The sequence below is a fragment of the Streptomyces sp. 3-6 genome (assembly GCF_056323165.1).
Genome location: NZ_JBWHZP010000001.1, coordinates 57,672 through 519,044, shown reverse-complemented (window position 1 = coordinate 519,044; position 461,373 = coordinate 57,672). Strand labels below are relative to the sequence as shown.

The 461,373-nt window shown below is 73.5% G+C and carries 362 protein-coding genes, 8 tRNA genes, 1 other RNA gene, 11 pseudogenes and 1 riboswitch (2 of these 383 running past the window's edge); of the genes and pseudogenes, 174 read left to right on the top strand and 208 right to left on the bottom strand.

The genetic code is table 11. The features are described from left to right. Positions 1–710 carry the 5' portion of an HtaA domain-containing protein gene (locus tag AC02VZ_RS02125; protein WP_476474362.1) on the bottom strand. The gene continues 709 nt to the left of window position 1, outside the view, so the window shows 710 of its 1,419 coding nt (coding positions 1–710); its start codon is at positions 708–710; its stop codon lies off the left edge, out of view. Positions 711–812: 102 nt separating this feature from the next. On the opposite strand from AC02VZ_RS02125, the gene AC02VZ_RS02120 reads away from it, so the two are divergent. The 4 genes from AC02VZ_RS02120 (at position 813) to AC02VZ_RS02105 (ending at position 4,949) form a co-directional block, all read left to right on the top strand. Next, positions 813–1,832, top strand: a complete 1,020-nt coding sequence (locus tag AC02VZ_RS02120; RefSeq protein WP_476474361.1) for a heme/hemin ABC transporter substrate-binding protein — start codon at positions 813–815, stop codon at positions 1,830–1,832. Then, entirely contained in the window at positions 1,829–2,926 is a 1,098-nt protein-coding gene (locus AC02VZ_RS02115) for a FecCD family ABC transporter permease (protein ID WP_476474360.1), read from the top strand. The genes AC02VZ_RS02120 and AC02VZ_RS02115 overlap by 4 nt, the downstream gene beginning before the upstream one ends. Beyond that, on the top strand, positions 2,923–3,744 hold the full coding sequence (locus tag AC02VZ_RS02110) for a heme ABC transporter ATP-binding protein (RefSeq protein WP_476474359.1): 822 nt from the start codon (positions 2,923–2,925) through the stop codon (positions 3,742–3,744). The genes AC02VZ_RS02115 and AC02VZ_RS02110 overlap by 4 nt, the downstream gene beginning before the upstream one ends. Positions 3,745–3,947: 203 nt before the next feature. After that, positions 3,948–4,949 (top strand): SCO2278 family lipoprotein, encoded by a 1,002-nt coding sequence (locus AC02VZ_RS02105; RefSeq protein WP_432055839.1) that lies wholly within the window; start codon positions 3,948–3,950, stop codon positions 4,947–4,949. 405 nt (positions 4,950–5,354) lie between these two features. Here AC02VZ_RS02105 and AC02VZ_RS02100 read toward each other — a convergent pair whose 3' ends face one another. Together AC02VZ_RS02100 and AC02VZ_RS02095 are read right to left on the bottom strand one after the other, a co-directional pair. After that, positions 5,355–6,089: a bifunctional DNA primase/polymerase gene (locus tag AC02VZ_RS02100; protein ID WP_432055840.1), complete on the bottom strand. Its 735-nt coding sequence runs from the start codon at positions 6,087–6,089 to the stop codon at positions 5,355–5,357. 385 nt (positions 6,090–6,474) lie between these two features. Further along, a complete protein-coding gene (locus AC02VZ_RS02095) occupies positions 6,475–7,140 on the bottom strand; it encodes a TetR/AcrR family transcriptional regulator (protein ID WP_432055841.1) in 666 nt (221 codons plus the stop codon). Positions 7,141–7,303: 163 nt separating this feature from the next. On the opposite strand from AC02VZ_RS02095, the gene AC02VZ_RS02090 reads away from it, so the two are divergent. Further along, positions 7,304–7,564 carry a DUF6243 family protein gene (locus AC02VZ_RS02090; RefSeq protein WP_476474358.1) on the top strand — a complete coding sequence of 87 codons (261 nt, stop codon included), beginning with the start codon at positions 7,304–7,306 and terminating at the stop codon, positions 7,562–7,564. A gap of 369 nt (positions 7,565–7,933) precedes the next feature. Here AC02VZ_RS02090 and AC02VZ_RS02085 read toward each other — a convergent pair whose 3' ends face one another. The 3 genes from AC02VZ_RS02085 to AC02VZ_RS02075 all read right to left on the bottom strand — a co-directional run bounded on the left by AC02VZ_RS02085 (position 7,934) and on the right by AC02VZ_RS02075 (position 11,689). Next, positions 7,934–8,938: a small ribosomal subunit Rsm22 family protein gene (locus AC02VZ_RS02085; RefSeq protein WP_476474357.1), complete on the bottom strand. Its 1,005-nt coding sequence runs from the start codon at positions 8,936–8,938 to the stop codon at positions 7,934–7,936. A 157-nt stretch (positions 8,939–9,095) separates the two neighbouring features. After that, positions 9,096–10,160, bottom strand: coding sequence for a serine hydrolase domain-containing protein (locus tag AC02VZ_RS02080; RefSeq protein WP_432055844.1), 1,065 nt, complete (start codon positions 10,158–10,160; stop codon positions 9,096–9,098). A gap of 65 nt (positions 10,161–10,225) precedes the next feature. Continuing rightward, entirely contained in the window at positions 10,226–11,689 is a 1,464-nt protein-coding gene (locus tag AC02VZ_RS02075; RefSeq protein WP_476474536.1) for a multidrug effflux MFS transporter, read from the bottom strand. 412 nt (positions 11,690–12,101) lie between these two features. Between AC02VZ_RS02075 and AC02VZ_RS02070 the strand changes: the two genes are divergently transcribed. Together AC02VZ_RS02070 and AC02VZ_RS02065 are read left to right on the top strand one after the other, a co-directional pair. Beyond that, positions 12,102–12,380 (top strand): hypothetical protein, encoded by a 279-nt coding sequence (locus AC02VZ_RS02070; RefSeq protein ID WP_476474356.1) that lies wholly within the window; start codon positions 12,102–12,104, stop codon positions 12,378–12,380. A 104-nt stretch (positions 12,381–12,484) separates the two neighbouring features. Continuing rightward, the gene (locus tag AC02VZ_RS02065) at positions 12,485–13,486 is read left to right on the top strand and encodes a Gfo/Idh/MocA family protein (protein WP_476474355.1); all 1,002 of its coding nucleotides are present in this window, start codon (positions 12,485–12,487) and stop codon (positions 13,484–13,486) included. Between the two features lie 827 nt (positions 13,487–14,313). Here the strand turns inward: AC02VZ_RS02065 and AC02VZ_RS02060 are convergent. Further along, a complete protein-coding gene (locus tag AC02VZ_RS02060) occupies positions 14,314–14,640 on the bottom strand; it encodes a nuclear transport factor 2 family protein (RefSeq protein WP_432055846.1) in 327 nt (108 codons plus the stop codon). A gap of 147 nt (positions 14,641–14,787) precedes the next feature. Here AC02VZ_RS02060 and AC02VZ_RS02055 point away from each other — a divergent pair, with 147 nt between their 5' ends. Together AC02VZ_RS02055 and AC02VZ_RS02050 are read left to right on the top strand one after the other, a co-directional pair. After that, positions 14,788–15,333, top strand: coding sequence for a DoxX family protein (locus tag AC02VZ_RS02055; RefSeq protein ID WP_432055847.1), 546 nt, complete (start codon positions 14,788–14,790; stop codon positions 15,331–15,333). A gap of 325 nt (positions 15,334–15,658) precedes the next feature. Further along, positions 15,659–16,060, top strand: coding sequence for a MazG-like family protein (locus AC02VZ_RS02050; protein ID WP_476474354.1), 402 nt, complete (start codon positions 15,659–15,661; stop codon positions 16,058–16,060). A gap of 53 nt (positions 16,061–16,113) precedes the next feature. On the opposite strand, the gene AC02VZ_RS02045 is transcribed toward AC02VZ_RS02050, so the two are convergent. The 11 genes from AC02VZ_RS02045 to AC02VZ_RS01995 form a co-directional block, all read right to left on the bottom strand. Next, entirely contained in the window at positions 16,114–16,992 is an 879-nt protein-coding gene (locus tag AC02VZ_RS02045) for an ABC transporter ATP-binding protein (RefSeq protein ID WP_476474353.1), read from the bottom strand. 219 nt (positions 16,993–17,211) lie between these two features. After that, positions 17,212–17,985 (bottom strand): ABC transporter permease, encoded by a 774-nt coding sequence (locus AC02VZ_RS02040; protein WP_432055870.1) that lies wholly within the window; start codon positions 17,983–17,985, stop codon positions 17,212–17,214. Between the two features lie 32 nt (positions 17,986–18,017). Next, positions 18,018–18,800 carry an ABC transporter permease gene (locus AC02VZ_RS02035; RefSeq protein ID WP_432055871.1) on the bottom strand — a complete coding sequence of 261 codons (783 nt, stop codon included), beginning with the start codon at positions 18,798–18,800 and terminating at the stop codon, positions 18,018–18,020. Between the two features lie 32 nt (positions 18,801–18,832). Further along, positions 18,833–19,825, bottom strand: a complete 993-nt coding sequence (locus AC02VZ_RS02030) for an ABC transporter substrate-binding protein (RefSeq protein ID WP_476474352.1) — start codon at positions 19,823–19,825, stop codon at positions 18,833–18,835. Positions 19,826–20,625: 800 nt separating this feature from the next. Continuing rightward, the gene (locus AC02VZ_RS02025; RefSeq protein ID WP_476474351.1) at positions 20,626–21,357 is read right to left on the bottom strand and encodes a DUF7873 family protein; all 732 of its coding nucleotides are present in this window, start codon (positions 21,355–21,357) and stop codon (positions 20,626–20,628) included. A gap of 110 nt (positions 21,358–21,467) precedes the next feature. Next, complete coding sequence (locus AC02VZ_RS02020; RefSeq protein WP_476474350.1) at positions 21,468–23,732, bottom strand: UvrD-helicase domain-containing protein; 2,265 nt, start codon at positions 23,730–23,732, stop codon at positions 21,468–21,470. A gap of 47 nt (positions 23,733–23,779) precedes the next feature. Next, positions 23,780–30,847 carry a DEAD/DEAH box helicase gene (locus AC02VZ_RS02015; protein ID WP_476474349.1) on the bottom strand — a complete coding sequence of 2,356 codons (7,068 nt, stop codon included), beginning with the start codon at positions 30,845–30,847 and terminating at the stop codon, positions 23,780–23,782. Positions 30,848–31,024: 177 nt separating this feature from the next. Then, positions 31,025–31,195 carry a hypothetical protein gene (locus tag AC02VZ_RS02010; RefSeq protein WP_476474348.1) on the bottom strand — a complete coding sequence of 57 codons (171 nt, stop codon included), beginning with the start codon at positions 31,193–31,195 and terminating at the stop codon, positions 31,025–31,027. A gap of 1 nt (position 31,196) precedes the next feature. After that, positions 31,197–31,478 (bottom strand): type II toxin-antitoxin system RelE family toxin, encoded by a 282-nt coding sequence (locus AC02VZ_RS02005; protein WP_432055854.1) that lies wholly within the window; start codon positions 31,476–31,478, stop codon positions 31,197–31,199. Between the two features lie 4 nt (positions 31,479–31,482). After that, the gene (locus AC02VZ_RS02000) at positions 31,483–31,764 is read right to left on the bottom strand and encodes a type II toxin-antitoxin system Phd/YefM family antitoxin (protein ID WP_387835590.1); all 282 of its coding nucleotides are present in this window, start codon (positions 31,762–31,764) and stop codon (positions 31,483–31,485) included. A 1-nt stretch (position 31,765) separates the two neighbouring features. Continuing rightward, positions 31,766–32,320 carry an ATP-binding protein gene (locus tag AC02VZ_RS01995; RefSeq protein WP_432055855.1) on the bottom strand — a complete coding sequence of 185 codons (555 nt, stop codon included), beginning with the start codon at positions 32,318–32,320 and terminating at the stop codon, positions 31,766–31,768. Between the two features lie 146 nt (positions 32,321–32,466). Between AC02VZ_RS01995 and AC02VZ_RS01990 the strand changes: the two genes are divergently transcribed. Both AC02VZ_RS01990 and AC02VZ_RS01985 read left to right on the top strand, forming a co-directional pair. Then, positions 32,467–33,387: a helix-turn-helix domain-containing protein gene (locus tag AC02VZ_RS01990; RefSeq protein ID WP_476474347.1), complete on the top strand. Its 921-nt coding sequence runs from the start codon at positions 32,467–32,469 to the stop codon at positions 33,385–33,387. After that, entirely contained in the window at positions 33,384–33,599 is a 216-nt protein-coding gene (locus tag AC02VZ_RS01985) for a DUF397 domain-containing protein (protein WP_432055857.1), read from the top strand. The genes AC02VZ_RS01990 and AC02VZ_RS01985 overlap by 4 nt, the downstream gene beginning before the upstream one ends. 72 nt (positions 33,600–33,671) lie before the next feature. Here the strand turns inward: AC02VZ_RS01985 and AC02VZ_RS01980 are convergent, their stop codons facing one another. The 3 genes from AC02VZ_RS01980 to AC02VZ_RS01970 all read right to left on the bottom strand — a co-directional run bounded on the left by AC02VZ_RS01980 (position 33,672) and on the right by AC02VZ_RS01970 (position 43,960). Beyond that, a complete protein-coding gene (locus AC02VZ_RS01980; RefSeq protein WP_432055858.1) occupies positions 33,672–39,293 on the bottom strand; it encodes an Eco57I restriction-modification methylase domain-containing protein in 5,622 nt (1,873 codons plus the stop codon). Between the two features lie 64 nt (positions 39,294–39,357). After that, the gene (locus tag AC02VZ_RS01975; protein WP_432055859.1) at positions 39,358–42,420 is read right to left on the bottom strand and encodes an SNF2-related protein; all 3,063 of its coding nucleotides are present in this window, start codon (positions 42,418–42,420) and stop codon (positions 39,358–39,360) included. A gap of 112 nt (positions 42,421–42,532) precedes the next feature. Further along, complete coding sequence (locus tag AC02VZ_RS01970; protein ID WP_476474346.1) at positions 42,533–43,960, bottom strand: serine/threonine-protein kinase; 1,428 nt, start codon at positions 43,958–43,960, stop codon at positions 42,533–42,535. Between the two features lie 211 nt (positions 43,961–44,171). Here AC02VZ_RS01970 and AC02VZ_RS01965 point away from each other — a divergent pair, with 211 nt between their 5' ends. Continuing rightward, positions 44,172–45,809 (top strand): CBS domain-containing protein, encoded by a 1,638-nt coding sequence (locus AC02VZ_RS01965; protein ID WP_476474345.1) that lies wholly within the window; start codon positions 44,172–44,174, stop codon positions 45,807–45,809. 134 nt (positions 45,810–45,943) lie between these two features. After that, positions 45,944–47,767 (top strand): DUF262 domain-containing protein, encoded by a 1,824-nt coding sequence (locus AC02VZ_RS01960; protein ID WP_476474344.1) that lies wholly within the window; start codon positions 45,944–45,946, stop codon positions 47,765–47,767. 4 nt (positions 47,768–47,771) lie between these two features. Here AC02VZ_RS01960 and rnpB read toward each other — a convergent pair. The 3 genes and pseudogenes from rnpB to AC02VZ_RS01945 form a co-directional block, all read right to left on the bottom strand. After that, positions 47,772–48,179, bottom strand: an RNA gene (gene rnpB, locus AC02VZ_RS01955) — RNase P RNA component class A. A gap of 44 nt (positions 48,180–48,223) precedes the next feature. Beyond that, positions 48,224–48,528: pseudogene (locus tag AC02VZ_RS01950) on the bottom strand (AraC family ligand binding domain-containing protein); the annotation flags it as partial. Positions 48,529–48,550: 22 nt separating this feature from the next. After that, positions 48,551–49,120: a Uma2 family endonuclease gene (locus AC02VZ_RS01945; protein ID WP_432055872.1), complete on the bottom strand. Its 570-nt coding sequence runs from the start codon at positions 49,118–49,120 to the stop codon at positions 48,551–48,553. Between the two features lie 173 nt (positions 49,121–49,293). Between AC02VZ_RS01945 and AC02VZ_RS01940 the strand changes: the two genes are divergently transcribed. From AC02VZ_RS01940 to eda, 3 genes are all read left to right on the top strand, one after another. Beyond that, on the top strand, positions 49,294–50,106 hold the full coding sequence (locus AC02VZ_RS01940; RefSeq protein ID WP_476474343.1) for a MerR family transcriptional regulator: 813 nt from the start codon (positions 49,294–49,296) through the stop codon (positions 50,104–50,106). Positions 50,107–50,375: 269 nt separating this feature from the next. Continuing rightward, positions 50,376–51,158, top strand: a complete 783-nt coding sequence (yaaA, locus tag AC02VZ_RS01935) for a peroxide stress protein YaaA (protein WP_476474342.1) — start codon at positions 50,376–50,378, stop codon at positions 51,156–51,158. Positions 51,159–51,330: 172 nt separating this feature from the next. Further along, positions 51,331–52,065, top strand: a complete 735-nt coding sequence (eda, locus tag AC02VZ_RS01930) for a bifunctional 4-hydroxy-2-oxoglutarate aldolase/2-dehydro-3-deoxy-phosphogluconate aldolase (RefSeq protein ID WP_476474341.1) — start codon at positions 51,331–51,333, stop codon at positions 52,063–52,065. A 113-nt stretch (positions 52,066–52,178) separates the two neighbouring features. On the opposite strand, the gene AC02VZ_RS01925 is transcribed toward eda, so the two are convergent. The 3 genes from AC02VZ_RS01925 to AC02VZ_RS01915 are packed head-to-tail and all read right to left on the bottom strand — an operon-like array spanning position 52,179 to position 55,336. After that, on the bottom strand, positions 52,179–53,681 hold the full coding sequence (locus tag AC02VZ_RS01925) for a bifunctional RNase H/acid phosphatase (protein ID WP_476474340.1): 1,503 nt from the start codon (positions 53,679–53,681) through the stop codon (positions 52,179–52,181). 12 nt (positions 53,682–53,693) lie between these two features. Beyond that, on the bottom strand, positions 53,694–54,437 hold the full coding sequence (locus AC02VZ_RS01920; protein ID WP_476474535.1) for a zinc ribbon domain-containing protein: 744 nt from the start codon (positions 54,435–54,437) through the stop codon (positions 53,694–53,696). Further along, positions 54,434–55,336, bottom strand: coding sequence for a Nif3-like dinuclear metal center hexameric protein (locus tag AC02VZ_RS01915; protein ID WP_476474339.1), 903 nt, complete (start codon positions 55,334–55,336; stop codon positions 54,434–54,436). The genes AC02VZ_RS01920 and AC02VZ_RS01915 overlap by 4 nt, the downstream gene beginning before the upstream one ends. Before the next feature lie 538 nt (positions 55,337–55,874). Between AC02VZ_RS01915 and AC02VZ_RS01910 the strand changes: the two genes are divergently transcribed. Beyond that, positions 55,875–57,254: a hypothetical protein gene (locus AC02VZ_RS01910; protein WP_476474338.1), complete on the top strand. Its 1,380-nt coding sequence runs from the start codon at positions 55,875–55,877 to the stop codon at positions 57,252–57,254. 97 nt (positions 57,255–57,351) lie between these two features. Next, a complete protein-coding gene (locus tag AC02VZ_RS01905; RefSeq protein WP_362089226.1) occupies positions 57,352–57,519 on the top strand; it encodes a hypothetical protein in 168 nt (55 codons plus the stop codon). Between the two features lie 139 nt (positions 57,520–57,658). Here the strand turns inward: AC02VZ_RS01905 and AC02VZ_RS01900 are convergent, their stop codons facing one another. The 3 genes and pseudogenes from AC02VZ_RS01900 to AC02VZ_RS01890 form a co-directional block, all read right to left on the bottom strand. Beyond that, complete coding sequence (locus tag AC02VZ_RS01900) at positions 57,659–58,612, bottom strand: MaoC/PaaZ C-terminal domain-containing protein (RefSeq protein WP_476474337.1); 954 nt, start codon at positions 58,610–58,612, stop codon at positions 57,659–57,661. Positions 58,613–58,858: 246 nt separating this feature from the next. Then, positions 58,859–59,650, bottom strand: a pseudogene (locus tag AC02VZ_RS01895) (class I SAM-dependent methyltransferase); the annotation flags it as partial. A 398-nt stretch (positions 59,651–60,048) separates the two neighbouring features. Beyond that, positions 60,049–61,485 carry an MFS transporter gene (locus AC02VZ_RS01890; RefSeq protein ID WP_476474336.1) on the bottom strand — a complete coding sequence of 479 codons (1,437 nt, stop codon included), beginning with the start codon at positions 61,483–61,485 and terminating at the stop codon, positions 60,049–60,051. 425 nt (positions 61,486–61,910) lie between these two features. Here AC02VZ_RS01890 and AC02VZ_RS01885 point away from each other — a divergent pair, with 425 nt between their 5' ends. The 3 genes from AC02VZ_RS01885 to AC02VZ_RS01875 all read left to right on the top strand — a co-directional run bounded on the left by AC02VZ_RS01885 (position 61,911) and on the right by AC02VZ_RS01875 (position 64,849). Beyond that, positions 61,911–62,561: a class I SAM-dependent methyltransferase gene (locus AC02VZ_RS01885; protein ID WP_476474335.1), complete on the top strand. Its 651-nt coding sequence runs from the start codon at positions 61,911–61,913 to the stop codon at positions 62,559–62,561. Between the two features lie 324 nt (positions 62,562–62,885). Then, positions 62,886–63,875 (top strand): N-acetylmuramoyl-L-alanine amidase, encoded by a 990-nt coding sequence (locus tag AC02VZ_RS01880; protein ID WP_476474334.1) that lies wholly within the window; start codon positions 62,886–62,888, stop codon positions 63,873–63,875. A 155-nt stretch (positions 63,876–64,030) separates the two neighbouring features. Next, positions 64,031–64,849, top strand: a complete 819-nt coding sequence (locus tag AC02VZ_RS01875) for a hypothetical protein (protein WP_476474333.1) — start codon at positions 64,031–64,033, stop codon at positions 64,847–64,849. Between the two features lie 296 nt (positions 64,850–65,145). Here the strand turns inward: AC02VZ_RS01875 and AC02VZ_RS01870 are convergent, their stop codons facing one another. From AC02VZ_RS01870 to AC02VZ_RS01860, 3 genes are read right to left on the bottom strand one after another with little or no spacing between them, the layout of a single operon-like run. Further along, positions 65,146–67,947 carry a multicopper oxidase domain-containing protein gene (locus tag AC02VZ_RS01870; protein WP_476474332.1) on the bottom strand — a complete coding sequence of 934 codons (2,802 nt, stop codon included), beginning with the start codon at positions 67,945–67,947 and terminating at the stop codon, positions 65,146–65,148. Continuing rightward, entirely contained in the window at positions 67,944–69,500 is a 1,557-nt protein-coding gene (locus AC02VZ_RS01865; protein WP_476474331.1) for a hypothetical protein, read from the bottom strand. The genes AC02VZ_RS01870 and AC02VZ_RS01865 overlap by 4 nt, the downstream gene beginning before the upstream one ends. After that, positions 69,497–70,441 carry a helix-turn-helix transcriptional regulator gene (locus tag AC02VZ_RS01860; protein WP_476474330.1) on the bottom strand — a complete coding sequence of 315 codons (945 nt, stop codon included), beginning with the start codon at positions 70,439–70,441 and terminating at the stop codon, positions 69,497–69,499. Before AC02VZ_RS01860 ends, AC02VZ_RS01865 begins: the two co-directional genes overlap by 4 nt. 78 nt (positions 70,442–70,519) lie before the next feature. Between AC02VZ_RS01860 and AC02VZ_RS01855 the strand changes: the two genes are divergently transcribed. Continuing rightward, a complete protein-coding gene (locus tag AC02VZ_RS01855) occupies positions 70,520–71,356 on the top strand; it encodes a DUF2249 domain-containing protein (protein ID WP_432054291.1) in 837 nt (278 codons plus the stop codon). 167 nt (positions 71,357–71,523) lie between these two features. Beyond that, positions 71,524–71,817, top strand: coding sequence for a hypothetical protein (locus AC02VZ_RS01850; RefSeq protein WP_192232827.1), 294 nt, complete (start codon positions 71,524–71,526; stop codon positions 71,815–71,817). A 270-nt stretch (positions 71,818–72,087) separates the two neighbouring features. Here the strand turns inward: AC02VZ_RS01850 and AC02VZ_RS01845 are convergent, their stop codons facing one another. The 3 genes from AC02VZ_RS01845 to AC02VZ_RS01835 are packed head-to-tail and all read right to left on the bottom strand — an operon-like array spanning position 72,088 to position 75,406. Then, positions 72,088–73,164, bottom strand: coding sequence for a prenyltransferase (locus AC02VZ_RS01845; RefSeq protein WP_476474329.1), 1,077 nt, complete (start codon positions 73,162–73,164; stop codon positions 72,088–72,090). Then, a complete protein-coding gene (locus AC02VZ_RS01840; protein WP_476474328.1) occupies positions 73,161–73,961 on the bottom strand; it encodes a class I SAM-dependent methyltransferase in 801 nt (266 codons plus the stop codon). The genes AC02VZ_RS01845 and AC02VZ_RS01840 overlap by 4 nt, the downstream gene beginning before the upstream one ends. Continuing rightward, the gene (locus tag AC02VZ_RS01835) at positions 73,955–75,406 is read right to left on the bottom strand and encodes a glycosyltransferase family 4 protein (protein ID WP_476474327.1); all 1,452 of its coding nucleotides are present in this window, start codon (positions 75,404–75,406) and stop codon (positions 73,955–73,957) included. Before AC02VZ_RS01835 ends, AC02VZ_RS01840 begins: the two co-directional genes overlap by 7 nt. A 207-nt stretch (positions 75,407–75,613) precedes the next feature. On the opposite strand from AC02VZ_RS01835, the gene AC02VZ_RS01830 reads away from it, so the two are divergent. The 9 genes from AC02VZ_RS01830 to AC02VZ_RS01790 all read left to right on the top strand — a co-directional run bounded on the left by AC02VZ_RS01830 (position 75,614) and on the right by AC02VZ_RS01790 (position 87,299). Further along, the gene (locus tag AC02VZ_RS01830; RefSeq protein ID WP_476474326.1) at positions 75,614–76,402 is read left to right on the top strand and encodes a TetR family transcriptional regulator; all 789 of its coding nucleotides are present in this window, start codon (positions 75,614–75,616) and stop codon (positions 76,400–76,402) included. 404 nt (positions 76,403–76,806) lie between these two features. Beyond that, positions 76,807–76,879: riboswitch (cobalamin riboswitch) on the top strand. A 129-nt stretch (positions 76,880–77,008) separates the two neighbouring features. Next, on the top strand, positions 77,009–78,259 hold the full coding sequence (locus AC02VZ_RS01825) for a prenyltransferase/squalene oxidase repeat-containing protein (protein WP_476474325.1): 1,251 nt from the start codon (positions 77,009–77,011) through the stop codon (positions 78,257–78,259). Beyond that, a complete protein-coding gene (locus AC02VZ_RS01820; protein WP_432054297.1) occupies positions 78,256–78,969 on the top strand; it encodes an SCO2322 family protein in 714 nt (237 codons plus the stop codon). Before AC02VZ_RS01825 ends, AC02VZ_RS01820 begins: the two co-directional genes overlap by 4 nt. A 460-nt stretch (positions 78,970–79,429) precedes the next feature. Next, a complete protein-coding gene (locus AC02VZ_RS01815) occupies positions 79,430–80,497 on the top strand; it encodes an energy-coupling factor transporter transmembrane component T (RefSeq protein ID WP_432054453.1) in 1,068 nt (355 codons plus the stop codon). Next, positions 80,494–82,179 (top strand): ABC transporter ATP-binding protein, encoded by a 1,686-nt coding sequence (locus tag AC02VZ_RS01810; RefSeq protein WP_432054298.1) that lies wholly within the window; start codon positions 80,494–80,496, stop codon positions 82,177–82,179. The genes AC02VZ_RS01815 and AC02VZ_RS01810 overlap by 4 nt, the downstream gene beginning before the upstream one ends. Continuing rightward, complete coding sequence (locus tag AC02VZ_RS01805) at positions 82,176–83,057, top strand: ECF transporter S component (RefSeq protein ID WP_432054299.1); 882 nt, start codon at positions 82,176–82,178, stop codon at positions 83,055–83,057. The genes AC02VZ_RS01810 and AC02VZ_RS01805 overlap by 4 nt, the downstream gene beginning before the upstream one ends. Positions 83,058–83,335: 278 nt before the next feature. After that, positions 83,336–83,749, top strand: a complete 414-nt coding sequence (locus AC02VZ_RS01800) for an aggregation-promoting factor C-terminal-like domain-containing protein (protein ID WP_476474324.1) — start codon at positions 83,336–83,338, stop codon at positions 83,747–83,749. Between the two features lie 183 nt (positions 83,750–83,932). Then, the gene (locus AC02VZ_RS01795) at positions 83,933–85,438 is read left to right on the top strand and encodes a DUF4246 domain-containing protein (protein WP_476474323.1); all 1,506 of its coding nucleotides are present in this window, start codon (positions 83,933–83,935) and stop codon (positions 85,436–85,438) included. 232 nt (positions 85,439–85,670) lie between these two features. Then, positions 85,671–87,299 (top strand): hypothetical protein, encoded by a 1,629-nt coding sequence (locus AC02VZ_RS01790; protein WP_432054454.1) that lies wholly within the window; start codon positions 85,671–85,673, stop codon positions 87,297–87,299. Here the strand turns inward: AC02VZ_RS01790 and AC02VZ_RS01785 are convergent. After that, on the bottom strand, positions 87,250–89,301 hold the full coding sequence (locus AC02VZ_RS01785) for a bifunctional glycosyltransferase 87/phosphatase PAP2 family protein (RefSeq protein WP_432054304.1): 2,052 nt from the start codon (positions 89,299–89,301) through the stop codon (positions 87,250–87,252). The two genes, AC02VZ_RS01790 and AC02VZ_RS01785, sit on opposite strands and share 50 nt — an antisense overlap. Before the next feature lie 386 nt (positions 89,302–89,687). Between AC02VZ_RS01785 and AC02VZ_RS01780 the strand changes: the two genes are divergently transcribed. Next, positions 89,688–90,365, top strand: coding sequence for an O-methyltransferase (locus tag AC02VZ_RS01780; protein ID WP_476474322.1), 678 nt, complete (start codon positions 89,688–89,690; stop codon positions 90,363–90,365). 96 nt (positions 90,366–90,461) lie between these two features. On the opposite strand, the gene AC02VZ_RS01775 is transcribed toward AC02VZ_RS01780, so the two are convergent. Beyond that, positions 90,462–90,854, bottom strand: a complete 393-nt coding sequence (locus AC02VZ_RS01775; protein WP_432054306.1) for a hypothetical protein — start codon at positions 90,852–90,854, stop codon at positions 90,462–90,464. 142 nt (positions 90,855–90,996) lie between these two features. Between AC02VZ_RS01775 and AC02VZ_RS01770 the strand changes: the two genes are divergently transcribed. Further along, positions 90,997–91,419, top strand: a complete 423-nt coding sequence (locus AC02VZ_RS01770; protein WP_432054307.1) for a DnaJ family domain-containing protein — start codon at positions 90,997–90,999, stop codon at positions 91,417–91,419. A gap of 35 nt (positions 91,420–91,454) precedes the next feature. On the opposite strand, the gene AC02VZ_RS01765 is transcribed toward AC02VZ_RS01770, so the two are convergent. Both AC02VZ_RS01765 and AC02VZ_RS01760 read right to left on the bottom strand, forming a co-directional pair. Then, the gene (locus tag AC02VZ_RS01765) at positions 91,455–92,129 is read right to left on the bottom strand and encodes a hypothetical protein (RefSeq protein ID WP_432054308.1); all 675 of its coding nucleotides are present in this window, start codon (positions 92,127–92,129) and stop codon (positions 91,455–91,457) included. A 3-nt stretch (positions 92,130–92,132) separates the two neighbouring features. Beyond that, positions 92,133–92,807, bottom strand: a complete 675-nt coding sequence (locus tag AC02VZ_RS01760) for a hypothetical protein (protein WP_432054309.1) — start codon at positions 92,805–92,807, stop codon at positions 92,133–92,135. A 189-nt stretch (positions 92,808–92,996) separates the two neighbouring features. On the opposite strand from AC02VZ_RS01760, the gene AC02VZ_RS01755 reads away from it, so the two are divergent. Next, positions 92,997–93,491, top strand: coding sequence for a GNAT family N-acetyltransferase (locus AC02VZ_RS01755; protein ID WP_432054310.1), 495 nt, complete (start codon positions 92,997–92,999; stop codon positions 93,489–93,491). Between the two features lie 167 nt (positions 93,492–93,658). Here AC02VZ_RS01755 and AC02VZ_RS01750 read toward each other — a convergent pair whose 3' ends face one another. Further along, positions 93,659–95,851 carry an MDR family MFS transporter gene (locus AC02VZ_RS01750; protein ID WP_432054311.1) on the bottom strand — a complete coding sequence of 731 codons (2,193 nt, stop codon included), beginning with the start codon at positions 95,849–95,851 and terminating at the stop codon, positions 93,659–93,661. Between the two features lie 769 nt (positions 95,852–96,620). Here AC02VZ_RS01750 and AC02VZ_RS01745 point away from each other — a divergent pair. After that, positions 96,621–97,697 (top strand): peptidoglycan-binding domain-containing protein, encoded by a 1,077-nt coding sequence (locus AC02VZ_RS01745; protein ID WP_476474321.1) that lies wholly within the window; start codon positions 96,621–96,623, stop codon positions 97,695–97,697. Between the two features lie 192 nt (positions 97,698–97,889). Here the strand turns inward: AC02VZ_RS01745 and AC02VZ_RS01740 are convergent, their stop codons facing one another. Both AC02VZ_RS01740 and AC02VZ_RS01735 read right to left on the bottom strand, forming a co-directional pair. Beyond that, positions 97,890–98,582: an HAD-IA family hydrolase gene (locus AC02VZ_RS01740; protein ID WP_476474320.1), complete on the bottom strand. Its 693-nt coding sequence runs from the start codon at positions 98,580–98,582 to the stop codon at positions 97,890–97,892. A 662-nt stretch (positions 98,583–99,244) separates the two neighbouring features. Then, complete coding sequence (locus AC02VZ_RS01735) at positions 99,245–99,826, bottom strand: TMEM165/GDT1 family protein (RefSeq protein WP_476474319.1); 582 nt, start codon at positions 99,824–99,826, stop codon at positions 99,245–99,247. Positions 99,827–100,448: 622 nt separating this feature from the next. Here AC02VZ_RS01735 and AC02VZ_RS01730 point away from each other — a divergent pair. The 3 genes from AC02VZ_RS01730 to AC02VZ_RS01720 all read left to right on the top strand — a co-directional run bounded on the left by AC02VZ_RS01730 (position 100,449) and on the right by AC02VZ_RS01720 (position 103,735). Continuing rightward, entirely contained in the window at positions 100,449–101,093 is a 645-nt protein-coding gene (locus AC02VZ_RS01730; protein ID WP_432054314.1) for an HNH endonuclease family protein, read from the top strand. A 67-nt stretch (positions 101,094–101,160) separates the two neighbouring features. Continuing rightward, a complete protein-coding gene (locus AC02VZ_RS01725; protein ID WP_476474318.1) occupies positions 101,161–103,005 on the top strand; it encodes an alkaline phosphatase D family protein in 1,845 nt (614 codons plus the stop codon). Between the two features lie 127 nt (positions 103,006–103,132). After that, entirely contained in the window at positions 103,133–103,735 is a 603-nt protein-coding gene (locus tag AC02VZ_RS01720; RefSeq protein ID WP_432054316.1) for a DedA family protein, read from the top strand. Between the two features lie 304 nt (positions 103,736–104,039). Here the strand turns inward: AC02VZ_RS01720 and AC02VZ_RS01715 are convergent, their stop codons facing one another. Continuing rightward, positions 104,040–104,282, bottom strand: coding sequence for a DUF2277 domain-containing protein (locus tag AC02VZ_RS01715; protein ID WP_432054317.1), 243 nt, complete (start codon positions 104,280–104,282; stop codon positions 104,040–104,042). An 88-nt stretch (positions 104,283–104,370) separates the two neighbouring features. Further along, positions 104,371–104,955 carry a GNAT family N-acetyltransferase gene (locus AC02VZ_RS01710; RefSeq protein WP_432054318.1) on the bottom strand — a complete coding sequence of 195 codons (585 nt, stop codon included), beginning with the start codon at positions 104,953–104,955 and terminating at the stop codon, positions 104,371–104,373. Between the two features lie 122 nt (positions 104,956–105,077). Here AC02VZ_RS01710 and AC02VZ_RS01705 point away from each other — a divergent pair, with 122 nt between their 5' ends. Beyond that, positions 105,078–105,440 carry a hypothetical protein gene (locus AC02VZ_RS01705; protein ID WP_432054319.1) on the top strand — a complete coding sequence of 121 codons (363 nt, stop codon included), beginning with the start codon at positions 105,078–105,080 and terminating at the stop codon, positions 105,438–105,440. 191 nt (positions 105,441–105,631) lie between these two features. Here AC02VZ_RS01705 and AC02VZ_RS01700 read toward each other — a convergent pair. After that, positions 105,632–105,703 (bottom strand) — tRNA-Val (locus AC02VZ_RS01700). 186 nt (positions 105,704–105,889) lie between these two features. Here AC02VZ_RS01700 and AC02VZ_RS01695 point away from each other — a divergent pair. From AC02VZ_RS01695 to AC02VZ_RS01680, 4 genes are all read left to right on the top strand, one after another. After that, on the top strand, positions 105,890–106,720 hold the full coding sequence (locus AC02VZ_RS01695; protein WP_476474317.1) for a DUF4097 family beta strand repeat-containing protein: 831 nt from the start codon (positions 105,890–105,892) through the stop codon (positions 106,718–106,720). Between the two features lie 110 nt (positions 106,721–106,830). Next, the gene (locus AC02VZ_RS01690; protein ID WP_476474534.1) at positions 106,831–108,291 is read left to right on the top strand and encodes a hypothetical protein; all 1,461 of its coding nucleotides are present in this window, start codon (positions 106,831–106,833) and stop codon (positions 108,289–108,291) included. 94 nt (positions 108,292–108,385) lie between these two features. Beyond that, a complete protein-coding gene (locus tag AC02VZ_RS01685; protein WP_476474316.1) occupies positions 108,386–108,607 on the top strand; it encodes an FmdB family zinc ribbon protein in 222 nt (73 codons plus the stop codon). A gap of 111 nt (positions 108,608–108,718) precedes the next feature. Beyond that, on the top strand, positions 108,719–109,525 hold the full coding sequence (locus AC02VZ_RS01680; RefSeq protein WP_432054322.1) for a DedA family protein: 807 nt from the start codon (positions 108,719–108,721) through the stop codon (positions 109,523–109,525). 271 nt (positions 109,526–109,796) lie between these two features. Here the strand turns inward: AC02VZ_RS01680 and AC02VZ_RS01675 are convergent, their stop codons facing one another. The 3 genes from AC02VZ_RS01675 to AC02VZ_RS01665 form a co-directional block, all read right to left on the bottom strand. Continuing rightward, positions 109,797–110,615 carry an HAD family hydrolase gene (locus tag AC02VZ_RS01675; protein ID WP_476474315.1) on the bottom strand — a complete coding sequence of 273 codons (819 nt, stop codon included), beginning with the start codon at positions 110,613–110,615 and terminating at the stop codon, positions 109,797–109,799. Continuing rightward, positions 110,615–113,296, bottom strand: coding sequence for a phosphoribosyltransferase (locus AC02VZ_RS01670; RefSeq protein ID WP_476474314.1), 2,682 nt, complete (start codon positions 113,294–113,296; stop codon positions 110,615–110,617). The genes AC02VZ_RS01675 and AC02VZ_RS01670 overlap by 1 nt, the downstream gene beginning before the upstream one ends. Positions 113,297–113,579: 283 nt before the next feature. After that, positions 113,580–114,746, bottom strand: coding sequence for an HpcH/HpaI aldolase/citrate lyase family protein (locus AC02VZ_RS01665; RefSeq protein WP_476474313.1), 1,167 nt, complete (start codon positions 114,744–114,746; stop codon positions 113,580–113,582). A gap of 170 nt (positions 114,747–114,916) precedes the next feature. On the opposite strand from AC02VZ_RS01665, the gene AC02VZ_RS01660 reads away from it, so the two are divergent. Beyond that, entirely contained in the window at positions 114,917–115,837 is a 921-nt protein-coding gene (locus AC02VZ_RS01660; RefSeq protein WP_476474312.1) for a TerD family protein, read from the top strand. A gap of 52 nt (positions 115,838–115,889) precedes the next feature. Here AC02VZ_RS01660 and AC02VZ_RS01655 read toward each other — a convergent pair whose 3' ends face one another. The 6 genes from AC02VZ_RS01655 to AC02VZ_RS01630 all read right to left on the bottom strand — a co-directional run bounded on the left by AC02VZ_RS01655 (position 115,890) and on the right by AC02VZ_RS01630 (position 120,413). Next, complete coding sequence (locus tag AC02VZ_RS01655) at positions 115,890–116,627, bottom strand: TerD family protein (RefSeq protein ID WP_476474311.1); 738 nt, start codon at positions 116,625–116,627, stop codon at positions 115,890–115,892. A gap of 158 nt (positions 116,628–116,785) precedes the next feature. Next, positions 116,786–117,925 (bottom strand): DUF475 domain-containing protein, encoded by a 1,140-nt coding sequence (locus AC02VZ_RS01650; RefSeq protein WP_432054327.1) that lies wholly within the window; start codon positions 117,923–117,925, stop codon positions 116,786–116,788. Positions 117,926–117,976: 51 nt separating this feature from the next. Beyond that, complete coding sequence (locus AC02VZ_RS01645) at positions 117,977–118,552, bottom strand: TerD family protein (RefSeq protein WP_432054328.1); 576 nt, start codon at positions 118,550–118,552, stop codon at positions 117,977–117,979. 151 nt (positions 118,553–118,703) lie between these two features. Continuing rightward, the gene (locus AC02VZ_RS01640; RefSeq protein ID WP_432054329.1) at positions 118,704–119,279 is read right to left on the bottom strand and encodes a TerD family protein; all 576 of its coding nucleotides are present in this window, start codon (positions 119,277–119,279) and stop codon (positions 118,704–118,706) included. A gap of 112 nt (positions 119,280–119,391) precedes the next feature. After that, complete coding sequence (locus tag AC02VZ_RS01635) at positions 119,392–119,850, bottom strand: peroxiredoxin (RefSeq protein ID WP_476474310.1); 459 nt, start codon at positions 119,848–119,850, stop codon at positions 119,392–119,394. A 125-nt stretch (positions 119,851–119,975) separates the two neighbouring features. Continuing rightward, positions 119,976–120,413 (bottom strand): DUF3052 domain-containing protein, encoded by a 438-nt coding sequence (locus AC02VZ_RS01630; RefSeq protein WP_362089276.1) that lies wholly within the window; start codon positions 120,411–120,413, stop codon positions 119,976–119,978. A 396-nt stretch (positions 120,414–120,809) separates the two neighbouring features. Here AC02VZ_RS01630 and aceE point away from each other — a divergent pair, with 396 nt between their 5' ends. Further along, positions 120,810–123,557 (top strand): pyruvate dehydrogenase (acetyl-transferring), homodimeric type, encoded by a 2,748-nt coding sequence (gene aceE / locus AC02VZ_RS01625; protein WP_432054331.1) that lies wholly within the window; start codon positions 120,810–120,812, stop codon positions 123,555–123,557. Between the two features lie 422 nt (positions 123,558–123,979). On the opposite strand, the gene AC02VZ_RS01620 is transcribed toward aceE, so the two are convergent. After that, the gene (locus AC02VZ_RS01620; RefSeq protein ID WP_432054332.1) at positions 123,980–124,324 is read right to left on the bottom strand and encodes a small hydrophobic protein; all 345 of its coding nucleotides are present in this window, start codon (positions 124,322–124,324) and stop codon (positions 123,980–123,982) included. 236 nt (positions 124,325–124,560) lie between these two features. After that, the gene (locus AC02VZ_RS01615; protein ID WP_432054333.1) at positions 124,561–126,177 is read right to left on the bottom strand and encodes an MFS transporter; all 1,617 of its coding nucleotides are present in this window, start codon (positions 126,175–126,177) and stop codon (positions 124,561–124,563) included. A 121-nt stretch (positions 126,178–126,298) separates the two neighbouring features. Here AC02VZ_RS01615 and AC02VZ_RS01610 point away from each other — a divergent pair, with 121 nt between their 5' ends. The 3 genes from AC02VZ_RS01610 (at position 126,299) to AC02VZ_RS01600 (ending at position 129,186) form a co-directional block, all read left to right on the top strand. Then, complete coding sequence (locus AC02VZ_RS01610; RefSeq protein ID WP_432054334.1) at positions 126,299–126,961, top strand: TetR family transcriptional regulator; 663 nt, start codon at positions 126,299–126,301, stop codon at positions 126,959–126,961. Positions 126,962–127,053: 92 nt separating this feature from the next. Then, on the top strand, positions 127,054–128,271 hold the full coding sequence (locus AC02VZ_RS01605) for an alpha/beta hydrolase (RefSeq protein WP_432054335.1): 1,218 nt from the start codon (positions 127,054–127,056) through the stop codon (positions 128,269–128,271). A gap of 66 nt (positions 128,272–128,337) precedes the next feature. Continuing rightward, positions 128,338–129,186 carry a DUF4429 domain-containing protein gene (locus AC02VZ_RS01600; protein WP_432054336.1) on the top strand — a complete coding sequence of 283 codons (849 nt, stop codon included), beginning with the start codon at positions 128,338–128,340 and terminating at the stop codon, positions 129,184–129,186. Between the two features lie 139 nt (positions 129,187–129,325). Here the strand turns inward: AC02VZ_RS01600 and AC02VZ_RS01595 are convergent, their stop codons facing one another. Continuing rightward, the gene (locus AC02VZ_RS01595; protein ID WP_476474533.1) at positions 129,326–129,970 is read right to left on the bottom strand and encodes a MerR family transcriptional regulator; all 645 of its coding nucleotides are present in this window, start codon (positions 129,968–129,970) and stop codon (positions 129,326–129,328) included. A gap of 425 nt (positions 129,971–130,395) precedes the next feature. Here AC02VZ_RS01595 and AC02VZ_RS01590 point away from each other — a divergent pair, with 425 nt between their 5' ends. The 4 genes and pseudogenes from AC02VZ_RS01590 to AC02VZ_RS01575 all read left to right on the top strand — a co-directional run bounded on the left by AC02VZ_RS01590 (position 130,396) and on the right by AC02VZ_RS01575 (position 135,059). Further along, the gene (locus AC02VZ_RS01590) at positions 130,396–131,217 is read left to right on the top strand and encodes a serine hydrolase domain-containing protein (RefSeq protein ID WP_476474309.1); all 822 of its coding nucleotides are present in this window, start codon (positions 130,396–130,398) and stop codon (positions 131,215–131,217) included. A gap of 97 nt (positions 131,218–131,314) precedes the next feature. Then, positions 131,315–131,476, top strand: a pseudogene (locus AC02VZ_RS01585) (DinB family protein); the annotation flags it as partial. A gap of 543 nt (positions 131,477–132,019) precedes the next feature. Next, positions 132,020–133,594, top strand: a complete 1,575-nt coding sequence (locus AC02VZ_RS01580) for a S8 family peptidase (RefSeq protein WP_476474308.1) — start codon at positions 132,020–132,022, stop codon at positions 133,592–133,594. A gap of 211 nt (positions 133,595–133,805) precedes the next feature. Then, positions 133,806–135,059 (top strand): serine hydrolase domain-containing protein, encoded by a 1,254-nt coding sequence (locus AC02VZ_RS01575; RefSeq protein WP_432054339.1) that lies wholly within the window; start codon positions 133,806–133,808, stop codon positions 135,057–135,059. A gap of 173 nt (positions 135,060–135,232) precedes the next feature. Here the strand turns inward: AC02VZ_RS01575 and AC02VZ_RS01570 are convergent, their stop codons facing one another. Then, positions 135,233–135,643, bottom strand: a complete 411-nt coding sequence (locus tag AC02VZ_RS01570; protein WP_432054340.1) for an ATP-binding protein — start codon at positions 135,641–135,643, stop codon at positions 135,233–135,235. Between the two features lie 80 nt (positions 135,644–135,723). On the opposite strand from AC02VZ_RS01570, the gene AC02VZ_RS01565 reads away from it, so the two are divergent. Then, a complete protein-coding gene (locus AC02VZ_RS01565) occupies positions 135,724–136,572 on the top strand; it encodes a helix-turn-helix domain-containing protein (protein WP_432054341.1) in 849 nt (282 codons plus the stop codon). Then, positions 136,532–136,801, top strand: a complete 270-nt coding sequence (locus AC02VZ_RS01560) for a DUF397 domain-containing protein (protein WP_432054342.1) — start codon at positions 136,532–136,534, stop codon at positions 136,799–136,801. Before AC02VZ_RS01565 ends, AC02VZ_RS01560 begins: the two co-directional genes overlap by 41 nt. A 179-nt stretch (positions 136,802–136,980) precedes the next feature. Here AC02VZ_RS01560 and AC02VZ_RS01555 read toward each other — a convergent pair whose 3' ends face one another. Further along, positions 136,981–138,390, bottom strand: a complete 1,410-nt coding sequence (locus AC02VZ_RS01555; protein ID WP_476474307.1) for an NAD(P)-binding domain-containing protein — start codon at positions 138,388–138,390, stop codon at positions 136,981–136,983. A gap of 109 nt (positions 138,391–138,499) precedes the next feature. Here AC02VZ_RS01555 and AC02VZ_RS01550 point away from each other — a divergent pair, with 109 nt between their 5' ends. Further along, a complete protein-coding gene (locus AC02VZ_RS01550) occupies positions 138,500–139,561 on the top strand; it encodes a flavin-containing monooxygenase (protein WP_432054344.1) in 1,062 nt (353 codons plus the stop codon). 48 nt (positions 139,562–139,609) lie between these two features. Then, on the top strand, positions 139,610–139,981 hold the full coding sequence (locus tag AC02VZ_RS01545) for an ArsR/SmtB family transcription factor (RefSeq protein WP_432054345.1): 372 nt from the start codon (positions 139,610–139,612) through the stop codon (positions 139,979–139,981). A 165-nt stretch (positions 139,982–140,146) separates the two neighbouring features. Here AC02VZ_RS01545 and arsB read toward each other — a convergent pair whose 3' ends face one another. Further along, positions 140,147–141,265 (bottom strand): ACR3 family arsenite efflux transporter, encoded by a 1,119-nt coding sequence (gene arsB, locus AC02VZ_RS01540; protein ID WP_476474306.1) that lies wholly within the window; start codon positions 141,263–141,265, stop codon positions 140,147–140,149. After that, entirely contained in the window at positions 141,262–141,570 is a 309-nt protein-coding gene (locus AC02VZ_RS01535) for an ArsR/SmtB family transcription factor (protein ID WP_432054347.1), read from the bottom strand. The genes arsB and AC02VZ_RS01535 overlap by 4 nt, the downstream gene beginning before the upstream one ends. Positions 141,571–141,658: 88 nt before the next feature. On the opposite strand from AC02VZ_RS01535, the gene AC02VZ_RS01530 reads away from it, so the two are divergent. Beyond that, positions 141,659–142,093: an arsenate reductase ArsC gene (locus AC02VZ_RS01530; protein ID WP_476474305.1), complete on the top strand. Its 435-nt coding sequence runs from the start codon at positions 141,659–141,661 to the stop codon at positions 142,091–142,093. A gap of 38 nt (positions 142,094–142,131) precedes the next feature. On the opposite strand, the gene AC02VZ_RS01525 is transcribed toward AC02VZ_RS01530, so the two are convergent. Beyond that, on the bottom strand, positions 142,132–142,791 hold the full coding sequence (locus AC02VZ_RS01525) for a pirin family protein (RefSeq protein WP_476474532.1): 660 nt from the start codon (positions 142,789–142,791) through the stop codon (positions 142,132–142,134). An 88-nt stretch (positions 142,792–142,879) separates the two neighbouring features. Between AC02VZ_RS01525 and fasR the strand changes: the two genes are divergently transcribed. The 5 genes from fasR to AC02VZ_RS01500 all read left to right on the top strand — a co-directional run bounded on the left by fasR (position 142,880) and on the right by AC02VZ_RS01500 (position 147,859). Next, positions 142,880–144,085: a fatty acid biosynthesis transcriptional regulator FasR gene (fasR, locus tag AC02VZ_RS01520; protein ID WP_437030195.1), complete on the top strand. Its 1,206-nt coding sequence runs from the start codon at positions 142,880–142,882 to the stop codon at positions 144,083–144,085. An 89-nt stretch (positions 144,086–144,174) separates the two neighbouring features. Continuing rightward, positions 144,175–145,098: an ACP S-malonyltransferase gene (locus AC02VZ_RS01515; protein WP_476474304.1), complete on the top strand. Its 924-nt coding sequence runs from the start codon at positions 144,175–144,177 to the stop codon at positions 145,096–145,098. 19 nt (positions 145,099–145,117) lie between these two features. Continuing rightward, the gene (locus AC02VZ_RS01510; protein WP_476474303.1) at positions 145,118–146,149 is read left to right on the top strand and encodes a beta-ketoacyl-ACP synthase 3; all 1,032 of its coding nucleotides are present in this window, start codon (positions 145,118–145,120) and stop codon (positions 146,147–146,149) included. A gap of 102 nt (positions 146,150–146,251) precedes the next feature. Beyond that, positions 146,252–146,500 (top strand): acyl carrier protein, encoded by a 249-nt coding sequence (locus AC02VZ_RS01505; RefSeq protein ID WP_004988657.1) that lies wholly within the window; start codon positions 146,252–146,254, stop codon positions 146,498–146,500. 87 nt (positions 146,501–146,587) lie between these two features. Then, a complete protein-coding gene (locus AC02VZ_RS01500) occupies positions 146,588–147,859 on the top strand; it encodes a beta-ketoacyl-[acyl-carrier-protein] synthase family protein (protein ID WP_476474302.1) in 1,272 nt (423 codons plus the stop codon). 439 nt (positions 147,860–148,298) lie between these two features. Here the strand turns inward: AC02VZ_RS01500 and AC02VZ_RS01495 are convergent, their stop codons facing one another. Continuing rightward, complete coding sequence (locus tag AC02VZ_RS01495) at positions 148,299–148,793, bottom strand: DUF3145 domain-containing protein (protein WP_164338948.1); 495 nt, start codon at positions 148,791–148,793, stop codon at positions 148,299–148,301. A gap of 310 nt (positions 148,794–149,103) precedes the next feature. Here AC02VZ_RS01495 and AC02VZ_RS01490 point away from each other — a divergent pair, with 310 nt between their 5' ends. From AC02VZ_RS01490 to AC02VZ_RS01480, 3 genes are all read left to right on the top strand, one after another. Further along, positions 149,104–150,021, top strand: a complete 918-nt coding sequence (locus AC02VZ_RS01490; RefSeq protein ID WP_476474301.1) for an SGNH/GDSL hydrolase family protein — start codon at positions 149,104–149,106, stop codon at positions 150,019–150,021. 10 nt (positions 150,022–150,031) lie between these two features. Further along, on the top strand, positions 150,032–151,003 hold the full coding sequence (locus tag AC02VZ_RS01485; RefSeq protein ID WP_476474300.1) for an aldose epimerase family protein: 972 nt from the start codon (positions 150,032–150,034) through the stop codon (positions 151,001–151,003). 316 nt (positions 151,004–151,319) lie between these two features. After that, positions 151,320–152,648: a pyroglutamyl-peptidase I gene (locus AC02VZ_RS01480; protein ID WP_476474299.1), complete on the top strand. Its 1,329-nt coding sequence runs from the start codon at positions 151,320–151,322 to the stop codon at positions 152,646–152,648. Between the two features lie 218 nt (positions 152,649–152,866). Here the strand turns inward: AC02VZ_RS01480 and AC02VZ_RS01475 are convergent, their stop codons facing one another. Next, on the bottom strand, positions 152,867–153,676 hold the full coding sequence (locus AC02VZ_RS01475; protein WP_205079312.1) for an EI24 domain-containing protein: 810 nt from the start codon (positions 153,674–153,676) through the stop codon (positions 152,867–152,869). A gap of 119 nt (positions 153,677–153,795) precedes the next feature. Between AC02VZ_RS01475 and AC02VZ_RS01470 the strand changes: the two genes are divergently transcribed. Then, on the top strand, positions 153,796–154,944 hold the full coding sequence (locus AC02VZ_RS01470; protein WP_476474298.1) for a serine hydrolase domain-containing protein: 1,149 nt from the start codon (positions 153,796–153,798) through the stop codon (positions 154,942–154,944). Positions 154,945–155,028: 84 nt separating this feature from the next. Here AC02VZ_RS01470 and AC02VZ_RS01465 read toward each other — a convergent pair whose 3' ends face one another. After that, positions 155,029–156,051: an NADP-dependent oxidoreductase gene (locus AC02VZ_RS01465; protein ID WP_164338573.1), complete on the bottom strand. Its 1,023-nt coding sequence runs from the start codon at positions 156,049–156,051 to the stop codon at positions 155,029–155,031. 92 nt (positions 156,052–156,143) lie between these two features. Here AC02VZ_RS01465 and AC02VZ_RS01460 point away from each other — a divergent pair, with 92 nt between their 5' ends. The 4 genes from AC02VZ_RS01460 (at position 156,144) to AC02VZ_RS01445 (ending at position 160,784) form a co-directional block, all read left to right on the top strand. Next, complete coding sequence (locus AC02VZ_RS01460; protein ID WP_384673023.1) at positions 156,144–156,581, top strand: MarR family winged helix-turn-helix transcriptional regulator; 438 nt, start codon at positions 156,144–156,146, stop codon at positions 156,579–156,581. A gap of 489 nt (positions 156,582–157,070) precedes the next feature. Continuing rightward, on the top strand, positions 157,071–157,394 hold the full coding sequence (locus tag AC02VZ_RS01455; RefSeq protein WP_476474297.1) for a hypothetical protein: 324 nt from the start codon (positions 157,071–157,073) through the stop codon (positions 157,392–157,394). Positions 157,395–157,468: 74 nt separating this feature from the next. Then, positions 157,469–159,724, top strand: coding sequence for a hypothetical protein (locus tag AC02VZ_RS01450; RefSeq protein ID WP_476474296.1), 2,256 nt, complete (start codon positions 157,469–157,471; stop codon positions 159,722–159,724). Positions 159,725–159,773: 49 nt separating this feature from the next. Continuing rightward, positions 159,774–160,784, top strand: a complete 1,011-nt coding sequence (locus AC02VZ_RS01445) for a hypothetical protein (protein WP_476474295.1) — start codon at positions 159,774–159,776, stop codon at positions 160,782–160,784. Positions 160,785–160,854: 70 nt separating this feature from the next. Here AC02VZ_RS01445 and AC02VZ_RS01440 read toward each other — a convergent pair whose 3' ends face one another. Further along, complete coding sequence (locus tag AC02VZ_RS01440; RefSeq protein ID WP_476474294.1) at positions 160,855–161,598, bottom strand: SCO2400 family protein; 744 nt, start codon at positions 161,596–161,598, stop codon at positions 160,855–160,857. A gap of 239 nt (positions 161,599–161,837) precedes the next feature. Between AC02VZ_RS01440 and AC02VZ_RS01435 the strand changes: the two genes are divergently transcribed. The 8 genes and pseudogenes from AC02VZ_RS01435 to AC02VZ_RS01400 all read left to right on the top strand — a co-directional run bounded on the left by AC02VZ_RS01435 (position 161,838) and on the right by AC02VZ_RS01400 (position 172,664). Then, positions 161,838–163,001 (top strand): enolase C-terminal domain-like protein, encoded by a 1,164-nt coding sequence (locus tag AC02VZ_RS01435; protein WP_164337281.1) that lies wholly within the window; start codon positions 161,838–161,840, stop codon positions 162,999–163,001. Further along, positions 162,998–164,032 (top strand): annotated as a pseudogene (locus AC02VZ_RS01430) (zinc-dependent alcohol dehydrogenase); the annotation flags it as partial. The gene AC02VZ_RS01435 and the pseudogene AC02VZ_RS01430, both read left to right, overlap by 4 nt. A 243-nt stretch (positions 164,033–164,275) precedes the next feature. After that, complete coding sequence (locus AC02VZ_RS01425) at positions 164,276–165,244, top strand: hypothetical protein (RefSeq protein WP_164442275.1); 969 nt, start codon at positions 164,276–164,278, stop codon at positions 165,242–165,244. Between the two features lie 143 nt (positions 165,245–165,387). Continuing rightward, complete coding sequence (gene chvE, locus AC02VZ_RS01420; protein ID WP_476474293.1) at positions 165,388–166,500, top strand: multiple monosaccharide ABC transporter substrate-binding protein; 1,113 nt, start codon at positions 165,388–165,390, stop codon at positions 166,498–166,500. 39 nt (positions 166,501–166,539) lie between these two features. Beyond that, positions 166,540–168,090, top strand: coding sequence for a multiple monosaccharide ABC transporter ATP-binding protein (gene mmsA / locus AC02VZ_RS01415; RefSeq protein WP_476474292.1), 1,551 nt, complete (start codon positions 166,540–166,542; stop codon positions 168,088–168,090). Then, positions 168,087–169,331, top strand: coding sequence for a multiple monosaccharide ABC transporter permease (mmsB, locus tag AC02VZ_RS01410; protein ID WP_476474291.1), 1,245 nt, complete (start codon positions 168,087–168,089; stop codon positions 169,329–169,331). Before mmsA ends, mmsB begins: the two co-directional genes overlap by 4 nt. A 51-nt stretch (positions 169,332–169,382) precedes the next feature. Continuing rightward, complete coding sequence (locus AC02VZ_RS01405) at positions 169,383–170,555, top strand: aldose epimerase family protein (protein WP_476474290.1); 1,173 nt, start codon at positions 169,383–169,385, stop codon at positions 170,553–170,555. A gap of 372 nt (positions 170,556–170,927) precedes the next feature. After that, on the top strand, positions 170,928–172,664 hold the full coding sequence (locus tag AC02VZ_RS01400; RefSeq protein ID WP_476474289.1) for a pyridoxal phosphate-dependent aminotransferase: 1,737 nt from the start codon (positions 170,928–170,930) through the stop codon (positions 172,662–172,664). A gap of 317 nt (positions 172,665–172,981) precedes the next feature. Here the strand turns inward: AC02VZ_RS01400 and AC02VZ_RS01395 are convergent, their stop codons facing one another. Then, positions 172,982–173,641 (bottom strand): DUF4360 domain-containing protein, encoded by a 660-nt coding sequence (locus tag AC02VZ_RS01395; protein WP_432054367.1) that lies wholly within the window; start codon positions 173,639–173,641, stop codon positions 172,982–172,984. A gap of 376 nt (positions 173,642–174,017) precedes the next feature. Between AC02VZ_RS01395 and AC02VZ_RS01390 the strand changes: the two genes are divergently transcribed. From AC02VZ_RS01390 to AC02VZ_RS01360, 7 genes are all read left to right on the top strand, one after another. Then, positions 174,018–176,927 carry a glycoside hydrolase family 35 protein gene (locus AC02VZ_RS01390; protein WP_476474288.1) on the top strand — a complete coding sequence of 970 codons (2,910 nt, stop codon included), beginning with the start codon at positions 174,018–174,020 and terminating at the stop codon, positions 176,925–176,927. A gap of 164 nt (positions 176,928–177,091) precedes the next feature. After that, positions 177,092–178,228 (top strand): hypothetical protein, encoded by a 1,137-nt coding sequence (locus tag AC02VZ_RS01385; RefSeq protein ID WP_476474287.1) that lies wholly within the window; start codon positions 177,092–177,094, stop codon positions 178,226–178,228. Positions 178,229–178,424: 196 nt separating this feature from the next. Continuing rightward, positions 178,425–179,651 (top strand): DUF6545 domain-containing protein, encoded by a 1,227-nt coding sequence (locus tag AC02VZ_RS01380; protein WP_476474531.1) that lies wholly within the window; start codon positions 178,425–178,427, stop codon positions 179,649–179,651. Positions 179,652–179,746: 95 nt separating this feature from the next. Further along, entirely contained in the window at positions 179,747–180,271 is a 525-nt protein-coding gene (locus AC02VZ_RS01375; RefSeq protein ID WP_432054370.1) for a toxin, read from the top strand. Continuing rightward, complete coding sequence (locus AC02VZ_RS01370; protein ID WP_476474286.1) at positions 180,268–181,452, top strand: MAB_1171c family putative transporter; 1,185 nt, start codon at positions 180,268–180,270, stop codon at positions 181,450–181,452. Before AC02VZ_RS01375 ends, AC02VZ_RS01370 begins: the two co-directional genes overlap by 4 nt. After that, entirely contained in the window at positions 181,449–182,627 is a 1,179-nt protein-coding gene (locus AC02VZ_RS01365) for an MAB_1171c family putative transporter (protein ID WP_476474285.1), read from the top strand. The genes AC02VZ_RS01370 and AC02VZ_RS01365 overlap by 4 nt, the downstream gene beginning before the upstream one ends. 8 nt (positions 182,628–182,635) lie before the next feature. Then, positions 182,636–184,036 carry an FAD-dependent monooxygenase gene (locus AC02VZ_RS01360; RefSeq protein WP_476474284.1) on the top strand — a complete coding sequence of 467 codons (1,401 nt, stop codon included), beginning with the start codon at positions 182,636–182,638 and terminating at the stop codon, positions 184,034–184,036. A 131-nt stretch (positions 184,037–184,167) separates the two neighbouring features. On the opposite strand, the gene AC02VZ_RS01355 is transcribed toward AC02VZ_RS01360, so the two are convergent. The 4 genes from AC02VZ_RS01355 to AC02VZ_RS01340 form a co-directional block, all read right to left on the bottom strand. After that, positions 184,168–185,031: an SMP-30/gluconolactonase/LRE family protein gene (locus tag AC02VZ_RS01355; RefSeq protein WP_476474283.1), complete on the bottom strand. Its 864-nt coding sequence runs from the start codon at positions 185,029–185,031 to the stop codon at positions 184,168–184,170. Continuing rightward, a complete protein-coding gene (locus tag AC02VZ_RS01350; protein WP_432054375.1) occupies positions 185,028–185,801 on the bottom strand; it encodes an IclR family transcriptional regulator in 774 nt (257 codons plus the stop codon). The genes AC02VZ_RS01355 and AC02VZ_RS01350 overlap by 4 nt, the downstream gene beginning before the upstream one ends. 610 nt (positions 185,802–186,411) lie before the next feature. After that, entirely contained in the window at positions 186,412–187,671 is a 1,260-nt protein-coding gene (locus AC02VZ_RS01345) for a PucR family transcriptional regulator (RefSeq protein ID WP_476474282.1), read from the bottom strand. 3 nt (positions 187,672–187,674) lie between these two features. Then, positions 187,675–187,827 (bottom strand): hypothetical protein, encoded by a 153-nt coding sequence (locus tag AC02VZ_RS01340; RefSeq protein ID WP_432054377.1) that lies wholly within the window; start codon positions 187,825–187,827, stop codon positions 187,675–187,677. A gap of 223 nt (positions 187,828–188,050) precedes the next feature. Between AC02VZ_RS01340 and pgfA the strand changes: the two genes are divergently transcribed. The 10 genes and pseudogenes from pgfA (at position 188,051) to AC02VZ_RS01290 (ending at position 200,265) form a co-directional block, all read left to right on the top strand. Further along, positions 188,051–189,046, top strand: a complete 996-nt coding sequence (pgfA, locus tag AC02VZ_RS01335) for a cell envelope lipid trafficking protein PgfA (RefSeq protein ID WP_476474281.1) — start codon at positions 188,051–188,053, stop codon at positions 189,044–189,046. A gap of 292 nt (positions 189,047–189,338) precedes the next feature. Continuing rightward, complete coding sequence (locus AC02VZ_RS01330; protein WP_476474280.1) at positions 189,339–190,526, top strand: glycosyltransferase family 4 protein; 1,188 nt, start codon at positions 189,339–189,341, stop codon at positions 190,524–190,526. After that, positions 190,523–191,263: a class I SAM-dependent methyltransferase gene (locus AC02VZ_RS01325; protein WP_476474279.1), complete on the top strand. Its 741-nt coding sequence runs from the start codon at positions 190,523–190,525 to the stop codon at positions 191,261–191,263. Before AC02VZ_RS01330 ends, AC02VZ_RS01325 begins: the two co-directional genes overlap by 4 nt. Beyond that, positions 191,260–195,534 (top strand): alpha-(1->3)-arabinofuranosyltransferase domain-containing protein, encoded by a 4,275-nt coding sequence (locus tag AC02VZ_RS01320; protein WP_476474278.1) that lies wholly within the window; start codon positions 191,260–191,262, stop codon positions 195,532–195,534. Before AC02VZ_RS01325 ends, AC02VZ_RS01320 begins: the two co-directional genes overlap by 4 nt. Beyond that, entirely contained in the window at positions 195,531–196,835 is a 1,305-nt protein-coding gene (locus tag AC02VZ_RS01315; RefSeq protein ID WP_476474277.1) for a condensation protein, read from the top strand. Before AC02VZ_RS01320 ends, AC02VZ_RS01315 begins: the two co-directional genes overlap by 4 nt. Further along, a complete protein-coding gene (locus tag AC02VZ_RS01310; protein WP_476474276.1) occupies positions 196,832–197,569 on the top strand; it encodes a class I SAM-dependent methyltransferase in 738 nt (245 codons plus the stop codon). Before AC02VZ_RS01315 ends, AC02VZ_RS01310 begins: the two co-directional genes overlap by 4 nt. A gap of 15 nt (positions 197,570–197,584) precedes the next feature. Further along, positions 197,585–198,517: a hypothetical protein gene (locus AC02VZ_RS01305; protein WP_476474275.1), complete on the top strand. Its 933-nt coding sequence runs from the start codon at positions 197,585–197,587 to the stop codon at positions 198,515–198,517. Next, positions 198,514–198,735: pseudogene (locus tag AC02VZ_RS01300) on the top strand (Trm112 family protein); the annotation flags it as partial. The gene AC02VZ_RS01305 and the pseudogene AC02VZ_RS01300, both read left to right, overlap by 4 nt. 104 nt (positions 198,736–198,839) lie before the next feature. Beyond that, positions 198,840–199,670, top strand: coding sequence for an FkbM family methyltransferase (locus tag AC02VZ_RS01295; RefSeq protein WP_432054385.1), 831 nt, complete (start codon positions 198,840–198,842; stop codon positions 199,668–199,670). After that, positions 199,636–200,265: a hypothetical protein gene (locus tag AC02VZ_RS01290; RefSeq protein ID WP_476474274.1), complete on the top strand. Its 630-nt coding sequence runs from the start codon at positions 199,636–199,638 to the stop codon at positions 200,263–200,265. The genes AC02VZ_RS01295 and AC02VZ_RS01290 overlap by 35 nt, the downstream gene beginning before the upstream one ends. Here AC02VZ_RS01290 and AC02VZ_RS01285 read toward each other — a convergent pair. After that, positions 200,213–201,118 (bottom strand): ATP-grasp domain-containing protein, encoded by a 906-nt coding sequence (locus tag AC02VZ_RS01285; protein ID WP_476474273.1) that lies wholly within the window; start codon positions 201,116–201,118, stop codon positions 200,213–200,215. The two genes, AC02VZ_RS01290 and AC02VZ_RS01285, sit on opposite strands and share 53 nt — an antisense overlap. A 358-nt stretch (positions 201,119–201,476) precedes the next feature. Between AC02VZ_RS01285 and AC02VZ_RS01280 the strand changes: the two genes are divergently transcribed. The 4 genes from AC02VZ_RS01280 (at position 201,477) to mreB (ending at position 207,183) form a co-directional block, all read left to right on the top strand. Then, positions 201,477–202,535, top strand: coding sequence for a 2,3-butanediol dehydrogenase (locus AC02VZ_RS01280; RefSeq protein WP_432054388.1), 1,059 nt, complete (start codon positions 201,477–201,479; stop codon positions 202,533–202,535). Positions 202,536–202,833: 298 nt separating this feature from the next. Then, positions 202,834–204,288, top strand: a complete 1,455-nt coding sequence (locus AC02VZ_RS01275) for an acyl-CoA synthetase (protein ID WP_432054389.1) — start codon at positions 202,834–202,836, stop codon at positions 204,286–204,288. Then, positions 204,281–205,774 (top strand): carboxyl transferase domain-containing protein, encoded by a 1,494-nt coding sequence (locus tag AC02VZ_RS01270; RefSeq protein ID WP_476474272.1) that lies wholly within the window; start codon positions 204,281–204,283, stop codon positions 205,772–205,774. The genes AC02VZ_RS01275 and AC02VZ_RS01270 overlap by 8 nt, the downstream gene beginning before the upstream one ends. A gap of 371 nt (positions 205,775–206,145) precedes the next feature. Next, on the top strand, positions 206,146–207,183 hold the full coding sequence (mreB, locus tag AC02VZ_RS01265) for a rod shape-determining protein (RefSeq protein WP_432054391.1): 1,038 nt from the start codon (positions 206,146–206,148) through the stop codon (positions 207,181–207,183). A 42-nt stretch (positions 207,184–207,225) separates the two neighbouring features. On the opposite strand, the gene AC02VZ_RS01260 is transcribed toward mreB, so the two are convergent. Then, on the bottom strand, positions 207,226–208,185 hold the full coding sequence (locus AC02VZ_RS01260; RefSeq protein WP_432054392.1) for an anti-sigma factor RsbA family regulatory protein: 960 nt from the start codon (positions 208,183–208,185) through the stop codon (positions 207,226–207,228). Then, positions 208,182–208,535, bottom strand: coding sequence for an STAS domain-containing protein (locus AC02VZ_RS01255; protein WP_432054393.1), 354 nt, complete (start codon positions 208,533–208,535; stop codon positions 208,182–208,184). The genes AC02VZ_RS01260 and AC02VZ_RS01255 overlap by 4 nt, the downstream gene beginning before the upstream one ends. A gap of 201 nt (positions 208,536–208,736) precedes the next feature. Here AC02VZ_RS01255 and AC02VZ_RS01250 point away from each other — a divergent pair, with 201 nt between their 5' ends. After that, on the top strand, positions 208,737–209,423 hold the full coding sequence (locus AC02VZ_RS01250) for an ANTAR domain-containing response regulator (protein ID WP_432054394.1): 687 nt from the start codon (positions 208,737–208,739) through the stop codon (positions 209,421–209,423). 121 nt (positions 209,424–209,544) lie between these two features. Beyond that, a complete protein-coding gene (locus tag AC02VZ_RS01245; protein ID WP_432054395.1) occupies positions 209,545–209,694 on the top strand; it encodes a hypothetical protein in 150 nt (49 codons plus the stop codon). Between the two features lie 315 nt (positions 209,695–210,009). Here AC02VZ_RS01245 and AC02VZ_RS01240 read toward each other — a convergent pair whose 3' ends face one another. The 4 genes from AC02VZ_RS01240 to AC02VZ_RS01225 form a co-directional block, all read right to left on the bottom strand. Then, positions 210,010–210,285, bottom strand: coding sequence for a hypothetical protein (locus AC02VZ_RS01240; RefSeq protein WP_432054396.1), 276 nt, complete (start codon positions 210,283–210,285; stop codon positions 210,010–210,012). A 42-nt stretch (positions 210,286–210,327) separates the two neighbouring features. Next, positions 210,328–210,404, bottom strand: a tRNA-Ile gene (locus tag AC02VZ_RS01235). A 178-nt stretch (positions 210,405–210,582) separates the two neighbouring features. Further along, positions 210,583–210,655 (bottom strand) — tRNA-Asn (locus tag AC02VZ_RS01230). A gap of 5 nt (positions 210,656–210,660) precedes the next feature. Beyond that, positions 210,661–210,733 (bottom strand) — tRNA-Asn (locus AC02VZ_RS01225). A gap of 173 nt (positions 210,734–210,906) precedes the next feature. On the opposite strand from AC02VZ_RS01225, the gene AC02VZ_RS01220 reads away from it, so the two are divergent. The 4 genes from AC02VZ_RS01220 (at position 210,907) to AC02VZ_RS01205 (ending at position 216,550) form a co-directional block, all read left to right on the top strand. After that, the gene (locus tag AC02VZ_RS01220; RefSeq protein ID WP_362089342.1) at positions 210,907–211,212 is read left to right on the top strand and encodes a YtxH domain-containing protein; all 306 of its coding nucleotides are present in this window, start codon (positions 210,907–210,909) and stop codon (positions 211,210–211,212) included. 104 nt (positions 211,213–211,316) lie between these two features. Then, complete coding sequence (locus tag AC02VZ_RS01215) at positions 211,317–212,774, top strand: FGGY family carbohydrate kinase (RefSeq protein WP_476474271.1); 1,458 nt, start codon at positions 211,317–211,319, stop codon at positions 212,772–212,774. 114 nt (positions 212,775–212,888) lie between these two features. Beyond that, positions 212,889–214,622: an ABC transporter ATP-binding protein gene (locus tag AC02VZ_RS01210; RefSeq protein ID WP_476474270.1), complete on the top strand. Its 1,734-nt coding sequence runs from the start codon at positions 212,889–212,891 to the stop codon at positions 214,620–214,622. Further along, a complete protein-coding gene (locus tag AC02VZ_RS01205) occupies positions 214,622–216,550 on the top strand; it encodes an ABC transporter ATP-binding protein (RefSeq protein ID WP_476474269.1) in 1,929 nt (642 codons plus the stop codon). Before AC02VZ_RS01210 ends, AC02VZ_RS01205 begins: the two co-directional genes overlap by 1 nt. Before the next feature lie 82 nt (positions 216,551–216,632). Here AC02VZ_RS01205 and AC02VZ_RS01200 read toward each other — a convergent pair whose 3' ends face one another. The 5 genes from AC02VZ_RS01200 to AC02VZ_RS01180 all read right to left on the bottom strand — a co-directional run bounded on the left by AC02VZ_RS01200 (position 216,633) and on the right by AC02VZ_RS01180 (position 224,117). Beyond that, positions 216,633–217,973 carry an RNA polymerase sigma factor gene (locus tag AC02VZ_RS01200; RefSeq protein ID WP_476474268.1) on the bottom strand — a complete coding sequence of 447 codons (1,341 nt, stop codon included), beginning with the start codon at positions 217,971–217,973 and terminating at the stop codon, positions 216,633–216,635. Positions 217,974–218,148: 175 nt separating this feature from the next. Further along, positions 218,149–220,080 (bottom strand): DNA primase, encoded by a 1,932-nt coding sequence (gene dnaG, locus AC02VZ_RS01195; protein WP_432054400.1) that lies wholly within the window; start codon positions 220,078–220,080, stop codon positions 218,149–218,151. A gap of 109 nt (positions 220,081–220,189) precedes the next feature. Further along, positions 220,190–221,455: an NAD(P)/FAD-dependent oxidoreductase gene (locus AC02VZ_RS01190; RefSeq protein ID WP_432054401.1), complete on the bottom strand. Its 1,266-nt coding sequence runs from the start codon at positions 221,453–221,455 to the stop codon at positions 220,190–220,192. A 125-nt stretch (positions 221,456–221,580) separates the two neighbouring features. Beyond that, on the bottom strand, positions 221,581–222,945 hold the full coding sequence (locus AC02VZ_RS01185; protein WP_476474267.1) for a deoxyguanosinetriphosphate triphosphohydrolase: 1,365 nt from the start codon (positions 222,943–222,945) through the stop codon (positions 221,581–221,583). A 245-nt stretch (positions 222,946–223,190) separates the two neighbouring features. Next, a complete protein-coding gene (locus AC02VZ_RS01180; RefSeq protein ID WP_476474266.1) occupies positions 223,191–224,117 on the bottom strand; it encodes a sirohydrochlorin chelatase in 927 nt (308 codons plus the stop codon). A gap of 211 nt (positions 224,118–224,328) precedes the next feature. On the opposite strand from AC02VZ_RS01180, the gene AC02VZ_RS01175 reads away from it, so the two are divergent. The 3 genes from AC02VZ_RS01175 to AC02VZ_RS01165 all read left to right on the top strand — a co-directional run bounded on the left by AC02VZ_RS01175 (position 224,329) and on the right by AC02VZ_RS01165 (position 228,149). Then, positions 224,329–225,024, top strand: a complete 696-nt coding sequence (locus tag AC02VZ_RS01175) for a SanA/YdcF family protein (RefSeq protein WP_476474265.1) — start codon at positions 224,329–224,331, stop codon at positions 225,022–225,024. Positions 225,025–225,498: 474 nt separating this feature from the next. Next, positions 225,499–227,637 (top strand): molybdopterin oxidoreductase family protein, encoded by a 2,139-nt coding sequence (locus AC02VZ_RS01170; protein ID WP_476474264.1) that lies wholly within the window; start codon positions 225,499–225,501, stop codon positions 227,635–227,637. Between the two features lie 71 nt (positions 227,638–227,708). After that, the gene (locus AC02VZ_RS01165) at positions 227,709–228,149 is read left to right on the top strand and encodes a gamma-glutamylcyclotransferase family protein (protein ID WP_476474263.1); all 441 of its coding nucleotides are present in this window, start codon (positions 227,709–227,711) and stop codon (positions 228,147–228,149) included. Between the two features lie 327 nt (positions 228,150–228,476). Here the strand turns inward: AC02VZ_RS01165 and AC02VZ_RS01160 are convergent, their stop codons facing one another. Further along, complete coding sequence (locus AC02VZ_RS01160; protein WP_476474262.1) at positions 228,477–228,758, bottom strand: hypothetical protein; 282 nt, start codon at positions 228,756–228,758, stop codon at positions 228,477–228,479. 443 nt (positions 228,759–229,201) lie between these two features. Here AC02VZ_RS01160 and AC02VZ_RS01155 point away from each other — a divergent pair, with 443 nt between their 5' ends. Both AC02VZ_RS01155 and AC02VZ_RS01150 read left to right on the top strand, forming a co-directional pair. Next, positions 229,202–229,747: a hypothetical protein gene (locus AC02VZ_RS01155; protein WP_432054406.1), complete on the top strand. Its 546-nt coding sequence runs from the start codon at positions 229,202–229,204 to the stop codon at positions 229,745–229,747. Between the two features lie 116 nt (positions 229,748–229,863). Continuing rightward, positions 229,864–230,511, top strand: a complete 648-nt coding sequence (locus AC02VZ_RS01150) for a class F sortase (RefSeq protein ID WP_432054407.1) — start codon at positions 229,864–229,866, stop codon at positions 230,509–230,511. Between the two features lie 142 nt (positions 230,512–230,653). On the opposite strand, the gene AC02VZ_RS01145 is transcribed toward AC02VZ_RS01150, so the two are convergent. Next, positions 230,654–231,439: a sulfite exporter TauE/SafE family protein gene (locus AC02VZ_RS01145; protein WP_362089363.1), complete on the bottom strand. Its 786-nt coding sequence runs from the start codon at positions 231,437–231,439 to the stop codon at positions 230,654–230,656. Positions 231,440–231,693: 254 nt separating this feature from the next. Between AC02VZ_RS01145 and AC02VZ_RS01140 the strand changes: the two genes are divergently transcribed. From AC02VZ_RS01140 to AC02VZ_RS01125, 4 genes are all read left to right on the top strand, one after another. Beyond that, a complete protein-coding gene (locus AC02VZ_RS01140; RefSeq protein WP_476474261.1) occupies positions 231,694–232,911 on the top strand; it encodes an NAD(P)/FAD-dependent oxidoreductase in 1,218 nt (405 codons plus the stop codon). Then, complete coding sequence (gene nirB, locus AC02VZ_RS01135; RefSeq protein ID WP_476474260.1) at positions 232,911–235,526, top strand: nitrite reductase large subunit NirB; 2,616 nt, start codon at positions 232,911–232,913, stop codon at positions 235,524–235,526. Before AC02VZ_RS01140 ends, nirB begins: the two co-directional genes overlap by 1 nt. Further along, entirely contained in the window at positions 235,523–235,873 is a 351-nt protein-coding gene (nirD, locus tag AC02VZ_RS01130; protein WP_476474259.1) for a nitrite reductase small subunit NirD, read from the top strand. The genes nirB and nirD overlap by 4 nt, the downstream gene beginning before the upstream one ends. 336 nt (positions 235,874–236,209) lie before the next feature. Then, positions 236,210–236,626 carry an LAETG motif-containing sortase-dependent surface protein gene (locus AC02VZ_RS01125; protein ID WP_432054411.1) on the top strand — a complete coding sequence of 139 codons (417 nt, stop codon included), beginning with the start codon at positions 236,210–236,212 and terminating at the stop codon, positions 236,624–236,626. Between the two features lie 140 nt (positions 236,627–236,766). Here AC02VZ_RS01125 and ppdK read toward each other — a convergent pair whose 3' ends face one another. Further along, complete coding sequence (ppdK, locus tag AC02VZ_RS01120) at positions 236,767–239,514, bottom strand: pyruvate, phosphate dikinase (protein WP_476474258.1); 2,748 nt, start codon at positions 239,512–239,514, stop codon at positions 236,767–236,769. 1,026 nt (positions 239,515–240,540) lie between these two features. Between ppdK and AC02VZ_RS01115 the strand changes: the two genes are divergently transcribed. From AC02VZ_RS01115 to AC02VZ_RS01105, 3 genes are all read left to right on the top strand, one after another. Continuing rightward, positions 240,541–242,421, top strand: a complete 1,881-nt coding sequence (locus AC02VZ_RS01115) for an alkaline phosphatase family protein (RefSeq protein WP_476474530.1) — start codon at positions 240,541–240,543, stop codon at positions 242,419–242,421. Between the two features lie 235 nt (positions 242,422–242,656). Next, positions 242,657–244,225 carry a sodium-dependent transporter gene (locus AC02VZ_RS01110; protein WP_432054413.1) on the top strand — a complete coding sequence of 523 codons (1,569 nt, stop codon included), beginning with the start codon at positions 242,657–242,659 and terminating at the stop codon, positions 244,223–244,225. Next, complete coding sequence (locus tag AC02VZ_RS01105) at positions 244,225–244,362, top strand: methionine/alanine import family NSS transporter small subunit (RefSeq protein WP_432054414.1); 138 nt, start codon at positions 244,225–244,227, stop codon at positions 244,360–244,362. Before AC02VZ_RS01110 ends, AC02VZ_RS01105 begins: the two co-directional genes overlap by 1 nt. Positions 244,363–244,591: 229 nt before the next feature. Here AC02VZ_RS01105 and dusB read toward each other — a convergent pair whose 3' ends face one another. Beyond that, positions 244,592–245,746, bottom strand: a complete 1,155-nt coding sequence (gene dusB / locus AC02VZ_RS01100; RefSeq protein ID WP_432054415.1) for a tRNA dihydrouridine synthase DusB — start codon at positions 245,744–245,746, stop codon at positions 244,592–244,594. Between the two features lie 97 nt (positions 245,747–245,843). Here dusB and AC02VZ_RS01095 point away from each other — a divergent pair, with 97 nt between their 5' ends. Both AC02VZ_RS01095 and AC02VZ_RS01090 read left to right on the top strand, forming a co-directional pair. Continuing rightward, positions 245,844–247,289 (top strand): MFS transporter, encoded by a 1,446-nt coding sequence (locus AC02VZ_RS01095; RefSeq protein ID WP_476474257.1) that lies wholly within the window; start codon positions 245,844–245,846, stop codon positions 247,287–247,289. A 155-nt stretch (positions 247,290–247,444) separates the two neighbouring features. Beyond that, the gene (locus AC02VZ_RS01090) at positions 247,445–247,651 is read left to right on the top strand and encodes a hypothetical protein (RefSeq protein WP_432054417.1); all 207 of its coding nucleotides are present in this window, start codon (positions 247,445–247,447) and stop codon (positions 247,649–247,651) included. Between the two features lie 288 nt (positions 247,652–247,939). Here AC02VZ_RS01090 and AC02VZ_RS01085 read toward each other — a convergent pair whose 3' ends face one another. After that, positions 247,940–249,322, bottom strand: coding sequence for a glycine--tRNA ligase (locus tag AC02VZ_RS01085; protein ID WP_432054418.1), 1,383 nt, complete (start codon positions 249,320–249,322; stop codon positions 247,940–247,942). A 217-nt stretch (positions 249,323–249,539) separates the two neighbouring features. Between AC02VZ_RS01085 and AC02VZ_RS01080 the strand changes: the two genes are divergently transcribed. The 5 genes from AC02VZ_RS01080 to AC02VZ_RS01060 all read left to right on the top strand — a co-directional run bounded on the left by AC02VZ_RS01080 (position 249,540) and on the right by AC02VZ_RS01060 (position 253,469). Then, on the top strand, positions 249,540–250,550 hold the full coding sequence (locus AC02VZ_RS01080; protein ID WP_432054419.1) for a metal ABC transporter substrate-binding protein: 1,011 nt from the start codon (positions 249,540–249,542) through the stop codon (positions 250,548–250,550). A gap of 23 nt (positions 250,551–250,573) precedes the next feature. Next, positions 250,574–251,341: a metal ABC transporter ATP-binding protein gene (locus AC02VZ_RS01075; RefSeq protein ID WP_432054420.1), complete on the top strand. Its 768-nt coding sequence runs from the start codon at positions 250,574–250,576 to the stop codon at positions 251,339–251,341. Positions 251,342–251,346: 5 nt separating this feature from the next. Then, positions 251,347–252,249 (top strand): metal ABC transporter permease, encoded by a 903-nt coding sequence (locus tag AC02VZ_RS01070; protein ID WP_432054421.1) that lies wholly within the window; start codon positions 251,347–251,349, stop codon positions 252,247–252,249. A gap of 62 nt (positions 252,250–252,311) precedes the next feature. After that, a complete protein-coding gene (locus AC02VZ_RS01065) occupies positions 252,312–252,734 on the top strand; it encodes a Fur family transcriptional regulator (RefSeq protein WP_432054422.1) in 423 nt (140 codons plus the stop codon). 297 nt (positions 252,735–253,031) lie between these two features. Then, complete coding sequence (locus AC02VZ_RS01060) at positions 253,032–253,469, top strand: hypothetical protein (protein ID WP_476474256.1); 438 nt, start codon at positions 253,032–253,034, stop codon at positions 253,467–253,469. 379 nt (positions 253,470–253,848) lie between these two features. Here the strand turns inward: AC02VZ_RS01060 and AC02VZ_RS01055 are convergent, their stop codons facing one another. From AC02VZ_RS01055 to AC02VZ_RS01040, 4 genes are read right to left on the bottom strand one after another with little or no spacing between them, the layout of a single operon-like run. Continuing rightward, positions 253,849–254,694 (bottom strand): isoprenyl transferase, encoded by an 846-nt coding sequence (locus tag AC02VZ_RS01055; protein ID WP_476474255.1) that lies wholly within the window; start codon positions 254,692–254,694, stop codon positions 253,849–253,851. Between the two features lie 48 nt (positions 254,695–254,742). After that, positions 254,743–255,489, bottom strand: a complete 747-nt coding sequence (recO, locus tag AC02VZ_RS01050) for a DNA repair protein RecO (protein WP_432054425.1) — start codon at positions 255,487–255,489, stop codon at positions 254,743–254,745. A 21-nt stretch (positions 255,490–255,510) separates the two neighbouring features. Beyond that, complete coding sequence (locus AC02VZ_RS01045; RefSeq protein WP_432054426.1) at positions 255,511–255,726, bottom strand: hypothetical protein; 216 nt, start codon at positions 255,724–255,726, stop codon at positions 255,511–255,513. Continuing rightward, positions 255,723–255,929 (bottom strand): hypothetical protein, encoded by a 207-nt coding sequence (locus tag AC02VZ_RS01040; RefSeq protein ID WP_432054427.1) that lies wholly within the window; start codon positions 255,927–255,929, stop codon positions 255,723–255,725. Before AC02VZ_RS01040 ends, AC02VZ_RS01045 begins: the two co-directional genes overlap by 4 nt. A gap of 116 nt (positions 255,930–256,045) precedes the next feature. Here AC02VZ_RS01040 and AC02VZ_RS01035 point away from each other — a divergent pair, with 116 nt between their 5' ends. The 3 genes from AC02VZ_RS01035 to AC02VZ_RS01025 all read left to right on the top strand — a co-directional run bounded on the left by AC02VZ_RS01035 (position 256,046) and on the right by AC02VZ_RS01025 (position 258,710). After that, complete coding sequence (locus AC02VZ_RS01035) at positions 256,046–256,879, top strand: helix-turn-helix domain-containing protein (protein ID WP_432054428.1); 834 nt, start codon at positions 256,046–256,048, stop codon at positions 256,877–256,879. After that, complete coding sequence (locus AC02VZ_RS01030; protein ID WP_476474254.1) at positions 256,861–257,097, top strand: DUF397 domain-containing protein; 237 nt, start codon at positions 256,861–256,863, stop codon at positions 257,095–257,097. Before AC02VZ_RS01035 ends, AC02VZ_RS01030 begins: the two co-directional genes overlap by 19 nt. Before the next feature lie 1,340 nt (positions 257,098–258,437). Continuing rightward, entirely contained in the window at positions 258,438–258,710 is a 273-nt protein-coding gene (locus AC02VZ_RS01025) for a hypothetical protein (protein WP_432054430.1), read from the top strand. Positions 258,711–258,723: 13 nt separating this feature from the next. Here the strand turns inward: AC02VZ_RS01025 and AC02VZ_RS01020 are convergent, their stop codons facing one another. From AC02VZ_RS01020 to leuA, 6 genes are all read right to left on the bottom strand, one after another. Next, positions 258,724–259,386, bottom strand: coding sequence for a response regulator (locus AC02VZ_RS01020; protein WP_476474253.1), 663 nt, complete (start codon positions 259,384–259,386; stop codon positions 258,724–258,726). Further along, complete coding sequence (locus AC02VZ_RS01015; protein WP_476474252.1) at positions 259,383–260,630, bottom strand: sensor histidine kinase; 1,248 nt, start codon at positions 260,628–260,630, stop codon at positions 259,383–259,385. Before AC02VZ_RS01015 ends, AC02VZ_RS01020 begins: the two co-directional genes overlap by 4 nt. A 69-nt stretch (positions 260,631–260,699) precedes the next feature. Beyond that, positions 260,700–262,775, bottom strand: coding sequence for an MMPL family transporter (locus AC02VZ_RS01010; RefSeq protein ID WP_476474251.1), 2,076 nt, complete (start codon positions 262,773–262,775; stop codon positions 260,700–260,702). A gap of 186 nt (positions 262,776–262,961) precedes the next feature. Continuing rightward, positions 262,962–263,915, bottom strand: coding sequence for a hypothetical protein (locus AC02VZ_RS01005; protein WP_476474250.1), 954 nt, complete (start codon positions 263,913–263,915; stop codon positions 262,962–262,964). A 264-nt stretch (positions 263,916–264,179) separates the two neighbouring features. Then, positions 264,180–264,881: a TerB family tellurite resistance protein gene (locus tag AC02VZ_RS01000; protein WP_476474249.1), complete on the bottom strand. Its 702-nt coding sequence runs from the start codon at positions 264,879–264,881 to the stop codon at positions 264,180–264,182. 216 nt (positions 264,882–265,097) lie between these two features. Continuing rightward, a complete protein-coding gene (gene leuA, locus AC02VZ_RS00995) occupies positions 265,098–266,819 on the bottom strand; it encodes a 2-isopropylmalate synthase (RefSeq protein ID WP_476474248.1) in 1,722 nt (573 codons plus the stop codon). 340 nt (positions 266,820–267,159) lie between these two features. Here leuA and AC02VZ_RS00990 point away from each other — a divergent pair. The 3 genes and pseudogenes from AC02VZ_RS00990 to AC02VZ_RS00980 form a co-directional block, all read left to right on the top strand. Beyond that, a pseudogene (locus AC02VZ_RS00990) lies at positions 267,160–268,215 on the top strand (M4 family metallopeptidase); the annotation flags it as partial. Positions 268,216–268,244: 29 nt separating this feature from the next. Beyond that, entirely contained in the window at positions 268,245–268,511 is a 267-nt protein-coding gene (locus AC02VZ_RS00985) for a protealysin inhibitor emfourin (RefSeq protein ID WP_432054437.1), read from the top strand. Between the two features lie 58 nt (positions 268,512–268,569). After that, positions 268,570–269,880 carry a GH1 family beta-glucosidase gene (locus tag AC02VZ_RS00980; protein ID WP_476474247.1) on the top strand — a complete coding sequence of 437 codons (1,311 nt, stop codon included), beginning with the start codon at positions 268,570–268,572 and terminating at the stop codon, positions 269,878–269,880. A gap of 194 nt (positions 269,881–270,074) precedes the next feature. Here the strand turns inward: AC02VZ_RS00980 and era are convergent, their stop codons facing one another. The 7 genes from era to AC02VZ_RS00945 all read right to left on the bottom strand — a co-directional run bounded on the left by era (position 270,075) and on the right by AC02VZ_RS00945 (position 276,722). After that, on the bottom strand, positions 270,075–271,028 hold the full coding sequence (gene era, locus AC02VZ_RS00975; RefSeq protein ID WP_432054439.1) for a GTPase Era: 954 nt from the start codon (positions 271,026–271,028) through the stop codon (positions 270,075–270,077). A gap of 131 nt (positions 271,029–271,159) precedes the next feature. Beyond that, a complete protein-coding gene (locus AC02VZ_RS00970) occupies positions 271,160–271,639 on the bottom strand; it encodes a hypothetical protein (RefSeq protein WP_432054440.1) in 480 nt (159 codons plus the stop codon). Between the two features lie 214 nt (positions 271,640–271,853). Next, entirely contained in the window at positions 271,854–272,207 is a 354-nt protein-coding gene (locus tag AC02VZ_RS00965) for a cytidine deaminase (protein ID WP_432054441.1), read from the bottom strand. Positions 272,208–272,473: 266 nt separating this feature from the next. Continuing rightward, positions 272,474–273,787 carry a hemolysin family protein gene (locus AC02VZ_RS00960; protein WP_432054442.1) on the bottom strand — a complete coding sequence of 438 codons (1,314 nt, stop codon included), beginning with the start codon at positions 273,785–273,787 and terminating at the stop codon, positions 272,474–272,476. Beyond that, positions 273,784–274,281, bottom strand: coding sequence for an rRNA maturation RNase YbeY (gene ybeY, locus AC02VZ_RS00955; protein ID WP_432054443.1), 498 nt, complete (start codon positions 274,279–274,281; stop codon positions 273,784–273,786). The genes AC02VZ_RS00960 and ybeY overlap by 4 nt, the downstream gene beginning before the upstream one ends. Positions 274,282–274,293: 12 nt before the next feature. Next, the gene (locus AC02VZ_RS00950) at positions 274,294–275,364 is read right to left on the bottom strand and encodes a PhoH family protein (RefSeq protein ID WP_432054444.1); all 1,071 of its coding nucleotides are present in this window, start codon (positions 275,362–275,364) and stop codon (positions 274,294–274,296) included. Positions 275,365–275,570: 206 nt separating this feature from the next. Next, entirely contained in the window at positions 275,571–276,722 is a 1,152-nt protein-coding gene (locus AC02VZ_RS00945; RefSeq protein WP_476474246.1) for a carbohydrate kinase family protein, read from the bottom strand. Between the two features lie 300 nt (positions 276,723–277,022). Here AC02VZ_RS00945 and AC02VZ_RS00940 point away from each other — a divergent pair, with 300 nt between their 5' ends. Next, positions 277,023–278,351, top strand: coding sequence for an MFS transporter (locus AC02VZ_RS00940; RefSeq protein WP_476474245.1), 1,329 nt, complete (start codon positions 277,023–277,025; stop codon positions 278,349–278,351). 47 nt (positions 278,352–278,398) lie between these two features. Here AC02VZ_RS00940 and AC02VZ_RS00935 read toward each other — a convergent pair whose 3' ends face one another. The 9 genes from AC02VZ_RS00935 to hrcA form a co-directional block, all read right to left on the bottom strand. Then, positions 278,399–279,391: an adenosine deaminase gene (locus AC02VZ_RS00935; RefSeq protein WP_476474244.1), complete on the bottom strand. Its 993-nt coding sequence runs from the start codon at positions 279,389–279,391 to the stop codon at positions 278,399–278,401. 35 nt (positions 279,392–279,426) lie between these two features. Next, positions 279,427–280,332, bottom strand: a complete 906-nt coding sequence (locus tag AC02VZ_RS00930) for a ribonuclease Z (protein ID WP_432054448.1) — start codon at positions 280,330–280,332, stop codon at positions 279,427–279,429. A 17-nt stretch (positions 280,333–280,349) separates the two neighbouring features. Then, on the bottom strand, positions 280,350–280,703 hold the full coding sequence (locus AC02VZ_RS00925) for a histidine triad nucleotide-binding protein (protein WP_362089439.1): 354 nt from the start codon (positions 280,701–280,703) through the stop codon (positions 280,350–280,352). A gap of 74 nt (positions 280,704–280,777) precedes the next feature. Continuing rightward, entirely contained in the window at positions 280,778–283,984 is a 3,207-nt protein-coding gene (locus tag AC02VZ_RS00920) for a S41 family peptidase (RefSeq protein ID WP_432054449.1), read from the bottom strand. 46 nt (positions 283,985–284,030) lie between these two features. Next, positions 284,031–284,558: a hypothetical protein gene (locus AC02VZ_RS00915; protein ID WP_432054450.1), complete on the bottom strand. Its 528-nt coding sequence runs from the start codon at positions 284,556–284,558 to the stop codon at positions 284,031–284,033. Positions 284,559–284,756: 198 nt separating this feature from the next. After that, positions 284,757–285,497: a 16S rRNA (uracil(1498)-N(3))-methyltransferase gene (locus AC02VZ_RS00910; protein ID WP_432054451.1), complete on the bottom strand. Its 741-nt coding sequence runs from the start codon at positions 285,495–285,497 to the stop codon at positions 284,757–284,759. Then, complete coding sequence (locus tag AC02VZ_RS00905; RefSeq protein ID WP_432054452.1) at positions 285,494–286,567, bottom strand: nitronate monooxygenase; 1,074 nt, start codon at positions 286,565–286,567, stop codon at positions 285,494–285,496. Before AC02VZ_RS00905 ends, AC02VZ_RS00910 begins: the two co-directional genes overlap by 4 nt. Positions 286,568–286,731: 164 nt before the next feature. Continuing rightward, entirely contained in the window at positions 286,732–287,868 is a 1,137-nt protein-coding gene (gene dnaJ / locus AC02VZ_RS00900) for a molecular chaperone DnaJ (protein WP_362089448.1), read from the bottom strand. After that, on the bottom strand, positions 287,868–288,884 hold the full coding sequence (hrcA, locus tag AC02VZ_RS00895; RefSeq protein ID WP_432057696.1) for a heat-inducible transcriptional repressor HrcA: 1,017 nt from the start codon (positions 288,882–288,884) through the stop codon (positions 287,868–287,870). The genes dnaJ and hrcA overlap by 1 nt, the downstream gene beginning before the upstream one ends. A gap of 171 nt (positions 288,885–289,055) precedes the next feature. On the opposite strand from hrcA, the gene AC02VZ_RS00890 reads away from it, so the two are divergent. Both AC02VZ_RS00890 and AC02VZ_RS00885 read left to right on the top strand, forming a co-directional pair. Further along, the gene (locus AC02VZ_RS00890) at positions 289,056–289,781 is read left to right on the top strand and encodes an MBL fold metallo-hydrolase (protein WP_432057697.1); all 726 of its coding nucleotides are present in this window, start codon (positions 289,056–289,058) and stop codon (positions 289,779–289,781) included. Between the two features lie 27 nt (positions 289,782–289,808). Next, positions 289,809–290,615, top strand: coding sequence for a DUF3097 domain-containing protein (locus tag AC02VZ_RS00885; protein ID WP_432057698.1), 807 nt, complete (start codon positions 289,809–289,811; stop codon positions 290,613–290,615). A 43-nt stretch (positions 290,616–290,658) separates the two neighbouring features. Here AC02VZ_RS00885 and hemW read toward each other — a convergent pair whose 3' ends face one another. The 4 genes from hemW to lepA form a co-directional block, all read right to left on the bottom strand. Next, a complete protein-coding gene (hemW, locus tag AC02VZ_RS00880; RefSeq protein ID WP_432057699.1) occupies positions 290,659–291,891 on the bottom strand; it encodes a radical SAM family heme chaperone HemW in 1,233 nt (410 codons plus the stop codon). Positions 291,892–291,918: 27 nt separating this feature from the next. Beyond that, complete coding sequence (locus AC02VZ_RS00875; RefSeq protein ID WP_476474243.1) at positions 291,919–294,426, bottom strand: SpoIIE family protein phosphatase; 2,508 nt, start codon at positions 294,424–294,426, stop codon at positions 291,919–291,921. A gap of 445 nt (positions 294,427–294,871) precedes the next feature. Further along, positions 294,872–296,746, bottom strand: a complete 1,875-nt coding sequence (locus tag AC02VZ_RS00870) for an AMP-dependent synthetase/ligase (protein ID WP_476474242.1) — start codon at positions 296,744–296,746, stop codon at positions 294,872–294,874. Between the two features lie 259 nt (positions 296,747–297,005). Then, complete coding sequence (gene lepA / locus AC02VZ_RS00865; RefSeq protein ID WP_362089473.1) at positions 297,006–298,874, bottom strand: translation elongation factor 4; 1,869 nt, start codon at positions 298,872–298,874, stop codon at positions 297,006–297,008. A 267-nt stretch (positions 298,875–299,141) separates the two neighbouring features. Between lepA and rpsT the strand changes: the two genes are divergently transcribed. Further along, positions 299,142–299,408 (top strand): 30S ribosomal protein S20, encoded by a 267-nt coding sequence (gene rpsT / locus AC02VZ_RS00860; protein WP_164334931.1) that lies wholly within the window; start codon positions 299,142–299,144, stop codon positions 299,406–299,408. A gap of 353 nt (positions 299,409–299,761) precedes the next feature. On the opposite strand, the pseudogene AC02VZ_RS00855 reads toward rpsT, so the two are convergent. The 4 genes and pseudogenes from AC02VZ_RS00855 to AC02VZ_RS00840 all read right to left on the bottom strand — a co-directional run. Then, positions 299,762–299,854, bottom strand: a pseudogene (locus AC02VZ_RS00855) (nuclear transport factor 2 family protein); the annotation flags it as partial. A 189-nt stretch (positions 299,855–300,043) separates the two neighbouring features. Next, positions 300,044–301,033 carry a DNA polymerase III subunit delta gene (gene holA, locus AC02VZ_RS00850; RefSeq protein ID WP_432057702.1) on the bottom strand — a complete coding sequence of 330 codons (990 nt, stop codon included), beginning with the start codon at positions 301,031–301,033 and terminating at the stop codon, positions 300,044–300,046. 275 nt (positions 301,034–301,308) lie between these two features. Further along, complete coding sequence (locus tag AC02VZ_RS00845) at positions 301,309–301,554, bottom strand: hypothetical protein (RefSeq protein ID WP_432057703.1); 246 nt, start codon at positions 301,552–301,554, stop codon at positions 301,309–301,311. Positions 301,555–301,589: 35 nt separating this feature from the next. Beyond that, the gene (locus AC02VZ_RS00840) at positions 301,590–302,420 is read right to left on the bottom strand and encodes an arylamine N-acetyltransferase family protein (protein WP_476474241.1); all 831 of its coding nucleotides are present in this window, start codon (positions 302,418–302,420) and stop codon (positions 301,590–301,592) included. A gap of 306 nt (positions 302,421–302,726) precedes the next feature. On the opposite strand from AC02VZ_RS00840, the gene AC02VZ_RS00835 reads away from it, so the two are divergent. From AC02VZ_RS00835 to AC02VZ_RS00815, 5 genes are all read left to right on the top strand, one after another. Next, positions 302,727–304,661: an outer membrane protein assembly factor BamB family protein gene (locus AC02VZ_RS00835; RefSeq protein ID WP_476474240.1), complete on the top strand. Its 1,935-nt coding sequence runs from the start codon at positions 302,727–302,729 to the stop codon at positions 304,659–304,661. Positions 304,662–304,761: 100 nt separating this feature from the next. Beyond that, complete coding sequence (locus AC02VZ_RS00830; RefSeq protein WP_476474239.1) at positions 304,762–306,996, top strand: outer membrane protein assembly factor BamB family protein; 2,235 nt, start codon at positions 304,762–304,764, stop codon at positions 306,994–306,996. 51 nt (positions 306,997–307,047) lie between these two features. After that, positions 307,048–307,866, top strand: a complete 819-nt coding sequence (locus AC02VZ_RS00825) for a VWA domain-containing protein (RefSeq protein ID WP_432057707.1) — start codon at positions 307,048–307,050, stop codon at positions 307,864–307,866. Between the two features lie 17 nt (positions 307,867–307,883). Then, positions 307,884–308,627, top strand: coding sequence for a hypothetical protein (locus AC02VZ_RS00820; RefSeq protein ID WP_476474238.1), 744 nt, complete (start codon positions 307,884–307,886; stop codon positions 308,625–308,627). Then, complete coding sequence (locus AC02VZ_RS00815) at positions 308,627–310,012, top strand: protein kinase domain-containing protein (protein WP_476474529.1); 1,386 nt, start codon at positions 308,627–308,629, stop codon at positions 310,010–310,012. The genes AC02VZ_RS00820 and AC02VZ_RS00815 overlap by 1 nt, the downstream gene beginning before the upstream one ends. Positions 310,013–310,033: 21 nt before the next feature. Here the strand turns inward: AC02VZ_RS00815 and AC02VZ_RS00810 are convergent, their stop codons facing one another. From AC02VZ_RS00810 to leuS, 14 genes are all read right to left on the bottom strand, one after another. Then, entirely contained in the window at positions 310,034–314,431 is a 4,398-nt protein-coding gene (locus tag AC02VZ_RS00810) for a lipase/acyltransferase domain-containing protein (RefSeq protein ID WP_476474237.1), read from the bottom strand. After that, the gene (locus tag AC02VZ_RS00805; protein ID WP_432057710.1) at positions 314,428–315,540 is read right to left on the bottom strand and encodes an effector-associated domain EAD1-containing protein; all 1,113 of its coding nucleotides are present in this window, start codon (positions 315,538–315,540) and stop codon (positions 314,428–314,430) included. Before AC02VZ_RS00805 ends, AC02VZ_RS00810 begins: the two co-directional genes overlap by 4 nt. Positions 315,541–315,544: 4 nt before the next feature. Next, the gene (locus AC02VZ_RS00800; protein ID WP_432057711.1) at positions 315,545–316,579 is read right to left on the bottom strand and encodes a trypsin-like peptidase domain-containing protein; all 1,035 of its coding nucleotides are present in this window, start codon (positions 316,577–316,579) and stop codon (positions 315,545–315,547) included. A 47-nt stretch (positions 316,580–316,626) separates the two neighbouring features. Further along, positions 316,627–317,907, bottom strand: a complete 1,281-nt coding sequence (locus AC02VZ_RS00795) for an alpha/beta hydrolase (protein ID WP_432057712.1) — start codon at positions 317,905–317,907, stop codon at positions 316,627–316,629. 228 nt (positions 317,908–318,135) lie between these two features. Further along, on the bottom strand, positions 318,136–319,248 hold the full coding sequence (gene tgmC / locus AC02VZ_RS00790; protein WP_432057738.1) for an ATP-grasp peptide maturase system methyltransferase: 1,113 nt from the start codon (positions 319,246–319,248) through the stop codon (positions 318,136–318,138). Between the two features lie 8 nt (positions 319,249–319,256). Then, positions 319,257–320,207, bottom strand: coding sequence for an ATP-grasp ribosomal peptide maturase (gene tgmB, locus AC02VZ_RS00785; RefSeq protein WP_432057713.1), 951 nt, complete (start codon positions 320,205–320,207; stop codon positions 319,257–319,259). Then, a complete protein-coding gene (gene tgmA, locus AC02VZ_RS00780; protein WP_437033316.1) occupies positions 320,204–320,446 on the bottom strand; it encodes a putative ATP-grasp-modified RiPP in 243 nt (80 codons plus the stop codon). Before tgmA ends, tgmB begins: the two co-directional genes overlap by 4 nt. 295 nt (positions 320,447–320,741) lie before the next feature. Continuing rightward, the gene (locus AC02VZ_RS00775) at positions 320,742–321,239 is read right to left on the bottom strand and encodes a DUF6415 family natural product biosynthesis protein (RefSeq protein ID WP_432057715.1); all 498 of its coding nucleotides are present in this window, start codon (positions 321,237–321,239) and stop codon (positions 320,742–320,744) included. Positions 321,240–321,547: 308 nt separating this feature from the next. Next, complete coding sequence (locus tag AC02VZ_RS00770; RefSeq protein WP_432057739.1) at positions 321,548–322,798, bottom strand: helix-turn-helix domain-containing protein; 1,251 nt, start codon at positions 322,796–322,798, stop codon at positions 321,548–321,550. Positions 322,799–323,090: 292 nt separating this feature from the next. Then, positions 323,091–325,694, bottom strand: a complete 2,604-nt coding sequence (locus AC02VZ_RS00765) for a ComEC/Rec2 family competence protein (protein ID WP_476474236.1) — start codon at positions 325,692–325,694, stop codon at positions 323,091–323,093. After that, positions 325,691–326,536, bottom strand: coding sequence for a ComEA family DNA-binding protein (locus AC02VZ_RS00760; RefSeq protein ID WP_476474235.1), 846 nt, complete (start codon positions 326,534–326,536; stop codon positions 325,691–325,693). The genes AC02VZ_RS00765 and AC02VZ_RS00760 overlap by 4 nt, the downstream gene beginning before the upstream one ends. Positions 326,537–327,412: 876 nt before the next feature. After that, positions 327,413–328,258 (bottom strand): DegV family protein, encoded by an 846-nt coding sequence (locus tag AC02VZ_RS00755; protein WP_476474234.1) that lies wholly within the window; start codon positions 328,256–328,258, stop codon positions 327,413–327,415. A gap of 425 nt (positions 328,259–328,683) precedes the next feature. Then, positions 328,684–329,451, bottom strand: a complete 768-nt coding sequence (locus tag AC02VZ_RS00750) for a hypothetical protein (RefSeq protein WP_432057718.1) — start codon at positions 329,449–329,451, stop codon at positions 328,684–328,686. Positions 329,452–329,789: 338 nt separating this feature from the next. Beyond that, on the bottom strand, positions 329,790–332,663 hold the full coding sequence (gene leuS / locus AC02VZ_RS00745; RefSeq protein ID WP_476474233.1) for a leucine--tRNA ligase: 2,874 nt from the start codon (positions 332,661–332,663) through the stop codon (positions 329,790–329,792). Between the two features lie 527 nt (positions 332,664–333,190). Between leuS and AC02VZ_RS00740 the strand changes: the two genes are divergently transcribed. Beyond that, entirely contained in the window at positions 333,191–334,462 is a 1,272-nt protein-coding gene (locus AC02VZ_RS00740) for a ferric reductase-like transmembrane domain-containing protein (RefSeq protein WP_476474232.1), read from the top strand. Beyond that, entirely contained in the window at positions 334,459–336,069 is a 1,611-nt protein-coding gene (locus AC02VZ_RS00735; RefSeq protein WP_476474231.1) for an NADH-ubiquinone oxidoreductase-F iron-sulfur binding region domain-containing protein, read from the top strand. Before AC02VZ_RS00740 ends, AC02VZ_RS00735 begins: the two co-directional genes overlap by 4 nt. A 107-nt stretch (positions 336,070–336,176) precedes the next feature. On the opposite strand, the gene AC02VZ_RS00730 is transcribed toward AC02VZ_RS00735, so the two are convergent. From AC02VZ_RS00730 to AC02VZ_RS00690, 9 genes are all read right to left on the bottom strand, one after another. Beyond that, positions 336,177–336,249 (bottom strand) — tRNA-Ala (locus tag AC02VZ_RS00730). 162 nt (positions 336,250–336,411) lie between these two features. Continuing rightward, complete coding sequence (locus tag AC02VZ_RS00725) at positions 336,412–336,645, bottom strand: hypothetical protein (RefSeq protein WP_004988233.1); 234 nt, start codon at positions 336,643–336,645, stop codon at positions 336,412–336,414. A 3-nt stretch (positions 336,646–336,648) separates the two neighbouring features. After that, entirely contained in the window at positions 336,649–336,822 is a 174-nt protein-coding gene (locus tag AC02VZ_RS00720) for a hypothetical protein (protein WP_432057722.1), read from the bottom strand. 201 nt (positions 336,823–337,023) lie between these two features. Continuing rightward, positions 337,024–337,096, bottom strand: a tRNA-Ala gene (locus tag AC02VZ_RS00715). Positions 337,097–337,226: 130 nt separating this feature from the next. Further along, positions 337,227–337,892 carry a histidine phosphatase family protein gene (locus AC02VZ_RS00710; protein WP_432057723.1) on the bottom strand — a complete coding sequence of 222 codons (666 nt, stop codon included), beginning with the start codon at positions 337,890–337,892 and terminating at the stop codon, positions 337,227–337,229. After that, positions 337,889–338,341: a ribosome silencing factor gene (gene rsfS, locus AC02VZ_RS00705; RefSeq protein ID WP_432057724.1), complete on the bottom strand. Its 453-nt coding sequence runs from the start codon at positions 338,339–338,341 to the stop codon at positions 337,889–337,891. Before rsfS ends, AC02VZ_RS00710 begins: the two co-directional genes overlap by 4 nt. Before the next feature lie 238 nt (positions 338,342–338,579). Beyond that, the gene (locus AC02VZ_RS00700; RefSeq protein ID WP_432057725.1) at positions 338,580–340,421 is read right to left on the bottom strand and encodes an LCP family protein; all 1,842 of its coding nucleotides are present in this window, start codon (positions 340,419–340,421) and stop codon (positions 338,580–338,582) included. Between the two features lie 16 nt (positions 340,422–340,437). Further along, positions 340,438–341,139, bottom strand: a complete 702-nt coding sequence (nadD, locus tag AC02VZ_RS00695) for a nicotinate-nucleotide adenylyltransferase (protein ID WP_432057726.1) — start codon at positions 341,137–341,139, stop codon at positions 340,438–340,440. Positions 341,140–341,221: 82 nt separating this feature from the next. After that, on the bottom strand, positions 341,222–341,386 hold the full coding sequence (locus AC02VZ_RS00690; protein ID WP_432057727.1) for a hypothetical protein: 165 nt from the start codon (positions 341,384–341,386) through the stop codon (positions 341,222–341,224). Between the two features lie 318 nt (positions 341,387–341,704). On the opposite strand from AC02VZ_RS00690, the gene AC02VZ_RS00685 reads away from it, so the two are divergent. After that, positions 341,705–342,856, top strand: coding sequence for a M48 family metallopeptidase (locus AC02VZ_RS00685; RefSeq protein ID WP_476474230.1), 1,152 nt, complete (start codon positions 341,705–341,707; stop codon positions 342,854–342,856). 182 nt (positions 342,857–343,038) lie between these two features. Here the strand turns inward: AC02VZ_RS00685 and AC02VZ_RS00680 are convergent, their stop codons facing one another. From AC02VZ_RS00680 to AC02VZ_RS00650, 7 genes are all read right to left on the bottom strand, one after another. Continuing rightward, positions 343,039–344,115, bottom strand: a complete 1,077-nt coding sequence (locus AC02VZ_RS00680; RefSeq protein ID WP_432057729.1) for an SCO2583 family membrane protein — start codon at positions 344,113–344,115, stop codon at positions 343,039–343,041. 88 nt (positions 344,116–344,203) lie between these two features. Further along, positions 344,204–344,749 (bottom strand): SCO2584 family spore wall biosynthesis protein, encoded by a 546-nt coding sequence (locus tag AC02VZ_RS00675; protein ID WP_476474229.1) that lies wholly within the window; start codon positions 344,747–344,749, stop codon positions 344,204–344,206. 124 nt (positions 344,750–344,873) lie between these two features. Then, positions 344,874–346,160, bottom strand: coding sequence for a glutamate-5-semialdehyde dehydrogenase (locus AC02VZ_RS00670; protein ID WP_432057731.1), 1,287 nt, complete (start codon positions 346,158–346,160; stop codon positions 344,874–344,876). Between the two features lie 420 nt (positions 346,161–346,580). Then, the gene (locus AC02VZ_RS00665) at positions 346,581–347,048 is read right to left on the bottom strand and encodes a hypothetical protein (protein ID WP_476474228.1); all 468 of its coding nucleotides are present in this window, start codon (positions 347,046–347,048) and stop codon (positions 346,581–346,583) included. A 133-nt stretch (positions 347,049–347,181) separates the two neighbouring features. Continuing rightward, complete coding sequence (proB, locus tag AC02VZ_RS00660; protein WP_476474227.1) at positions 347,182–348,363, bottom strand: glutamate 5-kinase; 1,182 nt, start codon at positions 348,361–348,363, stop codon at positions 347,182–347,184. 107 nt (positions 348,364–348,470) lie between these two features. Continuing rightward, positions 348,471–349,604: a phospholipase D-like domain-containing protein gene (locus tag AC02VZ_RS00655; protein WP_476474226.1), complete on the bottom strand. Its 1,134-nt coding sequence runs from the start codon at positions 349,602–349,604 to the stop codon at positions 348,471–348,473. Between the two features lie 88 nt (positions 349,605–349,692). Then, the gene (locus AC02VZ_RS00650; protein ID WP_476474225.1) at positions 349,693–350,478 is read right to left on the bottom strand and encodes a S1 family peptidase; all 786 of its coding nucleotides are present in this window, start codon (positions 350,476–350,478) and stop codon (positions 349,693–349,695) included. Positions 350,479–350,728: 250 nt separating this feature from the next. Here AC02VZ_RS00650 and AC02VZ_RS00645 point away from each other — a divergent pair, with 250 nt between their 5' ends. Beyond that, positions 350,729–352,774 carry a hypothetical protein gene (locus AC02VZ_RS00645; protein ID WP_432057736.1) on the top strand — a complete coding sequence of 682 codons (2,046 nt, stop codon included), beginning with the start codon at positions 350,729–350,731 and terminating at the stop codon, positions 352,772–352,774. 267 nt (positions 352,775–353,041) lie between these two features. Here the strand turns inward: AC02VZ_RS00645 and AC02VZ_RS00640 are convergent, their stop codons facing one another. The 9 genes from AC02VZ_RS00640 to AC02VZ_RS00600 form a co-directional block, all read right to left on the bottom strand. Then, positions 353,042–354,268, bottom strand: coding sequence for a glycosyltransferase family 2 protein (locus AC02VZ_RS00640; protein WP_476474224.1), 1,227 nt, complete (start codon positions 354,266–354,268; stop codon positions 353,042–353,044). A 244-nt stretch (positions 354,269–354,512) separates the two neighbouring features. Further along, positions 354,513–356,588: a hypothetical protein gene (locus AC02VZ_RS00635; RefSeq protein WP_476474528.1), complete on the bottom strand. Its 2,076-nt coding sequence runs from the start codon at positions 356,586–356,588 to the stop codon at positions 354,513–354,515. Between the two features lie 173 nt (positions 356,589–356,761). Then, positions 356,762–358,258, bottom strand: coding sequence for a D-ribitol-5-phosphate cytidylyltransferase (locus AC02VZ_RS00630; protein ID WP_432056728.1), 1,497 nt, complete (start codon positions 358,256–358,258; stop codon positions 356,762–356,764). 775 nt (positions 358,259–359,033) lie between these two features. Then, complete coding sequence (locus tag AC02VZ_RS00625; protein ID WP_476474223.1) at positions 359,034–360,587, bottom strand: alkaline phosphatase D family protein; 1,554 nt, start codon at positions 360,585–360,587, stop codon at positions 359,034–359,036. 258 nt (positions 360,588–360,845) lie between these two features. Beyond that, positions 360,846–362,291 (bottom strand): GTPase ObgE, encoded by a 1,446-nt coding sequence (gene obgE, locus AC02VZ_RS00620; protein ID WP_432056730.1) that lies wholly within the window; start codon positions 362,289–362,291, stop codon positions 360,846–360,848. A 108-nt stretch (positions 362,292–362,399) separates the two neighbouring features. Then, a complete protein-coding gene (gene rpmA, locus AC02VZ_RS00615; RefSeq protein WP_362089699.1) occupies positions 362,400–362,654 on the bottom strand; it encodes a 50S ribosomal protein L27 in 255 nt (84 codons plus the stop codon). A gap of 14 nt (positions 362,655–362,668) precedes the next feature. Continuing rightward, positions 362,669–362,989 (bottom strand): 50S ribosomal protein L21, encoded by a 321-nt coding sequence (rplU, locus tag AC02VZ_RS00610; protein ID WP_006132815.1) that lies wholly within the window; start codon positions 362,987–362,989, stop codon positions 362,669–362,671. Positions 362,990–363,366: 377 nt separating this feature from the next. Next, positions 363,367–363,750 carry an ankyrin repeat domain-containing protein gene (locus AC02VZ_RS00605; protein ID WP_432056731.1) on the bottom strand — a complete coding sequence of 128 codons (384 nt, stop codon included), beginning with the start codon at positions 363,748–363,750 and terminating at the stop codon, positions 363,367–363,369. A 122-nt stretch (positions 363,751–363,872) separates the two neighbouring features. Further along, positions 363,873–365,336 carry a catalase gene (locus AC02VZ_RS00600; protein WP_432056732.1) on the bottom strand — a complete coding sequence of 488 codons (1,464 nt, stop codon included), beginning with the start codon at positions 365,334–365,336 and terminating at the stop codon, positions 363,873–363,875. 195 nt (positions 365,337–365,531) lie between these two features. Between AC02VZ_RS00600 and AC02VZ_RS00595 the strand changes: the two genes are divergently transcribed. Together AC02VZ_RS00595 and AC02VZ_RS00590 are read left to right on the top strand one after the other, a co-directional pair. Then, complete coding sequence (locus AC02VZ_RS00595; RefSeq protein ID WP_476474222.1) at positions 365,532–365,945, top strand: Fur family transcriptional regulator; 414 nt, start codon at positions 365,532–365,534, stop codon at positions 365,943–365,945. A gap of 161 nt (positions 365,946–366,106) precedes the next feature. Further along, on the top strand, positions 366,107–366,724 hold the full coding sequence (locus tag AC02VZ_RS00590) for an acyltransferase (RefSeq protein WP_432056734.1): 618 nt from the start codon (positions 366,107–366,109) through the stop codon (positions 366,722–366,724). Positions 366,725–366,758: 34 nt separating this feature from the next. Here the strand turns inward: AC02VZ_RS00590 and AC02VZ_RS00585 are convergent, their stop codons facing one another. From AC02VZ_RS00585 to AC02VZ_RS00485, 21 genes and pseudogenes are all read right to left on the bottom strand, one after another. Continuing rightward, the gene (locus AC02VZ_RS00585) at positions 366,759–368,057 is read right to left on the bottom strand and encodes a nucleotide sugar dehydrogenase (RefSeq protein ID WP_476474221.1); all 1,299 of its coding nucleotides are present in this window, start codon (positions 368,055–368,057) and stop codon (positions 366,759–366,761) included. 9 nt (positions 368,058–368,066) lie between these two features. Continuing rightward, a complete protein-coding gene (locus tag AC02VZ_RS00580; protein WP_476474220.1) occupies positions 368,067–369,695 on the bottom strand; it encodes a glycosyltransferase family 2 protein in 1,629 nt (542 codons plus the stop codon). After that, the gene (locus AC02VZ_RS00575) at positions 369,692–371,278 is read right to left on the bottom strand and encodes a glycosyltransferase family 4 protein (protein ID WP_476474219.1); all 1,587 of its coding nucleotides are present in this window, start codon (positions 371,276–371,278) and stop codon (positions 369,692–369,694) included. The genes AC02VZ_RS00580 and AC02VZ_RS00575 overlap by 4 nt, the downstream gene beginning before the upstream one ends. Beyond that, positions 371,268–372,293 carry a Gfo/Idh/MocA family protein gene (locus tag AC02VZ_RS00570; RefSeq protein ID WP_476474218.1) on the bottom strand — a complete coding sequence of 342 codons (1,026 nt, stop codon included), beginning with the start codon at positions 372,291–372,293 and terminating at the stop codon, positions 371,268–371,270. Before AC02VZ_RS00570 ends, AC02VZ_RS00575 begins: the two co-directional genes overlap by 11 nt. Next, the gene (locus tag AC02VZ_RS00565) at positions 372,290–373,402 is read right to left on the bottom strand and encodes a DegT/DnrJ/EryC1/StrS family aminotransferase (protein ID WP_476474217.1); all 1,113 of its coding nucleotides are present in this window, start codon (positions 373,400–373,402) and stop codon (positions 372,290–372,292) included. The genes AC02VZ_RS00570 and AC02VZ_RS00565 overlap by 4 nt, the downstream gene beginning before the upstream one ends. A gap of 524 nt (positions 373,403–373,926) precedes the next feature. Then, the gene (locus AC02VZ_RS00560; protein WP_432056740.1) at positions 373,927–378,459 is read right to left on the bottom strand and encodes an Rne/Rng family ribonuclease; all 4,533 of its coding nucleotides are present in this window, start codon (positions 378,457–378,459) and stop codon (positions 373,927–373,929) included. Between the two features lie 260 nt (positions 378,460–378,719). After that, positions 378,720–379,496, bottom strand: coding sequence for a TIGR03936 family radical SAM-associated protein (locus AC02VZ_RS00555; protein WP_432056741.1), 777 nt, complete (start codon positions 379,494–379,496; stop codon positions 378,720–378,722). A 727-nt stretch (positions 379,497–380,223) separates the two neighbouring features. Next, a pseudogene (locus AC02VZ_RS00550) lies at positions 380,224–381,075 on the bottom strand (MHYT domain-containing protein); the annotation flags it as partial. A gap of 186 nt (positions 381,076–381,261) precedes the next feature. Continuing rightward, the gene (locus AC02VZ_RS00545) at positions 381,262–382,305 is read right to left on the bottom strand and encodes a hypothetical protein (protein WP_432056742.1); all 1,044 of its coding nucleotides are present in this window, start codon (positions 382,303–382,305) and stop codon (positions 381,262–381,264) included. A gap of 304 nt (positions 382,306–382,609) precedes the next feature. Then, positions 382,610–382,780, bottom strand: coding sequence for a hypothetical protein (locus AC02VZ_RS00540; protein ID WP_476474216.1), 171 nt, complete (start codon positions 382,778–382,780; stop codon positions 382,610–382,612). A gap of 365 nt (positions 382,781–383,145) precedes the next feature. Then, a complete protein-coding gene (locus tag AC02VZ_RS00535; RefSeq protein WP_476474215.1) occupies positions 383,146–385,110 on the bottom strand; it encodes a TIGR03960 family B12-binding radical SAM protein in 1,965 nt (654 codons plus the stop codon). 96 nt (positions 385,111–385,206) lie between these two features. Then, complete coding sequence (locus AC02VZ_RS00530; RefSeq protein WP_476474214.1) at positions 385,207–386,778, bottom strand: CYTH and CHAD domain-containing protein; 1,572 nt, start codon at positions 386,776–386,778, stop codon at positions 385,207–385,209. Between the two features lie 80 nt (positions 386,779–386,858). Beyond that, positions 386,859–388,061: a rod shape-determining protein RodA gene (gene rodA / locus AC02VZ_RS00525; protein ID WP_432056746.1), complete on the bottom strand. Its 1,203-nt coding sequence runs from the start codon at positions 388,059–388,061 to the stop codon at positions 386,859–386,861. Further along, positions 388,058–390,493: a penicillin-binding protein 2 gene (mrdA, locus tag AC02VZ_RS00520; protein WP_476474213.1), complete on the bottom strand. Its 2,436-nt coding sequence runs from the start codon at positions 390,491–390,493 to the stop codon at positions 388,058–388,060. Before mrdA ends, rodA begins: the two co-directional genes overlap by 4 nt. A 220-nt stretch (positions 390,494–390,713) precedes the next feature. Continuing rightward, complete coding sequence (gene mreD / locus AC02VZ_RS00515) at positions 390,714–391,385, bottom strand: rod shape-determining protein MreD (protein WP_432056748.1); 672 nt, start codon at positions 391,383–391,385, stop codon at positions 390,714–390,716. 13 nt (positions 391,386–391,398) lie between these two features. Continuing rightward, positions 391,399–392,340 (bottom strand): rod shape-determining protein MreC, encoded by a 942-nt coding sequence (mreC, locus tag AC02VZ_RS00510; protein ID WP_476474212.1) that lies wholly within the window; start codon positions 392,338–392,340, stop codon positions 391,399–391,401. 188 nt (positions 392,341–392,528) lie between these two features. After that, positions 392,529–393,548: a rod shape-determining protein gene (locus tag AC02VZ_RS00505; protein ID WP_024887540.1), complete on the bottom strand. Its 1,020-nt coding sequence runs from the start codon at positions 393,546–393,548 to the stop codon at positions 392,529–392,531. Positions 393,549–393,841: 293 nt separating this feature from the next. After that, on the bottom strand, positions 393,842–394,255 hold the full coding sequence (ndk, locus tag AC02VZ_RS00500) for a nucleoside-diphosphate kinase (RefSeq protein WP_432056750.1): 414 nt from the start codon (positions 394,253–394,255) through the stop codon (positions 393,842–393,844). A 66-nt stretch (positions 394,256–394,321) separates the two neighbouring features. After that, the gene (locus AC02VZ_RS00495) at positions 394,322–394,672 is read right to left on the bottom strand and encodes a DUF4233 domain-containing protein (protein WP_432056751.1); all 351 of its coding nucleotides are present in this window, start codon (positions 394,670–394,672) and stop codon (positions 394,322–394,324) included. 7 nt (positions 394,673–394,679) lie between these two features. After that, positions 394,680–396,200, bottom strand: a complete 1,521-nt coding sequence (gene folC, locus AC02VZ_RS00490; RefSeq protein ID WP_432056752.1) for a bifunctional tetrahydrofolate synthase/dihydrofolate synthase — start codon at positions 396,198–396,200, stop codon at positions 394,680–394,682. A 254-nt stretch (positions 396,201–396,454) separates the two neighbouring features. After that, positions 396,455–399,079 carry a valine--tRNA ligase gene (locus tag AC02VZ_RS00485; protein WP_476474211.1) on the bottom strand — a complete coding sequence of 875 codons (2,625 nt, stop codon included), beginning with the start codon at positions 399,077–399,079 and terminating at the stop codon, positions 396,455–396,457. A gap of 138 nt (positions 399,080–399,217) precedes the next feature. Between AC02VZ_RS00485 and AC02VZ_RS00480 the strand changes: the two genes are divergently transcribed. Next, positions 399,218–400,192, top strand: a complete 975-nt coding sequence (locus AC02VZ_RS00480) for a hypothetical protein (protein ID WP_476474210.1) — start codon at positions 399,218–399,220, stop codon at positions 400,190–400,192. A gap of 76 nt (positions 400,193–400,268) precedes the next feature. Here the strand turns inward: AC02VZ_RS00480 and clpX are convergent, their stop codons facing one another. The 5 genes from clpX to AC02VZ_RS00455 form a co-directional block, all read right to left on the bottom strand. Continuing rightward, positions 400,269–401,555 (bottom strand): ATP-dependent Clp protease ATP-binding subunit ClpX, encoded by a 1,287-nt coding sequence (clpX, locus tag AC02VZ_RS00475; RefSeq protein WP_362089748.1) that lies wholly within the window; start codon positions 401,553–401,555, stop codon positions 400,269–400,271. Between the two features lie 181 nt (positions 401,556–401,736). Beyond that, entirely contained in the window at positions 401,737–402,441 is a 705-nt protein-coding gene (locus tag AC02VZ_RS00470; protein WP_432056755.1) for an ATP-dependent Clp protease proteolytic subunit, read from the bottom strand. Positions 402,442–402,554: 113 nt separating this feature from the next. After that, complete coding sequence (locus AC02VZ_RS00465) at positions 402,555–403,160, bottom strand: ATP-dependent Clp protease proteolytic subunit (RefSeq protein WP_030858107.1); 606 nt, start codon at positions 403,158–403,160, stop codon at positions 402,555–402,557. 429 nt (positions 403,161–403,589) lie between these two features. After that, the gene (tig, locus tag AC02VZ_RS00460; protein ID WP_476474209.1) at positions 403,590–404,984 is read right to left on the bottom strand and encodes a trigger factor; all 1,395 of its coding nucleotides are present in this window, start codon (positions 404,982–404,984) and stop codon (positions 403,590–403,592) included. A 180-nt stretch (positions 404,985–405,164) separates the two neighbouring features. Beyond that, positions 405,165–405,241, bottom strand: a tRNA-Pro gene (locus AC02VZ_RS00455). A 164-nt stretch (positions 405,242–405,405) separates the two neighbouring features. Between AC02VZ_RS00455 and AC02VZ_RS00450 the strand changes: the two genes are divergently transcribed. Next, positions 405,406–405,476: transfer RNA gene (locus tag AC02VZ_RS00450), tRNA-Gly, on the top strand. Between the two features lie 200 nt (positions 405,477–405,676). Here the strand turns inward: AC02VZ_RS00450 and AC02VZ_RS00445 are convergent. Beyond that, a complete protein-coding gene (locus AC02VZ_RS00445) occupies positions 405,677–406,024 on the bottom strand; it encodes a DUF1330 domain-containing protein (protein ID WP_476474208.1) in 348 nt (115 codons plus the stop codon). Positions 406,025–406,287: 263 nt separating this feature from the next. Continuing rightward, the gene (locus AC02VZ_RS00440; protein WP_362089755.1) at positions 406,288–406,482 is read right to left on the bottom strand and encodes a hypothetical protein; all 195 of its coding nucleotides are present in this window, start codon (positions 406,480–406,482) and stop codon (positions 406,288–406,290) included. A gap of 670 nt (positions 406,483–407,152) precedes the next feature. Here AC02VZ_RS00440 and AC02VZ_RS00435 point away from each other — a divergent pair. Then, positions 407,153–408,355 (top strand): acyltransferase family protein, encoded by a 1,203-nt coding sequence (locus tag AC02VZ_RS00435; protein ID WP_476474207.1) that lies wholly within the window; start codon positions 407,153–407,155, stop codon positions 408,353–408,355. A gap of 88 nt (positions 408,356–408,443) precedes the next feature. Here AC02VZ_RS00435 and AC02VZ_RS00430 read toward each other — a convergent pair whose 3' ends face one another. Both AC02VZ_RS00430 and AC02VZ_RS00425 read right to left on the bottom strand, forming a co-directional pair. Then, complete coding sequence (locus AC02VZ_RS00430) at positions 408,444–408,941, bottom strand: HD domain-containing protein (protein ID WP_476474206.1); 498 nt, start codon at positions 408,939–408,941, stop codon at positions 408,444–408,446. A 209-nt stretch (positions 408,942–409,150) separates the two neighbouring features. After that, positions 409,151–410,326 (bottom strand): PP2C family protein-serine/threonine phosphatase, encoded by a 1,176-nt coding sequence (locus AC02VZ_RS00425; protein WP_432056760.1) that lies wholly within the window; start codon positions 410,324–410,326, stop codon positions 409,151–409,153. Between the two features lie 164 nt (positions 410,327–410,490). Here AC02VZ_RS00425 and AC02VZ_RS00420 point away from each other — a divergent pair, with 164 nt between their 5' ends. Next, a complete protein-coding gene (locus AC02VZ_RS00420; RefSeq protein ID WP_476474205.1) occupies positions 410,491–411,756 on the top strand; it encodes a GNAT family N-acetyltransferase in 1,266 nt (421 codons plus the stop codon). Positions 411,757–412,111: 355 nt separating this feature from the next. On the opposite strand, the gene AC02VZ_RS00415 is transcribed toward AC02VZ_RS00420, so the two are convergent. The 3 genes from AC02VZ_RS00415 to AC02VZ_RS00405 form a co-directional block, all read right to left on the bottom strand. Continuing rightward, on the bottom strand, positions 412,112–412,939 hold the full coding sequence (locus AC02VZ_RS00415) for an Fpg/Nei family DNA glycosylase (protein WP_476474204.1): 828 nt from the start codon (positions 412,937–412,939) through the stop codon (positions 412,112–412,114). A 114-nt stretch (positions 412,940–413,053) separates the two neighbouring features. Beyond that, positions 413,054–413,539 carry a ribose-5-phosphate isomerase gene (locus AC02VZ_RS00410; protein ID WP_432056763.1) on the bottom strand — a complete coding sequence of 162 codons (486 nt, stop codon included), beginning with the start codon at positions 413,537–413,539 and terminating at the stop codon, positions 413,054–413,056. 347 nt (positions 413,540–413,886) lie between these two features. Beyond that, positions 413,887–414,249: a nuclear transport factor 2 family protein gene (locus AC02VZ_RS00405; protein WP_476474203.1), complete on the bottom strand. Its 363-nt coding sequence runs from the start codon at positions 414,247–414,249 to the stop codon at positions 413,887–413,889. Between the two features lie 78 nt (positions 414,250–414,327). Between AC02VZ_RS00405 and AC02VZ_RS00400 the strand changes: the two are divergent. Continuing rightward, positions 414,328–415,124 (top strand): annotated as a pseudogene (locus AC02VZ_RS00400) (MerR family transcriptional regulator). Positions 415,125–415,480: 356 nt separating this feature from the next. On the opposite strand, the gene AC02VZ_RS00395 reads toward AC02VZ_RS00400, so the two are convergent. Continuing rightward, positions 415,481–416,065, bottom strand: coding sequence for a biotin transporter BioY (locus tag AC02VZ_RS00395; protein ID WP_476474202.1), 585 nt, complete (start codon positions 416,063–416,065; stop codon positions 415,481–415,483). A gap of 557 nt (positions 416,066–416,622) precedes the next feature. Here AC02VZ_RS00395 and AC02VZ_RS00390 point away from each other — a divergent pair. From AC02VZ_RS00390 to AC02VZ_RS00380, 3 genes are all read left to right on the top strand, one after another. Then, entirely contained in the window at positions 416,623–418,002 is a 1,380-nt protein-coding gene (locus AC02VZ_RS00390) for an amino acid permease (RefSeq protein WP_476474201.1), read from the top strand. Positions 418,003–418,137: 135 nt separating this feature from the next. Then, complete coding sequence (locus AC02VZ_RS00385; protein ID WP_432056767.1) at positions 418,138–418,785, top strand: superoxide dismutase; 648 nt, start codon at positions 418,138–418,140, stop codon at positions 418,783–418,785. 180 nt (positions 418,786–418,965) lie between these two features. Further along, positions 418,966–419,208 carry a hypothetical protein gene (locus tag AC02VZ_RS00380; RefSeq protein ID WP_476474200.1) on the top strand — a complete coding sequence of 81 codons (243 nt, stop codon included), beginning with the start codon at positions 418,966–418,968 and terminating at the stop codon, positions 419,206–419,208. A 108-nt stretch (positions 419,209–419,316) separates the two neighbouring features. Here the strand turns inward: AC02VZ_RS00380 and AC02VZ_RS00375 are convergent, their stop codons facing one another. Further along, positions 419,317–419,964 carry a mycothiol-dependent nitroreductase Rv2466c family protein gene (locus AC02VZ_RS00375; protein WP_432056769.1) on the bottom strand — a complete coding sequence of 216 codons (648 nt, stop codon included), beginning with the start codon at positions 419,962–419,964 and terminating at the stop codon, positions 419,317–419,319. 155 nt (positions 419,965–420,119) lie between these two features. On the opposite strand from AC02VZ_RS00375, the gene pepN (AC02VZ_RS00370) reads away from it, so the two are divergent. Beyond that, positions 420,120–422,729: an aminopeptidase N gene (gene pepN / locus AC02VZ_RS00370; RefSeq protein ID WP_476474199.1), complete on the top strand. Its 2,610-nt coding sequence runs from the start codon at positions 420,120–420,122 to the stop codon at positions 422,727–422,729. A 588-nt stretch (positions 422,730–423,317) separates the two neighbouring features. After that, a complete protein-coding gene (locus AC02VZ_RS00365) occupies positions 423,318–424,355 on the top strand; it encodes a hypothetical protein (RefSeq protein WP_476474198.1) in 1,038 nt (345 codons plus the stop codon). 231 nt (positions 424,356–424,586) lie between these two features. Here the strand turns inward: AC02VZ_RS00365 and AC02VZ_RS00360 are convergent, their stop codons facing one another. Beyond that, a complete protein-coding gene (locus AC02VZ_RS00360; protein ID WP_432056772.1) occupies positions 424,587–425,048 on the bottom strand; it encodes an NUDIX hydrolase in 462 nt (153 codons plus the stop codon). 295 nt (positions 425,049–425,343) lie between these two features. Between AC02VZ_RS00360 and AC02VZ_RS00355 the strand changes: the two genes are divergently transcribed. Further along, positions 425,344–428,658, top strand: a complete 3,315-nt coding sequence (locus tag AC02VZ_RS00355; RefSeq protein WP_476474197.1) for a S8 family serine peptidase — start codon at positions 425,344–425,346, stop codon at positions 428,656–428,658. Positions 428,659–428,758: 100 nt separating this feature from the next. Here AC02VZ_RS00355 and AC02VZ_RS00350 read toward each other — a convergent pair whose 3' ends face one another. Then, entirely contained in the window at positions 428,759–429,067 is a 309-nt protein-coding gene (locus tag AC02VZ_RS00350) for a hypothetical protein (protein WP_476474196.1), read from the bottom strand. 494 nt (positions 429,068–429,561) lie between these two features. On the opposite strand from AC02VZ_RS00350, the gene AC02VZ_RS00345 reads away from it, so the two are divergent. The 4 genes and pseudogenes from AC02VZ_RS00345 to AC02VZ_RS00330 form a co-directional block, all read left to right on the top strand. After that, complete coding sequence (locus tag AC02VZ_RS00345; RefSeq protein ID WP_476474195.1) at positions 429,562–429,771, top strand: hypothetical protein; 210 nt, start codon at positions 429,562–429,564, stop codon at positions 429,769–429,771. A gap of 58 nt (positions 429,772–429,829) precedes the next feature. Beyond that, on the top strand, positions 429,830–430,582 hold the full coding sequence (locus AC02VZ_RS00340; RefSeq protein ID WP_476474194.1) for a transposase family protein: 753 nt from the start codon (positions 429,830–429,832) through the stop codon (positions 430,580–430,582). A 127-nt stretch (positions 430,583–430,709) separates the two neighbouring features. After that, entirely contained in the window at positions 430,710–431,429 is a 720-nt protein-coding gene (locus AC02VZ_RS00335; protein WP_476474193.1) for a LuxR C-terminal-related transcriptional regulator, read from the top strand. A gap of 302 nt (positions 431,430–431,731) precedes the next feature. Next, a pseudogene (locus AC02VZ_RS00330) lies at positions 431,732–432,013 on the top strand (hypothetical protein); the annotation flags it as partial. A gap of 182 nt (positions 432,014–432,195) precedes the next feature. On the opposite strand, the gene AC02VZ_RS00325 reads toward AC02VZ_RS00330, so the two are convergent. Continuing rightward, positions 432,196–433,311, bottom strand: a complete 1,116-nt coding sequence (locus tag AC02VZ_RS00325) for a hypothetical protein (protein WP_476474192.1) — start codon at positions 433,309–433,311, stop codon at positions 432,196–432,198. Between the two features lies 1 nt (position 433,312). Continuing rightward, positions 433,313–433,849: an RNA polymerase sigma factor gene (locus AC02VZ_RS00320; RefSeq protein WP_432056775.1), complete on the bottom strand. Its 537-nt coding sequence runs from the start codon at positions 433,847–433,849 to the stop codon at positions 433,313–433,315. Positions 433,850–434,214: 365 nt separating this feature from the next. Between AC02VZ_RS00320 and AC02VZ_RS00315 the strand changes: the two genes are divergently transcribed. Continuing rightward, positions 434,215–435,231, top strand: coding sequence for an aspartate-semialdehyde dehydrogenase (locus AC02VZ_RS00315; RefSeq protein WP_432056776.1), 1,017 nt, complete (start codon positions 434,215–434,217; stop codon positions 435,229–435,231). Positions 435,232–435,654: 423 nt separating this feature from the next. After that, a complete protein-coding gene (locus AC02VZ_RS00310; protein WP_476474191.1) occupies positions 435,655–436,524 on the top strand; it encodes a class I SAM-dependent methyltransferase in 870 nt (289 codons plus the stop codon). Position 436,525: 1 nt separating this feature from the next. On the opposite strand, the gene AC02VZ_RS00305 is transcribed toward AC02VZ_RS00310, so the two are convergent. Next, positions 436,526–437,092, bottom strand: a complete 567-nt coding sequence (locus AC02VZ_RS00305; protein ID WP_476474190.1) for a DUF1203 domain-containing protein — start codon at positions 437,090–437,092, stop codon at positions 436,526–436,528. Between the two features lie 111 nt (positions 437,093–437,203). On the opposite strand from AC02VZ_RS00305, the gene pepN (AC02VZ_RS00300) reads away from it, so the two are divergent. The 3 genes from pepN (AC02VZ_RS00300) (at position 437,204) to AC02VZ_RS00290 (ending at position 443,911) form a co-directional block, all read left to right on the top strand. Beyond that, positions 437,204–439,789 carry an aminopeptidase N gene (pepN, locus tag AC02VZ_RS00300; protein ID WP_476474189.1) on the top strand — a complete coding sequence of 862 codons (2,586 nt, stop codon included), beginning with the start codon at positions 437,204–437,206 and terminating at the stop codon, positions 439,787–439,789. Between the two features lie 1,316 nt (positions 439,790–441,105). Further along, on the top strand, positions 441,106–441,603 hold the full coding sequence (locus AC02VZ_RS00295; RefSeq protein ID WP_432056779.1) for a lactococcin 972 family bacteriocin: 498 nt from the start codon (positions 441,106–441,108) through the stop codon (positions 441,601–441,603). Between the two features lie 850 nt (positions 441,604–442,453). Further along, a complete protein-coding gene (locus AC02VZ_RS00290) occupies positions 442,454–443,911 on the top strand; it encodes an NF041680 family putative transposase (RefSeq protein ID WP_093549437.1) in 1,458 nt (485 codons plus the stop codon). Between the two features lie 77 nt (positions 443,912–443,988). Here the strand turns inward: AC02VZ_RS00290 and AC02VZ_RS00285 are convergent. The 5 genes and pseudogenes from AC02VZ_RS00285 to AC02VZ_RS00265 form a co-directional block, all read right to left on the bottom strand. Then, a pseudogene (locus tag AC02VZ_RS00285) lies at positions 443,989–444,755 on the bottom strand (transposase family protein). A gap of 124 nt (positions 444,756–444,879) precedes the next feature. Continuing rightward, a complete protein-coding gene (locus AC02VZ_RS00280) occupies positions 444,880–445,362 on the bottom strand; it encodes a GNAT family N-acetyltransferase (protein ID WP_432055410.1) in 483 nt (160 codons plus the stop codon). A 643-nt stretch (positions 445,363–446,005) separates the two neighbouring features. Then, entirely contained in the window at positions 446,006–446,287 is a 282-nt protein-coding gene (locus AC02VZ_RS00275; protein ID WP_362089814.1) for a hypothetical protein, read from the bottom strand. Positions 446,288–446,394: 107 nt separating this feature from the next. After that, entirely contained in the window at positions 446,395–448,626 is a 2,232-nt protein-coding gene (malQ, locus tag AC02VZ_RS00270) for a 4-alpha-glucanotransferase (protein WP_476474188.1), read from the bottom strand. Further along, complete coding sequence (locus AC02VZ_RS00265) at positions 448,627–448,992, bottom strand: hypothetical protein (protein ID WP_476474187.1); 366 nt, start codon at positions 448,990–448,992, stop codon at positions 448,627–448,629. It lies immediately after the preceding gene. 489 nt (positions 448,993–449,481) lie between these two features. Between AC02VZ_RS00265 and AC02VZ_RS00260 the strand changes: the two genes are divergently transcribed. From AC02VZ_RS00260 to AC02VZ_RS00245, 4 genes are all read left to right on the top strand, one after another. Beyond that, positions 449,482–452,526, top strand: a complete 3,045-nt coding sequence (locus tag AC02VZ_RS00260; protein ID WP_476474186.1) for a beta-N-acetylglucosaminidase domain-containing protein — start codon at positions 449,482–449,484, stop codon at positions 452,524–452,526. A 326-nt stretch (positions 452,527–452,852) separates the two neighbouring features. Then, a complete protein-coding gene (locus tag AC02VZ_RS00255) occupies positions 452,853–453,386 on the top strand; it encodes a PadR family transcriptional regulator (RefSeq protein WP_432055415.1) in 534 nt (177 codons plus the stop codon). Beyond that, complete coding sequence (locus tag AC02VZ_RS00250; RefSeq protein WP_476474185.1) at positions 453,383–454,126, top strand: ABC transporter ATP-binding protein; 744 nt, start codon at positions 453,383–453,385, stop codon at positions 454,124–454,126. The genes AC02VZ_RS00255 and AC02VZ_RS00250 overlap by 4 nt, the downstream gene beginning before the upstream one ends. 116 nt (positions 454,127–454,242) lie before the next feature. After that, the gene (locus tag AC02VZ_RS00245; RefSeq protein ID WP_476474527.1) at positions 454,243–455,568 is read left to right on the top strand and encodes an ABC transporter permease; all 1,326 of its coding nucleotides are present in this window, start codon (positions 454,243–454,245) and stop codon (positions 455,566–455,568) included. Between the two features lie 573 nt (positions 455,569–456,141). Here the strand turns inward: AC02VZ_RS00245 and AC02VZ_RS00240 are convergent. Beyond that, positions 456,142–456,678 (bottom strand): HNH endonuclease, encoded by a 537-nt coding sequence (locus tag AC02VZ_RS00240; protein WP_432055417.1) that lies wholly within the window; start codon positions 456,676–456,678, stop codon positions 456,142–456,144. A gap of 304 nt (positions 456,679–456,982) precedes the next feature. Here AC02VZ_RS00240 and AC02VZ_RS00235 point away from each other — a divergent pair, with 304 nt between their 5' ends. The 4 genes from AC02VZ_RS00235 to AC02VZ_RS00220 form a co-directional block, all read left to right on the top strand. After that, positions 456,983–458,074: a mechanosensitive ion channel family protein gene (locus AC02VZ_RS00235; RefSeq protein ID WP_476474526.1), complete on the top strand. Its 1,092-nt coding sequence runs from the start codon at positions 456,983–456,985 to the stop codon at positions 458,072–458,074. 469 nt (positions 458,075–458,543) lie between these two features. Next, a complete protein-coding gene (locus tag AC02VZ_RS00230; protein ID WP_476474184.1) occupies positions 458,544–459,758 on the top strand; it encodes an ROK family transcriptional regulator in 1,215 nt (404 codons plus the stop codon). A 289-nt stretch (positions 459,759–460,047) separates the two neighbouring features. After that, the gene (locus tag AC02VZ_RS00225) at positions 460,048–461,313 is read left to right on the top strand and encodes a 6-phospho-beta-glucosidase (RefSeq protein WP_476474183.1); all 1,266 of its coding nucleotides are present in this window, start codon (positions 460,048–460,050) and stop codon (positions 461,311–461,313) included. Positions 461,314–461,364: 51 nt separating this feature from the next. After that, a protein-coding gene (locus AC02VZ_RS00220; protein WP_476474182.1) for an N-acetylglucosamine kinase crosses the window boundary here: on the top strand, positions 461,365–461,373 show its start. The gene runs 1,014 nt beyond the window's last position; 9 of the gene's 1,023 nt are visible here — the first part of the coding sequence; the start codon lies at positions 461,365–461,367; its stop codon lies off the right edge, out of view.

The following is a 461,373-nucleotide window of genomic DNA, read 5'->3' as shown; positions in this document are numbered from 1 at the left end:
TCGGTCAGCTTCCCTCCGGTGTCCGGCTTCTTCTTGTCCTTCTTCGGCCGGGGCGACTCGGACTCCGGCGCGGCGGACGGCTGCTGGGCGGCGGGGCGGACGTCGGCCGCGAGGCTGACCGGGTCCAGGGCGGTGCCGGCCGTGTAGTAGCCGGCGAAGGACCGGGCTCCCTGGGCGGTGAGGGTGGCGGGGAGGTTGTTCAGGACGACGGAGTTGCCGCCGCCCTTCATGTCGATGCCGCCCAGGGAGAGGGAGGCGAAGGGCACCTGACGGGACGTCGTGACCGCCCCGGTGCCCCTCGCCTTGCTGACGACGTCCACGTGGAGCGTGCCGGAGGACCCGGAGATGCTCACGGTGGGACGGCTGAGGGTGAGGTCGAGCTGGTGCGAGCCGTCGGCCGAGCGGTGGCCCACGAAGCGCACCCCGCCGGAGAAGGCCGCGCGGAAGGTGCCGGTGTCCCCGTCGTAGGTGCCGTTGGCCGAGTGGAAGCGGAAGCCGCTGCCGCCGATGGTGGCGGCGCCGCCGGCCAGGGAGAAGCCGCCCTTGGCGACGGGGCCGGTGACGTAGCGCTGGAAGGACGACTTGATGCCCCAGTCCAGGCGTCCGCCCTGCACGGCGCGGTTCTCGGCGTGCGCGGTGGCGGCCGGCAGGAGGGCTCCCAGGACGACCGCGCACAACACGGTGACGAGAGCACGTAGACGGGTGGGCATGACGGGTCCTCCGGAGGCGACGACCGGTAGCGAGCGAAGGTAAGGCTAACCTAAGCTGCGACCGAACAGCATCAGCAGTGGACGAAAGGAACGGACGGAACCGTGCGACGCTTGCGCACCCGACTGGCGGGAGCACTGCTGTCCGTGCTCGCCCTCACCCTCACCTCGACCGCCTGCGGCGGCCCTTCCGGGGCGTCCGCGCCCGAGCGGACCGGCGGCTCCGCGAGCCCGGCCGCCGACCGCGTGGAACCGCTCGCGAAGACCCCCGCGCCCGACCTCCCCGTCACCGTCCGGTCCGCCGACGGGCGGAAGGTGACGGTGGACAAGGCGGAGCGCCTGGTGCCGCTCTCGGGCAGCCTCAGCGAGATCGTCTTCACCCTCGGCCTCGGCGACCGGGTCGTCGCCCGCGACGTCACCGCCACCTTCGCCCAGGCGGAGAAGCTGCCCGTGGTCACCCGGGGACACGACGTGTCGGCGGAGAGCGTGCTGTCCCTGCGCCCCGACCTGGTGCTCGCCGAGACCACCAGCGGCCCCGCCGAGGCCATGGACCAGATCCGCGCGGCCGGCATCCCCGTCCTGGTCGTCGACCCGGCCGCCGCCCTCGACGACGTGGGCCCGCGGATCGCGGCCGTCGCGAAGGCGCTCGGCGTCCCGGACGCCGGACGCGAACTCACCCGCCGCACCGAACAGCGCATCGACGCCGTCACCGACAGCGTCCCGGACGAACGGCCGCGCCCCCGCGTCGCGTTCCTCTACCTGCGCGGCTCCGCCTCGGTCTACCTCATCGGAGGCAAGGGATCCGGCGCCACCTCGCTGATCGAGGCGGCCGGCGCCGTCGACGCGGGCGCCGCGTCCGGCCTGACCAAGGACTTCACCGCCATCACCAGCGAGGCCCTGGTCAAGGCGGCCCCCGACGCGATCCTCGTGATGGCCAAGGGCCTGGAATCCGTCGGCGGCGTGGACGGCCTGGTCGAGATCCCGGGCGTCGCGCAGACCCCGGCCGGGATGGACCGGCGCATCGTCTCCGTGGAGGACGGCATCCTGCTCAACTACGGGCCGCGCACCGACCAGGTGCTCACCTCGGTCGTGGAGCAGCTCTACGCCGGCGGCGGTGCCGCGTGAGCGTCCTGGAGAAGACCGCGCCGAAGCCGGCCGCCGCGTCCGGCCCCGAGGCCCCGTCCCGGCAACGCCGCACGACTGCCTGGCTGTTGACCGTCGGGCTGGTCGTCGCCCTGTTGGTCCTGATACCGGTCACCGCCGGCACGGGCGCCTATCCGGTACCCGTCGGTGACGTCCTCGCCTCGGTGCAGCACCGCATGGGCCTGGGCGGCACCGAACTGGACCGGGTCGCCGAGTCCGTGCTGTGGAACGTCCGCTTCCCGCGCATCGTGCTCGCCCTGCTCGTCGGCGCCTCGCTGGGCTGCGCCGGCGCCCTGATGCAGGGCGTGTTCGGCAACCCGCTCGCCGAACCGGGCGTCATCGGGGTGTCCTCCGGCGCCGCCGTCGGCGCGGTCGCCGCCATCGCGCTGGGGCTGGACTTCTTCGGCAACTGGACGGTGTCGGTGCTCGCGTTCTTCGCCGGCCTGGTCACCGTCCTGCTGGTGTACGTGATGTCGCGCGCGAACGGCCGGACGGAGGTGGTGACCCTGATCCTCACCGGCATCGCCGTCAACGCCTTCGCGGGCGCGCTCATCGGCCTGTTCCTGTTCTTCGCGGACACCGCGGCCGTCAACCAGATCACGTTCTGGCAGCTCGGCTCGCTGTCCCAGGCGACCTGGCCGAAGGTGCTCGCCGTGCTGCCGTGCGCGGCCCTCGGCCTCGTCGTCGCCCCCCTCTACGCGCGCCGCCTGGACCTGCTGTCGCTGGGCGAACGGCCCGCCCGGCACCTGGGCGTGGACGTGGAGCGGCTGCGGGTCGTGCTGGTGCTGATCATCGCGCTGCTGACGGCGGCGGCGGTGAGCGTCTCCGGCATCATCGGCTTCGTCGGCCTGGTCGTCCCGCACCTGCTGCGGATGGCGGCCGGACCGGGCCACCGGTTCCTGCTGCCCGGCAGCGCGCTGCTCGGCGCGCTGGTGCTGCTGGCGGCCGACCTGACGGCCCGTACCGTCGCCGAACCCGCCGAGCTGCCGCTCGGGGTCCTCACCGCGCTGATCGGCAGCCCGTTCTTCTTCTGGCTGCTGCGCCGCACCCGTCGCAAGCAGGGAGGCTGGGCATGATCCGGCTGCGTCACCGTCCCGCCCCGCCGCCGGCCGCGGAGCCCGGCGACGTCCTCGTCGAGGCCGAGCGGGTCACCGTCCGGCTCGGCGGCCGGGACGTGCTCGACGGCGTCGACGTCACCGCGCGGGCCGGCGAGGTGCTCGCCCTCGTCGGCCCCAACGGGGCGGGCAAGTCCACCCTGTTGAGCGCTCTCGCCGCCGACCTGGCCCCGACGGCCGGGACGGTGCGGATCCACGGCCGTCCCGCCTCCGGCTGGTCGGCGCCCGAACTCGCCCTCCGCCGGGCCGTGCTGCCCCAGTCCGCCTCGCTCTCCTTCCCGTTCACGGTCGAGGAGGTGGTGCGCATGGGCCGCGCCCCCTGGACCGGTTCCACCCCCGGCGAGGACGACGCGGCCGTGGCCGCGGCGATGGCCGCCACCGAGGTGACCCCCTTCGCCGCCCGCCCGTTCTCCGCCCTCAGCGGCGGCGAACGCGCCCGGGTCGCGCTGGCCCGGGTGCTCGCCCAGCACACCCCCGTGCTGCTGCTGGACGAGCCGACCGCCGCCCTCGACATCCGGCACCAGGAGCTGGTGCTGCGGCTGTGCCGGGAGCGGGCCCGGTCGGGCGACGCGGTGGTCGTCGTCCTGCACGACCTCGGGCTGGCCGCGGCCTACGCCCACCGGGTGGCGGTGCTGCGCGGCGGCCGGGTCGCGGCGGACGGCCCGCCGGCGAAGGTCTTCTCCGAGCGGCTGTTGTCGGAGGTGTACGACCAGCCCGTCGAGGTCTTCCCGCACCCGCGCACCGGGGCCCTGCTGGTCCTCCCGGCGCGGGAGGGGTGAGCCCCGGCGGGGACAGGGGCGGAGACGGCGACGGGGATGGGGACGGGGAGCGGAGTCGGCGGGTGAGGGCGGCCCGCCCCGGCTCCCTTACACCCTCCCGGGCGGGATGTCACGGTGTGGCCGCTGTCCCCGCTCCCCTGCGTCCGCGGCACCCGTCACCCCGGTAGGGTTCGCCTCCGGGAAGGGGAAGGTGAAGGAACCGGATGAGCAGGGATCTCGGCCTTCGAAGGCTCCGCGGACGGAACCGGAGCGCGCTGCTGGCGGCCTCGGTGACCGTGCTGTCGCTGACGGCGAGCGGCTGCGTCGTCGTGCACGGCGAGCGGGAGGTGCGCCCCGCCACCACGGCGGACGAGGCCGCGAAGGCGCTCCAGGACTTCACCGCCGCCTACAACGCGGCCGACAAGGCGTACGACGCCTCCCTGGACGCCGAGTTCACCACCGGCGCGCTGGCCGACATCGACGCGGCACGGCTGAAGGCCAAGCGGGCCAACAGCCCGGAGGGCAACCCCCGGCACACCCCGCTGGAACTGTCCGACGCCAGGTTCACCATCCCCAAGAAGGCCGGCTGGCCCCGCTGGTTCGTCGCCGACGCGGCCGGCAACAAGGGCGGACAGAACCGCTGGCTGCTGGTGTTCACCCGGGACGGCGTGGACGACACCTGGGAGGCCGCCTACCTCACCCTCGTTCCCCCGGACGCCGTACCCGAGTTCAAGACCGACGCCGACGGCTGGGCCGAACCCGTCCCCGCCAACTCCACCGATCTGGCCGTGCCTCCCGGCGAGTTGGGCCGGACCTACGCCACCTACCTGAAGGACGGCGGGGACGCCTTCGAGAAGGGCCCGCACACCAGCGGGTGGCGCGCCGTGCGCTCCAAGCAGTCGGCCCGTCCGGGGCTGGCCACGCAGTACATCGACGAGTCCGTGACCAACGGCGACTACGCGCCGCTGGCCCTGCGCACCCGCGACGGCGGGGCGCTGGTCTTCTTCACCACACGGCACTTCGAGAAGCAGACGGCCGCGGCCGGGACGACCGTCCCGACGCCGAACAAGGACGTGCTGGCCCTGACCACCGGTGACATCGGGCAGTCCCTGACGATGGAGTTCCTCTCCAACGGGGCCGCCCTGACCCCGGCTTCGGGCGCCGCGTCGGACGCGGTGCGCATCCTCGGGCGGACGCAGGGCCTGACGTCGGGCAAGGGGGAGTAGGGGGAGTCGCCGGGAGTGGGGGCGGGGGCGCCGCGGGGGTGACGGGGACGCCGGGGGTGGCGGGGGCGTCGGGTGGCGGAAGCGTCGGGGTGGCATCGGCGTCGTCGTCAGCGGGGGTGGACGGGGGGCCTCGCCGGGTGGGGGTCGTGCTCCTCGGGCCGGCTGGGGGTGCGTGGTCCGGGACGGGTGCCGCGCGCCCCGGTGCGATGTGGTGCGGTGCGATGCAGTGCGGTGCGGTGGCCCCGGGGCGTCCTGCTGGGCGCTGTCACCGGTTGGGGCCGACTGGCGGACCGGGGTGCGCCGCGGTGTGGCTCGGGGGCGCAGGGGGCGGGCGGGGCGGGCTCCGCGGCGCGGCGACCGGGCGGAGTTGCTGGTCCAGCGATACTCGGGCCGGGCGGAATCGGTTCAGCGGCGTAGGGGCCAGGCGGAGTTGACCTGGTCGGGCTGCTCGCCGACATGGCGGGCGCAGGCGTCCGTGAGCGTCTCCAGCAGGCTCAGCGGCTCCGGCAACGGATGCTCCGGACCACGGACCCAGTGCACGGACCGGCCGTCGTCCCCGGGAAGCCGGGCGGGCGGGACCAGGACGTAGGAACCACGGCAGTGCCAGCGCAGACCGGGATGCTCGTCCATGGTCTCGGGGTGGCAGTCCAGCTCGCACGGCCACCACTCGTCCTCGTCCTCGGGGGTGCCGCGGGTGAGGGTGAAGAACAGCATGCGCCCGTCGTCGCTCTCGGCCACGGGACCGACCTCGACGCCGGCGGCGAGCAGCCGCTCCAACGCCTCGCGACCGGCATCCAGGGGCACGTCGAGGACGTCGTGCACCATGCCGGTCGCGGTGATGAAGTTGGCCTGGGGCTGATGGCGGGCCCAGCGTTCGATCTGGGCTCGGTCCGTCGTGGACTGCGTCTGCCAGGCGAAGGACACGGGATGCCGGGCCGGGGTGGGACAGCCGACACGGTCGCAGGAACAGCGGTATCCGGCCGGGTGGGCGGCGGGCGCGAGGGGCAGTCCCGCGCCGGCTGCGGCGAGCAGCAGCGCCTCCCGGCCGCCTTCGTCCGCGGCCGGCTTCGGGCGGCGTCCGCGCAGCCACTGGGAGAGTTTGCCCTGCCGGCCGGTCCGACCGCCGAACTCCGCGCTCATCTATCCCCTCGCCTCGCCGTCCTGTTTCCACAGCATGCCCTATGGTCGCACCTTCCGGCGCATCGGGGGGCCGGAGCCCACAATCTGCGCAGGTGGGACGAGGGGTCCCGTACCGGACCGGCACGCTCCGGAGTGCGCCGGAGCGTGCCCGACCGTTTCCCGCCACACCCGGCCGCTCCCGCCCCCGCCCGGCCGTCCTCATGCGCGGGCGCATCCGCCGGCCGGACTGCGCCCCCGGGTGCGCCGGGGGCGGCCGGTCGGCCCTCGCCCTGGGCGGCGGGGGCGGGGGCGGGAAGTGGGGGCGGGGCCCCATGGAGGTTCGGCGCCGGGACGGGGGCAAGGTCGGGGTCGGGCGCGGCTCCTGGGCGCGGATCCTGGGCGGGAGTCAGCGCGGGGCGAGGCCGTGGAGGGCGTAGTCGACGAGGGTGTCGGTGTACTCGTGGCTGATCGGGCCGCTGTACTGGAGCCAGCGCTGGGCCAGCGGGGCGACGAAGAGTTCGAGGGCGATACGCGGGTCGATGTCCGCCCGGACCTCTCCGGTCTCCTGAGCGGAGCGCAGCCGCTCCACGTAGAGCTGGAGCTGCGGTTCGAGCAGCTGGGAGACGAACCGGCGCCCCAGCTCCTCGTTCACCACCCCTTCGGCGGCCAGGGCCCGGGACGGCGCCTCGAAGGTGGGGTCGCGCAGTTCGTCGACGGTGGCGCGCAGGACCAGCTTGAGGTCGGCGGCGAGATCCCCGGTGTCCGGGATGCCCTGCGGTTCCTGCCCCTCGGCAGCGGCAGCCTGGGCGGCCTGTTCGGCGAGGTCCAGGAAGGCTTCCAGGAGCACGTCCGCCTTGGAGGGCCACCACCGGTAGATCGTCTGCTTCCCGACGCCGGCGCGGGCGGCGATGCCCTCGATCGTGGTGCGGGGGTAGCCGACCTCGACGACCAGGGCCAGGGCGGCGTCGTAGATGGCCCGCCGGGAGCGCTGGCTGCGGCGGGCGGAGTCGGGGGCGGTACGCGGTGTCTGGGCGGGCCGCTGAGCGGGAGGCGGTGTCTGGTTCGGGGACATGCAGCGAATCTAACAGGTTGACAAGACGCAGCGTCTCGCGGACAGTGGTCACCAGGTCGAGCGAGACGATACGTCTCGTCGTCGAAGCAGAGTGCCATGGGCGGCCGTCGACCGTCGGCTGCCGACAACGAAGCGCGAGTGAAGCGAGCGAAGGGAGAACCCCGTGAGCCGAGGCGGAGGAAACATGCTGGGCGTCGGAGGAACCCGCCGCCACCTGGGACGCAAGGCCCTGCGCGGCGCCGGGAACGGCGACCGCATCGGCGGTGGACTGGACCCGCAGGCCCAGAAGCGCGAACTCCTGCGCAAGCTGCAGGAGCAACGTCAGGGGCAGCGGGTGGCACCGGACCGGCGGGACACCGTGAACGGCCAGAGCCCACCGGAGAGCAGCGGCGGAGAGCCCGGCGCGCAACGAACGGAGGAGTGAGGCGCGACGCGGGGGCGGGGCGCGGGGGCCGGATCGGGGGCGGGGGCGGAAGCGATCCGGGTGCCCCTGCGACGCGGCGATCCGGTGACCGTGCGACGCGAATCAGTGATCCGGTGATCGTACGACGCGGACGCAGTGAGTCGCGGACGCAGTGAGTCGCCGACGCGGTGAGTCGCCGACGCGGTGAGTCGGTGACGCGGTGCGGGCGGAGGGCGGTCCTTCGGTCGCCCGGGTCAGCCGCGTCCAACCCGCGCTCCCGCAGGTCACCTGCCTGCCCGGCCTCACGCCGCCGGACGGCCCCGGGAGCGGACAAAGGGGGAACCCCTGGGCGCGGCACCGGCCCGAGTCACGGCGCGGGCGGAGCGGGGATCACGGCGTGCCCGGGGAGCCGGGCGGCCAGGGGTCGCCCCAGTCGGTGTCCCGGGCCGCCCGGTACTGGTCGCCGTGGCGCTTGGTCACGGTGGCGCGGCGCAGCGACGGGGGCGTCTCGCACAGGTCGAGGAGGACCTGGCCCTTGCGGATCTGCGGTTTGCGCACGACCCGGGCGGCGGCCGGGGCGGCCGGCAGCCGGGTCGCGGCGACGTAGCTGAACTTCTCGTCCTCGTAGGCGAGGGAACCGCCCTTGACCTGGCGGTGCAGTGAGGAGCGGCTCACCCGCGCCGAGAAGTGGCACCAGTCCATGCCGGGCACGATGGGGCAGGCGTCGCTGTGCGGGCAGGGGGCGGCGACCCGGAGTCCGGCCGAGACCAGCCTGTCCCGGGCCTCGATCACCCGGGCGTAGCCGTCGGGGGTGCCGGGCTCGACGATCACCACGGTGCGGGCTGCGTCGGCGGCGGCGTCCACGAGGGCCGCACGGTCGGCCTCGGTCAGTTCGTTGAGGACGTAGGAGACGGTGACGAGATCAGTGCTCTCGAGTGTGAGCGCCGATCCGATACGCGAGCGCTGCCATCGGACGTCCCTGAGCGCGGGATGCGTCTCGGCGAGCTCCCGTCCGACGGCGAGGGCGGGCTCGGCCCAGTCCAGGACGGTCACCGGCCGCCGCCCGCCCCAGGTGGCGTTCACCGCCCAGGCCGCCGCGCCGGTGCCGCCGCCGACGTCCACGTGGTCGCCCGGCTCCCAGTCGGGCACGGTGTCCGCGAACGCCTCCAGCGCCGACCGCACGGCCTCGAACGTCGCGGGCATCCGGTACGCGGCGTAGGCCGCCACATCGGCCCGGTCCCGCAGGATGGGGGCGCCGGTGGGGGTCGCGCCCCGGTAGGTGGCGATCAGCCGCTCGACGGCCTGCGCGGCCTGCCGGGGAGGCAGCCCGTCCAGCAGTCCGGCCAGGGCGGAGCGCAGGGTGTCGGCGGGGGTCACAGGGGCGGGGGCGTTCACCCGGCGAGTCTATGCGGCGGCGCCGGCCGGACGGTGAGGGCTCCGCATCCCACCCTCCCGTCCCGCGCGCGACCCGGCGGCCCCACCTCGAGCCCCGCCCCGCACTCCCCCGGTCCCGTCACCCTCGCCACCGACCGCGCACTCCCCGCCGGCCCCGCTACCGCCCCCGCACCGCCCGCGCCAGGCGGGTGGCCGCACGGACCCGGGGGCCGTTGTCCGGGGTGGGCCGGCGGCGCGGGTGGACGGTGTTGGCCAACAGGACCAGGAAGGTGTCCGTCGCGCGGTCCAGGACGAGGGACGTCCCGGTGAAGCCGGTGTGGCCCGCCGCGCCCCGGCCCGCGAGGTCGCCCATGAACCACCGCTGGTCCAGGGCGAACCCCAGGCCCGGCGGGGTGAACAGCAGGTCCACGAAGTCGGGGCCGAGGATGCGCGCGGGACCGTGGGAGCCGCCCGCCAGCAGGGCCCGGCAGAACACGGCCAGGTCGTGACCGGTGGAGAACAGCCCGGCGTGCCCCGCGACCCCGCCGAGCGCCCAGGCGTTCTCGTCGTGCACCTCGCCCCGCACGAGCCCCCGGTCCGCCTTCGCCCACGGCCGCCGCTGGTCCTCGGTGGCCGCCGCGCCGGGGCAGGGACCGAAGTCCGTGGCCGTCATGCCCAGGGGGCGCGTGATGCCGTCGTGGACGAGGACGTCGAGCGTGCGGCCGGTGAGGCGTTCCAGGAGGTGCTGGAGCAGCAGCATGTTCAGGTCGGAGTAGCCGTACGTGCCGGGCGGGCCGACGGGTTCCTCCGCCCGGAGGAGCGCCAGCCGTTCCGCGTCGTCCGCGCAGGCGTACAGCGGGAGTTCGGGACGCAGCCCCGAGGTGTGGGTGAGCAGGTGGCGGACGGTGAGGCCGTGCCGGGCGGCGGCCGTGAAGTCCGGGAGGTAGGCGCCGACGCGGGCGTCGATGCCCAGGGTGCCGCGCTCGATCTGCTGCACGGCGGCCACGGAGGTGAACAGCTTGGTGAGGGACGCGAGGTCGAACGGGGTGTCCACGGTCATCGGGACGCGTTCGGCCGGGGGCAGTTCGACGCCGGTGCCGGTCTCCTCGTCGTAGGCCGCGTACCGCACGGCCCAGCCCGCGGCCTCCCGGACGACGAGCACCGGGCCCCGGCCCGCGAACACGACGGCGCCCGCCGCCCAGGGACGTTCGCCGGTGGTCGCCTCGTGGATCTCCCGGACCATGTGCCGCAGTTGCCCGGGATCGAGCCCGGCCCGCTCCGCCGTGCCGTGGCGCAGTCTCGGTGCGCTCAGTGCTCCTCCCCCACCCTCTGTTCCTGCCTCGGCCCGTGCCCGTGACCGCGTCCGTGCTCGTTTTGGTGCTCGTGCTCGGGTCCGCTTCCGCGTCCGTGCTCGTGCCCCTGTCCGCGTCCGTGCCCCTCGCCCGTGCGGAGGGTACCCGTCCCGTCCGTGCCGCCCACCCCGCCGGGGCCGCCGGTTCCGTCGGGTCCGTCGGGTCCGTCGGGGCTGCCGGTTCCGTCGGTGTCCGTGAGGGCGCGTCCGCGTCCGCGCCCCCGTCCCGGGCGGCACAGTGTCACGAAGCAGGCCAGCGCCACCAGCGCGGCGCCCAGTTGGACGACCGCCATGGGAACGGCGGTGTCCTCGCCGGCGATCCCGACCAGGGGCGAGGCGACGGCGCCGATGAGGAAGGAGGCCGTGCCGAGCAGCGCGGACGCGGACCCGGCGGCGTACCGGGTGCGCATCAGGGCGAGGGCCTGGGTGTTGGGCAGGGTGATGCCCATCGCGGACATCAGGACGAACAGGGCGACGGCCACCGGCCCGAGGCCGACCTCGCCGAACACGCCGAGCGACATCAGCAGCAGCGCGGTCGCCGCGAGGATCACGACGGTGAGGCCGAGGCCCAGCACCTTGTCGAGGCTCACCCGGCCCACCAGCACCTTGCCGTTGATCTGCCCGACGATCACCAGCCCCAGCGAGTTCACCCCGAACAGCAGGCTGAACGTCTGCGGGGAGGCGCCGTGGATCTCCTGCACGACGAACGGGGAGGCCGAGATGTAGGCGAACAGGGCCGCGAACGCGAAGCCTCCGGCGAGGAGGTAGCCGGTGAAGGGGCGGTCCGCGAGCAGGCGGCGCATCGCCCCGAACGTCTCCCGGACGCCGCCGGTGTGCCGTTGGGCGGGTGCCAGCGTCTCCGGCAGCTTCGCCCAGACCACCGCCGTCAGCACGGCACCCACCACGGCGAGGACCACGAACACCCCGCGCCAGTCCGTCACCCGCAGCACCTGCCCGCCGATCAGCGGGGCGACGACCGGCGCGACCCCGGAGATCAGCATCAGGGTGGAGAAGAAGCGGGCCACGGCCACGCCGTCGAACAGATCGCGGACCACCGCCCGCGCGATGACGATGCCGGCCGCCCCCGCGAGGCCCTGGACCAGCCGGAAGGCGATGAGGAGTTCCACCGTCGGCGCGAACGCGCACACCGCGGTGGCCACGACATAGGCCACCAGCCCGACCAACAGCGGGCGCCGGCGTCCCAGCCGGTCGCTCAACGGCCCGACCAGCAACTGCCCCAGCGCCATGCCCGCCAGGCACGCGGTGAGGGTCAACTGCACGGTGGAGGCGGGAGCGTCCAGGGACCGGGTGACCTCGGGCAGCGCGGGGAGGTACATGTCCATCGCCAGCGGGGCGGTGGCGGTCAGGCTGCCCAGGATGAACGTCACCAGCAGCCTCGCCCGCCCCGCCGGCCCGACCAGCGCGGCGGCTCGGGGGTCGTCGGCATGGGCCTCGGCGGCGCGGGGGTCGGGAGCGCGGGTGGCGGCGGTCGCGGAGACAGGAGCGGGAGCCGGAGCGGGAGCGGACGCCGCCGAGGTGGCGGCGGGCACGGAGGTTGCCGCGTCCCGGGCGGCGGTGGTCGCATCCGGGACGCGGGCGACCGTGTCCGGGGTGGTGGGGACGGCCGATTCCGGGGCGGGGGCGGTCGGTTCCGGGACGAGGTCGGTCTTCGTGGCCGTCACGGGGCTCTGCGTCGTGGGTGGCACGGGGTTCTCCGTCGTGGGCGTCGCGGTGTCCGCCGCATCGCCCGGCCCCGCATCGTCGGCCGTCGTCCCGTCCGCAGCCGCCGCGCCTGCCGCCGTCGCAATGCCTGCTGCCGCCGCACCTGCCGCAGTGGTGCTGCCTGCTGCCGCCTCGCCTGCCGCCGTCGTCCCGTCCACGGTCGCGGTCGCGGTCGCCGGGGCACTGCCCGGCGTCGCCCTGTGCTCCGCCTCGGCCGTGGCCGCCTTGTCCCGGGCCGCCTCGTCCGTGGCCGCCGGGCCGGTCGCGGCGCTCGCCCCGGTGCCCGGCACGCCCCCGGCCGTCGTGCCGGGTATCGCCCCGGCGGCGGTCTCCCCCGTCGAGTTCGCTGCGGACGCCCCACCCTCGGGCATGCGACCCCCTCCCTTTTAGCGTCATCCGCTCCCTATGCTCTCAGCTCATACGGAGTGCTCGGCGTCGACGGCGACGCTGTGGGAGCGCTTCCACGCCGAGGCGGTACGAACGAGGGTGGACGGATGACAGGGCAGAACGTGCGGTGGGGCATCCTGGCGACGGGCGGGATGGCCGCGACGTTCACGGCGGATCTGGTCGATCTGCCGAACGCTAAGGTCGTGGCGGCGGCGTCGCGGTCGCAGGAGTCGGCGAAGGCGTTCGCCGAGCGGTTCGGGATCCCCCGGGCGTACGGCGACTGGGAGTCGCTGGCGCGGGACGAGGACGTGGACGTCGTCTACGTCGCCACCCCCCACGTCGCGCACCGGGCGGCGGCCGGGCTGTGCCTGGAGGCCGGGCGGAACGTGCTGTGCGAGAAGCCGTTCACGCTCAACCTCCGGGAGGCCGAGGAGCTGGTCGCGCTGGCGCGGCAGCACGGACGCTTCCTGATGGAGGCGATGTGGATGTACTGCCACCCCGTGGTGCGTCGCCTGAAGGCGCTGGTCGACGACGGGGCGATCGGCGAGGTCCGCAGCGTGCACGCGGACTTCGGGCTCGCCGGGCCGTTCCCACCCTCGCACCGGCTGCGGGATCCCGCACTGGGCGGGGGCGCGTTGCTGGATCTCGGCGTGTACCCGGTGTCGTTCGCGCACCTGCTGCTCGGGGAGCCGTCGGAGATCACGGCGAGAGCAGCGCTCTCGGAAGAGGGCGTCGATCTCCAGACAGGTGCACTGCTCTCATGGGAGAGCGGCGCTCTCGCTTCGGTGCACTGCTCCATCGTGGGCGGAACGGCCACCTCCGCATCGGTCACCGGCTCGGAGGGTCGCATCGACATCCCGAACGGCTTCTTCTCCCCGGAGCGGTTCGTGCTGCACCGCACCGGGCGGGACCCGGAGGAGTTCGCGGGGGACCCGGCGGACGGACCGCGCGACAGCCTCCAGCACGAGGCCACCGAGGTGATGCGCGTCCTGCGGGCCGGCGAGAAGGAGTCCCCGCTCGTACCGCTCGACGGCACACTCGCCGTCATGCGCACACTCGACACCATCCGTGACGGCATCGGGGTGCACTACCCGGGTGAGGCCCGCTGACCCGGCGGACACGGACTCTGCCCGACGGCGGGCCCAACGGTCACGGCGCCGGCCGCGACGGCGGTCACAGCAGGCGCGGCAGCGGGCGGGAGAGGCTCGACGGCGGCCACGGCGGGGGCGCGAGCACGTGCCCGGTGCCCGGCAGTCCGTGCCGTCCAACGGCCTGACCGCCGGGCTGCGACCAGTGCCGGGACAGGGACCACCACGGCCAGGCCACAGCTTCGGTCCGGAGTCGCATCGGCATGACGCGGCGTCGGAGAGGCCGGCCCTACGCCGGACGGCGCCGGACCGACACCCCGGCGCTGCACAACAACGCCGGGGTGATGCCGGGCTGATGGAATGCCGTGCCGGCGGATTGCCGGGGCCGATGGAATGCCGGGCCGGCGGCGTGCCGGGCCGGGGAAATGCCGGGTCAACGTCGGGGCAACGCACGCCCGGTGGATGCCGGGTCGACCCCTGGCCGACCCCTGGTCGACGCCGGCCTCGCCGGGTCGGCGCACCGACGCACCACCACCCGACGACCACGGCGACGATCGCGGCGACGGTCACGGCGACGGTCACGCCTACAAACGGACTGATTGAGTCCGCCCCATTGCGGCAGACCGCACATCTATGCTCAACTCTCCTCCACAAATGCTTCACATGTGGAGCAGGGGGCTTCCATGGGGGCCCTTCACAGCAGTCTTTCGCAGGCCATTTTCTGGGGGGAGACGGCAGCCGCTCCACGTCACCGGGTGGGGGGTGGATCCGCGCGGGACCGCGGATGCGCACCGGTGCGTGGAACGGCTGCCGTCCTGCACGGCGGTCGCGGTGCCGTGTGGCCGGAGTCAGGCCTGGCCGGTCTCGAAGCGGGAGATGCGGCCGTCGTCGTCGACGGTGAAGCTCCAGCGGGTGCGCATCTCGCCCCACGTGTCGTTGCGGTAGCTGACGACGAGGCCGCGCCCGCCGTCGACCTCCTTCTCGACGTCCATGTGACCGTTGGAGGAGAAGATCTCCCGGTCGGTCCAGTCGGCGAGGTCCCGCTCGGAACCGTCGTCGGCCATCGTCGCGCCCGGCGCGAGCACCGCCGAGAAGGCCTCGCGGTCGTGGTTGTTGACGGCCGTGACGAAGGCGCGGACGGCCGGGTCGCTGAGTCGCGTGGTCTGAATCGCCATGCCAGTCAGCGTGGTCCCGAACCGGGCACCCCGCCACCCGCACCACCCGAACGGCGTCCGCCGCGGGCCGTGCCGTCCCGGCGGGTGGGACGGTGGACCGGGCGGAGGGCCGATCCACTGCCGCGGGAAACGACGGGAGACGACGACGTGACCTGTTACGACCGACGCGATCTGGGGCTGTTGCTGCTCCGCCTGGGCACCGGCGGCGTGCTGGCGGCGCACGGCGCGCAGAAACTGTTCGGCTGGTTCGGCGGTGGCGGGATCGAGGGCACCGGCCGGTTCATGGAGAGCATCGGCTACGTGCCCGGCAAGGCGAGCGCGACCGCCGCCGGCCTCGCCGAGACCGGCGGTGGCACCCTGCTGGCCCTCGGCCTGGCGACCCCGGCCGCGGGCGCGGCGGCGGCCGGGGCGATGGCGGGCGCGGCGGCCGTGCACACGCCGAGCGGCTTCTTCAATCAGACGGGCGGCTACGAGTACGCGGCGACCCTGGGCCTGATGGCCGCCGGCCTCGCCGTGACGGGCCCCGGCCGCCTCTCCGTGGACGAGGCACTCGGCCACACCGTCAACCGGGGCTGGATGCTCCCGGCCGCGTTCGCGCTGACCACGGCGGCCACGGTGGCGGTCGTCGGGGCACGGGGCCGTCGTCTGCGCAAGGCCAAGGAGGGCGAACAGGAAGCGCTGTTCGAGAACTGACGGGCCAACGCCCAACGAGCCCACCGAGCCCACCGAACCGGCTTCCCCCGAGCCCCACCCGGCCGACCGCCCGGCGACCGAGTGCTCCGCCGTGCCCCCGTGGCGGACCCGTCCAGATCCGCTGTCGGTCCTCCCGGTCAGCACCCTGAGCCGGCATCCGCTGCACCTCTCCGGAGTCAGCGGTGGCCGGACGTGCCCCGAGTCAGCGTTCACGTGCGCCCTGATTGGCCGGTGTCCGTTGACCGGTGACAGGTGTCGGGTGTCCCGTGGGGGCCGTGAGCCGGTGTCCGAGGCCACTGTCAGTGCCTCGTGTCAGGCTTGCCCCATGAGCGACAGTGATGCCCCGTCTTCTCCCCCGACTGCTCCCCCAGCTTCTCCCCCGCCCGCTCCCGAGGGCCTGTGGGAGTCCGTCGACGCCCTGTGCGCCTGGTTGGACGCCGAACGTCCGGTCGACGGCACGGAAGGGCTGCTGCTGCGCATCCTGAAGCTGTCGGAGGAGGTCGGAGAGGTCGCCCAGGCGGTCGTCGGCGTCACCGGTCAGAACCCGCGCAAGGGCACCACGCACACCTGGGACGACGTCCGTTCCGAGGTGTGCGATGTCGCCCTCACCGCCCTGGTCACCCTGCGCACGCTCACCCCGGACGCGCCCGAGGTGTTCGCCCGACACCTGGAACACGTCAGACACCGCTCACTCGGAGCCCGACGCAGCGACCCGTCCGCGGTGTGACCGGGACAAGCAGTTGTCGGACGGCCCCCGTTGCCCCGATGACCGCCCCTTGGCTACGGGCCGTCGGCTCGGCCCTTGTCGAGAAGCGGAGTCGACGGCTGCGCGACCTCCGGGGCCGCGTCCCCGTCCGTGTTCCCCTTCCGGGGCGGTGCGACGACGCCCGGTGCCCGTTTCGCCGCCTGGATCTGCTCGTAGACCCGCGTACGGAGCTCGGTGAAGCGGGGATCCGCCCGTGTGCGGAGTTGGTCGCGGCGGGCGGGGAGGTCGATGGTCAGCTGTTCCTGGACCACGGTCGGCGACGAGGCCAGGACGACGACCCGTTCCCCCAGGTAGACGGCCTCGTCGATGTCGTGGGTGACGAACAGGACGGTCACGCCGAGTTCCTGCCAGAGCTGACGGACGAGGTCTTCGAGGTCGGCGCGGGTCTGGGCGTCGACAGCGGCGAACGGCTCGTCCATGAGCAGCACTTCGGGTTCGTGGGCGACGGCCCGCGCGATGGCGACGCGCTGCTGCATCCCGCCGGACAACTGCCAGGGGTAGGCGCCCCCGACGTCGCTCAGACCGACGGCGTGCAGGGCGTGGTCGACCAGCGCGCGGCGGCGGGCCTTCGGCAGATGCTTCTTCTGGCGCAGCGGCAGTTCGACGTTGGCGCGCACCCGCAGCCAGGGGAAGAGACTGCGCCCGTACTCCTGGAAGACCACGGCCATGCCGGGCGGCGGCCCGGTGACCCGGTGTCCCTTGAGCAGCACGTCCCCGGAGGTGGGGGCGAGCAGGCCGGCGACGCACTTGAGGAGCGTCGTCTTGCCGCATCCCGACGGGCCGACGACGCAGACGAGTTCGCCGGCGTCCAGGGAGAAGGTGAGATCGCGCGCCGCCTCGATGTGCCGGCCGTGCCCCTCGTAGACCTTCCGCAATCCTCTGACATCAAGCATCTGCCGTCCCCGTCCCCGTTCCCGTCCCCGTCCCCGTCGACGTCCTTCGCCTCCATCCGCGCCCCCATCCCCATCCCCATCGCCGAAGGGGACGCCGGGGCATGCGCGACGCACGCGGCCCTCGCACCCCTGCCACGTCGTCCACACCCGTCACCCACCCGTCCCGTCCCACCACCCGTCACATCCGACGCTCCTCCCGCATCGCATCCGCCGCCCCCCTCACCCCCTCCGGGACCGGCGCAGGCCGTGGTACCAGGACAGGGCCCGGCGTTCGACCGCCCGGAACACCACCGCGAGCAGGACCCCGAGCAGACCGAGCAGCAGGATGCCGCTCCACATCTCCGGGATCGCGAAGCCGCGTTGGAACTGCACGACGGCGAAGCCCAGGCCGTTGCTGGCGGCGAACATCTCGCTGATGACCATCAGGATGACGCCGATGGACAGCGCCTGTCGCAGACCGGCGAAGATCTGCGGGCCGGCCGACGGCAGGACCAGGTGGCGGAGGCGCGCGGGGCCGGTGATGCCGTACGAGCGGGCCGTCTCGGCCAGCACCCCGTCGACGGCCCGTACGCCCTCGACGGTGTTGAGCAGCACCGGCCAGACGCACCCGGAGACGATGACGGCGACCTTCATGGTGTCGCCGATCCCGGCGAAGAGCATGATGACGGGCACCAGGACGGGCGGCGGCACGGCCCGCAGGAACTCCAGCACCGGTTCCGTGGTGGCCCGCGCGCGGGGGAAGGAGCCGATGGCGACGCCGAGGGTCACGCCGATGACGGCCGCGGCGGCATATCCGAGGAGGAGCCGGGTGACGCTCGGCACCACGTCGGCCGCGATCCGCTCGGTCGTCCACACCTCGCGGCCGGTCTCCAGGATGGTGCTCAGCGGCGGCCAGTAGACGTCGGTGCTGTCGGCCGAGGCGAACCACCAGACGGTGGCGAGAAGGACGGGCAGGGCCGCGGCGAGCAGCAGCCGCAGCACCGCGGCCCGCAGACGCCGGTGCGGGCGCGGGGAGTGGGAGCGTTTCACGGGGCCACCTCGCCCCGGACGGACTGGTGCCAGGCCAGCGCACGGCGTTCGACGGCGCGGGCGCCCACGTTGATCAGCACGCCGATCAGCCCGGTGACGGCGACCAGCGCGTACAGGTCGGGCACGGCGTGGGAGGTCTGCGCGACGGCGATGCGGGAGCCGAGGCCGGGTGTGCCGATGATGAGTTCGGCAGTGATCGCGAGGACGAGGGCGACGGCCGCGGCGAGCCGCACGCCGGTCATGACGTAGGGCAGGGCGGTCGGCCACAGCACGTGGCGGACGCGGGCCCAGGTGCCGAGGCCGTAGGAGCGGGCGGTCTCGTCCGCCACGGGGTCGACGTCCTGGACCCCGTACAGGACCTGCACGAGCACCTGCCAGAAGGAGGCGTACACCACCAGCAGCAGGGTGGAGCGGAGATCGGTGCCGAAGAGCAGCACCGCGAGGGGGATCAGGGCCACGGACGGGATGGGCCGCAGGAACTCGACGGTGCCGGCCGTCACCTCGCGCAGGTACGGGACGACGCCGATGAGTACGCCCGCGGCGATGCCGGCGGCGGTGGCGATGAGCAGCCCGAGGGCCCAGCCGGTCAGGGTGTCGGCGAGCGCGGTCCAGAACGCGGCGTCGGACACCTCGTCCACCAGGGCGGCGGCGATGGTGCTGGTGGGCGGCAGGTGGTCGGCGGGGACCAGGCCGAGCCGGGGCACCGCCTCGACCAGGGCGAGGAAGCCGCAGAGCCCGGCGAGACCGAGGAGGGCGTGGACCGGTCCCCGCCGGTGGATGCCCGATGATCCGGTCCACACCGGCGCCCGGGTCACGGCAGCAGCGCGTCCAGGTCGGGTGCCTTCTCGAACAGCCCGTCCGCGCGGCCGAGTTCGCCCAGACGTTCCAGGGAGGCACGGTCCGGTTCCTCGGGCCACTCGGGGAGGGTCATGGCCGCCAGGGTCTTCTCGGGGATCTTGGTGTAGGTGGTGAGGATGTCGCGGACCTCGTCCGGGTGACTGTTGGCGTAGGCGAGGGATTCGCGGGTCGCCTCGGCGAACTTCTCCACCAGTTCCGGGTCCTGCTGGGCCAGCTTGTCGGAGGTGAAGTAGAGGGCGATCGTGAGGTCGGGCGAGACGTCGACGAAGTTGGAGGCGACGACCCGGCCGCCCTGCTCCTTGACGACCGCGAGCGAGGGTTCGACGACCCAGGCGGCGTCGACCTGTCCGGCGTCGAGGGCGGCGGGCATCCGGTCGAAGGCGAGTTCCACGAACTCGACCTTCGTGGGGTCGCCGCCCGCCTTGCGCACGGACTCCCGCACCGAGGTGTCACCGATGTTCTGCAGCGTGTTGACCGCGACCTTCTTGCCGGCCAGCTCCTTCGGCGACTTGACGGGGCTGTCGCCCTTGACGACGACGCCGCCGAAGTCCGCCCCGGCCTTCCCGGTCGAGGCGACCCCGTTGGCGACGGCCCGCACGGGCACGTTCCGGCTCTGGGCGATCATGAGCGAGGTCGTGTTGCTGAAGCCGAACTGGAACTGGCCGCTGACCACGCCCGGCACGATCGCCGCGCCGCCCTGGCCGGTCTCCAGGTCGAGGTCGAGGCCGCGCTTGCGGTAGAAGCCCTGCTTCTCGCCCAGGTAGACCGGGGCCACGTCCACGATCGGGATCACGCCGACCTTCACGGTGGTCAGACCGCCCGAGGACGAGCCGGACGCGCCGGACGAGCCGGAACCGGAGCCGGAGTCGGACGAGGAGGAACCGCAGGCCGTCGCGGTGAGGGCGAGCAACGCGAGAGCAACGAACCCGGCTGGCAGACGACGCACAGGGCCTCCTGGATGAGTCACGGTGAACGTGCGCAGGCCGTACGGACGTTGATGCGGGGAACCTAGGGCCGCCCCGACGGGAGGGTCAACCCATCGGTAGGAGAAGTCTTCAACTACTGGCCTTCAACCGGCTTGCACAGCGGGCGACTTGACACGCCCGCCGACTCGGCTCGCCCGGCCGACTCACCCCGCCCCCACCACCCGGCGGTGCTCACAGCCGAGGCCGACTCCGGTCGGCCCCGATCGACCCCAGTCGACCCCGGTCGGCCCCGGTCGGGTCCGGCCGTCGGCCTCGGTCGGGTCCAGCCGTCGGCCCTGGTCGAGTCCTCTCGGGCTCGGTCCGCGGGTCCGGTCGCGGGCCCGACCGGCGGGCCCGACCGGCGGATTCCCTCACGCCGACCCGGACGTGGCGGAGCCCGGGAGTCGTATCCAGCTCCCGGGCCCCTGGGGATGCCACCCACATGCGCACGCCGGCGCGTTTAAGAGGACGGATCAGTCATCAAGCCGTCGTGTTCTTCCTTTGAACTACCGCGCCGTGGAAGAGGCGCAGACGAGATTCGAACTCGCATCCGATGGCGTTGTCCGTCCCCGGTCGGTCCGGCGATCGGCGGCAATGCTGAGACTGGAGCGAGAGTCTGAGATTCACGGCGGCCGCCGTTCCGGCGAGCCGCTCCTTCAGGCTGAACGTCAGTTTCAGCTTGCGCTCCTGACGCGAACCGGTCCTCAGTCCGGCCCGCGCCCCGTAGCGCACCCCCGCGCTCGCACGCGGGGGCGATCATGGTGCCGACGCGTGGTCCGCGTCAGCCGAAAAGGTACCCGAACACCGCGTCCCCCACCCGCCGGTCGGTGACCTCCGCGCCGTTGGCCTCCTCGCGGGCGAACTTCACCGCCTGCTGCAGCTTCTCCACCCGCTCGGCCAGCTCGTTGACCCGCCGGGCGGGGAGCGCCCCGGAGAACTTCACGGTCGTCCAGTACCCGATGGGCACGTCCTCGTAGTACACCTCGACCTGCGCCGGGTGCTTCTCGGTCGCCTCCGCCTTCACGTGGTTGCGGGGCACCTTCTTCGTGCGGATGGTGCGCACCGGGTCCGTCTTCCACCAGTCCGTGGACGGGTCGTGGGACCAGGACTCGGCCGCGTCGAGCGTGGGCAGCTTCTTGACGAAGGTGTGCAGGTCGGCGAGCTGCTTCTCCAGGAAGAGCAGGTAGCTGACGGGCACATCGGCGACGATGGTCCGTCCCTCCACCGTGACGTCCGCGCGCGCCGTGCAGTTCGCCCAGTCCTTGGTCGCCGTCACGTCGAACAGCCGCGTCAGCGAGGCACCCATCTCCCGCAGCACGTCCTCGGCCTGCACCTGCACCCGCGTCGACTCGGGCGGCAGCTGCTCACCCTCCTCGTCCTTCGGCTGGTACGTCCGCGAGATGCCGGCCAGCAGCGCGGGCTTCTGCACCTTGGCGTGGGCGGCGTTGATGTCCTGGAGCGCCTTGGTCTTGACGCCCTTCTCGACGGCGATGATCTGGTTGAGCTTGGTCACGGCGTTGTTCCCCCTCTTCGAACAGGGAGAACGTATCGATGCCGTACCGGCTCTGTCGCCTCATTTTCGCTCGGCGAGGATCGCGGGCGCGGCCGACCGCACGTGCCCGATCAGGCCACGGCGGTTCCCCCTGCCCCGGACGGCGGTCCGTCCTGCCTGAGCAGGTCCGCGGCACGATGCGCCGTGTCGTCCGCGTCCGGGGGCAGGAACCGGCTGGCTCGGCCGCTCCAGGTGACCACGAGTTCGTCACGGGCGCGCGTGGCCGCGACGAAGACCAACGAGCGGGCCCGCTGCTCCTCCTGCCGGTACCGGTCCGGGTTCGTGACCCGGTACTGCTCGATGCGCTGGTGCGGTACCTGGCCCTCGCCGACCGACGTGAGGAAGACCCGCTGGAACTCCAGGCCTTTGAAGCGGTGCATGGTGCCGATGCGCACGGCGTCCACGTCCGCCCCCACCCCTTCCTTGCGGAGCTCCACGGCCGGCACCCGGAACTCCCTGGCGAAGACGTTGGCGAATTCCTGGGCACTCGCCCCGTCGGGGACACTCACGGCCATCGCCGAGTACGGCGTGCCGTGGCGGTCGTGACGCTCCTTCACGAGCGTGGCCACCGCCCTCATCTCGGTCAGCCGGTCGGGCGCCCGCCAGAACTGCGGGGCGAGTCCGGTCAGGACGGACCGGTAGCCGTCCAGGGTGTCGGTGCCGGTGTCGAGGTCGTCGAAGGGTGCTCCCTCGATCAGGCGGTTGGCGCTGCCGAGGATCTGCCGGGTGGTGCGGTAGTTGAGGGTGAGGCGACGGGACGCGCGACCCCGGATCTCGATGCCGTGGTGGCTGAGGACGACCCGGCTGCCGTAGATGCGCTGGTGGGCGTCGCCGACGAGGAAGATGTCGTTCGGCCCCTTGCGGACCATGGCGCGCAGCATGCGCCAGTGCGAGGCGGACAGGTCCTGGGCCTCGTCGACCACGATGTGCCGGTAGCGGGGCTTGAGCCACATGCCGCTGCCCGCCTCCCGGTGGACGAGATCCCGGCCGCCCTGCTCCTCCTTGTAGCGGGCCTGCTCCTCGACGCGGGCCATGCGGTGCTGTTCGAGGCCGGCCGCCCGGTCGGCGACGAGCGCGTACGTCGTCCGTCGTGGCGGTTCCTCCAGGTGGGCCCGGTAGGCCTGGGCGAGCTGCCACACCTCGTGCCGCTGAGCGGTGCTGATGCGCGGGCGTCCGGAGCGGCCGACGCGGCGGTAACTCTCCCACGAGCCGCACCGGTGCGCGAGGATCACGTGCTTGAACTCCGCGTCCAGGAAGTCGGCGTCGTACTCCAGCATGCCGGTCTCGACCCGCACGGTGTGCCACAGGTTCATGGCGGCGTCATCGTCGAGGGGCGCTCCCACGTCGGCGCGGGACTCCTGCACGATCTCGCGGGCGAGCGCGTCGACGGACTTGACGTCGACCCGGCTCAGCAGCTCGTCGCCGCCGAGCTGCCGCAGTCGCTCTTCGAGGTCCAGGGCGAGGTTGGTGTTGTAGGTGGTGAGGAGCACGGGGCGGGTGCGGCCCGGCGGCAGCCGGTCGACGAGGTGGCGTACACGGTGCAGCGCGACCACGGTCTTGCCGGTGCCGGGCCCTCCGGTCACCTTGGACGACCCCTTGAAGTCGCCGGTGGCGAGACGTCGTTGCTCGGGGTGGAGGAAGAGCCGCCAGGCGTCGAAGCTGCGGCCCAGCGCGCCGAGGACGGCGGCGTCCTCCGTCTCGGCCTGGGAGACGGGCCGCCGGGCCGCCCGCGCCCAGTCCCGGGTGTTGACGTCCTCCTCGGCCCGCCAGGCGTCCGTGATGTGCCGCCGCACGTCCTGCGGATCCATGCGGGCGCGCAGGGCCAGGAGGACGTCCCGGGTGAGCTCCGGGAGGTTGTGGGCGAGGAGCCGGTCGAACTGCTCGTCCGTGGTGACCTTGCGGAGAGCGGGCAGCAGCGAGGGCACGACGCCGAGGTCGAGGAGGTTCTGGTCGTCGTACTTCTCGAAGAGGGGGGTGGTGCGGTCCGGCAGCGCGACGACGTTGGCGCTGACCTCGCTCTGGTCGACGACCTCGACCGCGCCCGAGACCGGGTTGATCTCCACGGTGAGCCGGGCGAGTTCGTCGCGGGCCCGCGTTCCGTCGCGCACCGCGAGGACCCGCATCTCGTCGCCGCCGTCCGTGGACAGCAGCAGGACCATGCAGCGGGCGTCGGGGTGCGCGAGATACAGGTCGCCGTTGTCCCCCGCCGCGCGCAGCAGGGAGAGCCGCAGGGCCCGGTTGGTTCGGTCGGTCCGCAGCCGGTGGACGAAGTTCCCCACCGCGTCCGCCACGGCCCCGTCCCGGCGCTCCAGGTCCGCGTGGGCCTGCCGGCTCACCTGCACCCGTGTCCGGACGCGGCCGCCAGGACGTCCCGCCCCGTGCCTCATCGCACTGCCCCCTCCCCGCCCAGCAGTCGGGCGAGTTCCCGCTCGTCCCAGCCGTGCGGCGCGCGCACCTGCCAGCCGGCCTCCGCGCACTGCGCCATGTACTCCGTGTCCTCGGCGTCCTCGGCCAGGACGATCCCGATCCTAGGGCCGGGCCAGGCGAGTTCGACGGTGCGGGACACGCCGTCGACGTCCCAGGTGGCCCGGCCCGGTGGGATGTCGCCGCGGGCGGCCAGGCGTTCGGCGACGGCCGCGACGTCCGGGTCCCCCCACTTCGTCAGCTCGGCGATGACCAGTTCCCAGGCGGTGCGTTCCACGGGCGTCATGGAGGCGTCCGGCTCCGGTGCCGCCTCCGCCGCCGGTGCGGGGGCGGCGCTCTCCTCTTCGGGACGGTCGTCGGGCAGGTGGAGACCGGTGCCGGGGAGGTCGTCGCGCAGGGCGGAGAGAAGTCCGCCGGCCGGGCCGGAGGTTGCCGCGAGCAGGGCGGCGTCGAAGGTGTCGAGGGTCGTGCGGGCGAGGGCGAGTCCGTCGGCCCGGCCGCTGCCCGTGGGGTCGAGGAACTGGATGATGTTGCCCCAGCACAGCCACGCCTTCCAGCGGCGCCGGTGGTCGTCCCGGTCCCCCTCGACGGCTTCCGCGCGGTCGTCGAGCACGGCGAGGGCGCTCCAGCTCAGCCCCTTGCCGTCGGCGCGGCGGGCTCCGGCGAGGACGAGCGGCAGCCCGGAGGCGTCCTGGAAGGACAGGAGCTTCACGCCCTGCCCCGCGACGGCCGGTGCCGCCTCCCCGCGTACGGCGGCGTCGATCCACGCGACGGCGGTGCCCGGGTCGGCGTCGACGAGTTCCCGTCTGCGCAGGGACGCGGGCGCGCTGACGGCGAGCTGCGCGAGCTGCTGCCACCGGGCCGGGCGGGGGTCGCGCAGGAAGCCGAGGAGGGAGGGGATCGCGCCGTCGAACAGCAGCGCGTCCACGTCCGACGGGTCGCGGCGTGCCTTGCGCCACTGCTCGCGCACCAGGGCTCCGGGACCGGCGGAGGAGGTGACGTCGTAGGGCGGCCAGGCCGCGTCGGCGGCGGGGCCGGCGATGACGGCGTCGAGCGGGTCGGCGGGGGCGTCCGGGCCGCGGACCGCCTCGCCCTTGAGGGTGCGGTCCCAGGCTGCGACGTCGTCCCAGGTGATCTGCCAGACGAGGATGCCGTCGGCGCGCAGCCGGGCGCGCTTGGCCGCGTCGGCGGCGACACGGTTGGCGCGGGAGGAGGCGTGCCAGCGGTAGCCGTCCAGGTAGACGGCGACCGGCAGGGGCGGCGCCCCCTCACTGGTGGTGTCCCCCGCGACCGGCCGGAACAGCAGGTCGGGGCGGGTGCGGTGGTCGTGCAGGTCCTTCTGGGCGACGACCTCCCAGTGGACGGGACCGCCGTCGGGCCGGGTGAGGGTGAACTGCTTGCCGTGACGGCCGGTGGGCGTGGTGGCGTGGCCCGCGGCGGCGGCGTTGCCGGGGGTCTCCAGCCAGCGGTCGAGGCATTCGATGAAGCGGCGTTCCAGGTCGCTCTCCGCCTGGTCGACGAAACGGACCTCGGCGTCGGCCGCTTCCTTGCCCACGTCCCATCCGCTGCTTCCGTCGGTGCCCAGCAGGCTGTCGAGCATCCACAGGGCCTCCTGCCGGTCGAGGTCCTTGTAGTCCCGCTCCGGGGCGTGGCCGAGCAGGCAGCGGTGGCAGGCCCGGCGCGGGGTCGGTGCGCAGGGGCAGTCCCGCAGGGCGGCCTGGGCTTCGGCGAGCACGGCACGGAACTCCTCGCCCTCGCGGTCGACGAGGCGGTGCAGGTAGCCGGTGCCGCCGGGCAGCGCGTCGTAGAGGACGAGGTGGTTGCGGGTGAGGTCGGTCTCCCGGTCGGGTTCGGTGGCTGGGGTGGAGCGGATGTGTGCGGGGTCGCCGCCGTAGCGGCGGGCCAGTCCGAGGTGGAGGGCGGCGGAGAAGGAGGCGAGGCGTTCGGGCACGTTCAGCGTGGCGGCGGGCAGCAGGATGCGCAGGGCCTCCGTGCGGTGCTCGGTCGCGGTGATGACCGGGACGTCCTCCGGCCTGGCCTGCTTGTCTCGGCGCCGGGTGGGGCACCACGGCCGGTGGTGGGCGAGTTCGGCCCGGCCGAGCAGGGACTGGCCGAGGGTGTCCTGGGAGGGCGCGTGGCCGGGTTCGCGGTCGGTGGCGCCGCCGCAGCGGGGGCAGACCGTGAATCCGGTGATGGCGACCTCGGCGCCCGCGAAGGAGGTGTCGTTGCGCCGTCCGTGGCGGCTCTTGCCGAGGTTGAAGCGGCGGATGACCGCCTCGCGGACGTGGTCCACGCCGAAGGTGGTCTTCCGGTGCCGCCAGGTCTGTTTGATGTCGGCGGGGTCGATGTCGACGGCGGTGACGGTGGTGTAGGGGGTGCGGGTGCGGGTGTCGCGGTCGTCGACGATCCGCGCGTCGTCCCGTTTGTCGTGGGCGGTGACCTTGCGGGGGACGACGACCCGGTGCACGGCGTTGCGTCCGCCGATGCCGGGGCCGCCGCAGCGCGGGCAGGGTGAGGTGTCCTGTTCGGCCCGTTCGCCGGTGCGTACGTGGCCGCACTCCTTGCACACCCGCCAGGTCCTGAGCCCGACGGGCGTGCCGTCGGCGGAGTCCTGCGGGACGGGGCCGAGGTCGAAGCCGTCGACGACGTGCCGGTAGCCGCGTACGTAGTAGGCGTTGCCGGGGGCGAGTTCGGTGAGGGCGGCTTCGGCGGGCCGGTCGTAGACGCGCGGTTCGTTGCTCCAGCGGACCTTGGGGGCCTTGTCGTCCCGCTGGTCCGCGGCACCTGCCGAACCACGCTTGCGCGCGGGTTCCTTGTAGCTGAGCTGGGCCTCCAGGCGTACGGCGTCCTCGACGAGGCTGTAGTTGGGCAGCAGGCCGTGCTCGACGAGGAAGCCCTGTGCGTCGGCCTGCCCCATCCCCTGCAGAATCCTGGAGACGCCGGCCGCCTCGCGGATCAGGTTCCGCTTCTCGCGTGCCTCGTCGTCCACGGCTTCCTGGAGCGCGTCGGCCGCGTCGTTGATCAGGGTGCGGCGCCTGACCAGTTCGGCGCGCTCCTCGTCCCAGGCGCGGCGGGCCCGGTCCAGCGCGTCGGCCAGTTTGTGTTCGGCGTAGCGCCGCAGGGTCTTGCGGGCGTCGCGGGAGACACCGGAGCCGGGGACGCCCTCGATCTCGGGGAAGAGTTTCAGGAAGTCGTCCGCGAGGTCCGTGCGCCCGGCCACCGCCTTGCGGAACTGCGTCAGCCAGCCGGTGCGGCCGACCAGCTGGGTGACCCGGTCCGGCAGGGGCGGCACGCCGTCCAGGCCGCCCCGGGCGGCGCGGTCGATCAGGTGGGCGGTGTACTGGCGGCACAGCAGCTCGCCCGCGGACAGGAAGCATCCGGGGGGCAGGATGGGCCCGGCGATGAGGTTCTCGGGCTCGGCGAGGTGGTACAGCGCGCGGGGGCTCGTGTCGGCCAGGGTCACCATGAACGCGTTGCCGGTGGCGCGGCCCGCGCGGCCCACCCGCTGGACGTACCCGGCGGTGGACGGCGGCAGCGAGGCGAGGATCACCGCCTCCAGCCGGCCGATGTCGATGCCGAGTTCGAGGGTGGGGGTGCACGACAGGACGTTGGGGTCGGTGTGCCGGAGGCCGCGCCGGAAGCCCTTCTCGACCTCCTCGCGTTCCTTGCGGGTGAGGACACCGGTGTGTTCGGCGGCGACCACGCTGTACGGGTCGGCCTCCCGGTACAGGCGCCGGTAGTAGTCGGAGCGGTAGTCGCGGGCGGCGCGTCCGCCCGCCTCGGCCGAGGGGCGGGTGAGGGCGCCCTCGCAGCGTTTCAGGGGGCATCGGGTGCCCTGCCAGACGGGAGCGCGCTCCGGTGGCACGGTCTGCGTCCAGCCGCACTCGGGGCAGGTCAGGGCGGCGAGCGCGGTCTGCTCGTCGTCGAGGGGGCGGACCCGGATGTGGCCGGGGGTCAGCCCGTACACCCCGTGTCCCGTCTGCCGGTCGGCCGGGGTGGTGCGGCGGCGGGCGAGTGCGCCGACGCGGTCGCTCGCCAGCTCCGCGAAGAGGTCCGCCAGGTAGGCGCCCGCGGTGTCCCGGTCCAGGCCGAGGCAGCGCTGGGTGAAGTCCACGTACCAGCTGTCCCGGGTGTCGACCCGTTCGAAGTCGGTGCGTCCGCCGCGGGCGCCGACGAGGACGAAGGCGGGGGCTTCGGAGTGGCGGCCGAAGGCCGGCATGCCGGGTTCGCGGCCGGTGGAGACGAAGTGCCGGCTCCGGCCCTCCTCGTCGATGTACCGGTCGAGCCAGCGGTGGTGGATGCCGCCGATCTGGCGGACGTGTTCGAGGAGTCCGCGCACATACCCCTCGAAGTGCCGCAGGTGCTCCGGGGTGCCCTCGGCGGGGATGAGGGCCTTCGGCGTTCCTGGGGCCCCGGCGTCACCCCCGTCGGCCTCCTCCCTCCGGTCCACGGCGAGGGGCAGCAGTTTCTCCTGGTGGACGCGGAAGAGGGCCGCGGCCGCCTCGGCCGCCGCCCGCGGGTCGGGCAGGTGGACCTCGGCGGCGACCGTACGGGTGAGTTCCAGGGTGCGGCCCAGCCGGGAGTGCAGGCCGAACTCCAGCAGGGTGTTGAAGGCGAGGCGCTCGCCGACCAGTTCCCAGGTGGACTCGGGGATGCGTTTCTTGCCCGCCAGCAGCCGCTTGACCCGCTCCACGTCGTGCAGGTCGGGCGGGACGACGGAGGCGAGGAGCCGTTGCCCGGGGACGGCGGCGCGGCTGATCAGGGAGGAGATCAGCTCGTTCAGCGGGACGCCGTCGGCGGCGAACTCCGCGCTGCCGCCGACGCGTTCGGTCAGCTGCTCGTGGACGAGGGAGCGCAGCGAGAACTTCCAGGACCGGCTGGCGACGAAGCCCGCACGGTGGGCCGCGTCCTGCACCGAGTCGTTGAAGATGAGGGTCTTGCGCCGGTCGCGCTTGTGTTCGTCCTCGCTGGGCAACTCGCCGCCGGTGAACAGCTGGGTGACGACGACGGAGGCGAGCGGGGCGACACCGGCGCCGAGATAGCGGATGCCCTGGGCCTGCCCGCAGGCCGGGCACCGGTCCTGCTGGGCGTACTCGGCGCGTTCCTGGTTGTCGAACCAGGTCCACACGTACACGCCGTTCTCGGGCGCCGGCGCGATGCGTCCCCCGTCGAGGAGGACCTCGTCGGGGTCGAGTCTGCGCAGCGCCTTGCCGTTGTCCTCCAGGACGAGGAGGGTCGCGTCGTGCGGGACGCCGCGGCGGGTGCGGCGGGCGGCCCGGTGGGCCTGCATCGCGCGGGCCTGTTCGGCGGCCTCCGCCGGGGTGGCGGCGATCATCGCCCGGACCCGGCCCTTGGCGGCTCCGCCGGTGGCGCCGGCCCGGTAGATCTCGTCGGGTGCGTGCACCAGGTTCTGCGGGTTGCGGTCCGGGCAGATCGCCGCCCAGCCGGAGCGTCCGCAGTGCCGGCAGTAGGCGGCGGGCAGCCTCCCGGAGCGCTGCACGTGCCGTCGCCGTTCCGTCTGCGCGGCGACGGCGAGGGAGTGCCGCTCGGCGGCCGCACGGTCCGGGGCCGGTCCCGTCCCGGTGCCGCCGGGTGCGGCCCCGGTTCCGTTTCCGGTGAGGGCCGCCTGGTCGGTGTCCGACCAGGAGAACACCGGCTGCGGCGCCACGAACCGCAGCACCCGCGACATCGACCGCAGCCACAGGTGGGTCTCGACGAGCAGCAGGGGCCGGTCCTTGTCCGCGGGCGCGGCGGGGTCGCGGGCCACGGAGATGAGCGCCACGAAGCGGGCCAGGGCGGTCGCCGCCGTCCGCGGTTCCTGGACGGCCGCGGCCCGCCACGCCGACGTGTCGGGGAACGCCCCGAGGACGGCCGGGAAGGTCAGGGGCCCGTCCTGCGCGGCGAGCAGCGCGTGGGTGAGGGGGTGCGCCAGCAGGCGGCGCCCCAGTTCGCGCGGGTCGGCGGTGTCGCACCCCACGGTCGCCCGCGCGACGGCGTCCAGGCCGCCGGCCGTCCGCGCGGGATCGGGCAGGGCGGCCAGCTCGGCCGGTGACGGCAGGGGCAGCGTGTGGTCGACGGGGGCCAGGAACTCCTCGGCGTCCCGCCGGTCCTCCCCCACCACCGCGTCGTCCGGGAACCGGGTCCCGAAGACCTGGGAGGCCACCCGCAGCATGGCCTCGGGCCCGGCCGCCGATCCCCCCGACCCCAGGGTCGCGGAGGTCGCCACCGGGCAGATGGACCCGAGCGGCTTCCCGGCCTCGGCGGCCCCGGCGACGGCCGCGAGCCGCCGCAGCAGCATCGCCACGTCGGTGCCCTGGGCGCCGTCGTAGGTGTGGAACTCGTCGATCACCACGTACGCCAGGTCGGCGTCCCGCCACAGGGAGGCGTCCTGCTGCCGCTGGAGCAGCAGGTCCAGCATCTTGTAGTTGGTGATGAGGATGTCCGGCGGATTGCGGCGGATCTCCGCGCGGTCCACCATCACCCTCTTGTACGGCGTGGTGCCCCGCGACGAGGCCTGGCCGATGTAGAGCCCGGCGGTCACCTCGCGCAGCCGGTCGTCCTCCAGCTGGTCGCCGAGGCGGTCCGCCTGGTCGCCGGCGAGGGCGTTCATCGGGTACAGCAGGACGGCCTTGATGCCGTGCTTCCCGGCTTCCTTCGCCCGTCGGCAGTGGTCGAGCACGGGGATCAGGAAGGACTCGGTCTTGCCGGATCCGGTGCCGGTGGTCACCAGCGTGGGCCGGGGCCGGTGCCCGTCCTTGCTGGTCAGCCGGGCGAACGCCTCGGCCTGGTGGGCGTACGGCGGCGGGAAGTCGGCCGGGTACCAGTCCAGGTGGCGCTGCCAGCCGTCCTCCGCCGTCCGGAAGGGCCGCCGGATGCGCAGGTACGGCCCGCGGAAGAGCCCGTCGGCCGGGTCGGTGAGGAAGTCCTCCAGCGCGTCCTGGGTGTCGGGCTCGGCCAGCGCGAACGTCGTCGTCAGGTACTCGACCGTCGTGTCACGCAGTGTCTGCGCGGCGAGTGTGGGTCTCATGACGCGCTGCGGCCCCCGTCTCCCATGTCCCGGCGTGCGATCCGATCGCTCCGGAGGCCTGGAGCGCAGGTCCGGGGCGACCGGAATCGATCACGCTCCACTCTACGGGTGAGGTCCGACAGCCCTTCGGGGTTCGGAGGAATCAGGTTCGGGAGCCGGAGAGGCGGACCGCTGTGGTCACCTCGCGCCGGCCTGGCGCAGCCGCCGGTCCAGCTCCGCGTCGAGCGTCACCAGATCACTTTCGCTCGGGTCGTAGCCGTTCCACTCGCGCAGAGCGATACGGACCTGTTCGGCCCGCAGCGCTCGCTCTTCGGGGGTACCCGGGTGGCCGGGTTTGCAGGGCGGCACGTCAGGGAACCTGACGGTAGACATCGCGGCGATTGCCGAGAGCCAGGACCCAAACGATCAGCCGGCCGTCCTCGACGGTGTAGACGACGCGGTAGTCACCGACCCTGAGCCGCCACCGGGCGCTGTGGCCTTGCAGGGCCTTGATGTCGAACGCCGCCGTGTCGCCCGCGTCCATCGCCTTCTGCAACTCGGTGAGCCGGTACAGGATCCGCAGGGCGTCCTGGCGCGGGATCTTGAGCATGTCCCGCTGCGCGTGCGGTGTGAAGCGCGTGACGTACCCCATGCGGTCAGTCCTGACCGGCGCGGAGGAGGGCGGCCATCTCCTCGAGGGACACCGACCCCTCCATGCCTTCGGACTCGGCTTCGTCGGCCAGCCGGTTGAGCCAGGCTTCCTCGGCGTCCTCGGCGATACGGCGCAGCCGCTGGTACTCCTCGATGTCGATCACGACGGCCTCCTGCTTGCCCCGCCGCGTGATGATCGTCGGGGTCTCCTCGCGCCGGGCACGGTCGATGACGTCGGCAAGGTGGCCTCGGACCTCGGCCATGGATTCAACCACCGGTTCACTCATGTCACGAATGTAGCAGATGTACATCTGTTACGGCTGAGATCTCGTACTCCACCCAGACCGTCTTGCCCGGGCCGTCCGGGCGGGGGTGCCAGTCCCAGCGGGTGGCGAGGGCGGTGATCAGGAGGAGGCCCCGGCCGGTTTCGGCGACGGCGGGGACCTCGGGCCGGGGGGCGGCCGGTCGGGGCGGGACGCGTTCGCCCCGGGTGTCAGTGACCTCGATACGGACGGTGGCGGGGCGGGGCCCGGCGGGGAGCAGCGCGAGGCGGAGGTGGAAGTCCCGGCCGGGGACGTTGCCGTGCAGCACGGCGTTCGCGGTCAGCTCGGCGGCGATCAGCACGAGCGCGTCGTGGTCGTCGGTGCCGTACGGGATGCCCCAGGCGTCCAGGCGGACGGCCACCAGGTGGCGGGCGAGGCGGGCTCCGCGCGGGGTGGAGGTGAAGCGCATCGCGAAGGTGCGGGCCGCCGCCGGTGCGGGTTCGGGTGGGGTGGTGCTCAAGTGGGCGGTGGGGGTGGCGAGTCGGCCGGGTCCGGTGAGGCCGGCGGGGTCGTTCGTCATACCGACCACGGTCCCGTCGGTGGCGTAGCGTGACCAGTGGTGACGCACCGACGCGGGGTGCTGTACGCGACGTGTCGGCGCGAGTACGTGGCGTGCGGCGTGACGGGGGCCCGGTGGGCGCGTTGGGCCGGAGAAGGCGGTGGTCGATGACGAAGCGTACGGGTGCGGACGCCCTGGCGGGCGGCGCGGACGGCGGAACGGTCGTGAGTGTCGGGGACGGCTGGGAGAGCGACGACGGCGGGGGCGGTGTGTGCCGTCCCGAGGACGGCGGCGGGAAGGGCGTGCTCGCCGCGTTCGGGCAGACGTTGAAGACGCTGCGGCTGCGGGAAGGGCTGGACCGGGCGGAGTTCGGGAACCGGATCGGGTACTCGGCGGCCACGGTCGCGTCGTTCGAGCAGGGGCGGAGGATTCCGTCGCCGAGGGCTATCGAGCGGGCGGACGAGGTGCTGGGGGCGGACGGGCTGCTGTGCGTGTGGAAGGGGGAGGTGGAGCGGGCTCAGTATCCGGTGTTCTTTCAGGGGATGGCGACGCTGGAGAAGGAGGCGGTTGAGCTCCTCGCCTACGACACCCATGTGATCAACGGCCTACTCCAGACCGAGGATTACATGAGGGCGGTGCTCGCCGTGCGGTGTCCGCCGCTGGAGGAGGAAACGATCGAACAGCGTGTGGCCGCCCGTCTGACGAGGCAGGACATCTTCAGCCGTCGGCCACTCCCGCTGCTGAGCTTCGTGCTCGAGGAGGCGGCGCTACGACGCCCGTGGGGCGGCAAGACAGTCCTCCGAGGACAGTTGGAACATCTGATGCTGGCCGGTGAGATGCGAAACGTCAGCGTCCAGGTCATGCCGCTCGACCATGAGGAAAACGCGGGCGTGGACGGTGCCTTCACAGTGATCACGCGCAGGGACGCCAAGAAGTTCGTGTACACCGAGGCGCAAGGAACCAGCGCTCTGCAGACTGAGCCCGAAGAGACGGTTCTCGCTGCCGCGCGCTATGGGATTATCCGATCACAGGCTCTCAGTCCGCGGGAGTCAACGGAGTTCATCGAAGGGTTGCTGGCATCGCTATGAACATCGCTGAGTCCTCGACCGTCGCCCCTGGCCCCGCCTGGTTCAAGAGCAGCTACAGCGGAGCCGAGGGCGGCCAGTGCGTAGAGGTCGCGAACGGTACGACAGTTGTGCACGTCCGGGACTCCAAGGCCGCCGCCGGGCCCGTCCTCACGGTCTCGCGTGACGCGTGGGCGGGGTTCATCGGGCTGGCCGCCTCGGAGCGGAGCGTCTGACACACGTACGGTCGCGAGAGCCCTGCCGGTTCCTGTCGGACGGCAGGGCTCTCGTCTGCGCCGGGCGTCTGATCAGCTCTCGGCGTCTCCCGGAGGCCGGGTGTCACCGGGCTCCCAGCCGGCCTCGCGCAGGCGCCGCGTGAACTCGGCGTGAGCGGCACGCATCTCCCCCTTGCGGTTGGCCCGGTAGAGCGGGCCGATGTAGCCGTCCGGCACCTCGTACTCCTCCGGGAAGCCCTCCGGCTTGCTCAGCTGCTTCCAGGCGTCCTTGGGCTGGCCGTACCCGTGCTGCTGGTGCGCCTTGGCGATACGACGACCGGTCGCGTCGAACCACATGTTCTCCTCATACTGCTGAAGCACGGGGAATCGGGCGTCGTACATGGCCACCAACTCGTCGGCACTGATACCGAGCCAGACGGCAACGAGGGCGTCGATCTCGACGAGAGCCGCGCGGCGGGTGAACTCCGTGCGGAGGGGGGTGTCGCGGGTCCAGGTGCGGTCCACACCTTCGGCAAGTGGGGGTGCGACTTCTGGCCACTCTTCGCTGGCGGCCCACGTCTGCTGCTGCCAAGCGGGGTCGTACAGCTCTTCCCAGAGACTGGCGTAGGCGTTGGTCTGACAGTTGAGGCGGAGGGTGCGGAGGAGGAGGGCACGCTCCAAGGGGTGCCCTTCGGTCGGCGCTGGCATGATCTTGGCATCCGAAGTAGCAAGGTGGCCGCGCCCCGAACTCCGGAGGAAATAGTCGAGAACAAGCGAAGCGAAGAACCCGGCAGTAAGCGCAGTAAGTCTTAGCGACGGCAGCGCAGCGCTGCGTACAGCGTGAATATGGTTCGCTCCAGGCGGGATCAGCGCAGCAAATAGGCTCCGCTCCGTGTTGAAGGCGATCATTTCTCGCCACGCTACCCGGAAGAACTCGGAGTACGGCCTCAGGCTGGCCTGACGCAGCAGCGCGTCGATAGCCTTATACAGAGCCTCCCCATCCAGCTTAGGTTCTGTCGCCTTGACGTCCGTCTCCGCAGCAGCGACCGCCGCAGGATCGCCCCAAAGCTGCGCAAGCCGGTCGTGGTCAACCCATCGATCTTGGGCGTCGACGAACCTTGAACGAGGTTCTGAAGGCCGGTAGTTCGTGCGCGGCACCGCGTCGCCCGCCAGGCTCCGATGATCCCAAGCCTCGTAATCGCGCATGCTCTTCGAGCCGCCCTCCGGCGGCTGCTTGTGATACGGCGTGGCGATGTGGATCAGTGGTCCCTGAAGGATCACGTCCTGCCAGCTGTCGACGGGTCCCGGTGCCCAGGCGAAGTAGCCCGCAGTCCGGTCATTCTTCTCATGAAAACCCGGACTGATACGCGGCTTCATAGCCACGAGTCGGTGCGGCCACTTCGCGAGCGTCCGGATGGCCGACTCCTCAGCTCGCGTCACCGGGTACAGCAGTTTGGCCTGCTCCACAGGCGGTGGGTTCTCCTCACCAGCCAGGGCACGCCACTCATGAAGGCGGTCTTCGTTGACCGTGACGATCCTGTCGCGGTGCGGGCGCAAGTCCCACTTGCCCCCGTCCTTCACGCCAGGCACGGGCCCCTGCCCCTCGTGACGTACGGACTTCACCAAAACACTGGGGTGCAGGAGCCAGCTCATGTGCTGGAAGCTGACGTCCTGGTCCTTGCCGTACACATTGACGCTGAAGTGACTGCTGTTACCCACCGGGTTGGCGAAGATCAGCAGTTCGTTGGTGAAGTCCGCATGGAATCGCAGGTGCCGATAAGCCGCCTTGCGGAGCACCCCTTCCTTGGCCCCTGTCAGGTGCGTAGACGGATGAATCAGCCCGGCCGTCCCCCGTTCACCGACGGCCCGCCACCCCAGCAACATGAACGCCCGATACAGATCCGGCTGAGTCCCCACCAGCTCGGGATAGGTATCCACCGAAGCCAGGAACCCGGACACCGCCGCATGGTCCGCCAGCTCCCCCAGAAACGCTGACCGCACCCCAGGCCACTCCATGACCTCGGCCTTGCGCTCGTCCCAGGCCTCATTGCTCGGCTTGTCCGCCAGCTCGAACCACGGCTCGAACTCGGCGAGGACCCCGCTCTCCTTCCACTCCTGCTTGACCCACGGCGGATTCCCCACCATCAGGTCGAACCCGCCCTCCGCGAACACATGCGCGAAGTCCAGCTCCCAGTGGAAGAACCCCCGCTCCTGGGCGATCCGCTCCACCGCCTCGTACCAGGGGAACGTGTACCCGAGGTCCGCCGGCTTGGCCCACGCCGTGGCCTCGGTCATCTTCTGGTCGAGTTCGCGTTCCTTGTCGTCGAGCTCGTCCAGGCTCCGCACCCCGTCGAAGGAGAGCAGCGAGGTCTGCCGCCCATCCCCCGTGTCCACGTCGACGCGCCCCACGACGGCCTCGGCGAACTCGATCCAGTCGTCGAGGGACTTGAGCGCGACCCGGCGCCGGGGATCGCCCTTCTTCAGCAGCGTGCGGTCCTCACCGCCCGGCCGGTACTCGAAGTCGTCGGAGCCGTCGAGCAGCCCGATCTCCTCCAGCGGCCAGAACCACAGCGCGCACCAGGCGTCCATGAGCTGCTTGAGCCGCCAGTAGGGCGTGCCCTTGCGGTGCAGGGCCTCCAGCACCGCGTCCCGGTCCATCGGCGCCCGGCCTCCCGAACCCGCCCCCACCGCCTGCCCGTCGCGCGGTATCACCGCACCCCAGACGTCGACGTGCCGCGAGATCTCCCGCTCGGACAGCCGCAGCCGCATGACGACGAGGTCCCACAGGTACTCCACCCGCCGGGCGAGCCGGATCAGCCGCCCGGTCTGCGTCCGCACCCCGGGTTCCCGGTCCTCGTCGTCCTCCCGCACCGGGGCGGCGGCCTTCGTACCGGCACCGGAACCCGCCCCGCCGGACGGCACCTCCAGCGACGGCTGCTCCCAGACATCGAGCCCGAGGTCGAACGCCCCCTGCCCCAGCCGCTGCTCGTCGGCCTCCGCCGCCAACTGCTCCGCCGAAGGCGCCGTCTTCTTCCTCGGCGCCGCCCGCTTCGCCTCGCCCTTGGGGTTGCGCCGCATCGCCGAGCGCCACTTGCGCAGCGCCTCGACCAGCTCGGGCTCCAGCCAGTCGACGACATCGCCGTCGACCACGGCCTTCACGGTCTCCTCCGCCGTGCCCTTCTTCAGCGTGCGCAGGCCGACCTTTTCGCCGATCGAGCCCCAGCCCATCGCGGGAAGCAGGAACTGGTGCACCTCCCGGCCCTTCAACGGCTCCCCCAGCGGGACGTGGCGGGGCTTGCGCGGGGCCTTCGAGGTCAGCCACTCGCCCTTGCTGAGGCTGTTGCCGGGGTACACCTTCCGCGAGGCGCCGACGAGGGAGTTGCCCCGGTGCAGGTGGAGGCCGTACCAGGGGGCCTTCATGCCCCGGTGCATGGTGTTGAGCCACAGCGAGATCTCCGCCAGCTCGACGGCCGTCTCGTTGAGGTCGACGCCGTACGCGTTGTGCAGGGCGATGTACGCCTTCACCTTCTGCAGCTCGCGCTGGTAGTCCTCCGGGTCGATCTCGACGCCCCGCTCACGCTGGGCGAGCCGCAGGTACAGCTCGGCTAGCTGGTTGACGGCCTCGTTGAGGAACGCGCCGGAGCCGAGGGCCGGTTCGCACACCCGCCAGCGCAGCACGTCCGCCGCGTTCACCCACGCCTTCTCCGGCTCCTTGGGGTCGACCTCGCCCTTCTCGTCCAGGCGGAAGCGCAGGGTCTGCTCGACGGTGGCCTGGGTGAGGGACTCGGGCGTGTAGTAGCTGGCGCTGGTCTGGCGGTCGCGGCCGGCCAGGCGGTAGACGTACGAGCCGACCTTGCGCGGGACCGGGACCCGCTCGTGCGTCTGGGGATTGATGTCCGTGGCGACGAAGACGCTGTCGTCGGGGCCGTCCGGGTAGCGGCCGGAGCGGACCTGGCTCGCCCGGATCAGCCAGGAACCGCCGCTCGGGTCGCCGCCCTTGGCGACCTCGTACAGCGGCTCGTCGGCGATGAAGCCGGTGTACGACATCAGGCCCTCGTACACCGCGCCGAGGTGGTTGATGCTGAGGTTGGCGTACGAGATGAAGCCGCCGCGTCCGCCGCGTCCGCGTCCCTCGACGACGGTCAGGTGGCGCAGCACCTGGTGCAGGACCTTGTTGCGCAGCCGCAGGTCCAGGCGGCGGGCACCCTCGGGGACCGTGCCGTCGGGGGCGATGTCGTCGGGGTGGACGATCACCTGGTCCACGAGCTTGATCGACTCCGGGTCGAAGAGCCGGGACTTCAGCGCCTCGATGCGCACGCCCTCGTAACCGTCGTCCTCGGACAGCTCCACCGCGTCCGCGTCCGGTGCTCCCCCGCCCGCACCGGTCGCGGTGGCCGCCGCCTCGCGCGAGGTGATCGTGTCCGCCGTCGGGTGGCCGGTGAAGACCTTCTCGAAGAGCAGAGCCAGGGAGTCGTGGAAGTGGTGGCGGTCGCGGGAGGTGCTGGACAGCTTCTCCTGGACGGCGAGTTCGCGCAGCCGGGCCACGCTGTACCCCTGGACGTACTCCTCGCTCCTCATCGGGAGGATGTCCAGCTCGGGGCGGGCCTCGGCGTAGAGGAGGAAGAGGATGCGGTACAGGTAGCGCAGCGACTCCTTGGTGAGCAGGTGCGGCAGCGCCCCCCGCTCGGCGAGCGGGCCCGGGAGCCACTCGGTGAGGTCGTCGTGGGTGACGTTCTGTGCGCGCGCGAGGTCCAGGACCTCGTTGGCGATGAGCTGGACGGATGCCTTCAGGCCCTCGCGCAGGTCGCTGGTGACGCCCACGGAGTGGTCGCGGGACTCCGCCACCAGCCGGGCGATGTCGTCGTCCCCGCCGTCCTCGGCCGGACGCAGGGCCTGCGCGCCGAACAGGGCGGCGATCACGTCGAGTTCGCCGGCGCTCGCGCCCTTGACGCCCTTGCGGGGCAGGGCGACCTCCAGGCTGACCGCGAGATGGCGTCCGCGGGCGTAGTTCTCGCGGTCGGCGAGGACCATGACCCCGCCGAACAGCAGCAGCGCGTAGCGGGGGGCGCTGTCGGCGGAGAGCAGCCAGGCGGCGAGGTCGGTGACGGTGGTGAGGGTCTTGCCGGAGGCCACGCGGACGGGTGCGGACAGGCGGTTGGCCGTGCCGTCGCCGCGGGTGGCGGCGATGTCGTCGGCGAAGCCGCCGGTCAGGACGGCGACGCCCGGCTCGCTGTGGGCGACGGGCACCGCCACGGGGCCCGCCGCGCCGTGCACGGTGAGGTGGCCGGGGCGGGGGGTGAAGCCGAGGGCCTTCAGTACCCGGTCGTGCCAGGCGTGCAGGCCGGCGCGCCACTCCTCCTCGGGGCCGTCGTCGACCGGGCGCGGGGCGGGAGCGGGCTGGAAGGCGGGCGGCTCGCCGTCCGGGCCGGTGTGGTCGGTGCGGTCCTTCAGTGCCTCGGTCGCCCGCTGCTGGGCGGCGACGGCATGCTGGTCGGGCCGGACGTTGTACTTGTCCGCCTCGCCGCCCACGGAGAGGCGGACGTCCAGGTAGGGGCCGGTGAGGTCGCGCAGGCCCTGCCGTGGCGTGGGCCGGCCCTGGCGCTCCTCGGCCGCCCACTCCTTGAGGCGGCCGGTCTTCAGCTGCTTGGGCAGGATCTCGTCCAGATAGAAGGACGGGAAGTACTCACCCTCGTTGATCAGAGCGTCGAACTTCACGCTTGCTGCTCCTGCCGGATCGCTTCGGTGACGGGGTGCGCGGGGTTCAGGGCACGGCCGGTGGTCATGAGCTCGGCTCCAGGACGGCGAGGACGCGCACCATCGGGTCGCCGGCCGTGCGCAGCCGGGCCGCGGCCTTCTCCAGATTCTCGGCGGCGCGTTCCCGCGCGGTGTGTCCGCCGGTGAAGCCGGGCAGCTTCTGCTCCAGCCAGCGGCCGACCTTCGCCTCGTACTCCCGCAGCGGGCGGTCGATGTGCTCCTCCGCCTCCCGGCGGCGCCGCTGCATCTCGCGGCGGGTGGCGTCGACGGCGGCCGGCACGTGCCGCTGGAGGGCGGCCGGGTCGCCCGCGGCGAAGTGGTCCGGCATGTGCGGGCCCAGGCCGAGATCGGTGAGGAGGTTCCGGGTGAGTTCCCGGACCCTGGGCGCCTCGCCGGGCCGGTCCAGGCGGTCGACGGCGAGCCAGGCCACGACCGTCGGGCGGCCGTCCCGGTTGGACCACACGCCCTGGGTGAGGAAGACGGGATCGGGCACGCGGGCGCGGTCCACCTGCATGACGAGGGCCTGCTGGCGGCCCAGCTGGACCAGGACCTTGTCGGTGATCCACTCCAGGACCGGGTGCAGCTCGCCGACGTAGTGGGCGTCCGGCCACAGCGACGGGGAGTCGGCGTCCTCGCGGGCCCGGCGCAGGGAGTCGGCCGCGTCCTCGCGGCTGAAGGTGAGCTTCATGCGGCGGGTGATGCCGTGGTCGCGCAGGTAGCCGGCGGGCAGGACGTCGAGCCGGTCGGCGAGGTCCTCCGGGGTGTCGAAGCTGAGGTCGGTGCCGTGCACGGTGGTGTCCAGGCGGAAGGCTTCCAGGTCGGCGAGCTCCTCCAGGCCGGTGAGGACGTAGTCGCGGCGGTCCGTGAACAGGCGCAGTTCCTCGACGGTGCGGACGGGGGCGCGGGCCGTGCCGTCCTCGGCCGGGTCGGTCTCCGGGGCCGCCCGCGGGGTGTCGGACGCGGTGTCCGCCGCCTCCGGCTCGTCGTCGAAGTCGAAGCCGATGTCGAAGTCCTCGTCGTCGTACGTGTCCGCGCCGGTGCCGAACTCGGCGTTCAGCTGCTGGGCCAGGGGCAGGCCGTCGGGCAGCTCGCCCTCGTCGAGGGCGTCGAGGGTCTCCGGGGAGACGGCCTGGAGAGCGTCCACGGCCGGCTGCGGCGCCTCGCCCCGGAACAGCGCCTCCATGACGCGCCGCTCCTCCAGGTCGGCGTCGTTGTCCTTCGTCGCCGCCTCCACGGCGCCGAGGACCTGGTGCACCCGCTCCTCGCGGGCCAGGACCTTCTCGGCGATGTCCGTGTCGTCCAGGGCGCCGTCGACCTCCGACCGGAGGATCAGCGCGCGGAACTCCGGCGGTTCGGTCTGCCCGTACCGGTCGATGCGGCCGTTGCGCTGCTCGACCCGGATCAGGCTCCAGGGAAGGTCCCAGTGGATCAGATGGTGGCACTGGCGGTGCAGGTTGACGCCCTCGGAGGCGCCGTCGCCGGTGAGCAGCAGCCGCACGTCGCTGCCCGCGCGGGCGAACTCGTCGACGTACTCCATCTGCACCCGGTCGGAGGTCCCCGAACCGCTGTACATGACCTTGACCGCGGCCTTCGCCTCGTCCTCGGCCGTCCAGCCGAGCAGCGGCGGCAGCACCTCGCCGAGCCAGTCGAGGGTCTCGCGGCGCTCGGAGAAGACGACGGCGCGGGTGGGGCTGCCCGCCTTGACGCCGATGCGGCGCAGTTCCTCCACCAGTCCGGCCAGCTTGGAGGCGGCGGCCGGGGCGCCCTCCCCCGCGCCCGCCCGCTCGATGTCCCGGGCCAGCTCCATCAGGCGCAGCAGGGAGGCGGCCTCGGGGGTGGTCGCGGTGATGCCGGTGAGCGGTTCGTCGGTGATGCGATGACGTGGCGGCAGGGCGTGCCCGGTGCGGGTGAGCCGCTGGCGGGCGGTGACGAACAGGGCGCGGTGCGAGGAGAGGAAGGACTTGAGGAGGACGTAGGGGAAGAGCCGGTCCTCCGTGGCGGCCCGCTGTTCGCGTCGCTTCAGCCAGTGCTCGGCGAGCTCGGCGAAGACCCGTTCCTCCAGGTCGTTGGCGCGGCACCGTACGGGGTGGGAGCCGCCGCGCGGCGCCCAGTGGTCCTTGAGCTGCTCCGCCACCTCGGCGCTGACCTTGGTGCGGCGCAGCATGAGGTGCTCCAGCTCCTCCGCCTTCGGCCGCTTCGGGTCCTTGACCGCCATCGGGTCGAGCAGGCGGATCAGGCCGGTGAAGGCGGCCATCTCGCCGTTGTGCGGGGTGGCGCTGGCCAGGATCAGCGCGTCGGTGCGCTCGGCGAGGAGGTCGGCGAGGTCACGGCGTTCGCTGCCCTGGTTGATCAGGTTGTGCGACTCGTCGATGACGACCGCGTCCCAGTGGATGTGCTCCAGCCACGGGCGGTAACGCCGACGGTTCTTGAGCGTGTCCATGGAGATGATCACGCGCTTGTAGTACGTGAACGGGTTGCGGCCGGCCGGGATCTTCCGTTCGATGCGGGCGATGCCCGCGCTGTCGAGCCGGACCAGCGGCAGGGCGAACCGCGTCCACATCTCGTGCTGGAACTGTTCCAGGACGGGCGCGGGTGTGACGACGAGGATGCGCTCACCGCGGCCCCGGCGGATCAGCTCGCCGAGCAGCACCCCGATCTCCAGGGTCTTGCCGAGTCCGACCACGTCACCGATCAGCAGCCGGGGCCGCAGCGGGTTCGCGAGGGCCTTCTCGGCGGGCCGCAGCTGGTAGTCCATGCGGTCCAGGAGGAACCCGTCGGTCAGCGCCAGGCGCCGCTCCCGCTGCGGCAGCGGGGTCTTGCGCAGCACGGCCTCCAGGAAGAGGCGGCCCCGGCGGAAGTGCGGCGAGCCGTCGGCGATGAGCTCGGTGTGCTCGGGGAGCAGGACGCGGGGCCGGTCCATGGTGGGCGCCAGGAAACGGGCCTCCTGCCCGCGCACCAGGTCGGAGGCGCCGACGGCCTCGATGAGGTACTCGCCGGGGCGGACCTGCCTGCTGGTGCGGACCATCCACTCCTCGTCCCGCACCTCGATCACCGTGCCGGCGGGCGGAGGGCCGTCGGGTGCAGGCATGAGGGGTCCTTTCGGGTGGTTCCGGGCGTCGTCGAGGGTAGCGCCGCGGCGGTCGGGGTGCGTCCGCGCGGTCGGATCCGTCCCGCGGACGGTCAGGGGGCGGCACGGGCCGTTACAGGTCCCCACGGTGCGCGTAGCGCTCACGGAGGCGGGAGGCCACGCGCTGCGCGGCACGGGGAGGAGCCTGTGGGGCACTGGGGGTGGTGGCCGCCGGGTCCGTCGGGTCCGTCGGGTCCGTCGGGTCCGTCGGGTCCGTCGGGTCCGTCGGGTCCGTCGGGTCGACCGTGTCCGGCTCCTCGGGCCGCGGGGCGGGGAGGGGGTAGCTCGTGGGGGCGGGAGGGGCGGCCTCGCCGGACTCGTCCCCCCGAGCCGGTGGCGCGGGATCGGGATCGACGAGCGTCGGCGTGTAGCCGCCGGGTCCTCCCGGTCCGTCCACCGCGTCCGCCGCCCGCTCGATCTCGTCCGTGTCCACGAGGCCGTAGAAGCCGGGATCGTCCTCGGCCCACGGCGCGTCCGGGGCGGCGCCCTCGTCCACCGCCTTCTGAGCCAGCTCCTGGACGGCAGGGTCGGCGCGGTCGGCGAGCGCCCGCGGCGGCAGCTTCGGCGTCAGCCCCGAGGCGGCGACGCGGGCCCTGAGCTGCTCCGTGGCGGCGTCGAACGTCACACCCGCGTCGGCGAGCAGGGCGAACAGGCTCTCCCGCACGGCGTCCAGCCGCGGACGCTGGGAAGGACTGGCGACGAGCACCTGGGCGAGCAGCGGCAGGAAGCCGACATCCACGCCGTCCCACTTCGGCGGGGACATCAACGGCATGAGCGGATACGGCGGCCGGCCGGTCAGCGCGAAGAAGAGGGTGGCCCCCAGGGCGTACACGTCGGCCGGCTCCTCGACGTGCTTGGTGTCCCTGAGCTGTTCGACCGGCATGTAGGGGCGCGTGCCCATGCGGTCGCCGGTCCGGGTGAGCGCCTGGCTGGAGCGCCGTTCGGTCAGCACTGCCAGGCCGAAGTCCAGCACCACCGGTCCGTCCGGGCCGAGCACCACGTTGCTCGGCTTGAGGTCGCGGTGCAGCAGCCCCGTACCGTGGATCGCCGCCAAGGCGTCCACCAGGGCCAGGCCGAGGGCCGCGTACGGACCGACGTCGAGAGGGCCGGATTCCTTCACCAGGGTGTGCAGGGAGGGGCCCGCGATGTAGTCCATGGCGAACCACGGTTCGGGGGCCTCCGGATCCGCCGCGCGCAGGGCCGGGACCCGGTCGCTGACGACCGCGCGGACGGCGTCCACCTCGCGGGCGAACCGCTCGCGGGCCTGCGGTTCGTCCAGCAGGTGCGGCTGGATCATCTTGACGACGACGAGCCGCCCCGGATCGGCGTCCCCGTCGTCGGACTCCACCAGACGGTAGGCCGCGGCCATTTCGTCCGGGAGGCCCTCCAGAGGGATCCTGCGTGCCAGGTAGGCGACGCCCATGCCGCCCGCGCCGAGCCGGGCGAGCAGTTCGAACGGCCCCACCACGCGCCGGTCGGCATCGATGTCCAGCGGCTTCATCGGCGCTCTCGTACCCCCCACGCTCCGGTCACGGCCGTCACCCGCGGCCCCATTGCCGCCGCACAGTCTACGGGCTGTGGCCGAACGCACACGGACGGCTGAAAAGCGTCTACGGACCGGCTGAAGTGACGTCTGTTCAGGAAGGGTTGGGTAGGGCTGACTGGAGTCCCGGCACGTGATCACGTGCCGTGTGCTCGTGGGGAGGAGCGGTATGCGGGCCTGGGTCGTACGCGCGGGGGAGAACGGGGAACGGGAACGGGCCGCCTTGGAAGAGGGCGTCCTGGCCGTCGGGTGGGACAGGCTCGCCAGGGGCGATCTCGCCGACGCCGTCACCCGTGACGACATCAAGGCCGCCGTCGCCGCCGCCTACCCCGACGAAGGGCCGTACACGATCGGGAACTGGACCGGTCAGCTGCACCGTTTCGTCCACGAGATCCAGACCGGCGACCTCGTCGTCCTGCCGCTGAAGTCGCTGCGCGTGGCCGTCGGCAGGGTCACCGGAGCCTACGAGTACCGGGCCGGGGCCCCCGAGGGGTTGCGGCACGTGCGGCGGGTGGAGTGGCTCGTCACCGACATCGACCGGCAGGACATCCAGTCCGATCTGCTGGACAGCATGGGCTCCCTGCTGACCGTCTTCGAGATCAGCAGGTTCGGGGCGGCGGAGCGAGTGGCGGCCCTGGCCGAGGGCAAGCCCGACCCCGGGCGGCCCGATGCCGACGAGTTCGCGGCCACCCTCACCGAGCCGGCGAAGCTGTACGAGGAGGTGCGTCGGCGGAGCGCCGAGGAACCGCTCACGCTGTCCGTCCGGGACTTCCTCGCCATCTGGGGAGTCCAGCGGAGGTACCCCGCGACGACCGAGCAGATCAAGAACGAGCTGGAGGCCCGGGGCCTCGTCACCGTCCCGCCCTTCACCGAGGGCACGCTGGACAACCGGATCGCCGTGCTGGCAGGAGGCGCGGAACCGGACGAGTCGGGCGCGAGCGCGGTGACCCGGCTCGACCTCAGGACGCTGGGAACGACGGTGTACAACTCCCTCGGCGCCGGCGGCGTCAAGAGCGGGTCGGCGTCGGCCGGCACCTCGGCGGGGGTCGCCGGCCAACTGCCCGAAGAGGAGACCGAGGCCCAGGCCGTCGCCTACCGCGTGAGCAACCTCGACTCCGCGAACCGTATGCCCGAGTGCGTGCGCGTCGGGGACAGCCTCGGGACCGCCACGACCCTCATGGTGCTGCGTGGCTACAGCCAGCTTCCCGTGCTCGACGAGGACGGACGGCTGCGCGGCGTGGTCAGCTGGGAGTCGATCGGGCGTGCCCGGATGGCCGATCCGGACGCCGGTCTGCAGGCCGCCACCGTACGGGGGCAGGAGGCGGACGGCTCGGACGACCTGCTCGACTGGATCGGCGCCATCCAGCAGTTCGGGTACGTCATCGTCCGCGACCACGAACACAAGGTCCGCGGACTGATCACCGCTTCCGATCTCACGGTGCAGTTCGGCACGCGGGTCAGGCCGTTCGTGCTGGTCGAGGAGATCGAGCAGCGACTGCGCCGGGTGGTGGACCGACGTATTCCCCTCGACCGGATCAGGGCCACCGTTCCGCGCGGGCGCGCCTCCCAGGTGCACTCCGCCGCCAACCTGACCTTCGGGGCGTACAAGCACCTCCTCAAGGTGCCGGAGAACTGGGCCGCCCTCGGGTGGGGCATCGACCAGGAGCACTTTCTGGTCGCGCTGGAGGATTGCCGGAACTTCCGCAACAGCCTCATGCACTTCAGCCCGGACCCGGTGACCGACGACCAACTGCTGCCCGCTCAGGGCCTGCTGGAGCTGCTGCGTTCGCTCGACCCGCAGATCTGACCGAGCCCGTACTTCCGGGGCCGGCCCGGCCCCGACCTCCCCCGCCCCGAAGGACTGAGAATCTTCGCATCGCGCGGATTCCCAACTCCCCGCATCGCTACGGTGGCCTCCGGCACACGAGGTGAGGGAGGGCCATGCGGGCGGACACGGTCGATCTGCGGCGCATCTTCGGCAAGGACGTCCGGTACACGGTGCCGCTGTTCCAGCGGCCGTACGTCTGGAATCGCGACGACAACTGGTCCGCGCTCTGGGAGGACATCCGCCGCACGATCGAGCGGGCCGAACAGGTCGGCCACACCGGGGACACAGTGGCCCCGCACTTCCTCGGGGCGGTGGTCTTCGACAGGACGCCGTACCTGTCGTCGAACCTGGAGACCCGGCAGGTCATCGACGGCCAGCAGCGGCTGACCACGCTCCAGCTCTTCCTGTTCGCGGCCCGGCTGTCGGCCACGTCGCTCGACCACGAGCGGTCCGTGCGGCTGTTGGGGAAGTTCCTGGAGAACGACGCGGACCTGTTCGACCGGGACAAGAACCCCGATCACCTCTACAAGGTCTGGCCGACGAACGCGGACCGGGCCGAGTTCAGGACCGTGATGCAGGGCCGGTCGGGCCAGGGGCGGCTGACCGAAGCCGTTGCCTACTTCCGGAAGGAGATCGACGCCTGGCTCGCCGAGTCACCTGAGCCGCACCAGCGGCTCGACACACTCGTCCAGACGATGCGGGAACACTTGCGCCTCGTCGTCATCGACCTGGAGCAGCACGACGACGCTCAGGTCGTCTTCGAGACGCTCAACAGCCGCGGCACACCCTTGGAACACGCGGACCTGATCAAGAACCTGCTGTTCCGCAACGCCGAGCACGCGGGCGCCGACGTCGACCGGCTCTACTCCACCTACTGGTCCCCCTTCGACCAGGACGAGTGGCGCACCGAACAGACCACCGGGCGTATCACGCGCAGTCGCCTCGACGTCTTCCTGACCTACTGGCTCACGATGCGCAGCCGGCGCGAATTCACCGCCTCCGCGCTGTTCAAGGAGTTCGAGCGCTGGCTGCTCGACTCGTCCACCCCGACCGAGGGGGTGTTCGGCGAGCTCGCCCGGTACGCCGAGATCTACGACGCCATCGACCAGCACCCGCTCCACGGAGTCGAGGGCCGGTTCCTGTACCGGATGAAGGTCATGCAGACGTCGACGCCCCTGCCGCTGTTGCTGTACCTGTTCGGGCTGAGCGACGACGTGCTCCCGCCGGAACGGCGGGAGCGGGCCGTCCGGGCGCTGGACAGCTATCTCATGCGACGGGCGATCCTCAACCTCAGCAACCGTGACTACAACCACGTGTTCCGGGAGCTCGTCGGGGTGGCGGCTCAGCAGCCCGACTGCGCCGACGAGAGCATCATCAAGGCCCTCTCGGCCCTGCAGGGCCATCACCGGCAGTGGCCCACGGACGCCGAGTTCCGTGCGGCGCTCGAACAGGATCCGCTGTACTCGCGGCTGTACCGCCACCGGGTCCGCGTCCTCCTGGAGGCGCTGGAGGACGAGTTGCGGACCGATCACACCGAGCAGCTCACCACCCCGGTCGGGCAGCACATCAGCACGAAACTGACGATCGAGCACGTGATGCCGCAGAGCTGGCGCGACAACTGGCCGCCCCTGGAGGACGACCCCTCCGAGGGCGAAGGGCGCGACGAACTCGTGCACACGCTGGGCAATCTGACGCTGGTGACCGCTCGTCTGAATCCCGCCCTGGGGAACATGCCGTGGCAGGACAAGCGACAGTGGCTCGCCCAGCACAGTCTCCTGCGGCTGACCCACGGAACGCTGCTCAATCCTCCGTCCAGCGCGGACAGCGCCGGCTGGGCCGACCGCTGGGACGAGCACCGCATCCGCTCGCGCGGGAGCCACCTGGCCTCCCTGGCTCTGCGCATCTGGCCCTCCGCGGACGACTTGATCACGAGCTGAGCGGCAGACGAGTCGGGCTGTACGCCGGGTTCTGTTCCGGCGGGTCCTCGCGGTCCCGCCGGCGACGGCCATCCATCTAGGGCCGGTGTTGCCACCGGCCTCGTGCGGTCTACCCGCGGACTCGGGCGGGCAGCCCTCGAACGTCCGCGCAGAGACGCTTCCGAAGAGGCGTCTCCTCTTGACCTTGCTCCGGGTGGGGTTTACCTAGCCGCCTGAGTCACCTCAGGCGCTGGTGGTCTCTTACACCACCGTTTCACCCTTACCGGGGACCGAGGTCCCCGGCGGTCTGCTTTCTGTGGCACTGTCCCGCGGGTCACCCCGGGTGGCCGTTAGCCACCACCCTGCCCTGTGGAGCCCGGACGTTCCTCGGGGAGTCCCGTGAGGGAATCCACGCGGCCGTCCGCCCGGCTCGTCTGCCGTGTGGACCATGGTACCGGGCGCCGGCGGGGGTCCGATGCCGTCGGTGAGGAGGGCGGGGGCGGCGTGGAGGGCGCGGTAGGCGTAGTCGTCGGGGCGGCGGGGCCGCCGGTGTGCATCTCGCCGGGTTCGAGGACGACGATCGATCCGGGGCCGGAGACGATGCGTCCGCCCCGGTAGGCGATGCTTTCGCGCCCGCAGACGGTGACGCCGACCGTGTACTCGTCATGGGCGTGCGGGGCGTACTCGTGCCGGTCGAAGCGGGCGGTGAGCAGGTCGAGTGACGGCCCGCACCGGCCGAGCCGCGCCCTGGTCCAGCGTGCCTGCTCCCGTACGTTCCCCACCGCGCACCCCCGCATCAGGGGATCAGACGAAGTCGGCGGTGTCCAGGTCGAAGGCGAAGGGTTCGGGCAGGGCGATCGGTTTGCCGAAGGGTCGGGTGCACTGCTCCCGGTACTCGTCCTTCTCCGGATCGCTGAACAGCGTGACCGAGGAAACGCCGCGGTCGACGAGCAGGTACAGGGGGATGGCTCCGCGGGCATAACAGTGGCGCTTGGCTTCACGGTCCGTCCGGGGTTTGCCGGAGGTCACCTCCATGACCAGCGCCACGCCGGCGCACGGCATCCAGGGGCCCGCTCCCCGGTACAGGCGCGACGCCGCGGGCGCGAAGACACCGTCCGGGATGACGTGGTTCTTCGGGCATGCTCCGCCGCTGCTCAGCCTCAGGCCCTTGTTCCCGGAGAACTGCATGGCGGTCCGGGATTCCCTGATCACCTGCGTCACGATCAGCCCGATGTAGTCCTCGTGGTCCCCGTCCGGCGGCGGCGTCACGACGATCTCCCCCTCGATCAGCTCCGCCCGGAAACCCTCCGGGGTGTCCAGGGCGAGGAAGCCCTCGAGCAGGACATCCGCCTGCGAGAGCGGCTCGTGGGCCATGGCAGTCACGTCACGCCCCTCCTTCGGTCGCTCGCCAGAGTGGGGCATCGGGTGATCACCTGGTCGCGGATCGGGAGTCGTTCCCTCGATCGTGGCACACGGAGCCGCTCCACGGGCGACTGCGAGCGGCGGCCGGTTGACCCTGCCGCAGCGGCAACGTTTCTACTGGAGGCATGCGGATCGGCGAACTCGCCGCCACCGTCGGCGTCACCACGCGGGCCGTGCGGCACTACCACCACCTCGGGCTGTTGCCGGAGCCGGAGCGGCTGAGCAACGGCTACCGGAACTACACGCTGCGGCACGCGGTCGTGCTGGCGCGGATCCGGCGGCTGACGGAGCTGGGGCTGGGGCTGGCCGAGGTGCGGGACGTGCTCGCGGACGACGCCGGCAAGGATCTCGCCGAGGTGCTGACGGAGCTGGACGAGGATCTGGCCCGGCAGGAGACGGCGATCCGGGAGCGGCGAGGGCGGCTGCGGGCGCTGCTGGAGACGGAGGGCGGGCTGACCGCCGGCGGGCCGGTGTCCCCGGAGCTGGCCGCGCTGTTCCAGGAGATGACCGATGTCTCCGGCTCCCCCTCGGCGGCCAAGGACCGGGAGGTGCTCGCGCTGATCGAGTCGACGGCGCCGCCCGAGGAGCGGGAACGGTTCATGGACCTGGTGGGCAGCGCCCTGTCCGCGCCGGGGATACGGGAACGGGCACAGCGTGCCTACGCCCTGCTGGACAAGCTCGTCGACGCGGGGACGGACGACCCGCGGGTCGACGAGGCCGTCGAACTCCTCGCCACCGCCCTGCCCGAGGGCCTGGTCCCGGAGGGGGCGGGCTCCGTCGATCAGGATCACGCCTTCCTGCGGGCCCTGTACGCGGACTTCGCGCCTGCCCAGGCCGAGGTGATCCGGCGGATGCTGAGGAGGCTCGGGGACCGGCCGGGGCGGACACCCGCGGCGAAGGAGGAGGCGATGAGGGAGGAGGCGACGGAGGGGGAGTGAACGGGGGTTCGGAGCAGGTGGGGAGCGGGAGCGCGTACTCCCGGGATCTTCGCGGGGGCCGCGGGGTGCTGCCGCAGGGTCCTGGACGGGCGACGGGCGACGGGCAACAGGTGGCCGGAGCCGTCGACCGACGGACGGAACCGGGGAGTCCGGCGCACGGGGCCGGGGGCCGGGCCCCGTACCCTTTCAGCGGAGTTCCACCGTCGGCCCGTGCCCGGGCTGCGGACGGCCGGGGGGTGGGACCGTGGGTCCTGATCCGAGGAGTACGTGTGCTTGTCCTGCTGCCGCCGTCCGAAGGCAAGGCCGCTTCCGGCCGGGGTGCCCCGCTGCGCACGGAGTCGCTGTCGCTGCCTGGGCTGAACGCCGCCCGGGAGGCTGTGCTCACCGAGCTGGTGGACCTGTGCACCGGGGACGAGGACAAGGCACGCGAGGTGCTGGGACTCAGCGAGGGGCTGCGGGGCGAGGTCGCCAAGAACGCGGAGCTGCGGACGGCCGGGACCCGGCCCGCCGGGGAGATCTACACCGGGGTGCTCTACGACGCCCTGGACCTCGCCACGCTCGACGCGACGGCGAAGCGGCGGGCGGCGCGTTCCCTGCTGGTGTTCTCGGGACTGTGGGGTGCGGTACGGGTCACCGACCGGATCCCGTCCTACCGCTGTGCGATGGGCGTCAAGCTGCCCGGTCTCGGGGCGCTGGGAGCGCACTGGCGTGCTCCGATGGCCGAGGTGCTGCCCGAGGTGGCCGCCGACGGGCTGGTGCTGGACCTGCGGTCGGCCGCGTACGCGACGGCGTGGAAGCCGAAGGGGGAGGTGGCGCGGCGGACGGCGACCGTGCGGGTGCTGCACGCGCCGACCCGGAAGGTGGTGAGCCACTTCAACAAGGCCACCAAGGGCCGGATCGTCCGCGGCCTGCTGACCGTGGGAGCCGCGCCGAAGGACCCGGCTGAACTGGTCGACGCGCTGCGGGACCTCGGGTACGCGGTGGAGTGCGAGCCGCCCGCCCGGGCGGGGACGGCGTGGGCGCTGGACGTGCTGGTGGACGAGGTGCACTGAGGGCGGCTGCGCCGAGGTGCACCCACCGGTTCGGCCCTGAGGGGCCGGGCCAGGGGCGGCTTTCCCGTACCGACGTGAGTGGAACGGCGGACACTGCACCCGCCCTCCCTCCGCATTGCACAGAATGCAACGTGCTTTGCGTAGGATGCTCGGGAGGGGCAGCATGACCGTCATGAGTGCTCCCCTGCCCTTCTCCGGTCCGGCGCCCGCCCGGCGGTCCGCCACGCCCGCCACACCCGTCACGCCGTCGGCCACGTCCGGGGGCGTGTCCCCGCTGGACCTCGCTCCCGTGCTCCCCGTCGTGGTCGTGGAGGACGCCGCCGACGCCGTGCCGTTGGCGCGTGCGCTGGTCGCCGGGGGGCTGCCGGCGATCGAGGTGACCCTGCGGACGGCCGCGGCCCCCGACGCCATCCGCGCGGTCGCCGCCGAGGTGCCGGAGGCCGTGGTCGGGGCGGGGACGGTGCTCACGCCGGAACAGGTGCACGACGCGGTCGGCGCCGGGGCGCGGTTCCTGGTGAGTCCCGGGTGGACGGAGCGGCTGCTGGGGGCCATGCGGGCCTCCGGGGTGCCGTTCCTGGCGGGGGTGTCGACGGCCTCGGAGGTGATGGCGCTGCTGGAGCACGGGGTGCGGGAGATGAAGTTCTTCCCGGCCGGACCCTCGGGCGGCCCGGCATATCTCAAGGCGCTCGCCGGGCCCCTGCCGCAGGCGCGTTTCTGTCCCACGGGCGGGGTCGCCCCGCAGAACGCACCGGAGTATCTGGCCCTGCCCAACGTGGGCTGTGTGGGCGGGAGTTGGATGGTCCCGGAGGACGCCGTGGCCGCCGGGGACTGGGCGCGGGTCGAGCGGCTGGCCCGGGAGGCGGCGGCCCTGGGCACGCGGACGGGCAGCGGCGCGGACGCCGGCTGAGCGGGAGCGCGGTCGCGGCCCGGGCCCGCACCGGAGGGTTCCTGGCCGGCCCGGCCCGGCGCGGTCACGGCCGTCGCCGCACCGAACCGGGGGCTCGCGGTCCGGGGCCGCCGTCAGCGCAGGTGGGAGGTCTCGTTGAACAGGCGGACGCTGGCGTTGCCGTCGCCGTAGTAGGCGATCGCCGACAGGGAGGCCGCCGAGAGTTCCATGCGGAACAGGGCCTCGGGCGGGGCGCCGAGGGCGAGCCGGACCAGTGTCTTGATCGGCGTGACATGGGTGACGAGCAGGACCGTGCGGCCCGCGTGGGCGGCGATCAGCTTGTCGCGGGTGGCGGCGACCCGGGCGGCGGTGGCCGCGAAGCTCTCGCCGCCGCCGGTGGGTTCGGCGTCGGGTGAGGACAGCCAGGCGTTCAGGTCCTCGGGGTGACGTTCGCGGACCTCACCGAAGGTGAGGCCCTCCCAGGCACCGAAGTCCGTCTCACGCAGCCCCTCCTCGATCTGCACGTCCAGGCCCAGGCGGGCGGCGACGATCCGTGCGGTCTCCCGGGTCCGGGCGAGCGGGGAGGCGACGACCGCCTGCACGGTGCCGCGCCGGGCCAGGGCCGCGGCGACCCTTTCCGCCTGCTCCCGGCCGGCGTCGGAGAGGGACGGGTCGCTGCCACCGCTGCCCGAGAAACGCTTCTGCGGGGTCAGCGGCGTCTCGCCGTGCCGGAGCAGGACGAACGTGGCCGGCGGGCCCATGTCGGCGGGCCCCCAGCCCGAGCGGGGCGTGGCGACGGCCTCGGCGGCGCGCACGTCGGCTTCGGCCCCACCGGCGTCGGCCCCACCGGCATCAGCCCTCCCGGCGTCGGTCCCACCGGCGTCGGCCCCACCGGCGTCGGGCGTGGTACCCGGGCCGGCCTTCCCGGCCCCGGACGCCGGATCGGCCCCGGACGCTGGATCGGCCCCGGACGCTGGAACGGCCCCGGACGCGGGATCGGCCCCGCCGGCGGCACGGTCGTGGCCGGTGTCGGGGGCCGCCGGAGTCCGCGCCCGGGCGGCGGTCGTGCGGTCCCGCGCCGCGCCCTGTGCCAGGGCGGCCCGCGCCCGGGCGGCTCCTGCCGTCGCGTCGCCGGGCGGGCCGTCGGGCTCGGGGACCGCCGGGCGGACGGGCCGGGCGGCAGGGGTGTCCAGGTCGGCGGTGGAGGCCGAGGCGGACCACTGTTCCCCGCGGGCGCCCGCGTCCATCGCCTCGTTGGCGAGCCGGTCGGCGTGCTTGTTGCGCTCGCGCGGGATCCACTCGTAGGTGACCCGCTCCCGCGGGAAGATCCGCGCCGCCTCGGCCGCCAGCGGCTTCATGTCGGGGTGCTTGATCTTCCAACGGCCGGACATCTGCTCGACGACCAGCTTGGAGTCCATCCGGACGCGGACCACGGCCTCCGGGTCGAGGTCGCGGGCGGCGCGCAGGCCGGCCAGCAGGCCCCGGTACTCGGCGACGTTGTTGGTGGCGACGCCGATGTACTCGGCGGCCTCCGCCAGGGTCTCCCCCGTCGCCGCGTCTCTCACCACGGCCCCGTACCCGGCGGGCCCGGGGTTGCCCCGCGACCCGCCGTCCGCCTCGACGATGAACTCCCGCACCGGTGAAGCCCCTTACAGACCCGACTCGGCGGTGCGCACCAGGATGCGGCGGCAGTTCTCGCAGCGCACGACGGTGTCGGGGGCTGCCGCGCGGATCTCGCTCAGCTCGGTGATGGCGAGCTCCTGACGACAGCCCTGGCAGGAGCGGGCGTACAGCTTCGCCGCGCCGACGCCGCCCTGCTGCTCGCGCAGCTTCTCGTACAGCTTGAGCAGGTCGGCGGGGACGGACCCGGCGATGACCTCGCGCTCCTTGGTGGCGGCGGCGACCTCCCCGTCGATCTCCTCGCACGCGGCGTCCCGGCGGGCGGTGGCGTCGTCGATCTTCGCCTGGACGGAGGCGACCCGCTCGGTCAGCTCCCCGGCCCGCTCCTGCGCGGACTCGCGGCGCTCCATGACCTCCAGGACGACGTCCTCCAGGTCGCCCTGCCGCTTGGCGAGGGAGGCGATCTCGCGCTGGAGGTTCTCCAGGTCCTTCGGCGAGGAGACGGCACCGGAGTCGAGGCGCTGCTGGTCGCGGGCGGCGCGCTGGCGCACCTGGTCCACGTCCTGCTCGGCCTTGGTCTGCTCGCGGGCGCAGTCGCTCTCCTCGGTCTGCGCGGCCACCAGGAGGTCGCGCAGCTGGGTGAGGTCCTTGGTCAGCGACTCGATCTCGGCGTGCTCGGGGAGCGACTTCCGCTTGTGCGCCAGCTGCTGGAGGCGGACGTCGAGGTCCTGGACGTCGAGGAGTCGGATCTGGTCGGCGGGCGCGGCGTTCAGTTGGGGGCTCCAGAGGTGTCGGGATCGGAGGCGGCGCGCGGGGCGGCCCTCCGGGGGGTGGTGGACGACGGGTCGGCGGACGCCGCGTGGGCGGTCCAGGGGTCCGTGACCGTCCGGGACACGTGGACCCGCAGGCCCCAGCCGTGGCGGTCGGAGATCTCGTCGAGCTGGGCCGCCGCCAGCTCGCACCAGGGCCACTCGGTGGCCCAGTGGGCCGCGTCGAGCAGCGCGAGGGGGTGCTGGGCGCGGGCCTCGGACACCGGGTGGTGGCGCAGGTCCGCGGTGAGGAAGGCGTCCACCCCGGCGGCCCGTACGTCGTCGAAGAGGCTGTCGCCGGAGCCGCCGCTGACGGCGACCCTGCGCACCGTGGCGTCGGGGTCACCGGCGACCCGGATGCCCTGGGCGGTGGCGGGGAGCCGGGCGGCGGCCCGGTCGGCGAGTTCGCGGACGGTGACCGGCCGGTCGAGTTCGCAGACGCGGCCCAGGCCGCGCCGGCCCTCGGGGTCGGTCGGGTCCGGGACGAGCGGGCCCAGGACGCGCAGGTCCAGGGCACCGGCCAGCGCGTCGCTGACGCCCGGGTCGGCCTTGTCGGCGTTGGTGTGGGCGACGTGCAGCGCGATGTCGTTCTTGATCAGCGTGTGCACCACGCGGCCCTTGAAGGTGGAGGCCGCGACGGTGGTCGTCCCGCGGAGGTAGAGGGGGTGGTGGGTGACGAGCAGGTCGGCGCCCAGCGTCACCGCCTCGTCGACGATCTCCTGGACGGGGTCGACGGCGAACAGGACCCGGGAGACCTCCTGGCCGGGATCGCCCACGACGGTGCCGACCGCGTCCCAGGACTCGGCCCGTTCGGCGGGCCACAGGTTCTCCAGCGCGGTGATGACTTCAGACAGACGGGGCACGCAGCACAGGCTACCTGGCTGTTCGGCGCCGTCGTAACGGGATGTTCGACGGCGGTACGGCGGATGTTCCGGGCCGGGGGAACGGGCCCCGGAACCCGAGGCCGGCGGGACGGACCCGGGGGCGGCCGGCGTCACGGGCCGGCGGGACGGGCTCCGGGGCGGGCCGGCGTCACGGACCGGCGGGACCGGCCCCGGGTCGGGTCGGCGGGACGGGCCCCGGGTCGTGTGCGGACCGCCGGACTTCCTGGATCCCGCTGGTCGATCGGACGGAGCCGGGGCCAGGCGACCTGCGCGGTCAGCACAGGGCCCGGAGCAAGGACTCACGGCCGGAGCACGCGCGTTGCCCGGCCCGGCGCAGGGCCCGGGGACGGAGCACAGGCGTTGCCCGGCCCGGGGCCGAGGCTCGGGGCGGGAGCACACGCGTTCCCGCTTCCTCAGGCGAATCGATTCTGGAACACCCTTATGTGTGAAGCGGAGCGCCGCCGCTCCCCCGCCCGTGCGTGCGAAAACTACGTTCGTGGCCGGAGGTGACCGAACCATGACGGCCTGTGCGATCGAACCTGCGACCGGTCACGACGACGGGGCCGGGTCCCGGACCGGGCCGACGGGCTGCGCGATCACGGCGGACCGCTCCTACGCCGCGCGTCTCACGCCCGCCGACGGCTCCCCGGTCCCGGAGCGGTGGACCCTCGACGGCCCCGAGCCCTATGCGGTCCCCCTGCCGGGCAGCCGGCCCGAGGAGCCGGGCACCGAGGTCCAGCCGCTGAGCGACGGACGGGTGCTGATCCACCGGCCGGTGGCCGGGAGGCACGCCTTCTTCCTGCTCTACCCGACCGGTCCCGGCACCGGTGAGGTGCCGTTGGGCGCGGTCGAGTGCCCCGACGCCGGGACACGGCTGTGGCTGCTGCCGCCCGCGCCCGGCGGGGACCGGGCGTACGCGCTGGCCGTGGGCCCGCGGTCGACGACGGTGTGGATGGTGGCGGGCGGCGCGTTCGGGCCGGAACGGGTGGCCGACCTGCCGGGGCGCTGCTCGGGCGGGGTGTGGCTGGACCACGCGGGCCGGATGCTGGCGCTGGACCGGGAGACCGGCGGGCGCACCAAGGCGGTCGTGGTGGACCTGGAGCGGGACGGCGAGGTGTCGCCGCTGCTGCAGATCGCGGCCGGGAGCGACGACCGGGTCCTGCTCGCCGACCCGGACAGCGGGCTGCTGCTGATCAGCTCGGACGCGCCCTCGCCGGGCACGCCCCGCGTGGGCTGGGGTGTGCTGGGCAGCACCTTGCCGGTGCGGTTCCCGGAGTGCCTGCGGATGCCGGACTGCGTGGTCACGCCGTTCGCGATCCAGCCGGGCCAGGTGCTCACGCCGGAGGGCTGTGCGGTGGCGCTGCGCCTCGACGGTCCGTTCGGCAGCTGGGTGGGGCTGTGGCGGCCGGCCGAGCGGCAGGTCCGTCACCTCCCGGCGCCGGAGGGGTGGCTGACCGGCACCGGCTGGTGGACGGAGGACGGGGTGCTGGGCCTTCCGTACGCCACCCGGGACGTGCCGTGCGGGGTGGCGCGGGTCCGGGCGCCGTCACCGGAAGCGGGCCGGGACGGGACGGACGGCGGCACGACCGGGGCACACGACGCGAACGGAGGCGACGGCGGGAACGGCGGCGAGGTGTCGGACACCGCGCCGGGTGCCCCGGGGGCGTCCGGGACCTCGAAGGGGCCGGGAGCCGCGGGGGCGGCGGCGGGGCAGGGCACCGGCACGGAGACCGGGGCCGGGGTGCCCTCCGGGGCGTCGTCCGGAGCCTTCGGAGGGACCCCCGGAGGGGGACCCGGAGGGGGACCCGGAGCGTCCGCTTCCCTCCCCGTCGCCGCCTGCGCGCCGCGGCCCGTTCCGCTCCAACAGGCGCCCCTGGCACGGCTTGTAACGAAGTAGTGGCGGTCGGTGCGTTCGCCTGGATCCGGGGGGTCGGGTGCCGGTTAGACTCGCCCGGCTGTAGGAAAGATCAGTATGACGGGGTGAATTCTTCTCGATGAACGACGCCATGACGCAGCAGGCGCCGACCGCCGACGGCGGGCAGGTCGCCCCCGGCCACGGCAAGCACCGCGGGCCGGTCTCCATGCAGGACGGCGACACTGCTCCGCGCGGACGTCACCGCAGGCCGGTGGAGGAGCAGGAGCGCACCGAATCGGCCGCCTGACGCAGCAACACCGTGGGGAAACGACACGGTTCGGCCCCGCCCGTCGTACGACGGGCGGGGCCGGACCCGTTCCGGGCGGAGCCGTGGTGCGCCACCGGCCCGCCGGCCGGCCGCGCACCCGACCGGCCGACGGCGGCGTTCAGCCGGCCACGACGGTGGTGCCGACGAGGACGGGCGCGTCGTCCCGCTCCACCACGCCGACGGTCACGCGTACCCGACGCGTCGCTGCCCGGAGCGCCTCCCAGGCCGCTCCCCCGGCCGCCGTCCCCGCCCCTCTGCCGGGCGGGTCCGCGCCGGCGCCCCGCCCCCCGGCGTCCGTCGCCCGGTGGATGCGGATCCGCAGGGTCTCGCCCGGGTACACCACTCCGGTGAAGCGGGCGGTGACGGCCCGGACGCGGGTGACGTCGCCGCCGAGGACGGTGTCGACGACGGCCTTGAGGGTCATGCCGTAGGTGCACAGGCCGTGCAGGACGGGCCGTTCGAAACCGGCGCGGGCGGCGAACTCGGGGTCGGCGTGCAGGGGGTTGCGGTCGCCGGTGAGGCGGTAGAGGAGGGCCTGGTCCTCCCGCACGGGGCGTTCCACGACCAGATCCGGTTCCCCGGCGGGCGCTCCGGGGCGGGCGGAGGGCCCCCGGTCGCCGCCCCAGCCGCCCTCGCCGCGGATGTGGACCTCGGCCTCGTCGGTCCACAACGGCCCGTCGGCGTCCGCCACTTCGGTACGCATCACCAGGACGGCCGCCGTGCCCTTGTCGTGCACCGCGACGATCCGGCGGGTGGCGGTCGCCCTGCCCTCGACGGGCAGCGGGCGGTGCAGGGTCAGCGTCTGGCCGCCGTGCAGCACGCGGGCGAGGTCCACGTCCACCCCCGGCAGGGACAGCGCGCCGATCACGCCCGGCGGCCCGCCGCCCGCGACGGTGGCGAAGCCGGGCAGCACGCGCAGTCCGCGTTCGAGGGTGTAGCGCAGTTCTCCCGGGTCGGTGGCGGGAACACCGGCCCCGATGGCGAGGTGGTAGAGCAGGACGTCCTGGACGCCCCAGGCGATCTCACCGGTCCGTGGCCGGGCGGCGAGCGCCTCGGCTGGGTCGACGGGCATGGGACAGATCCTCCTCCGCTCCTTCTCCGCTCCTCCTCGCGCGGCCGGACCTCCGGCACGGGGAGGGGCTTTCGGGCTGCTCTCCGGGCCGCTTCACCGGTTCCGGGGGCCGGGGGTGCCGGTGTCGCGAGGGCTGGAGGCGCCGGCGTCCCGGCGGCCGAAGGTGCTGACGTTCCCGGCGCCGGAGGTGCTGACGTTCCCGGCGCCGGAGGCACCGGTGTTCCGGAAGCCGGAGGCCCCGTTGCTCCCCTGCTCGGGGCGCCGGAAGAGGCCGGCCCACAGGAAGTCCTTGCCGAAGACCGGCGCCTCCTCGCACTCCTCGCGCATCCGGCCCAGTTCGACCTCCGTCAGACCGGAGAAGATCCGGCGCAGGGACACGTCCGTGTAGGCGAGCCCGCCCCGCAGACCGCCCCCCGTGTAGAACGCGGCGTCCGGGAGTTCCGAGCCCATGCCGCCGGCGGCGAAGCAGGTGAGGGCGAAGTGGCCGCCCGGCGCGAGGACGCGGTCCAGGAGGGCCAGGTAGGTGATCCGGCGGTGCGGGGGCAGGTGGTGGAGGCAGCCGGAGTCGTACACGAGGTCGTAGGGACCGGTCAGCGGGGCCGTGTCGCCGTCCCCGTTGCTGCCGGGGGCGGTCGCCGCGGTCGCGCGTACCCCAGTCAGGGCGAAGGCGTCCCCGCAGTGGAAGCGGAGACGGTCCGCCCGCCCCGCCTCCGCCGCCCGCTCCCGGGCCCAGGCGAGGGCGGCCGGGGACAGGTCGACCGCGTCCACGTCGTAGCCCCGGGCCGCCAGGTACAGCGCGTTGCGTCCGGGTCCGCAGCCGAGTTCCAGCGCCCGGCCCCCGGTGAGGAGTCCCCGCTCCACGCAGGACACGAGGTGCGCGTCGGGTTTCGCGGCGAAGAACGGCACCGGGCGGGAGCGGTCGGCGTAGAAGCCGTCCCACCAGGCGGCGCCCCGGTCCGTCCACCGGTCGGCCTCCGGTGCGAACAGGGTGTCCAGCAGGTCCAGTACGTCGTCGACAGTGCGCGTGCTCCGGTCCATCCGGTCCCCTTTCGAGAGAGGGCAACACTATCGCCGGAAGCGAGAAAACCCCAGGTCAGAGCAGCTTTGAGCGAGCGAGGGGAAGGGCCTGGGCGGGCCGTTGCAGGGCGGTCGGCGGGTGGTGGGCGGCCCCTCCCTGTCCCCGTGGGAAACTCGCTCACGGACGGCACCGAAGGCCGTCCGGACCGGTTCTCCGGTGGCCCGAGGGACGCTTTCCCGGGTTCTCCCGGTGAGTGCGCCGAACTCCCGCATGCCCCGCACCGACGGGTCTGGCGGGACCCGTTTCCGTGGACATCGGGGGGCGGGGGCCGGCCCGGTTCCGTCGGTACGGGGCCGTCGAACGCGGGGTTTGCGGTTCCGTCAGTGCGGGGCCGTCGAACGCGGGGTTTGCGGTTCCGTCAGTGCGGGTCCGTCGCCCTCCTCGGCAGCCACAGCCACATCAGCAGGGCACCGGCGAGGAGGACCGCCGTGCCGGTGCGGAAGGCGAGGGCGTAGCCCTCCGTCAGGGCTTCCGGGCTGCCGCTGCCGCCGGTGCGGGAGGCGGCGATGGTCGACATCACCGCGAGGCCCAGGGAACCGCCCATCGTGCGGGAGGTGTTGATCATCCCGGAGACCAGACCGGCCTCCTCGGGGGCAGCGCCACCGGTGGCGACGCTGGCGAGCGGGGTTCCGGCGAGACCCGCGCCCAGCATCATCAGGATGCCGGGGAACATGATCGCCGTCAGGTACGTCCCGTCGGCGGTCATCGTCGACTGCCAGGCGAAGCCCGTCACCGCCACCAGGGTGCCGAGCACGGCGACGGCGCGGGACCCGAGCCGGCTCATCAGGCGGGGCGCCAGCTTGGACCCGAAGACCACGGCGAGGGAGCTGGGCACCAGCGCCAGCCCGGCCTCCAGCGGGGTGTAGCCGAGGACGTTCTGCGCGTACAGGGTCATGAAGAACCACATGCAGAACATCGCCGAGCCGGACAGGAACATCCCCACGTTGGCCGACGACACCGAGCGCAGCCTCAGCAGGCCCAGCGGCATCAGCGGGGCCCGGGTGCGGGCCTCCACGAGCAGGAACAGGACGATCAGCAGCAGGCCGACGGTGAGGGGGACCAGGGTGGCGGTGGCGGCCCACCCCTCGGCCTCGGTCTGCGAGATGCCGTAGGCGAGGGTGGCGAGGCCGCCGGTGACCAGGAGCGCGCCGGGCAGGTCGAGGCGGCGCCCGTCCCCGGCCCGGCTCTCCGCCAGCCAGGCCAGGGCACCGGCCAGCACGACCGCGCCCACCGGCACGTTGATCAGCAGGACCCAGCGCCAGGACAGCAGGTCGACCAGCACCCCGCCGACGAATCCGCCGGCCGCGCCGCCTCCGGCGCCGACGGCGGTCCAGGTGGCGATCGCCCGGGCGCGGGCGGCGCCCTCCGGCACGGCCTCGGTGACGATGGTCAGCGTGGACGGGGCGAGGACGGCCGCCCCGAGGCCCTGCACGGCCCGCGCCAGGAGCAGCTGCCAGCCCTCCACCGCCAGTCCGCCGGCCAGGGAGGCCAGGGTGAAGAGGGTGAGGCCGACCAGGAACATCCGCTTGCGGCCGAAGAGGTCGCCCGCGCGCCCGCCGAGCAGCATGAATCCGGCGAAGGCGATCGCGTACGCGTTGACGACCCACTGCAGGCCCTGCTCGCTCAGGCCGAGGCCGGTCCGCATCGACGGCAGGGCGACGTTGACGACGGAGACGTCGAGCACGACGAGGAACTGCCCCGCGCACGCCAGCGCCACCACCATCCAGGCGGGAGGTGAGGAACGGCGGCGGGCGGTTTCGGCGGAGGCTTCCTGGGCGTCGAGCATGAGGGCCATGTTCTCAAGCGACGGATGCCCGGTGCATCGGGATTTCGCCGGGCGGGTCCTCGGCCCGGAGTCCTAGGTCCGGGGCGGGGGTCGGGCGCGGGGGTGCTGGGGCGAGGGCGGGGGCCGGGCGCAGGGGTGCTGGGGCGGGGGCGGGCGCGGGGGTGCAAGGGGTGCTGGGGCGGGCCGGACGCGAGGGCGGACGGGCGCGCGGGCGTGCCGGCGGGGTGTCGGCAGACGGGCGGGACGCGTCGGCGGCCCGGCGCGGGGTGCCGGCGGACGGGCGGGAGGTGCCGGTGGCGGGCCCGGACGGAGGGGTGCGGCCCGCCACCGGTCCCGCTACCGACCGGTACCCCTGTCGTCCGGCCTCCCGGCCGGTAGGGCAGCATGGCGCCCGGAAGACAGCGAGACCCGAGTGACCACCCGAGAGGACGGCGATGGCGCCGGCACCCGAGCCCGAGATCCTGGCCGCGTTCGAGGCGGCGAAGGGCTTCATGCCCGTGGACGAGGGCCTGGCCCTGTACGCGGCGGCCGTGGAGGCCGGCTGGCTGGGCCTGCCGCTGCTCGAGGTCGGCACCTACTGCGGGCGCTCCACGCTGCTCCTGGCCGACGCGGCCCGAGCCGCCGGAGTGACCGCGCTGACCGTGGACCACCACCGCGGCAGCGAGGAGCAGCAGCCCGGCTGGGAGTACCACGACCCGGAGACGGTCGACCCCGCGCTCGGGGTGATGGACACGCTGCCCTCGTTCCGCCGGACCCTGTACCGGGCCGGTCTGGAGGAGCACGTGGTGGCCCTGGTGGGCCGTTCCCCTCAGGTCGCGGCGCTCTGGAACAGCCCGCTCGGCCTGGTGTTCGTCGACGGCGGCCACACCGACGAGCACGCCACCGCCGACTACGAGGGCTGGGCACCGCACGTCGCCGAGGGCGGTCTCCTCGTCATCCACGACGTCTTCCCTGACCCGGTCGACGAGTTCACCGGCCAGGCCCCCTACCGCGTCCACCTGCGCGCCCTCGCCTCCGGCGCGTTCACCGAGGTCTCCGCGACGGGCTCCCTGCGGGTGCTGCGCCGTACCGGGCCGGGCATCTGACGCGTCCGGAGCGGGCCCCCTGTCCCGACGACCGGGACATTCCGGGGCGCGCGGCGGCCGGGACGTGAGGCCCGGCGGCCGGGACGTGGGGCGGCGAAGTCCGAGCCCGGCCTCCGGGACGTGGGCGCACGGGTGGCCCGCCCTGTCGCACGGCGGTCGTCCCGTCGTCGCGTCCCGTCGTCGCGACTCGTCGCATCGCGTCGCCGCATCGCGTCGTCACGTCGTCACGTCCTCGCCTCGTCACGTCCTCGCGTCGCCGGTCGTCGCATCGCGTCGTCGGGTGATGAGCCCGTGGGGCCGTCCCGTGGCCGTTAGGGTGGCTCCGTGTCGTACACCGGTCCCGATTTCGATCCGTCCCCGCCGTCGAACTCCCGGCGGCGCCCGCTGACCGTGGCGGTCGCCGCGCTCGTGCCCGGGGCGCTGCTGGGGTGGGCCGTCTACGCGGCCGTGGGCGGTCCGGGCGACGACGGGGGCAACGGGGACGTCGCGGCGGCCTCGTCCGCGTCCGCTCCGGCCTCGCCGGCGGAGCCGTCCCCGTCCGGGGCCTCCGCGTCGGGGTCCGACGGCCCGGACGACGGGACGCCGAGCGCCTCCGCGAGCACGTCCCCCTCCGCCCGGGCGTCCGCGCCGGCCGGGTCGGGCGCGTTGAAGGGGAAGGTCGTCGTCATCGACCCGGGGCACAATCCGGGCAACTTCCAGCACACCGCCGAGATCAACCGCCAGGTGGACATCGGGACGAACCGGAAGGAGTGCGACACCACCGGGACCGCCTCCAACGACGGTTACCCGGAGGCGAGGTTCACCCTCGACCTCGCCCGCCGGATGCGCGCCCTCCTGGAGGAGCAGGGTGCCACGGTCAAGCTGACGCAGGACGCCGACCGGCCGTTCGGGCCGTGCATCGACGAGCGGGCGCGGATCGGCAACGAGGCGAAGGCCGACGCGGTCGTGTCGCTGCACGCGGACGGGGCGGGTGCCGGGCAGCGCGGTTTCCACGTCATCCTGCCGGGCGCCGTCCACGCCGGCGAGGCCGACACCCGCGCGATCGTGGGCCCTTCGCGCGAACTCGGTGAACGCATCGCGGGCCACTTCGTCCGGGTCACCGGCAACGCGCCGTCCAACTACGTCGGCGGCGGCACCGGTCTCGTCACACGGAAGGATCTGGGCGGTCTCAATCTGTCAACGGTTCCCAAGGTGTTCGTCGAGTGCGGCAACATGCGCGACAGCGAGGACGCCGCGCTGCTGACCAGTGGCGCCTGGCGGCAGAAGGCGGCGCGGGGGATCTCCGAGGGAATCGTGAGTTTCCTGCGCGGGTAGAGGTCGGCGCGCTGATCCGGGCGGACAGCCCCCGTGTGCGGACGGTAGTGTCCTCCTACGATGAGGGGTCACCCCCGCGCTTCACACCGGAGCCTGAGGGCGACAAGGTGACAGCGACGCCTCTTCCGACGACGAGACGACACGAAGGACCTGAAGTGAATATCCGCTCCCTCACTCGAGGCGACGGCGTGGTGATCGGAGCAGCGGTATTGCTGTTCATCGCGTCGTTCCTCGACACGTTCGGCGGCGACGGCGACGACATCCCCAACGCCTGGGACAACCTCGGTCTGGTGATGAGCGTGTACATCGCCGGCATCGCCGGTGCGGCCCTCATCGTCGTGGCCCGCGCGCTGCCCCAGCCGCCCAAGGTCGCCGGTCTCGACCTGGGCCAGTTCGGTGTGGCCCTGACGGTCTTCGCCGCGTGGACCGCCTTCTGGTCGATCATCGACCCGATGGGGGCCTTCAACGAGTTCTTCTCCCGCCTGAGCACCAGTGAGCCGGACGCCGGCGCCGGTCTCATCCTCGGTCTGATCGCGGCTCTGGTGCTGGCCGCCGCGGCGATCGCCACCCCGCTGGTGCCCGCCCTGAAGGGGGCGCTCATCCCGGCCGCCCGTCCCGCGGCCCCGCAGCCCTACGGTGCGCAGCCGCCCGGCGGTTACGGCTACCCGGGTGCGCCGCAGCAGGCGTCCTTCGGCGGTCAGCCGCAGCCGGGACAGCCCGGTCAGCAGCCGTTCCCGGGCCAGCCGCAGGGTCAGCCGGCCGCTCCGCCCGCCGGTGACTTCTCGCCGTTCTGGTTCGCCGTGCCGGTGGCCCGCCCGCTGTTCGCGGAGGACGGTTCGCCCGCCCCGATCGCCGAACTGGCGCCCGGTACCTGGTACCTGGCGGTCGAGCAGCGCGGTCAGGCGCTCGTCGCCCAGACTCAGGACGGCCGCCGCGGTGTCCTCCAGGACACCTCGGGCATCCAGCGCGGCTGAGCCCGGCACGGCCCGGCCCGGCCCGCAGTTCGTCACGGCCCCTCGCCCCTCCGGGCGGGGGGCCGTTGCCGTGCGTACGGTCGACGCCCGGTTTCGCTGACGCATCGTCAGGGGACCGGTGCCCGGCCGGGCGTGGGCCGGTCCCCCGCTCGGGGCCGCCGGGGCCGCGTCCGCGTCCCCTCCCCGGTCACGTTCCGCCGGCCGGGGAGGCGGAGCCGGCCCCGGTCCCGGACCGAGCACCGCCCCGTCCCGGATCGAGCACCGCCCCGGCTCGTGCGCCGCCCCGTCGGAGCGGGTCAGCGCACCCGGAAGACGCCGTGGGCGCCCCGTTCCGCGTCGGTCATCGCGTGGGTGACGAACGGGTAGGTGCCCGCCTCGGGGAAGGTCAGCTCGACGAACCCGCCGGCGGCGGGTGCCAGGTCCAGGACCTGCGCGCCGCCGTGCTCGGCGCCGCCCGGGCGCAGTGCGTAGGCGCCCTCGCGGAAGACGGTGTCGAACTGCCCGCCGACGACGTGGAAGGAGCTGGGCAGGTTGGGGCCCGCGCTCAGCACCCAGACGCGGACCCGTTCTCCGGCACGGGCCGTGAGCGGATCGTGGTCGTACTGGTTGGCGTACCCGTTGAAGGCGACCAGGTCGGACTCCTTGGCGTTGACCTTGTCCGGGTCGGCGGTGCCGTTCCGGGCGCCCAGGTAGAACTCGGACTGGACGAGGACGTACTCGCGGTCGGCGTCCGGCAGACCGGGCGGGTCGATGATCACGGCGCCGAACATGCCGTTGGCGATGTGCAGCGACATCGGCATGGTGGCGCAGTGGTACATCCAGATGCCGCTGCGCGTCGCCGTGAAGCGGTACGTCAGGGACTGCCCCGGCGGGAGGGTGCGCATCGGCCGGTCCGGGGCGAGCGCCCCGGCGTGGAAGTCGACGGAGTGGCCGATGGTGCCGTCGTTGACCAGGGTGATCTCGAAGGTGTCGCCGACCCGGCCGCGCAGCACGGGGCCGGGTGCCGTGCCGCCGAAGGTCCACAGCCTCTGCCGGACGCCGGGGGCCACCTCCGTCACCTTCTCCGTGACGGTGAGGGTCCGCCGGTGCAGCCGGGGGCCGGACGCGGGGGCGAGCGGCGGCAGTGCGGCCTCGCGTGCGCGGAAGCCGGGGGCGGGCTCGGCCATCGGGTCGAACGCCTCGGCGGCGGAGGGAGCTTCGGACGTGTCCCCGGTACCGCCGTCGGTGGGGTCGGTGCCGCCCTTGTGGGTTCCGGTGCCGGCGTGGTGGTCGTCCGCCGTGCCTGTGCCTGTGCCTGTGCCGGTGACGCGGACGGCGAGCACCATGCCCATCTGCCGGTGACCGACGACCGAGCACCAGCCCGACAGGTTCCGGCCGACGACGCCCGCGTCCAGGGTGGCCCGTTCGCCGGGGCGGAGCCGGTCGGTACGGGCGCCGGTCTCCAGCACCAGATCGTGGGTGTCGGTCCCGGTGTTGTGCAGCCGGATCACCAGCCGGTCCCCGGCGGGCACCTCGACGGTGGCGGGGGCGAACCGCATGCCCCGGACGGTCACGTCGGCGGTGGTGGTCCGGCCCGTCGGCCGCACCTCGCCGTCGCCGTCGGAGGTCGTGGCGGCCGACCCCGCGACCACCGGAAGCGACCGTACGTCCATCGCGCCGCCGCCCGCGACCGCCAGCATCACCACCGCGAGCCCGGACGCGACGCCGCCGAGGACCCGGTGGCCGGACGCGGAACGGCCGGGAGGGGACGGAGGGGGCGGGGCGGGAGAGGACGGAGGGGGCGGGGCGGGAGACGACGGCGGGGGCGGGGCGGAAGCGGGGCGTCCGGGCGATGCCGTGCGGCGGGTCCGCAGACCGCGGGCGACGGTGTGCACCAGCAGCACGAGGAAGTGCAGCAGCACCAGCAGCAACAACGCCGAGCAGGCCACCCTCACCATGGACGGCACCGGCAGCACGCAGAGCAGCAGTGCCGTGTTGGTGACGGTCAGCCGGGCCGGCCAGGCCCGTTCGAGTCCGGCCGTGGCGGCGCGTACGGCCGCCGGACCGCCGCCGAGGACCACCGGGACGAGGAAACTGAGGGCGCCGAGCAGCACCTGGGCGATCCAGCCCGCGGCCAGCGGCGCCGTCAGCAGGGACGTGCGGGAGGCGACCGTCGCCCACGAGCCGGAGGACAGCAGGGCGGCCGTCAGGGCGATCAGGGACCCGGTGAGCCAGACGGCGCCCGCGGCGACCGACCAGGCCGCGAAGGAGCGCGGGGCCTTGGCACGGGCCTCGCGCAGCCAGGGCCGGCCCGCGACCACCAGCCCGACGGTGTGGAGGACCACGCCGGGGGCGACCAGGGGCGGCGGGGCGAGCAGCGCGGCGGCCACGGCCAGGACGAGGCCCGCGACCAGGACGGGCAGCGCGCGCCGGCCCGCCCGTTCGGCGCCGTCGGCGACCCTGGTGCGCAGCATCGTCGGCCAGAGGGTGATGAGCGTGCCGGCCACGGTGAGGCCGATCCAGCCGAGCAGGTTGACCATCTCGTGGGCGAGCAGCACCCGTTCGCGAAGGTCGCCGGGGAGGTCGCCGCGCGCCAGGACGACCCCGAGGGCGGCGCCGACCGGCAACAGGGCCGAGGCCGCCGCGTAGTAGCGCACGGTCATCGCGAACCGGCCCGGCAGGGCCCGCCGCAGCAGCCGGACCAGCCACACGGCGTGGGCGGCGACCGCGCCGGCGACCAGGGCCGCGCCGACGAGGACGACGGGCAGGCGCCCGGTGAGCAGCCCGGTGATCACGCCCACCGCGCCGGCGTTGAAACACGCCAGCCGCAGAAGCGCGGGCGCCCCCCGGTTCGCCTCGGGCAGCCGCAGCACGGAGGCGGCGAAGTGCCCGGACCAGATGATGACGGCGTTGCTGACGGCGCCCAGGAGCAGCAGGTGGACGAGGAGCCAGCGGGCGTGCGGCACGAGGTGGTGGGCGGCGCCGACCGCGGCGAACAGGGCGAGCCACGCGACGACGACCGCGTTCACCCCGAGGTGCCAGAGGGCCCGCGGGGACCGTCCGGGCGGCTGCGGGGCGGGGCCGCCGGACCGGGAGGGGAAGGACGGGCTCGTGGTCATCGGGACGTCCTCGGCCGGTCGGTGTCGGGGGTGGGGGCGGTGCCGGGGGTGGGGGCCGGGGCGGGGGCTGGGTCCGTTTCCGGGTCCGGGTCGGGTGCGGAGGCCGGGGTCGGGGCCGGTGGGGGGCCCAGAACCGGAGCCGGCCCGGGAGGGGAAGCCGGGACCGGGCCCGTGTCCGGAGCGGAGGCCGGGGCCGAGTCGGCCTCCGGGGCGGGGGCCGGTGCGGGGGCCGGCCCTCGGGCGGAGTCCGGCACCGGGGCGGCGCCGGACGTCCGGTCCCTGCCGTCCCTGCCGTCCCTGTCGTCCCTGTCGTCCCTGTCGTCCCTGTCGTCCCTGTCGTCCTCCCGCCGGGCGTGGTCCTCCGGGCCGGCCCGGTTGCCGCTCCGGGTCGCCCGGACCGATGCCGTCGCCGCCGTCACGGCGAACAGCAGGACCGCGGCGATGTTGAGCGCGCCGCCGAGCCGCCAGGCCGTCTCCGTGTCCCGCAGGTCGCCGAGGAACACCCGGAGGACCAGGGAGAGGTGGAGCAGCCAGGCGGCGACGCTCATCGCCGGGTGGTGGGGCAGGGGGCGGCGCAGCACCGCGGGGAGGATCACCGGCGCGTGCGCCATGATCATGGACATCACGAAGCCGAGGAACACGGCGTGCACCACCGCGTCGTAACGGGTCCCGTCCGTGACCGGCCCGGTGACCAGCCACAGCGTGCCCGCGAGTGCCAGCCAGCCGTAGCCGACCAGCAGGCATCCGGCGGTGAAGCGGGGCAGTCCGGTGGACCGCAGGAGCCGACGGGCCACGTCGTGCAGGAGCAGCCAGGCGACCAGCGCGAGGAGTGCGGCGCCCAGCAGCAGCGTGCCCGGGGCGGGCCACATGAGGGTGGCGGCCACACCGGCGGCCACGGCCGCGACGCAGGCCAGGAAGGCCGGTTCGGCGGCTGGGGCGAGGGCGGCCACCCGGGCGAGTTCCAGGCGCTCCCCCGCGATGGTGAGGACGAGGAAGGCGACCAGCCAGGGCAGCAGGCGCGGCACGTCCAGGCCGCCGAGCCACAGCAGGGCTCCGCCCAGCGCGCAGACGGCGCCCGCGCCCTGCGCCACCAGGGCGGCACTCGGCTGGCGGCGCCAGAAGCGCACGTACAGGGCGACGAGCGCGGCGCACCCGGCGACGAGCAGCAGCCGGGGGACGACCGGGTCGACGGGGGTGAGCAGCAGCAGGCCGCCCGCGCCGAGGAGGCCGGGGGCGACGCAGGGCCACCGGCCGCCCAGGGCGACCGCGCGTTCCAGGGCCACCAGCGTGCCGGCGAAGCCGAGGACGAGCAGGACGCCGTGCACCGACGGCAGCCGGTCGCCGGTGACCGGGGCGGGCAGGTCGAGCAGGACGAGGGCGGCGTCGAGCCCGGCGAGCAGACAGAGCCCGGCGGCCAGCAGGAACGGCACCCGCCGGGCGCCCGTCCGCCGGGCGGCGCGGTCGGTGGTGCCGTGGGCGGCGCCCCGGGCGGGACGGTCGGCGGCCCCGTCGACGGCAGTCCCGTCGACGGCGGGGCCGCCGCCCGGGGTCACCGGAACTCCTCGACCGCGCCGGAGGAGCGCGCGGGATCCGCGGGGTCTGCGGGATCCGCAGGATCCGCAGGATCCACGAGGTCCGGGGCGCCCGACGGACCCGGGCCGGCGGCAGGGCCGGCGGCACCGTCGCGTCCGGCCGGCCCCGAGGGACCGTCGTCCACGTCCGGGGGGCCGGCCGCGTGGGGGCCGCCGGGCGTCGCCGGGGTGGTGGTGGCGTCGGTGGCGGTGGCGGCCGGCGGGTGCGGGGGCCGTCGCAGTCCGTTGCGGCCGGTGGCCAGGTGCAGCCGGCAGGCGTCGGGCTCGGCGAACGGGAGGAGCTCGACGTCCTGGGGCGCACCGCCCAGCGCGGCGAGGGCGGCCCGGGTCAGTCCCTCGTGGACACCGCAGATCACACCGGGGTGCTCGCGGGCGGTCTCCACGAAGGGGCAGCGCGGCAGCCGGACCCGGCGGGCCTCGTCGTCCGCCTCGGGAGCGAAACCGATCTCCTCCAGCAGGTCCAGCACCCGGCGCCGCGCCTCCTCCGGGTCCGTGCTCGGCTCCTGCCCGGCGGTGAGGACGCGCCCCCAGTCCTCGCCCGCCGCGAGGGCGTCCGCCCGGGGGGCGGTGCTGGACCGGGCGATCCGGGCGGCCAGCACGGCGGCGAGACCGGCGTACTCCCGTGCGGGCGACGCCTGCGGGGGACGGGCCCGGTAGAGCCGGGCGGGGCGGCCCCGGCCGGCGGGGGCGGCCCGCTCCCGGACGGCGAGGCCGTCGTCGACCAGGGCGTCCAGATGCTCCCGGACCGTGTTGACGTGCAGCGCGCACACCTGTGCCAGCGCCGTGACCGTCACCGGGCCGGACTGCCCGCGCAGGTACTGCAGGACACCACGCCGCTGCCGGGACAGCGGCACCCGGTTCGCGCCACTGCCGGGAAGCGGTCCGTTATTTTCCACGGTCATGCCCGTACTATATTGCACGAGAGCCATCGACCCGGACCGGCCGGGACGGGTCGTCCACCTCCGGAAGGACGCGCCGCCATGAGCACCCTGACCATCGCATCGGATCCCCAGGACGCGGCGGCCGCCGAGGCCGTCGAGGCCCATCACACGCAGCTGGCGGGCGAGCTGGCCGGGCGGGTGGCCCTGCTGCTCACGGCGGCGGACGGCGACCCGGCGGAGGCGGAGGCCGTCCGTTCGGGGCTGGTCGGCTTCTGCGAGCGGGACCTGCTGCCGCACGCGGCGGCCGAGGAGCGGACCCTCTACCCGGCCGCCCGGGACCTGGCCGGCGCGCGGCTGCTGGTCGACGGCATGCTGGCCGAGCACCGGAGGCTGACCGCCCTGGTCGAGGCGGTGCGCGGAGCCGGCTCCCCGGTGCGGGCGGCGGCCGAGGCGCGGGCCCTCCAGGTGCTGTTCGAGGAGCACCTGGAGAAGGAGAACACGCTGGTCCTGCCCCTGCTGGCCGGTGCTGCGGACATCTCCCTGCACGGTCTCCTGGCGGGCATGCACGAGCTTCTCGGCCACGGCCACGACGACGGGCGGGAGCACGAGCACGGTCCCGCTCACGAGCACGAGCACGGCGCGGAGGGTGCGGCGGCCGAGTCCGGCGGCGGGTGCGGCGGCAGCTGCGCCTGCGGCGGCTCGGACGAGGTCGACGCGCCCGAACTCGACGTGCGGGAGGTCCCGCACGCGATCCGTCACGCGACGGTCTTCGGGGCACTGTCCGCCGTGCCCGCGGGGCGGGCCCTGGTGCTGGTGGCGCCGCACGACCCGCTGCCGCTGCTGCGGCAGATCGAGAGCCGGCACCCGGACACGTTCACGGTGGAGTACCTGGAGCGGGGACCGGAGGCGTGGCGCCTGCTGCTCAGCCACCGCTGATCCGGGCCGGCCCCCGCCGCCGACCTGCCGCCTACCTGCCGCCGCCCCGCCGGAGCACGACGTCCGCGCCGCTCACCCTCCCGGGCGTCGACGCCCCGTGCTGAACTCCCCCGCCGCCCGGGGGACTCCGGGGGTTTCAAGCGGGGTTCGGGGGCCAGACGGAAAGCATGTCCCCTCGCTATCGCACTGGTTCCACCTCGGCAGGGACGGTCGTCGCGGTGATCGCGGACATCATGGCCGTCATCCTGATCCTGTGGATTCTGATGTACCTGTTGGACGCCAACCGGGCCAACGCCCTGGTGCAGTTCGTCCACGACGCGGCCAACTGGCTGGCAGGCTGGTCGCGTGACCTGTTCACCTTCGACGAGGCATGGGCGCGGGTCGTCGCGGGCTACGGACTGGCCGCGGTGGTCTACCTGTTCATCGGCCACGCCATCGCCAACCGCCTCCACCGCCGCTGACGCGGGCGGCCGGCCCGTGGAGGCCGGCGCCCCGGACCCCGGGGGCCGGCCGGCGTCCGGACCGGGCGTCGTCGGCAGGCCGGCCGGCGTGCGGGGCCCGTACGACGACGCGCGCCCGGCCCGGTGCTCGGGCAGGACGCGCATCGTCGTACGGGCAGGCCGGGCGCGTCCCGCCGTACGGCCGGGCGGAAGCCCTCAGCGCCGGCCGCGGCAGTCCGGGTCGGCGCGGACTGCCGCTGAAGTCCAGGCCGGCGCGGGGCGGGCGCCCTCTCAGCCCTGGGCGCAGCAGTCGGGGTCCAGGCCCCGGGGCAGGTGTTCGCCGCCGAAGACCGCGCAGGTGGCCTCGTGGCCGCCGAGAGCGGCGACGGCCAGCAGCAGGGCGCCCGCGGTCCAGGTGGTGAGCTCCCGCGGCCAGATCGCCCTGTCGTCGAAGACGTAGCCCGTCCAGTACAGGCCGGTCCGCGGGTCCCGCAGGTGCTGGATCGACTGGAGCACCTCCAGCGCGCGGTCGGACTCGCCGATCGCCCAGAGCGCCAGCGCGAGTTCGGCCGATTCGCCCCCCGTCACCCACGGGTTGGGGATCACGCAGCGCACCCCGAGCCCGGGGACGACGAAGCGGTCCCAGCCCTCCTCGATGCGGGCCTTCGCCTCCTCGTCGGTGAGCGCGCCGCCGAGGACGGGGTAGTACCAGTCCATGGAGTAGCGGTCCTTGTCGAGGAACCGCTCCGGGTGGTGCCGGATCGCGTGCCGGAGCGCACCGGCCGCCAACTCCCAGTCGGGCTGCGGTTCTTCGCGCTGCTCGGCGATGGCGAGCGCGCAGCGCAGGGCGTGGTGGATCGAGGAGGAGCCGGTGAGCAGGGCGTCCGCGGTGGGCGTTCCGTCGTCGTCGCGCCGCCAGCCGATCTGCCCGCCGGGCTGCTGGAGCCGCAGCACGAACTCGACGGCCGCGTAGACGCAGGGCCACATGCGGTCCAGGAAGGCGTCGTCGCCGGTGGAGAGGTAGTGGTGCCAGACGCCGACCGCGACGTAGGCGACGAAGTTGGTCTCCCGGCCGCGGTCGGTGACGTCCCGGTGGTCGCCGTCGGCGTAGGCGGCGTACCAGGAGCCGTCCTCGTTCTGGTGCCGGGCCAGCCACAGGTAGGCCCGCTCGGCGGCCTCGTGGGCGCCCGCGGTGTCCAGGGCCATGGCGGCCTCGACGTGGTCCCAGGGGTCCAGGTGGTGGCCGCGGAACCAGGGGATCGCGCCGTCGGGCCGCTGACCGGCGAGGATGCCGGCGACGGTCTCGGCGGCCTGACCCGCGGTGAGGACCCCGGTCAGGACCAGGTGTTCCGTCCGGGGAGTGGTCACGTCGCCGCCGCCTCGGACCCGGCGTCGGCCCCGGCACCCGTCGCGGCCCCGACCGGGGTGCCGGCGTCCGCGCCGGTGGGCGGCAGGTGCGGCTTGGTGGCGTAGGCCACGAAGCTCTTGCCGATCAGCGGGTTCAGCGCCCGCTCGGCGACCCGGGTGGCCAGCGGCTTCTTCATGATGTCCCAGACCAGCAGCTTGTGGTACGCCCGCACCGGCAGCGCCCGGTCGTTGTCCACGCCGAAGGCGCACTTCAGCCACCAGTACGGCGAGTGCAGCGCGTGCGCGTGGTGCGTGCCGTACGGCCTCAGGCCCGCCTCGCGGATCCTGGTGAGCAGTTCGTCCGCGCGGTAGATGCGGATGTGGCCCCCCTCCACCTCGTGGTAGGCGTCGGACAGGGTCCAGCAGACCTTCTCGGGCCCGTAGCGCGGCACGGTGACGGCGATGCGGCCGCCGGGCTTGAGGACGCGGACCATCTCGGCGAGGACGCCCTTGTCGTCGTGGATGTGCTCCATCACCTCGGAGATGATCACGACGTCGAAGGACGCGTCGGGGAAGGGCAGGGCGAGGGCGTCGCCCTCCATGGCCGTGGCGGTGGCCCCGGCGGGCACCTCACCGGCCTCCTTCATCGCCGCGAACCACTGGGCGACCTCGCGGATCTCCTCCGCGTTCCGGTCCAGCGCCACGACCTGCGCGCCGCGCCGGTAACACTCGAACGCGTGCCGTCCGGCACCGCATCCGAGGTCCAGGACGCGGTCGCCCGGGGCGAGCGGGAACCGGGTGAAGTCGACGGTCAGCACGTGGCCCTGCTTTCGGGAGAGTCGGCACCTTCAACGGCGTGGGGAGGAACGGGGGCCACGGCGGTCGTGGCGGCGGCCGGCGCGGGCGTGACCGCGGGGGCCGGTGCCGGGGCGGTCCGCGCGCGGCCCGGGGCGGCGGCGCGGTCCATCGCCTCGCGGTAGCGGGCCACGGTGCCCTCCGCCGCGCGCGCCCAGGTGAACTGCCGCAGCACGCGGTCCCGTCCGGCCGCACCGAGCCGGGCGCGCAGCGCGGCGTCGCCCAGCAGGCGGGTCAGTCCGGCGGCCAGCGCCCCGGCGTCGCCCGGCGGCACGGCCAGGCAGGTCTCGCCGTCGCGGCCGGCCACCTCGGGGATGGCACCGCCGGTGGTGGCGAGCAGCGGGGTGCCGGTGGCCATGGCCTCGGCGGCGGGCAGCGAGAAGCCCTCGTAGAGCGACGGCACGCAGGCGACCTGCGCCGAGCGCACCAGGTCGACCAGTTCGGCGTCGGTGATGCCCTTGACGAACTCGACGGCGCCTTCGAGGCCGTAGCGTTCCATCGCCTGGGCGACGGGCCCCTTCTCGGGCCGCTTGCCGACGACGACGAGGTGGGCGTCGGGCTGTTCGACGCGCACCTTGGCCAGCGCCTCGACCAGGAAGACCAGGCCCTTGAGCGGCACGTCGGCGCTGGACGTGGTCACGATGCGCCCCGGCACGACGGGCACCGAGGGGTCCGGGGAGAACAGGTCGGTGTCGGCGCCGATGTGGACGACGTGGATGCGGTCCTGCCGGACGCCGAGGTGGTCGACGATCTCGTCGCGGGAGGTGCCGGAGACGGTGAGCACCGAGGGCAGGCGGCGGGCGACGCGCTTCTGCATGCGCGTGAACGCGTACCAGCGGCGCACCGCGTAGCGCCGTTTCCGGCTGTCCGCCGCGTCGAGCTCCAGCTGCCGGTCGACGGTGATGGGGTGGTGGACCGTGGTGACCAGGGGTGCGCCGAGGTCGCCGAGGAGGCCGTAGCCGAGCGTCTGGTTGTCGTGCACGACGTCGAAGTCGCCGCGGCGGGCGCGCAGATGGCGGCGGGCCCGCAGGGAGAACGTCAGCGGCTCGGGGAAGCCGCCGGTCCACATGGTGGCGACCTCCAGGGCGTCGATCCAGTCCCGGTACTCGCCCCGGCCGGGGGTGCGGAAGGGGTCCGGCTGCCGGTAGAGGTCCAGGCTCGGCAGCTCGGTCAGGCTCGGCCCGTCCCGGCCCGGTCCGAGGGTGTCGAGGACGGGGTAGGGCTGGGCGCCGATGACCTCGACCCGGTGTCCGAGCCGGGCGAGTTCGCGCGAGAGGTGGCGGACGTAGACGCCCTGCCCGCCGCAGAACGGGTTTCCCTTGTAGGTGAGGAGTGCGATGCGGAGCGGTCGCAAGCCGTCGGCTGCGGGGCCCTGCGAGGGCCCGGCCTGACTGGCCTCAGCGGTCACTCTGGGCCCCCTTCTCCCTGCACTGTCCCGCGAGGTTACGCCGGGACGCTAATCTAGAACAAGTTACAGAGTTGATCGTTCGGAGGCTTCGAATCTACCGGCAGGTAGAAGCGCTGGGCGCAGTGGATCAGGTGATTCACGCCACGGCCGACGGCGTGCCATGCTGTCCGATCATCCACCCTCACCGACTGTCACGGAACGGGACCCATGCCCGCGGAAGCCAACCCACACAAGGCGACCAAGGCGGCCAAGGCAGCCAAGGCGGAGAAGCCGGGAACAGCGGAGAAGCCGGGAACGAGGGAGAAGCCGGAGAAGCCGGAGATCCGGGACAGGGCGGCCGGGGCGACGACGGCGGGGGCCGACGGCGCGCGGCTCACCTCCCCGGCGTCCCCGCTCACCGAGCGGCAGGAGGCGCGCCGGCGCAGCATCCTGCAGGCGACCGCCCAACTGGCCTGCCGGGGCGGCTTCGACGCGGTCCAGATGCGTGAGGTCGCGGAGTCCTCCCACGTGGCGCTGGGCACGCTGTACCGCTACTTCCCGTCCAAGATCCACCTGCTGGTGGCCACGATGCAGGACCAGTTGGAGCACCTGCACGGCACCCTGCGCAAGAAACCCCCGGCCGGGGAGACGGCGGCCGAGCGGGTCGCGGAGACCCTGATGCGGGCTTTCCGCGCGCTCCAGCGCGAACCGCACCTGGCCGACGCGATGGTGCGGGCGCTGACCTTCGCCGACCGCAGTGTGAGTCCGGAGGTCGACCAGGTGTCGCGCCAGACCACGGCGATCATCCTGGACGCCATGGGGCTGGAGGACGACCGGGACCCCACCGCCGGGCAGTTGTCCGCGGTCCGGGTCATCGAGCACACCTGGCACTCCGCCCTGATCACCTGGCTCTCGGGGCGCGCCTCCATCGCGCAGGTCCGGATCGACATCGAGACGGCGTCCCGGCTGATCGACCTGACGGCGGCCGAGAGGGAGACGGGGGCGGAGGGTTCCTGACGCGAGGTGCCGGGACGTGGGCTTCCGGCGCGGGGCCCACGGAGAGCTTCCGACGGACGGCTTTCGACGCGGGGGCTCCGACGGAGGGCCTTCGGCGCGAGGACCGACCCCGACGCGGGGCGCACGGGGCGGGGCTCCGGCTCGGAGCTTCCGACTCGGGGCTTCCGACTCGGGGCTTCCGACTCGGGGCTTCCGGGAGCGTTCCGGACGGGCGGGGCCTTCCCCCGGCGGGGGCCCCGTCGCGGTCCCCCCGCCCCGTCATCCTCCTCACCCCTCCCCCACCACCTCGCCCGGGTCACACCCCCGTCACATCCCCCGCGTGACCTCAGCCACCTCCCCGCCACCGCCCCTGGTGGCCTGGTCGGGGGCGGGTAGAGTGGCCGCGTCGTTTCACACCCGTACGGGGGGAAGCCGGTGCGAATCCGGCGCTGACCCGCAGCCGTGAGCCGTCCCAGCGGACGGCGAGCCGGAATGCCCCGCACGACCGTGACCGGCTCACGTGCCCGGCAGTTCCGCCGGAGCACGGCACCGTCGAGGTATACGGAGCCGAGCCGCCGGGGTGTCCCGTGCTGCCCGACTCCCCTCAGGGAGAGGCACCCGCCCATCATGAACTTCCGCCGTGGCGCCGCGGTCCTGGCCGCCGTCGCCGTGATCGGCTCCGCCGCGCCGGCCGCAGCCGACTCGTCCCCGTCGCCCTCGCCGTCCGCGAAGCTGCCCGCCGCCCTGTTCGGCGACGGCGATCCGCAGTACGACGGCGTCTGGCGCCAGTCGCTCGCCCTGCTCGCCCTGGACACGGCCGGTGTCGAGCCCGCCGCGTCGGCCGTGGAGTGGCTGACCGGCCAGCAGTGCGCCGACGGCTCCTTCGGCCCGTACCGTGCGGACACCTCGAAGGCGTGCGACGCCAAGACGATGGTGGACACCAACCAGACCGCCGCCGCCGTGCAGGCGCTCACCGCGCTCGGCGGGCACGACGCCGTCACCACGAAGGCCGTCGACTGGCTGAAGTCGGTGCAGAACAAGGACGGCGGCTGGGGCTACACCGCGGGCGGGGCCAGCGACACCAACTCCACCTCCGTCGTCATCGGCGCGCTCGCCGCCGCCGGGGAGAAGCCCGCCGAGGTGCGGAAGGACGGCAAGTCCCCCTACGACGCGCTGCTGAAGCTGGCGCTGCCGTGCGACGCCGAGGAGGGCCCGGGCGCCTTCGCCTTCCAGCCCGACAAGAAGGGCACCCTGGTTCCCAACGCGGACGCCACCGCCGCCGGTGTGCTCGGTGCCCTCGGCGCCGGCCTGGTCGTCGAGCCCGGCAAGGGCGGCGGCGCGGCGGACGGCGGCTGCGAGAAGGCGGACACCCCCGAGCAGGCCGCGGCCAACGGCGCCGCCCACCTCACCGAGGCCCTGGCCGAGGACGGTCACCTCGTCTCGTCGCTCCCCGGCGCCGAGGACCAGCCCGACCACGGCAACACCGCCGACGCGGTCGTGGCACTGTCCGCGCAGGGGGCGACCGCGCCCGCGAAGAAGTCGCTCGCCTGGCTGGAGAAGAACGCCGCCGACTGGGCCGCCCAGAGCGGTCCCGGCGCCTACGCCCAGCTGATCCTCGCCGCCCACGCCACCGGCGCCGACCCCCGCGCCTTCGGCGGCACCGACCTGGTGGCGAAGCTCGGCGCGACCGGCCCGGAGGCGTCCGAGGGCACGGGCTCCGCGCGGTCCGGCGCGGACGAGAAGGCGGACGACAAGGACGAGAAGAAGGACGAGTCGGAGTCCGGCTTCGGCATCTGGTGGTTCGTCGGCGTCTGCCTGGTCGCCGGCATCGGCGTCGGCTTCCTGGTCAGCGGCCGGAACAAGCGGAAGCAGTCGTGATCCGGCGCCTCACCGTCCTGCTCCTGGCCGCGCTGGTCCCGCTCTCCGCCGTCCTGGCGGGCGCGGGGCCGGCGCAGGCGGCCGGTTACCGCTACTGGTCCTTCTGGGAGCGCGACGGCGGACAGTGGACCTACGCGACCGAGGGCCCGTCGACGGCGCGTCCCGCCGACGGTGACGTCCAGGGCTTCCGCTTCTCCGTCAGCGAGGACTCCGGCGACGCGGCGAAGCCCCGGGGCGCCGCCGACTTCGACACCATCTGCGCCGACACCCCGGCACAGGACGGCCGGAAGCGCGTCGCGCTGGTCATCGACTTCGGCACGGCCGCCGACGCCCCGTCCGGGGAGACCCCGCCGAAGGGACGGACGGCCTGCGCCCGCGTCGCCGGGAACGCGACGACGGCGCACGCCCTGGCCGCCGTGGCCGAGCCGCTGCGCTACAACACCAGCGCCCTGCTGTGCGCGATCGAGGGCTACCCGAAGTCGGGCTGCGGGGAGCAGGTCTCCGGCACGGCGCCGGACGGCTCCGGGAACCCGGACCGGGACCCGTCGGCGACCGGGCGGGACGGGTCGGAGACCCCGGACGCGTCCTCGTCCGCCGCCGGCTCCTCGGACGGTGACGGCGGCAGCACGGCACTGGGACTGGTCGCCGGCATCGCCCTCGTGGCCTTGCTGGGCGGGGCGGCGATCTGGCAGGTACGCCGCCGTGGCTGACCCCCGGCCCCGCCCGGCCGGTTCCGGGGGCGGGGACCACCGGTACGGCGCCGGCCCTCGCCCCGAGGGCGTCGGCGCCGGCGACCGGCCGTCCGACGGCACCGCCGACCGCCCTGCCGGTGACGCCAGCGCCTCCGGCGACGCCAGCACCGACGGCCAGGACCGAACCGGCGACAAGCCCGACCCCGTTGACCGTGCTCGCCCCGCCCCCGAGGGCCACCCCGCCGTTGAGGGCGACACCGCCCCCGAGAGCGTCCCCCGCCGCAACGGCGACACCGACCCCGACGGCCGCTCCGCCCTCGGAGACCGCTCCCGTCCCGGAGACCAACCCGGCGACCACCCCGGCGACCGTCACGGCGACCACCCCCGCCGCGGCGCGCGCCGTGACCCGGGCGGGGCTGCCTCGCGCCCCCGCCGCCCGGCAGCCACGACCGCCCGGGGGCACCGGTCCGGGCCGTCGCTGCACCCCGGTGCCTGGTGGCTGTGGGCGCTCGGGCTCGGCACCGCCGCCACCCGCACCACCAACCCCCTGCTGCTCTGCCTCCTGGCGACCGTCTCCGGGTACGTCGTGGCCACCCGCCGCCCGAACGCGCCCTGGGCCCGCTCCTACGGCGCGTTCGTCAAGCTGGCGCTGGCGGTGCTGGTCATCCGGCTGCTGTTCGCGATCGTCCTCGGTTCGCCCATCCCCGGCAGTCACGTCCTGGTGTCGCTCCCCGAGGTCCCGCTGCCCGCGTGGGCGCAGGGCATCCGGCTCGGCGGCGACGTCACCGCCGAAGCCCTCACCTTCGCGCTGTACGACGGCCTGAAGCTGGCGACGCTGCTCGTCTGCGTCGGCGCGGCGAACGCCCTCGCCAACCCGTCCCGCCTGCTGAAGTCCCTGCCCGGCGCCCTGTACGAGATGGGCGTGGCGGTCGTCGTGGCGATGACCTTCGCCCCGAACCTGATCGCCGACGTCCAGCGGCTGCGCGCCGCCCGGCGCCTGCGGGGGCGGCCCGACAAGGGGGTCCGCGGCCTGCTGCAGGTCGGACTGCCGGTCCTGGAGGGCGCGTTGGAGCGGTCGGTGGCGCTGGCCGCCGCGATGGACGCCCGCGGCTACGGCCGGACCGCCGAGGTGCCGCCCGCCGTCCGCCGTACCACCGCCGCCCTCACCCTGGGCGGCCTGCTCGGGGTCTGCGCCGGGACGTACGGGCTGCTCACCGCCGAAGGGGGACGGTACGGTCTGCCCGTCCTCCTCGCCGGGCTGGCCACCGCCCTGGCGGGCCTGTGGCTGGGCGGGCGCAGGTCCCTGCGGACCCGGTACCGCCCGGACCACTGGGACGTCCGGGCCTGGCTGGTCGCCGGTTCCGGCGCGGCCGTCGCCGCGGCCCTGTTCGTGGCCGCGGCGCGGGATCCGGCCGCGCTGCACCCCGGCGTGGTGCCGCTGGTGGCACCGACGCTGCCCCTGTGGCCGGCGGCGGCCGTGCTGATCGGTCTGCTGCCCGCCTTCGTGACGCCCGCCCCCGAGGACAACCGCAAGGAGCCCGTGTGATCCGCTTCGAGAACGTCTCCGTGACGTACGACGGCGCGGACGAACCCTCCGTCCGGGGCGTCGACTTCGAGGTCCCCGAGGGTGAACTCGTCCTGCTCGTCGGCCCGTCGGGGGTCGGCAAGTCGACCGTGCTCGGCGCGGTCAGCGGCCTGGTGCCGCACTTCACCGGCGGCACCCTGCGCGGCCGGGTCACGGTCGCCGGCCGGGACACCCGCACCCACAAGCCGCGCGAACTCGCCGACGTCGTCGGCACGGTGGGCCAGGACCCGCTGTCGCACTTCGTCACCGACACCGTCGAGGACGAACTCGCCTACGGCATGGAGTCGCTGGGCCTCGCCCCCGACGTGATGCGCCGCCGCGTCGAGGAGACCCTCGACCTGCTGGGCCTCGCCGACCTGCGCGACCGCTCCCTCTCCACCCTGTCCGGCGGCCAGCAGCAGCGGGTGGCCATCGGCTCGGTCCTCACCCCGCACCCCCGGGTGCTGGTGCTGGACGAGCCGACCTCCGCGCTGGACCCCGCGGCGGCCGAGGAGGTCCTGGCGGTCCTCCAACGGCTGGTGCACGACCTGGGCACGACGGTCCTGATGGCGGAGCACCGCCTGGAGCGGGTCATCCAGTACGCCGACCGGGTCGTGCTGCTGCCGGGGCCGGGCGAGGCCCCGCGGTTGGGCGGCCCGGCCGAGATCATGGCGGTCTCGCCGGTCTTCCCGCCCGTGGTGGACCTGGGGCGGCTGGCCGGCTGGACCCCGCTGCCGCTGACGGTCCGCGACGCCCGCCGCCGGGCCGCTCCGCTGCGGGAGCGGCTGGAGCGGGCGGCCGCGGCACGGGCGGAGAGCACGCGGGAGCCCGCCGGGGCGTCCGGGACGGCCGCGCCGTCCCCGGCCCGCGGCCGGCTGTTCCGGCGGTCCGCGCCGAAGACCCCCGCGACGCCCACCGTGGCCGAGGTCCGTGACCTGGCCGTCCGCCGCGGCCGGGTCCAGGCGCTGCGCCGGGTCGACCTCACCGTCGTCCCGGGCGAGACCATCGCCCTGATGGGCCGCAACGGCGCCGGGAAGTCGACGCTGCTCAACGCGCTGGTGGGCCTGGTGGAGCCGTCCGGCGGCTCGGTCCGCGCCGGGGACGCCGTCCCGCACCGCACCCGCCCCCGGGACCTGATCCGCCGCGTCGGCCTGGTCCCCCAGGAGCCCCGCGACCTGCTCTACGCGGACACGGTCGCCGCCGAGTGCGCCGCCGCCGACCAGGACGCGGACGCCGGGCCGGGCACCTGCCGGGCGCTGCTGTCCGAGCTGCTGCCCGGCATCGCCGACGACACGCACCCCCGGGACCTGTCCGAGGGCCAGCGCCTGACGCTCGCCCTGGCCGTGGTCCTCACCGCCCGCCCGCCGCTGCTCCTGCTGGACGAGCCGACCCGCGGCCTGGACTACGGCGCGAAGTCCCGCCTGGTGGCCCTGCTGCGCGAGCTGGCCGCCGACGGCCACGCCATCGTGATGGCCACCCACGACGTGGAGCTGGCGGCCGATCTCGCGCACCGGGTCGTCCTGCTCGCCGAGGGCGAGGTGATCGCCGACGGCCCCTCCGCGCAGGTCGTCGTCGCGTCCCCGTCCTTCGCGCCGCAGGTCGCCAAGATCCTCGCCCCGCAGCCCTGGCTCACCGTGCCCCAGGTCCGCGAGGCGCTGTCATGACCCCCCGCACGCCCCGGCCGGGCTCCGGCCCGCAGCCGCGGCCCCGCGACCGGCAGGCCCGCGCGGTCCGCCTCGGGCCCCGCTCCCTGGCCGCGCTGGCGCTGGTCAGCGCGGTGGGCGTGGCCGGCTTCGGCTGGCCGTTCCTCGCGCCGCCCGCCTCCACCCTGAACGCCCACGCCCAGGACGCCCCCTGGCTGTTCGCGGGCCTGCTGGTGCTGCTGGTCGCGGTGGTGGCGGCGACCATCTCGGAGTCCGGGCTGGGCCCGAAGGCCGTGGCCATGCTGGGCGTCCTGGCGGCGACCGGGGCGGCGCTGCGCCCGATCGGGGCGGGCACGGCCGGGCTGGAGCCCATGTTCTTCCTGATGGTGCTCAGCGGCCGGGTCCTCGGCCCCGGTTTCGGCTTCGTCCTCGGCGCGATCACCATGTTCGCGTCCGCCCTGCTCACCGGCGGGGTCGGACCGTGGCTGCCGTTCCAGATGCTGGCGATGGGCTGGTTCACCATGGCCGCGGGCTTCCTGCCCGGCCCCGACCGGCTGCGGGGCCGGACGGAGGTGGTGATGCTCGCCGTGTACGGCTTCCTGGCGGCCTTCGTCTACGGCACGGTGATGAACATGTCGGGCTGGCCCTTCATGTCCGCGCTGGCCTCGAACATCGCCTTCGACCCGGACGCGTCCGTCCCCGCCAACCTGGCCCGCTTCCTCGCCTACTGCCTGGCCACCTCCCTCGGCTGGGACCTGGGCCGCGCCCTGCTCACCCTCGTCCTGACGCTGACCCTGGGCCCTCCCGTGCTCCGGGCGCTGCGCAGAGCGACCCGGCGGGCCGCCTTCGAGGCGCCGGTCACCTTCGACGGCCCCGCGGGCGTGAAGCACCCCACATGACGCGGATCACGTACGAAGCGGGGCCGTAGCCGACGGCCCCGCCGCGCACCGGCGTGACCTGCGCGGAACGGGGCCGGCGCGGTCGGCGGACACCCCCCACCTGACCGCCCGAACTAGTAAAAACGGTCTTTGCGGACATCCGTCCGGCCTGTTTCTCTGGACGACGTCGCCAGGCGCCGACGAGCCCTCCGGGGCCGCGGCGCCGCCGTGTGCCCCGCGGAGTGACCGCGGCTCCCGCACACGGCGGCGACCCACCGCCCCCGACCGAAAGGCCGCCCGTGTCCGCCGTTTCCCTCCTCCGCTCCCTCGCCACCCCGAGGAAGGCCGTCGCCGGCACCGCCCTGGCCGCCGCGGCCTGCGGCACGCTGTTCGCCGCACCCGCCCAGGCCGCCCCCGCGGAGGCCACCTCGGCACAGGCGACCGCGAAGAAGATGATCGGCAACTCGGCCCAGTACCAGTGCTTCTCCAAGATCGTGCAGCACGAGAGCAACTGGGACGTGAAGGCCACCAACGCCTCCAGCGGCGCCTACGGCCTGGTGCAGGCCCTGCCGGCCTCCAAGATGGCCTCGGCCGGCTCCGACTGGCGGACCAACCCCGAGACCCAGATCGAGTGGGGCCTCGACTACATGAAGGACCGCTACGGCAGCCCCTGCGGCGCCTGGAACTTCTGGCAGTCCAACGGCTGGTACTGACCCCACCCGGCCCCACCGGCCGACCCCACGGCACGCCCCCCGTACCGAAGGCGGCGCCCCCTGATCCCCGGGGCGCCGCCTTCGCCCGTTCCGGGCCGACCGGAGCCCGCGGGACCCACCCCCGTGTCAGTGCTCCCCACTACTGTTCCCGCCATCGCACGCCGACCTGGAGGATCGACACACGTGACCGGCCTGTCCGCCTTCCCGCTGCCCTTCCACGGGCCCGCCCGTTCCGTACCGCTCGCGACGCCCCGGACGCTGGGGGAGCTGCGGATGATGCAGTGCAGCGCGCACCTCCGGGCGAAGCCGGGGTGGTACGACAAGATGAACGACCCGGAGATCGCGGCCCGGTGGACGGAGGAGGCCCGTGCCCAGGGCCTGACCGAGGCCCAGGTGCGGTACGTGCTGGCCGAGCTGCGGCACTACGCGGCGCTGCGGGACGCCGGCACCGGGATCGAGGTGTCCGCGGTCGACGGGGTGTGGCAGTCGGACTCCCTGATCGACGACGACCTGGCGTCCCGGCTGCGCGCGGCGGTCCGCGTCCTGGAGGAGGTGCCGGAGGCGGAGAGGGACTGGCACCCCGGGTCGGAGGGCCAGGTGCTCGACCTGGTGCACCCCTCGCTCTTCTGCCGGGTGCGGGGCGTCAGCGGGCCCGAGGACGCGTGGGAGGAGTCGCCGGGCGGGTACGCGTACGAGTTCTCGGAGAAGTTCCAGTGGCTGCCGACGGACGCCGACGTGGACGAGGACGGCGGGGTGGTCTTCCGTTCCTACGTCAACAACGTCCATCCCGAGGCGCACAAGGAGCTGGCCGCCGTGCTGCCGGAGCTGTTCGCGCGGCTGCGCCCGCTGTTCGAGAACGTCCTGACCGATCTGCGGCATCCGCGTCCGCCGCGCATCGAGGCCGATCCGTACGGCTGGTACGACTCGGAGCCGGAGTACCCGCACGAGCGTTCCTACGCCGACAAGGCGGCGTACCACGAGGCGTACCAGGCGTGGAGGGAGGCCATGGACGACTGGTGGGAGAACCGTCGTCCGGTGCTGCCGGACGCCCCGGACTTCACGCCGCCCGCGGTGCCCGACGCGTCCGCCCGGGTCGACCTGCGCGGGCGGAGGCTGCAGGTCGTGGTCAAGCTGGCGAGCATCCACCTGACCCCCGACCGGCCCGAGTACGCGGGCGGTTCCTGGCACGTCGAGGGGATGCTGAACGAGCGGATCGTCTCCACCGGCATCCACTACTGGGACAGCGAGAACATCACCGCGAGCACGCTGGGCTTCCGGACGGCGGTGGACGAGCCGGACTACGAGCAGAACGACGACAACGGCATGCGGGAGGTCTACGGCCTGGAGGACGAGGGCGCGCTGAACCAGGTCCTGGGGACGGCGTCGACCCCGGCGGGCCGCTCCCTGGCCTTCCCCAACGTGCTGCAGCACCGCGTCGGACCGTTCCGCCTCGCGGATCCCACCCGGCCGGGGCACCGGAAGATCCTGGCGTTCTTCCTGATCGACCCGTCGCAGCGGATCGTCTCGACGTCGGACGTGCCCCCGCAGCAGCCGTGGTCCGGCACGTCGACCATGACCCTGGAGGAGGCCAGGGCGTACCGCGAACAGCTCATGCACGAACGCACGTTCTTCGTCGCCGAGCACAACGAGGAGCTCTACGAGCGGGCGTTCTCCCTCTGCGAGCACTGAACCGTCCGGGCCCGGACGGCGGCAGCGGTCCCCATCTCCCGGGCGGGCGCGGCCGGTTGCCCGCGCCCGCCCGGCCGACGGCACGACCGACAGGGACCGCCCGCCCGGTCGGCCACCGGGCCGACAGCGACCGCCCGTCCTGCGGCCCGGGGATCCGCCGTGCCCGTCCGGCGCACTGAACGCCCGCGCCCCGATCCGCGTCCTCCTCCACGTGCCCCACGCCGATCTCACCCTGCCCCGACCGCCCCGGCAGCCCCGGTGGGCGACCCCGGCCCCGCCGCGGAACCGTTCCCTCCGCGCGTGGGGACGACGGCACCGCGTGCCCCTCCTCGCCACCCTCCCGGTGCTCCCCCTCTACGCCCTGTGGGTGCTGGTCCTCGCGACCGGCGGCGGTGACCTGGCCGCGCAGGACGCCTGGGCCGGCTTCGTGACCCGGCACGGGAGTTCCGCGTACAACCTGTCCTGGTACGGCGGCACGCACACCGCCAACTACAGTCTGCTGTCGCCGTACCTGATGGCCGCTCTCGGGGTGCGGACGGTCACCGTGGCGGCGGGCGTCGCGGGGTCCTGGCTGGCGGCGGTCCTGGTGGTCCGGGCCGGGTTGGCGAAGCCGCTGCTCCCGGCCCTCCTCGCCTCCCTCGCCCTATGGTGCAACGTGGCCTCCGGGCGGACCACGTTCGCCCTCGGCACCGCCTTCGCGCTGGCCGCGTGGGTGGTGCTGAGCCACGGCGGCCGGCCCGTCCTGGCCGGTGCGCACGCCGCGCTCGCCACCATGGCCTCCCCGGTGGCGGGGCTGTTCCTGGCGGTCGTCGGGGCCGGGTACCTGCTCGACCGGCAGCGCGCCCGGGCCGTGGCCCTGCTCCTTCCGCCGGCCGCCGTCGTGGCGGCGACGAGCGCGCTGTTCCCCTTCTCCGGCGAGCAGTTGATGCCCGCGGGGCGCATCTGGCCGCCGGTCCTGCTGGGGCTGGCGGTCACCGTGCTCGCCCCGCGCGACTGGCGGGTCGCCCGGTTCAGCGGCGCCGTCTACGCCGCCGGGACCGTCGCGGTGTACCTGGTGCCCTCCCCGATCGGCACCAACGTCGAGCGGTTCGCCGAGTACGCGGCCCCGGTCGTGCTGCTGGGGGCGCTGCTCGCCCGGCCGGGGCCGCGGATGGTGCGGCGGACGCTGCTGATCGGCGTCCTGGTGTTAGCGACGGTGTGGACGGGCCAGAAGACCGTCGACGACCTGAAGGTGTCCACCACCGTCCCGGCCTGGGCGGCCCACACCGACGGGGTCGTGCGCGCGCTGCGGGGGCTCGGCGCCGACCGCACCCGCGTCGAGGTGGTGCCCGCCCGCAACCACCGGGAGGCCGTCGCGCTCGCCCCGCACGTGCACCTGGCCCGCGGCTGGAACCGCCAGCTCGACGTGGAGCGCGGCCGTCTGTTCTACGACGGCTCCTTCTCCGCCGCGGCCTACCGGGAGTGGCTGGACCGCTGGGCGGTCGGCTTCGTCGTACTGCCCGAGGCCCGGCCCGACGGCTTCGCCGAGCAGGAGGCGCGGCTGATCCGCGAGAACCGCCCCGACTGGCTGGAGCCGGTCTGGCGGGACGCGCACTGGCGGATCTTCCGGGTGCGGGACGCGGTGCCCCTGGTGTCCGCCCCGGGCTCCGTGGTGCGCACCTCGGGCGCGGAGATCGTGGTCCTCGTCTCCCGGCCGGGTCCGGTGACGGTGCGGGTGGCGTACTCGCCGTGGCTGCGGTCCGACGGCGGCTGCCTGAGCCGGCAGGGCGAGATGACCCGGCTGACCGTGTCCGCGCCGGGCGAGTACCGGATCAGCTCGCAGTACGGTCCTTCTCCGGCACCGACGGCTGCCCGCTGCTGACGGCGGCGGCGGTGACCGTGCGGGCGCGCGGCCCCTGGAGGACGTGGGTCAGGCCGAAGCCCGCGGCGACGACCAGCGCCCCGCCGACGGCGTCCAGGATCCAGTGGTTGCCGGTGGCCACGATCGCGGCGGCCGTGAACAGGGGGTGCAGCAGGCCGACGAGCTTCATCCAGGTGCGGGGCGCGATGACCGCGACGACCACACCGCACCACAGGGACCAGCCGAAGTGCAGGGAGGGCATCGCCGCGTACTGGTTGGTGAGGGCGGTGAGGGTGCCGTAGTCCGGCTTGCTGAAGTCCTGCACGCCGTGGACGGTGTCGATGATGCCGAGGCCCGGCATCAGGCGGGGCGGGGCGAGCGGGTAGAGCCAGAAGCCGACCAGGGCGAGCAGGGTGGTGAAGCCGAGGGCGGAGCGGGCCCACCGGTAGTCGACGGGGCGCCGCCAGTACAGCAGTCCCAGCACGGTGAGCGGGACGACGAAGTGGAACGACGTGTAGTAGAAGTCGAAGAAGTGCCGCAGCCAGTCGATCTTCACCACGGCGTGGTTGACGGCGTACTCGATGTCCAGGTGGAGGACGCGTTCGAGGTCGAGGATCTGCCGGCCGTGCTCCTCCGCGCGGGCCCGGCCCGCGGAGTTGCTGCCACCGGTCGCGGCCAGCCGGACCTGGGAGTACGCGGCGTAGGTGACGCGGATCAGCAGCAGTTCGAGCAGCAGGTTGGGCCGGGTGAGGACCCGGCGCAGGAACGGCAGCAGCGGGACGTGCCGGAAGCGGCTGGGGACCGGCGGCGCGTACCGGGTCGGGACGGGCTCGTCGTAGTACCGGGAGGTGCGGGACAGGAAGGGGATCGCGGTGGCGGCGGCCAGCGCGGCGAGCAGCACGATGTTGTCCCGCACCGGATGCAGCACCGACAGGTTCGGCAGGATCATGGTGGCCGGCAGGGTCATCACCAGGACGACGGCGACGGGCCACAGCAGCCGGTCGGAGGCCCGCTTGCCGACCCGGCCGACGACGGCGAGCAGCAGCCACAGCAGCTGGTGCTGCCAGGCGGCCGGGGAGACGACGATGGCGACGCAGCCGGTGACGGCGACCGCGAGGAGCAGCTGGCCGTCCCGCGCGTAGTGGACGGCGCGGCGCAGCCCGAGCACGACGACGGCCGCGCCGATCAGCAGGAACAGGCCGATCTCCAGCGGCCCCTCCAGGCCGAGGCGCAGCAGGGCGCCGTGCAGGGACTGGTTGGCGAGGGCGTCGGCGGGCCCGCCGAGGCCCACCCCGGAGATGTGGCGCGTCCAGTAGGCGGTGGAGTCCTCCGGCATCGCGGCCCAGGCCAGGGCGGTGCCGAGGGCGAAGGTGGCGCCGGTGGTGGCGGCGGCCCGGCGCCGGTCGGTGAACCACAGCAGCGGGGCGAACAGCAGCAGGGTGGGCTGGAGGGCCGCCGCGAGGCCGACGAGGACGCCGCTGGTGCGCGAGCCGCGGACGACGAAGCAGCCGAGGAGGACCAGCAGGACGGGCAGGATGCTGGTCTGCCCGAGCCAGAGGGTGTTGCGCACCGGCAGGGAGAGCATCAGCAGGCTGACGGCGACGGGCGCGGCGAGCAGGGCGGTGCGGCGGCCGACCGGCCGGGGCAGGGCGCGGGCGGCGACCAGGCCGAGGGCGACGACCAGCAGCAGGGTGCCGAAGGTCCACCCCCAGCCGAGGGCTTGTTCAGCCGAACGAGTGAAGGGCTTGAGGACGAGGCCGCTGAAGGGGGTGCCGGTGAAGCTGGTCGAGTCGTACAGGGAGCCGCCGACCCGCAGCACGCCCTCCGGGCCGAGCCAAGTCTCCAGGTCGGTGAGCCGCTCCCCGCGGGGGGAGGTCAGGACGAGGGCGACCTGGCGTGCCGCGAGGAGGGCGGCGACCAGCCACAGTCCGAGGCGCAGCGTGTTCAGCCGTGCCGGGTTCCCGCCGACGGCGGCCGTGCCCACCGCAGCCGCCGGTCGCCCTCCGTGCTCCGCATCCGCCACGCCTCGTCGGCCTCCCGCCCCGTCTCCGCGCGCTCCGGCGCGCGGGATCCTCCACGAACCCTACGGGGCTCGCTGTGCCCCCGGGAGAGACGCGATGCACCCACGGTTCACCTGACGTCTCTTCCGCTTTTGTCCGGAAGACGATAGACGGCCGACCGCCGGACCGCCTCCCCGTCCCACGACACGGGCGCGCGGCCGGGGGGACCGTGACGGAGACCGCCGGCGGCGCGGCCCGGCGCGGTGACCGGGACACACGGCGGTGCGGCCCGGCGCGGCGACCGGGACACACGGCGAAAAGCCCTGCCCGCTCCGGGGCCGCCCGGCGTATGTTCTCGGCGACCGCCGGTGGGCGCCGGCGACTCTCACCCGACCGGAAGGCACGGACCTTGAACGACGCGCGGCTGTGGCACGACGTGGACGACTACTTCGCCGGCCGGCTCCTGACCGGCGAACCCGACGACGCCCTGGCGGCGGCCCTGAGCGACAGCGAGGCCGCCGGGCTCCCCCCGATCGCCGTCGCCCCCACCCACGGCAAGCTGCTGCACCTCCTCGCCCGGGTGCAGGGCGCCCGCCGCATCCTGGAGATCGGCACGCTCGGCGGGTACAGCACCATCTGGCTGGGCCGCGCCCTGCCGGACGACGGGCGGCTGATCACCCTGGAGCGCGACCCGCGCCACGCCGAGGTCGCCACCCGCAACCTCGCCCGTGCCGGGCTGGCCGAGCGGGTGGAGGTGCGGGTGGGCGCGGCCCTGCAGTCGCTGGACCGGCTGGCCGAGGAGGGCGCGGAGCCGTTCGACCTGGTCTTCGTCGACGCCGACAAGGCCAACAACCCGCACTACGTGGAAGGGGCGCTGCGGCTGACCGAGGCCGGCGCGCTGATCATCGTCGACAACGTCGTCCGCGGCGGCCGGGTCGCCGACCCGGACGACGACGCCCCCGACGTGACCGGTACCCGCGCGGCCCTCGACCTCATCGGCCGCCACCCGCGGCTGGACGGCACCGCGATCCAGACGGTCGGCGTCAAGGGCTACGACGGCTTCGCCCTGGCCCGCGTGGTGTCCTGAGCGGGGCGGGCGGGGCGGAGAGCCGGGGCGGACACGAAAGCGGGGACAGGCGCGGGGGCCGGGGCGGGCACGGGAGCGGTAGCCGGGCCCGGCGGATCACACCTCGTGGTAGAAGCCCACGTTGACGCTGCGCGGCGCGGCGCGGTCCTGGATGACGACCTCGCCGCTGCCGCCCCGGGGCAGGGCCACGCTGCCGCCGTACGGGACGGGGTGGGCGTACTCCCCGACGGTGATCCGGACCTCGGAGGACGGCTCCGGCAGGGATCCGCGCAGCCAGGTCAGGTGCCAGCCGCCGTCCTGCCCGCACTGGAACTCCAGGTGCACCCGGGAGACGAACAGCCAGTCGTCCGGCGTCGACAGCCGGCACACCGCCCGGTCCCGCCCGACCAGCAGCACGGCACCCGGCTCGCTGGGCGCGTCGGCCATGAGCATCCCGGCCGTGGCGCCCTCTTCCGCCGCGGACACGGCGGCCATGGTGAGTTCGAGCACGTGCGCTCCTCCTGAGCAGTCCTGGCGGGCCCGTACGGTCCCGGTCCCCGGGGCCGCGTCGGCCCGGTGCGGCGGCCGGATCGGCTCGCTGCCGCCGCATGATAAAACGCCCGGCCATGCGGCGTCCGGCACAATGGGGCTCATGACCGAGCGGAAGCCACCGGGCGTCGACTTCGGGACCTGGGTGGACAGACAGATCCGGGACGCCGAGCGCCGGGGGGAGTTCGAGCGGCTGCCGGGCGCGGGCAGGCCGCTGCCGCCGGACGTGGAGACGGCCTACGACGAGATGTGGTGGGTGAAGCGGAAGATGGCCCGCGAGGGCATCTCCTACCTGCCGCCGGGGCTGGCCCTGCGCAAGGAGGCGGAGGACGCCCTGGAGGCGGCCCTCGCGGCGCCCTCGGAGCACGCCGTGCGGAAGATCCTCACGGAGATCAACGCCCGTATCCGCGAGATGATGTACAAGCCGCCGCCCGGCCCCCCGCTGGGCAGGAAGCCGTACGACGTCGAGGACGTCGTACGGCAGTGGCGGGAGCGCCGGGCGGACGCGGGCGGGGCGGCCGGGTAACAGCCCCGTCAGACGTGTCAGACGTGTCAGACGTGTCAGACGTGCAGCAGCCGTTCCGCCAGTTCGCGGTAGTCCCGCAGGGCGAGCCGCAGTTGCTCGGTGTCGGTCGCCGCGGCGGCCGGCTCCGGGGAGCCGTCCGTGGTCTGCCAGGACCGGCGCAGGGTGCGCCGCCGTTCGGTCACCGCCTCCGTGAAGCGGGCGGTGAGTTCCTGGAGCACCTGGTCGGCCTCCTCGACGGCTTCCCGCGGGGCGTCCACGAACCCGGCGACGGCGTGGTGCAACTGCGCGGTGAGCGCGTCGAGTTCGCCGTGCGGGAGGAGGGGCCCGCCGGAACCGCCGTGCGTCGGCGGGGTGTGCCCGGCGTCGGAGCCGGTTCCCGTGCGGCCGTCCCCGGAGGCGCCGGCGGCCGGGGCGGTGGTGCGGCCGGTCGTGGCCGACGGGCCGGACGGCTGGCCTGCGCCCGGCGTCGTGCCGGGCCCGGCGGTCCCGTCGGTGCGGCCGTCGGTGCGGCCGTACGCGTCGTCGCGGAGACCGGAGGTGCCGCCGTGCACGCCGGTCGCGCCGGTCGCGCCCGTCGGGTCGGTCGGGTCGGTGTGACGGCCCGGGGCGCCCTCGCGGGCGCCGACGGTGCCGCCGCCGACGGTGTCGCGGTGGATGTCGTGGCCGGTCCCGTGGCGTTCGTCCAGGGGGCGGCGGGTCGTGTCGGACATGGATCAGCTCTCCTTCGCCTGGCGGCGGTGCAGCAGGGACGGCATCCGGGAACCGCGTGCGGCCGGGGCCCGGTGGCCGTCGTCACGGGATGCGCGGTGGTGGCGTCCGCCGTCGTGCCGGGACGCGTGCACGAGGTCCTCGAACAGGGCGCGGGCGTCGACCATGGCCTCGCGCAGCTCCTCGGTGCCGGCGCCGCCCTCGTGGCCGCCGTTGACGCGGGCCTGCGCCACGCGGTGCACGCGCCGGTAGCCCTCGACGTGATGGGCGTGGTGCACGGACAGCGCGGCCAGCTGCTCCTCGTACTGGGCGGCGTCCGGGAAGCCCCGGGCGCCCGCGACCTCGGCGAGCAGCCGGTCCGCCTCGGCCACCGCGTCGCCCGGCGAGTCGACGAACCGCTCCTGCGCGGCCGTCCAGCGGGCCTCGAAGTGCTCCCGCTCGGCGGGCTCCAACGGCCGTGCCCGCAGGTCGCCGTGGCGCTCCACGCGGGCGGCCAGTTCCCGTTCGGCCGCCTTCGTGTCCCCGTCGTGCCGGGCCACCGCCCGGTCGTACTCGGGTCCGAAGCGCCGCTTCAGGCCGACACCGTGCCGGGACCCGCGGCTGCGCTGCATCAGCAGGGCCGCGGCGACGGCGACGACCGCAACAATCACGATCAACGCAATGATCAGGCCAGTGGACATGAATGCCTTCCGGGTTCCGGTCCGACCGGCACTCCTCGCGAGCCGGTTCCTTTCTGCGGGTGTCCCGAAGCCCGTGCCACAAACCGGGCCGGTCCGCAACCCGGAAGCGGGGCGGAGGCGCCCCCACTCGACGGCGGAGGCGCCTTTACTCGATCGCGGACCGGCGTACGCCCCTCGCACGCTACGGACATGACCTGGACCGTGATCCCCGAACCGTACGACTCCGCCGACGCCAGGGCCCTCTGGAGGGCGTACTACACCGAGGTCAGCGACCGTTGGTACCTGCTGCACGAGGGGCGGCGCACGGAACCGGAGGAACTGGAGCACGAGATCGCCGCCGCCCCGGGCAGCGAGCTCGCCCAGCCGACCGGGCGGCTGCTCGTCGGCCGGTACGCGGGTGAGGCGGCCGGCACGGCGGGCTTCCGCCTCCTCGAGGACGGCACCACCGCCGAGTTGACGCGGGTGTTCGTGCGCCCGCACCGGCGCGGCACCGGCGGCGCCGCGCTGCTGGTGCGGGCCGCGGAGGAGGCGGCCCGGGCGGCGGGGGCGACCCGCATGGTGCTCGACACCCGTTCGGACCTCGTCGAGGCGCGGACCCTGTACGCCCGCCTCGGGTACGCCGAGACCGCGCCGCACAACGCGGAGCCGACCGCCGAGCACTGGTTCGCGAAGACGCTCGGCTGAGCGGGCGGGCGGCTGCGCGGCGCCCCGGTGCCGGTCCGCGTCCGGGCGGCGGTGCTGTGCTCTCCGGTCCGCGTCCGGGCGGCGCTGCTTCCTCGCCGTCCCGGCGTCCGGGCCCCGCCCACTCCGGCGTCCCGGCGTCCGCGGGCCGCCTCCGCTCCCCCGTCGGCTCACGGCGCCCGCGTCACCGCCCGTTCGTCGTGCGGGCGTTCGCTGCTGGAGCCGCAGAGCTCGTCGGTGAGTTCGTGGACCAGGTTGACCAGGTCGGTCGGGCGGTCCGGTCCCCACCAGTCGCCGAGAAGTTCGGCGAGGGACTCCTCGCGGGCCCGGGCCAGCCGTTCGGCGGCCTGCCGGCCCTCGTCGGTGAGGACGAGCCCGAGCCCCCGGCGGACGGCGAGGCGCCGCACCTCCACCTGGCGGGCGGCCTCGATGACCACGTCCAGCGGGACGGGACTGCGCTCGGCGAGCAGGGCCGGCTCGACCTCGCCGTGCCTGCGGATCCGCAGCAGCAGCCAACTCGCCGCGGGCGCCAGGTCGTAGCCCGCGCGTTCGGTGACGGTGCGGTAGATCTCCCGCCGCCCCTCCCGGGTGCCGAGCAGGGACAGCGCCCGGTACACCTCGTCGTACGACGAGCGGTGCACGGGGTTGCTGGCCAGGGTCTCGGTGCCGTCGGGGGCGGTGACCGAGCCGCGCAGCGGGTCCTCCTTGAGGAACCACGCGAGGACGAACCCGGCGAGGGCGACCGGGGCCGCGTACAGGAAGACGTCGGTGATGGCGGTGCTGTAGGCGTCGACGGCCGCCGGGCGCAGGGCGGCCGGCAGGTTCTCGATGCCGCGCGGGTCGGCCTCCAGCCCCTCCACCGAGGCACCGGGCGGCAGCGGGGCCCCGCGGAAGGCGTCGAGCAGTTTGTCGTCGAGGCGGCCGGCGAAGATCGTGCCGAAGATCGCCACGCCGAAGGAGGCGCCGATGGACCGGAAGAAGGTCGCGCCGGAGGTGGCGACGCCGAGGTCCTGGTAGGAGACGGCGTTCTGCACGATCAGCACCAGCACCTGCATCACCAGGCCGAGGCCGAGCCCGAAGACGAAGAAGAAGGCGCTCATCACGGCGGTGCTGCTGCCCGGATGGAGCTGGTGGAGCAGGACCAGTCCGAGCGTGGTGACGGCGGTGCCGGCGAGCGGGAACACCTTCCAGCGGCCGGTGCGGCTGACGATCTGGCCGGAGCCCGTCGACGCCAGCAGCATGCCGGCCACCATCGGGAGCATGTACACACCGGACATGGTCGGGCTCACGCCCTTGACCACCTGGAGGAACGTCGGCAGGTAGGTCATCGCGCCGAACATGGCGAAGCCGATGATGAAGCTGATCACGGCGGCGAGGGTGAAGGTGCGGATGCCGAACAGCTTCAGCGGCAGCACCGGCTCGGCGGCCCGGCGTTCCACGGCCACGAAGGCGAGGGCAAGGCCCGCGCCCAGCAGGGCCAGGCCGATGATCTGCGGTGAGCCCCAGGCCCAGGTGGTGCCGCCGAGGGAGGCCACCAGGACGAGACAGGTGGCGACGGAGGCGATGAGGAAGGTGCCGAGGTAGTCGATGACGTGCCGGGAGGAGGCGCGCGGCAGGTGGAGCACCGTCGCGATCACCGCCAGCGCGACGACCCCGACGGGCAGGTTGACGTAGAACACCCAGCGCCAGCTCAGGTGCTCGGTGAACAGCCCGCCGAGCAGCGGCCCCAGGACGCTGGTGGTGCCGAACACCGCGCCGAACAGGCCCTGGTAGCGGCCGCGTTCGCGGGGCGGCACCAGGTCGCCGACGATCGCCATGGACAGCACGATGAGCCCGCCGCCGCCGAGCCCCTGGAGCGCGCGGTACATGATCAGCTGGGCCATGTCCTGGGCCGCGCCGCACAGGACGGACCCCACCAGGAAGATCACGATGGCGATCTGGAACAGCTTCTTGCGCCCGTACTGGTCGCCGAGCTTGCCCCACAGCGGGGTGGCCGCGGTCGAGGCGAGGAGGTAGGCGGTGACCACCCAGGACAGGTGCTCCAGACCGCCGAGGTCGCTGACGATGGTGGGCAGCGCGGTGGCCACGATGGTCTGATCGAGTGCCGCGAGCAGCAGACCGAGCAGCAGCGCGCCGATCGGGAGGACGATGCTGCCGGACACCCGTCCGGGGGCCTCGCCGCCCTGCGGGGGCGCCGCCCCCGGCCCTCCGTCCGGGGGCGCGGCGCCCCCGGCGGCGCCGCGCGGCACGCCCGCCGCGCCCTTCGGGGCGGGCCGTGCGGTGGCACCCGACGGCCGCCCCGCGCCGGGTGCGGGCTGCGCGCGGCCCGCGTCGTGGGTCGATCCGTGCGCGTCCCCGGCCATGAAGCCCTCCACAGAGTCCGGTGGTCCTCCCCCATCGTGATCGGTATGGACCGTTATGGCCTGTTGAGTCCTCCCGGAAGCCTGCATTCCGGGGGCTTGGGGGCCACGCTGTGGAGATGATCTGCATAATCTCTGGAGTTCGTGAGGGGAGGGACGACGCATGGACCGACCGACGGGATCCCCGTGCCCTGAATGCGGCACGCCCAGGAACCGGGACCACACCCCTTCCTGCACCTGCACCGAGCGCGCCTCCGACGCCCTGCGCGACGCCCGCACCGCCGAGGCGGCGGCGGCCGAGGACTTCGACCCGCTCCGGATCCGGCCGTACGTCGAACTCGACGGCCCGACGCGGACCTCGCCCGGGGAGGCAGCGGGGCGTCCGGAAGGCGGTTGGTCCGGGGACGCGGCGGGGCGCCCGGAAGGCGGTTCGCCCCATGACGCGGCGGGGCGTTCGGAAGGCGGTTCGCCCGGGGACGCGTCGGGGAGCGCGGTGTCCGGTTCGACCGGGGGCGCGGCGGGGCGTCCGCCGACGGGCGCGGCGGGACGGCCGGAGGACGGTCCGGCGGCCTTTCCGGCCGGTGGCGAGACGGACGGTTCGGCGGACGGTTCGACGGGTGGTTCTGCGGGTGGTGAGGCGGGCGGTCCGACGGGCGGCCCGGCCGCCGGCCCCGCGGGTGGTTCCCCGGACCCGGAGGCCACCCCCGTAGGTGATCCGTCGGGGTCGGATTCGGGCCCCGCGCGTGCTTCCTCCGCCCCGGAGACCGGCCCCGTGGGTGGCCTCTCGGGTGGTCCGGTCGGCGGGCCGACGGAGGGCGTGCTGCCGGGTGGGAGCCACCCCGGGTCACCGGCCTCCGACGCCACGATGACCCTGCGCGCCGTCACCCCGGGCCCCTCGGACACCCCGGCGGCCCGGACGGCGCGGGCCGCGAGGACGACGGGGTCCGCCCCGGCGGCCTCCCCCGGACACGGCGCGGCAGACCCGCAGGGCCCGACCGGCTCCTCCGGCCCGACTGGCTCCTCCGGCGCGACCGGCTCCTCCGGCGCGGCCGGTGCCGCCGATGCCACGACGGTGCTCCCCACCCCCCTCGCCCCGCCCACGACGGAGCCCAGCGCCACCGACCTGCACCTGTTCGAGCCCCGCCCGTCCGGACCGGCGTCCGGCCCGGCCACGGGCGTCACACCGGACGCCTCCCCCGTCCCTCCCACCGCCGAGCCGCGGGGCCGCCGCCGCAGGACGGCGCTGGTCTCGGCCGCCGGGGCCGTGGTGCTGGTGATCGGGGCGGCCGGGTGGGCCAGCGGCCTGTTCTCCTACGAGCCGCCCTCGCGGGACGGAGCACTGCCGGACGACGTCCGGGCGAGCGTCCCGGACGCGTCGACCGCCCCGCCCTCCTCGGCACCGGCCACCGGTACGTCCCCGTCCGCCCCGACGTCCGCCCCGGCCTCCGCCTCCGCGTCGGAGAGCGCGATCCCGTCCGCCTCGCCGTCCGCCTCGGAGTCGGCGTCCGCCGAGGCGTCGGCGAGCGCGTCGCCGTCGGCGGAACCGTCCGCGACCGCCACGTCCGCCACCCCGGCGGAAGCCGCCCCCGGGGACGGCGGTGCCGACGGGGACGGCCAGGGTGCCGCCGGTCCGGTGCTGCGACGCGGCGACCGGGGGCCCGAGGTGGTCGAACTCCAGCTGAGGCTGCGTCAGTTGTTCCTGTACAACGACGACGTCCACGGGCAGTTCAACCGGCGCGTCGAGGACGCCCTGCGCACCTACCAGTGGGCCCGCGGCCTCCGCGGGGAGATGGGGACGTACGGCCCGCAGACCCGGAACCGGCTGGAGTCGGAGACCCGGGAGCCGTAGCCCGGGAGACGTGCCCGGTAGCCGTGCCCGGCCGTGACCGTCGGGCAGGGAGCGGCGGGCGCGTGCGGGTCGCGAAGCACGTCCCTCCCGGGGGCGCCCTCCCGGCTCGCGGAGCCCTTCCGGTGCCCGTCCCGCGCCTGCTGCCCGGTGCCACCCCGCCCCGGCGCCGTCCGGGCCGCCGCTCGGGACGGCTCAGGCGGTGGTGCCGGGACGCATGGGCACCGCTTCGGCGACGGTCAGCCGGAGGGTGCCGTCGGCGGCCTGCCCGACCCGCACCTCCGTGAGGTCGCGCACCGCGACGTCCGGGTCGAGGAAGGGCGCCCGGGGGCCGACGCCCACGACCCGCATCCCGGCGGCCCGGCCGGCGGCGACGCCCGCGGCGGAGTCCTCGAAGACGACGCAGTCGGCGGGGTCGACCCCGAGTTCGGCGGCCCCCTTGAGGAAACCCTCGGGGTGCGGCTTGCTGGCGCCCACGGACTCGGCGGTCACCCGCACGTCCGGCAGGGCGAGCCCGGCGGCGGCCATGCGGGCGGTGGACAGCGCGACGTCGGCCGAGGTCACCAGGGCGTGCGGCAGACCGGCGAGCGAGGCGAGGAAGGCGCCCGCGCCCGGGACCTCCACCACACCCTCGGTGTCGGCGGTCTCCTCGGCGAGCATGCGCGCGTTGTCGGCGTGGTTCTGCTCCATGGGCCGGTCCGGGAGCAGCAGCGCCATGGACGCGTAGCCCTGGCGGCCGTGGACGACCTTCATGACCTCGTCCCCGTCCAGCCCGTGCCGCGCCGCCCAGCGCCGCCAGACGCGCTCCACGGAGGCGTCGGAGTTGACCAGGGTGCCGTCCATGTCGAGCAGCAGGGCACGGGCGGTGAGCACGAGGGGGGCCGTCATCGGCAGCTCCAGGAGGTCGCGGGCCGGACGCCGGACGGGGCGGACCGGGCCCCGGCGGGGGCGGGGAACAAGGCGGCCCCGCCCGCCGGTCAGGGAGAACGGGCGGGAGCCACTTTGTTCATCCACGGTACAAAATAAACCCCGAACCTGCCACCGAGGTCACGATCCGTTCGCCGGACGTTCACCCCCGGGCCACTCGGCCGCCCCGGACGTGCGGGGCGCGGGGTCCGCCGTGGCGCGGCGACCCGGCGGACCCGCACCCCGGGCCATTGGGCCACCGGGCCACCGGGCCCCCGGGCCACGACGACCGCCCCGGGCCGGACCGGCACCGGAAACCGGCCCTCACCCCGGAGAGCACAGGCGACCACGCCGGGAACGGCGCGGAAGACCCGCCCCGGCCGCCCGAAGCCTCGACGCGCGGCGCCCTCCCCCCGGAACCGCACCCGAGACCGCCCCGGCGCCCGACGCCCGACGCCCGGGCCACGGCAACCACCCCGGGCCGCCAGAAGGGCGCCGCAAGCCGACCCCCGGCCCAGACGCCCGGGCCACCGCCCCGTGGCGACCACCCCGCATTACCCACACCGCCCGCACCCCCCGGCCGTGATCGCGCGCCCACGGTCGTGACCGCCGCCGGGGCAGCGCCCGCGTGGGTCGGAGCAGGGTCAGGCCGTCGCCGCCTCCCACAGGCTCCAAACACCGAGGCCCAGCATCAGCAGGGCCGCGATCCGCGTGATCAGCCGCAGCGGCACCCGCTTCATCAGCGCCTTGCCCCCGACGATGCCCAGCCCGGCCACCGACCACAGGGCCAGCACCGCGCCCAGGCCGACCGAGAGCGGGTCGTCGTAGCGGGCGGCGAGGTTGGCGGTCATGATCTGGGTGAGGTCACCGAACTCGGCGACCAGGATCAGCATGAAGCCGGCCCCGGAGACCTTCCAGAAGGACTGGTTCTCCGGCTTGCGGATCTCCTCCTCGTTCTCGTCCTTGCGGAACGTCAGCACGGCGGCGCCGCCCAGGAAGAGCAGACCCGTGATGACCTGCACGAGTTGCTGCGGCAGCAGGGTGAGCACGCTGCCGGCGGCCACCGCCAGCGCCACGTGCACGGCGAACGCGGCGGCGACGCCGACGAACACGTACGAGGCGCGGTAGCGGGTGCCGAGGACGAGTCCGGCGAGCGCCGTCTTGTCGGGCAGCTCGGCGAGGAAGACGACGCCGAAGACGACGGCCGTCACGGTCAGGCTGATCAACGGTTCCTCAATCGGTCGGGACTGCCCCACCGAGAGTGCTGTGCGATTCCGCGGACACCTCGGCACGGCAGTGCGCACGGCACCCGTACCGTCCGGCACGGGTGTGCACTGCATGCCGAAGGTCTCGCCGGCCCACCCACGCGGTCTCGCGGTGGTCGGCCTCCGGGCGCCGGCTCAGCGGGCTGAGCAGTATGTCGACGGTCCGGCGTAGGGCTACTCCCCTTCTGCGCCTCCCAGGGTACGCCACACCCCCGCCCTCCCCGCCGGGCCCTCCCGGGGCGCCCGGCGGGACCCCTTCCCGCCCCTCCCAGGCACTCCCCGCCCCCGCGCCCTCCGCACCGGGCCGAGCGTCATCCCGCCCTCCTGCCCGCACCCACCCCGGCGGTCCGCCCGCGCCCGCCTCCCGTGATCCGCCCGCACGCACGCCGTGACGCCCCAGCAGGCACCCCGCGGGCACTGCCACAGGCGCCCCGCAGGCACCCCCGCGAAAGATTCACGCCTCACCCATGGACATGTCATGGGCGCGTCATTAGCTTCTCACCGGGCCCACCCCTTCCCGCAACCCGGCGTGGCGAGCATTCCCCTGCTCACTTCAACGCCCGCACCCCACAAGGGAGTTCGCATGCCCCAGGTCTACGCGCGTCGACGGCTCGGCATCGTCGCGGCGCTCACCGGACTCATAGCCTCCGCCGGGCTGTTCAACGGCCCGGCCGCCTCCGCGGCGCTCCCGACCCCGGTCAGCGCCGCCACCGCCCGCAGCTACCTCGCCTCCCTCCCGGTCCGCGTCGAGGACCGCACCGGCTACAACCGCGACCTGTTCCCGCACTGGAGCACGGTCAGCGGGACCTGCAACACCCGCGAGACCGTCCTCAAGCGCGACGGCACCAACGTCGTCACCAACTCCTCCTGCGCCGCGACCAGCGGCAGCTGGTACTCCCCGTACGACGGCGCGACCTGGTCCGCCGCCTCCGACGTCGACATCGACCACGTGGTGCCGCTCGCCGAGGCGTGGGACTCCGGCGCCGGCGCGTGGACCACCTCCCGGCGCCAGTCCTTCGCCAACGACCTCACCCGCCCGCAGCTCATCGCGGTCACCGACAACGTCAACCAGGCCAAGGGCGACAAGGACCCGGCGGCCTGGATGCCCTCCCGCACCGCCTACCGCTGCACGTACGCGCGCGCCTGGGTACACGTGAAGTACTACTACGGCCTCTCGGTCGACTCGGCCGAGAAGTCGGCCCTGCAGAGCCACCTGGCGAACTGCTGACCGCACGGTTCTCCCGCCGGCCTCCGTCGCTGCGTACCGTACGGGGCGACGGAGGAAGGGGCACCACATGGCCGGACTGCGACTCGGACCGCTGCTGCGTCACGTCGACGGCTCGTCCGCGACCGTCTGGGTCGAGACGAGCCGTCCGGGCACCGCCGAGGTGCGCTGCGCGGACGGGGCCGGCGGCCGGGCGGACACGTTCCGGGTCGCCGGTCACCACTACGCGCTCGTCGAGGTGAGCGGCCTGACCCCGGGCACGGCCGTGCCCTACGAGGTGCACCTGGACGGCACCCGCGTCTGGCCGCTGCCCGACGAGCCGTCCCCCGGTCTCCCGCCCTCCGTCATCGCCACCCCCGGACGGGCCGACGAGGCCGGCGACACGCGCATCGCCTTCGGCTCCTGCCGCTGGGCCTCCCCGCCCACCGGCGAGCACGACCCCGTCGGCCCGGACGCCCTGGACGCCCTCGCCGCCCGCATCGCGGCCGACCCGGGGGGCGCACGGCCGGACCTGCTGGTCCTGCTGGGCGACCAGGTGTACGCCGACGAGACCTCCGAGGCCACCCGCGCCTGGCTGGCCGCCCGCCGCGACCTGCGGGAGGCCCCGGGCAGCCAGGTGGCGGACTACGAGGAGTACACCCGCCTCTACTACGAGAGCTGGCTCGACCCGAGGGTGCGCTGGCTGCTGTCCACCGTCCCGACCTGCATGATCTTCGACGACCACGACGTGATCGACGACTGGAACACCTCCGCCTCCTGGGTCGAGGACATGCGGGCCACGTCCTGGTGGCGGGAACGGGTCCTCAGCGGCCTGATGTCGTACTGGGTGTACCAGCACCTGGGCAACCTCTCCCCGCGCGAGCTGGCCACCGACCCGGTGTACGCGGCCGTACGGGAGAAGTCCGACGGCACCGACGTGCTGCGCGCCTTCGCCTCCGACGCCGAGGCCGACGCCACCACCGTCCGCTGGAGCTACCGGCGCGACCTCGGGCGGGTGCGGCTGCTGATGGTGGACAGCCGCGCGGCCCGGGTCCTCACGGAGGGCGAGCGGTCCATGCTCGACCCGGGCGAGGCCGCCTGGCTGCGCGAACAGGCCCTCGACGACCCCGCTTCCCGCGACCACCTCCTCATCGGCACGTCACTGCCCTGGCTGCTGCCGCACCTGGTGCACGACGTCGAGGCGTGGAGTTCCGTGCTGGCCCGGGGCGACAAGGGGCCGCGCTGGGCACGGTTCGGGGAGAAACTGCGGCGGGCGGCGGACCTGGAGCACTGGGCGGCGTTCCCGGACTCCTTCGCCGCGCTCGGCGAGCTGATCGCCGAGGCGGGCAGCGGCCCGGACGCGCCGGCGACCGTGTGCGTGCTCTCGGGGGACGTCCACCACGCCTACGTCGCCGAACCCGCGTGGCGCGGGCAGCCCGGCCCGGACGCCCGGGTGGTGCAGCTGACCTGTTCCCCGGTGCACAACTCCGTCCCGATGACGATCAAGCTCGGCTTCCGCTTCGGCTGGAGCGGCATCGCCCGGCTGCTGGGCCGCGCCTTCGCCCGCCACGGCGGCTGCGGACGGCCGCCGGTGTCCTGGCGCCGGACGGGCGGCCCCTGGTTCGGCAACCAGCTGATGACCCTGACGACCCGGGGCCGCGCGGCCACCCTCCGCCTGGAGCACGCCCGCGCGGGGGAGGCGGGGGCCCGCCTCGGGACGATCATGGAGACGGACGCTGAGCACCGCCGGGAGAACCGCCGGGCCGCCCGGGGTTGCCGGGGCCGCCGGCGGCCGTGCGGGGGGTGCCGGCCGGTCGACGGGCCGTCGGGGGGCCGGTCGGCGGGTCAGCGGGGCTGCGGGTCTTCGGGTGGCCGGTCCGCGGGTCTGCGGGTGGGGGATGCGGTCGGTGATACGGAACGGGCAAGCCCCCCGTGACCTCGTCGTCACCCGCCCGGCGTACGCTGTATGGCTGTCTGTCATTGGCCACTCCTGCCACTCCTGCCGCTCCCACCGCGACAGCGCGGCACGGGCTGGCCCCACGGGGGAGCCACGGGAGTTTCGGGTGGAGAGTTTCGGGTCGCTGATCGGCAGCCCATGGATCTACGCGGTGGTGGCCCTGTCGGTGCTGCTGGACGTGTTCCTGCCCGTGCTGCCCAGCGGGGTCCTGGTGATCACCGCCGCCACCGCCGCCGCGGCGAGCACCGCGACCGGCGTCCCCGACATCCTGGTGCTCGTCCTCTGCACGGCCACCGCGTCCGTCCTGGGCGACCTGGTCGCCTACCGGCTCGCCTGGCGGGGCGGCGCCCGCTTCGACCGCGCCATCGCCCGCTCCCGGCGGCTCACCGGCGCGCAGGAACGTCTCGGCGCGGCCCTGGCCCGGGGCGGCGGCGCCCTGGTGATCCTGGCCCGCTTCGCGCCCGCCGGACGCTCACTCGTCTCCCTCGGCGCGGGCGCCGCCCGGCGCAGGGCGCGGGAGTTCCTGCCCTGGTCGGCGCTGGCGGGTCTGTTCTGGGCCGGCTACAGCGTGGCGCTCGGCTACTTCGGCGCCCACTGGCTCGGCGCCAGCTGGCTGGCGACGGCCGTGTCCGTGGGCGCGCTGTTCGCGGCGGGAGCGGGCGCCGGGTTCCTGGTGCGCAGACGGCCGCGGACGACCGAGGTCTCGTAGCGCCGGAGCCGGTGGGCGGACCGGCCGCTCGACGGGCCGCGACCGGCGGACGGACGAGCCCGGCCGGTGGACGGACGGGCCGTCGGCCCCCGGCACCACCCCACAGCTCACCCGTGGTCCCTCTGCTCGTCCCTCTGCTGGTCCCTCCGCAGCGCACCCCACTCACCCGCCACGCACCCACGACTCACCCGTGGCTCCCCCGCGCCTCCCCGACCGTCGCCCCGCCCACGTCGGCCGGCGCGGGCGCGCACCACCCACCCCGGGCGGGCTCGTCCGGCCGCCGACCCCCGGGCAGCGTCTCCCGCTAGCTCGCGGCCCGCTGCGGCTGCCGGGCGGGCGTGCCGCGCACCTCCAGCCCGTCCAGCAGCTCGGCGGTGGCCTCGGCGACGGCCTCCACGGCCCGGTCGAACACCTCGCGGTTGTGGGCCGCGGGCGCCCGGAAACCCGACACCTTCCGCACGTACTGCAGGGCGGCGGCCCGGATCTCCTCCTCCGTGGCCTCCTCGGGCAGGGCGGGCGGACGCAGGGTCTTGATACTCCGGCACATGCCCCCAGTCTCGCCCCGCGCCCCCGCCGCGCACCAGCGCCCGACGCACCCGGAGCCCGTCGGGCGCCGGTGCGGGGCGGGACCCGGCTCAGTCCTCGTCGAGGTCCACCCGCCAGTCGTGGGACGTGATCGGGTGGCCCTTCGGATACTCGAACGCCACCTCGCCCAGCAAGGTGAAGCCCGCCTTGCGGCACACGGCGTTGGACGCCGCGTGGCCGGCCTGGGGGAAGGCGTGCAGGTAGCGGTGGCGGCCGGCGGCGCGGGCGGCGCCGACGACCGCGCGGGCCGCCGCCGAGGCGAGGCCGCGGCCCTGGAACTCGGGCAGCACGGCCCAGCCCGTCTCCCAGACCGTCCCGCCCTTCCACTCCCGTTCCCAGAAGCCGATGGAACCCACGGTCTGCCCGTCGCCCTCCAGCGTGACCCGGTACATCCGCCCCGGCTCCAGGGTCAGGTACCGCTCGTGCCGCGCGAGCAGCTGTTCCTCGCTCTCCGGGCCGCCCAACTGCTCGGTCATCTCGGGGCTGTTGGTGCGCCGCAGCAGCCAGAGGTCGTCCTCGGCCCACGGCACCAGCAGGACCGCCACGTTGCCGGCGTCCGCCCGGGCGGCCGTCGGACCGACCGCCCCGTTCCGCCCCTCGTTCCCGCCCACGCTGCCCCCACCCACGATGTCCATGGCGATCACCGTACGACCGGCCGCGGACAAAGGCGCGGGCGGGCTGCTCACGATCGGGTGAACCTCCCGGCGGAACCGTGAGGGACGCACCACCTCGATTCGAACAGGCGTATCATTGGGCCGTGGCTGCGACCTATGATTTCCCCAGTGACCTCCTCGCCGGTCAGGAGGAACTGCATCAGGTCCGGGCCGAGTTGTCGGCCCTGCTGAAGCGCCTCCCCTGGTCGGTCGAGCCCCTCGACGGCTTCAGCGACGACACCGGCTGGCGCCGGGTCGAACGCCCCGCCTCGCCAGGCTGGAGCGAGGACGAACAGGCCGAGGTGGAGAAGCTGCGGCGGCGCGAACACGAGCTCGCCGTCTTCGTCAGCACCCACCGCTACTGGGACGCCCTCACCGGCGCCGACCGCGTGCACGCCCGCTCCCACCTCAAGCACGCGACCGACCGGGACGGCGGCCCGGACGGGACGACCTCCGACGCACGGTGACACCGTCGGTGAACCGGGAGCGGGGCCAGCGGGCGGAGCGGGGCCGGGCAGGAGCGGGGCCGGCCGGCGGGAGCGGGACCGGCGGGCGGCGCGGGCGGAGAGGTGCGCGCCGCGGAGTCGATCTCCCAAGGATCCACTGGACACCCCATCAGAGGCCCCTCACGATCACCGTGAGGGGCCTCTGAGCTGGGTGGGCGCGGACGGTTTCGAACCGCCGACATCCTGCTTGTAAGGCAGGCGCTCTACCCCTGAGCTACGCACCCGTGACCCGGGTCCGCCCCAGGTCGAGTGGACAGCCTACATGGCCCCGCTCGGCCCCCGGCACACCCGTACCGGGGGCTTTCCCCACCTCGGACACGGGAGCGGACCGGATCCCCCGGGACGCTCCCGGTCCCTACGGTCGAAGGGCGCCGGGAAGCGCGCACCGTCCGTCCCAGGGGGAGACCGTCATGACCCGCACGTACCGCACGCACCGCATGTCCGCCGCCGCCCGCACGCCCGCTGCCCCGTACCGCCGGACCGGGCCGGTGCGGGCCGTGGCGGCCGTCGGGGCCGCGGCGGTGCTGGTGGCCGGGCTGGCGGGCTGCGGGGCGTCGGCCGCCGACGACACCGAGCCCGAGCGCCGGACGTTCGCGCTGGCGGGCGACACCCTCACCGTCGACTCCCACGACGCCGGCCTGGAGATCGTCGCGGCCGACGGTCACGCCTCGGGGAAGGTCAGGGTCACCCGGTGGTTCCGGGGGCGGGTCGTGGTGGGCTCGGACCCGAAGGTCACCTGGTCCATGAAGGACGACCGCCTCGTGCTGCGGCTGACGTGCTCGGGCATCATCGCCGACTGTGCCGCCCGGCACCGGGTGGAGGTGCCCCGCGGGATCGCCGTCACGGTGCGGGAGCGCGACGGCGGTGTGCGGGCCGGCGGTTTCGAGGACCCCCTGAGCATCCGCACCGGGGACGGCTCCGTGCACGTCACCGACACCTCCGGACCGCTGGAGCTGCACAGCGGCGACGGGTCGGTGCGCGCGGAGGTGTCGTCCCGCACGGTGCGCACCCGCTCCGGCGACGGCTCCGTCCGCCTCGAACTGCGGGCCGTGCCCGACCGGGTGGAGTCGCACAGCGGGGACGGTTCCGTGACCATCGAGCTGCCCCGGGCCGCCTACCGGGTGGACACCCGTACCGGTGACGGCCCCGAGCGGGTGTCCGTGCCGCGCGACGACGCCAGTCGCCATGTCGTGAAGGCGCGCACCGGCGACGGAAGCCTCACCGTCCGTACAGTGAACTGACCGGCCCGTGTGTTCGTCCTTCACCGGTGGGACAATGGCACCGGGCCGGGCGAACGACAGTACGGGAGAGGGATGTGACGGCGACATCAGCGCAGCCGCACTCGCCGTCGATGCCATGCGTGCCGCGCACGCGTGGCGCCGTACCTCCTCCCCCACCGGTGTCACCGCCCGAGCCCCGGGCCGCGTCACCGTCCCTGCCCCGGGCCGCGTCGACATCCGTGCCGCGGGCCCGGGCGCGCCGGTCGGGCGGTGCCCTGGGGGACGTGCTCGCCCTGGTGGGGCTGCCGTTGGTGGCGGTGCTGGCCCTGCCCGCCGCGTTCACCGGCGGCGGCACCCGGCGGTGGTTCGGCGGGCGGGCGGAGAGCCAGCGCGCCGAGGCGCAGGCCGCCAAGGACGCGGCGGCCGCCGCCTTCTACGAGCTCGACACCGCCCAGCGCGACCTGCGTATCTCCATCGAGACGATCGTCGCGGTCGACTCCTCCCCGGCCGCCCGCAAGGCCGTGGCCGACTTCGAGGCGATCGGCCGCCGCATCGACGAGGCGAGCCACCACTACATCGCCGCCGTCGACGCGCACGACCTCGACCGCGACGACCTGGAGGCGTCCGCCGCCTCCCGTGCCCGCGCCGAACTGACCGCCGCCAAGGACGAGCTGGGGCGGGTCAAGCGGGAACTGGACCGTTTCACCGACGGGCTCGGCCCGCTGCTGGACAAGGCGGAGACGCAACTGGCCCGGCTGGCGCCCGCGGTGGAGCGCGCCCGGCAGGCCCTGCTCGCCGCCTCCCAGGCGCTCGACGCCACCCGCGCCTCCGGCCTGCGGGCCGACGACCTCGCGGCCCGGCTCGCCGCGCTCTCCCCCGAGCTGACCGCGCTCAACCAGGGCGCCGGACAGCACGGCGTGCCGCAGACCCTGGAGCGGGCCGCGCGCGTCACCCGCGAGGCGGAGGCGGTCCGCGCCGAGGCGGAGCGGCTGCCGGAACGGGCCGCCGAGATCGACCGCCGGCTCGTCTCCCTGCGCACCCGCGCCCAGGCCCTGACCACCCGGTCCGAGCAGGTCGACCCGGTGCTCAGCGAGCTGCGCCGCCGTTTCTCGGTGGCCTGCTGGCAGGACCTCCAGCGGGTCCCCGAGGTCGCCGCGGAGAATGTCCGGCAGGCGGAGGCGAGGCTGGCCGAGGCCCGCACCGCCCGGCAGGAACAGCGCTGGGCGGACGCGACGGCCCTGCTGTCGACGGTGCGGGCACTGCTGAACACCACCGACGAGGCCGTGTCCGCCGCCGGTGACCGGCTGCAGCAGCTGAACGCGGTGCAGAAGGACCCCGAGCAGGAGATCGAGCGCACCCGGTTCGCCATCCGCGACGCCCAGCGGCTGGCGATGGCCGGACGGAACACGCCCGACCCCAGGCACGCCCGCCCCCTGGACGACGCGGTGGCCCGGCTGGAACGCGCCATCACCACGCTGGAGGGCCGCCACCCCGACTACTGGCACTTCCTGACGGAGACGGAGACGGTCCGGCAGACGGTGGCCCGGGTGGTGTCGCAGATCCGCGAGGAACGCGGCGCGGGCGCGTCCTGACCCGGCGAGGCACCGCGGGTGCATGCCCGGCGCCGCGCGCCCGGGTGGGCCCGGGCCCGTGCCCACCCGGGCCCGGGCCGGATAACCTGGCCCCATGCCTCGCTACGAATACCGCTGCCGGACCTGCGGCGACACCTTCGAACTGAGCCGTCCCATGGCGGAGTCCTCCGCCCCGGCGGCCTGCCCGGCGGGTCACGACGACACCGTCAAGCTCCTGTCCACCGTCGCGGTGGGCGGCACCTCCGCCGCCCCGGCCCCGGCTCCCGCCCCGGGCGGTGGCGGAGGCGGCTGCTGCGGCGGGGGCTGCTGCGGCTGACGTCCGGGGGCGGCGCCGAGCGGCGCCGGAGGTGTGGCGGACGTCGGTCCGGGCACCCGTCCGCCCGTCGTCCTCAGGATCCCTTCAGCTCCCCTTCCCTAGCGTGGTCCCATGACAGTCATCGCAGCACACGGGGTCGTCGCCGCCGCGGGCGACAGTCCCGGGCCCCAGTGGGTCACCGACCTCATGGAGGCGCTGGGCGCGCCCGGGGCCGGCCTCGCCATCGCGCTCGAGAACCTCTTCCCGCCGATCCCGAGCGAGGTGATCCTGCCGTTGGCGGGGTTCACCGCGAGCAGCGGGCGCATGGGACTGCTCAGCGTGCTGCTGTGGACGACCGCCGGGTCCGTGATCGGGGCGTTGGCACTGTACGGGGTGGGCGCGCTGCTCGGCCGGGACCGGACCCTGGGCATCGCCGCCCGGCTGCCGCTGGTGAAGGTCGCGGACATCGAGAAGACCGAGGCGTGGTTCCTGCGGCACGGGACCAAGGCGGTGTTCTTCGGCCGGATGATCCCGATCTTCCGCAGCCTCATCTCGGTGCCGGCCGGGGTGGAGCGCATGCGGCTGCCGGTGTTCCTCGGTCTGACCGCGCTGGGCAGCGCGATCTGGAACACCGTGTTCGTGATGGCCGGTTACGCCCTCGGTGACAACTGGGAGCAGGTCACGGCCATCGCGTCGACCTACTCCAAGGTCGTTCTGGGCGTCGCCGCGCTGGCCCTGGTGGCCTTCCTCGTCCTGCGCCTGCTGCGCCCCGGAGCCGGCCGCCGCAGGCGGACCGGGCGGGCGGACGGCGGGGGCGACGCGGAGGACGCCGACGCCGAAGACGCCGGTGACGCCGACGACTCCCACGGCGGCTCGGGCCCCGGCACCACCGACACCCTCGCCCTGCGCACCCGCCCCCACGAGCCCTCGGACCGATAACACGGCCGGGCCACCAGGGACCACCGACGGGCGGGGCGGAGAAAACCGAGAACGACAAGAACGACAGGAACAACAAGAACGACGAGAACCACGAACGACGAGAACACCCAGAACAAGAGGGCCAGGACAAGCCGAGAGGCGCCCCTGAACCGGCCGGACCGGGTGCGAAGGCACCCGGTCCGGCCGTATGTGACGTGCGGCGTCCGCCCGGTGCCCAGGGCCGGACGCCGCCCGTCTCCGCCGGGGCCGTTCCACCGGCCTCGGTCCCGCCCTACCCGGCCCCGGCCCCGCGCACCGTCCGCAGGAACTCCCGCAGGATGCGCTCGCCGGCCGCGACCCCCCGCTCGGGCAGGGAGGTGACGTTGGGCGCGGTCCAGCCGACGTCGGCCAGTTCGCCGTGGCCCGGACGCCAGCCGTGGTCCGCCGCGAGGAGCAGGTCGGCGTCGAGGAGGGAGTCGCCGGCGGCGAGGGTGAGGTCGGCGCCGGTGCGGCGGGCGACCTCGCGCATGGCCGCGCTCTTGGTGAGCGGCTTGGGCACGGCGTAGATCTTGCGGCCCTGGAGGGAGACCGTCCAGCCGAGGTTCTCCGCCCAGGCCGCGAGCTCCTTCACCCAGTCGGCGGGGAGCAGTTCGCGTTCGACGACGAGGTAGGCGAACAGGTCCTCGGCCACCCGGTGCTTGCGCAGCCAGACCGGGTCGGCGGTGCGCAGCAGGTGGTCCTGGACCTCGGCGAGCGGGGCGCACTCGTCGGCGAGCCGGGCGGTCACCCGCGCCTGCCAGTCCGGGTCGGACACGCCGTCGACCAGCAGGTGGCCGCCGTTGGCGCAGATCGCGTAGGCGGGGGCCGGGCCGGGGAGGTTGATGCGCTGGTACTGCTTGCGGGTGCGGGTGGTGGTGGGGACAAAGACGGCGCTGTCGCCGAGGTCGGTGAGCAGCTGGGCCGCCGTCTCCGTCAGGTAGCACAGCGGCTTGCTCTCGTGGACCTCCACGCACAGCAGCCGGGGCGCCCGCGCGTCCGGCATCGTCAGGGCGAGGGCGGCGGCGGAGTAGATGAGGGTGCGGTCGAGGTCGCTGGCGACGAGGACGGGCATCAGCGGGTCACCGCCTTGCCGTCGGCGCCGGTCGCGCCGCGGGTGTAGCGGGGGTGGATCAGTCCGACGCAGGTGTACGGGAGGCCGTCGACCTCCTCGACGGGGACGCCCCGTTGCTCGGCGAGCAGGCGCACGTGGTCGAGGTCGCTGCCCGCCCCGGTGCGGGCGAGCACCTTCCACGGCACCCTGCGCAGCAGCACCCGGGTGGTCTCGCCGACGCCCGGCTTGACGAGGTTGACGTCGTGGATGCCGTACTCCTCGCTGATGCGTTCCACCGCGGCCCAGCCCTCCCAGGTGGGGGTGCGGTCGGTGGCGAGGAGTTCCTTCGCGCGGGCGCAGGCCGCGTCGGCGACCTCGGGGAAGCGGGCGGAGACGGCGTCGAGGAAGGCCACCGAGAGGTCGGCGTCGGCGAGTTCGCGGTAGAACTTGGCGCCGTGGAAGTCGTGCGGGCCGACCAGGTCGGCGCGCAGCACGGTGCGCGAGATCAGGCCGGAGACGGTGGAGTTGAGGCAGGCGGAGGGGATGAGGTAGTCCTCGCGGGTGCCGTAGGTACGGACGCAGGAGCCGGGGTCGGCGAGGACGGCGATCTCCGGGTCGAAGCCGGGCGCCCCGCCCGCCTTCTCGAACTCGGCGACGGCCTGGGCGAGTTCGCGGGTGATGGCGCCCTTGCCGGTCCAGCCGTCGACGAACACCACGTCCCGCGGTTCGTGGTGGGCGGCGAGCCAGTGCAGCGCGTTGGCGTCGATGCCCCGGCCCCGGACGATGGAGACGGCGTAGTGCGGCAGGTCGAGGCCGTGCCGGTGCCGCGCCCAGCGGCGCATGAGGATGCCGACCGGCGTCCCGGCGCGGGCCAGGGAGACCAGGACCGGGCGCGGGGCCTGTCCGCCGGGGCGGGGCCGGGAGCGCTCGGTGAGCACGATCTCGGTGACGACGCCGACCGCGTGGGCCAGGCGGGCCGCCGAGGCGTCCAGGGCGGCGTGGAACAGCTCCTGGTACTGCTCGCTGGGCTGGTACTCGACCGGCAGGGACTCCGCGTAGTGGGCGCCGCCGCTCTGGATGGCCTCCTCGCGCTCCTCGGTCGGCGCCTCCAGCGTCACGTCCGAGAGGTCCTGGAGCAGCCAGCCGACCTCCTCGGGCGCGTACGAGGAGAAGGCGGGGCCTCTGAGCGGGTCGGGCAGCATGGCGGCGGGCCTTTCGGGGGCGTCCGGTCGGTCGTCGTCCCGGGGCGTCTCCCGGGGGGCGGGCACGTACGACGGTACGACCGCGAGGAGGACGTGCGGGGTGTGCGCGGCGAGCCGGTCGGTGAGGCCGCCGGGCGCGTGCAGGGCGGGGGTGTCGGCGGCCGAGTCGACGACGGCGACCACGGCGTCGAAGCCCGCGCCGGCCACGTTGTAGGCGTACCGCTCGCCCGGGCCGTCGGCCGGGTCGTCGTGGGCCGGGAAGACCAGGCGGGTGCGGATGGCGTAGCCGGGGTCGTCCACGGCGAGGACGGGTGAGCGGGTGGTGGTGGAGAAGCGGACGTCGGCGGCCGGGGTCAGGCGTTCGAGTTCCCGGGCGAGGCGCAGCGGCGCGTACATCAGCTCCTCGCAGCCGAGGACGAGGACCCGGCGCGCGCCGGCGGGCAGCGCCCCGGCGAGGCGGGCGGCCAGGGCGGGCAGGGCGTCCTCCAGGCGGGCCCGGTGGGCGGGGGTGAAGCCGTGGCGGCCCCCGTCGGGGAGCCCGGCGGGCCAGCCCAGGTCGACGCGGCTGACCCGGGCCGGCCCGGGTCGCGCGCCACCGGCGGCGGCGGGGTGCGGGGCGTCGGCCGGGGGCGAGGCGTCGCCTGTCTGCGCGGCGTCGGCCGGGGGCGAGGCTGCGTCGGCCGGGGACGCTGCCCCGCCCGTCCGACCGGTTCCCGCCGCCTCCTCGGTCCCGTCCGCGGCGCGTTCGTGGCGCGCCACCAGGGCCTGCCCCTTCTCCAGGACGTCCGCGGGCAGCCGCACGGTGCCCGAGGCGGTCGTCACCAGGTCGATGCGCGCACCGATCTCCCGGGCGAAGGCGTCCAGCCGCCCGGCGTCGGCGGGCGAGCGCATGTCGACGAGGGCCACGATCACGTACTGCCCGCGCGGGTAGCGGGCGTGCAGGGCGCGGACGGTGTTGAGCACCGTGTTGCCGGTGGAGAACTCGTCGTCCACCAGGACCAGGGGGCCGTCACCGGCCAGCAGCCGGGGGTCCTCGGGGAGCAGCAGGTGGGAGGTGGCGTGCGAGTGGGACTCCTCGAAGCCGCCCGCGGTGGGCACGCCGGGGACGGGGCGGCGGGTGGAGTGCAGGTAGGGGGCGGTGCCCAGGCCGTCCGCCACCGAGTGGCCGAGGCCGGTCGCGGTCTCCGCGTAGCCGAGGACCACCGCCCGGCGGGCCGCGTCGCCGAGCAGGTCGCGGACCCGGCGGCCGAGGTCGACGCCGTGGCCGTACACCACGGACGGGGACCGGGGCACGTGCTTGCCGAGGACGTTCGACACCAGCAGGTGCGCCCGCTTGGGGTTGCGCCGCAGTGCCAGGCCCAGCAGGCCGGTCAGCGTGTCGTCGCCGACCAGCTCCACGCCGAGCCGCTCCGCGACCCAGGACCCGGACCAGACGTCCCCGCCGTCCGGCGTGGCGTCGCGCACCGCCCGGTGCGCCCCCTCGTTCACTGCCTTCTCCATGGATTCCTTGCGGTCGTGTCCGGCGCCGGCCTTCGGCGTCCGGCAGTCGTCCGCCGGCCGGGCGGCGGACCGTCCGGCCGGGCAGGGCCGGTGTCCGGCGTGCCGACCGGTCCGGCGGGCGTCGGCGGGTGCCGACGGTGGTGCGGGTCGTCAGCCGGTGCCGACGGTCGTCCCCGCATCGGCGGATGCCGACGGTGGTGCGGATGACAGCCGGTGCCGACGGTCGTGCGGGCGTCGGGCCCGGCGGTTCACGGCCGTGGGCCGTGCCCGTCGTCGGCCGCCGTCACTTCGTGAGACCCGCGGCGAGCAGTTCCACGAAGCCGATGTCCTCGTTGGCCACGCCGAACACCTCGGCGCGCAGCAGGGTCCGCTCGGCCCAGGCCCGGTGCGGCTTCACCTCGTTCATCTTGTTGGTGTACGCCGACTTCATGACACCCCCGCCGCCCCTTTCCGGACGCAGGATGTCCTGGGCGTCGCTGTACTCCTCGTGGCTGACGACGGACAGCGCGTGCACCGGCAGCACGTGGGAGGGGTGGATGCAGGTCTTGCCGAGCAGCCCGTTGGCCTGGTCGAGGGAGATCTCGCGCAGCAGTCCGTCCATGGAGTGCTTGATGAGCTGTTCGCGCAGGGCGACCGCCTGGCCCTCCAGGAACGGGCTCTGGCGCAGTTGCGGCTTGAACATCCGCTCCTGGACCCGGAAGTACTCCCAGACCGGCCCGGTCACGGTGAAGCCGGTGCCGTCGGCGCGGGCGAGCATGTTCACCACGTCGGAGATCACCGAGGCGACGACCTGTATGTCGTAGGCCGTCATGTCGGGGCCCCGGCGCAGGCCGTAGGAGGAGCAGAAGTCGGTCACGCCCAGGCGCAGGGCGAGGACCCGGTCCCGGTACTTGTCGACGGTGCGGAAGATGCCCTCCAGGACCTCCACCCGGGACTCGCGGTAGAGCAGCTCGGGCGATTCCAGGACGGGCATGGCGAACAGCCGCCGCCCGCTGGTCGCCTCGGCGTCGGTGAGGGCCTCCAGGAAGGGCATGCCGTGTTCCTGGGTGAACTTCGGCAGCACGAATCCGGACAGCAGGCGGACGGCGGGGCCGAGGCGGTCCACGAGGTCGGGTATCTGCTCCGGGGTTCGCACCCGGATGAACAGCAGCGGCAGTTCCACGCCCGTCCGGGCGTCCAGGTCGGCGAACTGGCGTACGAGGTTCTCCTCGGCGTCGGCCACGTCCGCGTCGCTGATGGAGTCCTCCAGGCACAGCACCATCGAGACGACACCCCGTCCGGCCTGCTTCACCACGTCGTCGGCGAGGCGGGGACGGATGGCCGGACTGTAGAGGGTGGCGCCGAGGGCGGCGGAGAGCAGGCGGCCCGGGGAGTCCGGCGTGAAGGCGCAGGGCTCCCGGTAGAAGAGACGTTTCCGCACCTCGAGGGCTATGTGACCGAAATGATGCATGGGACTCCCTCGGGGCCTTTGGTACGACAGTGACACGTCAGAAGGTGGCCGGTAATAGTACGTACAGAACGATGTCGACGGTTCCCGCCGGGCGTGAACGGCGCGTGACTCCGCCGTGTCGGCCGCCCCCCGCATTGTCGTGACCAGGACGCAGCAGGCAGGATGACGGCATGACGCACGCGATGCTGAAGGGGTCGAACGTCCCTCTCGAAGCCACCACGGTACGCGCCGTGCTGCGCTGGTCGCCCGGGCAGGGGGTACCCGACGTGGACGCCTCGGCGTTGCTGCTGGGTGCCGACGACCGTGTGCGTTCCGACGAGGACTTCGTCTTCTACAACCAGCCGCGGCACCCCTCGGGCACCGTGTGGCGGCTCGGCAAGAAGCGCGACGCGGACGGCCTGACCGACACGATCCAGACAGACCTCGCCGGCACCGAGCCCGGCGTCGGACGGGTCCTGCTGGTCGCCTCGGCGGACGGCGTCACCTTCGACCGGGTCCGCGACCTGCGCATCCTGCTGTACGACGCCCAGACCCCGGACGCGGAGCCGCTCGCGTACTTCGACATCAAGCCGGAGACCGGCCAGGAGACCGCGCTGATCTGCGGCGAGCTGTACCGGCGCGGCGAGGGCTGGAAGTTCCGGGCGCTCGGCGAGGGCTACTCGAACGGGCTGAAGGGCCTGGCCACCGACTTCGGCATCTCGGTGGACGAGTCGGAGGCCGCAGCCGAGGAGCCCGCGGCGGGTGACCCGGCACCGGCGCCCGCCCCGGCCCGGGTGCACCCCGAGGCGCCGACGCAGCCGCACGTCCCGGCCGCGCCCGAGGTCTCCGGCCCGCTTCCGCCGGAGCAGCCGGCCGGGGTGCCCGCGCAGCCCGCGTACGGCTATCCGCCGCAGCAGCCCCCGGCGCCCGCCCACCCGGCCCCTGCCCAGCCGGCCTACGGCTACCCGCACCCGGCGGCGCAGCCCGCCTACGGCTACCCCCAGCAGCCCGCCGCCGCGGCCCCCGCCGCCCACGCCTTCCCCCCGGCCGGCTCGGGCCCCGACCCGGACTTCCGGCTGCCGCCGCAGGGACCGCAGTTCATCGGACGGTAGGCGCCCGCGGACCGCCCGGCGCCCCCGGACGGCCCGGCGCACGCCCGTCCGCTCAGCGGTCGACCTTCGTCTTGAAGCCCCGCCCCCACTGCAGCCCCCACCCGTACAGCCGGTCCAGTTCCGCCTGGAAGCCGTAGACGAACCGCACCTCGCGGCGGACGATGATCTCGTCCTTGACGTTCTCGATCATCACGATCGCGCAGGAGCGGGCCTGCGGCTGGCGTTCGTCCAGGCCGATCTCGATCCGGGGGCCGTTGCTGGGATAGAGGGTGACCATGGCCTGGGTGCGGTCGAAGGCGGGCGTCTGGTCATAGATGTACGCGAAGACCAGCAGGCGCTTGATGTTCTCGCGCTGGTCGAGGTTGATGTACATCGTCTCGCCGGACGCCGAGCCGAACCGGTCGTCGCCGCTGAGCTTGACGTACGGCGGGGCGTTGACCTCACCGAGGTAGCCGCCCAGCGGCTGGACCACGCCCTTGGTGCCGTCCTGCAGTTCGTACAGGCAGCCCAGGTCCAGGTCGACGTTGACCATGCTCTGGCTGTGCGCGACGACCTCCGGCGGCTTGAGCGCCTTGAGCGGGTGGCGCAGCAGGCTCTCCCGCTGGGGGCCGCCGAAGTCGGACGTCCGCATGCGCCAGCTCAGGTTGATGCGCAGATGGCCGGTGGCCGCCCCCTGCTTGGTGAGGGAGACCTGGCCGTGCCGTTTGGTCAGTTCGATGGCGTTGGTGGCCACGTTGCCCGAGTCGAAGTCCGTCCCGCGTCCTCGCCACAGTCCGTCCAGGAAGCCCATGCCCGTCCCGCCCCATGTCCTCGTGTGCCTCGAATCCCCGCCCGGAAAGGCCGCCCCGGTGCCCCGAGGGCCCCGGACGGCCGACGGGGCGGCCGGCCGCGAGGAACTGGTCCTCGGCCCGCCGCCCCGTCCAGAGCGTTCCCTCCTGGGGGGTGCCGTCACACCCCGGAGGACACCTCCGTCTTCTGTCCGGCGTCCCCCTCGGCTGCCGCGAGCCGCTTGTTGCGGCGCACGGACGACCAGAAGGACCAGCCGATCAGCACCACGCCGATGAGACCGGTGATGATCTCGTGGATCTCGTACTGGATGGTGACCAGGAGGATCAGCGCGAGGGCGCCGATGGCGTAGTGCGCGCCGTGCTCCAGGTAGACGTAGTCGTCCAGGGTGCCCTGGCGGACCAGGTAGACGGTCAGGGACCGGACGTACATGGCGCCGATGCCGAGGCCGAGGGCCATCAGGACGATGTCGTTGGTGATGGCGAAGGCGCCGATCACACCGTCGAAGGAGAAGGACGCGTCCAGCACCTCGAGGTAGAGGAACATGAAGAACGCGGCCTTGCCGGCGAGGGCGACCGCCAAGCGGGGCTTGCCCTGGCGTACGGCCTTCTCCTCCTCCTCGTGCTCGCGTTCCTCCTCCTCTTCGAGCTTGTCCTCGAAGAAGCCGGAGAGTCCGCCGACGATCATGTAGGTGATGAGGCCGGCGATGCCGGAGAGCATCACCGTCTCGGCCTTGTCGACATGGGTGCCGCCGTGCTGGTGGGCGTTGGCGGCGAAGGTCATGGCGGAGACGAGCAGGATGATCAGCGCGATGCAGACCGACAGCATGTCGATCTTGCCGAGCTTGGCCAGCGGGCGCTCCAGCCACGCCAGCCACTTGATCTCCCGGTCCTCGAAGATGAAGTCGAGGAAGATCATGAGCAGGAACATGCCACCGAAGGCGGCGATCGCCGGGTGCGCGTCGGTGACGAGCATCTGGTAGCGGTCCTTGTCGCTGAGCGCGAGGTCGACCGCTTCGATCGGGCCCATCTGGGCGCTGACCGCGACGATGACGACGGGGAAGACCAGCCGCATGCCGAAGACGGCGATCAGGATGCCGATCGTGAGGAAGATCTTCTGCCAGAAGGCATTCATCTTCTTCAGGATTCCGGCGTTGACCACCGCGTTGTCGAAGGACAGCGAGATCTCGAGGATCGAGAGGATCGCCACGATTCCGAAGGCGGTCCACCCCCCGAAGAGGAATGCTGCGACCAGGCCGCCCGCGGTCACCGCGAACGACCAGCCGAAGGTTTTCAGAACCACTGGCTACCCCATTGTGTTGCGAACGGGCTCCCCCGCCGCCGTGAGTCGGCTTTACGAAACGTTGACGCCGAAGTCTAGAGCGATGCCGCGCAGGCCCGACGCGTACCCCTGGCCGACCGCCCGGAACTTCCACTCGCCCTGGTAGCGGTACAGCTCACCGAAGATCATCGCCGTTTCGGTGGAGGCGTCCTCGCTGAGGTCGTAGCGGGCCAGTTCCTGCCCGTCGGCCTGGTTGACCACGCGGATGAACGCGTTGCTGACCTGCCCGAACGTCTGACCGCGCTCGTCGGCCAGGTGGATGGAGACCGGGAAGACGATCTTGTCGCACCGGACCGGCACCTTGGAGAGGTCGACCAGCAGCGACTCGTCGTCGCCGTCGCCCTCACCGGTCAGGTTGTCACCGGTGTGCTCGACGGACCCGTCGGGGCTCTTGAGCTGGTTGTAGAAGACGAACCATTCGTCCCCCATGACCCGGCCGTCGCTGCAGACCAGCGCACTGGCGTCCAGGTCGAAGGGGGCGCCGGTGGTGGAGCGCGCGTCCCAGCCGAGGCCGACCATGACCTGCGTGAGGTTGGGTGCGGCCTTGGACAGGGAGACGTTTCCTCCCTTGGCGAGTGTGACGCCCATGATGCTGGTCCCTCCCCGGGTTCTGTGTCTCAGGTGGTCCTGCGCGTCCGGCGCCACACGTAAACCGTGCGGCGCCGGACGGTACGGCCGTTCGACACGGCCGGTCCCGGGCGGGCCCGCCCGGGACGGTGAGCGTTGCGCTCGGTGCTGCTCAGACGTTCACACCGAAGTCCTGCGCGATGCCGCGCAGGCCGGAGGCGTAGCCCTGGCCGATGGCCCGGAACTTCCACTCCGCGCCGTGCCGGTACAGCTCGCCGAAGACCATGGCGGTCTCGGTGGAGGCGTCCTCCGACAGGTCGTACCGGGCGATCTCGGCGCCGCCGGCCTGGTTGACGACGCGGATGAACGCGTTGCGCACCTGGCCGAAGGACTGCTGGCGGTTCTCGGCGTCGTAGATGGAGACCGGGAAGACGATCTTCTCGATCTCGGCGGGCACGGCGGCGAGGTTGACCTTGATCTGCTCGTCGTCGCCCTCGCCCTCACCGGTGAGGTTGTCACCGGTGTGCTCGACGGAGCCGTCCGGGCTCTTGAGGTTGTTGAAGAAGACGAAGTTGGCGTCGCTGCCGACCTTGCCCGCGCTGTTCAGCAGCAGGGCGCTGGCGTCGAGGTCGAAGTCGGTGCCGGTCGTGGTACGGACGTCCCACCCCAGTCCGACGACGATGGCGGTGAGGCCCGGGGCCTCCTTGCTCAGCGATACGTTGCCGCCCTTGCTGAGGCTGACTCCCACGAGTCCTCCCTTGGTGTCCGGGGGCGGGTGCCCCTTGGTGCGTTGGCTGTCGGATCAACGAGTCGATCCTAGTGACGGGTTCCCGGGGCTCGCATTCCCCGCGGAGCAACCCTTACAGGGTGTCGAGCGCCATGACGTACTCGTTCGGGTCACGGGCGTCGGGCAGCTCGTTGACCACGGTCCAGCGCACGACGCCCTCCTTGTCGATGACGAAGCTGCCGCGCACCGCGCAGCCCTTGGCCTCGTCGAAGACGCCGTAGGCGCGCGAGACCGCGCCGTGCGGCCAGAAGTCGGAGAGCAGCGGGTACTCCAGGCCCTCCTGCTCGGCGAAGACGCGCAGCGTGGGGACGGAGTCGTTGGAGACGGCGAGCAGCTGGGTGTCGCGCTCGGTCAGGCGCGGGAGGTTCTCCCGCAGCTCGGAGAGTTCTCCGGTGCACACACCGGTGAAGGCGAAGGGGTAGAAGACGAGCAGGACGTTGCTCCGGCCCCGGAAGCCGGACAGCCGCACCGTCCGGCCGTGGTTGTCCCTGAGCTCGAATTCGGGGGCCTCGTCGCCGGGCCTGATCGCCATGGCCGCTGTCGTCCCTTCCGCGGGGTCGGTGCCGCTTCCGGTACCCACCCTACGCAAGGGGTACGACAGGCCGACGGACGGGCTGACCGGGGTCAGCCCGTCCGGGACGGTGCGTCGCGGCGGGACTACCGCCGGGACTTGGCGGCCTTGGGCGTCGCCAGGCGGCTGCCGCTCCAGTCCTTGCCGACGCTGACGCTCTTCGACGCCGTCAGGCCCGCCGTGGTGGCGGCCTCCGAGATGTCGCTCGGCTCGACGTAGCCCGAGCGTCCGGTCTTCGGCGTGAGGAGCAGGATCGCGCCGCCCTCTTCGATGTACGTGCCGGCATCCACCAGCGCATCCGTCAGGTCGCCGTCGTCGTCGCGGAACCACAGCACAACGGCGTCAGCCACGTCGTCGTAGTCCTCATCGACCAGATCGGTCTCGATGACGCCTTCAATGGCCTCGCGGAGCTCCTGGTCGACGTCGTCGTCGTAGCCGATCTCCTGGACCACCTGCCCGGGCTGGAACCCCAGCCTGGCGGCAGGGTTCGTCCGCTCCTCCGCGTGGTCCGCGGTCGCGCTCACGGGTTGCCTCCTGATCATGGATTGGGAATAACTCAGCCACGCGCGTGCGCGAAGCATTGGCCGTAGTCCACACGGGCGGGACGGATCGCGCAAGTACCCGGCCGCCGAGACCGCCGAAACGGTGACGATCCGGGCCTGTTCACCCCAACCGATCCACTCCGTTCCGGCCGCTCGTGAGGTACACCACACCCTTGTGCCCCGTTTGGGCATTTGGGAACCGTCCGTGGGTAGGCGACCCGGACGAGACCCCCTCCCGGGTCCCGCCGTGGCCGCACAGCCGGGTTACCTCTCGGTAGAGATGACGTTTGCGCCCCTCGGGTGGACCATGGGAGCGGCGCAGACCCGGCTGCAACCCACCCGGCCGTCCCTCACGGCCCTCGACAGGTAAGGATCAGCGTGGCTTCCGCATCCGATCGCAATCCGATCATCATTGGCGGCCTTCCGAGTCAGGTCCCGGACTTCGACCCGGAGGAGACCCAGGAGTGGCTCGACTCCCTCGACGCCGCCGTCGACGCGCGCGGCCGGGAGCGGGCCCGCTATCTGATGCTGCGGCTGATCGAGCGCGCCCGTGAGAAGCGCGTGGCCGTGCCGGAGATGCGCAGCACGGACTACGTGAACACGATCCCCACCCGGGCGGAGCCGTTCTTCCCCGGCAACGAGGAGATCGAGCGCAAGATCCTCAACGCGACCCGGTGGAACGCCGCGGTGATGGTCTCGCGCGCCCAGCGGCCCGGGATCGGGGTGGGCGGCCACATCGCCACGTTCGCGTCCTCGGCGTCGCTGTACGACGTGGGCTTCAACCACTTCTTCCGCGGCAAGGACGAGGGCGACGGCGGCGACCAGGTCTTCTTCCAGGGCCACGCCTCCCCCGGCATCTACGCCCGCGCCTACCTGCTGGACCGGCTGACCGAGCAGCACCTCGACGGGTTCCGCCAGGAGAAGTCGAAGGCCCCGTACGCGCTGTCGTCGTACCCGCACCCGCGGTCGATGCCGGACTTCTGGGAGTTCCCCACCGTCTCGATGGGGCTCGGCGCGATCGGCGCGATCTACCAGGCCCGGATGAACCGCTACATGCACGCGCGCGGCATCGCGGACACCTCGAAGTCGCACGTGTGGGCGTTCCTCGGCGACGGCGAGATGGACGAGCCGGAGTCGCTGGGGCAGCTGTCCATCGCGGCCCGGGAGGGCCTGGACAACCTGACCTTCGTGGTCAACTGCAACCTCCAGCGCCTCGACGGCCCGGTGCGCGGCAACGGCAAGATCATCCAGGAGCTGGAGTCGGTCTTCCGGGGCGCCGGGTGGAACGTGATCAAGCTGGTCTGGGACCGCTCGTGGGACCCGCTGCTCGCGCAGGACCGGGACGGCGTGCTGGTGAACCGCATGAACACCACGCCGGACGGCCAGTTCCAGACCTACGCCACCGAGTCCGGCGCCTACATCCGCGACCACTTCTTCGGTGACGACCACCGGCTGCGCGCCATGGTCGAGAACATGACCGACGACCAGATCCTGCACCTGGGGCGCGGCGGCCACGACCACCGCAAGATCTTCGCGGCCTACCAGGCGGCCAAGGAGCACAAGGGCCAGCCCACGGTGATCCTGGCCAAGACCGTCAAGGGCTGGACGCTCGGCCCGAACTTCGAGGGCCGCAACGCCACCCACCAGATGAAGAAGCTGACGGTCGACGACCTCAAGCGCTTCCGGGACCGGCTGCACCTGCCGATCGCCGACAAGGACCTGGAGTCCGGCCTGCCGCCCTACTACCACCCGGGCCGGGACTCCGAGGAGATCCAGTACATGCACGACCGGCGCCGGAACTGCGGCGGCTACGTGCCGACCCGGGTGGTGCGCGCCAAGCCGCTGACGCTGCCCGACGACAAGACCTACGCGACGGTCAAGAAGGGCTCGGGCCAGCAGTCCATCGCCACGACCATGGCCTTCGTGCGGCTCCTGAAGGACCTCATGCGGGACAAGGAGATCGGCAGGCGGTTCGTGCTGATCGCGCCGGACGAGTACCGCACCTTCGGCATGGACTCCTTCTTCCCGAGCGCCAAGATCTACAACCCGCTGGGCCAGCAGTACGAGGCCGTGGACCGGGAGCTGCTGCTCGCCTACAAGGAGGCGCCGAACGGGCAGATGCTGCACGACGGCATCTCCGAGGCCGGCTGCACGGCCTCCCTGATCGCGGCCGGCTCGGCCTACGCCACGCACGGCGAGCCGCTCATCCCGGTGTACGTCTTCTACTCGATGTTCGGCTTCCAGCGCACCGGCGACCAGTTCTGGCAGATGGCCGACCAGCTGTCCCGCGGCTTCGTGCTGGGCGCGACCGCCGGCCGCACCACCCTGACCGGTGAGGGACTCCAGCACGCGGACGGCCACTCCCAGCTGCTGGCCTCGACCAACCCGGCGTGCGTGGCCTACGACCCGGCCTTCGGGTACGAGATCGCGCACATCGTGAAGGACGGCCTGCGCCGGATGTACGGCGGGGACGAGCAGCACCCGCACGGCGAGGACGTCTTCTACTACCTGACCGTCTACAACGAGCCGATCCAGCACCCGGCCGAGCCGGAGAACGTGGACGCCGAGGGCATCGTCAAGGGGCTCTACCTGTTCGGCGAGGGCCGCGGCGGCTCGCTGCCCGCGCAGATCCTCGCCTCCGGTGTCGCCGTGCCGTGGGCCGTCGAGGCGCAGAAGATCCTCGCCGAGGAGTGGGACGTCAAGGCGGACGTCTGGTCGGCCACGTCCTGGAACGAGCTGCGCCGCGAGGCGGTGGACTGCGAGCGGCACAACCTGCTGCACCCCGAGGAGGAGCAGCGCACCCCGTACGTGACGCGCAAGCTGGCCTCGGCGCGGGGGCCGGTCGTGGCGGTCTCCGACTGGATGCGCTCGGTGCCGGACCAGATCGCCCGCTGGGTGCCGGGCACGTACCAGTCGCTGGGCGCCGACGGCTTCGGTTTCGCCGACACCCGCGGTGCGGCCCGCCGGTTCTTCCACATCGACGCCCAGTCGATCGTGGTGGCGGTGCTGACCGAGCTGGTCCGTGAGGGGCACCTGGACCGGTCCGTGCTGAAGCAGGCGATCGACCGGTACCAGCTGCTGGACGTCACGGCGGCCGACCCGGGGGTGGCGGGCGGCGACGCGTAGGGCGTTCGGGGCAGCGACGCGCAGGGCGTTGCGGGCGGGCGCCACGGCCCGCCGCTGAGGGAGCCCCGGCGGGAGACCGCCGGGGCTCCGCGCTGTGCGGGCGCCGGGAGCCGGCCGACCCGTGGGGGCGGGAGGGGGTGGGCGGGTTCCGGTGGGCGTGTGGTGTCCGGGGCTTCCGGTGCCGGCGGCGCGGCTGTTCGGGGCTCTCGGTGTCGCTGGGCGTGGTTGTCCGGGGCTCTCGGTGCCGGTCGGTGCCGTGCCGGGCCGACCGTGCCGGCTCGGGTCGGGACTCCGCCTCCCGGCCCGCGCCCCCGGTGCTCCGGTCCGTTCCCGTCGTCCGTGGCCGTGAGCACAGCAACGGGCCCCGGCGAGAGTCGCGTGCCGGGGCCCGTTGCCGGCCTTCCGCCGGTGCCGACGACGGGTCAGAACATGCCGTACCCCATCGTCGTCGCCCCCGCCAGAGCGATCACGGCGAGGAGCGTGTCGATGGCACCCAGGACCACGGCGACCAGGGCCGGCACCGGGCGGGGGCCCGCCCAGCTGCGGCCCATGGCCAGCCATCCGCAGACGATCGCGACCGGGCCGAGGATGATCCCCAGTACGAAGAAGCCGGCGACCGCGCAGACGAGTCCGATGATCCCGAGCGTCGCGCGATCCGGCCCTCCCCCAACCTCGAACCGACTCGCTCGGGGGGACCCCCATCGTGACCCCGTCCGGCCACGTGTGCGGGGGTGCCTGCGCGTTCCGTGTCCGAAGCTCGCCATCATCAACTCCCTTGAGGGTTCGTCGACATGGCGGGTACCCCCGCTTCCGGCGTGAATTCCCCCGGCGCGCACGGCCGGTGTCCCGCTGCCTGCGCGCTGCCCCCCTCCAGCAGCGCGCAGCAGCCGGGCGCCCTCCAATTACTGCGGAGGACTTGACCCACTGTGACCTGCGGTGCTCCCGAGCGGGAGGGATCACCGCCTTCGTTCACCCTGACGAGCGAACCCGGCCCCCCACACCGTCAGATGTGGCCGACGCCCGCACCGGCCTCGGCGTTCGCACCGCGCTTGGTGAGGAACGCGACCGCGATCGCCACCGCTGCGACCGCGGCGGCCGTGAGGGAGGCGAGGTGCATGCCGGACATGAAGGTGTGGTGCGCGACCTCGGTGATCGTCCCGGCCACCTCGGGCGGCAGGTCCGGGGTGACCGGCGCGATGCCGAACTGGACGGCCTCCGCGGTCGCTTCGGCCTGTTCGGGACCGAGCGGCGGGAGCCCGGCGTCCTGCCAGTTGCCCGGCAGGTCGTTGTCGACCTTGGAGGCCATGACCGCGCCCAGCACGGCCGTGCCGAGGCTGCCGCCGATCTGCATCGCGGACTGCTGGAGGCCGCCGGCCACCCCGGACAGCTCCATCGGGGCGTTGCCCACGATGACTTCGGTGGCGCCGACCATGACGGGGGCCAGGCCGAGGCCCAGCACCGCGAACCAGAGCGACATCACGCCGCTGCCGGTGTCCGTCTCCAGGGTCGACATGCCGTACATGGCGAGCGCGGTGAGCGCCATCCCGCCGGCCAGCGGGATGCGCGGGCCGGCCTTGGTGATCAGCACACCGGCGAGCGGCGAGCCGACGATCATCATGCCGGTGAGCGGCAGCAGGTGCAGGCCGGCGTCGATCGGGCTCATGCCGTGCACGTTCTGCAGGTAGAAGGTGACGAAGAACAGGCCGCCCATGAAGGCGATGGCCATCAGGACCATCAGCACCACACCCGCGGACAGCGGGACCGACCGGAAGAGGGCCGGCGGGATCAGCGGCTCGCGGACCTGGGTCTCCCAGCCGGCGAAGCCGATGAAGAGGGCGACCGCGGCGCCGATGAACAGCCACGTCCACAGGCCGCCCCAGCCCCACTCGGGGGCCTTGATCAGGGCCCAGACGAGGCAGAACATCGCCGCGGACAGCAGGACGATGCCGGGGATGTCGAAGGAGCGCGGGGCGTTCTCCGCCCGGTGGTCGAGCAGGATCCACGCGCCGAGGGCGACGGCGAGGACGCCGACCGGCACGTTGATGAAGAACACCGACTCCCAGTTGACGTGCTCCACGAGGACGCCGCCGAGGATGGGGCCGCCCGCGGTGGAGGCGCCGATGACCATGCCCCAGATGCCGATGGCCATGTTGAGCCGCTCGGCGGGGAAGGTGGCCCGCAGCAGGCCGAGCGCGGCCGGCATCAGCAGCGCGCCGAACAGGCCCTGGAACACCCGGAAGACGATCACCATGGTGATGCCCCGGGACAGGCCGATGGCGGCCGAGGCGGCGGCGAAGCCGGCCACGCCGATGAGGAACGTCTGCCGGTGGCCGAAGCGGTCGCCCAGTTTGCCCGCGGTGATCAGCGAGACCGCGAGGGCGAGGAAGTAGGCGTTGGTGATCCACTGGAGGTCGGACCAGGTGGCGCCGAGGTCCTGGGCGATGGCCGGGTTGGCGATCGCCACGATGGTGCCGTCCAGGGCCACCATCATGACGCCGACGGCCACGGTCACCAGGGTGAGCCAGGGGTGGCCCCGCAGTCCGGTGCCGCGTTCCGCCGCCCGGGGTGCGGCCGGGCCGCCGTCCCCCGCGCTCTTGTCGATGGTGATCCGACCAGTCATAGGACAAAAACTAATGTCAGCCACTGACAGTTGCCACACCATTTCGCCATGCGGTCGCCGAGGCGTCACCCGCGTATAGCCTGAGCTGCGGGAAGCGTTCGGAAGGCGTCGAGAGGGAGCCATGGAACCGGTCGGGGGCATGGTCACCGGGGCGCCGCGGCCCGGCCTGCGGGAGCTGAAGAAGCGGCGCACCCGCGACGCGCTGGTCCGGGCCTCCCTGGAGCTGTTCGCCTCCCAGGGCTTCGAGGGCACCACCGTCGACGACATCGCCGACGCCGTCGGCGTCTCCCAGCGCACCTTCTTCCGCTACTTCGCCGGCAAGGAGGACGCCGCCTTCCACGTGCAGCGGCTCGCGGAGGCGCGGATCGTCGAGGCGGTCCGGGCCCGCCCCGCGGACGAGCCGCCGCTGGAGGCGCTGCGCCGGGCCGTGCTGGGCAGCTGGGACGGCATCACCGAGGCCGTGGAGCAGATCGTCCCCGTGGAGCTGCACATCCGGGTCCACCGGGTCATCGAGTCGACGCCCGCGCTGCTCGCCGCCCATCTGCGGCGGTCCGCCGAACTGGAGGAGGAGCTGGCCCGCGTCGTCGCCGAACGGGAGGGGCTCGACGTGGACGACGACCCCCGGCCGCGGCTGCTGGTCGCCGCCGTGGCGGGCGGCATCCGGGTCGCCGAACGGCTCTGGTCCGCCGGGGACGAGCCGACCGCCGACGCCCTGCGGGACCTCACCGGCCGGTACCTGGAACGGCTGGGACCGGACCTCGCGGGGACCTGGCGCACGGGCTGATCCGCGCCCCCTTCCCCTACCGGCACGCCGAAACGTGATACCGGTCACTTGGCCGACGCGAGACCCTCTCGTTCTCCTAGTGTGTCCTTTCAGTGACTTCCTTCGACACCTCCCCGCACCTGAACGCCTGGCGGGCACTGCTCGCGCTCGCCGTCGTCTTCGTCATGCTGGCGACCACCGGCTGGACGGCCATACGCAGCCAGCGGGAGGCCGCCCCGCTCCAGGCCTCGCTCGACGCGTGGACCCACGGCCGCCTCGCCGGACAGCGGCTGCCGGACCCCCGGTCCGGGCCGGCCCGGCTGGCCCGCTTCTTCGCCGGCCTCGGCGACGCCCAGCGCGCGCTGCTCGCCCACCGCTACCCGCTCGCGGTCGGCAACATGAACGGGGCACCCGTCGAACTGCGGTACCGCGCCAACCGGATCGCCCTGCGGCAGGCGCGCCAGGTCGAACGGGAGCGCGTGCACGACCAGGACCTCACCGCGGCCGGGCAGCGGCAGGCGGCCCGGCGGCTGAACCGCATCGACGCGCTGCTGCGCCCGGGGCGGCACATCCTCGCCCTCGACCCCGCCGGTTCCGGCCGGGTGGCCGAGGTCTTCGGCAGCCTGCGCCGCGCCGACCGGATCTCCGTCGTCGTCCCGGGCGTCGACACCGACCTGCTCACCTTCCAGCGCACCCGCCGTGCCCACACGGCGCCCGTCGGCATGGCGCGGGCCCTGTACGCGGCCGAGCGCGAGGCGGACCCCGGCACCCGCACCGCCGTGATCGCCTGGGCCGACTACACCGCCCCGCGCGGCCTCGGCATGGACGCCGCCACGGCGATGCGCGCGGAGAGCGGCGCGCTGCGGCTGAACGCGCTGCTGCGCGGCCTGCCCGGCACGGCCCCCGTCTCGCTGTTCTGCCACAGCTACGGCTCGGTGGTGTGCGGACTGGCCGCGGACGCGCTCCCCCGCCGGGTGGCCGACATCGCGGTGGCCGGCAGCCCCGGCATGCGGGCGGACCGGGCCGACGACCTGCGCACCTCGGCGCGGGTGTGGGCGATGCGGGACGCCGACGACTGGGTGCAGGACGTGCCGTACCTGGAGGTCGGCGGGCTGGGCCACGGCACCGATCCGGTGTCCGCCGGGTTCGGCGCCCGCGTGCTGTCCGCGCACCGGGCGAAGGGGCACAGCGGGTACTTCGTGCCGGGCACGGACAGTCTGCGCAATTTCGCCGAGATCGGTGTTGGCGCGTACCGCGCGGTGGACTGCGCACACGAAGACGACACGTGTCGGAGGGGTTTGTCCGGTACGGACACTTCCGGACGCGCGTAGAAGCGGAGAAACTGCCCTGGACGAGGGGAGGGGACGAAGATGCTCGTGCCGCATACGATGAGCCGCATGGGTGACGTACTGGCCGGATTTCATGCCGCCTGGGAGTTCGAGTCCGACTCCGTGCTCATCCGCTACGAAAGGGGCCTTCGCACACCGAAGTTGTTTCAGGCACTCGGCTCACGGCGCGTTCCGTTCGAGGCGATCGCCGGGGTCACGCTGACGCCCGGCCGGCGCGGCACGGTGGTGCTGCGCATCCAGCCGCGGCTCGGCGCGGACCCGCTGATGGAGGCCGCCGCCGGGCAGTTGAAGGAGCACAGCGACCCCTACCGGCTGGTCCTGCCCGCGGAGCGGGAGACGCTCGCCGAGTACTACGCGGACGAACTGTCCGGCCGGATCACCGAGTCGGGACCGGCCGACCACCATCTGGTCGCGGCACCCCCGGCCCCGCTCCGGTTCAAGGCCTACGACGGCCGGGCGACCTTCGACGGCACCGCCGTGTCCTTCCGCTGGTTCTGGACGGGCGCCTCCACCGCCAAGTGGAAGGCCGGTGACCAGCGCTTCCCGGTGGGCGAGTTGGCGGGCGTGGAGTGGCGCTCGCCGGAGGCCTTCGACGGCTACCTGCGGCTGCTGCCGCGGGACGGCCGGGAAGCGCCGACGCAGGCCGACCAGGACCCCGCGGCCGTCCTGTTCGGCCTCGGGTACGGACCGGTGCACGAGTCGCTGCCGTTCGCGGCGGCGGTCCTGGCGGCGGCCCGCACCAGCGAGCCGGTGCCCGCGGTGGCGGCGGTCCCGCGCCGCCGCGACCCGGCGGACATCGCCGAGCGGATCCGTCACCTCGGGGAACTGCACCAGGCGGGACTGGTGACGGACGAGGAGTTCTCGTCCAAGAAGGCGGAGTTGCTGGCGCAGTTGTAGCGGGGCCCCCGGCCGGGGCGCCCGCCGGGGCACCCTGGCCGGGGACCTCGCCGGGAGCGCCCGGGCGGGTGGCTCTCCCAGGGAGGGCCCGGGTGGGCCGCTCCCTGTCGTCCGTCCGGCTCCTGCGGGCCGTCCGCCCTCAGCTCTCCTTCTGCACCGGTACCGTCGCCGCTGTCGGTGGTGACGCTGTCGGTGCCGGTTCCGGTGTCGGTTCCGGTGTCGGTGGTGGTGGCGGCGTCGGGGCGCCGCCGGCGTCCGTGTAGAAGTCGATCTTCCGGTCGAGCAGGGCCAGCGCGCCCCGGAGCTCGGCGATCCGGGTGCGCACGTTCTCCCGGGTCGCCACCAGCAGGTCGAGGCGCTCCGGGTAGGTGCGGTCGCCGGCGCGCACCAGTTCCGCGTAGCGCACCATGTCGGCCACCGGCATCCCGGTCAGCCGCAGCGTGCCGACCAGGCCGAGCCAGTCGAGGTCGCGGTTGCTGTAGCGGCGCCGGCCGGTCTGCGAGCGGTCGACGTGCGGCATCAGCCCGATCCGCTCGTACCAGCGCAGGGTGTGCGCGCTGAGCCCGGTGAGGGCGACGACCTCGCTGATCGTGTAGTGGTCCGCGCCGTCCGGCCGCCGGTCGTCGGGAGGCGGCCCCGCGCAGAGGTCGGTCGTGGTGTCCGCGTCGGTCGTGGTGCCCGGGTCGGTCGTCGTAGCCGCGTCAGTCGTCGTAGCCGCGTCGGTCGTCGTAGCCGTGCCGGTCGTCGTAGCCGTGCCGGTCGTCGCCCGCGTGTCGGTCGTCACAGCCGTGTCGGTCGTCGTCCCCGCTCCGGTCGTCACAGCCGCCTCGGTCGTGGTGCCCGTGCCGGCCGTCGTCCCCGCGTCGGTCCTGGTACCCGTCTCGGTCCTGGTGCCCGTGGTTTCCGTCACCGTCATGCCTCCACGCTAGAACGTCGCCGTGGGCTCCCGGCAAGCACGCGCGGCGGGGGCGGCCGGGCACGGACCGGTGGGGCGGCACGCCGACCCGCCGCCACGGTGCCCGGTACGGCGGTCGTGCGCCGTGCCCTGCCCGAGGACCCGCGGGAGGCGCTGCGCCCGCGCCTGCGTCCACGCCTGCCTGCGTCCGCGTCCCCGTCCACGTCCGCGTCCCCGTCCGCGTCAGGTGATGACCGACGCGAGGGCCCGACCCCTTGCCGGAACCGGTGCAGTGAGCGCTTAGGCTCGATGGCATGTCGCTGAAGAGCCTCACGCTGATCGAGAACTGGCCGGTACCCACCGCCGCGGCGGGTGTCGTCCGCGCGGACGGCACCGTGCTGGGCACGTACGGGCCCGTCGGCCACCGTTTCCCGCTGGCCTCGGTGACCAAGCCGCTCGCGGCGTACGCGGTGCTCGTGGCGTACGAGGAGGGCGCGATCGAGCTGGACGAGCCGGCCGGCCCGGACGGTTCCACGGTCCGCCACCTGCTGGCCCACACCTCGGGCCTGGCCTTCGACGAGCACCGGGTGACCTCCGCCCCCGGGGAGCGGCGGCTGTACTCCAACGCCGGGTTCGAGCAGCTCGGGGACCACGTCGAGAAGGCGACCGACATCCCGTTCGCCGAGTACCTGCGGCAGGCGGTGCTGGAGCCGCTGGGCATGACGGACACCTCGCTGGAGGGTTCGCCCGCCAAGGACGGCGTGTCCACCGTGGACGACCTGCTGCGGTTCGCCGCCGAGGTGCAGGCGCCGCGCCTGCTGGACCCGCGCACCGTGGCAGCGGCGATGACCGTGCAGTACCCGGGCACCAAGGGCGTCCTGCCGGGCTACGGCCACCAGAACCCCAACGACTGGGGCCTCGGCTTCGAGATCCGCGACGGCAAGTCCCCGCACTGGACCGGCTCCGCGTCCTCGCCCCGCACGTTCGGCCACTTCGGCCAGTCCGGCACGTTCCTGTGGATCGACCCCGACGCGGGCCTGGCCTGCGCGGCCCTGGCCGACCTCGCCTTCGGCCCGTGGGCGGTCGAGGCGTGGCCGCCGTTCACCGACGCCGTCCTGGCGGAGGCGCGCGGCTGAGGCGGCGCGGCCCGGCGGCCACCGGGAGAATCCGGTCGCGTGCGCCCCTCGGTGGGCGCTGGGTTCCGGCTCCACGCGACGCGGAGGGGGCCGCCCCATGGCGACCGGGGGCACGCGAACGGGCCGGCTGGAGCTGCTGCTGGAGCAGTTCGACCAGGCCAGGGAGATGGCGCAGGTACGTCTGAGGGGCCTCGGCGACGACAAGTACCGGTGGGAACCGGTGCCCGGCTGCTGGTCGGTGCGGCGTCGCGGCGAGGCGTGAGACGGTGCCCGGCCGGGGACCGTGACGCGGCGCCCGGCCGGGGACGGTGAGACGGTGCCCGGCTGGGGACGGTGAAGCGGTGCCCGGCGGGGGAGGTCGAGCGGCAGCCCGTCCCCTCCCCCGCCGGGCCCTCCGGGTGGTCCGCACGGCGGTGGGCTGGGCAGATGGGGCTCCGTGGAACGGACCGGTGCGAAGGGGACGTGACATGCGGGGAAGCGGTTCCACGTCCACCCTGTGACAGTGATCTCGTTTAGCCGGCACACCTGTACCGTTTGGTGACCTTGTGTCAGCGGCAATGTGCGTTGTGCGTCAGTTCCCTTGCGTGACACCGGTGTTAACGCTGCCGTCCACCTCTTGTGCAATCCGCGTAGACCGATCAATCTTTCGCCTGGCGACAGGCACACGTGATCACGGGCGAAGCGTCCGTGTTTGGCATGTACCTGACTAACGCCCGTCCGGGCATCCGGGCGGGCGTCCGCCACGTGCGTCCCCCGCGGGCGCACCTCCCCCACACTCCCCACCCTCCGAGGAGGAACCCCGATGGCAGCGAAGCGAAACGCCCGGCGCAGATCGATCGCAGGCATGGGATCCGTCGCCGCGGTCGCCCTGGCCGGCGGTCTGCTCACCGCCCTGCCCGCGCACGCCGCCGAGCCCGCGACCGGCCCGATCGCCTACGCGGACGCCCCGAACGCGGTCGAGGACAGCTACATCGTCACGCTGAAGCCCGGCACCGACGCGGACTCCGCCCGCGGCAAGGGCGTCGCGAAGAAGCACGGCGCCGAGGTCGACCACACCTTCCGCGAGGCCCTCAACGGCTACACCGTCGAGGCGTCCGAGGCCGAGGCCGCCCGCCTCGCCGCCGACCCGTCGGTCGCCCTGGTCGAGCAGAACCGCACGTTCACCATCCAGGCGACGCAGACCAACCCGCCGTCCTGGGGCCTGGACCGCATCGACCAGACGGCGCTGCCGCTGAGCGGTTCCTACACCTACGACGACACGGCCGGCCAGGGCGTCACCGCGTACATCATCGACACCGGTGTGCGCATCTCCCACAGCGACTTCGGCGGCCGGGCCCGCAACGGCTACGACGCCGTGGACGGCGACAACGTCGCCCAGGACGGCAACGGCCACGGCACCCACGTCGCCGGCACGGTGGCGGGCAACGCCCACGGCGTCGCCAAGAAGGCCAGCATCGTCGGCGTCCGCGTCCTCGACAACAACGGCTCCGGCACCACCGCCGGCGTGATCGCGGGCGTCGACTGGGTCGCCAACAACGCGGTCCTGCCGGCCGTGGCCAACATGTCGCTCGGCGGCGGTGCCAGCACCAGCCTCGACAACGCCGTCCGCAACGCCATCGCCGCCGGCGTCACCTTCGCCGTCGCCGCGGGCAACGAGTCGACCACGGCCACCGGTTCCCCGGCCCGGGTCTCCGAGGCGATCACCGTCGGCGCCACCACCAGCACCGACGCCCGGGCGAGCTACTCCAACTACGGCTCCAACCTGGACATCTTCGCCCCGGGCTCCTCCATCACCTCCGCCTGGCACACCGGCGACAGCGCGACCAACTCCATCTCCGGCACCTCGATGGCCACCCCGCACGTCGCGGGCGCCGCCGCCCTCTACCTGGCGGACAACCCCTCGGCCACCCCGGCCCAGGTGTCCTCCGCGCTGATCTCCGGCTCCGTCTCCGGCGCCGTCGGCAACCCGGGCACGGGCTCGCCCAACCGCCTGCTCCACGTCGGCGGCAACGGCGGCACCACCCCGCCCCCCGGCAAGACCTTCACCAACTCCACGGACTACCGGATCAACGACCGGTCCACCGTCGAGTCCCCGATCACCGTCACCGGCGTCTCGGGCAACGCCCCGTCGGCCCTGAAGGTGCCGGTCAACATCGTCCACACCTACATCGGTGACCTGACCGTCCAGCTGGTCGCCCCCGACGGCTCGGTCTACACCCTCAAGTCGGCCGGCACCGGCGGCTCCACGGACAACATCAACACCACCTACACCGTCAACGCCTCCTCGGAGACCGCCAACGGCACCTGGAAGCTCCGGGTCACCGACAGCTACTCCGGCGACACCGGCTACATCAACAGCTGGGGCCTGACCTTCTGACACCCCGCACCACCCACTCCGCCCCGGCAGGCATCACCCTGCCGGGGCGGAGGCCTGTCCGGTGACGGGCCGTCGGGTCACCGGCTCGATCAGCGGGGGCGTGCGGCAGAGGAGGGGGTCGTGGCCGCCGGGCGGTGGGGGGCCAGCCCCACCCCCGAAGGGGCCGCCAGCCGGATGGTCCGCGGCGCCGGCCCTCCGTAGCGTTCCGGGCATGGACATCACGAAGAGTGCACGGTGGGGCCGGTCCGGACGGTGGCGTGCGGGGCTGGCCGTGGCCGGGGTCGCCGCCATCGGAACCGCATCGCTTCTCGGGCCGGGCACCACGGCCGAAGCCCTGGGCGCCGACCGGGACGCGCGGTCGCGGCTGCAGCGGGACGCGAACGCGGTACGCGACACGGGAGCCACCGGGCTGACGGTGCGCGTCCGTGACGCGGCCGGGCGCGAGACGCGGGCCCGGTCCGGCACCGCCGACCTGAAGGAGGGGGGTCGGGTGCCCTTCGACGCCTACTACCGCATCGGCAGCGACACCAAGACCTTCACGGCCGTGACCGCGCTCCAGCTCGTCGGCGAGGGCACGTTGAGCCTGGACGACACCGTCGAGCAGTGGCTGCCCGGGGTGGTCGCCGGCAACGGCAACGACGGCAGCCGTATCACCCTGCGCAACCTGCTCCAGCACACCAGCGGCCTGGCCAATTACACGGACATCATCTTCGAGGACCCGGCGGAGCTGACGCCCGAGCGCTTCCACGCCCAGCGGTTCCGCTCACAGACCCCCGAGGAGCAGGTCGCCGTGGCGATGGGGCGCGCTCCCGGCTGGCTGCCGGACGCGGACGATCCGGGCGCCGAGACGCGGTGGGCGTACTCCAACACCAACTACGTGCTGCTCGGGATGGTCATCGAGAAGGCCACGGGCAACCCCTGGGCGCAGGAGGTGCACGACCGGATCATCGAGCCGCTGGGGCTGCGCCGCACGCTGATACCGGGCACCTCGCCGTACGTGCCGATGCCGACGGCCGCCGGGTACACGCAGTTCCCCGGCCGGGACGACCTCACCGACACCACGCTGGCCGTGGGCGGCGGCGCGGACGGCGGCATCATCAGCACCACCCGCGACATGAACACCTTCCTGCGCGCCCTGATGGACGGTCGGCTGCTGCCGCCGGAGCAGATGAAGCAGATGCGCACCACCGTCCCGGCGCCCGACTACACCACCGACGGCAGGTCCCGCTACGGGCTCGGCCTCGCCTGGCGCCCGGCCGAGGGCTGCCGGGCCGGGATCTGGTACCACGGCGGCACCTCCTTCGGCACCGCCTCCGAGACCGCCGTCACGCCCGACGGCCGGGTGTCGGCCGCGGCCGCCGTCTTCACCACGCGCTTCGGTGACGAGAAGCGCTTCCTCCAGCAGGCGGAGACCACGATCCGCCTGCTGGACCGGGCGGTGTGCGGCGACCGGAAGCGCGGGTGACGGGGGCGCACACCTGCGGAAGACACCGCTTGGTCCCTCCGACAGGAGTGACGTGATCGGGAGCGTGGGCCCCGACAGGTCCGCTCGATCGCTTCTCAGCTGCCGCAGGCTCGCCTCCAGCGCTGTGCGTGCCGCGACGCGGTGACGGACCGATGGGGCCCCCGCCTCCCGGGTCACCCGCACTCGAACCACACCGTCTTGCCGTGACCGTCGGGCAGGACATCGATCCCCCATCGGTCCGTCACCGCGTCGACGATCACCATCCCGCGCCCGCCCTCACCCAGCCCGTCCCCCGCACCCGTCACCGGCAGCCCCGCACAGCCGTCGGCGACCTCCACCCGCACCCCACCGGGCAGCAGCAGAAAGCAGATCCGGCAGCACCGGCCGGGCACGTGCCGCACCACATTGGCCACCAGCTCCGTGAGCGCCAGCTCGGCGGCGTCGGCCACCTCGGCCAGCCCCGAGCCGACGAGATACAGCCGCAGGATGCGGCGCAGATGCCGGGCCGAGTGCTCGCCCACGACGAACTCGGCGCGATACGTGCTGGGAACGCCCGCCGCCTGCGGGCCAATTGCCTGATTCACACCACGATGCTGCAACTCAGTGCTTACGCTCTACTACGGAACGAAACGAACGCCGCGAGGCGTTGAACCGAGGTGCCGCCGTGGTCAACATCCAGTCGCTCGACCCCACCGCCTCCCCGCTGGACTACTACGGCTGGGAGTTGCGCCGCCAGCGCGAGGCCCACGGCCTCAAACAGGGTCAGCTCGGCGAGATCATCTTCTGCACGGGCTCACTGATCGGCCAGATCGAGACCACCAAGAAGGTCCCCACCCGCGACTTCTCCGAACGCGTGGACGCGGCCCTCGGCACGGACGGCCTGTTCTCCCGCCTGATCGGCCTGGTCCTGCGCAGCCAACTGCCCACATGGTTCCAGCCGTACGCGGAGATGGAGGCGAAGGCGGCGTACATCTCCACGTACCAGGCACAGGTGGTCTACGGGCTGTTGCAGACGGAGGAGTACGCGCGGGCGGTACTCGCCACCGGAACGCCGGATGACCTGGAAGGTCTGGTGACCGCCCGGGTAGAGCGCCAGCGGATACTGGAACGAGAACAGCCGCCGTTGGTCTGGGTGATCCTGGATGAGGCGGTGCTGCACCGGCCGATCGGTGGCCCCGGTGTCATGCGACGCCAACTGGCCCACCTGTTGAACTTCACCAGTCATCGATGGCTCCATGTGCAGGTGTTGCCGAACAAGGCGGGTGAACACGCCAGCCTTGACGGGGCATTCAACCTTTTGCGGTTCGACGACGACCCAGACGTCATCTACACAGAGGACCTCATCTCCGGCCATATGACGGCCAATTCCGACACCATCAAGGAAGCTGCACTCCGTTACGCTCGCTTGCAGGCCGCCGCGCTCTCCGTAGAGGATTCGGCGGAACTGATGATCGGCGTGATGGAGGACCGCTATGGAGACCGCTCCCGGCTCGAGGAACATCCAGTGGCGTAAGTCCAGCTACAGCGGCAGCACCGGCGGTGACTGCGTGGAGTGCACCGTCGCCGACGGCGCGGCCTGGCGCACCTCCTCGTACAGCGGCAACACCGGCGGCGACTGCGTCGAGGCAGCCCCCGCCTGCCCCACGGGCACCGTCCCCGTCCGGGACAGCAAGAACCCGGCCGGGCCGGTCGTCACCGTCAGGGCCGGCGCCTGGCAGGCGTTCGTCGACGGTCTGCGGTGACGGAACCAGTTCCCTCGCGGCCCCCTTCCGCCAAGAAGTAGGCCGCACCCGGACAACCACTCCGGCCGGGTGGACCGCACCGTGAGGTGACAGGCCGCTCACTCAGGCTCGTCCGCCTCACTGCCGGCCCGTGACGGGGAAGCATCCGGTGCTGAGCGCCCCGTCACGCACCGTGCGGCTCACGAGCCGCAGCAGCCGCCCGCCGGAGTCTCCTCGGTAGCCGCCTCCCCGGCCGCGGCGGGAACACCGAGCCGGACGCGTCGCGGCGCCGGCGCGCAGCACCCACCACCGTCGCCCTCGGCGGCGTCGGGAGTGTCGAACAGCCCGGCGCCGCCGCAGACTCCGGTCTCGGGCAGGGTCAGTTCCACGCGGTCGGCCGCTTCCAGGTCGCCGGCGATCGCCGCGGCCACGGAACGGACCTGCTCGTAGCCGGTCATCGCCAGGAACGTCGGGGCGCGGCCGTAGGACTTCATCCCGACGAGATACACGCCCTGCTCGGGGTGGGACAGCTCGCGGTGGCCGTGCGGGTAGACGGTGCCGCAGGAGTGCTGGTTGGGGTCGATCAGCGGAGCCAGGGCGAGGGGTGCCTGCAGGCGCTCGTCGAGACCGAGGCGCAGCTCGTTCAGGAAGGACAGGTCGGGGCGGAACCCGGTCAGGACGATGACTTCGTCGACCGGGTCCAGACGGCGGCCGTCCTCGCCGGCCAGGACCAGGCGGCCGCCGTGCGCCCGTTCGATCGCCTCGGTACGGAAGCCGGTGACCGCGTCCGCGTGGCCGGCGTCGACGGCGGCCTTCGCGGCCAGGCCCAGGGCGCCGCGCGCGGGAAGCTGGTCGGCCTCGCCGCCGCCGAAGGTGGAGCCGGAGATGCCGCGGCGCAGGATCCACACGGCCTTCGTTCCCGCGCCGTCGTCGGACGTGGCGAGGTCGGCCAGGTGGGCGAGGGCGGTGAAGGCGGAGGCGCCGGAGCCGATCACGGCGGTGCGCCGGCCCGCGTACCGGGCACGGACGGCGGGGTCGCTCAGGTCCGGGACGCGGTAGGTGATCCGGTCCGCGGCGGCCTTCTCGCCGAGCGCGGGCAGTCCGCTGCCGCCGGCCGGGGAGGGCGTGGCCCAGGTGCCGGAGGCGTCGATGACGGCCCGGGCGAAGAGGCGCTCCTCGGGCCCGTCGGTGGGGGCGAGGTGCACGACGAACGGCTGGGCCGCGCGGTCGGCGTCGACGATCCGGTCCCGGCCGGCGCGGGAGACGCCGGTGACGCGCGCACCGGTGCGGACGCGCCCGCCGAGGGCGTCGGCGAGAGGCCGCAGATACAGGTCGGCCCAGTCGCCGCCGGAGGGGTAGGCGGCCGGGTCGGGGCGCATCCAGCCGGTGGGGGCCAGGAGCTTCTCGGCGGCGGGGTCGACGATCTCGCCCCAGGTGGAGAACAGGCGCACGTGGGACCACTCGCGCACCGCGGCGCCGGTGGTGCGCCCGGCTTCCAGGACCAGGGGTTCGATGCCCTGGTCGATGAGGTGGGCGGCGGCGGCCAGACCGACGGGTCCGGCTCCGATCACGACGACGGGCAGCTCGGTGGTGGCGGTGGGCGCGTTCACGACGACTCCTGGCGTGTTTCGACATCCGTCGATGGCTTGCGCGGTCCAGCATGACACCGGTATTGATGAGCGTCAACATAGACATTCATCGAATTCGGGGGATGCACTGATGGAGCACATCGACGTCGCCGTGATCGGCGGTGGCCAGTCGGGCCTCGCGGTCGCCCACGCACTGCTGCGGTACGGCCTGCGGCCGGTGGTGCTGGAGGCGTCCGACCGGGCGGCCGGGTCGTGGCCGCACTACTACGACAGCCTCACGCTGTTCTCGCCCGCCCGGTACAGCTCCCTGCCCGGGATGCCGTTCCCCGGCGCCGACCGCGACCGCTACCCGCGCCGCGACGAGGTCGTCGCCTACCTCACCGCCTACGCCGGCCGCCTGGACGCCGAGATCCGCACCGGCTGCCGCGTCACCGCGGTCCGCCGCGCCGGCGACGGCTTCGCGGTGGAACCGGAGGGCGGCGGCCGGCTGTCCGCGCGGGCCGTCGTGGCGGCCTCCGGGACGTTCGGTCACCCGCACCGGCCCGCGCTGCCGGGCCTTCAGGAGTTCACCGGGCAGGTGCTGCACGCCGCCGACTACCGCCGCCCGGCCCCCTTCTCCGGCCGCCGGGTGGTCGTGGTCGGAGCCGGGAACTCCGCCGTGCAGATCGCCGTCGAGCTCGCCGAGACCGCACGCGTCATCCTCGCCACCCGCGGGCCCGTGACGTTCGCCGCCCAGCGCGTCCTCGGCCGCGACCTGCACTTCTGGACGACCCGTACCGGCCTGGACACCGCTCCCCTCGGCCGGTTCCTCGCGCGCCCGCCGGCGCAGCCGGTCATCGACGACGGCCGCTACCGGGCCGCCCTGGCCGCAGGCCGGCCCGACCGGCGCCCCCTGTTCACCGGTGCGCGCGGGGCCGAGCTCGTCTGGGCGGACGGGCCGCGGGAGGAGGTCGACGTGATCGTGCTGGCCACGGGCTACCGTCCCGACCTGCCCTACCTCGCCGGCCTCGACGGCGCCCTCGACGCCGAAGGGAACCCACGGCACCGGGCGGGCCTCGCCACCGGTGTGCCGGGGCTGGCGTTCGCCGGGCTGGAGTGGCAGCGCAGCCTGTCGTCGAACTCGCTGCGCGGTGTCGGCCGGGACGCGGCGCGCGTCGCCCGGCACCTGGCCGCCCGCCTCGGCCGCCGGTGACGTACTGCACCGAACCCCGACTGGTTCGACATGTGTCAACATAGATGCATGTCGAATGCGAAGGTGCTGCCGCTGCTCGAGCCCGCCGACGGTCAGGTGGCGCCGTGCTGCCCGCCCCTGACCGAGCGCCCGATGACCGCCGAGGAGGCCGAGACGGCCGCGCGGATGTTCAAGGCGCTGGGTGACCCGGTCCGCCTGCGCCTCTTCTCGGCCGTGGCCTCCCACGAGGACGGGGAGGCGTGCGTGTGCGACATCTCCGACGTCGGCGTCTCCCAGCCCACCGTCTCCCACCACCTGAAGAAGCTCAAGGAGGCCGGCCTGCTCACCTCCGAGCGACGCGGCACCTGGGTCTACTACCGCGTCGAGCCCTCCGTCCTGGCGGCGATGGGCAAGCTGCTGGCCCTGCCGGCCACGCGCTGACGCCCGCACGGGCCCGCACCCGGATACGCCTCGCCCGCCCGGGAGGGCACGGGCCGGCCGGGCAGCCAGGAGTGCCCGCCGGGAGGACGGGAGCAGCGAGTCCCCCACGTGCCGGCGGCGGGCCTGCCTGACCGCCGCCGACCACCACCCCGTCCGTCCACCGCGTCACGGGGCCGTCGTCACCGCGCCCGGGGCGAACCTCCGTCGCCAGACGAGCGCGACGTGGACCAGGCCGATCAGCACCGGCACCTCGATGAGCGGGCCCACGACACCGGAGAGGGCCTGGCCGGAGGTGACGCCGAAGGTGGCGATGGCGACGGCGATGGCCAGCTCGAAGTTGTTGCCCGCCGCCGTGAAGGCAAGGGTCGCCGTGCGGTCGTAGGCCAGGCCCAGGCCCTTGCCGAGCAGGAACGTGCCGAAGAACATCACGGCGAAGTACACCAGCAGCGGCAGCGCGATCCGGATGACGTCCAGCGGCTGCGACGTGATGGTCTTCCCCTGCAACGCGAAGAGGATGACGATCGTGAACAGCAGCCCGTACAGCGCCCAGGGGCCGATCTTCGGCAGGAACCGCTGCTCGTAATCGGCGCGGCCGAGCTTCTTCTCGCCCAGGCGGCGGGTGAGGAAGCCGGCCAGCAGCGGGATGCCGAGGAAGACGACGACGTTCAGCGCGATCTTCCACAGGGAGATGTCGAGGTGCTCGCCGTCGCCGAGGCCCAGCCGGCCGGGCAGCAGGTCGAGGTAGAACCAGCCGAGCAGGCCGAAGGCGAGGACCTGGAAGACCGAGTTCACGGCGACGAGGACGGCTGCGGCCTCGCGGTCGCCGCAGGCGAGGTCGTTCCAGATGATGACCATGGCGATGCAGCGGGCCAGGCCGACGATGATCAGGCCGGTGCGGTACTCGGGCAGGTCCGGCAGGAAGATCCACGCGAGCGCGAACATGACCGCCGGACCGACGATCCAGTTGACGACCAGCGAGGAAACCATCAGCTTCCGGTCACCGGTGACGGCGTCGAGCCGGTCGTAGCGGACCTTCGCCAGCACCGGATACATCATGACCAGCAGGCCGAGCGCGATCGGCAGGGAGACCCCGCCGAGCTCCACCGTCGCGAGCGCGTCGTTCAGCCCGGGGACGAGCCTGCCGAGCCCGAGCCCGACGGCCATGGCGAGCAGGATCCACACCGCGAGGTAGCGGTCGAGGGTGGAGAGCTTCTTGACGATCGAGTCGTCCCCGGCCGCACCCGCGCTCCGGGCGCGGGCGGTGGTGGGCTCGGCGGAGGTCACGGGCAGGCCCTCTTGTTCTCGGCGGCGGTGCGGGCGGATTCGGCGAGCGCGGCGAACTGGCCGGAGAGTCCGGCCAGGACCTCGGGCTTGAGCTTGTAGTAGGTGAAGCGGCCGCACGGCTCGGTCTCCACCAACCCGGCCTCGCGCAGCACCTTCATGTGGTTGGACAGGTTGGTCTGCTTGGCCCCGGTCTCCTCCACCAGGTGCGTGGTGCACAGCGTCTCGCGCGCCAGCAGGGTCACGATCCGCAGCCGGAGCGGATCGCCCAGTGCCCGGATCACATCAGGATCGACTGAAGTCAGCATGCGCTGATACTGTCACATCACCGCCCCCTGATATCAGCGGATGTTGATGCCGGCGGTGGGCAGTCGACGCGAGACGAGAGAGCCCTTCATGCCCGAGCGCACCGGCAACAAGCCGTCCGTCCTGTTCGTCTGCGTCCACAACGCGGGCCGCTCCCAGATGGCCGCCGCCTGGCTCACCCACCTGGCCGGGGACCGCGTCGAGGTGCGTTCCGCCGGCTCCGACCCGGGCGAGCGGGTCAACCCGGCGGCCGTCGCCGCGATGGCCGAGGTCGGCATCGACATCGCCGCCGAGGTCCCGAAGGTCCTCACCGTGGACGCGGTGAGGGAGTCCGACGTGTGCGTCGCCATGGGCTGCGGCGACACCTGCCCCGTCTTCCCCGGCAAGCGCTACCTGGACTGGAAGCTCGACGACCCGGCCGGGCAGGGGGTCGACGCGGTCCGCCCGATCCGCGACGAGATCAGGGCCTTGGTCGAGGGCCTGATCGCCGAGATCGCCCCGTCCGGGCCGGACGCGACGGCGTAGGACACCCCGGCGGGACGGAGCAGACGACTCCTGCCGCCTCAGGCGCCCCGCATCTCCCACAGCAGCAGTTCCGCCGGCGCGTCCCCCGCGACCGCCGCGACCCCCTCGGGACCGGTGAGGCGCGCCGAGTCGCCCGGGCCGAGGCGCTCACCGTCCAGGGTGACCTCGCCCCGCACCACGTGGGCGTAGACGTACGCCGCGTCCGGTACCGCCGTGCGCTCCCCCGCCGCCAGCCGGCGGACGTGGAGCATGGCGGCGGCTTCCGGGAGGGCGTAGGGGGTGGAGTCGGCTATGCCGCGGACGACTTCGTAGAAGGGTTCGCCGCCCGGCTCGAGCGGGGCCAGCCACATCTGGAGGAAGACGAGGGGAGCCGGGCCGGCGTTGCGTTCGACGTGGCGGACGCCGGACGCGGCGCTCAGGCGTTGGACGTCGCCGGGGCGGATCACCGTCTCCTCGCCCGTGGAGTCGCGGTGGGTCAGCTCGCCCTCCACGACCCACGTGACGATCTCGGTGTGGCTGTGCGGGTGCTCGTCGAAGCCGGCGCCGGGGGCCAGGTGCTCCTCGTTGCAGGCGATCACCGCGCCGAAGCGGAGGTTGTCGGGGTCGTAGTGGGGGCCGAAGGAGAAGGCGTGCCGGGTGGTGATCCCGGCCGCCGGGTCGCCGCCCCGGTAGCGCTCGTCGGCGCGCCGTACGTGCATCACGCCGTCCACCGTAGTCCCGGGGCCGGAGAGCCCGCTCCGGACCCGGCGGGCCACCCGGTTGCCCGGATGAGGCAGTCTTGTCCCCGTGCCCGAACCCGAAACCAGTAAGCCCGACGCCGCAGTCCGCCCCGCCCACCCGCATGCCGCGACGCTGAAGCGGCTGGAGCAGTCCTCCGGCAGTCTCGCCGCGCAGGCCATCGCGCGCATGGACGAGACCCTGCCCTGGTACCGGGCGATGCCACCGGAGAACCGGTCCTGGATCGGGCTGGTCGCCCAGGCGGGCATCGCCGCGTTCACCGAGTGGTTCCGGCGCCCGGACGCCCCGCAGGCCATCTCCACCGACGTCTTCGGCACGGCGCCGCGCGAGCTGACCCGGGCGATCACGCTGCGGCAGACCGTGGAGATGGTGCGCACCACGATCGAGGTCATGGAGTCCGCCATCGACGAGGTGGCCGCCCCGGGCGACGAGTCGATCCTCCGCGAGGCGCTCCTGGTCTACGCGCGGGAGATCGCCTTCGCGACCGCCCAGGTGTACGCGCAGGCCGCCGAGGCACGGGGTGCCTGGGACGCGCGCCTGGAGTCGCTGGTGGTGAACGCCGTGCTCAGCGGGGAGGCCGACGAGGGCGCCGTGTCGCGGGCCGCCGCCCTGGGGTGGAACTCGCCGGAGCACGTGTGCGTGGTGCTGGGGACCGCGCCGGACGGCGACTCGGAGCTGACGGTGGAGGCGATCCGGCGCGCCGCCCGGCACGCCAAGCTGCAGGTGCTGACCGGGGTGCTCGGCCACCGCCTGGTGGTGATCGCGGGCGGCAGCGACAACCCGCTCGCCGTCGCCAAGTCGCTGATCGGCCCGTACGCGGCCGGTCCGGTCGTGGCGGGCCCGGTGGTGCCGGACCTGCTGGCCGCCACCCGCTCCGCGCAGGCCGCGGCGGCCGGTCTGAAGGCGTGCACCGCCTGGCAGGACGCGCCGCGCCCGGTGCTCGCCGACGACCTGCTGCCGGAGCGGGCCATGGCCGGAGACCCTTCGGCGCGCGAGCAGTTGGTGGAGGAGATCTACAGACCGCTGGAGGAGGCGGGGGCCGCTCTGCTGGAGACGCTGAGCGTCTATCTGGAGCAGGCGAGCAGTCTGGAGGGTGCCGCGCGGATGCTGTTCGTTCACCCCAACACCGTGCGGTACCGGCTCCGACGTGTGACGGACGTCACCGGTTGGTCACCCTCCGATGTACGCTCTGCCTTCACCTTGCGGATCGCCCTGATCCTGGGGCGTCTGGCTGACGGCGATCTTCAGTCCTAGTCTTTTGTCGGGGCTCCACAAAAGCCCTTCGTGTTCTTCGTCCTTGTCCTCACGGGCGGCCCCGGCCGTCCCCAAGAGAGAGTGTGAGAGTGCTCGTACTCGTCGCTCCCGGCCAGGGCGCTCAGACGCCCGGCTTCCTGACTGAATGGCTCGACCTGCCCGGTGCCGCGGACCGCGTCGCCGGCTGGTCCGACGCCATCGGACTCGACCTCGCCCACTACGGCACGAAGGCCGACGCCGACGCGATCCGCGACACGGCCGTCGCCCAGCCGCTGCTGGTGGCGGCCGGGCTGCTGTCCGCGTCCGCGCTCGGCGGGCTGTCGGACGTCCGGCCCGGAGCGGTCGCCGGTCACAGCGTCGGTGAGATCACCGCCGCCGCGTTCGCGGGGGTCCTCGACGACACCGCCGCCCTCTCCCTGGTCCGCAAGCGGGGCCTGGCCATGGCCGACGCGGCGGCGATCACCGAGACCGGCATGGCGGCGCTGCTCGGCGGCGACCCCGACACCACCGTGGCGCACCTGGAGAAGCTGGGCCTGACCCCGGCGAACATCAACGGCGCCGGCCAGATCGTCGCGGCCGGCACCAGGGAGCAGCTGGCCGCGCTGGAGGCGGACAAGCCCGAGGGCGTGCGCCGGGTCGTGATGCTCCAGGTCGCCGGCGCGTTCCACACGCACCACATGGGTCCGGCCGTCGACACGCTGGCGAAGGCCGCCGAGGCGCTCACGCCGGGCGACCCGCAGGTCACCTACGTGTCGAACAAGGACGGCCGGGCCGTCGCGACCGGTGCCGAGGTGCTCCAGCGCCTGGTCGGCCAGGTGGCGAACCCGGTCCGCTGGGACCTGTGCATGGAGACCTTCAAGGAGCTCGGGGTCACCGCGCTGCTGGAGGTCTGCCCCGGCGGCACCCTGACCGGGCTGGCCAAGCGCGCCCTGCCGGGTGTGAAGACGCTGGCCCTGAAGACCCCCGCCGACCTCGACGCGGCCCGCGAGCTCATCGCCGAGCACGCCGCCTGACCGCCCTAAGGAGCCCCGCATGGCGAAGATCAAGCCCAGCAAGGGCGCCCCGTACGCGCGCATCCTCGGCGTGGGCGGCTACCGGCCCACGCGCGTGGTGCCGAACGAGGTGATCCTGGAGACGATCGACTCCTCCGACGAGTGGATCCGCTCGCGCTCCGGCATCGAGACCCGGCACTGGGCCTCGCCCGAGGAGACCGTCGCGGCGATGTCCGTCGAGGCGTCCGGCAAGGCCATCGCCGCCGCCGGGATCAGCGCCGACCAGATCGGCGCCGTCGTCGTCTCCACCGTCTCCCACTTCGCCCAGACGCCGGCGATCGCCACCGAGATCGCGGACAAGCTGGGTACGGACAAGGCCGCGGCCTTCGACATCTCGGCGGGCTGCGCGGGCTTCGGCTACGGGCTCACCCTCGCCAAGGGCATGGTCGTCGAGGGGTCCGCGGAGTACGTCCTGGTCATCGGCGTGGAGCGGCTCAGCGACCTGACCGACCTGGAGGACCGGGCCACGGCCTTCCTGTTCGGTGACGGCGCGGGCGCCGTCGTCGTCGGCCCCTCGCAGGAGCCGGCGATCGGCCCGACGGTGTGGGGCTCGGAGGGCGACAAGTCCGAGACCATCAAGCAGACCGTCCCATGGGACCGGTACAGGGTCGGCGACGTCTCCGAACTCCCCCTGGACAGCGAGGGGAACATCAAGTTCCCGGCGATCACCCAGGAGGGCCAGGCGGTGTTCCGCTGGGCCGTGTTCGAGATGGCGAAGGTCGCCCAGCAGGCGCTGGACGCGGCCGGCGTCAGCCCCGAAGAACTGGACGTCTTCATCCCGCACCAGGCCAACGTGCGGATCATCGACTCGATGGTGAAGACCCTGAAGCTGCCGGAGCACGTCACGGTCGCCCGTGACATCCGCACCACCGGCAACACCTCGGCCGCCTCGATCCCGCTCGCGATGGAGCGGCTCCTGGCGACCGGCGAGGCGAAGAGCGGCGACACCGCGCTCGTCATCGGCTTCGGGGCGGGTCTCGTGTACGCCGCTACGGTCGTTACCCTCCCCTAGGCACTCCGTGCCGGATCACCCGGTCCGGTACGGCAACCGCAACACCTGCCGCTGACGCGGCGGGCGCCACACCCTCTGGAATCACTGCGAAGGAGCGCCATCATGGCCGCCACTCAGGAAGAGATCGTCGCCGGTCTCGCGGAGATCGTGAACGAGATCGCCGGCATCCCGGTTGAGGACGTCCAGCTGGACAAGTCCTTCACCGACGACCTGGACGTCGACTCGCTGTCCATGGTCGAGGTCGTCGTCGCCGCCGAAGAGCGCTTCGACGTCAAGATCCCGGACGACGACGTCAAGAACCTCAAGACGGTCGGCGACGCGACCGAGTACATCCTCAAGCACCAGGCCTGAGCCCTGCTTGGGCCGGGAGCCCCCGGCCCCGCCACCCGGCGGTGGCGCCGTACGAATCCTCGTAGATCCGTTGGAGAAAGAATTCCGATGAGCCCGACCAATCGCACCGTGGTCGTCACCGGTATCGGCGCAACCACACCGCTGGGTGGCGACGCAGCCTCGACCTGGGAGGGCCTGGTCGCCGGACGTTCCGGCGTCAAGCCCCTGGAGCAGGAGTGGGCCGCCGAGCAGGCGGTCCGTATCGCGGCCCCGGTGGCCGTGGAGCCGACCGAGGTCATCCCCCGGCCGCAGGCCCGCCGCCTGGACCGCTCGGCGCAGTTCGCGCTGGTCGCGGCCAAGGAGGCGTGGGCCGACGCCGGTTACGAAGCCCCGGCCGGTGAAGACCCCAAGGTCGACCCGGACCGGCTGGGCGCGGTCATCGCCTCCGGCATCGGCGGCGTGACGACCCTGCTGGGCCAGTACGACGTGCTGAAGGAGAAGGGCGTCCGCCGCGTCTCCCCGCACACCGTCCCCATGCTGATGCCGAACGGCCCCTCGGCGAACGTGGGCCTGGCCGTGGGCGCCCGTGCGGGCGTGCACACGCCGGTCTCGGCGTGCGCGTCGGGTGCGGAGGCCATCGGCTACGCCATCGAGATGATCCGCACCGGCCGTGCCGACGTCGTCGTCGCGGGCGGCACCGAGGCGGCGATCCACCCGCTGCCCATCGCCGCGTTCGGCAACATGATGGCGATGTCCAAGAACAACGACGACCCCGAGGGCGCCTCGCGCCCCTACGACGTCGCCCGGGACGGCTTCGTGCTCGGTGAGGGCGCCGGCGTCATCGTCCTGGAGTCGGCCGAGCACGCCGCCGCGCGCGGCGCCCGCGTCTACGCGGAGGCCGTCGGCCAGGGCATCTCCGCCGACTCGCACGACATCGTGCAGCCGGAGCCGGAGGGGCGGGGCATCTCGCACGCCCTGCAGAGCCTGCTGGACCGCACCGACCTGGACCCGGCGGAGATCGTGCACGTCAACGCGCACGCGACGTCGACGCCGGCCGGGGACATCGCCGAGCTCAAGGCGCTGCGGAAGGTGTTCGGCGACGACGCGGACCACATGGCGGTGTCCGCGACGAAGTCGATGACCGGGCACCTGCTGGGTGGTGCGGGCGGTGTGGAGTCGGTGGCGACGGTGCTCGCGCTGTACCACCGGGTGGCTCCGCCGACGATCAACGTGGAGAACCTCGACCCCGAGGCGGCCGCGAACGCGGATGTCGTGCGGGGGGAGGCGCGGAAGCTGCCGGTGGACGGGCGGATCGCTGCGCTGAACGATTCGTTCGGGTTCGGGGGGCACAACGTGGTGTTGGCGTTCCGCACGGTGTGACTGCCGTCGGCTTGGTGGGTGGGGTTTCGCTCCCGGTGGGGGCGGGGCCCCATCTGTCGTTGGGGGGGTGTGCGCGGTTCCTCGCGCCCCTGGGGGGTTGACGTTTCCCGTCGGGGGCGGGGGGTTGTCGCTCTGTGCGCGGTTCCCCGCGCCCCTGAGAGCGTGACGTATCCCGTCCAGTGCTGGGTGTTGCTGAGCTGTGCGCGGTTCCCCGCGCCCCTGGAGGGGTGACGTTTCCCGTCCAGTTCGGGGGGTTGTCGCTGCGTGCGCGGTTCCCCGCGCCCCTGGAGGGGTGACGTTTTCCGTCCCGTGCAGGGGGTTGCTGCTCTGTGCGCGGTTCCCCGCGCCCCTGGAGGGGTGACGTTTTCCGTCCAGTGCGGGGGGTGCTGCTCCGTGGGCGGTTCTGCGCGCCCCTGGGGGTCTGCGCTGTGGGGGTGGGTCAGACGACCTGGTGGAGCCAGCGGACGGGGGCTCCTTCGCCGGCGTGGCGGAAGGGTTCGAGTTCGTCGTCCCAGGGCTTGCCGAGGAGCTTGGCGATCTCGGCCTCGAGGTCGGTCTCGCCGGTCGTGGAGCGCAGGAGGGCGGCGCGCAGGCGGTCCTCGGGGATGAGGATGTCGCCGTGGATGCCGGTGACCGCGTGGAAGATGCCCAGGTCGGGGGTGCAGCTGTAGCGCTCGCCCTCGGCGCCGGGGCTGGGCTCGGCGGTGACCTCGAAGCGCAGCATCTGCCAGCCGCGCAGCGCGGAGGCCAGCTTGGATGCGGTGGCGGCCTGGCCCTGCCAGGAGAACTCCGAGCGCCAGGTGCCGGGGGCGGCCGGCTGGCGGATCCAGTCGAGGCTGACGCGCGTGCCGAGCACCCCGGCGACGGCCCACTCGACGTGCGGGCACAGCGCGCGCGGCGCGGAGTGCACGTACAGAACTCCACGTGTCGTCACCGGAACCTCCGGACAGAGCGGGACATCTTGTAGGCGGGCGGAACGGCCGTGACCGGGGCGGCCACGTTGATGGCGAGGCTACCGTGCGTCGGCGCAAGGAGTGTGACGTACCGTCGGTCCGGCCGCCCGGAAACGCCCGCCATTCACCCGGCAGGACGCCTGTACGGGTGGGTGTCGTTGCCTCCGTCCGGGTGGGAACCCTGTGTCGTTGCCGCGAGTTGGGAACGATGGGGGAACCACACGTCCGCGGCGCGGCAGGCCCGCGCGGTGACACGACCGGATCACGGCGACACGCGGGGAGGCGGCCGGAATGGAGCAGGGCAGGCGACGGCGCGGGGGGCGCGCGCGGGCCGTCCTGGCCGCGGTGGCGGCCGCCGTGCTGGGCGTGGCGGGCTGCGACGCCGTGGGGGGTGACACCCCGGCACCGTCCGGCTCGGGGGCGCAGCGGGGGAGCCCGGCGCCGAGCCCCACGCCCCTGTGGGACACCAGCCCGGCGTCCGTGGCGGCCGTCGGTGACTCCATCACCACCGGTTTCGACGCCTGCGGGGTGCTGACGGACTGCCCGGAGGTGTCGTGGGCGACGGGGGACAGTGAGCGGGTGGACAGTCTCGCCGTGCGGCTGCTGGGCCGGGCGGGGGCCGCCGGGCGGAGCTGGAACTACGCGGTGACGGGCGCGCGGATGGCGGACCTGCCCGGGCAGATCGACCGGGCGGTGCGGCGGTCCCCGCAGCTGGTGACGGTGATGGTGGGGGCGAACGACGCCTGCCGGGCCACCCCCTCCGCCATGACCCCCGTCGAGGAGTTCCGCGCCGACTTCGAGGACGCGATGCGCCGGCTGCGCACCGCGCTGCCGAAGACGCAGGTGTACGTGGCGAGCGTGCCGGACCTGAAGCGGCTGTGGTCGCAGGGGCGGACCAGCGCGATGGGCAAGCAGGTGTGGAAGCTGGGCATCTGCCCGTCGATGCTGGGCGATCCGGACGCGCTCGACACGGCGGCGGTCCAGCGCCGGGAGGCGGTACGGGAGCGGGTGGAGGACTACAACCGGGTGCTGGCGGAGGTGTGCGCCGAGGACCGCCGCTGCCGTGACGACGGCGGCGCGGTGTACGAGTACCGCTTCGGCACCCGGCAGTTGAGCCGCTGGGACTTCTTCCATCCGAGCGTCGACGGCCAGGCCAGGCTCGCGGAGATCGCCCACCGCGCGGTCACGGCGAAGGAACCCGTCACCTAATGTTCCGCGCATGAACGAACTCTTCGGCACACTTCCCGACGGCACCCCCGTCCACCGCTGGACCCTGGAGCGGGCCGGGACCCGGGTCCGGGTCCTGTCCTACGGCGGCATCGTGCAGGACGTCGAGGTACCGGACCGTGCGGGCCGGGCGGGCAGCGTGGTGCTGGGATTCCCCGGCCCGGAGGGCTATCTCGCGCACCGGGGCCTGTTCCTCGGGGCTGTGATCGGGCGGTACGCCAACCGGATCGGTGGCGCCCGCTTCCAGCTGGACGGGCGGACGCACACGCTCACTCCCAGCGAGGGGGCGCATGCGCTGCACGGCGGCGAGGGCGGTTTCGACCGGCGGACCTGGGACGTGACGCCGGTGGAGCACGGGCTGCGTCTCACCAGGGTCAGCCCGCACGGCGAGGAGGGCTTCCCCGGCCGGCTGGAGGCGGCGGTGACGTACACGCTGGACGAGCGGGGCGCGCTGCGCATCGGCTACGAGGCGGTCACGGACGCGCCGACGGTGGTGAACCTGACCAGCCACTCGTACTGGAACCTGGCCGGCTCCGGAAGCGCCGGCGGGCACGAACTGCGGCTCGCCGCTTCCCGGTTCACCCCGGTCGACGACGGTCTGATCCCGACCGGTGAGCTGCGGGACGTCACCGGTACCCGCTTCGACTTCCGCCGGCCGCGGCCGGCCGGTTCCGGCTACGACCACAACTTCGTGCTCGACAAGGGGGTGACGGCCGCGGCGGAGGAGGTCGCCGAGCTGTACGACCCGGCCTCGGGACGGGTGCTGACGGTGTCGACGACCGAGCCGGGGATGCAGGTGTACACGGCGGACCACCTGGGCGGTCCCTTCTCCCCCGGTGAGGGCGTCGCGCTGGAGACGCAGCACTTCCCCGACTCCCCGAACCGGCCGGACTTCCCGAGCACGGTGCTGCGGCCGGGTGAGGTGTACCGCTCGGAGACGGTGTACGCGTTCTCGGTGCGGTGACGGCGGCGGCCGGGACAGCATTGAGCCCCGGTCCGGGGTCAGGGTCCCGGACCGGGGCTGCTCATATGGCTACCACCCGGATCAGACGCTAATCCTCGAGGTGACCCCGGGTTACCCGATCAGTGCTCGGGGCCGGGATCCCGTACGAACCCTTCACAAACGAACCGCTTCCCCCCGCCCCCGGGACCGCCACGGCCCGCACCGGCCCGCGCCGGCCACGCTCCGGCACCATGGCGTCGGCCACTTCCGTCACGCGATACTGCGCCCCTCCGGCATCACGTACGTACCCCACGACGACGGAAAGGCCCCCACCCCCGTGAGACTGCTTCCTGTGCGCGCCGGTGTGCTCGGACTGGCGCTGCTGACCGCTGTCGCCACCCCCGCCACCGCCACCCCCGCCGCCCCCGCCGCCCCCGCAACCGCCGGGCGGGCCGCCGCCGGGAGCGGCGCCCTCTCCCCCACCGTCGAGGAACAACGCCTGGACCGGGCGGCGCCCCGGGAGATACTGCGCCGCTCCGGATTCGACGACGTGGCGCCGGACTTCGCGCGGGCGCTCGACCGGGCACGCTCCGTCCCGCAGGCCCGGAGGGCGGTGCTGCGCCACGGCGGTGCGCTGTGGCGCCGGGCGGTGGACCGGGTGCAGGGCCGCGGCCCGGCGGGCGGCGACCTGAGCCGCGACGACGACCGGCCGCTGTACTGGGCGCGGCTCGGGATGACCCGACAACTACGCACGTGGGAGCCGCGGTTCGCGCTCGGCGAGCAGGAGCGGGCCCGGCTGATCGGGGATCTGGAGCGGTCCTCGCGCGGCCAGGACGCGATCCGCTACCCGCACGGCAAGGGCCTCAAGCGGGTGCTGGTCACCGGGTTCGACCCGTTCACTCTGGACCGGGACGTGCGGATCTCCAATCCGTCCGGGGCGGCGGCGCTCGCCCTGGACGGCACGGTGATCGACACGGCGGCCGGTCCGGCGCGGATCGAGACGGTCGTCTTCCCGGTGCGCTGGCGGGACTTCGGGGACGGCGCCGTGGAGCGGGCGCTGCGGCCGCACCTGCCGCGGACCGACCTGTTCACCACCGTCAGCCAGGGCCGCGTGGGCCGGTTCGACGTGGAGCGCACCAACGGGGCCTGGCGGGGCGGCTTCCCCGACAACGACAACGTCTCGCGCACGGAGACCGTCCCGGTGGACGACCCGGCCACGCAGCCACAGTGGACGACGACGACCCTGCCGTACGCGGACCTCGTGGCGGCGGACACCGGGCGGTGGCCGGTGTACGACAACACGAGCGTGACCGAGATACCGGCGGGTGCCACGCGGCCCGTGGAGCGGCCGGACGGGCCGACGCCCGGCTCCCGGGCACGAGCCGGGGGCGGCGGCGACTACCTGTCGAACGAGATCGCCTACCGGGCGACGCTGCTGCGGGACCGCCTCGGGCTGCACGGCACGCTGCCGGGCGGGCATCTGCACACGCCGGTGCTGGAGTTCGGGGCGGGGAACACCGATCCGGCGACGGGGGCGGTCACCGACCCGGGGTTCGTGCGGAACCGGCTGGACATCGTGGCGCAGGTGCGGTCGCTCGTGGCCGTGGCGGTGGGCGCCGCTGAGCGTTCCGGTGGCCCGCGGGGCGGGGCGGACGCCCACGGCTGAGACGCGCCGGCCGCCCTCCGGCCACCCTCCAGCCGCCCTCCGGGAGGGTTCCCGGCGGGCGGCCGGCGCGGTGGGGCGCGGGTTCAGGACGTGTGGGGGCTGTCCGGGCGCGGGCTCAGGACGTGAGGGGGGCGCCGTCCGGGCGCGGGCTCAGGACGTAAGACCGCCGTCCAGGGCGCGGGCTCAAGACGTGACGGGGGCGCCGTCCGGGCCCGGGCTCAGGACGTGAGGTCGCCGTCCGGGCTCGGGGCCGGCTCGGTGCGGCCGGTGCCCTCCTCGTCGATCTCCTCGCCGCTCAGCTCGCGTGCCATGAGGGTGGCCCCGGCGACCGCGCCCGGCATGAGGAACACCGCCACGAAGGGCACCAGGAAGGCCAGCCCCAGCGGTGTCCCGAAGCCCCAGACGAGCCGTTTGCGGGTCCGCAGGAGGGCGAGCCGGTCCCGCAGTTCCACACCGCGCCGCTGGAGCGCGACCGCGGTGAGCTCCTCGGTGAGGAAGAAGCCGGTGACGAAGAACCCGACGACGGGGACGACGGTCTGGCCGACGACCGGGATGAAACCGAGCGCGAACAGCAGCACCGCCCACAGCAGGGCCCGCGCGATGATCCGCAGGCTGTCGCGGGCGGAGATCCACAGCTCCCGCATCAGCGGCAGGTCCGACTCGGGGGCGGTGCCGTCGGGCGACACGTCGCGGTCCACCTTCTCGGAGAGGCTCTCGTAGAAGGGCTGCCCGACGAGCAGGGTCATCGCGGTGAAGGTGAGGACGGACAGCAGCAGGGCGAGGGCGAACAGCACGGCGGTGAGGAAGCCGCGGAACAGGCCCTGCCAGGGGCTCGACCAGTCGTCGGCGAAGGGCGTCGCCCAGCCGACGGCGTCCTGGCCCCAGAGCGCGAGCGCGACGAGCGCCGCCGCGTACAGCACCAGGGTGATGAGCCCCGGCAGCAGCCCGAAACCGTACTGTTTGCCGTGCCGGGCCACCCATCGCTGGCCCCTCAGCAGATATCCGAAACCCACCCCGAGATCGCGCATGGGGGCACTGTATCCGGCCCGTGCGCGCGGCCGCGGGGCGCCGTTGAGTCGAACGGGCCCGCCCCGCCGTACCGCTTCCAGGGGGAGCCCATCGGCGGCCGTTCTGTTGAGGAGGGCGCATGACCCAGGAGATCCATGGCACCGTGGCCGACGGTTTCGAGGCGGTCCGGGAGGAGTTCGCGGCGTTCGCGGCCGGGGAACGGCCGGACCACGAGAGTCAGTTGTGCGTCCATGTGCACGGCCGCAGGGTCGTCGACCTGTGGACCGGGGGCATCGGCCCGGACACCCTCTACGGGGTCCACGAGGCCACCCAGGGCGCCGTGTTCCTGGTGGTGGCGGTCCTCGTGCAGGACGGCACCCTGGAGCTGGACCGCAAGGTCACCTACTACTGGCCGGAGTTCGCCGCCGAGGGCAAGGGCGGGCTGACGCTGCGCGACCTGGTCGCCCACCGCGCGGGCGTGGTCGGCACGGACACCGGCTTCACCCTCGCGGAGCTGGCCGACGACCGCGCGCTGGCCGAACGGCTCGCCGACCAGCGGCCGTTCTGGCGGCCCGGCGCGGCCTGCGGCTCCCATCCCCTCGTCATCGGCGCGCTGGTCGGCGAGGTGGTCCGCCGCGCCACCGGGCACCGGCTCCAGGAGGTGTACGAGGACCGGGTCCGGATGCCGTACGGGCTGGACCTCCACCTGGGTCTGCCGGCGGCACAGGAGCCCCGGTTCCGTGCGACGCAGCCCATGGCGCCGACCCCCGCGCAGCAGGTGCGGCTGGACGCGCTGGCCACCGGGCCGCACACCCTGGAGTCGATCGCCCTCAACCGCCACGCCGACGGGGCGGTCGATCCGGCGCTGCTGCCCAACGAGCGGCTGGTCCGCGCCGCCGGCCCGGCGTCGGCGGGCGGTATCGCCTCGGCCCGCGGCCTGGCCGGGCTGTACGCGGCGGCGATCAGCGGGACGGGGGAGCACGAACCACTGCTGAAGGCGGACACGATCGCGGAGGTCGGCCAGCTGCACGCGGCCGGCCTCGACCCGGTGACCGGCGGCCATGCGGCGTACGGGCTCGGGTTCGAGGCCGTCGCGGACGTCCGGTACCGCTTCCTGGGCGCGGGTGCCTTCGGGCACGGCGGGGTGGCGGGCGCCCTGGGCCTCGCCGACCCGCGCAGCGGCCTGGCCTACGGCTGCACCCGGCGCCGCTGCGCCTTCCCCGGCGGGCCGGCCCCGGAGAACGAGCGGCTGGTGCGGGCGGCGCACCGGGCGGCCCTGGCGCTGTGACCGGCGTGAGGGCCGCACCCCGGCATCCGGGGTGCGGCCCTCATGGTGGCCGGGCGGGCGGTGCCGTCAGAGCTGACGATGCCGTCAGAGCTTGACGATCATCTTTCCGGTGTTGTCGCCGCGCAGGACTCCGAGGAACGCCTCGAGGTTGTTCTCGATGCCCTCGACGACGGTCTCCCGGTACTTCAGCTCGCCCGAGCGGATCCAGGGGCCGACCTCCTGGACGAACTGCGGCTGCAGGTCGTAGTGGTCGCCGACCAGGAAGCCCTCGATGCGGCCGCGGGTCTGGATGAGGCGGGCGAGGTTGCGGGGGCCGGGCGCGGGCTCGGTGTTGTTGTAGACGGAGATCGCCCCGCAGACGGCGATCCGGCCGTCCCGGTTGAGGGAGCCGATGGCCGCCTCCAGGTGGTCGCCGCCGACGTTGTCGAAGTAGATGTCGACCCCGTCCGGGGCGGCCTCCCGGAGCTGGTCGCTGACCTTGCCGTTCTTGTAGTTGAAGGCGGCGTCGAAGCCGTACTCCTTCACGAGGAGTTCGACCTTCTCGTCGGAGCCGGCGGAGCCGATGACCCGCGAGGCGCCCTTGAGCTTGGCGATCTGCCCGACCTGGCTGCCGACGGCGCCCGCGGCACCGGACACGAAGACGGAGTCGCCCTCCTTGAAGGAGGCCGTGCGCAGCAGTCCGGCGTAGGCGGTGAGCCCGGTCATGCCGAGCACGCCCAGGTACGCGGACAGGGGTGCCGCCTCGGGGTCCACGCGGACGGCGTTCTTCGCCTCCACGACGGCGTACTCGCGCCAGCCGTAGAAGTGCAGCACGTGGTCGCCGACGGCCACGCCCTCGGCGTTGGAGGCGATGACCTCACCGACGGCGCCGCCCTGCATGGCCTTGCCGAGCTCGTAGGGGGCGACGTAGGACTTGGCCGCGCTCATCCGGCCGCGCATGTACGGGTCCACCGAGAGGTACGCGTTGCGGACCAGCACCTCGCCCTCGCCGGGCGCGGGGATCTCCGACTCGACGAGGTCGAAGTCCTTGGGCTCGGGCCAGCCGACGGGGCGGCTGAGCAGATGCCATGCGCGGCCGGTGGCGGGGAGTGCGGGGGCGTCGGTCATGCGGGGCACCTTTCCTGGAAATACTTCAGTACCTGAAACAACCATGCGCCTGAATATTTCAGGATGTCAAGCAAGTGGGTACCCTGGACGGCATGGCCCCACCGCACAGCTCCCGACCCGACGCCCTGACCCTGGAGGTCGTCGAGCTCATCGGCGCGGTCGTCGCCCGCTACCACGAGGAGTACGAGTCGGCCGCCGCCGAGCACGCGCTGACCGGCGCCCAGGCGCGGCTGCTGAGCCTGCTGTCCCTGGAGCCGCTGCCGATGCGCCGGCTGGCGCAGCGGCTGAAGTGCGAGCCGTCGAACGTCACCGGCATCGTGGACCGGCTCGAGTCACGGGGCCTGGTGGAGCGCCGCCCCGACCCGGGCGACCGTCGGGTGAAGCTGGCGGCGGCGACGCCCGAGGGCCGGCGGGTCGCCGGCAGCCTCCAGGAGTCCCTGCGGTTCGCCCGGGAGCCACTGGCGGGCCTGTCCGAGCAGGAGCGCGTCGCCCTGCGGGACGCACTGCGGACGATGCTGCGGGACGGCTGACCGACGCTCCCGAGCAATTCGACGAGCAAGCACGCGGAAAGGCCCGGATGCCCGACCTGATGGCGGGCGTCGAGCGGTGACTTCTGCGCTCAACGCCGGAACGCCTGTCGGTCTGGCCGGACATACGGCGATCGTCGAGACGTACAAGAGCGATCTCGGCGGTCACGGTCGGACCGACCGGCTCAAGGATGACGGGTCCGCCACGGCGGATTAAGCAACTGCTGGCGCACACCAGGCAGTTCGCCGATTCGGGCGTCAGCGCCATGTTGCATCACCGGGCTGATGGATCCGGTCCGGCGGCGCACCCCTGTGATCCATGAAACCAAGTCGCGTTGTTAGCCTGGCCGGTGCACGCCAATCAACTGAACGGGGGCGATTGTGGCGTACGGAGACGGTGGAGGGCCGGGGCGTCCGGTCGGTATGGAGTTGAACGGGTATCCGGCCGATCCCGGGGGTTCGTCGGGCCCCGCGCGCGGTGGTTCGAAGGACTTGGCGTCCAGTCCCGCGCAGAAGAAGGCCGCCGCCAAGGCGATCCAGGACCACATCGAGCCCGACACCCGCAAGGCCGGTGACTGGGCGGACGAGGAGACCGGCGCCGCGGTCAAGGCGTTCGCTGCGAAGGACGGGCACGGGTGGGTCACCTCGACGGCGTTGAAGAAAGCGCACAAGACCTGGGGTGAGCAGGTGCAGAACCTGATGAACCGCCTGAGTTCCGAGAAGGAAGCTCTGCGGAGCACCGGCATCCTGTTTCAGAACACCGACTTCGGCATCGGGCAGGGCATCCGCAAGTCGTCCAGCCTGGACGGCTACTGAGCCGTCCGTCGCGCCTTCAGCCAGTCACACCGACGCTGCACCACGGGGAATCCATGCCGACGTACCACGAAATCATGACGACCGATCTGGCCACCCTCACCACGGCGGCCGAGAGCTGGGACGACATGGCCAAGGAATTCGGCAAACAGGAGAAGGCCTACAAACGGGATGTCCACGGCATCTCCATGGGCCAGGCCTGGCAGGGACTGGCCGCGAACGCCGCCAACCGCCGCTTCGACACCACCCTCAACGAGTACAAGAACGCCCAGACCGAGGCGAAAGCCATCGCCTCCCTTCTGCGTGACGCGCACACCCAGTTCACCGACCTGCGCGGCAAACTCAGAACCGCCCGCCAGGAAGCCATCGACGCCGGCATGAAAGTGTCCGACCAGGGCCACGTCTCCTTCGACACCCAACGGCTCAGCGAAGGCGCCCGCACCGCCTACCACCACGATCCCGACTACCAGGAAGACGTCCGCAAGAGCGTCCGCTCCTGGCAGGACCGCATAGACCAGCTCGTCAAGGACACCACCGACGCCGACAAGGGCGTCGAGATCGCCTTCAACGCCGTCGTCGTCGACACCGACCTCCAGGACGGCACGTTCAACGGCTTCAACGGCCAGGCAAAGAGCGACATCGAGCAGTACGAGGCCGAGAACGCCGAGGACATCGCCACCAGGCTCGCGAGCGGTGGAAAGGTCTCGGCGGCCGAACTCGCCGAACTCGACCGCGCGTTCCGCGACAACTCCGACAACAAGGTATTCAGCCAAACCCTGCTGAAGGGGCTAGGCCCAGACGGCACCATCAAGCTGACCAACGAGCTGAACCAGCTGGCCTACGACGACGACAAGAAGCGCAAAGCCCAGTACATGGAACTGCAGGGCGGTCTGGCCGACACCGTCGCCAAGGCCACCCAGGTGCCTGGCTCGGTCACCGACGCGCCTCCGGGGTCACAGAAGTTCAAGGACTGGCTCGCCAGTGACGACGGCCGCTTCTACCGGCAGTGGACGGAAAACCTTGACAAGTACGGCATGAAGAACTACGGGTCGAGCGAACAGCCCTTGCGCGGTTACCAGTCATTTGTCAGCCTGATGCAGCACGGCGAGGCCAAGTACGATGATCAGTTTCTCTACGAACTGGGCTCCGACTTGATAGCGGCCGAAAAGAAGCAGTCCAGTATCTTCGTCCACTGGGGATCCGGCCACAACGGCGTCCGCGCGGATGCCCTCGACGGGCTTCTGGGCATCATGAGCAAGAATCCCGACGCGGCCACTGCCTTCTTCGATCCCGCAGGCAATGGCTCCGGGCCTGATCGGGTAACCAACGACCACCTGAAGTACCTGCTGAGTGAGCGCGAGTGGCCGCAGCATCATACGGTCACCCCCGTGAAACTCTTCACTTCCGACGACCCTCTGAGTCACACAGGGCTCGGCGCAGCACTGCAAGCGGCTACGACGGGCCATCCACCCCTTCGGAACGGCGAAGACCCGTGGCCCGAGATGAAGCACACCGAAGCCCAAACTCGTGTCATGACGTCCACCCTCGAAAGGCTTGTACCGGCCGTCGACACAGATGAGGGAATTCACAAGAACCTGCGTCAGCCATTGGCAAATGCACTGGGTGAATACGGATCCGACGTACACGAAATCCTTGCCGGCGTAGACAACAAGTATATTCGCGCGTCCGGCGGCGATGGATATTTCACCGAAGGTGATTCGACGCACCTCGCCACCGATGCGAAGAGTCTTGTGCAGGTGCTGCGTGGACTCTCCGAAGACCCTGTAGCGTACTCGACTCTGGAGAAAGCAGAACTCCGCCACGTCAATGCCGTTATGAGCACAATGCCGGAAGGCGCAGCCCATGGAGACATCGACGAGAAAATGGAGAACCTGGGCACGGGACTGGGCACGTACTCGGCCATCAAGGAAGACGTACTGAACGACGAGCGCGTGGGCAAGCATGCCGAAGTAGATTGGAAGATGAAGGCTGCATACCACCTTATCGGCGGAGCAGTCACCCCTCTGTACGTCACCGCGGGACCGGTCTCCATCGCTTATGGCGATGCGCTACAGCGCGGTGTTGACACCCTGACGTGGGATCTCGGCAATAAATTGAAGGCGGAGACAGACGCCGATACGAATGCCAAGATCGCGGACACATATCTGAACGTCAACCAGCAAGCGTCTTACCTTGTCGAAGGCTGGGCGCAAGGGCGATCAGACATCGAGGCCGACAGTCCTGAAAGTCAAGCACTCACCACCAATATGCTGCAAGGCCGTGAACGGGGCTCCGAGACTGCCGAAAAGTACCTGACCGACACGGCCAACTGACGTCAGACGGTCCGGAACTCCTGATTCATCCAGCACGACCAGTCCATACATGGAAGACATTGTGAAGCAGTCAAAGATTTCGGGTGCCAGAACGGCCATCGTCGCTCTGTGCATCGGTGGCCTCCTGGCCGGGCTGGGTTCGTGGCTGTACATCGATTCCCGTGAGGAACCGGACCCCTGCCGGCAACTGCTGCAACACGAGCGCGTCTCCACGGCTCTTGCGGCGGAGTATCAGCCCGACCTGAGTTGCGGCGACCTCGGCAGGGCCATCGAACAGGCGACGACCGGGTCGCGGCCTGAACAGCAGTCACTGTCCCAGGCTCAAGCGATGAAGGACGTACTGGTGGCCATGGGCGACGTCCTGGAGGATGAACCCGCGCCGCTGGAACGGCAACTGGCCGACCCCGTCGCGAAGGCGTTGGCCGCTTACGCAGGGGACATGTTCGCGATCCTGGTGCCCGGCGACACGGAGTACGTGCGTCGCGCTCTTCCCTCTCAAGGTGCTTGGGAAGACTCCGAGGGTGCACACATGTCGGTTCCGCACGATTCGCTGATACGCATCATGGCGTCCCTTTCCGTCAGCCCTGAGGCTTACGCGAGCCTACGCGAGGCGATGACCCACGAAGTGGCGCAGAAATTCGCCGCCGCGCCCCGTACCACCTCCGAGAAGAAATTGTCCCCCTATCCATCGATCACCGCGTGGGCACTCGGCAGCATGGACGCAGTGGCACATGCAGCGCGGGACGGCATCGGCGAGGACAAGCGGGGCTCGTGGGAGGCGAAGGTCCTGACCCGTCTGTCATCGGGGGCACCGAAGCCGCCCATTCCTTCCTACGACGAGGAACCTGTCGACCACATCGTCGTCTCCTGGAAGAGGACGCTTCCCTCGGACTCTCCCGACGATCTCCTCAAGTTGCTCGAAAAGCAGAGCGCCGAACTGGTCCGGATATGGACCGCCTCCCTGGGAGCGGACAGCACGGTCCAGGCGTCGCTCGCTGACGATGCCGCTGACAGGGCCTGGTCCGCGCGGCGTTCGACGCTGCGGGAGCTGCGCGGCTGAGGGGTCGGGCGAGGCGGTGGTGATGGCGACCGGCACGCCATCGGCGCCCTCGTGACCGGTCCGTGCCGCCCTACGTGCACCACCACAGGAAGCGGTTGCAGGTCTTCGTCGGTTCCGGTTCCGGCTCGGGGTCCGGTTCCTCGGTCGTCGGCTCCGGGTCGTCCGGTGTGCCGGGGTCGGCCGGGGCCGTGCGGGTGGGGGCGCTCGTCGGGCGGGGGGCGGAGGTCTCCTGAGCGGGCGGCCCGCTCTCCTCATCCGCCGGGTCCGTCTCCTCCGGCTCCGCGTCCTCGGACTCCGACGCGGACACCGAGGGCGAGGCCGATCCGGATGCGTCCGCCGACGGTGACGACTGCGGCGCGCCGGCCCCCGGGCCGCCGTCGGCCGTGCGGGTGGGCGGCAGTTCGGTCGCACCGCCGTCCGGCGTCTCGTCGGACGCGGTGGCGGGGCGGGGGTCGGCCCCGCGGGCGTCGATCCCCAGCTCGGCCAGGCTCAGGCCGCCCGCCGCCAGGACGAAGCCGGCGGTGACGAACAGCGTGCGGCGCCGCCGCCGGCGGTGGGCGGCGGCCTTGCGGTCCCGGCGGCTGCCCTCCGTCGCCTTCCTGCGCGCGGCCCGCCCGGGTTCCGGTCCCGGCTCCGGTTCCGCTTCCGGCTCCGGCTCTGCCTCCGGGGCCGGTTCCCCGGCTGCGTACCCGGCGGGTCCGCCGGGCCCGGCGGCGCTCTCCGCGGCGGTGCGGAGCGTCTCAACGGGAGTGCCGCACCCCGGGCACGCGAGCGCGCCGTTGAGGTGCCGTCGGCAGGGGTGGCAGTAGTCCATGACGCGGGAAGGTTAAGTTCCGTTCGGGTCGGGTTCCCAGGACTCTCCGTGAAGGTTTGGTGAGGACCCTTGCCCAATGGTTTGGAATCCGCCGAAACCGCTGCGTGCGCGACCCATTGACACCCCGCCACCCCGTCCTTATTGTCGCGCCAGCATTTCGAACGCCTGACGAAATATCGAACGAGCGGGACGACTCCGAGCCGCCCGGGGCCGGGCCGAGAACACGAGGGGCAACTGCCGTGCGCATCACCGGAATCAGCACACACGTGGTCGGAACGCCGTGGCGCAACCTGACCTACGTCCAGGTGCACACCGACGAGGGCCTCACCGGAGTCGGTGAGACCCGGATGCTGGGCCACACCGATGCCCTGCTGGGGTACTTGAAGGAGGCCGAGGCCAACCACATCGCCGGCTCCGACCCGTTCGCCGTCGAGGACCTCGTGCGCCGCATGAAGTACGGCGACTTCGGCCGGGCGGGCGAGATCGTGATGTCCGGGATCGCGGTCGTCGAGATGGCGTGCTGGGACATCAAGGGCAAGGCCCTCGGCGTGCCGGTCTGGCAGTTGCTCGGCGGCAGCGTCACCGACCGGGTCAAGGCGTACGCCAACGGCTGGTACACCACCGAGCGCACCCCGGAGGCGTACCACAAGGCGGCGCGGGCGGTGGTGGAGCGCGGCTACCGGGCGCTGAAGATCGACCCGTTCGGCACCGGGCACTTCGAGCTCGACCACGAGCGGACCCGCTACGCCGTCTCCCTCATCGAGGCGGTGCGCGACGCCATCGGCCCCGACACCGAGCTGATGCTGGAGATGCACGGGCGCTTCTCCCCCGCCACCGCCGTGCGCCTGGCCCGGGAGCTGGCGCCGTTCGCCCCGGCCTGGCTGGAGGAGCCGGTGCCGCCGGAGAACCTCAAGGCGCTGGAGAAGGTCGCCGCGAAGGTCGACATGCCGGTGGCGACCGGAGAGCGCATCCACGACCGCATCGAGTTCCGCGAGCTGTTCGAGAGCCAGGCGGCCGACATCCTCCAGCCCGACGTCGGCCACATCGGCGGCATCTGGGAGACCCGCAAGCTGGCGGCGACCGCCGAGACCCACTACATGCTGGTCGCCCCCCACAACGTCGGCGGTCCGGTGCTCACCGCGGCGAGCCTCCAGGTCGGCTTCACCACCCCGAACTTCAAGATCCTGGAGCACTTCAACGACTTCGCGGACGCGGAGATCAAGAAGGTCGTCAGGGGCGCGCCGCAGGTGGATCCGGAGGACGGCTGCTTCCACCTGTCCCACGAGCCCGGCCTGGGCGTGGAGCTGGACGTGGACGCGGCGGCCGAGTTCCCGCAGCAGCAGGCGCGGTTCGACCTGTGGGCCGAGGGCTGGGAGCAGCGCCGGCCGAAGGGCACGGCGTGAGCGCCCCGGCGGGCGCGGGCCCGGCCGGCGGCGCGGTGAGCGTCGTCGTCGAGGCACCCGGCGAGCACCGCCTCGCCCCGCACGAGCCGCGCGAACCGGCCCCCGGCGAGGCCCTGGTCCGGGTCCACGCCACCGGCATCTGCGGCAGTGACCGCGAGCTGTACCAGGGCAACCGCCCCGAGGGCTACGTGCGGTATCCGCTGACGCCGGGCCACGAGTGGTCCGGGACGGTGGAGCGGGTGGGCTCCGGGGTGCCGGCGGCCCTGCTCGGCCGCAAGGTGGTCGGCGAGGGGTTCCGCAACTGCCAGGTCTGCGACCGCTGCCACGCCGGTGAGAGCACCCTGTGCACGGCGGGTTACGAGGAGACCGGCTTCACCGAGCCGGGCGCGATGGCGCCGACGCTGACCCTGCCGGCCCGGCTGCTGCACGTCCTGCCCGACGACGCCGACCTCACCGCAGCCGCCCTGCTGGAGCCCGCCGCGTGCATCGCCGCCGCCGCGCTCAAGGCCCGTGCGGTGCCCGGGGAACGGGTGGCCGTGGTCGGCACCGGCACGCTCGGCATGTTCGCCGTGCAGTTCCTGCGGGCGGCCTCCCCGGCCGAGCTGCTGGTGGTCGGCACCCGGCGGGACCGCGAGGACCTGGCGGTGCGGTTCGGGGCGACGGACTTCCGGACCAGGGACGAGGAACTGCCCGGCGGTTTCGACGTGGTGATCGAGACCGCCGGGTCCGCCGAGGCCGCGCGCACCTCCGCCGCCCTGCTGCGGCGGGGCGGGCGGCTGGTGCTCACCGGAATCCCGGCGCCGGGGGCGGCCGGGCTGGACCCGACGGACCTGGTGGTGCGCCAGCTGGAGGTGCACACCGTCTTCGGGGCGCCGCCCGCCGCCTGGGCGCACACGGTGCGCGTGTTCGCCGCCGGGCTCCTCGACCCGCTCCCGCTGGTGACCCACCGGCTGCCGCTCACCGCGTTCGCGCGCGCCATCGAGCTGGTGGGCTCGGGCGACCCGGCGGTGGGCAAGGTGCTGCTCCACCCCGAGGAGCCCGAGGAGGCCGAGACCCAGGCGCCCGCGGAGTCCGAGAAGCCCCAGGCGCCCCCGGAGTCCGAGGCGCCCCGGGAGCCCGAGGAGCCCTACTGACGGTGCGCCGGGCCGGGGGCGACTGACGGTCCCCGGCCCGGCGCACGACCCGGCGGCCCCGGCTCGCGCCATGAGCCGCGAACACCGTCCGAGATACCGAACGGCAAACCGAACACAAAAGGACACCCCGTGACCGACGCTGTGACCGTTGCTTCCGCCCGGGCGGCCCGCAGGCCCGGTGAGCAGGCACTGGCCGCCCTGGGGCTGGGCGCGCCCGCCCCGGACCCGGCCGACTCCTCCCCGCACACCTTCCCCGGCGGCGGCCGCTGGCGCACCGAGATCCCGTCCTGCGAGGGGCCGGAGGCGCTGGCGGTGGTGCTGAAGGAGGCGTCGCGGCTGGACGTGCCGATCCACCGGATCAGCCAGGGCAGCGGCGTGTGGATGCTGACCGACGCCGAGATCACCGAGATGGCCGAGGCCACCGCCGAACGGGGCATCGAGCTCTGCCTGTTCACCGGCCCGCGCGGCACCTGGGACATCGGCGGCTCCACCCGTACCGACTCGCGGGGCGCGGGGCTGCGCGCCCGGGGCCACGACGCGGTCGCGGGCTGTGTGGAGGACGCCCTGCGGGCCACGGAACTGGGGGTGCGCTGCCTGCTGGTCGCCGACGAGGGGGTGCTGTGGACGCTGCACCGGGCGCGGGCCGCCGGGCTGCTGCCCGCCGACACCACCTTCAAGGTCTCCGCGCTCGTCGGACCGGTCAACCCGGCCTCGTACGCGGTGTACGAGCGGCTCGGCGCCGACTCGATCAACGTGCCCAGCGACCTGACCCTGCACCACGTCACGGAGATACGGCGAGTTTCGGCCACCCCCATGGATCTGTACATCGAGGCGCCGGACGACCTCGGCGGCTATGTGCGGATGTACGAGATCGCCGAGCTGATCCGGCGGGGCGCCCCGCTGTACCTGAAGTTCGGTCTGGCCAAGGCGCCCGGGATCTATCCGTACGGCCACCACCTGCGCGAGCTCGCCCTGGCGACCGCCAAGGAGCGGGTGCGCAGGGGCCGTCTCGCCCTGGATCTGCTGGCCCGGCACGGCGCCGACGGGGACATGGCCCCGCTCGGTTCGCGGCTTCCGGGTGATCTGAGCCGCTTCGACGTCTCGTCATAACGTTCTGGAAATCTGACTTCACAGAAGTAGACACAGTCGCGCACAATCCCACACAACCCTTCGTGGGCCCGCCCGGCATCCCGTCTCCTCACGCCCTGCCGCACCACCCGCCCTGCCCCGCACACACGTCAAGGATGATGATCATGCGTAACCGCAGAGCCGCGTTCACCGCCCTCGCCGGAGCCGTCTCCCTCGCCCTCGCCCTGTCCGCCTGCGGCCAGAACAGCGACGGCGGCAGCAAGGAGGACAAGTCGGGCGCCGAGGGAGCCGTCATCGGCATCGCGATGCCGACCAAGTCCTCGGAGCGCTGGATCGCCGACGGCAACAACGTCGTCAAGAACCTCGAGTCCAAGGGCTACAAGACCAAGCTGGTCTACGGCGAGGACGACCCCGACCAGCAGGTCTCCCAGGTCGAGAACCTGATCACGCAGGGCGTGAAGGCCCTGATCATCGCGGCCATCGACAACAAGTCGATGAACAACGTCCTGCAGCAGGCCAAGGACGCCGACATCCCGGTGATCTCCTACGACCGCCTGATCCTCGGCACCGAGAACGTCGACTACTACGCCTCCTTCGACAACGAGAAGGTCGGCGAGCTCCAGGGCAGTTACATCGTCGAGAAGCTGGGCCTGAAGGACGGCAGCGAGAAGGGCCCCTTCAACATCGAGCTGTTCGCCGGCTCCAACGACGACAACAACACCCGCTACTTCTTCCAGGGCGCGATGAACGTCCTCAAGCCCTACATCGACAAGAAGCAGCTCGTGGTGCGCTCCGGCCAGACCGACCTCAACCAGGTCACCACCCTGCGCTGGGACGGCGGCACCGCGCAGAAGCGCATGGACGACATCCTGACCTCGTCGTACAAGACCGAGCGGGTGGACGCGGTGCTGTCGCCGTACGACGGCATCTCGATCGGCATCCTGTCCGCGCTGAAGTCGGACGACTACGGCTCGAAGTCCAAGCCGCTGCCGATCGTCAGCGGCCAGGACGCCGAGGTCGCCTCGGTGAAGTCGATCATCGCCGACGAGCAGGCGATGACCGTCTACAAGGACACCCGCGAACTCGCCAAGGTGGCCTCGAACATGGTCGACGCGCTGCTGAACGACAAGAAGCCCGAGGTCAACGACGAGAAGACCTACGACAACGGCGCCAAGGTCGTCCCCGCCTACCTGCTGGAGCCGGTGGCCGTGGACAAGTCCAACTACCGGAAGGTCGTCGTCGACTCCGGCTACATCAAGGAGAGCGACCTCACGTAACCGTCCCCCACGACCCACCACCGACCGGAAGGCACGACCATGGCGGGACCCATCCTGGAAATGCGCTCGATCGTCAAGACCTTTCCCGGCGTCAAGGCGCTGTCGGACGTCACGCTGACCGTCCGGCAGGGCGAGGTCCACGCCATCTGCGGGGAGAACGGCGCCGGCAAGTCGACCCTGATGAAGGTCCTCTCCGGCGTCCACCCGCACGGCACCTACGAGGGGGAGATCCTCTTCGAGGGGGAGCCCTGCCGGTTCCGCGACATCCGGGCCAGCGAGCAGCGCGGCATCGTGATCATCCACCAGGAGCTGGCCCTGGTGCCCTACCTCTCCCTCGCGGAGAACATCTTCCTCGGCAACGAGCACGCCACCCGGGGACTGATCAACTGGAACGAGACGCTGCGGCACGCCACCGAACTGCTGCGCCGGGTGGGCCTGGACGAGCACCCGGAGACCCGGGTGGCGGACATCGGCGTCGGCAAGCAGCAGCTGGTGGAGATCGCCAAGGCGCTGTCGAAGAAGGTGAAGCTGCTCATCCTCGACGAGCCGACGGCGGCGCTCAACGACGAGGACAGCGGCAAACTCCTCGACCTGATCCTGCAGCTGAAGGAACAGGGCATCACCGCGATCATCATCTCGCACAAGCTGAACGAGATCCGCCGGGTGGCCGACTCGGTGACGATCCTGCGGGACGGGCGCACCATCGAGACGCTCGACGTGAAGGACCCGGCCACCACCGAGGACCGGATCATCAGCGGGATGGTCGGCCGCGACCTGGAGCACCGCTTCCCCGAGCGCACCCCGCACCACCCCGAGGAGGGCGCCGCCCCGGCGCTGGAGGTGCGGGGCTGGACCGTGCACCACCCGATCGACCAGCAGCGCAAGGTCGTCGACGGCGTCTCGCTGCACGTGCGGCGCGGGGAGATCGTCGGCATCGCGGGGCTGATGGGCGCCGGGCGCACCGAGCTGGCGATGAGCCTGTTCGGCCGCACCTACGGCCGGCACGCCTCCGGCACCGTCCTGAAGGACGGCGTGGAGATCCGCACCCGGACGGTCCCGGAGGCGGTGGCGCACGGCATCGCGTACGTGACCGAGGACCGCAAGCACTACGGGCTGAACCTGATCGACACCATCAACCGCAACATCTCGCTCAGCGCGCTGGGCAAGGTGGCCCGGCGCGGGGTGGTGGACGAGCACCAGGAGCGGCAGGTCGCCGAGGGCTTCCGGACGTCCATGAACATCAAGGCGCCCACGGTGTTCGAGCCGGTGGGCAAGCTGTCCGGCGGCAACCAGCAGAAGGTCGTCCTGAGCAAGTGGATCTTCGCCGGTCCCGAGGTGCTGATCCTCGACGAGCCGACGCGGGGCATCGACGTCGGGGCCAAGTACGAGATCTACACGGTCATCGACCGGCTGGCCGCCGAGGGCAAGGCGGTCGTCTTCATCTCCTCCGAGCTGCCGGAGCTGCTCGGCATGTGCGACCGCATCTACACGATGGCCGCGGGCCGGCTGACCGGTGAGTTCTCGCGGGCCGAGGCCTCCCAGGAATCGCTGATGCGGCAGATGACGAAGGACAAAGAGGTGTCCCGATGAGCACGGAAGTCACCGACAAGAGCCCGGCCGCCGCGCCGCCGGGCAGGAGCGGGCCGGGGGCCGGTGACGGCCTGCTCCGGCTGGTGCTGGACGGCATGCGCCGCAACATGCGGCAGTACGGCATGCTGATCGCGCTCGGCCTGATCGTGGCGCTGTTCGCGGTGTGGACCGACGGGGACCTGCTGCTGCCGCGCAACGTCTCCAACCTGGTGCTGCAGAACAGCTACATCCTGATCCTCGCGATCGGCATGATGCTGGTCATCATCGCGGGCCACATCGACCTGTCGGTCGGCTCGCTGACGGCGTTCGTGGGCTCCATGGCGGCCGTGTTCATGGTCCGCAACGACATACCGTGGCCGATGGCCGTGGTGCTGTGCCTGGCCGTCGGCGCCATCGCGGGGGCGATCCAGGGGTTCTTCATCGCCTACGGCGGCATACCGTCGTTCATCGTGACCCTGGCGGGCATGCTGACCTTCCGCGGGCTGACCGAGATCTTCCTGGAGGGCCAGACCCTCGGCCCGTTCCCCAGGGGGCTGCAGAAGGTCGCCAACGGCTTCATGCCGGAGGTCGGTCCGGAGACCAACTACCACAACCTCACCCTGCTGCTGGGGCTGGGCCTGATCGCGCTGGTGGTGTTCCAGGAGGTCCGCGACCGCCGCCGCCAGCAGGAGTTCGCCCTGGAGGTGCTGCCCGCCAAGCTGTTCCTGCTGAAGCTGGTCGCGCTGTCGGCCGCGGTGCTCACCGTGACGCTGCTGCTGGCGAGCTACAAGGGCGCCCCGATCGTGCTGCTGATCCTGGGCGCGCTGCTGGTCGGCTTCGGCTACGTGATGCGCAACGCCGTCATCGGCCGGCACATCTACGCGATCGGGGGCAACCTGCCCGCCGCCAAGCTGTCGGGCGTGCGGGACAAGAAGGTGACCTTCCTGGTCTTCCTGAACATGGGCATGCTCGCGGCCCTGGCGGGTCTGGTGTTCGCCGCCCGCTTCAACGCGGCCTCCCCCAAGGCCGGCCTCAACTTCGAACTGGAGGCGATCGCCGCCGCGTTCATCGGCGGCGCGTCGATGAGCGGCGGGGTGGGCACCGTGCTCGGCGCCATCATCGGCGGTCTGGTCCTGGGCGTGCTGAACAACGGCATGAACCTCGTCGGCATCGGCACCGACTGGCAGCAGGTCATCAAGGGCCTGGTGCTGCTGGCGGCGGTCGGCTTCGACGTGTGGAACAAGCGCAAGGTCGGTTCGTAGGTCCCCTCGGGCCCCGCCGGACGGCGGGGCTCCTCCTCGACGGAGTGGCTCATGGAACTGAACAGACGCACCCTGATGGCGGGCACCGCGGCGGCGGGCCTGGCCGCGGCCACCGCGGGCGGGGGCACCGCCCACGCGGCGTCCGGCCCCTCGGGCGGGGTGGGCGGGCGCGGCCCGGTCAGGACCCCGTTCGGCCGGCTCGCGGACGGCACGCGGGTCGACAGCTGGGCCCTGGAGAACGGCGGCACCCGGATGCGCGTGCTGTCCTACGGCGGCATCGTGCAGTCCCTGGAGATCCCGGACCGGCGGGGCCGGTACGCCAACGTCTCCCTCGGCTTCGACAGCCTGGAGCCCTACGTCTCCTCCAGCCCCTACTTCGGCGCCCTGATCGGCCGCTACGGCAACCGCATCGGCCGGGGCCGCTTCACCCTCGACGGGCGGACGTACCAGCTCTCCGTCAACGACGGGGAGAACAGCCTGCACGGCGGGGAGCGGGGCTTCGACAAGCGGGTGTGGGACGTGGAGCCGTTCACCCGGGGCTCCGACGTGGGCCTGCGCCTGCGTCTGACCAGCGCGGACGGCGAGATGGGCTACCCGGGCACGCTCCGCGTGCTGGTCACCTACACCCTCACCCGGGCCGGCGACTGGCGCGTCGGCTACGAGGCCCGCACCGACCGGGCCACCGTCGTCAATCTCACCAGCCACGTCTACTGGAACCTGGCCGGTGAGAGCAGCGGCACCGTCCTCGACCACGAACTGACCATCGACGCCTCCCGGTTCACCCCGGTCGACGCGGGCCTGATCCCCACCGGCGAGCGGGCCCGGGTCGCGGCCACCCCCTTCGACTTCCGGCGGGCCAAGCCGATCGGCCGGGACATCCGCACCGCCCACCAACAGGTGCTGTACGGGCAGGGCTTCGACCACAACTGGGTGCTCGACAAGGGCCTCACCGCCCGGCCGGGCCACGCGGCGACCCTGCGCGACCCGTCCTCGGGACGCACCCTGCGGATCGACACGAACGAGCCGGGCCTGCAGTTCTACTCCGGCAACTTCCTCGACGGCACCCTGGTCGGCACCGGCGGCCGGGTGTATCGGCAGGGCGACGGGCTGTGCCTGGAGACCCAGCACTTCCCGGACTCGCCGAACCAGCCGTCGTTCCCGTCGACCGTGCTGCGGCCGGGCGAGGTGTACCGGACGACGACGGTCCACTCGTTCGGCGTCTGAGCGGTGCGGGCGGGCGGGTGACACCGGGGGCCGGGTGTGCCTGACACGGGGGTGAGCGGTGGTGCCGGGTGCGCGTGACGCCCGGGGTCGGAGTGGTGCCGGGCGCGCGTGCGTGGGGCCGGGTGCGTCCGTGTGACACCGGGACCTGGGCGGTGCGGCGCGGGCGCCCGGCGCGGAGGTCCATGGCGTGCGCCACAGGCGCGTGACGCGCCGGGCGCGCCCCGGGTTCCCGCCGTCACAGTTTTTTCACACCCGTTGAACAGCGTCCCGGCCCCCTTCGTATGTACCGGTGGCCCGTGCTCCCCCGCGCGGGCCACCCACGCATGACGGGCCCGGTTCGTCCCCGGCGGGCCCGCCGTACACGGAGGTTCCATGCCCGACAACGTCACCTCGTTGTTCCGCAGCACCGCGGCGCACAGCCCGTCGATGGCGGCGCTGGCGCGGGAGAGCGACGGGGCCGGGCCGGTGGACTTCTGCATCCCCTGCAATCCGTACTTCCCCACCCCGGCCATGTTCGAGGAGATGGCGGCCCGGCTGCGGGACATCATCACGTACTACCCGAGCGGCGCCGACACGATCACGGCCGAGCTGTGCAGCCTGCTCCAGCTGCCCCCGCAGTGCGTGGCCATGGGCAACGGCTCCACCGAGCTGATCACCTGGATCGACCACCTCCTCGTCCGCGAGTCGCTCGCCGTCCCGGTGCCCACCTTCGGCCGCTGGACCGACCAGCCCATGGAGACCGGCAAGCGGGTCGACATGTTCCCGCTCCAGGAGTCCAGCGGCTTCGCCCTGGACCTCGCGCAGTACGGCGAGTTCATCCGGGCGCGCGGCACCCGGGTCGCCGTGATCTGCAACCCCAACAACCCCGACGGCGGCTTCCTGCACAAGCACGCGGTGGTGCAGTTCATGGACGCGATGGCCGACCTGGACCTGGTGGTGATCGACGAGTCGTTCCTGGAGTTCGCCGACGCGGAGAACGAGCCCAGCGTGGTGCAGGAGGCGATGCTGCGCCCCAACGTCATCGTGCTGCGCAGCCTGGGCAAGAACTTCGGCCTGCACGGCATCCGCTTCGGCTATCTGGTCGCCAACCCGGCGCTGGCCGGGCGGGTGCGCTCCATGCTGCCCAAGTGGAACCTCAACTCCTTCGCCGAGCACGTGGTGTTCATGCTGAAGGAGCACGGGGCGGAGTACGCGCAGAGCCTGCACCAGGTGCGCCGCGACCGGATGGACATGTCCGGCCAGCTCTCCTCGCTGCCCGGTCTGACGGTGTACCCGTCGCAGGGCAACTTCCTCTTCGTGCGCCTCCCCGTGGGCGCCGAGGGCACCGTGGTCCGGGACCGGATGCTCACCGAGCACCGGATCCTGGTCCGCGAGTGCGGCAACAAGATCGGTTCCTCCAGCCGCTTCCTGCGTCTCGTGGTGCGTCCCCAGGTGGACGTGCGCCGCCTGGTGTCCGGCCTGGAACAGGTGCTCTACGGGACGTCCAGGAGGGGAGCCGCCGTGTCCGAGCCCGCCACCGGGACCGGCTACAGCTCGGGCACGGCGGCGGTGGACCGCCTGGTGAGCGAGACCAACGGGGCCGGCACCCGGGGCCTCGCCGCGCAGGCCGTCGGCGCGGGCGCCCCGGGGCTCCCCGCCGCCCCGGCCGCCGGCACCGGCATGCCGCTCCCCGCCGCCGCGTCCGCCGCCCCGGCGGACACCTTCGGCGGGATGCCGGTGCCGGCGGCCGCCTCCCCGGGGCCGCAGCAACCGCCGCAGCCGTTCCCGCAGCAACTGCCGCCCCCGGCACCCCAGCCGGCGCCCGCCCCCGCGCCCGTCCCCGCGCCCGTTACGCAACCGGCGCCCGCGCAGGGGCCGATGACGTACCCGGAGCCGGTGCAGCTGCCCGTCCCGGAACCGCTGCCGGTGCCCGAACCGCAGCCGGTGCCCGCCGCCGCGGCGGCGTTCGCGGCGCCCCAGGTGCCGCAGCAGCCCTCCGGGCTCACCCCGCCCGGGGTGCCGGCCCGCGGCGGTCTGACCGCCGCCCAGGTCCGCGGCACCGACGGCCTCTCCGCCGCCCCGGCGACCGGCTGGCCGGGAGCCCAGTCCTGGCCCAACGCGGCGGGCTGAGCGGGGCGGGCTGAGCGGGGCGGTCGACGCCGGACATCCGCTGGGCATCCGCCGGACGTACGCCGGTCGACGCCGGACGCACGCCGGGTGCGCGGGCGGACCGAGCGTTCCCGGGCGGGCCCGGCCGCGCCCCGCAGCGGGCGGACCGACCGGGCCCCACAGCGGCCCCCGGAGCAGGCGGACCCACCGCGCCCAAGGCCCCCCGAACAGGCGCCCCGAGCAGGCGCCCCAAGCGGGCGGTCCGGCCGGGCGGCCCGGCCCCGGGCGAACGGACCGGCGCGCGTCCCGCGGGGTGCGCGCCGGTCCGCCCGGTCACCTCAGGACCGGGCCGGGCACTGCTTCCAGGCGAGGTGGTAGACCGTGCTGATGTCCCCGTCGGTGGAGTCCATCGTCATGAAGCTGACCTTGTGCGGGGACGAGGTGCCCGCGCTCAGCCGCAGCTCCGTGTTGATGTTGAAGTTGCGCTGCACTCCGCAGGGGGCCCAGACCAGTTGGGCCCAGTCGGTGGTGTCGGTGGCCTGCCAGTTGTCGTTGTAGGGGCCGGCGTAGTGGTGGGTGCGGTACTCCGTGTTGGGTGAGCCCTGGAAGTAGTACGAGGCTCTCTGGGTGCCCCGCGCGCCGGACTGGAGCGAGGCGAAGCCGCGGTAGTCGGCGCTGGCCACGGCGTAGGTGAAGCCCTGGGGGACGTGGACGAGCAGGCTGAGCTGGCAGTTCTTGCGGAAGTCGGTGGGGGCGGAGGAGCCGCCCACCTGGGCGAGGTAGTCGCTGTAGGTCACCGTGAACGCGGTGTTGTCCGCCGAGACGGCGACGGCGGCGGTGCCCTGGGGACAGCCGGAGCCGTTCACCGTGGCGACCTTGATGACGATCCTGTCCGGGGGCGGGTCCTCGAAGCTGCTGCCCGCGGACGGGTTGTGGGCGGGTATCGCGGCGGTGAGCAGCGTGGCCACCGCTGCGCTCATGAGCAGGCCACCAGCCATGGTTCTCCATCCGATCGGTGGGGGGTGTGCCGCCCGGCCGGGGAATCGGGCGGGCGGCTCCTCGTCGCACGACACTCGTTGAAGCGTCATGCACATGCCAAACATGCGGACGCACGGCCCCCGGCCCCGTGAAGGAGGCATGAAGGTGCGGTGAAGGCCGGGAGCGGTGGAATCGTACGGAGCACCCCGCTCCGGAGGACAGGGCGAACTCCGGCCATTCACGTCCGGCGGACCGGGCGGGGACGAACGGGACGTAACGGGACCGCGGGTGAACGGCGGGCGGCCGATTCGTAGACAATGGCCCACCAGCACCACCAGCAACCCCCGCGCCCGCCACGGCAGCAGGGCGGCGGGCAGCACGGCAGGAGGCGCTCCCTTGGAGCTCAGCAGGCGTACCTTCACCGCCCTGGCCGGGACGGCGGCGCTCGGTCTCGCCCTGGCCGGCAGCGGGGCGGCGACCGGCACCCGCGGGTCACGCCCCGTGCCGACGGGTCCGCCTCCCCCGCCGCCCACCGCCGACGGCAGGCGGCACCGGGTCGGCCACGACCGGTACTCGCTCCTCGTCGACGACCGGCGCCTGGTGCTGTGGTCCGGCGAGATGCACCCCTTCCGGCTGCCCAGCCCGTCGCTCTGGCGGGACGTGCTGCAGAAGCTGCGCGCCCACGGGTACAACGCGGTCACCGTCCCGGTCGCCTGGAACCACCACTCCCCCGCGCCCGGCGAGCACGACTTCGACGGCGTGCGCGACCTGGACCTGTTCCTGCGCACCGCCGCCGAGGAGCGGCTGTACGTGGTGCTGCGCCCCGGCCCCCGCATCGGCGCCGACCTGGACGCGGGCGGCCTGCCCGGCTGGCTGACGGCCGTCGCGGGCGCCGCGCGCGGCGACGACCCGGCGTACCTGCGGCACGCCGACGCCTGGCTCGGCGCGGTCAACTCCGTCGCGGTGCGGCATCTGTACACCAACGGCGGCGGCACCGTCCTGCTGTACCAGCTCCAGGACGCGGAGGACGCCGACCCCGCGCGGGCACGCGCCGCCGCCGAGCGCGTGTACGCGAGACTGCGCGCCGACCGCATCGACGTCCCGGTGTTCCGCACCGGCGGCCCCGCGGGCGCTCCCGACGCCCCGTGGCTGTACGCGGTCGAGACCGGCACCGCGCCCGGCCGGGTGCCCGCGGACCCGGTGCGCCCCGCGGGCGGCGCCGGCTCCCGGCCGCGCACCCCCGGCATCGTGGCCGCCGCGGCGGTGGGCGCGGCCGACCCGTGGGGCGGGGCGGTCTCCGGCGGCAAGGGCTACGGGGAGATCCGCCGGGTCCGCGACGCGGCCCACGTGCGGCGCACCACGCTCACCTCGCTCGCCGGCGGGGTGACGGTGCACAGTGCCCGCACGGCCTTCGGCGGCACCTCCTGGGGGTGGCTGCCCGGCACGAACGTCTACACCTCCTACGACCACGGCGCGGCCGTCGACGAGGCCCGCCGGGTCTCCCCGAAGATGGCCGCGATGCAGCAGATCGGGCACCTGCTGGGGACCGTGCCGGACCTCGGCCGGCTCGACCCGGCGACCGAGGTCCGCGCGGAGGACGACCGGGTCACCGTGTACCACCTGGCCAATCCCGACACCGGCGCCCGGGTGTACGTGCTGCGCAACGACTCCGACGAGGAGGTCACCACGTCCCTGCCGGGCACCGCCGTCGACGCCCCGGTACGCGTCGGCCCGGGCGACGCCAAGCTGCTCCTCGGTGACGTCCGGCTCGGGCACCGCAGGCTGGCGTACTCCACCGTGCAGCCGATGCTCAGCCTGAACGCCGGCCGGCACGACATCGCCGTGTTCGCGGGCCGCCACGGGGAGATGGCGCAGGTCACCCTGGAGTGCGACACCCAGCCGCTCACCAACCGCCTGGACCCGGAACCGGCGTGGTCCTACGACCAGGGCCGGCTGAACGTGGCCGTACCGCTCGGGGCGGGCGGACTGGCCCGGGTGCTGGTGGAGGACGGCGACTCCGGAACGCCCATGGTGCTGCTGTTCGTGGACGACGCGAGCGCCCAGCGGATGTGGCCGTACCGGACCCCGTCCGGCCCGCTGCTCGTCTACGGCCCGGCCCTGCTGCGCACCGCCGAGGTGCGCGGCGCCACCGTCCACCTCACCGGGGACACCCTCACCGAGACCGGCATGGAGGTCTGGGCGCCGCGCGGGGTGACCGCCGTGACCTGGAACGGCCGCCCGGTGCGCACCACGGCCGGCCGGGCCGGGAGCCTGGTGCTGGAGGGGCTGCTGCCGGGGGTGGTCGAGCCGAGGCTGCCGGCCCTGACGGGCTGGCGGCGGCGGGCGGAGAACCCGGAGGCCGATCCCGGGTACGACGACTCCGGCTGGCGGCGGGCCGACCTGACCGCGTCCGCCGGGGAGACGCCCGTGCCGGAGGGGCAGCCGGTGCTGTTCGCCGACGACTACGGCTTCCACTGCGGCGACGTCTGGTACCGGGGACGGATCCGCGACGCGGGCGGTCTGACGTCGGTGTCGCTGTCCTACCGCACCGGCACGCAGGGGTTGTTGATGGCCTGGCTGGACGGACGGCCGCTGGGCACCCACCGGATGCCGGTGCCGGACGCCGGGAGCGCGGACCGGGGCAGCTGGAAGGCAACGGTGTCCTTCGCCGTGCCCGGTGAACTGCGCGGCCGGGACCGGCACGTGCTGTCCGTCCTGGTGCGGCCGATGCAGCACGCCGACGGGGAGGGACCCGACGGGTACCGGGCGGCGCGCGGCCTGACCTCCGCCGCCTTCGAGGGGGCCGACGCCACCGTGCGCTGGCGGATCCAGGGGGCCGGCGAACCGGACCGGGTGCGCGGGCCGCTGAACCACGGCGGGCTGTTCGGCGAGCGGGCGGGCTGGCACCTGCCCGGGTACGACGACGCGGACTGGCGGGCCGTGGACTCCCCGCGCGCGGACCGGCGGCAGGGAGTGGCCTGGTACCGCACGGAGTTCCGGCTGGACGTCGACCCGGACGTGGACGCCTCCGTCGGCCTCACCCTCGACGACGACCCGCAACACGCCTACCGGGCGCAGATCTTCCTCAACGGCTGGAACCTGGGCCAGTACATCAACGACGTGGGCCCGCAGCACACCTTCGTGCTGCCCAACGGGATCCTGCGCACCCGGGGGTCCAACACCCTCGCCCTGGCCGTGCTGTCCGACGGGACGACCCCCTCCGGGCCGCGCGACGTGCGGCTGACGCTGATGGGGGCGGCCAACGGCGGCACCCCGGTCGAGGCGGTGGCGTCGCCGGGCCGGTGAGCCACGGGCCGACCGCCCGCAGGGCCGCACGACCCCGCCCCCGGCGCAGGTCACGATGACGGGGCGCGCCCGGCCCTCTTGCCATCCCCGGCGGCCTGGACCACCGTGGTCGCTCCGTGACAGCGGGCCGTTCGCGCGGTGCGGCGGCCGAGGGAGGGGAACCCGTGCGCAGACGGCGGTTCGTCAGCGGATTACTCGGCGCCGGCGCGGCCGTCGCACTCGCCCACGCCAGTGCCGGACCCAGCACGGCCCTCCCGCCGCCCCGGATCGGGCCCCGGCTCCCCGGACCGCGCGACTGGCGGGCCGTGACCGCCCCGGAGTGCGCCCCCGCCGCCCAGTTGCTCGCGGTCGCCGCGGCCGGCCCCGACCTGGCCTGGGCGGTCGGCGAGGAGGGCCGCGCCGGCAGCACCCGCGGCACCCCGGTCGCCCTCACCTGGGACGGCACCGCCTGGTCCCGCGCCGGCCTCGGCGGACCGGGCTGGAACGGTGCCCTGCGGTCCGTGGCCGCCGCCGGCGGCGGTTCCGCCTGGGCGGTGGGCGCCGACACCGCCGGCACCGGACGGCTGCTGCGCTGGGACGGGACGGCCTGGCAGGACACCCCGTTCCCGGGGCGGGGCACGCCCGGCACCACCCTGACCGGCGTCACCACCGGCCCCGCGGGCCAGGTGTGGGTGTCCGGCCGCAACGCCGAGGGCCAGGTCCTGCTGCACGGCACCGAGGACGACCGGCGCTGGACGGACCGGCCGCCGGTGGAGGGCGCCGTCCCGGTCCCGTCGGGCGTGTGCCGCGCCCCGGGCGGGGACGTGTGGGTGTACGGCGCCGAGCTCGTCGCGCGCTGGGACGGGGACGCCTGGACGGTCCTGCCGCCGCCCGGCGGGATCCGGGCCACGGTCAGCGGCCTGCTGCCGGTCGCCGACGACGACCTCTGGCTCACCGGCCACGCGTACGGGGTCGGCGGCCCGCCCGGCAAGCCGCCCTCGGCCACCCTGATGCACGGCGACGGCACGGCCTGGCGGTCCGTCCCCGCGCCCTTCTCCGTCGGCATGCTCACCGGGATCGTGGGCGACGCCGAGGGCCGGCCGGACCGGATCGCCGGCTGGGACTTCTGGGACCAGACCCGCGCCCACTACCTGCGCTGGTCCGACGGCGCCTGGGTGAGCGAACGCGGGCCCGTCGCCACCACCCCCGTCGTGCCGCTGGCGCTGGCCGCGGTGCCCGGCAGCGGCGGCCACGGCTACTGGTCCGTGGGCACCACCTCCGGCAGCCCCCACCCGTCGGCCGGGGTGCGCATCGAACGGTGACCGTACGGGGCGTGGAGCGGCCGGACCGGCCGCGCGCCGCCGTCCGTCGTCCGCCCCGGCTCAACTCGGTTGCCCGACGGGCCTTATGGTCGTTCCGCACGGCCCGGGCGTCACCGGTTTTCGCCTGACGCGGGCGGGCGCGGGCGCGTAGTCTCGGACGACGGTGACCACGGCGGCGACGGAAGCGGGGGACGCCATGGAGCGCGTGGACGCGGCCCTGGGCCCGGCCTCGTTCCTCAGCGACTTCTACCCCTCGTTCTGGTGGGTGCCGGCGGCCGTGCTGGCCGCCGCCCTGGCGATCAAACTGCCCACGATCATCCGGCTCTGGACGGATCCGCTGCTGCGCGCGGTCGGCGGGCTGCTGCTGCTGGCGTGCGCGGTCTTCGTGTTCGTCGCGCCGTCGACCATCGTCTGGGTCAACCGGGTCACCGGTATCCCCAACATCTCGGCCCCGTGGGTGTATTCCCTGCTCACCGCGTTCTGCGGGTCCTGCCTGGTGCTGATCATCGCCTGGCGCAACGGCCTGTCGGAGCACTCCGCCTCCACCCGCCGCGCCACCCGCTGGGTGCTGTCCTGCTACGGCGGCGTGATCGTGCTGCTGTGGGTGCTGTTCGCCCTCGCCGACGTGCCCGTGGAACGCACCCGGGACCTGGACACCTACTACGCCACCACCCCGTTCATGCGCGAGGAGATCCTGCTGTACCTCCTCGCGCACACGGTCGCCGCCCTCATCACCTCGAAGCTGATCTGGAACTGGATCCGCACCGACGGGCTCGACGCGCTGCTGCGCTGGGGGCTGATGTTCCTGGGCATCGGCTACGCGCTGAACCTGGGCTTCGACGCCGCCAAGCTCACCGCCGTCGGCGCCCGCTGGGCGGGCCGGGACCTGGACTGGCTGAACCTCCACGTGGCACCCGCCCTGGCCTGCCTGTCCGCGGTGTCGATCGCCGTCGGCTTCATCCTGCCGCACGCCGGCCAGTACCTGCACGAGCGGTGGCGGCTGCGCCGGGCCCACCACCAACTGCGGCCCCTGTACCTGCTGATGCGCCGGGTGCACGGCTCCGGCGTGCCCTTCGCGCTGCACGCCAGCCCCGAACTGCGGCTGACCCGCCGGGAGACCTTCATCCGCGACGTGCTGCTGCCGCTGGCCCGGCGCATCGACGAACGGCTGCACGAACGCTCCCACGCCGCCGCCCTCGCCCTGGGGTTCGCGCCGGACCGGGCCAGGGCGCTGGCCGCGGCCGTGGCGATCCTGGACGCCGTGGAGGCCGGCCCGGACCAGGACGGCGGCCGGGCCGACCACGACCCGGACACCACGGACCTGCTCCGGGGCATCGGGGCGGTCTCCCGCGCCCTGCGCCGCCCCGACGACCTCCGCGCGGTCCGCGCCCACGCCACCGAGGCGGTGGCCCTGACCGAGTGACCCGCGCGCAGAGGTGGCCGGATCGGCACCTCACTTGGCATATTGCACGGGTGACCGAACCAGGCCAGGGGTTCCGGGAGAACAGGGAGACCGCGGTGCGTACCAGGAAGGAGATGCGGCGTCTCGCTGACGCCCTCATCGACCCCATCCGGGTGGCGGTCCCGGCCGACCCGGAGGACCTGTTCGACGCCCTGGTCGCCTCGGTGGGCGCCTGGCGGGGGCGTGAGGTCGTCGTCCACCGGGCGGCGTTCCCGCCGCACACGGCGAGCGGGCTGTGGCTGGACCGCGAGACCCACGACGACGTGGTGGTGGACGAACGCGCCGCGGTGTGGCACCAGATCGTGATCCTGTGCCACGAGGTGTGGCACATGCACCGGGCGGCCACCGGGCCCGCGTCCGCCGACGGCCCGCCCGAACGGGTCGCCGCCCGCACCTGCTTCAGCGAGGCGGAGGAGCAGGAGGCGGACCGCTTCGGCATGCTGATGGGCCGTCGGCTGCGGACCTGGCTGGAGGCCACCCCCGACTCCGTGTTCGCCACCGAGGGCGGCGCCGCCGGGGAGCCGCAGGACCTAGCCGCGCGCATCGGGGCCGCGCTGAACCACCGCGGGACCCGCCGGTGAACGGCGCGATCAACTACCTCAGTTGCGGGCTGCTGTGGCTCGGCCTGCTGGTCCGGGCGCCGGACCTGCTGCGGCACCGCGGCGACCCCTACCTGCGGGCCATCTGCGCGGTGCTGGGCCTGGCCGGCCTCTGCTTCGCGCTGGGCGCGCCCCCGACGGTCGGCGCGATCAACCGGCTCAGCGGGGTGCCCAACCTCGCGGCGCCGGTCACCTACGCGGCGATCACCGCGTACTGCGCGGCCTCCCAGGTGCTGATCGTGCACTGGCGGGGCGGGCCCCGGGTGCACCGCACCGCGCGGCGCTGGATCCTCGCCTACACCGGCGTGATCCTCGGGATCGCGGTGACGTTCGCGCTCGCCGACGTGCCCGACGAGCGCCGGACCGACCTGGACACCTACTACGCGACCACGCCGTGGATCGGCCAGATGATCGTGCTGTACCTCCTCGCCCACCTGGTCGCGGTCGCCGTCACCACCACCTCGTCGCTGGCCTGGGCGCGCCGGGTGCGCGGCCGGCTGCGGGTGGGGCTGACGCTGTTCGGCGCCGGGTCCCTGTGCGGCGCCGGGTACAGCGTGGCCAAGCTGGTCGCGGTGGGCGCGCGGTGGACCGGGCGGGACTGGTCGGCGCTGGGCACCGCGGTCTCCCCGGCGGCGGCCGGGCTCGGCGCGGTGATGACCGTGGTGGGCGTGCTGATCCCCCTGGTCGGGCCACGGGTGACGGAATGGCGGACGGCGCGCCGCACCTACGCCCGGCTGGAGCCCCTGGAGCGGGTCCTGGACGGCCTGATCACCCGCCGCGCGCTGCGGCTGCCCCGTCCCCGCTGCGCCTCCCCCGGCACCCTGCTGATGTGGCGTCAGACCAGCATCCACAACGCGCTGGGCCACCTGGACGCCTACTTCGACCGGCACCTGTACGAGCGGACCCGCGCGGCGGCCCTCGGCACGACGGGCGACGAGGAGTGGGCGGAGGCCGCCGCCTGGGCGGCGGTCATCACCACGGCGGCCCGGGACGAGGCGGACGCCCGGCCCGGCACGCCCCCGCCGCACCCCGGCGGGCGCCTCCTCGACCGGGTGCCCGGACCGGCCGGCCTGGCCCGCGTCGCCGACGCGCTGGCCTGCGTGGCGCCGGCGCGGCGGGCGGCGCCGGTGGCGGGCGGCACGACCCCTGCGGGGACCGTGTGAGCCTTCTCGTCTACCTCGGCGGCCTGGTGTTCGGCCTGACGTCGGTGCTGGTGGCGCGCCGCCCCCGGGCCGCGCTGCGCAACCCCCTCACCCTGTCCACCTGGCTGGCGATCGTGCTGGGCGCCCTGGTCTTCGTGTGCGCCGCCCCGCCCACCCTGGCCGCCGTCAACGACCTCACCGGCATCCCCAACTTCGGCGCCCCGCTGACCTACGGCATGCTCAACGCGTACAGCTGCGCCGTGCTGGTGCTGATCATCAACTGGCGGGGCGGGCCCCGGGAACGGGTACGGCGCCTGGTGCTGCGCACGGTGGCCGCCTACGGTGCGCTGACCGCCGCCCTGGTGGTGCTGTTCGCCCTCGCCGACGCGGACACCGAGCGGCTCACCGACCTCGACACGTACTACGCCACCACGCCGTTCCTGCGCGAGATGATCGTGCTCTACCTGCTGGGGCACAGCGCGGCGATGCTGGCGCTGGTCCGGGTGTGCCTGAAGTGGGGGCGGGAGGTCACCGGGTCGCTGCGCACCGGGCTGCGGCTGATCGTGCTGGGCGCGCTGCTCGACCTGCTGGGGTTCCAGCTGGCCAAGTACACGGCGGTGGTGGCCCGTTGGACCGGTCACGACCTGGACGTGCTGTCCACCCGGGTGGCGCCGCCGATGGCCTCGCTGGCCGCCCTGCTCTGCTCGGCGGGGTTCCTGCTGCCCCGGCTGCTGCCGCCGGTGCTGGCCCACCGCCGGGCGCTGCGGGACCACCGGCGGCTGGAACCGCTGTGGGCCCTGGTGCGGCCGGCGTCCACCGCGCCCGGGCCGCCCGCGGCCCGCTGGCTGCTGCCGCAGGAGCGGCTGCAGTGGCGCGAGGTGGCCATCCACGACGCCCTGCTGACCCTGGCCCCCTACTTCGACCACCGGCTCCGGGAGCGGGTGCGGGACGCCGCCCTGGACGCGGGCCGTTCCCCGCACCGGGCCCGGCTCGCGGCGGAGGCCGCCATGCTCACCGAGGCCGCCCGCCGCGCCGCCGCCCGCGAGGAACCCCCCGAGCCCTCCGGAACCTACCGGCTGCACGCCACCGAGGTGTCCGGCACGGGCGGCCTGGTGGAGCTGGCCCAGGAACTGAACCGTCCGCCCACGGCCTCCGACGGCGCGGTGCCGTCCCCGGTGGCCGACCCCCTGACCTGAGGAGCCCCATGTCGCGTAGAGCAGTCGTCATCGGTGCGGGCCTGGCCGGCATGCTGGCCGCCGCCGTCCTGTCCGACGCGGGCGTGGACGAGGTGATCGTGGTCGACCGCGACGCGTTGCCCGACGGCCCCGAGCACCGCCGGGGGCTGCCCCAGGGACGGCACGCGCACCTGCTCATGGCCGGCGGCGCGCGCGCCCTGGAGGACCTCCTCCCGGAGGCGGACCTGCGCAAACGGCTGCTCGCCGCCGGCGCGCACGAGATATCCCTCAGCAACGGCATGCTCGCGCTGACCTCGGAGGGCTGGCTGCGGCGCTGGCGGCACGAGGGCCCGGCCATGATCACGTGCAGCCGGGCGCTGCTGGACTGGGTGGTGCGCTCGGTGGTGCTGGACCGGCCGGCGGTGCGGATCCGCCGGGCGGCGGTGGTCGGGCTGACGGGATCCCCCACCCGGGTGGACGGGGTACGGCTGGCCACCCCGGGCGGGGACACCGACCTGCCGGCCGATCTGGTGGTCGACGCGAGCGGGCGCGGCACCCGGGTCGTGGGCTGGCTGGACCGCCTCGGGCTGACCGGCGTCCGGGAGCGGACCGTGGACGCCGGGCTGGTCAACGCGACGCGCGTCTACCGGATGCCCGAGGGCGCCGAGCGGTTCCCGCTGACCGTCGTGCAGTCGGACCCGTACGCCTCCCGGCCGGGACGCAGCGCGATGGTGATGCCGATCGAGGGCGACCGCTGGCTGGTGAGCTGCGGCGGCACCCGGGGCGGCGAACCCCCGGCGGACCCGGAGGGGTTCCTGCGCTACACGCTGTCGGTGCGGGACCCGATCGTGGGCCGGCTGATCTCCGGCGCCGAACCGCTCACCGACGTGCACCTGAGCCGGTCGACCAGCAACGTGCGGCGGTACCTGGAGAAGGCGCCGCGCTGGCCCGAGCGCTTCACGGTGATCGGCGACGCGCTGGGCACCTTCAATCCGGCCTACGGGCAGGGCATGTCGGTGGCCGCGTTCGGGGCGCGGGTCCTGGCCCGGGAGCTGGAGCGCGCGGAGCCCACCGCGCCGGGGCTGGGCCGGCGGGTGCTGCGCGGGGCCGCCCGCGCGGTGGACGCGGCCTGGTCGTCGGCCATCAGCCAGGACATCCACTACCCGCAGGTGCGGGGCGGCCGGCCGGGCGTCGCCGACCGGGTCGTCGGGGCGTACGCGCGGCGCATGATGCGGGCGGCCACCGGCTCGTACCCGGCGGCCCGCGCGCTCTGGGACGTCTCCAGCATGCGCACCCCGGCGACCCGCATGTTCCGCCCCGACACCGTCCTGGCCGTGCTGGCCGGTTCACCGCTGTCCCCGTCCGACGAACCGCCGCTGACCCCGTCCGAACGCGCCCTGCTGGAACGCCTGGACCGCACCGGGGGCTGAGACGGCGGCCGGCGGGGGCGGTTCGGTCCGAGGCGGGTGTCCCGGTCGGCGGGGCGGCCCGGTCCGCGGGGGCCGGTGCCGACGGGGTGCGCGCCGGTTCGGCACTCGCGCCGGGGCGCCACCGCCGTCGCTCAGCCGCCGAACGCCGGCTGCGCCAGCCCCTGTCCGGCGTCCGGCACGACCAGCAGGGACCCGGCCAGCGGGTGCGGGCCGGTCAGGCCCACGCGGGCCGTGGTGACGTACAGGTCTCTCAGGCCGGGACCGCCGAACGCGCAGGCGGTGACCCGGGGGACGGGGAGCGGGACGACCCGGTCCAGGGTGCCGTCCGGGGTGTAGCGGCGGACCGCCGCGCCGTCCCACAGGGCGACCCAGACGCAGCCGTCGGCGTCCACGGTGAGGCCGTCGGGGAAGCCCGCGCCCTCCTCCACCACGGCCAGCGGGCGGCGGCCGGTGACCCGGCCGTCGGGGCCGACGTCGAAGACGTCGACGCGGCGGGTGGGGGTGTCGATGTAGTACATCCGCCGGCCGTCGGGGCTCCACCCGGTGCCGTTGCTCACCGTCACGTCGTCCAGCACCGTCTCGGCGGTGCCGTCCGGCAGGAAGCGGGTCAGGGTGCCGCCGCCGGCGGCCTCGTCGTAGCGCATGGTGCCCGCCCACAGCGAGCCGTCCGGGGCGACGGCTGCGTCGTTGCCCCGGCGGCCGGGGACGGGTTCGCGGTGCAGCCAGCGGAAGCCGCCGTCGGGGTCGAGCAGGCCGATGCCGTCGCGCAGGTTGAGCACCAGCCCGCCGCCCGCGCGGGGCCTGGCCGCGCCCACGTGCTGGTCCACGGTGCGGACGGTGCGCCGGCCGGTGGCCGGATCGTAGCCGTGCAGGCGGGCGCCGAGGATGTCGATCCACAGCAGGCGGCCGGTGGCCGCGTCCCACGTCGGTCCCTCGCCCAGGGCCGCCTCCGCCCGGACGGCCACCTCGTGGGCGGTGCGGGGCCGGCGGCTCATGACGCGCTCCGGTGGCCGAGCCGCTCGGAGAGGTCGGCGGCGCCCTCGACGGCGAGGCGTTCCAGTTCGGCCTGCCGTTCCCCGCTCCAGCGGACCATCGGCACGGAGATGGACAGCGCCGCCACCACCTGCCCGGTGCGGTCGCGCACCGGGGCGGCCACGCAGCTGACGTCGGGGTTGGACTCCCGGTTCTCCACGGCGACGCCCCGGGCGCGGATCGCGGCGAGCGCCTCGCGCAGTGCGGCCGGGTCGGTGATGCTGTCGGGGGTCATCGCGGTCAGCTCGGCGTCGTCGGGGATGCGCGCGGCGAGTTCCTGCTCGGGCAGGGAGGCCAGCAGCATCTTGCCGACGGAGGTGCAGTGGGCGGGCAGCCGCCGCCCGGCCGCGGACACCATCCGCACGGCGTGGGTGGAATCGACCTTGGCGATGTAGATGACGTCGGTGTCCTCCAGGATCGCCACGTGCACGGTCTCGTCGCAGGTCTCGGCGATCGAGCGGGCCACCTGCCGGCCCTCGGCGGCGAGGTCGAGGTGCTCGGCGTAGCGGGCGCCGAGCTGGTAGGGGCGGACGCCCAGCCGGTAGCGTCCGGGCTCGCCCGGCACGGGGACCAGGTACTTGCGGGCGGCGAGCGTGGTCACCAGCTCGTGGACGGTGGTGCGGGGCAGCTGGAGCCGGCGCACGATCTCGGGGGCCGACAGCGTCCCGTCCCCGTCGAGGAAGAGCTCCAGGATGTCCAGAGCCCGGGTCACGGCTGGTACGAGGCGTCCCACGGCCGGCTCCCCTCCCTGTGTGTTCAGGCGCCCGCTGCCGTTCGAGCCGCCGGAGAACCGCGGACGGCCCGGGCGTTCGGTATATCAACAGGCGATCGGAATGACGAACACAGGCTAACCACCCGCACCCTGACGGGCAATGGCCCGGTGAGGACGGTGGGACGGGGCAGGGCGGGGGGCGGGAAGGGACCTGAAGGCGCGGCCCGTGCCTCCCCTGCCCCGGGCCCGTTGGCGGAGCGCCCGGGCACAGGGACGAGGGCCCAGGCAGGGGGGCCGGCACGGGCAGGGGTGCAGGCACGGGCCACCAGGCTCACCCCGGCAGGCCCGGGCAGGCCCGGCCCGGCGGGCGCGGGTGACCGGGCGCGGGCAACCGGGCTCAGCCCGGGGCGCGGTCGACCAGGCCCAGGTGACCACGCCCCGCCCGGCGGGCACGGGCGAGCGGGCACGACCGGGGGCCCAGGCAGCCGGGCGCGACCGGGGCGCGGGCGACCAACGCCGGCCGGGCAGGCACAGGCGGCGGGCAGGCGCAGGCGGCGGCGGGCAGGCGGCGCCCGGCGACGGTGCGCTGCCCGGGCAGCCGGCCCCGCCCCCCAGCACCGCTCGACACCCCTCAGCGCCGCGCCCGCGGGCCTCCCAGCTCGCCCCTCAACCGCTGGGCCCGCAGCACCAGTTCCAGCTCGAAGCGGCGGTCCGGGTCGTCGATCTCGTCGCCCCACAGCTCCCGGATCTGGCGCAGCCGGTAGCGGACGGTCTGCGGGTGGACGCCGAGCCGGGCCGCCACCTCGGGTGCGCCGCCCCGGGTCTCCAGCCAGGCCAGCAGGGTCTCCGCGAGCCGCCGTCCGTGGGTGGGGCCGCAGTGGGTGAGCGGGGCCAGGCAGCGCTGCGCCAGGTCGTCGATCAGTTCCTCGGGCTGGAGCAGGACCAGCGCCTCGGTGTGTTCGGTGCAGTACAGCACCTCCCCGGCGGGCAGCAGCCCGCGCCGCATCAGCCGCACGGCGGCCTCCGCCCAGCGCAGCGACTTCGCGGCGTCGGCGAGCGGCACCGGCGGCCCGATGGCGCCGGACCAGCCGGCCAGGGCGCGGTGCAGCAGGTCGGAGCGGCCGGCGGCGTCCGGTTCGGGGACGACCATGCGCGGCTGCTCGTACTCCATGTCGAGCAGCACGCCCTGCCCCACGGCGGGGGCCACCGCCTCGCGCGCGGGGCGCCGCAGGACCCCGACCGCGACCCTGTCCGGCAGCGGCCAGCCGATCCGGGCGGCCCGCTCGCCGAGGGCCTCGGCCGGGTCGCCCCGGTGGTGTTCGGTCAGCAGCACCTCCATCAGCCGGCGCTGCAGCCGCAGCCGTTCGCCGGCCTGGCGGGCGGCGGCCTCGGCGTAGCCGCGCACCGACTGGTCGACCAGGCCGTCGAGGTACTCGTAGCCGGCGTCGACGAGTTCGTACATGGCGGGCGGCGGGATGTCGACGCGCTGGCCGATCTCGGCGAACCGGCGCCAGGCCAGCCGGACCCCCAGCCGGTAGATGGCCTGGAGCGAGTCGAGGGACCGGCCGTGCAGGCCCTCCCCGCGCCCGAACTCCTGGAAGACGCCCGGCGGTACGGTCGGCCGGCCGGCCGAGTAGTCGGCGTGCTCCAGGTGGCTCACGAAGACCTCGATGGCGCGCCGGATGCCGATCAGGGCCATCGGCTCGCCGGAGTCGTCGAGGACCACGGGCAGGTGCGGGTACTCGCGCCGGATCTCGCTCATGATCTCCTGCGCGAGCGCGGGCGCCTCGGCCATGGCGGTCTCGGCGAACCGGCGGACCTGGTGACGCGGCACGTCGTGCCAGGCGGAGCGGGCCGCGACCGTCCTGACCGGGCCGGAGGGAGCCGTCACGGCTCAGCTCCCCTGCCCGGCCTGCTCATAGGTGATCAACGGGGTGTTGGGCTGGTCGGGCACCGTGTCGAGCAGTGCGACCACGCCGAACGCGGCGGCCACGGCCAGGGCCGCGCCGAGCGCGACGGTCAGGGTGGCGGCGATCAGTCTGGACATGGCTGGGTCAGCCTCTCTGTCGGGAGGTTCCCCACCCCCGCACGTGACCGACCACCCCGCCCGTCCCGCTCCAGTGTCGACGCGACATTGACACCCCGTCAAGGGGCGCATACCGTTCCCGGCCCATAAGGGGTGTCGGGTGGACCAGCCCTCTCGCATGCGCTCATGCCCGCGGTGGCGACCCTCGCGCGTCGCGCCGACCCAAGCCCCTTGGAGTGCCCGGATGCGTCGTACAGCTTCCCCGTTTTCCCTGATCCTGCTGGGTCTCGGCACCTTCCTGCTGGTGCTGGCCCCCCTGCTGGCCTGGTACGTGAAACCCCGGGCGGCCGTCAATCCGGTCGACATCGACACCACCGCGGTCTACGAGGGCCGGGGCAGCGTGTTCGACACCGGGAGGATCGAGACCGTGCCGGACCAGCGGATCACCGTCACCCAGCGGGTGCGCGGCAACGTCGCGGCGAGCGAACGCAGCGGCCACGCCGTGTGGGACGTGATCACCTCGGTCGACACGGACGAGTCGCTGCCCGCCGCGGACCCGCACGACGCCCTGGACCTCAACCCGCACCGCTGGGTGCTGGACCGCCGGACCACCGAGCCCGTGCACTGCTGCGGGGAGTCGCCGCGCATCCAGGGCGAGGCGTACCTGAAGTTCCCCTTCGACGTGCAGAAACGCTCCTACCAGTGGTGGGACAACACGCTCGGGGACACCGTCGAGCTGAAGTACCGGGGCACCAAGAAGGTGCGGGGCCACACCGGTTACCGGTTCACCGGTTCGGTGCCGCCCACCAGGGCCGGCAGCCGGCTGGTGCCGGGCAGCATCGTGGACCAGCCGGACCGGCCGCAGGTGCTGGCCGAGGAGTGGTACGCCAACCACGGCGTGGAGCTGGTCGTGGACCAGCGCACCGGCCGGGTGATCTACGCGCAGACCGGGCCGAAGCGCACGCTGCGGGCCCCCGGCGCGGACGAGGACGCGGTGGTGCTGCTGGACGCCGAGAAGATCGCGTTCACCCCCGAGACGCAGCGCGAGGCCGTGCGGCAGGCCGAGCGGGACAGCGGGCGGCTGCGCATGGTGGGCGAGACGCTGCCGGTCGGCGCGGTGGTGGCCGGTTCGGTGCTGGCGGTCGCCGGGGGGCTCCTGGTGGCCCGTGGGCGAAAGGAAGAGGACCGGCCGGATTCCACCGGTACGCCCGGAACGCCCCAGCCGATGCTCACGAAATGACATCGCGTCGGCTTCAACAAAGCGTGAAATTGTCACATCGGTGAGTAGCCCTGGGGGACGGGGCGGCGAAAACTGTCCCACTCCACCCAAGCACCGCACCGCCCACACCCCGCGTCCCGCACGGTCCGGGGAGTCCCGTCCCGGGACCCTCCGGTCCGGATCCCACCCCGTGCACCGACCGACCACCCGCGCCACCGGTCCCGCCCCCGCACACCGGCGCGCCCCACCGCGCCGGCCACAGCACCGCGTTCCCCACGTCACGTTCCGCACCCCGAGACGAGTTGGAGCACCGATGCCCCAGCACGTGCCGTCCCACCCTCCCCTCTCGGCCCCGGCCGGACGGGGGGACTCCCCGCGCGCCGCGGCCGTCACCGCGGCCGCGCGCCCTCCGGCGCTCCCCCCGCACCCCCGCCGGATCGTCTTCCTCGCCCACCGCGACCTCGGCAACCCGTCGGCCGGCGGCTCCGAGCTGCTGGTGGACCGGCTGGCCGACGGCCTGACCCGGCTGGGCCACCAGGTCACCCTGCTGTGCGGGGGACCCGCCTCCTTCCGCGACTACCGCGTGGTGTCGGCGGGCGGCGCCTACGGCCACTACCTGCGGGCCCGTTCCGCCTTCGCCCGCCAGGTCGGCGACTGCGACCTGCTGGTCGAGGTGTGCAACGGCATGCCGTACCTGGCCCCGCTGTGGCACCGCGGGCCCACCCTGTGCCTGGTCAACCACGTGCACACCGACCTGTGGTCGATGCGGTTCGGCGGCCCCCTGGCCCCGGCCGCGCGGCTCGGACGGCGCCTGGAGCACTGGGCGCTGACCGGGGCGCGGCAGCGCGGCCTGCTGGTCGCGGTGTCCCCGTCGACCGCGGACGCGCTGACCGGGATCGGGGTGCGGCGCGACCGGATCCGGGTCGTGCACAACGGCGTGGAGGAACCAGGCCCGCGCACCGCCCGCTCCGCCGAGCCGCTGTTCGTGGCGGTGGGCCGGCTGGTCGAGTACAAGCGCATCGACCTGCTGCTGCGGCTGTGGGAACGGGTCCGCCCGGTCACCGGCGGCCGGCTGGTGATCGTCGGCGACGGCCCCGAACGCGAGCGCCTGGAGCGGATGGCCGGACCCGGCGTCGAGTTCGCCGGACACGTGTCGGAGGCGGAGAAGCACCGGCTGCTGTGCGCGGCCTGGCTGCTGCTGCACCCGTCCGCCGTGGAGGGGTGGGGCCTGGTGGTCACCGAGGCCGCCGCCCGCGGCACCCCGGCCGTCGCCTTCGACGTGCCCGGGCTGCGGGACTCCGTGGTGGACGGCGAGACCGGCGTCCTGGCCTCCGGCGAGTCCTCCTTCGCGGCGGCCTGGTGCACCCTGGCGCTGTCCGGGGCCCGCCGGGAACGCATGGGGGAGGCCGCGCGCGACCACGCCGCCCGGTTCCGCTGGGACCGCACGGTCCGGCAGTTCCGCGCGGTCGCCACCGAGGCGGTGCGGAGCTGGCGGCCATGAGCGGCAGAGGGCGGAAGGACCCCTCGATACGCCGCTCCGTCGCCCTCTTCCGCGCCTTCCTGCGCGAGCAGGAGGACCCCGACGCCTGCTACGCGCTGCTCGCCCGGGACGCCGCCGACCAGGTCGAGGCGTACGACGGTCCGGTGGCCGGCCGGGTCGTGGTGGACGTCGGCGGCGGCAGCGGGCACTTCACCCGGGAGTTCCGTGCCCGGGGCGCCCAGGCCCACCTGTTCGAGCCCGACGTGCGGGAGCTGGCCGAGAAGCCGCCCGAGGGGACCGTGATCGCCGACGGCTACCTGCTGCCGCTGTGCGACGGCGCCGCGGACGTCACCTTCTCCTCCAACGTGCTGGAGCACGTGGCCGATCCGCAGACCTTCCTCAGCGAGCTGGTCCGGGTGACCCGGCCCGGCGGGCTGATCTACGTCTCCTTCACCAACTGGCTGTCGCCCTGGGGCGGGCACGAGTGGGCCCCCTGGCACTACCTCGGCGCCGAACGGGCCCGTGCCCGCCACGAGCGCCGCACCGGCAGGCCCGCCAAGCACCGGCTCGGCGAGAACCTGTTCCGCGTGCACATCGGCGCCACCCTGCGGCTGGTGCGCGCCCGCGACGACGTGACGCTCGTCTCGGCGCGGTCCCGCTACTGGCCCTTCCTCACCGAGACCGTGGTCCGTGTGCCCGGTCTGCGCGAGTTCGCTACCTGGAACCTCCTTCTCATCCTCCGGCGGTGTCCCGAATGACGACCACGGTCCAGGCTCCCCCTCCGGCAGCCGTCCCGACGCGCGCGGCCAGCGCGGGCCCTCCCGAGGGCCCGCGCTCGCGGCGCTGGCTGCTGGGCTTCTGGGCGGTGGCGTTCGCCCTGCTGCTCGTGGTGCAGCCGGGCCGGCAGACCTTCGACACCAAACTGGGCGTGACGGTCGATCCGGGCCGGTTCCTGAAGGACCTGGGCCAGTTGTGGCACGACCAGAACTCCTTCGGCGGCATCCAGGACCAGTACATCGGCTACGTGTGGCCGATGCTGCCCTTCCACTGGCTGGCCGACCTGGTGAACCTGCCGGTGTGGCTGGCCGAGCGGCTGTGGATGTCGCTGATCCTGGCGGTCGCGTTCTGGGGCGCGCTGCGCCTCGCGGAACGGCTGCGGGTGGGCAGCGGCGCCTCCCGGCTGCTCGCGGCGGCCGCCTACGCGACATGGCCGGTGTTCACCGCCGTGATCGGCTCCACCTCGGCGGCGGCGCTGCCCGGCGCGTTCCTGCCGTGGGTGCTGCTGCCGCTGGCCGACGAACGGTACTCGGCCCGGGTCGCCGCGCTGCGCTCGGCGCTGATCGTGCCGTTCATGGGCGGCGTCAACGCGGCCTCCACTCTGGCGTCGCTGCTGCCCGTCGGCCTGTACCTGCTGTCCCGCCCGCGCGGACCGCGGCAGCGCAAGCTGATCGCCTGGTGGACGCCGGCGATGATCGTGGCGACGGCGTGGTGGTGGATCCCGCTGCTCCTGCTGGGCGTCTACGGCGAGAACTTCCTGCCGTTCATCGAGACCGCGAAGACCACCACCGACACCATGTCCGCCACCGAGGCGCTGCGCGGCGGCGGCAACTGGGTCGCCTACCTGCACCTCGGTGAGGCGTGGCTGCCGGCCGGCTGGACCGTGGCCTCCTCGGTGCTGGTGATCGTCTGCTCGGCCCTCGCGGCCGGCCTCGGTCTCGCGGGGCTGGCCCGGCGGGACATGCCGGAGCGGCGCTGGCTGGTGCTGACCGTGCTGGTGACGGCGCTGGTCCTGCTCGCCGGGTACGGCGGCGCGTTCGGCGCCCCCTTCCACGGTGTGGTGCAGGACTGGCTCGACGGCTGGCTGGCCCCGTTCCGCAACATCTACAAGTTCCAGACCGGCCTGGCGCTGGCGCTGGTGCTGGGGCTGGCCCACCTGGTGGGCACGGCCGCGGCGGACCGCGGCGGGCGCCGGGTGCGCGGCCGGCGCCTCGCCCCGCTGGCCGCGGCGGTGCTGGTGCTGCCGGGGCTGGTGTTCCCGTACCTCAACGGCTCCATCCTGAGCCCGGGTTCGTTCCAGGAGATCCCCACGTACTGGTACGCCACCGCCGACTGGCTGAAGAAGTACTCCCCCGACGCGCGGGCCCTGGTGGTCCCGGCGACCGCGCACGGCATCCACACCTGGGGCTCGACCATCGACCAGCCGCTGGACGTGGTCGCCGGGTCGCGCTGGGCGCAGCGCGACTACGTGCCGTTCGGCACGCCCGGCAACCGGCGCGCCATGGACGCCGTCGAACAGGCCCTGCTGACCGGCTCGGAGGTGCCGGGGCTGGCCGACTACCTGAGCCGCGCGGGCATCTTCTACGTGGTGGTCCGCAACGACCTCGACCCGGAGCAGGTCGGCCAGGTGCCGACGGCGGTCGTCAAGCGCACCCTGGAGCAGTCCGGGTACCAGCGCGTCGAGGGGCTCGGCCCGGTGGTGACCGGCGGGGTCATCGCGCCGGACGCCCCGCTGGCGGTGGAGGGCCTGTACCCGCGGCACCGGGCGGTGGAGATCTACCGCCCGGCCGGCGCGGACGTCCCACGTCCGGGCCAGGCGGGCCTCGCGCCGATCGCGGACACCGCCGTGGTCTCCGGCGGGCCGGAGGCCCTGCTGCCGCTGGCGGACACGCTGCGCGGCCGGCCGGCCGTGCTGACCGGCGACCGGCACCCCGGGCTCGGCACCGCGCCGGTGCAGGTGACCGGTGACGGCATGCGCTACGCCGACACCCGGTTCGGCCTGGTCAACGCCAACACCTCGTACACGTACACCCGCGACGAGCGCAACGCCCCGGACGCGGAGCAGGACCCGGGTGAACGGCCGCGGCAGATCCTGCCCACCGAGGGCCTGCGCCACCAGACGGTGGCCGAGCTGCGCGGCGCGGAGTCGGTGACGGCGTCCTCGTACGGCAACTGGCTGTTCCACCTGCCCCAGTACGACCCGGTGAACGCCTTCGACGGCAACCCGGACACCGCCTGGGCGGAGGGGTCCGCCGAGTCGCCCGACGGGCAGTGGCTGCGGATCGCCTTCGACGAGGACGACTACCCGATGCCGGACGCGATCGGTGTCCTGCCGCTGCCGCAGGACGGCGTGCGGGCGGCCCCGACCCGGGTGCGGGTGGAGACCGAGAAGGGCTCGGTCACCTCCTTCGTCCAGGCCAACGGCAAGAAGCAGCGGATCCGGGCGCCCGAGGGCCCGACCTCCTGGATGAAGCTGACCATCGTCGGCTCGACCGCCGGGCGTCCCGGCCTGACCGGGGCGGGCTTCGCCGAGATCGAGCTGCCGGACGTGCAGGTGACCCGGCTGCTGCGGCTGCCCGAGGACGCGGAGTCCTCCACCTCCCCCGTCCAGATGGTGTCGCTGCACCGGGCCGCCGACCCGACCGGGCTGTCCCTGACCGGCAGCGAGGCCGGGCTGCACCGCACCTTCACCACCGGCACGGCCGGCACCTACGAGCTGTCCGCGAAGGCGGTGGCGGTACCGGGCGAGGCACTGGACCGGCTGCTGTACGAGGTGGCACCGGAGCAGCGCCGGCGGGTGGTGGCCACCGCGGACTCCACCGCGCGCCTGGGCGCCGGCCTGTCGGCGCGCAACCTCACCGACGGGGACCTGACCACGGCGTGGATCGCGGGCGACCGGCCCACCATCCACCTGAGCTGGTCCGGCAAGGAGGAGATCGGCGAGCTGGTGCTGCCGCCCGCCGGGGGCCTGTCGGCCCGGGCGGCCGAGGTGCACATCAGCTCCCCGGACGGCGCGGCGATCGCCGCCGTCGACGAGACCGGTATGGTCCGCTTCCCGCCGATCACCACCGACCGGCTGGACATCACCGTCACCCAGACCGCCCCGCTGACCCTGCACAACCCGGTCGTCGACGACGACCTGCAGCTGCCGGTCGGCCTGACCGAGGCGTACCTGCCGGCCCTGGAGGACGAGACCCGCACCGAACAGCCGTCGCGGAACCGCGCGTTCTCGCTGGAGTGCGGCAAGGGGCCCGTGGTGGCGGTGGACGGCCGGCTGTACGAGACGTCCGTGAAGGGCACCGTCGGCGACCTCACCGACCGGCGCCAGGTCGACGTGACGCTCTGTCAGGGCGGCGAGGGCGACTCCCGGGTGGAGCTGTCGGCCGGGGAGCACCGGGTGGAGGGCGGGGACGCCGGGCCGCTGGTGCTCACCGACGTCACCCTGGTCCGGGGCACGGTCCCGCAGCCCGCGACGACCGGGCGGGACCTGGAGATCCGGGACTGGCTCGGTGACCAGCGGGAGGTGACGGTCGGTTCGGGCGCGGCGTCGTACCTGACGACGTACGAGAACTACAACGAGGGCTGGACGGCCACCCTCGACGGCAAGGAGCTGACCCCGCTGCGGCTGGACGGCTGGCAGCAGGGCTGGCGGATCCCGGCCGGCGAGGGCGGCACCGTGAAGCTGTCCTACGGCCCGGCCACCACCTACGACGCCGCGCTGATCGGCAGCGGGGCCGGGATCGCGGTGCTGATCGGGCTGGTGCTGTGGCGCCGCCGGGCCGAGAACCCGGACGCCCCGCAGCCGGTGCCCCCGCAGCCGGGGCTGTGGCTGGGCGCGGTGGCGCTGACGCTGGCCGGCGTGGTCGTCGCGGGCTGGTGGGCGCTGCTCGTCCCGGCGCTGGCGGTGCTCGCGGCGCGGCGGCACACGCTGCTGGTGCCGATCGCGTTCGTGTCCCTCGCGGGGGCGGGCGTGGCGGCGGCCGTCGGCGCCGGCGAGCCGGTGGGCGCGGGCTCCGGGGCCTTCGGCCACGTCGCCCAACTGCTCGCCCTGATCGGCCTGTTCGCCGCGCTGGTGGGCATCGGCGAGGCGTCCGGCCGGGCGGCCGGGCGGGAACCCGGCGACACCGCGGACCGGGATGCGGCGACGACGACGGTCCTGCCCCCCGTCCCGGCGACGGCGCCACCACCGCCGCCCCCGGCCCGGCCGGACGGCACCCGGCGGGACGCCGGGGGACGGGGGGAGCCCGGATGACCGCACCCCCGCGCATCCCCTTCCCGGTGGTGGACGAGGTCTCCCGGCACTGCGCCCAGGACGCGGAGCCGGAGACCGTCCACATCGAGGTGCACCTGCCCGGACGGCTGGACCGGGACCGGCTGCGCAAGGCGTTCACCGAGGCGCTGCGCCGGCACCCGCGCGTCCTGGTGCGCGAGGCCCGCGGCCCCTGGTACCGGCGGCGCTACGAGTGGGAGCTGACCGACGGCCCGGACGTGGAGGTGGTGAGGTTCGCGCCGCCGGGCGCCGCCGCCCTCCGGGACGCGCGCACCCGGGCGCTCACCGAGGCGCCCCCGCTCACCGCGTCCCCGCCGGTCCGCCTGGAGGTGGTCCCCCGCGGGGGCCCCTCCGGCGGCGGGGAGGGGGACGCGCCGGTGCCGCCGCCGGGCGGCACCGCGCTGGTCCTCACCCTCAACCACACGGCTCTGGACGGTCCGGCCTGCCTGCGCATCGTGGCCACCGCCGCGGAGATCTACGGCGGCCGGGACAACGCCCCGGCCGCCCCGCCCGTACGGCCGGCCGACGCGCCGCAGGCGCCGCCCGACCTGCCGTCGAACTGGTCGCCGCCCGCCCGGGTGGCCCCCGGACGTCCCGGGACCGTGCCCGGCAACGGGCTGCTGGTCACCGAACTCACCCTGCCGCACCGGCCGAAGGGCTCCCCGTACACCGTCAACGACCAGCTGATGGCCGCCACCGCGCTGACCCTGGCGCATTGGAACCGGGAGCACGGCGCCCGGCCCCGCCCGCTGCGCATCACCATGCCGGTGGACGACCGCCCCCGGGACGCCGGCATGCCCATCGGCAACGGCACCCGGCTGGTCGAGGTGCCCTTCACGCCGGAGGAGCTGGACGCGGCCCCGATGCCGGAGCTGCTGCGGCGCACCGCCCGGCGCACCCGCGCGCTGAAGGCCCTGTCCCGCCCGCAGCTCGGGCACGGCGCCGCCCTGCTCACCGCGCCCTGGGCGCCGGTGGCCTGCCGGGCCGCCCTCACCCGGGCCCTGCGCCGCACGGCGGCGCCGTGGACGTCGACGACCCTGCTCAGCAACATCGGCCGGATCCCCTACCCGCTGGACTTCGGCGAGGAGGCGGGCCGCGCGCTCGCCGTGTGGTTCTCCGCCCCGGCCCGGATGCCGCGCGGCCTGACCTTCACCACCGCGTCCACGGCGGGCCGGCTGCACCTGTCCCTGCGCTGGTCGCGCACGCTGCTCGGGCACGGCGACGCCGTCCGGCTGCGGGAGCTGTTCACGCACCACCTGCACGCGACGGAGGCGACGCCGTGACCACCACCGCTGCCCCGCCCCCCGGCCTGCGCGACTTCTACGAGAACCCGGCCGTGCCGGTGGCCTCCGGCGCCTCCCGCAGCCGCCGCCAGGCCCGGATGCTGGCCCGCGCGCTCGGCCCGGCCCGGCCCGGCGGCGCGCGGACGGTGCTCGACATCGGCTGCGGGGACGGCACGGCCGCCGCCACCGCCGCCCCCTTCCTGCGCGGTCACCGCCTCGTCGGCGTCGACTGGTCGCAGGACGCCCTGGCCCGCGCCCGCACCCGGCTGCCGTACGCGGTGCGCGGCGAACTCACCGACGGGGGACTGCCGTTCGCGGACGGGTCGGCCGACGCGGTGCTGTTCAGCGAGGTGCTCGAACACCTCGTCGACCCGGACGCGGCGCTGGACGAGATCCGCCGGGTGCTGCGCCCCGGCGGCCACCTCATGCTGTCCACGCCGAACCTGGCCGCCTGGTACAACCGGGCGCTGCTGCTGGCCGGGGTGCAGCCGGTGTTCTCCGAGGTCAGCCTGCGCGGCATCCACGGCCGGCCGGGCACCGAGGTGGTGGGCCACCTGCGGCTGTACACCGCCCGCGCGCTGCGGGAGTTCGTCGCCGCGTCCGGCTTCACCGTCGAGGCGCTGCGGGGCGCCCCCTTCCACGGCGTGCCGCGTCCGCTGCGCACGGTGGACCGGCTCGCGTGCGCGCGGCCACCGCTCGCCTCGATCCTGCTGCTGCACGCGCGCCGGACATGAGGGGGGCGGGGGGCGATGTGGTGGGGAGTGCTCGCGGCCCTGTCGGCGAACGTGCTGTACAGCGCCGGCTTCGTCCTGGAGAAGCGGGCGCTCGGCGCGCTGCCCGAGGTGTCGGTCCGCCGGCCCGCCCGGCTGCTGCGGCTGGTGGTCGGCAGCCCGTTGTGGCTCGCCGGCTCGCTGGCGCTGGCGGCCGGGTTCGCCGCCCAGCTCGCGGTGTACGCCACGCTGCCGATCGCCGCCGCGCAGGGCATCTTCGTCTCCGGCCTGGTGCTGCTGGTGCTGCTGTCCTCGCGGCTGCTGGGCGAGGAGACCAGCGGCCGGGAGCGGTACGCGCTCGGCGCCATCCTGCTGGCGCTGCTGATGGTCGTGCTGTCGCTGCGGGAGGGCGGCGCGGACGCCGACACGGTCGGCCGGGACGCCCCCTACCCGGTGATCCTGCTGGTGTGCCTGCCCGCGCTGGCGGCCGGGGTGGGGCTGTACGGCTCGGCCGAGCGCAACGCCCGCCGCCGGCACCGGCTGCCGACGACCGGCGTGGAGTACGGCGTGGCCGTGGGCCTGCTCTACGGCGTCAGCTCGCTGGCCATCAAGGGCGTGTCGAGCCACCTGGCGACCGGTGGGATCGCCGGCGCGGTACCCGGCCTGCTCGGCTCGCCGTACCCGTATCTGCTGCTGTTCACCGCGGTGTTCGGCCTGGTGATGTCGCAGGCGGCGCTCCAGCGCTGCCGGGCCTCGCTGGTCGTGCCGGTGTGCACGACCGTGTCCTGCCTGTTCACCGCCGTGCTGGGCACGCTCGCGTTCGGCGAGGAACTGCCGGACGAACCGCTGCGGCTGGCCCTGCGGGTGGCGGGCACGCTGCTCGCCGTCGCGGTGCTGCTCGCCATGCCCAAGCACGACACCGCCGCCCCGTCCCCCGCCCCCGCCCCCGCCGAGGAGTTGACCCCGCCGTGAAAGCCGACGACCCGCTGCTGAGGATCCTCGCCTGCCCGCTCGACAAGGGCCCGCTGGACCTGCTCGCCGCCGACGACGGCGGCGAGGAGGCGCTCTACAACCCCCGGCTGCGCCGCCGCTACCCCATCGTCGACGGCATCCCGCAGCTGCTGCCGTCCTCCGGGGAGCAGGTGTCCGCCGAGGAGCACGAGCGGATGCTGCTGACCCGCGTGACCCCGGGCGGGGACGCCGACGGGCCGGAGGACGGCGACGGTGGGGAGGCCGCCGGCCCCGGCGACGGGGGTCCCGACGGCGGGGCCGGCGCGCGCCCGGGGGCCGCCCCGTGAGCGACCGCACCGTGGCCGCGCGGCTGGCGTCCGTGCTCCCCGACCGGGTGGTGGCCGCGGCGGCGCGGGCGGTCTACCCGCGCTTCGAGCCGGAACTGGCCCGGCTGTCCGACCTGTGCCCGCCGGACTGCGGCACCGCCGTCGACGTGGGCGGCTGGTACGGCCCCTGGACGCACCGGCTGGCCGCGCGGGCCCGGAGCGTGGTGACCGTCGAACCGGTCCCCCGCCTGGCGCGGCTGCTCGCCGCCACCGCCCCGCCGAACGTCGAGGTGGTGCGCGCGGCGGCCTCCGACCGGCCCGGCGTCGCCCGCCTGTGGCTGCCCTCCGGCGACCGGGGCGAGCGGGGCGTGTCGTCCCTGGTGCGGCGGGACATCCACGACGACGCCCTCGACGTCACCTGTGTCGCCCTGGACGACCTCGGTCTGCGGGACGTCGGCTTCGTCAAGATCGACGTGGACGGCAACGAGTCGGCGGTGCTGCGCGGCGCGACCGGCGTCCTCACCCGTGACCGGCCCGCCCTCTTCGTGGAGCTGGAGGCCCGCATCCAGCCCGTCGCCCCGGTCGTCGCCCAGCTGTCCGAGCTGGGCTACGACGGCTGGGTGCTGCCCGCCGGCGCCTGGGTGCCGCTGTCCCGGTTCCCGCTGGAGGCGCACCAGGCGCGCTCCTGCCACGTCGCCACCCACGGGCTGCTCCGCCGGGTGCTGCCCGCGGGCCTGCGGGGACCCCGCTACGTCAACTCGGTGCTGTTCCTCCCGGACGGGCGCCGCCCCGGCGCGGGCCCGATGCGCGACGATGGTGCGCGTGCCGACCGGACGACGCCCCCCTGAACCGTTCACCCCGCTGCACTTCCAGCTCGTCCTGCTGCGCCGGATGGCGGACCACAACCCCGATCTCGTGGAGGACGCCCGGCGCGCCCTGGGCGCCTCCGCCGCCGACCTGCGGGAGGCCCACCGGCGCTGGCAGGCGATGCTCCGCTCCCCCCGCCCGCGCCCCCACGGCCCGGAACGGCGCGAGGGGGCCCTCGTCCGGTCGGTGCTGGGCGCCCCGGAGTCCCGGACCCCGCGCCGGGTCGGCGACCTGGACTGCGAGGCGTGGCAGTGGCCGCTGCCCCTCTGGCCGGACCTGCGCTTCGAGGTGCTGACGGCGCCCGGCGGAGCGGTGTGGAACCAGTGGCTGGTGCGCGCGCCGGGCGCCGCGCCGCCCGACCTGCGCACGGTGGCCGACCTGACGCCCTGGTCCTGCACCGTCGAGGAGGCCGCCCGCGCCTTCGCCCCGGCCCGCCCCCTCCAGGGCTCCGCCCCGACCCGCTGGGGACTGGCCCTCACCGCCCCGGACGCGCACGGCGCGCCCCGCGAGGTGGTCGCGGAGTTCACCTGGGGCCTGCTCCAGCGGATCGCGGTCGGGGACCCTCGGCGGCCCTGACGATCGCGGCCGTCACCGACGGCAGCGAGGCGGGGTGCAGCCACAGGAACAGGTTGGGCTCCACCAGTTCCAGTTCCATCACCCGGGGCCGGCCGTCCGCGCCGTCCACCAGGTCGACGCGCGCGTACAGCAGCTCCGGCGCCCCCGGCACGGCGGCCAGCGCCCGCTCGGCGACCTCGCGTTCGGCCGCGTCCGGCGTCCAGGGCGTCAGGCCGGGGTGCGCGGTCTTCCGGGCGTCGTAGGGCGTACCGGGCCGCAGGACGGCGCCCTTGCGGGAGGCGTGCAGCAGGCGCCCGCCGAAGAACTGCAGCGCCCGCTCGCCGGTCCGGTCGATGGCGGTGACGTAGGGCTGCACCATCGCGGTGTACCCCTCGGCGTGCATCCGGCGCAGCTGCCCGAGGGCCGTGGCGTGCTCGTCCGGGGCGTACCGGGCGGCGAGCCGGGCGCCCGCGCCGGAGGTGGGCTTCACGACGAACGCGTGCCCGGCGGGCAGGTCCGGCGGGTCGCCGGGTGCCAGGTAGCGGGTGGGGACGACGGGCACGCCGGCCGCGGCGAGGTCGCCGAGGTAGCGCTTGTCGGTGTTCCAGCGGACCACGTCCGCCGGGTTGGCCAGCCGGGTGAGCCGGCCGCAGCGCTCGGCCCACGCCGTGAACTCGGCGGCCCGCCAGCTGTAGTCCCAGGTGGACCGGATCACGGCGAGGTCGAAGGCGGCCCAGTCCACCGCCGGGTCGTCCCATTCCACCGCGGACGCCCGCACCCCGGCCCCGGTCAGCTCCCGCACCAGGACCGGCAGGTCCGGGTCCTCGGCGATCCCGGGCCGGGGCCGGCACGTGACGAGGGCGACTCGGGGCACGGCGTACTCCTGGACGGACGGGCCGGACACCGCACGGGGACGACGTAGGGGACCGGCGGACGGAGGGGCGGGCGGTGACGGGCGGGAGCTACCGGAAACGGCGGACCCGGGGGCGGACGCACGGTGACCGGCGGGGTCCGCGCACGCCGGGCGGCACCTGCCCGGCGGCCGTCCGGTGGAGGGCGGCCGTCCGGCAGGCTAGCAAGCGCCCCCCGCGCCCCTCACGCCCCCAGCACCCCCGGAGCGCCGCCGACCGCCCCGCCTCCCACGTGTCGCCCCGCCCCCACGCGGGTACCCGGCGCGGCGACCGGGCACATCGGCGCCCGCGGTGTGCCGTCGGCTCGGAAGGGAGCCCGCCATGAAGGCCGCGCGCTACTACGGCATCGAGGACATCCGCATCGACGACGTCCCGGAACCCGAGGTCCGTCCGGGGACGGTGAAGATCGCCCCCGCGTGGACCGGCATCTGCGGTTCCGACCTGCACGTCTACTTCGGCGGTCCGGTCAGCCCGATGCCGACGGCGGGACACCCCCACCCGCTCTCCGGCGAGGAGCCGCCCCTGGTGTTCGGGCACGAGTTCTCGGGGACCGTGGAGGAAGTGGGTGACGGGGTGGAGGGCCTGGCGCCCGGGGACTCCGTGGTCGTGGAACCGCTGCTGGTCTGCGGGGAGTGCTTCGCCTGCCGCGAGGGCCGCTACAACATCTGCGCCAAGCTGGGCTTCATCGGCCTCTCCGGCGGCGGGGGCGGCATGTCGGAGCACATCGTCGTCGAACGGCGGTTCGTGCACCCCGTCGGTGACCTGCCGCTGGACCAGGCGGCCCTGATCGAGCCGCTGAGCGTGTCCGCGCACGCGGTCCGGCTCTCCGGCGCGGGCGAGGGCGACGTGGCCCTGGTCGGCGGCGCCGGCCCGATCGGCCTGTTCACCGCGGCCGTGCTGAAGGCCCTGGGGGCGACGGTGATCGTCAGCGAGATGAGCGGGCAGCGCAAGCAGAAGGCCAAGGACACCGGGGTCGCCGACCACGTCCTCGACCCGGGCCAGGAGGACGTCGCCGCCCGCGCGATGGAGATCACCGGCGGCAAGGGCGTCGACGTCGCGTTCGAGTGCGCGGGCGTCCAGCCGGTCCTCGACACGCTCCTGCAGGCGCTGAAGGTCGGCGGACGGCTGCAGGTCGTCGCCCTGTACGGGGACAACCCCACGCTGGACACCATGGCCCTGCTGTTCAAGGAGATCGAGATCCAGGGCAGCATGGGGTACGCGGACGACCACCCGGCGGTGATCCGCATGGTCCAGGAGGGCCGCATCGACCTCAGCCCCTTCATCACCCGGCGCATCCCCGTCGAGGACCTCGCCACGGAGGGCATGCGACGGCTGGTGGACCACAAGGACGAGGAGGTCAAGATCCTCGTCCACCTGTAGCCGCCGGACGCCTGGACGCCCCGGGAACGCGTCGGCGGCGGGCGCCCGGACGCGCGTCGGGCCGGACGCCCGGGTACGCGTCGGCGCGGGACGGCCGGTGAACGCCGGGCCCGGTGCCGCGTGCGGAGCACCTCCCGGACGAGGGCTCCCGGCGGGCGCATGCGAAGCCGCCCCGGACGAGGACTCCCGCGCCGGATGACGCCGGATGCCGAGCACCCCCCTGGGTAGGACCCCTGCGGTACTGCCCAGAATCACCGGTACCGCCCGTCACCGGCCACCGACCCGAGGAGTCCGACGCGTGTCCAGTCTTTTCCCCGCCCTGACCGGCGCCCCGGCGGACCGGCCCGCCCTGCGGTTCGGCGGATGCTCACTGACGTACGGGGACCTCGCCGCGGCGACCGGCGCCGTCGCCGGCGGGCTGCGGACGGCGCGGCGGGTCGCGGTGTGGGCCACCCCCGCACCGGAGACCGCGGTCGCCGTCGTCGGGGCGCTGCGCGCCGGGGCGGCCGTGGTGCCGTTGAACCCGGCGTCCGGTGACCGGGAACTCGGGCACATCCTCGCCGACAGCGCCCCCGACCTGGTGCTGGCCCCGGCCGGTGCCGACCTGCCCGGCCCGCTCGGGGACCTGCCCCGCCGCACGGTCGACGTCACGGACCGCGCCCCGCACGGCCCCCTCCCCGGGGACGACGCCGACGGCGAGGACCCGGCCCTGGTCGTCTACACCTCCGGCACCACCGGCCCGCCCAAGGGCGCCGTGATCCCCCGCCGGGCCGTCGCCGTGACCCTGGACGCGCTGGCCGACGCCTGGCACTGGACCGGCGACGACGTGCTGGTGCACGGGCTCCCGCTGTTCCACGTGCACGGCCTGGTGCTGGGGGTGCTCGGCCCGCTGCGCCGGGGCGGATCGCTGCGCCACCTGGGCCGGTTCACCACCGAGGGCGTGACCCGCGAGCTGTCCGACGGCGCGACCATGCTGTTCGGGGTGCCGACGATGTACCACCGGATCGCGGAGGCGCTGCCCGGCGACCCCGCGCTGGCCGGGGCGCTGGCCGGGGCCCGGCTGCTGGTGTCCGGTTCCGCCGCGCTGCCCGTGCACGACCACGAGCGGATCGAGAAGGCGACCGGGCGCCGGGTGATCGAGCGGTACGGCATGACGGAGACGCTGATGAACACCAGCGTCCGCGTCGACGCCCCGTCCCGCCCCGGCACGGTGGGGGTGCCGCTGCCGGGGGTGGAACTGCGGCTGGTGGAGGAGGACGGCTCACCGGTGACGGCGGCGGACGGGGAGAGCGTCGGCGAGATCCAGGTGCGCGGCCCGCACCTGTTCACGGAGTACCTCGACCGCCCCGACGCGACCGCCGCCGCCTTCACCGCCGACGGCTGGTTCCGCACCGGCGACATGGCGGTGCGCGAGGACGACGGATCGGTGCGGATCGTCGGCCGCAAGGCCACCGACCTGATCAAGAGCGGCGGCTACAAGATCGGTGCCGGGGAGATCGAGAACGCCCTGCTGGAACACCCGGGGGTGCGGGAGGCGGCGGTGACCGGGGAACCGGACGCCGACCTGGGCGAGCGGATCGTGGCGTGGGTGGTCCCGGCCGACCCGCAGACCCCGCCCGGCCTGCCGGAGCTGGCCGATCACGTGGCCCGCCGGCTGGCCCCGCACAAGCGCCCGCGGGTGCTGCGGCTGCTGGACGCGCTGCCGCGCAACGACATGGGGAAGATCATGAAGCGGGCGCTGAGCCGTGACTGACCGTCTCCCGGCCCGCGCGGTCCTCGCCCTGGTCGCCGACGACTTCGCCGACCTCCCCGCCCCCGGGGGCCGGTCCGCGCCCGACGGCCCGCTCGGCTGGTCCGGCTACGGTTCCGCCCGGGCCCGCGCCGCCGAACGCACCGGCGAGGTCGAGTCGGTGGTCTGCGGGACCGCCCGGGTGGCGGGCACCCCGGCCGTGCTGATCGCCTTCGAGTTCGGCTTCCTCGGCGGGTCGCTCGGCGAGCGCACCGGCGACCTGCTGGTCGCGGCGTACGCCCATGCCCGTGAGCACCGGCTGCCGGTGGTCGCGCTCGTCGCCACCGGCGGCAGCCGCATGCAGGAGGGCATGCTCGCGCTCACCCAGCTCCAGCGCGTCGCCCGCGCCTCCGCGCTGGTCCGCCGGGCGGGGCTGCCGCAGATCGCGGTGGTCCGGGACCCGACGACCGGGGGCGGATGGGCCACCCTCGGGGCGGGCGCCGACGTGGTCCTGGCCCTGCCCGGGGCCCAGGTCGGCTTCGCGGGCTCCCGGGTCCGGCCACCGGACGCCGACCCGGCCGCCTACACCGCGGAGGCGCAGCTGACGGCGGGCGCGGTGGACGCGGTGGTCCGGCCGGCGGACCTGCGGGACACCCTGGGCGGGTGGCTGCGGCTGCTGACCTCGCCCTCCGCCGAACCGGCACCGCCGCCCGCCGCGCTCGGGACGGCCGAGCCGCCCGCCACCGGCTGGGAGGCGGTGCTCCGCGCCCGCTCCCCGCACCGCCCGCGCGCCACCGCCTACCTGGACGCCTACTTCTCCCGCCGGCTGCCGCTGACCGGCGACCGTGCCGGGGGCGCGGACCCCGGGGGCATGCTGTGCGGTTTCGGCACCCGCTCCGGGCGCACGGTCGCCTTCGCCGCACAGACCGGCACGGCGACCCGTCCGGCCGGCTACCGCACCGCCGCCCGGCTGATACGGCTGGCGGACCGGCTCGGCATCCCGGCGCTGACCCTGGTGGACACCCCGGGTGCGGCCAACGACGCGGCGGCGGAGCGCGAGGGCGTGGGGGCGGCCGTCGCGGACCTGTTCGCAGCGGTGGCCGAGGCCCGCACGCCGGTGACCACGCTGGTGATCGGCGAGGGCGGCTCCGGGGGCGCCCTCGCCCTGGCCGCGCCCGGCCGGACCTGGGTGACGCCGGACGGCTACTTCTCGGTGATCGCGCCGGAGATGGCGGCGGCCATCCTCAAACGCCCCTGCTCGGAGGTGGAACTGACGGCGGACCAACTCCGTCTCCGCCCGCAGGACCTGGTGGACCTGGGCGTGGTGCGCGGGATCGTCGCCCCCGACGCCGCCGACCCCACCGGCCCCACGGACGCCACCCACGCGGCCCGCCCCGCCGACGACACCGGCGCCGCCCCGGGGACCTCCGAGACCCCGGAAGCCCCTGAACCCCCCGGCGACCGAACACGCGATCACCCGTTCCCCGGAACAGGTGATCGTCGCCCGTAAGAGTGCATGGGGCACGCATCGTTGACCATACTCACGGTGTGCCACCGACGGGCTGCAGACCGTGGTCGGCGCAGGTCCCATTCGTGCTTCACCGCAAGGAGACACCGCACTCATGAACGTTCTCACCGACGTCCTCGCCGGCCTCGTCCACCTCGTCGGCTGGCTGGTCTGACGTCCGGAGGAATCCGCCCGCGGCGCCGTCTCCCCGTCCCAGGGAGGCGGCGCCGCCGCGTTCCCCGGCGCGCCCGCCCCCCGTTCGGCGGCCCCCCGCCCGGCCCCCCACAACGGGCGGGCGCCCCCGCCGCCGCGCACGATGCTGCAGAGGTCCGTCGCCCGGCGGGCCACGAGGTCCGCACTCGGGAGGATCTGCCGTGACCGCCAGTCTGGAGCAGTTGCGCCGCTGCCACTTCGCCGTCGACCTCGGTGCGGCCCGCACCCGGGTCTACGTCAAGGGCGTCGGACTCGTCGTCGACCAGCCGTCCGCCGCCGCCGTCAACACCAGGACCGGCGCGCTGATCGCGGTCGGCGAGCTCGCGGAGAAGATGACGGGCCGCACACCGGGCTACATCCGCGTGGTGCGGCCGGTGTCCGGCGGCACGGTCGTGGACATCGAGATGGCCCAGCGCATGCTGCGGCACCTGCTCGGCGACAAGATCCGCCGCACCCTGCGGCGCAAGCCCCGGCTGCGCGCCGCCGCCTGCACCCCGCACGACTCCGACCCGCTGGCCCGGCGCGCCGCGACCGAGACCCTGGTCGGCCTCGGCGCCCGCAGAGTGGAACTGGTCGACACCCTGATCGCCGCCGCCGTCGGCTGCGGCCTCCCCGTCGAGCAGCCCGAGGCGACCATGATCATGGTCTGCGGGGCGGCCGCCACCCAGGTCGCGGTGCTCTCCCTGGGCTCCATCGTGACCGCCGAACGCATCCCGGTGGGCGGCGAGGCCGTGGACCACGCGATCGTGCAGCACCTGCGCCACCAGCACGAACTGATGCTGCCCAGCCAGTCCGTCCGGCCGCTGCAGATCGCCCTGTCCGGCAACGGCCTGACCCCGCAGGGGCCCGACTCCACGGAGATCCACGGCCGGGACGTCGCCACCGGCCTGGCCCGCTCGGTCACCATCGACACCGCGGCCGTGCGGCAGGCCATCCAGACCCCGCTCACCGCCGTCCTGGACGGCATCGGCAAGGTGCTGCGCGCCTGCCCGCCCGACCTGGTGGCCGACCTCGCCGACCGCGGCATCATGATGGTCGGCGGCAGCGCCCTGCTGCCCGGCCTCGACCAGATGCTGCGCGAGGCGACCGGCATGCCCGTGCACATCGCCGAACGCCCGGACGTCTGCGCTGTACAGGGCCTCGGCGCCATGCTGGAGGGCCGGATCGCCCCGCTGGTGCTGGACCCGCTGGCGGGCTGACACCGCCGCCCGCGCCCGGGCCCACGCGGAAGCCCCCGGTGCTCAGCCGGTGAACCAGCACCGCACCGTGGTGCCGTCCACCGCCGTGTGGACGCGCACCAGGTCGGCGATCAGATGCACCATCAGCAGCCCCCGCCCGCCGCGCTGGTCCCGGCTCGCGGGACGGCGGCCGGCCAGCGGATCGGTGAACCGTCCCCCGTCACGCACCTCGCACACCACCCGGCCGTCCTCCGCCCAGACCCGCAGCACGCCCGAACCCCCGCCGTGCACCACGCTGTTCGTCGTCAGCTCGGCGGTGGCCAGCGCCAGGTCCTCCAGCGGCATCCCGGTCAGCCCGAGCCGCCGGCCCTCGTCCGAGGCGGCGTGCCGGGCCGCCGTCAGCGTCTCCGCGACGAACGGGAAGACCATCGCCTCCGGCGCCGGGGGCAGCTCCTCGTTGGCACGGGCCACGGCCTCGTCCGGCGCGTACGCCGGACTCGCCACGGGCGTCCGGCCCCCCGCCGGAATGACGACCGGGTGGGTGGCGTGGGCGTCGGCCAGCGCCCGCGCGGACAGCGTCGTCACGTCGTACGGGCACAGAATCGTCACTGCGCGGCCCCGGAAGGCGGCGTTGATCAGCGCTTCGTGCTGGACGCAGGCCGGGTACTCGAGGGCGGACCGTCCCGCCCAGACCGGCTCGCCGACGATCCGCACCCGCCGCCCGTCCGCCTGTGCGTCGGCGAAGGCGTGCAGCACCCGGGGGAGGATGCGGCCCGGGTTGCGCCCGGCCTCCCGCATGTCCAGCAGACGCACCCGCTCCGCGTCGCCGCCGAGCGCGTCCCGGATCAGCGCCAGGTTCTCCCCGGGCACGGCCACCGCGACCGGCTCCCCGGCCGCCAGGCCCTCACGCACGAAGGACACGGTGCCGTCCAGGTACGCATCCCGGCCCTCGTAGAGGAGGGCAGGGTGCCGGAAGGGGTCCGGGCCCGCGGTCGGCCCGGCGGTCTCGGCCGCGGCAGTCATGACATCGACACCTCGATCGTCGGAAGGTCCGGCCAGAACAACTCCAGCACCCTGCGCAGCGCCTGCGGCGGCCGGTGCACCACGAACCGCCGGCCGTCACCGAGCCGCCCCGCGGCGGCCGCCAGGGCCCCGGCCCCCGCCACGTCGACGAAGGTCACGGCGGACAGCTCCAGGCAGTACACGGCGTCCCCCTCGCGCACCGCCCGGTCCAGCACGTTCTCCCAGACGGCCCGGGTGGCCAGACCGACCTCCCCGGCGGCGCGCACCCCCGTGCGCCCGTCGAGGGGACGGACCGTCAGGACGGGCCCCGGCGTGCCGGGCCCGCTCGGCGTTCGCTGGTGAGTGCCCAACACCCGTCTCCCCACACTCCTGGACCAGAGCAGGTCTGCCCCGCCGGACCCGGGTGCAATCCCCCGCCCGGTGTGTAGCGAGCCGCAGGGTGGGCAGGCGCACCGCAGTGCGACCGGGACCGCGCGCAGCCCACCGCCCGGTTCCGACAGCGGAAGGACGAAGGGCCGACGACCACCCACGAGTACCGACAAGGCGGTGACATGACCTCCGCGGCCACCCCGCCCCCTCTCTCGGGCAGGCTCAACACCCTGGTCATCGGTGGACACACGGACGCCGGGGGCACCCTGCTCACGCCCCGGGGCGAACTCGTCGAGGGCTGCGCCGACGTCCTGGCCGAGACGCTGGACGCGCTGCCCGCCGACGTCACCCGCGTCGACCTGGACATGAGCGGCGTCCACTTCATGGACACGGCCGGGCTCCGCTTCCTGGACGTGCTGCGCGCCTACGGCCACCGCCACGGCGTCCCGACCACCGCCACCTGCTGGAACGGCCAGCCGCGCCGCATCCTGGAACTGGCCGGCCTGGACACCACCGACCCGCTGCGCACCCCCGCCCCCGAGCCGGTGCCCGAGGACGGACCCACCACCTCCGCGGTGGCCCTGGAACGCGCCGAGCAGCTGCACGTGCTGCGCGCCGAGGTCGAGCAGCTGCGCCAGGCGATCGTCTCCCGCCCCGTCATCGACCAGGCCCGCGGCATCCTCATGGCCACCCACGGCTGCACCTCGGACGAGGCGTGGCACATCCTGCGCGAGGCGTCCCAGCTGTCCAACACCAAGCTGCGCACGGTCGCCGCCGCCCTCACCGCCGGCGCCGAGGCGGAGGGCACGCCGCCGCCCCCGGCGGTCCGCACGGCCCTCGCCCGGGCGGTGGCGCGGCGCCGCCCCTGACCGCGGGAAGCGGGCCCCGGGTGCGCCCGGCCGGTTCGGGGTACCCGGTAGCGGCCCTGCGGGGACACCCCCGTCCCCGGCGGACGGACGCGGTCCCCGACCCGTGACCAGGAGGCAGCCGATGAGCATCACCGAGCCCCCCACCCCGTCCCAGGCCGAGGGCGAACGCGACGACGACGACCGCCCCGGCGCCGAGGCATCCCCGCCGCACCCCACTCCGTCGCAGGCCGAGGGCGAGCGCGACGACGACGAGGAGACGCCCCCGGGCTGAGCGCCCGGTCCCGCCGTCCGCCCGGCCGCCCGACCGCCCGGCCGCCCCGTGCCACCGCAGCCCGTCGGCAGTGCGCCGACGGGCTCGACGGGTCGCGCGGCCGGGAGCGGCGCAGGCGGGGTCGGAGCGGCGCGGGCGGGGTCGGGGGGCGCCGTGAGGTCCCGTCGGATGCGCCTCCCGGACGCGACCGGGCCGCCCGGGGTCCGTCGCGGCCCGCGGGCGACGGCCGGTCACCGGCAGAGGCCGCGAGGCCCGAGAGACCGCAGGGCGTGAGACCACAGGCCGTGAGTCCGCGCGGTGTCACGGCCCGAGGCGTCAGAGTCCGCCGGCGTAGGCGAGGAGGAGGACGAGCGGGCCGAGCACCGCCACCGTGCCGGTCACGAGGCCGACGGCGGGCAGCGCCCGCCTCCCGGCCCCGCTGACCAGGCCGAGGACGCCGAAGGTGACGGCGAGTGCGCCGGCCAGGATGCCGAAGAACGCGAGGAAGAAGGCGAGGGCCAGTCCGAGGAGTCCGAAGAAGAGGGAGACGGGCCCGTAGAGGGTGGCCGGGCTCTCGGTGCCACCGCTGGTCATCTCGGATCCCTCGTCCATGGAGCGTCCGCGCACCGGAAGCGTCCGCTCGCGAACCTGCGCTGGTGGGGCGGGTGGGACTCGAACCCACGGCCGACGGATTATGAGTCCGTTGCTCTAACCGGCTGAGCTACCGCCCCATAGCGGCGTGTCGCGTACATGCGTACGCGCCGTCTGCCGCAGCATAGCCGCTCATACGATCTCCTGCTCCGGCTGGTCGGCAGCGTGCGGCCCTGCCGACCATGAGGACTGCCCCGCGTGGTGAACGGTTCCCCCGGGCATGAAAAAGGACCCCTGCGGGGGTCCTCGTTCAGCATGCTCCCCCGACTGGACTCGAACCAGTAACCTGCCGGTTAACAGCCGGCTGCTCTGCCAATTGAGCTACGGAGGACCGAGCTCCCCCGACTGGACTCGAACCAGTAACCTGCCGGTTAACAGCCGGCTGCTCTGCCAATTGAGCTACGGAGGAATGCCTCGTTGCATCGAACGTACCTCCCTGGGTATCCGCCAGGGGGCGCGCGCTCGCTGCGACACATACATTAGCGCAAGCAGGGGGGTGCTCCGCCAATCGGTACTCCCCGGCGCCGTGCCGCACGAGTCCGACGCTGACACGCAGACCTACACAAGGGAAGGGTGGCCGCCATGCGGTACCGGCTCACGTTCGTCGCCGGAGTCGTCCTGGGGTACGTGCTGGGCACGCGCGCCGGGCGGGAACGCTACGAGCAGCTGAAGAAGTCCGCCCAGCAGTTCGCGCAGAACCCCGCCGTCCGCAACACCGCCGAGACGGCCGCGCAGCAGAGCCGCGAGTTCGCCGGCAAGGCGTACCACGTGGTCAGCGACCGGGTCGGCGACCGCATGCCGGACTCGGTGGCCCAGCGGGTGCGCACCCTGCGCGAGCGCAGCACGCACGGCCCCGCCGAGGACGACTGGGGCACCAGCAACACCTGACCGTGTCCCCCGGCGGGCGCCGGAACGGCGCGGCCGGCACCGTCCCCGCACCCGGACGGCTCCCTGGGCCGCCCCGGGTGCGGTGATACGGCAGAATTTCGGCCATGGGGATAGTCGCCGGGTTGGACAGTGCACCCGATTTCACTCGCATCGTGGTCTGTGACGCGGACACCGGAGTCGTGCTCAGGCAGGGCTACGCGCCGCATCCGGTGGAGAGTCCCGACGGTCACCGCCCCTCCGACGTGGACCCGCAGGCCTGGCTGCTGTCGCTGGGCGAGGCGGCGGGCGGCGGGCTGCTGGAGGGCGTCCAGGCCATCGGGGTCTCCGCGCAGCAGAACGCGCTCGTCCCGCTGGACTCCCAGGGCAACACCGTGCGGCCCGCCATGGTCGGCGGCGACAAACGGGCCCAGGTGGCCGCGGCCGACCTGGTGGACGCGCTCGGCGGGCGCGAGGCGTGGGCGCAGGCGGTGGGCTGCGTACCGCAGGCCGCGCAGCCGGTGACCAAGCTGCGCTGGCTGGCCCGCACCGAACCCGACAACGCGCTGCGCACCGCCGTGGCGCTCCAGGCGCACGACTGGCTGGTGTGGCAGCTGCTGGGCCGGCCGGTGCGGCGCACCACCGACCGCGGCGGCGCCTCCGGCACCGGCTACTGGGCTGCGGCGACCGGCGGCTACCGTCCCGACCTGGTGGAGCTGGCGCTCGGGCACCAGGTCCTCCTGCCGGAGGTGATCGGCCCGGCCGAGGCGGCGGGCGCGACCCCGGAGGGCCTGCTGATCTCGGCGGGCACCGGCGAGACGATGGCGGCGGCCTTCGGACTGGGCATCGGCCTGGGCGACGCGGTGGTGTCCCTGGGGGCCTCCGGGTCCGTGATGGCGGTGCACCCCGAGGCGCTCTACGACCACACCGGCATGATCACCGCCCTCGCCGACGCGACCGGCATGCACCTGCCGGTGGTGACCACGCTGAACGCGGTGCGCACGCTGCGCGGGACGGCGGAGCTGCTGGGGCTGCCCGACCTGGAGAGCCTGTCCGACCTGGCGATGAAGTCGACGCCGGGCGCGCACGGACTGGTGCTGCTCCCCTATCTGGAGGGCGAGCGCACCCCGAACCTGCCGCACACCGCCGGGACCCTGGCCGGGCTGCGCCGGGAGTCGATGAAGCCGGAGCACCTGGCGCGGGCCGCGTTCGAGGGGATGCTGTGCGGGCTCGCGGACGCGCTGGACGTGCTGCGCGGCCGGGGCGTGGAGGTGCGCCGGGTGTTCCTGCTGGGGTCGGTCGCGGAGCTGCCGGCCGTGCAGGCGGCGGCGCCCTCGCTGTTCGGGGCGCAGGTGATGGTGCCGCAGCCCGCGGACTACGCGGCGATCGGCGCGGCCCGGCAGGCGGCCTGGGCGCTCGGCGCCTCGCAGGGCACCCTGGATCCGCGGACCCCGCCCGTGTGGCAGGGCGCGGCGGCCCAGGTGCTGGATCCGGGCGAGGAGCTGGCGGTGGGCCAGGCGGTGCGCCAGCAGTTCGTGTCGGTGCGGGAGCAGAGCCACCCGGGGGCGTTCGGCGGTCAGCGGTGAGGAGCCGGGCGGTAAATCGGTTGAGGTAACGCGGGTGGGGTGCACGACGATGGGCCCACGGGCGACGTCCCGTGCCGCCCCGCGCCCCCGCCGACCCCTGCCGAAAGAAGCAGCGTGCTCATACGACTTCTGCGGACCTTCCTCGGGCCCTACCGCAGACCCATCGCCCTGCTGGTGCTGCTGCAGTTCCTGCAGACCAGCGCCACGCTCTACCTGCCCACCCTGAACGCCGACATCATCGACGAGGGCGTCGTCCGGGGCGACACCGGTCACATCGTGCGGTACGGCGCCGTGATGCTCGTCGTCTCGCTGGTGCAGGTGGGGTGCAACATCGGGGCCGTGTACCACGGCGCCAGGACGGCGGCGGCGGTCGGCAGGGACGTGCGGGCGGCCGTGTTCGACCGGGTGCAGTCCTTCTCGGCGCGGGAGGTCGGTCACTTCGGCGCGCCCTCGCTGATCACCCGGACCACGAACGACGTCCTCCAGGTGCAGATGCTGGTGCTGATGGCGTTCACCCTGATGGTGTCGGCGCCCATCATGTGCGTGGGCGGCATCGTGATGGCGCTCGGGCTGGACGTGCCGCTGTCCGGGGTGCTCGTCGCGGTGGTCCCGGTGCTCGGGATCTGCGTGACGCTGATCGTGCGGCGGCTGCGCCCGCTGTTCCGGACCATGCAGGTGCGGCTGGACACGGTGAACCGGGTGCTGCGCGAGCAGATCACCGGCAACCGGGTGATCCGGGCGTTCGTGCGGGACGCCTACGAGCGGCGGCGGTTCGGCCGGGCCAACACCGAACTCACCGACGTGTCGCTGGCCACCGGCAACCTGCTGGCACTGATGTTCCCGGTGGTCATGACGGTGGTGAACCTGTCGTCGATCGCGGTGGTCTGGTTCGGCGCGCACCGCATCGACAGCGGCGGGATGCAGATCGGTGACCTGACCGCCTTCCTGGCGTATCTGATGCAGATCGTCATGTCCGTGATGATGGCCACCTTCATGTTCATGTCGGTGCCGCGCGCGGAGGTGTGCGCCGAGCGCATCCACGAGGTGCTGGACACCTCGTCGAGCGTGGTGCCCCCGGCCGCGCCGGTGACCGAGCTGCGCCGGCACGGGCACCTGGAGCTGCGCGGGGCGGGTTTCCGCTACCCGGGCGCCGAGGAGCCGGTGCTCCGGTCCGTCGACCTGGTGGCCCGGCCGGGCGAGGTGACCGCCGTGATCGGGTCCACCGGCAGCGGCAAGTCCACCCTGCTGGGGCTGGTCCCCCGGCTGTTCGACGCGACCGCCGGGGAGGTCCTGGTCGACGGGGTGCCGGTGGCCGACCTGGATCCGGCGCTGCTGGCCCGGACGGTCGGCCTGGTGCCGCAGAAGCCGTACCTGTTCGCGGGGACGGTGGCGACCAACCTGCGCTACGGCAACCCGGACGCCACCGACGAGGAACTGTGGCACGCGCTGGAGGTGGCGCAGGCCGCCGGGTTCGTGGCGGCGCTGGAGGGCGGGCTGGACGCGCCCGTCGCGCAGGGCGGGACGAACGTCTCCGGCGGGCAGCGGCAACGGCTGGCGATCGCCCGGACCCTGGTGCAGCGCCCGGAGATCTACCTGTTCGACGACTCCTTCTCGGCGCTCGACTACGCGACCGACGCGGCCCTGCGGGAGGCGCTGGCGGCGGAGACCGCCTCGGCGACCGTGGTGATCGTCGCGCAGCGGGTGTCGACCATCCGGGACGCCGACCGGATCATGGTGCTGGACGGGGGCCGGGTCGTCGGCACCGGCCGCCACCACGAGCTGATGGCGGACAACGAGACCTACCGGGAGATCGTGCTCTCCCAGCTCACGGAAGCGGAGGCGGCCTGATGGCGGGGCCCGCGGGGCGGATGGCGGCCGGGGGCGGACCCGACCAGCGCTCGATGGACTTCACGGGGTCGTCCAGGCGGCTGGTGGCCCGGTTCCGGCCGGAACGCCTCACCCTGTACGCGCTGCTGGCGTGCGTGGTGCTGAGCGTCGGGCTCAGCGTGGTGGGGCCGAAGATCCTCGGCCGGGCCACGGACCTGGTCTTCGCCGGGATCGTCGGCCGGGACATGCCGTCGGGGCCGTCGAAGGAGCAGGTGCTGGACGGCATGCGGGAGCGGGGCGACGGCGATGTCGCGGACATGCTCCGCAGCACCGACTTCACCCCGGGCCAGGGCATCGACTTCTCCGCCGTCGGGCAGGTGCTGCTGCTCGCCCTGGCGGTGTTCCTGGGCGCCGGGCTGCTGATGGCGGTGGCGACCCGGCTGGTGAACCGGGCCGTGAACCGCACCATGTTCCGGATGCGCGAGGACGTGCAGGGCAAGCTGTCCCGGCTGCCGCTGTCCTACTTCGACCGGCGGCAGCGCGGCGAGGTGCTCAGCCGCGCCACCAACGACATCGACAACATCGGGCAGACGCTCCAGCAGTCGATGGGCCAGTTGATCAACTCGGTGCTGACCGTCCTCGGCGTGCTGGCCATGATGTTCTACGTCTCCTGGATCCTGGCGCTGGTCGCGCTGGTGACGGTGCCGCTGTCGTTCGTGGTCGCCACCCGGGTCGGCCGGCGGTCGCAGCCGCACTTCGTGCAGCAGTGGCGCAGCACCGGCACGCTCAACGCGCACATCGAGGAGATGTACACCGGCCACACCCTGGTGAAGGTGTTCGGCCGGCAGGAGGAGTCGGCCCGGCGGTTCGCCGAGGAGAACGAGGCCCTGTACGAGGCCGGGTTCCGGGCGCAGTTCAACAGCGGCATGATGCAGCCGCTGATGTTCTTCGTGTCGAACCTGAACTACGTACTGGTGGCGGTCGTCGGGGGTCTCAGGGTGGCCTCCGGTTCCCTGTCCATCGGGGACGTGCAGGCGTTCATCCAGTACTCGCGGCAGTTCTCGATGCCGCTGACCCAGATCGCGTCCATGGCGAACCTGGTGCAGTCGGGGGTCGCGTCGGCGGAGCGGGTCTTCGAACTGCTCGACGCCGAGGAGCAGCGGGCCGACACCGAACCGGCGGAGCGTCCGGCGGTCCTGCGCGGGCGGGTGGCGCTGGAGCACGTGTCGTTCCACTACGACCCGGACAGGCCGCTGATCGAAAACCTGTCGCTGACGGTGGAGCCGGGGCGGACCGTGGCGATCGTCGGCCCGACCGGAGCGGGGAAGACCACCCTGGTCAACCTGCTGCTGCGGTTCTACGAGGTCTCGGGCGGGCGCATCACCCTGGACGGGGTGGACATCGCGCGGATGACGCGGGACGAGCTGCGCGCCGGGATCGGCATGGTGCTCCAGGACACCTGGCTGTTCGGCGGCACCATCGCGGAGAACATCGCCTACGGCGCCGCGCGGGAGGTGAGCCGCGAGGAGATCGAGGAGGCGGCCCGGGCCGCGCACGCCGACCGGTTCGTCCGCACCCTGCCCGACGGCTACGACACGGTGATCGACGAGGAGGGCAGCGGGGTCAGCGCCGGGGAGAAGCAACTGATCACCATCGCGCGGGCGTTCCTGTCCGATCCGGTGATCCTGGTGCTCGACGAGGCGACCAGCTCGGTGGACACCCGGACCGAGGTGCTGATCCAGAGGGCGATGGCCCGGCTGGCCCACGGCCGGACGTCGTTCGTCATCGCGCACCGGCTGTCGACGATCCGGGACGCGGACATGATCCTGGTCATGGAGGACGGCGCGATCGTCGAACAGGGCACCCACGAGGAGCTGTTGACGGCCGGCGGCGCCTACGCCCGCCTGTACCGGGCCCAGTTCGCCGAGGCGGTGGTGGAGGTCGAGTAGGGCGGGCTCCGGCCCCGGCGTCCCCGCCTGGGGTCCCCGGAGGTCTTGAGGGACTCTTCGGGGGCCTCCGGGGCGGGCGGTCTCAGTCGAGGTACCCCCGGAGCTGGTCCGCGAAGGCGTGGTCGCGCAGTTTGCCGAGGGTCTTGGACTCGATCTGGCGTATGCGTTCGCGGGTCACGCCGAAGATCCGGCCGATCTCCTCCAGGGTGCGCGGGCGGCCGTCGACCAGTCCGTATCGGAGCTGCACGACCTTGCGCTCCCGCTCCCCCAGCGTCGACAGGACCGCCTCCAGGTGCTGCCGCAGCAGCAGGAACGCGGCGGACTCCACCGGGCTGGCGGCGTCCCCGTCCTCGATGAGGTCGCCGAGGGCGACGTCGTCCTCCTCGCCGACGGGCGCGTGCAGCGACACCGGTTCCTGCGCGAGCCGCAGCACCTCGCCGACCCGCTCGGGGGTGAGGCCGAGGTGCGCCGCGACCTCCTCGGGCGTCGGCTCGTAGCCCCGTTCCTGGAGCATCCGGCGCTGTACGCGGACCACGCGGTTGATCAGCTCCACCACGTGCACCGGCACCCGGATGGTGCGGGCCTGGTCGGCGAGCGCGCGGGACATCGCCTGGCGGATCCACCAGGTGGCGTAGGTGGAGAACTTGTAGCCGCGGGCGTAGTCGAACTTCTCCACGGCGCGGATCAGTCCGAGGTTGCCCTCCTGGACCAGGTCGAGCATGGTCAGGCCGCGGCCCACGTAGCGCTTGGCGACGGAGACCACGAGCCGCAGGTTGGACTCGATCAGCCGGCGCTTGGCCATCCGGCCCATGACGACGAGCCGGTCCAGGTCCAGGGCGAGCCGGCTGTCGAGGTCGGGGGTGAGCCGCAGCTTCTCCTCGGCGAACAGGCCGACCTCCACGCGCCGCGCCAGCTCGACCTCCTCGGCGGCGGTGAGCAGCGGGATGCGGCCGATCTCCCGCAGGTACTGGCGGAATAGGTCGGAGGTGGGACCGCCGGTCTCGGCGCGCGCGGGCGGCGGCGCGGTCTCCTCGGGTTCCGCCGGCTCGGCGGCCTCGGGCGGGTCCGGTGCGTCGAGCTCCGGCTCGGGCGGGGGCGGCGCGTCGAGCTCCGGCTCGGGCGGTTCGGCCGGGGAGGTGTCCGGTTCCGCCGTGGGCCGGTGCCCGGCACGGCCCGCCGCGGGCACCGCCAGGAGCAGGTCCGCGTCCGGCCGGGGGGCGGCCGGGGCCGGGCCGGTCTGGGTGAGGGTCCGGGTCTGCACGGGGGCGACCTCCTGGGTGATCGCTGCCATGGAGGGCGGCAGCGGTACTTCGGGGGCGGAGTCGGCGGCCTCGCCGCGGTCCGTCCCGTACGCGAGGAGCACGACCGCGGGGGTCCGGGAACCGTCGGGGACGGGCCGGCCGCGCTCCGAGGACTCAGGCACCGCCCCCAGTGTGGGGTACGACACATCGTCCTCACGAGGGGCGTGCGATGACTTTTTGCGACCGGCCCGTGACGGGCGGGTGACCGGCGCCGCCCGGAGCGGGCCGGGCGGTCGGGCGCCGGCCCGCCGGGCGCGCGCCGGCGGCCCCGGGCGGGAGGGCCCCGGCCTGGAGGGACTACAGCGCCGCCGCGCCGTGTTCCCGCAGGGACTGGTCGTACTGCTGGAGGACCCACAACTCGTTCTGCACGGCGGTGAGTTCGGCCGGGTCGGCCTGGGTGCCGAGGCGGGTGAGGCGGCTGGTGATGTCCCGGATGCGGCGTTCGACGGCGCGGCGGCGGACGGTGACCAGCTGGGCGCCCGCGTAGGTCTCGTCGACCTCCTTGACGCCCCGGTGCAGCAGGATCGCCTCGACCGCCAGCTCGGTGACCATGGCGCGGACGGTGTCGTCGGGGGCGGCGTCACGGACCCGGATCAGGTACTGCTGCGGGTCCTGCGTGCCGTACTCCGCGCCCCCGGCGTCCAGGATCGCCTGGCGAACGGCCGCGTAGGGCGGGGCGGTGAACTCGTCCACGCCGTACGCGTCGAAGGCCGGGGAGACCAGCTCGGGGCGCTGGAGGGCCAGCTTGAGCAGCTCGCGCTCGGTGGCGAAGACGGGGTTGCGCAGGTTGAGGGCGGGGCCGCGCGGTCCGGCCGGGGCGGCGGCGTACTGCTGCGGGGGGCCGCCGTGCTGCGGGCGGCCGGGCCGCTCGGGGGCGGGCCCCTTGCCGCCGCGGTCGCGGGCCCAGCGGGCCAGCTGGGCGACCCGCCGGACGACGAACTGGGTGTCGAGGATGCCGAGCATGCCGGCGAGCTGGACGGCGACCTCGTGCTGGGCCCCGCTGTTCTTGATGCGGGCGACGACCGGCGCGGCCTCGTCGAGGGCCGCGGCCCGCCCGGCCGGGGTGTCCAGGTCGTAGCGGCCGACGATCTGGCGCAGCGCGAACTCGAACAGCGGGGTGCGGGGTTCGGTCAGGTCGGCGACCGCGTCGTCGCCCTTGGCGAGGCGCAGGTCGCAGGGGTCCATGCCGTCGGGGGCGATGGCGATGTAGGTCTCGGCGGCGAACTTCTGGTCGTCCTCGAAGGCCCGCAGCGCGGCCTTCTGCCCGGCCGCGTCGCCGTCGAAGGTGAAGATCACGCGGGCGCTGCCGTTGTCCATGAGCAGGCGGCGCAGGATCTTGATGTGGTCGCCGCCGAAGGCGGTGCCGCAGGTGGCGATGGCGGTGGTGACGCCGGCCAGGTGGCAGGCCATGACGTCGGTGTAGCCCTCGACGACGACGGCGCGGGAGGACTTCGCGATGTCCTTCTTCGCCAGGTCGATGCCGTACAGCACCTGGGACTTCTTGTAGATCGCCGTCTCGGGGGTGTTGAGGTACTTGGGGCCGTTGTCCGCCTCGTACAGCTTGCGGGCGCCGAAGCCGACGACGTCGCCGCCGATGTCGCGGATGGGCCACATCAGCCGGCCGCGGAAGCGGTCGATGGGCCCGCGGCGGCCCTCCTGGGCGAGGCCGGACAGGACGAGTTCCTTGTCGCTGAAGCCCTTGCCGCGCAGGAAGCGGACGAGGTGGTCCCAGCCCTGGGGGCTGTAGCCGACGCCGAAGTGGACGGCGGCGGCCTGGTCGAAGCCGCGCTCGGCGAGGAAGACCCGGCCGGTCTCGGCCTCCGGGGAGCCGGCGAGCTGCTCCGCGTACCACTCGGCGGCGATCTTGTGGGCCTCGACCAGGCGGATCCGCTCGCCGCGCTGGTGGGCGGGGTTGTAGCCGCCCTCCTCGTAGCGCAGGGTGATGCCGGCCTGGGCGGCGAGGCGCTCGACGGCCTCGGAGAAGGAGAGGTGGTCGACCTTCATCACGAACGTGATGGTGTCGCCGCCCTCCTGGCAGCCGAAGCAGTGGAACAGCCCCTTGCTGGGGCTGACCTGGAAGGACGGCGACTTCTCGTCGTGGAAGGGGCACAGGCCCTTGAGGTTGCCGCCGCCGGCGTTGCGCAGCTGGAGGTACTCGGAGACGACGGCGTCGATCGGGACCGCGTCCCGTACCGCCTTCACGTCCTCGTCGTTGATCCGTCCAGCCACACCGCGAGTCTACGGTGCCCGGCCGGCACGCCCCGGGCCCGGCACCGGGGCCCGCACCGGCACGGCGTCCGGCATGATGTCCGGCTTGGTGCGGGCCCCGGGCGGGGCCTCAGGGGACGAGGCTGTCCAGCGGGACGTGCGGGTCGGCCAGGGCCTCGGTGTCCACGACCGCGCGGGAGCGGATCAGCCGCTGGACGGTGTCGGTGACGTCCCAGACGTTGACGTTCATGCCCGCCAGCACCCGGCCGTCCTTCACCCAGAAGGCGATGAACTCCCGTTTGCCGGTGTCACCCCGGACCACCACCTGGTCGTAGGAGCCGGCGGGGGCCCAGCCGGAGTACTCCATGCCCAGGTCGTACTGGTCGGTGAAGAAGTACGGCACCCGCTCGTAGGGCTCGTCCCGGCCGAGCATGGCGCGGGCCGCGGCCGGGCCGCCGTTGAGGGCGTTGGCCCAGTGCTCGACGCGCAGCCGGGTGCCGAACAGGGGGTGCGGGAAGGACGCCACGTCCCCGGCGGCGTGGATGTCGGGGTCGGAGGTGCGCAGCCGCGCGTCGACCAGGATGCCGCCGCCGTCCGCCGGGTCGGCGAGTTCCAGGCCGGCCGCCTCGGCGACGGCGGTGCGCGGGGCCGCGCCGATCGCCGCGAGGACGGCGTGCGCGGGGTGTTCCTCGCCGTCGTCGGTGCGGGTGGCGAGGACCATGCCGTCCTGGCCGGTGATCTCGGTGAGGGTGGCGCCGAAGTGGAAGCGGACGCCGTGCGCCTCGTGCAGGTCGGCGAAGAGCCGGCCCAGCTCGGGGCCGAGCACCGAGTGCAGCGGGGTGGGGCCGCGGTGCACGACGGTGACCTCGGCGCCGTAGCCGCGGGCGGCGGCGGCGACCTCCAGGCCGATCCAGCCGGCCCCGGCGATCACCAGGTGGCCGTTGTCCCGGCCGAGGGAGGCCAGGACGCCCTTGAGCCGGTCGGCGTGGGAGAGGCGGCGCAGGTGGTGCACGCCGGCCAGGCCGGTGCCGGGGACGTCGAGGCGGCGGGGCTCGGCGCCGGTGGCCAGCAGCAGCTTGTCGTAGCGGACGGTGGTGCCGTCCTCGCCGAAGCGCACGGTCTTCGCGGCGCGGTCCACGGCGTCGACGGTCTGGCCGAGGTGGAGTTCGATGTCGTGGCGGGCGTACCAGGCGGGCTCGTGCACCTGGGCGCTCTCGCGGGCGTCCTTGCCGAGGAGGTAGCCCTTGGACAGGGGCGGGCGCTCGTAGGGGTGGTCGCGTTCGTCGCCGATCAGTATCACCCGGCCGGTGAAGCCCTCCGTTCGCAGCGTCTCGGCCGCCTTCGCGCCGGCGAGTCCGCCTCCGACGATGACGAATGTCTGGTCCGCGTCGACCACGTGATGCCTCCTCCTGAGCGTGCCGCCACCTGCGAGCCTCCCGCACCCGCGGAGCCGCGGGAAGGGGGAGTGACCCGATCAGGCCACGCAGGGTCACGATCGGGCGGGCTCGCGCCCCTCGCGTCTCACCGGTCCCGGTGGTGGCGGTCCTTCCTGGTTCCTGCCCCGGTGAGGCGGGCGTGAAGCGAACGGGCCGAGGCGTCGGTGAGGGAGGCCAGCTGGTCGACGACCACGCGCTTGCGGGCGCGGTCGTCGGGGGCCCGGTCGAACAGGGAGCGGAACTGGGGGTCCAGGCCGTCGGGGGCGCGGGCGGTGAGCGCCTCGGCCAGTTCGAGGACGACGATCCGCTGGTCGGCGCGGAGCCGCTCCTGTTCCGCGCGCTGCATGACGTAGCGGTCGGCGACGGCCTTGAGCACGGCGCACTCCATGCGGGTGCCCCGGGGCACCACGAGTTCCGCCTCGTAGCGGGTGAGGCGTCCGGTGCCCCAGGTCTGCCGGGTGGCGCCCTCGGCGGCGAGGCAGAACCGGCCGATGAGCTGGCTGGTGGCGTCCTTCAGCCGGGCCTGGGCGACGGCGGTCCCGTCGTAGCCGTGCGGCCACCACTCCTGGGCGAGGAGCCGGTCGAGGGCCTCGGCGAGTTCGGCCGGGTCGGTGCCGTCGGGCACGTAGCGGCCGATCGCGACGGCGAAGACCGCCTCCCGTTCGGGGTCGGCGTGCAGGCAGTTGGGGTCGATGTGACCGGCGTGCAGGCCGTCCTCCACGTCGTGCACGGAGTAGGCCACGTCGTCGGCCCAGTCCATGACCTGCGCCTCGAAGCAGATGCGGGTTCCGGGGGCGCCCTTGCGCACCCAGTCGAAGACCGGCCGGTCGTCCGGGTACACGCCGAACTTCGGCGAGTCGGGGTCGGTGGGGTGGGCGCCCCGGGACCAGGGGTACTTGGTGGCGGCGTCCAGGGTGGCGCGGGTCAGGTTGAGCCCGACGCCGGTGGCCTCCCCGGTGCCGGGGTCGGTGACGAACCGCTTGGGCTCGATGCGGGTGAGCAGGCGCAGCGACTGGGCGTTGCCCTCGAAGCCGCCGCAGTCCTCGGCGAACTCGTTCAGCGCCTGTTCCCCGTTGTGCCCGAAGGGCGGGTGGCCGAGGTCGTGGGAGAGGCAGGCGGCCTCCACCAGGTCGGGGTCGCAGCCGAGGGCGGCGCCGAGTTCCCGGCCGACCTGGGCGCACTCCAGGGAGTGGGTGAGGCGGGTGCGGGGGCTGGCGTCCCACACGGGGTTGGCCTCGCCGGGGGTGACGACCTGGGTCTTGCCGGCCAGGCGGCGCAGGGCGGAGGAGTGCAGCACGCGGGCGCGGTCGCGCTGGAAGGCGGTGCGGCCGGGGCGTTTGTCGGGCTCGGCGGCCCAGCGCTCGACGGCCGCGGGGTCGTATCCGGCGGGCGGGACGTGGTTCTCGTACGGGACGGGTGTGGCGGGGGTGCGGGCCGGGGTGCCTTCCATGCACCGACAGTAGACGCAGGCGGGGGCGGGCGGGGAACCGGGAGGCGGGTGGCCGGGACGTGGGGCTCCCGCCGGGGGTGGCGGCCCGGCGGCGGCACTGGCTCGGACCGGGGCGGGTTCCGGGACGGGGGCGGCCGACCGGCTGCTGCGGTTCAGGCCGGGGCGAGTTCCGTGACGGGGCGGGGGCGGGGGGCTCAGGCCGGGCGGGTTTCGGGACGGAGGCCGGGGTGCCCTGCGGCGGCGGTTCAGGCCGGGGCGAGTTGCGGGACGGGGCGCGGGCCGGGGGCCGCCAGGGCCTCGTCGTAGCGGTGCAGGAGGAGCCGGGCGAGCGCCGGGTGGGTGCCGAGGGGGGCGGAGGCGATCCACGGGGCGGCCTCGGCGCACGCGGTGGCGAAACGGCCGGGCGCGGTGAAGCAGGAGGCGACGGCCACCCGGTGCCGTCCCCGCGTGGCCAGGGCGCGCACGGCGTCCGGGACGGTGGGCGCGGCGGCGGAGGCGTGGGCGGCGACGACGGGGACGCCGAGCCGGGCCGCGAGCAGCCGCGCGGTGCGGCCGACGGCGGCCCGCCCCTCGGGGTCGCGCGACCCGGCGGAGGCGAGGACGACGGCGCCCGTGCGGCGGGTGGCGGCGTCCGGACGCACGGGCCAGCCGGCCTCGGTCAGCCGCTCGTGCAGGGCGTCCACGAGCAGGGGGTGCGGGCCGAGCGGCGCGGCGACCCGGAGGGGCGTGCGGGCGCCGGCGGCCAGCGCGGGGATGTCCCGTTTGACGTGGTGGCCGCGGCCGAACAGCAGCGGGACCAGCACGGCCGCGCCGGTGTCACGGGCGTCGAGCGCGGCGAGGGTGTCGGGCAGCGGGGGCGCGCTGAGCTCGATGTGGCCGAGGTGCACGGGCAGGCCGGGGCGCAGGGCGCGCACGCGGTCGAGCAGGGCGGTGACCGTGGTGAGGGCACGCGGGTCGCGGCTGCCGTGGGCCACGACGACGAGGGCGGGCCGTTCCGGCAGGCGCCGCCCGTCCGGGGCGAGCCGGCCGAGCCGTCCGGCGAGCGTGGCGCCGATCCGGTGCAGGAGGTCACCGGAGGTGTCGAGGCGGGCCGGGCCACCGGGGTGCGCCGGGCCGGCGGAGTGCGCCGGGTCGGTGGGGTGCGCCGGGCCGACGGGAGGGATCGCGGTCATGCACCGATGCTGGACCGGGCACGTTGCCGGGCGGTTGCGCGGGCGTGACGGGCGTTTTCCGGTCCGCCACCGGCCGCCCCGGGAGTCGGGTGAGGCGTCCTGACCTGGGCGCACGCCCCCCGCGTGAGACCGGTCACAGCATGCCCGCCGAACCGGCGGTGCCGCCGGGACGTCTTCGACCGCGAGTGTCGCCCCGGGAAGGACCGCTTCGATGCGCCGATTCACCGTCCGCCGTCCCCGCCTGCCGCGCACCCGCGCGGGACAGCGCCGGCTGGTGCGGGTGGTGGCGGGTCTCGGCACGCTGGCGCTGCTCCCGGCGACGTGGCTGCACCTGACGACGGACGGACGGCTGCACACCGCGACCGACGTGCCGCGCACCGACGTGGCCGTGGTGTTCGGCGCGGGCCTGTGGGACGGGGAGCCGTCGCCCTACCTCGCGCACCGGCTGGACGCGGCGGCCGAGCTGTACCGGGCGGGCCGGATCCGGGTGGTGCTGGTCACCGGCGACAACAGCCGCGAGGACTACGACGAGCCCGACGCGATGCGCGCCTACCTCACCCGGCACGGCGTGCCCGACGCCCGGATCGTCAGCGACTACGCGGGCTTCGACACCTGGGACTCCTGCGTCCGCGCGAAGAAGATCTTCGGGGTGGACCGGGCGGTGCTGATCAGCCAGGGCTTCCACGTCCGGCGGGCGGTGGCGCTGTGCGAGGCGGCCGGGGTCGCCTCGCACGGGGTCGGGGTCGACGAACGCCACGATGCCACCTGGTACTACGGGGGCGCCCGGGAGATCCTCGCGGCGGGGAAGGCCGCCGCCGACGCCGCGTTCCGGCCCGACCCCACCTTCCTCGGCCGCCAGGAACCGGGCGTGGAGCTGGCGCTGGCCCGGGCCCGCACATCCGAATGACGCGCGGGGCACTGGGACCACGGGAATCGCGCGGAGCACGGGGAGCACGGGGTTCACTCGGTTCGCGCGGAACGCGCTGACGCGCTCTCCCACGTCGAGGCCGAGACGGTGACCGAGCAAGCGGCGAGGGCGTCGGCGCACCTGCTCGACGCGTCGGCCCGCACGGTCACCGGTTCGCCGTCGACGCCACCCCGGCCGGGACGGCACTGCGGCAGCCGGGCCCGTGGCCGTACCGGCGTCCGACGTCGACGCGGCACGTCCCGCCTGTGCGCTGCACGCGTCCGTCCCACCGGCGTCCGACCGCGCGCGCCAATGGAACGGCGTCCGACCGCGCGGGCCGATGGGACGGCGTCCGGCCGCGGGCGTCGGCCGGCCGCCCCTCACCGCGGGCCGTCGCGGGCGGGGAGGGGGCCGTGCCGGGCGCGTAACACGGGCCGGTGCGGTGCGTAACACCGGGCGCGCAGGGTGGCGGGCATGCACAGCACCGTGACACCCACGCACTGCCCCTACTGCGCGCTGCAGTGCGGGATGAACCTGGCCCCGGCCCCGGACGGAACCGTCGCCGTGACGGAGCGCGCGGACTTCCCGGTGAACCGGGGGGCGCTGTGCCAGAAGGGGCGCACGGCGCCCGCCGTGCTCTCCCCGGCCGCGCGGCTGACCTCGCCCCTCGTGCGGTCCGCGGACGGCGCGCTGGTGCCCGCCTCCTGGCAGGAGGCGCTGGACCGGGTCGCCGACGGGCTCCGGCGGACCCGCGCCCGGTACGGCGCGGACGCGGTCGGGGTGTTCGGCGGGGGCGGGCTGACGAACGAGAAGGCGTACGCGCTGGGGAAGTTCGCCCGGGTGGTGCTGGGCACCTCGCAGATCGACTACAACGGGCGGTTCTGCATGTCGTCGGCCGCGGCGGCGGGCGTCAGGGCGTTCGGGCTGGACCGCGGGCTGCCGTTCCCGCTGGAGGACATCCCGCGGACCGGCTGCCTGATCCTCGTCGGCTCGAACCCGGCGGAGACCATGCCGCCGTTCCTGCGGTACGTCACCGGGCTGAAGGAGAACGGCGGCACCCTGATCGTCGTCGACCCGCGCCGCACCCGGACCGCCGAGCAGGCCGACCTGCACCTCGCGCCCCGCCCCGGGACCGACCTCGCGCTGGCCCTGGGCCTGCTGCACCTGGTCGTCGCCGAGGGCCGCACCGACGAGGCGTACCTCCGCGAGCGCACCACCGGCTGGGAGGCGGCGCGGGCCGCGGCGATGGCGCACTGGCCGGAGTACGTGGAGCGGATCACGGGTGTGTCCGTGCCCGAACTGCGCCAGGCCGTGCGGCTGTTCTGCGCGCCGGAGGCCGCGATGGTGCTCACCGCGCGCGGGCCCGAGCAGCAGTCCAAGGGCACCGACACGGTGAGCGCGTGGATCAACCTGTGCCTGGCGACGGGCCGGGCGGGCCGCCCGCTGTCCGGGTACGGGTGCCTGACCGGGCAGGGCAACGGGCAGGGCGGGCGCGAGCACGGCCAGAAGGCCGACCAGCTGCCCGGCTACCGCAAGCTGACGGACCCGGCGGCGCGGGCGCACGTGGCCGGGGTGTGGGGGGTGGACCCCGGCACGCTGCCCGGGCCGGGGCGCAGCGCCTACGAACTCCTGGACGCGCTCGGCACGGACCTGCGCGCGCTGCTGCTGATGGGCTCCAACCCGGTGGTGTCGGCGCCGCGTGCCGCGCACGTCGAGGAGCGGATCCGCGCGCTGGACTTCCTGGCGGTGTGCGACGTGGTGCTCTCGGAGACGGCCGCGCTCGCCGATGTCGTGCTGCCGGTGACGCAGTGGGCGGAGGAGACCGGCACGACGACGAACCTGGAGGGCAGGGTCCTGCTGCGGCGGAAGGCGGTGTCCCCGCCCGAGGGGGTCCGCAGCGACCTGGAGGTGCTGCACGAGCTGGCCGCCCGGCTGGACGACGGCACGGGACGGCACACGGGGTTCCCGGCCGACCCGGAGGCGGTGTTCGAGGAGCTGCGCCGGGCGAGCGCGGGCGGTCCCGCCGACTACTCCGGCATCACCTACGGCCGGCTGGAGCGCGAGCAGGGCGTCTTCTGGCCGTGCCCCGCCCCGGCCGGGGGGACGGCGGGCCCGGGCACGGTCCATCCCGGCACGCCCCGCCTCTTCCTCGACCGGTTCGCCACCGACGACGGCCGGGCACGGTTCGTCGCCGTCTCGCACCGCGCGGCGGCCGAGGAACCGGACGACGACTACCCGGTGCTGCTCACCACCGGGCGGGTGGTGGCCCAGTACCAGTCCGGTGCGCAGACCCGCCGGGTGGCGGAGCTGAACGACGCCGCCCCCGGCCCGTTCGTCGAGCTGCACCCGCGGCTGGCTCAGCGGCTGGGCGCGGCCGAGGGCGACCCGGTGGCGGTGGTGTCCCGGCGGGGCCGGGTGGTGGCCCCGGCCCGGATCACCGGCGCCATCCGCCCCGACACCGTGTTCATGCCGTTCCACTGGCCGGACGGGGGCCGCGCCAACACCCTCACCAACCCGGCGCTGGACCCGGTGTCGCGGATGCCGGAGTTCAAGACGTGCGCGGTGCGGGTGGAACGGACGGGGCCGGTCGCCGGGGACCCGGGCGGTGCGTGACCATCGGTACCGTCAGGCCCTCCGGCGGCGCCGCACGTGGGGGCGCCGCCCCGACTCGCGCTGGTGGACCCGTGACGCCCCTCCCGTTCTTCGTGTACGGCACCCTCCGCCCCGGCGGGGTCAACCACGGCCCGTTCCTGGGCGGGCGGACCCTGCGCGAGGAGCCGGGCCGGCTGCCGGACGCGGTGCTGTACGAAGGCCCCGGCTACCCGTTCGCGGTGGAGGGCCCCGGCCCCGGGGTCTGCGGGGAGCTGGTGACGGCGCGGCCGGAGGCGTACCCGGGACTGCTCGCCGAGCTGGACCGGCTGGAGGAGTACACACCGGATGATCCGCGCAGTCTCTACGAGCGGGTGGCGCGGGAGGTCGTCCGGGAGGCGGACGGGGCGGCGGTCCGGGCCTGGGTGTACGTCGCCGCGCCCGCCGTGGCCGCGCGACTGCGGACCCGGGGGCGGCTCGTCGAGGGCGGCGACTGGCCCGGTCGGCAGCCGGGCCCGCCCCCGCGGGCCCGCTGAACGGCCGGCGGCTTCGCCCCGGGCCCGCGTCGGCGCCGGCCGGGGGCGACGGACCGGCCTCCCGCGACGGGGCACCTCTCCTCCCCGTGCCGCGCGTCCGTCACGGGCCGCCCTTCCGCGGCGGGTCGTCACTTCGGGACGCGTCGTCACCCCGGGACCGGTCGTCACCCCGGAACCAGCCGTCACACAGCAGGAGTTCGCCCCTTCGGCGCGGCGCAGTCCGCTGCCGAGAGGCCGCGTCCCCGGGCGTGGCCCGGAGGCCCGGAGGCCCGGAGGCCCGGGGCGCACCCGGGACTCACGCGGGTGGCCCAGGGCGCACCCGGGGCTTCACGCGCCGGGCGTGCGGGTCCCGCGCCCCCTCCGGCGCACGGCTCGCCGGACCCACGGTTGCGCGTACGCGCCGGCCAGGCCCAGCGCACCGGCGCCGAGGATCCGGGCACCGGTGACCCTGTCCTCGCCCGCCGCGCGCCGCGCCTCCCGCTGCTCCGCGAAGGTCCGTGTCTCGCGGGAGTCGCGTTCGGGACGGCACGTGTCCCCGGGGTGCATCAGCGAGGGGTGCGACTCGCCGTCCGGGCCGATGTCGGCCCCCGGGGCAGCGGACGTCGGCACGGCCCGCCCCGTCCAGCACGCCCCCGCAGGACTGCACGGCGCCCCAGAGCACCGGCACCCACAGCGCCGACAGCACTCCGGTCCGGAGCCCGGGCCTCCTCCGTCTCACCGGATGCACCGGCTCCATCCCCTCCCCGTACCGCACCGTGATGCGCGCCCGACGCACCCGGGCCGGCGCGGCGGTCACCCGTTCACCGTCGCGGCACCCGTCCGTTCGGGGGCCGTTCCGCCGCTCGGCCGCCGGGACGCCGGTGACCTGCTGAAACGCGGCGCGGGCGGGACGCGGCCGGAGGTGCCTGACACCCGTTCAGCCCGCGTCCTGACACCCCTTCAGGGAGCGGTCCGGGCCCGTCGGCCCTTTCCTCTAAGGAGCAGGGCGCGTCCGACGGCGGCACATGGGGGTGCCGCGGGCCGCGGCCCGTTCGTGACGTCGAGGAGCATCGATGCGAGGTTCCGCCCGGCTGCTGGCCGGCACCGTGCTCGCCGTGGCCACCGCGGGGGTCCTGGTCTCCCCCGCGCAGGCCGTCCCGGCGGGCCATCCGTCCGGCACCTCGGCGGGCGGCCTGGAGGTGTATCCCTCCTCGGCTGTCCCGGGGGACCACGTCAGCGTGAACACGGCGGCGTGCGGGGACGACGGTGCGGCGGCGGGTGACGCGACCGCCGTCGGCGCGGGCCGGTTCACGCTCGCGCCGACCACGCACGAGCAGAACCTGATCGGCCGCTTCCGGGTGCCGCCGAGCGCGGTGCCGGGGACGTACGAGATCGTCGCCCGGTGCGCCGAGAGCGACCGGCGGGTGACCGGGGACCTGGTGGTCACCCTGACGTCGGCCGGGCAGCAGGTGGCCCCGCGGGGCAGTGTGAAGACGGGGGTCGGTGGCGCTCTGGGCCCCGATCCCGCGCGGACCGCGGCCGGTGTGGCGGCCCTTGCCGTCGCCGCCGCGGGCGGTACCTGGCTCCTGCATCGCCGGGCGAGAGGCGACGGGATCTGACGGGCACCCTCCGCTGCCCGTCCGCCGGTACCGCATGTCCCCTCCCCCTCCGGGTCCGACGCCCCTCGCGGCCCGGAGGGGGGCACGGGGACGCTTCCAGAAAGGGGTCGGTCCGTATGCGCCGAAGGCTCCGCCCGTTGCGCGGACCGGGGAACGCGGCCATAGCGGCCGTCACCGTGCTCGCCCTCTGCTCCGGCCTGTGGCTGCTGCGCGACGGGCCCGCCCCGCACGCCCCGCCCCAGCCGTCCGCCGCCCAGGCCCACGCCGCGGACGACGACCGCAGCGGCCCGGCCTCGGCGCCCGCGCTGCCGCCGTCCCCGCCGGAGCGGATCCGCATCCCCGCCATCGACGTCGACGCCCCGCTGACGGGGCTGGGCCTGACCCCGTCCGGCAGCCTGGACGTCCCCCCGGCCGCCCGGAAGAACCTCGCCGGCTGGTACGAGGCCGGGACCACGCCCGGTGAGACGGGCACCGCGATCGTCGCGGGCCACGTGGACAACGCCGAGGGCCCGGCCGTCTTCTTCTCCCTGGGCGCGCTGCGCAAGGGCAGCACCGTCGAGGTGGAGCGGCGGGACGGCCGGACCGCCGTGTTCACCGTGGACGCCGTCGAGGTGTACGACGCCCGGGACTTCCCCGACGCGAAGGTCTACGGCGCCGCGCACCGCCCCGAGCTGCGGGTCATCACCTGCGGCGGCGGTTACTCCCGCGCCACGGGCTACCGGGGGAACGTGGTGGTGTACGCCCACCTCACGGGCAGCCGCTGACCCGCGGCCGGCGGGGGCGGAGCACATCGCTTCCGGCCCGTCTCGCCGTCGTCGTCACCGGCGCCCCGACGGCGCGCGGAGGGCGCGGGCTCCCCGGTCACGGCCCGGCGGTACGGTGCCGCCGGCCTCCCGTCCCGGTGTCTCAGGCCAGCCACTGCTCGTACGCCAGGTTCGCCACCAGGGCGAAGACGACCACCAGCAGGACGACGCGGACGAAGCCGCTGCCCCGCTTCAGGGCGGTGTGCGCGCCGAGGGTGCCGCCCGCCAGGTTGAACACGGCCATCAGCGCGGCGAGCTGCCACAGCACGGCGCCCTGCCAGGCGAACATCGCGAGGGCGCCGGCGTTGGTGCAGCAGTTGACGATCTTGGCGGTGGCGGAGGCGGTGACCAGGTCGAGGTGGAGCAGGGCGGTGAGCGCCAGGACCAGGAAGGTGCCGGTGCCGGGGCCGACGAGGCCGTCGTAGAAGCCGATGCCGAGGCCGGCCAGGCCGATCGCCGCCAGGGTCCGGCGGCGGCTCACCGGACCGGGCGCGGGGGCGGTGGTGCCGAAGGCGGGCCGCAGGATGACGAAGGCGGCCACCGCGAGGAGCACCACCATGATCACGGGCTTGAGGACCTCGGTGCTCATCCCGGCCGCGAGGAACGCCCCGCCCGAGGAGCCCGCGAGGGCGGCCAGTCCGATGCGGACGGCGGTGCGCACGTCGACCGGCGCCTTGCGGGCGTAGGTCACGGCCGCGCCGGTGGTGCCGACGATGGCGACCGCCTTGTTGGTGCCGAGGGCGTGCGCGGCCGGGGTGCCGGCGGGCAGGCCGAGCAGCAGGGCCGGCAGGAGCAGCAGCCCGCCGCCGCCGACCACGGCGTCGATCCAGCCGGCGGCGAGCGCCGCCACGCAGAGCAGGACGACGGCGGTCAGGGAGATGTCGGGCATGCCCGCGACCCTACGAACAGATAGTTGGTACGTCCATCAAGATGAGCGTTTCCTGAGGTTGACGGTGCTCACACCCCAGGACCGGCGTCCGCGCGCCGGCACCGGGTTCCCCCTCCCCCTCGACCGGGCCCGCGCGGCGCCGGGACCTCCCCGAAGCGGCCTCACAGCCGTCCCGCTCCCCCGCTGAGCGCAGCGTTCCGCGCGGGAAACAGCCGGGATGCGGCCGGGTAACACCCGCCCCGCAGGCTCGGGGCATGACCTCGGACGAGCGTGTGGTGGTGATCGGCTCCGGCCTGGCGGGCGTCCGCCTCGCCCGGCGGCTCGGCGAGCTGGGCGTCCCCGTGACGCTGATCGGTGAGGAGGAGCACCCGCCGTACAACCGGGTGCTGCTCGCCGAGGTGCTGGCGGGGCGCTACCGCCCCGAGGTGATCGCCCTGCCCGCGCCCGCGGAGCCGGTCCGGGGACGCGTCACCGGCATCGACCGCGCCGCGCGCACCGTGACCCGCGCCGACGGCACGGTGACCGGGTACGGCCGGCTCGTCCTGGCGACCGGCTCCAACCCGGTGCTGCCGCCGCTGCGCGGGCTGTTCACCGCCGGCCGCGAGCTGCCCGCGGGCGTGCACGCCTTCCGCACCCTGGACGACTGCCTGAACCTGTCCGCGGCCGTCCGGCCGGGCGTGCGGACGGTGGTGATCGGCGGCGGACTGCTGGGCGTCTCCGCCGCCCGGGCGCTGGCCGTACGCGGTGCGCGGGTGGTGCTCGCCCAGCAGTCCGAACGTCTCATGGAACGCCGCCTCGACCCGGCCGCGTCGGCCCTCGTCGAGCGGTACCTGACCGGTCTCGGGGTGGAGGTGCACACCGAGTGCCGGGTGCGGGACGTGCGCTCGTCGGCCGGCGCGGTGCGTTCCGTGGAGCTGGCCGACGGGTACGCGCTGGACGCCGACCTCGTGGTGCTGGCCTGCGGGGTGCGCCCGAGGACCGGGCTCGCGCGGGCCGCCGGGCTCGACGTCGACCGGGGCGTCGTCGTCGACGACCGGCTGCGCACCTCCGACCCGCACATCCACGCCGTCGGCGACTGCGCCCAGCACGCCGGCACGGTCTACGGGCTCGCCGCCCCGGCCCTGGAGCAGGCCGACGCGCTCGCCGCGCTGCTCGCCGGGGACCCCCGCGCCCGCTACACCGGCACCCGCTCCCTGACCCGGCTCACCCTCGCCGGAGCGGGCGGCCCCTTCGACCTCGCCGCGTTCGGCGAGACCGAGGGACGGCCCGGCGACGACGTCGTCCGCCTCGCCGACGCGACCCGGGGCACCTACCGCAAGGTCGTCGTCCGCGAGGACCGGCTGGTCGGCGGGGTGCTCGTCGGCGACCTCGGCACCGTCGGCGCCCTCGCCCGCGCCTGGGAGGGAGCAGAGCCGCTGCCCTCCTCCGGCGGCCCGCTGCTCCACCTGCTCACCACTGACGGAGGCTGCTGATGTCCACGACGGTTCCGCCCGCCCCCTCCCGCCCGACCCTCGTGCTCATCGGCCACGGCATGGTCGGCCAGCGGTTCCTGGAGGAACTCGCCGGGCGCGGGGTGACCGCCACGCATCGCGTGGTCGTGCTCTGCGAGGAGCCGCGGCCCGCCTACGACCGGGTCCGGCTCAGCTCGTACTTCTCCGGGTCGACGCCCGAGGACCTGTCGCTGACGGACCGGGCGTTCCTCGACGCGCACGGCATCGAGCTGTGCGTCGGGGACCCGGCGGAGCGCGTCGACCGGGCGGCCCGCGAGGTGACCGCCCGCTCGGGGCTGGTGATCCGCTACGACACGCTCGTCCTGGCCACCGGCTCCGCCCCGTTCGTCCCGCCGGTGCCCCACCGGGACGCCGAGGGCTGCTTCGTCTACCGCACCATCGAGGACCTGCTGGCCATCGAGGAGTACGCGCGCGGTTCCACGACCGGCGCGGTGGTGGGCGGCGGGCTGCTGGGCCTGGAGGCGGCCGGCGCGCTCCAGGGGCTCGGACTGGACACACACATCGTGGAGTTCGCGCCGCGCCTGATGCCGGTGCAGGTCGACGAGGGCGGCGGCGCGGCGCTGCTGCGCACCGTCGAGGACAGGGGGCTGAGCGTCCACACGGGCGTGGGCACGCAGGAGATCCTGACCGGCGCCTCGGGCGCCGTCACCGGCATGAAGCTGTCCGACGGCCGTGAACTGCCCACCGACATGGTGGTGTTCTCCGCCGGGGTCCGCCCCCGCGACCAGCTCGCCCGGGACTGCGGTCTCACCGTCGGCGAGCGCGGCGGCATCACCGTGGACGAGCAGTGCCGCTCGGTCACCGACCCGCGCGTGTTCGCGATCGGCGAGTGCGCGCTGGCCGCCGACGGTCGGGTGTACGGCCTGGTCGCGCCCGGCTACGAGCAGGCCGCGACGGCCGCCGCGGCCGTCGCCGGGGCCGCGTCCGCCTTCACCGGCGCGGACCTGTCCACCAAGCTGAAGCTGCTCGGCGTCGACGTGGCGTCCTTCGGCGACGCCCACGGCACCGCCGGGGACTGCCTCGACGTCGTCTACTCCGACTCCCGGGCCGGCCTCTACAAGAAGCTGGTCATCGGCCGCGACGGCACCCTGCTGGGCGGCATCCTGGTCGGCGACGCGGAGGCGTACGGCACGCTGCGCGCCTTCACCGGCTCGGTGCCGCCCGTGGCGCCCGAGACCCTGGTCCTGCCCGCCGGCGCCGGGGCCCCCGCCCGGCTCGGCCCGGCCGCCCTCCCCGACGACGCGGTGGTCTGCTCCTGCCACAACGTCACCAAGGGCACCGTCCGGCGGGCGGTCACCGAGCACGCGTGCACCACCGTGCCCGAGGTGAAGAAGTGCACCCGGGCCGGTACCGGGTGCGGGAGCTGCGTCAAGGTGCTGGGTCAACTGGTCGACGCGGAACTGGAGGCGAGCGGCGTCGAGGTCGACCGGGGCCTGTGCGGCTGCTTCGCGCAGACCCGCCAGGAGCTGTACGAGACCGTCCTCGCCCTGCGCCTGACCTCCTTCCGGGAGCTGCTCGACCGGCACGGCCGGGAGGCGGCCCGGGGCGGCGACGGCTGCGAGGTCTGCAAGCCGGCGGTCGGCTCGATCATCGCCTCCCTCGCCCCGGCCATCGGCGCGAGCACCCATGTCCTCGACGGCGAACAGGCCGCCCTGCAGGACACCAACGACCACTTCCTGGCCAACCTCCAGAGGAACGGCTCGTACTCGGTCGTGCCGCGCGTCCCCGGCGGGGAGATCGCCCCCGAGAAGCTGATCGTGATCGGCGAGATCGCCCGCGACTTCGGCCTCTACACGAAGATCACCGGCGGTCAGCGGATCGACATGTTCGGCGCCCGCGTCGAGCAACTGCCCCTGATCTGGGCCCGCCTGGTCGACGCCGGCTTCGAGTCCGGCCACGCCTACGGCAAGTCGCTGCGCACGGTGAAGTCCTGCGTGGGGCAGACGTGGTGCCGCTACGGCGTCCAGGACTCCGTCCGCATGGCGATCGACCTGGAACTGCGCTACCGGGGCCTGCGCTCCCCGCACAAGCTCAAGTCGGCGGTCTCCGGCTGCCAGCGCGAGTGCGCGGAGGCGCGGTCGAAGGACTTCGGCGTCATCGCCACCGCCAACGGCTGGAACCTCTACGTCGGCGGCAACGGCGGCGCCTCCCCGCGCCACGCGGACCTGCTCGCCCAGGACCTCACCGACGAGGGACTGGTCCGCCTGATCGACCGGTTCCTGATGTTCTACCTCCGCACCGCCGACCGCCTGGAGCGCACCAGCGTCTGGCTGGAGCGGATCCCCGGCGGCCTGGACCACGTGCGGGACGTGGTGGTCCACGACTCGCTCGGCATCTGCGGTGAGCTGGAGGCGCTGATGGCCGCCCACGTCGCGCACTACCGCGACGAGTGGGCCGAGACCCTCCGCGACCCGGAGAGACTGGCCCGCTTCGTCTCCTTCGTGAACGCCCCCGACACCCCCGACCCGGTGGTCGCCTTCGTCCCCGAACGCGACCAGATCAAGCCCGACCTGCCCCTGCTGACCCTCGGCCCGCGCCCGGCCGACGACCTCCTGGAAGGGAGCGCCACACGATGACCATGGCACCGGAGACCACCGGGGTGAAGGTCCGGATCCGCCTGGCGGACGACTGGGTCTCGGTCTGCGACCTCTCCACGCTCCTCCCGGGCCGCGGGGTCGCGGTCCTGCTCCCCGACGGCCGTCAGGCCGCCGTCTTCACCGACCGCGCCGGCCGCCCGTACGCCATCGACAACCGCGACCCGTTCACCGGCGCGGCGGTCCTCTCCCGCGGCCTGACCGGCACCCACCGGGGCCGTCCCTTCGTCGCCTCCCCGCTGCTCAAGCAGCGCTTCGACCTGGAGACCGGGCGGTGCCTGGACGACGACGGGGTCCGGGTGACGGCCTACGAGGTGACGGCGGCGTGACCCCGCCCGCGCCCGTCACCCGGCGCCCCGGTGACCTGCTGCCCTGCTGACATCCGACGCCGACGATCTCCCCCGCCGCGCGTCCCCGGTGTCCGCATCGGGGAGGCCCGGACGGGCGGCGCGGACGCGCGGGCCGCCGCGGGGCGGAGCCGTCGTCACGACGGAGGGCTACCAGGCAGTCACGTCACGTTCGCATCACGGGTCCGTCATAGGGGCACAGCACACCACAGTCCCTCCCCTAACGTCGGCATCCCACATCCGGCGGACCGCCAGGGAAGCGGTCGTGCCGCCGGACATCCGCACACAGCTGGGGGGCTCCCTGTGACCGTGTTCCGTATGCCTGCCGCCGTGACCGTGGCCGTCGCCGCCGTCGCGCTCGCCGTCGTTCCCACCACCGCCGTGGCCCACGACGGCGCCCACCCGTTCACGAACTGCTCCGAGGCGTACGCCGCGGGGTACGCGAACATCGCGAAGGGCGACGACCACTACGGCAAGCACCTGGACCGCGACAACGACGGCGTCGGCTGCGACCAGCCGCCCGCGGACTTCGTCCCGCACAACGACGACGACAAGCCCGCCGCCGGCACCGGCAAGGACACCGGCACCGGTACCGGGGAGCAGGGCGGCGCCGACCTCGCGGAGACCGGCGGCAGCAGCGCCACCCCGTACCTCGCGGCGGGCGGCGCGGCCGTCCTGCTGGCGGGCGGCGGGGTGCTGTTCGCGGCCCGCCGGCGCCGCGGCGACACCGGCTGAGGCACGGCGCGCGACAGGCCGGAGGGCGGCTCCCCCGCACGGGTGCCGCCCTCCGGGCTCTCGTGATCCGGAGCCGCCGCCGATCGGTGAGGGTGGTCGGGTGACAGACAGCGGCTCCGGGGTCGTGCGCCCCGGCGGGGTCAGCGGTGGTCGCTGCCCTGCGAGGTGACCGCGGCGCGGCCGGCCTCCAGGCGGGCGACCGGGATGCGGAACGGGGAGCAGGAGACGTAGTCCAGGCCGACCTCGTGGAAGAAGTGGACCGACTCGGGGTCACCGCCGTGCTCGCCGCAGACGCCCAGCTTCAGGTCGGGCCGGGTCGCGCGGCCCGCCTTCGCGGCCAGCTTCACCAGGGAACCGACGCCGTCCTTGTCGATCGTCTCGAACGGCGACACCCCGAAGATGCCCTTCTCCAGGTAGGCCGTGAAGAAGCTGGCCTCCACGTCGTCCCGGGAGAAGCCCCACACCGTCTGGGTGAGGTCGTTGGTGCCGAAGGAGAAGAACTCCGCCGCCTCGGCGATCTGGCCGGCGGTCAGCGCGGCGCGCGGCAGCTCGATCATCGTGCCGACGGACAGCTTGAGCGAGGTGCCGGTCGTCGCCTCGACCTCGGCGATGACCTGGTCGGCCTCCTCGCGGACGATCTCCAGCTCCTGGACGGTGCCGACCAGCGGGATCATGATCTCCGCGCGCGGGTCGCCCTTGGCGCTCCGCCGCTCGGCCGCCGCCTCGGCGATGGCCCGGACCTGCATGGTGAACAGGCCGGGGATGACCAGGCCGAGCCGGACGCCGCGCAGACCCAGCATCGGGTTCTGCTCGTGCAGCCGGTGCACGGCCTGGAGCAGGCGCAGCTCGTTCTCGTGCGGCTCCTGCCGGGACTCGGCGAGGGCGACGCGAACCGACAGCTCGGTGATGTCGGGCAGGAACTCGTGCAGCGGCGGGTCGAGCAGGCGGATGGTGACCGGCAGGCCGTCCATCGACTCGAAGAGCTGCACGAAGTCCTGCCGCTGGAGCGGCAGCAGGGCCTTCAGCGACTCCTGGCGCTCGTCCTCCGTGTCGGCCAGGATCAGCCGCTCGACCAGTTCGCGGCGGTCACCGAGGAACATGTGCTCGGTGCGGCACAGGCCGATGCCCTGGGCGCCGAAGCGGCGGGCGCGCAGCGCGTCCTCGGCGTTGTCGGCGTTGGCGCGCACCCGCAGCCGGCGCTTGCGGTCGGCGAAGGCCATCATCCGGTGCACGGCCTCGACGAGTTCGTCGGCGTCGTCGGCGCCCGGGTGCATCCGGCCCTCGAAGTACTCCACGACCGGCGACGGCACGACCGGGACCTCGCCCAGGTAGACCTTGCCGGAGGAGCCGTCGATGGAGATCAGGTCGCCTTCCTCGACGACGTGCCCGCCGGGCACCGTCATCCGCCGGCGCTTGGTGTCGACCTCCAGCTCCTCGGCGCCGCAGACGCAGGTCTTGCCCATGCCGCGGGCGACCACGGCCGCGTGGGAGGTCTTGCCGCCGCGGGAGGTGAGGATGCCCTCGGCGGCGATCATGCCGTCCAGGTCGTCGGGGTTGGTCTCGCGGCGGATCAGGATGACCTTCTCGCCGGAACGGGACCACTTCACCGCGGTGTAGGAGTCGAAGACCGCCTTGCCGACGGCCGCGCCCGGGGAGGCGGCGATGCCGCGGCCCACCTGGGCGACCTTGGCGTCCTCGTCGAAGCGGGGGAACATCAGCTGGGCGAGCTGGGCGCCGTTGACCCGGCACAGGGCCTCGGCCTCGTCGATCAGGCCTTGGTCGACCAGCTGCGTGGCGATGCGGAAGGCGGCGCCCGCGGTGCGCTTACCGACCCGGGTCTGGAGCATCCACAGCTGGCCGCGCTCGATGGTGAACTCGATGTCGCAGAGATCCCGGTAGTGGTTCTCCAGGGTCTCCATGATCTGCATCAGCTGGTCGTACGACTTCTTGTCGATCGTCTCCAGCTCGGCCAGCGGCACGGTGTTGCGGATGCCGGCGACGACGTCCTCGCCCTGCGCGTTCTGGAGGTAGTCGCCGTACACGCCCTGGTGGCCGGAGGCGGGGTCACGGGTGAAGGCGACACCGGTGCCGGAGTCGGGCCCGAGGTTGCCGAACACCATGGAGCAGATGTTGACGGCGGTGCCGAGGTCGTGCGGGATGCGCTCCTGGCGCCGGTACAGCTTGGCGCGGTCGCCGTTCCAGGAGTCGAAGACCGCCTTGACGGCGAGGTCCATCTGCTCGCGCGGGTCCTGCGGGAAGTCCCGGCCGGCCTCGGTCTTGACGATCTTCTTGAACTTGGTGACCAGCTTCTTGAGGTCGGCGGCCTCCAGCTCGGTGTCGACCGTGACCTTCTTGGCCGCCTTCGCCGCCTCCAGCGCGTCCTCGAACAGCTCGCCGTCGACGCCGAGGACGGTCTTGCCGAACATCTGGATCAGGCGCCGGTAGGAGTCCCAGGCGAACCGCTCGTCGCCGGCCTGCTTGGCCAGGCCCTGCACCGACTTGTCGGACAGGCCGATGTTGAGGACGGTGTCCATCATGCCGGGCATGGAGAACTTGGCACCGGAACGGACCGACACGAGGAGGGGGTCGTCGGCCTGGCCCAGCTTCTTGCCCATGGTCTTCTCCAGGGCGTCGAGGTGCGCACTCACCTCGTCCCGGAGGGCGGGCGGCTCCTCGCCGCTGTCCAGGTAGACCTTGCAGGCTTCCGTGGTGATCGTGAAGCCGGGTGGCACCGGGAGACCCAGATTGGTCATCTCGGCGAGGTTGGCACCCTTGCCGCCCAGCAGGTCCTTGAGGTCCTTGTTGCCCTCGGTGAAGTCGTAGACGAACTTCACGCTGTCAACACTGTTACCGGGTCCCGGTACGTGGGGACCTTTGTTTTCCGACACGGGTCTCGACTCCTCGAGGACGCGGTGGCTGCCCTGACGGCGAGGAATGTACCCAGATCAAAGGCTCGTGGATACGTCCACTGACGCGTCATGCGCCTGTAACCACCTGCTCACCAGTGGATCGAAAGTCAAGGCTTGGCAAGCCCTGGCCGCCGCATGTTTTCACTTCTTGAACGGACCCCTGCACATAAGGCCACGTTGTCCGCTCATCTGAGCGGCGATCGCCACGTCTGTTTTCGCTCGATGAACGATCATCGAGTGGCACTGAGTGCCATTCTTTCCAGAAGTGCAGCCGCTGTCGATCCGCTCATCTGAGCGCATCCCTTATCAAGGGTGGCGAGAATCACGCTGCCACACCGGCCCGCATTTCACCATGCGGACCCGTACGGCGCCCCGGCTGAACGGACCGGTCGGCGCGCCCGTACGGAACGGTGGCGGACCCGGACCCCCACGCCGGGTCCGCCCCTCCAACCGAGTTCCGCACGGGTACGGAAGGACCTCCGGGTGCCTGGCTACACACGCTCGCTCCGGCCACATCGCACGACCGACGGGAACGGGGAGGAGGACCGGTCCGAGTCGCCCGACGGCGACCGGGAGCCGGGCGCGGACGCGGGCCGGGGGCCGGGCGCGGGCCAGGAGCCGGGCGCGGGCCAGGAGCCGGACGCGGGCCAGGGGCCCGACGGCGACCGGGCGGTCGAGGGTGCCGACGGGCGGGAAGCAGGCCGGGAGGGCCAGGGCGCCGACGGGCGGGGAGCAGGCCGGGAGGGCCAGGGCGCCGACGGGCGGGGAGCGGGCCGGGAGGCCGACGGCGCCGACGAGCGGGAGTGGGCCGGGTCCGCCGTACCGGAGGAGAGCACGCCGGCGGAGCCCGGCTCGGGGGCCCGCGGTCCGGCGGAACCCGACGCAGAGGGGAACCGTCCGACCGAACCGGACGCAGAGGGGAACCGTCCGACCGAACCGGACGCAGAGGGGAACCGTCTGACCGAACCCGGCTCAGATGAGCACGGTCCGACCGAACAGGGCCCCATCGCTCACGGTCCGGCCGGCACCGATCCCAGCGACCCCGACGCCGCCCGGGAAGGCACCGACCCCGGCGCGGATGCGCCTCGCCGCACCCCGGAGGACCTCGCTCCCGCCCCGACCGAACCCACTCCCGCCCCGGCGGACCCCGCCCCCGCCCCCGCGGACCCGGCCCGCGCCCCGGAGGCTGCCGGCCCGCCGCCGGCGGAGGCACCGCCCGGCCGGTTCGCCCGGTGGCGCCGGGACCGGCCGCGCGCCGCCCGTAATCTGCGCCGCACGGTGCACGTCCTCGCCGCCGTGCTCGTCGTGGGGGCCCTGCTGCTGCCCAACGTGGGCGGGGCGCTGCGCCCCAACCGGTTCACCCGGATCCCGGCCGAGGCGGTCGTCGGCGCGGCCCTGCTGCTCGCCCTCCCCCGCCGGCCCCGGACGGTCGTGGCCGCGCTGTGCGGCACCGGCCTCGGGCTGCTGACCGTGCTGAACCTGCTCGACCTCGGGTTCGAGGAGTACCTGGGCCGGGGCTTCAACCTCGTGCTCGACTGGGAACTGCTCGACGACGCCCACTCCTACGTCGCGGACACCCTGGGCGGTGCCGCCGCCGCAGCCGCGTCCGTCGGCGCGGTCGTCCTGGTGCTGCTGGTGGTGACGGGCACCGCGCTGGCCACCGTCCGGCTCGGCGCCCTGCTGGACCGGCACCGTCCCCGCGCCACCCGGGGCACGCTGATCGCGGGCACGGCGTGGATCGCCTGCACCGCGCTGGGCGTGCAGATCGCCGGTGTGCCGGTCGCCTCCGACCGGGCCGTCGACACGGTGCGCAGGCAGGCCGACCGGGTGGCGGACACGCTGCGCGACGAGGCCGCGTTCGCCCGGGAGGCGCGGTCGGACACCTTCGGGGCGACGCCCCCGGACCAGTTGCTGCCGGACCTGCGGGGCAAGGACGTCGTCCTCGCGTTCATCGAGAGCTACGGCCGCAGCGCCGTCGAGGACCCGGCCATCGCCCCCGGCGTCACCCGCACCCTGGAGGCGCGCACCGAGGCGCTGGCGAAGGCCGGGTACCGGGCCCGCAGCGGCTGGCTGACCTCCTCCACGTACGGCGGCAGCAGCTGGCTCGGCCACTCGACCGCGCTGTCCGGCCTGTGGATCGACAACCAGCAGCGCTACCGCACCGTCACCACCGCCGGCGACCACCTCACCCTCACCGAGGCGTTCCGCCGGACCGGCGCCTGGGACACGGTCGGGGTGATGCCGGGCGTGCAGAAGGCGTGGCCGGAGGCGGAGTGGTACGGCCTGGAGAAGGTCTACAACGCCTTCCAGCTCGGCTACCGGGGACCGAAGTTCAGCTGGTCGACGATGCCCGACCAGTACGCGCTGGAGGCGTTCGAGCGGCTGGAGCACGGCCGGCTGCGCGACCGGCCGCTGATGGCGGAGATCATCCTGACCTCCAGTCACCAGCCGTGGGCGCCGCTGCCCGAGCTGGTCGACTGGGACGACCTCGGCGACGGCTCCGTCTTCCACGCGATCCAGCAGGCGGGCGAGGACCCCGGCGACCTCGTCACCGACTCCGCGAGATCCCGGCGGGCGTACGGCAGGTCCGTCTCGTACTCGGTCGAGAGCCTCACCCGGTGGCTGGAGCGCTACGGCACCGACGACACGGTGCTGGTGTTCCTCGGCGACCACCAGCCGATCGCCCGGGTCAGCGGCAGCGGCGCGAGCCGGGACGTGCCGGTGTCGGTGGTCGCCAAGGACCCGGAGGTGCTGGAGAAGATCTCCGGCTGGAACTGGACCGAGGGGCTCACCCCGGCCGAGGACGCCCCGGTGTGGCGGATGGACGCCTTCCGCGACCGCTTCCTCACCGCCTACGGCTCCACCCCGCACCCCACCGCCGGGTGACCCGTCCGGCGACCCGGCCCGGGCCGCGACCCGCCCGCCGTGGGGTCGCGACCCGGCCGCTATGAGGTCGCGACCCGGCCGCGATCCGGTCGCGACCCGGCCGTGACCTCGGACGACACCCCGTGCCAGGCCCCCGCCGACGCGCCCGTCCGTTGGGCGGAACCCCCTGTTCCACAGGCGTTCCTCTTGCTAGCGTGCCGCGCTACGCAAAGAAAATGACCAAGGAAGCGTGATCATGTCGAATCCTTCCCGTGAGCAGTGGGGAAGCCGCGCAGGTTTCCTGTTCGCCGCGATCGGATCGGCGATCGGGCTCGGCAACATCTGGCGCTTCCCCGCCGTTGCCTACGAGAACGGCGGCGGGGCCTTCCTCCTGCCGTATCTCGTCGCGCTGCTGACCGCGGGCATCCCGTTGCTGATTCTCGAGTACTCGATCGGCCACAAGTACCGGAAGTCGCCTCCGGCGGCCTTCCGGCAGATCTCCCGGCCCGCGGAGGCGATCGGCTGGTGGCAGGTCGCGATCTGCTTCGTGATCGCCGCCTACTACGCCGTCATCATCGCCTGGGCCGTCCGGTACATCGGCTACTCCTTCGGCGAGCAGTGGGGGGACGACGCCAACGCCTTCTTCTTCGGCGACTTCCTCCAGGCCGCCGACGCGCCCGGCTTCGTCTCCTCCTACGTCGACGGGGTGCTCTGGCCGCTCATCGGAGTCTGGGCGGTGGTGCTGGTCATCCTGGGACTCGGCATCCGCAACGGCATCGAGAAGGCCAACAAGTTCTTCATCCCGCTGCTGGTGCTCTTCTTCGTCGTCCTGGTGGGCCGCGCGCTCACGCTCGACGGTGCCGGCAAGGGGCTGGACGGGCTGTTCCGGCCGGACTGGTCGGCGCTCGGCGACGGCAGCGTGTGGGTCGCCGCGTACGGGCAGATCTTCTTCTCGCTGTCCATCGGCTTCGGCATCATGATCACCTACGCCTCCTACCTGCGGAAGCGGGCGGACCTCACCGGCTCCGCGATGGTCGCCGGCTTCGCCAACAGCGCCTTCGAGATCCTCGCGGGCATCGGCGTGTTCGCCACCCTCGGCTTCATGGCCGCGGCCCAGGGCGTCGGGGTGAACGAGGTCGCGAGCTCCGGCATCGGCCTGGCGTTCGTCGCCTTCCCGACGGTCATCTCGCAGATGCCGATGGGCGCGCTGTTCGGCGCGCTGTTCTTCGGCTCGCTGGTGGTCGCCGGTCTGACCTCGCTGATCAGCATCGTGCAGGTGGTCATCGCCGCCGTGCAGGACCGCACCGGCATGCGCCGGCTCCCGGCGGTGCTGAGCGTCGGCGGGGCCACCGCCCTGGTGTCGATCCTCCTCTTCCCGACCGACAACGGCATCTACCTGCTGGACGCGGCCGACCACTTCATCAACCAGTACGGCGTCGCGCTCGCCGCGCTGGTCGTGCTCGTCGTCGTGGGCTGGCTCCTGCGCCGCCTGCCCGTCTTCCAGCAGCACGCCAACGAGGCCTCCGCGATGCGGCTCGGCCGCTGGTGGCTGATCTGCCTGGGCATCGTCACCCCGCTGGTGCTCGGCTGGATGATGGTCGACAGCCTGCGGACGGAGTTCGCGGAGAACTACGAGGGCTACCCGACCTCGTTCCTGCTCTGGGCCGGCTGGGGTGTCGCCGCCGGGGCGGTGATCGTGGCCGTGATCCTCAGCCTGCTGCCCTGGCGCTCCGCCGTCACCGAGCCCGCCGAGGACGCGGTCGCGGGGACCGGCTCCGGCTCCGCGGCACCCGAATCCGCGGCACCCGAGAAGGGGGAGAACTGATGTCGACGAGTGCCATCATCATGCTGGTCGTGGCCATCGTGATCGTCTGGGGCGGTCTGGTGGGCGCCATCGTCCACCTGCGCCGGCACCCCGAGCGCCCCGAGGACGACGCGCCCGCGGCCGAACCGACGGCCTGAGCGGCCCGGTGACCCCCCGTACGGCTCCGCTCCTGCCCGGAGCGGAGCCGTACGGCACCCGGCACACCCCCGGCCGGCCCGGCACCCCGCCCGGGAGGCCCGCCGCCACCCCGGCCGGCCCGGCACCCGGCCGACGCGGCCCGGCACCCCGCCGGGCCGTCGCGGGCTCGGGCTCCCGCCCGGCGCGGCTCAGGCCCAGCGGGACCGGCTCAGCCCGGCCCGGCCTCGCTCAGCCGCCCGACGTGTCCAGTTCGGCCTCCTCGCCGACGCCCGCGCAGTCGTACGGGTCGTTCAGCCAGCCGTCGGGCAGCACCACCCGGTTGTTGCCGGAGGTCCGCCCGCGGGGGCCGTCGGCGCCCGCCGGCCAGGGCTGGTCGAGGTCCAGTTCGTCGAGCCCGGCCCGCAGTTCGGCCAGCGAGGACGTGACCGCGAGCCGCCGGCGCATCTCGGAGCCGACGGCGAAGCCCTTGAGGTACCAGGCGACGTGCTTGCGGAAGTCGGTCACCCCGCGGGTCTCGTCGCCCATCCACTCCCCGAGCAGGGTGGCGTGCCGCACCATCGCGTCGGCGACCACCCGCAGCCCGGGGCGCACGGCTTCGTGGGCACGGCCCTCGAAGGCGGCCACCAGGTCCGCGAACAGCCACGGCCGGCCCAGGCAGCCGCGCCCCACGACCACGCCGTCGCAGCCGGTCTCCCGGACCATCCGCAGCGCGTCCTCGGCGCACCAGATGTCGCCGTTGCCGAGGACCGGGATCTCCGGGACGTGCTCCTTCAGGCGGGCGATGGCGTCCCAGTCGGCCGTGCCGCCGTAGTGCTGGGCGGTGGTGCGGCCGTGCAGGGCGATCGCGCTCACGCCCTCCTCGACGGCGATGCGCCCGGCGTCCAGGTAGGTCAGGTGGTCGTCGTCGAGGCCCTTGCGCATCTTCATGGTGACCGGCAGGTCCCCGGCCCCGGCGACCGCCTCGCGCAGGATGGCGCGCAGCAGGTTCCGCTTGTAGGGCAGGGCGGAGCCGCCGCCCTTGCGGGTGACCTTGGGCACCGGGCAGCCGAAGTTGAGGTCGATGTGGTCGGCCAGGTCCTCGTCGACGATCATGCGGACGGCCTTGCCGACGGTCGCCGGGTCCACGCCGTACAGCTGGATCGAACGCGGGGTCTCGCTCGCGTCGAAGTGGATCAGCTGCATGGTCTTGTCGTTGCGCTCGACCAGCGCCCGGGTGGTGATCATCTCGCTGACGAACAGCCCCTTGCCCCCGCTGAACTCGCGGCACAGGGTGCGGAAGGGGGCGTTGGTGATCCCGGCCATGGGGGCCAGCACGACCGGCGGGGACACCGTGTGCGGGCCGATCGCCAGGGTGGATCCGGGGGCGGCGGTGGGCGTGGGCATTCCCCCATTGTCACGCATCCGGCCCGGTGCCCGGCGCGCTGCCCGTGCATCGGCCATTAGTTAGTCGCACTATTGATGCGTGCGTACGATGGGGTCCATGCCCGAGCTCAGCCCGCGCCGCCGGCTCCTGGTGCTCGCGATCTGCTGCATGAGCCTGCTGATCGTGAGCCTGGACACCACCGTGCTGAACGTCGCCCTGCCGGCCCTCCAAAGGGAGCTGGACGCGAGCACCGCGGGCCTGCAGTGGACCATCGACGCCTACACCCTCGTCCTGGCCTCGCTGCTGATGCTGGCGGGCTCCACCGCCGACCGCATCGGCCGCAAGCGGGTCTTCTGCGCGGGCCTGGTGGTCTTCACCCTCGGGTCGGTGCTCTGTTCCCTCGCGCCGAGCCTGGAGGCGCTGGTCGCCTTCCGGATGGTGCAGGCGGTGGGCGGTTCGATGCTCAACCCGGTGGCCATGTCCATCATCACCAACACCTTCACCGACCCGCGGGAACGGGCCCGCGCGATCGGCGTGTGGGGCGCGGTGGTCGGTGTCTCGATGGCCGCGGGCCCGCTCGTCGGCGGCCTGCTGGTGGACTCGGTGGGCTGGCGCTCGATCTTCTGGGTCAACGTGCCCGTGGGCCTCGCCGCCCTCCTGCTGACGCTGCGCTTCGTCCCCGAGTCCCAGGCGCCCCGGGCCCGCCGCCCCGATCCGGTCGGACAGTTGCTCGTCATCGCCCTGTTCGGGACGCTCACGTACGCGATCATCGAGGCCCCGCACGCGCCGCTGTCCACCGTCGCCCCGGTCGCCGTCGTCTCCGTCGCGGCCCTCGCCGGGCTGCTCTACCACGAGCCGCGCCGCCACGAACCGCTGATCGACCTGCGGTTCTTCCGCTCCGCGCCGTTCAGCGGGGCCACGGTGATCGCGGTGTGCTCGTTCGCCGCGCTGTCCGGCTTCCTGTTCCTGTCCACCCTGTACCTGCAGAACGTGCGCGGACTGAGCGCCCTGGAGGCGGGGCTGTGGATGCTGCCGCTGGCCGCGCCGACGTTCCTGTGCGCCCCGCTGTCCGGGCGGCTGGTCGGCAGCCGCGGGCCCCGCGTGCCGCTGCTGATCGCGGGCGTGGCGATGACGGCGAGCGGGCTGCTCTTCGCCCTGTTCGAGGCGGAGACGTCCGACGGCACGCTGTTCGCGGGCTACGTCCTGTTCGGCGTCGGCTTCGGCTTCGTCAACGCCCCCATCACCAACACCGCCGTCTCCGGGATGCCCCGGGCCCAGGCGGGCGTGGCCTCGGCGGTGGCGTCCACCAGCCGGCAGCTGGGGGGCACCCTCGGCGTGGCGGTGGTCGGCGCGGTCCTGGCGGCGGGCGTGGGGTCGTCGTCGTACGCGGACGCCTTCGTGTCCGCGGCGGGGCCCGCCTGGTGGGTCCTGGCGGGGTGCGGGCTGGCGGTGCTGGTGGTGGGCGCCCTCACCTCGGGCCGCTGGGCGCGGGCGACGGCGCTGCGCACGGCCGAGCGGCTGGAGTCGGCGGAGATCCGCGAGGCGGCCGGGGCGGGACGCTGACCGCGCCGGGGCCCGACTCCCGCCCCGCGTACCCCTGTTGATGTTGGTCTTGCTGCACACTCCTTGACGTCCCCGGTCCCGCGGGCCGGGGACGTGCCGTCCCCCGCGCCGGGGACGTGTCAGGTCGGGACCCGCACGCGGATGCCGGAGGCGTCATGCCGCAGATCGACACGAGCAAGGTCAGCCGCTTCGACCAGCACGGGCGTGAGCACGTCGTGCGCGTCCAGCGCACCGGAGTGCAGCGCACCATCCGCTGCGACACCTGCGGCTGGCGCAGAGGGGCGCAGTTCCTGCCCTGGCTGAAGGCCCAGGAACACCTCGCCGAGGCCCACCGGGCCACGGTGGACCCGACGGCGGCCTGAACGACGCCCGCGCCCCGCGCCCCGACCGGCCCGCCGGGCGCGCCCCGCGCCCAGCACCCCGCGCCCCCCGCCCGGCCCGCCGGGAGACACAGGCCGGGCGGACCCGGCGCCCTCCCCCGCCCCGCCCGGCGGGGGGCGCAGCCGCGCAGACCCCGCGCCCGTCGGCCGGCCCGGCCCCCGGAGGGGACCGGAACGCCGGACCCGGAGCGGCCCGGAACGCCGGAACGCCGGGCCCCGGAGCGGTCCGGGGCCCGGCGTTCCTGCCGGTCGGGCGGTGGGGCGGGGTGATCAGGCGCCGACGAGGCGGGTGGCCAGGTAGCCCTCGATCTGGTCCAGCGACACGCGCTCCTGCTTCATGGTGTCGCGCTCGCGGACGGTCACCGCGTTGTCGTCCAGGGTGTCGAAGTCGACGGTGACGCAGAACGGCGTGCCGATCTCGTCCTGGCGGCGGTAGCGGCGGCCGATGGCGCCTGCGTCGTCGAACTCGATGTTCCAGTTCTGCCGCAGCGTCTGGGCCAGACCCTTCGCCTTGGGCGACAGGTCCGCGTTGCGGGACAGCGGCAGCACGGCGACCTTCACCGGGGCGAGGCGGTGGTCCAGGCGCAGCACGGTGCGCTTCTCCATCTTGCCCTTGGCGTTGGGGGCCTCGTCCTCGACGTAGGCGTCCAGCAGGAAGGCGAGCATCGCCCGGCCGACACCGGCCGCCGGCTCGATGACGTACGGCGTCCAGCGCTCGCCGGCCTCCTGGTCGAAGTAGGAGAGGTCCTGGCCGGAGGCCTTGGAGTGCGCGCCGAGGTCGAAGTCGGTGCGGTTGGCGACGCCCTCCAGCTCGCCCCACTCGCTGCCGCCGAACTGGAAGCGGTACTCGATGTCAGCGGTGCGCTTGGAGTAGTGGGAGAGCTTCTCCTGCGGGTGCTCGTACCACCGCATGTTCTCCTCGCGCAGGCCGAGACCGGTGTACCAGTTCCAGCGCTGCTCCATCCAGTACTCCTGCCACTTCTCGTCCTCGCCCGGCTTGACGAAGAACTCCATCTCCATCTGCTCGAACTCGCGGGTGCGGAAGATGAAGTTGCCGGGCGTGATCTCGTTGCGGAAGGACTTGCCCATCTGGGCGATGCCGAACGGCGGCTTCTTGCGCGAAGCGGTCTGCACCTGGGCGAAGTTGGTGAAGATGCCCTGGGCGGTCTCGGGGCGCAGGTAGGCGACGGAGCCGGAGTCCTGGGTCGGGCCGAGGTGGGTGGACAGCAGGCCAGAGAACTGCTTGGGCTCGGTGAACTGGCCCTTGTTGCCGCAGTTGGGGCAGTTGACGTCCGCCAGGCCGTTCTCCGGGGCGCGGCCCTTCTTCTCCTCGTACGCCTCCTCCAGGTGGTCCGCGCGGAACCGCTTGTGGCAGGCGGTGCACTCGGTGAGCGGGTCGGTGAAGGTGGCGACGTGCCCGGAGGCGACCCACACCTCCGGGGCCAGGATCACGGACGAGTCGAGGCCGACCACGTCCTCGCGGGACGTCACCATGTAACGCCACCACTGACGCTTGAGGTTCTCCTTGAGCTCGACACCGAGGGGCCCGTAGTCCCAGGCGGCACGCTGGCCGCCGTAGATCTCACTGCAGGGGAATACGAAGCCACGGCGCTTGCTCAGGCTGACGATGGTGTCGATCTTGTCGGCGGCCACGGTGCTCTCTTCATTACGACGACGGTGACTGACTGGTGCGGCGCGAGGCGCCTCGGTGGGGGTGCTGGTCAGGAGACGGGCTCGGGCGAGGCGCGATTGCTTCCAACGAAGCTCTCAGGCTACCGGCGTGGCCTGCTCCGGGACCAATTCGGCCCCCGCTCACGGGCCTCACGTGCGTTGTTGACAACGGTTTCCATCATCATTGAAAATGACTGTCATGAACGTACGACGACTCATACCGACGGCCGCGGTGACCGCCGTCACCTTCCTCGGCCTCGGCACCCTCTCCGCCTGCGCCGGGGACAGCGCCGCCGCGGGCAACACCGACAAGTTCGACGTCGTCGCGTCGTTCTACCCGATGGCGTTCCTCGCCGAGCGGATCGGCGGCGAGCACGTGAACGTCACCAGCCTCACGCAGCCCGGCCAGGAGCCGCACGACCTGGAGATCAGCGCCAAGCAGACCGCACAGCTCCAGGAGTCCGACGCGGCCCTCTTCCTCAAGGGACTGCAGCCCTCCGTCGACGAGGCCATCGGCCAGGCCGAGCTGAAGACGAAGATCGACGCGGCGACCCTGACGAGCCTGCGCACCGAGGGCGCCGGCCACGGCCACGACGACGAGCACGGCCACGGCGACGAGCACGGCCACGGCGACGAGCACGGCCACGAGGACGAGCACGCCGACGACCACGGCCACGAGCACGAGGGCGGCAAGGACCCGCACCTCTGGCTCGACCCGGTCAAGTACGCCGAGGTCGCCGAGGGCGTCGGCGCGGCCTTCGCGAAGGCCGACCCGGACCACGCGGCCGACTACCGCGAGAACACCGAGGCCCTCGTCGCCGAACTGGGCGAGCTGGACGGCCGCTTCGAGGCCGGGCTGAAGAACCGCGCCACCGACGTCTTCATCACCACCCACTCCGCCTTCGGCTACCTCGCCGACCGCTACGGCCTCACCGAGGAGGCCATCAACGGCCTCGACCCGGAGTCCGAGCCGAGCGGCGCCCGCGTGAAGGAACTGGAGCGCACGGCGAAGGCCGAGGGCGTCACCACCGTCTTCTACGAGACGCTGGTCAGCGACCGGACCGCCAAGACCCTCGCCACCGATGCCGGGCTGCGCACCGATGTCCTGGACCCGCTCGAGGGCATCACCGACGCCTCCCGCGGCGACGACTACTTCCAGGTCATGGACGCCAACCTGGCGGCCCTCCAGAAGGCCCTGGGAGCGAAGTGACCGTCCGACCACCGGAGGACGCCATGCCCGAGCCCGTGATCTCCCTGCGCGGTGTCCACGCCGAACTGGGCTCGCGTCCGGTGCTGCGCGGCATCGACCTCACCGTGCGCCGCGGCGAGGTCGTCGCCCTGCTCGGCGCCAACGGCTCCGGCAAGTCCACGGCCGTACGCAGCGTCATCGGCCAGGTGCAGCCCGGGGCGGGCGAGATCGAGCTGTTCGGCACCCCGCGCCGCCGCTTCACCGACTGGGCCCGGGTGGGCTACGTCCCGCAGCGCACCACCGCCGCGGGCGGCGTGCCCGCCACGGTCACCGAGATCGTCTCCTCGGGCCGCCTGGCCCGCACCCGCTTCGGCCTGTTCCGCCGGTCCGACCGTGAGGCCGTGCGCCGCGCGATCGACCTGGTCGGGCTCGCGGACCGCGCGAAGGACTCCGTCGACGCCCTGTCCGGCGGCCAGCACCAGCGGGTGCTGATCGCCCGCGCGCTCGCCGCCGAACCCGAACTGCTGATCATGGACGAGCCGATGGCCGGCGTGGACCTCGCGAGCCAGGAGGTGCTGGCCGCGACCCTGCGCCACCAGGTCGCCGAGGGCGCCACCGTCCTCCTCGTCCTGCACGAACTGGGCCCGCTGGAGCCGCTGATCGACCGCGCGGTGGTGCTGCGCGACGGCTGCGTGCTGCACGACGGCCCGCCGCCGAAGGCCGTCGGCCAGCACGCCCTGCCGGGCCACGACCACGTCCACCCGCACGCCCCCGCGGGTGCCGAACCGATCCGCACGGGACTGCTGAGCTGAATCCGATGGACATCCTCGACTACGCCTTCATGCAGCGGGCCCTGCTCGCCGCCGTCCTGGTCGGCATCACCGCGCCCGCCGTCGGCATCTACCTCGTCCAGCGCCGCCAGGCCCTGATGGGCGACGGCATCGGCCACGTCGCCATGACCGGCGTCGGCCTGGGCTTCCTGCTGTCCTGGTCCCCGGTGTGGATGGCGACGCTGGTCTCCGTCCTCGGCGCCGTCCTGATGGAGCTGATCCGCTGGTACGGCCGGACCCGCGGCGACATCGCCCTCGCGATGCTCTTCTACGGCGGCATGGCCGGCGGCGTCATGTTCATCAACCTCGCCCCGACCGGCTCCAACGCCAACCTCACCTCGTACCTGTTCGGTTCGCTGTCGACGGTGTCCTCCTCCGACGTCACCGCGATCAGCATCCTGGCCGCGTTCGTGATCCTGGTCACCCTCGGGCTGCGCCGCCAGCTGTTCGCGGTCAGCCAGGACGAGGAGTTCGCCCGGGTCACCGGCCTTCCGGTGCGCCTGTTGAACCTGCTCACCGCGATCACCGCCGCGGTGACCGTGACGGTCGCGATGCGGGTGGTGGGCCTGCTGCTGGTCAGCGCGCTCATGGTGGTGCCGGTCGCGGCGGCCCAGCAGCTCAGCCGCAGCTTCGCCGCCACCTTCGCCATCGCCGTGGCGATCGGCGTGAGCGTGACCATCGGCGGCACCGTCACCTCCTACTACCAGGACGTGCCGCCCGGCGCGACGATCGTGCTGCTCACCATCGGCGCGTTCCTCGTGCTGACCGCCCTGGCCACGCCACTCGCCCGGCGCCGGGCCCGGGCCGCCGCGGCCGCGCGGCCGGCCGGGGAACCGGCCGAGTGCGCCATCCCGGCCAGCCGGGCGAGCACCGACGGCGCAGGCGTCTGACCGCCCGGAAGCCCGACTGGCACAATGGCCGGGCAGGCAGTGCAGACGTGAGGAGGCAACCGGTGACCACCGCTGGACCGCCCGTGAGGGGCCGCGCCACTCGGCAGCGCGCCGCCGTGGCGGCTGCGCTTCTGGAGGTCGACGAGTTCCGCAGCGCTCAGGAACTCCACGACATGCTCAAGCACAGGGGCGACTCGGTGGGACTGACCACGGTCTACCGCACCCTGCAGTCCCTCGCCGACGCCGGCGAGGTCGACGTGCTGCGCAACGCCGAGGGCGAGTCCGTCTACCGGCGCTGCTCCACCGACGACCACCATCACCACCTGGTCTGCCGCACCTGCGGCAAGGCGGTCGAGGTGGAGGGACCGGCCGTGGAGAAGTGGGCGGAGGGCGTCGCCGCCGAGCACGGCTTCGTGGACGTGGACCACACGGTGGAGATCTTCGGCACCTGCGCGGAGTGCGCGGCGGCGGCCTGCACCGACTGACGGCGAGGCGGCGGGCGGACACCCGCGCCGCTCCCGGGTGACGCCCCGCACGCGGCCGTCACCCGGGAACCGAGGGGGACGAACACCACATGCCATTGCCGGGCCGCGCGCGGCGTACGGGACGCGGGCCGAAGGGCCCGGCGCGCGGCCCCGCCGCGACCTTCACGGCCGGTCCCGGCCCCCTCCGGCGGAGCTGCCGCGGCACCCACCGCTCCGGACAGTCGGGTGCGCCCCGCCGCCCCGGACCGTCGGGCGCGCCCCGCCGGTGCCGGTGGTCCGGACCCGGGTCCTGATCCCGTGGTGGACGACTGGGCGGACTTCTTCATCGCGCCCGACTCCGCGTCGGCGGCTTCGGTCAAGGGCTTCAGCCCGCGCCGGGCGTTCCCGTGCGTTGCCGTGGGCGTCTACGACCCCGCCGACGCCGTGGTCGAGTGGGAGAGCCTGTTCACCGGGGAGTCCCCGCACGCGCTCGTGCGGGCCGACGAGCCACGGGTCCTGACCGACCTCACCGACGACGGCTGGCACGTCTTTGTCGTCTCGGAGCGCCTCCAGTCCCTGCTCGCGACCGGGGACCCGCGGCGACGCGACGACGTGGCCCGTGCGTGGTCGCGCCTGCGGCGGGCCGACGGGGAGGCCGTCGAGGAGGGCGAGGCCGTGCGCCACCTGACGGAGCTGGCGGCTCTGGCCCGCGCCGCCCTGGACGGGAGCGCCCGGCTCTACTGCTCCGTGCGATAGCGGCCGGCCGGCCCAGCCCTCGACGCGCGCAGGGGCCGCCGGTCCCCTGCGTCGGCCCGGGAACGGTGTGCCGGTTCCTGCGCCGGCCCCGCCGACACGGGGGCGACGAAGGGCCGGACCGGGCTGACGGCTGGGCCGGGAGGAGGCTGGACCGGGCTGACAGCTGGGCCGTGACGGGTGCCGAACCGGAACGACGGCCGAACCGGCGGGAGGACCGGCGCCCGAACCGGCGGGAGGACCGAACCGGGGACCTGGAGCGTCACCCCCGGCCCTCCGGCCCCCTGGCCCCCAGGTGGCGTGCCGGTCGGCACGGCCGCCGCGTCAGCCCCGTCGGCACACAGGGTCTCCCCGGCCCGGCACCCGTCTCGCGGGTCGTGCCTCAGCCTTCGCCCGCGCCGGACCGGCCTTCCATGGCGAGCAGTTCCTCGTTCGGGACGGCCCCGCCGAAGCGGCGGTCGCGGGAGGCGAACTCCAGGCAGGCGCGCCACAGGTCGCGCCGGTCGAAGTCGGGCCACAGCACGTCCTGGAACACCATCTCGGCGTACGCGCTCTGCCACAGCAGGTAGTTGGACGTGCGCTGCTCCCCGCTGGGCCGCAGGAACAGGTCGACGTCCGGCATGTCCGGGTAGTACAGGTACTTGGCGAACGTCTTCTCGCCGATCTTCGACGGGTCGAGCCGCCCGGCAGCCACGTCCTCCGCCATCGCCTGGGCCGCGTCCGCGATCTCCGCCCGGCCGCCGTAGTTCATGCAGAAGTACAGCGTGAGCCGGTCGTTGTCCTTGGTCTGCTCCTGGGCGACCTGGAGTTCCTTCGCCACCGACTTCCACAGCTTGGGCATGCGCCCCACCCAGCGCACCCGCACGCCCAGTTCGTCGAGCGTGTCGCGGCTCTTGCGGATGAAGTCGCGGTTGAAGTTCATCAGGAAGCGCACCTCGTCCGGCGAGCGCTTCCAGTTCTCGGTGGAGAAGGCGTACAGGGAGATCGATCCGACGCCCATCTCGATGGCGCCCTGGAGCACGTCGACCACCCGCTCGGCGCCGACCTTGTGCCCCTCGGTGCGCGGCAGCCCGCGCTCCTTGGCCCACCGGCCGTTGCCGTCCATGACGATCGCCACGTGCCGGGGCACGAGGTCGCCGGGGATCCTGGGCGGCCGGGCGCCGGAGGGGTGCGGTTCCGGCGTCCTGTACTCCCGGCGCTGACGCCCCAGAAACCCGCGTACGGCCATGTGTCTCTCGTCTCCCTCTGGCTGTTCGTTCTGTTCGCGTTGGGTTCGCTACTTCTCGACGTACCGCAGGGAGCGCAGCCCGCGCTCCAGGTGCCAGTGCAGGTACGCGGAGACCAGTCCGCTGCCCTCCCGGACGTGCCGTGCCTCGGCCGCGTCCGCGGTCTCCCAGTCCCCCGTGAGCAGCGCACCCAGCAGTTCCAGTGCCTCCGGCGAGGGTACGACGCTGCCGGGCACCCGGCAGTCACCGCACACGGACCCGCCCGACGCCACCGAGAAGAACCGGTTCGGGCCGGGCATCCCGCACTTCGCGCAGTCGCCGAAGCTGGGGGCGTAGCCGTTGACGGCCAGGGAGCGCAGCAGGAACGCGTCGAGCACCAGGTGCGGCGCGTGCTCGCCCCGGGCGAGGGTCCGCAGGGCGCCGACCAGCAGCAGGTACTGCTGCACCGCCGGTTCCCCTTCGTGGTCGGTGAACCGCTCGGCCGTCTCCAGCATGGCCGTCCCGGCGGTGTAGCGGGCGTAGTCGGTCACGATCCCGCCGCCGTACGGTGCGATCGTCTCGCTCTGCGTGCACAGCGGCAGGCCGCGGCCGACCAGCTCGCTCCCCCGGGAGAAGAACTGCACGTCCACGTGCGAGAACGGTTCGAGGCGCGCGCCGAACTTCGACTTCGTCCGGCGCACCCCTCTCGCCACGGCGCGTACGCGTCCGTGACCGCGCGTGAGCAACGTGATGATCCGGTCCGCCTCACCCAGCTTCTGGGTGCGCAGCACGATGCCGTCGTCGCGGAACAGACTCATGCCGCCCATTGTCGCCTACGTTCACGGCACCTCACCGCGGCTGCGGGCGTTGGCGTACGCCGTCGCCTCCCGCAGCCGCTCCGCGGCGGTCGCCTGCCGCACGGCACCGGGGTCCGCGTCCCACTCCTTGCCCCCGCCGTACGGCCGCAGCTGCACGTAGGGCCCCTCGTGTCCCATCACGACCCCCATCCGTCCGGTCCCGGTGTCCACGACGTACGCGCCGAGCGCCGGCCTCACCGCACCACCGCCGCGAGCCGCTGCGCGGTGCGGACGGGGACCCGCCCCAGGTCGACGAGAGGACAGGGCGCCTCCCGCGCAAGACTCACCGGGTCGAGCCCCAGCGACGGCAACACAATTCCGGCCTTCGCGAACGCCGCCCGCAATTCTTTCACCACTTCCTCCGCTTCTTCGACGCAGAGCGCCGAGTGCTGTGCCTCCACCGTGCTCCCCTTTCTTTTCGGCTTTCACTCTTCTCACCCCAAGGGTGGGGCGCCCTCCCTACACTCGGAAGAGTTTCGGGTGCTACAAGTGCGAGGCTGCACAAAGGGGTTGATCAATGGCCAACGGTTCACGCCAGGCCGCGTGGGAGTTCTTCGGCGCGGAACTGAAGCGCAGGCGCGAGGACGCCGGGTTCACGCAGGTGGAGCTGGGGGCACGGGTCTTCGTGTCCGGCGGCTACATCGGACAGTTCGAACAGGCCATTCGTAAGCCGCAATTGGACGTGGCGCAGCGGATCGACGAAGCACTGCAAACCGACGGTTTTTTCGAACGGCTTTGGCGCAAACTCATCAAGGAGCAGCGCTATGCCGAATACTTCTCCCATGCGGCAGAGCTTGAGCGGCTGGCGACAAGCATTCGCGACTGGGCCCCCGCCGTTGTTCCGGGCCTTCTCCAGACGCCCGCCTATGCGCGGGCGATCTACGTGGCAAGCAACCCACTCGCCCCGGAACGGTACATCCAGGAGATGGTCGGCCTCCGCATGGAACGCGGACAGCTCCTCAGGGAGGCCACGCGCCCGGTGTACTTGCTCCTCCTGCACGAGTCCGCTGTGCGTGTACCCGTCGGCTCGCCGGCCGTCATGGCGGAGCAACTGGACCAGATCACCGGCCTGGTACGGGACCGCCAGATCCTGATGCAGGTGCTGCCCTTCACGGCGGGAGCGCACCCGCAGATGGGCAAGTTGATGTCGCTCATGGAGTTCGAGGACGCCCCGCCCACCATCTATACAGAGGGTGTGTTGTCCGGCAGCCTGCTGGACGATCCGGCGGTAGTGAAGAAGGTGTGCGCTGACTACGATCTGCTCAGGGCCATAGCGCTGTCACCGGATGCGTCCCTGGCCCTGGTCGAAGCAGTGGCGGAGGATTACAGACGATGCGCAGGTACGACCTGACCGACACTCGCTGGCGCAAGAGCTCCTACAGCGGGGGCAGCGGAGGCGAGTCCTGCCTCGAAGTCGCTGACGGAATCCCCGGTGTTGTCCCCGTGCGGGACAGCAAGGTGGCCGGAGGGCCGGTGATCGTGGTGGGGGCGGTGGCCTGGACGGAGTTCATAGGCGCCGTGGGGGCCACTCGCTTCTCGGCCAGTGTCGTGCCTCCGCGAGCCGCGTAAAGGGCGCTGCGCGTCGCCTGCGGCGATGGGCCTGCGGCCCACCCTTGACACGGCTCGCTCCGGCACGGGTCAGAAGCGAGCGAGCGGCCCGGAGGAACGGGTGCCCGAGGTCGGCCGCTCTCACGTCCGTTGCAGCAGTGGCCGGAGCCGGAGGGCGCATCAGCGCCTCGCCTGCACGCCGGGCCGTCTCGGCGGCCCGGCGGCCCGTACGGCCTGCGGCAAGCACTGCCCGCGCGGCGTACGGCACGGGTCTGGCCGGACGGCCCGGCGGCGGGGGCCCGGCTCCACACCCCACGACGGGGGCCCGGCCGCACGGCCCTGACCCGGCCTCTCTACATCCGCGCGCACAGTGCCCGGCATCGGTTGCCCTCCAGAATCCGTGAACACTTGAGGCCAAAGTGCTCACGCAATTCGAGACACCCCCCGCCCCACGGCCGGCGCCAGCCTCCACCAGCACCCAGCCCCACAAACGCCCAGCCCGAGCACCCGCACGGGACGCCCGGCACCCGACATGGGGCCCGGGACGCCCGACCGGACACGGGCACCCGACACCGGCCACGGGAACGGGCACGGGGCACGGGGCACCGAACCACCCTCGGCACCATCACTGCCGCACCCGCACCCGTACCCGCCACCACAACCCACGACCCGCAACCCAACCACGACCAGGATCACCGGACGATCATGTGCGGGCGCTCCCACGCGCGGGCCGGCCGCCGGAACATCTGACGTGCCCCGCACCACCCGGCAGGCGCACCCACAACCCAGACCGGCCGCCGAGACGGCCCGGCCTGCCCCCGACCACCGCCCAGCGCCCCCACCGACCGACCGGCCGCCGAGACGGCCCGGCGTGCCCCCGGCCCGCTGACGCGCATCCGTCACCCCCGGCCGACCACGCAACCACCGTGAGCGGCGCCACGCCCGGGCCCCCCGTTCCCCCCGGCCGCCCGCACGCTTCTCCCCCGCGCTGGAGCGCCCCGTGTCAAGGGTGGGCCGCAGGCCCATCGCCGGAGGCGACGCGCAGCGCCCTTTACTCGGGGCGCGCAAGCGCGACACTGACGAAGAAGCGGGTGGCACCACGGCCACGTGCAACCGCCCCCGCGTCAGGACACGGCAGCCGCCACACCCACACCGGTACCCCCTCCGCCACCCGGCGCTCCCGCCCCCGTTCCTGCCCCCGCCCCCAACGGCAGCGCCGCCCCGTGTCGGCCCGTTCGTCGGACCGGCAGATGAACTGGTGATGACGCCGTCGGCGTGACGTTCCCCCGTGGACGCAACCGGGGCGGCAGCCCGGACGCTCCTCCACGGCAGAACCGACACCCCTTGGTGAGGAGACCGACATGACCGCCACCGCTTTCGAGTACGGCCCGGAGCATGTCTTCGTCGACCCCTACGCCTGCGGAGACGACTTCCTGCTGTCGCCGCCGGACCCGGCCGACCGCCTCGACATCGCCCTCGACCCGCGCGACCGCCGGCGACTGGACCTGCACGCGGCGCTGACCGCCGCCGGGATCCCGCCCCGCCCGGAGGACCGGGAGGCGATCGAGAGCCTCAGCGCGCTGCCCGGCAGCGTGCACACCACCCTGCAGCGCTGGCTGCACCACACGCTCTGAGGCGGGGCGGCCGTCACCCCGCGCCCGGGGCCACCAGTCCCGACTCGTACGCGACGATGACGAGTTGGGCCCGGTCCCGGGCGCCCAGCTTGCCCATGATCCGGCTGACGTGGGTCTTCGCCGTGAGCGGGCTCAGCCCCAGCGCCTCCGCCACAGCGGTGTTGTTCAGACCCCGCGCGACGAGCGTGAGGACTTCGCGCTCCCGGCCGGACAGGCGCTCGGGGCCCCGGGACGGCACGGGCGCCGGGGTGCGCAGGAACCGCTGGATGAGCCGGGCGGTGGGCCCCGGCGAGAGCAGCGCGTCACCGGCGGCCACCGTGCGGACGGCGTCCAGGAGGTCGGCCGGCCGGGTGTCCTTGACCAGGAACCCGGAGGCGCCGGCCCGCAGCGCGTCGACGATGTTCTCGTCGGTGTCGTAGGTGGTGAGGACGAGCACCTTCACGCCGGCGAGATCGTCGTCGGCCGCGATCAGCCGGGTCGCCTCGATCCCGTCCAGGTCGGGCATGCGGATGTCCATGACGACGAGGTCGGCGCGCCGGGCGCGGGCGAGTGCGACGGCCTCGCGGCCGGTCCCGGCCTGGCCGACGACCTCCATGCCGTCGGCCGAGTCGACGAGCATGGCGAACGCCTCCCGTACCAGTCGCTGGTCGTCGGCGAGCAGGACGCGGATGGTCATCGGGCTCCCTCGTCGGTCGTGGTCACGGGCCTCGTCAGGGGCAGGGTCGCCGTCACCCGGAAACCGCCCCCGTCCCCCGGCCCGGCATCGAGTGTGCCGCCCACGCTGCGGGCCCGCTCCCGCATACCGGTCAGGCCGAACCCGGGTGGCCGGCCCGGCGGGGGCCCGGTGCCGTCGTCGGTGACGGACAGGTGCAACGCACCGTCCTCCGAACGCAGTTGCACCCGCACGGCCGGGTCGGGGCCGGCGTGCCGCACCACGTTGGTCAGGGCCTCCTGGACGATGCGGTAGGCGGCGGCCCCGACGGCGGAGGAGACCTCGCCGGCCTCGCCCGTCCGCTCGACGCGCGCACCGGCGAGGCGGGCGGTCGCCACCAGGTCGGGCAGGCCGTCCAGGCCGGGCAGCGGGCCGCGGGCGTCGGTGTCGTGCTCGCGCAACACCTCCAGGGTGGAGCGGAGTTCACCGCGCGCGGTGCGGCACACCTCGGCGATGTCGTCGAGGGACCGGGCGACGGCCTCCCGGTCGAGCCGTTCGGGGTCGGCGGCCAGCACGTGCGCGGCGACCGACGTCCGCACCCCGATCACGGTGATGCTGTGGGCGAGCAGGTCGTGCAGGTCGCGGGCGATGCGCAGGCGCTCCTCGGCGACCCGGCGGCGGGCCTCCTCCTCGCGGGTGCGTTCCGCGCGTTCCGCCCGTTCGACGATCGCGGCGACGTACTGGCGGTAGAAGCGGACGTCGACGCCCAGGACCAGCACGGCGACGGCCCAGCCGATGATGCGGAGCAGCTCGGTGAAGCCCTCCGGGTTCGTCAGCGCGTTCACGGTGAGGGTGCCGCCGATGACGGCGGAGCCGATCAGCAGGGTGCGGCGCGGGGTGGTCGTCGCCGCCACCGTGTACAGGGCGACCAGGGTGGCGGCGACCGGCGCGGCGTGGGTGTGGTCCAGGGCGTGGTACGGCGCGGCGGCGGCCAGCACCAGCAGGAGCACCGTCAGCGGGCGCCGGCGGCGCCACGGCAGCGGGACGTGCGCGGCCGCCAGCAGCGTCCAGCCGAGCGCGTCGGGCGACCGGGCGGGGTCGACGGTCCGGGCCAGGACGAGGGCGGCGACGGCCAGGCTGACGGCGAGCACCGTGTCGTTGCGGACGGCGTGCGGGGCCGTCAGGGGATCGCGGTTGAGTGCCGCCATCACCCGGTGGCCGACCCGGGACCGGGGCGGTGTCGGCGCGTCCGTCGTCGTTGCCTGCACGGGTTCATCCTCCTGGACAGGGGTGCCCCGGCGGGAGGCCGGGGCGCCCTCACCTCGTCGCACCGGGCGCTACACCGGCTCGGGCTGCCGCCGCGGCGCCGCGGGCTCCGGGGCGCGGGCGAGCCGGCCCGGCCACCACAGCCGGCGGCGCAGCAGCACGCTCGCCGTGGTGACGAGGTAGGTCCGCACGAGGAAGGTGTCCAGGAGGACGCCGACGGCGATGACGAAGCCGAGCTCGACGAGGGCCACCAGCGGCAGGGTGGCCAGGACCGCGAACGTCGCCGCGAGCACGATGCCCGCCGAGGCGATGACCCCGCCGGTGCTGCGCAGCGCGGACAGCGCGGCGGCCTCCGGCTCGGCGCCCTTCGCGGACTCCTCGCGCATCCGGTGCAGCAGGAAGATGCCGTAGTCGACGCCGAGCGCGACGAGGAAGACGAAGGACAGCAGGGGCAGGCCCGGATCGGTGCCCGCGAAGCCGAACAGCGGCCCGAAGACCAGTCCGCCGATGCCGAGCGCCGCGCCCCACACCGCGACCACCGCGCCGAGCAGCAGCAACGGTGCGACCAGGCTGCGCAGCAGGGCCACCAGGACGAGGAAGACGGCGGCCAGGACCAGCGGGACGACGACCGCGCGGTCCCGGGCCTCGCTGTCGGCGAGGTCGAGCCGCTGGGCGCTGGGCCCGCCCACGTAGGCGCCGTGGTCGTCGAGTCCGTCGCGCAGCGCCTCGACGGTGCGGGTCTCGGCCGGGGACTCGGGGGCGGCCGTGGTGAACACGGCGACCTCGGTCCAGCCGTCGCCCGTGCGGCCGGCCGTGACCTCCGCGACGCCCTCGGTGCCGCGGGCCTCACCCACCACGGCGTCCGCGCGGTCGGTGGTCGCCAGCACGGTCAGCGGGCGGCTGCCGCGCTCGGGGTACTCCCGGGCGAGCGTGTCCAGGGCGGCGATCGACTCGGGCCGGTCGGTGAAGGAGTCCTCCTGCTTGAGGTCCCCGGTGAGGCCGAGCGTGCCGAGGGCGAGGGCGCCGAGGAGGACGGCGCCCGCGGTGAGGACGGTCCTCGGGCGGCGGGCGGCGGAGCTGCCCATGACCGCGAACACGGTGCGCCGGGCCCTCGGTTCGCTGCCGAAGGCGGGGATCAGGGGCCAGAAGACACGGCGGCCGAGGAGCACCAGGACGGCGGGCAGCAGGGTGGTCATGGCGACGAGCGCGGACAGCACACCGATCGTGCCGACCGGGCCCATGCCGCTGCTGCTGTTGAGGTCGGCGGCGAGCAGGCACAGCAGTCCGGCCGCGACCGTGCCCGAGGAGGCGAGGATCGCCGGACCGCAGCCGCGCAGGGCGGCCCGCATCGCGTCGTGGGGGCGTTCGTGGCGGCGCAGTTCCTCGCGGTAGCGGGCGACGAGGAGCAGCGCGTAGTCGGTGCCGGCGCCGAGGACGAGGACGGTCATGATGCCGCCGCTCTGCCCGGTCACGGTGACGTCGAACAGCTCGTGCAGCCCGTACCCGGCGGCCATCGCCACGGTGGCCGCGGCACCGGCCACGGCCAGCGGGACCAGCCACAGGAACGGGCTGCGGTAGATCAGCACCAGCAGCACGGTGACGACGGCGAGGGTGGCCGTCAGCAGGGTGCCGTCGATGGTCTCGAACACCTTGTTCATGTCGGTGGTCAGCGCGCCGGGCCCGCCGACCTCGACGCGCAGCCCGTCGCCGCCCGCGGCGATCTCCCGCACCCCGTCGACGAAGGCGGTCCTGGCCTCGTCGTCCTGGCCGGGTCCGGTGCTGGAGACCGGGAACATCAGCGTGCTGCCGTCCTGCGACGGCACCCCGCGCGGGGCGTCCGCCAGTTCGTACGTGTCCCCGACCGCGGCGACCTGCTCGGCGGCGGTCCTCCGGTCGGCGGCGGTCAGGCCCCCGTCGCGGTGGTAGACCAGCACCAGATCGGTCGCCTCACCGCCGGGCAACCGCTCCTGGATCCGCGCCACCTGGGTGGAGTCGGCGCTGTCCGGCAGATAGTCCGTGGCCCGGTTCTGCTGGATGCCGCCGAACTTCCCCGCCAACGGTCCGAGAAGGACGAGTGCGGCCAGCCAGAGGCCGACCACCGCCCACGGCACGGCCCTTCGCCGTGTCCCCCTGCTTCCGGCCCCCATGGGACGGGCCTCCCTCCGCTCGGCTGTCCGGTCGCTTCCAGACTCCCGGCGGACGGGGGCGTGTTCGTCGGGCGTGGGGCCGAGATGCGGGGTACTGCGCGGGGCGGTGCGCGGGCGGCGTTACTCCCCGAGGAGTAGGCACCCGGCGGCGGGGGAGCAGGCACCCGGCGGCCCGGGAGGCAGGGTTCAGCCGCGGTCCGCCGACCGGGTGCCGTCCTGCTCGCCGTCGACCCGCGCCTCCAGCTCGCCGAGGCCCATCCCGGCCGCCCACAACTCCTCGAAGCGGCGCAGGCGTTCGCGGACGTGGTCGGGGCGGGCGTCGATCCGCGTCCTGACGCCCGCCCCGCGCGGGTCCCGCTCGATCTCGTACGCCACCTGAGCGTCGACGAGGACGCCACCGGAGGCGGCGCCGCGCGCCAGGTGCGGGGGCAGTTCGGACAGGACGACGACACGCACGTCGATGCGCAGCAGCTCCCGCTCCTCGCACCACCGCAGCAGCGCGTCGTCCAGTTCGGTGGGGTGGCGCAGCAGGACCAGCCGCCGCACCGGCACCCCGCGGTCGCTGACCGCCTCCGCCTGGGCGCGGAGGTGGCGGCCGACGGGCTCACCGCTCCAGAACCGCCGGTCCGCGGAGGTGCTGGTGGCGTCGATGGACCGCTCGGCGGCGCGGGTGAGGGAGAGCAGCCAGTCGTGGTTCTCCCCCGGGGACTCCACGGCGAGCGTGGCGAGGGCGGCCATCTGCTCCCGTACCCGCCGGATCTCCGCCCGGGCGAACGCGCGCAGGACCGGCGGCCCGCCCTCCGGGTCCGCCCCGGGTCCGGTGCCGCGGCCGTCCGCCGTGACGGGCGGGGCCGGCCCGGCCGCCCCGGGGGTGCCGCTGTCCGCGGGACGCTCCGGTGAGGGTGCCGTCCGGAGCAGGTACGGCACGACCACCGTGCCGAGGGCGCAGAGTCCGGCGGCGGTCAGGTGCCGGGTCGGGCCGTCCTCCGGGCTGAGCAGCGCGGCCACCCCCCAGACGACCAGCCCGACGGCGGCCCCGGCCAGGAGGGTCCGGGTGGCCGTCGCGGACACGGCGGGGCGGGGACCGGCCGACGTGCCGTCGGGGCCCTTCGCGTCGGGGGGCGGCGGTGCGGTGCTCATGGCGGCCCCCAGGGGAAGCGGCGGGCGCGGTCGGCGGGCGTCCCCGGGAGCGGCGGGCTCCGGGGAGGGCCCGGCCCACGGACCCCGGGGAGGACCCGGTCCACGGGCCCAGGGGGCGGCCGGAAGGGCCGGGGGCGCCCCGGGGAGGGCGGGGTACCCCGAAGGCGGCCGGGGGTGCCCCGGAGGGGGCGGTCGGCGGGCTGCGGTCCCGGTGCGGGGGCCACCGGGGGACGGCCCCGAACCCCGGGGTGTCCGGAGGCTTCGTTACGACGGCGTCCTGGCCGCCGTCAGCAGCCGGGTGACGTCGTCGGAGCAGATGGTGAGGGCGGCGCCGACGGTGGCGAGGGCGTCGCGTTCGGCGGGCGTGTAGGGGCCGTCGGCGAGGGCGATGCGGGCGCCCTGCAGGAGGATCGACTCGCGGCCGGCGGCGGCGAGGTGCGGGGCGAGCGGGTCCAGGGCCTCGTGGAGTTCGATGGCGAGGCCGGCCGTGCACGGCTCCCCCGTGAAGCGTCCGGTGTCGTCGGCCAACGCCTCCACGAGGGACTCCAGTTGCTCCTCGGTGCAGTCGTCGAACCCGGCGGCGCGGACCGCGGTGACGGCCGACTCCAGGGCGGCGCGCGAGCCGGTGCCGCCGGCCGCGAGGACCGCCAGCGCGACGGTGTGCACGGCGTCCCGGAGCATCGCGGAGAAGCGGGTCGTGGTCGGGTGGTCCAGCACGTCGGTGCCGAAGTGGCGGCGGCAGGCGGCGCACTCCACGACCGGGCCGGTGCTGCCGCGCGGCAGCACGGGCACACCGAGGAGGGAGAAGCGGCGCCGGCCGGTCAGCCGCTGGTAGTTGCGGTCTCCGCCGCAGCCCGGGCAGAAGAACTCCCCGTCCCCGACGGGCGTCCACGCCGTGCGGGTGCCCAGCAGGCGCGCCAGCCCGGTGGCGGCGGCACGGCCGTTCGGTTCCCGTCCTGGCAGCACGTCGCACCTCCACAACTCCCCCGCTGCCGGACGGCGCGGGCGGTGCCCCCGGCGGCACCCTTGCCGCTTGCGTGATGTTAGCCACATCCACGAGCCGGAGTCAGCACCTCGGACGAGACCTCTCCGTGACCTCCACACCTTTTTGGCCGGTTGACGACGCGGGCTCCGCCCGCCCCGGGAGGCGGACGGAGCCCGGGAGTCCGTCGAAACGGCAGGTCAGCGGGCCGCCCGGTTGACGGCCGAGACGACCGCCTTCAGGGAGGCGCGCGTGGTGTTCGCGTCGATTCCGATCCCCCACAGAACCTTGTCGCCGATCGCGCACTCGATGTACGAGGCAGCCTGTGCGGAGGCGCCCTCGCTCATGGTGTGCTCCTGGTAGTCCAGCAGGCGTACGTCGATGCCGATGCCCTGCAGCGCGTCGAAGAAGGCCGAGATCGGACCGTTGCCGGAGCCGGTCAGGGTGGTCTGCTCGCCGTCGACGGTGGCCTCGACGGTCAGGGTGTCCACGCCGTCCCGGTCGGTGGTGGACTGGCCGGTGGCGACCTGGATGCGGCCCCAGGGGTTGTCCGGGTTGGGCAGGTACTCGTCCTGGAAGACCGCCCAGATGTCGGCGGGGGTGACCTCGCCGCCCTCGGCGTCCGTCTTCGCCTGGATGATCTTCGAGAACTCGATCTGCATCCGGCGCGGCAGGTCCAGCTTGTGGTCGTTCTTCAGGACGTAGGCGATGCCGCCCTTGCCGGACTGCGAGTTGACGCGGATGACGGCCTCGTAGGAGCGGCCGACGTCCTTGGGGTCGATGGGCAGGTACGGGACCGCCCACTCCAGGTCGTCGACGGTGACGCCCTTGGCCTTCGCGTCGGCCTCCATGGCGTCGAAGCCCTTCTTGATGGCGTCCTGGTGGGAGCCGGAGAAGGACGTGTAGACCAGGTCGCCCACGTACGGGTGGCGCGGGTGGACGTCCATCTGGTTGCAGTACTCCCACGTGCGACGGATCTCGTCGATGTCGGAGAAGTCGATCTGCGGGTCGACGCCCTGGGAGAACAGGTTCATGCCCAGGGTGACCAGGTCGACGTTGCCGGTGCGCTCGCCCTGCCCGAACAGGCAGCCCTCGACGCGGTCGGCGCCGGCCATCACGGCCAGTTCGGCGGCGGCCACGGCGGTGCCGCGGTCGTTGTGCGGGTGGACGGACAGGCAGACGTACTCCCGGCGGGAGAGGTTGCGGCCCATCCACTCGAAGCGGTCGGCGTGCGTGGAGGGGGTGGAACGCTCCACGGTGGCGGGCAGGTTGAGGATGATCTCGCGGCCCGGGCCGGGCTGGTAGACGTCCATCACCGCCTCGCAGACCTCCAGGGCGAAGTCCAGCTCGGTGTCGGTGAAGATCTCCGGGCTGTACTGGTAGCCGAACTCGGTCTCCTCGCCCAGCAGTTTCTCCGCGTACTCCATCACCAGGCGGGTGCCGTCGACGGCGATCTGCTTGATGTCGTCCTTGGAGCCGCGGAAGACCACGCGGCGGAAGACGGGCGCGGTGGCGTTGTACAGGTGGACGGTGGCGCGCCGGGCGCCCTTCAGGGACTCCACCGTGCGCTCGATCAGGTCCTCGCGGGCCTGGGTCAGCACGGAGATGGTGACGTCCTCCGGGATGGCGTCCGGGTCCTCGATGATCGAGCGGACGAAGTCGAAGTCGGTCTGGCCGGAGGCGGGGAAGCCGACCTCGATCTCCTTGTAGCCCATGCGGACCAGCAGGTCGAACATCGCGCGCTTGCGGGCGGGCGACATGGGGTCGATCAGCGCCTGGTTGCCGTCCCGCAGGTCGGTGGAGAGCCAGCGCGGGGCGGTGGTGATCCGGTTGGCCGGCCACGTCCGGTCGGGGATGTCGACCTGCTCGTAGCGGCCGTACTTGTGGAACGGCATGGAACTGGGCTGCTGGCGGTTTGCCATGGTGCGTGGGCTCCTCGGGGGTCCGCGGGGGTGTCCGGATGGACGGCCGACGGCGCAGCGCCACACTCCGCGGGGAGGGGGTCGGCCTCTACTGCAGGCCCTCGCCGCGGCAGCTAAGGAGAAGCAGCCCGAAACGCATGATGCTCCGTAGCCTAACCGAGTCGCGCTGCGTGCGGGGGCGTGTATCAGTATGCGGGACCGGGACGGAGAACTGGGCCGAAAGTGCCGAATACCACGTCGAGGGCGGACAAGAGGGGCGTTGGCGGGTCATTTCATCCGTCACGGTTGCACTGCCGTCGCAGGCAGTGACTATGTGAATACGCAGTGCGATGGTTTCTTCATGGCCACTCACGGGGGCTTCGAGCCCGTTTTCTGCACCATCGTCCCGCCCCACGTCCTCGACCGGCTCGCGCAGGCCGACGACCCGGTGCTCGCCGGAACGGCACGCCGCACCCTGCAGCGCGACGCCTACGAGCGCACCCAGCGCCGGCTGACCACGGTCGTCGGCGCCCGCGCCGTCGCCCCGCTCGCCGCCGAGCCCGGGAAGCCGCACCGCACGGTCCACGACGCCGGTCACGGCACCGACCTGCCGGGGCGGGCGGTGCGCACCGAGGGCGACGAGCCCGGGCCGGACGCCACCGTCAACCGCGCCTACGCCGGCCTCGGCGCCACCTTCGAGCTGCTGCTGTCGGCGTACGGGCGCGACTCGATCGACGGCGCCGGGATGCCGCTGGTGGCGACCGTGCACTACGACCGCGACTACAACAACGCGTTCTGGAACGGCGAGCAGATGGTGTTCGGCGACGGGGACGGGGAGATCTTCCTCGACTTCACCCTGCCGATCGACGTGATCGGGCACGAGCTGGCGCACGGTCTCACCCAGCACACCGCCAACCTGACCTACTTCGGGCAGCCCGGGGCGCTCAACGAGTCGGTGTCGGACGTCTTCGGCGCGCTCATCAAGCAGTACACGCTCGGCCAGACCGCCTCCGAGGCCGACTGGCTGATCGGCGCCGGGCTGCTCGCCCCGCGGGTCACGGGCACGGCGCTGCGCTCGATGAAGGAGCCGGGCACGGCGTACGACGACGACGTCCTCGGCAAGGACCCGCAGCCCGCGACGATGGACGACTACGTCCGCACCGGCCGGGACAACGGTGGTGTGCACATCAACTCGGGCATCCCGAACCACGCCTTCTACCTGGCGGCGACCACCCTCGGCGGGCACGCCTGGGAACGTGCGGGGCAGGTCTGGTACGACGTGCTGACCGGCGGCGAGCTGCCGCAGGACGCGATGTTCACGGACTTCGCGACGCTGACGGTGAAGGCGGCGCGGGCCCGCTTCGGGGAGGGCGAGGAGCTGCTCGCGGTGACGAAGGCGTGGGAGCGGGTGGGCGTGCCGGTCGTTCTCGTACTAGACAGGGAGCCATGCGGATTCAGGTACGGCGCTCGGGCGGGTTCGCGGGCATCGAGCGGCAGGCCGAGGTGGACACGGCGGGGCGGGCGGACGCCGCGGAGTGGCACGCGCTCGCCGAGCGGGCGCTGGCCGAGGGCAGCGGCTCGCCGCCCGCCGGGGTGCCGGACGGCTTCGGCTACCGGATCACGGTGGACGGCCGGTCGGTGTACTGCGCGGACCCCCGGCTGACCGAGGAGCAGCGCGCGCTGGTCTCCCGCGTGCTCCGGGAGGGCGCGTAACAGCCTTTTACGGCCGGGGCGTTGACGCCGCTCCCCGGTGGTACGGATGATCCACCCCATGGCGACGACGAACCCGGTGCCCCGCTTCCCGGACGGCTTCCTGTGGGGTGTGTCCACCTCGGCGCACCAGATCGAGGGCGCGGTGGACGAGCGGGAGCCGTCCGTGTGGGACGTGTTCACGGCCGAGCCGGGCCGGGTCCGGGACGGTTCGACCGCCGAGGTGGCCTGCGACCACGTGCGCCGGCACGGCGAGGACGTGGCGCTGCTGGCCGGTCTGGGCGTGGACGCGTACCGCTTCTCGGTGTCCTGGCCGCGGGTGCGGGCCCGGGGCGGGCTGGACTTCTACGACCGGCTGGTCGACGACCTGTGCGCGGCCGGGGTGCGGCCGGTGCCGACGCTGTTCCACTGGGATCTGCCGGCCGGGCTGGACTGGCGGGAGCGGGACACCGCCGAGCGGTTCGCCGCGTACGTGTCCGAGGTCGTCGCGCGGCTCGGCGACCGGGTCACGAAGTGGATCACGCTCAACGAGCCCGCCGAGCACACCCTGCTCGGGCACGCCCTGGGCATCCACGCGCCCGGTCTGAAGCTGCTGTTCGACGCGCTGCCGGTGGCCCACCACCAGCTCCTCGCGCACGGTCTCGCGGTGCGCGCGCTGCGCGCGTCCGGCGCCCGCGACATCGGCATCGCCAACTCCCACGGCCCCACCTGGGCCGCGTCGCGGGAAGCGGCGGACGTGGACGCGGCCGACTTCTACGACCTGCTGCTGAACCGGCTGTTCGCCGACCCGCTGCTGCTCGGCCGCTACCCGGACGGCATCGACGCGCTGATGCCCGGGGACGTGGCGGCGGACCTGGAGGTCATCGCCGAACCCCTCGACTGGTACGGGATCAACTACTACGCGCCGACCCGGGTGGGCGCCCCGCAGGGCGCCGAGATCGACTTCGGCGGGGTCCGGATGCCGGCCGAACTGCCCTTCTCGGTACGGGAGATCACGGACCGGCCGGTGACCGACTTCGGCTGGCCGGTGGTGCCGGAGGCGCTGACGGAGATTCTCACGGCCTTCCGCGACCGCTACGGCGACCGGCTCCCCCCGGTCGTCGTCACCGAGAACGGCTGCTCCTACGAGGGCCTGGACGACCGGGAGCGCATCGCCTACCTCGACGGCCACCTCCGGGCCCTGCACCGGGCGCTGGAGGCGGGCGTGGACGTGCGCGGCTACTTCGTCTGGTCGCTGCTGGACAACTTCGAGTGGGCGGAGGGCTACGCCCGCCGCTTCGGGCTGGTCCACGTCGACTTCGACACGCTGAAGCGCACGCCGAAGGCGTCCTACGCCTGGTACCGGGAGCTGCTGCGGGAGCAGCGGGCCTGAGCCGCCCGGCTCAGAACCCCAGCCGCCGCAACTGTTTCGGGTCCCGCTGCCAGTCCTTGGCCACCTTCACGTGCAGGTCCAGGCTGCATCGACATGCGGCTACCGCCGCGCGGCGGAGTACCGAGCAGCACCTCAGTCTGCCTGCGGGACCAGACGCCGACGCCCTTCAGACGCCAGCCCCCACCCCACCCGCGTCAGAACCCCAGCCGCCGCAACTGCTTCGGGTCCCGCTGCCAGTCCTTGGCCACCTTCACGTGCAGGTCCAGGAAGACCGGAGTGCCGAGCAGGGCTTCGATCTGCTTGCGGGACTTGATGCCGACGTCCTTGAGGCGCTTGCCCTTGGGGCCGATGACGATGCCCTTCTGGCTGGAGCGCTCGATGAAGAGGTTGGCGTGGATGTCCAGCAGGGGCTTGTCGGCGGGGCGGTCCTCGCGGGGCAGCATCTCCTCGACGACGACCGCGATGGAGTGCGGCAGTTCGTCCCGGACGCCCTCCAGGGCCGCCTCGCGGATCAGTTCCGCGACCATGACCTGCTCGGGCTCGTCGGTGAGGTCGCCCTCGGGGTAGAGCGCCGGGCCCTCGGGCATCAGCGGGATGAGGAGGTCGGCCAGGAGGTCGACCTGCTGGTTCGCGGTCGCGGAGACCGGGACGATCTCCGCCCAGGTGATGCCCAGCTCCTGGCCCAGCCGGTCCACGGCGATCAGCTGCTCGGCAAGGGCCTTGCTGTCCACCAGGTCGGTCTTGGTGACGATGGCGATCTTGGGGGTCTTCTTGATCCCGGCGAGTTCCTTGGCGATGAAGCGGTCGCCGGGGCCGATCTTCTGGTCGGCGGGGAGGCAGAAGCCGATCACGTCGACCTCGGCCCAGGTGGTGCGGACCACGTCGTTGAGCCGCTCGCCGAGCAGGGTGCGCGGCTTGTGCAGGCCTGGCGTGTCCACCAGGATCAGCTGCGCGTCGGGGCGGTGCACGATGCCGCGCACGGTGTGCCGGGTGGTCTGCGGCCGGTTGGAGGTGATCGCCACCTTCTGCCCGACCAGCGCGTTCGTGAGGGTGGACTTGCCGGCGTTGGGGCGGCCCACGAAGCAGGCGAAACCGGCCCGGTGCACAGCTTCGACCGGCTGCTCGGATGACTGGGTACGAACGCTCATGCGCCCATTGTCGCTGATCCCCGGAGCCCCGCCGCACCATCGGAGCCGGCTCCCGGCCCTGGCGCCCCCGGGGCCGGGGCGCCGGGCCGGGCACCCGAGGGTCCCCGGCCCGGCGCTCCGCCCGGTGCGGATCAGTCGAAGACGAACGGGCCCGGGGACTGCGGTCCCGTGGCGGTGCAGGTGATGGTGATGAAGCCGAACGCCGTCACCTTCAGGGTGCCGCCGAAGGCCTCCAGGCTGTCCCCGGGGGCGACCGTGCCGGTGAGCGGGCCGACCTCCAGGGCGTCACCGGTGGACATGGCCGGGTTCTTGGTGCCCTTGAACACGGTGGTGCCGCCGCCCTCCTTGACCATCTTCAGCTCGGACACCAGCGAGTCCTTGCCGATGGCGAGCGGCGCGGTGACCGCGGAGGTGTTGATGGTGAGGGTGGCGGACGTGCCGTTCTGGGTGGCTGTGAGGGTGGCGGCGCCACCGCCCCAGCTTCCGCAGTCGGCGTTGACGGTGGCCGACCCGGGGGCGACGGCCGCCGCGGCGGGGGCGAAGGCGAGTCCGCAGACCGCGAGGGTGCCCGCCGTCAGGGACAGGCCGAGTCCGATTCGCTTGCCTCTCATGGAATTCCGGCTCCCTTTCCGTGTGGGGGGAGTCCCGTGGGGAGGGACTCCGTGGGGGGAACGTTCGGGAACTGATCGGCAGGTGGGGTCCGGACCCGCTGCACACCGGACGACCTGACGTGGCATCAGGTCGTCCGGTTTCCATTGATGCGCGAGAGGCGGTGCGCGGCAAGGTAGGAATCCGGCCTATTTACCGCCGGTAACAGCAGGTGGGTCAGCCCGCCGGGACGGTCTCCCGCACGGTGCCGTCGGGGCCGGCCACCAGGACCGGGGTGGCCGGCCCGCCCAGGTCCCGCACCGCCGCGCGGTCCTCGTCCGGCACCGCGCCCGCCTCGGTCACCACGGCCGCCGCCTCCAGGGTCGTCGCCCCGGACGCCACCGCCATCGCCACCGCCGTGCGCAGCGCGCTCAGCCGGAGGGAGTCGAGGGCCACGGTGCCCGCGGCGTACGTGCGGCCGTTCCCGTCGCGCACGGCGGCGCCCTCGGGCACGCCGTTGCGGGCCCGGGTGGCACGGGCCAGGGTCACGATCTTGTGGTCCTCGGGGTCGAGCGCGCTGCTGTCGGTCATGCCCCGAGCATACGGATCACGGCCGGCGCGCCACGCAGCCGCCCGCGGGGTCGGCCGAGCGGTGCGCCACGCGGTCGGCCGAGCGGCTGGCGAGCGGTGCGTCACGCGGCCGGCCCCACGGCTCGCGTCCGGTGCGCCACGCGGGCGGCCGTGCGGATCACGGCCGGTCCGGGTGCGGTCGTGGACGTGGCCGCGCGGCAGCCCGGCCACGTCCACGGCCACGGCCGCCTCGACGGACGGTCACGGCTCGCGCGGCTCGCGAGGGGTCACTCGGCCGTCTCCACCACGGGTTCGGCCGGCGGGGGCGGGGGGCCGACGGGCTCCACCAGCACCGTGACGATCTTGTTGCGGCGGCCGGCGGCGGCCTCGGCGGTCAGCCGCAGCGACCGGCCGTCGGGCAGTTCGACCACCGACGACGCCTCGGCGATCGGCACCCGACCGAGGGCCTTGGCGAGCAGTCCGCCGACGGTCTCCACGTCCTCGTCGTCGTACTCGCCGAGGTCGTACAGCTCGCCGAGGTCGGTGATGTCGAGGCGGGCGTTGACCCGGTAACGGTCGTCGCCGAGCTCCTCCACCGGCGGGATCTCCCGGTCGTACTCGTCGGTGATCTCACCGACGATCTCCTCCAGGATGTCCTCGATGGTCACGATGCCCGCGGTGCCGCCGTACTCGTCGACGGCGACGGCGACGTGGTTGCGCTGCTGCTGCATCTCGCGCAGCAGGTCGTCGGCGTTCTTGGTGTCCGGCACGAAGAACGCGGGGCGCATCGCGGTGGACACCAGCTCGTTCTCCGCGTCCCGGCTGATGTGCGTCTTGCGGGCGAGGTCCTTGAGGTAGACGATCCCGACGATGTCGTCCTCGTTCTCCCCGGTGACCGGTATGCGGGAGAAACCGGAGCGCAGGGCGAGGGTGAGGGCCTGGCGGATGGTCTTGTAGCGCTCGATGACCACCAGGTCGGTGCGCGGCACCATCACCTCGCGCACCAGGGTGTCGCCCAGGTCGAAGACGGAGTGCACCATGCGGCGCTCCTCGTCCTGGATCAGCGACTCCTTCTCCGCGAGGTCCACCAGCGCCCGCAGCTCCGCCTCGGAGGCGAACGGGCCGCGCCGGAAGCCCTTGCCCGGGGTGAAGGCGTTGCCGATGAGGATCAGCAGCGACGGGACCGGGCCCATGATCCGCGCCAGCGGCAGCAGCACGTACGCCGCCGCCGTGGCCGTGTTCAGCGGGTGCTGGCGGCCGATGGTGCGCGGGGACACCCCGACGGCCACGTAGGAGACGAGGACCATGACCGCTATGGCGATCAGCAGGGCCTCGGCCGTGCCGTCGAACTCGCGCAGGCAGGCGTAGGTGACCAGGGCGGCGGCGGCCATCTCGCAGGCGACGCGGACCAGCAGGGCCACGTTGAGGTAGCGGGTCGGGTCGGCGGCGAGCTGTGCGAGCCGGGCGCTGCCCCGGCGCCCGGACCGGACGGCCTCCTCGGCGCGGAAACTGGAGATCCGCGCGATGCCGGCCTCCGCGCAGGCGGACAGCCAGGCGACGACGACCAGCGCGAGGGCGCCGAGGAGGAGCCCGGGAGTCATGACACGGTCGGCGCCGGGGAGGGGCCGGTCAGGCCCTTCTCCGCGCGCCAGCCGTCCACGATGGCGGCCTGCAGACCGAACATCTCGGCCTTCTCGTCGGGCTCCTCGTGGTCGTAGCCCAGCAGGTGCAGCACGCCGTGGACGGTGAGCAGCTGCAGCTCCTCGTCCATGCTGTGCTGCGTCGGCGCCTCGGCGCCCTGCCGGGCGGCGACCTCGGGGCAGAGCACGATGTCGCCGAGCAGGCCCTGCGGGGGCTCGTCGTCGTCCTTGGACGGCGGACGCAGCTCGTCCATCGGGAACGACATGACGTCCGTGGGCCCCGGCAGGTCCATCCACTGGATGTGGAGCTGCTCCATGGCGGCCGCGTCCACGACGATCACCGAGAGCTCGGAGAGCGGGTGGATGCGCATGCGCGCGAGGGCGTAGCGGGCGATGTCCAGGATCGCCTGCTCGTCGACCTCGGTTCCGGACTCGTTGTTGACGTCGATCGACATCTGGTGCTCGGTCTACTTCCCCTTGTGCCCGGACCTGCCCCGGCCGCCCTGGTGGACGCCGTTCTGGGTGCCGTGCTCGCTGTCGTACTGCTCGTACGCGTCGACGATACGGCCCACCAGCTTGTGCCGGACCACGTCCTGCGACGACAGGCGGGAGAAGTGCACGTCCTCGACGCCGTCCAGGATCTCCTGGACCTGCCGCAGACCGGACTTGGTGCCGGTGGGCAGGTCGACCTGGGTGACGTCACCCGTGATCACGATCTTCGAGTCGAAGCCGAGGCGGGTGAGGAACATCTTCATCTGCTCGGGGCTGGTGTTCTGGGCCTCGTCCAGGATGATGAAGGCGTCGTTGAGCGTGCGTCCGCGCATGTACGCCAGCGGGGCGACCTCGATGGTGCCGGCCGCCATCAGGCGGGGGATGGAGTCGGGGTCGAGCATGTCGTGCAGCGCGTCGTAGAGCGGGCGCAGGTAGGGGTCGATCTTCTCGTACAGGGTGCCCGGCAGGAAGCCGAGCCGCTCCCCCGCCTCGACCGCGGGCCGGGTCAGGATGATGCGGTTGACCTGCTTGGACTGCAGGGCCTGCACCGCCTTGGCCATGGCCAGGTACGTCTTGCCGGTACCGGCGGGGCCGATCCCGAAGACGATGGTGTGCTTGTCGATCGCGTCCACGTAGCGCTTCTGGTTGAGCGTCTTGGGGCGGATCGTGCGCCCGCGCGAGGAGAGGATGTTCTGGGTGAGCACCTGGGCCGGGGTCTCCTGGCCGTCGCTCTCCCCGCTCTCAGTCGCCTTGAGCATGGCGATCGAGCGTTCCACCGCGTCCTCCGTCATCGGCTGTCCGGTGCGCAGCACCAGCATCATCTCGTCGAACACGCGGGACACGAGGGCCACCTCGCCCGGATCGCCGACCGCGCTGATCTCGTTGCCCCGGACGTGGATGTCGGCCCCCGGGAAGGCCTTCTCGATCACGCGCAGGAGGGAGTCGCCGGATCCCAGCACGGTCACCATGGGGTGCTGGGCGGGCACGGTGAGCTGGACTCTCGCCTGCTCCTGCGCGGGGGTGTGAGCTGTGGGTGTCTGAGTCATGGGCCGGCGCTGAAGGCCTGCGATTCCTCCTCGTCAGGGCCGCGCAGCTGAGGGCGGCCTCGCGACTCCCAGGGTACGACGCGGGACCGACAACGCCGAAGGGCTTTTCGCGCGGGCGTTCCCGGGTGCCCCCGACGGGGGGAGGCCGCCGTTCCGGTGCCTCGGGGGCCGCACGTAACCGGGGGCGGGGACGGCGGTGGGAGGCGTCAGGGGGCGCTGCGGAAGCCGATGGTGGGGACCGCTCGCCGCAGCGGCCAGCGGGGGTCCGCCGCGCGCGGGACGAGGGCGTCCAGGAACGCGTAGCGCCCGAGTTCGGCCGCGTCCTCGCCCTGCACCGACCGCACCTCGCGCCACCAGGCCGCGATCTCGGTCCAGCCGGGCGCCGACAGCGAGCCGCCGAACTCCTGGACGGAGAGCGCCGCGGTGAGGCCGCCGAAGGCGAGCCGGTCGGCCAGCGGCCAGCCGGCCAGGCTGCCGGCGACGAACCCGGCCACGAACACGTCGCCCGCCCCGGTCGGGTCCAGCGCCTCGACGGCGATGGCGGGCACCTCGGCGGTCTCCCCGGTCCGCCGGTCCACCGCGTACGCCCCGTCCGCGCCGAGGGTGACCACGGCGACCGGCACGTGTTCGGTGAGGGCGTGCGCGGCGGTCCGGGGGCAGTCGGTGCGGGTGTAGCGCATGGCCTCCTCGGCGTTCGGCAGGAACGCCTCGCAGTGCCGCAGGTCGGGCAGTCCGGCCAGGGACCAGGTGCCGGTGTCGTCCCAGCCGACGTCGCCGAAGACGCGGGTGCCGCGGCGGGCCGCCTGGGCGATCCAGGGGGCGCTGCGGCCCGGCGTGAGGGAGGTGACGGCCGCGCGGGCGCGGGGCGGGCAGGTGGGGGCGGGTTCCTCGGGGGGCGGTTCGTGGCCGTGGGAGACCATGGTGCGCTCGCCCTCGTAGGCCATGGAGACGGTGACCGGGGAGTGCCAGCCGGGGACGGTGCGCGAGGGGCCGAGATCGATGCCCTCGCCCTGGGCGAGGGTGTCCCAGCAGTACTCTCCGTAGTGGTCGTCGCCGAAGGCGGCGGCGAGGGTGGTGCGCAGGCCGAGGCGGGCGAGGGCGGTGGCCATGTTGGCGACGCCGCCGGGGCTGGAGCCCATGCCGCGCGCCCAGGACTCGGTGCCCCGCACCGGCGCGGAGTCGAGGCCGGTGAAGACGATGTCGAGGAAGACCGTTCCGGTGAGGTAGACGTCGCAGGGCGGGTCGTCGCGGGTGCGCAGGGCGGCGAGCGGGTCGAGATGCGTGCGCTCCCGAGCCGGCGCCCCGCGGGCGGCGGTGTCGTCGCTGTTCCGTTCTCCGGCCGGTCCGGTGGACGCCATCACGGTGCGCTCCCTGACATGGTGCGGATCAGGCCAGTCTGCACCACGCCGCCGACATCGCCGCGGTCATCGCGCCGGAGCCGCTCCCACCTGCCGGAACGGCGCTCCGGGGAGGCGTTGGCGTGCACTGCTACCCGGTACAGACATCCGCAAACCAAAGTGTGGTGCGGATCACATCGATCATCCTCCCGAATCGCTTCTTCCGCTTGATACAAATTGCCGGCGCGTTCCCGTCCGTCGACGGTCGTCGCTCCCACCCCGCATTCCGCACCCTCCCCTTCGCACGCCCCGGGAACGCCCGTGTTCGCCCCTCGCACCACCCCCTGGCCCCTCGTCGCCCTGTTCACGGCCGGGTACCTCGCCCCGTATCTGCTCCCCACCACCGTCGGCCGGCTGGAACGGGGGCTGGACCTCTCCCCCACCCAGGCGGGCGCCGTCGGCAGCGCGCTGCTGCTGAGCTCCGCCCTGGCGGGCTTCCTGCTCGCCGCCCGCGTCGAACGGGCCGGGGCGCGCGCCCTCGCCCGGTTCGGACTCGCCCTGGCGGTGATCGGCTACGGCGCCGCCGCCGTCACCACCGCCGTCCCGGCCGTCGTCGCGGGCGCGGTGATCGGCGGGTTCGGCTCCGGCACGGCGACCACCGTGGCGGCCACCCGCATCGCCGCCGAACCGGACCCGCACCGCGGGTCCACCCTCGGTCTGCTCAGCGTCTCCGCGCTGGCCGGCGTGGTGTACCTGACGGTGCCTCACCTCCCCGGTCACGGGCTCACCCTGGCGGCCATCGCGCTGACCGCGCTCGCCGTGTGGCCGCTGACGTCCCGGCTGCCCGGCCCGGCACCCGTCGCGCACCGCGCCGCCCCCGGCACCGGCCGGCTGCCGTACCGGCGGTCGGGGCTGGTCCTCGCGGGCGCCATGGTGTTCTGGTCCCTCGCGCAGAACGCCCTGTGGGGCATGAGCGGACGGATCGGCGTCACCCAGGCCCGGCTCAGCGAGCCCACCGTCGGCGCCGTCTTCGCGGTGTCGCTGGGCGCCGGGCTGCTGGGCGTGCTGGCCGCGGGCGCGCTCGGGGCGCGGCTGGGGCGGGCGCTGCCGATCGGCGGCGGCACCGTGCTCATCGCGGGCTGCATCGCGCTCAGCGCCTCCGCGACCGGGCTGGCCGGCTTCGCCGCCGGGGAGATCGCCTGGAACACCGTCTACCCGGCCGTCCTGTCCTACCTGATCGGCCTCGCCGCCTCCCTGGACCCGCGCGGCCGGTGGGCGGTGCTGGTCGGCTCGGCCTCCTCGCTGGGCACGGCGGCCGGTCCGCTGACCGGGAGCCTGCTGTCCGCGCAGGCGGGCTTCCCGGTGATGGGCGCGGTGCTCGGCGCCGGACTACTGGTCGTCGCGGTCCCGATGACCGCGGTCGCCCTGCACACCGGCGGCCGGCCGCTGCTGCCGGGCGCGGTCCGCCGCCGCGGCGGGCACCCGGCGGCCGTGGTGGTCGCCGCGGCCCCCGGCACCCCGGCGGGCGCGGTCCCGGAGGTCGGCGCCGCCGAGCAGGAGGTCGTGGAGATCCCCCTCGACGGCACCCCCGCCCCCGCTCGCGGCGCCTACGACACGGCCGCGGCGGCCCGGGCGCCGGGGGCGGTGTGAGCCGGGCGCGGACGTCCGCCGCTCGCGCCCCCTGCCCGCCCGGGGCGTCAGTCGAACGCGTACGCCTCCACCTCGGCCAGGTAGCGCGCCCGGCGTTCCTCGTCGTCGTCGAGGAAGGCGGCGAGGAAGGAGTTGCGGGCGAGGTCGCGCAGGCGCTCCGGGCCGAGGCCCAGGGTTTCGGCGACGGCGTCGAAGGTGTCGCCGACGTAGCCGCCGAAGTAGGCCGGGTCGTCGGAGTTGACCGTGCACATCAGGCCGGCGTCCAGCATCGCGGGCAGCGGGTGGTCGGCGAGGGTGTCGACCGCGCGCAGGCGGACGTTGGACAGCGGGCAGAGCGTCAGGGGCACCCCCTCGCGCACCAGCCGTGCCACCAGCGCGGGGTCCTCCACGCAGCGCAGCCCGTGGTCGACGCGTTCGACGCCGAGCACGTCCAGGGCCTCGGTGATGTACTCCGGCGGGCCCTCCTCCCCGGCGTGGGCGACCCGGCGCAGGCCCAGCGCGGCGGCGGCCTCGTACACCTCGCGGAACGTCGACGGCGGGTGGCCGGCCTCGGCCGAGTCCAGGCCCACGCCGGTGATGCGGTCCAGGTGGGGGCGGGCGGCCTCCAGGGTGGCCAGGGCGGAGGCGGCGGACTCGTCGCGCAGGAAGCACATGATCAGGCGGGTGGAGACGCCGTGCCGCTCCTCGCTGCGGCCCAGGGCCCGCCAGAGCTCGTCGACGACCGTGTCCAGGGGGACGCCGCGCGCGAGGTGGGCCTGCGGGTCGAAGAAGATCTCCGCGTGCCGCACGCCCTGGGCGGCGGCGCGGGCGAGGTAGGCGTCGGCGAGGTCCTCGAAGTCCCGTTCGGTGCGCAGCACCGCCATCAGCGCGTAGTACAGGTCGAGGAAGGACTGCAGGTCCTCGAAGCGGTACGCCTCGCGCAGCGCCTCGGTGCCGGCCCAGGGCAGGGTGAGGCCGTTGCGGGCGGCGAGCTCGAAGGCCAGCTCGGGTTCCAGGGTGCCTTCGATGTGAAGGTGCAGTTCGGCTTTGGGTACGGGCATCGAAGCATCGTACGACCGGGTGCCTGGGGACCGTGTCAGCGGCGCTTGGGCAGCGGCACCCGGAGCAGGTCGTGGGCCACGGTCAGCTCGCCCTCGAAACCGGCGGCGCGGGCCTGCCGCTCGAACTCCGCCGGGTCGCTGTAGCGCTGGCTGAAGTGGGTGAGGACGAGGTGGTGCACGCCCGCGTCCCGGGCCACCCGGGCGGCCTGACCGGCCGTCAGGTGACCGTGGTCGGTGGCGAGTTGTTCGTCCTCGTCGAGGAAGGTCGACTCGATGACGAGGAGGTCGCAGCCCTCGGCGAGCGCGTGCACCCCGTCGCACAGCCGGGTGTCCATGACGAACGCGAAGCTCTGCCCGCGCCGCACCTCGCTGACGTCCTCCAGCCGGACCCCGCCGAGGACGCCGTCCCGCTGGAGGCGGCCGACGTCCGGGCCGGTGATGCCGTGCGCGGCGAGCCGGTCCGGGAGCATGCGGCGGCCGTCGGGCTCGGTGAGCCGGTAGCCGTAGGACTCCACCGGGTGCGAGAGGCGGCGGGCCCGGAGCGTGTAGCCGGGGGTGCGGGCCACGGGTCCGTCGGTGTCGACGGGGGCCTCGGTGAGGGCGACGGTCTCCCGGTAGGCGGTGGCGTAGCGCAGCCGGTCGAAGAAGCGCTGCCCGGAGCGCGGGTAGTGGGCGGTGATCTCGTGCGGGACGCGGTCCAGGTTGATGCGCTGGATGACCCCGGCGAGGCCGAGGCAGTGGTCGCCGTGGAAGTGGGTGACGCAGATCCGGTTCAGGTCGTGCGCGGCGACCCCGGCGCGCAGCATCTGGCGCTGCGTGCCCTCGCCGGGGTCGAACAGGATGCCTTCGCCGTCCCAGCGCAGCAGGTAGCCGTTGTGGTTGCGGTGCCGGGTGGGGACCTGGCTGGCGGTGCCGAGCACGACCAGTTCGCGTACGGACATGTGACGGCCGGTCCGGACTATCCGGGGGGCCATTCGAGGCCGCGTCCGCCCAGCACGTGGGCGTGGGCGTGCCAGACGGTCTGGCCGGCGCCGCTGCCGGTGTTGAACACGATGCGGTAGCTGTCCAGTTGCTCCTGGTCGGCGACGGCCTGCGTCTCGCGCAGCACGTCCGCCGCGATGTCGGGTGCCGCCGCGGCGAGGGCCGCCGCGTCCTGGTGGTGCGCCTTGGGGATCACCAGGACGTGGGTCGGCGCCTGCGGGTTGATGTCCCGGAACGCGACGGTCGTGTCCGTCTCGCGGACGATCGTCGCCGGGATCTGTCCTGCGACGATCTTGCAGAACAGGCAGTCGTCCTGCGGCTCGCCTGCCATGGGTGTGCCTCCTCGGCCCCGGATGCTCGCTTACCGGGGCATCGTATCCGCCGGGGCCGGGCGACGGCCCGCGGTCAGGGCAGCTCGGGCGGCTCCTTCGCCGGGTTCTCCTCCAGGGCGGCGAGCGCGATCCGGACGGCCTCGTCGAGCTGGGGGTCGCGGCCCGCCGCGTGGTCCTGCGGGCGCTGCACCACCTCGACGTCGGGGTCGACGCCGTGGTTCTCCACGCCCCAGCCGTAACCCTCCAGCCAGAAGGCGTACTTGGGCTGGGTGACGAGCGTGCCGTCGACCAGGCGGTAGCGGCTGTCGATGCCCACGACGCCGCCCCAGGTGCGGGTGCCGACGACCGGGCCGATGCCGAGGGCCTTGATCGCCGCGTTGACGATGTCGCCGTCGGAACCGGAGAACTCGTTGGCGACGGCGACGACGGGGCCGCGCGGCGCGTCCCGCGGGTAGGACTCGGGCCGCATGCCGCGGGGCAGGTCCCAGCCGACGATGCGCCGGGCCAGCTTCTCCACCACGAGCTGGGAGGTGTGGCCGCCGCGGTTCTCCCGCACGTCCACGATCAGGCCCTCGCGGGTCACCTCGACGCGCAGGTCGCGGTGGATCTGCGCCCAGCCGGGGGCCTGCATGTCGGGGACGTGGATGTAGCCGAGGCGGCCGCCGGACGTCTCGTGCACGTAGGCCCGCCGGTCGGTGACCCAGGCGTGGTAGCGCAGCGGTTCCTCGTCGGCGACGGGCACGACGACCGCGTGCCGCGGCTCGCCGCCGCCGGCCGGGGAGACGGTCAGCTCGACCGGCTTGCCCGCGGTGCCCACCAGCAGCGGGGCGGGGCCGGTGACGGGGTCGACGGGCTGTCCGGCGACGGCGACGATCGCGTCGCCGGGACGGACGGCCACGCCGGGCGCGGCGAGCGGGGAGCGGGCGTCGGGGTCGGAGGTCTCGGAGGGCAGGATGCGGTCGACGCGCCAGGTGCCGTCCTCGTGGCGGGAGAGGTCCGCGCCCAGCAGTCCCTGCCGGGGGCCGTCGCCGTACCCGCCGCGCGGGGTGACGTAGGCGTGCGAGGTGCCGAGTTCGCCCTGCACCTCCCACAGCAGGTCCACCAGGTCGTCGTGGGTGGCGAGGCGGGAGAGGACGGGGCGGTAGCGGTCCAGGACGGCGTCCCAGTCGACGCCGTTGAGCTCCGGGTGCCAGAAGTGGTCCCGCATGATGCGGCCCGCCTCGTCGAACATCTGCCGCCACTCGGCGGCCGGGTCGACGAACTGGCGGACCCGGCCGAGGTCGACGGTGATGTTGCCGTCGCTGTCGTCGTCGTTCGGGGCGCGCCGGTCGCTGGGGACGACCTTGAGCCGCCCGTCGGTCCACAGCAGCACCCGCTTGCCGTCGCCGCTGACCTCGAAGTGGTCGGCGTCGGCGGCGAGGTGCTCGATCCGGTGCTGGGCGAGGTCGTAGCGCTCCAGCTCGGTCCGGGGGTCGGGGTCGTCGGGCGTGGCGCGGGAGGCGCCGAGCACGCCGCGCACCGGGTGCCGCAGCCACAGCACCCCGTCCTTGGCGGCGCGCAGGTGGGAGTAGCGGGCGGCCTCGACGGGGAACGGCACGATCCGGTCGGCGAGGCCGTCCAGGTCGACGCGGGTGGTGGGGGTGCCCTCGCTGTCGGGGGTCTCCTCCCGGTCCGGCGTCTCGAAGGGGCGGCCGTGGCGCTGCGGGCCGAACGGCGACGGGGTGGTCGCGGCGAGGGTGATCAGGTGCGGCCGGGCGCCCTCGACGAAGGCCAGGTCGAAGACGTGCTCGTCGTAGACCGGGTCGAAGGCGCGGGTGGAGAGGAACGCCAGGTGCTTGCCGTCGAGGGTGAAGGCGGGCGCGTAGTCCTGGAAGCGCAGCGGGGTGGCCTCGGTGACGGACAGGTCGGTGGTGTTGGCGAGGCGGAGCTGGCTGAGCGGGCGCGGGCCGGGGTGGGACCAGGCGAGCCAGGAGGAGTCGGGGGAGAACACCAGCCCGGAGACGTCCCCGTTCTCGCTGCGGTCGACCTCGCGGACCTCGCCGGTCTCCCGCTCGACGAGGAGCAGCCGGCCGTCGTGCGAGGCGACCGCGGCCCGGCTGCCGTCGGGCGCCATGGCCAGCTCCAGGACGCGGCCGAGCCGTCCGGCGGCGATCCGGCGGGGGGTGGTGCCGGGGGCGAGGCCGGTGGCGGGCGCGAACTCCAGGGCGTCGTCGCCCTCGGCGTCGGTCACCCACACCACCCATTCCTCGCCGTCGGCGCGGAAGGTGCGCGGGCGGCGGGCCCGGACGCCGGGGGTGGCGGCCAGGGCGCGGGCGGGACCGGAGCGGTGGGTCACCCAGTGGACGGTGCCGCGGACGCAGACGGCGCTGCCGCGCGCGGTGTGGTCGGGGGACGCGGAGCCGAACCAGCGGCCGGCGTTGACCGGGAAGGGCTGGAGGTCGACGCGCTGGCCGCCGAGCCGGACGTCGAGGCGGCGCGGTTCGGCGCCGTCCAGGTCGTCCAGGATCCACAGTTCACCGGCGCTGGAGTACACGACGCGGGTGCCGTCGGTGGCGGCGTGGCGGGCGTAGAAGCCGCCGAGGGGGGTGTGGCGGCGCAGGTCGGAGCCGTCGGCGAGGGAGGAGTACAGGGCGCCGGTGCCCTCGTGGTCGGAGAGGAAGGCGATCCGGTCACCGGCCCACAGCGGGTACTCGATGTTGCCGTCGAGGTCCTCGTGGAGGCGGACGAACTCACCGTCGCCCTCGCGGTCGATCCACAGCTTGCCGGCCGTGCCGCCCCGGTAGCGCTTCCACCAGGCGGCCTCGCGGCCCATCTGCGCGGACAGCAGCACGGTGGCCGGGCCGAACGCCAGGTCGCCGACGGGGCCGTGGGGCAGCCGGGTGGCGGGCCCGCCGTCGAGCGGGACGGCGTGCGCCCAGGTGCGGCGGATGCCGGGCTGGCCGTGGGTGGTGACCGCGATGACCTGACCGTCGGAGGTCCAGCCGCGCACCTGGGTCTTGACGCTCCCCCAGTACGTCAGGCGCCGGGCGGGCCCGCCGTCGACGGGGGCGACGTGCACCTCGGGGGCGCCGTCGCGGGTGGAGGTCCAGGCGACGGTGGTGCCGTCGGGCGAGATGCGCGGGTGGGCCACCGGCACGTTCTCGGCGCTCACCCGCCAGGCCCGGCCGCCGTCGAGCGGGGCGAGCCACACGTCGTCCTCGGCGGTGAAGGCGACCAACTCGCCGTGCGGATGCGGGAACCGGAGATACGCGGCGGATGCGTCCGATGCAGGCTGTGTCACCCGATCACCCTACGCACGCGGCGGTGCCCCCGGCCAGGGGTTTCGATCACTTGCCCTCGACGGGGCGGCACGAGGGGTACTGCTCGCACCACACGGTGGTGGTGACGGTCACCGTGACGGTGGGGCGGGGGCCGTCGTCCGGGGCCTGTCCGACGGGCGAGGGGGTGGCGGCGTCGCAGTCGCCGAGCCCGTCGACCCGGAAGCGCTGCCTGCCGTCCACCTTCGCGACGATGGTCCCGCGCACGCAGGCGCCGTTGACGGCGTGCGTGATCCTGCCGGTGACGGTGATGTCCTTGCCGTCGTCGGTCTCGCCCTCGCAGTCGACGGAGGCCACGGTCCTCTCGCCGGAGGACGCCGAGGCGCCGCTCCGCTCGCCGAAGTCCGCGGTGCAGTTCAGCCACCGGACACCGGCCTTGCGCCGTTCCAGCTCCTCGGTCACGGTCTCGTCCGTGGTGTACGCCACGGCGGCGGAACTCAGTCCGCCCGGCTCGCACGCGACGAGGCCGCCGACGGCGAGCACGGCACCCCCCGCCATGAGCACCGGCCGCAGCCAACTCCTCACCAGTACCCGCATGAACGGCAGACTGCCACCCTCGCGGGCCCGGCGGTAGGGCGCATTCGGCCGCGCCACGAGCCCCCGCGCACGGCGTCCGCCCGCGCGGTCACGGTGGTGGGCCGGGGGCGTCGAGCGGGGGCCGTGGTGGGAGGCCGGGCAGCTCCCGGCGACCCGGGAGGCTCCGGCGGGTTCCGCGGGGCAGGGGGTGCGGGCGGGTCAGCCCCAGCGTCCGGTGCGGCCGAGCAGCAGGGCCGCCGCGGCGGTCCCGGCGGTCGACGTGCGCAGCACGCTCCGGCCCAGGCGGCACACCCGCGCGCCGGCGCCGGCGAACAGGTCCAGCTCCTCGGGGGACACTCCGCCTTCGGGCCCGACCACCAGCACGATGTGCCCGGCGGCGGGAAGCGGGGCGGTCGCCAGCGGCTCGGTGCCGCTCTCGTGCAGCACCGCCGCGAAGTCCGCCCCGGCGAGCAGGGCCGCGACCTGCTTGCCGGTGGCCGGGTCCGCGACCTCGGGGAAACGCACCCGGCGGGACTGCTTGCCCGCCTCGCGCGCGGTGGCCCGCCACTTGGCGAGGGACTTCAGTCCGCGCTCGCCCTTCCACTGGGTGATGCAGCGCGAGGCCGCCCACGGCACGATCGCGTCGACGCCGACCTCGGTCATCGTCTCCACGGCCAGCTCGCCCCGGTCGCCCTTGGGCAGGGCCTGGACGACGGTGAGGCGGGGCGTTCCGGGTTCCTCCGTGACGACGTCGGCGAGGCGCACGAGCAGCCGGTCCTTGCCCTCGGTCCCCTCGACCCGGCCCTCGGCCCAGCGTCCCGCGCCGTCGGTGAGGACGACGTCCTCCCCGGCCCGCAGGCGTTTGACGGAGACGGCGTGCCGGCCCTCCGGCCCGTCGAGCACGTAGGGGCCCGCCGGGTCGGAATCGAAGCCGTCGACGACGAACACCGGCGCGGTCATCGGGCACCTCCGTCGGACAACGCCGCCCGGGCGGCGGCCAGTTCGGCGGCCAGCACCTCCACCAGCCGCCCGGCGGGCAGTTCCCGGGCCAGCCGGTGGCCCTGGCCCGCCCAGAGCGCCATGCCCTGCGGGTCACCGGCCTTGGCCGCCGCCTTGCGCAGGGGCGCGGCGAGGTGGTGGACGTCGGGGTAGGCGGCGGGCGCGTAGGGGCCGTGCTCGCGCAGGAAGCGGTTGACCAGGGCGCGGGCCGGGCGGCCGGAGAAGGCCCGGGTCAGCTCGGTGCGGACGTGGAGGGGGTCGGTGAGGGCCTGCTTGTGCGCCTCGTGCGCCCCGGACTCGGGGGTGGCGACGAAGGCCGTGCCGAGCTGGGCGGCGTCGGCCCCGGCGGCGAGCACCGCGGCGATCTGGCTGCCGCGCATGATGCCCCCGGCGGCGACCACGGGGATCGAGACGGTCTCGCGGACCTGGGCGAGCAGGGACAGCAGTCCCAGGGCGGAGCCGTCGGCCTCGGGGGCGTCCCGGTGGGTGCCCTGGTGGCCGCCCGCCTCGGCGCCCTGGGCGATCACGGCGTCGGCGCCCGCGCGTTCCACCGCCAGGGCCTCCTCGGGGGTGGTGGCGGTGGCCAGGGTGTACGTGCCGGCCCGGCGGAGCGCTTCGAGGACCTCGGGGGCGGGCACGCCGAAGTGGAACGACACCACCGGCACCGGGTTGTCGAGCAGCACGGCCAGCTTGGCGTCGTAGCCGTCGTCGCGGCCGCTGTCGGGGTCGCCCAGCTCGGTCTCGTACCAGGTCGCCTCGCCGGCCAGCTGGTGCGCGTAGACGCCGACGGCGGCGGGGTCGGGGGTCTCGGGCTGCGGCATGAACACGTTGACGCCGAAGGGGCGGCCGGTCAGTCCGCGCAGCTGCTTGATCTCCTGGTACATCCCGTCCGCGGTCTTGTACCCGGCGGCCAGGAACCCGAGCCCGCCCGCGTCGGACACGGCGGCGGCGAGGCGCGGCACGGCGACCCCTCCCGCCATCGGGGCCTGCACGATCGGGTGCGGGAGGAGATCGGTCAGCGCGGAGGACATGACGGCATGGTGTCACGTCCGCGGGACGCGTCCGAATTGACCCTTCCCGCCGGCACATTCCGTTCGACGGGAGACGCGGGGGCGGGTCGGGGAGGGCGCGGGCGGGCTCCCCGGCCCGCGCGGCCCGGGCCGGGACCGGTCACGGACCGGTCCCGGGGACGCCGTCAGCGGCCGTTGAACGCGTCCTTCAGGCGGGAGAACAGGCCCTGCTGGCCGGGCTGGAACTGCCCCTGGGGACGCTCCTCGCCGCGCAGCTTGGCCAGTTCCCGCAGCAGGCGCTCCTGCTCCGGGTCCAGCTTGGAGGGGGTCTGCACCTCGACGTGCACGATGAGGTCGCCCCGGCCGCCGCCGCGCAGGTGCGTGACGCCCCGGCCGTGCAGCGGGATCGACTGGCCGGACTGGGTGCCGGGCCGGATGTCGACCTCCTCCATGCCGTCCAGCGTCTCCAGCGGCACCTTGGTGCCGAGGGCCGCCGCCGTCATCGGGATGGTCACCGTGCAGTGCAGGTCGTCGCCGCGCCGCTGGAAGGTCGGGTGCGGCAGCTCGTGGATCTCGACGTAGAGGTCGCCGGCGGGCCCGCCGCCGGGGCCGACCTCGCCCTCGCCGGCGAGCTGGATGCGGGTGCCGTTGTCGACACCGGCCGGGATCTTGACGGTGAGGGTGCGCCGGGAGCGGATGCGGCCGTCACCGGCGCACTCCGGGCACGGCGTGGGCACGACCGTGCCGAAGCCCTGGCACTGCGGGCAGGGGCGCGAGGTCATGACCTGGCCCAGGAAGGACCGGGTGACCTGGGAGACCTCGCCCCGGCCGCGGCACATGTCGCAGGTCTGCGCGGTGGTGCCGGGCGCGGCGCCCTCGCCGCTGCACGTGGTGCAGACGACGGCGGTGTCGACCTGGATGTCCTTGGTGGTGCCGAAGGCGGCCTCGTCGAGCTCGACCTCGATGCGGATCATCGCGTCCTGGCCGCGACGGGTGCGCGAGCGCGGTCCGCGCTGCGAGGCCGTGCCGAAGAACGCGTCCATGATGTCGGAGAAGTTGCCGAAGCCACCGGCCCCGAAGCCGCCCGCGCCGCCGCCGGCCGCCTGCGCCAGGGGGTCGCCGCCGAGGTCGTAGACCTGCTTCTTCTGCGGGTCCGACAGCACCTCGTAGGCGGCGTTGATCTCCTTGAACCGCTCCTGGGTCTTCGGATCCGGGTTGACGTCCGGATGGAGCTCGCGGGCGAGCCGCCGGAAGGCCTTCTTGATCTCTTCCTGCGACGCGTCGCGGCGCACGCCGAGTACGGCGTAGTAGTCCGTGGCCACTACGACTCCGCCAGGATCTGTCCGACGTACCGTGCCACTGCGCGTACCGCTCCCATCGTTCCCGGGTAGTCCATGCGGGTCGGTCCGACCACACCCAGTTTGGCGACTGCTTCGCCGCCCGAACCGTAGCCGACCGACACGACGGACGTGGAGTTGAGTCCTTCGTGGGCGTTCTCGTGACCGATACGGACGGTCACGCCCGGATCCTTCGCCTCGCCGAGCAGCTTGAGGAGCACGACCTGCTCCTCGAGTGCCTCCAGGACGGGCCGGATCACCAGGGGGAAGTCGTGTCCGAAACGGGTGAGATTGGCGGTGCCGCCGATCATCAGCCGCTCCTCGTTGTCCTCGACGAGGGTCTCCAGGAGGGTGGAGAGCACGGTCGACACCGCGCCCCGGTCCTCCGGTTCGAACGCCTCCGCGAGGTCCTCGACCAGGCCGGGCACATCCGTGAACCGGCGGCCCGCGACCCGGCTGTTGAGCCGCGCCCGCAGGTCCGCCAGGGACGCCTCGCCGAACGGCGCCGGGCAGTCCACCAGGCGCTGCTCGACCCGGCCGGTGTCCGTGATCAGCACGAGCATCAGGCGGGCCGGGGCGAGCGACAGCAGTTCCACGTGCCGCACCGTCGAGCGGGTCAGCGACGGGTACTGCACCACGGCCACCTGCCGGGTCAGCTGCGCGAGCAGCCGCACCGTGCGGGCCACCACGTCGTCCAGGTCGACGGCGCCCTCCAGGAAGTTCTGGATGGCGCGCCGCTCGGGCGGGCTCATCGGCTTGACCCCGGCGAGCTTGTCGACGAACAGGCGGTAGCCCTTGTCGGTGGGGATGCGCCCGGCGCTGGTGTGCGGCTGGGCGATGTAGCCCTCGTCCTCCAGGGCCGCCATGTCGTTGCGCACGGTGGCCGGGGAGACGCCGAGGTTGTGCCGTTCGGTGAGCGCCTTGGAGCCCACCGGCTCCTCGGTGCCGACATAGTCCTGAACGATGGCGCGCAGCACCTGGAGCCTGCGTTCACTGAGCATCGCGCACACACCTCCAGAAGCGATCCGCCGCTGCCCGTTGCTGGTCCTGGCACTCTTCACATGCGAGTGCCAGACTTCCCCGGCCCAGTGTACGGCCGGGGAGTACGCCCCGGGCAAGGCCCGGCGCGACGGGTTCGCGCAGGTGGGCGTTCTGCCCGCTAGCGTCGCGGTATGACCTTCGATCGGGACGTGTCGGGATGGGAACGGGTGGCGCCGGGGGTGTTCCGGTGCCGCCTTCCGGTGTGGGACTGCACGGCGGGGCTCGTCACCGGTACCGGCGGCGCGCTGCTGGTCGACGCCGGTTCGAGTCTGCGCGAGGGCGCGCGGGTGCGGGCCGAGGCGCAGGCGCTCGCCGGGCGGCGTGTGACGCATCTCGCGCTGACCCACCCCCACTTCGACCATGTGCTGGGGGCCGCGGTGTTCGCGGGCGCGGAGGTGTTCGCGGCGACCGGCCCGGCGGCGGCGTGGTCGGCGGAGGGGCTGCGCGCGGACGCGGTGCGGCACGGGCTGGACGAGCGGGAGGCGGCCGGGGCGGCGGACGCGCTGGTCCGGCCGGGGCACGAGGTGTCCGGCCACGTGGTCGTGGACCTCGGCGGCGGCACGGAGGCGGTGCTGGTGAACGCGGGCCCGGGGCACACCGCGCGGGACCTGGCCGTCCTGGTCCCGGGCGACCCGCCGGTGGTCTTCTGCGGCGATCTGGTGGAGGAGTCGGGCGCACCGCAGGCCGGGCCGGACGCGGTGCCGTCCCGCTGGCCGGACGCCCTGGACCGGCTGCTGGCCCTGGGCGGCCCGGACGCGCGGTACGTGCCCGGTCACGGGGCGGTGGTCGACGCGGCGTTCGTGCGGGCCCAACGCGGGGCGCTGGCGGCCCGGTTCGGCGTGTCGCGCCGGCCGTGACGGGGGCTGCCTCGTATCGTCGGCAGGATGCGCCAGTACTCCGCCGACCTGACCCCTCCCTGGAAGAAGTCCGGCCCGGTGCCCGAGGTGCCCGCCGACCCCGGTCTGGTGGTCGAGGAGCCCGGCACCGGCTTCTGCGGCGCGGTGATCCGCTGCGAGGCCGGCACGGTGACCCTGGAGGACCGTTTCGGCAAGCACCGGGTGTTCCCGTTGGAACCGCGCGGCTTCCTGCTGGAGGGCCGGGTGGTGACGCTGGTGCGGCCCGCCTCCGGACCGTCCCGCCCCAGCCGTACGGCGTCCGGCTCCGTCGCGGTGCCCGGGGCCCGCGCGCGGGTCGCCCGCGCGGGCCGCATCTACGTCGAGGGGCGGCACGACGCGGAGCTGGTCGAGAAGGTGTGGGGCGACGACCTGCGCATCGAGGGCGTGGTCGTGGAGTACCTGGGGGGTGTGAACGACCTGCCGTCGGTCGTCGAGGAGTTCTCCCCCGGCCCCGACGCCCGCCTGGGGGTGCTGGTCGACCACCTCGTGCCGGGCTCCAAGGAGTGGCGCATCGCCGAGGCGGTCACCAGTGAGCACGCGCTGGTGGTGGGCCACCCGTTCATCGACGTCTGGGAGGCGGTGAAGCCCTCCTCGGTGGGCATCCCCGGCTGGCCCCGGGTGCCGCGCGGCCAGGACTGGAAGACGGGGGTGTGCCGGGCGCTGGGCTGGCCGGAGAACACCGGGGCGGCCTGGCAGCACATCCTGGGCCGGGTCCGCTCCTACAAGGACCTGGAGCCGGAGCTGCTGGGCCGGGTGGAGCAACTGATCGATTTCGTCACGGCGCCGGGCGCCTGACGGGGTCGCCGTGCCGCCCGCCCCCGGGCGGCACGGCGCCCGCTCAGTCCACCAGGTCCCGCACCACCGCGTCCGCCAGCAGCCGTCCGCGCAGGGTGAGGGCCGCGCGGCCCTCCTCGTACGCGGCCGGCCGGAGCAGCCCGTCGCGCAGCGCACGGTCCGCCGCCGCCCGCCCCTCCGTCCGCAGGAGCGAGAGCGGGACCCCCTCCTCCAGCCGCAGTTCCAGCAGGATCCGCTCCACCCGCCGGTCCTCGTCCGACAGCAGCTCCCGGCCCGCGCCCGGCGAGCGGCCCTGCGCGAGGGCCGCCGCGTACGCCCCCGGGTGCTTGACGTTCCACCACCGCACCCCGCCCACGTGGGAGTGCGCGCCGGGCCCCGCGCCCCACCAGTCGGCGCCCCGCCAGTACAGCTCGTTGTGCAGGCAGCGCCCGGCGTCGGAGGTCGCCCAGTTCGACACCTCGTACCAGGCGAAGCCCGCGGCGGACAGCGCCTCCTCCGCGATCAGGTAGCGGTCGGCGTGCACGTCGTCGTCGGTCATCGGGACCTCGCCGCGCCGGATGCGACGGGCGAGCTGCGTGCCCTCCTCGACGATGAGCGCGTACGCGGAGACGTGGTCGGGCCCGGCACCGACCGCCGCGTCCAGCGAGGCCCGCCAGTCGTCGTCGGACTCGCCGGGGGTGCCGTAGATCAGGTCGAGGTTGACGTGGTCGAAGCCGGCGGCGCGGGCCTCGGCGACGCACGCCTCGGGACGGCCGGGGGTGTGGGTGCGGTCCAGCACCTTCAGCACGTGCTGCCGGGCGCTCTGCATGCCGAACGAGATCCGGTTGAAGCCGCCCTCGCGGAGGGCCGCCAGGTAGGCCGGGTCGACGGACTCGGGGTTCGCCTCCGTGGTCACCTCGGCGTCGGCGGCCAGCCCGAACTCCTCCCGGATCGCCTCCAGCATCCGCACCAGGTCACCGGCCGCCAGCAGCGTAGGCGTCCCGCCGCCGACGAACACCGTGCGCACCTCGCGCGGGTCGTCGCCGAGGACCTTCCGGGCCAGCCGGACCTCGTCGACGAGCGTGGCGGCGTAGTTGTCCCGGGAGGCCAGCACGCCGCCGGAGCCGCGCAGCTCGGTGGCGGTGTAGGTGTTGAAGTCGCAGTAGCCGCAGCGGGTGGCGCAGTACGGGACGTGCAGGTAGAAGCCGAGGGGCCGGTCGGCCGCCCCGGCGAGGGCGGAGGCGGGCAGGGCACCGTCGGCGGGGACGGGCTCGCCGTCGGGGAGTGCGGAGGGCATGTGCTCCATTGTCCCGCACCGGCGGTGTCACTCGGCCTGGAGCACCATCAGGGCGAGATCGTCGGCCGGCGGGCTGTCGCCGAAGTCGTGGACGAGGCGGGTGAGGCGCTCCGCCGTCGTCCCGGCGTCCAGGCCGGCGCAGCTCGCCAGGGCCGCCGCCAGCCCGTCCCCGTCGTCGAACTGGCGGGAGCCGGACCGCCGCTCGGTGACGCCGTCGGTGACACAGAGCAGGGTGTCGCCGGAGCGCAGCTCGAAGGTGTCGCTGCCGTAGGCGGCGTCCTCGACGACGCCGAGCAGGGTCTGGGGCCGGGCGACCGTGCGGACCGCGCCGTCCGGGCCGAGGAGCAGCGGCAGGGGATGCCCGGCGGAGGCGACGGTGCAGCGGACCCCGCCGTCGACCGGGACGAGTTCGCCGTAGAGGAGGGACAGGAAGCGGGTCTGGGGGCCGTCGCCGGGCGCGGTGGGGCGGGCCCCGGCGGCGACCAGGGCGCGGGCGGCGGCGTCGGCGGCCTCGGTGGCGTCGTCCAGGAGCAGCTGGTTGAGGCGGTCGAGGACGTCGGCCACGCGGTAGCCCTCCCGGGCCAGCAGCCGCAGCCAGGGCCGGACCAGGCCGATGACCACGGCCGCTTCCGGGCCCTTGCCCTGGACGTCGCCGACCGCGAAGCACCAGCGGCCCCGGCCGGCCGGGAAGAGGTCGTAGAAGTCGCCGCTGGGCCCGCCCTTGTCGCAGGGTTCGTGGACGAGGGCACTGCGCAGGCCCGGGATCTCGGCGACGGCGCCGGGCAGCAGCCCGCGCTGGAGGACGGAGCTGATGGTGGCCTGCCGGGCGTACTGGCGGGCGGCGCCGATGGCGAGCGCCACGCGCCGGCCGAGGTCCTCGACGAGGCCGGTGATCTCGTCGGGGAAGCGGTCGATGCCGGCCCGTCCGATGACCAGGGTCCCCACGGACCGCCCGCCGGCGACGAGCGGGTAGGCGAGGGCGGTGCCGGACGAACCGGTGTCCGCGGGCCGGCCGGCGGACGGGCCCGGGAACGGGCCGGCGGACGGGCCGGCGCCGGTGTCGGTGTCGAGGGCCTTGGCCGGCCAGGGGTAGGGGGTGGGGCCGGGGCGTAACGGGTCGGGGAGCTGGGGCGGGTCGCGGTCCAGGGCCGCGTGCAGCTCCTCGATGAGGTGCTCGCCGGCGTGCCAGACCCGGGCCGGACCGCCCGCGTGGGCGGCCCGGCCGCCGCCCCAGCCGCCGTGCGGGGTGGCCTCGTCGGCCAGCCACACGGCGCACCAGTCCGCCAGCCGGGGCACGATCAGCTGCCCGGTGAGGGCGGTGACCAGGTCCTCGTCCAACTGCCCGGCGAGCAGGTCGGACGCCTCGGCCAGGAAGGACAGCGCGCCGCGCCCCAGCCAGGCGCCCTCGTGGCTCTCCCGGCGGGCGGGGCAGTCGTCGGCGGGGCGGCCGGGGAGGTCAGGGAGGCCAGGGAGGCTGGGGGACCCGGCGGTGCCGCGGGGGGCGGGGGTGGCGGCGGTGCCTGGGGTGCCGGCGGTGGTGCCGGGGGTGCCCGGGGTGCCGGCGGTGTCGGGGGTGGTTGCGGGCGGGGCGTGGAAGGGGCCGCGGGGGGCGGGTGAGCGCCCGCCGAGCGGGGTGCCGGGCTGCCCCGGGCCGGTTCCGGCGGGGTCGGCGTCCTCGGCCGGGTCTCCTGGCCGTCGGCCCGTTCCGGCCGGGGGTCCCGCCGAGGACTCGGCTGGGAATCCGACCGGGGCCCCGGACGGGGCGCCCGCCTCGGTACCGGAGTCGCGCGAGGCGGGCACCCCGGCGCGGGTGTCGTCGTCGGCCCAGGTGTCGTCGCCGGCCCAGGAGTCCTCGCCGGCCCACGTCTCGCCGGCACGGACGGCTCCCGGCTGCGACTGCGGCTCCCCGTTAGGGTCCGGTGCGTCCTGCGGCGCGGGGGCGTCCGGGCAACCGGGGGCGCCCGGCGCCTGCCGCGCGGGCGCCCGCGCGGGGTCCCGGTCGTGCGCCGGAGTGCGCTCCGCCGCGTACGCCGCGACGCCCTCCGCCTCCGGGCGGTCCCCGGGCGGCAGCCGGGCCCACACCGTCTTCTCGCCGGGCCGGTAGGTCACGCCCCACACCTCGCAGAGCGCGGCGACCAGCCCCAGGCCGCGCCCGAACTCGGGGACGAGGTGCGCGGCCGCCTCCGGCTCGTGGTCGCGCGGGGGGCGCGAGGGGTGGCGGTCGGTCACCTCGACGACCAGGGCACCGGTGCCGCCCTCCAGGCGGCAGGTGAGCCGTACGTCGGTCCCGGCGTGGACCACGGCGTTGGTGACGAGTTCGCTGGCGACCAGTGCGGCGTCGTCGCCGGCGCGGGCGGTGAGGTGCTCGGTCCCGGGCAGCGCCCGCTCGGCCCATTCGGCGAGCGCCGCCCGGACCACGGCCCGGGCGGAGCCGGGCGCGAGGGGGCTCCCGGTGAGGGTCGCGTCCGCCCGCGCGCGCTCCGGCGCCTCACGGGCGCGCGAGGTGGTCTCCCGTTGGGTCGGAATGGCCCCCATGGGCAGCTCCCCGGGCAGTTCGTACGAAGACACGCCGATCGTTGCCGACAGGGTGACAGACCGACCCGGTCCATGAGCAAGGAGTTACCGAACTGGACCGCCCCGAGGGGGAACAATGCTCGACGCATGCTCAGGAACGGACAGAAGGGCGTCCGTTTCCGATCAGGATGCGCAGCGAAGGGCGCGGCGAGCCCGGCGACGGGAAACGTGGCGCGGGGAAGCCGAGGAGTGGGCGGGGAGCGGCGGGGAGCGGCGGGCGGAGTGGACAGGAGGCCGCCAGGGGCGGGAAGAGACGCGAAGGAACGGGAAGGGGCGGGAAGGGACGGGAAGGGGCGGGAAGGGACGGGAAGGGGCGGGAAGGGACGGGAAGGGGCCGGAGCAACGACGGGCGGGGTCCCGGACCGTACCGGCCCGGGGCCCCGCCCGCGATGTCACCGCACGCCGGTCACGCCTCGCGCGTGCCCTCGTACATCTCCTCGATGAGGTGCTTGTACTCGCGCTCCACCACGGGCCGCTTCAGCTTCAGGCTCGGGGTGATCTCGCCGTGCTCGACGTCGAGGTCGCGCGGCAGGAGACGGAACTTCTTGATGGTCTGCCAGCGCTGCAGACCCTCGTTGAGCTGCTGGACGTAGCCGTCGACCATCTCGACCGTGGCCGGGGCGGCGACGATGTCCGCGTAGGACTTGCCCTCCATGCCGTTCTCCGCCGCCCAGGCGGTGAGGGCGGCCTCGTCGAGGGCGATGAGGGCGGTGCAGTAGTTCCGGTCGGCGCCGTGCACCAGGATGTTGGAGACGTAGGGGCAGACCGCCTTGAACTGGCCCTCGACCTCGGCGGGCGCGATGTACTTGCCGCTGGAGGTCTTGATCAGGTCCTTCTTGCGGTCGGTGATGCGCAGGTAGCCGTCGGGCGACAGCTCGCCGATGTCACCGGTGTGGAACCAGCCGTCCTCCTCCAGCACCTCGGAGGTCTTCTCCGGGAGGTTGTGGTAGCCCTCCATGATGCCGGGGCCGCGCAGCAGGATCTCGCCGTCGTCGGCGATGCGCACCTCGGTGCCGGGCAGCGGCTTGCCGACCGTGCCGGTGCGGTAGGCCTCGCCGGGGTTGACGAAGGAGGCGGCGGAGGACTCGGTGAGGCCGTAGCCCTCCAGGATGTGCACTCCGGCGCCGGCGAAGAAGAAGCCGATGTCCGGGGCGAGGGCGGCGGAGCCGGAGATGCAGGCGCGCAGGTTGCCGCCGAAGGCGTCGCGGATCTTGGCGTACACCAGCTTGTCGGCGATGCCGTGCTTCGTCCGCAGGCCGAGGGGCGCGCTCGCGGTGCCGGTGCGGCGGAAGTTGTCCTGGGTGACCTTGGCGTACTCGCGGGCGACCCCGGCGGCCCACTGGAAGATCTTGTATTTGGCGCCGCCGCCGGCCTTCGCCTTGGCGGCCACGCCGTTGTAGACCTTCTCGAAGATGCGCGGCACGGCCGCCATGTAGGTCGGCTGGACCACCGGGAGGTTCTCGATGATCTTGTCGACGCGGCCGTCGACGGCGGTGACGTGGCCGACCGCGATCTGGCCGGAGATGAGCACCTTGCCGAAGACGTGGGCCAGCGGCAGCCAGAGGTACTGCACGTCGTCGGCGTGGACCATGCCGGTGGCGGGGATCGCGCGGGCCATGTAGGCCCAGTTGTCGTGCGGCAGGCGGACGCCCTTGGGGCGGCCGGTGGTGCCGGAGGTGTAGATGAGGGTGGCGAGCTGGTCCTTGGTGATCGCAGCGACGCGTTCCTTGATCAGCTCCGGTTCCTTCTCGAGCCGGGCCGCGCCGCGGCGCTCCAGCTCGGCCAGGGTGATCACGAAGTCGTCGGTCTCGACACCTTCGGCGTCGACGACCACGACCCGGGTCAGGTCGGGCAGCTCGTCACGCTTGGCGACCGCCTTCGCGACCTGCTCCGCGTTCTCCGCGACGAGCACCCGGCTCTGCGAGTCGGACAGGATGTAGGCGGACTCGTCGGCGTTGGTCTGCGGGTAGACCGTGGTGGTGGCGGCGCCCGCGCAGAGGATGCCGAGGTCGGCGAGGATCCACTCGACCCGGGTCGAGGAGGCCAGGGCGACCCGCTCCTCGGGGTTCACCCCCAGCTCGACCAGGCCGGCGGCGATCGCGGTGACCCGGTCCGCCGTCTGCGCCCAGGTCAGCGACTTCCAGTCGTCCGGGCCCGTGCCGGAGGCGGCCGGGACGGGGTAGCGGTACGCCTCCGCCTCCGGTGTGGACGCCACACGCTCCAGGAAGAGGGCCGCCACGCTCGGCGGACGGTTCTCGATCAAAGTCTGTGTGTCGCTCAAGACATCCTCCGGGGCCCGCTACGGTGCGGCTGGCTCAGTGCGGCTGGGTTCACTCGCACGCCGTTGTTTAACTCGCGAGTAACTATCGAGCACGGACAGAGTAAAGGCCGACCGCCGCCCGCGTAAGGGGCTGCGACCCGACACTTTTCACGGAGAGCTACCCGTTCGACGTGGGGGCCTGTCGCGCCGGCGTGCGACAGGCCCCCTTTCCGCCCGATATGCGGAGTAACCCGCAGTAACCTCGGGGCCGGACGTCCGGCTACTTCTTGCCCTTGCCCGAACCCCCGCCGTCGTCACTGGAGAGGACGGCGATGAAGGCCTCCTGCGGGACCTCCACGGAGCCCACCATCTTCATCCGCTTCTTGCCCTCCTTCTGCTTCTCCAGCAGCTTGCGCTTCCGGCTGATGTCACCGCCGTAGCACTTGGCGAGCACGTCCTTGCGGATGGCGCGGATCGTCTCGCGGGCGATGACGCGCGAGCCGATGGCGGCCTGCACGGGCACCTCGAAGGCCTGCCGCGGGATCAGCTCCTTCAGCTTGGCGACGAGCCGCACGCCGTACGCGTACGCCTGGTCCTTGTGGGTGATCGCGGAGAACGCGTCCACCTTGTCACCGTGCAGCAGGATGTCGACCTTCACCAGGCTGGAGCTCTGCTCGCCGGTGGGCTCGTAGTCCAGGGAGGCGTAGCCGCGGGTCTTCGACTTCAGCTGGTCGAAGAAGTCGAAGACGATCTCCGCGAGCGGCAGGGTGTAGCGGATCTCCACCCGGTCCTCGGAGAGGTAGTCCATGCCGAGCAGGGTGCCGCGCCGGTTCTGGCACAGCTCCATGATCCCGCCGATGAACTCGCTGGGCGCGAGGATCGTGGCCCGCACGACCGGCTCGTACACCTCGTCGATCTTGCCCTCGGGGAACTCGCTCGGGTTGGTGACGGTGTGCTCGGTGCCGTCCTCCATGAGCACCCGGTAGACCACGTTGGGCGCGGTGGCGATCAGGTCGAGCCCGAACTCGCGCTCCAGGCGCTCGCGGATCACGTCCAGGTGCAGCAGGCCGAGGAAGCCGACGCGGAAACCGAAGCCGAGGGCGGCGGAGGTCTCCGGCTCGTAGACCAGCGCGGCGTCGTTGAGCTGGAGCTTGTCCAGGGCCTCGCGCAGCAGCGGGTAGTCGGAGCCGTCCAGCGGATACAGCCCGGAGAAGACCATGGGCTTGGGGTCCTTGTACCCGCCCAGCGGCTCCTCCGCGCCCTTGTGCTGGCTGGTGACGGTGTCACCGACCTTGGACTGGCGGACGTCCTTCACGCCGGTGATGAGGTAGCCCACCTCGCCGACGCCGAGGCCGTCGGAGGAGAGCATCTCGGGCGAGTTGGTGCCGATCTCCAGCAGCTCGTGCGTGGCGCCGGTGGACATCATCCGGATCCGCTCGCGCTTGTTGAGCTGCCCGTCGACGACTCGCACGTACGTCACGACACCGCGGTAGGAGTCGTACACCGAGTCGAAGATCATCGCGCGGGCGGGGGCGTCCTTGACGCCGACCGGGGCGGGCACCTCGGCGACGACCTTGTCCAGCAGCGTCTCCACGCCCATCCCGGTCTTCGCGGAGACCCGCAGGACGTCGTCGGGCTCGCAGCCGACCAGGTTCGCCAGCTCCTCGGCGAACTTCTCGGGCTGCGCGGCCGGCAGGTCGATCTTGTTGAGCACCGGGATGATGGTGAGGTCGTTCTCCATCGCCAGGTACAGGTTGGCGAGCGTCTGGGCCTCGATGCCCTGGGCGGCGTCCACCAGGAGGATCGTGCCCTCGCAGGCGGCGAGCGAGCGGGACACCTCGTACGTGAAGTCGACGTGCCCGGGGGTGTCGATCATGTTGAGGATGTGCGTGGCGCTCTTGTCGTGGGTCGGCGCCCACGGCAGCCGCACCGCCTGGGACTTGATGGTGATGCCGCGCTCGCGCTCGATGTCCATGCGGTCGAGGTACTGGGCGCGCATCTGCCGCTGCTCGACCACACCGGTCAGCTGGAGCATCCGGTCGGCGAGTGTGGACTTGCCGTGGTCGATGTGCGCGATGATGCAGAAGTTGCGGATCAGAGCCGGGTCGGTACGGCTCGGCTCGGGCACATGGCTAGGGATCGCGGGCACGCAGGGTCCTGATTCTTGAGGCGTCCGCATACGTGTGCTGGTGCGTCTGCGGTCTCGGGTCGGATCGTTACGTAGCTTCCATGGTCCCACGGGTGAGGACCCGGGACGGGTTTGGGCCACCGAAAGGGCCACTGCTAGTGTGGGGGGCTGTGTCTCCTGCCCTCTCAGCACGGGACACCGATCGGAAAATCACCCGGCACGGATTCGTGCGGCGCCGCATGTCCGCGGCACCGGACGGCACCGTGCCAGAACTGTAGAGGCTCATTCGTGGCGAACATCAAGTCCCAGATCAAGCGGAACAAGACCAACGAGAAGGCGCGGCTGCGCAACAAGGCCGTCAAGTCGTCTCTGAAGACCGCGATCCGCAAGGCCCGCGAGGCCGCTGCCGCGGGTGACGTCGAGAAGGCCACCGAGTACCAGCGCGTCGCCGCGCGTCAGCTCGACAAGGCCGTCTCCAAGGGCGTCATCCACAAGAACCAGGCCGCCAACAAGAAGTCGGCGCTGGCGCAGAAGGTCGCGTCCGTCAAGGGCTGAACCACTCTTTGATCTGATCGCCGGAAGGACCCCGGGCGGGCCCTCTCTCATCCGCCCCCGACCGGCGCCCCGAGCCCGTACGCGGCCTGCGTTCGCCACGCGGGTACGGGCTCACCGGCTTCACCGAGGACCCCGTCCGTCCCCCTTCCCCGGGGGGATGGACGGGGTCCTTCGGCTTGGACGGGGTTCTTCGGGTTGGACGGGGTCCTTCGGTTCGTGGGGTCCTTCGGCTTGTGGGGGGCTTCGGCCCAGCGGGACCCCGAGCCGCGGCCCCTGCCGCGACCGCGCCTACGACTGCACCGCGCCGATCTGCGCCTGCGCGTCTGCGTCTGCGTCCGCACCTACCCCTGTTCCTACGAACAGGACTCGTTCGCCGTGTCGATGTCCTCCACGCGCTCGTCGAGGTCGGTGATCTTGCCGCCGACGATCCGGAAGACGAGGCATCCGTTCCTCTCCTCCTCGCGCGGGTACGCGGGCGACTCGATCAACCGCCGGGCGACGCCGCCGCGGGGACGCGCGGTGACCGGCCTCGGAGGCGACGCTGGGTACCCGACCCCTGGGAGGACGGGACCGGAGGGACGGGACCAGGGAAGCCGGGACCGGGGAAACCGGGACCGGGGAAACCGGAGGAGCGGTCAGCTCCGGCCGCGGGAGCGGGCCGCGCGGGCGATGGTGACGACCGCCTTCTCCAGGGCGTACTCCGGGTCCTCCCCGCCGCCCTTGACGCCGGCGTCCGCCTCGGCCACCGCGCGCAGCGCCACGGCGACCCCGTCCGGCGTCCAGCCCCGCGCCTGCTGCCTGACCCGGTCGATCTTCCACGGCGGCATGCCCAACTCCCGGGCCAGGTCGGCCGGCCGGCCGCCGCGCGCGGCCGAGAGCTTGCCGATGGCCCGCACGCCCTGGGCGAGGGCGCTGGTGATGAGCACCGGGGCCACGCCCGTCGACAGCGACCAGCGCAGTGCCTCCAGCGCGTCCGCCACCCGCCCCTCGACCGCGCGGTCGGCGACGGTGAAGCTGGACGCCTCCGCCCGGCCGGTGTAGTACCGGCCGACGACTTCCTCGTCGATGGTGCCCTCGACGTCGGCGGCGAGCTGGGACACCGCCGAGGCCAGTTCCCGCAGGTCGCTGCCGATGGCGTCGACCAGTGCCTGGCAGGCCTCCGGGGTGGCGGAGCGGCCGGCGGTGCGGAACTCGCCCCGCACGAAGGCCAGCCGGTCGGCCGGCTTGGTCATCTTCGGGCACGCCACCTCCCGCGCCCCCGCCTTGCGCGCCGCGTCCAGCAGCCCCTTGCCCTTGGCGCCGCCGGCGTGCAGCAGGACCAGCGTGATCTCCTCGGCGGGTGCCCCGAGGTAGGCCTTCACGTCCTTGACGGTGTCCGCCGACAGGTCCTGCGCGTTGCGCACGACCACGACCTTGCGCTCGGCGAACAGGGACGGGCTGGTCAACTCGGCGAGCGTGCCGGGCTGGAGCTGGTCGGGGGTGAGGTCCCGAACGTCCGTGTCGGCGTCGGCGGCCTTCGCGGCGGCCACCACCTCCCGCACGGCGCGGTCGAGCAGCAGGTCCTCCTGGCCCACGGCGAGCGTCACCGGGGCGAGGGGGTCGTCGGATGCGTTCTTCCTGGCCATCGCGACCAGCATCCCACGCACCACCGACAACGCGGGGCGGCCCCGGGGAGACGGACCCGCCGCCCGGGGCAGGCGTGCGGCCGGGCGCGGCCGCGACCGGCCTCACCGGACGGCGGGCGCGGCTGCGACCGGCTTCCGGTGACTGGTCCGTGCGTCCGGTGATGGTCCGTACGTCCGGTGATGGGTCCGCGCGTCCGGCTCTCGCGTGCGGGGGTCGCGCCGGGGGCCCGGCGTCGCGCGCGCAGTCCGGCGTCCGTTGACCCGCGTCCGCCGCCCTACGGTTCCTCCCGCCAGCCCTCCCACTCCCCGGCGAAGTCGTCCAGCTGCCCGGGGTCCAGCTCGCCCTTCTCGTCGCGCAGGACGACCAGCCACTGGGCGTCCTCCGCATCGTCCTCACCCGCCAGCGCGTCCCGGACGACGAGCGGCTCCTCGTCGATCCGGAACCGTTCCGCCAGGGCCTCCACGACCTCCTCCGCGGCATCCCGGTCGGGCAGCACCAGCACATGTCGTACATCGCTCACGCGAGCCATTGTCGGGCACGGTCCCGACGTCCCGGTCAGCTCCCCCGCACGTCCGGCACCGCGTCCAGCTCGATCCCGAACCGGGTCCGGTACACCGCGAGCACCTCCTCGTCCCGCTCCAGGGACCGCTCCCGGCGGGCACCGTCCGGGGCGGTGACCGTGAGCCGCCTGCCGCTGAGGGTGATCCGCCCGCCGTCGTCGGTCACCCGCGAGCAGACCAGGGAGCGGGTGAAGTGGGAGACGGGCGAGGTGCTGTGCCACCACACCCCGGCCGTGAAGTCGCCGAGGGCCCGCGGCCGGACCTCCAGCCGGTACACCGGCCGCCCGTCCACGCTCACGTCCAGGTCCGCGGCCTCCGGCACGTCACCGTGCCCGCCCCGCACCCCGGCCGCGTCCGGTGCCGCCACCGCGATCCGGAAGGTGCCCGCGGGGTCGGCCTGGTCCTCGCGGTCCCGGAAGGCCAGGGGCAGGTGGCAGTGCGCCCCGAACCCCACGTCGGCCAGCCAGTCACCGCCGTCCGCCGTGCCCACCCGCAGCGCGAGATGGTCGTACGGGACGCCGAGCCGGCCCCCGTCCCCGTACACCCGGGCCGCCAGCAGGGTCACGTCGTAGCCGAGGGCCGCGAGCAACGCCCCGAAGGCCCCGTTGAGTTCGTAGCAGAAGCCGCCCCGCCCGGCCGCCACCACCTTGTCCACCAGCCGCTTCTCGTCCAGCACGATCTCCTCGCCGAGGTGCAGCGAGAGGTTCTCGAACGGCACGGTCCGCAGGTGCCGCAGGTGCAGGTCGCGCAGCGCCTCGGAGGTGGGCCGCGCGGGGCGCTCGGCGCGGAGGCGGGACAGGTAGGCATCGATCGTCGTTGCGTCCATGCCGCCAGTGTTGCCTGCCGGTGTACCTCCTTGAAGCCCGAAGACGATCCGAAGTGATCGCACATCGACGTCATTCGGCCACCAAAGGACCCCAATGGAAAAAGGAAAACGCCATCTCTTCACATCATTCTTCTCGCTCGACTTTCATCTTTTCTCCCGCGCACACATAAGCAAGTCATCAAGTATTCTCACCTTCCCGGGACCGCTTCCACGTGCCTTCCAGCGCAGCCGAACGCCTCGTTCCCCGGGACCGCGACGCGGTCGAAAGTACGGTCCTTTTCAGCAGGGGGGGGGAGTGAAGAGGACGTGGAGGAACTGCAGCCCGGCGATCCGTCGCACATGGGGCCGTTCACCTTGCACGCCGTCCTGGGTATGGGCGGAATGGCGACCGTCTACCTGGGCAGCGCACGCGACGGCCGGGGCGGGCACACCACACCGGCGGTCGTGAAGGTGCTCCGGAAGGACTTCCTCTCGGACGAATACCTGCTGCGCCTCTTCCGCCGGGAAATCGCCGTCCTGCACGCGATGAACGCCGGGGGGACGCTGGAAGTCATCGCGTCGGACCCGAACGGCGAACGCCCGTGGTTCGCGACCGAATACGTACCGGGCATGGACCTGCAGTCGCTTCTGGACGCGCACGGCCCGTTCGACACCGCGCAGACCCTCGGCCTGGCGGGCCGACTGGCACCCCTCCTGATGCGACTGCGGGACAACAGGATCGTGCACCGCGACCTCAAACCGTCGAACATCCTCGTCCTCGCGGACGGCACCCTGCGCCTCATCGACTTCGGCGTCGTGCGCCGCCTGGACCACACCTGGACCCTGCCGATCCAGAGGATCGGCACCCGCGCCTACATGGCGCCGGAGCAGCTGTTCGGCGGCGCGGACCATCCCAGCGACGTGTTCTCCTTCGGGCTGACACTCAGCTACGCGGCGACCGGCACCCCGGTGGACCGGACCGACCTGGCCCGCCTGGAGGGCACCAACGGGGCCGGCCGGCACCGGGGCGCCGAACTGCCTCCCGACGCCTTCAGCCGGCTGGCACAGCCGCTGCGGACGATCGTGTCGGCGTGCACCCGCCCGCGTCCCGCCGAGCGCGTGACCGCGCCCGACCTCCTGGGCCTGCTCGCGGACCACCGCGTCCCCCCGCTCAACGGCCCGGCCGACCACGCCCCCTGGCTCCCGGCCGAGGCCCGGGACACGGTCCTGCGACACCTGGAACGGGTCCGCTCCTTCCTTCCCGCCACGCCTCCTCCGGGCCGCGCCCCGTCGGGCTGGCTCCACCGGCTCAGCGGGCTCACCCACTTCACCTCCCCCGTCGACGCCGGCCGGGGCATCGCCCTGTGCTCCCTCGACGGCACCGTCTCACTGGTGGACGCGCTCGACGGCCACGTGATGTGGCGACGCGATCTCGCCGCCCGCATCGAGCACACCCCGGCCGCCGGTCACGGTCTGCTCTACGTCCCCTGCTCGGACCGCACACTGGTCGCCCTGGACACCGCGGACGGGTCCACCCGGTGGGTCCACCCCGCCGGTGACAGCGGTGTCTTCGCCCCGGTCGTGACCGGTGACCGCGTGGTGGTCAGCACGCGTGACGGATCCGTCCACTGCGTCTCGGCCCGCACCGGCACCCGCCTGTGGGTCAGCGACCGGGACGCGGGGCCGGTGTACCACCGCCCCACCGTGGCGAACGGCGTGGTGTTCGTCTCGGGCTGGCAGGGACGCCTGCGCGCCCTGTCCCTGGGCGACGGCACGGAGGTGGTGCGTCTGCCCCAGTTCCGGGATCTGGTGGGCGCTCCCGCCGAGGCGCGAGGGACCCTCTTCGTCGCCGTCCGGAGCGGCACCCTCTGCGCCGTCGACTCCCTCACCGGACGGGAGAAGTGGCGCATGGTGGACGGCCCCACCGCCTGCACCGGGCCCGTCCCCGGCGACGACCTGCTCTTCGTGGGGACGGCACGGGGCACCGTACGGGCCCATTCCATGACGACCGGCCACCCGGTGTGGTGGTCCTCGAGCGCGAAACGCCTCAAGTGCCCTCCCGTGTACCACCACGGCACCCTGTACGTCGGCACCGAGGACACCCTGACCGCCTTCGACGCCCCGACGGGCACCGTTCGCTGGCAGCGCATCACCGAGGGAAGCATGCACGCCTCCCCGCTCATCGCCCACGGCCACGTGTACGTCGGGACCGTGAACTGCAGGGTGCAGGCCGTGCCCCTCCCCCCGCACGGTGCCCGGTGACACGGCCGGACCGGGCCCACCGGCCGGGCGCGGCTGCCACCGGCACGTTCCGGCCGGAGCGCACCCACGTACGTCGACCACCGCACGGGAGGGCGCACTGATGCGCGAACTCGGAGGGCACCGCCTCCTGCACCGGATAGGGAGCGGACAACTCGGCCACACCTATCTGGGCGCCGGGCCGGACGGACAGCAGCGGGCCGTGAAGGAGGTGCACACCAGCTGGGGACCGCCGTCGGAAGCCGGGAGGCGGATCGAGACGGTCCTGCGCTGCCTCGACTGGATGCGTGACACGGGTCCGGACTCCCCGGTGGCCCGGCACACGGCGCACGTCGTCGGCGGATACGACCCCGTGGCCGACCGCGCCTGGACCGCCACCCCCTGGCTGGGCGACGGCACGCACGCCGGCGGCAGCACCCCCGCGGTCTGCCTCGCGGACGTACGGCATCCGCTCCCGGCCGGGGCCATCCTCCACCTGATGTACCAACTGGCCTCACTGGCCCGCCAGTTGCACTCACAAGGACTCAGTCTCTCCGGCTTGAAGCCGACCAACCTCTTCCTCACCGCCCGCGGGCCGGTGGTGGTCGACATCCACCTGGCGCTGGCGCTGCGCGAGCTGCTCCACCACCGGTCCCCCGCGGACCCGGCACCGCACCGCCCGTTCCTCTGGGCGGACCCGGCGTGGCTGCCGCCGGAACTGCGGCGGTTCGGCACCCGAACCCGCACCGCGGGCAGCATCCACGCGGTCGGCGCGATCGCCGTCTTCGCCTGTACCCGCACCCCGCTGCGTCCCGCCACGGACGCCGTCGACGCGCTGACGCACCACAAGCACACCCGCCGGTGGACCGACGAGGCCCTCGCCCGCTGGGCCGCGAACCACGGCAACGTGGGACTCAAGCTCAAGAAGACGGCGTTGCGTTCGGTCAGGCACCGCCCCTGGACCCGGCCCGGCCCCCGGCGCCTCGAACGGATCATCGCCTCCCCCCTGTGGGGCAACCACCACCGCACGGAGTACCGCACCGCCTGGGACGAGGAGATGCGGCGCCTGCTGCGCGTGGGCCCGGGCCACGGCGTCCCCGTGGCGCCGCCCCCGCCCCGGGTGATCCCCGCCCCCGGTCCCTCCACCGCCCCTCCGGGCGGGCGACGGGCCCCCGTGATCTCCGCGGCCAGCACCGTGCCGGGCAGGACGGCCCGCGACCGGACAGCCTCCCGGCCCACCGGCGCCACGGCCGGGTCCCGGGGCCCGGCCACCGCCCGGGACACGTCGCCGCCCGGGCGTCCGCCCTCACCCGCGGCCCCGGACCCCGCGGTCACCGCGGTGGACAGGACGCCGGCCCCGGCCCGCCCCGTCACCGGCGCTTCCGGGCGGGTGCCGCCTCCCACCTGGACCGTCGAGACGAACGGTCCCCTGCTGGCACCGCCCCTGCCCCTCGGCAGCCTCCTGCTGCTGACGTGCGGGAACGAGGCCCACGCGGTCGACACCACCACCGGCAGCCGTGAGTTCGGCATCCCCCTGCCCGGAACCGCCGAATCGGCGCCGGTCCGCTGGGACGGCCGGATGTGGTGGGCCCTGCGCGAGGGCGCGCTGAGCGGGCACAACCTGAACGATCCGCACCACCGCGTCCGCCTGGAGCTCGACGGGGACCCCGGCTCCCACTCGCCGGTCGTGCTGGACGACCGGCTGTGGACGGGCACGACCGGCGGCCTGTTCGAGTTCCGGCCCCTCGCGTCCTCGGAGGCCGTCGGACGGTTGCTGCCCCAGGTGGAGGAACCCGTGGTCTCCCCGCTCGCCACCGACGGGGTCCGCCTGTGGGTTCCCACCGAGCGGGGCGGCCTGATCGCCGTGGACCCCTCCACGGGCGTCGTCCACGGACCCCATCCGCCCTGGGACGCGGCGGGCTGCGCGACGGCCCTCCTCACCGACGGCGCGTACATCGGGGACGCCACCGGCACGGTCCGCCGTCTCAACACCGCGGCCGTCACGCGCGGCCGGTGGACCGTCTCGGCCCTGCCGGTCAGCGCGCCTCCCGTCCCGCACGAGGGCCTGCTCCTGGTCACCGACCACGGCGGCACGGTCACCGCCCTCGCCCTCGACGACGGAGCCGTGCGGTGGCGCGCCGCCACCGACGGTGACGGACAACGCCCCGTGGCCGTGCTCGGCGCCGTGGTGTACGTGTGCGGCGCCCGCGCCGTCCGGCGTCTGGACGCGGCGACCGGCCGGGAGCTGGAGCCGCTGACCCAGGACGGTCCGACACCCACGAGCGTGACCGTCACCCGGGACCACCTGCACGTCGGCTTCGCCGACGGGCGCCTGAGCACCTGGCGGCGCCACAGCTGAGCCCGCGCCGCCGACCCGTCACCCACCGTCCGACCAGAAGGGCGTTTCCCCATGTACGAGGCAGAGATCAGCCGGGCCAACCCGGCGTGCATCGTGTTCCTGATCGACCGGTCGAGCTCCATGCGGGCGGCCATGCCCAGCACCGGTCAGCCGAAGCAGCTGGCGGTGGCCGACGCGGTCAACACCATGCTCCGCGAGCTGGTCCTCCGTTGCGGCCGGGGCGTGGACGAGGTCTGGGACTTCTTCCACGTCGCCGTCATCGGCTACGGAGAACAGGTGGGCCCCGCCCTCGGAGGTCCGCTCGCCGGCCGCGACCTGGTGCCCACCAGTGCCCTCGCCCAGGGCAGCATCCGCATGGAACGGCACGTGTTCACCGAGAGGCTGCCGGACGGCACCTCCACCGACCACGCCGCCGACCTGCCCGTCTGGCTGGAGTCCGCCGCCTCCGGCACCACGCCGATGTGCGCGGCGCTGGAGTACGCGCACAAGGTGGTCGACGGATGGGTGACCGAGCACCCCAGCGCCTTTCCTCCCATCGTCCTCAACGTCACGGACGGCGAGTCGACGGACGGGGACCCGGTGGGCGCCGCCCAGCGGCTGCGGTCCCTCGGGACGGAGGACGGCAGCGTCCTGCTGTTCAACCTCCACCTCTCGTCGGACATCGCCACACCCACGTCGTTCCCGAGCACGGATGACGCCCTGCCCCCGGCCGGCGCGAAGCTGTTCTCCATGTCGGACGTCCTCCCGCCCGACATGCGGGAGACCGCCCTGGACCTCGGTCTGTCCGTCCAGCAGGGTGCGCGGGGCTTCGTCTTCAACGCCGGCATGCAGGCTCTGATGCTCTTCCTGAACGTCGGCACACCGTCGTGATCACCGACTGTGCCCGGGTGCAGGCGCCCAAGTCCAGCCTGCCGGGTCACCTGAGCGAGGACGCGGCGCACACGGCGCTTCCCGCGCGGGGCCGTGCCGGAGAGACCCGCCTGGTCGTGGCCGACGGCGGCAGCGGCTCGGCGGACAGCGGCTGGTGGGCGCGGCAGCTGACGCGGGACCTGTGCGCGGCTCCCGGCCGCGCCTTCGCCGACTCCCGGGCGTTCCACGACGTCGTCGCCCTCGCCGCCCTGCGATGGCCCAGCCGCCGCAGGGTCGTGCTGGGACAGGGCGGACAGTCCGCGTTCCAGCAGTGGCTGACCGCCCGGCGCACGGAGGACGGGCCCTCGACGGCCCTGCTGGGCGTCCGCCTGCTTCCGCCCACCGGACCCGCCGGCGGGATGTGGCAGCTGGTGTCGGTCGGGGACTCGTGCCTGTTCCAGGTCCGGGCCGACCGGCCGGTGGAGTCGGTCGCCCGGCTGCCCCGGGTGCCGCACCTGGTGAGGGTGCGCGGTGTCGTGCCCGCTCCCGGCCTGGTGCTCCGGGAGGGCAGATGGGAGCGGGGGGACGTGTTCTACCTGATGACCGACGCTCTCGCCCGGTGGTGGGTCCGCCGCATCGAGGACGGCGGCCGGCCGTGGGCGACCGCGGACGAACTGTGCGCCGCGCCGGACCGGTTCGCCGACTGGGTGCGGGACCAGCGCGACCGGAGGGCCCTGCAGGACGACGACGTGACGCTGCTCAGAGCGGAGTGCCGCCCGTGATGACACCACCGGGCCGGCGGCCCACCCTCGCCGACTACCAGGCGGCCGTGGCCCGGCTCGACCGGTGCAGCGAGGACCCCCTGCTGAAGCGGTGCCGACCGGAGTGCGGCGCGGACGGCCTGCCCGGTGCGGACGGCGGGACCTTCGGCGCGGTCTACCGGCTGCACGACCCGCAGGACGGACGGGACTGGGCACTGAAGTGCTTCCTGCGGGCCGAGCCCGGCCGCGAACGCCGGTACCGCGAGATCGCCGCCTGTCTGGCGGGTGACCGGGGGACCTGGCGGACGGAGGTCCGCCACCTGGCGAACGGGCTGTGGGTCCGGGAGCAGTGGTGGCCGGTCGTGGTCATGGAGTGGGTGGCGGGGGCGCGCCTGACCGACTGGATCAACGTGCTGCTCGACGAACGGCCGGAGCGGGCGGGTGACGAACTGCGGCGGGTGGCCCACCGGTTCGCCGTCGCCGTCCACCGGATGCACCGGTCGGGCATCAGTCACGGCGATCTGCAGAGCGGCAACGTGCTGGTGACCTCCGACACCCAGGTGCGGTTCGTGGACTACGACGCGATGACCGTTCCCGCCTGGACGGACCGGCCGCGCGAGGACGGGCACCCCGACTTCCGCCTGCCGCGCGAGGGAGAGCGGGGCCCGGACGGGGCCACCGAGCTGCGGCACACGGCGAGCGGATCGGCCAGGGCGCCGTTCGGCGATGAGGCGGCGCTCGCGGCGCTGCACCGGGACCGTTTCCCCTCGCACGTCATCCACGCCTCCCTGCTGATGCTCAGTCACGACGTGTCGCTGTGGAGCAGGCTCCACCAGCCGGGCGCCGACCATCTGCTGGTGTCCCGCACGGACTTCCGTGACCCGGCCGGATCACGGGGCTGGCCCGTCCTGCTGGACCACGAGCGGCGGGAGGTCCGTTCCGCCGCGCTCAGGCTCAGGGAACTGCTCGACACCCCCGCGGACCAGCAGCCCGACCTGGAACCGCGGCCGGAGGTCGCCTCGGTCCCGGGCGTGCGGACGAGCATGGTGTGGCGCTCCCGGACCGGTGTGCCCGCTTCGCCCCGGCCGTTCCTGGATCCCGGCACGCTCGCGGCCCCCGGCGGTGCCGGGCGCACCGCCCCGCCCTCCCGCGAGGCACCGGACGTCCCGGAGACGTCGGGCCGTCCCGGGCCGTCGGACGTCCTGGAGCCGCCCGTCGGCGGCACCGACGCCGACGCCGGTGCCGCCGACGGACCGCCGGACGACGGTCCCGGGAGCCTCCCGGCGACCTCCCGCCGCGTCGCCCCGTTGACGCGGTCGGTGGTCACGGCCGGGGGCGTGCTCCTGCTCGTCGTCCTGGCGACCGTCGCGTTCGTGATCGTCATGAGTCTGGTGGTCGCCCGCTGACCCCGCGCTCCCGGGTCCCGGTCACCGCGGGTGGCCCGGGAACCGGTCGTCCGGCGGGTACTCGACCGCCACGACCAGGGCACTCGCGGACAGTCCGCCCGCCTGGGCGATGATCTGGTAGAAGCCGGGTGTGTGCACGCGGGCCCACGCCGTCGACGTACCGGGCTGTCCCATCACCGGGGCCGGGTTCATGCGCGCCACCACCTCACCCGTCTCCGCATGCACCAGCCGGCACGCGAGGGCGCTCGCCTGCGCGCCGGTGACGGTGAGGGACCAGTCCCGGTCCACGACGACCTCGGACGGCGCGGTGATGCCGAACGACGGGGCGAGGGAGGCGACGTCGGCCGGGGCGTCCGGTCCGCCGGTTCCCGGCCGGTCCGTCAGGATCTCCCGGATCAGGTTGATCACCGTCGCGCCGGTGGCGAGCGAGTTGTGGTGCCCCACCACGGGCCGGTAGGCGGCCGGGCCGGTCGGCCACGCGGACCGCGTCGGCACCACGCCGTCGCCGCCCTCGTCCACCAGCACCGGCTGCCCCTGTCCGTCGCGCAGCGGGGTCCCGTCGTCACGCAGGCGCGGGACGTGGGTGAACAGCATCAGCGTGCCGTCCTGCAGGGTCATGCTCTGGGCGGTGGGCTGCTCCGTGCCGGCGACGGCGTGCACCCGCCAGGAGGCCAGCGACCTCCGGTGCCGCGCCTCCTCCGCGGCCTCGGCGAGCTCCGCGTCCCCGCCGACCGCAGCGACGTCGGCGGGCGTCAGCCGGCGCACCCCTCCGTCGGGCGTCCGCACGCACCGGGTGGCGGGCAGCAGGTCGTACAGGCCCGGCATGGTGCGCGCCGCCGGGCCGAGCGGGTTGCGCAGCGTCCTCCGCCGCCCCGGAGCGGCGAGCAGGTCCATCACGCCGGGGATGCCGTGGAAGGGGGTGCCGACCGCGATCACGTCCCGGGTCCGCTCGGCCAGTTCCGGGGAGGCCGCCAGGGCGGCCTGGACGACGAGACCGCCCATGGAGTGGGCGACCAGCACCAGCTTCGGCCGGTCGGCGGGCGACCGGACCCCGGACGCCCGCCGGGCGGGGTGGTTCCTCCACCGCGCCAGGTGCCGCAGGGCGGTCTCGGTGAAGTGGCGCGCGGTGTCCGCCACCGACAGCCGCCAGTCGTAGGGGTGTTCCAGGACGGCGTCGTCGTGCAGCACCACGGAGCGGATGCCCTCGAGGAGGTCGTGGTAGGGAGCCTGACCGCCGACCAGGGGCAGCCACGCGAGTTCCGGGAGCAACTGCCGGGCCCGCAGGCGCCGGGAGTGCCCCTCGCGCTCCGCCCTCGTCACCGTGAGGGCGGAGCGCGAGGGGGCGCGGCGTCCGCTGTTCGGCAGGCTCACCGGGAGCTGGGGCAGGGTGGTCGAGGCGAGCAGGCGCAGGAAGCCGACCCCCGGCCAGACGGTCCTGCCGTTCTCCCCCGTCTCCACCAGGGTGCTCCCCCCGATGCCCGGCAGGACGATCACCGCGTCCCCGCTGTAGGGACGGTCCACCTCGTGCCGGTAGGAGTCGATGAGGGCGCGGTGCCACGGTACGACGCTGTCGGCGGAGGTGGCCAGGAAGCCACCGATGGCGGTCCCCCGGCCCACGCTGCTCACGCTGCCGGTCACCGACCCGGGCCGGCCGGGCGGCGGGCCGATCCGCACCGCGCCCCCGGCTTCCGCTCCCCCCGTGTCGTTCTGCCCCGACCGCACCGGTTCGGGGCGCGGGGTGGCGACGACCTCCCCGGTCAGCGAACCGAGCCGGGCGTCGTCGCTGCCCTCGCTGCCGCCGACGCCCAGGGACCTCGCCGTGTCGGTCACCAGCCGTGGCATCGAGTCACCGATCTCGGCGGCGAGTTCGCGGATGAGCAGGGGGTGACGCCGTTGGGCCCGCAGGGAGAGCCCGCCGACCCGCGTCAGGGTGTCCTCCCGCAGGCGGATCGCCTCGGGGCTGGTGGAGGTGCCCGCACGCCGATGGGCGCGCAGCTGCGCGGCGGCCACCGACAGCAGCCGGATCTCCCCGCCCGGCCGGTCCGTGACACGGCGGGCATGCGCCAGCAGGTGCAGCGCGTCGTCGAACCGGCCCAGGTCCTCACAGGCGCGCGCCCCGAGCAGGGCCACGTCGACGAAGACATCGGGGTCGGGTGCGCGCCGCGCCAGCTCCCGGGCCCGGTCGAGCATGAAGAAGGCGTCCGCGGGCCGGCGCTGGGCGATCCGGGCCCGCATGCCGAGCAGCGTCAGGTCCAGGTCGCCGGCCACCAGGTGCCGGCGTTCGTCGAGCACACCGGTCACCCCCTCGGGGTCGTCCGCCGCCAGCAGCTCCCTGCCGACGCGTGCCGCCTGACGGCACCAGGTGTCGTCGTCCGCCTCGGCCCGCAGCAGGGCCGTCGCGGTGGTACCAAGGCGCTCCATGAGGTAGACCCGGCCGCGCGGCGGCAACTCGTCCAGCGCGTCTTCCAGCACGGGCCCCGCCTGGTCGATCCACCGCCGGTCCAGGGTCCGGGTCGGCTGGGCCAGCGACAGCCGGTGGTACAGCTCCTCCACCCTGTTCTCCACCCGGTGTTCCCCGGGGGCGTCCTGCGCGTCGAGCCGCTCGTAGTGGCGCACGGCCCGGCGGTGGATCCGCTCCATGACCCCCCGGTGATCGACGCGGATCATGGGCAGCATGACCCGGCGGACGTCGCCGCGGTGCACCGCGGCGTCCCGGTCGGCCACCTTCTGCACCAGGGTGGCCTCGGCCACGAAGGCGGCGAACAGCCGTCGGGCCCGCTCGTCGTCCACCCGTCCCAGACCGCACGGCTCGGCCAGCACGTCACGGATGATCTCCGGGCTGAGGACCCGGACGGCGAGTCCGGGGCTGGCGAGGCGGCGCAGGTCCGGGTCCTCCAGGTGGTCCAGGATCCGCCGGTAGAGCACGCCCTGCAGGGTCTCGGCACCCACTTCGCTCAGGAGTTCCGCCCGCAGCCTCCCCTCGGTCAGGGTGTCGGCCCCTTCCCGCCGGATCAGGGCTGCGGCCAGTTTCAGGTTGAGCGGGCTGGTGCCGACGGTGTCCAGCACCTCGTCGAGGTCGAGTACGGGCCCGACGCCGCTCGTGCCGTCGGCACCGTCCGTCAGCAGGACGTGCAGGAAGGCACGCGCGGTCGCGGTGTCGAAGCCCGCCAGCGGCAGTTGCTCGAACGCGTCGTCCGCGCAGGGCGCCCGTCCCGCGGCCAGGACCCGGAGGCCCGGGTGGGCCCGGTGCAACAGGTGCAGGAAGTCCAGCAGACGCCGCTCGGCGACCGGTCCGCTGCGCTGTACGTGCTCGAAGGCGTCCAGGGCGAGCAGCCACCGCGCCCCGATGCCGCCGGTGATCGAGGTGACGAGGGCCGCCAGGGCGTCGACCAGGGTTCGTTCGTCGCGCCGGCGGGCGGTGCGACCGCCGAGGGAGCCCTTCTCCGATCCGCTGAGGCGGTCGGCGGCCAGGGTGCCCTCCAGCTCCCGTGCCAGCTCCGCGGTCTCGCGTACGAACGCCGGGTACAGCAGGCCCAGTTGGCGTACCACCTCGGCCACCAGGGTGAGGGGTCTCCCGGCGGCCAGGTCGTGCCGGTCGAAGGTGAGGTAGAGGCAAGGGGTTGGGTCGAGGGGCCGGGCGCCCCGCCGCCGGGAGCCGGCGTCACGGTCCAGGACGAAGCGGGCCAACAGGGTCGACTTGCCGACCCCGCCGGGCCCGTGCACGAACATCCACCGTCCGTGGGCCGCGCCGTGGAGTGCTCCGCGCGCCGACGTGCCGCCCGGGTCGTCGGCCCGGGCGCTCCCGCCTCCCGGCCGCCGGGTTCCCCCGGCCGGGAGGCGGGACCCGCCGAGCAGGGCGCCGAGCTGGGCGAGTTCGTCCTCCCGCCCGGTGAAGGTGGCGTCGGCCAGGGCGTGCAGCGGCTGCAGCAGACGTGCCCGTCCCATGGCCCGTTCGACGGCGTGCGGCTTCGGCAGGGCGAGGCCCTCCCGGGCCAGGCAGGCGCGGGCCAGCGGAGCGTCCTCGAACCAGTCGGCGACCGTCAGCGCGGTGTACAGCTCGTCGTAGTCCTGTTCGCCCAGGGGCGGTGCGGTGCGCCGCAGGAAGCGTTCGATCCATGCCCGCGCGGGGTCCCCGGCGTCGGGCGCCGCCTCGGCCGCCGACAACAGACGGTCCAGGGTGCACAGTTCGTCGAGGGTGCGGGCCCGGACGTCCCGGTCCAGGCACCAGCGGCGGCCCCGGGACGTCGTGACGCGCAGGCAGTCCTCCAGGAGGAAGTCCTGGAGTACCGCGTCGGCCTCGTCCGGACCGGCCAGGTCCCGGGCGGTGAACGAGCCCAGGAGGACGGCGCGTTCCCGCAGGGACCGACGGTCCCGGGCCGCCGGCTCCGGAACCCCGCCCCGGGGCGGTGTGCCTGTCACGTCACTCCCCCTCCCCGGCTGTACAGGTCGCGCGCCCAGGAGGCCGCGGCGACCTGCAGTCGGTCGGGCACGGGCAAGGGCGCGTCGGCGACCACGTCACCGCCTCCCGCGCTGTTGCTCAGTTCGTTGGCGAGCCCGAGGACCTCCTGGTCGTCCACCGGCCGGCCGGCCTCCCGGGTGACCGCCGCCACGTACGCGTGCAGGTCCCTGCCCAGGAGGGGGCCGAACTTCTCGTGGGACACGTAGGGATACAGGTCCGACGGCAGCCAGCCGTCGTAGGCGAGCAGGACGATGCGGAGACGGTCGGCCATCTCGTCCTCGACGACGGCCGTGACCAGCCGGGTCAGTGCCCTGAGCGCGGGCTCGGTGAAGCGCACGGACTGGGAGTCGTCGATCACCAGCCAGTGCCCGTCCTTGGCATCGCAGCCACCGCCCTCCCGGGCCCCGTTCATCTGGTGCTCGATCAGGTGCACCAGACGGCGCGCCTGGCTGTCCTCCGAGGTGTGCGGGTCGATCGTCAGGGGCCACCCGAACAGGTCCTCCAGGGTGTCCGCGATGTCCTTGACCCGGGCGGGAGAGAGGTAGTCGCTCATGCGGATGCGGCGGCAGTTGGCCCGGTGGCTGCCGAGGACATGGGCGATCAGGTACCAGCTGTGCGTCCGGCCGACCCGTCGCGGCCCCTGTACGGCCAGCACCCGTTTCCCCTCACCGGTGACCATCTTGTGCAGTGTGCTCCGGAAGGACACCCGGTTGAAGAAGGCACGCTGCCGATTGCTGACCAGATGGGCCGCGCTGGGCTTCGCCTCCGGCACCGAGGGCTCCTCGGTCAGCAGGTACTGGAAGACGGGGTACGCGGCGGTGTTGATGTCCTCCGCGGCCCGGGCCACCAGGGTGCGCAGGTGGCCCCCGGCGGCGGCCTTCTCCAGGGCCTCCGGCCACACGTCCGCCATGCAGGTGTCCCAGTGGATGTCGGCCGTCCTGAGCCCCGCGCCGACGACCAGCTCACGGGCCGCCTGCTTGTCCCCGTACACGGCGGTGAGTGCCCTCAGGAGTTCCTTGGCACGCTTGTCGTCGAGGTGGAACGCGCCTTCGTCGAGCAACGCGGTCATCGCCTCACACCAGCGCCTTCCGGACGAGCCCTTCGACGACCCGCTCGATGCGGAGCCCTTCGTTGCGGTACTCGGCGGGCTGGTCGACGCCACCGATCCGCCGCCACCGCCGGTGCAGGGCGACCACCCGCCAGTGGTCGTCGAAGACCGGCGAGCCGGACGAGCCGTTCTCGGTGTCGGTCCAGTACTGGATCACGGTGTCGTCCACGTGCCGCACGACGTTGTGCCGGGCGGCGAGCTTCTTCACGGCACCGTTCGGGTGCTGGATGATGTACACCCGGTCGTCGACGGCCACCTCCGCAAAGTCCGTGAGGGACACCTGGACGGCATCGTCCGGCAGTCCGTCCGCCGCCCGCACCACCGCCCAGTCGGGTCGGGCCTCGCCGACGGCGGACGCCGGATCGCAGGCGACCACCTGGTGCTGCCGGACCCGCCCGTCGAGGTCCGCCTCGTACCCGAACCACGCCTCCACGGCGGTCGGCGCCCGCCCTTCGGCGCCGAACAGCACGTGGTGGTTGGTCAGCAGCAGGTCGTCGGTGATCCGGAACCCGGTGCCGTGGTACAGGGACCCGTCGGCCGACGTGACGAGCAGGCGGCACACCGCGCCGGCCATGCGTGTCCCCCTGCGCAGGAAGTCCACGTCCTGCAGGGTGCCGGCACGGAAGACCTGCAGCTCCTGGGCATCGGGGTCCGTGAAGTGCGCGAAGTCGCCCGGGGCGTCCGCGCTCGCGCGGGCCGCCAGGACCGGACGCGCGTCGAGCAGTTCCCGTACGCGGTCGCCCGCGGCACGGTCCGGCCCGGCGACGACGGCCTCCAGCAGGGGCCTCAGCCGCTTCTGGTTGCTCGCCACCCCGATCAGGTCGAACCAGACCGTCATGGCGGGACGTTCCCAGTTGACGTACCCGGTGTGCACCCCGGCCGTCTTGGCTAGCTGTTCGGCCCGGCTCGGCCGGTCGTACACCGCGGCCAGCAGGTCGCGCAGCTCCAGGGCGCCGGGCGCGGTCCAGTCGAAGGGCACTCTGTCCACGAAGTGGGTCATGGTCTTTTCACTCGTCGTCGCTCGTGGGCGGTGGCCGCCGGGAAGGATCACTTCTGCGGCTGGAACGCCCAGTGGTCGCCGGCCGCATGCGGGACACGGGTGAGCCCGTAGCGCTGACCCGGCCGGTGCCCGAACCGGAACAGCCCGTGGAGGTCGGAGAGGACCGACGTGTGCCGGCCCACGTAGGAGTGGCCGAGGAGATCGGCGCCGAGCGCGGTGACGTCGATGGTGTCCAGCCCCGGTTCGACGATCACCGACCGGCCGGCCTGCCCGGCGCGGGGGAAGTCAGCGAGCCCTCGGGCGACGGCGAGCGCCCTGTCCCGGTCCGAGACGTACAACGTGCAGGTCTCGGCCTGCCGCAACGCGGCGGGCAGCCGTTGCCGGAACACGTCACTGTCGACGTCGGGGGCGGCGAACACGACGTGCCCCAGCCGCCCGGAGCCGTCGCGCAGCGTGGTGGTGTCCAGTCCGGTGAGTGCCGCGGTGAGCACCCGGTTGCCCATGCTGTGCGCGACGACATGCGTCCGGCGCACGCCGGTGCGGGTGAGCAGCGTGCGCAGGAAGTCCTGGAAGTGGGGCACGGCTCGGGCCGCGGCCTCACCGTCCGCCACGTAGTCGCGGACGGCGCCCTTCGACGCCCAGCTGTAGAGCGCGACCACACCGGTGAAGTTGAGGTCGTAGGCGATCTGGGCGGCCTGCCGGAGGGCGCCGGGGAAGGTGACGTTGTAACCGTGCACGAAGACCAGCGCCTCCCGGTCGGTGCCCTGGTCGAGCTGCTCGCGCACCTGCTCGGCGAAGGTGCCCGCGTCCAGCGGCTCGGACGCGCCGACCACCAGGTCGCGCTCCGGGTTCGGCCGGAACTGCAGGCGCCACCAGCGAGGTTTGGTCACCGAGCCGACCGGCCGGTCGTCCGGCACGCTCACCGTGGCCCTGCCCTGCGACAGGTCCCCGCGCCGGGCTCCGTACCGGACCCCGCACGGCTCGGGGGCGTCTTCCGGGGCTCGGTCGGTCGCGTACATGACGGGCACCAGCAGCGCGCGCCGGAACTCCGTCCAGTACGCGGGTGCCGCCGCCGGCCCGAAGCGCTCCCGCCCGTCGGCGAGCCGGTCGAACTCCTCGCTCAGCCAGGCCCCCAGGGGCGGCCGAGCCCGCAGGGCGCTCTCCACCCGCCGTGCGGCGTCCTCCACCGCGTCGAAGTGCTCCGGCGTCCCCCCGTCGTCGCGGCACGCCTGTTCATACGCCCGTAAGCCGTCGAGCACGTCGTCCTCGAGGTCGCTCAGCTCCTCGTCGGCGACCCGTTCCGGCACCTTCGGCCAGATGCCCGCCACCGCCGGAACCAGTGGTCCCCACCGCTCCACTACCCCTCCCCCGGAAGCACCGACGACCCGGTTCCGCATCCGGGCCGTCGCACCCGGCAGTTTACGGCGTGTGGCGCACCCCACAGGCCCCTTCGCACGAGACGGCCCCTTTCCCGCCTCCCTCGGGCCCGGGCCGCCCGACGAGACGACCGGCGGGGGTGCCGGGGAGTGGTACCGGAGCGGAGCCGGTCAGGCCGGTCAGACCTTCGGCCAGGTGATGCGCTGCCCCTCGGGCGTGACGACGATCTCGAAGCGGCCCAGGTCCGGGGAGCCGTCCGCCCGCCAGCGCAGCAGGTGGTCCTCCACCTCGTCCCACAGCCGCCCGGGGCCGCCCTGACGGACGGTCCACTGCTCCCCGTCCTGGGTGAGGGCCGCCCAGGCACCGGCCTCCACGTCGACGAGGACGTGCTGGGTCGTGCCGGCCGGTGTCAGGCTGAGGCGCTGTGTCCGCGGGGCCGCCAGCTGGGCCACGAAGCGGGCGTCCCAGTCGTCCAGGACATCGGCACCGAGCCGGGCCGGCCGCTCCTCCCCGGACTCCAGGTCGGGGAGCATGCCGAGCGGCGGCGGCAGCTGCGGCCGAGCGAGCATGAACGAGACCTGCCCGCCGAGGAACCTGCCGCGGGCCACCCCCTCGTCGCCGACGGTCAGCCGGGCCAGCTCCGAGGCATGCATCCAGCCGCACACGGTGGCCAGGATGGTGCCGCCCGGCCTGGTCTGCCCGACCCACGTGTGCGGCAGCTCCCGTACCCCGCAGGTCGCCACCAGCCGGTCGTACGGGGCGCCGTCCCTGTGCCCGGCCAGGCCGTCACCGACGACCAGCTCCGGGAAGTAGCCGCACGCGGCCAGGCCGTCACCGGCACGGCGGGACACCTCGGCATCCACTTCCACCGACGTCACCAGGCCGTCTCCGAGCCGGTGGCACAGCAGCCCGGTGGAGTAGCCCGTGCCGGTGCCGATCTCCAGCACCCGGTCGCCGTCCTCCACCCGGAGGTCCTCCAGCATCCGGACGACCAGGCTCGGCAGCGTGCTGGACGAGGTGGGCTCGCGCAGGATCTCACCGTGGATGTCACCGGGCACGACGGTGCCCGCGATCTGGGTGACCAGCGACTCGTCCGCGTAGCAGCGCTCCAGCCAGCCGTCGGTGTCGGCCGGCACCGACCGCCAGGCATCCCCGGAGCGGTCGAAGAACCCGCCGCGCAGGACCTCGTGCCGGGGCACGGCTTCGACGGCCTGCCGCCACTGCTCGGTACGCAGGGAACCACCCGCGGCAAGACGGTCGGCCAGCGCCCGTCGCAGGGCGGCGGACTTCATGACGGTCATCAGCGGATCGTCCTCTCCAGCAGGTCGGCCATGGACGCGAGCATCGGCAGGCCGGTCTCGGTCTCCAGCCAGTACCACTGGCCGGCTGGGTTGCACTCCAGGAACCACCATCTGCCCTGGCGGTCGACGGCGAAGTCGAAAGCGCCGAAGACGAGATGGAAGTGGGACAGGTATGCGTGCACGGCCTCGGTGATACCGCGCGGGGGTGTGGTGACGCTGTAGCGCAGGCAGCTGTAGTCGGTGCGCCAGTCCAGCAGGTCCGAGTCGATACGGACGGCGAAGACCTCGTCGCCGATGACGGTGACCCGCACGTCCGCGGCCTTGTCGACCCGCTGCTGGAACAGGTGCGCCGTCCCGGCCACGCTGTCGTCGATGCCGTCGGCGGCAACCTCGGCGATCTTCACCACGTTGGAGACGCCGTCGACCAGGTACACCGGATTGTGCAGGGGCTTGTAGATGACCGGGCCGTGCCGCTTGATGAAGGCCCTGGCGGCGTCGGGACTGGATGTGATGAGTGTGGGCGGGACCAGGAGGCCGGCCGCCGTCGCGGCCGCCAGGCCAGAGGGCTTGAACTCCGCGTCCCCGACCCGGTGTGGATGATTCACGTACAGGCAGCCGGGCAGCGAGGCGAGTACGCCCCCGAGCCCGTACCGGGCCTGGGTGACGGCGAATTGGGCGTCCTGCGCGCCCAGATGGGGGAAGGCGAAGCCCGACGGGCGCCGGTAGTACAGCGCCCGCACGTTCGCCAGGTCGGCCGTGCGGGACGGAGTGCGAAGGCGCCCCTGCAAGCCGCTCGATGCGACCTCTGCCTCCATCGACAGTGATGCGGGGAAGTCCCCGGAGTCGAGCCGCACGACCGGGATGCCCCGGTCGTGCAGCTCGCTGATCACTACGTCGGCGGTGGGGTCGTACAGGCTGGTGACGACCAGCACCGGACGCGGCTCATTCATTGGTCGCTGTCGCTCCCCGTGTCGCTGTCCTGCGTGGAGCCGTTGCCGTCCGGGCTGGTCCCCGTGGACGGACTGGTGCCGGTGCTGGTGTTGTGCCTCCCCATCTCCATGGCCTGGCCGGTCTCGTCGTAGAACCGGGCGGTCTGGGAGGTCGGGTCGAGCTCGGCGCGCGCGTAGCCAGGCGCCATCGTCGGGTAGGGAGCCATACGGCTGACACCCCACGGGGCGACGGTGGGCACGCCGGACGGAAGCGGCGACGAGACCGGGAAGCGATCAGAGTGCACGAACACGGTTCTTCCTCTCTCCTGCACTGGGAATGAACCCGCCCTCAGGGCCGGGTTTGCCAGGGTTAGGGGTCCTGGCGGGGATCTTCGGAACCCACCCCGCCGGAGGCTTGCGTACTTTCCGACGGGACGGGCGAGACCCTCCCGTCGCGGCTTGAGGACCACGACGGGAGAGGCGTTCGAGGGATGCGACCCTGACCCTGCGGTCGCCGTGGGGCCCCGTCACACCAGGGGCGGGGAAGGGCCGCGGTCAGCGGCTGAAGCGCGCCCTCTTGGCGCATCCGGCGTGGATGAGGGCGGACCGGCCGCCACCGGCGGTGGGCGAGATCTGGTCGTACGGCACGGTGTCGTCGCCGTTCTCGACCGATCGGTCGCAGGCCACGCACATGCGGACCGCGGTCAGCGCGTCGTAGTGGTCGCACAGCGCGCGCACCGAGCGGGCCAGCCGCTTCACGCGGGCCACTTCCCCGCTGAGGCCGGCGGCCTCCGGCTCGGTCAGACGCCGGCGTGCCTCACCGACGCCGACGAGCGCCACCTGCGCGGGCACGTCGTCGTCACCGCATCGCGCGGCGAGCTGCTCGATGCACGGCATGAGCTCCTGGAGGTTGCGGGTGAGGTCCCGTGCGAACAGGGCCACCAGGCCGTGCCGGGGCAGGGGGACCTGGTCCAGGAACCAGGCGGCGTTGCTGCGCATCGAGCCGATGCCGGTGATGCGGCAGTCGGGGGTCTGCGGCTGGGTGGCGGTCACGAGGTCACCGCCTGGCGGTGGCGGGGGCACCTGCACGGCGGCCAGGCGCAGTCGGTCGGCGGCGGCGTCTCGCCGGTGCCCGCGAATACGACGGTGCCGCGGTCCTCGAGGACCCGGCCGTGCCGGTCCACTCGCAGGACCTGGATGGTCATCCTGACGCCCGGTTTCGTAGAGCTGTACGGTTCATGGTGTCGGCGCTCCTTGCAGCGTTGGCACCCCGGCGAGGTCTCACCACCTCGTCGGGGACGGACGCTTATGAACGTAGGGGCGCCAGCACCCAACCGCCGACCGTAATCCGGTCGCTACGCTCAGGCAGCAAGGATGCCGATGCGCGAGGCCAGTTCAGCGGCACGACGCCGACGAGCCGCCTGGGTCGACTCGACCTCTTCGAGCAGGATCGCCCGGGCGTAGCCGTTGTAGCGGATCGTGTCCGGCGCGGCCTCGGCAGCCTTCTCCAGCGACGCGACGGCGGTCTCTGGCTGGTTGTCCAGTTGATAGCCGCGGGCCTCTTCGATGCGGTGGCGAGCGCGGCGCGGCCGGGACTTGATGACGTTCTGGTCCGCGCGCGCGGCTTGCCGCACGGACTCGCCGCCCTGGTGGAGCTCCACCGCCACGGTGACGGCGTGCGCGCCCATGATGGCCCTGCTGAAGCTGGTGGCGGGATGGTAGTAGTCGGCAGGCAGGCGCTTGGCCATGTCGTTGGCCTTGTCCCAGTGCCTCCACGCCGTGCCGGTCTCCCGGCGGCGGGCCGCGGTGTATCCGAGCTCGAACTCGAGAGCGCCCGCGATGGCGAGGACATCGTCGGAGGCGTCCGCAAGCAGCGGCTTCAAGTAGGACACCGCCTCCCGGTTCACCGCGTCGGCTGCTTCGAAGTGGCGTGGCCCGCTGTCCCTGTGAGCTTGCGCGAGCAGCCACGAGGCGACACCGATGGCGTGCGGGTCCCCGCTCTCCTGGGCGGCAACCATGCCGCGTTCCGCCACCCGCCACAGCAGGGAGCTGTCCGGCTGGTAGGCGACGAAGAACTGGCTCAGGCTGTAGACCTCCGCGAGGACGGCCTGGGCGCGGCGGCGCTCCATGGCGGTGTCGGCGTGGCGCACAAGGGCCTGCGCGTCCCGGATCAGGTCCGGCAGCAGCCGACCGATCGCTTCGCGGTGATTCTTGGACGCGTGCCGCTCCCGCCAGGCTGCGTGCAGCCGTGCCTCGAGGTGCGCGACAGGAGGCGGCTCCGCGCTGCTGGTGAGCGGGAAGCTGTCGACTGCGGCTCTTACGGCAGCCAAGCGGGGGTGCCCTGGGCCGATGAACAGATCGACGTGGGTCTCCGGCCGGCCGGTCAGATCCGCAAGGTCGCGCACCCTCAGCGCTTCGGCGATGCGCATCACCATGTCAAGGCTGGGGGTCTTCTGCTGGCCGTTCTCGATCTTCCGCAGGGTGTGCGGTGACACGCCTACCAGGTCAGCCAGCTGAGTCTGCGTCATGCCGCGGCGCTCACGCAGAATCTGTACTCGCTGACCGAATCGCAGGGAGTCGGCGTATGGATCGGGGGTAGCATCTCGAGGCATCACGGCCTTGTCCCTCCTCGCAGCTTCGTCACTGCAAGACTAGGGGCAAGGCCGTTTCCTGTGGGCCTTCCAGACTGAATGCCGGACCACTGCGGGGCAGGTCTCCGACGCGCCTGCACACGAGCCTGCATCGAGCCCGGACCGATGCGCGGTTGGGGGTGTCCCAGGCCTCTTGGGAGGGTCTCGGAGGACACCGCCCCCGGAAGCGCCGGTCCCTTGTGAAGGGCACTGATGGGACGATGGACGGTCACGATGCGCCCTCCTGGCCGACCGAACCGGCCCCACCCGCTCCTCAGTTCCCAGCCACCCCCAGCTCCTCCCCCGCCCCCACTACCGCGAGGTCCCCCTCCCGGTCCGTGCTCAGCACCTCCGCGCCGCCCGCGCGCAGGGCGGCCACCGTGCTCGGGGCCGGGTGGCCGTAGGGGTTGTCCTCGCCCGCGCTGATGAGGGCGAGCCTCGGGGCCGCGCGGCGCAGCAGGCCCACGTCCTGATGAGCCGAGCCGTGGTGGGCGACCTTCAGGACGTCGACGCCGGTCAGGGAGGCGGCTGCCGGTGATCGTGCCAGGGCGCGCTGGGCCGGGGGTTCGAGGTCGCCGAGCAGGAGGAGCCGCAGACCTCCGGTGCGGACGAGCAGGGCGACGCTGGCGTCGTTCGGTCCCTCGGGCGCGGGTGCCGGGGGCGGTGGCCGGAACGGCTGCCCGGGTGGTGGGGCCGCGGGGGCGTCCGGAGGGGGCCACACCACCTCCCAGGAGAGTCCGCCGGTGCGTCGCCGTTCCCCGGTGGCGGCCCGGGTGACCGGGATGCGGGCCGCGGCAGCGGCCCGGCGGACGAAGGCGGCCTGTTCGGCGGGTTCCTCCAGCCCGGTGGTCTGGACGGCTCCCACCGAGCGCCCGCGCAGCACTCCGGGCAGGCCCGCCACGTGGTCGGCGTGGAAGTGGGTGAGGACGACCAGGGGGATCCTGGTGATGTCCAGGGAGCGCAGGCAGCGGTCCACGGCGGCCGGGTCGGGGCCGGTGTCCACGACCACCGCGGTGTCCTCGCCCGCCGCCAGGACCAGCGCGTCCCCCTGGCCGACGTCGCACATGACCATGCGCCAGCCGGGCGGCGGCCAGCCGGTGATCACCCGGGTGAGCGGAGGTGGCCGCACCACCACCAGGACCAGCAGCAGCGCGCAGAACGCGCACCACCAGGGGTGCCCCAGCAGGCGTCGGCCGACGAACAGCACGGCCAGGGTGGCGAGGCCCAGCAGGGCCGCCCCGGCCCAACTGCCCGGCCAGTCCACGCCCGCGCCGGGCAGTGCGGCCCCGGTGCGGGCGACGCCCGCGATCCACTCGGCGGGCCAACCGGCGCACCAGGCCGCCGCCTCGGCGGCCGGCATGGCCACCGGGGCGGCGGCCAGGGCCAGGAAGCCCAGCACGGTGGCGGGAGCGAGCGCGGCCTCGGCGAGGAGGTTGCACGGCACCGCGACCAGGCTCACCCGGGCCGACAGCACGGCCACCACCGGGGCGCACACCGCCTGCGCGGCGCCGGCGGCGGCCAGCGCCTCCGCGAGCCGGGGCGGGACACCGCGCCGCCGCAGTCCCGCGCTCCAGCGGGGCGCCAGGGTGAGCAGCGCGCCGGTGGCCAGGACGGAGAGCAGGAAGCCGTAACTGCGCGACAGCCACGGGTCGTGGAGCACGAGCAGCAGGACCGCCGCGGCCAGGGCCGGGATCAGGGATCTGCGGCGGCCGGTGGCGAGCGCGAGGAGGGCGACCGAGCCGCAGGCGGCGGCCCGCAGCACGCTCGGGTCGGGGCGGCACACGATCACGAAGGCGAGCGAGAGCGCGGCGCCGAGCACCGCCGTCCCCCGCAGGGTGAGGCCGAGCCGGGGAGCGAGACCGCGCCGCTCGGCCTGCTGTGCCAGGCCGGGAGGGCCCAGGAACAGGGCGAGGAGGATCGTGAAGTTGGCTCCGGACACCGCCAGTGTGTGAGTGAGGTCGGTCTCCCGGAACGCCTCGTCCAGGTCCGGCGGGACGCGTGCGGTGTCCCCCACGACCAGCCCGGGCAGCAGGGCGCGGGCGTCGGCGGGCAGGTCGTCGGTGGCCTCGCGCAGCCCGGCGCGCAGTCCCCCCGCCAGCCGTTGCGCTCCCGAGGGTTCCCCCACGACCTCCGGCCCGCCCGCGCCCCTGGCCCTCAACACGGCGGCGAACCGGTCGCCGGACGCCGTCGGCGCGAGGCGTGCCTCGACGCGTAACCGGGTGGTGGGCAGGAGCGCGAGCCAGGGGGAGGCCTCCGGTTCCCGGTGGGTCCGGGTGTGGGAGCCGTCGCGCCGGGTGGAGCGGTCGTCGACGATCACCAGGACCGGGGTGCGGACCTCGACGGGGGCTTCACCCGCCCGCCGCACCGTCCGCACGTCGGCCTCGATCAGGAGGGAGGGCGGGGCGAAGCCGCCACTGCCGGAGCCCGGGCGGGCGCGCCGGGGGTCGGCGGTGACCTCCACCTCCGCCGTCACCCGCGCGTACTCCCGCGCCAGGTCCGGGACCGGGCCGCGCCGCAGGTCGGCGCCGTGCAGCCCGGCCGCCACGGCGGCGGTGGCGATGCCGAGCAGCGCGGCGGCGGCGGTGATCCGGGCCCCGGCGGAGAGGGGACCGTACCGGGGTGCCGGGCCGGGGCGTGCCCGGCTGGTCGCGCCGTCTCCGCCGGGCGGGCGGCGGTGCAGCAGCAGGAGGGCGCCCGCACCCGTGCCGGCGAGCAGTGCCACCGTCGCCACCCAGCCGGGCGCGGCGTGCAGGGTGAGCGCGGCCGTGGCCCAGACGGCGAGGGCGGGCACGACGAGACGGAGGTCGGCCGGGGCCTCCTGCCGCGGGCGGGACGCGCCGAGCCGGTTACCGGCGGCGGCGTGGACGGGGTGCCTCATGGCCGCACCAGGTTCCGCAGGTCCGCGAAGCGGCGGTCACCGATGCCGTTGACCTCGCGGAGTTCGTCGACCGAGCGGAAGCCGCCGTGGCGGGTGCGGTAGTCGATGATGTGTTGCGCGAGGACGGGGCCGACTCCGGGCAGGGTGTCGAGCTGGTCCGCGGTGGCCGTGTTGAGCGACACCGGCGTGACGGGTCCCGCGCCGCCGGAGCCACCGGGACCGCCCGCGCCGGCCGGGACACCGCCCGTTCCGCCCGCTCCCGGCGGGGGCCTCGGGCCTCCGACCACCACCTGCTCCCCGTCCACCAGGAACCGGGCCCGGTTGAGTCCGTCCGTCTTCGTGCCGGGCCGTACCCCTCCCGCCGCGCGCAGCGCGTCCTCGACCCTGGCTCCGGCGGGCAGCCGGTGCACGCCCGGGTCGCGGACCTTGCCGGAGACGTCGACCACGATCTCGGGGGCCGAGGGGCCGGCCGGCGGCGGGGTTCCGGAGACGGCACCGGGTCCGGCCTCGGCGCCCGCTGCCCCGTTCTCACCCGTCGGCGGGTGCGAGGCCGCGGCGCGCAGCACGTCCGGTGTCCGCACCGGCTGGGTCCGTCCGGACCAGAAATGGTGAGCGGCGAAGGCCAGGGCGATCACGAAGATCACCGTCAGCGCGATCACGTTGCGCCGCTCCAGGCCGCAGCGCGTCCGGACCCACAACGGCAGCCGCTCACGCAGGGCGAGTCCGAACCGTTCGCCGCGCCGGGGGGCCTCGGCGTCCTCATCGACAGTCTCCTCGTCGGCTGCCGGCAGGGGATCCGGGTGCCTCACCACCGGGCCGGGGCCCAGGTCCCGGTCCGGCATCCGGCTTGCGTCCGCACCGGCCGCGTCCACGCCTGCGCGCGCTGTCGGGCGGGTGCCGGGGCCCGCGTTCGCGCCCCTGTCCCTGCTGTCCCTGCGCGGACCGGCATCCGTCGCCGCTGCCACCGCCCAGCGCGGGACGCGCCGCGTCGGCCTCGCTTCGGTGACGTCGGCGCCCGCAGCTGCCGCACCCGCAGCCGCAGCCGCGCCCGCGTCCGCAGCCGACGGTCCGTCGGTCGACGTGCCCGCCGTCGACGCTTTGGGAGCTGCGCCGCCCTTCGCGAGCCGACGGTCACCGATCCCGCCGCCCACGGCGCCACCCCCCACAGCCCCGCCCGCAACGCCCGCGCCCGCCGCCTCCCGCGCCTCCCCGGCGCCCCAGGCTTCCCGCTCTCCCCCCGCGTCCCGCTCACCGAACAGCGTCTCCGCGCGCCGGCGGAGCAGGACCGCCGATGCCACGCGGTCCGGAGGCCGGTAGGAGTGCCGTCCCCGGCCTCCCTGCCGTGCACCCCGCCATGCGCCCTGCCATGCGCCCTGCCGTGGACTCCGCCGGCCGGGTCCGGCGGGACCGCCGTGCCGGACCCGGCCGTCGGACGTCGCGCCCCGGCCGGGACCGCTGCTCGCCGCCGCTGTGCGTGAACGTGATCGAAGTGCCATGCGAGGAGCATCGGACATCCGGGCGATTCGCGATGATCTTGCTCGAAACCCGTGGATCACCGAGGAGTTGTGGAAAACTCCGTCACCCGAACGGGCAACGGCGGCAGAGGCGGGACCGGCAACGGCAGCAGCAACGGGGGTAAGGACAGCCCACGGTGTCCCGGAGATCCGGGCCCTCCGCCCCTGGTCGCGTCCGGTCCGAATCCCAGCCCCGGCCCCGGTTCACCTCGCCGAGACGACGACTCCCAGCAGCCCCGGCCCCGTGTGGGCGCCGATCACCGCGCCCACCTCGCTGACGTGCAGGTCGGCCAGGCCGGGCAGCCGGGCGCGCAGGCGGTCCGCGAGGGCGTCCGCGCGTTCCTGGGCGGCGAGATGGTGGACGGCGACGTCCACCTCGGCCCCGCCCGCCCGTTCGGCGGCGATCTCCTCCAGGCGGGCGATGGCCTTGGAGGCGGTGCGCACCTTCTCCAGGGGCTCGATCCGGCCGTCCGCCAGCTGCAGCAGCGGCTTCACGGCGAGGGCCGAACCGAGCAGGGCCTGGGCGGCACCGATCCGTCCGCCGCGGCGCAGGTAGTCGAGGGTGTCGACGTAGAAGTAGGCGGAGGTGTTGGCCGCGCGCTTCTCGGCGGCCGTCACCGCCTCGTCCACCGTGCCGCCCGCCTCGGCGGTCTCGGCGGCGGCCAGGGCGCAGAAGCCGAGGGCCATCGCGATCATGCCGGTGTCCACCACCCGTACCGGTACCGGTGCCGTACGGGCCGCGACGACGGCCGCGTCATGGGTGCCGGACAGCTCGGCGGACAGGTGGAGGGAGACGATGCCGTCGGCGCCGTTCTCCGCGACCCTGCGGTAGGTCTCGGCGAACACCTCCGGGCCGGGGCGGGAGGTGGTGACCGGGCGGCGCTTCTGCAACGCCTGGGCGAGGGAGCGGGTCGAGATCTCCGTGCCCTCCTCCAGGGCGCGGTCGCCGAGGACCACGGTCAGGGGGACCGCCGTGATGCGATGCCGCTCCATCGTCCGGGCCGGAAGGTAGGCCGTTGAATCGGTGACGATCGCGACATGGCGGGACATGAGCTGGAGGTTACCTGCCGGGGTGGGCTCGTGGCAGCCCGGCCCCGTGCGTCGGGCACCGCCGTGTCCGGATCACGCCCCGCTCCCCCGGAACGCGCCGCTCCCGGTGCTCGGGATCCTCCCGCCCCGGCACCACGGCGGGTTCACCGGGGCGACCTCACCTGCGACCGCTGCCCGTTCACCCAAGCGTCCTCGCCCCCGACCGCTGCCTGTTCACCGGACCGTCCTGACCTGCGACCGCACACCTTGCTCCCCGGACCGTCCTGACCTCCGACCGCACCCTGCTCCCCGGACCGTCCTCACCTGTGACCGCTCCCTGCTCACGGGGCCGACCTCACCCTCCGACCGCCGCCCTCCGACCGCCGCCCGTTCCCGGGACCGTCCCGGACACGGGCGTTCCCCGCCGCGCGGCAAGCACAGCACCGTCACGTGGTGCTCTCCGGGCGGGCCTGCTTCTGCCACGGGTAGGTGGGCCTGGGCGTGGGCGGGGTGATGGCGGGGCGCGCGGGATCGGATACGGAGTCCCGCGTCGGGGTCCGCCCCGAGGAGTCCTGCGCCGTGGGGCGGGCGGACGTGGGACGGGTGGACGGAGTGCCGGCGGCCGGGGCGCCGCCGTGATGCGGCTCGGCGGGCGCGGCGCCCTCGTCGGCAGTGGTCCAGTGCCGCAGCGCGCCGGCCTCCATGTCGATCTGGGCGCTCAGCGATTCCAGGTCGTCGTCCGCGAAGCGGCGGGCGCGGTCGCGGGCCGCCCAGCGCAGGGAGTCGGCGGAGTGGGTGATGCGTCGGGTGCGCTCGCGCAGGTCGGGCAGGCGGGCGGCGAGCGTGGCGCGGTCGGGATCGGACTCCAGGCGGCGGAGTTCGTCGTCCAGTTCGCGGCCGTGTGCGCTGAGCCGCTCGAAGAGGCCGAGGGACTCCTTGACGGACGCGTCCTCGGTGGCGGCCGACTCCAGCGCCTCCTGGGTGGCCCGCATGGAGGTGCGCAGCTTCAGGCGGAGCTGGGCGATCTCACCGGCGGGGCCGGGGCGGCCGAGGGCCTTGGCCTTGAGGGTGTGGTCCTCGACCGTGCGGCGGGCCTGCGTGATGTGGCGGTCGGCGGTGCGCTTGGCCGCGCCCACCACCTTCACGGTGGCGTAGGCACCGAGTACCACGAAGAGCACGAAAAGCAGGGCGAACACTGCGATCACTGCTTCCACGGGGCTCCTCCTCCGGCCCTTCGGCCTGTTCCGGCACGCTCCGCGCCGCTCTTCAACGGTAAACGCAACGGGCAGGCGCGGAGTTCCGTCCGAACCCCGAACCTGCCCGTAGGGGACTACCCCGAAAACCACGCCACGCACGCGGTCGACACACCACGTCGCGCACACCGTGACCCACCACGTCGCGCACACCGTGACCCACCACGTCACACACACCGTCGACCCACCGCGTCACACACACCGTCGACCCACCGCGTCACACACGCGGTCGACACCTCACGTGACGCCCACGGCCGACCCCGGACGGGAGCCCCCGCCCGGGAGGGCTCCCGCGACGGTCACGCCGGGACGATGTTCACCAGCTTCGGCGCCCGCACGATCACCTTGCGGATGCCGGCGCCGTTCAGCGCGGCCACGACCTTCTCGTCGGCCAGCGCGACCTTCTCCAGCTCGTCCTCGGAGATGCCCGGGGACACCTCCAGCCGCGCCTTGACCTTGCCCTTGACCTGGACGACGCAGGTCACGGTCTCGTCCACGACGTAGGCCGGGTCGGCGACCGGGAAGTCCTGGTGGACGACGGAGTCGGTGTGGCCCAGCTTGCGCCACAGTTCCTCGGCGACGTGCGGGGCCAGCGGCGCGGCCAGCAGCACCAGGGCCTCGGCGACGGACCGCGCGATGGGGCCGTTCGCCTTGGTCAGGTGGTTGTTCAGCTCGGTGACCTTGGCGATGGCGGTGTTGAAGCGCAGGCCCTCCAGGTCCTGGCGGACGCCGTCGACGGCCTTGTGCAGGGCACGCAGGGTGTCCTCGTCGGGCTCGCTGTCCACCACGGTCGGCTCGCCGGTGGCCTCGTCGACGACGTTGCGCCACAGCCGCTGCAGCAGGCGGAACTGGCCGACGACCGCGCGGGTGTCCCAAGGGCGGGACACGTCCAGCGGGCCCATCGCCATCTCGTACAGGCGCAGGGTGTCGGCACCGTACTCGGCGCAGATCTCGTCCGGAGTGACCGCGTTCTTCAGGGACTTGCCCATCTTGCCCAGCAGCCGGGAGACCTTCTCGCCCTGGTACCAGTAGGCGCCGTCGCGCTCCTCCACCTCGGCGGCGGGCACCGCGATGCCGCGGCTGTCGCGGTAGACGTAGGCCTGGATCATGCCCTGGTTGAACAGCTTGTGGAACGGCTCGGCCGAGGAGATGTGGCCCAGGTCGTACAGCACCTTGGACCAGAAGCGGGCATACAGCAGGTGCAGCACGGCGTGTTCGGCGCCGCCGACGTACAGGTCGACGCCGCCGTGCGGCATGCCCTCGCGGGGGCCCATCCAGTACTGCTCGATCTCCGGGTCGACCAGCCGCTCGGAGTTGTGCGGGTCCAGGTAGCGCAGCTCGTACCAGCAGGAACCGGCCCAGTTGGGCATGGTGTTGGTCTCGCGGCGGAAGCGGCGCGGGCCGCGGCCGTCGCCCAGGTCCAGGGTGACGTTGACCCAGTCCTCGTTGCGCGACAGCGGGGTCTCGGGCTGGGTGTCGGCGTCGTCCGGGTCGAAGGTGCGCGGCGAGTAGTCCTCGACCTCGGGCAGCTCCAGCGGCAGCATGGACTCGGGCAGGGCGTGGGCGACGCCGTCCTCGTCGTAGACGATGGGGAAGGGCTCGCCCCAGTAGCGCTGGCGGCTGAACAGCCAGTCGCGCAGGCGGAAGTTGACGGTGCCCTCGCCGTGGCCCTCGCGCTCCAGCCACTCGGTGATGCGGGCCTTGGCCTCGGTGACGCCCAGGCCGTCCAGGGTGACGCCGTCGCCGGTGGAGTTGACGACCTTCGCGTCGTAGGAGGCGAAGGCGTCGTCCCAGGCCGCCGGGTCGGTGCCGCGGCCGTCGGTGGGCTCCACCACGCAGACGATGGGCAGGTCGAAGGCGCGCGCGAAGGCGAAGTCGCGGGAGTCGTGGGCGGGGACGGCCATGATCGCGCCGGTGCCGTAGCCCATCAGGACGTAGTCGGCGATGAAGACGGGCACCTGTTCGCCGTTGACCGGGTTGACGGCGTAGGCGCCGGTGAAGACGCCGGTCTTGTCCTTGGCCTCGGCCTGCCGCTCCACGTCGGACTTGGAGGCGGCCTGCGCGCGGTAGGCGGCGACGGCCTCGGCGGGGGTGGCGTGGCCGCCGGTCCACGCCTCGCGGGTGCCCTCGGGCCAGGTGGTTGGGGTGAACTTCTCCACCAGCGGGTGCTCGGGCGCCAGCACCATGTAGGTGGCGCCGAACAGGGTGTCGGGGCGGGTGGTGAAGACGGTGATGTTCTCGCCGTCGATGGGGAAGTCGACGCGGGCGCCCTCGGAGCGGCCGATCCAGTTGCGCTGCTGCAGCTTGATGGCCTCGGGCCAGTCCAGGGCGTCCAGGTCGTCCAGCAGGCGGTCGGCGTAGGCGGTGATCCGCATGTTCCACTGGCGCAGCTTCGCCTTGAAGACGGGGAAGTTGCCGCGCTCGGAGCGGCCCTCGGCGGTGACCTCCTCGTTGGCCAGGACGGTGCCCAGGCCGGGGCACCAGTTGACCGGCGCGTCGGAGGCGTAGGCCAGCCGGTACTCGCCCAGGACCTCGGCGCGCTCGGCCTCGCTCAGCTCGTTCCAGGCGCGGTCGGTGCCGGGGACGGGGCGCAAACCGGAGGCGAACTGCTCGACCAGTTCGGCGATCGGGCGGGCCCGGCGGGCGTCCTCGTCGTACCAGGAGTTGAAGATCTGCAGGAAGATCCACTGGGTCCACTTGTAGTAGTCCGGGTCGATCGTGGCGAACGACCGGCGCTTGTCGTGGCCCAGGCCCAGCCGGCGCAGCTGGGCGGTCATGTTCTCGATGTTGGCCTCGGTGGACACGCGCGGGTGCGTGCCGGTCTGCACGGCGTACTGCTCGGCGGGCAGGCCGAAGGCGTCGAAGCCCAGGGTGTGCAGGACGTTGTGTCCGGTCATGCGCTGGAAGCGGGCGTAGACGTCGGTGGCGATGTAGCCCAGGGGGTGGCCGACGTGCAGTCCCGCGCCGGAGGGGTACGGGAACATGTCCATGATGAACTTCTTGGGCCGGGCGGCCAGCTCCGGGTCACCCGCCAGGTCGCCCTTGGGGTTGGGGGCGGCGTAGGTGCCCTCGGCGTCCCAGAAGTCCTGCCAGCGTGCCTCGATCTCGGCGGCCAGGGCGGCCGTGTAGCGGTACGGCGCGGCCTCCGCGGCCGCGGGGTTCGTCTCGCTCATGATCCTCAAAGCTCCATCGATCGTCTCTGCCTGCGCCTGCGGCTGCCGGAAATGAAAAAACCCCTCGCACAGGAGGGGACGCCGCGCCGATTCCGACCGTCCATCACCGGCGGTCGGGACTGATCAGCGCGGCTCGCTAAGCAGGAGGCGTACGGCACGCATGGCGCAAGGGTACCGCAGGCCCGCGGGCGGTCGCGACGCCGTTCCGGACGCCGGGAGGGCCGCGGAAATCCCGCCTCCCGGGACGGTGTCCCGCCGTATTTACTGAAGTTCAGTCAAAGGTTACTTCGCGTAACAGACGCTAAGGGGCATCACAACGAGCCGATGATCCTTTGGTAACAGCGCAATAACTCAAACCTCGTACTGATCGGTACGACCGGGCTTAGAGTTCGGCCCGGGACCGCTTTACCGATACCTCGGAGTTGCCCCATGAACCGTCGCCCAGACAGCAGCCCACCCCCCGCACGGGGCAGGTCGGCTGCGGCTCCGCTGTGCCCGCTCCGAGTCATGACGCCGGGAGGTGCGTCATGAACCCGCACGACAGCACCGCGGACGACTGGCTCGCCGAGTTCCTGAGCTTCGGTGTCGGCGTCCTGTCGCTGGTCTGCCTGAGCTGCTCGGTGATCTGGGGGCTGGTGGCGCAGGACCGGATCCTGCTCGGCCCCCGCCAGCGGATCCTGGCCCAGGGGGTGCACCGGTCGACCGCGGTCGCCTCGATCGTCTTCCTGATCGTGCACATCGGCATCAAGATCGGCCAGGACCACGTCTCCTGGATCGCGGCGGTGATCCCGTTCGGCCTCGCCCTGACGGACGACGAGGCCGTCATGGGGAGAAGCTTCCTGGTGGGTCTGGGCACCCTGGCCGGCTTCCTGATGATCTTCGTGGGCATCACCGGCGTGCTGCGCAACCGCTTCGCCACCCCGGCGCCGGTCGCGGCGCGCTGGCGGGCGATGCACATGCTGGCCTACCCGGCCTGGTGCGCCGCCCTGGTGCACGGACTCTTCGCGGGCCGCGAGGCCAAGCCGGTCTTCCTGATCCTGTACGGCCTGTCCCTGCTCGGCGTGCTGACCGCGCTCGTGCTGCGCGCCGCCCCGCGCCCGGTCAAGCGCAGGATCGCCGACCGGCTCTCCGGCCTGGTGGCCGGCCTCGACCAGCAGGGCGGCCGCGACCGGCTGGAGGAGAGCCGCTCCCGGGCCGCCGAGAACGCCCTCGGCGGTTACGAGGACCCGCGCGGGTCCCAGCAGCAGCGCACCGGCGGTCCGGCCGCGTTCGCCGGGTCGCCCTCCCCCGGATCGCTGTACGAGACGGCGGAACGGCCGGCCCCGGAACCGGCGAACGGCTTCGCCGCCGCCTACCGCGCGGTGTCGGCGCCCGCCGCGCCCTCAATGCCGCAGCAGCCCTTCGCCGCGGACCAGACCGCCCGCATGGAACTGCCGCCGGACCTCCAGCCCACGGAGGCCGTCCCGCGCGTCGACGGGGTCTCCAGCACCTCCGGCAGCTGGCCGATCCCGTCCCCGCCGCCCGTCGGCGAGGCCCCACCGTCGGCCTACGACCCGCTCCAGGACACCGGATACAACATCCCCACCTACGACAATTCGCCCGCGGCGCCGTACGGTGCACGTGACGTGTACGACACCGGTGAGACGAACGGCCTCTACGGCACGTACAACCCGGATGACACGTACAACAGCGGTCCCGCCACTGAAACACGCCCCGGTGCGTCGCCGTCGTCCACCTACGACTTCGGCGCACCGGGATCGGGCGAACCTTGGAACACGCCTTCCGGAGGCTTTAAGTGAACGAGGCCCTGCCCGACGTCCCCGAAGTCCGCGTCGTCGGCCTTCCCCAGCTCACGTCGGGCTTCGACCTTGTCGACCGGCTCGACCTCCCCATGCACCTCAAGGTGCACGGGCCGCTCGAACCCATGGGCGGCGAACAGCTCGCCCAGCTCGCCGAACGCATCAACCTCAGGGGGCGCGGCGGCGCGGGCTTCCCCTTCCACAAGAAGCTGCGCTCGGTCGCCGAGACGGCGATCAAGCGCGGCGTCCGGCCGGTCGTCGTCGTCAACGGCAGTGAGGACGAGCCGGCCTGCCGCAAGGACACGGTGATGATCAACCGTGCCCCGCACCTGATCCTGGACGGCGCGCTGCTGTGCGCCGAGGCGATGGGGGCCCGCACGCTCGTGGTGGGGGTCACCCGGGAGTCCACCCAGCGCTCCATGGAGGCCGCGCTCGCCGAACGCGGCCTGAGCAACGGGCGCCGCTCCGCGCTGCGCGCCCGCGTGCAGCGCAACCCGGTGCGGATGGTCACCGGTGCCGCCGCCTCCCTGATCCGCTCGATCGACGGGGGCCCGGCCATCCCCCCGGGCCGCAAGACCAGCGCCTCCAAGAACGGCGTCGGCGGCGCCCCCACCCTGCTGTCCAACGCCGAGACCTTCGCCCAACTGGCCATCGCCGCCCGCATCGGCCCGGAGCGCTACGGCAACACCGGCCTGTACGACGAGCCGGGCACCGTCATGCTGACGGTGTCCGGGGCGGTGGCCCGCCCCATGGTGGTCGAGGTGCCCACGGGCGTGCCGCTGCGCTACGTCCTCCAGCTGGCCGGGGCGCCCCCGGTGCCGCAGGGCGTGCTGACCGGCGGCTACCACGGCAAGTGGATCGACGCGGCCACCGTCAACGAGGCGATCGTCTCCCGCAACTCCCTGGACGCGGTGGGCGGTTCGCTGGGCGCCGGGGCGATTCTGCCGATCAGTCAGGACACCTGCCCGCTGGGCGAGTCGCTGATGGTGGCGAAGTGGCTGGCCGAGGAGAGCGCCGGCCAGTGCGGACCCTGCTACCTGGGCCTGCCGGCCGCCGCGCGCGGCCTGGAGGACATCCTCAACGGGGGCGGCCCGGCCGCCCTGGAGGCGGTCAAGCAGGTCGCCAAGAACGTGAAGCGGCGCGGCGCGTGCTCGCACCCGGACGGCTCCGCCATGTTCCTGGAGTCCACCGTCAAGGCGTTCACCGACGACCTCGCCGCCCACGTCCTCGGCAACGGCTGCGGACGGCCCGTGGCGGGCGTCCTGCCGCTCTTCGAGGGCGGCAGGGCCCCTACGGGCATCCCGGGCGGCGGGGGCGAGGAGAACGGCCCCAGCCGCCAGAAGATCTACGTGGACTGGACGCTGTGCCGGGGCCACGGCCTGTGCGCGGACATCCTCCCGGAGGTGTTCCAGCTCGGCGCGGACGGCTTCCCGACCGTGGCGCAGGCGGAGGTGCCCCGGTTCGCGGAGGCCAAGGCGCTGCGGGCGGTGCGCCGTTGCCCGGCGCTGGCGCTGCGCATCGAGGACGAGGCGCCCCGGGCCAAGGCCCCCTCGCGCAACCTGCCCGTGCTGTCCCAGGGCCGCGGCCGGCGCGCCCTGGGCCGCTAGAGAGCGGGCCCGGGGCCGGCGCGCCCCGGGCCGCCCGGCCTCCCCTGCGCACAGCGCACAACGCCGAAGGCGGATCATCCGGGAGGATGATCCGCCTTCGACTTCTGTGGAGCTAAGGAGAATTGAACTCCTGACCTCCTGCATGCCATGCAGGCGCTCTACCAACTGAGCTATAGCCCCGTGCTGCGTTCCGCCCGGTTTCCCCGGCGGCGACGCCAACTTTACACGGTCCACCCGGGCCAACACCAAATCGGTTTCGCTTCGCTCGGCTATGCCCCAAATGCCCTCGGAGACTGCCCGGAGGCCCTCGAAAGCTCTCAGGGGCTCTGAGGGCTCAGGCGCTCAGGCCGTGACGAACGAGTAGAACCGCTTCAGCGTGCAGTGCTCCTCCAGCAGCCGGCCGTAGATCGGTTCGCCCTCGAGTTCCCGGTAGGTCTCGATGGGGTCGCCCTTTATGATCAGCGCCCGCGCGCACTCCTCGCACCAGTACTGGTACTCGGGGTTGAGCGGCTCCATGTCCCGTACGATCGGCGTCCCGCTGCCGCACCAGTCGCACTTCCGCCTGTGTGCACCCATCGCTCAGCTCCAGCTGTGGCCGCAGGCCGTGCACACGTAGGACATGCCACCGTTGTCCCCGAGGACCTGGGCGACGTGCGCGGAACCGCAGGAAGGGCAGGCGAGTCGGGTCGAGGTGCGTCGGGTCACCACCGCTCCGAGGAGGCGGTCGCCCTCCCCGAAGATGCTCGCAGGCATCACTGCTCCCTCCCGTCGGGCCGCGCCCCCTTCCGGCCGTTTGATTCTGCCACGACCGGGCCAATACGGTCAGCGACGCCGGGATACCGTTCGGGACACGGCCCGGCGCCTCGTAGAGCTATACGCCCGGCGGAGCGTTCCTGCTCAAACGCGGGCGACGAAAAATCCCGCCCTCTGACGGAGGACGGGATCTTCGTGATGTGGAGCTAAGGAGAATTGAACTCCTGACCTCCTGCATGCCATGCAGGCGCTCTACCAACTGAGCTATAGCCCCTTGCCCCATGTGATCGGCTCACATGGTGTTTCGCCCCGCTCGGCGGGGCGAACAAGAAGAACTTTAGCCTGCGACCTGCCGGAAAGTGAAATCCGGGCCCCGGGCCGCGCCGGGGCCGGTCCGCAGGCGGTCAGTCGTCGTCGCCGAGCACCGGTTCCGGCAGGGTGCCGGCGTTGTGCTCCAGCAGGCGCCAGCCGCGGGCGCCCCGGCCCAGGACGGACCAGCAGCAGTTGGTGAGGCCGCCGAGGCTCTCCCAGTCGTGCGCGGCGAGACCGAGCAGGCGGCCGATGGTCGTGCGGATCGTGCCGCCGTGGCTGACCACGACGAGCGTGCCGTCCTCGGGCAGCTTCTCCACGTGCCGCAGCACCACGGGAGCGGCGCGGTCGGCGACCTCGCTCTCCAGCTCGCCACCGCCCCGGCGGACCGGCTCACCGCGCTTCCAGGCGCGGTACTCGTCACCGTGGCGGGCGATGATCTCGTCGTGCGTCAGCCCCTGCCAGGAGCCCGCGTAGGTCTCCCGCAGCGCCTCGTCGTGGGTCACCGGAAGGCCGGTGAGGGCGGCCAGCTCGGCCGCGGTCGCCGCGGCCCGCTTCAGGTCGGAGGCGATGATCGCGTCCGGCCGCAGGCCCGCCAGCAGCCGGGCCGCACGACGGGCCTGGGACACACCGGTCTCGGTGAGCTCCACGTCGGTGCTGCCCTGGAAGCGGCGTTCCACGTTCCAGGAGGTCTGGCCGTGCCGCCACAGGATGATGCGGCGGCCCCGGCCGGAGCGGGCCGCGTCGGTGGCGGCGCTCACCGCCACTCACCACCCGGCTCCGCGGCCTCGGCGGCCTCCGCCTCCAGCTGCCGGGCGTGCTCCTCGGCCTTGCCGCGGGAGGCCACCGCGTCGGCGGGCAGGTCCAGCTCGGGGCAGTCCTTCCACAGCCGCTCCAGGGCGTAGAAGACGCGCTCCTCGCTGTGCTGGACGTGGACGACGATGTCGACGTAGTCGAGCAGCACCCAGCGGGCCTCGCGGTCGCCCTCGCGGCGCACCGGCTTGGCGCCGAGCTCCTTGGCGAGCCGCTCCTCGATCTCGTCGACGATCGACTTGACCTGGCGGTCGTTGGGGGCGGAGGCGAGCACGAAGGCGTCGGTGATGGACAGCACGTCACTGACGTCGTAGGCGACGATGTCGTGCGCCAGCTTGTCGGCGGCCGCCTGGGCGGCGGCGGTGACGAGCTGGAGGGAACGGTCGGTTGCGGTCACTGCACGGCTTTCGGTCGGTGGTCGGTTGCCCCCAGGGTCTCACGGACCGCCCGGCGCACCCCACGCGATAACGCGTGACCACGGCGGGCGCACCGGGCCCCCGGCCGCGACCACGACCAGGACCGGGGGACGCACTCCGCCGCGCCCGGGGGGACGCCCCCGCAGGGCCAGGGGTCGGGGGCATCCGACCGCGACAACGACCCGGGGCGCACTCCGCCGCGCCCCGGGGACGTCCCCGCTACGACCCGGGGTCGTAGTCCTGCCCGAGGACCACCGCTACGCGGGCGTTGGCGGAGATCTTGCCCTTGGTGACGGCGGAGGCGGGCAGCCCCAGGGTCTTGGCGACCTCGGAGGCGTTCTCCTTGTCGGCGGCGTCGGCGTAGACCACCTCGGAGGTCGCCTCGGCGCTCGCGGTGCCGCCCTCCAGGAAGGTGAAGCCGCCGTTGAGGAGCACCACGCGGGCCTTCTCGGTGTGGTCCTTCACCCCGGTGGCGTTGCGCACCGAGACGCTGACGGCGGCGTCCTGGTCGGGGCTCTTGGCGGTGCCGCCGAGCACCTTCTTGACCACCTCGTCGCTCGCCTCGGCGGTGAGGGTGCCGTCGTCCTCGACGGGCAGCAGGGCGGTCGTGTGGTCGCCGCCCTTGGCGAGGTCGGAGAGCCGGGCCAGGAAGGAGCCGAGGTCCTTGTCGGTCAGCGGCGGCTCGATGATCTGGCCCAGCGTCTGGACGGTGAGCGTCGCCGCGTCCGGGTCGGAGGTCATCTTGCGCAGCACGCCCTGCATGACCTGGCCGAACCGCTCCAGCTGGGCGTTCTGCCCCTCGCCGGAGGCGCGGTGGGTGGCGTACGCGACGGCCATCTTGCCGCTGAGGGTCTGGCTGTCGCCCTTGCGGACCAGGGGCGCCTGGCCCTTCTTCTTGGCGGACGGGTCGGGCACGTCGGCGTCGGTGTCGATGTCGATGTTGCCGACCAGGTCGACGAGGTTCTGCAGGTAGGGGGTGTCCAGGCGCCAGGTGCCCTCGATGTCGGTGCCGAGGACCGCGTCGAGCGCGCCCCGGGTACCGCCGGAGCCGTCGTCCTCGACGGACTTGGCGAGCGTGGTGGTGGTGCCGTCGTCCGCGGTGAGGGCGAGGGAGTTGGGCAGCAGGACGGTGGTGCCCTGCTTGGTGGTGGTGTTGTCGACCAGCAGCGCGGTGGCGGTGCCGCCCTTCTTGGTGTCGTGCAGGTGGACGACGATGACGTCCCGTTTCTGCGCGCCCGCGGCGGTGGTGGTGCCGGTACCGGTGCCGGAGCCGGACAGGCCGGGCAGCTTCCCGGCGTACCAGAGGTAGCCGACGCCGCCGGCGACGACCAGGGCGAAGACCACGGTCAGGGCGATGATCCGGCTGCGGGCCCGGCGCTTGGCCTCCTCGCGGCGCTCGGTGCGGTTCTCGGTGAACTTCAGCCAGTCGATGACGTCCTCGGAGTCGCCGTCCGGCTCCTCGACGAAGGCGAACTGCTCGGTGCGGTACTCCGGTTCGCCGTCGTCGGAGGCCGGGGCGTCCTCGTCGTCCACCGGGCCGGCCTGCTGCGGGATGTGCGCGGTCTGCTCGGCGGTCCGGGGCTGCTGCCCGGTGCCGCCGGGGGCGCCCTGCGGGTGGCCGTGGGGGTCGGTCCAGGGGGCGTACGGGGCGGCCGGGGCGCCGCCGGGGGCCGTGGCCTGCCCGTAGGGGTCGTAGGAGCCGTAGGGGTCGTACGGGTCGTGGGCGGGCTGCTGCTGCGGGGTCCCGTAGGGGTCGTGCGCGGGCTGCTGCCGCGGGTCTCCGTACGGGTCGTGGGAGGGCTGCCGCTGTCCGGTGCCGGTGTCGTACGGGTCGTAGCCGTAGTCGTACCCCTGCTCGTCCTGCCGCTGGTGCGGGGCGCGGGGGGCGGCGGCCTGCTGCGGGTGGTAGGGGTCGTAGGAGCCGTACGGGTCGTGGGCGGGCGGCTGCTGCGGGGCCTGGACCTGCCGGTAGACCGGCTGTCCGTAGGCGTCGTAGCCGACCAGCTCGTACTGCGCGCCGTCCCCGCCGTTCCCGTACCCCGCGTCGTATCCGTCGTTCACCGGTGCCCCTCTCGGCTCACTCGCCGCGATACAGCTCGCGTTTGGCGATGTAGCGCACGACTCCGTCCGGCACCAGGTACCAGACGGGGTCTCCCTTGGCGACTCTCGCACGGCAGTCCGTGGAGGAGATGGCGAGGGCGGGCACCTCGATCAGGGAGACGCCGCCCTCGGGGAGCCCGGCGTCGCTCAGGTGGTGTCCGGGCCGGGTGACGCCGATGAAGTGCGCCAGGGAGAACAGTTCCTCGCTGTCGCGCCAGGTGAGGATCTGGGCGAGGGCGTCGGCGCCCGTGATGAAGAACAGGTCGGTGTCGGGGTTGAGCGCGCTGAGGTCGCGCAGGGTGTCCACGGTGTAGGTGGGGCCGCCGCGGTCGATGTCGATGCGGCTCACCGAGAACTGCGGGTTCTCCACCGTGGCGACGACCGTCATCAGGTAGCGGTCCTCCGCCGGGGAGACCGTGCGGTGGCTCTTCTGCCACGGCTGGCCGGTGGGCACGAAGACCACCTCGTCGAGGTGGAAGCGCGCGGCGACCTCGCTGGCCGCCACCAGGTGGCCGTGGTGGATGGGGTCGAAGGTGCCGCCCATGACGCCCAGACGGCGCTTGCCCTGCCCGGCCGGGCCGCTGCCCGGGCCGTCGGCCGCGCGGCGGGGCGCGGGGCGGTGCCCGCCGTCGCCGCGTGTCGTCTCACCGGCCGTGCCGTCCGCCGGGCCGGTAGGCATGTCCTGCTCCATGCGAGCAGACCCTACCGGCCCGTTCCGGATGCCCCGTCCGGGCCCGTCGCGGCGGCGTCCGCCGCGGGGCTCAGCGGTCGCGGTTGAAGCGGGTGGTGATGAACAGCAGCAGCAGGAGCACGAACAGGGCTCCGCCGCCGGCGAGGTAGGGGTTGAGGCTCTCGTGGTTGCCGCCGTGGCCCCCGCCCTCGGCGGCGAGAGTGACGAACTGGGCGGCGGTGCTCTGGATGCTCATCTTCGGCAGGACCTATCGCTTGTGGGCGGGACAAGGACGTCCGGACATCGTAAGCGGGGGCCCTTGCGGTGATCACGCCGACTCCGCCGATGCGGTGCGGCGACGCCTGTCGCGGCGGGCGGGGCAGGCAACCATCCGCGGGGCTGTGTCGTCCTTGTGCCTGGAGCCCGGCGGCGTTCCGGATGCGGACCGCGCGCACGGCCCGCCCTTCGCGCGGACGACGCGAACGTGACGGCAGGCCCTAAGCTGGGGCTCGCCTCGGAGGAGGACACGGCGGCACGGGATCCGCACAGGTCACTCAGACGCACTGGGGGAAAGATGTCCGACGGCCATCAGCACAACGGGCACGAGAACGTGCCGAGCAGGCAGCGCAGGCGCTTCCCCGGAATCTCCTCGCGGGCCTACGAACACCCGGCCGACCGCTCCGCCCTGGTGGCGCTGCGCAAGCTGACGGGCTTCGACACCGTCTTCAAGGCCCTGAGCGGCCTGCTGCCCGAGCGCAGTCTCCGGCTGCTGTTCCTGTCCGACTCGGTGCGGGTCTCCGACCGGCAGTTCGCGCACCTGAACGACATGCTGCGGGACGCCTGCTACATCCTGGACCTGGAGAAGGTCCCGCCGATGTACGTCAAGCAGGACCCGAACCCCAACGCCATGTGCATCGGTCTCGACGAGCCGATCATCGTGGTGACCACGGGCCTGGTCGAGCTGCTCGACGAGGAGGAGATGCGGGCGGTCGTCGGCCACGAGGTCGGGCACGCCCTGTCCGGCCACGCGGTGTACCGGACGATCCTGCTGTTCCTGACCTCGCTGGCGGTCCGGGTCGCCTGGATCCCGCTCGGCAACATCGCGATCATGGCCATCGTGACCGCGCTGCGCGAGTGGTTCCGCAAGTCGGAGCTGTCCGCGGACCGCGCGGGGCTGCTGGTCGGGCAGGACCTGACGGCGTCGATGCGCGGCCTGATGAAGATCGCGGGCGGCAACCACCTGCACGAGATGAACGTGGACGCGTTCCTGGAGCAGGCCGACGAGTACGAGGCCTCGGGCGACCTGCGCGACTCGGTGCTGAAGATCCTCAACGTGCTGCCCCGCTCGCACCCCTTCACCACGGTGCGCGCCGCCGAGCTGAAGAAGTGGCATGCCTCCCGGGACTTCCAGCGGATCATGGACGGCCACTACCCGCGCCGCGACGAGGACGGGGACGCCTCGGTCCGGGACTCCTGGCGGGAGTCGGCGAGCAGCTACGCCGGCGAGGTGAGGAACTCCAAGGACCCGCTGATGAAACTGGTCAACGACATCGCGGGCGGCGCCGGTGACCTGGGCGAACGCGTCCGCCGCGGCTTCGGCGGCTTCGCCTCCGGGGGGTCCTCGAAGTCCTCGCGGGAGCCCGGGGACGCGGGACCGTCGGACGGTACCGGCGGTAAGGACGGCGGCGGCGCGAACGGCAGCCGTCCGCCGCGCGACGACGGCTGAGCCGCCGGGGGCGGTGACGCGACACCCGGAACGCCGGGGGCCTGCCCGCCCCCGGCGTTCCGCGCGTCCGGGGTCGTCGGCGCCCGTCGGCATCCCGGGCCCCGGCGTCATCTGCGTCCGTCGGAGGCGGGGGGGCCGTCCCCTCCGGTGCAGATCGTGGTGTGCGGGTCGTGCGGGTCGGCTCAGGGGCTCGGCTGGGCCGCCGCGGCCAGGGAGCCGCACAGGGCGGGGACGGCGTCGACGGCGTAGGGGTCGGTCCCGGTGGGGCCGTCCGGGTCGGCGCTCTGGCCGGCGAGCAGCGGCCGCAGGTGGCCGGTGGTGTCCTCGGCGCAGGACAGCGGGCCCGCCTGGACGTGGGCGAGGACGAGCTGGGCCTGGTGCGCGCGCAGGTCGTCGTGGTCGAAGCGGAAGCGCAGCTCGCGCCGGACGGTGAACAGCGACACCTCGGCCCCGTCCCCGGCACCGGCCGGACGCAGCGCGTAGACGGAGGTGTGGTCGGCGGTGACCTCCAGGGTGCCGGCGTCGGTCTCGGCGGCCTGGAGCGTCCCGCGGACGCGGACCCGGTCGTCGGCGAGCTCCGCGCGGGAGGGGTCGAAGCGGACGAGCCATCCGGTGGGCGCGTGCCGGCCGTCCGCGGTGGGACGGGCGAAGCTGCGGTCGAACTGGGCCAGCTGGTCGGGGTCGAGCAGCACCCGCACGGGGCGGGTGTCGCCGCCGGTCAGCACCCGGGGGTCGAGGGCCGAGCGCACGATGTAGTCCTTCGCGGTGGTCAGGGCGCTCACGACCTGGCCGTCGGAGAAGTGCGCGGTGCGCCGGGAGGCGGGCAGCGTGATGCCCTCGGCGCCGCCGGCGAAGCCCGCCGCCGGGCTGCGGGCGTAGAGGCGCGCGGCGTCCGCGGCCCCGGGCACCGTCCCCCGGGGGGCGAGGGGGACGACGGTCATGCGCAGGGGGTCGGCGGGCTGCCGGGCGGCGGGCGACTGGTACGGGTGGCGCACGCCCATGTAGACGGCCGTGCCGAAGGCGACGGCGATCAGCACGACGAGGATCAGGGCCTGCCGGGACGGTCCGGCCGCCCGGCGCGGCGGGGGCCGGTCGCGCACGGCGGGCGCGTGGTCGGTGATGCGTTCCCGGGCGGAGAACTCCTGGAGGCGGGCAGCACGGACGAAGGACTCGTCGAAGACGACGGACCGGTACTCGTCCTCACTGCCACCGGGGGCGCCCTCGGGGTTCCCCTCGGGTGGGTCCGCAGGCCCTGCCATACCTTCAGGGTAGGTCCCGACGCGCCCCGGTGAACGCCCCGCCGGGCCGTCCGTCCCGGACGTGTCCCCATCGGGCCGGCGGCGGGTCTCAGGGGCCCTGCGGGATCACCGGGACGGTCGGCCGGGAGTAGTCGGCGGAGGCGGACGGGGCGGCGGCGCCGTCGCGCTCCGGAACGGTCGAGGTGGGCGACGGGACGGGGTCCTGGCGGTGCGCGGAGCCGCCCCGGTAGACGGCGGAGAAGGCCAGCGCGACCATGCCGATGCCCATCACGAGGGCGAGGATCCAGGCGACGGAGCGGTGCCAGCGGGCCTGGCCCCCGTAGGGCCGGGAGCCGTAGGGGTCCTCCAGGACGTCCGGGTCGTCGTCCGGGCCGTCGGGGCCGCGGGCGCCGCGGTGGCCGTACCGGTCGGGGTACCGCTCCCCGCGGGCGGCCTCCGCCTCGGCGGCCTCGGCTCTGGCCCGGGCGGCGGCGAGCAGGCGTTCGACGGCGCTCGGCTCGTGCACCCGGGCCGCCCGGACGAAGTCCTCGTCGAAGACCACGGAGGCGAACTCTTCGTCCGTCACCCCGCGGTCGTGGTCGTCGTCGGGCTCCCAGCCGTCCGGGAACGGCGTGCCCCCCACGTCCTCCGGCACGGATCCAGAGTAGACCTGGGGGGTCAATTTGGGCAGACGGTACGGAAATTCGTCCGCGCCGGCCGGGCCGTCCGCGCCGTTGTCGGCCCGCGCCGCCCGGCCGGTGCACCGCGGCGGGGGCGGGTCAGCGCCGCACGTGCCCGTCGCCGGTGACGATGTACTTCGTGCTGGTCAGCTCGGGCAGACCCATGGGTCCGCGGGCATGCAGCTTCTGGGTGGAGATGCCGATCTCCGCGCCGAAGCCGAACTGGCCGCCGTCGGTGAAGCGGGTGGAGGCGTTCACCGCGACGGTGGTGGAATCCACCAGCTGGGTGAACCTCCGCGCGGACTGCTGGGAGGCGGTGACGATGGCCTCGGTGTGCCCGGAGGTCCACAGGCGGATGTGCTCGACCGCCCGGTCGAGGGAGTCGACCACGGCGGCGGCGATGTCGAGGGAGAGGTACTCGGTCTCCCAGTCCTCCGTGGTGGCTTCCACGACGGTGGCCCGGGAGTCCTTGGCGTACGCCATCACGCGTTCGTCGGCGTGCACCGTGACGCCGGCGTCGGCCAGGGCGTCCAGGGCGCGGGGCAGGAAGTCGGCGGCGATGTCCTGGTGGACCAGCAGGGTCTCGGCGGCGTTGCAGACGCCGACCCGCTGGGCCTTGGAGTTGATCAGGATCTCGACGGCCATGTCGAGGTCGGCCTGGGCGTCGACGTAGACGTGGCAGTTGCCGGTGCCGGTCTCGATGACCGGGACGACGGACTCCTGCACGACGGTGTTGATCAGGGAGGCGCCGCCGCGCGGGATGAGCACGTCGACCAGTCCGCGGGCGCGCATCAGCTCGCGGACGCTCTCACGGCTCTCGCCCGGCACCATCTGGACGGCGTCGGCGGGCAGCCCGGCGCCGTGCACGGCGTCGCGCAGCACCCGCACCAGGGCGGTGTTCGACCGGTAGGCGGACGAGGAGCCGCGCAGCAGGACGGCGTTGCCGGACTTCAGGCAGAGGGCGGCGGCGTCGACCGTGACGTTGGGCCGGCCCTCGTAGATCATGCCGACCACCCCGAGCGGCACCCGGACCTGGCGCAGGTCGATGCCGTTGGGCAGGGCGGAGCCGCGGACGACCTCGCCGACGGGGTCGGGCAGCGCGGCCACGTCGCGCACGTCGGAGGCGATGGCGCGGACCCGCTCCGGGGTCAGGGTGAGCCGGTCGATCAGGCCCTCTCCGGTCCCCGCCTCGCGGGCCTTGGCCACGTCCTGGGCGTTGGCCTCGACGATCTCACCGGAGCGGACCTCCAGCGCGTCCGCGATGGCGAGCAGGGCGTCGTCCTTCTCGGCGCGCGTGAGCGGCGCGAGGGTGGCGGCGGCGCCCTTGGCCCGGTAGGCGGCCTGATTGACCGGGGACATCGAATCGAGCGGCGAGAGCGTGGTCATGAGGGAAGGGTAGTGCGGAAGGGGGCCGGATCCGGACCCTGTCCCACACGACGAGACGCGGGTCTCTGTCCCCGGACGGCCCTCCGATGGTGCCGGCGGAGGGCCCGAGGAGGGCCACCGGACGGCTCCCCGGACGCCCCGGGGAGGCTCACCGCGCGACGTGCGGAGGTCCCCGGCGGGGTCTCCTCGGAACGGTGCGCGAACGACCCCGGGAGGGTCTTCCCCTACGGCCTGCGGCCTGCGGACGCGGACGAGCGGGAGGGCCGCCCGGTGGTCCGCGGGGGCCCGTGGCCGCTCCCGTACGGGCCTGCGACCGCCCGGGGCGGCTCCCCCGGGGCAAGCGACTGCCCGGGGCCGCTCCCCTACGGGTCTCGGCGGCGCCCACAGGGTTCGCCCCCGGCCTGCGGACAGCCGGGAGGCTCAGAAGGGGTGGACCCCTACGGGATGTGCCCGGACCGGGCCGTGGCCCTCGGCGACCCGCTGGTGGTAGGTGGCCCGGTCGATGACCTCCAGCCCGACGATCTCCCAGGGCGGCAGCCCCGCGGTCAGCCGGTGCTCGCCCCACAGGCGCAGGGCCACGGCCGCGGCGTCGTGCAGGTCGCGGGCCTCCTCCCAGTAGCGGATCTCCGCGTGGTCGTCGGCGTAGCGGCTGGTCAGCAGGAAGGGGTGGTCGTGGGCGAGCTGCTCCAGGGCGCGGCGGACGTCCTCGATGGGGGCGCGGGCGCCGGAGACGCTGAGGGTGACGTGCCACAGGCGCGGTAGGTCGCGGGGCTCGCCGCCCTCGAAGCGGTCCCCGGCCGCGACGCTGGTGAGGGTGCGTTCCTCGCCGGCCGCCCGGGAGCCGGCACCACCGCGGGACGCCGTCGTCCCAGGGCGTACTCGTCTCACGACGGCCTCCTTCGCGCACGGACCGGCCCGCGGGTCGGGCGGATGTGTCCCTGGGACAAAGTTGAGCAGGCCGCCGGGGCTCGCGGGGCGGTTTTGCGGAACGTCCACCACCGAGGGCGGATGTTTCGGCCGATTACGGATGCAGAAGCACCAGATCGTCCCTGTGTACGACTTCCCGTTCGTACGCGGGTCCGAGATCCCGGGCGAGTTCGTGGGTGGAGCGGCCGATCAGCCGAGGGATCTCCTTCGCGTCGAAGTTGACCAGTCCGCGGGCCACCGCACGGCCCGTGGTGTCCCGCAGCTCGACCGGGTCACCGGCGCTGAAGTCGCCGTCGACGCCCGCGATGCCGGCCGGCAGCAGCGACATGCGGCGGTCGACGACCGCGCGCACCGCCCCGTCGTCGAGGGTGAGCGAGCCCTGCGGGGTGGACGCGTGCTGGAGCCACAGCAGCCGGTCGGCGAAGCGCCGGCCGGTGGGGTGGAAGAAGGTGCCGGTGTCGTGGCCGGCGAGTGCGTCGGCGGCGTGGACGGCGCTGGTGAGCACCACCGGGATGCCCGCGGCGGCGGCGATGCGGGCGGCCTCGACCTTGGTGACCATGCCGCCGGTGCCGACGCCCGCCTTCCCGGCGCTGCCGATCTCGACGTGGGCGAGGTCCCCGGGGCCGTGCACCTCCGATATCCGGGAGGTGCCGGGCCTGGCGGGGTCGCCGTCGTAGACGCCGTCCACGTCGGAGAGGAGCACCAGCAGGTCGGCGTGGACGAGATGGGCGACGAGGGCGGCGAGGCGGTCGTTGTCGCCGAAGCGGATCTCGTCGGTGGCGACCGTGTCGTTCTCGTTCACGATCGGGAAGGCGCCCATGGCGAGGAGTTTGTCCAGGGTGCGCGAGGCGTTGCGGTGGTGGGCGCGCCGGCTCATGTCGTCGGAGGTGAGCAGCACCTGGCCGACCCGCACGCCGTAGCGGGCGAACGAGGCGGTGTAGCGGGCGACGAGCAGGCCCTGGCCAACGCTGGCGGCGGCCTGCTGGCGGGCGAGGTCGCGGGGGCGGCGGGCCAGCCCGAGGGGGGCCAGCCCGGCGGCGATGGCACCGGAGGACACGAGGACGATCTCCCGCTCGCCGCCGCCCGCCCGGCTCCCGCCGGCCCCCTCGGCCGAGGCTCCGCGGGCGCCCCCTTGGCCGCGCACCTTGGCGAGCACGTCGACCAGGGCGTCGACGCGGTCCGCGTCCAGGCCGCCCGAGGCGGTGGTCAGCGAGGAGGACCCGACCTTGACGACGATCCTGCGGGCCCCGCTCACGGTGTGTCTTGCCCCTGCCACCTTGCCGCCCGTCCCCTCACGTAGACCGCCTCGCCGCAAGGCAATCTACGTGAAACGGATGTGCGGCGGGGCACCGGTCCATGCTGCGGACAGCTCCGGGCCGCCGGTCAGGAGGGAGTGGCGACGGCGAACAGGCTGTCGAAGTTCTGGCGGTAGGCATCGTGCGGCGCCGCCCCTTCCAGCCGGAGCATCGCCTCGTCGTTGTCACGCAGCGACGACTCGTCCAGATTGTGCGAACCGGTGAAGGTCCACTTGGTGTCCTTGTGTCCGGCGTAGTTGCCTTCGATCAAGAAGTATTTGGAGTGGACGAGATACCCGTCGGCGGTGCTCAACCGACGCAGGGCGATGTTCTTGTGCCCGGAGAGTTTACCGACGTCGTTGCTGTCGTTATAGACGATGCGTATGAAACATCCCTGGTCGGCCATCGACCTGAGCTTCTCGGCAACCGCGTCCCTGTGCAAGGCGAACGCCGCCACACGCACCGTGCCGCCCGCGGCGCACGAGAGATTGCCGAGGACGCCCACAACGATGTCTCCGGTCTGCTGCGGGAAGAAGTAGTACTTCTCCGTTCCCACCTTTCCGCTCCTGAAGTAGTTCGCGTTCTTCTTCATCGCCGCCAGATCGTTGAAGTAATCACGGTAGGCGGTGTAGAGCCCCGTGTTCCCGACGACCGTATAGGCGTTGTTCCAGTACTTCTCCGTGTTGAGGGAGGTCTGGTTCGCGGAGGTCTGGATCACCACGTCCTCCGCCTCTCCGGCGTTTCCGATGCGCGAGAAGGTGAAGAACTTGTTGTGATTGATCATGCTGCTGCGGCCCGTCGCGATGCAGGCGGCCCCCGTCGTGCAGACGTGCACCCACGAGTCCTTGGACTTGTCGGTCCCGAGTGCCGAGAGAAGGCTCTGGGTGGCCGCGGACGACTTGAATTTGGCGTCCAGGACCACCCGCACGGCAACGCCTCGCCGATGGGCGGCGACCAGGGCGTCGGTGTAGTCCTGGTCCTTCAGTGCGTAGAGGGCGGTCCGGATCATCCGGCCGCTCTGTGTGTTGTCGATCGAGGCGATGATGTGGTCCTTCACCGCGTTCTGCTGCGCCGCCGAGCCCTTGGGGTTGTTGAACACCGCGCCGGTACTGATCAGCGCGGCCTGCGGGGCCGCCACGGCGGGGGTGGCAGACAGGAGAAGGGCCCCGGCTACTACGGCCGCCACGGGCAGGCTGCTGGGCGTACGTCCGCGGTTGAACACGACGGCGATTCTCGCTTTCGTTGAGAGGGGTCGGGAGCACACCGATGCCCGCTGCGGTTTCCAGCGGGCATCGGCCGTGCGGGATCGGTCAGAAGTCCCGCATCACGCGCTTGATCCAGTCCAGGCTGTTGGGCACGGAGGAGTAGACCGTGCGCCCGGCCGAACAGTCGAGGGGATCCCCCTGCGGCAGCCGTGAGACCACGCCGATCTGGTAGCGCTTTCCGTCGACGAGCTTGAACAACGGACCGCCGGAGTCTCCGTGACACGGTTTCCCGTCGATCGCCGTGGTCAGGATTCCCGGGAAGGAATTGTCCACCACGCGCTCGGTGCCCCGGCGCAGCCGGTGATCGCTCGCCCCACTGGTCGAGTTGACTCCGTATCCGAACACGTACGTCGTCGCACCGATGACGGAGTGCGCCGTCGCCAGACGCACCGGCTCGGCATTCGCGGAACGGCTGAGCTTGATCAGCGCGAGATCGTGATTGTCACGTGACTTCGTCAGGGAAACGCTCACGACGCCCCCGCCGGTGTCCGCGTACACGCTCTTCACCCGCACCTTGAGCCTGCTGTAGGCGTACTTGTCCCCGTCGCCGCCATTGACCCTGACGCAGTGCTTGGCCGTGAGGATCCAGTAGTTGTCGACTATCGACCCGCTGCAATGCGGCGACCCGTCGAGTGATATCGCGGCCATACCACGGGATTCGGGCTTCGTACCGCCGATAATCAGCGGCCCGACCGTCCCGTCCCCGTCGCCGACGGAGGGCGTGGTCAAGACCCCCTGACTTTCCTGGGCATGGGCCGAAGCAGGCAGTCCGGCGAACGACAACAGGAGTGCCGCGAGCGCGACGGCGGGACGGATTGTCTTCTTACGCACAGTCAACTTCCCCTGACATGAGTCCTGGTGCTGCTGTTACTCGTGTGCTTGACGTGGCCATGAAGCTACCGCAATGCATTTGCGTAATGTTCGATTCCGCACTCGGAAGACCGGAACCCGACGGACTGGCTCAAAGCGGCATCTCGTCTCCCGCGACCACTCCCCGGATACGCGCGTGTCGTTGGACGGTCACCGCCCATTAACCTGGGCGGACGACCTGGTCCGCCCCGACGCTCCTGGAGTGACCGCAGTGCCCGAACCCTCGTCCCCACGGCGGCACACCGCCGCCAAGCTCCTCCTCCTCGCCGTCCCGGCGGCCGCCGTGGTCGCGCAGGCAGCCGGTGCACTGCTGCCGCACGCACCGCTGCTGCTGGGCGCGACCGCCGTGTCCCTGGCGGTGGAGGGCGCACTCCACCGCTGGCAGCCCGGCCTGCTGACGCTGTTCGCCAAGTCCCACGCGGACGTCACCGTCCGCCAGGTGCTGCGCGATCTGCTGCTCGTGGTGGGCCTGCTCCGGCTGGACGCGCAGGACCAGGAGGGCACCTACGCACCGCTGGTCGCGGGTCTGCTCGTCTTCTACGCCCTGCACTGCGCCATCCAGGCCGTGTCGGTCCTGGTCCGCCGGACCCGCACGCTGCCCGTCGTAACCCGCAACATCGACGCCTCCGCGCTGCGCCTGTCGCCCGCCCCGGCCACCCTGCTGCGCCGCCCGGGCCACCGGCTGCTGATCTTCGGGCTGCCGGCCACGGCCGGGCTCGCCTCCACCGCGGTCGGCGGCGTCCCCGGGTGGGTCGCGCAGGCCGGTGTGGCCCTGTCCGTGCTGCTGGGGCTCGTCGGTCTCGGCATGCTCCTGGTCCGGCTGCTGCCCGGACGGCGGCCGGCGGGCGAGCAGGAGGTGCTCGAGTGGTTCGACGCCTGGCTGGCCGAGTACAAGCCGACGGTCGGCCTGTACTTCTCCGGCGGCCCCTCCTCGGCGTACCAGGCGAACATGTGGCTGGAACCGATCGCCAAGCTGAACGCCCGGCCGGTGATCATCCTCCGTGAGCGGTTCATGGTGCCGCGGATCGCTCCGACCGACATCCCCATCGTGTGCCTGCCCAAGGTGTCCACGCTGATGCGGCTGGAGCAGTCCACCCTCCAGGTCCTCATCCACCCGTCCAACTCCGGCAAGACCTCGCAGGTGCTGCGCATCCCGACGATCAAGAACACCTTCGTCAACCACGGCGAGAGCGACAAGCTGTCCTCCTGCAACCCGTACGCGAAGGCGTACGACGAGGTGTGGGTGGCCGGTCCGGCGGCCCGCGAGCGGTACGCGCTGGCCGAGGTCGGCGTGGAGGACAAGGACGTGGTGGAGATCGGCCGTCCGCAGCTGGACGCGGTGCGTCCGTACGCGGGCCCGCCCACCGGGCCGTACACCACCGTGCTGTACGCGCCCACCTGGGAGGGCTGGGACGGCAACCCGGGCAACACGTCGGTCGTCGAGGCCGGGGAGAACCTGGTGCGGGCGCTGCTCGCCGACCCGGGCGTCCGCCTGCTGTACAAGCCGCACCCGCTGACCGGCTCGGTGGACCCCCGGGCGGGCGCCGCCGACCTGCGCATCCGGGAGCTGATCCGGGCCGCCAACCGTCGCCGCAACGGCCCCCGTCCCGCACCGTCGGGCGAGCTCGCCCGGCTGACCGCCGAGCTGGACCGGCTGACCGCCACCACGTACCGCGAATCCGCCGACCAGGTCGAGCGGATGCGGGCGCAGTCCGCGCCCGAGCCCGGCCGGGCCGAGGCGGTCGCGCGGACGACGGCGGCCTGGGAGGAGGCGTACTGGGCGTCGCTGCCGGAGTGGGAGCACCAGATCGTCACGGACGTCCGCCCCGCGCTGTACTCCTGCTTCGACGTGGCCGACCTGCTGATCAGTGACGTGTCCAGCGTGATCAGCGACTTCCTGGCCAGCGAGAAGCCGTACGCCGTGGCCAACACCAGCGGGCTGTCCGAGGAGGCGTTCCGCCAGGCGTTCCCGACGGTGGTGGCGGCGACGGTGCTGACGCCGGACGCGGCCGGCATCCCGGCCCTGCTGGAGTCGGTGCGCAAGCCGGAGCTCGACAAGCTGGCCGCGGCCCGCGCCGAGCTGAAGGTGCGCCTCCTCGGCCCGGCCGAGCCCAGCTCCCAGCAGCGCTTCGACGACGCCGTGCAGGACCTGTGCAGGGCCGCCGAGGAGCACCGCGCCCGTGCCGTCCAGCGCCTCATCGCGGAGCTCCCCGCCCAGCGCGGCCAGTCCCCCGCGCAGACCCAGGCCACGGTCTGAGGACCCGGGCCACCGTCTGAGGCGACCCGCCCCGCCGGGCGGGTGCCGCCGGAACGCCGCGGGCCCGGGACGGGGGCCGCGGCGTTCCGGACGTCCGGGCCCGTGCCGTCGCACGGGCCCCGCGCGCATCCCGGTCGCGGCGCACCGGCCCCGACGGTGCCCACCGCGGCGTGCGGGCCGGCCGGGGCCGTCCGGCCCGGGAACACTCGCGGGCGGCGGCCCGACGGCGCCCGCCGCGGCCCGCCCGCCCTGTCGGTCCCGGTCCGCTCACGCCGCCGCCGAGGTGCGGTCCCGGGCGGGCTTCGCCCCCGTGGACAGCAGCCGGCGGGTCCGGCGCAGCACGCGCCGCAGCGGGGTGCCGCCGGTGTCCTCGCGGTAGCCGGGCACCGCGCGCGCCTCCCGGGGGCCCGCGAGGTAGACGGCGTCCGGCACACCGGACGCCCGGTCGCGGAAGTGCGGGTAGGCGAGGTACACGCGGCGCCCCCGCCGCTCCAGCACGGCCGGCGGGTGCCGCTTGGCGCGGAGGAACTCCACGACGTCCAGGAGGGGTTCGAGCCGCTGCCGGGCCACCAGGTGCAGGCGCAGCCGCTCCTCCACCTTCAGCCGCCGGGCGACGCCCTCGGTGAAGTGCACCTCCATCAGCGGCCGGGCCAGCTCCAGCTTGTGCCGGCGCACCTGGTCGGTGTCCTTGAGGAACCGGGGCCCGAACTGGGGCAGCAGGGTGATGGTGAAGGGCCGCAGCATCAGCTCGTCGCGCCGGGGCCCCTCCGGCACGAGGTCGGCTATCAGGTTCATCAGCATGCGCGCGGAGTCGAAGCGCAGGGTGTAACTCCCGCTCTTCGTCACGTGCTTGCCGTCCTCGCGGCCCACCAGGTAGTAGCAGGTGTAGTCGGCGAGCACGGACACGCCGTCCGCCCGCAGGTACGCCTCCATGGTGAACAGGGCGTCCTCGCCGGTGAACAGCGACTCGTCGAACCGCATGCCGTGCCGGTCGAGCAGGGCGCGGCGGAACAACTTCTGTGCGCTGAGCGTGTACTTGATGCGCGAGGAGTGCACGTCGGTGCGCTCCAGGGTCCTGCCCCACATGGACTTCGGCGCGTTGCGGTTGACGCCCTCCACCCGCCCCAGGACCACGTCGGTGCCCGCCCGGTCGGCCAGGGCGACCATGCGTTCCAGGGCCTCGGTGCCGAGCCGGTCGTCGGCGTCCAGGAAGAAGGCGTAGCGGCCGGTCGCCCGGGCCAGGCCGACGTTGCGCGGGCCGCTCGGCCCGCCCGAGTTCCGCTGCCGGATGACGGTCACCGGCATGGGCGCCCGGTCCGCGAACGCTTCCAGGTACTCCCCCGTGCCGTCCGTCGATCCGTCGTCGACGGCGACGACCTCGATGCGTTCCGGGCCGATGGTCTGTGCCTCCACCGAGGCGAGGCACTCGACCAGGTACGGCATCGCTTCGTACGCCCCGATGACCACGGTGACATCAGGCTGCGCCACGGTCACGTTCCCCCCTCATGACTTCCCCCTCATCAATGGAACATTTCCCCCGTATCACTTCATTCGCTACCTGCAAGACGGGAGTTCGAAGAGGGCGGTTGCCTGGCACCCCGGTTTCCGTGCCCCAGGTCACACGGGCCCGTTCCGGGCGACGGGGGACGGGCGTCCAGCCGGGCGGGTACGACGAAGGGCCCGGCCGGAGGGGGAGCAACTCCCTTCCGGCCGGGCCCTCTTGCAGCGCGGCGGGCGGTCAGCCCGCGGTGATGTCGTCCGCGTCGCCGTTCGCGGTCGCCCGTTGGACCGGGACCGCGTCCGCCATCTCGACGTCGGGTCCCCCGGTGCTGATCCGGGACTGCTGGCCGAGGTTGCGCGTCTCGGCCTTCAGCGCGAGCTGCGCCACCGCCGTGTTGAACTGGGTGAGGGACGGCGGCTCGTCCGGACCCAGCAGGTAGCGCTTGAGCTCCCGCCGGTCCTCGGCCAGCGGGTCGGCGGACGGGTCGCGGACGGCGTCCAGGAGGCCATCCAGCCCGGTCGCGTCGTTGTCGAGGATCACTGCGGCCCGCACCGCCGTGTTCTGGCGCTTGAACTCCTCCGCGCCCAGCTCGGCGGAGTCCGTGACCGCGTACGGCTTGCCGCTGGCGATGAAGTCGGACACCACGCTGGAGATGTCGGAGACCATCGCCTCGGAGACGTTGAAACAGTCGTACAGAAGCGGTTCGGCACCGGTGATGACCCGGTGCTCCCAGTCGGGGAAGGAGCGCCAGTAGGCGTCGTTCCACTCGGTGCGCAGCCGGGCGGTCTCCTCGTGCCGGACCATGTCGACCAGGCCGTCGCGGGTGGCCTCGGCCTCGTCGCCCCGGTCGCCGCCCACGGTCAGCTCCGCCAGCCGGGCCTCGATCCGCGCCAGGTCCGCCCGGGCGTCGGCCTGGGCGGCGGTGTCGGTGGTGAAGCGCGGGTCGGCGGCCCGCTCGGCGGCGGCCTGCTCCACGAGTTCGGTGATCCGCTGGTGGGCGGCCTTGGCCCGTGCGCTGCGGGTGCCGGTGAAGGGGTGCGGCTTGTACAGGACGCGGACCGGGGGCTCGGCCCGGACCAGCCGGCGCACGATGTTCTCGCCGGCCAGCAGGATCGAGGTGTTGCCCGGGTTGTCGTCCCAGCCCTCCCAGGTGGGGGCGTACAGGACCGTCGGCACGCGGTCGCCGGGCGGGCCCTGCCAGGTCCGGATCGGCGCCAGCTGGGGGCGGCCGACCTCGACGATGTCGTCGTCGCGGACGCCGACGTCGGCGATGGCGTAGCGGTCCCGGCCGGCCCGGCCGGCGGTCCACACCTCGTCGTAGACCTTGCTGTACGGGTTGACGCTGGCGATCTTGTCGCTGTCGCCGTGGCCGATGAAGACGTGTTTCATGGTGGGCACGCGCAGCAGGTGGATGTTCTTGCCGACGTTGGCCGCGTACAGCGCCACCCGCACCGTGGACAGGTCCATGTTCATCAGGTGCACCCCTCCGGGCACGCAGACGACGGGGACTGTGGTGGGTGCCAGCTTCTCCAGTATCACGCGCTCGCGCAGGATGATCATCGGACGCGTGTCCAGCTGCTCCATGGTCTCCAGCCACATGTTGACCTGGTAGGCGGAGTCCTTGGAGCCGGAGAAGTACAGCACCGTCTCGGGCCGGTACTCGCTCAGCCAGGCGTCGAGGGCTTCGAGCACCCGGTCGGCGTTCGGCGGGATCCGGCCACTGCGCAGGTACGGCATGAGCACCAGCACGTACAGGGTGCTGAGGGCGACCGTGGCGGCGATGCCGGCGAAACCGATCAGGGACGAGTCGAGGTGGGCCGCGGCCAGTATGCCGACGACCGCCAGGAGGTCGAGGTGCAGCATCTTCTCGCCGGAGCGGTGCAGCAGCAGTTGCGGCGGCGCGTCCGGGATGCGGATGCGGGCGGCCAGGTCGACGTTGCGCGTGGCGACGGGCATGCGGCGCCGGTTGCGGATCAGCGTGGTCAGGGCGCCCTGCGCGGCCTGGAGTCCGTAGAAGGCGATGAAGCAGGCGATCGCCCCGTAGTAGATCAGGTTGTCCGCGAGGTCGAGGCGGGCCAGCAGCAGGACCAGCAGCAACTGCCTGATCAGGAAGCGGATCGGCAGCCCGGCGCGCACCTTGCCGAGGCGGTTGATCAGGTAGCTGCCCTTGAGGTGCAGATAGTGGTCCGCCAGGTACGTGACGGCGGCCGCCGCCGCGAAGGCGGGCACGTTCGGGACGAGTGCGGCCACCATGAGGCCGGGATATCCCAGCAGCATGAGGACCGCGGCGGCCAGTTCCGCCGCGCTGCCCACCCGGGCGACGCGAATAGCAGTGGTTATCACGGGGAAACCTGCTCTTGGAAGGGGAGTTCCGGTTCTGTGCCTGTGGTGATTTACTGAAGGACGGATTCAGGCCCCCGCGAAACCCCGTTGTTCACGGGAGACCGCAGGGGCCTGAATTACCGGAGCCTATTTGCGAGCAATTATTACACGCCGTCCTGACGGTCCAGCACCGAAGCGAGGGCCTGTTCGAAACCGGACGCCCGCTGGGCACCCGCCGTCGGATCCTGCTGACGCACGTCGATGACATGGCCGGTGAGCTCGGAAAGCAGCACGTCGAGAGAGGTGCGGGCCACCGCCTCGGACGAGAGCAGCGTGTCCGCCGGCTCCTGTCCGAACGCCTTGGTCCGCATCGGCGTGGCGGTGCGTTCCGGGTTGACGCAGTTCACCCGGACGCCCTCGCCGGCCCACTCGTCGGACAGGGCCTGGGTGAGGTTCACCATGGCGGCCTTGGTCGAGGAGTAGAGGCTGTACTCGGCGCGACCGCGGGTGTAACTGCTGGAGGTGTACAGCAGCAGCTGTCCCTTGGTCTCGGCCAGGTACTTGTACGCGGACCGGGCGATCTGCACCGGGGCCAGGTAGTTGACCTTCAGTGCCTCCTCGATGGTGGCGTTGTCGGTCTCGGCCAGCTTGCCGATGCGCAGCACGCCCGCCGTGTTGACGACGAAGTCGATGCGCCCGGTCTCGGCGTACGCCCTGGAGAGCGCGTCGTCGACCTCCTCCGGGTTCTCGACGTGGGTGCCGGTGGTGGAGCGGCCCAGCGCGTACACGGTGGCTCCGTAGCCCTCGGCCATCCGTGCGATGTCCTGGCCGATGCCGTAGGAACCGCCGAAGACGACCAGGGTCTTGCCGGTGAGCAGCCTGCGGTAGGTCTCCTCGCCGCTGCGCTCGGGCGTGGCGGTGGACGCCAGCTGGAACAGCTTGTCGGCGATGAAGACGTCGACGGGCTGGGTGACCTTCATGTTGTACTCGTCGCCCGCGACGACGTGGATCGGCACGTCGGGCAGGTACTTGAGTACGACCGAACAGTCGTCCGTGGCCTGGAAGTTGGGGTCGTCGGAGGCGACCTCGTAGGCGCGGCGGATGGTCGACAGCTTGAAGGCCTGCGGGGTCTGGCCGCGGCGCAGCCGGGAGCGGTCCGGGATCTCGGTGATGAACTCGCCGTCCTCGCCGTGCGTGCGCGTGACGATGATGGTGTCCGCGGACGGGATCGCCACGTCGACGGCCTGGTAGCGCTCCAGCGCGGCCACGCAGTCGTCGATGACGCGCTGCGACAGCAGCGGGCGCACCGCGTCGTGGAAGAGGACGTTGAGGTCCTCGCCCTCGGCCAGCCCCTCGCCGAGCGCGGCGATGGCGCGTTCGGTCGTCTCGTTCCGCGTCGAGCCGCCCTCGATGACCCTGGTGACCTTCGTGAACCCGGCCTTGGCGACGATCCGCTCGACGTCGGGCACGTAGCCCGGCGCCATCAGCACGATGATCTCGTCGATCGAGTCGGCCTTCTCGAACGTGGTCAGGGTGTGCTCGATGACCGCCTTGCCGGCGATCTTCAGCAGCTGCTTGGGAATCGACAGACCCACGCGCTGTCCGGTACCGCCGGCCAGGATCACTGCGGTGGTACGGGGTTTGGCTATGTGCTGGGACACAGGTGACCTACCTCGGGGCGACAGTGAACTTCAAAATGGTCCCACTCGTGGTAACCGCGGTGCAAGGCGACCGTCCTCCTCTGCATATCCGCACGCAACCCTTCATTCACAGAAGACCCCTGACCGTGGATGCCGGTTCCCTGAACCTTCGATGAATTGCTGTGAGTAAGTACACAGAAGTCATTCGATTGACGCGTGTGACCTCCGTGAGGGCACCGCGGAGGGTGCTCCGGAACGTCTGCGGAGCAGCGAGGACGGTAGCTGCCCGGTGACGGACGGTGGGCGCGGGGGTGCGGGATCTTCACGTCCCGCGAAGGCGGGGTGCACCAGTTCTTCATACACCCTGCCCGCGGCTCGTCCGGCCCGGGCGGGGAATGCGACGCGCGGCGTGCCCCTTTTGCCGCGCAATTCATTTATTAGCATCCGGCAGCTTTTCGGCCTTGCCGGGTGCGGGGCGGCGGTCTGCATGCCGTGAGCCCGGGACCGCGGGCGGGCGGTCCCGGGCTCACGGCACGTCGGGCGGGGGTGCGGGGGGACGGCGGGGGGCGCGGGGTGTGCGGGCGGGGCTCGGCTCGCGGTGGTGCGCCGGGCGCGGTGCCCGGGCGCGTCCTCGCGGGGCGGGCGCGGGGCGGTGCGTCCCGGCGGGGGCGGCGGAGGGCGGCTCCGGGCCCCGTGACCCTGGCGGCCCGTGGCCCGGGGCACGGGCGGGCCCGGGCCACGGGCAGGCCCGACCGGCCGGCCCCGCCGCCGCGCCTCCGCCGCCGCGCCCGCGCCGCTACACCAGGCGGACGCCGGGCCTGCCCGCGTCGACCCGGAGCCGGGCCAGCGTGCGGGGGACGGCCCGGGGCCGCAGCACGGTGTCCACGACCCGCACGCGGGCGTCGATCCGGTCGGGGCGGATGTCGAACAGGTGGTAGCCGCGGTGGGCGTCGAGCAGCTTCCAGTGCGGGTTGTCCGGACGGCGCGGGTCCCACTCGGCGCGGAAGGCGGCCTGGTCCTGGTCGCCGTTGCTGGAGACGGAGGTCCCGACGAACTCGGCGCCGACGACCGGGGAGCCCGGGTCGGCGAAGTCGGCCCGCAGGTCGCTGACCATGGTCAGGTGCCGGTCGCCGGTGAGGACCACGGGGTTGTCCACCCGGCGGAACTCCCGCAGCACGGCGTTGCGTTCGGCCTGGTAGCCGTCCCAGGCGTCGTAGTACCAGAGCTTGCCGGGGCCGGGGCGCAGGTCCGTCTCGGCCATCATGATCTGGGAGGCGATCAGGTTCCAGCGGGCGGTCGAGCGGCGCAGGCCGTCCACCAGCCACCGCTTCTGCGCGGCGCCGAGCATGGTCCGGGACGGGTCCCGGGCGCCTTCCTGGCCGGTCGCCTGGTCGCTGCGGTACTGGCGGGTGTCGAGCACGTTCAGCCGGGCGAGGCGGCCGAACTCCAGCCGCCGGTACATGCGGATGTGCGGCCCGTCGGGCACGGCGGTGGCACGGACCGGCATGTGCTCGTAGTACGCCCGGTAGGCGGCGGTCAGCCGGGCCACGAACGCGGCGTGCGGCTGGGCACCGGGGTCCTGGGGGATCTGCCCGGCGAAGTCGTGGTCGACCTCGTGGTCGTCGAAGGTGACGACGAAGGGCGCGTGGGCGTGCATCGCCGCCAGGTCCGGGTCCGAGCGGTACTGGGCGTACCGGTTGCGGTACTGCTCCAGGCTGTACGGCTCCCCCGCCCCCTCGTGGCGGCGTACGGCGGTCGCGGACGGGCCCGACTCGTAGATGTAGTCGCCGACGAAGACCACCACGTCGGGGTCCTGCGCCAGCATGTCGGCGTACGGGGTGAAGTAGCCGTGCTGCCAGTTCTGGCAGGAGGCGAGGGCCATCCGCAGCCGTCCGCCGACGGTGTGCGGGGCGGGGGCGGTCCGGGTGCGGCCGACGGGCGAGAGCTGCCCGCCGGTGCGGAAGCGGTACCAGTACGGGGTTGCGGGGCGCAGGCCGCGCACGTCGACGTGGACGCTGTGCCCGGACGCGGGCCGCGCCTGCGCGGTGCCCCGGCGCACGATGCGCGTGAACCGGGCGTCGGCGGCGACCTGCCACTCCACGGGGACCCGCCGGCCGGGCATGCCGCCGCCGTGCAGCGGGTCGGGGGCCAGGCGGGTCCAGAGCACGACCCCGTCGGGCAGCGGGTCGCCGGAGGCGACTCCCAGGGTGAACACCCCGTCGGGCAGCCGGAGGGGGACGGCGGCGCGGGCGGGTCCGGGCACCCAGACCGGGGCGGAGGCCGCGGTCCCCAGGACGGCGGCACCGGCGGTCAGGACGCGTCGGCGGTCGGGCCGCGGTGTTCCGGTCATCGGCGAACTCCCTTGCCTCGTCTGCCTGGTGGACAAGGGGAAGGTCGCCGTCGGGGCGGTCCGCGCACTGAACACGGTGGGGCGCGTCCATGACAAGAGGTGGGACAACAGGAAACCCGCCGCGGCACGGGAACGGCCCGTGGCCACGACGGGTCACCGCGGTGAGCGGCGGGCGACACCCGGCGCCCCGGGGGCCCAGGAACGCGCGGTGGAGCGGGACCCCTCCCCGGCCCGGCGGGGAGGGGAGGGGAACCCCGGCTAGAAGGGCTCGAAGCCGTCGTACTCCCGCTCGGCCTCGTCCCGTTCGGCCTGGCGGTCGCGCCGGCGCTGGGCGGCCGGGCGGGGCGCCTCCAGGCGGTGGTCCTCGCCGCGGCGGCCGAGCATCTCGGCGCCGGCCATCACGGTCGGCTCCCAGTCGAAGACGACCGCGTTGTCCTCGGGGCCGATGGCCACGCCGTCGCCCGGGCGGGCGCCGGCCTTCATCAGCTCCTCCTCGACACCGAGGCGGTTGAGGCGGTCCGCCAGGTAGCCGACGGCCTCGTCGTTGTTGAAGTCGGTCTGCCGCACCCAGCGTTCGGGCTTCTCGCCGCGCACCCGGAACAGCGGCTCGCCGCCCACCTCCTCGCGGGTGACGGTGAACCCGGCGTCGTCCACGGCCTTGGGCCGGATGACGATCCGGGTCGCCTCCTCCGCGGGCCGGGCGGCACGCGCCTGCGCGACCAGGTCGGCCAGAGCGAAGGACAGCTCCTTGAGGCCCTTGTGGGCGACCGCGGAGACCTCGAACACCCGGTAGCCGCGCTCCTCCAGGTCCGGCCGGACCATGTCGGCGAGATCCTGGCCGTCGGGGACGTCGATCTTGTTGAGGACCACGATCCGGGGCCGGTCGCCGAGGCCGCCGTACTGGCGCAGCTCCTCCTCGATCACGTCCAGGTCGGAGACGGGGTCGCGGTCGGACTCCAGGGTGGCGGTGTCCAGCACGTGCACGAGCACGCTGCACCGCTCGACGTGCCGCAGGAACTCCAGCCCCAGCCCGCGCCCCTGGCTGGCACCGGGGATCAGGCCGGGCACGTCGGCGATCGTGTAGACCGTCGACCCGGCGGTGACGACCCCGAGGTTGGGCACCAGCGTGGTGAACGGGTAGTCGGCGATCTTGGGCTTGGCGGCCGACAGCACCGAGATGAGGGAGGACTTGCCGGCGCTGGGATACCCGACCAGGGCCACGTCGGCGACGGTCTTGAGCTCCAGGACGATGTCCCGCAGGTCGCCCGGCTCACCGAGCAGGGCGAAGCCGGGGGCCTTGCGCCGCGCGGAGGCGAGGGCCGCGTTGCCGAGTCCGCCGCGTCCGCCCTGGGCAGCGACGTAGGAGGTGCCCTGCCCGACCAGGTCGGCGAGGACGTTGCCCGCCCTGTCGAGGACGACGGTCCCGTCCGGCACCGTCAGCACCAGGTCCTGGCCGTCCTTGCCGCTGCGGTTGCCGCCCTCGCCGGGCTTGCCGTTGGTGGCCTTGCGGTGCGGGGAGTGGTGGTACTCCAGGAGGGTCGTCACGGACTGGTCGACGGTGAGGATCACGTCCCCGCCGCGTCCGCCGTTGCCGCCGTCGGGTCCGCCGAGCGGCTTGAACTTCTCACGGTGGACGGAGGCACAGCCGTGGCCTCCGTTACCCGCGGCGACATGTAGCTCGACGCGGTCCACGAAGGTGGTCATGGTGGGGTGCCTCCAGAGACGTCCGATGAGTGTCTTGTCTTAACACGCGAAAGGCGGACCCGCCTTCCCGCCGGGGGAAGTGAGGTCCGCCTCGCGCAAGCTGTCCGATCAGGCGACCGGAACGATGTTCACGACCTTGCGGCCGCGGCTGGTGCCGAACTCCACGGCACCCGGCTGCAGCGCGAACAGGGTGTCGTCGCCGCCACGGCCGACGCCGGCGCCCGGGTGGAAGTGGGTGCCGCGCTGGCGGACCAGGATCTCACCCGCGCTGACGACCTGACCGCCGAAGCGCTTCACGCCGAGCCGCTGGGCGTTCGAGTCGCGGCCGTTCCGGGTGGACGATGCGCCCTTCTTGTGTGCCATCTCTCCTCAGTCCCTTACTTCGCAGCCGCGGGGATCTCAGTGACCTTGATCGCCGTGTACTGCTGGCGGTGGCCCTGACGACGGCGGTAGCCGGTCTTGTTCTTGTAGCGCAGAATGTCGATCTTCTGGCCCTTGTGGTGGTCCACGACCTCGGCCTGGACCTTGATGCCGGCCAGCACCCAGGGGTCGCTGGTCACGGAGTCGCCGTCGACGACGAGCAGGGTCGAGAGCTCGACCGTGTCGCCCACCTTGGCGGTGGAAATCTTGTCAACCTCAACGATGTCGCCGACAGCAACCTTGTGCTGGCGACCACCGCTGCGCACGATGGCGTACACGCGGATCTCTCTTTCGCTCGAAGAACGGCACCCCCGCAGGCCAGCCGCCGGGCATGGACACGGACGACCTCTTCCGGGCACCGCGGCACCCGGAAGGAAGAGGTTTACGGGGATGTGGCGGGTCAGGCGACACGCCGACGGTCAAGGTTACGGGGGCGGGGCGGGGCGGGTCAAACCGGGCCCTGGGGGGCCCGGACCGGCGTACGGTCCGCGACGCGTGGACGGTCCCCCGTCGCTCGACGGCGGCTTCCCGCGGCCTGCCCGTCCGTGCCGCGTGGGCGGCGGGACCGGGGCGGCGCGGCCCGGCACCTCCGCGCCCAGGGCGCGCGCACCCGGGCGGCACCGGCTCGCTCGTGGCCAGCCCGTGGCCGCGCGGCTCAGGCCGCCAGCAGGTGGGCGCGTCCGAACATCTGCGCCGCGGCCCGCGCGCTCGGGGTGCCCGCGTCCAGGTCGGCGCCGGCGTCGAGCAGCACCCGCACGACCTCGTCCGCGCCCTTGAACAGGGCGCCCGCGATCGGGCTCTGGTCCCGGTCGTTGCGCAGGTCGGGGTCGGCGCCGAGGCGGAGCAGGGCGCGCACGGTGTCGGCGTGGCCGTGGTAGGCGGCGAGCATCAGGAGGGTGTTCCCGGCCGCGTCGGTCACGTCGACGGGCAGGCCGTGCTCGACGAAGCCGGACAGCTCCCCGGTCTCGCCGGCGCGTGCCAGGTCCATGGCGATGGCCACGACGCGTTCCGTCTGCTCGGCGGTCAGACCGCTGCTCATGGAGGTGTCCTGCCTTTCAGCGTGGGTCGTTCGGGCGCCGGCCGGGTCCGCCGGCCGCCCGTCGGGGTGGGACGGGCGCGTTGCGGTCACGTGCGTGCCGCGGCCCGCCCGGAGGTCACGGCTCAGAGGGTGCCGGCGGCCAGGGCCTCGATCGCCTTGCGCACGCCCTCGCCGTAGGCCGGGTCGGCCTTGGTGCAGTTGGCGATGTGGCGCGCGACCGTCTGCTCCGAGGCGCCGTTGATGGCGCGCGCGGTGTTCTCGAAGAGCACCTGCTGCTGCTCGGCCGTCATCAGGCGGAACAGGTTGCCGGGCTGCTCGAAGTAGTTGTCGTCGTCCTCGCGGTAGTTGAACCGGTCGGCGACGGCACCCACGGCGAGGGCCGGCTCGCGGTAGGCCGGCTGCTCCTGCCAGCGCCCGTAGGAGTTGGGCTCGATGCCCGGGACGGAGCCCTGGTTGCCGTCGACCCGCATGGCGCCGTCGCGGTGGTAGGTGTTCACCGGGGCCTTGGCGGCGTTGACCGGGATCTGGTGGTGGTTCACGCCGAGGCGGTAGCGCTGGGCGTCACCGTAGGAGAAGAGGCGGCCCTGGAGCATCTTGTCGGGCGAGTAGCTGATGCCCGGGACCACGTTGGCCGGGGTGAAGGCGGCCTGCTCGACGTCGGCGAAGTAGTTCGCCGGGTTGCGGTTGAGCTCCCACTCGCCGACCTCGATCAGCGGGTAGTCCTTCTTCGACCAGACCTTGGTCAGGTCGAAGGGGTGGAAGCGGTAGTTCTCCGCGTCCGCCTCCGGCATGATCTGGACGTACAGCTTCCACTTCGGGAAGTCGCCGCGCTCGATGGCCTCATAGAGGTCGCGCTGGTGGGACTCGCGGTCCTTGCCGACCAGGGCCTCGGCCTCGGCGTCGGTGAGGTTCTTGATGCCCTGCTGGGTGCGGTGGTGGAACTTGACCCAGAAGCGCTCGCCCTCGGCGTTGATGAAGCTGTAGGTGTGCGAGCCGAAGCCGTGCATGTGCCGGTACGTGGCGGGGATGCCGCGGTCGGACATGACGATGGTGATCTGGTGCAGGGCCTCGGGGAGGTTGGTCCAGAAGTCCCAGTTGTTCTCGGGGTCGCGGAGGTTGGTGCGCGGGTCGCGCTTCACCGCGCGGTTGAGGTCCGGGAACTTCAGCGGGTCGCGGAAGAAGAAGACCGGGGTGTTGTTGCCGACCAGGTCCCAGTTGCCCTCCTCCGTGTAGAACTTCACGGCGAAGCCGCGGATGTCGCGCTCGGCGTCGGCGGCGCCGCGCTCACCGGCCACGGTGGAGAAGCGGACGAAGAGGTCGGTCTTCTTGCCGATCTCGGAGAAGATCTTCGCGCTGGTGTAGCGCGTGATGTCGTGCGTGACCGTGAAGGTGCCGAAGGCGCCCGAGCCCTTGGCGTGCATCCGGCGCTCCGGGATGACCTCGCGGTCGAAGTGCGCGAGCTTCTCGAGGAACCACACGTCCTGCAGCAGCATCGGGCCGCGCGGACCGGCCGTCAGCGAGTTCTGGTTGTCGGCGACCGGCGCGCCGGCGGCGGTGGTCAACGGCTTCTGGTTGTTCTCGGTCAAAGCTCGCTCCTCGGCGTGTGATGCGTCGCGGGTGGGCCGGGCCCGGCAGGGCCGGCGGCCGTCCGAAGTCTCCGCGCGGGCTGCTGCGCGGCCCGCCGTCGGTCCCACCCTATGTTGGACTCAGTCTAAGTCAAGGCTGTTTTCAGAACCATATCGACTCTTGAGCTGGGATGGATCGCGGCTTAGGCTGGGCCCATGACTGATCTTCTGCAGAGGCTGCGCGACCGCGGCTGGCGCCTGACCGCCCAGCGCCGTGTCGTGGCCGAGGTCCTCGGCGGGGAGCACGTCCACCTGACCGCCGACGAGGTGCACGCCCGCGCCTCGCAGCGGCTGCCGGAGATATCCCGCGCGACGGTCTACAACACCCTGGGCGAGCTGGTCTCGCTCGGCGAACTCGTCGAGGTCTCCACCGACCAGCGCGCCATCCGCTACGACCCGAACGCCCACCGGACCCACCAGCACCTGCTCTGCGACGGCTGCGGCACCATCCGCGACGTGCACCCCACCGGCGACCCCCTCGCCGACCTCCCGGAGTCGGAGCGCTTCGGCTACACGGTCTCCGAGGCCGAACTGACGTACCACGGCCTCTGCCCGGACTGCGCCGCCTGAGGCGCGGTCCGCGCCCCGCCGTCCGCCACCGGACCGGCCCGCTCGCCCCGTCACGCCGTCCGCCACCGGACCGGCCCGCCCCGCCGACACCGCCCGGCGATCCCACTCCGTACGTTTCGCCCCTTATGCTCACCGCGCGAAGGACGGCGGAAGGCGGCGACGTGAACCACAGGATCCAGCCCGGCGCGCAGGTCGACGACAGCGCGGTGATCGGGGCGGGCAGCAGTGTCTGGGAGCTCGCGCAGATCCGGGAGGACGCACGCCTCGGCGAGCGCTGCGTGATCGGCCGCGGCGCCTACGTCGGCCCGGGCGTGCGCATGGGCGACGACTGCAAGCTACAGAACCACGCCCTCGTCTACGAGCCGGCCGAACTCGGCGACGGTGTCTTCATCGGCCCGGCCGTGGTCCTCACCAACGACCGCAACCCCCGGTCCGTGGACCCCGGCGGCCGGCAGAAACGGGCCGGGGACTGGGCGGCGGTCGGCGTGCGGATCGCGGACGGCGCCTCGGTCGGCGCCCGGTCGGTGTGCGTGGCCCCGGTGCGCGTCGGGCGCTGGGCGATGGTCGCCGCCGGGGCGGTGGTCACCCGGGACGTGCCCGACTTCGCCCTGGTGGCCGGTGTCCCGGCCCGGCGGACGGGCTGGGTGGGGCGCGCCGGGGTGCGGCTGACCGAGCGGGAGCCCGGCGTGTGGGAGTGCCCCGCGACGGGCGCCCTGTACGACGAGGAGGACGGCGCCCTCACCGAGCGCACCGCACCGCCCCAGGCCCCGCGGCCCTGACGCGCCGGCCAGCGGCCCGCCGTCCCCCCCGGCCTCAGGCGTCGGCGCCCCCTCCGCCGATGACCACCCGGCGGACGCCTTTCCACGCCTCGGGGTCGGTGGTGCGCCGGCCGTCGACCAGGACCCGGACGCCGGGCAGGTCGGCGGGGGTCAGCGTGCGGTACTCCGGGTGGTCGGCCTGCAGGACGGCCGCGGTGACCTCCTCACCGGCGTGCGGGGTCAGGCCCAGGGCGGACAGCTCCCCCGCGGTGTACAGCGGGTCCGAGACGTACGGGACCGCCCCGCGGGCCCGGAGCGCCCGCACCGTCGGGAAGACCCCGGAGAACGCCGTCTCCCTCACTCCCCCGCGGTAGGCCGCGCCCAGCACCAGCACCCCGGCCCCGGTCAGGTCGCCGTAGGCGGCGGCCAGCAGGTCGACGGCGTGGGCGGGCATCGCGGCGTTCGCCTCACGGGCGGAGCGCACCACGGTCGCGGCCGGGTCGTTCCACAGGTACATCCGCGGGTAGACCGGGATGCAGTGGCCGCCGACCGCGATGCCCGGCTGGTGGATGTGGCTGTAGGGCTGCGAGTTGCAGGCCTCCACGACCTTCTGGACGTCGATGCCGTGGCGGTCGGCGAAGCGCGCGAACTGGTTGGCCAGGCCGATGTTGACGTCCCGGTAGGTGGTCTCGGCGAGCTTGGCCAGCTCGGCCGCCTCGGCCGTGCCCAGGTCCCAGACGCCGTTCGGGCGGGGCAGGTCCTCGCGGGCGTCGAAGTCGAGGACCGCCTCGTAGAAGGCGACGCCCCGGGCGGTGGAGGCCGCGTCGATGCCGCCGACCAGCTTCGGGTAGCGGCGCAGGTCCGCGAAGACCCGGCCGGTGAGCACCCGTTCGGGCGAGAAGACCAGGTGGAAGTCCTCCCCCGCGGTCAGCCCGGACCCCTCGGCGAGCATCGGCGCCCAGCGGGTGCGGGTGGTGCCGACCGGCAGCGTGGTCTCGTAGGAGACGAGCGTGCCCGGCTTCAGGCCCTGGGCGATCGCCCGCGTCGCGGAGTCCATCCCGCCGAAGTCCGGTACGCCGTCCGCGTCGACGAACAGCGGGACGACCACGACGACCGCCTCCGAGGCGGCCACCGCGGCGGCCGTGTCGGTGGTGGCGCTCAGCAGCCCGGCGTCGACGGCCGCCTTCAGCCGCACGTCCAGGTCGTGCTCGCCCGGGAAGGGCTCGGCGCCGGCGCCGACCCGCTCGACGACCCGCTCGTCGACGTCCGCGCCGACGACCCGGTGGCCCTTGGCGGCGAACTGCACGGCCAGCGGAAGCCCGATCTTGCCGAGCGCCACCACACAGATGTTCATGACCGGGGGTCACTTCCTCTTGACGGCACGGGAGACGGCGGACCGCACCCGGGAGGCCCGGGACGTCCTCGGCGGGTGCATCAGGGCGGTGGAGACCACCACGCGGCCCTGGGTGTCGAGGGTGGCGGAGGCACGCCGCGGCTCGTCGGTGCCTCCCCAGCGGCGGGACAGCGGCATGGGCTTGCCCCTGCCCCGCACGGGTATCTCGTACGTCGACCCGGCCACGTCCAGGTACACCCGCACGCCCAGCCGGGCGTCCCGCCGCTCCAGAGGGACGCGGGCGTGCAGCACGGTGGCGGCACCGCCCTCGGCGGGCTCCGGGCGGTGCTCGCCCACGGGCCCGGGCAGCGGGTGGCCGGCCGGAAGCCGCCGCGCCCCGGGCCGGTCGGGAGGCGGGGGCACCTCCCCGGGGACCAGACGCAGCACCGCGCCGTCCACGTCACCGAGGACGGGCAGCCGCACCGAGGCCGTGTAGGCGATGCCCCTCTCCGACTGCTCCCAGCCGGAGGCGAGCAGCTCGGTGCCCTGGGCGAGCCGGCCGGGGACGGCCTCCCCGAGGAGTTCGAAGCACCGGTCGGCCAGCCCCGTGCGGGGGTCCCGGAACCCCGGGTAGCGGGCGTAGGCGCGGTCGCCGTCCAGCACGAAGGGCGGGGGGCCGTGCAGCTTCTCGGAGGTGATCGCCTCGCACAGCTCGTCGACCGCCCCGGCGCGGGCCAGGCAGATCCGCACCCGGCGCCGGACGTCCATCGCGTCGCGGATGCCGTCCGTGAAGTAGGCGTCCGCGAGCCGGGCGATGCCGGCGCACAGGTCCCGCTGGAGGGCACGGTCCAGACCGGGGAAGTCGTCCTGGACGAGCTTGGCCAGCTCCCAGGTGAAGTGCCGGCGCAGCACCGCGTCGCGCTCCTCCCCCGGCTCGATCAGCCCGGCGGTGAAGTCCATGATCTCCGCCGTGCACCGCAGCCGGGCCAGGTGGTCCGCCCGGTAGGTGATGTTGCCGGCGTCGCCGCGCCGGACCGCGTAGTAGCAGGTGTAGTCGGCCAGCACGGATATCCTCCGGGCGCGCACGCACGCCTCGATGGTGAACGGCTGGTCGCTGCCCACCGGCAGGTGCTCGGGGAAGCGCAGCTTGTGCTGTTCGACCAGCTCGCGGCGGAACAGCTTGGTGTTGGACAGGGTGAACGGCAGGGCGGAGCCGTGCAGGCGGACGTCCGGGGCGTTCTCCCGGTACAGCGCCTGGTGGACGTAGCGGCCGTTGGTGCCGACCATCCGGCCGGCCACGACGTCCGAGCCGTGCGCGTCGGCGTAGGCCACCAGGCGCTCCAGGGCCTCCTCGCCCAGGTGGTCGTCGGCGCCGACGAAGAAGACGTAACGGCCGGTGGCGACGTCCAGGGCCCGGTTGCTGGGCGCCGCCGGCCCGCCGGAGTTCTCCTGGTGGATCACCCGGACGGTGCCCGGATACCGCTCGGCGAAGCGGTCGAGCTCGGCGCCGCTGCCGTCGGTGGAGCCGTCGTCGACGGCGACGACCTCCAGCCGGTCCCGTCCGATGCTCTGGCCCACCAGGGAGTCCAGGCACTCCGTGAGGTACGGCATCGTGTTGTAGACCGCGACGACCACGCTGACATCCGGTACCCCGCTCATGCCTGTGTCCCCGCCTCTCTCCGGCCGGCGCCGGACCGGGCGCCGGAACCCGTCAGCAGCTTCGAGTAGATCCCGTTCAGCCGCTCAGCCTGGGCCTCCCAGGTCCAGGTGTCCAGGAGTCCGGGCGCCTCGTACGCGGCCCGGTACCGCCCGGCGTCCCCCAGCACCGACTTCAGCGCGCGGGCGTAGTCCTCCAGGTCCTCGGCGCGGAACACCTCGCCCTGGCCGGTCCGCTGGACCGTCGCGCCCATCGTGCGCACGTCGCTGACGACGAGCGGCAGCCGGGCGTGCGCGTACTCGAAGAACTTGGTGATCAGGGCGATCTCGTGGTTCGGCCAGTGGTGGATCGGGATGACGCCGACGTCGGCCGCGGCGAGGAAACGCGTCACCTGGTGGTGCGGCACGTAGGGCAGGACGTGCAGCCGGCCGGCGACGGCCAGCGCCTCGGCCCGGGCCCGCAACGTCCTGACGTACCCGGACCCGGTGTCGGGGACGACGAGGACGGTGTGCACGTCCGGCACCAGCGCCAGTGCCTCCACCATGATGTCCAGTCCGCGCTGCGGGGCGGCGGAACCGCTGTACACGGCCAGCGGCACGCCGTCGCCGACACCGCACAGCTCCCGCAGGTCCGGCACCGGCTCCGCGGTCCGCTCGGCGGAGAGCGTGCCCTCGGGCGCGTTGAGCACGACCGTGGGGCGCTCGGCCAGGCTGTGCCGTTCCTGGAGCAGGCCGGCGAGGGTGTCGGACACGGTCACCACGGCGTCCGCGAAACGGGCGTACTCGCTCTCGTGCGCGCACTGGGCGACGTGCCAGCGCGGGTGCGGGTCCCACGGCCTGATGCCGGGCAGGAACTCGTGGGCGTCCCAGACCAGCTTGACGTCCCGGCCCCGGGCGCGGGCGCGCAGCGCGGCGCGGGCCCCGACGCCGAGCATGCGGAAGTCGTTGGCGTGGATCAGGTCCGGCTCCAGCCCGTCGACGACCGTGCCGTAGGCCAGCTCGAAGTCCCACAGGTGCGGGTCGAGCCGGCGCCAGGCCCTGACCCCCATCGTCGTCCGCCAGAAGGCGGTGGTGAGGCGGTCGAGCGCCGAGTCCATGGCCCTGCGCCGCCGGGCCAGCTGCTGCGTCCTGCGGTACCGCAGGCCCACCCAGGGCTGCAGCAGCCGGGCCAGGACGCGGGGCGGCAGCAGGCGCAGCCGGCCGAGGGCGGAGCCCTCGCTCCGGGCGACGGCCGAGCGGACGTGGAGGTCGGCGCGCCACGCCTTGACCTTCTGCCGGCGGTACGCGGCCAGCGGCCCGGGCCGGTAGGCCAGCGGTGAGCGCAGCGGCGCCCGCCGGAACTCGTGACGGCGCCGGAACAGTGGCGTGGGCACCGCGAGCAGCCGGACCTCGGCGTCACCGAGGCGCCAGGTCCGGCCCACGTCCTTCCTGCCGCGGGCCCGGCCCAGCAGGACGACGTCCCAGCCCGCCGCGGCGGCCGACCGGGCCTCCTTCTGCACCCGTGAGTCGCCGGTGACCCCGTTGTCGACGAGCATCACGATCCGGCCCCCGCGGGACCCTCGCGCCGTGCGGTTCTCAGCTGTCATGGCTGGTCAGACCCTCCGGGGTGAGCGAGATGCTGCGGTTGCCCGCCGCGGAGGCGAGCACCGCCGCCGCGACCTCCACCGTCCGCAGCCCCTGGCGCAGGGTGCAGATGTCGGCGGGCACGCCGAGGACCGCGTCCCGGAACAGCTCGTGCTCGACGAGGAGCGGCTCCCGCTTGGGGATGGCGTACCGGATCATGTCGCCCTCGGCGACGCCGCGGAAGGCCCGCAGGGCCTCCCATTCGGTGGCCACGGCGGAGTTGGAGTGGAAGGTCAGGTCGGCCGTGAGGGTGTCGGCGACGAAGCAGCCGCGCTCGCCGGTGACCGAGGTGAAGCGCTCCTTGAGCGGGCTCAGCCAGTTGACGAGGTGGTTGACCATGGTGCCGTCGTCGAGGCGCCCGACGGCGGACACCATGTCCTCGTGCTCGCGCCCGCTCTTGGAGACGGTGTGCGCCGCGATGGACACGTACTCCCGGCCCGCGACCCAGCTGGTCAGGTCGATGTCGTGGGTCGCCAGGTCCTTGACCACGCCGACGTCCGCGACGCGGTGCGGGAAGGGCCCCTGGCGGCGGGTGACGACCTGGAAGACGTCACCGAGCTCGTCGGCCTCCAGCCGGGCGCGCAGCGAGCGCAGCGCCGGGTTGCAGCGCTCGATGTGGCCGACACCGGCGACCAGGCCGCGCGACTCGAAGGCGTCGACGAGGCGGCGCGCGCCGGCCACCGTGTCGGCGAGCGGCTTCTCCACCAGCGCGCAGACCCCGGCCTCGGCGAGCTGCAGGCCGACCTCCTCGTGCCGGGCGGTGGGGCAGGCCACCACCGCGTAGTCGACGCCCAGACCGAGGAGTTCCCCGACGGTGTCCAGGACGGGCACGCCCTGCGCGGCGCCGTGCTTGTCGCCCAGGGGGTCGACGACCGCGACGAGGTCGACGCCCTCCAGGGCGGACAGGACGCGGGCGTGGTGACGCCCCATGGAACCGAGGCCGATCAGGCCGGCCCGCAGACGTCTCCCGGTGCTCACGGCTCCTCCAGCGAGTTCACGGCGTCCACGACGCGCTCCAGGTCCCGGCGCGACAGGCCGGGATGGACGGGCAGCGAGAGGACCTCGGCGGCGGCGCGGTCGGTCCGGGGCAGGTCCCAGGTCCGGCCCGCCCTCTGGTCCGGCTCCCGGTACGGCTTCAGCCGGTGGACGGGCGTCGGGTAGTACACGGCGGTGCCGATGCCGGCCCCGGCCAGGCGGGCCGCGGCGGCGTCGCGGTCGCCGCGGATCCGCACGGTGTACTGGTGGTAGACGTGCCGGGCCCCCTCGGCGACGGCCGGGGTGACCACGTGCGCCGCGGTGATGTGCCCGGTGAGGTACGCCGCGTGGGCGATGCGCCGTTCGGTCCAGTCGGCCAGCCGGGCGCGCTGCACCCGGCCGACGGCGGCACAGACGTCGGTCATGCGCAGGTTGGCGCCGACGACCTCGTGGGCGTAGCGCTGCTCCATGCCCTGGTTGCGCAGCAGGCGCAGGGTGCGGGCCAGCCGCGGGTCGGCGGTGCTGATCATGCCGCCCTCGAGGCTGTGCATGTTCTTGGTCGGGTAGAAGCTGAAGGCGCCGGCGTCGCCGAAGGTGCCGACCGGGGTGCCGTGCAGGGCGGCGGCGTGGGCCTGGCAGGCGTCCTCGACGACGGCCAGGCCGTGCCGGTCCGCCAACCGGGTGATCCGGTCCATGGCGGCCGGGTGCCCGTAGAGGTGGACCGGCAGGATCGCGGCGGTGCGCGGGGTCAGGGCCGCCTCGACGGCCGCCGGGTCCAGGCAGAAGCCGTCCGCCTCGATGTCGGCGAACACGACGTCGGCCCCGGCCAGCCGGACCGCGTTGGCGGAGGCGGCGAAGGAGAACGACGGCACGACGACCTCGTCGCCCGGGCCGATGCCCAGCGCGAGCAGGGCCAGGTGCAGCGCGGACGTGCCGGAGTTGACGGCGACGCAGTGGCGGCCGGCGACGACCTCGCCGAACTCCTCCTCGAAGGCGGCCACCTCGGGCCCCTGCACCACCCGCCCGCTGCGCAGCACGCGCACCGCGGCCTCGATCTCCTCCTCGCCGATGACCGGCCGTGCGGCCGGTATCGACGCGTGGGTGTCGGTCATCGTCGTCTCCCCTCCTCGTACGGAGGCCGGGCGGCGCACCTCGATGGGGACCCTGGGGACCGGGAACGAAGGGTCACGCACACGGCGGTCCAGGTCCGGACACGACGGCCCTGTCCGGGTCCGTGAGCGTGTCCGTGTCCGTGTCGGTGTCGGTGTCAGGGGGACGGGGCGCCGTCCGCCGGGGGCCGGGAGGCCGCGTCACTCTCGGGGGCCTTTCGGGGGGAGGCGGGTGCCGCGGGTGCCACCCGCGGGGAAGAGGGCCCGGCACGGCGCGGTCCTGGCTGCCGGGACCACGCGGGCGTCGTCGGTGCAGGGGGGAACGGTCTGCTCGGAGTCGCCACAGAGGTACCTCCGCCCGGTCAGGGGGTCGGTCACACCCGCACGGAGAGTGACCTTATTCGCATCCTAAGTGACCCGGCCGGATCGCGCCGCACGACGAAGCGCAGGACACCGAGGGTGCGGTGTCCTGCGCTTCGTCGTACCGGGCCCGGAGGCCGTCCCGCCCCGTCCGGGGGCGGGACCGGTCAGTCCTCCGTGTCGGCGGTGACCGAGGAGGCCGGCTGCTGAGCGGCGGCCGCAGTCTTCGCGGTCGTCTTCTTCGCCGGCGCCTTCTTGGCCGTCGCCTTCTTCGCCGTGGCCTTCTTGGCGGTCGTGGTGCTCTTCGCCGCCTTCGTGGCCGTGGTCTTCTTGGCGGCCGTGGTCTTCTTCGCCGCCGTCTTCTTGGTGGCCGCCTTCTTCGCCGTGGCCTTCTTGGCCGCCTTGCGGGCGGTCTTCTTGGCCGGCGCGGCCTCCCCGTCGGCCGCCTCGGCGGTGTCGTCCGACGCGGCGTCCTCGGCGGGGGTGCCCTCGGCTGCGGTGCCCTCGGCGTCCGTGGCGGGGGTGGTCTCCCCCGCCGGGTCACCGGCGGCAGCCCGCTCGGGCTCCGCCTGCGGGGCCGGCTCGTCGGCCGTCGCCGACGGCACGACCAGGACGGCCGCCTCCTCCGACGCGGTGGACGCCACCGGCTTGCGCACGGCGCGACGGCGCGGACGGGCCGGGGCGGCCTCGGCCGGCGCCTCCTCCGCCCGCTCGGGCTGCGGCTGCGGCTCGGGCGTCGCGGCGGCCGACGGGGCCGTCTCGGCGACCGTCACCACGGCGGCCTCGGCACCCGCGGGGGAACCGGCCGGCGCGGACACCTTGCGGGTGGCCCGGCGCCGGGTACGGCCCTTCGGGGCCTCGTCCCCGGCGGACGGAGCCTGCTCCTCGGCGGCAGCCCGCCCGGCGTCCTGCTCGGATTCCTTCTCGGACTCCTTCTCGGACTCCTGCGCGGATTCCCTCTCGGACTCCTTCTCGTCGACGGGCGCCTCGACGACCGGGTCCTCGGCGGCTGCCGGTGCGGCCTGGGCCTCGGCGGCCGGCTCCGGCCGCACCGGACGCGCGGCCTCTTCCTCCGCCGTCACGTCCTGAGCCGTCGGCACCTCGTCGGCGGCCGGCTCGCGCCGGACCTCCTCGCGCTTCGGCGCGCCCGCCGGGGCCGAGGCCCGCCTGCTCGCCCGGCGGCGGCTGCGGCCACGGGTGGCCGCGGCCTCCGCCTCGGCGGCGCTGCTGTACAGCTCCTCGTCGGGCTCGAAGGCGGGCGCGGGCAGCGCGACCGGAGCGGCGGCCTCCGCCGCCACCTCGGCCTCGGACTCCCGCTCGGCCTCCTGCTCCGCGTCCGGCGCGGTCACGGAGGCGGCCGTCTCGTGCTCGTGGGTCTCGTGCGTGTGGTCCGCGGCACCGGCCCGCGCCCGCTTGCGGCGCTTGGACCCGCCGCCCCCGTTGGAGGACGGCTGGTCCAGGTGCACGATCACACCGCGCCCGTTGCAGTGGACGCAGGTCTCCGAGAACGACTCCAGCAGGCCCTGGCCGACCCGCTTGCGGGTCATCTGGACCAGGCCCAGCGACGTCACCTCCGCGACCTGGTGCTTGGTGCGGTCCCGGCCCAGGCACTCCAGCAGGCGCCGCAGCACCAGGTCCCGGTTGGACTCCAGCACCATGTCGATGAAGTCGATGACGATGATGCCGCCGAGGTCGCGCAGCCGCAGCTGGCGCACGATCTCCTCGGCCGCCTCCAGGTTGTTCCGGGTGACGGTCTCCTCGAGGTTGCCGCCCTGCCCGGTGAACTTCCCGGTGTTGACGTCGATGACGACCATCGCCTCGGTCCGGTCGATCACCAGCGAGCCGCCGCTGGGCAGCCACACCTTGCGGTCCAGCGCCTTGGCGAGCTGCTCGTCGATCCGGTACGTGGCGAAGACGTCGACCTCACTCGTCCAGCGGGACAGCCGCTCGGCGAGGTCCGGCGCCACGTTCGACACGTAGCCGTGGATGGTCTGCCACGCCTCGTCGCCACTGACGACGACCTTGGTGAAGTCCTCGTTGAAGATGTCCCGCACGACCCGGACCGTCATGTCCGGCTCGCCGTAGAGCAGGGACGGCGCGCTGGCGCTGCTGCTCCGGGACTTCTTGCGGATCTCCTCCCACTGCCCCTGGAGCCGCTCGACGTCCCGGCGCAGCTCCTCCTCGCTCGCCCCCTCGGCGGCGGTGCGCACGATGACGCCCGCGTCCTCGGGGACGATCTTCTTGAGGATCGTCTTCAGCCGGGAGCGCTCGGTGTCGGGCAGCTTGCGGCTGATCCCGGTCATCGAACCCTCGGGGACGTACACCAGATACCGGCCCGGCAGGGAGACCTGGCTGGTCAGACGGGCACCCTTGTGCCCGATCGGGTCCTTGGTGACCTGCACCAGCACCGACTGTCCCGACTTCAGCGCGGACTCGATGCGGCGCGGGCCGTTGGCCATGCCCAGCGCCTCGAAGTTGACCTCACCGGCGTACAGGACGGCGTTGCGGCCCTTGCCGATGTCGATGAAGGCGGCCTCCATCGACGGCAGCACGTTCTGCACCTTGCCGAGGTAGACGTTGCCGACGTACGACGTCGACTGCTCCTTGTTGACGTAGTGCTCGACGAGCACCCCGTCCTCGAGCACGCCGATCTGGGTGCGGTCGCCGTGCTGACGGACCACCATCACCCGCTCCACGGCCTCGCGGCGGGCGAGGAACTCGGCCTCGGTGATGATCGGGACGCGCCGGCGGCCCTGCTCGCGGCCCTCCCGGCGGCGCTGCTTCTTCGCCTCCAGACGGGTCGAGCCCTTGATGGACTGCACCTCGTCGGACGGCTCGGCGGCCTTGCGCGGCTCGCGCACCTTCACGACCGTGCGCTCCGGGTCGTCGGTCGAGGTCTCGGCCTCGCCCCCGTTGTCCCCGGCCCGGCGACGGCGACGGCGGCGCCGGCGGCTGCTGCTGGAGCCGTTGCCGGAGCCCGTGTCGGAGTGGTCCTCGGCAGACCCGTCGTCGTCCGCCGCGTCGGCCGCGTCCTCCTGGGCCTGCTCGGCGGTGTCCTCGGCGTCCTGGGCGGCCTGCTCGGCGGCGGCCCGGCCGGTGTCCGCGTCCGTGGAGTCGTCACCGTCGGTGTCGTTCTCGGGGGAGTCTCCGCGCCGGCGGCGACGGCCTCCGCGGCGGCGCCGGCGGCGCGAACCGGACGTCTCGTTGTCGTCCTGGTCGTCGCCGTCGTCGGCGTGGTCCTCGGCGGAGGAGTCGGAGTCCTCCTCGTCGTCGTCCTCGGGACGGGTGTCCTGCTCCGGGGCCGCGGACGGCGCCGCCTCGGGCTCGTCGGCCGCGCCGCGGCGGCGGCGACGGCGCCGGGAGGCGGTCGGCTGCTCCTCGGGGAGTTCCGCCGTCTCGTCGGCGTCGTCCGCGCCGACGGCCTCGGCTGCCGCTTCGGCGGCGGCCCGCTCCGGGGTCTGGAACCGGGGCTCGGTGAAGACCGGCGGCTGGAACACGGCGACGGCCGGACGCGCGGGACGCGACCGCGCCCCGCTCGCGCTCCCGGCCTCGCTGTCGGAGGCCGCCTGCTGCCCGGCGGCGGGGCGCGCGGGCTCCGCGAACCCGGCGGCGGCCTTGCGGACCACGCGGCGACGGCGGCGCGGAGCGGTGTCCTCGGCGGGGGCCTCGGCCTCGGCGGCGGCGCTCTCGTCGGTCGCGGACGTCGTCTTTCGGGTGCTCCGGGTCACGCGGGGCTTCGCCTCCTCGGCGGAGGAGGAGTCGGGTGCGGCGCCGGCGGGCGCGGAGGCCGGGGCGGCGGTGTCGTCGGGGGCGGCCGTGTCGTCGACGGCCGCCGTGTCGTCGGGGGCGACTGCTGCGCCGTCCGTGGCCGACGGGGCGGTCTGCGCGTCCGCGGGGGCGGAGGCGGTGGGCGCGCCGGCGGGCGCGGACGCCCGGCGCGTGGCGCGGCGGCGGGTACGGCGCGGGGCCTCGTCCTCGACGGCGGCGGAGGCGGCGTCAGGGGTGTCGGCGGCGTCGGCCTGCTCGCCGGTCGTGTCACCCGCAGGCGCGTCGGCGGCAGGGGCGGAGGAGTCCGAGTCCGTCGTGGCGGCGGCTGCGGGGGCCGTCGCCGCGCTCTCCTCCGGGGAGGCCACCGTGCGCGTGGCGCGGCGGCGGGTACGGCGGGGCGCGGCGTCCGTGGAGCCGTGTGCGGCGTCGGCGGCAGGGGCCGCGCCCTCGGCGTCCTCGGAACCGGGCGTCTCCTGCTCGGCGGCCGACGCGGTCGTCGCCGGGACGACGGTTTCGGCGGCCTCCGCCGACGCGGGAGCCCCGGCGGGCGCGGCCGCACGGCGGACCACACGGCGGCGGCGGGGCGGAGCGGCGTCCTCCCGGGCCTCGGCGGGCGCCTCGGAAGACTCGGATGCGGCGGATGCGGCGGCGGTCACCGGTGCGGCGGCGGTCACCGGTGCGGCGGCCGGGGTCTCGGCCGCCGCGGCCTCGGTGCCTGTCTGGTCCGCCGGGTCCGTCTGGTCCGCCGGGTCACCGGTGCCGGAGGCGTCCGCGGCCGCCACGGGGGGCGCCACGGTCTCCGCGGTGCTGTCGGAGGCCCCGGCCGGCGGTCCCGCCGGCCGTGAGGCGGCGCGCCTGCGCCGACGCGGCGGCAGGGTGTCGCTGGGGCTGTTCTGTTCGGAGCCCTGGGTGGGCTCGGTCGGTTCGAGCATGCGGGCGTTTCTCCCGTCAGGCTCCCGGGCGCCGCACCTGGCCCGGCGATGCCGGTGACGTCCACGGCCCGCGCGATGCGCGTTGACCGCCGTCCGGGGCGCGGGCGCCGCACGGAAGCTCTCTGTGTCCTGTCTCGCCGGTTCCGTACACCGAATGCGCACGGCCTGGCGAAAGTCTTCTGGTCGGTGCGCTGCCCGACCCAGGTGGCTCCCGAGTTCGAGGGCGGCGCTACGACGTCCGTCCCTACGCGGGACCTTCCTTACACCGGCGCCGTCGCGGCGGCAGTGGCGCCGGCCGGTTGCGGCTCGGTCACTGCTGCCTCGCGGTCGGGCGCGAGCGGGTCGGTCACCGTGCCAGTCTCTTCATCGAGCAGCCCCTGCGCCAGCCTGGTCACCGCAGCGGGGACCGGCGGCGCCAGGTCGGCCACGGCGCGGAGACCGGACAGGACGTCGTCGGGTCGTACGGCAGGCGTCACGTGCCGAACAACCAGCCGCAGTATCGCACAGGGCCGGTCGCTCGGCCTATCGGCCGATGAGGTGTGCGTTTCCCCGCACTCCAGGGCAACGACCGCGGAACGGGCGTCGAAGGTGCGCATGCCGCTCTTGGTGCGGCGCTGGACCTCCACCGTCCCGGCCGCCCGGAAGGCGTCCACCGCACGGCGGGCGTCCTCGGGGTCGACCCCGTCCAGCCGCAGCTCCCACACCGAGGCCGTCAGCCGGTCGGCCAGGCCCGGGGTGCGGGCCTCCACCGCGTCGACGATGTCGAGGCCGGTGGGCATCGACGCGTCGAGCAGGGCCCGGAGCCGCTCGGGGTCCCGCGACTCGGTGAGGGCGATCTCCAGGAACTCCGCCTCGCTGCCCGTGCCGGTGGGTGCGGCATTGGCGTACGACACCTTGGGGTGCGGAGTGAAGCCCGCGGAGTACGCCATCGGTACCTCGGCGCGGCGCAGGGCACGCTCGAAGGCCCGCTGGAAGTCACGGTGGCTGGTGAACCGGAGGCGGCCGCGCTTGGTGTAGCGCAGTCGGATGCGCTGCACCGCGGGTGCGGGCGGCGGGCCTTCGGGCTGTCGCTTGCCCAGGGGTTCTTCTCCTCGTGGGAAGGGAGGCGCGGTGTGCGCCGCCCTCTGTCGTACGGCGGTGGGACCACCGACTCCGGCTTGTCCGGCCCCTGCGGGCCGGCACCGGGACAGCGGTCGTTGCTCTCCCCAGAGTACGTCCAAGACGGTCCCCGGAGTTCCCGGTCACCAGCCGGGATCACCGCTCCCCGTTTTCCCGGCGCCTCCGGGGGCGCGGAGCGGCCTCCTGCCAGGTGCCCCGTGACGGGGTCCGTCATGCCTGCCCTGGTGGACGGGAGCCGAAGGCGCGCCCGTCGTCCGGGGCGGCGGCGTGAGGAGCAGCACCATGAACGCCGGGCCCCTGTGCGGGGCCTCCGTGTGCGGGGCCTCCGTGTGAGGGGCCTCCGTGGGCGTGGCCTCCATGTGCGGGGACACCGTGGGCGCCTGCCCCCTGTGCCGGGCCTCCCTGTGCGGGAGCCCCATGTGCGGGGACGCCATGTGCGGCGCCTCCATGGGTGCCCGGCCCATGAGCGGGGGCGTCCGGGGCGAGGCTCCCGGAGTGGTACGAGCCGAGCCGCGGATCGCCGGACCCGGTGGACCGCGGAGCTCCGCCCGGGCCTCCGAATCCCGGGGCGCCCAATCCGGGGTCGCCGGGGAGACCGGAGCGGTCCGGGAAGCCGAAGTCGAAGTCGTCCGCGAGGCCGGAGGTCCGCTGTGGGCCGGGGGCGGCCGGCCCGCCCGGCGCCGCCGGGCTCGCGTACTGCTGGGTGAAGGCGTCGAGTGCGGGGCTCGGGACGGGCCGGGGGGCCCGCACGACCGGGTCGCGGTCCTCACCCGCCACCAGCAACGGGTCGAACATCACGACGACCGAGGCGAGGAGCAGGAAGACCAGGGGACCGAGCAGCATCGGCAGCAGGACGGAACTCAGCGACGCGGCCCCCGCTCCGGCCTCCCCGCTGTGCAGGTGCACGCTCATGGCGGACATGCCGGTGTAGTGCATGCCGGTGACGGCGACACCCATGATGACGCTGGCGCCGAGGCTGGCGCGGAAGCCGCGGATCGTGACCGCGGCCCACAGCGCCGCGGTGGCCGCCACGACGGCGATCACCACCGAGAGGCCGACCAGGAGCGGGTCGTAGCGGAATTCGCCGTGCATCCGCATGCTCCACATGCCGATGTAGTGCATGCCCGCGACGCCGAGCCCGGTGAGGACGCCCGCGCAGGACAGGGGGACGCGGCCCGTGCCGCGGTAGCCGACGATGAAGACGCCGATGCCCACCACGACGATCGCGACCAGCAGGCTGAGCAGGGTCAGCGGGACGTCGTAGCTGATGGACACCTCCTCGATGGAGAAGCCGGTCATCGCGATGAAGTGCATCGTCCAGATGCCACAGCCGATGGAGGCCGCACCGAGTGCCAGCCAGCCCGGCTTCCATGAGCCCGTGCGCCCCAGGGAGCGGGTGGTGCACCGCAGTCCCAGGGCTCCGCCGAGGCATGCCATGAGGAACGCCGCTATGGGGGTGACCAGGCCGTAGCTGAAGCCGTCGACTGTGCCTTGCATGTTCCTGCTGTCCCTCGAACGACGTGCACGCTCGGAGGCAGGCGTGCACCTTGTACGACTTCCATACGAGAAGTAGCGCCCCTGCAGATTACACGTGTAAATCGGCCAGTCCGGCCGGAAGTCGACGTACAACCACCCCGACGACCGGCACATATGACGCCATCACGAGACAAAAAGGCACGGGTGTCAGCGGCCGGAGTTCCGCCGATCGGCCGTCCGTGCCGCGCCCGCCGGCCCCAGCAGCGCCCGGCGGATGTCGGCGCGAACCCGCCCCGCCGACGCGCGGGCCGACACCAGGGCATCCCGGACGGCTCGCCCCATCCCCCGGGCCGCCCGCACCGCCGGCCGCAGCACACCGTCCCGCACCACGTGCCCGACCGGCGTCAGCACGCTCCGGTACACCCACCGCGACGGCTCCACCACGGTCCACCGCAGAAGGCCCATCAGGAAGCGCCCGACGGCGAGCGAGATGTGACCGGCCACACGCCATCCGTACACCAGCGCGTCCCGGACCTCACGCCCCACCACGGCGAGCGCCCGGCCCACCGGCACCAGCACCCACCGCCACACGGCCAGCGCGGGCAGCACCAGGACCACCCTGGCCAGCCAGTACAGCGCCACGCCGACCCCGGTCACGACCAGTCCCACCACCTGGGCGATCCCCCGGCCACACCACAGCAACGCCCGCCCGACCGGGGTCAGCACCCACGTGTACAGCCACACCGACGGCACCACGAGCAGGAGCCGCACCAGCCACGCCAGCCCCCGGTACACACCCCCCGCGATCGCGGACGACACGGCGCCCACCACCCGGAGCACCCACAGCACCCCGTGCCCGGCCGGCGTCAGCACCCGCGCGTACACCCACAGCACGGCATGCCCCAGCGGCGTCAGCACCCACCGGTACAGCCACCCGGCCGGCGCCACGACCAGCACCCTGCCCAGCCACGCCAGCACCGCGCCGAGGGGCACCAGCACGAACCGCCACACCCCCACGAGCGGCCACACGAACACCGCCCGCCCGAGCCACACCAACGCCCGCCCCACGGGCCGCAGCACGGCATCGTTCACGACCCGCCCGGCGACCACCAGCGCGTCCCACACCATCCGCACCGGCACGACCAGCACCAGCACCACGATCCGGACGGGAAGCCGCACCGCCACGGCGAGACACCCCTCGCCCTCCGCCACCGCCCGGCCTCGCGGGTCTGCCTGCTTCTCCAGATCCATACCCGCAGGGACGCAAGGGGCGGGCCGGCGGATCCCGCCGCTGGCCTGCGACTGCGGCCCACCACTCCGACGGGAGGCGAGGCCGCTCACGTGGGCGTGACGGCCGACCACGCACGGCGGCGGACCTTCCTCACGCCCGCGTTCGCCGGGAGAGACGCGGCGAGAATACGGAACAGCCGAAGGAAAAGCCGGAACGAGAACGAGATCGAACGGCATCGTCGGACAATGCGCACCGAACTCGCACGGAAGTCACCCGAGCGGCGGGAAAGGATGGGATGCGACGAGAAAGGCTGGGACGGACGCGCTACACGTTCCTCTTCCGCACCCCGTGCCGCCACACGACGAACGCGAGCGATCCGGTCAGCGCCGCACACCACAGGGACATCTCGACGCGCCCGAAACCCACCCCCGGCATCAGCAGCAGAACCACGAAGACGGCGGCCACCAGCGCCAGTTTCCCCACGAGATCCTTCACGCCTACCCCCACCGAGCTTCGTCCTCACCGAGGTGACATCACCCGTGCGCTGCCCCCCGCGCCCTCCCGGAGGAGGGACAAAGGGGCCACATCGGCGACGTCACGGACATCACCTCACGCGACCCGAAACAACTGGGCGCCGAGAAAGAAAAACTCGAATTCGCGCTCAAACATCAGGGACAGTCAGCTCCGACCACACCATGACGCCACCCCGCATTTCGAGCCGAATCGCTGCACCACATTCACCCACGGGAGCAATTCCCTCAGGGAATACTCAATTCCGCGCACGGTCATGCGCACCGTCATGCGCACGGTGTCGGCCGCCCCCGTCGGGCACGCTCACCCGACGGGACCGGCCGCACACCTCAGTGGGCGTGACCGCTCGGTGCCGGTGCCGCGTTCTTGACGGTCAGCGGCAGCAGCTTCTTGCCCGTCGGGCCGATCTGGATGCTGGTGTCCATCTGAGGGCAGACCCCGCAGTCGAAGCACGGCGTCCAGCGGCAGTCGTCGACCTCGGTCTCGTCGAGGGCGTCCTGCCAGTCCTCCCAGAGCCAGTCCTTGTCGAGACCGGAGTCGAGGTGGTCCCAGGGCAGGACCTCCTCGTAGGTGCGCTCGCGGGTGGTGTACCAGTCGACGTCGACGCCGAACTCGGCGAGGGCCTTGTCCGCGCAGGCCATCCAGCGGTCGTAGGAGAAGTGCTCGCGCCAGCCGTCGAAGCGGCCGCCGTCCTCGTAGACGGCGCGAATGACGGCGCCGATGCGGCGGTCACCGCGGGAGAGGAGGCCCTCGACGATGCCGGGCTTGCCGTCGTGGTAGCGGAAGCCGATGGAGCGGCCGTACTTCTTGTCGCCGCGGATCTTGTCGCGCAGCTTGCCCAGGCGCTCGTCGGTCTCCTCGGCGGAGAGCTGCGGGGCCCACTGGAAGGGGGTGTGGGGCTTGGGGACGAAGCCGCCGATGGAGACCGTGCAGCGGATGTCGTTGGAGCCGGAGACCTCACGGCCCTTGGCGATCACGCGGGTGGCCATGTCGGCGATCTGGAGGACGTCGTCGTCGGTCTCGGTGGGCAGGCCGCACATGAAGTACAGCTTGACCTGGCGCCAGCCGTTGCCGTAGGCGGTGGCGACGGTGCGGATGAGGTCGTCCTCGGAGACCATCTTGTTGATGACCTTGCGGATGCGCTCCGAGCCGCCCTCGGGGGCGAAGGTGAGGCCGGAGCGGCGGCCGTTGCGGGTCAGCTCGTTGGCCAGGTCGATGTTGAAGGCGTCGACGCGGGTGGAGGGGAGGGAGAGTCCGATCTTGTCTTCCTCGTAGCGGTCGGCGAGGCCCTTGGCGATGTCGCCGATCTCCGAGTGGTCCGCGGAGGACAGGGAGAGCAGGCCCACCTCCTCGAAGCCGGTCGCCTTGAGGCCCTTGTCGACCATGTCGCCGATGCCGGTGATCGAGCGTTCGCGCACGGGGCGGGTGATCATGCCGGCCTGGCAGAAGCGGCAGCCGCGGGTGCAGCCGCGGAAGATCTCCACGGACATGCGTTCGTGGACGGTCTCGGCGAGCGGGACGAGGGGCTGCTTGGGGTAGGGCCACTCGTCGAGGTCCATGACGGTGTGCTTGGACACGCGCCACGGGACGCCCGAGCGGTTGGGGACGACGCGGGCGATGCGGCCGTCGGGGAGGTACTCGACGTCGTAGAAGCCGGGGACGTAGACGCCGCCGGTGCGCGCCAGGCGGAAGAGGAGTTCCTCCCGGCCGCCGGGGCGGCCCTCCGCCTTCCAGGCGCGGATGATGGCGGTGATCTCCAGGACGGCCTGCTCGCCGTCGCCGATGACGGCGCAGTCGATGAAGTCGGCGATGGGCTCGGGGTTGAAGGCCGCGTGGCCGCCGGCCACGACGATGGGGTCGTCGAGCGTGCGGTCCCTGGACTCCAGGGGGATGCCCGCCAGGTCCAGCGCGGTGAGCATGTTGGTGTAGCCGAGCTCGGTGGAGAAGCTCAGGCCGAACACGTCGAAGGCCCGCACGGGGCGGTGGCTGTCCACGGTGAACTGCGGGACCCGGTGCTCGCGCATCAGGGCTTCGAGGTCGGGCCACACGCTGTAGGTGCGCTCGGCGAGGACGCCCTGCTGTTCGTTCAGGACCTCGTACAGGATCATGACGCCCTGGTTGGGCAGTCCGACCTCGTAGGCGTCGGGGTACATGAGCGCCCAGCGCACGTCGCAGCCGTCCCAGGGCTTGACCGTGGAGTTGAGCTCTCCGCCGACGTACTGGATCGGCTTCTGCACATGCGGGAGGAGCGCTTCGAGCTGCGGGAACACAGACTCGGCGGCTTCGGCAGGCATCTCGCGAACCTTCGTGTGCTGACGGGGGTCTCCCGGAGCGGCCGGGAGGGGTGACCATCCAGCCTAACCCGGTCGGACGGCTCCCCCGCACGCCGATCAGAACGCGGTGTTCCTGGTGATCGTCCTCCAGGTGTCCGGGAGGGCCGCTTCGGTGAGTTCGGCGCGGCGTTCCTCGCGGGCGTGCAGGACGCCGTAGGTGAAGGTGTCCTCGCCGGCGGCGTGGGCGACGGCGGCGAGTTCGCGCAGGGCGCGGCGGGCCATGACGCTGTCCTGGTGGTCGCCGAGGAGTTCCTGGAGGGACTTCATGGCCTTGACGAGGTCCTTGGCGTCGCCGCCGAGGGCGGGGACGGCGGCTTCGGCGGCGTAGCGGGTGCGTTTGGTCTTCTTGCGGGCGTCGTGGAGGGCGAGGTCGCGGTCGTGGCCGGGCGGGAGGTCCAGGGCCCGGGTGACGAGGCCGGAGAGCTTGTCGAGGTCCTTGTGGAGGGCCCGGGTGAGGGTCTTGGCGGGCTTGGCGTGGGCCTTCTTGCGCAGCGGGGGGTCGGCGAGGAGGGCGTCCAGGGCATCGAGGAGGGCGAGGTGGCGGGCGGAGTCGAGGACGCCGGTGACGTGGCCGTGGGCGCTGCTGCGGCGGGCGCGGGACCAGGTGGTGAGGCGGTCGTGGACGGGGCCGCGGACGAGGTCGTCGGGGAGGTCGTCGAGGGCGGTGGTGAGGCGGTCGGCGAGGACTTCCTGGTCGCGTTCGAGGCCGAGTTCGCCGGCCAGCCACTTCAGGTCGGCGCCGATCGGGTCGGTGGTGTCGCGGTGCAGGACGGAGCGGAAGCTGCGGAAGGTGCTGCGCAGGCGGCGGGTGGCGACGCGCATGCGGTGCACGGCGTCGGGGACGTCCTGGCGTACGGCGGGGTCGAGGTCGACGAGGGCGTCGCGCTGGGCGCGGACGTAGGCGAGGACGTGGTCGCCGGCGGTGACGGGTTCGCCGACGGGTCGGGTCTTGCGCTTGTGGCCGGGGGCGGCGGCCGGGGAGGGGGCGGGTGCGGGGGCCGCGCTGTCGGGTGCGCGGGGGTCGGTGGCGGCGGGGGCCGTGGCGGTGAGGGCGCGGGCCAGTTTGGAGGGCGAGGCGGAGGGGCGCAGGCCGGCTTGGCGCAGGTGCTCGTCGACCTGGTCGAGGAAGGCGGGGTCGCCGTCGTCGGCGAGTTCGACCTCGATCTCGGTCCACCGGGTGGTGCCGCCGTGTCCGGTGAGGCGTTCGGCGTGGACGGTGTCGATGCTGGCCTCGGCGAGGAGCCGGCCGTCGTCGTCGAGGAGGTGGCGCACGTCGCGGTCGGAGCGCAGGCGGACCAGGGGGGTGACGGCGCGGTCGCGGACGCGGGAGCGGACGAGGCGGGCGAGGCTCTCGGGGAGGTCGTCGGAGAGGGGGGCCTGGATCTCGTCCCGTACTCCGGGGGCGACGGGGAACTTGAGGTGCCAGCCGGCGTCGGAGCCTCCGGTGCGGCGGCGCAGGGTGATGGAGGCCGCGGCGAGGCGTTCGTCGGCGGTGTCGTAGTAGGTGGCGTCGAGGTGGGCGACGCCGCGGTCGGCGACGGATGCGACACCGGGGACGCCGGTCAGGTCGGGCAGCCGGCCGTCGGTCGCTTCGTATTTCCGCTCGATCTCGCGCTTGGTGTCCGCCATGACGTGACTGTAGTCGCCGGGGGTGCGGAGTGGCAGGGGGCCGCCGCTCCGCACCCGGCTGTCCGGGTGATGTGCGCCGGTCAGGCGGACATGGGGCGTTGGACGCGGAGGGACTGCAGGAGTCCGACGGCGAGCCAGACGGCGAACATGGAGGAGCCGCCGTAGGAGACGAAGGGCAGGGGGAGGCCGGTGACGGGCATGATGCCGAGGGTCATGCCGATGTTCTCGAAGGTCTGGAAGGCGAACCAGGCGACGATGCCGGCGGCGATGATGGTGCCGTAGAGGTCGGTGGCGTCGCGGGCGATGCGGCAGGCGCGCCAGAGGATGATGCCGAGCAGGGCGATGATGAGGGCGCCGCCGACGAAGCCGAGTTCCTCGCCGGCGACGGTGAAGACGAAGTCGGTCTGCTGTTCGGGCACGAACTGGCCGGTGGTCTGGGAGCCCTTGAAGAGGCCGGAGCCGGTCAGGCCGCCGGAGCCGATGGCGATGCGGGCCTGGTTGGTGTTGTAGCCGACGCCGGCCGGGTCGAGTTCGGGGTTGGCGAAGGCGGCGAAGCGGTTGATCTGGTACTCGTCCAGGATGCCGAGCTGCCAGACGGTGACGGCGCCGATGGCCCCGGCGCCGAGCAGGCCGAAGACCCAGCGGTTGGAGGCTCCGGAGGCGAGCAGCACACCGAGCACGATGATGACCATGACCATGACCGACCCGAGGTCGGGCATCAGCATCACGATCAGCATCGGGACGACGGCGAGGCCGAGGGCCTGCAGGACGGTGCGGTGGTCGGGGTGGGGTTTGTCCCCCGCGTCGACCCGGGCCGCGAGCAGCATGGCCATGCCGAGGATGATCGTCAGCTTGACGAACTCGGAGGGCTGCAGGGAGAAGCCGCCGGGCAGCTTGATCCAGGAGTGGGCGCCGTTGATGGTGGAGCCCAGGGGCGTGAGCACCAGCAGGATCAGGAAGACGGAGGCGCCGTAGAGGACGGGCACGGCGGTGCGCAGGGTGCGGTGCCCGAGCCAGATGGCGCCGATCATGAGGGCGAGTCCGATGCCGGTGTTCAGCCAGTGCCGGACCAGGAAGTAGTACGGGTCGCCCTGGTTGAGTTCGGTGCGGTTGCGGGTCGCCGAGTAGACCAGGAGGGAGCCGAGCAGCGACAGGGCGAGGGCCGACAGCAGTATCGGCCAGTCGAGGCGCCGGGCGAGGGAGTCGCGGGCGAAGATGCGGGTCCATCCGCCCCGCTCGGGTCCGTATCCGGAGACCTGGAAGCTGTTGACGCCGCCGGTCATGTCGCGGACCTCCTGCGTGCCTGGCCGCGCGGGCGCCGTGGTGCGGTGGCCCGGGGTGGGGCGCCGCGGTCGCGTGGGCCGTCGGGTGTCCGGCCGTCACCGCCTCGGCCGTCGCCGCCGCTTCCGCGGCCGGGGCGGGCGGGATCTCCGCCGCGTCCGGTGCCGCGTCGGCCCGGGCCGCGGCGGGCGTCCCGGCGGCGGGTGTCGCGGTTGGCGGGCGGGGGTGTGTTGACGGTGGCGTCCTGCCCGCCGTCGTCGGGGGCCGTGCCGCCGTCCGGGGTGCCCTCGCCTTCCTGGGCGGCCTTCTGGGCGGCCTGGAGTTCCTTGACCGGGTCCTTGGCGATCTTCGGGGAGGCGATGGTGCCGTCCGTGCGGATGGTGGGCAGCTTCTTCTGCGGGGTGGGCAGCAGCGCCTTCTTCTTGTCGATCTCGCCGTCCGGGGAGACGCCGTACAGCGCGTTGTAGATGTTGCGGACGGCGGGGCCGGAGGCGCCGGAGCCCGTACCACCCTGGGCGATCGTCATGACGATCGCGTAGTCCTTGGTGTAGGTGGCGAACCAGGAGGTGGTCTGCTTGCCGTAGACCTCGGCGGTGCCGGTCTTGGCGTGCATGGGGATCTCGTCCTGCGGCCAGCCGCCGAAGCGCCAGGCGGCCGTACCGCGGGTGGCGACGCCTTCCAGGGCTTCGTCTATCCGCTTCAGGGTCGCCTTGGTCATCGGCAGCTTGCCCTGCGCCTCGGGCTCGATCTCCGTGACGGTCTTGCCGTCGGGGCTGATGACGGCCTTGCCGACGGTGGGCGTGAGCATGGTGCCGCCGTTGGACAGGGCGGCGTAGACGGAGGCCATCTGGATGGGGGTGACGAGGGTGTCGCCCTGGCCGATGGAGTAGTTGACGGAGTCACCGGCGCGCAGGCGGTTGCCTTCGAGGCAGTTCTCGTAGGCGATCTGCTCGGCGTAGGTGCCGCCCTTCTTGCCGGTCTTGCACCAGGCGTCCTTGTTGGCCTTCCAGTAGTCGGCCTTCCACTGGCGGTCGGGGACGCGGCCGGTGACCTCGTTGGGCAGGTCGATGCCGGTCTCCTGGCCGAGGCCGAACTGGTGGGCGGTCTTGTAGAACCAGTCGTTGGCGTTCTTCTTGGGCTTGTTGCCGCCGTCGCGCTTCCACTCCTGGTGGGAGAGGCGGTAGAAGACGGTGTCGCAGGAGACCTCCAGGGCCCGGCCGAGGCTGATGCCGCCGAAGCTCTGGGACTCGAAGTTCTTGAAGACCTGGCCGCCGATGGAGTACGAGCTGGAGCACTCGTAGGGGCCGTCGAAGGAGTAGCCGGCGTTGATCGCGGCGGCCGTGGGGATGACCTTGAAGATGGAGCCGGGGGCGGACTGGCCCTGGATGGCGCGGTTGAGCAGCGGGTAGTTGCTGTTCTTGCCGGTGAGGCGCGCGTAGTCCTTGGAGGAGATGCCGCCGACCCAGGCGTTGGGGTCGTAGGTCGGGTTGGACGCCATGGCGACGACGCGGCCGGTCTTGGCCTCCATGACGACGACGGCGCCGGAGTCGGCCTCGTAGTTGCGGTTGGTGTTGCGGTCGTGCTCCTTGCGGGCGGCCTTCATCGCCTCGTTCAGCTCGTACTCGGCGACGCGCTGGACGCGGGCGTCGATGCTGGTGACGAGGTTGGCGCCGGGTTCGGCGGGGTCGGACTGGGCCCGGCCGATGACGCGGCCCAGCTTGTCGACCTCGTACCGGGTGACGCCGGCCTTGCCGCGCAGCTGCTTGTCGTACTGCCGTTCCAGGCCGGAGCGGCCGACCATGTCGGAGCGCAGGTAGGGCGAGTCGGTGTCCTGGGCCTTGGTGATCTCCTCGTCGGTGACGGGTGAGAGGTAGCCGAGGACCTGGGCGGTGTTGGACTTGCCGGGGCTCGCGTAGCGGCGGACGGCCTGGGGTTCGGCGGTGATGCCGGGGAAGTCCTCGGCGCGCTCGCGGATCTGCAGGGCCTGCTTCGGGGTGGCCTCGTCGGTGATGGGGATGGGCTGGTAGGGCGAGCCGTTCCAGCAGGGCTGGGGGGTCTTGGCGTCGCACAGCCGGACCTTCTCCATGACCTCCTTGGGGGCCATGCCGAGGACGCCGGCCAGCTTGGTGAGGACCGCCTTGCCGTCGTCCTTCATCTTCATCAGGTCGGTGCGGGAGGCGGAGACGACCAGCCGGGTCTCGTTGTCGGCGAGGGCGACGCCGCGGGCGTCCAGGATGGAGCCGCGCACGGCGGGCTGGACGACCTGCTGGACGTGGTTGCCGGACGCCTCCTTGGCGTACTCGGCGCCCTCACGGATCTGGAGGTACCACAGGCGCCCGCCGAGGGTGGCGAGGAGGGAGACGACGAGGACCTGGATGACGACGAGCCGGATCTGGACGCGTGGGCTGCGGCCGGTCTCGGGGATGTTGGTCACGCGGGCTTCTCCCCCTCTCGCTGCGTGGACGTGGGTGCGGGTGACGCGGACGCGGGTGACGTGCGCGTGCGGAACGTGTCGGTGCCGAACCGGAAGGTGCGGGACGTGGGAATGCGGGACGTGTCGGTGCGGGTCGTGTGAGTGCGTACGGGTGTGGAACGGCCGGTGTCCCGGTCCGGGTTCCGCCGCGCCTCACCCGTGCGGGTGAACTTCGCGCTGTTCACAGGCGCTTGACCCCCTTGATGCGTCCCGCGCGGGCCACCCGCGCCCGGGCGGCCTTGACCCGCATGCCGCCGCGCTGGCCGCCGATGCGCAGGCCGGTGCCGCCGGAGAGCCAGCCGGAGGCGATGTCGCCGCCGGACTTGGTGGAGGTGTTCTCGGCGAGCGGGTCGTTGTCCGCGCGTCTGGCCAGGGCCATCACGCCCGGAACGACGAACGGGGCGAGCAGCAGGTCGTACAGGGCGGCGGTGAACAGCAGGCTGCCGAGGCCGACATGGCGGGCGGCGGTGTCGCCGACGAGGGCGCCGACCCCCGCGTACAGGAGGGTGGAGCCGACGGCGGCCGCGACGACCACGACCATGGGGCCGGTGGCCGACTTGACCTGGCCGGTCTCGGGTTTGACCAGTCCGGCGAGGTAGCCGATGACGCACAGCACGAGCGCGTAGCGGCCGGCGGCGTGGTCGGCGGGCGGGGCGAGGTCCGCGAGGAGGCCGGCGGAGAAGCCGACGAGGGCGCCGCCGACGTGGCCGTAGACCAGGGCCAGGCCGAGGACGGTGAGCAGCAGCAGGTCGGGGACGGCGCCGGGCAGGTGGAGGCGGGCGAGGACGCTCACCTGGAGCACCAGGGCGACGACGATCAGTGCGCTGGAGAGCAGGATCCGGTTGACGCGCATGGGGTGACAGCTCCTACTGCTCTGGCTGGTACTGGCCGTCGGCCGGGGCGGACGGGGTGACGGTCACCGTCACGGTCGGCGTGGGGGTCGGCTCGGCCTTGCGGGGCAGCACCGTGTCGCGCGGGTCCTTCTCGGGGGCCTGGACGACGACGCCGACGATGTCGAGCTTGGTGAAGCCGACGAAGGGCGTGACGTAGACGGTGCGGGTCAGGTCGCCGCCGGAGGGGTCGACGCGGGAGACCACGCCGACCGGGACGCCGGGCACGAAGGGCTTGTCGGCCTGCGAGCCGAAGGTGACCAGCCGGTCGCCCTTCTTGATCTCGGCCTTGCCGTTGAGCAGTTCCACGCGCAGCGGGCGGTCGCCCTGACCGGAGGCGAAGCCGAGTTCGTCGCTGTCCTCCATGCGGGTGCCGACGGTGAAGTCGGGGTCGCTGGCGAGCAGGACGGTCGCGGTGTTCGGGCCGACGGTGGTGACGCGCCCGACGAGACCGTCGCCGTTGAGGACGGTCATGTCGCGTTCGATGCCGTCGTTGGCGCCGGCGTCGATGGTGACGGTCCAGGAGAAGCCCTGGGCCGCTCCTATGGCGATGACCTGGGCGCCCTTGATGCCGTACTGGCCCTGGCCGGCCACCTTGAGCATCTTGTCGAGCTGCTTGAGGCGACTGCGGTTGCGGTCGTCGCTGCCGAGTTCGGCCTTGAGGGCCGCGTTCTCCTGCTCCAGGCGGGCGAGCCGGTCGTGGCGCTCACCGGAGGCGCGGATCGCGGAGACGGCGTTGCCGATCGGATCGACCGCGCTGGAGACGCCGTTCTCGATGGGGCCGAAGACCGTCGCCGCGGCCCCCCGGGCACCGTCGACCGGCGAGTCCTCCCCGCCGCGGATGTCCACCGTGATCAGTGCGAACGCGATGGCGATCAGCAGCACCAGGAGCAGCCGGCTCTCTCGTGTGTCCCTCACGTGCGGCGGCCGTGCCTTCCTCGTCGAGAGCGGGTATGAGGTGTCGGTTGGTTCGGATGGGTGATGTGGTGTGCGGGTGCTGCCGCCCCCGTCCGGACGGCCGGCCCGGGGCGGGAGCTGATGCCTCTATATCAGCGATCCGCCGCACGAGAGGAGATCGTCCCGTACGGCGGAATCGAAGAGGCGTGTCATCTGCGCGGCTGGGCGTCCAGCACCTGCTGCAGCGCCTCGAACTCCTCGACGCACTTGCCGGAGCCGAGGGCCACGCTGTCCAGCGGGTCCTCCGCGATGTGGATCGGCATGCCGGTCTCGCGGCGCAGTCGTTCGTCGAGGCCGCGCAGCAGTGCTCCGCCGCCGGTCAGAACGATTCCGCGGTCCATGATGTCGCCGGACAGCTCCGGCGGGCACTTGTCGAGGGTCGTCTTGACCGCGTCGACGATGGCGTTGACCGGCTCCTCGATCGCCTTGCGCACCTCGGCGGCGGAGATGACGACGGTCTTGGGCAGCCCGGACACCAGGTCACGGCCGCGGATCTCGGTGTGCTCGTCGGTGTCCAGGTCGTACGCCGAACCGATCGTGATCTTGATCTGTTCGGCCGATCGCTCACCCAGCAGCAGCGAGTACTCCTTCTTGATGTGCTGGATGATCGCGTTGTCCAGTTCGTCGCCCGCGACGCGGATCGACTGGGCGGTGACGATGCCGCCGAGGGAGATGACCGCGACCTCCGTGGTGCCGCCGCCGATGTCCACCACCATGTTGCCCGTGGCCTCGTGGACCGGCAGGCCGGAGCCGATGGCCGCGGCCATGGGCTCCTCGATGATGTGCACCTGACGGGCGCCGGCCTGGGACGACGCCTCGATGACGGCGCGGCGCTCGACGCCGGTGATGCCCGAGGGCACACAGACGACGACCCGCGGACGAGCCAGATACCGCCGCTTGTGGATCTTCAGGATGAAGTAGCGGAGCATCCGCTCGGTGATCTCGAAGTCGGCGATGACGCCGTCCTTCAGCGGACGCACGGCGACGATGTTGCCCGGGGTGCGCCCGATCATCTTCTTCGCTTCGGCACCGACGGCGAGGATGCCGCCGGTGTTGGTGTTGATCGCCACGACGGACGGCTCGTTGAGTACGATCCCGCGACCCCTGACGTACACCAGCGTGTTGGCGGTCCCGAGGTCGACAGCCATGTCACGGCCGATGAACGACATTGAGTTCCCCATCAGGATTCGTCTGGCCTTCCCACGAGCTTTTGAGGGCTTTTCAGGTCGGCGAGGTGGGTGCGGTGACGCGATGGCTTCCATGGTAGACGCGCCGTCGCGAACACTGTGCGAGGGTCTTCGCCATTGTCACCGGACGGCGCCCCGCACTGCTTGTGCAGACGGGCCATCGGGGGCATGCGTTCCCCCGAACGCCGCGCATATGCCAGAAATGGTCCGGGGGCAAAACCCCCAGACCATCCGACAGGCGGTCGAAGCCGCCGCGCACCGGCGCGACGAGATCGTTACGCGCGGCCCGGGAAGAAGATCTTCACCTCGCGCTCGGCGGACTCCTCCGAGTCCGAGGCGTGGATGAGGTTCTCCCGCACGATGACCCCGAAGTCGCCGCGGATGGAGCCGGGCGCGGCGGCGATCGGGTCGGTCGGACCGGCCAGTTGGCGCACGCCCTCGATGACCCGGTCACCCTCGACGATCAGCGCGACGACCGGGCCGGACGCCATGAACTCCATCAGCGGCTCGTAGAAGGGCTTGCCCCGGTGCTCGCCGTAGTGCTGCTCCAGCGTCTCCTGGTCCAGGGTGCGCAGCTCCAGCGCGGTGATCCGCCAGCCGGCCTTCCGCTCGATGCGGCTGATGATCTCGCCGGTCAGGCCACGACGGACGGCGTCGGGCTTGAGGAGGACGAGGGTGCGCTGGGTCACGGCGGAGCTCCTTGCGGGTCAAAGATGTGCGGGGACACGAGATTACCCGGCGTGTCGCGGCCCTGGTCACGCAGCGTCAGGCTGGTCCCCCTGCGCGGCGAACCGGGCCTTCGCCTCGTCCACCTTTCGCCCGTAATGCACCGAAGCCCACCACAGGGCCGCGAAGACCGCGCCGAGGAAGAACATCGTCGGGACGACGAACCCTGAGGCGATCAGGGCGATCTGCAGGGCCCAGCCGAGGGCGACCCCGCCCGGCCGGGTGATCATGCCGCACAGCAGCACGCACAGGACCATGGCGACACCGCACACCGTCCACACCGTGCTCATGGACATGTCCGGGTCCTTCATGGCGACGAGTCCGGCGAAGCCGATGATGAAGACCTCGCCGATCAGCGTCGACGCGCAGAGCGTACGCAACGGATTCTCAGCCCTTCCCCAGGAGCAGCCGGGCCTCGCCGACCGTGATGACGGAACCGGTGACGAGGACGCCGCCGCCGGCGAACTCGCCCTCCTCCTCGGCCAGTGTGATCGCCGACTCCAGCGCGTCCGGCAGCCGCGGCTCCACCTGGACGCGGTCCTCGCCGAACACCTCCACCGCGACCGCGGCCAGGGCGTCGGCGTCCATCGCGCGGTGGGTGGAGTTCTGGGTGACGACGACCTCGGCGAAGACCGGCTCGAACGCCTCCAGCAGCCCGCGCACGTTCTTGTCGCCGCTGGCGCCGACGACCCCGATGAGCCGGGTGAACTGGAACGCCTCCCCCACCGCCGCGGCGGCGGCCCGCGCGCCCGCCGGGTTGTGGGCGGCGTCCAGCACGACGGTGGGCGAGCGGCGCACGACCTCCAGGCGGCCGGGCGAGGCCACCGAGGCGAACGCCTTGCGCACGGTGTCGAGGTCGAGCGGCTCGGCACGCTGGGCGCCGACGCCGAAGAACGCCTCCACGGCGGCGAGCGCCACGGCCGCGTTGTGCGCCTGGTGGGCGCCGTGCAGCGGCAGGTACACCTCGGGGTACTCGCCGCCCAGGCCGCGCAGCGTCAGCAACTGCCCGCCGACCGCGATCTGCCGGGACACCACGCCGAACTCCAGGCCCTCGCGGGCCACCGTGGCGTCCGCCTCCACGGCCTTCTTCAGCAGCACCTGGGCCGCGTCCACCGGCTGCTGCGCCATGATCACCGTGGCGTCGGGCTTGATGATCCCGGCCTTCTCACCGGCGATCTCGGCGTGCGTGGTGCCGAGGCGGTCGGTGTGGTCGAGGTCTATCGGCGTGACGACGGCGACGTCGGCGTCGATGACGTTGGTCGCGTCCCAGGTGCCGCCCATGCCGACCTCGACGACGGCGACGTCCACCGGCGCGTCGGCGAAGGCGGCGTACGCCATGCCGGTCAGCACCTCGAAGAAGGACAGCCGGTACTCCTGCCGGGCGTCGGTCATCTCGACGTAGGGCGCGATGTCGCGGTACGTCTCCACGAACCGCTCGGCGGAGATCGGCGCCCCGTCGAGGCTGATGCGCTCGGTGACCGACTGCACGTGGGGCGAGGTGTACCGGCCGGTGCGCAGCTCGAAGGCGCCGAACAGGGCCTCGATCATGCGGGCGGTGGAGGTCTTGCCGTTGGTGCCGGTGATGTGGACCGACGGGTACGCGCGCTGCGGCTCGCCCAGGACGTCCATCAGTGCGGCGATCCGGTCGACCGACGGCTCCAGTTTGGTCTCGCCCCAGCGGGTGGCCAGCTCGGTCTCGACCTCGCGGAGCGCCCGGTCGACCTCCGGGTCGGCCGGCCGTGCGGGCACGTCGGCCTCGGGCGGTCCGCCCTGGGTGCGCAGGGTGCGGCTGCCGGCCTCGATCACCGCGAGGTCGGGGTCGCGGCTGGTCTCGGCCTCGATGATCTCCTCGAAGGAGTCGAGGGGGTCGGGCTCGCCGGCGTCGCTGTTCGGGGGGAGGTCGCTCACGGGGGCCAGTCTACGGAAGGGCCGCCGGCGGACGCGGCGAAGGCTCCGGGGGACGTCGGCGACCGTGCGGGGACGGGCCCGGAGGACGGACGGGGACGGGCCCGGCGACCGTGCGGGGACGGGCCCGGCGCCCGGACGGGGACGGGCCCGGCGCCCGGACGGGGACGGGCCCGGCGCGTGTGCGCCGGGCCCGTGGGTGCCGTGCCGCCGGGAGGACGGGAAGGTCGGAGCGCGCCCCGGCCCCGTGTCCGGGGTCAGCTCTCGGGCAGCTTGGCCAGCTGGTTGTCGATGCGGACGATGTCCTCCTCCGCCTTGGCGAGGCGGGTGCGGATCTTGTCCACGACGTGGTCGGGCGCCTTGGCCAGGAACGCCTCGTTGCCCAGCTTGGCCTGCGCCTGCTGGCGCTCCTTCTGCGCGGCGGCGAGGTCCTTGGCGAGCCGCTTGCGCTCGGCGGCGATGTCGATCGTGCCGGACAGGTCCAGCGCGACCTCGGCGCCGCCGACCGGCAGGGTCGCCGTGGCGGTGAACGTCTCGCCCTCCGGCTGGAGCCGCAGCAGCTGGCGGATGGCCGCCTCGTGCCGGGCCAGCGTGGTGCCGTCGAGGGTGAGCCGGGCCGGGACCCGCTGGCCGGGCTGCAGGCCCTGGTCGGCGCGGAAGCGGCGGACCTCGGTGATCACCGACTGGAGCGTGGCGATCTCACGCTCGGCGTCCGCGTCCCGGAATCCGCTGTCGGTGGGCCAGTCCGCGATGACGACCGACTCGCCCCCGGTCAGCGTGGTCCACAGCGTCTCGGTGACGAAGGGGACGACCGGGTGCAGCAGCCGGAGCGTGACGTCGAGGACCTCGCCCAGGACCCGCTTGCTGACCTCGGCGGCCTCGCCGCCCGCCTGGAAGGTGGTCTTGGACAGCTCGACGTACCAGTCGAAGACCTCGTCCCAGGCGAAGTGGAACAGCGCGTCCGACAGCTTGGCGAACTGGAAGTCCTCGTAGTACGCGTCGACTTCGGCGACGACCGTGTTCAGCCGGGACAGGATCCAGCGGTCGGTCGGCGACATCGCCGAGGCGTCCGGCAGCGGGCCCTCGACGGTCGCGCCGTTCATCAGCGCGAACCGGGTCGCGTTCCAGATCTTGTTGGCGAAGTTCCGCGAGCCCTGGACCCAGTCCTCGCCGATCGGCACGTCGACGCCCGGGTTGGCGCCGCGGGCGAGCGTGAAGCGCAGGGCGTCGGAGCCGTACTTGTCCATCCAGTCGAGCGGGTTGACCGCGTTGCCGAAGGACTTCGACATCTTCTTGCCGAACTGGTCGCGGACCATGCCGTGCAGGGCGATGGTGTGGAACGGCGGGGTGCCGTCCATCGCGTACAGGCCGAACATCATCATCCGGGCGACCCAGAAGAAGAGGATGTCGTAGCCGGTGACCAGGACGGAGTTCGGGTAGAACTTCGCGAGCGACTCGGTCTGTTCGGGCCAGCCGAGGGTGGAGAAGGGCCACAGGCCGGAGGAGAACCAGGTGTCGAGGACGTCGGTGTCCTGGTGCCAGCCCTCGCCGGACGGCGGCTCCTCGTCCGGTCCGACGCAGACGACCTCGCCGTCCGGCCCGTACCAGACCGGGATGCGGTGGCCCCACCACAGCTGGCGCGAGATGCACCAGTCGTGCAGGTTGTCGACCCAGTCGAAGTACCGCTTCTCCATCTCCTGCGGGTGGATCTTCACCCGGCCGTCGCGGACGGCGTCACCGGCGGCCTGGGCGAGCGGGCCGACCTTGACCCACCACTGCATGGACAGCCGCGGCTCGATGGTGGTCTTGCAGCGCGAGCAGTGGCCGACCGAGTGCGTGTAGGGACGCTTCTCGGCGACGATCCGGCCCTCGGCGCGCAGCGCGGCGACGATGGCGGAGCGGGCCTCCAGCCGGTCCTGGCCCTGGAAGGGGCCGTGGGCGGTGATGACCGCGTGCTCGTCCATGACGGCGATGGCGGGCAGGCCGTGCCGCTGGCCGATCTCGAAGTCGTTCGGGTCGTGGGCGGGCGTCACCTTGACGGCGCCGGTGCCGAACTCGGGGTCGACGTGCTCGTCCGCGACGACCGGAATGGAGCGGTCGGTCAGCGGCAGCTTGATCAGCTTGCCGACCAGGTGCTTGTAGCGCTCGTCGTCGGGGTGGACGGCGACGGCCGTGTCACCGAGCATCGTCTCCGCGCGGGTGGTGGCGACGACGATGGTGTCCTCCCCGTCGCCGTACTTCATGGAGACGAGCTCGCCGTCGTCGTCCTGGTACTCGACCTCGATGTCGGAGATCGCGGTGAGGCAGCGCGGGCACCAGTTGATGATCCGCTCGGCGCGGTAGATCAGCTCGTCGTCGTAGAGCCGCTTGAAGATGGTCTGGACGGCCTTCGACAGGCCCTCGTCCATGGTGAAGCGCTCGCGCGACCAGGCGACGCCGTCGCCGAGGCGGCGCATCTGCCCGCTGATCTGGCCGCCGGACTCGCCCTTCCACTGCCAGACCCGCTCGACGAACGCCTCACGGCCCAGGTCGTGCCGGGACTTGCCCTCCTTGGCCAGCTCCCGCTCCACGACGTTCTGCGTGGCGATGCCGGCGTGGTCCATGCCGGGCTGCCACAGCGTCTCGTAGCCCTGCATGCGCTTGCGGCGGGTCAGGGCGTCGATGAGCGTGTGCTCGAAGGCGTGCCCGAGGTGCAGGCTGCCGGTGACGTTGGGCGGGGGGATGACGATGGTGTAGGGCGGCTTGTCGCTCTTCTCGTCGGCCTCGAAGTAACCGCGCTCCACCCAGCGCTCGTACAGCGGCCCCTCTACGTCGGCCGGCGCGTACTGGGTCGGCAGTTCGGTGGTGGGCGCTGATGCTGGCTGCTGAGTGTTCTCGGTCACGGGCATGAGTTTACGGGTGTCACGGCCCAGTCCCGAAACCCGATTCCTTTGTAACGGTGCGCCCCCCGCCGGTCTGAAGGCTTTCCTCCTGGGTCAGGATGTGAGCGACACGTAAGTACCTGGAGGGGAACCCAGAAGATGAGCTACAACCAGCCGGGCCCGTACGGCGGGCAGCCCCAGCAGCCCGGTCCGTACGGTCAGCCGGGTCCCTACGGCCAGCAGCCGCAGGCTCCGCAGCCCGGCTACGGCTACCCCCAGCAGGCGCCCCAGCCGGGCTACGGCTACCCGCAGCAGCCCGGGCAGCCCGGTGTCCCGCCCCAGCAGCCCCCCTACGGCCAGCAGCCCCCGTACGGTCAGGCGCCGTACGGCATGCCTCCCCAGCCGCCGGCGGCGGGCGGGGGCGGCAAGAAGGCCGGCATCATCATCGGCGCGGTCGCGGTGGTCGCCGCGATCGGTGTGGGCGCCTACTTCGTCATAGGCGGGGGCGGCGGCGCGGGCGGCGGGCTGGAGGACGACGGGCCGCACAAGCTCACCACGCCGAGGACGGTGCTCAGCGAGTACGAGCGCTTCGGCGACGGCACCGAGAACAGCGACTCGGACATGGTCGACGACATGGCCAAGAGCGGTGTCGAGGACGGCACGGCCGTCGTGGGCCAGTGGTCGACCGCCGACTTCGGCGACTACGACCCGTCGGACCCCAGCACCGCCGGTGACTTCCCGAGCACCGCGGAGCTGCTGACCGCCAAGGGCGTCACCATGGCGGGCGGTTACGGGAAGATCAACGACCCGCAGCAGGTGCTGGACCGTTTCTTCGCCAACATCCAGAAGCAGGTCAAGGACAACGCCAAGGGCTCTCCCGGCGGCATGCAGAACGTCGAGCTGATCGGCGACCCCGAGGAGATCGAGATCGACGGCGCGGTCGCCAAGTGCCAGTCCACCAGGGCCGACAACGCGCTCACCAAGAAGAAGTCGACCGACTGGTTCTGCGCGTGGGCCGACTACAGCACCGTCGCGATGGTCTCGCCCGGCGACAACTCCGGCACGGGCGTCGACAAGGACACCGCGGTGGACATCACCACCCAGCTGCGCGCGGAGGTCCGCGAGAAGGCGTGATCACGCGCGGCAGGACAAGCAGCGGAAGGGGCCCCGGTCGTCGACCGGGGCCCCTTCCGCATGTCGTGCCCGGAGGCTACGCCGTCTTCTGCTCGCCCGGCCCGCGGCCCCGCGCGTCGCGCGGGATGAGGGTGGGGTTGACGTTGGAGAGGACCACGTCGGCGGTGATGACGACCCGGGCGACGTCCTTGCGGGACGGCACCTCGTACATCACGCCCTGGAGGACCTCCTCCATGATGGCGCGCAGGCCGCGCGCGCCGGTCTGCCGCAGGATGGCCTGGTCGGCGATGGCCTCCAGGGCCTCGCGCTCGAAGTCCAGCTCCACACCGTCGAGTTCGAACAGCCGCTGGTACTGCTTGACGAGCGCGTTGCGCGGTTCGACGAGGATCTGCAGCAGGGCCTCGCGGTCGAGGTTGTGCACCGAGGTGAGGACCGGGAGCCGGCCGATGAACTCGGGGATCATGCCGAACTTGACCAGGTCCTCCGGCATGACCTGCTCGAACTGGTCCTTGCTCTCCAGCTCCCGCTTGGAACGGATGGTCGCGCCGAAACCGATGCCCTTGGCGCCCGCCCGGCCCTCGATGATCTTCTCCAGGCCCGCGAAGGCGCCGCCCACGATGAACAGCACGTTCGTCGTGTCGATCTGGATGAACTCCTGGTGCGGGTGCTTGCGCCCGCCCTGCGGCGGGACGGAGGCCGTGGTGCCCTCCAGGATCTTCAGCAGGGCCTGCTGGACGCCCTCGCCGGAGACGTCGCGCGTGATGGAGGGGTTCTCACTCTTCCGCGCGACCTTGTCGATCTCGTCGATGTAGATGATCCCGGTCTCGGCCTTCTTGACGTCGTAGTCCGCGGCCTGGATCAGCTTCAGCAGGATGTTCTCGACGTCCTCGCCCACGTACCCGGCCTCGGTGAGCGCCGTGGCGTCGGCGATCGCGAAGGGGACGTTCAGCATGCGGGCGAGCGTCTGCGCCAGCAGGGTCTTGCCGGAGCCCGTGGGGCCCAGCAGGAGGATGTTGGACTTCGCCAGCTCGATGGCGTCCTCGCGGCCCTGCGCGCCTCCGTTCTCACCGGCCTGGACCCGCTTGTAGTGGTTGTACACCGCGACGGAGAGAGCCTTCTTGGCGGCCTCCTGGCCGACCACGTAGCCCTCGAGGAACTCGTAGATCTCGCGGGGCTTGGGAAGCTCCTCCCAGCGGACCTCGCTGGTCTCGGCCAGCTCCTCCTCGATGATCTCGTTGCAGAGATCGATGCACTCGTCGCAGATGTACACACCGGGCCCTGCGATGAGCTTCTTGACCTGCTTCTGGCTCTTGCCGCAGAACGAGCACTTGAGCAGATCGCCGCCGTCACCGATGCGTGCCACGGTGTGCTTCCCCTTCGCCTGGGAGACGACTGGACGTCAACGTCCAGCGGCTCCTGGTGCTGCCTTATGTCCGACGGTACCTTGCCAGGCCCCCCGTCCGGGCCCCCCTTGGCACGGTTCGCTGTGACGTGGACCGGGTCAAACCGTGCCAAGGGGCGGCAGATGTCACGCCCCGCCCGCGTCAGCGCAGGCTGGAGTTGTCCATCTTGCGGGTGGTGATGATCTGGTCGATCAGGCCGTACTCCAGCGCGTCCTCGGCCGTGAGGATCTTGTCGCGCTCGATGTCCTCGCGGATCTTCTCCAGCGGGCGGGTGGAGTGCTTGGCGAGCATCTCCTCCAGCTGGCTCCGCATCCGCAGGATCTCGTTGGCGGCGATCTCCAGGTCGGAGACCTGGCCGCGGCCGGTCTCGCTGTACGGCTGGTGGATCAGCACGCGGGCGTTGGGCAGCGCCATCCGCTTGCCGGGCGTGCCGGCGGCGAGCAGCACGGCGGCGGCGGAGGCGGCCTGGCCCATGCACACCGTCTGGATGTCCGGCTTCACGTACTGCATGGTGTCGTAGATCGCCGTCAGCGCGGTGAACGAGCCGCCGGGGCTGTTGATGTAGACCGAGATGTCACGGTCGGGGTCCATCGACTCCAGGCACAGCAGCTGCGCCATGACGTCGTTGGCGGAGGCGTCGTCGATCTGGACGCCGAGGAAGATCACCCGCTCCTCGAAGAGCTTCGCGTAGGGGTCGTACTCGCGGATGCCCTGCGAGGTGCGCTCCACGAAGCGCGGGATGACGTAGCGGGACTCGGCCTGCGGGCCGGTGTACCGGGCCTGGGAGGCGCTCATGTCCTGCGCGGACATGCGGTCGTACAGGCCGCGGCCGGGGAAGTCGTTCACGGTTTCTCCTGAAAGGGGCTGAGGCGGTCGGCTGGGGCTTCTGGGGCTGCACCGGTCACCGGTGAGGGCGAGGCCGGTGGGGCCCACGGGGCCGGCGGGCCCCGTGGGGCCGGTCAGGCCCCGGTGCCGCCGCCGCCCGGCATACCGGCGGCCGTGGCGATCACGTCGTCGATGAGGCCGTACTCCTTGGCCTCGAAGGCGTCGAACCAGCGGTCGCGGTCGGAGTCGCGGGTGATCTGCTCGACCGTCTGACCGGTGTGCTGGGCCGTGAGCTCGGCCATGCGCTTCTTGGTGTGCAGCAGCCGCTCGGCGTGGATCTTGATGTCCGAGGCCGAACCGGCGAGGCCGGCGGACGGCTGGTGGATCAGGATCTCGGCATTGGGCAGCGCGAAGCGCTTGCCGGGGGTGCCGGCGCTGAGCAGGAACTGACCCATGGAGGCCGCGAGGCCCATCGCGATCGTCACCACGTCGTTCTTGATGTACTGCATGGTGTCGTAGATCGCCATGCCGGCCGTGATCGAGCCGCCGGGGCTGTTGATGTACAGGTAGATGTCCTTGTCCGGATCGGAGGCAAGGAGCAGCAGCTGTGCGGTGATCTTGTTGGCGATGTCGTCGTCGACCGGCTGGCCGAGGAAGATGATCCGCTCGCCCAGCAGCCGGTTGTAGACCTGGTCGCCGAGGCCACCACCGATGGAAGGCTCTCCGGCGGCTGAGGGCATCAGATTCGTCACGTATCCACCTGCTCGTCTTACGACGGCGCCGGGCCGTCTCACGTTTCCCTGCGGGGCTGGGGCCGTTTCGGTGACTCACCTGCCCTGGTATTCAAGGACCCTAACGCGGTGGCCTCGCCGGGGAATCCCGGTAACGGGAGTGTTCGCCGGGGGCGTACTTCTCACGGGCCGACCAGGCACGGGCGGTGGCGCGGGAGTCGGGGCCGGCGTGGTCGCGCGGGACGTCATGGGCACGGGCGTGGGGCGGGGGGCCGGGCGCGGGCGTGGAGCGGGGGCCCCGGCACGGGCGGCAGGGCTTCCGCGCGCGGCGCACCGGGGCGCGGCGGGGACGTGGGGGCGTCGGCGGGGCGCCGGGGGTTGTTGCGGGCTGGTGCTCGGGCCCCGTGCGCCGGACGGTGCTCCGGGGTGACGGACGGCTCAGCCCTCGGACTTCTTCTCCTCGGCGGACTCGGTCGCCTCGGCGGACTCCGTGGCCTCCCCGGCCTCGGCGGCCTCGTCCTCGTCGTCGTCCAGGTCGATGACCTCGCCGTTGGTGTCCTTGACCGTGGCCTTCTCGACCACGACGGCCAGGGCCTTGCCACGGGCGACCTCGCCGACCAGGAGCGGAACCTGACCGCCCTCGACGACCGCCTGCGCGAACTGGTCGGGGGACATGCCGGAGGAGGCGGCCCGCCGCATGAGGTGCTCGGTGAGCTCCTCCTGGTTGACGTTCAGCTTCTCCTGCTTGACGAGCTCGTCCAGCACGAACTGGGTCTTGATGCCCTTGATCGCGGCTTCGCGGGTCTCGGTCTCGAACTCCTCCTCGGTCTTGCCCTGGATCTCCAGGTACTTCGCGAGGTCGAGGCCCATCTGACCGAGCTGGTGGTGCTCGAGGTTGTGCTTGCGGGTGTTGATCTCGTCCTCGAGCAGCTTCTCGGGGACGGGCACCTCGACCAGTTCGAGCAGCTTCTCCAGGACGCGCTCCTGGGCCTGCGTGGCCTGGTCGAACTGCTTCATGTTCTCAAGGCGCTTGCGGCTGTCCGCGCGCATCTCCTCGAGCGTGTCGAACTCGGAGGCGAGCTGCGCGAAGTCGTCGTCCAGCTCGGGCAGTTCACGCTCGGCGACCTGGGTGACCCTGACGGTGACCTCGGCCTCCTTGCCGGCGCCGGTGCCGCCCTTCAGCTCGGAGGTGAAGGTGGCCTCCTCACCCGCGGACAGGCCCTTCACGGCGTCGTCGATGCCGTCCAGCAGTTCACCGGAGCCGATGGTGTAGGAGACGCCGTCGGCGACACCGTCCTCCAGCACCTCGCCGTCGACCCGGGCCTTCAGGTCGATGGTGACGACGTCGCCGTCACCGGCGGCGCGCTCGACCGGGGTGGTGGAGGCGAAGCGCTCACGCAGCTGCTCGACCGACTGGTCGACGTCCTCCTCGGTGACCTCGACGGCGTCGACCTCGACCTCGATGCCGGAGTAGTCCGGGATCTCGATGGCGGGGCGGATGTCGACCTCGGCGGTGAAGTTCAGCGTCTCGCCGTCCTTCAGCTCCGTGATGTCGACCTCGGGCTGACCCAGCGGGTTCAGCTCGGCCTCGTTGACCGCGTCGGTGTAGAACTTCGGGAGGGCGTCGTTGACGGCCTCCTCCAGGACCGCACCGCGGCCGAACCGCTGGTCGATGACCCGGGCCGGGACCTTGCCCTTGCGGAAGCCCTTCACCGTGACCTGCTGGTTGATCTTCTTGTACGCCGCGTCGAGGCTGTCCTTGAGCTCCTCGAAGGGCACCTCGACAGTGAGCCGAACCCGGGTCGGGTTCAGGGTCTCCACGGCGCTCTTCACGGTTCGGTCTCCTTGTGGCTGACTTCTTGGTTTCCGCCGGTACCAGAACGGCACGGCCGATGCGTCGCCCGGAGGACTTCATCAGACGCTCGGAGAGCTGAGAGACACGGGCGTGCAGCTTGATAGTAACGGCAGCGACTACGGCGCCCAAAGGCGATCATCGGTGGACGATCCGGTGACTGGTCGGGGTGGCGGGATTTGAACCCACGGCCTTCCGCTCCCAAAGCGGACGCGCTACCAAGCTGCGCCACACCCCGTCTGGTGCGACGAGTAGGGTACATGGCCCCGCGCGTTCCGGCCTCGGCATTTCCCGGGCGTGGTGCGGCGGGACGCCGACGGGGGCGGGGGTGTGCGGTGAGCGCCTCCGACCCGCTACGATGCCTGTCAGCGCCGTCGGCCACCCGGTCCGCGGCACGCGTGTGCGGGCGTAGCTCAATGGTAGAGCCCCAGTCTTCCAAACTGGCTACGCGGGTTCGATTCCCGTCGCCCGCTCGGTACGGCTCAGGGCCAGGCGGAGGGTCATTCCTCCGGCCTGGCCCTGGCTGCTTTCCGGGGTGCCGATCAGTCGGCCGTGGCCCCGACGTGCCCCTTGAGGTCCGGTCGGTGTTCTTCCCCGGCTGTGCGGACGCGGTTCCCGTCGGCGGACGCGCTCGGCGCCGCGCCCTCGGCGTTCCCGTGACGCGTACGGTCGCTCAGCCGGCGGGCGGGGAGGCGCGCAGGGCGCGGGCGGTGGTGGCCGGGTCGTAGCCGTCGGGGACGCCCTCGACCAGGATGATGTCGCCGTCGATGTGACGGGCGCGCAGCGGGGCGATCTCGCGGTAGGCGGGCGAGTCCCACCAGGCGCGGGCCTCGGCGGGGCCGGGGAAGCCGATCATGACCACGTGACCGGGCCAGGCGCCCTCCTTCACCTCGTGCGCGGTGCCGTGCGCGAGGAAGCGTCCGCCGTAGGGCTCGAAGGTCGCGGGGATGCGCTCGATGTACTCGGCGATCTCCGGGTGCGGGGCGGCCTCCCGGAGACGGGCGATGACGTAGGCGGGCATGGGGCGGGTCCTTCCGGCTCGGTCGGCTGTGTACAGGGCCGAGCGTGCCGGGCCGGTGCTTCCCGCGTCGATGACCTCGGAGGTAAGGGACGCGTCCGGGGAGGGGGACGGGGTCGCCCCCGGGACCGCCGGTCAACCGCCGGTCAACCGCCGGTCTCCCCTGGCCTCCCAGGGCGCCCGGACCGGGGTGCGCAGATGCCGGTCGCCCGCGGACCGTCGTGCCACCCGCCACCGTGGAACGCCCCCCCCGCCGGGCCGCCCGGTCAGAAGCTGATGGAGTTGATCGTCTCCGCTATCGAGTTGAGGAACCGGTTGATGGACGGGGCCATGCCGGTGGAGGCGAGGAAGAAGCCGAAGAGGATCGCCACGATCGCGGGGCCCGCCTTGATGGAGCCGCCTCTCATCAGCACCACAAGGATGATTGCCAACAGCAGCACCACTGACAGTGAAATGGCCACAACTGATCACACCCTCGATCGGTCCGCACACTCCCGGCCCGGGACACGCGACCCCGCGCACCCCGCCAGGACCATCGTGCCACCAACGAGGCCGCCCTATGCGGCCGGTGACGCATCATCCGCCCTCCGGAGTCGGCGGCCGTCGGGCGGGAACCCTCCGAGGGGCCGGACGGCAGGGCGGACGGAGGGTGGGCGGCGGACTGAACGGCGCGGCGTCGCACGGTAATTCGAGGCACCACCCGGACCGGAAATTCGGCGGCATCGTTTCACATTCCCCACACCTCGTTCGCAGCCAATTCGAATTGCGGTCACGGATGTCGCGGCCCGCCCGCCGGAAGGCCGGAAGTGGACTGAAGCGATCGTTCCGTTGGGAGCGGTTCGCCCCGCCTGCACCCCCTTCGACCCGGACGAATCCTGACAAGAGGGGCGCAGGTGGTGCACAGGACCCTTACCGGAACGGCACGTTGAGGATGTGTCGGCCGTCACGCCCTCCGAGCCGTCGGCATTACCGAATCCGGGGTACCCGGGAGGGATTACCGGTAATGACGTCGGGCGTTTTACGAATACGCGCGGACAACGCTAGGGTGCCTCAGATGTTTCACGCTGCCTCGTCTCCCGCCAGCGCAGCGAGCTTCCCGCTCCTGACCCCGAGTTCTTCCAGGGAGGGTCAGTGACGACCTCGCCGCGACCGAACGGCAACCATCGCGGTACGCCACTCCCCCCGGAACGGTCCCCGGCGTCCGGGGTGCCGAGTCCGCCCTCCGCGCCCGACGCCGAACGGACGGCGCGCGGCCCGGCCGCCCCCGCGGGCAGACGGCGTGACGCGTTCTTCGACAACGCCAAGTACCTGGCCATCGTGCTGGTGGCGGTCGGACACGCCTGGGAGCCCCTGAGGGACGACAGCCGGACCGTCGACGCCGCCTACATGGTGGTGTACGCGTTCCACATGCCGGCGTTCATCCTGATCTCCGGGTTCTTCTCGCGCAGTTTCGACATGCGCCCCGACCGGCTGCGGCGGCTGGTCACCGGTGTCGCCGTCCCGTACATCGTCTTCGAGACGGCGTACCCGCTGTTCAAGCGGTACATGGACAACGACCCGCAGCACGAGATCAGTCTCCTCGACCCCTGGTACCTGACCTGGTTCCTGTGCGCGCTGTTCATCTGGCGGCTCACCACGCCGATCTGGAAGGCCGTGCGGTACCCGGTGCCGCTGGCCCTGTTGATCGCGGCGCTGGCGAGCGTCTCCCCCGGGATCGGCAACGACCTGGACCTCCAGCGGGTGCTGCAGTTCCTTCCGTACTTCGTGCTGGGCCTGTGCCTGAAGCCGGAGCACTTCCACATGGTGCGCCGCCGGTCGGTGCGGATCGCCGCGGTGCCGGTGTTCGCGGCCGCGCTGGCCTTCGCGTGGTGGGTCGCCCCCGTCCTGAACGCGAGCTGGTTCTACCACCGTGACTCCGCCCAGGAGCTGGGGGCGCCCTGGTGGGCCGGTCCGGTCATGGTGCTGGCCCTCTTCGGCTGCTCGCTGGTGCTGACCGCCTGCTTCTTCGCCTGGGTGCCGGGCCGCCGCACGTGGTTCACGGCGCTCGGCGCGGGCACGCTGTGCGGCTACCTGCTGCACGGGTTCGTGGTGAAGACGGCGGACTACCGCGGCTGGTTCGAGCTGTCCGTGCTCGACGGGCCGTTCGGCGCGGTGCTCGTCACCGTGCTGGCCGCCGCCATGGTGACGCTGCTGTGCACCGCTCCGGTGCGGCGGGTCTTCCGGCCGGTGATGGAGCCCGCCATGGACTGGGCGTTCAAGCGGGACCGGGCCGAGCCGGCGCGGGAGCGCGCGCAGGACGCGCCCCGGGAGGCCCGCGAGAAGGTCTCCGCCTGAGCGGAGCCGTGGGGCGTGGGCCGGTCGGCGGGCCGTCCGCCCACCGCCCCTGAGGGGGCGCTCCGCCCCGGACCGCCCCGGCCCGGTGTCAGGGGCGGTCCCCCGGCAGGCCGAGCAGTGCGCGCATGCGCGTGTACTTCTCGGTCAGCCGTGTCCGGGTGGGTCCGTCCAGCACCGCCAGCCGCGCCGGGTCGGCGTTGTGCGCCAGGTCCGCCTCCTTGACGAGCAGCGCGCCGGGGGTGGCCAGGATGCGCGCCGCGTACGCCTCCGGCGGCTCCCCCGCCCGCTTGGTGACCGCGCGCACGATGTCCTTGGTCCGCTCGCTCAGGGCCGCCCCCTCCAGCCATTCCGGCGACAGCCGGCCGTCCTCGACGGCGTCGTGCAGCCAGGCCGCCGCGATCTGCTCGGAGTCGCCGCCGCGCGTGCGGACGCCGTCGGCGACGGCCGCCAGGTGCTCGGCGTAGGGGCGGCCCGCCTTGTCGGTCTGGCCGTCGTGCGCGGCGCGGGCGACGGCCTCGACCTCGGCCGGGGACAGGTACGGCGACGGGCTGGACGGCGACGGGCGGCTGCGCGGTGTCTCGGTCACGCGATCAGTGTGCACCGGGCGCGGAGGCCGGTGCCCGGGCGGCCACCGGCCCGGCGACTACCGTCCTGGGCGACGGAGGGCCCCGGCGGGCGGGCGGCACCGGCGGGCGGGCGGCCCCCCGGCGGAGGGCCCGGCTACGGGCGGACCCGGCGGGCGGCCCCGTTGGGCCGCCGACAACCGGGCCGGGGCATCGGTGGGCGGCGTGCGGGTCAGCGGTGGCCGGCCGTGGGGCCCTCGCGGCAGATCAGCAGCAGGGCCCGGTCGTCGTTGACGTCCTTGGCGACGGCCTCGATCAGGTGCCAGGCCGCGCCGTGGAAGCCGCCGGCCACGTAGCGGTCGGCCTCGCCGGTGAGGCGGTCGATGCCCTCCACGATGTCCCGGTCGGACGTCTCCACCAGGCCGTCGGTGAACAGCATCAGCACGTCACCGGGGCGCAGGGAGCCCTTCACCGGGTCGAACTGGGCGCCGTCGTACACGCCCAGCAGCGGGCCGTCGGCGGCCTTCTCCTCCCAGCGGCCGGTGCCCGCGCTGAGCTGGAGGCCCGGCGGGTGCCCGGCGGTGTACAGCTCGTAGTCCCCGGAGTCCAGGTCCAGGACGAGGTGGATGGAGGTGGCGAAGCCCTCGTCCCACTCCTGGCGCAGGAGGTAGCCGTTGGCGGCAGGGAGGAAGGCGTGCGGGGGCAGGCTGCCCAGCAGGCCGCCGAAGGCGCCGGAGAGCAGCAGGGCGCGCGAGCCGGCGTCCATCCCCTTGCCGGAGACGTCGGTGAGGACGACTTCGAGGGTGCGGCCGCCGTTGGTGCGGGCCGCGACGACGAAGTCGCCGGAGAAGGACTGGCCGCCCGCGGGCCGCAGGGCCATCTCCTGGTGCCATCCGCCGGGCAGGGCCGGGAGCTGGCTCTGCACCCGGATGCGCTCGCGCAGGTCGAACAGCATGGTCCCGCCGCGCCGCCAGGGCACGCCGACACGGCTGCGGAACTGCGCCACGAGCAGGCCGAAGAACCCGCAGGCCGCGACGGTCAGGACGACGCCCGGGGTGACTCGGGCCGCGCCCTCGGTGTACGGGCCCAGCTGGACGGCCTCGACGATGAGCGCGGTGGCCGCGACCGCGTACAGGCCGAGCAGGCTGGCCGGGCGGAGCAGCAGCCCGCCCGCGACGATCGGCAGGACCAGGGCGGCCGGCGGGCACCACACGGAGTTGGCGAGCGTGCCCGCCGTGAACAGCGGGATGGTCAGCAGCAGGCCCGCCAGGGCGACCCAGTCCGACCCGTTGCCCCGGAAGTAGTCCACGGCGGCCCGGCGCACGCCGACGCGGGCCCGGTGCCACTGCTTCTTGCACCGGGCCGTGAACGTCTCGGCGGCTGCCCGCCGTTCTCGTGCTGCTGCCATTGGTTCGGGACCCTATCGATCGGACCGGCCGCTTGGCACGGGAGGTCCTGGTTGTCCCCCGTAGCGGGGACCGACTTCACAGTGAACTTCACCGCACGCCGTCGCGGGGCCCGGGGTGGGAAATTGCCTCGCTCCGCCCTCGTCGCGGCTGGTAGGCATGGCACATGGAGAGCGAACAAACGAGCGCGGCGGACACGGGGGACACGGCGGGCGGACCGCGGGTGCTGCGGCAGGACGAGTGGGACCGGTGGTACGGCACCCTCGTCCGCGCCTTCGGCGGAGTACCCGAGTCCGACGAGGAGACGGAGCTGTGGAGGGCGCTGGCCGAGTTCGACCGGTCCCTCGGCCTGTGGGACGGCGAGGCGTGCGTGGCCACGGCCGGCGCGTTCTCGTTCCGGCTGACCGTGCCCGGCGGGGCGGCCGTGCCGGCCGCGGGCGTCACCATGGTCGGCGTGGCGCCCACGCACCGGCGTCGGGGGCTGCTCACGCGGATGATGCGGCGGCAGCTGGACGACGTGCGGGCCTGGGGCGAGCCGCTGGCGGTGCTCACGGCGTCCGAGCCGCCGATCTACGGCCGGTTCGGCTACGCGGCGGCGACCCAGCAGCTCGGCGCCACGATCGACACCAGCCGGGTCACCCTGTCCGTTCCCGACGGCACGGACGGCGTACGGCTGCGTTACGCGGACCCCGTCGACGTCCTGGACACGTGTGAGGCGGTCTACGCCCGGCTGGTGCCGCTGCGGCCGGGCATGCTGGCGCGCGGGCCCGGCTGGGAGCGGGTGCCGGTGCTGGACCCGGCGAGCGAACGGGGCGGCGCCTCCCCCCTGCAGTGCGTCGTCGCCGAGCGGGACGGGGAGACCGTCGGCTACGCGCGCTTCCAGGTGAAGCCGGAGTGGGGTCCGGCCGGGCCCGCGGGCACGGTGGTGCTGCGGGACGTGGCCGCCCTGGACCCGGCGGCCGACGCGGCCCTGTGGCGGTTCCTGTTCGACGTCGACCTGACCTCGACGCTGGTGGTGCGCAACCGGCCGGTCGACGACGCCTGGCAGTACCTGGTGTCCGACACCCGGCGCTGTCTGCCGACCCTGCGGGACGGGCTGTACGTGCGGCTGGTCGAGGTGGGGGACGCGCTGGCGGCGCGGACCTACCAGGCGCCGGTGGACGTCGTGTTGGAGGTCGAGGACGCCTTCTGCCCGTGGAACGCGGGGCGTTGGCGGCTCAGCGGCGACCCCAAGGGGGCGTCCTGCGAACGGACCACGGACGCGGCCGACCTCACCCTGTCGGTACGGGAGTTGGGGGCCGCGTACCTGGGCGGGGTGAGCCTGGCGGCGCTGGCGCGGGCGGGCCGGGTGCGGGAGCTGCGACAGGGCGAGCTGGCGGAGGCGTCCGTCGCGTTCGGCGGCGTCACGCCCTGGCTGCCGCACGGCTTCTGAGCCCCTGGCTGCCGCACCGCTTCCGAGCCCCTGGCTGCCGCACGGTGTCCGAGCGGCGGCGGGGCGGGACCGGGGCGGCGCCGCACGGCGTCCGGTCGGCGGGGCGGCTCGGAAGGGGCGCGACGGCAGGGGGCGACGGCAAGGCGCGACGGCAAGGCGCGACGGCAAGGCGCGACGGCAAGGCGCGACGGCAAGGCGCGACGGCAAGGCGCGACGGCAGGGGACGAGGGCGGGGGGCGACGGCGGGGAGATCCGGAGCGCCTCGTTCCGGCCTTCCCCGGGGGCTCTCGACGTGTTCGGGCGCTTTCCGGACCTCGGGGGTGTTCCGGGGCCGGGTGAGGGCCCGGGGGTGCCGTCAGGCGCGTTGGCAGCCCGGGCACCAGAAGAGGTTGCGGGCGGCCAGGCCGGCCGTGCGGATCTCCTCGCCGCAGACGTGGCAGGGCCGGGCGGCCCGGCGGTAGACGTAGACCTCGCCGCCGTGGTCGTCGACGCGCGGCGGGCGTCCCATGGCCTCGGGGGTGTGCTCGGGGCGCACGGTGTCGATGCGGTTGGTGCGCACTCCCTCCCGCATCAGCACGGTCAGGTCGGCCCAGATCGCCTCCCACTCGGCCGGGGTGATGTCCCGGCCCGCGCGGTAGGGGTCGATGCCGTGCCGGAAGAGGACCTCGGCACGGTAGACGTTGCCCACGCCCGCGATGACCTTCTGGTCCATCAGCAGCGCGGCGATCGTCGTACGGCTGCGGCTGATCCTGCGGTACGCGGCGTCCGGGTCGGCGTCCGGGCGGAGCGGGTCGGGGCCGAGACGGTCGTGTATCGCGCGCTTCTCGGCGTGCGTGACGAGGGCGCAGGTGGTGGGGCCGCGCAGGTCGACGACGGTGCGGTCGTCGGCGAGACGCAGGCGCACGGTGTCGGTGGGCGGCGGCGCGGGGACCGGCCCGAAGGCGACCTTGCCGAACAGGCCGAGGTGGATGTGGACCCAGTCGGTGTGCTCGGGCGCGGGGTCGCGGAAGCCGAGGAAGAGGTGTTTGCCGTGGGCGTCGGCCGTGTGCAGGGCGGTGCCGTCGAGCAGTGCGGCCGCGTCGCTGAACTTGCCCTGGGGGCTGGTGACCCGGAGCGGGCCGCGGCCCGCGAAGGCGGCCGCGTAGTCCTCGGCCAGCCGGTGAATGGTGTGGCCCTCCGGCACGGCGTCCTCTCTCCCGGCCGGTCGCGTCTCGACCGGGCCGCTGGCTGTGGGTGCGCGCGCCTGCGCCCCACCGGTGGGTCGTGCTGTCCTCCGGTGGGGCGGCGCGCGGCCCGGTTACTGCTGGGGGTGGTGGGCGGGGATCGGGGGCAGGTCGCCGCTGGTCTCGTACGCGGAGAGCATGTCGATCCGGCGGACGTGGCGCTCGTCGCCGGAGAACGGCGTGCCCAGGAAGACCTCCACGAACTTCACCGCCTCGTCGAGGCTGTGCATGCGCGCCCCGACGGCGACGACGTTGGCGTTGTTGTGCTGGCGGCCCAGGGCGGCCGTCTCCTCGCTCCACGCCAGGGCGGCCCGCACGCCCTTGACCTTGTTCGCGGCGATCTGCTCGCCGTTGCCCGAGCCGCCGATCACGATGCCGAGGGCGTCGGGGTCCGCGGCCGTGCGCTCGGCGGCGCGCAGGCAGAAGGGCGGGTAGTCGTCCTGGGCGTCGTAGATGTGGGGCCCGCAGTCGACGGGCTCGTGGCCGGCGCCCTTGAGCCACTCGACGAGGTGGTTCTTGAGTTCGTATCCGGCATGGTCGGAACCGAGGTACACGCGCATGGACAGAGTGTGGCACGACGGCCGTCCGGGGGCGGCGCGGGGTGGATGCGCCGGCCCCGGGCGGATGCGCATCGGCCTCTCGGGGACAACGCCTCGGTCGCGGTCACCCCCGGCGAGGACGGTGTCCGGACACCGTCCTCGCGCTGTCACGCGTCGGGACGGCGACGCTCGATCAATCAGCAGAGAGTGCCCCTGGACGGCAACGTTCGGATCCTCGCCCGAGGCCCGAGCCCTTCGAACCGCCCGTGACCGACGCCCGGCGACCGTTGCGGCGATCGCGATCCGAACCGGACATGCTCCTCTCCACTGACGCCTCTCCATTGACGACCGAGGTGGTGCGGGTTCGGTCAGGCCGGGTGGTTGGCGATGACGAGTTCGGCGATGAGGTGGTCCCGCAGCGCGAACCGGTAGTCGAGCTCGGCGACGCCTCCCGGGAAGGTGCCTTCGATCCGCACGGCGACCACCCAGTGGGTGTCATCGACACGGTGAGCGCCGATCTGCTCGGTCGTGTAGGCGAACTCGGACCCGGCGTCCCGCAGGAACGCGTAGGTCTCCTCCCGGCCGCGGAAGGTCTCGTCCTGGTCGACGATCACCGCGTCCTCGGCGAGGAACGACGAGGCGGTGTCGGCGTCGCGGACGATGTGGGCGCCCAGGAACCGGCGCACGACGGGCGGGAGCAGATCGGACGGTAGAGCGGTGTGCTGTGTCATGAGCCCACCGTGTGACCTCGCTGCGCGGGAGGGTCAAGCCGTGGACTCTCCCTCAGGGGGAAGGTTCAGAATGAGGGGATGCTGACGATCGGCGAGTTCTCGCGGCTGACCCACCTGAGCGTGCGGACCCTGCGCCGGTATCACGAGGCGGCCCTGCTGGAACCCGCCGTGGTGGACGAGACCACCGGTTACCGCTACTACGCGGCGTCGATCAGATCCCGACCGCGCAGGTCATCCACCGGCTCCGCGAGCTCGACGTCCCCCTGAGCGAGGTGCGGCGGATCCTGCGGACCCCCGACCCCGGTGACCGGGCGGTGCTGGTCGCCGAGCACCTGCGACGCCTCGAGGATGCGCTCGACCGCACCCGGGCCGCCGTCGTGTCGCTGCGCCGCCTGCTGCGGCCCGATCCCGCGCCCATCGACGTCGAGCTGCGTGCGGAACCCGCACGGACGGTCGCGGCGGTGGAGGCCGTGGTCGGGCATCGCGACATCCAGACCTGGTACGCGGGCGCGATGGCCGAACTGGAGGCGGCCGTCGGCGCCGACGTGACCGGACCGCCGGGCGGCAGCTACGACAACGCCCTCTTCGAGCAGGAGCGCGGTCACGCCCTCGTCTACCTGCCGTCGGCGGCGCCACCTCGCACCGGACGCGTGCACCCCGTGCGTCTGCCGGCCGCGGAACTCGCGGTCACCACCCATGTCGGCGAGCACGACGACATCGAGGTCACGTACGGCGCACTCGGGACGTGGGTGGTGCAGAACGCGATGTCGGTGGCCGGGCCGGTGCGGGAGGTCTACGTCGTCGGCCCCCGTGACACGGGCGATCCCGCCGCGTGGCGCACCGAGATCGGCTGGCCGGTCTTCCGTGTCACCTGAGGCGGTCGGTGCGGTGCGGCGGTCGGTGCGGTGCGGATGCCTGGACCGACAGGGCGCACACGTCGAGCCTCGCGCTCCCACGAGTGCGGAGCACCGAGGCCTGATCGGACACGCAGAGAGCGCTCCTGAACCGCCACGAGCAGTGGAACCCGGCGTCACCCTCGCCGGACGACGCGGGCCGGGCGGCGCGACGACGGCCCGCCGGCCGTACCGGGACCGACCGGGTACGGCGGGCGGGCCTTCCCACCTCGCGGGGGCGCCCCAGGGGGCGCACGGCCGGGGCGGTCGCGGTGTCAGCGGCGGCGGCCGGCGCGGGGGCCGTACCCCGGCCGGCCGTGCTCCCCGTGCGGGTGCCGTCAGCGCTTGTCGGCGAGCTTCCAGGCGGTGGGCAGCAGTCCCATGGCCAGGGCGGCCTTGAGGGCGTCGCCGATGAGGAACGGGGTGAGGCCGGCCGCGATGGCGGCGGAGGCGGACATGCCGGTGGCGAGGGCCAGGTAGGGCACGCCGACGGCGTAGATGACGGCGGAGCCGAGCAGCATCGTGCCGGCCGTGCGCCACACGGAGCGGTCGGCGCCGCGCCGGGCGAGGGCGCCGACGAGGGCGGCGGCGAGCACCATGCCCAGCACGTAACCGAAGGACGGCATGCCGAAGCCGGAGGTGCCCTGCGCGAACCACGGCACGCCCGCGAGGCCGGCCAGCGCGTAGAAGGCGAGCGAGAGGACGCCGCGACGGGCGCCGAGGGCGGTGCCGACGAGCAGGGCGGCGAAGGTCTGGCCGGTCACCGGCACCGGGGAGCCGGGCACGGGCACGGCGATCTGCGCGGCGACGCCGGTGAGGGCGGCACCGCCGAGGACCAGGGCGGCGTCCCGGACGCGGGAGGCCGGGAGGAGGTCGGCGAGGACCAGTCCGGGGCTGGCGGTGGTAACGGCGGCTGTGCTCATCGGGACTCCGCTGGGTGAGGGCAGTTGGGGACACCGTGACGCTATCCCGGCCCGCTCGCGCCGATCACCGTCAGCGGTCGACAAAGGCGGGGTCACGGCCTTGGTGGGCTCCTGACAAAGTAGGCGGGTCACACCTCACGGGAGGTGACCCCGGTCACTGAGGCACCGAGGCTTCTCTCACCCCGCGTGCGGCGCGGGCGTCTGTAGGGTTTCGCCAATCGGGCCGTCCCGGGGCCGGACGCGACCGGCCGGGACGGGACGGGACCGGACGGGACCGGGCCGCGTCGCCGCCGCCGGGCCCCGTACCGCAGGTCATGGGGCGGGTACCGAGCGTGCGCCGGGTGTCCGTATCGTGGGCGGTGGCCGCCCGGCGGGTGTTCCGGCACCCAGACTGTCGGGGTTTTGCCGGGCGCCGCGCCCGCGGAGGTCCCACGCCTCGCCGCACCCGCCGGAAGGCGCGACGGTCCCGCCGCTCACCGCGGACGGGACGTGCCGCCCCGTCCGGGGCCGGCCGCCCGTTCCGCACGTCCCCCACGTCTACGCATTGGACGAACCACGTGTCCAACACCTCCCTGACCAAGCCGCCGCAGTCGGACGGCACCTCCCTGTCGCACGGCCTGAAGCAGCGTCATCTGTCGATGATCGCCCTCGGCGGGGTGATCGGCGCCGGGCTGTTCGTCGGCTCCGGCGCGGGCATCGCGGCCGCGGGGCCGTCGATCGTCCTCGCGTACACCCTCTCCGGCCTGCTGGTCATGCTGGTGATGCGGATGCTCGGCGAGATGTCGGCCGCGTATCCGTCGTCGGGTTCGTTCTCGGCGCACGCCGAGCGGGCGATCGGCCCGTGGGCGGGGTTCACGGCGGGCTGGTCGTTCTGGGTGCTGCTGTGCACGGCGGTGGGCCTGGAGGGCATCGGCGCGGCGAAGATCGTCACCGGCTGGCTGCCGGGCACGCCCGAGTGGGCGTGGGTGGCGCTGTTCATGGTGGTGTTCTGCGCGACGAACCTGGCGGCCGTGAAGAACTTCGGCGAGTTCGAGTTCTGGTTCGCGGCTCTGAAGGTCGGCGCGATCACGCTGTTCCTGGTGCTGGGCGTGCTGGCCGTGGCGGGCGTGCTGCCGGGCACCGACTCGCCGGGCGGCTCGAACCTCACCGAGCTGCTGCCGAACGGCGCCGAGGGGCTGGTGATCGGGCTGCTGGCGTCGGTGTTCGCGTACGGCGGCCTGGAGACGGTGACCATCGCGGCGGCCGAGTCGCAGGACCCGGTGCGCGGCGTGGCGAGCGCGGTGCGCACGGCGATGTGGCGGATCGCGCTGTTCTACATCGGCTCGATGGCGGTCATCGTCACCCTGGTGCCGTGGGACTCCCCGGCGGTGGTCGAGCAGGGCCCGTACGTCGCCGCCCTGGACCGGCTCGGCATTCCGGGCGCCGGTCAGCTGATGAACGTGGTGGTGCTGGTCGCGCTGCTGTCCGCGATGAACGCGAACATCTACGGCGCCTCCCGGATCGGTTACTCGCTGGTGGAGCGCGGGCAGGGCCCGAAGGTGCTCGGCCGGGTGTCGGGCGGGGTGCCGCGGGTCGCGGTGCTGGCGTCGTCGGTCTTCGGCTTCCTGTGCGTGCTGCTGAGCTACTGGCGGCCCGACGACGTCTTCTCCTGGCTGCTGAACATGATCGGCGCGGTGATCCTGATCGTCTGGATCTTCATCGCGGTGTCGCAGCTGCGGCTGCGCCGCCGGCTGGAGCGGGAGGCGCCGGAGCGGCTGACCGTGCGGATGTGGGCGTTCCCCGTGCTGACGTGGGTGGCGCTGGCCGGCATGGCGGCGGTGTTCGTGCTGATGGCGCGGGAGCCGGACACGCGCGTGCAGCTGTACTCGACGGGCGGCATGACGCTGTTCCTGTCGGCCGTGGGCTACGCCTGGCAGCGGGCGCGCGCCCGCGCCTGAGCGCTCCCCCTCCGACCGAAGCCCCCGCGGACACGCGGGGGCTTTTCGCTGTGCCCGGGGACGCGCAGGGAGTCTTCTGCTGCTAGCGTGCAGTTGCAAGCTCTTTGCAATAAGAGGTTCGGAGGGGAACCCCACATGCCCGTGTACACGCTGCCCGACCTGCCCTACGACTACTCCGCGCTGGCCCCCGTCATCAGCCCCGAGATCATCGAGCTGCACCACGACAAGCACCACGCCGGCTACGTCAAGGGCGCCAACGACACGCTGGAGCAGCTCGCCGAGGCCCGGGACAAGGAGTCCTGGGGCTCGATCAACGGGCTGGAGAAGAACCTGGCGTTCCACCTCTCCGGGCACATCCTGCATTCGATCTACTGGCAGAACATGACCGGCCCGAAGGAGGGCGGCGGCGAGCCCCTGGCGCAGGACGGCGTGGGCGAGCTCGCCGACGCGATCACCGAGTCCTTCGGTTCCTTCGCCGGTTTCAAGGCGCAGCTGTCCAAGGCGGCGGCGACCACGCAGGGCTCCGGCTGGGGCGTGCTGGCGTACGAGCCGCTGAGCGGGCGGCTGATCGTGGAGCAGGTCTACGACCACCAGGGCAACGTGGGCCAGGGCGCCACCCCGATCCTGGTGTTCGACGCCTGGGAGCACGCCTTCTACCTCCAGTACCGGAACCAGAAGGTCGACTTCATCGAGGCCATGTGGCAGGTCGTCAACTGGCAGGACGTGGCCCGGCGCTACGAGGCCGCGAAGTCCCGCACGGACGTCCTGCTGCTCGCTCCCTGAGTTCCGCGGGCGCCCCGGGCGGGGACCTGCCGCCGCCCGCTTTTCCGAGGGAGCCCCGAGCGTCCTGCCTCGTGATCGTCTTCTCACCGTTCACCCGGCAGGCGGAAAAGAGGGAAGCCCCCGCGACGACGTGAGTCGCGGGGGCTTCCTGCTGCGGGCACTCCGGGGCAGAGTGGGGCGATGTCGACACCGAGAACCATGAAACTGCCCTGCTGGACGTGCGGAACCGAGCAGCGGCACCGTCAGCTGACCCGTACGGAGCAGGACTGGCTCAAGGAGCGGCTGGGCCGCGCGGGGGTCAACGAGTTCTGGCTCTGCGAGAACGTCCTCGACCCGGACACCGGCCGGCAGTGCCGCAACCTGCGCACCGGGTTCGTCATGAAGCCGTTCCCCAAGGCCGTCCGCGCGCCCGTCCCGGAGTGAGGCGGGGCGGCGGAGCGGCCCACGTCCGGGGCGGCGGCGCGGCACAGCGCCCGCCCGGGGCGGGCGACACCGCCCCCCGGACGCCGGCCGCGCCCCGGGGCGACGGGGTCACAGGTTGCTGAAGTCGGGCCCCTTGGTGCGCGAGCGCTTGATCTCGTAGAAGCCGGGGACGGAGGCGACCGCGACGGTGCCGTCCCACAGGCGGCCGGCCTCCTCGCCCTGGGGCGCCGGGGTGACGACCGGGCCGAAGAAGGCGATCTGCTCGCCGTCGGCGCCGGGCACCGCGATGACCGGGGTGCCGACGTCCTGGCCGACCTTCTCGATGCCCTCCTTGTGGGAGGCGCGCAGCTGCGCCTCGTACGGAGTGGCGTCCCAGTGCTCCATCAGCGACTCGGGCAGCCCGACGTCCTTCAGGGCAGCGGCGACGGTCTCCTTGCCGGGGCCCTCGTCACGGTTGTGGATGCGGGTGCCGAGCGCGGTGTAGAGGTCGCCGAGGACGCCGGCCCCGTGCTCCTCCTGGGCGGCGATCACGATCCGGACCGGGCCCCACGCCTTGGTCTCCAGCAGTTCGCGGTACTCCTCGGGCAGCTCGTCCAGCCGGTCCTCGTTCAGCACGGCGAGGCTCATCAGATGCCAGCGGACCTCGATGCTGCGCACCTTCTCCACCTCCAGCACCCAGCGCGAGGTCATCCAGGCCCAGGGGCACAGGGGGTCGAACCAGAAGTCGACGGGGGTGGGGGTGGACTGCTCGGACATGTCGCTCCTCACTGCGAACCGGCGAACCGGCGGAAGGGTGCCTCCTCGGGGAACGCCGGGGCGGGCCCCGGCCATTCCCGGCTGCCCGGCGACAGGGGCGCATGGCAGGATCGGTCCTGTTCAGCCATGTCGACGACGCATGAGGAGTGCCGCCCGTGCCCGGTGAGAATCTGACCCGCGACGAGGCCCGGGAGCGGGCCGCCCTGCTCTCGGTCGACGGGTACGAGGTGTCCCTCGACCTGCGCTCGGCGACCGGGGACGCCGGCGGCGACGGCCCCCGGACCTTCCGCTCGGTCACCACCCTGCGGTTCCGCTGCGCCGAGCCGGGCGCGAGCAGCTTCGCCGACCTGATCGCGCCGAGTGTGACGGCCGTCTCCCTCAACGGGCGGGACCTGGACCCGGGCGAGGTCTTCGACGGCACCCGGATCCTGCTGGAGGACCTGGCCGCCGACAACGAGCTGATCGTCGACGCCCGGTGCGCGTACTCCCGCACCGGCGAGGGCATGCACCGCTTCGTCGACCCCGAGGACGGCGAGGTGTACCTGTACACCCAGTACGAGCCGGCCGACGCGCGCCGGGTCTTCGCCAACTTCGAGCAGCCCGACCTCAAGGCCCCGTACCGCTTCGAGGTGCGCGCGCCGGAGGGCTGGACGGTGTGGAGCAACGGCGCGGGCGAACTGACCGACGGGGTGTGGCGGTTCGCCGAGACCAAGCCCATCCCGACGTACATCACCTGTGTCGTCGCCGGCCCGTACCACTACGTCACGGACTCCTACGAGCGGGTCTTCGACGACGGCACCCGCCTGGAGATCCCGCTGGGCGCGATGTGCCGCAAGGCGCTGGCGCCGCACTTCGACGCAGACGACGTGTTCCTGGTGACCAAGCAGGGCCTGGACTTCTTCCACGACCACGTCGACTACCCGTACCCCTTCGGCAAGTACGACCAGGCGTTCGTGCCCGAGTACAACCTGGGCGCCATGGAGAACCCGGGGATGGTGACCTTCCGCGAGGAGTTCATCTTCCGCGGCAAGGTCACCCAGGCCTCCTACGAGGGCCGGGCCAACGTGATCCTGCACGAGATGGCGCACATGTGGTTCGGCGACCTGGTCACCATGGAGTGGTGGGACGACCTGTGGCTCAAGGAGTCCTTCGCCGACTTCATGGGCGCGTTCGCGCTGGTCGGCGCCACCCGCTTCACCGACGGGTGGATCACCTTCGCCAACCGCCGCAAGGCGTGGGCCTACCGCGCCGACCAGCTGCCCTCCACCCACCCGGTCACCGCCGACATCCGCGACCTGCAGGACGCCAAGCTCAACTTCGACGGCATCACCTACGCCAAGGGCGCCTCGGTGCTGAAGCAGCTGGTGGCGTACGTGGGCCAGGACGCGTTCCTGGAGGGCGCCCGGCGCTACTTCAAGCGGCACGCCTACGGCAACACGCGGCTCAACGACCTGCTGGCGGTGCTGGAGGAGACCAGCGGCCGGGACATGGCGGCCTGGTCGCGCGCCTGGCTGCAGACGGCCGGCGTCAACTCCCTCACCCCGCACGTGCTGTTGACCGCCGACGGCCGGATCGACGAGCTCGCGGTGGTGCAGGAGGCGGCCGAGTCCCACCCCGAACTGCGCCCGCACCGGGTGGCGGTGGGCCTGTACCGGCGCACCGCGTCCGGCACGCTGGAGCGCTACGCCCGCGCCGAGGCCGACGTGGACGGCGCCCGCACCCTCGTCACCGAACTGGCCGGGGCGGAGGCCCCCGAGCTCGTCCTGGTCAACGACGACGACCTGACCTACTGCAAGATCCGCTTCGACGCGACCTCGCTGGCCACCCTGCGCGAGCACCTCGGCGCGCTCACCGACCCGCTGGCCCGCGCCCTGTGCTGGTCGGCGCTGTGGAACATGACCCGCGACGCGCTGCTGCCCGCACGGGACTTCATCGGCCTGGTGCTGCGCTTCGCCGGCCGGGAGACCGACATCGGCGTGCTCCAGATGCTGCACGCCTGGGCCGAGTCGGCCCTCGTCCACTACACGGCCCCCACCCGGCGGGAGGAGGCGGGCCTGCGCCTCGCCGAGGGGGCCCGGCGCGAGCTGCAGGGCGCCGGGGCGGGCAGTGAGCAGCAGCTGGCCTGGGCGCGCTTCTTCGCCTCGGTGGCCTCCGCGCCGGGCGACCTGCAACTGCTCCAGGACCTGCTGTCCGGCACGGCCACGGTCGACGGGCTGGACGTCGACCAGGAGCTGCGCTGGGCGTTCCTGGAGCCGCTGGCCGCGCACGGCGTCGCGGACGAGAAGGCACTGGCCGAGGAGCTGGCCCGGGACGACACCGCCTCCGGCAAGCGGCACCAGGTCCGCTGCCTGGCGGCCCGTCCGTCGGCCGAGGTCAAGGCGCGCTGCTGGGAGCAGGTCGTGGAGTCCGACGCGCTGTCCAACGCGCTGGTGGAGGCCACCATCGCGGGCTTCGCCCGGCCGTCCCAGCGGGAGCTGCTCGCCCCGTACGCGGAGCAGTACTTCGCGGCGATCGAGCGGGTGTGGGCGGAGCGGTCGATCCAGATCGGCATGGACGTGGTGCGGGGCCTGTTCCCGGCCTACCAGGACTCGCCGGAGACGCTGGCCGCCACGGACGCCTGGCTCGCCGCCCACGAGGACGCCCCGCCCGCCCTGCGCCGCCTGGTCCTGGAGGCCCGGGACGACCTGGCCCGGGGTCTGCGCGGCCAGCGGCGCGACGCGGAGGCCGGCTCCGGGGGCGACGGGGAGGCCGGCGCGGGGGTCTGACGGGAGCGGCGCGGACGCGGGTCGGGCGCGGGTCGGGCGCCGGCGCCCGACGGGGAGCGGTGCGGTGCTCCGGCGCCCGACAGGGGCCGGAACACCGCACGGCGGGGGCCGCGCCGCTGCCTGGCGGGGCCGGTGCCGCTGCCTGGCGGGGCTGGTGCATTGCCCGGCGGGGCCCGCGCCGGCGCCCGGCGGGACCGGCGCCGGGGTCGGTACCGACGCCTGGCGGGGTCACGAGAGCCCGGCGGGGGCGCGGAGTGTCCCGCGCCGGGGGCCGGTCGCGGCCGGGGGAAGTCCGGTGGCGGCCGGGAAGCCCGGTCGCCGATCGGGAGGGCCCGGTCACGATCGGGAGGGTCCGGTCGCGGCAGAGGAGGTCGCGGAGGAGGTCAGGGCCCGGCTTTGGGCCGGGCATCGCTCTCCGCGACCGTTACGAACTTCAGGCAATCATGGCCGTAACCCCTGGTCCGCACCCGAATGGACCAGGGGTTTTCGGCATCCGAACACCCGTCCTTTAGTGCAGGCTTGTCCCTGTTTGTCGACGGACGTGTAACACGGGTTCGCAGGCCGACGCGGCACGGGAAATTGCCGGTCATGACCCACAACACCCCGCTCTCCCCCCGCCCCCTGCACCACCTCGCCGATGTCCGCCGCCGGGTGCTGACCACCGCCCAGTTGCGCGCCCACGGCGTGTCCGCCGCCGAGACGAACGACCAGTGCCGCCCCGGCGGTGCCTGGCAGCAGCTCCTCCCCGGTGTCGTCCTGCTCCACCCCGGGCCGCCGACCAGCGAGGAGCGGCTGCACGCGGTGCTGCTGTACACGGCGCGGGAGCGGTCCGTGAGCGTCCCCGTCCAGCCCGGGCGGGACACCGTGCCGGCCTCCCCCTACGGCGAGGCGATGATCACCGGGCCGGCCGCGCTCACCCTGCACGGCTTCTCCAGCACCCCTCCGCTGCCCTCGCTGGAGGCCCTGGACGTCCTGGTGCCCCGGCTGCGCCGCCTGCGGTCCACGGGCTGCGTCCGCATCGTCCGCACCTCGGCGCTGCCGGTCCCCGAACAGGTCACCGGCCTGCCGGTGGCCCCGGTGGCGCGTGCGCTGGCGGACGCGGTGACCCGGCTGGACGACGCCGTGACGGTGCGCCGGCTGCTGACGGAGGCGGTGCGCGGCGGCCACTGCGACGCGGCGTCGGTGGTGCGGGAGCTGACCCGGGCGCGGCTGCTGAACCGGCCCCACGTGGTCGACGCGGTGGACACCCTGGTGGCGGAGGGCCGGGCGGTCGCGGAGGACCGCCTGTACGCGATGGTGCGCGAGCAGGGTCTGCCCGACCCGCTGTGGAACGTCGACCTGCGGCTGCCGGGCGGCCCCCACCTCGGCGGCCTCGACGCCTACTGGCCGGACCAGGCGGTCGCGGTCGAGCTGGACACCCGGTCCCCCCGCCCGGACGACGACGCGCTGTGGTCGGAGTACGCCCGCAAGCGGGAGGTGCTGGAACGCCTCGGCATCACGGTCGTGCACGTCACTCCGCGCAAGCTGCGCGACGCCCCGGAGCAGCAGGCCGCGGTGGTCCGCACCGCCCTGATGGCGGCGCCGGACCGTGAGCCGGCCGCCTATGTCGTGGTGCTGCCCCGGTAGGGGGCCGGAGCAGCGTCCCGCGAGGAGGGGAGCGGAGGGGGCCGCCGGACACACGGCGGCCCCCTCCGCGTGTCCGGGGGCGCGAACCCGGCACGCGCAGGGCGCTCCGGCCTGACGCGCGGAGAAGGAGTCGGCCTGGTCCGCGGAGGAGACGCGTGCCCGGCACCGAAGGTCAACGGCCCAACGGAGGGCGGCGGGGCGCGGGGCCGGTCAGTCCCTGGCGGGGCCCGGTCAGTCCCGGGCGGGGGTCACCCGTCCCGCCGCCGGGCGTTCCCGCCACAGGGCCAGGGCGATGTCGACCATGGGGACGTGCACCAGTCCGGGGACGGCGTCCAGGGGGTGCCAGGCGGCGAGTTCGGTGCTGCCGCCGACCTCGTTGCGCAGGTCACCGCCGGTGATCCGCCCCTCGTAGACCAGCTGGACGGCGTGGTGGTCGGCGGGGCGGCCGAGACGGCGGGCCGGGAGCGTGCGGCGGAAGGACTGCACGCCGAGCAGGCCGGTGACCTCGATGAGGTAGCCGGTCTCCTCCTCGACCTCCCGGCGCACGGTGTCGTAGGGGTCCTCGCCGTGCTCCATGCCCCCGCCCGGCATGACCCACTCGGGCGGCCCGCCGGGCACGGGAGAACGGGCGAGCAGGAGCTGTCCGTCGCGTACCACCACGGCGTAGGCCGCCACCCTCAACGTCTTGCGCACCCACGGACGTTAGCGCCGGACCGGGCGCTCGGGCAGGTGGTTTTCCGGGCGGTCCGGACACGTCGGCCGCGTGGCGGGGAGCGAGGGGCGACTTGCCCGCTTAGGGGGACATCGTCCCATAAGCGCATCGGGGGTTTTCCCCATACATCCATTTCGTTTTCGGTCAACACTCCCCAAACACCTGCCCCTTGCGACAGGCTCTGCGATCGTCCGGGTTCCTGTTCCGGACGTTCGCGACCAGGGCGGATCGGCTCGGGTCGCTCCACGATCGTTCCTTTACTTACAAGGGATGCCGATGACCCATTCCCCTCAGCGCGACTCGATATCGGGCGCGAGACGCGTCGCCCGCATCGCCGTGGCAGCCGGCCTGGTCGCCGCGCTCTCCGCGGCCGGGCCCATCCCGCTGGCTTTCGCCGCCGACGCGCCGCCCGCCGCCCCGGTCGACGGGGAGGTCAAGTCCGCGCCCGACAAGCTGGGGTCGAAGGACGCCGACCTGCTCGCCGAGGCGAAGGCCGAGGGCGCCAAGCACGTCACGATGATGATCGCCACCGCGCCCGGGAAGACCGCGCAGGTCGCCGAGAAGCTGGACGCGGTCAAGGGCGGCTCGGTCGGCGCGACCCACGACAAGCTGGGCTACGTCCGGGCCACCGTCCCCACCGCCAAGGCGGACGCGGCCATCGCCGCCGCGGCCAAGCTCTCCACCGTGCACGGCATCGACCTGCGCGAGGAGATCCCGCTGGACGACCCGACCCCGAGCGCCGACACCACCAAGGGCGCCAAGGGCAAGGGCGGCAAGGGCACCTACCGGGCGCCGGACAAGCGGACCCCGGCCAAGAACCCGTACAACCCGTCCTTCGAGACCGGTGCCGTCGAGTTCGTCGAGGACAACCGCAAGGCCGACGGCCGCGGCGTCACCATCGGCATCCTCGACTCCGGCGTGGACCTCGCCCACCCGGCGCTGCAGAAGACCACCACCGGCGAGCGCAAGATCGTCGACTGGGTGACGGCGACCGACCCGATCGTGGACAACGACCGGACCTGGCGTCCCATGGTGTCCTCCGTGTCCGGACCGAGCTTCAGCTACGACGGCAAGACCTGGAAGGCTCCCGCGGGCGACTACCGCATCAGCACCTTCCTGGAGTCGTACACCGTCGGCGGTGACGCGAACGGCGACACCAACCTCGACGGCGACACCACCGACTCCTGGGGCGTCCTCTACGACGCGAAGGCCGGCACGGTCCGCGTCGACCTGAACAACAACCAGGACTTCTCGGACGACACCCCGATGAAGCCCTACAAGGACAAGTTCCACGTCGGGTACTTCGGCACCGACGACCCGAAGACCGACGTCGCCGAGCGCCAGCCGTTCGTCGTGGAGATCCGCAAGGACGTCCCGATGGACCCCTACGGCGGCGACTGGATCGGCAAGAAGGCCGACTTCGTCAACATCGGCCTCATCGAGGGCTCCCACGGCACGCACGTGGCCGGCATCACCGCCGCCAACGGCCTGTTCGGCGGCAGGATGAACGGTGCCGCCCCGGGCGCCAAGCTGGTCTCCTCCCGCGCCTGCACCTGGTCCGGCGGCTGCACCAGCGTGGCGCTCACCGAGGGCATGATCGACCTCGTCGCCAACCGCGGCGTCGACATCGTCAACATGTCCATCGGCGGTCTGCCGGCGCTCAACGACGGCAACAACGCCCGCGCCGAGTTGTACAGCCGGCTCATCGACACCTACGGCGTCCAGATCGTCATCTCCGCGGGCAACTCCGGCCCCGGCGCCAACACGATCGGCGACCCGGCCCTGGCCGACAAGGTCATCTCCGTCGGCGCCTCCGTCTCCCGCGAGACCTGGGCCGCCAACTACGGCTCCGTGGTGCGCAAGAAGTACGGCATGATGCCGTTCTCCTCGCGCGGTCCGCGTGAGGACGGCGGCTTCACGCCGACGCTGGTCGCCCCCGGCGCCGCGGTCAACACCATCCAGACGTGGGCCGCGGGCGCCCCGGTCGCCGAGGCGGGCTACGACCTCCCGGCCGGCTACGGCATGCTCCAGGGCACCTCGATGGCCTCCCCGCAGGCCGCCGGCGCCGCCGCGCTGCTGCTGTCCGCCGCGAAGCAGAAGCGCATCGACCTGACGCCCGCGAAGCTGCGCACCGCCCTCACCTCCACGGCCGAGCGCATCAAGGACGTGCAGGCCTACGAGCAGGGCGCCGGCCTCATCGACATCGAGGACGCCTGGGACGCCATCCGGGACGGTGCCACCGCGCACACGTACACGGTGAAGGCGCCGGTCGACACCGCGATCGACCAGTTCCTGAAGACCCCCGGCTTCGGCACCGGTCTCTACGACCGCGAGGGCGGGCTGAAGGTCCGCCAGAAGAAGACGTACGACATCACGATCACCCGTACGTCCGGCCCGAACCGCGCGATCGAGCACGACCTCGACCTCGAGAACAACGCCGACCGCACCTTCCGCATCGTCGGTGACGACGAGGTGCGGCTGCCGCTGAACAAGCCGGTGACCGTCAAGGTCCAGGCGAACCCGCGCTCGGCCGGCCTGAAGAGCGCGATCCTGGAGATCGACGACCCGCGCACCGAGGGCGTGGACCACCAGGTCCTCAACACCGTGGTCGTCTCCGAGAAGCTGAACCACACCTTCTCGGCGTCCGGCAAGGCCCAGCGCAACGACACCACGTCGTACTTCGTCACCGTGCCCGAGGGCGCGAAGACGCTGGAGATCGCGATGAGCGGCCTGAAGGCCGACAGCCAGACCCGCTTCATCGCCATCCACCCGTACGGGGTCCCGGCCGACCCGACCTCGACGGTCAACTGCTACCCGAACTACACCAACCCGGCCAACACCTGCCGCCCCGACGTGCGTTCCTACCCGGACCCGCAGCCGGGCGTCTGGGAGATCGAGGTCGAGTCGCGCCGCACCTCCCCGCTGCTCGACAACCCGTACAAGCTGGACGTCGCCGTCCTCGGCGCGGCCTTCGACCCGGAGACCGTGACCCTGCCCGAGGCCAAGGCCGGCGAGCCGGCCGACGTCTCCTGGAAGGTGACGAACCGCTTCGCCGCGCTGGACGGCAAGCTGGTCGGCGGCCCGCTCGGCTCCGCCAAGACCGACCGCCCGTCCATCAAGACCGGTGACACGCACACCACAACGGTCGAGGTGCCCGAGGGCGCCGCGTCCCTGGACGTCGCCATCGGCAACGTCACCGACACCGCCGCCGACCTGGACCTCGCGGTCTACGACAAGAACGGCGTGCGCGTCGCCCAGTCCGCCGACGGTGACTCCGAGGAGTCGGTGTCCATCAGCAAGCCGGCCGCCGGCACGTACACCGTCGAGGTCGTGGGCTACTCCGTCCCGGCCGGCACCACGGAGTACGACTACCGGGACGTGTTCTTCTCCGACACGCTCGGCACCGTCACGGTCGACGGTTCCGCCCCCGTGAAGCTGGGCACGGGCGACTCCGCCACCGTCTCCGGCACCGTCACGGCCGAGGCCGAGGCGCCGGAGGGCCGCGAGTTCTTCGGCCGCGTCCAGCTGGTCAACGCCCGCGGCACGGTCGCGGGTGCGGGCAGCGTGACGATCGAGAAGGTCACCGACTGACACCCGTGACCGAAGGAGCAGGGCGGGCACCTCTCAGGGTGCCCGCCCTTTTCCGTACTCCGCGTCCGACGCGGAAGGCCGTTGCCGGTCCGGGTCCGCCTCACTGCCCCACGGACAGCGACCACCGAACACCGGAGTCGGCGGTCACCTGAAGCGTCGCCTCCCCGCGCGTCCTCTTCAGTGAGATCCGGTTGTACGTACTGCTCACCTCGTCACGGACGCACTCCACGGGAAAACTCAGACCGACGGGCTTCAGTTCGACTGTCAGCATTCCCTCACCCCGGCAGTTCACGGCGATCGACACCGGCCCGCTCTTCACGCCTCCGTCCAGCGGCAGGGTGCGGCTCCCCCGCGCGTCCGCCACCGATACGATCACTTCACCGTCGACGACCTGCGGCGCCCGAGTCACGGTCTCCCCCTCGAGGTGCTCGGCTCGGCTCGTGGATTCCACAGGCCGTGCCGACGACTCGGCCGGACTGGCTGCCGGTTCGCGGGGGGAGTCGCCCCTCGTGCAACCTCCGCAAAGGGCCGTCACGAGGAAGGCCGCTGCGAGGAGGGCGGTCCGACCCGAGCGCCTGCCGCTCAACGCTCCCCCATGTACCAGCCGACCTTGAGGGGCGAGCAGCTGGTGATGGCCCCTTCTGACGGACCTGGTCGAGTGTCGGGGAACGCCGAACTCCTGCACGTGGAACGGAGATGAAAACCGAACGGCTGTCTGGCTCGTCGTCCGCCGTCCGTGCCTCCGACACTAGGCCCACGCGCACCGCTGCGGACTGCTTCCGACCTGGCACTCAAAAGCCATGACCCCAGGCTGCCAGCGCGGAATTCCCGGCAGATTCGCACAAAAGACCGGCTACCGTCGGTTCACCTGAACCGACCAGCATCACCTTCCGGGAGAAAACTGTGCTGGAGACCCTTGGCATCGACGGACCGACCCACGATGTCTACCGGGCCCTGCTGCTGCATCCGTCCTGGACCTTGCAGGACGTAACCCGGGAGACCGGCCTCACCACCACCGAAGTGCGCGCGGCGCTCGACCGGTTGACCCAGCTGTCATTGAGCCCCTTCCAACCTGACGGGTGGTTGGGCTGCGGGCCCCGGCGGCGGGCATGAAGAAAGCTCCTGGTAGACGGGTTCACGACCAAGATCACCGCATCCGCCAGGAGCTCGTGTGCTTGTCTACCCGTCTGCCATCGATCTGTCCAGCCGTACCCTGCGTCGCCTCTCCGGTCTGCTGGCAGGTCACCGACGCCAAATCGGTTCTCGCTGGCGCCGCCTGAGCTGCGGCCGGCAGGCTCTGCTCGTACTCGCCCACCTACGCTGCGGCGACACCTACAGCCGCCTCGCCGCCGGCTTCCGGGTCGGGATCGCGACGGTCTACCGCTACATACGCGAGGCCGTCGGCCTCCTGGCCACCCTCGCCCCGACGCTGGAGCAGGCCATGCACACCATCCGCGGGAAGGCGTACGTGATCCTCGACGGCACACTCCTGCCGATCGACCGTGTTGCGGCCGACCGCCCGTACTACTCGGGAAAGAAGAAGCACCACGGGATGAACGTGCAGGTCCTCGCCGACCCGGCCGGACGGCTGCTCTGGGTCTCGGACGCCCTGCCCGGCGCCGTCCACGATCTGACCGCGGCCCGCACCCACGGCATCCCCGCCGCCCTCGCCGCCGACGGCATCAAGTGCTGGGCGGACAAGGCCTACCAGGGCGCCGGACCCGCCGTCCGCGTCCCGATCCGGGGCAAGCACCTGCGCGGCTGGCGCCGCCGCCACAACCGCGATCACGCAAAGATCCGAAGCCTCGGCGAACGCGCCATCGCCACCCTCAAGTGCTGGCGAGTACTTCGCAAACTGCGCTGCAGCACCACGAGGATCACCACCGTCGTCCGCGCCATCGTCACTCTCGAACTCACCAGCTGATCAAGATGGAAACGGCTCATTGCTGCACCCAGCCGGCGGCGACCAGTTCATCTCCGTCAGCCCCGACGTAGCCCTCGCCCCGGAGTTGTCACGCAAGGAAGCCGAATTGGACGAGAGGAGAGCCGGCTTGTCCCGTGAGCGAGCTGCGCTGGCCCTTCTCACCTCCGAGTACGCCGCCCTCGCGACGGGCCACGACACCAGCGGGGTGGAGCGGCTCACCGGCGTGGAGGCGGTGCGGGTCCGGCTGCTGGAGCTCGCTCACCGGGCCGAGACCGAAGTGTGCACCTTCGTACCCGGTGGGGCGCTCAGCTCCGCCGCCCTGAAGGCGGGCAAACCACTGGACGAGCAGAACCTCGCACGGGGGGTGCGCATGCGGACCGTCTACCTGGACAGCGTCCGCAACGACTCCGCAACCGTCGAGTACGCCACGTGGCTGGCTTCTGCCGGTGCCGAGACGCGTACCGTGCCCACACTGCCCATGCGCATGATCCTCTGCGACCGCGCGGCGGCGGTCATTCCCATAGACACCGACGACAGCAGTAAAGGAGCCCTGCTGATCCGCCACCCAAGCATGGTGCAGGCGCTCAAGGAACTGTTCGACGTGATCTGGGAAGGCGCGGTGCCGCTCGGTACACCGACGCGGGAGCTCTCCGAGGACACCGCAAGCGACCGGGAGACCGCCCTGCTCAAAATGTTGGCGGCGGGTCTGACCGACGAGGGCATCGCCCGCAGAATGGGCGTCTCACTGCGCACGGTTCGACGCAACACGGCGGACCTGCAGAGGCGCCTCGGGGTCCAGAGCCGGTTCCAGGCTGGTGCCGAGGCCGTCCGCCGCGGATGGATCTGACAGGTGTCGGTTCCGTAGGCGACGAGCACCGAGCCGGTGAACCGGCCCCTCGATGCCATGGCTCGGCGCTGACGGGCACGGCCCGTCGGCCCCGGCGCCGTACGGTGCCCACGGTCGGGCCGGTGTACGCGGTCAAGGTCGTTCTCCACTCTCCGTCCGCGCCCACTCCTCCTCGTCGTCCCAGCCTGCCGTCCGGCATACCCGGCGACCGGCGGCTCGAAGCGATCGCCCGGTACGCCCGGCCGGCAGCACAGCCGGGCATCGCCCACGTCTCCCTCGTCCGATGGGGCACACGACTCGTGGGGATGACATTCGTCGAGGTCGTGGGCTACTCCGTCCCGGCCGGCACCACGGAGTACGACTACCGGGACGTGTTCTTCTCCGACACGCTCGGCACCGTCACGGTCGACGGCTCCGCCCCGGTGAAGCTGGGCACGGGCGACTCCGCCACCGTCTCCGGCACCGTCACGGCCGAGGCCGAGGCGCCGGAGGGCCGCGAGTTCTTCGGCCGCGTCCAGCTGGTCAACGCTCGCGGCACGGTCGCGGGTGCGGGCAGCGTGACGATCGAGAAGGTCATCCCGTAACGGCGGTACGCCGCCAGGGGTGAGGGGCGGGTGTCCGGGACCACCGGGCACCCGCCCCTTCGTCGTGGGCGCCCTTGTTCCCGGGGGCTGTGCTGTTCCCGGGTGCCGTGCTCGCCCCGGGGCCGCTGCTGTTCCCGGGGCCTCCGCTCGCCGTTTCCTGTCCGGTCCGTGCCCGGCGCCGCCTACTGGCAGGCCATGCGGTTCGCCTCCGGCAGGGCGCCGGTGATCCAGGTCCGGGTGAGGGCGATGTTCCGGGCGCCGGTGACGACGAGGTCCGGCCGGTCGCCCTCGCGGGGCAGGCCGACGAGCAGCTGGTCGCCCACGGCGGGGGCCGACGACCCGGCCGTCCCGTGGAGGAACGTGACGGACGTGACCTCCTCCCCCGCGTGGACCCGGGTCACGGCGAGCGTGATCCGCTGCTCCCCCGACCTCGCCCCCGTCCCCGGCACCGGCTCGGTCGCCGTGACGACGCCCTCCGCCACGAGGCGGGCGCAGGCCAGCCACCGGGGATCGCCGACGGGGGGCCTCTCCCCGGCCGTCTCGGACTTCGCACCGTCCTCACCGGCACCCGCGTCACCCCGGCCCGCCGCGGGGGCACCGGCGTCGGCACTCGACGTCTCCTGGCCCGTGCCGGGCTGCACCATGAACCAACCCAGCCCCGCCACGACGGTCGCCGCGGCGGCCACGGCCAGCGTCCCCAGGGCGCCCCGGAGGGGCCTCCGACGGCGGCCGGAGCCGCCGCCCCGGCCGGGTCCACGCGCTCCGCGCGGCGCGCGCGAGCGGCCCGGCCCGGTGCTTCCGCCGGGTCCGGTGGGGGTGGACGCCGAGCCCACCGGGACCGTGTCCTCGACGACCGTGTCCTCGATGACCGTGTCCTCGATGACCGTGTCCTCGGCGTTCCCGGCCGGTGCCCCGTCGTCGGCGCCGGTCTCCGGTACCGCGTCGGACGGCTCGGCGAGCGCCTCCCCGAGGAACGCCAGCTGCTCCCGGAGCACCGCCAGGTCGGCCACGGCCGCCGCGTGCTCCGCCATGAACGCGGGGTCCCGCCGGTCGTCCTCGGACGGCGCCTCGGCCAGGATCGCGGTCATGAGGGGGTCTGCGGAGCCGTGCCGGGGGGCGTCTCCGTGTCCGGCGGCGTCGTGGGCGGCGTGGCCGTGGGAGGCGTGGTCGCGGTCTTCGCGGGAGCCGCCGTCGGCGTCCACGCGGTCCTCGGGGGGACGGTCCTCGTACCTCCGGTCGTCGCGGGTGCCGTGACCGTGGGTGCCGTCGCCGTAGGTGCCGTCGCCGTGGGCGGTCATGTCACACCACCTCGTCCTCGTGCAGGCGGGCGCGCAGGGCCCGTACCGCCGTGTGCAGCCTGCTCTTGACCGTGCCCTCGGGGACACCGAGCTGGTCGGCGATCGACCGCACCGGCAGGTCCGCGTAGAACCGCAGGACGACGACCTGGCGCTGGGCGTCGGTCAGCGCGTCCAGGCCGCGGGCGACGGCGAGGGAGAGCAGGCTGGTCTCCTCCCCGGACGGCGCTTCCGCGGGACGCAGGGCGGCCAGGCGTTCGCCGAGGCGTTCCTGGCGCCGCTTGGCCCGGTGCCAGTCCATCGCCAGGTTGGAGGCGACCACGGCCGCCCACGCCGACACGTCCCGCGGTGCCTCCTGTCCGCTCGCGGCCCGTTCCAGCAGCCGCAGGCGGACCTGCTGCACCCCGTCCGGCAGGTCCGCCTGCGGCACCCCGCCCAGGGCGAGCACCGCCCGTACCCGGCGCTCCTGCGCGGCGTCCAGTGGATCGTCGCCCGCGGCGGGGTCCGTCCCCCGCCCGCGCCGGGCCCCTGTGCGCAGCACTGCCCCACCCCCTCACGCTGTTCCCCCTACGACGCCGCTGCCGCCCGGAACGTTCGCCGCACGCGCAGAAGCCGGCCGAGGCGTACGTCACACCGCGCCGAGGCGTACGTCACACCTTCGTGTGGGCCGGACCGGGTTGGGCAGGGGACCTTGCGGCCCATGCCCTCCGGTGGCTGAATTCCTGCAGTTCAGGAGGGTGGCGGCCGGAGGTCCGCAACCGGTCGCCGACCGGGTCCGCCGCCGGAGCCGTCCCAAAGGGCGGGCAGAACGGCAAAGAATTGGACAGCCGGGCCGTGGTCGGCCGCATGATGGATGAGCCTCGGCCAGGCATACAGGTACGTAACAGGACGCAGTAGGGAGTCGTCGTGAGGGTCGGAATCGTCGGAGCCACCGGTCAGGTGGGCACGGTCATGCGCGGGATCCTCAAGGAGCGCGACTTCCCGGTCACCGAGCTGCGCCTGTTCGCGTCGGCCCGTTCCGCGGGCACCGAGCTGGACGGGGTCACGGTGGAGGACGCGTCCACCGCCGACTACTCCGGCCTCGACATCGTGCTGTTCTCGGCGGGCGGCGCGACCTCCCGGGCGCTGGCCGAGAAGGTCGCCTCGCAGGGCGCCGTGGTGATCGACAACTCCTCCGCCTGGCGCAAGGACCCCGAGGTCCCGCTGGTCGTCTCCGAGGTGAACCCGCAGGCGATCGCCGACCGTCCCAAGGGCATCATCGCCAACCCGAACTGCACCACCATGGCCGCCATGCCGGTCCTGCGTCCGCTGCACGCGGAGGCGGGCCTGGAGGCCCTGGTCGTCGCCACCTACCAGGCCGTGTCCGGCTCCGGTGTCGCGGGCGTCGAGGAGCTGCACGGCCAGGCGCGGAAGGTGATCGACGAGGCCGACAAGCTCGCCCACGACGGTGCGGCGGTCGACTTCCCCGAGCCGTCCGTCTACGCCCGCCCCATCGCCTTCAACGTGCTGCCGCTCGCCGGGAGCATCGTCGACGACGGCCTGAACGAGACCGACGAGGAGCAGAAGCTCCGCAACGAGTCCCGCAAGATCCTGGACATCCCGGAGCTGAAGGTGTCCGGCACCTGCGTCCGCGTCCCGGTCTTCTCCGGTCACTCCCTGCAGATCAACGCGCGCTTCGCCCGTCCGATCAGCCCGGAGCGCGCCACCGAGCTGCTGGGCGAGGCGCCCGGCGTCGTCCTCACCGACATCCCGACGCCGCTCCAGGCCGCCGGCCAGGACCCGTCGTTCGTCGGCCGCATCCGCCGCGACGAGACGGTGGACAACGGCCTGTCGCTGTTCGTCTCCAACGACAACCTCCGCAAGGGCGCCGCGCTCAACGCGGTCCAGATCGCGGAGCTGGTGGCGGCCGAGCTGAAGGGCTGAGCCCCGCACCGGCGTGAGCGGCGGGCGCGTCCCCTCGGGGCGCGCCCGCCGCTGTCGTCCGGGCTCCGGTTGCTGCGGTCCGGGCTCCGGTGGCTGCCGTCCGGGGATCCCGCCGCCGTCCGAGGCCCCGCCGTTCCCGTCCGGGGTCCTCCCCACCCGTCCCACCGACCGGACGCCTCTCCCCCTGGCCAGGGCACCTCACGCCTCCCCTGTCAGGGCACCGCACGTCTCCCTCACCAGGGCGCTGCACGCCGTCCCGCCGCGGGCCGCGTCCGCCCCGGCACATCATCCGATCGGCAGACGCCCGTCCCGTCCGGCATGGTCCGCCCCGGCACCGCGCCGTACCCTCACGTCCGAGGAGTGCGTCCCGCCCGGCCGGCCGGTGAGACCGCCGGGCACCGCCCGACGGAGACGAGCACCGCCATGCCGACCGCCAAGAACCTCCAGGCCAACCGTGCCGCCCTCGCCCACCGCCTCTCCTACGCGCTGCGCCACCCGGACCGCATACCCCGGCACCTGCGCCGTGCCGCCCGCGACACCTGGCTGCGGTACCGCTCCCCCGACCACATCGCCTACTACAGGGCCGTGATGCGCTCCGACACGCGCCGGAACCCGGACGCCGCCGTGGGCAGCCACAGCCGCGAACGCTGGAACGCCCTCGGCGCGATGCAGTTCGACTACCTGCTGGAGCACGGGCTGCGGCCCGAGCACCGGATGCTGGAAATCGGCTGCGGCAACCTGCGGGCCGGGCGTCACTTCATCGCCCACCTGCACCCCGGCCACTACTACGGCATCGACATCTCCCCCGACATCCTGTTCGCCGCCCAGGACACCCTGGTCGCCCACGGGCTCCAGGACCGGATGCCCACCCTCACCCCGGTCCGCGACCTCACGCTGCGCTTCCTGCCCCCGGCGCACTTCGACGTCGTCCACGCCCACAGCGTCTTCTCGCACTCCCCGCTGCCGGTCATCGAGGAGTGCCTGGCGAACGTCGGTCGGGTGCTCGCGCCGGGCGGATGGTTCGACTTCACCTTCGACCGCACCGAGGGCGAGGAGCACCACGTCCTGCGGGAGGACTTCTACTACCGCACCGAGACCCTGACCGCGCTGGCCGCCCGGTACGGGCTGACGGCCCGCCTCATGGAGGACTGGGAGCGCCTGCCGCACGGCCAGTCCAAGATCCGCGTCACCCACGCCGACCGCACGGCGCCCCCGGAACCGCCGTCGGGCCCAGAGCCGCCGGCGCCCCCGGGACGGCCGACGCCGCCGGGACGGCAGTCCTCCGGCACGTGACTCAGCCCCGGCCGCCGTCCGCGCCCGCCGCGAGGTCCTCCCGCCGCACCTCGTACAGGAAGCAGCCGTGCTCCACGGCCCGTACGTGCACCAGTGCCACCTCCGGTTCGGCGAACGCCTCGGCCAGCGCCGCCGCCAGTTCCTCCGCCGCCCCCACCAGCCGCCCGCCCACGATGCGGCCCTCCGCCGAGTAGCGGCGCACGGTGCGGTGCGCTCCCGTGAACGGCAGCCCCGCGCCCTCGCCGCGCCCCGCGCCGTCCCCGGGCCCCGCGCACTCCCGTGCGTGCACGAACACCGGGCCCTGCTCGTCGTAGGCCCCCGGGTCGGCGCCCGTGGCGGCCGCCCACCGCCGCAGCGGCGCGTACGAGACGAGGGCGATCGACTCACCGGGCCGGCTGCGCCGCAGACAGCACCGCAGCGGCGCGCCGCCCTCCTCGTCGGTGAACAGGACCGGCGGACGCCCCGCGTCGTCCACCCGGCGGAGTTCCTTCAGCACGGGGGCCGGTACCGGGCGGGCGACAAGGACTGTCGGGGAGGGCCCCATGGAGGTCGTCGTGGAGGTCGTCATGCCCCCAGCGTCCCGCCCCGCCCCGCGCGCCACCGGCGGAATCCGGACATCGCGTTGACGCAGGTCCCGTGGAAGGATGGCGCAACCCACACATCACGAGGAGATGACCGCGTGCCTGGCACAAACCTGACTCGCGAAGAGGCGCGGCAGCGGGCGGAGCTGCTGACCGTTGACTCCTACGAGATCGACCTCGATCTCTCCGGCGCGCAAGAGGGCGGCACCTACAGGTCCGTGACCACGGTGCGCTTCGACGTCGCCGAGCACGGCGACGGCGCGCAGTCCTTCATCGACCTGGTGGCTCCCACCGTGCACGAGGTCACCCTGAACGGGGAGGCCCTCGACCCCGCCGAGGTCTTCGCGGACTCCCGCATCGCCCTGCCCGGACTGCTCAAGGGCCGCAACGTGCTGCGGGTGAGCGCCGACTGCGCGTACACCAACACCGGTGAGGGCCTGCACCGCTTCGTCGACCCCGTCGACGACCAGGCGTACCTCTACACCCAGTTCGAGGTGCCGGACGCCCGTCGCGTCTTCGCCAGCTTCGAACAGCCCGACCTCAAGGCCACCTTCCAGTTCACCGTGAAGGCGCCCGAGGGCTGGACCGTCATCTCGAACTCCCCGACGCCCGAACCCCGGGACAACGTCTGGACGTTCGAGCCGACGCCGCGCATCTCGACGTACATCACCGCGCTGATCGTCGGCCCGTACCACAGCGTCCACAGCGTCTACGAGAAGGACGGCCGGTCCGTCCCGCTCGGCATCTACTGCCGGCCCTCGCTCGCCGAGTACCTCGACGCCGACGCCATCTTCGAGGTCACCCGGCAGGGCTTCGACTGGTTCCAGGAGAAGTTCGACTACGCCTACCCCTTCGCCAAGTACGACCAGCTGTTCGTCCCGGAGTTCAACGCGGGCGCCATGGAGAACGCGGGCGCGGTCACGATCCGCGACCAGTACGTCTTCCGCTCCAAGGTGACGGACGCGGCGTACGAGGTGCGGGCCGAGACGATCCTGCACGAGCTGGCCCACATGTGGTTCGGCGACCTGGTCACCATGGAGTGGTGGAACGACCTGTGGCTGAACGAGTCGTTCGCCACCTACACCTCCATCGCCTGCCAGGCCGCGGCGCCCGGCTCGCGCTGGCCGCACTCCTGGACCACCTTCGCCAACTCCATGAAGACCTGGGCCTACCGCCAGGACCAGCTGCCGTCGACCCACCCGATCATGGCCGACATCAGCGACCTGGACGACGTCCTCGTCAACTTCGACGGCATCACCTACGCCAAGGGCGCCTCCGTCCTCAAGCAGCTCGTGGCCTACGTCGGCGAGGACGCCTTCTTCCGTGGCGTCCAGGCGTACTTCAAGCGCCACGCCTACGGCAACACCCGCCTCTCCGACCTGCTGGGCGCCCTGGAGGAGACCTCCGGCCGCGACCTGAGGACCTGGTCGAAGAAGTGGCTGGAGACGGCCGGCATCAACATCCTGCGCCCCCGCATCGAGACGGACGCCGACGGCGTCGTCACCTCCTTCGCCGTCCAGCAGGAGGCCCCCGCCCTCCCCGCCGGCGCCAAGGGCGAGCCCACGCTGCGCCCGCACCGCATCGCGGTCGGCCTCTACGACCTCGACGAGAGCAGCGGCAAGCTGGTGCGCACCGAGCGCGTCGAACTCGACGTGGACGGCGAGCTCACCGAGGTCCCGCAGCTCACCGGCACGCGCCGCCCGGCGGTCGTCCTCCTCAACGACGACGACCTCTCCTACGCCAAGGTCCGCCTCGACGAGCAGTCCCTCGCCGTCGTCACCGAGCACCTCGGCGACTTCGAGGCGTCCCTGCCCCGCGCCCTGTGCTGGGCCTCCGCCTGGGACATGACCCGGGACGCGGAACTCGCCGCCCGCGACTACCTCTCCCTGGTCCTGTCGGGCATCGGCAAGGAGTCCGACATCGGCGTCGTGCAGTCCCTGCACCGCCAGGTCAAGCTGGCCATCGACCTGTACGCCGACCCGGCCGCCCGGGAGACCCTCCTCGGCCGCTGGACGGACGCCACCCTCGCCCAGCTGCGCGCCGCCGCCCCCGGCAGCGACCACCAGCTCGCCTGGGCCCGCGCCTTCGCCGCCACCGCCCGCACCCCCGAGCAGCTCGACCTCCTGGAGGCCCTGCTCACCGGTGAGCAGACCGTCGAGGGCCTCGCCGTCGACACCGAGCTGCGCTGGACCTTCGTCCAGCGGCTGGCCGCGGTCGGCCGCTACGACGAGACGGAGATCGCCGGCGAGTACGAGCGCGACCGCACGGCGGCCGGCGAACGCCACGCCGCCACCGCCCGCGCGGCCCGCCCGACGGAGGAGGCGAAGGCGGAGGCGTGGGCCTCGGTCGTCGACTCCGACAAGCTGCCGAACGCCGTCCAGGAAGCCGTCATCGCCGGCTTCGTCCAGACCGACCAGCGCGAACTGCTGGCGCCGTACACCGAGCGCTACTTCGAGGTCCTCGCGGACGTCTGGGACTCCCGTTCGCACGAGATGGCCCAGCAGATCGCCGTCGGCCTCTACCCGGCCGTCCAGGTCTCCCGCGACACCCTCGACCGCACGGACGCCTGGCTGACCTCCGCCAACCCGAGCGCCGCCCTGCGCCGCCTGGTCTCGGAATCCCGGGCCGGCGTCGAACGCGCCCTCCGCGCCCAGGCCGCCGACGCGGCAGCAGCGGGGGCGTAGCCTCCGGCGGTACGCGTCCCTGGGGGCGCCCGGTCTTATGCCGGGCGCCCTTCGCGTTGGGCGGGGCAACACGACACGGTGTCGCCCGTGCGTGGGGCGCCGTCACGGAGGCTCGTACGTCCTGCGTCCTGCGTCCTCAGTCCCGGCTCGGCCCCCTCCGACGCGGGGATACGAACCGGAGCCGTCACAGGGAAGGACCGGCCCACCCGCAACACATGACCATCAGAGTGCCGTTGGCCCTTACCCGGCCGTCCAGGTCTCCCGCAACACCCTCGACCGCACCGGCGCCCGGCTGATCTCCGTCAACCCCAGCACCGCCCTGCGCCGCCTGGTTCCGGAAACCCGCACAGGCTTCCACCGCGCCCTCCGCGTCCTCTGCGCCCAGGCAGCGACGGTGACGGCAGCAACGGGCCGTAGCCGTCGGGGGGTACGCGTTCCGGGCCGCCAGGCGCTATGACAGGCGCCCTTGTCGTGGTTCCTTGAGCCAGCCGATGAACGCGGCGAAAGCGACGTGTAGGGCTGGCAGCCACCGTCGAGGGAGGGCGGCCGGGGGAAGCTCGTGCGGTGCGAGCTGGGTGCAGCTTGCTCAGCGGCTTCCAGCGCCCTCATGCCTACCCTCGCTGAAGTTTGTGAGCACATTGACCTCAAGTGCTCACGGACTGGCAGCCCGCCGGCTGGGAGTGGGCCGGTTGCAAAGGGAAAGCATGGCTGGCCCAAAACATGCAGTTGATGAGGAAGACCGTCCGCACCCCAGCGCATAGTTGTGGCATGCAGACTCGGACGACATACGGCTGACGTGCCTCGCCGCCCACACCTCAGGCCGGTCGATCGCCGAGCGCGTGGTCCGTCACCGGCTGCGGGCGAGGGCCGCATCTGCGGCGTCCGGGCCGACCTGGACAATCTCCCTTTGCACCACACTGCCCCGAACGGATCCGCCTGGAAACTGTGCAGCTCGCACTTCTGCCCAACCTGGGCTGAACATTGAATGCACCCGCGCCTACAAGAGGACCCCCGGCTGGGACAGTGGAACTCGGCGTCCACCCGAGACGGCACTCGGGCCTTCAACCTGACCAGCCGCGGCACACAGCACGATTGGTCCACCCGACTCCTCCGGCGGATCGTCACACAAGATCGAGGCTACCGCAACAAGATGCGTTCCGAGGGCCGCGTTCACTGACCCCACTCATGAATGCCACAGGAAAGGCAACGGTTTCAGGTCGATCGAGGGCCACAAATTAGCCAAGCCTTGACCACCGCAGCGCACTATTGGAAGATCCTTCCGTAACCGCGATAGCGGGCAGCGGAGAAGGAGTGGCGTGAAGATACTTGGAAAGTTAGTACTGTTCTCCATCTCAGGTGCAGCAATTGCTGTTTCCAGCCTAGCCACCCCGGCGACGGCCTACGATCCCCAGAGCGGAACTGATATCGGAATTCGCGCGATTGGGGTCAGCGACGGCCTCATACCGGGCCAGCCCGTGATCCACAAGAGAGGTGACGGGGTCAATCCGCCGGCAGAGCTGGGTAACCCCTCCGAGTGGGGCGTGGTGAAGCTGGAGATCAACGATTCGGCCGTTCAAATCCAAGGGAACACCTGTAAGAATGTGACTCACGGCAAATGGTGCTATGGGTACGACTTGGTGTCGGCTGGGAAGAAGTGCTACTCGAATTACATCGCGAACGTGAGGCACAAGTCAACGGTCAGGGTCCGGAACGTCGATCATTCGAGTGGCTGGGTGGAGAAGGGAAAGACCTCCTACGCCAACTCAACACAAGGCGCAGCATGGACCTGCCACGCCTATTACAGTAATGCGTAAGATATATCTGCCGTGGTGAGGGTTGTTCTCCCTCGGGCGTGGCAGACCTCCGGGCGTACACGGGCCCGGAGGTCTGCCACTTCAGGACCGGAAGGGGAGAGAGTGAACTTTTTAGGTGCTCGGGCAGCGTCGCTTGCGGCTCCACTCGGGCTTGGTCTGTTGCTAGGCCTGACGGGACCTATCGCTGAGCATTGGGGTGGCCGTCCGGGTATTGCCGTGGGCGCCGTTTTCACCGGTGGTTGGCCGTGGGCCTGTTACGCCTTTCTGGTGGGCTATTTCCGCCAGTCCAAAATCGAATCGGTTGTCCTCGCGCCTCTGGGGCTGGCTACCGGTGTCGTGACTTACTACCTGACCAAGGGAAGTCTCGCATCTCCGGGTGACCTGGATTACTCAGGTGCAGGATCCTCCGGAGTTGCGCTCTGGGGTGTGCTGGCATTCTTCTTCGGAGCGCCCCTTGGGCTCCTGGGGAACCTTGCTCAGGTGCCGGGCATCGGTGGCCTGTTTTTCCGGCTGCTCATTCCCCTGGTGGCCTTTTATGAGACTTCCATGCGCCTGGAGACGGAGTCACGCGGGCCGAGTCAGGGTGTTCTGGGTACCTGGACCACTGTTCGGTACACGGCTGTTGCCGTTGCGATCGCTATGGTGAGCCACACGGTCTGGAGTTGGTGGAGGTCTCGCCGTCTTCGTTCCGCTGGGATGGGTGTTGGCTAACTTGATCTTTAACCTCGGAGGTCGAACGACTCCTCGTACTTGATCACTCGGGCTGGTAACTGCCGTATGTGAAGGCGGCCTTCGGCTGAGCATGTGATCCGACCAAGGAACACACAAGCTCAGCGCGAAGGCCGTGGGGATGAGTCTGCTGCATCACGTCGTCCGGCAGGATCCGTTTGCGGAACTGTCATGCTTCCGGGGCGAGTTCTACTCCTGTCTGACCAGGCGAGCGGATGCGTTGTTCGAGCTGGCCGATGCCGTGCTGTGTGCGGATGGCCCGGTCCGGTCGCTGGTGGAACTGTCGCTGGTGGGCGAACACCGGCGCGGGCACGGCGGGCTCTACGACGCCCTGTCCGCAGGCCGGGTCGACGTCGCCCGGCTGCGACGGGCCCTGGCGACGGTGCCGCTGCCGCGGGCGGCGGACGGCCGGCTGGTGCTGGCCGCCGACCTCACCTGCTGGCTGCGGCCCAGCGCGCACACCTCACCGCAGCGGGTCCTGTGCCACACCTACGGCCGGGGCAAGGACCAGCACATTCCCGTGCCCGGCTGGCCCTACTCGGTGATCTGCGCGCTGGAGACGGGACGCAGTTCGTGGACCGCGCCGCTGGACGCATTGCGTCTGGCCCCGGGCGACGACGCCGCCACCGTCACGGCCGGCCAGATGCGTGAACTGGTCGAGCGGCTGGTCTCGGCCGGGCAGTGGAAGGACGGCGACCCGGAGATCCTGATCGTGGTGGACGCCGGATACGACGTGCCCCGCCTGGCCTTCCTGCTCAAAGATCTGCCGGTGCAGGTACTGGGCCGGATGCGCTCGGACCGTGTCCTGCGCCGTGCGGTCCCGCCTCGCGAGCCCGGCGTGAGGGGCCGACCGCCCCGCCATGGAGCGGAGTTCGTCTTCGGTGACCCGGCCACCTGGGGCACACCCGACGAGCAGACGGTGACCGCAACCCGTCTCTACGGCACCGCCACCGCCCGGGCATGGGACCGGCTCCACCCGAGACTGACCCACCGCTCTGCCTGGACTTCCCAGCTCGGCGCCCTGCCGGTCATCGAGGGCACCGTGATCCGTCTGCAGGTCGAGCATCTGCCCAGCGGCGCGACACCCAAGCCGGTCTGGCTGTGGTGGTCGGGCACCAACGCCACCACAGCCGACGTCGACCGTCTGTGGCAGGCGTTTTTGCGGCGCTTCGACATCGAGCACACCTTCCGCCTGTTCAAGCAGACCCTGGGCTGGACCTGTCCGAAGATCCGCACCCCCGAAGCCGCCGACCGCTGGACCTGGCTGATCGTCGTCGCTTTCACCCAGCTCCGGCTCGCCCGCCCGCTGGCGGCAGACCTCCGGCGGCCGTGGGAAAAGCCGACCCCGCCCGACAGGCTCACCCCGGCCCGCGTCCGTCGCGACTTTCGACACCTGCGGCCGAAGGCCGCCTGCCCGGCCGGAGCACCGAAATCCTCTCGGCCCGGCCCGGGACGGCCACCCGGCCGCAGGAACAACCAGCCCACCGCACGCTACGACGTGCACACCGTCCACAAACCCGGCCCCACAAAACGACGCACGAAGAAGTCCACGACTCCACGCCCCCGCCGCACAGGTTAAAGATCAAGCTAAGGGTTGTCCCGTAATTGATCTGCGGGTCGCCTCGGGCACAGCTGGCCGCCGTGCAGCCCACTGGCCTATCCGGCGAGGGCGAGGTTGTGCATGCGGGTGACGCCGAGCATGGCGTGGTGGACGCCGTCGCCCTTGAGACGGCAGTCGCGGAGGATCTTCCAGGTCTTCATGCGGGACGTGCTCGACACGGGCGCGGACCTGCTTGCGGGGTGTTGGGCTCCTCTTTCCCAGTCCGGGAGTTCGGCTTGGCTGCGCTTGCGGCGGTGTGGGATGACGAGTCCGGTGCCTGGGTAGCCGCCGTCGGCGATCGTGGTGGTCTTGCCGACGGCGGCTTTGACGCCGGATTCCTCCCATGCCTGGCAGTCGTTGCGGTTCCCGGTGAGCGGCCGGCCGACCACGACGACCAGGCGGGTGTCGGCGTCGATGACGACCTGGTGATTGGGGGAGTACCGGTAGTTCTTCGACCGCTCGGCCACAGTGTGGTGCCGGATGGTCACCAGGGTGCCGTCCACCATGAGCACAGCGTCCTTCGCGAACCGCTTGCGAGACTGGAGCTCGGGCATCGCGACCCGAGGTGGCCGATGATCCGGTCCGCCCCCGACTTGGACACCCCGAACAGCGGGACGAGCTGCCGCATGGTCAGGTTCGTGCGCCAGTGGGCCGCGACCAGCAGGGCCTGGTCCTCCAGCGGAAGGCTCCACGGCCGGCCCCTGCGGACCACGTCCGCCCTCTCGCGCCGCAGCACCGTCACCAGCTTCGTGAACTGCCGCGGGCTCAGCCCGGTGAACGGGGCCATCCAGGACGGCTCCGACGCCGTGATCACACCAATCACGCCAAGATCATCTCAACTGTGACCGTCTCACTGACCGAAGTGGGAAGCGCCGGTGGCCTTCGGATCGAAGGGCACCGCTCCCGGGATCCGATGGATGATCTGTTCTGCTCGTCAGGCTGTCCTCTCAGCGAAGCGCCTTCACCATCAGACGTTCCCTGGTCACCCCGTCGGACAACAGGTCTCCAAGTGCTCCCGTATCGACGAAACCGTTGCGCTGATACAGCGCGATAGCGGGCTCGTTGCCCGGTAGGACCGCTAGCTTCAGAGTCGCAGCACCCCTCTGCCGGGCCCAGCCTTCGACTGCCGCTAGCAACTGACCCCCGACGCTGCGGCCTCGTGCCTGAGGGCTGACCCACACCGACCTGAGCTCGCATGCGCCGCCATCCCCGGGAAGGCCGGCGGCCATCCCGACGGTTCGGCCGTCCAGCAGCGCAATGATGCTGTAGGTGGCCGGCATCGCAAAGCGCTCGCGCCACCGCTCTTCCCCACCGTTGTGCCATTCTTCGAGCCCAGCCGCGAAGGCGTGAGGTGCCTCGCTCAGTGCAGCAAGACGAACCTCCCGCCACAACGCCCAGTCGCTCGTCGTGAGAACCCGCAGGTGCACCACGACCATTAGTCTGCCGCGACACTCGGCTCACTGACCAACAGTGACGGAATAACCCTTAGTTCTCGCGATCCGGTTCCATGCCAGTCGAGCGGACGGAGTCAGCTTGCCGGGACGCAGCCTGGCACGCCTCCCGGGTGCATGTCCGCGCAACAACGCCGACGAACAACGGCGGACGCGTCCGGACACCTTCGGACCGTCAGCGCAGGATCACTACTGCCCTTGCATGCGCGATGTCGTCCTGGTGGTTGGCGCCGGAGGCCGGTGCCGGTGAGGCATCGGTCGAGGACGTCGAGGCGGTACCCGAGTTGGCGTCAACCGCGCCGACCAGCGGTGATCGGTGAGGTCGGGTGCGTAGGGCGGCAGCTGGAAGACGCCGAGCCAGCTGTGTTCGGCGGAGTCACTGCGCATACCGGCCGTCAGATGAGTGCTCAAGTTGTCTCAGACCAGCACGATCGGGCCGTCGAGGATGCTGGTGGCCGGTCTGGACAAGGCCGCGGTAGTCCTTCCAGAAGCCGCCCGCCCGCACACCCCTTCCCGCACACCACAAAGGCGCCGCTCCCACCCTCGGGCAGGAGCGGCGCCCCGGAAGTCACGGGTCGTCCCCGAGGCGGTGCCCCCGGGACGGCAGCCGTCGGTCGGGCCGTCAGGCCTTGGCTTCGGTCTGCGTCGCGGTGTCGATGTTGGAGCTCGTCACGTCCTTCTGCTTGTGCGACTTGTCCAGGACCATCACCAGGCCGGCGATGACGAGGAACAGCACGATCGGGGCGGCGACGTAGAGGCCCAGCGTCTCGATGACGCTCAGGCCCGTGCCGGGGTCGTCACCGTCGTCGCGGGTGAGCGCGAGCGCGGGGGACGTCATGAGCAGCATCATCAGCGTCGTACCGGCTGCCAGGGCGCCGGCGCGCAGGGCGTTCGTCTTGTCCACGGTGCAAAAGGTAGCGAACGCCTTCGGGGGCCGCGCGCCCGGGGTGCCATACGGGGCTGCGGTGCTGGTGGGGACGGTGGGGGCGGTGGAGGCGGTGCGTGCCGGGGTCATGGGCGGGCCGCACCGCCGGTGTCGGTACCGGACGCGACATCGGCACCGGCACCGGCATCCGCAGAGGCACCGGCGCCAGCACCCGCATCCACAGAGGCAGAAGCAGCGGCACCGGCAGCGGCACCCGTGCCGGTGTCCGTGCGGACGGTGTCGATCAGTGCCCGTAGGCGCGGGGAGGCTGTGAGGTCCTCCAGGGTGGCCGGGCGGCCGGTGGGGTCGGCGATGGGGAGGCGCCAGTTGGGGTACTGGTCCCAGGTACCGGGGAGGTTCTGGGGGCGGCGGTCGCCGATGCCGTCGGGGAGCCAGATGCCGATCATGCGGGCCGGGGTGCGGACCAGGTAGCGGTGGAGGGCCTGGATGCGGGCTTCCTCGGAGGAGGGGTCGCCGCTTCCGCCCGTGCCCTGGAGGAGGCCGAGGCGGGCGAGGAGGTCGAGCCATTCGGTGACGTCGGCGGCGGCCTCGGAGCGTTCCACGGTGAGGGGGCGGGTGAGCAGGCCGAGGCGGTCGCGGAGGTCGACGTGGTCGCCGGTGAGGCGGGAGGCGGTGGGCGGGAGGTCGTGGGTGGTGGCGGTGGCGAGGCAGTCGGCGCGCCACCGGTCCGGGGGGAGGGGGCGGCCGTCGCCCTCCCAGTCCCGTTCGAACCAGAGGACGGAGGTGCCGAGGACGCCGCGGCTGCGGAGTTCCTCGCGGACGCCGGGTTCCACGGTGCCGAGGTCCTCGCCGATGACGGGTGCGCCGGCGCGGGAGGCCTCCAGGACGAGGACGGCGAGCATGGCGTCGGCGTCGTAGTGGACGTAGGTGCCCTCGGTGGGCGGGTGGCCCTCGGGGACCCACCAGAGGCGGAACAGGCCCATGACGTGGTCGATGCGCAGGGCGCCGGCGTAGCGGAAGAGGGCGCGCAGGAGGTCGCGGAAGGGGGCGTAGCCGGAGGCGGCGAGGCGGTCGGGGCGCCAGGGGGGCAGGCCCCAGTCCTGGCCGCGGGCGTTGAAGGCGTCGGGGGGCGCCCCGGCGGACATGCCGGTGGCGAAGTGGTCCTGCTGGGCCCAGGCGTCGGCGCCGCCGGGGTGCACGCCGACGGCGAGGTCGTGGACGATGCCGACGGGCATGCCGGCCTCGCGGGCGGTGCGCTGGGCGGTGGTGAGCTGTTCGTCGGTGAGCCAGGCGAGCCAGGTGTGGAAGTCGACGCGGTCCATGAGGGCGCGGCGGGCACGGTCGGTCCCGGGTGAGCGGGGGTCGCGTAGGTCGGCGGGCCAGCGCTGCATGTCGGGGCCGTGCTGTTCGGCGAGGGCGCACCAGGTGGCGTGGTCCTCCAGGGGGCGGCCCTGGGCGGCGAGGAAGTCGCAGTAGGCGGCGCGGCGGCCGGGGCCGAGGGGGACGCGGCGGACGAGTTCGAGGGCTTCGCGTTTGGTGTCCCAGACGGCGTCGCGGTCGATGTGCGCGCCCTGGTGGAGGACGGCGTCGCGCAGGTGTGCGGCGCGGTCGAGGAGGGTGCGGAGCCGGTCCCGGTCCCGGTCGTCGAGGTGGGCGTCGAGGTGGGCGTATTCGGGGATGTCCTCGACGTGCAGGTGGACGGGGTCGGGGAAGCGGCGGGAGGAGGGCCGGTAGGGGGAGGGGTCGGTGGGGGTGCCGGGGACGGCCGCGTGGAGGGGGTTGACCTGGAGGAAGCCGGTGCCGAGGGTGCGGCCGGCCCAGCCGGCGAGTTCGCGCAGGTCGCCGAGGTCGCCCATGCCCCAGGACCGCCGGGAGAGGAGCGAGTAGAGCTGGACCATGAGGCCGTGGGTGCGGCCGGGCGGTGCGGGCAGCCGGGGCGGGGCGACGATCAGATGGGCGTGGGCGGTGCGGCCGTCGGGGGCGGTGGCGGTGACGTGGTGCACGCCGGGCGGGAGGTGGTCGGCGGCGGTGCGGGTGTCGCCCTGTTCGGTGGTGATGTGCAGGCGGGTGCCGTCGGGCAGGGCGGCGAGGGCGGGCGGGGTGGCGGTGCCGCGGCCGACGACGGTCGGGGGCAGGAGCCGGGTCCGCAGTTCCTCCTCGCGGGCGGTGAGCGCGGCGCGCACGGCGTCGGGGGTGCGGGCGTCGACGTCGAGGGCGGCGAGGGCGCGGACGACGGCGGTCGCCGAGGCGGTGACGGTGCGGTCCGGTGAGGGCCGGTAGGAGGTGGCGACGCCGTGCAGGGCGGCGAGCCGGGCGAGCTCCTCGGACGGGTGGTCGGCCGGTCCGGGCGCGCCCATCTACGCCTCCGGGCGGTACTGGGCCGGGAACGCGTCGAGTCCGGAGGGGTCCGTGCTGTCGAGTCCGGACGGGTCGGGGGCGTCGAGTCCGGAGGGGTCGGTGGTGTCGTCGGTCTCGTTGGAGAGGGGGCCGACGTCGGCGAGCGGGGGCTCGCTGGTGAAGGGTTCGGCGTCGGGGAGCGGGGGCTCGCTGGTCAGCGGGAGTTCGGTGCCGGTCGTCTCGGCGCTGAAGACGCAGGGTTCCTCGTCCCAGGGGTCGTCCCAGGAATCCCAGGGATCCATGAGGTCGGCGGATGCGGCGGGCCGGTCCGCCCCGGGTTTGGACAGAGCGGGGGAGGGAGCGGGGACATAGGCGGGTGCGGGCACGGAAAACCTCCTGGTCGGGCGTGGGCGTGCAGTCGTTCTTCCTGCCGGGCGACGCCGGCACGGGGTGGTCGTCCCGCAGCCCCTACCCAGAGGCCGCGAAACCAGACGCACCAATCCGTACAACGTGGTCCTGCTCACATTTTGTTTCCGTACCCCACCGTGCGCGGCGGACAAACTCGGCACATCGCCCCCTGTCGTTGACACCCTCACCACGGGGATGGTGGGCTCGGGCTGCTTCACAACGAATGGGTCACGGTCACGGTGGCCGGGCAACGCGTGCGGTGGTGGGCGCGTGGGCGGTCGCCGTGCGGTCGGGGTGTCGGAGTCGGCCGGACGTCGGTGGGACGTCGGTGGGTGGTGACCGGGCGGCCTTAGGTGCCGGGCGCGGCGGGGGGCGGCCGGTTCCCGGGGCCGCCGGGACGCGCCCGGCGCGGGTCCCGGGGTCTCCGTTCCGCCGGCCGGGTCCGTCGAGCACAACAGGAGGAGTCTGTGCAGCTGCGGCGTGGGAGGACGGCGCTCGCCCTCGCGGTCGCCGTCGTCGCCGGGTCCCTGGGGGGTGCGCTTCCCGCGGGGGCGGCTCCGCAGGATCCCGCGGCGACGTCGGTGCCGGATGCCGGGCGGGACCCGGACGCGCGGGGCACGGAGCCGTCGGTGTGGCCGCGTCCGCAGGAGCTGCGGGCGAACGGGGCGCCGGTGGCCGTCACCGAGGAGGTGGCGGTGGTGGCCGGCGCGGGGACGGACGGGGCGGCGCTCGACGCGGTGCGCGCGCTGCTGCGGCGCGCGGGCGCGAGCCGGTTCACGGCCCCCGGCGCACCGGTGCCCGAGGGGGCGCTCGTGGTGCGGCTGGGCGCGCACCGACAGTCCGACGACCCCCTGCGCTCCCTCCCCTCGGGCGGCTACACCCTGACCGTCGGGGACGGCCGGGTGACGGCCACCGGGGCGGGGCCGGACGGGCTGTTCCACGCCGTGCAGACCCTGCGCACGCTGCTGCGCCCCGACGGCCGCTTCCGCGCCGTCACCGTGCGGGACTGGCCGGCGACCGCCGTGCGCGGGGTCACGGAGGGCTTCTACGGCACCCCGTGGACGCACGGGCAGCGGCTGGCCCAGCTCGACTTCATGGGCCGCACCAAGCTGAACCGCTACCTGTACGCGCCGGGCGAGGACCCCTACCGGCAGGCGCGCTGGCGGGAGCCGTACCCGGCGGATCGCCGCGCGGAGTTCCGGGAGCTGACCGAGCGGGCCGCGCGCAACCACGTCACGCCGGCCTGGGCGGTCGCGCCGGGGCAGGCGATGTGCTTCGCCTCGGACGCCGACCTGCGGGCGCTGACACGCAAGCTGGACGCGATGTGGGCGCTGGGCTTCCGGGCGTTCCAGCTCCAGTTCCAGGACGTGAGCTACACCGAGTGGCACTGCGGGGAGGACGCCGACCGGTTCGGTTCCGGCCCCGAGGCGGCGGCGCGGGCGCAGGCGCACGTGGCGAACGCAGTGGCCCGGCACCTGGCGGACCGTCACCCCGGGGCGCCCGCGCTGTCGTTGATGCCGACCGAGTTCTACGAGGACGGCTCGACCGCCTACCGTCGGGCGCTGGCCGACCGGCTGGCGTCGGGGGTGGAGGTGGCGTGGACCGGCGTCGGGGTGGTCCCGCGCACCATCACCGGGGGCGAACTGGCCGAGGCGAAGCGCGTGTTCGGGCGCCCGCTGGTGACCATGGACAACTACCCGGTCAACGACTACGCCCCCGGGCGCATCTTCCTCGGCCCCTACCAGGGCCGCGAACCGGCCGTCGCCGCCGGTTCGGCCGCGCTGCTGGCCAACGCGATGGAGCAGCCGCAGGCGTCCCGGATCCCGCTGTTCACCGCCGCCGACTTCGCCTGGAACCCGCGCGCCTACCGCCCGCAGGAGTCCTGGCGGGCCGCGATCGCCGACCTGGCGGGCGGCGACCCGGAGCGTGAGGAGGCGGTGGCGGCGCTGGCCCGCAACGGCGCGTCGTCGGTGCTCGGCGCCGAGGAGTCGGCGTACCTGCGGCCGCTGCTGAAGGAGTTCTGGGCGTCCCGCACCGAGGGCGGTGAGCGGGGCGCGCGGGCGGAGAAGCGGCTGCGTGACGCCTTCACGGTGCTGCGCGAGGTGCCTGAGCGGCTGGCGGACACCCCGCTCGGGGCGGAGACCGGGCCGTGGACGGAGAAGCTGGCCCGCTACGGCGCGGCCGGCACGGCGGCGCTGGACATGCTGCGCGCGCAGGACGCCGGGGACACGGGGGCCGCCTGGGCCGCGTACCGGGAACTGGGCCGGGAGCGCGCCCGGCTGGAGGCGGCGCGGGTGACGGTCGGCAAGGGGGTGCTCGACCCGTTCCTGAGCCGGGCGCAGAAGGCGTACGGGACGTGGGCGGGGATCGAGCAGGAACCGCCCGCCCGGCCCGGGGAGGAATCCGGCGACCGCGTGCTGCGGCTGCCCCGGGCCCGCGCGGTGAGCACCGTGACGGTGCTGGCTGATCCCGGCACCGAGGGGGCGGTGGAGCTCCGCGTGCCCGGCGAGGGCTGGCGGCGGCTCGGGCCGCTCGACCGGTCGGGCGCCACGGAACTGCGCGCGGACCGGCGGGCCGACGCCGTGCGGGTCACCGGGGCGGACGGGCACCGCGTGCGGCATCTGGTGCCCTGGTACGCGGACGCGCCCGCCGTCTCCCTGGACCTGCCCGGCGACCGGGCCGACGCCGACATCGGCCGCACCGAGCGGCTCACCGCCACCCTGGGGTCGCTGCGCCCGGCCGACGTGCGGGGCAGGGTGACGGTGGAGGCGCCGGAGGACGTCGAGGTGCGGGTTCCCGAGGGCACGCTGCGGGTGCCGCGCGGCGGGACCGTGGCGGTGCCGGTCGAGGTGACCGTGAAGTCCGGCACGCCGTCCCGCTCGTACGAGGTCCGGCTGGGCTTCGGCGGGGTGAGCCGCACGCTGACGGTGCGGGGGATGCCGCCCACGGCGGGCCCGGACCTGGCGCGCACCGGCCGGGCGCGGTCCTCGGCGGACGAGACGCCCGACTTCCCGGCCTCGGCGGCGAACGACGGCGACCCGAAGACGCGGTGGTCCTCGCCGGCGGAGGACGGCGCGTGGTGGCAGGTCGACCTGGAGCGTCCGGTGCGGCTGGGCCGGGTCGAGCTGCACTGGCAGGACGCGCACCCGTCGGCGTACCGGATCCAGGTCTCCCCGGACGGCCGCCGCTGGCGCACGGCGGCCACCGTGCGCGACGGGCGCGGCGGCCGGGAGACGGTCCGGATGGACGAGCGGGACGTGCGCCACGTCCGCGTCCAGGGCGACAAGCGGGCGACGCCGTACGGCTATTCGCTGTGGTCGGTGGAGGCGTACGCGGTCGCGGAGCGGGGAGGCCGCGCCGACGGTGAGGGCGGTGCCGACCGTGCCGACCGCGGGGACCGCGAGGGCGGTGCCCGTCCGGGCGGGGTGGACCGGGAGGACCGGGAGGACCGTCGGGGCGGCGAGACGTCCGCGGCTCCGACGGGGGCGGACCGCGCGGGCGGGGGCGGCTGACGCACCCGCGGGCCTACCGGCCTACCGGCCTGCGCGCCTACGCGCCGATGTGAGCTGAGCGGGGAGCGGTCGGCCGGGGCGAGCGCAGGGGGGTGGGCGGAGCAGGGATGGGCCGGGCGTGTTCGCCGGCCCGGCTCTGCCCGGAGATGCTTCCGCGCGGCCTTCCGCTCGCGCGGCCTTCCGTTCTCGTGCGGCCTTCCGTTCTCGTGCGGCCTTCCGCTTTCCGTTCTCCGTGCGGTTGCCGGCTTCCATGTGGCCATCGGGGTTCTCGGCTTTTCGCGTGCCACTATTCACTCAGTACATGTACGTAGTACATACTGATTCGCATGAGCACCCGTCACATCCTGCTGGGGCTGCTCGCCTCGGGGCCGACCCACGGGTACGACCTGAAGCGACGGCACGACGAACGGTTTCCCCAGGCCCGGCAACTGGCCTACGGGCAGGTCTACACGACCCTGCAACGACTGGTCCGCGACGGGCTGGCCGAGGTCGAGGGGACCGAGTCGGACGGCGGACCGGAACGGACGATGTACCGGGCGACGGAGCTCGGGGAGCGCGAACTGGCGCTCTGGGCCGGGCAGGTCACCCCGCCCGCGCCGTTCGTGACGAACGAGATCTTCGCCAAGGTCGTGGTCTCGATCCTGTCCGGCGGCGACCCGGCCGCGTACCTGCGCACCCAGCGGGCCGCGCACATGGAGCGCATGCGGGAGCTCACGGCCGTGAAGACGGCTCCGGGCGCGGACCTGTCCACCGTGCTCTCGGCGGACTTCGCCCTCAACCACCTCGACGCCGACCTCCGTTGGATGACCACGACGGCGGCCCGGCTCACCACCCTGACCGCGGAGGTCGACGCAGCATGACGCACGGGGACGACGACAGGACCGCCGCGGGCGGCGGTGGTCACGGCAGCCACCCCTCGAAAGGGGAACCGCTCCTCGCGGCCCACGGCCTGGTGAGGACGTACGGCGCCACCGAGGCCCTGCGCGGGGCCTCGGTCGAGCTGCGGGCCGGCGAGATCGTGGCGGTGACCGGGCCGAGCGGCAGCGGCAAGTCGACGCTGCTGCACTGCCTTTCGGGCATCGTCCGCCCGGACGCCGGCTCGGTGACGTACGCCGGGGAGCGGCTGGAGGAGGCCACGGAGGAGCGGCTGAGCACGCTGCGGCGCACGGAGTTCGGGGTGGTGTTCCAGTTCGGCCAGCTCATCCCGGAGCTGACCGCGCTGGACAACGTGGCGCTTCCGCTGATGCTGGGCGGCGCCACCCGCGTCGAGGCGCGGGAGGCGGCGGGCGCGTGGCTGGAGCGCTTCGGGGTGCGCGGGCAGGGGGATCTGCGGCCGGGCGGGATGAGCGGCGGTCAGGCCCAGCGGGCCGCGCTGGCCCGGGCCCTGGTGACCGGCCCGAAGGTGGTGTTCGCCGACGAGCCGACCGGCGCCCTGGACTCGCTCGCGGCCGAGCAGGTGATGACGTCCCTGGTCGGCACCGCGCGTGAGGCGGGCACGGCGGTGCTGCTGGTCACGCATGACGCCCGGGTGGCCGCGTACGCGGACCGCGAGGTGCAGCTGCGCGACGGCGCCGTGGTCCCGCTGGGGGTGACGGCATGAGCGGCGGCTCCCCGCGCCCCACGGGCCCTGACGACGCGGGCCGCGGCTCCCTCCGCCCCGCCGGGGGCGACGGCGCGGGCGGCGGCTCCCTGCGCACCGATGCGCGGCTGGCCTGGATGCTGACCAGCGGTTCCGACCGCGGGGAGGCGTGGCGGATCGCGCTCACCGCGACGGGCGCCGCCCTGGCGGCCGGGTTCGCGTCGGCGGCGGGTGTCCTGGCGTCCCTCGGCGACGGCCGGTACGCCGTCCCCGTGGCCTCGGGGGTGCTGGACGAGCCGGGCACCCGCTCCGGGGTGGTCGTCGCCCTGCTGCTCCTGCTGGTCCCCGTGCTGGGCTTCCTCGGGCAGTGCGCGCGGATCGGGGCCGTGCACCGCGACCGGCGGATGGCCGGGCTGCGGCTGGCGGGGGCGACGCCCGCGCAGGTGCGGCGCATCGCCGCGCTGGAGACGGGCCTGGCCTGCGCGCTGGGCTCCGCGCTCGCGACCGTGGGCGCGGTGGTGCTCCTGCTCCGCTTCTGGGAGCGGCCGACGGCCGGGGCCTGGGCCGCCCTCGCCCTGGTCGCGGTGGCCGTGCCGGCGCTGGGCGCGGCGGCCGGCGGGCTGGCGCTGCGCCGGGTGGTGGCCTCGCCCCTGGGCCAGGTGCGCCGGGTGACCCCCCGTTCGGGACGGGGTCCGGCCCGGCTGTTCCTGATGTCGTTGCTGGCGGTGGCGGCGGTGGCGCTGTTCGCCGCGGTCACGTCACCGCCCTCACCGGGCCGCATGACGTGGGTCTGGAGAGCGCCCCTGGAGACGGCCTTCGCCCTGCTGACGGTGGGCGCGGGCGCGGTGTGGCTGTCCGGTGCCACGGCGGGCGCCGTGGGCCGGGTGCTGGCCCGGCGGGCCCGCTCGGCCGCCACCCTGATCGCCGCCGAACGGCTCCGCGACGACCCGTGGGCTCCGGCGCGCACCCATGCCGCGGTGCTGCTGGTGACGGTCGTCGGCACCGGGTTCGTCGGGCTGCGGCACTCGATGCTGGAGGGGCTGCGCCGGGACGGCCGGGACGCGCAGGACATGGCGTTCTACCACGCCGGCCTCGACCTGGCGGCGGCGGCGATCGCGGTGGCCCTGGTGATCACCCTGAGCGGTCTCGCCGTGGGAACGGCCGAGTCGCTGTCCGGCCGCCGCCGGGCCCTGGCCGCGCAGGCCGCCGCCGGTGTGCCGCGGGCGGTGCTGAACCGGGCGCTGCTGCTGGAGACCGCCCTGCCCCTCGCGCCCGCCCTGCTGCTGGCGGGGATCGGTGGCTCGGTCGTCGGCGTGGGCTACTCGGTGCTGACCTCGTCCAGCGTGCCGTGGGCCGGCCTGCTGGTGCCGCTCGGGATCTACGCGGCGTGCCTGCTGGCCGCGGCCACCGCTCTCCCCCTGCACCACCGCAGCCTGGATCCGGGCACGCTCCGGTACGGGTGACCGGGGGGCGGAGCGGGCCCGGGTCGGCGTTCGTGGCCGGGGGGCGGTCGGGGGACGGTCGGGTTCGCGGTCGGACGAGGGCCGGGGGACGGTCGGGTTCGCGGTCGGGGGACGGCCGGGTGGCAGCCGGTCCGGACGACGGCCGGACGACTGCCGCTCCGGGCAACGGCCGGGTGGCCGCCGGGGGACGGCCGTTGGGAGCGGGGCCGCGCCTGCCGTGTTCACGTCGGGTGCCGGTCGGGCCGGGTCCGGCCCGTCCCGGGGGTACGGGGGTGCCTCCGGGCCGGAACCGGTGTTCGCCGGACCGGACCCGAAGCGCACACGTCCCGCGCGGAGCCCGGAGAACGGGCCACCTCGTCCGCATCCGCACACCCGGACACCACCTCATCGGCGTCCGCGCCCCCGGACACCACCTCGTCCGCGTCGGCGCACCCGAACACCACCTCGTCCGCGTCGGCGCACCCGGACACCACCGCACCGACCCCGCAGCCCAGCTTCCTGCCGTCGCACCCCCACCGTCCAGGTCCCCGTCGTCCGGCCTCCTGCCGTCCGAGCTCCCGGCGGCCGGGTCCGTCAGGCCGAGATGCCGTCGATGCGCGCCATCGCGTCGTCCGCGCCGTACGGCTGGAGGTACGGCAGCCAGCGCGGGTCGCGGTGGCCGGTGCCGATGATGCGCCAGGCGAGGCCGGTCGGCGGGGCCGGCTTGTGGCGCAGGCGCCAGCCCAGCTCGATCAGGTGCCGGTCGGCCTTCACGTGGTTGCAGCGGCGGCAGGACGCCACCACGTTGTCCCAGGCGTGCTGGCCCCCGCGGCTGCGCGGGATGACGTGGTCGACGCTGGTCGCGACCCCGCCGCAGTACATGCACCGGCCGCCGTCGCGGGCGAACAGGGCGCGGCGGGTGAGGGGAACGGGCCCCCGGTAGGGGACCCGGACGAAACGCTTGAGCCGGACCACGCTGGGGGCGGGGACGGTGACGGTGGTGCTGTGCAGGTAGGCGCCGGACTCCTCGAGGCACACGGCCTTGTTGTCGAGGACGAGCACGAGCGCGCGGCGGAGCGGTACGACGCCGAGTGGCTCGTACGACGCGTTGAGAACCAGGACATGCGGCACGGATGCCTCCTTGTACGCCGGCGACGCGTGGCTCGCGCCGGGACGATCCGTAGTCAGTTTCCCCTCATGCCTGGTGAATGCGCCACCATGTCCCGGTAACGGGCTGAGAGTGTTTTCGACCACACCCCGGAGCATCCCCGGGATGGTGACCGGTTCAAGCGCAGGTGAGGCCGGTCTCTCCTTCGCACAACCCCCGGATCCGCCCACAATGCCCCGTTAGTGTGGTGCTTCTGCACCCGCCGGTGACCTTTCCGTGACCTCGGACCCCGCCCGGCAGCAGATCGCGCACCTGGAGGTATCCGCCGTGTCCGTGCCCGCCGTCCTCAAGGCCGACGGCCCGTCGCCGACTCCCACGGAGAGTCCGTCGCCGGCCGTCCCCTCGCTCCGGGACGCCCAGGAACAGGCGACGAACGCCGCCAGCTGGGTCGAGCAGAACTGGTCGACCTGGCTGGCGATCGGTCTTCGCGTGCTGCTCATCCTGGTGATCGCGACGGTGCTGAGAGTGGTCGTGCGGCGGGCGATCACCAAGCTGATCGACCGCATGTCCCGTACGGGCGACCAGCCCGTGAACGGCACGTCGCTGGGCGGCCTGCTGGTCAACGCCGAACGGCGGCGCCAGCGGTCGCAGGCGATCGGCTCGGTGCTGCGCTCGGTGGCCTCGTTCCTGATCCTGGGGACGGCCGCGCTGATGATCCTGGGCACCTTCCAGATCAACCTGGCGCCGCTGCTCGCCTCGGCCGGTGTCGCCGGTGTGGCGATCGGTTTCGGCGCGCGCAACCTGGTGACGGACTTCCTCTCCGGCGTCTTCATGATCCTGGAGGACCAGTACGGCGTCGGCGACACCGTGGACGCGGGCGTGGCCTCCGGCGAGGTGATCGAGGTCGGCCTGCGGGTGACCAAGCTGCGCGGCGACAACGGCGAGATCTGGTACGTGCGCAACGGCGAGGTCAAGCGGATAGGGAACCTCTCCCAGGGCTGGGCGACCGCCAACGTCGACGTCACGGTCCGCTCCGACGAGGACCTGGACCAGGTGAAGGAGGTCCTGAGCGACGTCGCCGGGAAGATGAGCAAGGAGGAGCCCTGGAACGAGCTCCTGTGGAGCCCGATCGAGGTGCTCGGCCTGGACTCCGTGCTGCTGGACTCGATGGTGGTGCGGGTCTCGGCGAAGACGATGCCCGGCAAGTCCGTGACCGTGGAGCGGGAGGCGCGCTGGCGCATCAAGCGGGCCTTCGACGAGGCCGGCATCCGCATCGTGGGCGGTGCCACCACCCCGGTGGACGCGGCCCCGGGCCCCGATCCGGCCGCGGCCGTCGCGCCCCCGTCGGCGTACGCCAGCTCCGTCTCCCCCCAGTCGATAGCAGCCTCCCCGCTGACCCCGCCGAGCACCACCAAGTAGCAGGGCGCCGGCGCGCAGCGGCGAGCGGCGGCAGCGGTCGCGCCGAGCCGCACCGTGCGGCACACGGCGCCCCGCCTCTCCCCCCGCACCTCCGCAGGGCGGCACCCGGGACCTTCCCGGCTGCCGCCCTGCGGCACGCTGCCACCCTGCGGGGCCGTTCGGCCGGACCAGCCGGACTCGGACCTGCCTCGCCTCCCCTCCACGGCCCACCGGTCACGGCCCACCAGCCCCTTGACGGGCCGACGACGAGGGCCGTACGTTCCTCACGTCAGAGACAGGAAACTTTCCTAACAGTGATCGCGGCGGCGCCGTCCCGGCCCCTCCGGAGCCGTCCGGAGTCCTCCCGGGCCCCCCGGGCTGCGGGGCACTCCCGGGGATCCCACCGGAGACGCCCGGGTGCCCCTGGATGGACGCCCCGTGGCGACCGCTGCGAAGCTGGGCGGCCGAGGAAGGGCAGGTGTGGCACCCCATGGCAGGAACCGCCGGCACGCCGGGCACCCCGCGGGTGCTGCGGGCCATGAACGACCGTGCGGCCCTGGACCTCCTGCTGGAGCACGGGCCGCTGTCCCGCACCCGGATCGGCAAGCTGACCGGGCTGTCCAAGCCCACGGCGTCCCAGTTGCTGGCGCGGCTGGAGGCGGCCGGACTGGTGCTGGCCGGCGGCACCACCGAGGGGCGCCCGGGGCCGGGCGCCCGGCTGTACGAGGTGAACCCGGCCGCCGCGTACGCCGCCGGGCTCGACGTCACCCCCGAGCGGATCCGCGCCGCCGTCGCCGACCTGACCGGCCGGGTCGTCGGCGCGCATGACGTGCCCGCCCCCGGGCGCCGCTCCCCGGTCCCCGTCGTGCGGCAGGTCACCGACGCGCTGGACGGCGCGGTGAAGGCGGCGGGGCTGACCCGGGCCGACGTCCACCGGCTGGTCATCGGCACGCCGGGCGCCTTCGACCCCACGACCGGCCGGCTGCGCTACGCCTCCCACCTGCCGGGCTGGCACTCCCCCACGCTGCTGGACGAACTGGCCGCCGCCCTGCCGATGCCCGTCGAGTACGAGAACGACGTCAACCTCGTCGCCCTGGCCGAGCAGCGGCTGGGCACGGCGCGCGGCCACACGGACTTCGTCCTGCTGTGGAACGAGACCGGGCTCGGGGCCGCCCTGGTGCTCGGCGGGCGGCTGCACCGGGGGTGGACCGGCGGTGCGGGCGAGGTCGGCTTCCTGCCGGTGCCGGGGACGCCCCTGGTCCGTCAGGTCACCCGGGCCAACAGCGGCGGCTTCCAGGAACTCGCCGGTTCCCAGGCCGTTCCCGTCCTGGCCCGCGAGGCCGGCCTGGAGGACGTACCGGAGGGCCCGTACGCCGAGGTGGCCGCCGCGCTGCTGACCCGGGCCGCCGACGACCCCGACCACCCGGGCCACCAGCGTCTGCTGCGGGCCTACGCCACCCGGCTGGCCACCGGCCTGGCCTCGCTGGTCTCCGTGCTCGACCCCGAACTCGTCGTGCTCAGCGGCAGGTCCCTCACCTCCGGCGGCGAGGCGCTGCGCGCGCTCGTCCAGTCCGAACTGGGTGAACTGGCCGCCTCCCGGCCCCGCCTGGTGGTGGGCGACGTGCGGGAACAGCCCGTGCTGCGCGGCGCGTTGGAGAGCGCGCTGGCCGCCACCCGCGACGAGGTCTTCGACACCTCCCGCTGACCCGCCCCCTCCTCGTCCCCGCCCACTTCGCCCCTCACCTCCTCAGACCTCACCTCCGCCCCCTGCCCTCCACGTCCCCCGGGAGACGTTCGTCGACGGCGCCCCCTCACCGGCCGGAGGGAGCCGGACCGGCCGTACTCCGCTCTCCGCGTCTCCGTGAACGCCCTGGACGCCCTGGACGCCCTGGAAACGTCCCACATAGATCGGGCACGCCCCGGCCCCTCCGGGACCGACCCCGAACCCGCGACGGCACCCCGTGTGCCCGGCACCGAAAGCGAGGCAGCGCGCCGTGAAACTCACCGTGGTCGGCGGAGGCTCGACCTACACCCCCGAACTCGTCGACGGGTTCGCCCGGTTGAGGGAGACCCTCCCCGTCACCGAACTGGTCCTCGTCGACCCGGCCACCGACCGCCTGGAGCCGGTCGGCGCCCTGTCCCGCCGCATCCTCGCCCGCCACGGGCACCCCGGCACCGTCACCACCACCACCGACCTGGAGGCGGCCGTCGACGGCGCCGACGCCGTGCTGCTGCAACTGCGGGTGGGCGGGCAGGCGGCCAGGATGCGGGACGAGACGTGGCCGCTGGAGTGCGGCTGCGTGGGCCAGGAGACCACCGGGGCGGGTGGCCTCGCCAAGGCGCTGCGCACCGTGCCGGTCGTCCTGGACATCGCCGACCGGGTCCGCCGGGCCAACCCGGACGCCTGGATCATCGACTTCACCAACCCCGTGGGCATCGTCACCCGCGCGCTGCTGCGCGCCGGCCACAAGGCGGTCGGGCTCTGCAACGTGGCCATCGGGCTCCAGCGGAAGTTCGCCGCCCACCTGGGCACCGACCCCGGCCTGCTCCACCTGGAGCACGTGGGCCTGAACCATCTCACCTGGGAGTTCGGCGTGCGCCTCGGCGGCCCGGAGGGCGAGGACGTGCTGCCCCGGCTGCTGGCCGGGCACGGCGACGCGATCGCCGAGGACCTCCGGCTGCCCCCCGCCCTGCTGCACCGGCTGGGCGTGGTCCCCTCCTACTACCTGCGCTACTACTACGCCCACGACGAGGTGGTGCGGGAGCAGCGCACCGGGCCCTCCCGCGCGGCCGAGGTGGCCGACATGGAACGCCGCCTGCTCGCCCTCTACGCCGACCCGGCCCTCGACGAGAAACCGGACCTGCTGGCCCGGCGCGGCGGCGCCTACTACTCGGAGGCCGCGGTGGACCTGGCGGCCGCTCTGCTGGGCGGCGCGGGCAGCCCCTACCAGGCCGTCAACACCTTCAACGAGGGCACGCTCCCCTTCCTGCCCGACGACGCGGTGATCGAGGTGCAGGCGGCGGTGGGTCCGAAGGGGCCGGTGCCGCTGCCGGTGCCGCCCGTGGACCCGCTGTTCGCGGGCCTGATGGCCGGAGTCACCGCGTACGAGGAACTCGCCCTCCAGGCCGCCCTCGACGGCTCCCGGGACCGGGTCTTCCGCGCGCTCCTCGCCCACCCGCTGGTCGGGCAGTACGCCCGCGCCGAGCGGCTCACCGACGACCTGATCGCCCACAACCGGGAGCACCTGGCGTGGGCGTGAACGCGGGCGCCCGGACCGGCGCGGACGGGGACGCCGTGGTCGGCCGCCCGGGTGCGGACG

Bases quoted from the DNA above. Each gene is read 5' to 3' on its own strand.
- AC02VZ_RS02110 (WP_476474359.1), top strand. From the start codon at position 2,923: ATGATCCGGCTGCGTCACCGTCCCGCCCCGCCGCCGGCCGCGGAGCCC.
- AC02VZ_RS02105 (WP_432055839.1), top strand. From the start codon at position 3,948: ATGAGCAGGGATCTCGGCCTTCGAAGGCTCCGCGGACGGAACCGGAGC.
- AC02VZ_RS02100 (WP_432055840.1), bottom strand. From the start codon at position 6,089: ATGAGCGCGGAGTTCGGCGGTCGGACCGGCCGGCAGGGCAAACTCTCC.
- AC02VZ_RS02095 (WP_432055841.1), bottom strand. From the start codon at position 7,140: ATGTCCCCGAACCAGACACCGCCTCCCGCTCAGCGGCCCGCCCAGACA.
- AC02VZ_RS02080 (WP_432055844.1), bottom strand. From the start codon at position 10,160: ATGGTCCGGGAGATCCACGAGGCGACCACCGGCGAACGTCCCTGGGCG.
- AC02VZ_RS02065 (WP_476474355.1), top strand. From the start codon at position 12,485: ATGACAGGGCAGAACGTGCGGTGGGGCATCCTGGCGACGGGCGGGATG.
- AC02VZ_RS02060 (WP_432055846.1), bottom strand. From the start codon at position 14,640: ATGGCGATTCAGACCACGCGACTCAGCGACCCGGCCGTCCGCGCCTTC.
- AC02VZ_RS02050 (WP_476474354.1), top strand. From the start codon at position 15,659: ATGAGCGACAGTGATGCCCCGTCTTCTCCCCCGACTGCTCCCCCAGCT.
- AC02VZ_RS02045 (WP_476474353.1), bottom strand. From the start codon at position 16,992: ATGCTTGATGTCAGAGGATTGCGGAAGGTCTACGAGGGGCACGGCCGG.
- AC02VZ_RS02015 (WP_476474349.1), bottom strand. From the start codon at position 30,847: ATGAGACCCACACTCGCCGCGCAGACACTGCGTGACACGACGGTCGAG.
- AC02VZ_RS02005 (WP_432055854.1), bottom strand. From the start codon at position 31,478: ATGGGGTACGTCACGCGCTTCACACCGCACGCGCAGCGGGACATGCTC.
- AC02VZ_RS02000 (WP_387835590.1), bottom strand. From the start codon at position 31,764: ATGAGTGAACCGGTGGTTGAATCCATGGCCGAGGTCCGAGGCCACCTT.
- AC02VZ_RS01995 (WP_432055855.1), bottom strand. From the start codon at position 32,320: ATGACGAACGACCCCGCCGGCCTCACCGGACCCGGCCGACTCGCCACC.
- AC02VZ_RS01990 (WP_476474347.1), top strand. From the start codon at position 32,467: ATGACGAAGCGTACGGGTGCGGACGCCCTGGCGGGCGGCGCGGACGGC.
- AC02VZ_RS01985 (WP_432055857.1), top strand. From the start codon at position 33,384: ATGAACATCGCTGAGTCCTCGACCGTCGCCCCTGGCCCCGCCTGGTTC.
- AC02VZ_RS01975 (WP_432055859.1), bottom strand. From the start codon at position 42,420: ATGCCTGCACCCGACGGCCCTCCGCCCGCCGGCACGGTGATCGAGGTG.
- AC02VZ_RS01970 (WP_476474346.1), bottom strand. From the start codon at position 43,960: ATGAAGCCGCTGGACATCGATGCCGACCGGCGCGTGGTGGGGCCGTTC.
- AC02VZ_RS01965 (WP_476474345.1), top strand. From the start codon at position 44,172: ATGCGGGCCTGGGTCGTACGCGCGGGGGAGAACGGGGAACGGGAACGG.
- AC02VZ_RS01960 (WP_476474344.1), top strand. From the start codon at position 45,944: ATGCGGGCGGACACGGTCGATCTGCGGCGCATCTTCGGCAAGGACGTC.
- AC02VZ_RS01945 (WP_432055872.1), bottom strand. From the start codon at position 49,120: ATGGCCCACGAGCCGCTCTCGCAGGCGGATGTCCTGCTCGAGGGCTTC.
- AC02VZ_RS01940 (WP_476474343.1), top strand. From the start codon at position 49,294: ATGCGGATCGGCGAACTCGCCGCCACCGTCGGCGTCACCACGCGGGCC.
- eda (WP_476474341.1), top strand. From the start codon at position 51,331: ATGAGTGCTCCCCTGCCCTTCTCCGGTCCGGCGCCCGCCCGGCGGTCC.
- AC02VZ_RS01910 (WP_476474338.1), top strand. From the start codon at position 55,875: ATGACGGCCTGTGCGATCGAACCTGCGACCGGTCACGACGACGGGGCC.
- AC02VZ_RS01905 (WP_362089226.1), top strand. From the start codon at position 57,352: ATGAACGACGCCATGACGCAGCAGGCGCCGACCGCCGACGGCGGGCAG.
- AC02VZ_RS01900 (WP_476474337.1), bottom strand. From the start codon at position 58,612: ATGCCCGTCGACCCAGCCGAGGCGCTCGCCGCCCGGCCACGGACCGGT.
- AC02VZ_RS01890 (WP_476474336.1), bottom strand. From the start codon at position 61,485: ATGGCCCTCATGCTCGACGCCCAGGAAGCCTCCGCCGAAACCGCCCGC.
- AC02VZ_RS01885 (WP_476474335.1), top strand. From the start codon at position 61,911: ATGGCGCCGGCACCCGAGCCCGAGATCCTGGCCGCGTTCGAGGCGGCG.
- AC02VZ_RS01870 (WP_476474332.1), bottom strand. From the start codon at position 67,947: ATGACCACGAGCCCGTCCTTCCCCTCCCGGTCCGGCGGCCCCGCCCCG.
- AC02VZ_RS01860 (WP_476474330.1), bottom strand. From the start codon at position 70,441: ATGACCGTGGAAAATAACGGACCGCTTCCCGGCAGTGGCGCGAACCGG.
- AC02VZ_RS01855 (WP_432054291.1), top strand. From the start codon at position 70,520: ATGAGCACCCTGACCATCGCATCGGATCCCCAGGACGCGGCGGCCGCC.
- AC02VZ_RS01850 (WP_192232827.1), top strand. From the start codon at position 71,524: ATGTCCCCTCGCTATCGCACTGGTTCCACCTCGGCAGGGACGGTCGTC.
- AC02VZ_RS01830 (WP_476474326.1), top strand. From the start codon at position 75,614: ATGCCCGCGGAAGCCAACCCACACAAGGCGACCAAGGCGGCCAAGGCA.
- AC02VZ_RS01825 (WP_476474325.1), top strand. From the start codon at position 77,009: ATGAACTTCCGCCGTGGCGCCGCGGTCCTGGCCGCCGTCGCCGTGATC.
- AC02VZ_RS01805 (WP_432054299.1), top strand. From the start codon at position 82,176: ATGACCCCCCGCACGCCCCGGCCGGGCTCCGGCCCGCAGCCGCGGCCC.
- AC02VZ_RS01770 (WP_432054307.1), top strand. From the start codon at position 90,997: ATGACCGAGCGGAAGCCACCGGGCGTCGACTTCGGGACCTGGGTGGAC.
- AC02VZ_RS01765 (WP_432054308.1), bottom strand. From the start codon at position 92,129: ATGTCCGACACGACCCGCCGCCCCCTGGACGAACGCCACGGGACCGGC.
- AC02VZ_RS01760 (WP_432054309.1), bottom strand. From the start codon at position 92,807: ATGTCCACTGGCCTGATCATTGCGTTGATCGTGATTGTTGCGGTCGTC.
- AC02VZ_RS01755 (WP_432054310.1), top strand. From the start codon at position 92,997: ATGACCTGGACCGTGATCCCCGAACCGTACGACTCCGCCGACGCCAGG.
- AC02VZ_RS01750 (WP_432054311.1), bottom strand. From the start codon at position 95,851: ATGGCCGGGGACGCGCACGGATCGACCCACGACGCGGGCCGCGCGCAG.
- AC02VZ_RS01740 (WP_476474320.1), bottom strand. From the start codon at position 98,582: ATGACGGCCCCCCTCGTGCTCACCGCCCGTGCCCTGCTGCTCGACATG.
- AC02VZ_RS01730 (WP_432054314.1), top strand. From the start codon at position 100,449: ATGCCCCAGGTCTACGCGCGTCGACGGCTCGGCATCGTCGCGGCGCTC.
- AC02VZ_RS01725 (WP_476474318.1), top strand. From the start codon at position 101,161: ATGGCCGGACTGCGACTCGGACCGCTGCTGCGTCACGTCGACGGCTCG.
- AC02VZ_RS01715 (WP_432054317.1), bottom strand. From the start codon at position 104,282: ATGTGCCGGAGTATCAAGACCCTGCGTCCGCCCGCCCTGCCCGAGGAG.
- AC02VZ_RS01710 (WP_432054318.1), bottom strand. From the start codon at position 104,955: ATGGACATCGTGGGTGGGGGCAGCGTGGGCGGGAACGAGGGGCGGAAC.
- AC02VZ_RS01695 (WP_476474317.1), top strand. From the start codon at position 105,890: ATGACCCGCACGTACCGCACGCACCGCATGTCCGCCGCCGCCCGCACG.
- AC02VZ_RS01690 (WP_476474534.1), top strand. From the start codon at position 106,831: ATGCCATGCGTGCCGCGCACGCGTGGCGCCGTACCTCCTCCCCCACCG.
- AC02VZ_RS01685 (WP_476474316.1), top strand. From the start codon at position 108,386: ATGCCTCGCTACGAATACCGCTGCCGGACCTGCGGCGACACCTTCGAA.
- AC02VZ_RS01680 (WP_432054322.1), top strand. From the start codon at position 108,719: ATGACAGTCATCGCAGCACACGGGGTCGTCGCCGCCGCGGGCGACAGT.
- AC02VZ_RS01675 (WP_476474315.1), bottom strand. From the start codon at position 110,615: ATGCCCGTCCTCGTCGCCAGCGACCTCGACCGCACCCTCATCTACTCC.
- AC02VZ_RS01670 (WP_476474314.1), bottom strand. From the start codon at position 113,296: ATGGAGAAGGCAGTGAACGAGGGGGCGCACCGGGCGGTGCGCGACGCC.
- AC02VZ_RS01665 (WP_476474313.1), bottom strand. From the start codon at position 114,746: ATGCATCATTTCGGTCACATAGCCCTCGAGGTGCGGAAACGTCTCTTC.
- AC02VZ_RS01660 (WP_476474312.1), top strand. From the start codon at position 114,917: ATGACGCACGCGATGCTGAAGGGGTCGAACGTCCCTCTCGAAGCCACC.
- AC02VZ_RS01655 (WP_476474311.1), bottom strand. From the start codon at position 116,627: ATGGGCTTCCTGGACGGACTGTGGCGAGGACGCGGGACGGACTTCGAC.
- AC02VZ_RS01645 (WP_432054328.1), bottom strand. From the start codon at position 118,552: ATGGGCGTCACACTCGCCAAGGGAGGAAACGTCTCCCTGTCCAAGGCC.
- AC02VZ_RS01635 (WP_476474310.1), bottom strand. From the start codon at position 119,850: ATGGCGATCAGGCCCGGCGACGAGGCCCCCGAATTCGAGCTCAGGGAC.
- AC02VZ_RS01620 (WP_432054332.1), bottom strand. From the start codon at position 124,324: ATGATGGCGAGCTTCGGACACGGAACGCGCAGGCACCCCCGCACACGT.
- AC02VZ_RS01615 (WP_432054333.1), bottom strand. From the start codon at position 126,177: ATGACTGGTCGGATCACCATCGACAAGAGCGCGGGGGACGGCGGCCCG.
- AC02VZ_RS01610 (WP_432054334.1), top strand. From the start codon at position 126,299: ATGGAACCGGTCGGGGGCATGGTCACCGGGGCGCCGCGGCCCGGCCTG.
- AC02VZ_RS01600 (WP_432054336.1), top strand. From the start codon at position 128,338: ATGGGTGACGTACTGGCCGGATTTCATGCCGCCTGGGAGTTCGAGTCC.
- AC02VZ_RS01590 (WP_476474309.1), top strand. From the start codon at position 130,396: ATGTCGCTGAAGAGCCTCACGCTGATCGAGAACTGGCCGGTACCCACC.
- AC02VZ_RS01580 (WP_476474308.1), top strand. From the start codon at position 132,020: ATGGCAGCGAAGCGAAACGCCCGGCGCAGATCGATCGCAGGCATGGGA.
- AC02VZ_RS01575 (WP_432054339.1), top strand. From the start codon at position 133,806: ATGGACATCACGAAGAGTGCACGGTGGGGCCGGTCCGGACGGTGGCGT.
- AC02VZ_RS01560 (WP_432054342.1), top strand. From the start codon at position 136,532: ATGGAGACCGCTCCCGGCTCGAGGAACATCCAGTGGCGTAAGTCCAGC.
- AC02VZ_RS01550 (WP_432054344.1), top strand. From the start codon at position 138,500: ATGGAGCACATCGACGTCGCCGTGATCGGCGGTGGCCAGTCGGGCCTC.
- AC02VZ_RS01545 (WP_432054345.1), top strand. From the start codon at position 139,610: ATGTCGAATGCGAAGGTGCTGCCGCTGCTCGAGCCCGCCGACGGTCAG.
- AC02VZ_RS01535 (WP_432054347.1), bottom strand. From the start codon at position 141,570: ATGCTGACTTCAGTCGATCCTGATGTGATCCGGGCACTGGGCGATCCG.
- AC02VZ_RS01530 (WP_476474305.1), top strand. From the start codon at position 141,659: ATGCCCGAGCGCACCGGCAACAAGCCGTCCGTCCTGTTCGTCTGCGTC.
- AC02VZ_RS01525 (WP_476474532.1), bottom strand. From the start codon at position 142,791: ATGCACGTACGGCGCGCCGACGAGCGCTACCGGGGCGGCGACCCGGCG.
- AC02VZ_RS01510 (WP_476474303.1), top strand. From the start codon at position 145,118: ATGGCGAAGATCAAGCCCAGCAAGGGCGCCCCGTACGCGCGCATCCTC.
- AC02VZ_RS01505 (WP_004988657.1), top strand. From the start codon at position 146,252: ATGGCCGCCACTCAGGAAGAGATCGTCGCCGGTCTCGCGGAGATCGTG.
- AC02VZ_RS01500 (WP_476474302.1), top strand. From the start codon at position 146,588: ATGAGCCCGACCAATCGCACCGTGGTCGTCACCGGTATCGGCGCAACC.
- AC02VZ_RS01490 (WP_476474301.1), top strand. From the start codon at position 149,104: ATGGAGCAGGGCAGGCGACGGCGCGGGGGGCGCGCGCGGGCCGTCCTG.
- AC02VZ_RS01485 (WP_476474300.1), top strand. From the start codon at position 150,032: ATGAACGAACTCTTCGGCACACTTCCCGACGGCACCCCCGTCCACCGC.
- AC02VZ_RS01475 (WP_205079312.1), bottom strand. From the start codon at position 153,676: ATGCGCGATCTCGGGGTGGGTTTCGGATATCTGCTGAGGGGCCAGCGA.
- AC02VZ_RS01470 (WP_476474298.1), top strand. From the start codon at position 153,796: ATGACCCAGGAGATCCATGGCACCGTGGCCGACGGTTTCGAGGCGGTC.
- AC02VZ_RS01465 (WP_164338573.1), bottom strand. From the start codon at position 156,051: ATGACCGACGCCCCCGCACTCCCCGCCACCGGCCGCGCATGGCATCTG.
- AC02VZ_RS01460 (WP_384673023.1), top strand. From the start codon at position 156,144: ATGGCCCCACCGCACAGCTCCCGACCCGACGCCCTGACCCTGGAGGTC.
- AC02VZ_RS01450 (WP_476474296.1), top strand. From the start codon at position 157,469: ATGACGACCGATCTGGCCACCCTCACCACGGCGGCCGAGAGCTGGGAC.
- AC02VZ_RS01445 (WP_476474295.1), top strand. From the start codon at position 159,774: ATGGAAGACATTGTGAAGCAGTCAAAGATTTCGGGTGCCAGAACGGCC.
- AC02VZ_RS01440 (WP_476474294.1), bottom strand. From the start codon at position 161,598: ATGGACTACTGCCACCCCTGCCGACGGCACCTCAACGGCGCGCTCGCG.
- chvE (WP_476474293.1), top strand. From the start codon at position 165,388: ATGCGTAACCGCAGAGCCGCGTTCACCGCCCTCGCCGGAGCCGTCTCC.
- mmsA (WP_476474292.1), top strand. From the start codon at position 166,540: ATGGCGGGACCCATCCTGGAAATGCGCTCGATCGTCAAGACCTTTCCC.
- mmsB (WP_476474291.1), top strand. From the start codon at position 168,087: ATGAGCACGGAAGTCACCGACAAGAGCCCGGCCGCCGCGCCGCCGGGC.
- AC02VZ_RS01405 (WP_476474290.1), top strand. From the start codon at position 169,383: ATGGAACTGAACAGACGCACCCTGATGGCGGGCACCGCGGCGGCGGGC.
- AC02VZ_RS01400 (WP_476474289.1), top strand. From the start codon at position 170,928: ATGCCCGACAACGTCACCTCGTTGTTCCGCAGCACCGCGGCGCACAGC.
- AC02VZ_RS01395 (WP_432054367.1), bottom strand. From the start codon at position 173,641: ATGGCTGGTGGCCTGCTCATGAGCGCAGCGGTGGCCACGCTGCTCACC.
- AC02VZ_RS01380 (WP_476474531.1), top strand. From the start codon at position 178,425: ATGGAGCGCGTGGACGCGGCCCTGGGCCCGGCCTCGTTCCTCAGCGAC.
- AC02VZ_RS01360 (WP_476474284.1), top strand. From the start codon at position 182,636: ATGTCGCGTAGAGCAGTCGTCATCGGTGCGGGCCTGGCCGGCATGCTG.
- AC02VZ_RS01355 (WP_476474283.1), bottom strand. From the start codon at position 185,031: ATGAGCCGCCGGCCCCGCACCGCCCACGAGGTGGCCGTCCGGGCGGAG.
- AC02VZ_RS01340 (WP_432054377.1), bottom strand. From the start codon at position 187,827: ATGTCCAGACTGATCGCCGCCACCCTGACCGTCGCGCTCGGCGCGGCC.
- pgfA (WP_476474281.1), top strand. From the start codon at position 188,051: ATGCGTCGTACAGCTTCCCCGTTTTCCCTGATCCTGCTGGGTCTCGGC.
- AC02VZ_RS01330 (WP_476474280.1), top strand. From the start codon at position 189,339: ATGCCCCAGCACGTGCCGTCCCACCCTCCCCTCTCGGCCCCGGCCGGA.
- AC02VZ_RS01325 (WP_476474279.1), top strand. From the start codon at position 190,523: ATGAGCGGCAGAGGGCGGAAGGACCCCTCGATACGCCGCTCCGTCGCC.
- AC02VZ_RS01320 (WP_476474278.1), top strand. From the start codon at position 191,260: ATGACGACCACGGTCCAGGCTCCCCCTCCGGCAGCCGTCCCGACGCGC.
- AC02VZ_RS01315 (WP_476474277.1), top strand. From the start codon at position 195,531: ATGACCGCACCCCCGCGCATCCCCTTCCCGGTGGTGGACGAGGTCTCC.
- AC02VZ_RS01305 (WP_476474275.1), top strand. From the start codon at position 197,585: ATGTGGTGGGGAGTGCTCGCGGCCCTGTCGGCGAACGTGCTGTACAGC.
- AC02VZ_RS01290 (WP_476474274.1), top strand. From the start codon at position 199,636: ATGGTGCGCGTGCCGACCGGACGACGCCCCCCTGAACCGTTCACCCCG.
- AC02VZ_RS01280 (WP_432054388.1), top strand. From the start codon at position 201,477: ATGAAGGCCGCGCGCTACTACGGCATCGAGGACATCCGCATCGACGAC.
- AC02VZ_RS01260 (WP_432054392.1), bottom strand. From the start codon at position 208,185: ATGACTGCCGCGGCCGAGACCGCCGGGCCGACCGCGGGCCCGGACCCC.
- AC02VZ_RS01250 (WP_432054394.1), top strand. From the start codon at position 208,737: ATGACCTCCGCGGCCACCCCGCCCCCTCTCTCGGGCAGGCTCAACACC.
- AC02VZ_RS01245 (WP_432054395.1), top strand. From the start codon at position 209,545: ATGAGCATCACCGAGCCCCCCACCCCGTCCCAGGCCGAGGGCGAACGC.
- AC02VZ_RS01240 (WP_432054396.1), bottom strand. From the start codon at position 210,285: ATGGACGAGGGATCCGAGATGACCAGCGGTGGCACCGAGAGCCCGGCC.
- AC02VZ_RS01220 (WP_362089342.1), top strand. From the start codon at position 210,907: ATGCGGTACCGGCTCACGTTCGTCGCCGGAGTCGTCCTGGGGTACGTG.
- AC02VZ_RS01215 (WP_476474271.1), top strand. From the start codon at position 211,317: ATGGGGATAGTCGCCGGGTTGGACAGTGCACCCGATTTCACTCGCATC.
- AC02VZ_RS01205 (WP_476474269.1), top strand. From the start codon at position 214,622: ATGGCGGGGCCCGCGGGGCGGATGGCGGCCGGGGGCGGACCCGACCAG.
- AC02VZ_RS01185 (WP_476474267.1), bottom strand. From the start codon at position 222,945: ATGGAAGGCACCCCGGCCCGCACCCCCGCCACACCCGTCCCGTACGAG.
- AC02VZ_RS01180 (WP_476474266.1), bottom strand. From the start codon at position 224,117: ATGACCGCGATCCCTCCCGTCGGCCCGGCGCACCCCACCGACCCGGCG.
- AC02VZ_RS01175 (WP_476474265.1), top strand. From the start codon at position 224,329: ATGCGCCGATTCACCGTCCGCCGTCCCCGCCTGCCGCGCACCCGCGCG.
- AC02VZ_RS01170 (WP_476474264.1), top strand. From the start codon at position 225,499: ATGCACAGCACCGTGACACCCACGCACTGCCCCTACTGCGCGCTGCAG.
- AC02VZ_RS01155 (WP_432054406.1), top strand. From the start codon at position 229,202: ATGCGAGGTTCCGCCCGGCTGCTGGCCGGCACCGTGCTCGCCGTGGCC.
- AC02VZ_RS01150 (WP_432054407.1), top strand. From the start codon at position 229,864: ATGCGCCGAAGGCTCCGCCCGTTGCGCGGACCGGGGAACGCGGCCATA.
- AC02VZ_RS01145 (WP_362089363.1), bottom strand. From the start codon at position 231,439: ATGCCCGACATCTCCCTGACCGCCGTCGTCCTGCTCTGCGTGGCGGCG.
- AC02VZ_RS01140 (WP_476474261.1), top strand. From the start codon at position 231,694: ATGACCTCGGACGAGCGTGTGGTGGTGATCGGCTCCGGCCTGGCGGGC.
- nirB (WP_476474260.1), top strand. From the start codon at position 232,911: ATGTCCACGACGGTTCCGCCCGCCCCCTCCCGCCCGACCCTCGTGCTC.
- nirD (WP_476474259.1), top strand. From the start codon at position 235,523: ATGACCATGGCACCGGAGACCACCGGGGTGAAGGTCCGGATCCGCCTG.
- AC02VZ_RS01125 (WP_432054411.1), top strand. From the start codon at position 236,210: ATGCCTGCCGCCGTGACCGTGGCCGTCGCCGCCGTCGCGCTCGCCGTC.
- AC02VZ_RS01110 (WP_432054413.1), top strand. From the start codon at position 242,657: ATGTCGAATCCTTCCCGTGAGCAGTGGGGAAGCCGCGCAGGTTTCCTG.
- AC02VZ_RS01105 (WP_432054414.1), top strand. From the start codon at position 244,225: ATGTCGACGAGTGCCATCATCATGCTGGTCGTGGCCATCGTGATCGTC.
- dusB (WP_432054415.1), bottom strand. From the start codon at position 245,746: ATGCCCACGCCCACCGCCGCCCCCGGATCCACCCTGGCGATCGGCCCG.
- AC02VZ_RS01095 (WP_476474257.1), top strand. From the start codon at position 245,844: ATGCCCGAGCTCAGCCCGCGCCGCCGGCTCCTGGTGCTCGCGATCTGC.
- AC02VZ_RS01090 (WP_432054417.1), top strand. From the start codon at position 247,445: ATGCCGCAGATCGACACGAGCAAGGTCAGCCGCTTCGACCAGCACGGG.
- AC02VZ_RS01080 (WP_432054419.1), top strand. From the start codon at position 249,540: ATGAACGTACGACGACTCATACCGACGGCCGCGGTGACCGCCGTCACC.
- AC02VZ_RS01075 (WP_432054420.1), top strand. From the start codon at position 250,574: ATGCCCGAGCCCGTGATCTCCCTGCGCGGTGTCCACGCCGAACTGGGC.
- AC02VZ_RS01070 (WP_432054421.1), top strand. From the start codon at position 251,347: ATGGACATCCTCGACTACGCCTTCATGCAGCGGGCCCTGCTCGCCGCC.
- AC02VZ_RS01055 (WP_476474255.1), bottom strand. From the start codon at position 254,694: ATGGCCGTACGCGGGTTTCTGGGGCGTCAGCGCCGGGAGTACAGGACG.
- recO (WP_432054425.1), bottom strand. From the start codon at position 255,489: ATGAGTCTGTTCCGCGACGACGGCATCGTGCTGCGCACCCAGAAGCTG.
- AC02VZ_RS01035 (WP_432054428.1), top strand. From the start codon at position 256,046: ATGGCCAACGGTTCACGCCAGGCCGCGTGGGAGTTCTTCGGCGCGGAA.
- AC02VZ_RS01030 (WP_476474254.1), top strand. From the start codon at position 256,861: ATGCGCAGGTACGACCTGACCGACACTCGCTGGCGCAAGAGCTCCTAC.
- AC02VZ_RS01025 (WP_432054430.1), top strand. From the start codon at position 258,438: ATGACCGCCACCGCTTTCGAGTACGGCCCGGAGCATGTCTTCGTCGAC.
- AC02VZ_RS01020 (WP_476474253.1), bottom strand. From the start codon at position 259,386: ATGACCATCCGCGTCCTGCTCGCCGACGACCAGCGACTGGTACGGGAG.
- AC02VZ_RS01010 (WP_476474251.1), bottom strand. From the start codon at position 262,775: ATGGGGGCCGGAAGCAGGGGGACACGGCGAAGGGCCGTGCCGTGGGCG.
- AC02VZ_RS01005 (WP_476474250.1), bottom strand. From the start codon at position 263,915: ATGAGCACCGCACCGCCGCCCCCCGACGCGAAGGGCCCCGACGGCACG.
- leuA (WP_476474248.1), bottom strand. From the start codon at position 266,819: ATGGCAAACCGCCAGCAGCCCAGTTCCATGCCGTTCCACAAGTACGGC.
- AC02VZ_RS00985 (WP_432054437.1), top strand. From the start codon at position 268,245: ATGCGGATTCAGGTACGGCGCTCGGGCGGGTTCGCGGGCATCGAGCGG.
- AC02VZ_RS00980 (WP_476474247.1), top strand. From the start codon at position 268,570: ATGGCGACGACGAACCCGGTGCCCCGCTTCCCGGACGGCTTCCTGTGG.
- era (WP_432054439.1), bottom strand. From the start codon at position 271,028: ATGAGCGTTCGTACCCAGTCATCCGAGCAGCCGGTCGAAGCTGTGCAC.
- AC02VZ_RS00970 (WP_432054440.1), bottom strand. From the start codon at position 271,639: ATGAGAGGCAAGCGAATCGGACTCGGCCTGTCCCTGACGGCGGGCACC.
- AC02VZ_RS00965 (WP_432054441.1), bottom strand. From the start codon at position 272,207: ATGACCGACAGCAGCGCGCTCGACCCCGAGGACCACAAGATCGTGACC.
- AC02VZ_RS00960 (WP_432054442.1), bottom strand. From the start codon at position 273,787: ATGACTCCCGGGCTCCTCCTCGGCGCCCTCGCGCTGGTCGTCGTCGCC.
- ybeY (WP_432054443.1), bottom strand. From the start codon at position 274,281: ATGTCGATCGACGTCAACAACGAGTCCGGAACCGAGGTCGACGAGCAG.
- AC02VZ_RS00950 (WP_432054444.1), bottom strand. From the start codon at position 275,364: ATGACTCAGACACCCACAGCTCACACCCCCGCGCAGGAGCAGGCGAGA.
- AC02VZ_RS00945 (WP_476474246.1), bottom strand. From the start codon at position 276,722: ATGGCGTCCACCGGACCGGCCGGAGAACGGAACAGCGACGACACCGCC.
- AC02VZ_RS00935 (WP_476474244.1), bottom strand. From the start codon at position 279,391: ATGCCCGTACCCAAAGCCGAACTGCACCTTCACATCGAAGGCACCCTG.
- AC02VZ_RS00930 (WP_432054448.1), bottom strand. From the start codon at position 280,332: ATGTCCGTACGCGAACTGGTCGTGCTCGGCACCGCCAGCCAGGTCCCC.
- AC02VZ_RS00925 (WP_362089439.1), bottom strand. From the start codon at position 280,703: ATGGCAGGCGAGCCGCAGGACGACTGCCTGTTCTGCAAGATCGTCGCA.
- AC02VZ_RS00915 (WP_432054450.1), bottom strand. From the start codon at position 284,558: ATGCGGGTACTGGTGAGGAGTTGGCTGCGGCCGGTGCTCATGGCGGGG.
- AC02VZ_RS00910 (WP_432054451.1), bottom strand. From the start codon at position 285,497: ATGACCGCGCCGGTGTTCGTCGTCGACGGCTTCGATTCCGACCCGGCG.
- AC02VZ_RS00905 (WP_432054452.1), bottom strand. From the start codon at position 286,567: ATGTCCTCCGCGCTGACCGATCTCCTCCCGCACCCGATCGTGCAGGCC.
- hrcA (WP_432057696.1), bottom strand. From the start codon at position 288,884: ATGCTCAGTGAACGCAGGCTCCAGGTGCTGCGCGCCATCGTTCAGGAC.
- AC02VZ_RS00890 (WP_432057697.1), top strand. From the start codon at position 289,056: ATGACCTTCGATCGGGACGTGTCGGGATGGGAACGGGTGGCGCCGGGG.
- AC02VZ_RS00885 (WP_432057698.1), top strand. From the start codon at position 289,809: ATGCGCCAGTACTCCGCCGACCTGACCCCTCCCTGGAAGAAGTCCGGC.
- hemW (WP_432057699.1), bottom strand. From the start codon at position 291,891: ATGCCCTCCGCACTCCCCGACGGCGAGCCCGTCCCCGCCGACGGTGCC.
- AC02VZ_RS00875 (WP_476474243.1), bottom strand. From the start codon at position 294,426: ATGGGGGCCATTCCGACCCAACGGGAGACCACCTCGCGCGCCCGTGAG.
- holA (WP_432057702.1), bottom strand. From the start codon at position 301,033: ATGGCCAGGAAGAACGCATCCGACGACCCCCTCGCCCCGGTGACGCTC.
- AC02VZ_RS00840 (WP_476474241.1), bottom strand. From the start codon at position 302,420: ATGGACGCAACGACGATCGATGCCTACCTGTCCCGCCTCCGCGCCGAG.
- AC02VZ_RS00830 (WP_476474239.1), top strand. From the start codon at position 304,762: ATGCGCGAACTCGGAGGGCACCGCCTCCTGCACCGGATAGGGAGCGGA.
- AC02VZ_RS00825 (WP_432057707.1), top strand. From the start codon at position 307,048: ATGTACGAGGCAGAGATCAGCCGGGCCAACCCGGCGTGCATCGTGTTC.
- AC02VZ_RS00815 (WP_476474529.1), top strand. From the start codon at position 308,627: ATGACACCACCGGGCCGGCGGCCCACCCTCGCCGACTACCAGGCGGCC.
- AC02VZ_RS00805 (WP_432057710.1), bottom strand. From the start codon at position 315,540: ATGACCGCGTTGCTCGACGAAGGCGCGTTCCACCTCGACGACAAGCGT.
- AC02VZ_RS00800 (WP_432057711.1), bottom strand. From the start codon at position 316,579: ATGACCCACTTCGTGGACAGAGTGCCCTTCGACTGGACCGCGCCCGGC.
- tgmC (WP_432057738.1), bottom strand. From the start codon at position 319,248: ATGAAGTCCGCCGCCCTGCGACGGGCGCTGGCCGACCGTCTTGCCGCG.
- tgmB (WP_432057713.1), bottom strand. From the start codon at position 320,207: ATGAATGAGCCGCGTCCGGTGCTGGTCGTCACCAGCCTGTACGACCCC.
- AC02VZ_RS00770 (WP_432057739.1), bottom strand. From the start codon at position 322,798: ATGCCTCGAGATGCTACCCCCGATCCATACGCCGACTCCCTGCGATTC.
- AC02VZ_RS00765 (WP_476474236.1), bottom strand. From the start codon at position 325,694: ATGAGGCACCCCGTCCACGCCGCCGCCGGTAACCGGCTCGGCGCGTCC.
- AC02VZ_RS00760 (WP_476474235.1), bottom strand. From the start codon at position 326,536: ATGCCGGACCGGGACCTGGGCCCCGGCCCGGTGGTGAGGCACCCGGAT.
- AC02VZ_RS00755 (WP_476474234.1), bottom strand. From the start codon at position 328,258: ATGTCCCGCCATGTCGCGATCGTCACCGATTCAACGGCCTACCTTCCG.
- leuS (WP_476474233.1), bottom strand. From the start codon at position 332,663: ATGAGCGAGACGAACCCCGCGGCCGCGGAGGCCGCGCCGTACCGCTAC.
- AC02VZ_RS00740 (WP_476474232.1), top strand. From the start codon at position 333,191: ATGAACCCGCACGACAGCACCGCGGACGACTGGCTCGCCGAGTTCCTG.
- AC02VZ_RS00725 (WP_004988233.1), bottom strand. From the start codon at position 336,645: ATGGGTGCACACAGGCGGAAGTGCGACTGGTGCGGCAGCGGGACGCCG.
- AC02VZ_RS00720 (WP_432057722.1), bottom strand. From the start codon at position 336,822: ATGCCTGCGAGCATCTTCGGGGAGGGCGACCGCCTCCTCGGAGCGGTG.
- nadD (WP_432057726.1), bottom strand. From the start codon at position 341,139: ATGCCTACCGGCCCGGCGGACGGCACGGCCGGTGAGACGACACGCGGC.
- AC02VZ_RS00690 (WP_432057727.1), bottom strand. From the start codon at position 341,386: ATGAGCATCCAGAGCACCGCCGCCCAGTTCGTCACTCTCGCCGCCGAG.
- AC02VZ_RS00685 (WP_476474230.1), top strand. From the start codon at position 341,705: ATGTCCGACGGCCATCAGCACAACGGGCACGAGAACGTGCCGAGCAGG.
- AC02VZ_RS00680 (WP_432057729.1), bottom strand. From the start codon at position 344,115: ATGGCAGGGCCTGCGGACCCACCCGAGGGGAACCCCGAGGGCGCCCCC.
- AC02VZ_RS00670 (WP_432057731.1), bottom strand. From the start codon at position 346,160: ATGACCACGCTCTCGCCGCTCGATTCGATGTCCCCGGTCAATCAGGCC.
- AC02VZ_RS00625 (WP_476474223.1), bottom strand. From the start codon at position 360,587: ATGACCGGAACACCGCGGCCCGACCGCCGACGCGTCCTGACCGCCGGT.
- obgE (WP_432056730.1), bottom strand. From the start codon at position 362,291: ATGACCACCTTCGTGGACCGCGTCGAGCTACATGTCGCCGCGGGTAAC.
- rpmA (WP_362089699.1), bottom strand. From the start codon at position 362,654: ATGGCACACAAGAAGGGCGCATCGTCCACCCGGAACGGCCGCGACTCG.
- AC02VZ_RS00605 (WP_432056731.1), bottom strand. From the start codon at position 363,750: ATGAGCAGCGGTCTGACCGCCGAGCAGACGGAACGCGTCGTGGCCATC.
- AC02VZ_RS00595 (WP_476474222.1), top strand. From the start codon at position 365,532: ATGACTGATCTTCTGCAGAGGCTGCGCGACCGCGGCTGGCGCCTGACC.
- AC02VZ_RS00585 (WP_476474221.1), bottom strand. From the start codon at position 368,057: ATGAACATCTGTGTGGTGGCGCTCGGCAAGATCGGGCTTCCGCTGGCC.
- AC02VZ_RS00580 (WP_476474220.1), bottom strand. From the start codon at position 369,695: ATGAGCGGGGTACCGGATGTCAGCGTGGTCGTCGCGGTCTACAACACG.
- AC02VZ_RS00575 (WP_476474219.1), bottom strand. From the start codon at position 371,278: ATGACAGCTGAGAACCGCACGGCGCGAGGGTCCCGCGGGGGCCGGATC.
- AC02VZ_RS00565 (WP_476474217.1), bottom strand. From the start codon at position 373,402: ATGACCGACACCCACGCGTCGATACCGGCCGCACGGCCGGTCATCGGC.
- AC02VZ_RS00560 (WP_432056740.1), bottom strand. From the start codon at position 378,459: ATGCTCGAACCGACCGAGCCCACCCAGGGCTCCGAACAGAACAGCCCC.
- AC02VZ_RS00545 (WP_432056742.1), bottom strand. From the start codon at position 382,305: ATGGATCTGGAGAAGCAGGCAGACCCGCGAGGCCGGGCGGTGGCGGAG.
- AC02VZ_RS00535 (WP_476474215.1), bottom strand. From the start codon at position 385,110: ATGCCTGCCGAAGCCGCCGAGTCTGTGTTCCCGCAGCTCGAAGCGCTC.
- AC02VZ_RS00530 (WP_476474214.1), bottom strand. From the start codon at position 386,778: ATGGCGGACACCAAGCGCGAGATCGAGCGGAAATACGAAGCGACCGAC.
- rodA (WP_432056746.1), bottom strand. From the start codon at position 388,061: ATGACCGGCGGCGTCAACAGCTTCCAGGTCTCCGGATACGGACCCGAG.
- mreD (WP_432056748.1), bottom strand. From the start codon at position 391,385: ATGCGCGTCAACCGGATCCTGCTCTCCAGCGCACTGATCGTCGTCGCC.
- AC02VZ_RS00505 (WP_024887540.1), bottom strand. From the start codon at position 393,548: ATGTCGTTCATCGGCCGTGACATGGCTGTCGACCTCGGGACCGCCAAC.
- AC02VZ_RS00480 (WP_476474210.1), top strand. From the start codon at position 399,218: ATGAGCTACAACCAGCCGGGCCCGTACGGCGGGCAGCCCCAGCAGCCC.
- AC02VZ_RS00465 (WP_030858107.1), bottom strand. From the start codon at position 403,160: ATGCCCTCAGCCGCCGGAGAGCCTTCCATCGGTGGTGGCCTCGGCGAC.
- AC02VZ_RS00445 (WP_476474208.1), bottom strand. From the start codon at position 406,024: ATGCCCGCCTACGTCATCGCCCGTCTCCGGGAGGCCGCCCCGCACCCG.
- AC02VZ_RS00425 (WP_432056760.1), bottom strand. From the start codon at position 410,326: ATGGCAGCAGCACGAGAACGGCGGGCAGCCGCCGAGACGTTCACGGCC.
- AC02VZ_RS00420 (WP_476474205.1), top strand. From the start codon at position 410,491: ATGGAGAGCGAACAAACGAGCGCGGCGGACACGGGGGACACGGCGGGC.
- AC02VZ_RS00410 (WP_432056763.1), bottom strand. From the start codon at position 413,539: ATGCGCGTGTACCTCGGTTCCGACCATGCCGGATACGAACTCAAGAAC.
- AC02VZ_RS00405 (WP_476474203.1), bottom strand. From the start codon at position 414,249: ATGACACAGCACACCGCTCTACCGTCCGATCTGCTCCCGCCCGTCGTG.
- AC02VZ_RS00395 (WP_476474202.1), bottom strand. From the start codon at position 416,065: ATGAGCACAGCCGCCGTTACCACCGCCAGCCCCGGACTGGTCCTCGCC.
- AC02VZ_RS00385 (WP_432056767.1), top strand. From the start codon at position 418,138: ATGCCCGTGTACACGCTGCCCGACCTGCCCTACGACTACTCCGCGCTG.
- AC02VZ_RS00380 (WP_476474200.1), top strand. From the start codon at position 418,966: ATGTCGACACCGAGAACCATGAAACTGCCCTGCTGGACGTGCGGAACC.
- AC02VZ_RS00375 (WP_432056769.1), bottom strand. From the start codon at position 419,964: ATGTCCGAGCAGTCCACCCCCACCCCCGTCGACTTCTGGTTCGACCCC.
- AC02VZ_RS00365 (WP_476474198.1), top strand. From the start codon at position 423,318: ATGACCCACAACACCCCGCTCTCCCCCCGCCCCCTGCACCACCTCGCC.
- AC02VZ_RS00355 (WP_476474197.1), top strand. From the start codon at position 425,344: ATGACCCATTCCCCTCAGCGCGACTCGATATCGGGCGCGAGACGCGTC.
- AC02VZ_RS00325 (WP_476474192.1), bottom strand. From the start codon at position 433,311: ATGACCGCCCACGGCGACGGCACCTACGGCGACGGCACCCACGGTCAC.
- AC02VZ_RS00310 (WP_476474191.1), top strand. From the start codon at position 435,655: ATGCCGACCGCCAAGAACCTCCAGGCCAACCGTGCCGCCCTCGCCCAC.
- AC02VZ_RS00305 (WP_476474190.1), bottom strand. From the start codon at position 437,092: ATGACGACCTCCACGACGACCTCCATGGGGCCCTCCCCGACAGTCCTT.
- AC02VZ_RS00290 (WP_093549437.1), top strand. From the start codon at position 442,454: ATGAGTCTGCTGCATCACGTCGTCCGGCAGGATCCGTTTGCGGAACTG.
- malQ (WP_476474188.1), bottom strand. From the start codon at position 448,626: ATGGGCGCGCCCGGACCGGCCGACCACCCGTCCGAGGAGCTCGCCCGG.
- AC02VZ_RS00255 (WP_432055415.1), top strand. From the start codon at position 452,853: ATGAGCACCCGTCACATCCTGCTGGGGCTGCTCGCCTCGGGGCCGACC.
- AC02VZ_RS00250 (WP_476474185.1), top strand. From the start codon at position 453,383: ATGACGCACGGGGACGACGACAGGACCGCCGCGGGCGGCGGTGGTCAC.
- AC02VZ_RS00245 (WP_476474527.1), top strand. From the start codon at position 454,243: ATGCTGACCAGCGGTTCCGACCGCGGGGAGGCGTGGCGGATCGCGCTC.
- AC02VZ_RS00230 (WP_476474184.1), top strand. From the start codon at position 458,544: ATGGCAGGAACCGCCGGCACGCCGGGCACCCCGCGGGTGCTGCGGGCC.